This window comes from Sphingopyxis sp. A083 (genome assembly GCF_001468495.1).
GTDB lineage: Bacteria > Pseudomonadota > Alphaproteobacteria > Sphingomonadales > Sphingomonadaceae > Sphingopyxis > Sphingopyxis terrae.
On the sequence record NZ_LNSK01000002.1, the window covers coordinates 112,305 to 567,359 of the forward strand.

A 455,055-nucleotide genomic window follows, 5' to 3' on the forward strand; every position below is an offset into this window, starting at 1 on the left:
GTTCCTCGGCACTCGCCGTCACGAACAGCTTGGCGTCGGCGTGCGGCGCGATCACCGTGCCGATATCGCGCCCGTCGAGCACGGCGCCGCTGGGCTGGTTGGCGAAATCGACCTGCCGCTGGAACAGCGCCTTGCGCACCGCGGGATGCACCGACGCGCGGCTGGCGAGGCTGCCCGTACTTTCATAACGAAGCGCGGGATCGTCGAGCAAGGCGTCCGGAAAATCGCACGCGGTGAGGGCGTCGGCCGCCTTGTCCGGATCGCCATGATTGAGCTGCGTCTGATAGCCCACAGCGCGATAGAGCAGCCCGGTATCGAGCACGGGGAGGCCAAAATGCTCGGCAAGCGCCTTGGCGATGGTGCCCTTGCCCGACGCAGTAGGGCCGTCGACCGCGATAATCATGCCGAATCACCGCGGGTACGGCGCGCGCGGAGGGCGCGCAGCAAGCCCCAGGAAGCGATCAGCGCCCAAGCCGCTTCGAGCAGAAACGCCGCCAAGTTGAAATGAACCGACAGCGAGATCAGCAGCAAAATCGCGCCGACAAGGTTCACCGCATTGAACAGCAACTGGTCCAGCGTCTTGGCCATGTTTGCATAGGCGAATGCAGCGATGAACAGGATGCTGCCGATGATGCCGATCGCGTTCGCGGCAAAGGAGGAGATATAGGCGCTCATATGAATTGATAGCCGTCAAATCGCACGCGGAGCAGCCGGCCATCGTGGTCGAAGCCGATTTCGACCCAGCCGGGGTTGAGCGTCGCGCCGCATTCGACGGGGCCGACGTTTCCCGACACGAGCGACGGGTCGCAGTCGAACGCCACATCGGGCAGAAAGCGGCGAACCCGGGCCATCACCTCGGACTGGTCGCGCGCCGTCCCGATATCGAGCGCGCCGATCGGTCGCCCTTCGAACTCGCTTGCCTCCACCGTCTTGATCATGACACGGAGGTCGTCGGCGCCGTCTCCGTACAGAAAATGACGCACACCGGCGGCGTCGCGCCGTTCGCAGCCCTCGTCGGCGATGCAGGGCTCGTCGTCGATCGGCCGAAGTCCGCTGCCGGCGTCTGCCGCACGGCTATCGATCGGATAATCGGAAAAGCTCCGGTCGACCCGAAGCTGCGCACCGCTCGGACAATATTCGACGTCGCCGTCGCACGTCGCGCTGGTGACCGATGCTGTCGGGTCCGGCGCGCGCGCTGTATCGGCAAAGGCGCCCGCCGTGTCGGCAGTTGTCGGAAGGGTGGCGCCCTGTTGCGCGCCGGCCGCGCCGGCACTTAGGCCGAGGAGCGCGATCGGGGCCGCGATGGACAGGATGGGACGACGGTTCATCGCTGCAGGCCCTCCAGCAACGCCTCGAAATTGGGAAAGCTCGTTGCGACCGGTGCCATATCGTCGATCGTCACGGGGGCCTTGCTGACGAGGCCCGCGATGGCGAAGCTCATGCAGATGCGGTGGTCGAGATGGCCGGCGATGGTCGCGCCGCCGGGCAGCGGGTCACCGCCGGTGCCGTGGATGACGAGGCCGTCCTCGCTCTCCTCGACCCGCACGCCGATCGCCGCGAGGCCCGCGGCCATGACCGACAGCCGGTCGCTTTCCTTGACGCGCAGCTCGTCGAGGCCGGTCGTCACCGTCGTCCCCTCGGCAAGCGCGGCGGCGACGAAGAGAATCGGATATTCGTCGATCATGCTCGGCGCGACTGCCGGATCGACCGCGATGCCGCGGAGCAGGCTGTGGCGGACGCGCAGGTCGGCGACGGGCTCGCCGCCGATTTCGCGGGGATCGAGCAGTTCTATATCCCCGCCCATCGCCTGCAGCACCTCGACAAGTCCGGCGCGGGTCGGATTGAGGCCGACATTGGCAATGGTGACGTCCGATCCGGGAACGAGGAGCGCCGCGACAATGAAGAAGGCGGCCGACGAGGGGTCGCCCGGAACGACGATCGTCTGCGGCTGCAATTCGGCTTCGCCCATCACCGAAATCCAGCGGGTGCCGTCGGGTTCTACTTCGACGTCCAGCGTGGCGCCGAAGCCCTTGAGCATCCGTTCGCTATGGTCGCGCGTCGGCACGGGTTCGATCACGGTGGTGATTCCCGGCGTATTGAGGCCGGCGAGCAGGATCGCCGACTTGACCTGCGCCGAGGCGACCGGAAGCCGATATTCGATCGGCACCGCGGGCGCGAGGCCGCGCACCATCAAGGGAAGGCGGCCACCCGGCGAGGCCGAGATGTCAGCGCCCATCTGCGACAACGGATCGATGACGCGCCCCATCGGGCGCCCCGACAGGCTGGCATCGCCGACGAAAGTGGTCGTGATCGGATGGCTGGAAACAAGGCCCATCAGCAGGCGCGTCGAGGTGCCGCTGTTGCCCATGTCGAGCGCTTCGCGCGGCTGGAGCAGGCCGCCGACACCGACGCCTTCAATGACCCAGTCGCCGTCGCCGGTGCGGTCGATATTCGCGCCCATCGCGCGCATGGCCGCGGCGGTGGCGAGGACATCATGCCCCTCAAGCAGCCCGCTCACGCGGCTGGTGCCGACCGCGAGCGCCAACAACATCAGGGCGCGATGCGAAATGCTCTTGTCGCCGGGAATCGCGATCCTACCTTTAAGCGGAGCGGACGCGGCGAAGCTGCGGGGGCGGGCAGTCTGGTCAGTCATGGCGTGCGGCTTTTGACAGCGGCCCGACAATCTGGCAAGGCGCACGCCGATTTGACGGATCGCCGGCCCGGCGCCCATCTTTTTCCGAAATATCAACCGATTTCCAAAAGGTTACGAGGCTTATATGGTAAAGGCTGAATGGGGCACGAAGCGTAGCTGCCCGAAATGTGCCACCCGATTCTACGATTTGACCAAGGATGATCCGGTCAGCTGCATCAATTGCGGCTATTCCTGGATTCCGGAATCGGTGCTGAAATCGAAGCAGCCGATGCCCTTCGAGGAAGTCGAGAAGCCGACCAAGGTCAAGGAAGAGGCCATCGACGAGGATCTGGATCTGGACGTCGATGTCGATGAAGACAGCGATTCGCCGGATAACGATGTCGATCTGGGCGGCGATGACGATCTGGGCGTCGCCACCGGCGACGACGAAGACGACGAAAGCTGATTTTTCGGCGAGGGGCCAAAAAAGCATCGCGGAGATGCATTTGGCCCCTTGCATCGAACGCAGGCGCTGCTAAAGGCGGCGTCCCGGTCGCACCACCCAGGGCGGCCAGACGAAATGGCATGGGGCCTTAGCTCAGCTGGGAGAGCGCTACAATGGCATTGTAGAGGTCAGCGGTTCGATCCCGCTAGGCTCCACCATTTCCTCGAAAACAAGAGGTCCGACGCACCGGCGTTCGGGCCTTTTTCTTTGCCGTGCCGGTTGGCGTGGCGCGTCAGAGCGCCATTTCTTCCTTTTCGAACAAGGGTTCGAAGCCGATCGGGTCGGCCAGGCTGATCCGGTCGAGGATCGCGGCGGTATCGTCGCGCACCTTCAGCATCAGCGTGCGCATCCGGCATTCGGCTTCGGGCAGGCAATTCTTGCAGGTTTCGTGGGCGTTGCGGCTGGCGCACGGCACCAGCGCGAGCGATCCGCGCGTCAGGCGCACAAGATCGCCATAGCTGATGTCGACCGGCGGCAGCGCGAGCTGATAGCCGCCATCGCGTCCGCGCTGCGAGATGAGCAGCCCTTCGCGCGCCATTTCCGACAGGATGACGGTCAGGAATTTGGGCGGGATATTCTGCGCCTCGGCAATGTCCGCGAGTTGGACCTGACCCTTGCCCCAATGATCGGCAAGATGCTGAAAGGCACGTATCGTGTAGCGGGTCTTCTGCGAGAGCATGGCGCGCTGTCTGATCCACTTTGCCGATAATTTCAACCTCCCGACATGACAATTATCGCCTCAGCGCCAGCCCCATTGATTGAAATCACAGCGCGGCCTAGTTTCGCCGCGATAAGCGGGGTCGCGATCAAGGGTTTTGGCACGGGTTTTTTGGAGCCGCATATGAAGCGAATCATGTTGGTCCCCGCTTGGGCCGCCGTCACCTTGCTGGCGGTGGCGCCCGCGCAGGCGCAGTTCGGCGGGCTGCTGCGCAAGGTCACGACGCCGACCCCCGCCCCGACGTCGAGCGAAAGCGACAACGGCGGTTGTCCCAAGGGCAAGAAGGGCAGCAGCGTCGGCCGCGGCATATTGGGCGGTGTGATCCGGGATGCGGTGGGCGACGCGGCCAGCAAGGCAGGGGTCTATTCCTATGTGCCGATCGCCGAGGTCAGCGGGACGCTGACCGACGCCATCGCTTGCCGCCTCGACCCCGCCGAACAGGTGCAGGCCGCCAAGGCCACCGAAGAGGTGACACGCGGCGAAGCGGTCGGCACGACGTCGAACTGGACCAGCGAAACGCGCGACAATGTCAGCGGGTCGTCGACCGTGGCTTCGATCAACACAGAGGACGGCGGCAGGAAGTGCATGACCGTCAACGACTTCGTGATCGTCGATGGCGAGGAAACCCGTGTGTCGAAACGCATGTGCAAGGGGCCGGGTGATACGCGCTATGTTCTTGCGGCCTGAATTGCCGAAGCTCGCCCTCACGGCGCTTGCGGTCGTCAGCCTGACCGCGGCGACCGAGATGGACCCGATCAATCCGACCTGTCCGCTCAACCCCAATTGGTCGGCCAATCCGACGATGAAGCTGACGGTCGAAAAGCGCGGCACGATGAAGGTGATGCTCGCCGAAGGCCGCGTTGATTCGGGACTGCCCGACCGGCTGAGCGCCGCGCTGAAGGCCAATCCGGACGTATCCGAGATATGGCTGCGTTCGCCCGGCGGCGATGCGCGCGCCGGCAACGCCGCGGGGCGCATCATCCGGTCGAACCCCGGCCTTGCGACGCGCATACCGAGCGGCTGGGCCTGTTTCAGCGCCTGCAATTTCGTCTTCATGGGCGGCGCGCCGCGGCTGATCGAGCCGGGCGGCGAGTTCATCGTCCATATGTTCACCAGCACCGGCGACCGCTCGCTGATCGACGAAAGCGTGGCGATGGGCACCGATGCGACGACCGAGCTGATCGGCGACGTCGAACAGGACAGCGCGCTGCTGGCGAGCGAGGACAATGATTTCCTGATCAAGATGGGCGTGTCGCGCAAATTGCTGACCGACATCATGTATCGGCAGAAGGCGGTGAAGGGCAGCGGCCCGGACAAATCGACGCGCCGCTGCCTGACGCTCGACGAAGCGCTGAAATATGGCGTGACCTACGCGGTAGAATAGCTACGGCTGAACAGCGTTGCATATCGCAACGAAACGCATAGACTGGCCGCCGATATATGGGAGAGCCAGCCATGACCGACATGACGCACGATCACGCATCCTTCCGTTCGATGATCGACGGGACGCAGGAAGATTGGGATATCATCGCGCGCGAGCAGAAGGAATTTGCGCCGCAGAACGGCAAGCGCATCCTCGATCATCTGAAACTGCTTGGCGGCGATTATGGCGGCTTTCCCGTCGACCGGCTCGAGCATTGCCTGCAGACCGCTACGCGCGCGCATCGCGATGGGCGCGACGAGGAATATGTCGTGATGGCGCTGCTCCACGACATTGGTGACACGCTGGGTGCGTTCAACCATCCCGATGTCGCGGCGGCGATCCTCAAGCCCTTCCTGTCAGAAGAAAATCTGTGGATCGTCCAGCACCACGGCATCTTCCAGGGCCATTATTTCTTCCACTATCTCGGGCTCGATCGCGACATGCGCGACCAGTTCAAGGACCATCCCTATTACGCGGCGTGCGCCGAATTCTGCGAGAAATACGACGCGCCGGCGTTCGACCCCGACTATGAAAGCGAACCGCTGGAATTCTTCGAGCCGATGGTGATGCGTCTCTGCTCCTATCCGCGCACGAGCATCTACAAGAAGGTGATGGTCGAAGAAGCGGCGGAGTAGGCCGCAGCGTTCATGGGTAATACCCGGCGAAAGCCGGGGTCAGAAGGCGCGCAAAAGGACCCCGGCTTTCGCCGGGGAGCACCAGAGTAGCTTATTTGCCCTTGAACTCGGTCTTGCGCTTCTGAAGGAAGGCCGCGATGCCCTCGGCGGCATCGGCGCTGTTGCCGGCCAGATATTGGCCCATCGCCTCGGCATCGAGCGTGTCGGCATAGCTTTGCGTCAAGCCGCCGCGCAGCACCTTGCGCATCGTGCCGAGCGCAACCGTCGGTCCGCTGGCCAGCCGCTTTGCGAGCGCTTCGGCTTCGGCCATCAGCGCGTCATCCTCGACCGCCTTGTAAATCAGTCCCCAATCGGCGGCCTGTTCGGCCGAGATTTTCTCGCCGAGCATCATCATCTGCGTCGCGCGCGGCAGGCCGACGAGCCGTGGCAGCAGCCACGACGATCCGCCGTCGGGGACGAGGCCGATATTGACGAAAGCCTGGAGGAAATAGGCGCTTTTGCCAGCAATCGCGAAATCGCCCGACAGCGCAAAGCTGCATCCGACCCCTGCGGCGGGGCCGTTGACCGCGGTCACGACCGGAATGTCGAGATTGGCGAGCGCGAGCAGCATCGGGTTATAATGGTTGCGCAGCGCCTTGCGACTGTTCGCGCCGCCGCCGACAGCAGTTGCGCTGCGATCGCCCGCCAGATCCGCGCCCGAACAGAAACCGCGACCCTCACCGGTAATCAGCAGCGCACGCGCGCCAAGGACGCCCATCCAGTCGAGCGCGGCGCGGATATCGTCGGCCATCGCGGGCGGCATCGAATTGAGCCGTTCGGGACGGTTGAGCGTGATCTTCGCGACATTGTCGCTGCACGCGAGCTTGATCGTGTCGAAGGTCGGTATGTCGGTCATGGGGAAGAATCCTCTCGCGGTCTTTACCTTTACGTTCACGTAAAGGTGTGACCGATTCGGAGGATGAGTGCAAGGGGCGTTGCACGGTAGCGACAGTGCGCTCGGGCCCCGATGCCCCGCGCCGGTTTGACATCGCGTCGGCAATCGCACACCGGAACAGATGATAACTGGGGTGATTTGACCGGGGGGGGAGGGCGACTGTGAATCTGGAGCCATATCGGAGACATCGCCGAATTTTGACCGCAAGTCTGGTCGGCACCGCAGTCGAATTTTATGATTTTTATATCTACGGCACCGCGGCTGCGCTGGTCTTCGGGCCGCTTTTCTTTCCTTCGGAATCGCCGTCGGCGCAGCTGATGCTCAGCTTCATGAGCTTCGGGCTCGCTTTTTTCGCACGGCCGGTCGGCGCCGTCGTGTTCGGCCATTTCGGCGACCGGATCGGGCGGAAGTCGACGCTCGTCGCCTCGCTGATGCTGATGGGGGCCTCGACGCTGCTTATCGCCTTTCTGCCGACCTTTGCGATGGTCGGCTGGGTCGCACCGTTGCTGCTGTGCATCTTGCGGTTCGGGCAGGGCTTCGGGCTGGGCGGGGAATGGGGCGGTGCGGCGCTGCTCGCGGTCGAAAATGCGCCGCCGGGATGGCAGTCGCGCTTCGGCATGTTCCCGCAGCTTGGCGCGCCGGTCGGGTTCATCGCCGCCAACGGACTGTTCCTGCTCCTTGGCCTTTGGCTGAGCGATGCCGATTTTGCGGCGTGGGGCTGGCGTATACCCTTTCTTGTTTCCGCCGTGCTCGTCGGCCTTGGCCTGTGGGTTCGGCTAAAGATCGGTGAGACGCCGGCCTTTTCGGAGGCGCTGGAGCGCGACGCGCCTGTCGGCGTGCCGATCGGCGAGTTGCTGCGCGGCCACTTCGTCGCGACGCTTGCCGGAACCTTCGCGGTCGTCGCCTGTTTCGCGATCTTTTATCTCGCGACCAGCTTCGCCCTTGCGCACGGCACCACCACGCTCGGCTATCCGAAGGAAGAGTTTCTCCTCATCCAGCTTGGCGCGATCCTGTTCATGGCGGCCGGCATTATCTTTGCGGGTTATGCCAGCGATGCCTCCAGCGCGCAGCGCGTGCTGCGCTGGGGATGCGGCGCGACGATGCTCGTCGGCCTGCTGTTCGGTCCGGCGCTGGCCTCGGGGAGCTGGCTGACGATCTTCGCAGGTCTCGCCACATCGCTGTTCGTGATGGGCCTCGTCTACGGCCCGCTCGGGAGCTGGCTGACCGGCCTGTTCCCCGTGCGCGTCCGCTACACCGGCGCGTCGGTCGCCTTCAATGTCGGCGGCATATTGGGCGGCGCAGCCGCGCCGATCGCGGCGCAGGCGCTCGGTGACTGGCGCGGCACCGAGGTCGTCGGCCTCTATCTGGCGCTCGCCGGACTGGTCAGCTTTTGCGGTCTGGCCTTGGTGACAAAAATTGAACGCGGTGACGCGTGAGGCGCAATGTCATTGCCGCGTCATCATTGAATCTCTAACAAACGGATAGTCTCCCACCACCGCGAGATCTGCCCATGTCCTTGATCGCCCGCCGTTCTTTCATCGCCTCATGGCCGGTCATCGCCGGCCTCATGCTGCCCGGCTCCGCCGCGGCGCTGGCGCCAACAGTATTCGCCGCACCGATCCGGCTGCAGGGCAATCGCGTCTGGCTTGATGTGTCGGTGGAAGGCTTGCCTCCCGAACCGTTCATTCTCGACACCGGGACCACGGAAAGTCTGATTTCGGATAGCTGGGCGAACTCCGTCAAGCTGCGCGAGCGGGGCGCGAGCATAATCGGCGGCCTGGGCGGGGTCGAGCGAACGTCGGTCCTTCGGGTCGAGGATGTCGTGATCGGCGGCACTTTTCGCATCCCCTATATGGAATTTCACGGCACCAAGTCGGTCGTCGATTCGCGCACCCGGGGATTGATCGGCGCGCCGCTGTTTACCGATATGGACAGCGATCTTGATTTCGTCGCGAACCAGTGGCGCATCTATCCCGATGGCCGTAGCGAGCGGCCTGGCATGTATCTGATACCGCAAAGCTATATGCCCCGCCGGGCGAGCTACGGTTTGACCACGCCCGTGCAGATCGGCGATTTTTCCGGGCGCTTCCTGATCGACACAGGCGCACCCCGCAACATCCTGCTCGATGGCAAGGCGGCGCGCGACATCGGTTGGTGGGATAGCGAACGACCCTATGTTCCCGTGCGTGCAAGCGGCTTCGGTAAAGGAAGTCTGCGGACCCGTATGTTCCGGGCGGACAAGGTCCTTCTTCACAAATTCGCCTTTCCGCGCGCGCTGGTCACGCTCGCCGAGCCCGGCCCGCGAAACGGCAATTTCGATAATGTCGAGGGGCTGGTCGGGTTGGACATGATCCGCCATTTCCACCTTTCAACGGACCCCAAGCGCAAACAGCTATGGATGGCGCCCAACGGACTCGATTTTGCAGGAACCGAGCGCTATCCGATGTCGGGGCTTTGGCTTGACCGCAAAGGCACGCGTATCGTGATCGAGGATGTCGGCAACGGCAGCCCGGCCAAGGACGCCGGGCTGCAACCGGGTGATACGCTTGTGGGGGTCGAATGGAACGCGATGTTGCGCCGGCTGGGCGGCAAGCCCGGGGATCAAGTCGCGTTCGATTATGAACGCGACGGGAAGCGCGGTCACGCGCAGTTCAATCTGAAGCCCTATCTTTAGTCGGCACGGAGCAGCGTGAGCTTCGCTTTCCCGACCTTTCGCTCGGCTTCGATGGCGAAGCCGGCAACGTCGACGCTTTCCTTCTCGCCCGTTTCGATCGAGATCCAGCTATCGGCATCGACCCAGCCGAGCCGCGCCAGCTTGTCGAGCGCGACGCTGCCGGCACCCGTCGCATAGGGCGCATCGAGCAGCAGCAGATCGAAACTGCGTGGCGCTGGCCCAAGCGCGAGGACCGAACCGGCCCGTACCTCGGCACGGGCAGCCGCGCCGAGCGCCGCCAGATTCTTGCGCAGGGCGTCGATCGCCTCGCGATCCTGCTCACCGAACAGGCACTGCGCGGCGCCGCGCGACAAGGCCTCGATCCCCAGCGCGCCCGACCCCGCGAACAGGTCGGCGACATACAAGCCCTCGAAACTACCGAGCCGGCTTGCAAGCATGGAGAAGAGTGTCTCGCGCGTGCGGTCGGCGGTCGGGCGAGTGGCATCATTCTTGGGCGCGATCAACTTGCGACCGCGCCATTCGCCGGAAATGACGCGCATCAGCTCATCCGCCGCCGGAACTGGAACAAGGCATCGCGTGGTACGACCTCGACCGCGCCGACATCGAGGCCGTCGAGCTCGAAAGCGCCATATCGCGTCCGGATCAGGCGGCTCACCTGCAGCCCCAGATGTTCGAGCACGCGACGAACCTCGCGATTCTTGCCCTCGGTCAGCGTCAGCTCGATCCACTGGTTGCGCCCCGTCCGCCGTTCGAGATTGGCGTCGATCTTGCCATAGCGGACCCCGTCGATCTCGACCCCCTCGACCAGTTCCTCGAGCTGCGCTTGGCTGATGTCGCCAAACGCGCGGGCGCGATAGGTGCGCTCGACCCCGCTGGCGGGCAGTTCGAGCTGGCGCTTGAATTCGCCGTCATTGGTCAGCAACAGCAAGCCCTCGGTATTATAGTCGAGCCGCCCGACGGGCATCAGCCGCGGCAGCCCCTTGGGCAGCACGTCATAAATCGTCTTGCGTCCCTTGGGGTCGCGCGCCGCGGTCAGGCAGCCGACCGGCTTGTAGAAGCGATAGAGGCGCGTCGATACGGGCTTTGCGACCGGATTGCCGTCGACGGTCAAGCCCTCGAGCGATGAGAGCAGCGGCGCCGGTTGCACGATCACCGCGCCGTTCAGTGCAATGCGGCCTTCCTCGATCATTCGTTCGACATCGCGCCGTGACCCGACGCCAGCGCGCGCCAGGAGCTTGGTGATGCGCTGCGGCCCGTCCTCGCGCTCCTCTTCCTTCGGCGGAGCCTTACGCGGCGGTTGTGCAGCGCGCGCACTGCGGCGGCCACGCGGAGCGTCGCCCTGCGGGGAAGCGGGCGGGCGGGACGGCGAACGGGGTGGGCGGCGTGTCGTCATCGGAACGGATGCGGCTTTCATATCGTTATTCGGGAAAAGGGATGTTGTAATATGGCCACGCTCATAGCCGGAAAAGTGTCGCTTCGTCGATGGCAAGCAAAAGCAATCTTGCGAGGACGCGCACGCAGAGTCATGCGGCGGACGGAAGGTAGGTAAAATGCTCTTCGCGTCCCGCCCGTCCTGCTTCAAACGGCTGCTGATCGTCGAGGATGATCCGCTGGTCGCTTTCGACAATGAGCGGACCCTGAAGCATGGTGGCTATGACGTCGTTGCGACGGTCGATTCGGGCGAAGCGGCTGTCGCGATGCTGGCAGACAAGACGATCGATGCGCTGATCCTCGACCTCAAGCTCGCGGGGCACATGACGGGACGCGAGGTTGCGCGGCTCGCGCGCGACCGCGGCGTTGCCGTACTGCTGGTAACGGGGCAATGTCCCGAAGATGCGGGCGACATCGCGCTCGCCTGCCTGACCAAGCCGCACGGGGCGGCGGCGCTTCTCCACGCGGTTCGCGCCGTCGAGACGATGGTGTGCAAGCACAAGATGCCGCGCAAGGTGAGCGGGATGCAGACCTATTGGCGTCCCGAGGCCGCGTAACCGGCCCGCTGCCTCCACCGAACCGGCGGTTGAGTGCCGATGCGCGAGGAGGATCCCGTTGAAGATATTGCTTCCGCTGTTCAGCTTGGCTTTGGGGGCGGCCGCCGCGCTCCTGTTCGGGCCATCCGATCGACCGTCCGCCGCCATCGCGGCTTCGACGCCGCCCGCGGCGCCCGTGCTGGTCGAGTTGTTCACCAGCCAGGGTTGTTCCTCCTGTCCGCCCGCCGACCGGTTGCTCGAGAGACTGGATGCCGAAGGCTCCGTGGTCGCGGTCAGCCGCCCCGTTACCTATTGGGACCGGCTGGGATGGAAGGATACGCTCGCGCGCGCCGCGAATGATGCGCTTCAGGACCGCTATGCGCGGCGCGGGCTGCCGGGGGCGGGTGTTTATACCCCCGAAGCCGTCGTGCAGGGGAGCGCGGCCGCCGTCGGATCGGACGAGCGGGCGCTGCGCCGGATGATCGGCGCCGCGCCAAGCGACGCGGCGCTTCGCCTCGACGGCGGCCGTGTGGTCGCTTCGCGGTCCGCAGCGGGTGCCGAATTGCGCTTCCTGGCGATCGCGCACCGCGCCTCGGTCGACGTCGCCCGCGGCGAGAATGGCAACCGGAGGCTGGGTTATACCAATGTCGTGCTGGCCGAGGCGGCGGCTCCTTGCCCCGCAAGCGGCGCCTGCGCGGCCGCAATGCCCGCAGCGATCGCGGGCCAGCGCGGGGCCGACCGCTGGGCGGTGCTGTTGCAGGACCGCGCCGGCGGGCGCGTGCACGCCGTCCGCTGGATCGGGCGCCCCGCCAAATAGATGCTTCCAATTTGGTCCTGTTGCTTTAGGCCGAACGGTTCGAGGCGTCGCCGGTCAGCCGAGCGCGACAGGGAGGATCTATGCAGGCAGATATGGCGCCGCCGCCACCGCAAAGCTGGTGGGACAGCATCCGGCCCTATCTGGAGCGCGCGCCGCTGGCGGCGCTGCTGCTCGGCATTTCGTCGGGATTTCCCTATGCGATGATCGGTGCGACCTTGACGACGCGACTGTCGCAGGACGGTTTCGAAAAATCGTCGATCACCGCCTTTTCGCTCGCCTTTCTCGTCTATAATTTCAAACCGCTGTGGGCCTGGATCGTCGATACGATCCGCCTTCCGGGGGCGGGGGTGGTCGGCCAACGGATCAGTTGGCTGATCCTGACGGCCATGCTCGTCATGCTGGCGGTCGGCAATCTCGCGCTGGTCGATCCGCAGCAGGTCGGCCAGTCCCCCGTGGGGCACCTCATGCAGCGGTTCGGGCTTGGCCATGAAGGCGAATTCGCCGCGCTGTTCGAAATGGCGGTCGGTGCGGTTCTCGTGGGTGCAGCGGGCGCGACGTTCGACATTGTGATCGACGCCTACCGGATCGAGATATTGAAGCCCGAACAACTCGGCGTCGGATCGGGCATGTCGCAATATGGCTGGCGGATCGGATCGGCGGGCGCCGGTGCGCTCGCGCTCTATCTTGCCGCGCGGCAAGGATGGGAGGCGGCCTATCTGGCATGTGCGCTTTTTGCATTGCCGGCGGTCATTGCGGGCTTTTGGGTCGGCGAGCCCGAGCGGCACCGCGCGGCACTCTCGCGCGAAGGCAAGCCAGGACTTGTCGCGGGTATCATCGGTCCCTTCCGCGAGTTTTTCAGTCGCCATGGCGCCTGGCTGGTGCTGCTGTTCATCCTGCTCCACAAGATCGGCGATACGCTCGCGAATCTGACGCTGCGCCTGCTGCTCAACGATCTTGGCTTCAGCAATGACGAGATTGCGATCTACGACGTCGGTATCGGCTTCTGGGCCTATCTGATCGGCATTTTCATCGGCGGGATTCTCTACGCGCGGATGGGCATGAAAAAGTCGGTGCTGCTCAGCCTGATCCTGATGGCGGTGAGCAATTTCAGCTTCGCGCTGCTCGCGGCGGCGGGCCACAGCAATTGGGGCCTCGCCGGCGCGATCGGGTTCGAAAATATTGCGAGCGGCATCGGCGGCGTCGTCGTCGTCGCCTATTTCTCGGCACTCTGCGACTTGCGCTTCACTGCGGCGCATTATGCCCTGATCTCCTCCGCAGCGAGCATTGTCGGTCGTTTCCTGACCGGCACCACGGCGGGCGCGATGATGGACAATATGGGCAATGTGAACTTCTATCTGTTCACCGTCGCCGCGGCCCTGCCGGGTATTGTCCTATTCTGGCTGATGATGCGCAGCGGGCTCGTTGACCAATCGGTCGGCACGGCGGGTACCCGGCATGCGCGCGAGGCGTCGGCCTAATCGGGCAATTCGCCGTTCGCGCGCAGCACCTCGCCCGCAAGGTAAAGCGAGCCGGCGATCAGGACGATCTCGGTCACAGGGTCTACTGCCAATCCAGCCAGCGCAGCCTCGACGGTATCGGCCGCGAGCGCTTCCGGCCCGAAGGCTGAGGCGCCATGATGCTCGTGCCCGGGCACCGGCACGACGGTGATCGAGGCGAGCTTGCCGGCCAGGGGATCGATCAACGCCGAGGGATGCTTGTTGGCGAGCATCCCGGTGACCAGATGGATGCGGCGCGCATCGCCCGCAAAATGCTGCGCGAGTTGATGCCCTGCATCGGCGTTGTGGGCGCCGTCGAGCCACACCGTCGTGGCGGGCGGGAGCAGCTTTGCGAGCGGTCCGCTCTCCAGTCGTTGCAATCGCGCCGGCCAGTAAGCCGCGGCGATGCCGCGCTCGATCGCGCCCGCATCGGGTTTCGGACCCGGCGCGAGATGGAGCATCGCAATCGCAAGCCCCGCATTGCGCATCTGATGCCCGCCCGCCATGCGCGGGCGCAGCAAGGCGGGGAGTTCCCCGTCCATCGATCGCCAGCGAAAGGCGTCGCCGACGGCTTCGACCGACCAGGTTTCGCTCTCGACGAACGGGACCACGCCCGCCGCCTCGGCCCGGTCCGCGATTACCCGCGCCAGCGGCGGCGGATAGGCGAGCGTCGCCAGCGCGGCGCCGTGTTTGATGATGCCGGCCTTTTCCCACGCGATCCGTGCGGCAGGACGCGTCGGGGTGCCGTCTTCGGGCGCGAGCAGAAAGGCCTCATGGTCGATGCCGAGCGAGGCGATGCCGCACACCGCCGGCGCCGGGATGATATTGGTCGCATCGAGTCGTCCGCCCAGCCCGACCTCGATGATGCAATCGTCGGCGGGTATGCGCGAAAAGGCAAGGAAAGCCGCCGCCGTCGTCACCTCGAAAAAGCTTGCATGCAGCCCTTCCGCGACGTCGAGGACTTCGCCAAGCAAGGCGGCGAGCGCCGCGTCGTCGATCAGGGTGCCCGCCAGTCGGATGCGCTCGTTAAACCGGACGAGGTGCGGGCTGGTATAGGCGTGGACCCTGCGCCCCTGCGCCTCCAGTATTGCGCGCAGATAGGCGCACGTCGATCCCTTGCCGTTGGTCCCTGCGACATGGAAGGTCCGCGGCAGCCGGTCTTGCGGATCGCCGAGGCGCGCGCACAGTTCGCCGATGCGGTCCAGCCCCAATATGTCGCGACCCGGCGACAGCGCCGCGAGGCGGTCGAGCTGCGCCTGAACGGCGGGATCGGAACTGTGCGCGTGGTCGGGCATGGATTCTCCCTCCGTCCGTCAGGAGGAGGGATCAAGCCGCCTTTTCGGGCGCGAGATAGCCGATCAGGCGGCCGAGCGTCGCGGGCAGCTCCTTGCGATGCACCACCATGTCGATCATCCCGTGATCGAGCAGATATTCGGCGCGCTGGAACCCTTCGGGCAGCTTTTCGCGGATCGTATTTTCGATCACGCGCTGGCCCGCGAAGCCGATCAGCGCATTGGGCTCGCTGATCTGCACATCGCCCAGCATCGCATAGCTGGCCGTCACGCCGCCCGTTGTCGGGTCGGTGAGCAGCACCACATAAGGCAGGCCCGCGCGGCGCAGCCGCTGGAGCGCAACCGTCGCGCGCGGCATCTGCATGAGCGACAGCGTGCCTTCCTGCATCCGCGCACCGCCCGCGGCGGTGATCGCGATGTAGGGGATGCCGCGCTTGATCGCGGCCTCGACCCCGGCGACGAACGCCTCGCCGACCGCGACGCCCATCGATCCGCCCATGAAGGCGAAATCCTGCACGCCGATCACGGCGCCTTGGCCCGAAATGCGGCCGAAGGCGTTTTGATAGGCGTCGCGGTCGCCGGTCTGCGCGCGTGCGGCCTTGATGCGGTCGACATATTTCTTGGTGTCGCGAAACTTCAGCGGATCTTCGGGTGCAGCAGGGGCGGCGATCAACTCGTGCAGGCCGCCGTCAAAAAGCTGCGCGAAGCGCTCTTTGGCGCCGATGCGGTCGTGATGGTCGCAGCGCGGGCAGACGTTCAGATTGTCTTCCCACTCCTTGACGAACACCATCTGCTGACACTGGCGGCATTTGTGCCAGAGGTTGTCGGCGGTGTCGCGCTTGGCGGTGAAGGGCAGGGCGTTGCGAACGCGGTCGAGCCAGCTCATGCGGCGATCTCCTTTGCGCCGTGGATAGCATCGGCGAGCGAACGGGTGAAGGCTTCGACATGCGGCGCCGCGGCGTCGCCATGCTCGGCAATGATGTCGATGAAGGCCGATCCGACGACGACGCCGTCGGCAACCTTGGCGATGTCGGCCGCCTGCGCGGGGGTGCGAACGCCGAAGCCGACCGCGACCGGCAGGTCGGTCGCGGCTTTCAGGCGCGCAACCGCATCCTCGATGCTCGCCTGAGCGGCCTGCTGCATCCCGGTGATCCCGGCAACCGAAACATAATAGAGAAAGCCGCCCGCGCCGTTCAGCACGTCGGGCAGCCGCGCCGCGTCGGTCGTCGGCGTTGCGAGGCGGATCAGGTCGACCCCGGCAGCGCGGAGCGCGGGGCCGAGTTCGGGATCTTCCTCCGAGGGAATATCGACGCAGATGATGCCGTCGACCCCTGCTTTCGCGCATTCGGCGGCGAACCAATCGGCGCCACGGATCGTCATCGGATTGGCATAGCCCATCAGCACGAGCGGCGTGTCGGGATGGCGCTGGCGGAAGGCGGCGGCGATACCGAACAGGTCGGCGGTGGTCGTCCCCTTGGCGAGGCTACGCAGGTTTGCGGCCTGGATCGCGGGGCCGTCGGCCATCGGATCGGTGAAGGGCATGCCCAGTTCGATCACATCGGCACCCCCCGCGACGAGCGCGTCAAGGTTCGCGGCGGTGTCGCCATCGCCGCCGGTGATGAAGGCGACGAGCGCAGGGCGCGGCTTGGCGAAGGCGGCGGCGAAGCGGGTCACAGCTCTACCCCCAATGCTTCCGCCACGGTGAAGATATCCTTGTCGCCGCGGCCCGAGCAATTGACGATGATGATCTTGTCCTTGCCCAGCGTCGGCGCGACGCGTTCGGCAGCGGCGATCGCGTGCGCGCTTTCGAGCGCGGGGATGATGCCTTCGAGCTTGGTCAGCTTCTGAAAACTTGCGAGCGCCTCTTCGTCGGTGACCGGTTCGTAACGCGCGCGGCCGATGTCATGCAGCCAACTATGCTCGGGGCCGATGCCCGGATAGTCGAGCCCCGCCGAGATGCTGTGCGCCTCGGTGATCTGGCCGTCCTCATCCTGCAGCAGATAGGTCTTGTTGCCGTGGAGGATGCCGGGTTTGCCGCCGGCGAGGCTGGCGGCGTGCTTGCCGCCCAATCCTTCGCCCGCGGCTTCGACGCCGACGATCTCGACGTCTGTGTCATCGAGGAAGGGATGGAACAGCCCGATGGCGTTCGACCCGCCGCCGACGGGGGCGATCAGCATGTCGGGCAGGCGCCCTTCGGCTTCGAGAATTTGCGCTTTCGCTTCCTCGCCGATCACCGACTGGAAATCACGCACCAGTTCGGGATAGGGATGCGGCCCCGCGACGGTGCCGATGATGTAGAAGGTGTCCTCGACGTTCGCGACCCAGTGGCGGAGCGCCTCGTTCATCGCATCTTTCAGCGTCTTCGCGCCGCTTTCGACCGCGACGACTTCGGCGCCGAGCAGCTTCATGCGGAAGACGTTCGGCTGCTGCCGCGCGACGTCGACCGCGCCCATGAAAATGGTGCAGGGCAGGCCAAAGAGCGCTGCCACGGTCGCGGTCGCGACGCCGTGCTGGCCAGCGCCGGTTTCGGCGATGATCTTGGTCTTGCCCATCCGCTTGGCGAGCAGGATCTGACCGATGCAATTGTTGATCTTGTGCGCGCCGGTGTGGTTGAGATCCTCGCGCTTCAAATAGATCTTCGCGCCACCCAGATCATTCGTCAACCGCTCGGCGAACCACAGCGGGCTCGGGCGGCCGACATAATTTTTGAGCAGATAGTCGAACTCGGCCTTGAAGGCAGGGTCGGCCTGCGCAGCGCGATAATGGCGTTCGAGGTCGAGGATGAGCGGCATCAGCGTTTCGGCGACATAGCGGCCGCCGAAGGCGCCGAAATGGCCGCGCGCGTCGGGCTGGGTGCGGAGGCTGTTGGGCAGGGTCGGTGCTTCGGTCATGGTCATTTCCATCGGTTACGGGTGGGCGCGCACTTGAAGATCGGGTCTCAAGCGGTCAGCGCCATCGTTTTCCGATGCGCGTCATGAGGGACTGCGGTGTCAGCATCTGCCGACCGCTTTAAGGAAAGCGGCGATCTTGTCCATATCCTTGACGCCGGGTGCGCTTTCGACCCCCGATGACACATCGACGAGCGGCGCGCCGGTTTCGGCGATCGCCTGTGCGACATTGGCCGGGGTCAGTCCGCCTGCGACGCCCCAATCGATCGAGTGGCGATGGCCCTTGAGCAGCGACCAGTCGAAGCGGGCGCCCGTGCCGCCGGGCAACGCCGCTGCCGGCGCATCGAACAAGATGCGGTCGGCCGCACCTTCAAACTGCCGGACGCGTTCCAGCGTTCCGGCATCCTTCAGGCCGACCGCCTTCCAGACTTCGGCGGGAACGAGCCGTTTGACCGCGGCGAGCCATTGGGGTGTTTCATTGCCATGAAACTGGACGATGTCGGGGCGCACCGCGCTGAGCGCCTCGCCAGTCACCTGTTGCGAGGCATTCACGAGAAGGAGCGCAACCTTCACTTTCCCCCCGGCGCGCTGGCGAAGCGCGGCAGCGGTCTTCAGATCGACGTGGCGCGGACTCGGTTCATAGTGAACGAGGCCGATGTGCGTCGCGCCGAGCCGGATAGCGGCGTCAACCGTTTCGGGCGTAGAGAGGCCGCAGATTTTGACAAGTGGGGGCATATATCAGGGTTCGATCATTTAGGTCATTGCGAGCGAAGCGAAGCAATCTCCAGCCATCGGCGTAATACAATCCCGAAGCTGGAGATTGCTTCGTCGCCTTCGGCTCCTCGCAATGACGATGGTTGAATGAAAGTGTGTTTACAGCGTCGCTTCGATCGCGCGCGCCGCGAGGTCGGGATCCTGCGACTGGCTGATCGGTCGGCCGACGACGAGGATCGAGGCGCCGTCAGCCATCGCCTGCGCCGGGGTAACGATACGCTTCTGATCGCCGGCACGGCCGTCAGCAGGGCGCACCCCCGGTACGACAAAGAAGCCGCCCGGCCATGCCTTGCGCGCGGCCTTCACTTCCTGGCCCGAGCAGACGATGCCGTCGAGACCCGATTCGCGGGCCAGCGCGGCGAGGCGGACGACCTGGTCGTGCGGGGTGCCGCCGACGCCGATATCATCGAGATCGGGCGCGTCGAGGCTGGTGAGCACGGTAACGCCGACCACCTTGGTCGCGCTTCCCGCGACTGCCTTGGCCTCTTCCATCATCGCGCGGCCGCCCGCGGCGTGGACGGTCAGGATCGCGGGTTCGAGCGGACGCAGCGCCTGGATCGCCTTGGCAACGGTGTTCGGGATGTCGTGCAGCTTGAGGTCGAGGAAGATCGGCAGGCCGAGCTTCGCCATTTCGTGCACCCCGTGATGGCCGTTGGCGCAGAAGAATTCGAGGCCGAGCTTCAGCCCGCCGACATGGTGGCGCACCCGCTGCGCCAGCGTCAGCGCGGCATCGAGGTGGGGGGTGTCGATGGCAAGATAGACAGGCGAGCTCATTGCGGATCCAGCGGCGAGGGTGGGATGTCGTTGACGGGCTTCGACTGCGGCGCCGGTTCGGGGGTGAGCGGCGTCTCGGCGGGGCGGTTGGCCATGGCGCGCAAGTCGGCAAGTTGCCGTTCGCTCGTTTCGATACGGCGCTTCAGCGACCAGCGTGAGGTACGCAGCGCGATCCACAGCGGCAGGCTGCCGATCAGGAAGGCGGCAAAGATCAGCACCGGCAATTTGGTGTCGAGCACCTGTCCCGGCCATATGGTCACGGTGACCGGATTCCAGTTGGCCATCGAAAAGACGACGAGGATGATGGTCAGCAACACCCAGATGACGGTTCGCACGATTCCCACGTTATTGCGCTCCTTTACCGGCCTCTGCATCGAACCCTAAGCGACTTTGGCGCACGATGCGAGTCTCTGGGCGAGGCCCGGCGCGTTCAGCCGCCGAACACCCGCGCAAAGATCGTATCGACATGCTTCATATGATAGTCGAGGTCGAACAGCGCGGTCAGTTGCTCGGCCGACAGACGCGCGGTCACGTCAGCGTCGGCCTTCAGCAGTTCGAGCAACGAAAGCTGGCCGTCGCTTTCCCAAACCTTCATCGCATTGCGCTGGACGAGCGCATAGCTGTCCTCACGGCTCGCCCCTGCCTGAGTCAGCGCGAGCAGGACGCGCTGCGAATGGACGAGGCCGCCCATGCGATCGAGATTCTTCTGCATGCGCTCGGGGTAAACGAGCAGCTTGTCGACCACGCCGGTCAGTCGCGCGAGCGCGAAGTCGAGCGTGATCGTCGCGTCGGGACCGATGAAGCGTTCGACCGACGAATGGCTGATGTCGCGCTCGTGCCAGAGCGCGACATTCTCCATCGCAGGGATGGCGGCGCTGCGCACCATGCGCGCAAGCCCGGTCAGATTTTCGGTGAGCACCGGGTTGCGCTTGTGCGGCATGGCCGACGAGCCCTTCTGCCCCGGCGAAAAATATTCCTCCGCTTCGAGCACTTCGGTGCGCTGAAGGTGGCGGACCTCGACCGACAGGCGTTCGATCGACGAGGCGATCACGCCGAGCGTTGCGAAGAACATGGCATGGCGATCGCGCGGAATGACCTGCGTCGACACGGGTTCGATCGCGAGACCCAGCTTCGCCGCGACATGAGCTTCGACGCGCGGGTCGATATTGGCAAAGGTGCCAACCGCGCCCGAAATCGCGCAGGTCGCAATTTCCGCGCGCGCTGCGACCAGCCGCGCCTTGCAGCGCGCGAACTCGGCATAGGCTTCGGCCATTTTGAGTCCGAAGGTGACGGGCTCGGCATGGATGCCGTGACTGCGCCCGATCGTCGGGGTCAGCTTATGTTCGTATGCGCGGCGTTTGATCGCCTCGAGCAGCGCGTCGAGGTCTGCGAGCAGGATGTCGGCAGCCTGCGCGAGTTGCACCGCGAGGCAGGTGTCGAGCACGTCGCTCGACGTCATGCCCTGATGCATGAAGCGCGCTTCTTCGCCGACATTTTCGGCGACCCAGGTCAGGAAGGCGATGACGTCATGCTTGGTGACCGCCTCGATGGCGTCGATCGCGTTGACGTCGATGACGGGTTTCGTCGCCCACCAGTCCCACAGCGCCTTCGCGGCGGACTGGGGAACCGTTCCCAGTTCCGCGAGCGCCTCGGTCGCATGCGCCTCGATCTCGAACCAGATTCGAAAGCGATTTTCCGGCGACCAGATGGCGGTCATGTCCGGGCGGGCGTAGCGCGGAACCATTGATGTACCTTCCTTTTGTGCGCCGCTGTTCGGCGCCTTGTCGCAAAACCGCGACGGAATCACGATGGGGCGCCCCCTAGCAGGGGTCGACCGCTTCGCCAATCACCCGCGCTCCGCAACTTCCAGCGAACGCGGACGGTTGCCCCCATGCCCCTTCAGAAAAGGCGGCGGATCGCAAACAGATGCAGGTCCGCCGCCGGTACAGGAGATAGATAATGTTGAAGCAAGTTCTTTTGATCGGCGCCGCCGCGATCAGTTTCCCCGCGCTGGCCCAGGAAGCACCGCCGTCGCCGGGCACCACGCCGCCGACCGAGCAGCCCGAGGCTGCGCCGATGCCCGATAGCGCGCCGGCACCGACCGACACGACGGCTCCGCCGGCCCCCACCGAGCCGGCCACCGATACGATGGCGCCGGCCAGCGAGGCGCCTGCGCAGACCGCGCCCGCCCCGTCGAGCAGCGCAGCCGCGACCCCCGCGCAAATCGCCCAGATCGTCGAAACCGAATTTCCGACCTATGACGGCGACAAGTCGGGCGACCTTAGCTCCGCTGAATTCGGCGCATGGATGAAGAAGCTGCGCACCGCGCAGGATCCCGCCGTCGACCCCGAATCGGCCGATGTGAAGAGCTGGATCGATCAGGCTTATGGCGCGGCCGACGCCGACAAGTCGGGCAGCGTTACCAAGGAAGAACTGGTCGCGTTCCTTTCGCGCGGCGGCTGATTTCGCAGTCCTCCCCGCTTGGGGCGATGCAGCCGTCGGAGCGATCCGGCGGCTGCATTGCCATGACCGTCATGCCGCGCGCGGCGGCTGCATGACTGCCCGGATCGTCAACGCCCGTTCGTGGCCGTCGCGATCGGGCCACAGGATCGCGCTGCCGGCGCGCATCCCTATCAACCCGGCACCAATGGGCGTCAGGATCGAAATCCGCCCCGACGCGATGTCGGCATCCGACGGATAGACCAGCCGGACGCTGCGCACCGCGCCGCTCGCTTCGTCGACGAAATCGACCTCGCTGTTCATCGTCACGACGTCGCGCGGGACGTGGCGCTCCTTGTGGACGGTCGCACGGCCGATCTCGCGCATCAGCAACTCGCTGACCTGCGGCATGCGTTTTTCGATGCCGAGGGCGAGATCGGTCAGCGCATCGGCCTCCGAGTCGATCATGTGAATGGGCGGGCGTTTGCTTGCCTTGGTCGAGGTGGTCTTGGCTACTGTCATTCTTTTGGCTTTCCGCATGGAAAGGGCAGGGCGCGGCCGCGCTCCTGTCGGGATGGTTCGGAAATCTTGCCCCGGTCCGGGGCATGGCACGCCACAGCCCGGGGCTAGAAGCCCGCGAGAAGCTGACCCGCGTGAAGGCGGAAGCGAAGATGGCGCTGCCGAATCTGCATGGCGCGATGATGTCGCCTGACACCCGGCAAGTAAAGCCCGGCGTTTCCGGCCTCCTGATTCAGAGCAGCCCGAGCGCGCGGAGGCTGCGGTGGCCGCTGCCGCCGATGATGATATGATCGTGCAGCGCGATGCCCAGCCGCCCTGCGGCATCGGCTAGGTCGCGCGTGATCGCGATATCCTGGCGGCTCGGTTCGGGATTTCCGCTGGGGTGATTGTGGACGATGATGATCGCCGCGGCGCCGAGTTCGAGTGCGCGCTTGACGACTTCGCGCACATAGATCGCCGATTGGTCGATCGACCCCTCGCTCGCGACCTCGTCGCGGATCAGCATGTTGCGCGAGTTGAGGTACAGCACCCGCACCCGCTCGACCTCGATCGGTCCCATGTCGGCGCGCAGCCAGTCGAGCAGCGCATCCCAACTCGACAATAGGGGCTTTTCGCGGAACTCGCCTTTCAGCATCCGGAGGCTGGCCTGCTGGACGATCTTGAGCGCGGCGATCGCGCCGTCGCCCATGCCGTCTATTCGGCGCAGCGATTCGGGATCGGCGCTGACGAGCTGTGCGAACGAACCGAATTCGCGCAGCAATGTCTTGGCGAGCGGCTTGGTATCGCGCCGCGGGATCGCAAGCGCGAGGAGATATTCGACCAGTTCGTAATCGGCCATACCGTCGGCATCGCCGCCGAGCAGGCGCGCGCGAAGCCGCGACCGGTGGCCCGCATGATCGGGAAGGGGGGCGGACGCGTCGGCCATCGTCAAGGCAATAACCGCCTTGTGGGCACCACTCAACGCTCATAGACACAAGCGCCTATGTCGCGGCGCTTTTCCCTGCATCGAATGGCCTTGCCCTGCGTTGCCGATGGGCATGGAACAGCAATGGTAGGCGCAGTGAGCTTTGGCCGGACCTATGATGACGGTGTGACGTCACAGGCGGCCGACGGGTTCGGTCGCGGGTGAGCGAGGCGGAGGCAGCCCGCGTGCGGCGGCGGCGCAAGGCGCCGTGGATCGTCGGCGGCGCGCTCGGCGCGCTGGCGCTCGGACTTTGGGTTGCCCGCGCCCCGATCGCCGACCGTTTCATTCAGGACCAGCTTGCGAAGAAGGGCGTGCCGGCACGCTACACGATCGAACGCATCGGCCTGTCGACCCAGCGGCTCAGCAATGTCGTTATCGGCAATCCGGCGCATCCCGACCTGACCGCGCGGGTGCTTGAGGTGTCGGTCGGGCTCGGCTTGTCCGGGCCCTATGTCGCATCGGTGCGCGCCGACGGCCTGCGGCTCTACGGCCGCTTCGTCGATGGGCAATTGTCGCTCGGCGCGCTCGACAAATTTCGCGACCCGACCGACAAGAGTCCGTTCGCATTGCCCGACATGGCGGTCCGGCTGAGCGACGCGCGGGCGCGGCTCCAAACGCCGTGGGGCAATGTCGGCGCGACGCTGAACGGCGGCGGCAATTTGCGCCGCGATTTTGCGGGAACCCTCGCGCTCGTGGCCCCGCATATCGCCGCTGCCGATTGCCGCGGCACGGGAATCACTTTCTACGGCAAACTCGCGGTGCGCGATGTGCGCCCGCGGCTGACGGGGCCGTTGCGCGGCGCGGCCGTGACTTGCGGCGGCGCTCAGCCGGTCGCGGTCGCCGCGCCGCAGATCGCGCTGGACGTCTCGCTTGCCGAAAATCTGCAGCAATGGGACGGCACCGCCGACGCGCTGGTCCAGCGCCTGACGATGCCGGCGCTCGCCGCCGAGCGGGTCGGCGTGAAGGGCCGCTTCACCGGCACCGCCGATCGCACCGCGCTGACGCTGGCAGCGGATGTTGCCAAGCTGGCCGGGCCCGATTTTGTGGCGAGCGGCGTGCATCTGGAAGGCAAGGGCGCGGTCGGCAGCGTCACGCCCAATTTCGAAGGCCGGCTGCGCTTCGCCGATGCAAGCGCGAGCGCGCGTCTGCGCCGGTCGGTCGCGGACAGCGCCGCGGCGCTGGACGGCACCCCGCTCGGCCCGATCGGCGATCGCGCGGCGCGCGCCTTTGCCGCGGCGCTGGCGGGTGCAAGCGGCGAAGCGGCGGTCGCGCTGACCGGGCAGGGCGAGGCGCTCCGTTTCGAGCTTGCCGTGCCCAGCCTGTCGAGCCGTAGCGGCGCACGCTTCGCGGGCAGCGCCGACAGCCGCATCGGTTACCTCTTCGCGGCACCGCGCCCCGAAGTCATTGCGACGGGGCGCTGGACCTTCGGCGGCGGCGGCCTTCCGGTCGGCGCGATGGAACTCGACCGCCGTGCCGACGGCCGCATGACCGGGCTGGCGCAAATCGACGCCTATCAGGCGGGCGGCGCGCGTCTGGCGCTCGATTCCGTGCGCTTTTCGAGCGCGCCAGGCACCGCGATGCGCTTTTCGACCAGCGCCACCTTGTCCGGACCGCTCGCGGGTGGGCGGGTCGAGGGGCTTCGCGTGCCGATCGCCGGTGCGCTCGCGGCAACCGGCGGGATGGCGTTCAACGGCGGCTGCCACCGCGTCACCGCGAACAAGGTCGACGTATCGGGGCTGCGTCTTGTCAATAACGGTGTCGATCTGTGCAGCGCCCCCGGCACGCCGCTGTTCAGCGTCGGACCGGCGGGGGTGCGCGGCGCCGTGCGGCTTCCGGGCCTCAAGCTGCGCGGCACCAGCGGGGCATCGCCCTTTGCGCTCGATAGCGGTCCCGGCGAGATCGATCTGGCGCGGTGGCGCTGGTCGCTTGCCAACGCCGATGTCCGGATCGGGGCCGGGGACAGCGTGACGCATTTCGCCGCCGGACGCGTTTCGGGCGCGGCGGGGGGACAGGGGATGGCCGGAACGCTTGCCGATGCGCAGGGCAAGATCGGCGCCGTCCCGCTCGACATGAGCGAGATTGCCGGCAACTGGCGCTGGGCCGACGGCGCGCTGACGCTCGACGGCGGGCTGGTGCTGACCGATGCTGCGGCGGACAAACGCTTTGCCTCGCTGATCAGCCGCGACGCGCATCTGCGTTTCGCCGACGGCGCGATCGAGGCAAGGGCCGGTTTCGACGAGCGCGAGAGCGGCAGGAAGATTCTCGATACGGTTATCCGCCATCGCTTTGCCGATAGCAGCGGCGCCGCCGATCTGATCGTCAAGGAATTGCGCTTCGACGATAATTTCCAGCCCGAACAGCTCACGACGCTTGCGCAAGGCGTCGTGGCCAATGTTCAGGGTTCGGTCGTCGGCGACGGTCGGATCGAATGGAACGCCGAGGGCGTGACGAGCCGGGGCACCTTTGCGACCGCCAATACCGATCTCGCCGCGGCGTTTGGCCCGGTGACCGGGCTGACGTCGACACTGACGTTCGACGATCTGCTGGGGCTCCATTCGGCGCCGGGGCAGACCGTCGCGCTGAAGGAAGTCAATCCGGGCATTCCGGTCGTGGATGGCAAGATCGACTATCAGCTTCTCGGCGGCAATCGGGTGCGGATCGAGGGCGGGCGCTGGCCGTTCGCGGGCGGCGAGCTTTTGCTTCACCCCGCTACGCTCGATTTCAGCGCCACCCAGCCGCGCCGCCTGATGTTCGATGTCGTCGGCGTCGATGCCGCGGTCTTCCTTCAGCAGTTCGGGTTCGAGAATATCAACGCGACGGGCAAGTTCGACGGGACGCTGCCGGTCGAGTTCGACGGGCTCGGCGGGCGCGTGGTCAACGGACGGATCGACGCGCGCGACGGCGGCGGCACGCTCGCCTATGTCGGCGAGCTTTCCAATCACAACCTCGGCACGATGGCCAATTTTGCGTTCGGGGCGCTGCGATCGCTGAAATATGACGATCTGACGATTGTCCTCAACGGCAACCTCGACGGCGAAATGGTGACCGAAATCCGCTTCGGCGGGATCGGGCAAGGTATCGGCGCGAAGCGCAATTTCCTGGTCGATCAGGTCGCCAAAATCCCGCTGATCTTCAACATTCGTGTCGAAGGGCCTTTCCGCGGCCTGATATTCTCTGCAAAGAGCTTTTACGATCCATCGGTCCTGGTGGAGCAGAATTTGTCGCAGCTCTTGCAAGCGCAGCGCGACGCCGAAGCCGCCGCAGCGGCGAAGGCGGCGCCCGTTCAGCCTCCAGCAAGCGAGCCCGTGCAATGACGGTAAGGAAGACAGGAAAGATGAGGAGAGCGGCCATAGGCGGTCGGTGTCTGTTGCTGACGATCGGAACGATGGGCCTCGGCGGCTGCGTTCAGGTGTCGGCACCCGACAAGCCGATCGAGATCAACCTGAACATCCGGATCCAGCAGGAAGTGGTGTACAGGATCGACGGCGACGCGAAAAAGCTGATCGAACAAAATGGCTCTATCTTCTGACAGGGACGAAACAAGATGATGAAGCAGATGTTCAAACCCGCAATCGCCGCGCTGGCCGCCGCCGGAGCGGTCGCCGCGCTCGTCACGCCGGCGCTGGCGCAGCGCGACCCGGCTTATGAAAATGCGCGCGCCGCGGGCCTGATCGGCGAACAGCCCGACGGCTACCTCGGCTTTGTGACCACGCCGACCGATGCGGTGCGCAAGCTGGTCAGCGACCTCAATATCAAGCGCAAGGACGCCTATACGCGCAACGCCCCGGCGGGCAGCACGATCGAACAGTTCGCCTTTGTGACGGGTTGCAATCTGATCCTGAAGACCGCGCCGGGCGAGAAATACCGCACGCCCGACGGCAAGTGGCTGACGCGCGACAGCAGCCCGCCGGTGCGCGATCCGCGGTGCGCCGCCAACTGACGAATTAGCAGCAGGCCTTCGTGCCTCATTATGCCGCCGCGCCCCTAAACGCGGCGGCATTTTTGTGCGCCTGCGCACGGGCATTGACTTAATCGGGCGGCGTTCCTAAACGGGCCGCGCCTTAGGGGTCCCCCGGCTTTTTCCGGGCCTTTTTCGCGGGCGGCACCGATTCTTTTCGGTTCTGTTTCAGGAGGATGGCGGAAGATGACGGGGAAGGGCAGCGATCCGGATCAAACTTCGGAGGATTCGCGCCTGGTCTCGCTCGAAGAGCGATTGGACCGGGCCGAAGCCGCAGAAGCGAAACGGACCGCAGGCACCGCCAGTCCGGAATCCGATGCCAATTACCGGCTCGGGAACCGGGTGCTGGCGGAACTGCTGGGTGGATTGATCGGTGGCGCCTTGTTCGGCTGGCTGATCGACCGCATCGCGGGCACGTCGCCTTGGGGGTTGTTGGGAATGTTGTTCATGGGGATCGTCGTGGCGTTCCGGAACATCATTCGCATCGCTTCGGGTCCACGCAAGTAGCGCGGATCAAAGGGAATTTCTGGCGGGACGGCCCGATGAGCCGCCCCGCAATGCGCGTGGAGTGAAGAGTGGCGGCGGAATCCGGCAAGATCGACCCGATGCACCAGTTCGAGGTGACCCCGCTCGGCGGCGGTTTCCATCTGGGCGGGCACGAAATCCTGTTCACCAACAGCGCGCTGTGGATGGTCGTTGCGGCCATCACGCTCGGCATCTTCATGTGGGGCGGCATGCGCCGTCAGCTCGTTCCCGGTCGCTGGCAAGCCGCGGTTGAAGGTTTCACGGGCTTCATCTCGAGCATGATGACCCAGAATATCGGCAGCGAAGGGCGCAAGTTCACGCCCTATGTCTTCTCGCTGTTCATGTTCATCCTGTTCTGCAACCTGCTCGGCATGCTGCCGCTTGGCGTATTCGGCATTCATCCCTTCACCGTCACCAGCCACATTGCGATCACCGGGGTTCTTGCGCTGGTCAGCTTCGCGATCGTGCTCGTCGTCGGTTTCTGGCGCCACGGCCTGCACTTCTTCTCGCTCTTCGTGCCGCATGGCACGCCGCTGCCGATGATCCCGATCATCGCGCCCATCGAGTTCGTGTCCTTCATGGTCCGTCCCTTCAGCCTCGGCCTGCGTCTCTTCGTCGCGATGACGGCGGGTCACGTTCTGCTCAAGGTGCTGTCGGGCTTCGTCATCAACGGCTTCAACGCCGAAACCGTCTGGCTCGGCTCGATTGTGTCGGTCCTCAGCTTCATCCTGATGATCGGTATCAGCGCGCTCGAACTGCTCGTTGCCGGTATCCAGGCCTATGTTTTCGCCCTGTTGACCTCGCTTTACATCAACGACGCGGTCAACCTTCACTAATCCCGTTTATATCAAACGCTTACACCCAAGGAGTATTACAATGGACGCAGAAGCAGCAAAGCTGATCGGTGCTGGTCTCGCCGCTATCGGTGCCGGCATGGCCGCCATCGGCGTGGGTAACGTCTTCGGCAGCTTCCTCGAAAGCGCGCTGCGCAACCCCGCGGCCGCCGACGGCCAGCAGGGTCGCCTGTTCATCGGCTTCGCGGCTGCCGAACTTCTCGGCCTGCTCGCGTTCGTCGTCGCGATGATCCTGCTCTTCGTCGTCTGATTTCGGACGATCCGGCGTGGCCGGTTCTCGGATGGGGACCGGCTGCACCGAATTGCAGGTTTTTCATAAGTTTAAGGTTCGCCTTTCATGCCCCAGATAGCCCAGCTAACCGCTGATAACTGGTATCTCGCCTCGCAGCTTTTCTGGCTGCTGGTCGTGTTTGCCGGCATCTACATCGTCATCGGCCGCGGCATGCTGCCCAAGATCGAGGCGACGGTTGACGCGCGCGATCGCAAGGTCGCCGACGATCTGGCGGCGGCCAAGGCCGCACACGCGGCCGCCGACGGCCTCGAGGAAAGCTATCGCCAGCAGAGCGAGGCGAGCCGCGCTGCGGCGCAGAAGGCGGTTTCGGACGCCAAGGACAAGGCTGCTCGCGACGCTGAAAAGCGCCTGGCAAAGGTCGATGCCGAGCTTTCGGAAAAGCTGGCTGCGGCCGAAGCCGATGTGGGCGCTGCGCGCACCTCGGCAATGGCGGAAATCGAATCGGTCGCTGCCGAAGCGGCGACCGACCTGGTGGCCAAGCTGTCGGGCGTGAAGGTTGCCGCAACCGACGCAAAGGCTGCGGTGAAGGCGGTGCTGCATGGCTGATTTCCTGATGATCCTGTCCGAAGCTGCCGGCGCTGCCGGAGAGGCGCATGCCGATCCGACGGCTTTCGGGCTTAACGCCACCGTGTGGGTGTCGATCGCGATGCTCGCCTTCCTCGGCATTCTTGTCTGGAAGAAGGTGCCGGCGATGATCGGCGCGTCGCTCGACAAGAAGATCGCAGAGATTTCGAAGCAGCTCGGCGAAGCCGAACAGCTTCGCCTCGATGCCGAATCGCTCAAGGCCGAATATGAGGCCAAGCTTGCCGATGCGGCGAAGGAAGCCGACGAGCTTCGCGCCCGCGCCGAATCCGAGGCCGAAGCGCTCGTCGCCAAGGCGAAGGGCGATGCGACCGCGCTGATCGCTCGCCGCAAGCAGATGGCCGAAGACCGCATCGCGGCGGCCGAAGCCAACGCGGTTGCCGAGGTTCGTGCCGCGGCGGCCAAGGCGGCGACCGATGCCGCCGCAGCGCTGATCGCGGCCAAGCATGACGCGGGCGCCGACAAGGCGCTGATCGATCAGGCGATCGCGGCCGTCGCCAAGAGCTGATCTTTCCCAATCGGGCCATGAAAAGCGGCCGTCTCGTCTAAGCGAGACGGCCGCTTTTTCGCGTCAATACTCGTCGAAATTGTCGGCCGCATCGCTGAACGGATCGCTGACCGCGGTCCCGCCCTTGCGATAGCAGGCGAAATCCATGATCGCCTCGTTGATGCTGTTGGCGGCGGGCGTCTTGTGTTCGGTGATCGTGTCGGACGGTTCGCTCTCGATGAAGCTGCCGTCGGCGCGGTAATAGCTATATTCGAGCGTCCGGAAGGAATTGCCACCGCAATCGAGCTCCTCGCGAATTTTCGCGCCCGATATCGGCCCGCCGCTGAGCGGTTTGGCATAGATGCTCAGCACGTCGCCGATGATCTTGCCGCTCAGCGCGCGCAGGCTCGCAAGGTCGACATAGGTGCGGGTCGAATCATTGCCGCCGACCAGATACCATTCGGCGGCGGCGGCGGGCGTGGCGAGCGGCAACAGCGTGGCCGCCACAAAAATCATGCGCATAATATCCCCCCTTATGGTGCGCCCCGTGCACGGCCTGCCACAGCCGTTCGGGCGCGCAAAGCCGAAATTGGCGGCCTCAATATTTGATCATGATCCGGCGGGCGAGGGCGGGCGAGACGCTGTTGACGAGTTGCAACAGCTTCACCGCCCCCGCATTCACCTCGCGCTTGCCGGTGCGGATGCCGCGCACGATTTCGGCGGCGCAATCGTGCGCGCTCATCTTCTTCCCGGCGCGACCCGCGGTCATATTGGTTTCCACCACCGGCGGCAGCGCCTCGATCACCGCCACATTGCTGTCGCGCAGCAGGTGGCGGATCGCCTGCGTATAGGCGCGCAGCCCGGCCTTGGTGGCGCAATAGATCGAACCGCCGGCGCGCGGTGCGATCGCGAGCCCCGAGGTCACATTGACGATCGCGGCGGCAGGCTGGGCGCGCAGGATCGGCAGCAGCCGCGTGCAGAGTGCGATCGGCGCGTCGAGGTTGGTACGGATGCACTGCGCCGCGCTGTCGAGAGTCGCCGGCTCGTCCAGCTCATAATCGCTGCCGACCCCGGCATTGTTGACCAGAAGCGCCAGCGGTCGCCCTGCGACCCCCGCGACGACGGCATCGATTCCCGCCGGCTCGGACAGATCGCCGGCGATCGTTTCAAAACCCAGCGCCCGCATCCCCGCCAGTTTTTCGGGTGAGCGGCCCGTCACGACCACCTCGGCGCCCGCCGCCTGCAATTGCAGCGCGATTTCGCGCCCGATTCCGTCGCTTCCGCCCGTCACCAGCGCCAGTTTGCCGTGTAATTCCATCGCCCCCTCCATGCTTTTACCTGCCACACTATGGCGGGCCGCGCGGCCATCGCCTACATGGAAATGATGGTCCGTCCCAACGCTCCCGAACGATTCAACGAAGAGAAGGCCACCTATGTCGTCCGCGGCGAGGGGGAGGGGGCTGACAAGCCCGATCTGGAGCGCGGTGCCCATGTCATTCGCGGCGTCGTGCGCAAGCTGCCGGTGCGCCCCGGTGTCTATCGGATGCTCGATGCGCGCGGCGACGTTCTGTACGTCGGCAAGGCCCGCGCGCTGAAGAATCGCGTTACCAACTACACCCAGGTCGCACGGCTGCCGCAGCGGTTGCAGCGCATGGTCGCGCAGACGCGCGCTATGGAGATCGTGACGACGACAAGCGAGGCCGAGGCGCTGTTGCTCGAGGCACAGCTCATCAAACGCTATCGTCCACCCTACAATGTCCTGCTGCGCGACGACAAAAGCTTCCCCTTCATCCTGCTCCGCATGGATCATGACTTCCCGCGGGTACAAAAGCATCGCGGCGCCCGCCGTGCCAAGGGACGCTATTATGGCCCGTTCGCCAGCGCGGGGTCGGTGAACCGCACCCTCAACGCGCTCCAGAAGACCTTTCTGCTGCGCAGTTGCACCGACAGCTTCTTCGCCAATCGGTCGCGTCCGTGCCTGCTCTATCAGATCCGCCGCTGTTCGGCGCCGTGCGTCGATCGTATCGACAAGGCCGATTATGCCGAACTCGTCGGCGATGCGCAGGATTTTCTGGAAGGCCGCTCGACCGCGGTGCAGAAGCGATTGGGCGACGCGATGACGCGCGCGGCCGAAGCCATGGATTTCGAGCTCGCCGCGGTGCTCCGCGACCGGTTGAAGGCGCTGACCTTCATCCAGGGTAGCCAGTCGGTGCATGCCGACGGGCTGGGCGATGCCGATGTCTTTGCGCTGGCCGCGAAAGGCGGGCAGCTCTGCATTGCCGGTTTCTTTATTCGCGGCGGGCAGAATTGGGGGCATCGCAGCTTCTTTCCCGCGCATGTCGCGGGGGTGCCCGAACCTGAGGTGATGGCGAGCTTCCTCATGCAATTTTACGAGGGCGTGCCGCCCCCCAAGCTGATCCTCGTCGATCGCGAGCCCGAGGACGCCCCGGTCCTTGCCGAAGCGCTCGGCGAAACGGCGGGCCGCAAGGTCGAGATCAGCGTCCCGCAGCGCGGCAATCGCAAGCGACTGCTCGAACAGGCGGTGCGTAACGCCGGCGAAGAACTCGACCGCCGCCTTGCCGAAAGCAGCAGTCAGGCGAAACTGGGGCGTGAACTTGCCGATCTGTTCGATCTCGACGAACCGCCGCAGCGGATCGAAATCTACGACAACAGCCATATTCAGGGCACCAATGCGCTCGGCGCGATGGTCGTCGCGGGGCCGGAGGGCTGGATCAAGGGCGCCTATCGCAAGTTCAACATCAAGCGCCCGGAAACGCAGCCGGGCGACGATTTTGCGATGATGCGCGAAGTGTTCCAGCGCCGCTTCGCGCGCGCCCTCGAGGAGGATCCCGAACGCAACAAGGGCGAATGGCCCGATCTGGTGCTGATCGACGGCGGCAAAGGGCAGGTGTCCGCAGCGGGCGCCGTGCTCGCGGAACTCGGTATCGACGATCTTCCTTATGTGGGCGTCGCCAAGGGACCGGATCGCAACGCCGGGCGCGAGACATTCTATTTGCCCGACGGCCGCGAATTTACGCTGCCCCCGAACAATGCCGTGCTTTTCTACATTCAGCGATTGCGCGACGAGGCACATCGCTTCGCCATTGGCGCGCATCGGCAGAAGCGCGCGAAGGCGATGGGCAGCTCGCCGCTTGACGAGGTTCCGGGCATCGGACCGGCGCGCAAGAAGGCGCTGTTGATGCATTTCGGCACGGCGCGGGCGATCCGCAGCGCCAGCCTCGACGATCTGAAAAAGGCGCCGGGCGTCAGCGCGGCGGTCGCGCAGGCCGTTTATGATTTCTACAATCCGGGAAGCTGAGGAGAAGAACGTGGATTTCGCAGGCGCCATGCCGCTCGCCGGAACGCTGGGCGTGACGATACAGGAAGGGACGAGAGAGCGCGTTACCGGGCGGTTGCCCGTGCGGCCCGACATCTGCACCGCGGGCAATATCGTCCACGGCGGCGCAATCATGGCGTTTGCCGACTGTCTGGGCGCGGTCGGGGCCTTCCTGACCTTGCCCGACGGTGCAAGCGGTACGACGACGATCGAAAGCAAGACCAATTTCCTTGGCGCCGGCCCGGTCGGGTCGGTGCTCGTCGGCGAAGCGGCGCCGGTCAAGATCGGCAAGCGCCTGTCGGTCTGGCAGACGCGTATCCGCACCGAAGCGGGCGAAGAGGTCGCGCTCGTCACCCAGACGCAGATGGTGCTTTGGCCGGCCTGACCGCCGATGCCATCGTCTGCGCGGTTCGGGCGCATGGCGAACATGGCGCGATCCTGCGCGCCCTCACCGAACGCGCCGGCCTTGTCGCCGGCTATGTACGCGGGGGGCGATCGCGGCGCCTGCGCCCGATACTTATGCCGGGAAACCTCGTCGCGCTCGACCTGCGGGCGCGGACCGAGGATCAGCTTGGCGGCGCAACGGTTGAAATGATCGCCAGCCGCGCGCCGCTGCTCGCCGAACCGCTGGCGGCCGCCGCGATCGACTGGGCGACCAGCCTGACCGCGGCGGCGCTTCCCGAAAGCCAGCCCTACCCGTCGCTCTACGCCGCGCTGTCGGCGCTTCTGGAGGCGATTGCGGTGGCGCCGGCGGCACGGCTATGGGCAGCGGCGCTCGCGCGCTATGAGTTGCTGTTGCTTGCCGAGCTCGGTTTCGGGCTCAGCCTCGACGAATGCGTGGCGACCGGCACTGCCGACGATCTGGCCTTTGTCAGCCCCAAGTCAGGCGGGGCGGTCGGCCGCGCTGCCGCGGCTGGATATGAAGCGCGGCTGATGCCCCTGCCGCCTTTCTTGCGCGGCCGCGATGCCGATCCGTCGATTGCCGACGTCATCGCCGGACTTGCCATCACCGGACATTTCCTCGACCGCGACATTCTCGATGGCCGAAACCGCGACTTGCTGGCGGTGAGGGAAAGATTGCTCGGCAGGCTGGGCAGGGCGGTTGCGTGAGGGCCCGCCGCTGTCTAAGCGGCTCGCGAAGATAGGAAAGGGCGACGCACGTGCAAATCCTGCTGCTGGCTGGCGACGGTATCGGACCGGAGATCATGGTCGAGGCCGAAAAGACCCTCGCCGCGCTGGCGCTGCCCATCACGATCGACCGCGCGCTTGTCGGCGGTGCGGCCTATGCCGCCAGCGGCCACCCGCTGCCGCCCGAGACGCTCGCAAAGGCCAAGGCGGCCGATGCGATCCTGTTCGGTGCGGTCGGCGATCCGCGCTTCGATGCTGTCGAGCGTCATTTGCGGCCCGAGCAGGCTATTCTCGGCCTCCGGTCGGAACTCGGCCTGTTCGCCAATCTTCGTCCGGCCAAGCTGTTCGCGGGACTGGAAGACAGCTCTGCGCTACGACCCGAAGTCGCCTCGGCGATTGACCTGCTGATCGTGCGCGAACTCAACGGCGACGTCTATTTCGGCGAAAAGGGCATGCGCACGACCGCGACCGGGGAGCGCGAAGGCTATGACATCATGGCATATAGCGAGAGCGAGGTGCGGCGTATCGCGCATGTCGCGTTCCGCGCCGCGCAAGGGCGCCGGAAGCGGCTGTGCTCGGTCGACAAGGCGAACGTCCTCGAAACATCGCAGCTGTGGCGGGACGTCGTGATCGAGGTCGCGGCCGACTATCCCGACGTCGAGCTCAGTCATATGTATGTCGACAATGCCGCGATGCAGTTGGTGCGCAATCCGGGGCAGTTCGACGTGATCGTCACGGGCAATCTGTTCGGCGACATTTTGTCCGATCAGGCATCGATGTGCGTCGGCTCGATCGGTCTTCTCGCATCGGCCTCGCTGAGCGAAGGCCGCCAGGGGCTGTACGAGCCCATTCACGGCAGCGCCCCCGATATTGCGGGTAAAGGGATAGCCAATCCGCTCGCGATGATCCTGTCGCTTGCGATGCTGCTTCGCCATTCGGGCGGCGACGAAGCGAGCGCGGCGCGCATCGAGAGTGCGGTAGCGAAAATCCTTGCCGACGGATGCCGCGGCGCCGATTTGGGCGGATCGATGGGCACCGCAGCGCTGGGCGATGCGGTTGTCGCGGCTTTGAACGGATAAAGCGAGATGAAAAAGACGACGGGATTCGATCGCAGCAAGACGAGGAACTGGCGTCCGGCGACGCAGGCGGTGCGCGGCGGGACGTGGCGCAGCGAACATGGCGAAACGTCCGAGGCCCTGTTCCTGACCTCCGGCTATACCTATGACAGCGCCGAGGAAGTCGCGGCCCGCTTTGCCGGCGAGGCGCAGGGCATGACCTATTCGCGCCTGCAAAATCCCACCGTTGCGATGCTCGAAGAACGCATCGCGTTGATGGAAGGTGCCGAGGCGTGCCGGACGCAAGCCACCGGCATGGCGGCGATGACGACGGCGCTCCTGTGTCAATTGTCCGCTGGCGACCATGTTGTTGCTGCGAAAGCGGCCTTCGGGTCGTGCCGCTGGCTCGTCGATACGTTGCTGCCGCGCTTCGCGATCGAGACGAGCGTCGTCGATGGCCGTGACCTTGACGCGTGGAAGGCAGCGATCAAGCCGAACACCAAGCTTTTCTTTTTCGAAACCCCCGCCAATCCGACGATGGATATCGTCGACCTGCAGGCGGTGTGCGATCTCGCCAAGGCGCATGGCATCACGACCGTCGTCGACAATGCCTTCGCGACCGCCGCGCTTCAGCGCCCGCTGGAATTCGGCGCCGACGTCGTAGCCTATTCAGCGACCAAGCTGATGGAGGGGCAGGGCCGCGTCCTCGCTGGAGCGGTGTGCGGAACGGAAAAATTCATCAACGAGGTGCTGCTGCCGTTCCAGCGCAATACCGGGCCGAACCTGTCGCCGTTCAACGCATGGGTTGTTCTGAAGGGGCTGGAAACGCTCGACCTGCGTGCCCGCCGCCAGTCGGAGAATGCGCTGGCGGTCGGCAAGGCGATCGAGGGGCGCGTGCGGCGTATCCTGCATCCCGGCCTGGCCAGCCACCCCCAGCATAATCTGGCGATGCGCCAGATGGATGGCTGCGGGCCGATCTTCTCCTTCTTCCTCGAGGATCGGGCGCAGGCGATGGCGTTTCTGAACGCGCTCGAACTCGTCGATATTTCGAACAATATCGGCGATGCGCGCAGCCTGTGCTGCCATCCTGCGTCCACCACCCATTATGGCGTCAGCGCCGAGGCGCGCGCCGACATGGGCATCGAAGAGGGGATGCTGCGCATCAATATCGGGCTGGAGGATCCGCGCGATCTGATCGCCGATCTGGACCAGGCATTGACCAAGGTCGGGCTTTGAGCGACGCTGGCGGCGCGATGATCGACTCCCTCTTCCCCTTCGCCGCGACAACCGGGCCGATCACGGTGCGCGTGTCGGTCAGCTATCTGCCCGAACAGTCGCATCCGGCGCTGGGGCGCTGGTTCTGGGCCTATCATGTCCGCATCGAAAATCACGGTGAGGCTGCGGTGCAGCTGCTGACGCGGCATTGGCGGATCACCGACGGCCGCGAGCAGGTGAGCGAGGTCGAGGGCGAAGGCGTCGTCGGCGAACAGCCGCTCATCGCGCCCGGCGGGTCGTTCGACTATGTTTCGGGATGCCCGCTGCCGACGCCAGAAGGCGGGATGGTCGGCACCTATGTGATGGAAATGACCGACGGGTCGCAGATGCTGGCGGCAATTCCGGCCTTTCCGCTCGTGGCCCCCGCGACCGCGTCATGAAGCGCACCCATCTGCCCCTCAACGCGCTGCGCGTCTTCGACGCTGCTGCCCGCCATCTCAGCTTTACGCGCGCCGCCGACGAGCTGGCGGTGACGCCGGCGGCGGTCGGCCAACAGATCCGCGCGCTGGAGGACATGCTAGGCGTCGTCCTGTTCCGCCGCACCCCCAAGGGACTCGAGTTGACCGGCGAAGCGCATGCCGGGCTCGACGCGCTGCGGCAGGGCTTTTTGCAGTTCGAGGAATCGGTCCGCGCAATGCAGGCGGGGCAGTCGTCGCAATCGCTGACCATCGCCGCGCCGCGCGACCTGACCGCCAAATGGCTGGCGCCGCGTCTCGCCCGGTACAGCCAGCAGGCGCCCGACGTGCGGTTCACGCTTGTGTCAGCCGATAGCGGCATCGATTTCACCGAGGCCAATCTCGATCTCGCGATTTTCTGGACCGACGGGGCAGGCGACCATGAAGGCGTTGCGCTGTCGGCGGCATCGATGGTCACCGTGGCGGGGCCTGGCGGCGGCAGCGACACGCGGATCGCGTGGCCGGGATGCCCTGTCGCCGAGGGCGAGCCCGCGTTGCGGCTGGGCGATGCCGGGCTTGCGATCGACGCCGCCGCCAACGGTCTGGGGCAAGCCTGCGTCCCGGCCATGCTCGCCGAGGCCGATATTGCCGCCGGGCGGGTGCGCCAAGTGGGTGAGGCGATGGATACGAAACGCGGCTATTGGCTCGTCGCGCCGACCCCGCAATGGCGGCAGGCGAAGGTCAAGGCGCTGGTGGCGGCGCTGACGGCGTAACGCCATCCTTGGCCGCGAGCGCGAGCAGCCGGGTGACGAGACCGGAGAACTTGTTGCCGTCGAGGTCCAAGGCCGCATTGTTCCAGCTTGCCGTGACGACGAACCATTTGCCGTCGGCCTTGCGCTGGCCGAGCAGGCTCATCGACACCACGCCAAGCTCCGACCCGCCCTTGTAGCCAAGATAGGACCAGTCCGCCGCCGCTGCGGGGCCGACGCCATTGTTGATCGCCAGCGCCGCCATCGTCGGCGCCGAAGCGCGTGCCCGCAGATCCGCAAAGGCCCGCGCCACATCCATCGGTGAGGCGAACCATTCGAGGCTGTCGATAAAGCGCGGTTTTCCCGCGAAGCTGACGCCGTCAACATTGGCGAGGGTGAAGCGATCGGCATTGTCGTCGACGATCTTGCGCTGCTCCGCTTCGCTGCCTGAGAGAAAGGCTGAACGGAGATCGGCGAAATTGTTGCCCTTGAGCGCGAAGGCCTCGACCGTCGTCAAAAAGGGCGTGTTGCGTGCGGGCGCGCTATTGCCCGCCGCCCGCATCCGCGCTTCGATCGTCTCGCGGCCGAGCAGATGGATCAGCGTGTCGGCGGCGCCATTATCGCTGACCGAGATCATCCAGTTCGCCAGCGTTTGTAGCGTAACCGGCGTATTCAGCGGCCAGTTGGCGGTCGCCGCCGATGAGAAGCTGGGGTGGGCAAGCGGGACGACATCGTTCCAATGCCGCTTCCCCGCCGCGACCTGCGCAGCAAGCTCATCGAGAACATAGAGTTTGAATATCGATCCGACGGCAAAGGGCCGATCGGCGCCAGAACCCGCAATCTGACGAATGTTGTCGCCGTCAACTTCGGCGACAAGAAACCCGGTATCGCCCGGTAAAGCAGCGATTTCCGCTGCAATTGCGGCGACGCTATCGTTGGCAGCCACAAATCCGGTTACTCGAAGTCCCAGCACCAGCGCTTCGGGGGCCGGGCCGACATCCAGGCGGATCGTCGCGCTCCCGCGTTCGAAACGGAGCAGTATCGTGCCCGATTGACCGTCGTCCGATGTCGCTCGCTCGACCGCGACCGGCTTGCCATATTGGCCGACCAGATTTTCTCTGATCTCCCCAAACCGCGCTTCCGGGATCGCCGCGCGGAAGGAAGGCGCAAAATAGTCTGCATAGGGTACTCGCCCTTCGAACAGGGCGACGAGCTGACCGGCGCGGCGGTCGAAGGCGCTCTGTTCGGCGCGTGCGGTTGTGCCCGGCTGAGCGTGGACGGTCCCGACAGGCAGCGCGGCCAAGGGGACGGCGAGCAGGGCAGCTGCAGCAAGGCGGTGCAGGCGGTTCATATCATTCTCCTTGTTCGGGGGCAGGGGCAGGCGGATCGCGATCGATCCGCGCTATCTGGCGCCGCAGCATCGCGGCGCCGCGCCGGTTGAGGAGCCAGATGGCCCCGAAAAGCAGCAACGGCCCGCCGATCAGCACCGTGCTACCAACCATGCCATAACGGTCATCCAGCGCCTGTGCGGTCATGAACAGCAGCAGACCGGGCAGCAAAGGTGCAAGATACCAGCGCCCGACGCGCGACAGCATATGCTCTTCACGAACGAGGCGCGCGCGGTAATAGGACCGGATGTCCGTGGCTTCGGCCGCCGGATCGGGACGCGAGGTTCGGCGGGTTAGCTGCCAGCTGACGAACAGTGTCCCGGCAATCACGAGCAGACTGCCCAGCTTGAACAGCAGGCCGGGAAGGACCACGGCATAGACGGCAAAACCCGCAATCACGATGGCGGCGGCCATATATTCGCGGCGATTTCGCCGGGCGACGATGTCGCCGAGCCGCGACGCGCGGCGCCTGACTTCCTCGACCGGCATCGGTTCGAACGCGGCCGTATCGCTTTGCCATAGGCCGTGCAGGGTCATGTCGTCGGAAAAATCGGTCATGTTGCATCTCCCAGGCCGGCGAAACGGCGCGTGAGCATGGATTTGAAGCGATGGACCTTGGTCGCGACGGTCTCGGACGACACGCCCGTGACGTCGGCGATTTCGGCCGCTGGCATCCCTTCGAGATAAAGGAGCAATATCTGCCGGTCGGGCGGTCCGAGCCGGTCGATGATAGCCAGCATCAAGGCGAGCGCCTGATGGGTCTCGGCGCGCTCGGCGGGCGAGGGGGCTTCATCGGCAAGCGCCAGATCCTCGATATCGACCCACGGCCGCCGACGCTTGCGGGCTTGGGCGGCGACGTGCGAGGCGGCGCGATTATGCACCACGCGCCAGACCCAGGTGCTCATCGCGCAGCGGGCATCGAAGCGGGCGAAGCTCTGCCAAAGCGCGACCTGCAACTCCTGGAGAAGGTCGCGTTGCAGTTCGGGATCGGCTTCATAGCCGCGCGCCATGCGGGCGATAGCGCCGCCGAAGCGGTCGATCGCCTCTTCGAACAGCCTGTCTTGCGCCTTTCCGGTCACCCCGATCTCCCAAAAGCCCGTGCCAATATCCGGTTAGTCGCCGGCGGCGCGTGTTTCTGACAGGGGAGGCGAAAAATTCGCTTCAGGCGTCGATCGCCGCCTCGTCCAGTGTTGCGGCATTGGCCTGAATGAACTGGAATCGATGCTCGGGATGCTTGCCCATCAGCCGGTCGACCAGATCCTTGACGATCTGCCGCTCCTCATATTCCTGCGGCAGCGTGACCTTGAGCAACGACCGCGTCGCCGGATCCATCGTCGTTTCCTTAAGCTGGTTGGGATTCATCTCGCCCAGCCCCTTGAAGCGTCCGACCTCCACGCGCTTGCCCTTGAACAGGGTCGCTTCGAGTTCGGCACGATGGGCGTCGTCGCGCGCATAGGCCGACGTTGCCCCCGCGGTGATGCGGTAAAGCGGGGGCTGCGCCAGATAGACATGGCCGGTGCGGACGATGTCGGGCATTTCCTGGAAGAAAAAGGTCATCAGCAGCGTCGCGATATGCGCGCCGTCGACGTCGGCATCGGTCATGATGATGATCTTGTCGTAGCGCAGGCGGTCGGCATCGCAATCCTTGCGCATCCCGCAGCCGAGCGCGAGCGCAAGATCGGCGATTTCCTGATTGGCGCGGATCTTGTCCGCGCTGGCGCTGGCGACATTCAATATCTTGCCGCGAATGGGCAGGATCGCCTGCGTCTTGCGATCGCGCGCCTGTTTGGCACTGCCGCCGGCGCTGTCGCCCTCAACGATAAATAATTCCGTGCCTTCCGGGCCGTTGTTCGAACAATCTGTCAGCTTGCCGGGCAGGCGCAGCTTGCGCGCGCTGGTCGCCGTCTTGCGCTTGACCTCGCGTTCCGCCTTGCGCTTGAGCCGCTCGTCCATCCGTTCGAGGATCAGCCCGAGGAGGGCGCGGCCACGATCCATATTGTCCGAGAGGAAATGGTCGAAATGGTCGCGCACGGCATTTTCGGTGAGGCGCGCGGCCTCCGGGCTCGACAGCCGATCCTTGGTCTGGCTCTGGAACTGGGGGTCGCGGATGAAGACCGACAGCATCATCTCGCCGCCGTTGAAGACATCTTCCGCGGTTATCTGCGCCGCCTTTTTCTGCCCGATCAACTCGCCAAAAGCGCGCAGCCCCTTGGTAAGCGCGGCGCGCAGCCCGGCTTCGTGCGTGCCGCCTGCGGGGGTGGGAATGGTGTTGCAATACCAGCTATAGCTGCCGTCCGACCACAGCGGCCAGGCGATTGCCCATTCGGCGCGTCCCTGTTCGTCGGGGAACTCCTGCCGCCCGACGAAAGGTTCGGCGGTGGCGCACTCGCGTGTGCCGATCTGTTCCTTCAGATGGTCGGCGAGTCCGCCCGGAAACTGGAACACCGCCTCTGCGGGCGTGTCGTCGCCAATCAGTTCGGGCGCGCATTTCCAGCGGATTTCGACCCCGGCGAAAAGATAGGCCTTCGACCGCGCCATGCGATAGAGCCGCTGCGGCTTGAACCGGCCATGTTCGCCGAAGATCGCGGGATCGGGCACGAAGGTCACGCTGGTACCGCGGCGGTTCGGCGTGGGCCCCAGTTCCTCGAGCGCGCCCAAGGGCAGGCCTTGCGAAAAAGACTGTCGATACAATTGTTTGGAGCGTGCAACTTCGATGATGGTTTCGATCGATAGCGCGTTGACGACGCTGACCCCGACGCCGTGCAGGCCGCCCGACGTCGCATAGGCCTTGCCCTCGAACTTCCCGCCCGAATGGAGCATGGTCAATATGACTTCCAGCGCCGATTTCCCCGGAAACTTCGGGTGCGGATCGACCGGCATACCGCGGCCGTTGTCGACTACGGTCAGCCGGTTGCCGACGTCGAGCGTGATCTCGATCCGCGTCGCGTGGCCCGCGACGGCTTCGTCCATACTGTTGTCGATGACTTCCGCTGCAAGATGATGCAACGCACGCTCGTCGGTGCCGCCAATGTACATGCCGGGACGGCGACGGACGGGTTCGAGCCCTTCCAGCACCTCGATCTGGGAGGCGTTGTAGCTTTCGGTAGCGGGGGCGGAGCTGTCGAACAAATCGTGACTCATGGCCTTGCTATAGGGGGCGGGGAAGGGCGCTGGCAAGCGCGGTTTTCGGGCGATCCAGGGGCCGGCACAGACCGATTTTACGCGGCTCGGCTCATCCCGTTTTCGGCACAGGCAGGAACTTCGCCGAACGGCGGCGGGTTGATCGGGTGACTGCAAAGTCACTCAAAAAGTGGAGAAAATATATGAAACTCGCCTCTCTCCTCGTCGCTTCGGCGGCCACGATGCTGGCTGTCCCGGCCATGGCTCAGGACAGCGGATCCACCGCGCGCGACAGGTCGCAGGATTTCAACGGCCCCTATGTCTCGGTCGGCGGCGGCGCGACGCTGCAGGGCAGCGATCGCGGCGAAGCGCTCGTCTTCGATACCGATCGCGACGGCACCTACGGCGATCAGGTCACGACTTCGACCGGCGCCGACGCTTTCTCGCCCGGCTTCTGCAACGGCGCCGCGACAGGTACCGCGAACGTCGGCTGCCGCAACGACAAGGACGGCCCCGAATTCTTCGGCCGCGTCGGTCTCGACAAGCGTATGGGCAATTTCGTCGTCGGCGCGCTGATCGAGGGTGGTCACAGCGTGGCGCGTGACAGCGTCAGCGGCTTCTCGACGACCCCCGCGAGCTACACGATGAGCCGCGAAGCCGATTGGCAGGCCAGCGCGCGCCTGCGCGCCGGCTATACGCCCGGTGGCGGCGCCCTCTTCTATGTCACCGGCGGCCCCGCCTATGCGCGGCTCGACAACCGCTTTACGACGACCAACACCGCCAACAGCTTTGCCGACAATGGTAATACCAACGCCTGGGGCTATGCCGCCGGCGGCGGGGCCGAGGTGATGGTCACGAACAACATCGCGGTCGGGCTCGAATATCTCTACACCGACGTCAAGGACGATGATTATGTGGTGAACGTCGGCGCGGGCAGCGCCCCCGCAACCAACCCGTTCCTCCTCAACGGCGGCGGCACCAATATCCAGCGCAGCGATCCGCATTTCCGGACGCACAGCGTTCGCGGAACATTGAGCTTCCGCTTCTAATAGGCTGTAAGGAAAGGCGTCGGAGCGATCCGGCGCCTTTTCGTATGTCAGTCTATCGGCCGAGCGGGGCGTCGAAGATTGCGAAATTGCCGTTGGCACTCGCGACGAGCCGGTCGTCCTGATAGAGACGCGCATCGATATTGGCGATGCGTTTGCCCTGATGCAGCACGCTCGCATCGCAGATCAGCCGACCCTCGCGTACGCCGACATGATAGTTGAACTTGATTTCGAGCGTCGCGCACCATTTGCTGTCGGGCATCTGGCTGGTCAGCGCGCCGCCCATTGCCGTATCGGCGAGCGAATAGGCGACGCCGCCATGCGCAACGCCCTGCGGATTGAAGTGCCGCGCGCGGTCGATGTCGATCGCCATCCGGCATCGACCATCGCCGCGTTCGACCATTTCGAACCCCATGAAGCGCGCGAATTCGAAATCCTGTCCGAACCGCCTCACCGGACGCGCGGCCCCCCGAAGGGCGGCGGCGGCGGCGGGCGGCGCGTCCCGCGCGGCAGTTGTGCCTGATAAGCGCGTCCGCAATGTTCGACGCAATAGGGGAAGCCGGGGTTCACCGCCTCACCGCAGAAATGGAAATCAGGCTCGCCCGGATGGCCCATCGGCCAGCGGCAGATACGATCGTTGAGATCGAGCAGGCTGGTCTTGTCGGCGATCTCGGGGCTCGGCTTCGCGGGCACCAGGCGGCGCGGAGGTGCCGGCGGAATCGGAGCCTGCTGGTCGCCGGGTCCCTGACGAATGAAGCCTCCCGGGCCGATCGAGACGATGCGCGGCGCATCGGGCTTGGATGGCGCGTCGGCTTCCGGGGCCGAGGCATCGGAGGCAACCGGCTTTGGTTCGGCCTTGGGCGGTGCGGCTGCCGGACGCGGAGCCGCCGGTGCGGCAGCACGGGGTGCAGCAGGCGCGGCCGTCGGCTTGGGTGCAGCGGGCGCCGCCGCCTTGGGCGCGGGCGCCTTTACCGGCTTGTCGGTGGCTTTGACCGGCGACGGGCGCGATTTCAGCCCCAGACGGTGCGCCTTGCCGATGACGGCATTGCGGCTGACCCCGCCGAGCTCGTCGGCGATCTGGCTGGCGGTCAGGCCCTTTTCCCACATGTTGCGCAACTGTTCGATGCGCTCATCAGTCCATGACATCTTTATTCCTCATCATTCCACGCCGCGGGCGGATCGCATTCCCGAAAGGACGCGCGCAGTCACAGCCCAGCTTGCGGTAAGATCGGGGAGGCGATAGGCGAGAACGCCATGAACGACCAGCCCCAAATTTCGCGCCCGGAGTCGGGCACAGGCTCAGGCGATTTCCGTGCCGCGCCGCATTTCGCGGAACCCGGTGTCCCGCATATCCGGACGCTCAATGTTCCGGGGATGCAGGCGCTATATGTCAAGGAGGTGCGGCGCTTTTTCAAGGTGCAGCTCCAAACTATCTGGGCTCCGGCGGTCACGACGCTACTTTTCCTCGTCATTTTTACCGTCGCGCTGGGCGGTGCGGGTCGCCGCGTCATCGGCGTTCCCTTTGCCGATTTCATTGCCCCCGGCCTGATCATGATGGCGATGCTGCAGAACAGCTTCGCCAACTCGAGCTTCTCGCTCCTCGTCGGGAAGATTCAGGGCACAATCGTCGATTATCTGATGCCGCCACTCGCCGTGGGCGAGCTGATTATCGCGCTTGTCGGCGCCGCGGTGACGCGCGCGATCCTCGTCGGTATCGCGCTCTGGGCCGCCATGCTGTTCTGGCCCGGCGTCCACGTCGCCCCGCAGCATCCATGGGCGGTCGCGCTGTTCGGCGTCCTCGGGGCGATGATGCTGGGCTTCCTCGGGCTGCTGACCTCGGTGTGGGCCGAAAAATTCGATCATGCCGCCGCGGTCACCAACTTCGTCGTCACGCCCCTCGCGCTGCTGTCCGGGACGTTCTACTCGGTCGACAAGCTCGCCCCCTGGTTCCAGTCGGTCGCGCACGGCAACCCCGTCTATTATGCGATCATGGGGTTCCGGTACGGCTTCATCGGCACGGTCGATTCGACGATTGCCAATCCGGTCGCGACCGCAGCGCTGTTCCTGATCGGCGTAAATGCGCTGCTGGGCGTCATCACCTATCGTCTTCTGGCGTCAGGCTGGAAGCTCAAGGCCTGAGGATTCCGCACCGACCGGTGAGGGCCGGTCAGGTCAGTGGCGGTGGATCGAGCGGACGCGGTAGCGGCCGTGGTCTAGCCCGTCGAACATCGCCTCGACCTGCGGGTGGTCAACCGGCCCTTCGTCGCCGTCGGCCACCAGATTTTGCTGGCTGACATAGGCGATATAGGCGCTGTCCTCGCTTTCGGCGAGTAGGTGGTAATAGGGCTGTTCCTTGGCCGGGCGGATCGCCTCGGGGATCGCCTGATACCATTCCTCACTGTTCGCGAAGACCGGATCGACGTCGAACACGACGCCGCGAAAATCGAACATCCGGTGCCGCACGATATCGCCCGGCGCAAAGCGCGCGCGTTCGATCAGCGGCGCGGAAATTGCGGCGGAGGGCGTATCGGGCAGGGAAGTATTCTTAATCGTCATGTCGTTAACTTATGACGATCCGCAGGGGATTCAAGTCCATTCCCCAGTCCGGCGACGGGCCGCGCCACGGGTCGAAACATGGGGAAAAATGGAGGAGAGTGAGGGATTCGAACCCTCGGTACCGTTGCCGGCACTTCGCATTTCGAGTGCGACGCTTTCGACCACTCAGCCAACTCTCCTCGCTGAGGCGGTTGCCCCTAGCGGCGGTCAGCATATGTTGCAACCCCTTCGTCACAAAATTGCGTCCCGCCGCCATTTTTCACCGGTGCATCAGGGTCGGTCGGCCTCCCACCAATAGGGATCGCGCTTGCGATTGCCGGTTTCGGCTTCGTTGAGCGTCATCGGGTCGTAGAGCCGTCCGCCGAGCATCACGCGGTGGATCCGTTCGGTGTTGCGGATATTTTCGGTCGGATCGGCATCGAGAATCAGCAGGTCGGCGAGCTTGCCGGCCTCGAGCGAGCCGACGTCCTTTGCATAGCCGAGCGCCGTGGCCGGCATGATCGTTGCGGCGCGCAATGCATCGATATTGCTCCAACCGCCGCGCACGAAGGACCATATCTCCCAATGCGCGCCGACGCCGGCCTGCTGGCCGTGCGCGCCGATCGACACGTTGCGACCGACCGCGGCGATCTTGCCCGCTTCGCGCGCGGAATCATCGTCGACATAATCGCTTTCGGGCGCAATCACGCGGCGCTTGTTGTCCGCTGCCAGGATCGCAGGCGGGATGTGGCGCGCGAGGATCGGCTGTTCCCACACATTGGTATGCGCGCGCCAATAGGGATCGCCGGCAGGACCGCCGTATGTCACCACCAGCGTCGGGGTATAGTCGGTATTCGTCTGGCCCCACAGCTGCACCAGATCCTTGTAGAAGGTGTGCAGCGGAATATTGTGCTCGACGGTCGTGTTGCCGTCCTGGATAAGCGTCAGGTCCATCGTGTAGAGTGAACCGCCCTCGGGCACGACCGCCATATTTTCGGCCTGCGCGGCCTTGACCACCATCTGTCGCTGTTCACGGCGGGGCTGGTTATAGTTTTTGACGCTATGCGCGCCCTGGGCCTTCAGGCGGCGGACATGCGCCAGAGCGTCTTCATAGCCGTCGATTTCGGCATAGATGCCTGCGGCCTTGGCGCCGTAGATGATCTCGCCGGTCGAAAAGATGCGCGGCGCGAGGATCAGGCCGGCGCGCTGCATTTCCGACGATACGAAGATTTCGGACGCGCGCGACGACGGGTTGTGACTGGTCGTCGTTCCCATCGCGAGGTTGACCATCTCCGACCAATTCTGCTGCGGCACCAGTTCGTCATCGCCGTGCGGGCCGTGGGCATGGGCATCGACAAAGCCCGGAACGATCGTCTTGCCCGTCGCATCGACCGTCACCGCGCCCGCGGGAACGGTCACGGCGCCGGCAGGACCTACGGAAACGATGCGGTCGCCGTCGATGACGATCGCGCCATTGTCGATGATGCCGCCGTCCTTGGCCGCCATCGTCACGATTTTGGCGCCGGTGATTACCACGATGCCTTTGTGCTTCGCCGCAGCCTGCGTCATCGAAAGCGAAACGCCCTCGGTAGGCGGCGTGAATTTCACCGCCCGGTCATCGCCCGGAGCATCGGCGAACATTGCGCCCAGGTCGGCGCTGAACAAGGTTGCGCCGCGCGTCCAGTGGAGACGCCGGCCGCCGTCCGACCAATGCATATAGTCGGCGCCGCTGCCGCTGATCCGCGTGACGGGCAGGGCGCCGCTCTTGGTCGAAAGCGATACGTCCTGACCGCCGGGCATCAGCGGGGTGACATAGGCGTCGTAATTCTCGCGGAAGGCGAGGGTGCGGCCGTCGGGCGAAATTTCATAGTCGCTGACCAGGTCGCCGCTGGCATGAACGCGCTTGTCCTGGCCGTTGAGATCGGTGCTGACCAGCTGGTTCTTGCCGTCGCCCGACGCGACCATGAAGATGCGGTCGCTATCGGCGCCGAACTGCGGCTTGGCGCCATTGTCGGTGATCCGGACGGGGGCGCCCCCGGTCGCTGCGACGCGGTAGATGCCGGGGTCGTCGCCCCAGCGCTGTGACGTCAAGCCGCCGCCCGAACGACGCTCGAATGCGATCAGCTTGCCGTCGGGAGAAAAGCGCGGTTCGGCATAGTGGCCAGGTACGCTCGTCACCTTGCGCGACGCGCCGCCGCCTGCAGCGATGGTATGGATTTCGCCAAGACCGGCGTCGGTCCAGCGCACGAAGACGATCTGCTTGCCGTCGGACGACCAACTCGGCCAGAGTTCGAACGCGGCGCTTTTGTCCGCGGTCAACCGGCGCGCGGTGCCGCCCGTCGCGGGCTTGACCCAAAGCTTGCCGAGCGTTTCGAACACCACCTGCTTGCCGTCGGGCGATACTTCGGCCCAGCGCGGCATCTGGGTCTGGAAGCTGTCGGGTGCGACCTCGACCACGGGATGCGTCGCATCGATGATCACGCGGTCATCGTCGATCTGGAAGGGAATGATCCGCGCCTCGCCGCCTCCGGCGGCCACGCGGCGCAGCTTTCCGCCGGCCCAGAACAGGATTTCTCCGCTATCGGGCGTCCACGCCATATTCGGGTAGACGCCGGTGACCGCCCAGGTTTCCTGCACATCCTGATCGAGCGCGTCATAGACCTTCTTCTCGGCGCCCGAGGTCAGATCCTTGACGTAGAGTTTCGACTGCGCCCCCTCGCGGCGGACGAAGGCGAGCTTCTTGCCGTCGGGCGAGGGGGTGGGGCGCACCGCGCCGCCATCGCCCGATGCGGCGGTGTCGACCTCTCCCGTGTCGAGATTATAGCGTTCGATATGGAACAGGTCGGTGTTGCTGTCCTGTGCATATTCGAAAATCGGCCCGGGCGTGACGTTGCGCGTGTAATAGACATGCTTGCCGTCGGGCGCGAAAATCGGTTCGCCCAGCTCTTTCTGATGCCGCTCGTTCGGGCGCTTGACCAGCGGAACGCCTGCCCCGCCCGACACATGATAGAGCCAGACTTCGCCGGTACCGAGCGAGCGCCCGGTGGTGAAATGCTTCTTGGCGACGATGAACTCACCGTCGGGACTCCAGCTCGGCTGGTTGAGCAGGCGGAAATCTTCCTTCGACAGCTGGCGCTTGTCGCTGCCGTCACGGTTCATGATCCAGATATTGTCGCCGCCGCCGCGGTCGGAGACGAAGGCGATGCGCTTGCCATCGGGCGAGAAGCGCGCCTGATGCTCATAAGCGAGCCCTTCGGCGATACGGGTGGGCGTGCCGCCCGCGATGGGCATGGTGTAGATATCGCCGAGGAGGTCGAAGGCGATCGTCTTGCCGTCCGGCGCGACATCAACGTTCATCCAGCTGCCTTCGTCGACCGCGATCGGTACCTTGTGCGTTACCATTCCGGGCGGCGCGTTGACGTCCCATTTTTCGGGTTTTGCGTCGGCCGCAGGCGCGGCTGCCTGTTGAGCGAAAACCGATGTCGAACAGGCCAGAGTCGCGGCCAGGGCGAGTGCGATGCGCGCCATGAAATTATCCCCTGTTGTAATTATGCTGTGAGCATATGGCGCTCCCCGCAAAGCGCAAGCGGTCGCTTTCGATGAAGACGCTGGCCGCGTCGACGGACGACTGCTAGCGACAGGTGGCAATAAAAAACCGGGAGGGATTTGTGCCGCTGACGGGAATACGCGTCCTCGATTTCGGGCGCTATATTGCGGGCCCCTATTGCGCCGCCTTGCTCGCCGATTATGGCGCCGATGTCATCCGGATCGAGGCGCCCGGCGGCAATGACGACCGTTTTACCGTGCCCGTCGCCGAGGATGGATCGGGCGCGATGTTCATGCAGATGGCGCGCGGCAAGCGGAGCCTGAGCCTGAAGCCCGGAACGCCCGAAGGGCGCGAGATCGTACGCAAGTTGGTCGCCGGCGCCGATGTCGTGATCGCCAATCTGCCGCACGATGTGCTGGGCAAGCTTGCACTGGACTATGAGAGCCTGTCGGCGATAAATCCCCGCATTATCCTGGCAACCGCGTCGGCCTTCGGCAGCGAGGGGCCGCTTTCGGGGAGCGTGGGCTTCGACGCGGTGGGTCAGGCAATGTCGGGGACGGTTCACCTGACCGGAACGCCCGACCAACCCTATCGCGCACAGGTCAATTATGTCGATTTCGGTACTGCGCTGCACTGCGCCTTCGGGGTCATGGTGGCGCTGCGCGAACGCGAGCGGACGGGGCGGGGGCAGTGCGTTTCGGGATCGCTTCTCGGCACCGCTCTGGCCTTTTCGAATGCGTTGACGATCGATCATGCGATCAACGGGATCGAGCGTCAGCCGATGGGAAACCGCAGTTTCAGCTCGGCGCCCACCGATCTGTTTCGCACCCGCGACGGCTGGATCGTCACCCAGATCGTCGGCGGCGCGATCTTCGCGCGCTGGGCGGCGCTGGTCGGGCGCCCCGAACTGGTCGACGATCCGCGATACGCAAGCGACATCGATCGCGGCGATAATGGTGCCGAACTGAGCGCGATCATGCAGCGCTGGTGCATCGAACGCAGCACCGAGGCGGCGATTGCCGAGCTTGGCGCCGCGCGCGTTCCCGCCGCGCCGATCCTGAAGCCCGGCGAAGCGCTGGCGCATCCGCAGGTGGCGGCGATGGGCCTGATCGAACCGCTTGCCTATCCCGGCTCGCCGGCACCGGCGCCGGTGATCCGCGCACCGATCGGGTTGTCGGATGCGGCGAAGGCCACAGCGCGGCGCGCTCCGCAGGCGGGTGAGCATAGCGATGCGATCCTTGCGGAGCTTGGGTATGATGCCGCCAGCATTTCCGCTTTGCGCGCGCAAAGGATTATTTGATCCGCCGCGCGGTGGACGGGGTAACATCGCCTTCCTAAGTTGCGAACCACAACCGAAATCTAGTGCAGGAGCGTCCAATGGCCGACCAGAATGACTATGTGCCGCCGAAAGTGTGGAGCTGGGACAAGGAAAGCGGCGGACGTTTCGCCAACATCAACCGCCCGATCGCCGGCCCGACCCACGACAAGGATTTGCCGGTAGGCAAGCATCCGCTCCAGCTCTATTCGCTGGGTACGCCCAATGGCGTGAAGGTGACCGTCATGCTGGAGGAATTGCTCGCGGCGGGTCATTCGGGCGCCGAATATGATGCGTGGCTGATCAACATCGGTGAGGGCGACCAGTTTTCGAGCGGTTTCGTCGACGCCAATCCGAACAGCAAGATCCCGGCGCTCGTCGATCGCAGCGGCGACACGCCGATCCGGGTGTTCGAATCGGGCGCGATCCTGATCCATCTCGCCGAAAAGTTCGGGGCTTTCCTTCCCACCGACCCCGCGCAGCGCGCCGAAACGCTGTCCTGGCTGATGTGGCAGATGGGGAGCGCGCCGTTCCTGGGCGGCGGCTTCGGCCACTTCTATGCCTATGCGCCGTTCAAGCAGGAATATCCGATCAACCGCTATGCGATGGAAGTGAAGCGCCAGATGGATGTGCTCGACCGCCGTCTGGCCGACAATGAATATATCGCCGGCAGCGATTACAGCATTGCCGATATGGCGATCTGGCCTTGGTACGGCGCGCTCGCCAAGGGGTTGATCTATGACGCTGGCGAGTTCCTGCAGGTGCAGGACTACAAGAATGTCCAGCGCTGGACCGATCAGCTTGCGGCGCGTCCCGCCGTCAAGCGCGGGCGGATGGTCAATCGGGTGATGGGCGATCCGGCGAGCCAGCTTCGCGAACGCCACGACGCGTCCGATTTCGATCTGCGCACCGAAGACAAGCTGCAGGCAGCGAACGGATAATTTTGCGTATTTTGCGCGCCGGGCGCGCGGGCGATCGTTAACATTTGCCCGCGCGCCGCGCATTTCGGCGCCCGGCGCCGTATCTATAATCGGTAATTTGCGCAAAATTCCGGCACGTCGTCTTTGGGCGATGCTTGACGCGCAGCGGTCATGTTGGCCGCATGACAGGTCCATACCCCCAAAACATCGCCCGCCGCCCGACGGTCATCCGCGAGGCTCAGCGTCTGGCCCGCAGCGAGCGGGCGGCGGCGATCGTCGAAATGGCGCTGGTGCTGCCGCTGTTCCTGACGCTGCTCATCGGCATCCTGATCTACGGGCAATATTTCCTCCTCGCCCATAATGTGCAGCAGGCCGCGAACGATGGCGCGCGCGCCGCGATCGTCGGCCTCGACGCGGCCGATCGCCGGGCGGTGGCGATCCGCGCGGTCGATCGCAGCATGGCGAGCATCGGCGATTACAGCCCCGCCAACCGCACCATAGCGGTCAGCGAGACCAGCGAGGCGGTTACCGTGGCGCTGACCTACACCGTTCCTGCAGACCATTTCCTCCGCTCCTCCTTCGTTCCGGCGCCCGGCCATGTGATCGGCGCCCGCGCGACCTTCGAACTGCCGGCGGATTGACGATGCGCCGGCCCATCTCGGCAAAGCTGGCGCGCGATACGCGCGGCGGGATCAGCATCGCTTCCGCACTGGCGATGACGATGCTGATCGGCTCGGCGGCGCTCGCGGTCGACTTCGGATCGCTCTACCTCGACCGCCGCAAGCTTCAGGGCATCGCCGATGCGGCGGCGCTGGCGGCGGCGGGACGCCCCGGCGACGAACGGGCGGCGGCCGACCGGATCATCGCCGCCAACTGCAATTGCGCGATCACCATCTCGGCTTTCGAAGCCGGAACCTATACCGCCGATCCCGGCATCGCCGCCGAACAGCGCTTTGCCCCCGGCGGCTACACTCCCAACGCAATCCATGTCGTCCTCACCCGCGAGCGCCCGCTGTTCTTCGGGCGCTTCCTGACCGGGCGCGACCATAGTGTCATACATGCTAGCGCCACCGCCGCGCGGCAGGGCTATGCCGCCTTCTCGCTCGGCTCGCGCGTCGCCGCGGTGCACGGCGGTCTGCCCAATGCGCTGCTGTCGGCGCTCACGGGCAGTCAGGTCAATCTGAACCTGATGGACTATAATGCGCTCGCCGATGCCGACATCGATCTGCTCGCCTTTTCCGACGCGCTGCGCGCCGAACTCGACGCCGATGTGCTGACCTTCGGCCAGACGCTTGATACGCAGGCGACATTGCCGCAGGTGCTGGGGGCGCTCGCCAAGGCAAGCGACGGGCAGGCGGCAAAAGCGATCGGCACGCTCGCCGATGCGGCACTGCCGCGTAGCCTCCTGCCGTCGCGCGCGATCGACCTGGGGCCGCGTTCGTCGAGCATCCGGATCGACCCCGCCAATCCGGTGAAGGTCAACGCGCTCAGCATGGTGCGAACGATGCTGTTGCTCGCCAACGCCAATCGTCAGCTCGATCTTGCGACCGGCGTCACCATTCCCGGGGGTTCGGGAGTCGATGTGGCGTTGATGATCGGCGAGCCGCCGGCCAACTCGCCGCTGATCGCGGTGACCGAAAAGCAGGACGTCATCGTGCGCACTGCGCAGGTCAGGCTCAAGCTGGCGGCGAGCGTCAACACGCCGCTCGCCGCAATCGATATCCCGGTCTATACCGAATTGGGATCGGCCGAAGCGCGCATTTCGGACATCGACTGCCACCACGGCAGCGACGCGGTGACGCTGGGGATCAAGACGGCTCCCGCAACGCTGTCGATCGGCAAGGTGAACGCGAGCGATTTCCGGAACATGCAGCGCCCACTGAACCCGCAGCCGGTCAAGCTGCTCAGCCTGCCGCTCGCCAGCGTAAACGCAAAGGCCGAACTGGTGCTGTCCGATCTTTCCGAAAAGCCCGCGCGCTTCACGCGCGACGACATCGACGATGGCCGCGTCAAGACGGTCGAGAGCGGGGGATTGGTATCGGGCGCCGCCAAATCGCTCGCCGATCGGATGGATTTGTCGGTCAACATCCTCGGGATCGGACTGAACGCCAAGGCGCTGACCAGCCTTGTCGGCGACACGGTCGGGCTGGCCGCGCCCGTGCTCGACGGCGTGCTCGAAAGCGTCACCGCGACGCTGGGGCTGCATCTGGGCGAGGCGGATGCGCGGGTAAACGCGCTGCGGTGCGGCAAGGCGCGATTGGTCTGATCGCTCCGTTTCGGCGCCATTGCCGGCACGCCGCGCCGCCAGCCGCTCCGCGTTCCTCCCATAATATGCCCATGGCTTCGAAGGGGAGGCGAATTTGGCGACGGCACAGGAACCCGAACGGGTATCGGCAGCGGACTTCATCCGGGGCTTTGCAAGCTGGCGGCTCCGGTCAGCGCGGCGGCCGGTTGTGGTGACGCACCATGGAAAGGACGCGCACGTCCTGATCTCACACGACGATTACCGGCGGCTGCGCAAGCCCGCGAGCGGCGAAGCGGTCGACGCGCTGCAGGCGTCGCTTGCGAACCTTGTCGAGGCGATCCGCGATGCGGTGCTGCTGTTCGATCGCGACCGGCGCATCGTGGCGCTCAACCCCGCCGCGCGCGATTTGGTCGCCGGTGATGACCATCTGCTCGGGCGCCAATTGGTCGATATATTTCCGGGTTTCGGGGCAAGTCTGGTGGCGAGCCATGTCGCCCGGCTGATCGAATGCCGCGAGCGCTTTGCGGGCGAGGTGCCTGGCCTTTTGCATCCGCGCCAGTGGCTGCGCGTCGACCTGGTGCCGGTTCCCGCGGGCGGCGCGATGATCCTTCGCGACACAAGCGCGACATTCGAGGGGGCGGCCGAAGGCGACGCGCGCGCCGCGACGATTGCGGCGATCGAGGCGCAGGGAATGATCGGCCACGCCCGGCTTTCGGTGCGCGAGGCGATCGAGGACGCCAATTCTGCGCTGATTTCGATGGTAGGCGTCGACGCGCTGGCGATCCGGCGCGTGCGCTTTTCGGCGCTGTTGTCGATCGCGACGCGGCGCTGCTTTGCCGAAGCGCTCGAAACCGTATTCCGCACCGGCGAACCCGCGCGCGTCGATGCCGAGTTGATCAGCCGCGAAGGCGAGGCGGTGCCCGTAACCTTGTCGATCGCCGAACGGCGCGGCGCCTATGCCAGCGATGGCGCGGTGGTCGTGGCGGTACCAAGGTCGCCGCGGGCCGGGTGAGCGGTCGATAACGATCAATTCCGGTCATTCGCTCCAGACCGGCGGCGAACGGCGGTTTTGGGGTGGAAAGCTGCCATTGCCAAATGGCTATCGAATGGGCGAGCATAGGCAATGTCAATCAGCGACCACTCCTATGAAGTCATCGACCTCCTTGCTCACGAACGCGGTCTGACCCGTGACAAGTTGAACCCTTCAGACCGGCTGCTTCATGACCTTGGTATGGACGGCGACGATGCCGTGGACTTCTTCAACAGCGTGCATGAGCGGTTCGGGACGGACTTAACTCACCTCCACGAGCATTGGAGCGAACACTTCGGACCAGAGGGGTTTTCTCTCTGGAATGGACTGGTCATCATTCCTGCCGCAGTCATTGGCGGCGCAGTCGCAGGCATGACCGACCTGTCCGCATTCTGGGGATTTGTCATAGCCGTCGTTCTGCTCACGGCGGGGTTCTGGGCGATACGGCGATGGGGACCACCTGACACAACCGTCCCTATTACAGTCGCGGAAGTTGTCGCCGCTGTCGAGTCTGGGACGTGGCCCAGCCGCCCTCAACGCTAATATCCGCAATCGGTCGCTTCCAGCCATACTCCATCGCGTCGCAACGCGGCTTTCTTTCAAAGAAAAAGGCCCGCGTCCGGAGACGCGGGCCCATCGCCCTTTGGGGGTGGCGGGTGCTTCAGAAGGGCACCCAGCTCTGTTTTTTGCGGAATTTCATATAGCCGATGTTGGCGCCGAGCCGCGCGCCGACGCCGACGCGGATCGGGATCAGCACCACGTCGCCGCGGCGCAGATAGCTCGCGTTGAAGCCGCCGACGAGATAGGCGGCGCCTTCGCCCGCCGGATAGCGTTTGTAGAGATCCTCGCTGTCGAACAGATTGTAGACCAGCACGAAGGTGTTGCCCGCATTGGCGCCCGCGTCGAAGCCGATCGAGGGGCCGGTCCAGTAGACGGGGCGTTCGCCCTCGATCTTGTGGTACAGCGTGCCCGACCCATAGCGCAGCCCGATACCAAGCGCGCCGCCGGCTTCGCGGCCGACGATATAGGCGTTGGGTTCGCCCTGCTTCTTCAGAATATCCTCGATGAGGCCGGCGAGGCCCTGCGCACCCTTGCCGAAGACGCCTTCGGCAGCGCCGATCAGATCGTCTTCCTTGTAGGTTGTGGTGTCGTCGGCGGCCGCCGTCCCGGTTGCAGGCGCAGCGGTGGTCGTGCCCGTATCGGGCGAGGTGACCGAATATTGCTCGGCGCCCGTGGCAAGGTCGCTGTCGAGCGACGGGTCGCTCGTCGTCGTGGCCGGCGGGGGAGACGGCGGGGGCGCCGGATTGTTGAGGTCGGAATCGATCGCCGTATTGGGATCGACCGATGTCATCTGCGCGTGCGCCGCCGGCCCGGCGAGCATCAGCCCGATCGAGGCGACCGCCGCAACGGCAATATTGGTAAGCGCATTCCGCATATATTCCCCCAAAAATCGGCGGCTTCGGGCGCCGCAAGCCGGGTTAACCATGACTCATCCTGTCGGCGCGGCAATGAACGGGCGATGACTTGAGTCGATTTTGCGCCGGACCGAATCATTTCGACCGACCAATAGGGGAATAAGTGACAAAAAGGCCAATGTTAGGCGTTGCGGGGCGGGATCGGTCTGGCTATAGCGCCCGCTCAGGCCAACCTGCCGTTCGCGCGGCAGACCATGCGGAGACGTGGGTGAGTGGCTGAAACCAACGCTTTGCTAAAGCGTCGTACGGGGAACCGTACCGAGGGTTCGAATCCCTCCGTCTCCGCCACTTCTTCCATCCACGCATCCCGGTCATCCCGCGGCGATCGCCCGCGGCCGAGGGTGCGCGTGAAAATTCCGCCTGCTTATCTGTTGTAAATGCGAATCGTTCGCGATAGTGAAGGCCAAATTTCAAGGGCCTCTCTCCTCCATGCACGCACCGACCCCAACGCGCACGCCGACCAAGAAGAGCCGCCGCGCCTTCTGGCTCAAACAGCTTCACATGTGGCACTGGATGAGCTCGGCGATCAGCCTGATCGGGCTACTGCTGTTCGCGATAACGGGCTTCACGCTGAACCATGCCGCCGATATCGAGGGGGCACCGCGCGTTGCCGAGCGTAGCGCGCAATTGCCGGCGCCGCTGCTCGAAGCGCTGGCGGCGGCGGACCCGGCGGACGGCAAGGGGGCGCTGCCCGCACCGGTTGCGGCGTGGGTCGAGGCGAATTTTCCGGTCCGTGCGGGCGAAGCCGAATGGTCCGCCGACGAGGTTTATATGGCCGCGCCGCGTCCCGGCGGCGATGCCTGGGTCGCGATCGATCGCGCGACGGGCGCCACCACCGCGGAAATCACCGACCGCGGCTGGATTTCCTATCTCAACGACCTCCACAAAGGGCGCAATTCGGGCGGCGCGTGGAGCCTGTTCATCGACATATTCGCCTTTGCCTGCCTGGTGTTCGCGCTGACCGGGCTTGTGCTGCTTCAGCTTCATTCGGCCAAGCGCAAGAGCACCTGGCCGCTCGTCGGCGCGGGGGTGGCGATCCCCGCCGCCATCGCGATCCTCTTCATCCATTAAGGAGATGCCATGCAAACCGAGTTTCGATCCGTCCTGACCGGCGCCTCGCTCGGGCTGGGCGCGGTGCTGTCGGCCCCGGCGCTCGCCGCCGATCCGGGGACGATGGAGGTCAGCGTCATCATCCCGCAGCTCAAGGTCGCCGAATATCATCGGCCCTATGTCGCCATCTGGGTCGAGAAGGCCGGCGCGTCCGCGAAGACCGTCGCGATCTGGTACGACCATGACATGAAGAATAGCGAGGGCACCAAATGGCTGCGCGACGTGCGCCAGTGGTGGCGCGCCTCGGGCCGTTCGATGCGCTTTCCGGCCAAGGGCGTAACGGGTGCGACGCGCGCGCCAGGCACGCACAGGATCGCCTTCAGTCGCGCGCAGCTCGGCGCGCAGGCGCCCGGCGACTATGTCCTGGTGATCGAGGCCGCGCGCGAAGTCGGCGGGCGCGAGTTGCTGCGCATTCCGTTCCGCTGGCCCACCAAAGCCGGGGCCGCGGGCCGCGCGGCGGGCAAGACCGAACTCGGCACCGTTTCGATTTCCTTCCGTTGATCCAGAGAGGACCGATCATGAAGACCCGATTGCTGATCGCCGCGAGCGCCGCCCTGGCCCTGTTCGCCGCCGCCCCTGCGCAGGCGCACCGCCAGTGGATGCTGCCGTCCTCGACCGTGCTGTCGGGCGACGATGTGTGGGTGACGGTCGACGCCGCCGTTTCGAACGACCTGTTCTATTTCGAGCATCAGCCGCTGCGGCTCGACGCGGTAAAGGCATGGGCGCCCGACGGTAGCGAGGCGCCGATCGAGAATAAGGCGACGGGCCGCTATCGCAGCACCTTCGACGTGCATCTGACGCAGAAGGGAACGTGGCGCATCGCATCGGTCGCCGACATGCTGATGGGCAGCTATGATCTGGACGGCAAGACCGAACGCCTGCCGCGCGGGACGACCGCGGCCAATCTGGCCGAGCGCCTGCCCGCCGGGGCGACCAATGTGCAAACCGCGGAGGCGAACAACCGCAACGAGATTTTCGTCACGGTGGGCGAGCCGACGACGACGCTGTTCACCCCGACCGGCAAGGGCATCGAGCTGGTGCCGGTGACGCACCCCAATGATCTGTTCGCGGGCGAAACCGCGACCTTTCAGTTCCTGCTCGACGGCAAGCCCGCGGCGGGGCTGCCCGTCACGGTGATCCCGGGCGGCATCCGCTATCGCGACCAGCTGGGGCAGATCGACCTCAAGACGGGTGCCGACGGCACGGTCGCGGTCAACTGGCCCGAACCGGGCATGTACTGGCTCAACGTCACCACGCCGCAGGCGGAGCGCGAAGAGGGCGCGGGCGGCCCGCCGCCGTTTGCCCGCCGCGCCAGCTATGTGACGACGCTGGAGGTCATGGCGCCCTGACGGACCGGATATTGATTCCCCGGGCGCTGACGCCCGCCGCCTTTGCGGCGCGCCGTCCGGAGGCGTCGGTCCGCCGCTTTTCGGGGCGGACGATGGGCACCAGCTGGTCGCTGCAGGCGGTTGACGCACCGGCTTCGGCGGGCGAGGGCGTCCGGCGCGCGCTGGACCGCGTCGTGCGGCAGATGAGCCAGTGGGAAGCGCAATCGGACCTGTCGCGCCTGAACCGCGCGCCTGTGGGGGAATGGCACGCGATCCCGCCCGAATTTGCGCGCGTGATGGCTGCGGCGACCACGATTGCCGAAGCGAGCGGCGGCGCGTTCAATCCGGGGCTGGGCGTGCTGACCGAGCGATGGGGCTTCGGTGCGGGCGGGCCGGTCGCTGCGGCGCCCGACATCGCGCCGCCCGATGCGCCGCCCGACATTGCCTTTGATGCCGCGACGGCGCGCGTCCGGCGGGGGCCGGGCGCGGCGCTCGACCTGTCGGGAATCGCCAAGGGGTTCGGCGTCGATCTTGCTGCCGAGCAGCTGCTGGCGAGCGGGGTGCGGCATTTCCTGATCGAGGTCGGCGGCGAATTGCGCGGCGAGGGCGTGCAGCCCGACGGGCAGCCCTGGTGGGTCGATGTCGAGCCGCCGCCCGGCCTGTCGCTCGCGCCTTGGCGGCTGGCGCTGCACGACCTGTCGGTCGCAACCTCGGGCAATTACCGGCGCGGCTTTACCGACGGCGGCCGCCATTATTCGCACAGCTTCGATCCGCGCAGCGGGCGCCCGATCGTCAACGGCGCAGCGTCGGTGACGGTGGTGCATCGCAGCTGCATGATCGCCGACGGCTGGGCAACCGCGCTGACCATCGTCGGTCCCGAGCGCGGCATGGCACTTGCCGATGCGCAGGGCCTTGCGGCGTCGATGATCGCGGACGGCCGCGAATATGCCTCGCGTGAATGGCGCGCGATGCTGGATTAGAAACGCAAGGCGCTCAGGCGTCGGCCCATTGGCGCAGCAGATTGTGATAGACGCCGGTCAGACGGACGACCGTCGGATCGCCCTGACCCATTGCCGCGGCGGCGCCCTGAACCCCCAGATCGAGGTCGAACAACAGGTTGCGCTGCGCCTGATCGCGGATCATCGACTGGATCCACATGAAACTGGCGACGCGGACACCGCTTGTGACCGGTTCGACGCGGTGGACAGTGCTCGACGGATAGAGGATCAGGTGGCCGGCGGGAAGCTTGAGGCCGGGCGCCTCGGCCATTCCTTCGATGACCAGGCCGCCGCCTTCATAGCTGTCGGGGTCGGCCAGAAACAGCGTTGCCGACAGGTCGCTGCGGATTCGGAAATCGGTGCCGCGCCGCATCCGCACGGCATTGTCGATATGATCGCCGAACGCCTCCCCGCCCGAATAGCGGTTGAAGAAGGGGGGATAGATTTTGAGCGGCAGCGCCGCCGCCATGAACAGCGGCGAGCGGCCGAGCGCGTCGATCACCATCCGGCCCGCCTCGACCGCCGCATCGCCGAATTCGGGAAGCTGCTGGTTGCGTTTGGCCAGCGCCGCCTGCGGCCCCGACGTCTCGTTGCCGTCGATCCAGTCGGCGCGGTCGAGGATGGTGCGGAGCGCCTTGACGCCCGCGGCGTCGATCAGGTCGGGAATGATGCGGATCATGCGCGTTACTATGCCGAAAAGCCCGGGCGCGGCAATCGCCGCGCCCGGAGTCGATCAGAATTTGTAGAAGAGGCTCAGCACCGCCGAGCGTTCCTCGCCGGGCGTCGCCCAGCCGCCGGTGACGATGCCGGTCGTGCCGTTCACATTGTTGCGCACGCCGGTGTAATAATCCTCGTTGGTCAGGTTCGACACATTGAGCTGCGCCACCAGGCCGTTGCCGAAATCATAGGACACGAACGCGCGGTGGATCAGATAATCGTCGACGAAATATTGCGAGCGCTGCGCCATGTTGCGTTGGCTGGTCGCGAAGCTGCCCTGATAGGTCAGGCCATAGCCGATCTGCAGCCCGAACGGCAGCGTGTAGGTGGTGAACAGGCTGCCCGAATGTTTCGGGGTCTGGATCAGGCGGTCGCCCGCCTGCGGGTCGGGCAGGGCGGCGCTGTTGGTGCAGGTGCCGCCGCCGGGGTTGGCGAGGCAATAGTCCGACACGCTCTGCCGCACCGTTCCGTCGAGGTAGGTGTAATTGGCGAAGATCGACCAGTTGGGCGTGATCGCGCCGGTCAGGCCGAGCGCGAAGCCGTCGACGCGCGACTTGCCGTCGAGCACCTGGAGCGAGCTGGGCAGCGAGGCGTCGTTCGACGGCACGCGGTAATTGCTGCGTTCGTTGCGAAACAGCGCGGCGGTGAGCAGCAGCTTCTTGTCCATGAGCTCGGCCTTCGCCCCGATCTCGTAATTGCGGCCGGTTTCGGGCGCGACGTCGCAATTGGTGCCGCAACCGAGCCGGACCGTCGCCGACGACGGCGTCTTGCTGTTGCCGTAGGCGGCATAGAGGCTGACATTTTCGACCGGGTGGAACACCGCACCGACGCGATAGGAAAAGAGATTTTCGTCGCTGATCTGGTCGGCGCCGCGGGTATAGACCGCGCCGGTCGCGGGCGTCGTCACCGTATCGGCACGGAATTTGGCGCGTGAATTTTCATAGCGCAGCCCGGCGTTCAGTTCGAACATCGGTGAAAGCTCGAGCGTGTCGAAGGCGTAAATCGCCCAGCCGCGCGTATCGCCATAGCTGTTGCCGGTGCGGACATAATTGACCGGACCCGACCAATAGGTGTCGGGGTTCGCCAGGCTGATCGGTCCTTGCACGGGATTGGGCGTGGCGCCGCCCGCGTTGCGCAGCAATTGCGCGACCTCGATCGAATAATCCTCCTGGCTCAGCGAGCCGCCGATGACGAGCGTGTTGTGGACGCCGCCCTTGGTGCCGCTGACGATCGTGAGGTCGGTCTGGTTGTAGAGCAGTTCGTTGAGCTGATCGCGGACCAGTCCGCGCGGCCCAGCCGGGTAATAATAGCCCGCCATGTCCTGGCCGCTGGGGCAGGGGACGCCGACGGTCGCATCGGGCGTCGCGCCGATCGGCTGCAGGCCGCTGGCAAGGCAGAAGACACCCTGCGGCGCGCTCGTCTGGCTATATTGGTGGACGCGCTGCCAGCGCGTGAGGTTGCGGATCGAGACGGCGTCGCTGAACGCGTGGCGGAAGGTCGCGGTGAAGCGGTCGACCTTGGTCTTTTGTTCGTCCAGATTGACGATGCCGAAATAGGAGCTGTCGTCGACGCCCGGCAGCGGGCCGTCGTTCACGCCGCTCAGGAAATAGGGGACGCCATAGATCGGCGTGTTGTCGTCATCCTGGTGAATATAGGCGAGCGTCAGGCTGGTGTCGCTGTCGACGCCGATGGTGATCGACGGCGCGATGCCCCACCGCTGATAGGATTCGACGTCGCGGCCGGGCACGTCATTTTCATGATACATGGCGTTGAGGCGCACCGCGATCAGATCGCTGAGCCGCCAGTTGCTGTCGACCGCCGCCCGATAATAATTGTCGGTGCCGACCGCGGCCTGCACCGTGGTCGCGTCGCGCGCGAAGGGGATCTTGCTGACGAGATTGATCGTCCCGCCGACGCTGCCCGATCCGTTGAAAACCGAGTTGGCGCCGTTGTAGACTTCGATCTGCTGGAGGTTGAACGGGTCGGTGCGGCTGTATTGCGCGCTGTCGCGCACGCCGTCGACGGTGATGTCGTTGCTCGCCGAATAGCCGCGCAGGTTGATCGAGTCGCCATAGCCGCCGCCGCCTTCGCCCGCGCCGAAGGTGATGCCCGGAATCGTCGAAAGCGCGTCGCGCAGCGTCAGCAGATTCTGCTGCCTGATCTGTTCCTCCGACACCACGGTCACGGTCTGCGGCGTATCGACGATCGGTGCGGTCGATTTGGGCGTTTCCACCGCGACACCGTTGGTGCCGGTGACGATGATATTCTCCCGATAGCCGGGCGCATCCTGCGCATCGTCGGCGGTCGCGGCGAGCGCGGGCGCGCTGACGAGGCTGCCGACGCAGGAGAGAGCGAGGAAAGAGACAGGCTTCACGGTGTTACCCCCTTATGGTTGTTGTTGGGGGTCCGCTATTGAGAGTCGTTCGCAGAGTCAACAATAATGCGAATCGTTCGCGATAATGTCGTAACTTTGTCGCAGCGCGCGGCAATGATCGGGGCGTGGCTATGCCTGCGGGGCGGGGTCTAGCGCCGCGGCTCGAGCCACCAGCTCTGCCGCCAGCCATAGGGGCTGGCGACGGGTTCGCCGCGCGCATTGGTCGCTGGCCGGAAGCGGAAGCGCGTCTCGATCAGCCGACAGGTGGTCGAATCGAGCGAGGCATCGCCGCTCGATCGGCTGACCCGGCATCCGCTGACCCGGCCGCTCGCTTCGATGGTGAAGCGCACTTCGACGACGCCGCCGATATGCGCGCGGCGCGCCTCTCGGGGATAGTCATCGTCTTCGATCGTTCCGCTGCGCCAGACGGCGCGCGTGCCGCCGCCGGTACCGCTGCCTGCGCCGCCGGCCCCGGTGCCGTCGCCGCGTCCGCCAGCGCCCGATCCGGCGCCGGGCGTGGGGGTCGCGCCCGCCGATGAATCGTTGCCGCTGCCGGGCGTTGGCGCCGCCGCGACCGGAGGCGGTGCGGGCGGGACGACCAGGGGCTTGGGCGCCGCGACAGCCGCGGCCTTGGCAAAGCGGTTCGCCGCCGACGCCTTGCCGCTCGCCGCATGTGCCGGGGCGGGGGTTGCCGGTGTCGGCGGGGGTTTCGGTGCGGGGAGCGCGATGGCGCTGATCGCCTCGCCGGCCTTGCGGATCACCGCGATGTCGAGGCTGCTGACCAGCGCGGCGCCGACCAGCAGCGCAGCCAGGGCCGCACCGCCGCCTGCCAGAGCGCGCTGCCGCGCCGGAAGCTGTCCGCTATATGCCATTGCCCGGTCCCGGCGCGCGCCCATCGCGCGCCTTCGGAGGCGATATTAGAGGAAATCGTCTAGCGTGGACATGAACCGGTCGAACTGGTCATGGTGCAGCCAGTGGCCGGCGTTTTCGAACTCGATCACCTGCGCGGACTTGAAATGCGCGATCCGGCCGTCCTTCGCGGGGTTCGACGCCCAGCTGTTGGCGCCATAGAGGAGCAGCGTCGGGCAGGTGATTTCGGCCCACAGCGATGCGATTTCATCGTGCGACAGATCGAAAACCGACCAGATGTTGAGATAATTGTCGAACTTCCAGCTCCACGTTCCATCCTCGTTCCGGCTGATGCCGTGGATGGTCAGGTGACGCGCCTGTTCGGGTGTCAGATAGGCATTTTCGCCCATCATCCGCGCCAGCGCATCGTCGAGCGTCGGGTATCGGCGCGGCGAACGGCCCGCCGCCTGTCGTTTGTCGTCGATCCATTTGCGGAACCGGTCGGCGACGGGCGTCGCCGCGCGTTCGGCGATCAGCTTGGGTGACGGGCCAAGCCCCTCGATCGCGACGAGCTTGGATACGGTGTCCGGATAGAGCCCGGTGTAGCGCAATGCGACATTGCCGCCCATCGAATGCGACACGATCGTCACCGGCGACAGGTCGAGCTGGTGGATGAGCTGCGCCAGATCATAGACGAAGGCGTCCATGTCGTAATTGCCGTCGGGCGACCAGGCGCTGTCGCCATGGCCGCGCAGGTCCGGCGCGATGACATGATAGCGATCGCGCAGCTTTTCGGCGACCCAGTCCCAGTTGCGGCAATGATCGCGCCCGCCATGGACGAGCAGCAGGGGCGGCGCGTCGGCATTGCCCCAATCGACATAGTGCAGCTTCAACCGCTGCGAGATGTAGGAGTGCGACGTGGGGCCACTTGCCATCTGATCATCCTTGCTGTCTGGTTGCGTTTCAAAAGGCGACCGAATCCGATCCGTCAACCCCGCATGGGCCGGCGGCGCGAGGCGAAAGCGCTGAAACAGCGAAGGGAAGAGTGAGGCCATGACCAGTTTTCGCGACAATCTGCTCGCCGGCAAGACCGCTTTCGTCGCGGGCGGTACGAGCGGCATCAACCTCGGCATTGCCAAGCGTTTTGCCGAACTGGGCGCGCGCGTTGCCGTCGCGGGGCGTGATCCCGACAAGGCGCGCCGCGCCGCCGACGAAATCGGCCATGACGCGATCGGGCTGTCGGGCGATGTGCGCGATTATGGCGCGATTCGCGGGGTGATGGAGACGGTCGCAAACAAGTTCGGCCCGATGGACATCGTCATATCGGGCGCCGCAGGCAATTTCCTCGCGCCCGTGCTCGGCATGTCGGCCAACGCCTTTCGCACCGTGGTCGATATCGATCTCAACGGCACCTTCAACGTGTTTCGCGGCTGCCACGATTTACTCAACACGCCGGGTGCCTCGCTGATCGCGATCACCGCGGGGCAGGCGGTCAATGCCTCGGCGCTGCAGGCGCATGCCTGTGCGGCGAAGGCGGGAATCAACCAGCTCGTCCGGGTGCTGGCGCTCGAATGGGGCCCCGATGTCCGCGTCAACGGCATCTCGCCGGGACCGATCGCCGACACCGAGGGCATGAAGCGGCTCGCCCCCGACGATGCGACGCGCGAGGCGCATTATGCCCGCATCGCGATGAAGCGCTGGGGCAAGGTTTCGGAGGTCGCCGAATCGGCGGTTTTCCTCTGCTCGCCCGCCGCGAGCTATATCACCGGAACGATCCTCGACTGCGATGGCGGCAGCCAGGTGGGCGACGCATCGCGGCTCGACCTGGCGCGCGGTATGGCCTGAGGCTCGCCGCGGACGCTGCCGTCAGTCGCGGCTCTCGACCCGGATGACCGCCGTCATCGGCAACGTACCGTACAGATGCGGGAAAAGCTGCCCGCCGCGCGATTCTTCCCAGCGCACCGCCTTGCCGAGCTGCGCAAGGTCGACCTCGGCGATCACCAGCCCCTGCTGACCGGCAAAATGTTTGGCGAGCGTTTCCGCAAGCTGCTCGGCGGTCGACATGTGGATATAGCCGTCGGCATGGTCCACGGGGGCGCCGTGGAACAGGCCTTCGCGCTCGAAATCCATCCACTGGTCGGCGGTCAGCACCTTGAAGGCGGTGCCGGCGGTCATTCGCCGGCGCTGTCCGGTCCCGCGTCGGCGGCCCCATCGACCGCTTCTGCGGTTTCTGCCGCGACGTCTGCCGGATCGAGCGCTTCGTCCTCGCTATCCTCGATCAGCGCCGCCGACACGACATGTTCGTCCTTGGCAACGTCGAACAGGCGCACGCCCGCCGATCCGCGGCCGATGACGCGCAGGCTGCCGAGTCCCATGCGAATGAGCTTCGCCTGATCGGTCACCAGCATCAGTTGATGTGCCTGCGTCGCCGGGAAGCTTGCCACGACGGGGCCATTACGGCCGATATTGTCGATATTGGTGATCCCCTGGCCGCCGCGGCCGGTGCGGCGATATTCATAGGCGGAGGACAGCTTGCCATAGCCGTTGGCGCAGATCGTCAGGATGAACTGTTCGCGTGCGGCGAGCTCCTCCATCCGGTCGGCCGGCAGCGTCGGCGCGTTTTCATTGTCCTTCCACGGGGCCGCGCGCAGATAGGCTTCGCGCTCCTCGCTGCTGGTGCCGACGCGGTGGAGGATCGAGAGCGAGATCACCTCGTCGCCGTCGGCGAGGCGCATACCGCGCACGCCGGTCGAATTGCGGCTCTGGAATTCGCGTACATCGTCACCGGCGAAGCGGATCGCCTTGCCCTGCCGCGTCGCGAGCAGCACATCGTCGCTTTCGTCGAGCAGCGCGACGCCGATCAAGCGATCGTCTTCGTCATCGCCTTCGAACTTCATCGCGATCTTGCCGTTCGAGGGCACGTTGGTGAAGGCGTCCATGCTGTTGCGACGCACGCTACCCTTCGCGGTCGCGAACATGACGTGGAGCTTGCCCCATTCGCCCTCGTCCTCGGGCAAGGGGAGGACGGTCGAGATCGTCTCGCCCTGCGCGAGCGGGAGCAGGTTGATCATCGGGCGGCCGCGCGTGGCCGGCCCGCCTTCGGGCAGGCGCCATACCTTCATGCGATAGACCTTGCCCGCGGTGGAGAAGAACAGCACCGGCGTATGCGTCGAGGTGACGAACAATTCGGTGACGACATCTTCGTCCTTCGTCGCCATGCCGGCGCGGCCCTTACCGCCGCGACGCTGGGCGCGGAAGGTGTCGAGCGGGGTGCGCTTGATATAGCCGTCGAGGGTGACGGTAACGACCATCTCCTCGCGCTCGATCAGATCCTCGTCGTCGATGCCATCGGCGGCGGGGGCAACCAGCGTCTTGCGCGGGGTGGCGAATTCGTCGCGCACCGCGACCAGCTCTTCACGCATCACGCCATAGAGTTTGACGCGGTCGGCGAGGATCGAAAGCAGTTCCTCAATCTCGCTCGCCAACTCGCCGAGTTCCTTGCCGATTTCGTCGCGACCGAGCGCGGTCAGACGATGCAGGCGCAGGTCGAGAATCGCCTTCACCTGTATTTCGGAAAGACGATAGGTCGCGGTGTCCTCCATCTCGCCCTCGATCGCTTCGACGAGGCGGATATAGGGCGCGATCTCGCCGATCGGCCATTCGCGCGCGAGCAGCGCTTCGCGGGCCGCAGCGGGCGAGTTCGAGCCGCGGATGATGCGCACAACCTCGTCGAGATTACTGACCGCGACGACAAGGCCGAGCAAGATGTGCGCGCGGTCGCGCGCCTTGGCGAGTTCGAATTTGCAGCGGCGGGTGATGACCTCTTCGCGGAAGGCGATGAAGGCCGAAAGAATATCCTTCAGCCCCATCATTTCGGGGCGGCCGCCACGGATCGCGAGCATGTTCGCGGGGAAGCTCGACTGCGCCGGGGTGTGGCGCCAGAGCTGGTTCAGGACGACCTCGGCGGTGGCGTCGCGCTTCAGCTCGATAACGACGCGCACGCCCTCGCGGTTCGATTCGTCGCGAATGTCGGCGACGCCCTCGATGCGCTTGTCGCGCGCCGCCTCCGCGATCTTCTCGACGAGTCCGGACTTGCCGACCTGAAAAGGAATGGACGTCAGAACAATCGATTGGCGGTCGTTCCTGCCTTCCTCGATGATGTGCGTAGCGCGCATCATGATCGAGCCGCGGCCGGTGGCATAGGCGTTGCGTGCGCCGCCCTGGCCGAGCATCATCGCGCCGGTCGGGAAATCGGGGCCGGGGACGATCGCCATCAGTTCTTCGAGGGTGATGTCCGGGCCGCCCTCGAGCTGGCGGTCGATCATCGCGAGCGTCGCATCGACGACTTCGCCAAGGTTGTGCGGCGGGATGTTGGTCGCCATGCCGACCGCAATGCCGCCCGCGCCGTTGACGAGCAGGTTCGGGAAACGCGCCGGGAGCACCGTCGGCTCGTCGCGGCTCGCGTCATAATTGGGCTGGAAGTCGACGGTATCCTTGTCGAGGTCGTTCAGCAGCACCATCGCGGTCTTGGCAAGGCGCGCTTCGGTATAGCGCATCGACGCCGGCGGATCAGGGTCCATCGAACCAAAATTGCCCTGGCCGTCGATCAGCGGCACGCGGAGCGACCAGTCCTGCGTCATGCGGGCGAGAGCGTCATAAATCGCGCTGTCGCCGTGCGGGTGGTAGTTACCCATGACGTCGCCGACGATCTTCGCCGATTTCTTGTACGGGCGGCCGGGAATGAAGCCGCCTTCCTGCGCCGCGTAGAGGATGCGGCGATGCACCGGCTTCAACCCGTCGCGCACGTCGGGCAGCGCGCGGCTGACGATCACGCTCATCGCGTAATCGAGGTAAGACGTCTTCATTTCGTCGACGATGTTGATCGGCGAAATGCCGTCGTCGGACGGCGGCAAATGCGTATTTTCTTCGGTCAAAGCCCGGCCTTCTGTTGCGCTATCGGGAGATGCTTCGGGCCTAGCCCATGACCGGCGTCTTTGCCAGCGATTCGGTCGCTTTCGGCGCGATTTTTTCCCGGCTCGGCAAGGCTTTTGCGCGGGGCGGGAAGGATGACGTCATGACGGCGGTTCGGAAGATGATCGCTTGCCAATCGGTCCTTCGCGCCTAAAGGTCGGCGGCGATGATCTGTGCTGCAAATGGGGGGCGCCGATGGCCTTGATCGCGCTGGTCGGCGCCAGCGAAATGCTGCCCGACGGCGGACTGCGCGCGCTCGTCGCGATTGCGGGCGAGACGCTGATCGAGCGGCAGGCGGCGCGGCTTGCCGACGTCGGGGTTACGCATATCGCCGTGGCCGTCGCGGCGGTGCCGGCCGATCTGCTGGCGACATGCGACCGTATCCGCCGCCGCGGGATGAAGGTGACGCCGGTGCGCGAGGCGAGCGACCTGATGGCGCTGGTCGAGGGCGACGATCGCATCATCCTGGTCGCCGACGGTTTGCGTGCGGGCAGCGCCCATTATGCGGCGATTGCCAAGCCGGGTTCGCCGGCGATCCTCGTCACCGCCGACACGCTGCTGACGCAGGGGTTCGAACGCATCGACGCGACCCGGCGCTGGGGCGGGCTTGCCTGTATTTCGGACGCGATGGTGCGCGATCTGGCCAATATGCCCGGCGAATGGGACGTAATGCTGACGCTGCTGCGGATGGCGGTGCAGACCGGCGCGCGCCGCCTCTATTGCGAACCCGCGCTGTTTGAGCAGGGCGACATCGCGATCGTCGCCGACCGGCCGACCGCGGCGCTGATCGAGCAATCGAGCCTGCAGCAGGTCGATTATGGCGGCATGGGGCTCGGCCGCTCGGCGATCATGATGCCGTTGATCCGGCTTGCGGGGCCGCTGCTCGTGCGATCGCCGAAAACCGCGCGCTATCTGCCCTATGTCACCGCGCTGCTCTGGATCGGCGTTGCGCTGCTCGCCGCAAGCGGGCTGGCGGCGGCGGGCGCGCTGGTCGCCGTGCTTGGCGGCCTCTGCCTCGCCGCGATGCGCTTTCTCGCCTCCTTTCGCGCCCAGAGCGCGGCGCACGACCGGGTACGCGCGATCATCCGCAGTTTTGCGTGGCTGTTGCTGGCGGCTTTTCCCTGGCTGCTCTCGCTCGGCGGGGCGGCGCACGCGATGCCGCGCTTTTCGGAAGCGGCGCTTGCGCCATGCCTTGCCGCGACGATCCTGCTCGCGCGCCTGCTCTATGAAGATGCGGGCGAAAAGCGCCGCTTTCACTGGCTGCTTCCCGACGCCGATCAGGCATGGATCATGCTCGCGCCGGCGTTGGTTTTCGGCGTGGCGCCGCTGATGTTCGCGATCCTGCCGCTGTTGGCGCTGTTCCAGATTTTGCTCTGGATGCGCCTCGCGCGGCGACCGGAAGCCAAGTAGAACAAAGGCCTTCAAGGTTTAATGCCTATTAACGACATGCTGCTATCCGCGAGCGTGCATGGCTGAATCCTTCCCCTCGACCGGTCCCGATCTGCCGTCGCCGACGCTGTCGGCGCGGCTGCGCGAACTGGCGGCCTATCTGGCGGCGCCGACCGCGGGGCATCTGACCGAGGAACAGCGCGCGCTGTCGCTGGGAATTGCCCGGCGGCTCGTCACGACGCTGGCGGCCGAACTGGATGTCGGGATCGATGTTACGGCGCTGTGGGACGACTGGCTCGCGGGCGGAATCCCCTCGGCCGAGCGCTTGGCTCCGGCCTGTTTCGCGCGCGGGGAAGAACATCGCTGGCGGCAGCAGTCGGCGCAGAGTGCGCCGACGGTGTCGCCGGGCACAGCCGAAACCGCCGACGGTCCGCCGGCCGCCGGCGAAAGCGAGCTCAGCGATACCGATCGGGCCTTTCTTGCGCTGCGGATTGCCGACCGGCGCCGCTTTGACGCGCTCGGAAACCCGGCGATCGCGGTCGCCGATCTCGATCCGGACCTGCTTCGCGCGCTGCTGCTTGATATTGCGGCGTGGTGGCTGGCGCGGGACAAGGGCGACGGCAATCGCGCGGCGGCGCTCGGCGACGCGGTACGAACCACCGGCGAGGCACAGCAGAGTGCAACGGGAATCGACGCCGAGGCAAAGGCTTACCACGCCATACTGATCGCGAATGGAGATTTGTCCGCGGTGGCGGCGGGAGCCATCGCGCGGCACGACTGGACGACGCTTGTTGCGCTTGCCGCGGCGGCGGGCAAACGGCGTTATGCCGACATGGCACTGGCGCTGATTACTGCCGAGGCGGCCGCGTTGCCGGTCCTTCTTGCACCGTTGCGGCTCGATTCGGCTGCGCTGGCGCCGCTTGAGGCGTCGCTGGCGATGCTGCCGGCGCGGGCGCTGGCTGGCGATGATGCCGGTTCGGGGGCCACGGCATGAGCGGCGAACGCATCATTCGCGGCCGCGTCGATGCTGGCGGAGCGCTCGTCAGCGCCGATCCGTCGCTGCTCCGCCTGCAACAGCGCGCCGGGGCGGGCCTTGGCCGTCCGCTCGCGCTGCCGCAACTCGCGCGGCTCGTCGCACTTGCGCAGCGGCTTCAGCGCGACATCAGCCGGCCGCTCTATACCGCCGACGATCATAGCGACATTCACGCGCTGGTACGCATCGCGCCCGATGCCGATGGCGCGACGATCGAGATCAGCGACTGGCGCACGCGCCCGGTCGTGATGCCGCAGACGCCGCCGGTCGCCGACGTGGGGATTGTGCCGCACGGATGGGCGTGGGAATGCGACCAGCATCTGCGCGTCGTGGCGCTGCGCGCCGGGGCGGAGGCTCCGTCGATCCCCGCCGGTTGGGAGGGGCGGTCGCTGTCCGAATTGTTCGAGCTTCAACCCGATGCCGACGGGCGCTTTGCCGTGCTGCGCGCGCTCGCGCGGCAGGCAAGCTTCGAGGGGCAGCGCGTGCGCGTCGAGATCGGCGGCACGCCGCTGACGATGACCGTGGCGGGCGAGGCGCTGTTCGACGCGACGGGGGGCTTTACCGGTTTTCGCGGCATTGCGGTGCGCGATCCCGAAACGACGGGCGCTGCGCCGACATCCGGCACCATCGATCCCGCCTTTGGCTCGCTGCCGCTGTCCGACCCGCAATTCGGGCGCCGGATCGACGGTGCGCTGCGTGGGCCGCTCAGCCGCATCATCGCGACCGCGGAGACGATCCATGGTCAGTTCGACGGCCCGATCCGCGCCGACTATGCCCGTTATGCCGGCGATATCGCGCATGCAGGCCGGCATTTGCTGGGACTGGTCGATGATCTTGCCGACTTGCAGAATATCGAACGTCCGGGGTTCAAGGCGGCGCGCGATGAAATCGACCTTGGCGACCTAGCGCGCCGCGCAGTCGGCCTGCTCGGCATGAAAGCGGAGGAAAAGGGCATCCGTATCGACGCGCCGCGTACCGACGACCGGATGCCCGCCTATGGCGAGTTCCGCCGCGTGCTTCAGGTGCTGCTCAATCTGCTCGGCAATGCGATCCGCTATTCGCCCGAACAGTCGCAAATCTGGATTCGCGTCGACCGCGAGGGCGACCGCGCGATGGTGACGGTCGCCGATCAGGGGCAGGGGATTGCCACCGACCAGCAGGCGGTGGTGTTCGAAAAATTCGAACGGCTTGGCCGCACCGACAGCGGCGGTTCGGGGCTAGGCCTCTATATCGCGCGCCGCCTGGCCCGCGCGATGGACGGCGACCTCACCGTCGACAGCGCCCCCGGCCAGGGCGCCCGTTTCACCTTGAGCCTGCCCGCGCGCGAAGCTTAGACTTAGGACCTTAGCCGAGCAGCAGCGCCCTGGTCGCCGCTTCGACATCGGCGTGGCGCATCAGGCTTTCCCCGACCAGAAAGGCGCGAACGCCGCTCCGCGCGAGCCGCGCGCAATCGGCGTGGCTCGCGATACCGCTTTCGCCGACGAGCAGGGTGCCGACGGGCACGAGCTTCGCCAGCCGTTCGGTGACGCCGAGATCGGTTTCGAAGCTGCGCAAGTCGCGGTTGTTGACGCCGATGAGCCGCGACCTGAGCTGCGTCAACGCGCGGTCGAGTTCGGCCTCGTCATGCACTTCGACCAGCACATCCATGCCGCGTTCGACCGCCGCCGCCTCGATCTCGCGCATCGCGCCATCATCCAGCGCCGCGACGATGATCAGGATCGCGTCGGCGCCGATCGCGCGTGCTTCGGCGACCTGCCACGGATCGATCATGAAATCCTTGCGCAGCACGGGCAGCGGGCAGGCAGCGCGCGCGGCGATCAGATAATCCTCATGCCCCTGAAAATAGGGGGCGTCGGTCAGCACCGACAGGCAGGCGGCGCCCCCCGCCGCATAGGCGCGGGCATGGTCGGCAGGGGAAAAATCTTCGCGGATCAGCCCTTTGGACGGTGATGCTTTCTTGACTTCGGCAATCAGGCCATAGCCGCCTTCGTCGATCTTGCGGCGCAGCGCGGCGGCGAAGCCGCGCACCGGCCCGGCGTCGACGGCATCGAGATCGGCGAGCGTGCGCTGCGCACGGCGCACGGCGACTTCGCCGGCCTTGGTTTCGAGGATCTGGGTGAGCTTGTTCATTTATACGCGATCCAGCAGTTGAGCAGCGCGTTGGCGAGCCCCTTGTCGATGGCTTCGGCGGCCTCCTCGACCCCCTCCGCCAGCGTGTCGACCGCGCCCGCGACCATGAGCGCTTCGGCGGCATTGTAGAGAACGGCATCGCGATAGGCGCCGGTTTCCCCCTGGAGCAGCGCGCGCAGCGCCTTGGCATTATAGCTTGCGTCACCGCCACGGATCGCCGCGATCGGATGCGTCGGCAGTCCGGCGTCTGCGGCGCTGCTGCGCTGCATCTGCACCCCGGCGCGTGTGACCACCGCAATCTCGTTGCCGCCCGCGAGCGACAGTTCGTCGAGCCCCTCGTCGCCCGATACGACCCGCGAATGATCGGTGCCAAGCTGGTGCAGCGCGCCGGCATAGACAGGGACATAGGCGGGACGCGCGATGCCGACGAGCTGGCGCGTGACGCGGGCCGGATTGGCGAGCGGCCCCATCAGGTTGAAGATGGTGCGGCGGCCTATCGCTTTGCGGATCGGCTGGATGCGCGCCATCGCGGGATGGTGGTTCGTCGCGAACAGGAAACAGATGCCAAGGTCGGCGAGCTGCGCCTCCGCCATCCGGCCCGCGCGCGCCATGTCGAGGCCGAGCGCCTCGAGCGTGTCGGCCGCGCCGGCTTTCGACGAAGCGGCGCGATTTCCGTGCTTTGCAACGGGCACTTCGCATGCTGCAACCACCAGCGATACGGCGGTGGAGACGTTGAGCGTGTGGTGGCCGTCGCCGCCGGTGCCGCAGACGTCGATGGCGCCCTCGGGCGCGGCGATCGGGATCAGCCGGGCTCGCATCGCCTGCGCCGCGGCGGCGATTTCGACCGTCGTTTCGCCGCGGTCGGACAGCGCAACCAGAAAGGCCGCGACCTCCTCGTCGCTGCCGCCGCCATCGAGCATCGTCGCAAAGGCGTGCGCCGCCTCATCGGGCGCGAGTTGTCCCGTCGGGTCGGGAAAGGGACCGAAGCGGCTCATGCCGCCTGGCGGGCGCGAACCGGCAGCCCGGCGATGCTCATGAAATTGGCGAGCATTGCGTGACCATGCTCGGTCGCGATGCTTTCGGGGTGGAATTGCACGCTGTGGATCGGCAGGTCGACGTGCCGGAACCCCATCACCGCGCCATCGTCGCTCGTCGCATTGATCGCGAGGCAGTCGGGAATGTCGACGACCTCTAGGCTGTGATAGCGGGTCGCGGTGAAGGGTGAGGGCAGGCCGGCGAACAGCCCCGTGCCGTCGTGGCAGACGGGCGAGGTCTTGCCGTGCATCAGATGACCGCGCTGGACGGTCGCGCCGAAATGCTGGCCGATCGCCTGATGCCCCAGGCAGACGCCGAGCAGCGGCCGCCGAGCGGCGGCGCAGGCAGCGACGAGGTCGAGACTGATCCCGGCTTCGTTCGGCGTACAGGGCCCCGGCGAGATCAGCATTGCTTCCGCGCCGGTCGCCAGTGCCTCGGCAGCGGTCAGATCGTCGTTGCGCACGACGCGCACCTCGGCACCGAGCTCGATCAGATAATGAACGAGGTTGAAGGTGAAGCTGTCGTAATTGTCGATGACCAGGATCATGGCGCGGTCCTAATGCTTTTGCGCGGCGGGGGGAAGGGATAGAAGCTTCGGCGGCCCCAAAGCGGGCTTTATTCCGCCATCAGCTTTGCCAGATCGTCCTTCCAGAATTTTGCCCAGCTATGCGTGCCATGCCCCTTGGTTTCGGGCGACGCGGGGATCAGGACATAACGCGCCCTGGGCATGCGTGCTGCCGCCTGTTCGGCGATGCCATAGCCCGGCGGATTGATGAAATCGTCGGCCGAATTGACCCACAAAAGGGGCACGTCGATCTTTTCGAGATCCGCCCAGGGATTATAGGTTCGCGACGCATCGAACTGATAAATAACGTCATTGGCATCGTTGCGGCCGTAGCTGCGCGCAAAGGCGGCATCCTTATAGGCTTCGGCGGCGGCGCGCGTCGGATATTGCGCCTGCAGCGCATAGGGGTTCGATCCCGCAATCAGGCCGATCGAGGCGGCGGTCCGCAGACCCGCGGCGGGCTCCTGCGTGTAATTGCCGCCGTTCCACGCCGGGTCGGCCTTGATCGCGTCGATAATCAGCGTGCGCCACATCCGGTTTTCGCCGGCAATTTCGACGGGCAGGCAAGCGAAAGGCGCGAGCCGCTTGGCAAAGCCAGGCCAGCTTTCACCCCAGACAAAGGCGTGCATGCACCCCATCGAGGTGCCGAGGATGAGTTGGAGCTCGCCGATTCCCAGCTTTTCGGTCAGCAGCCGGTGCTGCGCGGCCACCATGTCGTCATAGTCATATCTGGGAAACGCCATGCGCATCCCGTCGCTCGGCTTCGACGATCCGCCATGACCGATATTGTCGGGCAGGATGACGTAATATTTTGCGGTGTCGAGCGGCTGGCCGGGACCGAATAATTCGCCCGCAAATTGCGGCTGGAGAAATTGTTTGCCGGTTCCGCCGGTGCCGTGGAGGATCATCACCGCATTGACGATTGCGCCGCTCGCGTCGCGCTGCGGCTTGCCGAGCGTCGTATAATGCATCCTGAGTTCGGGTAGCTTTTCGCCCGAACGGAAGGTGAAATCCTTCAGTATTGCATCGCCGTCGGTTGCCCCCTCGACCATCTGGGCCTGAGCGGGAAAAGCGGCGAGCAGCAGGGCGAGCGGGAGGAGGCGTTTCAGCATGAGCGCGACGCTAACGCACCGCACCCGCCGGTCAAGCTATTGTCCGTAACCTGGCGTGCCGGCCAGCTTCACCGCCTCGCGCGCGGCGGCGAACAGGGCGCCGGCCTTGGCCTCGCATTCGCGCTGTTCATAGGCGGGATCGCTGTCGGCGACGATGCCCGCGCCGGCCTGCGCATACATCGTTCCGTCCTGCACGATCGCGGTACGCAGCACGATGCAGCTGTCCATATTGCCGTCGGGCGCGAAATAGCCGACGCCGCCGGCATAGGGCCCGCGCGCTTCGGCCTCGAGTTCGGCGATGATCTGGCACGCGCGCACCTTGGGCGCGCCGCTGACGGTTCCGGCCGGAAAGCCCGCGAACAGCGCGTCGATCGCATCCTTGTCGGGCGCGATGCGGCCGATGACGTTCGACACGATGTGCATGACGTGGCTGTAGAATTCGACGCTATAGCTGTCGGTGACGGTCACGCTGCCGCCGACCGCGGCGCGGCCGACGTCGTTGCGGCCGAGGTCGAGCAGCATCAGATGCTCGGCGCGCTCCTTGGGATCGGCGAGCAGGCTTTCGCGATTTTCGGCGTCTTCGGCGCTGGTCCGGCCGCGCGGACGCGTGCCCGCGATCGGGCGAATGGTGATCTCGCCATCGCGCACGCGCACCAATATCTCGGGCGACGAACCGATCAGCGCAAAGCCCGGCAGGTCGAGAAAATAGAGGAAGGGCGATGGGTTGATGCGCCGCAACGCCCGGTAGAGATCGAAGGGCGGCAGGTCGAAGGGCGTCGAGAAACGCTGCGACAGCACCACCTGAAATATGTCGCCCGCCGCGATATATTCTTTCGCCGCCGCGACCATTTCGGCGAAGCGTTCGGGCGTCGTCGCCGGATGCGCCGCGACCATATCGGGAAGCAGCGCGGTCTCTGCCTTGGCGCCATGCGCGCTCGCGCTCGACAGGCGGGCGGCGATCGTGTCGAGACGGTCCTGCGCGCCGTCGATCATCCGGTCGATCGGCGCGTCGGGATCGGGCCAGATCGGCGCGATCAGGAACAGCTCGTCGGCCAAGCGGTCGAAGACGAGGATCGTCGTCGGGCGCACGAACACCATGTCGGGCAGGTTCAGACCCGCCCCCGCGGCGCGCGGGATGCGCTCGACGAGGCCGATCGTTTCATAAGCGAAGAAGCCGACGAGCGTTGCGAGCGCCTTCGGCAGCGCTTCGGGAACGTCGAAGCGACATTCGGCGACCAGATCGCGTAGCGCTTGCAGCGCCCCCGCCTCGACCGGGCGAAAGGCCTCGCGGTCGTGGCGCCAGTCGCGGTTGATCCGCGCCGTGTCGCCGGTGACTTCGAAGAGCAGGTCGGGGTCAAGGCCGATCAGGCTGTAGCGTCCGCGCGTCTCGCCGCTTTCGACCGATTCAAGGACCCAGTCGCCGCGTCCGGGCTCGATAAGCTTGAGCGCAGCCGAAACCGGGGTTTCGACGTCGGCGATCATCCGTTGCCAGACGACGGCGCCGCGCCCCGCGGCCAACGCTTCGAGCGCGGCGGCCCTGCCTTCGAGCGCCACCGGGGTTATTCGCCGACCGGCGACGCGCCGGTCAGCTCCCTGGTGAGCTGGGTGACGAGATCCTTGTTGATCTTCACGCCGACGCGGCGCTTCGCCTCGGCGGCGAGCTGTTCGACCAGTTCGTTGCCGAAGGCCTGCGACAGCGGCTGCGCCATCGCGGCGACGCGCGCGGGTTCGATCTGCTTGGGATCGGGGCGGTTCACCTCGGTCAGCGACAGGACCATCCAGCCGCGGTTGCCGGGGATTTCGAGCGTCTTGACGCTGCCCTTGGCCATCGAGAAGAGCAGGGCGAGTTCGGGCGGCACCGGCTTGCCGTCCCGGCCCATGTCGCTGCGCAGTCCGCCGATGGTCTGGACATTGCCCAGATTGGGACCGGCGGCGCGCGTCGCATCGGCGAGGCTCTTGCCGCCTTCGACCGACTTCACGATCGCCCGGGCCTTGTCGCGCGCGACCTTCTGGCCTTCGGACAGGCGCCATTCGGCGAGCAGGGCGCTGCGGATCTGGGCGAAGGGCGGCGGTGCCGCGGCGACGACCGATTTCACCGCATAGACGGCGAATTTTTCATTCTCGACCAGCGTTGCCAGCTGCGATTCGCCTTCGCCGGCGACCTGGAAGGCCTGACCGACCATCGGCGCCAGTTCCGGGGGCAGGGCAAAGCCGGGTTCGTTCGGCGCACGGCCGCTCGGCAGGATGGCGGGCGTCTGGACCAGCTTCAGCTTGCGGTCTGCGGCGATCTCCTCGATCGACGCACCGCTGTTCACGGCGTCCTGGACCTGGTTGTAATAATCGACGATCGCTTCATTGGCCTTGTTCTTCGCCAGTTCCTCGCGAATTTCGGGGGCAGCATCGGCCAGCGTGCGCGCGGGCTTGGCAATCACATCCTCAACACGCAGCACGGTCCAGCCAAGCCCGGTCTGCAGCGGCCCGACGATTTCGCCGCGCTTGGCGGCAAAGGCCGCCTTGGCGATGGTGTCCGACGTCGCAGCGGTGAAGGCAGCGAGCGTCTGTTCGCCGGTCGTCGAAGCGGCAAGGCCCGAACCCTGCGCCGCCGCCGACAATGTGGCGCCGCCGCGGGCCTTCGCCGCGATGCTGTTGGCGGTCGCCTGATCGGGCGCGATGACCTGCGCAAAGCGCCGCGTCTCGCTCGCTGCATATTGGGCGGCATTGGCCTTGTAAGCGGCGGCGATTTCGGCGTCGGTGACCGCCGGAACCGGGACGGCGCTACGGTCGAACAGCGCATATTGCAGCACGCGGCGTTCGGGCACGGTGAATTTGGATTTGTTCTGCGACAGGAAGGTCTTGAGCGCGGCATCGCCGGGGTCGGCGGTCGGCGCAAAGGGCGCAGAGGGGATATAGACGGCCTGACCGGCGCGCTTTTCGAGCAGCAGCGCGGCATAGGGCTGCGCGACGCCCGGCGCGATCGTCGGCAATTTGCCGATCGGCGCGCCCAGCTGTTCGAGCAGCAATTGCTGTTTGATCTCGGTCCGCACCTGCGCCTCGCTCAGATTATTCTCGCGCAGAAAGGCTTCGTAGCGGGTCTGGTCGAACTTGCCCGACACGCCGGCGAAAGCGGGGATATCGGCAATGCGTCCGTCGATCTGGCGCTTGCTGACGCCAAAGCCCAGCTTGTCGGCGAATTGTTCGAACGCCAGCCCGTCGATCATCTGGTCGAGCACCTGATCGACCGCGCCCGATTCGACGAAACCGGCCATGGTCAGCGTCGGCTGCTGCTGGCGCGCCTGATTATAGGCGTTGCGAACGCGCTCGCGCAGTTCGCCGATGCCGATATTTTCCTTGCCCACCCGCGCGACATTGGCGCCGCCGAGGCCACCGAAGCTTGAATTGCCCGTCACATCGGCAAGCGCAAAGCCGACGCCGATGAGGATGACGAAGCCCAATGCGAGGGCCTTGCCCAGCCGGGATCCGAAAAGGCGACGGATTGCGGTAATCATGGAGGAGCGTTTCTTTCGGCGTGGCGCATTGCGCGCGGTTTCGGCGTTGCTTTAGGCGGGGAGGCGGCGGGCATCAAGGCGGGAAAGCCCCTTTTCTCGCCGGGGCGCGGCGCGGCTTGCCTTTCGATCCCCACCGCCGCTAGGGCTCGGCGCAACGGCTCGATCGCAGGAGAGGAAACGATGGCGCGGCGCAAATATGTGGTCGGCAACTGGAAGATGAATGGTCTTGCGGCATCGATCGGTGAGGCGCGGGCGATTTTCGACGGCGCGCGTGCGCATGGCGCGGTCGATGTCGCGCTGTGCCCGCCCTTTACGCTGGTGGCCACGATGGCGACGGCAACGCCCGAGGGCGCAGTCGGCGGACAGGATTGCCACAGCGCGGCAGCGGGCGCCTACACGGGATCGGTGTCAGCGCCGATGCTGGCCGATGCCGGGGCCGCACTCGTCATCGTCGGCCATAGCGAACGCCGCGAGGGGTTCGGCGAGAGCGACGCCGATGTCCGGGCCAAGGCCGAGGCGGCGCTGGCGGCCGGGCTTGCGGTGATCCTGTGCGTCGGTGAACCGCGCGGCGTGCGCGAATCGGGCGGCGCGATCGACTATGTGCTGGCGCAGGTCGCGGGGTCGCTGCCCACCGAATTCGATCCGGCGCGGCTCGCTATCGCCTATGAACCCATCTGGGCGATCGGCACCGGGCTGGTGCCGACCGTCGGCGATGTCGCCGCGATGCACGGCGCGATCCGCGCGCAGCTCGATGCGCAGGTCGGCGCCGAGGCGGCGGCGGCGATGCGGCTGCTCTATGGCGGTTCGGTCAACGGCGACAATGCCGCCGAACTGCTCGGCGCGGGCGACGTCGATGGCGCGCTTGTCGGCGGGGCGAGCCTGACCGCGGAGAAATTCCTGCCGATCGTCGCGGCGGCGGCGACGCTCGGCTGACGCGCGGCGCACGCTGTGGGTTGAAGCGGAGGCGCTTCGTCTCTATGTGCGCCGCAAGCACGGCCCATCCGGCGCCAACCAACGCTTTCGGGAAAATTCGATGTCCAGCCTCTTTACCTTTCTGCTCGTCGTTCAGGCGCTCGTCGCCGCCGCGATGATCGGCGTCATCCTGATGCAGAAGTCGGAAGGTGGCGGCCTGGGTGTCGGCGGTAGCCCGGCAGGCCTGCTCTCGGCCCGCGGCGCCGCAGACTTCATGACCCGCGCGACGACCGTGCTGGCGACGCTGTTCGTCGGCCTTTCGATCGTTCTGGCCGCCATGGCGTCGGTCGGCAGCGCCGGGACCACGGCGCTCGATACCTCGCTGTCGAAGACCGCGCAGCAGCCGAGCGGGGGCGCAGCGCCGCTGACCGGCCCGGCGCAGCAGCCCGCTCAAGGTGCTCCGGCCGCGCCGGTAAGCGACGATCCGCTTGCCGCCGCCGCCGCCGCTGCAAATCAGAACGCTCCGGCCGAGCAGGCTCCCGCCAAGTAATAACCGGAAGCTCCGGCTTCCAGCTTCGTCCCCGCATGCTGCGGAATTTTTTCCGCGGGATGCGATTCGACGGCTTGCGCCGTCACCCACCCTTTGAGTAAGTCTTTCCTCCCATGGCGCGGTTCATTTTTATCACCGGCGGCGTGGTCTCCTCCCTTGGCAAAGGTTTGATGGCGGCTAGCCTTGCGGCTCTGTTGCAGGCGCGGGGTTATCGCGTCCGCATTCGGAAATTCGATCCCTATCTCAACGTCGATCCGGGCACGATGTCGCCCTATCAGCACGGCGAGGTCTATGTGACCGACGACGGGGCCGAAACCGACCTCGATCTCGGCCATTATGAACGCTTTACCGGCGTTGCCGCGCGGCAGAGCGACAATGTCACCTCTGGCCGTATCTATCGCGACATCATCACCAAGGAGCGCCGCGGCGACTATCTGGGCGCCACCGTGCAGGTCGTCCCGCACGTCACCGACGCGATCAAGGCCTTCGCGCGCGCCGAAACCGACGATCTCGATTTCGTGCTGTGCGAGATCGGCGGCACCGTCGGCGATATCGAATCGCTGCCGTTCATCGAAGCGATCCGCCAGCTTCGCAATGAAGAGGGGCGCGACAAGACGCTGTCGGTGCATGTCACGCTGGTTCCGTATATTGCCGCCGCGGGCGAATTGAAGACCAAGCCGACGCAGCACAGCGTCCGCGAACTCGCTTCGCTCGGCGTCCAGCCCGACATCCTGCTCTGCCGCTGCGAAAAGCCGCTGCCCGAGGGCGAGCGTGCGAAGATCGCGCAATTCTGCAACGTGCGGAAGGAAGCGGTGATTCCGGCGCTCGACGCCGACTCGATCTATTCGGTGCCGGTGCAATATCATGGCGAAGGGCTGGACAGCGAAGTGCTGCGCGCGTTTGGCCTGCACGACGTGCGCGAACCCGACCTGACCGCCTGGTACGACATCATGGACCGCAAGCGGCACCCCGAAGGCGAGGTGACGATCGGCGTGGTCGGCAAATATGTGTCGCTGCCCGATGCCTATAAATCGCTCAACGAGGCGCTGGCGCATGGCGGCATGGCGAACCGGGTGAAGGTCAATATCCGCTGGCTCGACGCCGAAATGTTCGAACGTGGCGACGATCTCGCCGCGCAGCTCGAGCCGATGCACGGCATCCTCGTGCCCGGCGGTTTCGGCGAGCGCGGTTCGGAAGGCAAGATCGAGAGCGTCAAATTCGCGCGCGAGCGCGGCGTCCCCTTCTTCGGCATCTGCCTCGGCATGCAGATGGCGTGCATCGAGGCGGCGCGGAATACGAGCGGGATCGAGAAAGCCTCGAGCACCGAATTCGGCCCGACCGACGAACCCGTCGTCGGCCTGATCACCGAATGGATGAGCGCCGAGGGGCTGCAGAAGCGCGGCGCGAACACCGATCTTGGGGGGACGATGCGGCTTGGCGCCTATGAGGCGAAGCTGTCGCCCAACAGCCATGTCGCGACCATCTATGGCGCGAACGACATCAGCGAGCGTCACCGCCACCGTTACGAAGTCAACGGAGCCTATCGCGACCGGCTCGAAAGCGGCGGTCTCGTCTTTTCTGGCATGTCGCCCGATGGCATGTTACCCGAAATCGTCGAACGTCCGGACCATCCGTGGTTCATCGGGGTGCAGTTTCACCCTGAACTGAAGTCGAAGCCCTTCGATCCGCATCCGCTGTTCAAGGGATTCATCGAGGCCGCGGTAAAGCAGAGCCGGCTCGTCTGACGGATCAACAGGGGAAGGGGGCCCATGGATCACGCGAAACTCGCCGAGCTTCAGGGGCCTGACAGCATCTTTTCCGGCCTGTCGCTGGAGGACTGGTCCGATATCGCCAGCCGCGCGGTGCAGATCAACTTTGCGAAGGGCAAGGAACTGCTCGTCCAGGGCGATCCCGGCGACATCATGCTGATCCTGACCGAAGGCACCGCGCGCGTGTCGATGCTGACCGCGGGCGGGCGCGAGATCGTGCTGGCCTATGCCGAGCCGGGTGCCGTCCTGGGCGAGATCGCGTTGCTCGACGGCGGCGAACGCACCGCGTCGGTCGTCGCGACCAGCGCCGGCAGCGCGCTGCAACTCGGCCGCAACGCGATGCGCGATTTCGCCGCCAGCCATCCCGACTTCGCCTGGTCGCTGCTCCAGCAGCTTGCGCGCCGCCTGCGCACCGCCGACCAGACGATCGAAAGCGATCGCGCCTATGCCTCGGGACCGCGCCTGGCGCGCTACCTCAAGCGCCTGATCCGCAAGGACAGCGTCGATGCCGAGCATAAGGTCGAACTCAGCCAGACCGAACTTGGCAATTTCGCTGGCATGAGCCGCGAACATATCAACCGCCAGCTCCGCAGCTGGGAGGAATCGGGGATCATCGCCCTCGAACAGGGGCGCGTACGCGTCCTCGACGCCGATCTGCTCGAGGACATCAGCGAAAGCGAAGGCTAGCGTTCAGCGCCCGGATCGTCGCCGGAGCAATATATGCGGAGAGGGCTACGTCGGGAAATCGGTGTTCGGTTTATAGCTCTACCGGCGGCGTTCGGACGATATCGCGCGCCGGCACCCGGTCAAACTTGGCAACCGACAATGAAGGCTCCTTGCCCGCGCCGAGGAACCTAATGCTTGCCGTTGCCCATTCGGAACAGACTACAAGCCAGCCCGCGACGGGCGGGTTAATTTCCTATCAATTGTCTGGAAAATGGTGGACGCACTAGGGCTCGAACCTAGGCGGCGTGGACAAATTTAAGCCAGTATCTGGCGGTGGCGATATGGACCATGCCGAGGAAGCTGTTGGCAAGCTGGTCGTAGCGCGTGGCGATGGCGCGGTTGATCTTGATGTGGCCGAACATGCGCTCGATCCGGTTGCGTTGCTTGTAGAGCGTCCGGTTGTGTTCGATCTTCACGCGGCGGTTTGAACGTCCGGGAATGACGGCTTCGATATTCCGTGCGGCGAGGTCGGTACGGATGGCATCGGCGTCGTAGCCCTTGTCGGCGAGCAAAGCGTCAGGTGCGCGCTCGGGCAAACCTATGAGCGCATCATAGGCTTTGCAGTCCGCCGCTTCACCGACCGTTAGATGGAAGGCGAGCGGTCGTCCGAGGGCATCAGCCAGGCAGTGAAGCTTACTGGTGAACCCGCCCCGCGAGCGGCCAAGAGCGCGTCGATGAGTCCCCCTTTTCCGCCCGCTGCCGAGACGTGGGCGCGAACGGTGGTGCTATCGATACTATAGTGGTCGCAGTCCGCCATGGTCTCGGCCAGCGTCACGGCGACCGTCTCCCATAGGGGGCGTCGGCGGGGAGAAGCGGGGCGGTGTTGTCGCACGCTGCGAGGTCGGGGAGGGCGGCTTCGAGCCGCGCCGCATAATCATGGTGAAGATAGGACGGCTCGAGCAGCAGGAGCTGGGCATCGGAGTGCCGCAGGGCATGCAGCAGCTCGCTCTCGGCGAAGAAGCTGCTCAGGAAGATGCAAAGCGCGCCGATCCGCTGGGTCGCGATCCAGGCGATGATCCAGTCGGGCCCGTTTGCCATCAGCATCGCGATGCGGCTGCCCTTGCCATGGCCGCAGAGGAGAAGAGCCTGCGCGAGCTTCGCGGATCGCCGGTCGAGTTCGGCAAGGGCGATGTCGCCTTCAAGGGTTCGGAGCGCGACCGCTTGCGGGTGCCGTTTCACCAGCTCACGCCACCACCGCGCGACACTTTCCTCGTCGACGGGCTCGACGAGCGTATGCGGCCTGCTGCCGGCGCGCTCTGCGGTCATGCGCGAGCCTCTCCCATCATTTTTATCGTTGATCGCGAGCCTATCGCGCGCGGAAAGGGGGATCATTGACGAAAGGGATGGTCATCTATTCCAGATTGAGATGGCTTACTTGGTAAGCGAGGTTGCATGCTCGAACTGGATCATATTCTTTGCGTGCTGGGCGTGGCGGAGACTCGCTCCTTTTCGGCCACCGCCGAGCGGATGGGGCTCGCCCAGTCGGTGGTGTCGAAGCGGGTTCGCCGCATCGAGGAACAGCTGGGCCTTCGCATCTTCGAGCGTACGTCGCGTTCGGTGGAGCTGACCCATCAGGGCCGGGCGCTGCTTCCCTTCGCTCAGGCAGTGGTCGACGCGGAAAGCGCGGCCCGCAATGCCGCCAGGAATTTGCACGATGAGACCGCCAATCTTCTGGTCCTCGGCACATATGATTTTCTCATCAGCTTCCGGATGGAGCTGATGGATATGTTCCATGCCGAATATCCTTCGGCGCGGATCGAAGTGGTGTTCGGATCGCGCACCGAATTATTCGCCGGTATCCGGACCGGTCGGCTCGACCTCGCGATGATGGCGGCGCCCACCTCGCATTTCGAACCCGATTTTCGAAGCGTGAAGCTTCCCAAGCGCTATGCGCATCTGCTCGTTCCCACGGGCCACCGGCTATTCGCACGGGACGGGATCGAGGCGCGCGATCTGCTGGGGCTCGAAATCGTCTATTCGCCGTCGCAGCAGGATCCGCTGGTGCGCGCCGAAATATCGGGCCGGCTCGTGCGGGAAGGCGCGAAGCTCGTCCTCGCGCCCGAAGCGCATCGGCCCTCGATGGAGCATTTCGCCGATATTCGCCGGCTGCCGGTGCTGCGCTGGATGCAGGCCTGCCCGCACCGGATCGTCGAAGAGGGAAAGGCGATCATCCCCTTCGTCGATCTGACCCTACGGATCGAGACGCTGATCTATGCATCGAAGACGCATTGCCGGCCGATCGCCGCGCGCTTTTTGCAAATGGCCGAACGAATGCGGAATTCGCTGGCTGCCGGTTGAACCGGCGGCCGCCTCGTGCGCCGGCGCCATCGTACCGCGGCAACGGGACGCGGCCGGTCGCCGCATCCCGTTGCCCGGCCGAATTGACGATGAACCGGCTCGTCAGATCCTTTCGATGATGATCGCCGGCGCCATGCCGCCCGCCGCGCACATGGTAACGAGTCCATAGCGGCCGCCCGAGCGTTCGAGTTCGTCGAGCGCGGTTCCGATCAGGATCGAGCCGGTAGCGCCGATCGGATGGCCGAGCGCCATCGCGCCGCCGTTGATGTTGACCTTCGCGCGGTCGAGATCGAGGTCGCGAATGAACTTCTCTGCGACCACCGCAAACGCTTCGTTGATTTCCCAGACGTCGATATCGTCCTTGGTGAGGCCGGCCTTTTCGAGCACCTTCTTCGCCGCTGGCACCGGTGCGTTGAGCATCAGCGTCGGATCGTCGCCGATATTGGCATAGGCGACAACGCGCGCGCGGGGCTTCAGTCCATGTTTCTCGGCATAATCCTTCGACGTCAGCAGGACCGCCGCGGCACCGTCGACGACCCCCGAGCTGTTGCCGGCATGATGGACGCCTTCCCATTCGAGGCCGGGGTAGACGCGCTGGATTTGCTTTGCGAACGTGACGCCATCGCCGAGATCGAAGTCCTTCAGCGCGCCGAAGCTCGCCTTGAGGCCGGCAAGTCCTTCGGCCGTGGTTTCGGGGCGCGGAAATTCTTCGCGATCGAGCGCGATGCTGCCGTCGGGGTTGTGGACCGCGACCACCGATTTGTCGAACCGGCCCTCGGCGATGGCACGCGCGGCGCGCTTCTGGCTTTCGAGCGCGAGCGCATCGACCGCTTCGCGGCTGATGCCTTCCTTCGCCGCGATCGCGTCGCCGCACACGCCCTGGTGCGACTGCGGATGGATCGCGTCGAGCGCTTCGTGACCCGAGCCCATGCCGAGCGGCTTGATACCCGCATTGGCCTCTTCGGCGGCGAGGGTCGCCGTGTAGCTCATCATCTCGGTGCCGCCGGCGATGACGCAATCTTCCATCCCGCTCATCACGCTCGCCGCCGCGAAGTTGACCGAGCTGATCCCGCCGCCGCAGAAGCGGTCGAGGGTGGTGCCACTTGCCTTGGTGTCATAACCCGCCGACAGCGCCGCCATCCGGCCGAGATCGCCGCCCTGCTTGCCCTTCTGGGTCGAGGTCGACCAGATGATGTCGTCGACCGTCGCGGTGTCGAGATTGTTGCGGTCGCGGATCGCGCCGAGCACCGTCGCGGCGAGATGCTGCGGATGAAGATGCGACAGCGCGCCCTTGCCGGGCTTGCCGATCCCGCGCGGAGTGCGAACGGCGTCGATGATATAGGCTTCGGTCATGGCGTGGCTCCTTGGATCAGGCAGGGATCTGGTTGAAGGGGACGCCCTTGTCGGGGCGATGGTCCTGGGGAAGGCCGAGAATCTTCTCGGCGATGGTGTTGAGCAGCATCTCGTCGGCGCCGCCCGCGATGCGGCCGGTCGGGGCATTGATCCAGCTCGCGGTCCAGTTTTCCTTCGGAGCGGCATGGTCGTCGAAGGCGAATCCGCCCGAGCCCTGGAGATCGATCGCGAGCTCGGACAATTTCTGGCGCGAGCGCACCGACACGAGCTTGTTGAGCGAGCCCTCGGGGCCGGGGGTCATTCCGGCCTGCATCATCGCCATCGCACGCGCGGTGATCGCATCGAGCCCGCTGCGCATCGCATAGTTGCGCGCAATCTGCTGCCGGATGCGGCCGTCCTCGATCGCAGGCCTGCCGTTGATCTCGATGGCTTTTGCAAGCGCGACGAAGAGGTCGAGATGCGGACCGAAGCCCCCGCTGTCGGTCGCGACATAGCGTTCGATCATCAGCGTCGCCATCGCGACGGCAAAGCCGCCGCCGACCGGCGACATGCGATGGTCGTCGCCGATCTTCACCTCGTCGAAGAACACCTCGTTGACGTGGCTGTCGCCGCCGGCAAGCTTGATCGGGCGCACGGTGACGCCGGGCGCCTTCATGTCGACCCAGAAATAAGTCAGGCCCTTGTGCTTGGGCACATTGGGGTCGGTGCGCGCGACGATGACGCCATAGTCGCTATATTGGGCCCAGCTCGTCCAGACCTTCTGCCCGTTGAGTTTCCAGCCGTTGCCGTCGGGTTCCGCCTTGGTGCGCAGCCCCGCGAGATCGGAGCCGCCCGCGGGCTCGGAAAAGAGCTGGCACCAGATTTCCTCGCCCTTCAGGGCCTTGAGTACGCGCTCTTTCACAAACGCCTTGTCTTCGCCGAACTGCATCAGGATCGGCACCGGCATGCCGAGCGAGATGCCGAAATAGTGGCTCGGAAAGCCATGCTTCATTTCTTCGCTGTCGAAGGTCACCTTCTCGAGATGGCCGAGCCCCTGGCCGCCAAATTCGACGGGCCAGTTGATCCCGGCAAAGCCCGCTTCATATTTGGCCTTCTGATACCGGCGGGCGCATGCGAGATCGTCGGCCTCGGAAAGGCCGCGCCGCGCGTCGCGGCCGAATTCGGGCGCCATCGTTTCGAGCCAGGCTGCCGCCCTGGCGCGATAGGCTTCGAGGTCGCTCATGCCTTTTCTCCCGTCAGGCCATCGACAACTATGTCTTCCCAGAACAGGCTGTTGCCCTGTTCGATCGCAAGGCTGCGCGCGCGGCGCATATGGAGGTGCAGGCCGATTTCCCAGGTCACGCCTATGCCGCCATGGATCTGGATGCAGTCGCGCGCCGCGGTGTCATAGGCCTCGGTCGCCGACAGCCGCGCCGCCGCCGCGGCGGTGATGAAATCGTCTTCGCCCTCGCGCGAGGCGGCATGAATGCAGTTGGCACGCGCCAGTTCGACGAGGCCGTAGAGTTCGGCGATGCGGTGCTTGACCGACTGGAAGGCGCCGATCACCTGCCCGAATGCGCGCCGCGTGATCGCATAGTCGCGTGCGACTTCCATCAGCGCCTCGGCGCCGCCGGTCTGTTCGTGCGCGGTGATCACCGCCTGGAGCGCGAGGACGTGGAGCGCGGCATCGCGCGCCGAACCGGCGACGGCCAGGGCTTCGGCGGGCGTGTCCTCGAAGTGGAGATCGGCGATGCAGCGGCTGTTGTCGAAGCCCTGCACGATGCCGCGCCCGACATTGGCGAGTTCGGCGACGACCAGTACCGGTCCATCGGCCCCCTCCGCATAGACCAAGGCGATATCGGCGATCGAGCCCGCAGTTACGCCGCCGATGCGGCCGTCGAGACGATCGGCGTCGAAGCCGATGTCCGGCCGCGCGGGCAACGCGTTCGCGCCCGATGCGAAAGCGATCGCGCCGATGGTCTCGCCGCTCGCAAGGCCGGGCAGCCAGCGCGCTTTCTGCGCATCGCTCCCGAAAAGTTCGATCGCCTTGGCGGCGCCGAAGCCCGAGGTCAGGAAAGGGGCGCCGCTGAGCGTGCGGCCGGCCTGGTGCGCGACCAGCCCCAGCTCGACCAGGCCGAGCCCCAGCCCGCCGTGATCCTCGGGCAGGGCCAGCGCGGTCCAGCCCTGTTCCTTTGCCATGCTCCAGAAACCTTCATGATAGGTGCCGGTCGTCTCGAGCAGCGGCAGAAGCGCGTCCTTGTCGATCCGCGCTTCGAGGACCCGGCGCGTTTCGGTCGCGATCGCCTGCTGGCCCTCATCATACAATATCGACATATCTGCCAGTTTCCTCACCTGATCCTGTGGCCGTCCGCGTTTCTGCCGTCAGCGGACCGTATATTTCTTGGCCTTGTCGGCCATCAGCGCGGCCCGGTTGACCTGCGGAACGCCGACGGGGTTGCCGATCTGGCAATATTTGAGGCCCTGGCTGAGCGCGACGCTCCGTGGCAGATCGAGCGATTCCCAGATCGCCTTCACCGATCCCGCGGTCGCCGCCGGCGGCTTTGCCGCGATGGCGGTGGCGAGTTCGTTCGCCCGCGGCCAGAGCTCGTCGAGGGTCGTGATCTCGCTGACAAGGCCGATGCGCAGCGCGGTGCCCGCACCGATCCGTTCGTCGTTTCCGAGCAGCACCATGCGCAGCACATCGTGCAGTGGCATATGATAGGTCATGCCGATCGGCTCGAGCGCGCTCGTCATCCCGTAGGTGACGTGCGGATCGAAGAAGGTCGCATCCTCCGAGCAGATGATGATGTCGGCCTCGTTGAGCCAGTAGAAGGCGCCGCCCGCGGCCATGCCATGAACTGCCGCGATGATCGGCTTCCAGCAATTCATCGACTTGGGGCCGAGCAAGGCGCCCGGGTCTTCGCAGTGCCAGATATTATCGAGATCGACGACGGTGCCGCCGGGCTTTTGCGATTCCTTGACGTCGACGCCGGTGCACCAGGCCTTGCCCGGCGCGGCGCGCAGCACGCAGCAATGCACGTCGTCGGTACGGGCGATCCACTTCCACAGATGTTCGAATTCGTCCATCATCTGCCTGGTGAAGCTGTTCATCGCCTCGGGCCGGTTGAGGGTGATTGTCGCGATATGATCGGCGACATCGACCAGGATGGTTTCATATTGCATGGATGGCATATCCTCCCGGGGTCGTTCTCATGGTTGACCTAGTTATACAACTCGCTATGACACAGACCACAACAAGAGGGCAAGGCCTGCGATGAATTTCGACCTCAGCGATGAACAGAAAATGCTCGGCGAGCAAGCCCGGGCCCTGCTCGGCGACCTGTCGCCGTTCGACCGGCTGCGCGGCCTGATCGATTCGGGCGCCGAATGGGACGAACCCTTATGGCGGGCGCTTGCCGAAATGGGCTTTCTCGGCGTCACGATCCCCGAGGAATATGGCGGCCTGGCGCTCGGCGCGCTCGATCTCGGCGTGATCATGGAAGCGCTGGGCGGTGCCAATGCCGCCGTGCCGTTCATGAGCTCGATCGTCCTGGCCGCCGAGGCAATCCGTCTCGCGGGGAGCGAGGCGCAAAAGGCGGCGTGGCTGCCGAAGCTCGCCTCGGGCGAGGCGATCGGCACCTTCGCCTATGCCGAGGGTCCGGGACCGGTCTTTGCAACGGGCGCCGCGCTGCAAGGCGACAGGCTCAACGGCAGCAAGGGGCCCGTGGCCGACGCGGGCGTCGCGCATGTAGCCGTCATCCTCGTCGCAGGGGGCGGTTTTGCGATCGTCGATCTTGACCAGCCGGGGGTCACCCGCACCCGTCTCGACAGTTTCGACCAGCTGCGCCCGCATTACCGGATCGATTTTGCCGACGCGGCCGCCGAGGCGTTGCCGGGCGTCGGCAAGCTCGATCGCCTGATCGACGGGGCGGCGGTACAGGCTGCGTTCGAGGCCGTGGGCGCTGCCGATGCCTGTCTTCACATGGCGCGCGACTATGCGATGGAGCGGCAGATTTTCGGTCGGCTGCTCGGCGGCTATCAAGCCATCAAGCACAAACTCGCCGATGTGGCGGTTGCGACCGAACTGGCGCGATCCAATGCCTATTATGGCGGCTGGGCCGTCGAAGCCTCGTCGGACGATCTGCCGGCCGCGGCGGCGGCGGCCCGGCTTTCGGGGATCAAATGCTTCGAGATGGCGGCGCGCGAGAATCTCCAGATTCACGGCGGCATCGGCTATACGTTCGAGGCGAATTGTCATTTCTATTACCGGCGCGAGCGCATGCTCGCTGTGCATCTCGGCAACCGGGGCTTCTGGGCCGACCGGCTGCTGACCGCGCAGCCCGGCAGCCAGACGAAAGCGGCATAAGATGGACTTCAACGACAATGCGCAAGAAGCCGCCTTTCGCGCCGAAGCACGCGACTGGCTGGCAGCCCATGCTCCCGCGCACGAACTGGTGCCGGGCGAGAAGATGCCCGACACCGAAGAGGCCGACCGCGGCCGTGCCTGGATGCGCGAGCTTTATGCGGGAGTCTGGTCGGGCCTTACCTTTCCCAAAGCGCTCGGCGGCCGCGGCCTCTCGGGCGGCGAGGCCGTCATCTTTTCCGAAGAAGAGGGGAAATATCACCTCCCGAAGGGACCTTTCACGTCGATCGGTACCGGAATGGCGCTTCCTGTCATCGCGCGCCACGGCAATGATGCGCAGAAGGCGCGCTTCATCGAAGCGACGCTGAAGGGCGACCTGACCTGGTGCCAGCTTTTCTCCGAGCCGGCGGCCGGGTCGGATCTTGCTGCGCTGCGCACCAAGGCGGTTCGCGCCGACGACGGGTCGGGCGACTGGATCGTCAACGGCCAGAAAGTCTGGTCGAGCTGGGCGCATCTGAGCGACTGGGGCATTCTCGTCGTTCGTACCGATCCCACCGTACCCAAGCATAAGGGGCTGACCTTCTTCGTCGTCGATATGAGGACGCCGGGTATCGAGACCCGCCCGATCCGCCAGATTTCGGGAGCGAGCGAGTTCAACGAGACCTTCCTCACCGACGTCCGCATTCCCGACGCCAACCGGATCGGGGCCGAGGGCGAGGGCTGGGCATGCTGCATGACCGTGCTGATGGGCGAGCGGCTCGGGTCGGGCGCACACCGAAGCGGGGTCGAACCCTTGCTCGATTATGCGGCGGCGACCCCTGACGGGCATGGCGGGACGATGCTCGACGACCGGGCCATCCGCCAGCAACTCGCCGAGGCGCTGGCGGAGGAGCAGGGCGAACGCTTCTTTCAGGCGCGGCTGCGTACGATGGTGTCGAAAGGCGAAGATCCCGGCGCGCTCGCCGGCATGGTCAAGCTCGCTTATGCGGGCCGCTACCAGAAAACCAACGGCCTCGCGCTCGAACTGCGCGGGCTTGCGGGAATCGCACCCGATGCGGGCGACACGGCGACGGGCGATGTTCAATATGATTATATCTACTCGACCGTGATGCGCATCGCCGGCGGCGCCGACGAGGTGCTCCGCAACCAGATCGCCGAGCGCGTGCTCGGCATGCCGGGCGAAGTGCGGATGGACAAGGACGTGCCCTTCGAGGCGCTGAAGGGCTGAAACAGACGCGTTGCGGATGGCATTGGCGACGGGGAGGAATGGGAGCTAGAACGGGCGGCGTTGCCGGACAGGGGAGATCATGGCCGCTCGCGCTCTTGCCGTGGAGAACCAGCACTGGATTCCCAGGTTTCTTCTGCGGAATTTCGCCGACCTCGACGGACGCGTCTTTCGCTTAGGCGTCGAAGACGACATCGTCACGAAACCGCCGCCAAAATTCGCGGCCGCGCGCCCCAACTTCAACCTGCTGCTCAGCGGCGGTGCGCCGGTCTCCTTCGAAGCGCGATTCCAGACGATCGAGACCGCCGCGGCGCCCCCCATCAAGGATGTGTTGGCGGCGCGAAGCCTTGCGACGCTCTCGGAGAAGCAGCGGCACGCGATTGCGGCTTTTATCGCAGCGCAGAGCTTTCGAACCGAAGCCTATCGAAAAGGTCTCGACGCGGCGGATCGCCGGACGGATCCGGGCGAAACGTGGGAAAGGCTCTGGGACAGCCTGCCATTTCTCGCCGCCATGGTAGGGCGCAGGCACTGGGCGTTGATGGAGACCGAGCCCGAGAATCTCTTCTATCTTGGCGACAGTCCCGTCGTGCTTCAGTCCACCGAGCGTCCGGGCGATGCGATGGAACTCGGTTTGGACCTTCCGGGGGTGGAAGCCTTTCTGCCACTGTCACCCACGCTGGCTCTTTACCTCCCGTGCCCCGCCACCTGCGACGAGATCATCGACGGCTATCATAGCGCTCTGTGGATGTCGGCCTGGCCGCTCGGACGAGCGAAGCTTCGATCGGCGGGAAGGCAGGATGCCATCCGTCTCGCCGAACGGGCGATCGCGACATCGGGTTCGCTCTACCGGTCGCTTGCCCAGGGCGTCCCGTTCGCGGCCGATCCCGAAAATGTCGAAAATCTGAATTATCTGCAATGCGCCTGGTCGTCGTCGGCCATTTATTCGCGCCAGCCCGACTTTTCCTTCGCCAGGCGAGTCTTCGGCGAGAATCCCGGATATCGGAAGGCGATGCCGGTCAGACTGGTGTCGCGCTTCGAATAGGCGCGTTGGACCATGGGGGCAGGCTCAGGCCGCGCGTCGCCGCTCCGCCGCAGCCTTGGCCAACGGATCTGCGAGATCCTTCTTCAAGATCTTGCCGTTCGGATTGAGCGGCATCTCGTCCATCACGACGAGCGTTCGCGGCACCTTGTTGTCCGCAAGATGCTCGCGGCAGAAGGCGATGATCTCGTCGGGCCCGGCGCTCTGGCCCGGGCGCAACGTTACCGCCGCGGCAATATCCTCGCCGAGCACCTCGTGCGGGACGCCGACGACCGCGGCCTGCTGTACCGCCGGATGGAGGTGCAGCGCGGTTTCGATCTCGAGCGGGGTGATATTATAGCCGCCACGAATGATCAGTTCCTTCGACCGGCCGGCGAGGATCAGGTCGCCGTCGGCATCGACGAAGCCGAGGTCGCCGGTCTTGGTCCAGCCGCCCTCGAAGCTGGCGGCTGTGGCTTCGGCGTCATTCCAGTAGCGGCGCGGATGCTTCTGCCAGCCATAGATTTCGCCGACCGTTCCGGCTTGGGTGATAATCGTTCCGGCCTCATCGCGAATCTGCATATGCGCGGGCAATTTGCCCACGCAGCCGGGCTTCAGCACCTGCTCCTGGCTGGTCGTGCCGAGCCCGACGCCGCCCTCCGACATGCCATAGCTGTTGCGGATGCGCAGATGCGGCCAGAGCTGCGCGGCGCGCTTGACCGAGTCGTGGGGCAGCGGCGCGGTACCCGTCATCAGATATTTGACGCCGTCCATGTCATAGTCGGCGACGGCGGGATGATCGAGCACGAGCCGCAGCATCGACGGCACCAGATAGACGAGGTTCGGACGCTTCGCGCGCGTGAGCTCGAGGAACCCGAGGGGATCGAATTTCGGCTGGGTGATCGCGGTCGCGCCGCCGCGCGCGGGCAGCATCACGATCCCGAGATTGCCGCCCGACCCGGTGAGCGGCAGCGCGCTCAGCGTCGAACGCGACCGGTCCATGTTGGTGCCGGTGACGCCGGTCATCAGGTCGGGGTGCGAGACGACGACGCCCTTGATCTTGCCCGTCGTTCCCGATGTGCCGAGAATCTCGGCGTCGGCCTCGGCGTCGAGGCCGGCCTGGTCGGGCAGGGCGGCGATATCGCGCGGCATCGCATCGACCGTCCAGCAGCCGGCAAGCGCAAGATCCTTCACCAGGTCGGGCGCATCGGTCAGGCAGAAGCGCGGCTCGCACAGGGCCGCATAATCGGCAATTTCGTTGGGCGTCAGCCGGGTGTTGATCGGGCAGACGATGCCGCCGGCGCGAAAGACCGCAAATACCGCGATCGCCATTTCCACCGCATGGGCGTTGCTGATCGGCAGAAAGACACGGTCACCGGGAACCAGCCCCGCCGCGGCGAGGCCGCCGCCGATTTCGTCGGCTTCGCGGTCCCACTCGGCGAAGCTCATTTGCCGCCGCGTGTCGTCATGCGCGATCTCGCTGGCCTGATGCGTCGCGCGCATCTTCAATGCATCGCTGATGCGGCGGACTTCCATTACGGCTTTACCCCTTGCTTCACTCTGAGGGATGTATTACCTAGTTATATAACTGGTGACAAGGGAGATATGCCGTGACGAACGTAAAAAGCGATATCAAGGAAAGCGAAGAGTGGCAGAAGGCGGTTGCCTACGAGATTACCGACGCGGATATCGAACGGCAGCGCAAGCTTCTCGGCTACGACCAGGCAGCGAAGACGCGCGAATATATCCAGGTCGCGACGGAGGATAATATCCGCAACTTCGCGCACGGCATCGGCGACGACAATCCGCTCTACTGCGACCCGCATTATGCCAAGAAGACACGCTGGGGCAGCGTGATCGCGCCGGGCATGATGGCGGGCGTGATCAACCGTCCGATGCTTGGCGACCCCGTGCCCGACGAGATCAAGGCGCTGCGCAAGAGCCTTTTCAAGGGCATCCACGTCTTCGTCTCGGGTTCGCAATGGGATTTCTATCGTCCCATCTATCCGGGCGACACCATCTACAGCTTCAACGGCGATGAGACATGCGAGGTCAAGCAGTCCGAATTCGCCGGTCGCTCGGTCATCACCAACCGGCGCGACGTCAAGATCAACCAGCGCGGCGAAGTGGTCGCGGTTTATCGCATTCTTCGTGTCCTCACCGAGCGCAAGACGGCGGCCAAGAAGGGTAAATATTCGTCGATCGAGCCCGCGACCTACACCGACGAGGAAATGCAGGCGATCGAGGACATCTATGCCAAGGAGGCTGTTCAGGGCGGCGCGAAACGCTGGTTCGAAAGCGTCGAAAAGGGCGACTCGCTCGGCCTCCAGGCGAAAGGCCCGCTAACCGTCACCGACGTCATCTGCTTCCATTCGGGCGGCTATGGTTTCGTGCCCTATGCGCCCACCGCCAACCGTCTCGCGCACAAGAATCGCCAGCGCATTCCGGCCTTCTATGTGAAGAACGAGCATGGCATTCCCGACGTCGCGCAGCGGCTGCACTGGGATCCGTTGTGGGCGCAGGCGATCGGCAATCCGATGGCTTATGACTATGGGGTGATGCGCGAAAACTACCTGTGGCAATATCTCAGCGACTGGGCGGGCGACGATGCCGTCATCACCCATATTCACGACGAAATCCGCAAGTTCAACTATATGGGCGACGTCCAGCGCGTCACCGGGGAAGTGCTCGCGAAGCGTCAGGAAGGCAGCCAGAGCTATGTCGACGTCGCGGTGAAGTTCACCAACCAGCGCGACGAGGAATCGGTACGCGCCACCGCGACCATTGCGCTGCCGAGCAAGGATCGGCCGCTGCCGCTCTATCCGCAGGTGCCCGATGAACTGGCCGAGAAGGCGGTTCGCATGCTCGCGCGCCACCGCGAGCTCGGCGGGGATTGATTCCTCCTCCGGTCCCATCGACAAGATAGCGACAGGAGGGCTTGTCCATGTCCGAAATATTGATCGATGATGATGCGGGAGTCCGCATCATCACCCTCAACCGTCCCGACCGGCTCAACGCACTGACCGGGGCGATCATGGCGCCGCTCGCCGATGCCTGCGCCGACGCGGCGCGCGACGCGTCGGTGGGCTGCGTGATCGTTACCGGGGCAGGGCGGGGCTTCTGCGCCGGCGGCGACCTCAAGGAAGGCGGTGCCGACAAGGCTGTGGTGTCGCCGAATTCCGACAGCGGAAGCCGCACGGAACAGGGCTTTGCGCGGCTTCGCGCCTTCATGGAGACCTCGCGCCTGCTCCACGAAATGCCCAAGCCGACGATCGCAATGGTCAACGGCCCGGTTGCGGGTGCCGGCATCGGCATCGCGGGCGCGTGCGACTTGCGGTTTGCGGCGAAGAGCGCGAGCTTTCTGGCCGCGTTCGATCGCATCGGAGCGGGGGGCGATTTCGGGTCGACCTGGTTCTGGACCAAGATTCTCGGCACGGGCGTCGCGCGCGAGCTCTTCCTGCTCGGTGAGAAACTGTCGGGTGAAGAGGCGTTCGCGAAGGGCATTTATACGCGCCTTTTCGACGATGAGACGCTGCGCGAAGAAACGATCAAGGCGGCGCGCCGTCTCGCCGACGGTCCGCGCATGGGCTATCGCTATATGAAGGCCAATCTCAACAACGCCGAGGACTGGGCCTTTGAGGCGGCGCTCGACGCCGAGGCGCTCAACATGACGCTATCGACGAGCGCGACCGCGCTGATCTGGCGCGAGAAGAAAAAGCAGGCGGGCGGGAGCAATGACTGAACCTTTCGAGGTTCGCATTGACGTTGCCGATGCGCTGCCCGCCGCGATCACCGGCGACCAGCCGTTTCACATCGCTGCCTGGATATTTCTCCCCGACACTATCCCCGCAGTGCCGACTGTCGTGACATTGTTCAACGGCGGCACATATGACCGGCGCTATTTCCACTTCGACGTACCGGGCCGGCAAGACTATAGTCTTGCCGAATATCTGCGTGTCCGGGGGCATATTGTCATACTTCCCGACCATCTGGGAATCGGCGCCAGCGACCGCGCGCAGGACCAGATGCTGGCGACGCGCGAGATTGCCGCACTCGCACATCATACCGCGGTCGAGCGCATCCATGCGATGCTGCGCGACGGGACGCTCGTGGGCGGGTTCGCCTCGCTCCCTGCTTTCGTGAAAGTCGGCGGCGGTCATTCGATGGGCGGCTTCATGACGATCACGCAGCAGGCGGCGTATCGCACCTACGACCTCTGCCTCATCCTCGGCTACACCGCCGACGGCGTTCATCTGACCATCGACGGCAAGCTGATCCGGGCGCATCCAGGCGATCTCGATCCGGCGCAGCCCGATTATGCCAAGCGCGACAGGTCGAAACTGCGCGCGACATTCCACTGGGACGATGTTCCCGAGGATGTCATTGCGGCAGACGACGCCCTGCTGGTCGAGGTGCCCTATGTCCTCTCGACGCAGTCGATCATGACCGGGATCGTCAAGGCCGATGCCGCAAAGATCGACGTTCCGATCTACATCAACCTCGGCGAACGCGATGTCTCGCCGGACCCGCATGCCGAGCCGGGTTTCTACAGGTCATGCCGCGACATCACGCTGCACATTCTGTCTCGCTCGGGCCATTGCCAGAATTTCGCCGAAACGCGTCTCGAAATGTACGACCGCATCGACCGGTGGGTCGGCGATCAGGCGCGAAACCTGTGACCTGCGATCATATCCGGATCGACCGGGACGACCATGGCATCGCGTCGGTTACCGTTGCGCGTGCCGACATCGGCAATGCCTCGTCGCCAGAGATGCTCGGTGAAATCCGCGATGCCTTTGCGGCGCTGTCGGGCGACCGCGAGGTCCGCGCGATCCTTTTCGCTGCCGAGGGCAAGCATTTCTCGGTCGGCGCTGATTTCGCCTTTCTGGAAAAGCTGACCGGCATGGCGGCGAGTGAGATCAAGGATACCGTCTACGCCAATTTCCAGGGAGCGGCGCGCGCCATCTACCGCTGCCCCAAGCCGACGCTCGCGCTGGTGCAGGGCGCGGCAGTGACCGTCGGCTGCGAGCTCGCACTGGCCTGCGACTTCCGCATCGCCGCCGACAATGCGATGTTCCAGGAAAGCTGGATCAAGCTCGGTATCATGCCGCCGCTCGGCGGCACCTTCCTGCTGCCGCGCATCGTCGGGCTCGGCCGCGCGATGGAGATGTGCCTGCGCGGGAAACAGGTCCGCGCCGAAGAGGCGCTGGCGATTGGGTTGGTGAGCGAAGTCGTCGCAAGGGGCGATCTTTCGGCGCGGGGCATGGAACTTGCGCGCGAACTCGCTGCGTCAGCGCCGCTTGGCTATACGACGGTCAAGCAGTCGATCCAGCGTGCGCTTGAAAGCAGCATGGAGGCCGAATGGCAGGCGAATCTGCCCAACCAGGCTTTGCTGCTCGGCAGCGAGGATCATCGCGAGGGGCTGGCGGCGGTTACCGAGAAGCGCGCGCCGGTTTTCCGCGGCGAATAGGCTCAGTCCGCGCCGCGTCCCGGCGCGACGAAGATCGTCTGGGTTCCCTTGGCATAGACGCCGTCGCTGTCGGCAAAGATGCTCTGCGCTACCGCATGGCCATTGCCCGCACCTTCGGTGTGCGCATCGAGCAGGAACCAGTCGCCGCGCGGCATGCGGAAGAACTGGATCGAAATGTCGAGATTGGCATAACTCCACTCCTGCGCGTGCGTCGCGCTGCCGACGCCATTGCCGAAATCGGCGAACAGGCACGCTTTGACGAAGGGTGATGCGGCGACGCCGCGCACGACCTCGCCGTCCATGCGCATCCAGGAGACGCCGCGTCCCGGTTCGCGGACGCGCCCCATGATCGGCCGCGTCCGGATCGCACCCGCCATGCTCGCCCCGACGAGGAAATTATCCTCGGTGACGTCCTCGGGCGCGGGATGCGGCTGCACGGCAGGAAAGGGGGGCGTATCGAGTGCCCGTGCGCGCAGCAAATGCGCCTGCGCGACCGGTTTCTCGTTCGCGAGCAGTTCGATCCGGTGAAGCTGTACCTGCCGTCCTTCGCGGACGGGAGCGATCCGCGGGATCAGCGGAATGCTGGGGACCACACCCAATATGTCGATCGTCAGGCGGCAGATTTCGAAATCCGGATCGAGGGCCGCCGTCTCGACGAGATGCCCGAAGAGCGCGGCGATCGGTCCGCCGGCGACGGCATTGGCGAACCAGGGATTCCGGGCGAGGCCCGATGGTGCGAAAGCCCCGCCATCATCGACGAAATAATGCGGTATCATATCGGATTTGCTGTTCATCATGCCCCCGTATCGATGGCGTCTATCATGCACAACATATTTGACGTAGTTATATAACTGAGGTATAGCCGGGGTCACGAACAAGGGAGAGCGAACGCATGGATCTGAGCTATGGCGAGGCCGCCGAAGCCTATCGCGCCGAGGTGCGCGCCTTTCTCGGCGCGCACTGGCCGCCCGCCGCCGATCTGCGCGGTGCCGATCTCAAGCAATTCATTCGCGCGTTCCGCCGTGCCGCGACCGACGCGGGTTATCTCTATCGCGCGATTCCGAAGCGCTTTGGCGGATCGGAGCAACCGGTCGACGTCATCAAGGCGCAGGTGATCCGCGAGGAATTCGCGCGCGCCCGCGCGCCGATGGAGGTCGGCGGCAACGGCATGAACATGACCGTGCCGACCTTGCTCGAAAAGGGCACCGACGAACAGAAGGAGCTGTTCATCCGCAAGACGGTCGAGGGAGAATATATCTGGGGGCAGGGGTATTCCGAGCCCGGATCGGGATCCGATCTCGCCAGCGTCCGCACCAAAGGGGAATTGTCCGCCGACGGCAGCAGGTGGATCATCAACGGCCAGAAGATCTGGACCTCGCAGGGCATGCAGTCGACGCATATGTTCATGCTCGTGCGGACCGAGCCCGATGCGCCGAAGCATGACGGCATCACCTATCTGCTGATCGACCTCGATCAGCCCGGCATCACCCGGCGGCCGATCCGCCAGATGACCGGCGAGGAGGGCGATCACACTTTTTGCGAATTCTTCTTCGACAATGCCGAAGCGCCGGTGAGCTGGCAGGTCGGCGAGCGCGGGCAGGGCTGGTATGTCAGCCGCACGACGCTGAAGCATGAACGCGCGAGCATCGGCAGCGCCGATGGTCTCGGCAAGCAATTTTCCAAGCTCGTCGAGTTGGCGAAAGAGGTCGGCCGGATCGACGATCCGCTCGTGCGCGACAAGCTCGCGCAGATCGAGGGTTTCGTCCTTTCGCACCGCTACACGAGCTTCCGGCTGTTCAGTTGCGCGGCGGCGGGCGAAGATCCGGGGCCGGTGCAACTGATGATGAAGCTGCTTCTCACCGAGACGGGACACGAAATGGCGCTGCTCGCGCAGGAGCTGATCGGCGAGCATGGGTTCATCGAGCCCGCGGGGGCGGGCGGGCGCGGCGACCGCGGTCCGCGCGGTCCCGAAAAATGGCTCGACCAGATCATGGGCAGCCTCGGCAATTCGATCGCCGGCGGCGCGTCGAACATCCAGCGCAATATTATCGGCGAACGCGGCCTCGGCCTGCCGCGCGATCTCGCCATGAGCGGGGAGCGCTAGACCATGCATTTTCACCTGACCGAAGAACAGACGGCGATCCAGGACGCGGTGCGCGGGACGCTGGCCGACAGCTGGCCGATGGAGCGGATTCACGCTTTTGCCGATGACGATGCCGATTTCGACCGCGCGAGCTGGGATGCCCTGATGGCGCTCGGTCTTGGAAGCATCCTGCTCCCCGACAGCGGTATGGGCCTGCTCGATGCGGCGCTGGCATGCGAAGTCGCCGGCGAGGCGGCGGCGCCGGGGCCGTTGATCGGACAGTTGCTCGCGGTCGCCGCCGTTGCGCGCAGCGACAATGCGGCGGCGAAGGCTCATCTCAATGCACTGGCGAGCGGCGCGGCGGTCGCGACGCTGGTGCACGGCGGTAGCGGGTTCGTCCCTTGCGCGCGCTCCGCCGACTTCTTCCTGATCGTCGATCGCGATGCCGGCGTGCGGCTCGCCGCCGCGAGCGACGCGACGATCGAGCCGCTCAAGGCGTCCGACCGGACACGCCCGGTGTCGAAAGTCGCGATCGGCGCCGGAACGGGGGAGACGCTCTTTGCCGCCACCGACCCGATGACCCCCCGGCTCGCCGATGCCGCGCTCGTTCTTCTCGCAGCCGATGCGCTCGGCGGCGGCCAGAAGGTGACCGATATGAGCGTCGCTTACGCGAAGGAGCGCGAGCAGTTCGGTCAGCCGATCGGCCGCTTTCAGGGGCTCAAGCATCAGCTTGCGCATATGGCGCTCGACATCGAGCCCGCGCGTGCGCTCGTCTGGTATGCCGCCTATGCGTGGGACGCCGGGCTCGCCGATGCGCCGCGCGCGGCGGCGATGGCGAAGGCGCATCTGTGCGACGCCTATGTTCGCGCGGTACGCGCAGCTGTCGCGGCGCATGGCGGGATCGGCTATACATGGGAATATGGGCTTAATTACTGGTTCCGCCGCGCGATCTTCGATCGCGCCTGGCTGGGCAGCCCTGCCTTCCATCGCGCCCGCGCCGCCGAACTGGCCGGGTGGTAACCACCGCCTTTGCGGCTTCGCTTCCTGTCCGGACCGACCCGGCCGGACCGGGCGGCCAATCGACCAGGGAGAGCAGGACATGACCGACGATCTCGCGTTCAGGCCCGAGGATGACCGCTATCACCGGCTGTCGGACGATCCTTATGAGACCGAGACCAACTGGTGGTCGTTCAGCATTCCTGAACGCAAGATCGGTTGCTGGATCCATGCGCCCTATTATCCGAACCGCAAGAGCGTCACCTGGCGTATCTTCGCGTGGGACGATGAGGGCTATGACCCGGCGCGCATGGCCTATTACCGCAAGGTCGAGGAAGCACCGATGCCCGATGCGCCCGACCTTGCCGATATCGTCTTTCCCGGCGATGCGGCAGGCGCCGGCTATGCGCTGAAGATGCTCGAGCCGGGGATGAAATATCATCTGCAATATGACGATCCGGCACGCGGCTTCGCGCTCGATTTTACGCATAGCGGATTGCATCCGCCGCATCGTTTCCCGCCCGGCAAGCCGCCTTTCATGGCCACCCCGCACTATGACCAGCTCGGTCATGTCGAAGGCTGGATGACGCTGCGCGGCGAGCGCATTCGGATCGACGGCATCGGGGTGCGCGACCGGACCTGGGGGCCGCGCGGCGGCCCCTATGCGGCGAGCCCCAAAGTCTATGCCGATGACATGGCGCGGGTGAAATATCCAGGCGGGGCGCGCTGGCGCGAGATCGAGCGCGAGCGCGGGCGCGGGCGGATCCAGTATATTTTCGGCCATCGCCGCGACGGCACCGGCTTTCTGGGTTTCGTGCGCGTGGCGGAAGGCGATGCCGATGGCTGGGCACCGATGAACGCCGGCTGGATCCGGCGCGGCGGGCAGTTCGGCAGCCTCGACCCAGCGCGATCGCGGATGCGCTGTTTCCGCAGCCCGAAAACCGGCTGGGCGACGCATATGCAGGTCGAGCTCGTCGACGAGCAGGGCCGCGCCATGACGAGCGAGGGGTTTGCCGTGAGCACGATGAGCGAGGCCGGCTATGGGGTGAACCAGCTGATGCGCTGGGACATCGATGGCGGGATTGGCTGGGGCGAAGATCAGGACGTGTGGAATGCGGCGCATTTCGTGCGCATGCTCGACGCTCTCAAGGCAACGGCCTGACCGCCATGCTGTCGAACCTGTCGCTGCCCTTGATGTGCGCCCCGATGAGCTTCGCCTCGTCGGTGCCGCTTGCGGTCGCCTGCTGCGGTGCCGGCGTGATCGGCGGCTGGCAGGGCGGAACCGTGACGTCCCACGCCCAGTTCGTGGATTATCTCGAGGCCCTCGAAGACATCGGTGGCGCGCCTCCGATCGTCAACATGCCCGCGCGCTGGGGGGCCGACCCGAGGGCGGCGGATCGCATCGAACTGCTCGAGCGCTACCGGGTGCCGCTCGTGCTTTCGAGCCTTGGCGACCCCTCGGCGCTGGTCGAGCGCGTTCATGGCTGGGGCGGGCGGGTCGTCCACGATGTCACGACGATGAAACATGCCGAAAAGGCGATCGCGGCGGGCGCCGACGGCCTGATGCTGACCTGCGCGGGGGCGGGCGGTCACACGGGTTTCCTGACTCCGATGGCCTTTGTGCCGGCGGTGCGGCGGATGTTCGGCGGCCTGCTGATCGTCGCGGGCGGCATCGCCGATGCGCATGGCGTGGCGGCATCGCTTGCGCTGGGCGGCGATATCGCCTGCATGGGCACGCGCTTCATCGCGACCCCCGAAAGCGGGGTTGTCGAGGGGCACCGCGCGATGATATCCGCCGTCGGCGCCGACGATATCATGGTTTCGGCGGCAATGAATGGCGTGCCGGCGCACTGGATCCGCCAGTCGGTGGAACAGGCCGGTCTCGACCCGAAGACGCTGCCCGACGTGCGGTCGGACATGCCAGTCGGCGTGAAACCCTGGCGCGATATCTGGAGCGCGGGCCAAAGCGCGGGGCTGATCGACCGGGTCGAGCCGGTCGCCGGACTGGTGGCGCGATTGAAGACGGATTTTGAAGCCTTGCCGGCCGTGCCCGACTGGCGCACCCGTCTCGCCGCGATCGAAGCCGGCTGGGACTAGTCCATCGTCAGCACGATGCGGCCCGCGCTCCGGCCCGCGGCCGCATCCTCCATCGCAGCGCGAAAATCCTCGAGCCTGTAGCTGCGCGCGATCGCCGGTCGCAATTGGCCCCTGGCGGCCAGCGCGAACACGGTGTCGCGATTGGCTTCGCTCTTCTCGGGTTCGAAAATGCCGAACTGGCGTACGTCGACGCCGATCAGGCTTGCGCCCTTGAGCAGCGGCAGGTTCGTGCGCAGCGCCACGATACCGGCCGGAAAGCCGATCACCAGATGCCGCCCGTTCCATGCCAGCGAGCGGAATGCTGGGTCGGTCGCCTCGCCGCCGACCGGATCGAAGACGATATCGACGCCCTTGCCGCCGGTGGCCGCCCTCACCCGGTCGCGCCAGTCGGCGCCGCGCGCATCGATCAGGATGTCGGCACCGCCTGCAGCGGCCAGCGTGCGCTTGGCTTCGCTCGACGCTGATGCGATGACGCGCGCGCCGAGATGCTTGCCGATCTGGACGGCGGCATAGCCGGTCGCGCCGCCCGCCCCGAGAATGAGCAATGTCTCACCCGCCTGCAATCGGCCGCGGTCGACGAGGGCGTGCCACGCCGTCTGGTAGCTGACCGGAAACACCGAGGCTTCCTCGAACGAGAGCGCCGCGGGCATCGCGCGCACGGCACGGGCGGGAAGATTGACCGCGTCGGCAAATAGACCGCCCCAGCCGCTGCCGACGACATTGTCGCCCACGGCAAGGTCCTGGACCTCCGCGCCGACTGCCTCGACGATCCCGGCGCATTCGCTGCCGGGTATATAGGGAAGCGGCGGCTTGACCTGATAGCCGCCGGCCGCGGTCAGCACATCGACGAAACTGATCCCCGTGGCGCGGATGGCGATCCGGACCTGGGTCGGGGAGGGCGGCCCGGGATCATGTCCGACGAGCCGGTAGCCCTCGGGCGGGCCAAGCATGTCCGTCATCACGGCGCGGCACCCTGTTTCTCGTTCGGCGGTCATCGGACACCCCTTGTCATGCGATGATTAGAAGTATAACTAGGTTATATAGCTAATGGAAGAGGGACAGGCGGATGGCTTTCAAGACGCGGATTACCGAAATGCTGGGGATCGAGCATCCGATCGTCCAGGGCGGAATGCAGGCGGTGGGCACCGCCGCGATGGCGAGCGCGGTGTCGAACGCCGGTGGCCTTGGTATCATAACGGCGCTGACCCAGCCTACGCCGCAGGCGCTGCGCGAGGAAATCGAGAAATGCCGGTCGATGACCGACAAGCCGTTCGGCGTGAATCTCACCGTCTTTCCGACGATCAACTCGCCCGACTATAACGCCTATGCCGACGCCGTCGTCGAGAGCGGCGTCAAGATCATGGAGACCGCGGGAACCCCGGCCGTTCGCGAGATCTGGGCGCGCGTCAAGCCGCACGGCGTCACCATCCTTCATAAATGTACCGCCGTCCGTCATGCGCTTTCGGCCGAGAAGGCCGGATGCGACATCATCTCGATCGACGGATTCGAGTGCGCCGGCCATCCGGGCGAAGACGATATCCCGGGGTTGATCCTGATCCCCGCTGCCGCCGACAAGGTGAAGATCCCGATGCTCGCCTCGGGCGGCTTCGGCGATGGCCGCGGCCTGGTTGCCGCCTTGTCGCTCGGCGCCGACGGCATCAACATGGGTACACGCTTCTGCGCGACGAAGGAGGCGCCGGTGCACGACAATGTGAAGCAGGCCTATCTCGACAATGACGAGCGCGGCAGCTTCCTCATCTTCCGTAACTTCAAGAATACCGCGCGTGTGGGTAAGAGCGCGGTGAGCGAGGAAGTGGTGCGGCGCCTTGCCGAGCCCGGCGCGAAGTTCGCCGATGTCCAGGAGCTGGTCGCCGGAACCGCCGGGCGCGAACTGCTGCAGACGGGCGACCTCTCGAAAGGTGTTTTCTGGGCGGGGATGGTTCAGGGGCTGATCCACGACATTCCGACCTGTCAGGAGCTGATCGACCGCATCATCGGCGATGCCGAGACGATCGTGCGCGAGCGGCTCGCCGCGATGATGGCGGCCTGACGATGACGGCAAGCCATTTCGATCTGTCCGGGCGCGTCGTCCTCGTGACCGGGGCATCCTCGGGTCTCGGCGCGGGGTTCGCGCGGGCGCTGGCGGCCGCCGGAGCGAAGGTCGTGCTCGGCGCACGGCGGACGGACAAGCTCGCCGAACTGGTTGCGGAGATCGAAGGGGATGGCGGCGCGGCGGCCGCCGTGCCGCTCGACGTGACCGATGAAGCCTCGACGATCGCGGCCTTCGATGCGGCGGAAGCGGTCTTCGGTCCGGTCGACAGCGTCATAGCCAATGCCGGCGTCGGCGTCGAGAAGCTGGCGCTCGATCTCGATATGGCCGAAGTGGACGGCCTGATCGCCGCCAATCTGCGCGGTGTCTTCCTGACCGCGCGCGAAGGCGCGAGGCGGATGATGGCGGCGGGCAGTCGCGAGCGGGGGCAAGGCCGCATCGTCATCATCGGTTCGATCACCGCGGAAAAAATCTATCCCTATGCGTCGATCTACGGCGCGACCAAGGTCGCCGTGCGCCATCTCGGACGCAGCCTTGCGCGCGAGTGGGCGCGGCGCGGGATCAATGTGAATATCATCCAGCCGGGCTATTTCGCATCAGAAATGACAGGCGACATGTTCGACAGCGACGGTGGCAAGGCGCTGATCGCCTCTTTCCCGCGCCAGCGCATTCGGCCCGCGAGCGATCTTCACGCGCCGCTGCTCTTCCTGCTTTCGGACGCATCCCTTGGCGTGACCGGCAGCGTGTTCACGATCGACGACGGCCAGTCGCTCTGAGCCGCCGGGGCGGGGCAGGGCCGCCATTGTCGCGGTTGCCTCATCGCTGCCCGCCGTCGACGCGGACGAGCGCGCCCGTGGTGAAGGACGAGGCGCGGCTCGCGAGCATCAGCGCGGCGGTGACGATTTCGGGCGGGTCACCGGGCCTTCCGAGCGCGACCGGCTGGCGCTCGCGCCGCTTCGCGTCCCACGCATCGGCGATGTCGGTGAGGAAGGGGCCCGCCGAGATGGTGTTGACGCGCACCTTCGGCGCATATTCGCGGCTCAGCGACACGGTCATCGCGTTGAGCGCCGCCTTCGCGGCGCCATAGGGCACCACCCCCGGCAGCGCCATCAACGCGCCGGTCGAGCTGATATTGACGATCGCGCCGCCATCGCCGTCGGCCATGCGCTTGCCGATTTGGCTCGCAAGGCGGAAGGGACCCTTGAAATTGAGGTTCATCACGCTGTCGAAGAGTGCCTCGGGCATCTCGTGGCTCGGCATGGGGGGCGACATGCCGGCATTGTTGACGAGGACGTCGATCCGGCCATATTCGTCATAGGCGCGCTCGATCAGCGCGTCGCATTCGGCCCATTTTCCGACATGCGCGGCGACAGGCAGCGCGCGGCGCCCCATCGTGCGGCATTCGGCGGCGACGGATTCACAATTGTCGAGCTTGCGGCTCGCGATGACCATATCGGCGCCGCGCGTCGCGAAGGCCTTCACCATCTGATATCCGAGCCCGCGCGAGCCGCCGGTGACGAGGATGACCTGACCGGCGAAATCGAACAGCGGATCGAGGGTCATACAACGGCCCTTTGCTTCAGCGCGGCGAGGCGGGTCGGAATATGTTCGGTGGGAAACAGGCCCGCCGCCGGTTTCGCGTTCTTCAGATAAGCCCTCGCGACCTGCGCCTTGTGCACTTCGGTCGGACCGTCGGCGAGTGCAAGGCTCGGCAGCCCCATCCACATGTCGGCGAGCGGGGTCTCGAGCGTGACGCCGAGGCTGCCGTGAAGCTGGATCGCGCGCTGGACGATGTCATGATAGACTTTCGCCATCTGGACCTTGCACATCGCGATATGGACGCGCGCCGCACCATGCGGTTCATTGTCGATGATCCAGGCGGTCTTGAGCACGAGCAGGCGGAATTGTTCGAGCTCGATGATGCTGTCGGCAATCGCGCCCTGGACGAATTGATGCTCGCCGAGCGATTTATCCTGCGTGCGGCGCGAGACCGCGCGCTCGAGCATCATGTCGATTGCGCGCTGGCATTTGCCAACGGTGCGCATCGCATGATGGACGCGTCCGCCGCCGAGCCGCGCCTGCGCGACCTTGAACCCTTCGCCGGGCCCGCCAAGCATCGCGTCGAGGGGCACGCGGACCTGATTGTAACGGATATAGGCATGGATGCCGTCGTCCCGTCCCGGGCTGTCGCCCATCGTTTGCGAGTGGCGAATGAATTCGATCCCGGGCGTGTCGGTCGGAACGATCAGCATCGACATGCGGCCGTGCGGCGGATTTTCCGCGTTGGTCACGGCCATCACGATCAGGAAGGCGGCAAAGCGCGCGTTCGACGAGAACCATTTTTCGCCCTCGATCACCCACTCGTCGCCTTCCTGCCAGGCGCGACAGGCAAATTCCTTCGGGTCGGCACCCGCCTGCGGTTCGGTCATCGAAAAGGTCGAGACGATCGTGCCGTCCATCAGCGGCTCGAGATATTTGGCCTTCTGTTCCGCGGTGCCGAACATCGCGAGAATCTCTGCATTGCCCGTGTCGGGCGCCGCGGTCCCGAAGACCGTCGGGGCCCAGTAGCTGCGTCCGAGAACCTCGTTCATCAGCGCGAGCGTCAACTGCCCATATCCCGGGCCGCCCAGCTCGGCGCCGAGATGGCAGGCCCACAGACCCCGGGCTTTCACATCGGCCTGCAACGGCGCCAGATGCGCGCGCGATTCCCTGTTCGCGACGTCGTAGGGCGCGCCGTGACCGGGGAAAAGCATGTCCATCGGTTCGCACTTCTCGCGGACGAAGGCCGCCATCCAGTCCAGCTTTGCCTGCAGTTCGGGTTCGATACGGAAATCGATCATGAAAATATCCTCGGGTTCAGCCGATCAGGCGGATGAGTTTTTCGGCTTCGGCGAAATTGCCGCGCACGAGCCGGTCGAAAAAGCGCCCGGTCTCGGCGCTCAATATGCCTTTGGCCGCCTGCGCGACCTTATATTCGAGGATGCAGCCGCCCTTGAACATTGCGAGCAGCAGATAATAGTCGAAGCTCGCCATGCTGCGGCCGGTGCCCGCAGCATAATGTGCCATCAGCTCCTGCCGCGTCGGCCAGTCGCCGACGTTGTAGAGCGCTTTTTCGGGAATATGGCCGGGGAAGCGCTCGTCGCGGATGCCGTTGCAGAACCATGCGAGATCGAGCAGCGGATCGCCGATCGTCGACAGCTCCCAGTCGATCAGCGCGGTGAGACGACATGGCGGATCGAAGGCGAAGAGCGCGTTCGGGGTGCCGACATCGCCATGGATGATGCCGGGGCGGAAGTCGCCCGGGATATTGGCGCGCAGCCAGTCGCGGAGCAGCGCATAGCCGGGGATGTCGCGCCAGTCGTGGTCGTAGAGCTGCTTGTAGCTTCGGATCTGGCTTTCCCAGCGGTCGACCTGGCGTTCGAGAAAATTGTCGGGACGCCCGAAATCCTCGAGCCCGACGGCCCTATAGTCGACATTGGCGAGCGCGATCAGCCCGTCGACCATCGCGAAGGGGACTTCGCGGGCATGCGGCGGCGTGTCGAAGGGCGCCCGGTCGTGGATCTTCCCGCCGCGAAGATCGGCTGGCCAGCCTTCGACGCGGTCCATGACGTAGAAGGGCGCCCCGATGATCGACGCGTCGGCGCAGCTCCCGCGACACGCGGGGTGCGGCACGGCGGTGCCGTTCAGCGCCGTGAGGACGCGTGCTTCGCGCAGGACGCTCTTCTCGCTCCCGGGGGGCGGCACCGCGGGAGGGCGGCGGAGGATCATCGTGTCGCCGCCGCGGTTCAGCGACAGGATGACGTTCGACGTGCCGCCATGGATCTTCTCTACCGTCAGCGGCCCCCGGCCGAGAAGGGGTATATGCACATCGAGCCAGGCGGACAGTCTCCCCGGGTCGGCGAGCCTTCGGACATCCTCGCTCATGTTTCGCTTTCCTTCAGATAGGCTTCGATCTCGCCGCGGATCGCGTGGAGGCGGTCGGCCGCCTCGCCGAAGGCGGCGCTTCCGACGCGATCGACGATGGCATTGGTCACGGCCTGCGCCCGGGCGTGATCGGCCGCCTTGAGGGCGCGTCCGGCTTCGGTCGCGACGATCAGCCAGGCGCGCTTGTGATCGGGATTGTCGGCGAAGGCGACCAGGCCGAGCTCGGCGAGGCGGTTTGCCGCGCGCTGCACGACCTGCCGCGGGTGACCGAGGCTGCGGCCGATCTGCGCAACGGTCGGCGAAACTGCCGCGTTCACCACCGCGGTAAGCACGGTCAGCTCCATTTCGGCGAGCTCGCTTGCGGCGCGCGTGTCGGCATAGAGCGCGCGCATCCGGCCGCGGAGCCGCGCAACCTCGTCGGCGAATCGTTCGAAATCGGTGAAGCGCTGTTCAGTCATGACACTCAAATGTCATTATGACACACTGGTGTCAATATGCATCGGCGGCCGGACGGTGCGGGATCGCTCAGCGCGTCGTCATCCGCCGGAACAGAGACGTCGCGGCCTGCCAGTCGATGCGTACCCTTCGGTGCGCGAACCGCCATCCCGCGTCGGTGCGGACGAGCCTGTCGTCATATGTGCCGCTATGGTCGGGGCCATTGTTGCTCGTGACGGTGAAATAGCTGCGCGCCGTGGCATGGTCGCCGTCGAGCTCGATCAGCGGGTTGGTGATATGGTGGCGGACGAAGCCGATCGCCGGATTGCGCTCTCCGCCGGTCAGCGCGGCCGCCACCCCCGCAGGCCCGGTGCCGCTGTTCCCTGGGAATTCGAGCGTTCCCTCGTCGGCGAAACAGGCCGCCAGCGCGTCGATCCGGCCGCGGTCGCCATTATAGGTATAGCGGGCGAGGAGATCGAGGATCTCGATCCGGTCGTAAATGGCGTCTCTCGTCATGCGGGCACCAGCTTCATTTCGGCCGCGGTCGTCGTGGCGCCGCCGGCATCCCTGGCCCAGAGGTCGAGCATGATGGTTTCGCGATCGCGAGAGACAGCCGTGCCGCCGCACGACAGGCGGCCGGGATAGGTGGGGGCGAGATAGCGAACTGAAAACCCTGCGATGCGGGCTTCCTCGGGCGGGAGCCAGGCTTCGACCGCCCGGCACATATGCGCAAAGGTCAGCCAGCCGTGGACGACCACGTCGGGGAAGCCGCTTTCGATCATGAAGGGATGATCCCAGTGCTGGCGGACATAATCGTCGGCGGCGCCGGCATAGCGAACCAGATCTTCGCGTGTGATGGAGACGTGGAGGAGCGGAAGCGGCTCGCCGGGCAGGATGCGGTCGAACCGCTCCATCAAAAGCTCACGGCGCTGACGCGCACGGTCGCCACATGCGCGTCCGATTGATTGACCAGGATCATCTCGGCGGTCTGAAAGAGCATCGTCCCGCGCTTGCCCTCGCGCGCGAAGGCATCGACATAGCGCGCCGTGGCCCGGATTTCGTCGCCTGCCACGATCGGCGCGCCCAGCTCGGCGACATCGTCGCTGTGGAGAAACATCGGCAAGCCGAGATCGAGATCGATCAGGTCGGCAATCGCGTCCGCGCAGAAGGTCGAAACATAGGTCGGAGCCGCAACCGGTCCAAGGCTTTTGTCGATATAGCGGGGATGCGTCTGCCCCGTCGCGGCGGCGAACCGGATCAGAGCCCCCGCCTCGATCATGCGCACAAGGGGGCCGCGCGTCTCGCCGACGCGCTGGCGGAGCTTTTCGAGAAGGGCTTCATGGGACACACTTATCTCACTTAGTGTGATATGTATTGACACTATTCTGCGCGGCGCACAAGTTCACAGGATGGTCGTTCCCTCGCATCATGTCATCGCCATGCCGCCGCCATTCGACGCGCCGCCCTATCCGACCGATATCTTCGAGGGACAGGTGGTGCTGGTGACCGGCGGAGGATCGGGGATGGGGCTCGCCATGGCCAAGGCGTTCGCGCAGGGCGGGGCGAATGTGGCGGTCGTGGGACGCAGTCTCGAGCGCGCCGAGGAAGGCGCGGCGCAGATAGCCGAACTCGGCGCTCGCACCCATGCGATGAGCTGCGACGTGCGTCTTCCCGATGCGGTGGCGGAGGCCTTCGACGAGGCCGAAAGCGTGCTAGGTCCGGTGAGCCTGCTCGCCAACAATGCCGGCGCCAATTTCCCGGTGCTCGCCGAGAATATCTCGCCCAACGCCTGGAATGCGGTGACGCGGATCGCGATCGACGGGACTTTTCTCTGCTCGGCCGAATTCGCCCGGCGCCGGATCGCGCGCGGCGAAGGCGGGGCGATCGTCAACAACAGCGCCCAATATATCTGGACAGGCTTCCCCGGCGATGCGCACAGCGCGGCCGCCAAGACCGCGCAGGCGACGATGACAAGAAAGCTGGCGGCCGACTGGGGCTCCGCAGGCATTCGCGTCAACGCCGTCGCCGCGGGATTTTTTCCGCATGCGGATTCGGTGAGCGGAAGCCGGGAGGAAGGCATCGAGCCGCTCCAGAATATGATCCCCGCCGGCCGCACCGGCTACATCCGGGAATTTGGCTGGCTCTCGGCGATGATCTGTACGCCGCTGTTCGGCAGTATGACCGGTCAGGTGATCGTTCAGGATGGCGGCGAAAGTTTGCGGCGGTCGCTGATGATGCCGGACTTTGTCCCGCCGCGCGAACGCGCCGACGGACCCTGGGGATGGAAATGACGGGCTGGCTCTCCGGCAAACGCGCGCGGATCGAGGGTGCGTGCCCGGCGGTCGTCGCCGCGTTCGAGGCCGTCGGCGCGACCTTCGTCGAAGAGGGCGAAGTCGATATATGGGTTCATGTCGCCCGTCCGCCCGCGATTAGGGCGGCGCATATGCTCTCCCATGAAGAATGGCGCGCCAGCCTCGATGCCGGACTCGATCGCCCTTTTCTTGGCGCGAAGGACTTTGCCGGGCAGTGCCGCGCCCGGGGCGAGGGCGGCGCGATCCTCTTCATCGGGGCGCCCGAGCAGGCACTTGGGGCGGACCAGGCGGCGGCGGCGGGTGCGCTCGGCAATCTGACCAAGACGCTTGGCGTCGAGTGGGCGCGCGACGGGATCCGCGTCAACGCCATAATGACGCGCGAAACCGGCGAAACCCTCGGCCATCTCGCGGCCTATCTTGTCAGCGACTATGCGGCTTATGTGACCGGCGCGGTGATGGGGATCGGGCTCGATGACTGACCGGCTGCGCCTTGACGGGCAGGCGGCGCTCGTCACCGGCGGCGGCGGCGGAATTGGGCGCGCGATAGCACTCCGCCTTGCCGAGGCGGGCGCCGATGTGACGATATTCGATATTTTTCCGCAGCGCGCCGAGGAAGCCGCAGCGCGCGTGCGCGAACGGGGCGGGCACGCGCTGGCGATCGCCGGCGACGTCATGGACGCCGATGCGCTTCGCACGGCGATCGATACCACCGCCGCGCAGCGCGGGCGGCTCGATATTCTCGTGAACAATGCCGGCGGGGTCTCGGCACGCCGCTTTCTCGAGCAGAGCGAGCGCAGTATGCGCAAGCATATCGACATCAATCTCATGTCGATGCTCGTCGCCACCCAGGCTGCGGCGGCGCATATGGTCGCCGCCGGGCGTGGCGGCTCGATCGTCAATGTCGCGAGCATCGAGGCGAGCCGCGCCGCGCCCAATTTTGCGGTATACGCCGCGTGCAAGGCTGCGATGCTGAGCTTCACGAAGTCGATGGCGGTCGAGCTTTCGGTACATGGCATCCGCGTCAATTGCATCGCTCCCGATCATACGGTGACGCCCGGCAATCAGGGCAATCGCGCCGGACCCGTCGATCCGTCGACCTGGAAGTGGCACAGCGACGAAGAGATCGACGCGATGAACCGGCTCATCCCGCTCGGCCGCGAAGGCATCGACATGGAATGCGGCGACGCCGCGCTGTTCCTGGCCAGCGGAATGTCGTCCTATATCACCGGTGCGCTGCTGCCGGTCGATGGCGGCACCGGGGCCGCATCGGGCTGGGTGCGGGGTCGCAACGGCAAATGGACCCTCAACGAAGGATTGTCGTTCGGTGGCTGAAAGGGTGCGAACCGGCGCAATATTGCGGGGCGGTGTCAAAAGCCTTACAGCCCTGCTAGGTCGGTAGATATCATTGCGTATCCGCGCAAAAGGGGCAGGAAAATTGCATATGGAGAATGGCAGCGCACGCATCCGGGTGCCGAAGACATCGGAACTGGTGGCCGACCAGATCCGGCGCCAGATCATTCGCGGCGACCTGAATGAAGGCGATTCCCTGCCGCCCGAAGGAACATTGCTTGCCACGCTCGGAATCTCGCGGCCGACCCTGCGCGAAGCCTTCCGCATCCTCGAGGCCGAGAGCCTGATCAGCGTCGTGCGCGGATCGCGCAGCGGCGCGCGCGTACACCGTCCGTCGACCGAACTCGTGTCGCGCTATGCGGGCTATGTGCTGGAATCGCAGGGCACGACGATCGCCGATCTCTACACCGCGCGGCTGGCGATCGAACCGACGGTCGTTCGCTGGCTAGCGACTGAAAAGGGACAGACACCGGGCTGGGCGAGGGTCAAGGAGACGCTCGCTGCGTTCGAGGGAATGTGGAAGGAAGCCCGGTACGAGGAGTTCATCGACAATGTCGCGCATTTTCATCAAATGCTCGTCGAGGCGACCGGCAACAAGACGCTGAGCTTCATGAACCGGATGCTGCTCAACCTCGCGCGCACCCATCAGAATGACTATCAGCGTCGCCATCCGCGTTCGCACGAGGAAAGACTCAAGAGCATTCGCGTCGGTTTCAAATCCTATGAGAAGCTCGTTTCCATGATCGAAGCGGGCGATGTCGAGGGAGCGGTCGCGCACTGGCGGCTTCACCTTCGCAACGCCAACGAAACCTGGGCGACGCGCGGCGAGGGCGAGCGGATCGTCGATTCCCTGCAAGGATGACCGCAACCTTTATCGATACGATGATCGCGGCAGCGGCCCGCGCACCCGGCACGCCGCTCACCGTCGCATCCGACACGCGGCCCTGCGCAACCACGCTCGGCGATATCGTCGCCGCCGGTCGGCGGATGGGAACGCGCATGACGACGTCCGGTATCGGTCCGGGCGATATTGTCGCCTCCATGCTGCCCAACTGGCGCGAATGGCTCGTCGTCGCGGTCGCCGCAGCGCAGGCCGGTGCCGTTCTGCTGCCCGTCGTCACCATCTATGGTGCCCGCGAACTGGGTTTCATCCTGCGCCAATCGGGAGCGAAGTGGCTCTTCACGCCCGACACCTTCCGCCACGCCGATTATCGCGGCATCGTGGCCGATTGCGGGGATCTGCCTGCACTCGTCCGCCATGTGACGATCGGTCCCGAATTCGACGCGCTCGAGGCCGGCGAGGCTGTCGGTGCGCCGGTGGTGCGCGGCGCCGACGAACTGGCGCTGCTCGTCTATACCTCGGGCACTACGGCCGACCCCAAGGGCGTGATGCACAGCGCCCGCGGTTTCCTTGCCGAACTCGAGACGATGCGGCTGATGCGCGCCGGCGCCGAGGACGATGCCGTGATTTCACCCTGGCCGCCGGGGCATGTCGCCGGTGCCTTGTCGATGTACCGCTTTCTGTGCCAGGCGACGCCGCTGGTGCTGATGGATCAATGGGACGCGGCGCTTGCCGCCGGGCTGATCGAGCGGCACCGGATCGGATCCTCGTCGGGAACGCCGTTTCATCTGACGGGAATGATCGCGGCGGCCGATGCCCATGGCCATGATCTCTCGTCGCTGCGCCAATATCTTGTCGGAGCGGCGCCGGTTCCGCCCTCGCTGATCGAACGCTGTCAGCGCCAGGGCCTCGCTGTCTATCATTGTTACGGATCGAGCGAGCATCCGACCGTGACGTCAGGGGTCGTAGACGACCCGCTCGACAAGCAGCTCCACACCGAGGGGCGCGCCATGCCGGGGTCGGAAATGCGGTTTGTCGACGATGACGGAGCGGATGTCCCGCCGGGAACCGATGGCGAAATCTGCACGCGCGGCCCCGAGCTTTTCATGGGCTATCTCGATACGGCGCTCAATGCCGCGGCCTTTCTGCCGGGCGGCTGGTATCGAACCGGCGACGTTGGCCGGCTCGACGAGGACGGCTATCTGTTGATCACCGACCGCAAGAAGGACATCATCATCCGCGGCGGCGAGAATATCTCGTCGAAGGAAGTCGAGGATCGACTGCTCGCGCACCCGGCGATCGCCGACGCCGCGGTCGTCGCGGCGCCCGATGACCGGATGGGCGAGGTGGTACGCGCCTGTGTCGTGCTCGCTCCCGGAGCCGCGCTGACGCTCGACGATGTGCGGGACCATTTCTTTGCCGCGGGCATTGCGAAACAGAAGACCCCCGAGCGGCTGAGCATCCTGTCCGAGCTTCCGAGAAATGCGTCGGGCAAGATCCTCAAGCATCAGCTGCGCGACCAGCCCTAGCGTTTTCTGGACTCGCCGAGCGGGACGAGCGGAAAGAGCAACTGTCGCCACCACACATGCTCGCCACCGGGCAGCCCGTAGCGCCAGGGGCGCCCTTCGGGGATGTGAAGCGTTCCGAACAGGCGATCGTAGAAGCTGAGCATCGTACAGAAATTGCGATAGGCCTTGCCGTCACGGCCGTAGCCATGATGGGTGTGATGGATACGCGGGGTTACGAGAATCCATTCGGCGGCGGTTACCAGGCGCCGTCCGCCCGGCAGCCGTTCGATGATCATGTCGTCCCAGCGCCAGTCGCTGTGGGTCAGCACATTCCAGGCCATGATCGTCAGATAGAAGATCGTCGTCGCGCCGGTCATGCCGAGATAGAAGCCGGCCGCCGCCACCCAGGTATAGGCGTGGACGAGCGGCCAGACGAGATTGGTACGCCACATGAGGGTGACATTGACATAGGGTGCGCTGTGATGCGTGCGATGCATCCCGTGAAGAATGGGGTGACGGACGCTGTCATGCGCCGTCCGGTGAATCCAGTATTGCCCGAATTCGGCGATCAGGAGCAATCCGAGGAAGCCGGCCCACAAGGGGACATCGGCGAGCGCGCCCTTCCATGCCGGAAGCAGCAGAGCGACGATCGCGGCGGTCAGCCACGCCATGCCGATCCGCGTGACCTGCGATCCCAGGATTACCGATCCGATGATCCAGAAATCCTGCTTGCGGTGCACGCCCTTGTGGCGGCCGGTGGCCAGTTCGATCGCCAATATTCCGGCGACCAGCGCAAAAATCCAATATTGTGGTTGCATCGACAGACTCTCCCTCTGCCGAAATCATTCCATGCCATGTTGGATAAATCCAATGCATCATGATTGCAGAGTCGATGCATTCACTGCATGAAAGGGAAATGGATCTTCGCAAGCTTCGTCACGCCGTCTTCCTCGCCGACCGGGGCAATTTCACCGCCGCTGCGGCGCGGCTCCATCTGTCGCAGCCCGCGCTCAGCCGCAGCATCCAGAGTCTCGAGGAAGAGCTCGGCCTCATGCTTTTCGAGCGCGTCGCGACCGGCGTCGTGCCGACCGCCGCCGGCGCTGCGGTCATCGACGAGGCGCGGGGCCTGCTCGGACAGGCAGACGGGCTGAAGGCCCATGCCCAGCGACTGGCGCGCGGCGAGACGGGGCGGGTGCGCCTCGGGCTCGGCCCGATGTTCGCCGGCCTCCTCACCGACTATTTGCGCGCCGTGTGGCAACCGGCGCAAGCCGTCGAGGTGCAGGTGCATATCTTGCCCGCCGAGCGGCTGGTCGGTCGCCTGCTGGCCGACGAACTGGACTTCTTCGTTGCCGACGGGCGCGCGGCGCGCGACCATCCCGCGCTTGCGATCGAACGCATCGGCGAGGTACCCGTCGGCTATCATGTCCGGCCGGGCCATCCGCTCGTCCGCTCGAAGGCGATATCGGTTGCCGATCTCGCATCCTTCCCGCGCGTATCGCCAAGCCTTCCCTCGGTGCCCGTCGAGACGGCGGACGCCGTGCGCGAGTCCAGCCGGGCGGAGGCAGGCCGCATCTATTGCGAACAATTGCCGACGCTCGTCGACCTGGCCGCTGCCAGCGACGCGGTCCTCCTCGCGATCACGCCCGCGATCGGCGAACATATCCGCGCCGGCGCGCTGGTCACGCTCGATATTCCGGCGATTTCCGACTGGACGGCGCAGATTGTCATCGCCCGCCGCGCGCGACCGTTTCCGGCGCCGACGGTCGAGCGCTACGCGGTGGCGATGGCGGACCATTTCCGGCGGAGCTGGCTTGGCGAGGCTAGTTGCGCATGATGAAACCGCCGTCGACGTTGAACGCCTGACCGGTGATCCAGTCGCCGGCCGGCGAGCAGAGCAGGAGCAGGGTGCCGACCAGATCCTGCGGGAGGCCGCGGGGCTGCTTGACGACGCGCGCCATCGCCGCCTGGACGAAGGGGCTCTCTTCGGGAGTCAGCGCCTTGCCGGCATCGGACATCGTCATTCCGGGCGCGATCGCATTGACGTTGACATTCATCCGGCCGAGTTCGGTGGCGAGCGTCGTCGTCAGTCCGAGCAGCGCGATCTTGCTGATGCCGTAGGATGTCTGGGCGGGAAAGGCGCCCGCCGAAATCTGGTTGACGATCTTGCCGCCGCCGCGGGCCGCGAACAGCGGGACAGCGGCTTTCGAGCAGATCAGCGCGCCGGTGACATTGACGCGCATCAGTTTCTCGAAATCGGCAATGCCGGTCTGGATGAGCGGTGTGCCGACGGCCTCGACCATCAGTGCGGCATTGTTGACCAGAATGTCGAGCCCCCCGAACGCCGCGACGGCCGCATCCATCATCGCGGTGACCGAGGCTTCGTCGGCAATATCGACCTGGGCCGCAACGGCGCGGCCGCCGGCGGCATTGATTTCGTCGGCAACATGTTCGGCGCCCTCGCGGTTGAGGTCGGCGACGACGACGCGGGCGCCGGCATTGGCGAGACCGACCGCATAGGCGCGGCCGATGCTGTTGCCGCGGCCGCCGGCACCGGTGACGATCGCCACCTTGCCGTCGATGCGGAACCGGTCGTTGGTGAAATCGCTCATGTCCTGGTCCTCACTTGGGAAAGATGGGGGCGCCGACGCCGATGGTGACGGTCTTGTAGTGGAGGAACTCGTCGATCCCGGCCTTGCCGCCTTCCTTGCCGAAGCCCGATATCCCGACGCCGCCGAAGGGCGTGTGCGGATTGATCTGGAAGCCGCCGTTGACATAGACGCCGCCGGCATGCAGCCGCTCGGACAGGCGATGGACGCGCTGGAGGTCGTTCGACTGGATATAGGCGGCGAGGCCATATTCGCTGTTGTTGGCGATCGCGACCGCCTCATCCTCGTCATGGAATTTCATCACGACGACGGCGGGGCCGAAAATCTCGACCTGGCTGATTTCATGATCGGGATCGGCATCGACGATCAGCGTCGGCTCGATGAAATTTCCCTCGGCGAGCGCCCCTCCGGCGCGACTGCCGCCAAGCAGGAATTTGGCGGCGCCGTCGGCCTTGGCGCGGTCGAACATGCCGGTGATGCGATCGGCGGCCGCCCTGTTGATCACCGGGCCGACCATCACGGTCGGGTCCATCGGATCGCCGACCTTGAACTGGCCGATGATCGCCTGCAGCCGCGCGACGAAATCGTCGTAAATATCGGCATGGACCAACTGGCGCGTGGGCAGGGCGCAGCCCTGGCCCGACAGGCAGCCGACCGTCCAGAACACCGCGCGCTCGGCAGCGGCCTGGATGTCGCAATCGGGAAAGACGAGGCTCGCCGACTTGCCGCCGAGCTCCATCACGCTCGGCTTGATTTCCTGCGCGCAGGCCTCGAGAATCTTGCGCGCGGTGATCGGCCCGCCGGTGAAGCTGATCTTGCGGACCTTCTTGTGCCGGACGATCGCTTCGCCGGCTTCGGCCGTGCCCGGGAAGATCGACAGCACGCCGTCGGGGACGCCGGCCTGCTTGCACAGTTGCGCGAAAAGTTCGGGGGCGAAGGGGGTGATTTCGGCAGGCTTGCAGATGACGCAATTGCCGGCGGCGAGTGCCGCGCAGACCTTCATGGCGAGCGAGATCAACGGGCCATTCCAGGTGATGATGATGCCGACGATCCCGATCGGTTCGGGCACCGAATAGGAAAATTCGCCGCGCGAATCGAAGGTGCTGAGGAGATCGCCGGTCAGCTTGTCGCACCATCCGGCATAATAGCGCGTCCAGCCCACCGCAGTCTCGACGCCGCGCTCGCCGACCATCAGGGTCGTGCCGCCATCGAGGGCCGCCATTTGCGCCAGCTCGGCCTTATGCTCCTCGAGCAGGTCGGCGAGACGATTCAATATGTCGCGGCGTTGTTCGGGCCTGGTGCAGCGCCATGCCTCGCGGACCGCCTCGGCGCGGGCGACGGCTTCCTCGACCTCCTTTGCACCGGCGAGCGGGATGTCGGCCTGAACCGCCTGGCTGACCGGGTGGAGGTGCGCGTGGCTGCCTCCGCTGCCGCTTTCGCGTTGTTCGTGTCCCAGATGCAGATGAACCGAGGGTGCCGTCGTGGCCATGATGCTATCTCCCAATGAAAATTCAGGCGTTCCACGCCAGATGCAGATGTTCGAGCGCCATCACGCTGCCGCCGCGGCAGCTTTCATCGCCTTTTTCGATCTGGCGAAAATGACCGATGCGGGCGAACCAGATGCGGTAGAAGACGATGAGCTCCATCCGCGCGAGATGGAGGCCAAGACAGGTGTGGATGCCCGACCCGAAGGCGGCATGGCGGTAGAATTGGCGCTCGACCGATACCGTCGCGGGATCGGGGTTCAGCCCTTCGTCCCAGCCGACGAGTGGAAGCGGGGCGAGAATGCAGTCGCCCGCCTTCAGCTGCGCACCCTCGAGCTCGGTGTCCTGCACGATATAGCGCGGCGCCGCGACGAACGCATAGCGGCGGAGCAATTCTTCGACCATGTCGGGGATGACCGCGGGATCGTCGATCGCCCGCTGGCGCAGCGCCGCATCATGCGCGAGGTGGCGCATCCCGAAACTCATCGCGTTGGTTACCGTGTCGAGCCCGGCGAGAAACATCAGGAAACCGATCGACATCAGCTCGTCGAAATCCGGTTTGCGTCCGTCGATCTCGCTCGCGATGATCTTCGACACCATGTCGTCGCGCGGTTCGGCCATCCGCGCCTGGAACAGCTCGGCGAGGTGACCGAGGATCGTCTGCGCCAGCCGGTTACGCTCGTCGGCGCTGGCGCGGGCGTTGAAGAAGCTGACGACCAGTCCGCGGAATTCGTCGAACCTGTCCATCGGGAAGCCGAATAATTCCATGAACACCGCGACCGGGAGGCGTGACGCGACCGACGCGACAAAATCGCACTCGCCTGCGGCGATCACCGCACCGAGCAGTTCTTCGGTCCACTCGGTGACGCGCCCTTCGAGCGGGGCGATCGCCTTGGATTCGAAAAAGGGACGCAGCATCTGGCGATAGGGCCGGTGCTCGGGAGGATCGAGCATTTCGGGGATCATCTTCGGCTGGTTCGGGTTCGGCGGGATCGAGAGGATGCGGCTCGAGAATATTTCCGGATGCCGCAGGACGCGCGTGACCGCCGCACCGCTGTTGCACACCCAATGCCCGCCATGGGCCGAGGTCCAGAAAACGGGCGGCGCGGCCTCCTTCAGGTCCCAGTAGCGCGCGTGGGCATCGGCCAGCAGGCCGGGGTCCGCGATATAGTCGAACTCGTGAACCGGCGAACGCGCCGGGGTCTGCGACTCGGTCATGTTCCTCTCTCCTCTTGTCCTCAAGTAAACGCTCGTTTACATATCGAGTCAACGGGGACAGGCGATGGAAACGATGATCAACGACAAGACGCGCGACGCCGACCGGACGCGGCAGGCGATCCTGCACGCGGCGCAGCAGATATTTGCCGAAAAAGGCTTCGCCGAGGCCGGCGTACGCGACATTACCGCGCTCGCCGGGGTCAACCAGTCGCTCGTCAGCCGTTATTTCGGCGGCAAGCTCAAATTGTTCGAGGCGGCGCTCGACGCCGCGCTCGACGCGCGTCTGATGACCGATTTGCCCAAGGAAGAATTCGGCAAACGGATCGTCGCGCGCTTCGCCGACGAGCGCGACGGCCGGATCAGCCCGCTCCCGATGCTGTTCGGTGCGGCGGCCGACAGCGAGGCGCGCGAGGTTGCGCTACGGCTGCTTCGTGACCGGGTCCTCGAGCCGCTGAGCCATTGGTTCGGTGGTGAGGTTGCGGAGGTCAAGGCGGCCGCCTTCATGGTCGTGTCGCTCGGCTTCTTTACCTATCGCGACCAGCTGCCCCTCCCGCAGTTCGCGGGGCCGATAGACCCGGCGCTGCGGCGATGGCTCGAAGATATATTCCAGTCCATCGTCGACCGTTGACATCGTCAGGCGAGCAGCAGCGATGCGTCGGCGGGCGCGATGAACTGCAACAGATGCGCGCGCTTCAGGCAGAGATGCGGCGCGGCTTCGTCGGTCATTCCGATGCCGCCATGGACCTGGATGTTGGCGCGGCCATTGTCGAGCGCGGCCTGGTCGGCGAGCCGCTTTGCCGCCGCAATATGGAAGGCGGCATCGGGGGCGTTCGCGTCGAGCGCGCAGGCGGCATAATAGAGCTGCGAGCGCGCGACCGCCGAGCGCATCGCCATGTCCGAACATATATGTTTGAGGGCCTGGAACCAGCCGATCGGCCGACCGAACTGCTCGCGCAGCTTCGCATAATCGGCCGCCATGTCGCGCGCCGCGTCGGCACAGCCCACCGCAAAAGCGGCCGCGAGCAATTGCAGATGCAGGGGAGGGCGAGTGCCGCCGGCGGTCCGGTCCGGGGCCGTCCATGGCAGCCGCCGCTGCGCGGTCGACGGGTCGATGGTCGGCGCATGCGAATGGTCGCCGCCGCTGCCGAACAGCCGCAGCCCGTCGGCCTTCCACATCACGGCCGCGCAGGATCCGGCCGGGTCGAGCAGGCGCAGCGCCTCAGGTTCCGCGACCGTCAGCGCCAGCGCGACTTTCCCGTCGCAGTCCACAGGGAAGCAGCGACGGGCCACCGCCGTCGAGAGGAGTGCCACCGGCGCGAGGAAGCGGCCGAGTTCGGCGAAAACCAGCGCTTCGGTCGCATGGTCGAGATCCATGCCGGCGCCGGTCATGCCGGTCCAACCCATCGTTTCGAGGTCGGTCCAGAGCTGCGGCGCGCGGGCACGCGCGTCTTCCAGCCGCATATGGTCGCGGCACCAGTCGATCGTCGCGGTGCGCAGCGCCTCCTGCTCGTCGTTCGGGGTCAAATCCATAATAAGTTTCCCGTGTCTGGGGTCCGGTCGGTGCCGGGCCGCGGAGACTGCCGAACGGTCATCGCGACTTCGGCAGGCCGAGCAATCGCTCGGCGATGATGTCGCGCTGGATCTGTGCCGTCCCGCCCGCGATCGTTGCGGCGAAGCCGCGCAGATAGTCGCCGACGGCATTGTCGTCGCCATAGGCGAAGTCGATCATCGCCTCGCCCATCAGCAGCACCGCCATGCGTTCGAGGCGCTGTCCGAGCTCGGAGGTGAAGAGGCGGATCACCGAGGCTTCGGGTCCCGGCTGGCCCGTGCGGACGACGTCCGAGATATTGCGATAGGTCATCGCCCGCAACGCGGCCACCTCGGCGCGCATCTGGGCGAGGCTGTCGGCGATACGTTCGTCCCTGATCATTCCGTTCGCCCGCGCGGTCGCGATCAGCTCGGCAATTTCCTGACCTTGCTTGACCTGATCGGCGATGAAGCCCGTGCCGCGCTCGAAGCTCAGCGTCGACATGGCGACCTTCCAGCCATTGCCGATCCCGCCGACGACATTGGCAAGCGGTACGCGGACGTCGTCGTAGAAGACTTCCGCGAACTCGACCTCGCCCGAAATCTTCCGGATCGGCCGCACGCTGATCCCCGGCGCGTGCATGTCGCAGATCACCCAGCTCAGTCCGGCGTGCCGCTGCGATCCCTCTTCGGTGCGCAGTACCAGTTCCTGCCAGTCGGCGACATGGGCGAAGCTTGTCCATATTTTCGAGCCGTTGACGACGATCTCGTCGCCTTCGATCCGGCCGCGGGTCTTGATCCCGGCGAGGTCCGATCCCGCACCTGGCTCGGAAAACCCTTGGCACCAGATCGCTTCGCCGCTCAGTATCCGCGGCAGGTGCCACGCTTTCTGCTCGTCGCTCGCGTTCAGGATCAGCGTCGGGCCGCCATGATTGATGCCGACGAAATTCGCACCGATCCACGGAGCATGGGCCTTTGCATATTCCTCGAGCCAGATGACCTGCTGGACGATCGACAGGCCGCGGCCGCCATATTCGACCGGCCAGTTGATCCCGGCCCAGCCGGCATCGAACAGCTGCCGCTGCCACGCCTTGTCGAAGCCGATCGCGTCGGCGGCATCGACCGGCCGTTTCTCGCGGGGAATGTTCGACAGCAACCAGTCGCGGCATTCGCCCCGAAATGCTGCTTCTTCAGGCGAAAATCCGGTCTCCATCAGCCGGCCTTCCCGCTGCCGCCGATCGGCTCGCCCTTCTTGCGCATCGCGGGGTCGAAGCCCGCGTTGCGCATCAGCTCGTGGCTGAGGCCGTTGCCGAGCGCCATGCCATCGGTCTCATAGATGAGCCGCTTGTTCTCGGCATTGCTGTGGCGGCTGTTGCCGAGGATCAGCGCGGCGAGCCCGGCGACCTTCGCGTCGAGCGCGTCATCGGGGACGCAAATATTGGCGAGACCCATCGCCGCGGCTTCGTCGCCCGTATAGGGCTGGCACGTCAGCATCATTTCGAGCGCCTTCGCCTGCCCGACGCGGCGCGGCAGGCGCTGCGACAGGCCCCAGCCCGGAACGAGGCCCCATTTGCCATGCGTATCGGCAAAGCGCGCGCTGGTGCCGCAGATGATGAAATCGGCGGACAGCGCGAATTCGAGGCCGCCGGTGTAGCAGCTTCCCTGGACTTTCGCGATCACCGGCTGCGGGAGCCTTGTCAGCCGTTCGAGGGTCAGCATCTCCTGCCGCAACCAGCCGAGCGCGTCGGGATGCGGCGGCGATTTGAGATCATGGCCCGCGCAGAAATGGCCGCCCGCGCCGGTGATGACGACCAGGCCGACGTCGGCGCCGTCCTGCTCGATATCGCGAACATGGCCGCGGAACGCGCGAAACAGCTCGCGGTTGACCGCATTGCGCTGGTCGGGACGGTTGAGTGTCAGCGTGCAGACGCCATCGGCATCGTGCCGCAGGACGAGGGTCTGGTCGTTCATGCCTTGTCTCCGCGCGCCCGGGCGATCGCTGTCTGCGCCGATCCGCTTTCGCGCGCGCTTTTGCCGAACTGTTCGCGGATCGGTACGAACTCGGGCATCACGAGGCTCCGGCGAAGCCAGTTCGCAGCATCGACGACGAGCGTATGTCCGCTGATGTAGGTCGCATAGGGCGAGCAGAGGAAAGTCGCTGCCCAGCCGAGTTCGCGCACCTCGCCGACGCGCTGGCCCGGGATCGTGCTGTCGCCGCGCTCGCCGACCCGGTGGCGCGTCATATGGTCCGGCAGATCTTCATGGGGGAAGCGGCCGGGCGCGATGCAGTTGACGCGAATGCCGTCGGGCGCCCATTCGACCGCGAGACTCTGCGTCAGGTTGGTGACCCCGGCCTTCGCCGCCGCCGAATGGGCGGTGCCGGGCCCGCCGGTCCAGCTGTATGTCGCGCCGATATTGAGGATCGCGCCGGGCACACCCGCGGCAAGCCGGCGGATCGCAAACTCGCGGCTGCAATTATAGGTGCCGTTCAGGACGATATCGACGACGGTCCGAAAGCCGTTCGGCGTCATTTCCTCGGCGGGGGCGGGGAAGTTGCCCGCCGCATTGTTGACCAGCACGTCGACCGGGCCGAGCCGGGCCTCGATCTCGTCGAACGCTGCCGAAATCGCGTCGGGATCGCGCACGTCGCAGGCGACGGCGATCGCGTCGGCGCCGACGGCACGCATGGCCGCCAGCCCCGCCTCGAGATGTTCGGGCTTGCGGCTCAGCAGCGCGATCTTCGCGCCAAGACGCGCAAACTCGATCGCCATGCCCTTGCCGAGGCCGGTGCCGCCGCCGGTGACGGCGACGACCTGGCCGTCATAGCTTCCGTCGGGCAGTGCCTTGGCGCCGAGAGGCGGAGGTGAGGGGAGGGCCATGCTATTTCCCTTTATAATTGGGCGCGCGTTTCTCGCGGAGCGCAGCGCGGGCTTCCTGATAATCTTCGGTCTTGAAGAGATAGCTTTGCGCATAAAGTTCGGCGCGGGTGCCGGTGCGGATGGTCGATCCATGCATCAGATTGATCATCTCCTTCGCCAGCGCGAGGTTGATCGGTGGCTTCGCCGCGATATCGTGCGCGATCTCCAGCGCCCTGGCATCGAGTTCGCCCGGCTCGACGACGAAATCGACCGCGCCCCATTCGAGTGCCGTTGCGGCGTCGATCTTTTGTCCCGACATCACCATAAATTTTGTCCGCGAGGGTCCGATCAGCGCGGTCATCATCTGGGTTCCGCCCGTGTCGGGCAGCACGCCATAGTTGATTTCGGGCAGCGCCATTTTCAGCGTGGTGTCGCTGACGCGGATGTCGGCCGCGATCGCCAGCTCGCACCCTCCGCCGATCGCGCCGCCTTTGACCGCGGCGATGATCGGCTTGGTCGCGTCCATCATGCGAAGCCGCGATTCCTGGTGGCGGCGGACGAAATGAAAGTCGCTTTCGTCGCGTGCGCGCTGGCCCAGCACATTGGTGTCGCGTCCCGAGCAAAAGGATTGTCCGTTCGCCCGGATCAGGATGGCGCTGGTTTCGTTCTCCTCCAGCGCCGCGAACAGCAACTGCTGGAACAGGTCGGACATGGCGTCGTCCATCGCATTGTGCCGTTCTGGCCGGTTCAGCGTCAAAATGCGCAGCGGACCATCGCATTCGCTCAGTATCGTGTCGGCCATCGCCCCGGTTCTCCCAAACCATTTCGACATAGATGTTGCACGAGTTGTATAACTAGGTCAATTATGTCGAAGCAAAGATGTTGGGGAGATGGCAGATGCTGAACGGCAAAACGGCGCTGGTCACCGGCGGATCGCGCGGCATCGGCGCCGCGATCGTCAAGCGACTCGGGACCGCGGGCGCACATGTCGCGATCAACTATGCCGGCAACGAAAGCGCGGCGCAGTCGCTCGCCGACGATATCATCGCGGGGGGCGGGAAGGCGTTCGTCGTACAGGCGGATGTGTCGTCGCTTGCCGATATCGAAAATATGTTCGCTGCCTGCGATGCGGTGTTCGGCGGGGAGCCGAATCTCGATATATTGATCAACAATGCCGGAATCGGGCGGAGCGGACGCGACGGAACGCTCAAGGCCGGTTCCGAGGATCTGTTCGACGCGCTCTATGCCGTCAACGTCAAGGGACCGCATTTCGTCACCCAGGCGGCCTTGCCGCGGCTTCGCGAGGGCGGGCGGATCGTCAATATCGGTTCGATGTCGGGCAAGGTCGGCCAGCCCTTCGCCGCCGGCTATGCGATGACCAAGCGTGCGATCCAGAGCCTCACCTTTTCGACGGCGCTCGCGGTCGCCAAGCGGCAGATCACCTGCAATTGCATCGCTCCGGGGGCCGTCGCCACCGAGTTCATCGCCGCGTTGCGCGCGCAGCCCGGATGGGACGAGGCAACGGCAAGGCACACCCCGATGGGCCGCCTCGGCGAGCCCGACGACATAGCCGGCGCGGTCATGATGCTGCTTGGCGACGATGCGCGCTGGGTCACCGGACAGGTGATCGAGGCGAGCGGCGGGCTTTCGATCTGATGGCCCTCATGACCGAAAAGCTGCGCGCGATCATGGCGCTCGATCCCGACCGGACCGAGATCGATTTCGAAGGGCGCGATTATAGCTGGGGCCGGATCGCCGACTCCGTGCGCGCGATCGAAAGCGCGCTCGATGCCATGGGGCTGCCCGCCGATGCGCGCGTCGGCGTGATGCTGCGCAACCGGCCCGGACATATCGCCGCGATCGTCGCGGTGCTCTCGACCGACCGTTGTCTCGTCACGCTCAATCCTGTTCTGCCCGACGAAAGACTGTTCGCCGACGTCGAGACGCTCGGGCTACCCGTCGTGATCGCCGATACGACCGATCTCGCGCGGCCCGGTCTGTCCGCGGCGCTCGCCCGGGCCGGGTCGGCGATTGTCGAGATCGGTCCGCGGCTCGAAGCCGTGCGCGTCATCGAGCCGCAGATACGGACCGACATCCGGACCTCCCCCGGGATCGCGATCGAGATGTTGAGCAGCGGAACGACCGGCACGCCGAAACGCATTCCGCTGAGCCGCGAGGCCTTCGACGCGAGTTTCCGCGGCTTCACCAAATATGAACGCGGGCGCAGCTTCGACGATCCGCCGAAGCTCAACTCCGGCTGCACGATGGTGGTCAATCCGCTGACCCATATCGGCGGCATTTACGGTTGCATCGCGGCACTCGCGGCAGGGCGCAAGATCGCGCTGCTCGAGAAGTTCAGCGTCGAGGCCTGGGTCGCGGCGGTGAAGCGCAACCGGCCCGCGGTCGCGCCCGCGGTTCCTTCGGCGGTGCGCATGCTGCTCGATGCCGATGTCGACCCCTCCGACCTGTCGAGCCTCCGCTCGCTGATCTCGGGCACCGCGCCGCTCCCCGCCGACCTGGTCGACGCCTTTTTCGACAAATATGGCATCCCGATCTGCAGCAATTATGGCGCGACCGAATTCGCCGGTGCAATCGCCGGCTGGACGATCGACGATTTCCGGTCGCTCTGGAAGGAAAAGCGAGGCGCCGTCGGCCGCGTCCACGGGGATATCGAGGCGCGCATCGTCGACCCTGACAGCGGCGCGATCCTCGCGCCGGGCGAAGAGGGACTGCTCGAACTGAAGGGCAGGCAGCTCAACAACGACATGCAGTGGCTGCGAACCACCGATCGTGCCACGCTCGATACCGACCGCTTCCTCTATATCCTGGGACGCGCCGACAATGCGATCATCCGCGGCGGTTTCAAGGTCCATCCGGACGATGTCGTCCGCGTGCTCAACGATCATCCCGCGGTGCGCGAGGCCGCGGTCGTCGGTGTGCGCGACGAACGGCTCGGCGCCGTGCCGGCCGCCGCGGTCATCCTCCGCGATGGCGCCAGCGCGCCATCGGTCGGCGATCTCAAGGCGTGGCTCAAGGACCGGCTGATCGCCTATCAGGTCCCGGTGCACATCCGCTTTGTCGCCGACTTTCCGCGTACCCCTTCGATGAAGCCGTCGGCCGACGGGCTGCAAGCCTTGTTCGAAGGCGCGCCATGACCGGGGACTTTGCCGGAAAATCGGTGATCGTCACCGGGGGTGGACGCGGTATTGGCCGAGGGATCGCGACCGCCTTCGCCGCGGCGGGCGCGCGCGTGATGCTGGGCGCGAGGACGATCGCCTATGCCGAGGACGCAAAGGCTGCGATCGAGGCCGCGGGAGGCGTGGCGGGCGTCTTCGCCTCCGATATCGCGCGGCACGACGATTGCCGCGCGCTCGTCGATGCCGCAGTCGCGGCCCATGGCGGGGTCGACATCGTCGTTCACGCTGCAGCCGATATTCCGCATGGCGGGATCGGCCATGTCGACGACGAGCGGCTCGAAGCGGGGTTCGCGAGCATCGCGAAGGCGGCCTGGTGGTTGCTCGACGCTGCGCGCCCGCATCTCGCCCGCGCGCGCGACGGCGGCCGGTTCATCGCGATCGGCTCGATCAACGGTACCTACAATGTGGTGCCCAACATGACCGCCTATGGCATGGCGAAAGCGGCGCTCGATGCCTTCATTCGCGGCGCCGCGGGCGATGTGGTGGGTGAGCGGATCACGGTCAATGCGATCAACCCCGGGCTCGTCGCCAGCGACCGTGCGAAGGCCGTGCTCGGCGATGACGGGCTCGCGGCCTATGGCGCGACCGTGCCTGTCGGCCGTGCGGGAACGCCCGCGGACATCGCGCACGCCTGCCTGTTCCTCGCCTCCGCCAAGTCCGATTATATCACGGGCACGACGATCAAGATGGACGGCGGTTCGACGGTCGCTGCTTCACCGGGCCGCGGCGACATCCTGCAGGAGCGGTTGAAACTCCAGCAAGGGAAGGCGCCCTGATGGACCTCGGGATTTCCGGCAAGGTCGCGCTCGTCTTCGGCGGCTCCAGGGGCATCGGTCTCGGTTGCGCAATCGAATTCGCGCGCGAAGGGTGCAGCGTGGTCATCGCCGCGCGTACGCAAGCGACGATCGATGTCGCCGTCGCCGACGTGGGGGCGGGGGGCGGACGGGTGATCGGCATCTCGGCCGACTGCACGACCAGGGACGGAATTGCCGACGCCGTGCGGGCAGCGAGCGACGCCTTCGGCCCGCCCGACATCCTGATCTTCAACGTCGATTCCGGCCCCAAGGGTTCTTTCCTCGAGGCGGACGACGATATCTTCGCCGCGGCGAACAACAATAATGTCATGGCGTTCCGCTGGGCGGTCCAGGCGGTGATTCCGCATATGCGGTCGCAGGGCTGGGGGCGTATCCTCACCATCGGCACCAATTCGGTCAAGGCGCCGCACCGCAGGCTCGCCCGCGCGGCGCAGAACACCTATCGGGTTGGAGCGCTCGCGCTGGCCAAGACGATTTCTGCCGAACTCGGCCCGATGGGCATCACCGTCAACACGCTCGGCACCGGTGCGATCGACACCCCGCAGTTCCGGGAGGTCTTCACGAAGATCGCCGAGGCGCAGGGCCAGACCTACGACGAACATATTGCCGAGCGCACCAGTCAATATCCCGTCCCGCGCATGGGCACCCCAGAGGAGATGGCAGCGGCAGCCGCCTTTCTCTGCTCGGACCGCGCCGGTTTCATCACCGGCCAGATTCTCGTGATCGACGGCGGCAGTCTCGAAGTCTTGCAATGAAGATTCGCAATCAAAGGAAGCGACATGAAACTCGACGATAATATTGCAGCAGTGGTGACGGGCGGAGCTTCGGGGCTCGGTCGGGCGAGCGCCGAGGCACTCGCCGGGGCAGGGGCGAAGGTCGCGATCTTCGACGTCAACGAGGAGGGCGGCAAGGCGGTCGCCGACGCCATCGGCGGCCTCTTCTGCAAGGTCGATATCACCAGCGAGGATAGCGTGGTCGCGGGATATGAGGCGGCGCGCGCGGCGCACGGCCAGGAACGCGTTCTCGTCCATTGCGCGCAAATCTCGAAGGGCGGCAAGACCGTCCGCTACGACAAGGCATCGGGAGGCTATGTCCGCTTTTCCACCGACGATTATGCCTTTTCGGCACAAGGCATATTGATCGCAACCTACCGGCTCGCGTCGCTGTCCGCGCTCGGAATGGCGAATGCCGAGCCACTGAACGAGGATGGCGAGCGCGGCGCGATCATTCTCACCGCGTCGGCGGCGGCGCAGGATGCGCAGATCGGCCAGGTTGGCTATGGGTCGCTGAAAGCCGGCGTGAATGGGCTGGTGCTGCCGATGGCGCGTGACCTGATGGATCTCGGAATCCGCGTCAACTCGATCATGCCGGGGATTTTCGCGACGCCCCCGATGCTCGCGGTCAAGGATCGCGCCCCGGCGATTTTCGAAGGTCTTTCGGCTTCGGTTCCATTCCCCAAACGTCTGGGTCATCCCGAGGAGTTCGGCAGCCTCGTGCTCGAACTCGCGCGCAACGGCTATTTCAATGGCCAGAATTTGCGGCTCGACGGTGCCATTCGCATGCCGCCGAAGTAGGAGCGTGCCGTTGAACGTCCCCCAGCAATTTCCTTTCGCACGCCAGTCGGCCGGGACCGCTCCGGCCCGCCGTCCGGGATCGATCCGGCGCACGACGTCGATCGATTCCGATTGGCCTGACGGATTTGGCCAGCCATGGGAGATGAAAGGGCGCGCGCGCGACCTGCTGACGCCGGCGCAGGGCGATCCCGTCGTGCTCGCGGCGGGCAGCATGGATATCCGGACGTCGCCGATCCGCGAGATTCTCGAAATTTCGGCGATCCCGGATCACCCGCGCCTTGCCGAAATGGTCGGCGTGCGGGCGGGCGGGGCGAGCCGTCATGCGCTGGCGGCAACGCTCGGCGACATGCGCGGCACCCCGATTTTTCAACTGCTCGACGATTTTGCCGGTGCGAGCCTCGTCGCGGGGTGGAACTGGTCGCTCTGGATCGACAACTGGCGCGAGCGGATTCGTGGAAATGTCCAGCAAACATCGGTAAGGAAGGGGCAAATGGTCAACATTTGCACCGGCTTTACCGAAGGGGCGAGTTCGCTGACCGACGATGGATCTCCCGACCACATCAACCAGTCTTCGACCGAAGTCGGTCCGCTTGCCAATCCCGACGATCCCGCCGGCTGGCACGCGATGCCCGATCAGGCCGGGCGGCCACAGGCGCGCCGGGCGCGGCGTATCGACATTTGGCGGGCCGAGGGTGTTCTCAAGGTCGATGCCGGTTTCCAGGATAGCGGTCCCAATCCGCAAGGGACGCGCACCGCGATCCACGAATATCGCGTCTATGCCGAAGTCGATGAAGACAGCGAAACGCTTGTGTCGCTCCAGGCCTTGCCGCTGATCCTGCCGTACCGCGAATGCCCCGGGGCGTCGATCAAGGCGGCACGAATGATCGGGCAGCCGGTCGGAGCGTTTCGCGAAGCGGTGCTCGACACGCTGGCCGGCCCGCTCGGTTGCACGCATCTCAATGACGTGTTGCGCGCGCTTGCCGACGTCCCCGTCCTCGCGCGAATGTTGCCGAAAAGACACAATTAAGGGCGTTCCGGGCGGTTTCCGCGACGGAAAGTGCAACTCACTTGTCTATCTTGTTAGACTTAGTTATATAACTGGCCAAGCGAGGACGTCAGGAAGCCTCGCAGGGAGGATGTTGATCATGATTTTCAGGCATAAGTTCGATTCGGCCCGAGGTCTTGCGACGGCGTCATTTGCGGCGATCGCCATGTCATCGGTGCCCGCGTTCGCCCAGCAGGCTCCCGGCACGCCGGCTCCGGCGGACGATACGCAATATGATGACCAGGCGATCGTCGTCATCGGCGTGACGAAACAGGCGGCCAATGTGCAGGACGTGCCGACCGCCATTGTGGCTTTTTCAGGCGACGATTTGACCGATCGCAACGTGACGAACATCCAGGCGATCGCGGCCCAGACGCCCGGCCTCCTCATCCGCGAATCTCCCAACAACTCATCGTCGATCAACATTGGCCTGCGTGGGCAGGTTCAGAACGACAACCTTGCCACGGTCGATCCTTCGGTCGGTGTCTATGTCGATGGCGTCTACTGGGCGCGCTCCTATGGTCTGAACGCCGATGTCCTCGACGTGCGAAGCGTCCAGGTTCTGAAGGGCCCGCAAGGTACCTTGTTCGGTCGCAACACGTCCGCAGGTGCGCTGGTCGTCGAAACCAACGATCCCGACCTGAATCGCTTCGGTGCTTCGCTCAGTGCCAGCTATGGCAATTTCAACGAGCGGATCGGCACCGCGGTAGTCAATATACCGTTGATCAAGGACCGGCTTGGCGTTCGCGGCGCGATCCGGATCAACAAGCGCGACGGCACGGTAAAAGGATATAGCCTGCCTTCAGTCCTTGCCGGCACGCCGACGCTTACCGGCGCCCGCTACAACAATCGCGATATCCTGCAGGGCCGGCTCAAGGTCCTCGCGATGCCAACCGACAATATCGAAATTCAGCTCAGCGGCGAATGGTATGATTCGGAGCAGCAGGGCGCGGCACGCTTCCTGAGCCATGCTTCGCCGGCGCTCGGCGCCGCCGGCACCACCCTGGCCAATTATGACCTCGCCAATCTCGACCGGGTCTCGATCACCTTGCCGCTTGACGGAATTACCGGATTCGGTCCATCGACGCAGGGTATCGCGCCACAGCCTTTCACGAACACCAAGACCCAGACCTATCGTGCCGGGATCAAGTTCGATTTTGGCGACGCGACATTCTCGCTGTTGAACAGCTATCGCAAGGTCCGTTCCCACAGCATCAACGACCTGGACGGCACGGCCCTTGTCGCCGGCAACAACGATTATGTCATCGATCTCGAGCAATATACGAGCGAAATCCAGCTTGCCGGAAACACCTTCGGCGACAAGCTCGATTATGTCGTCGGCCTATCGTATATCGCTGAAAAAGGGAATGATAATAGTCAGGGGACGACTTACACCGGCCCCGCTTATACAAGCGGAAACACCTTCCGCAGCAATATCAAGAATGATGCCGTCGGTATTTACGGACAGGCGAATTTTCACGTTACCGACCAGATCGATCTCGTCGCGGGTGTCCGGCACAGCTGGGATCGGCGCAAGAATGTGTCGGATAACATCAATTTTCGCGTAGGAAGCGTGGATACACTTCCGACCGGGGCGAACCGCTGCATTTCTCCCTCGGTCTTGCCGACCGCGGACGGACACTGCTTTGTCACCGCATCGGACAGCTATCAGGCCTGGTCCTATACTTTCGGGGCAAATTTCCACCTGACCGACGACGTGATGATCTACGCGAAGACGGGCAAGGGCTATCGTGCCGGCGCGCAACAATTGCGCACCGTCGGTATCGTCGGGGGGAAGGACACATCGATTGCGTCTTTGCCCGAGCAGAATTTCGAGCATGAAATCGGTATCAAGAGCCAGTTCCTTGACCGCAAGATTACTCTGAATATTGCCGGCTATTACAATACCGTGAAGGACTTCCAGTCGTCCCAGATCCTCACAGTCCCTGGCACGACAACTCGATACACGTCCGTTGTCAATCCGGCAGACCTTCGCAACTATGGTGTCGAGGCGGATTTGACCGTCAGGCCCATTACCGGCCTTGCCTTCTATGGTTCGCTCGCTGCGAACAACGAAAAATACAAGAATTGTGCGAATGACCGGTGCCCCGACTATATCCGCGATATCATCCAGACGCAGTTCAATGTCGGTGGCAGCTACGAAGGCGATCTGGGTTTCGCCCGCCTTGGCCTGAATGTGAATTACAGCTGGACGGGCAAGGTTCACCTCGACGCCTTCAATCGCGAGGTCGATGACATCGCCATCGCGCTGTTCGGCTCGACCGCTCCGCTCGCCAACCCCGCGGTCGCGGCTCAGCTAGGCGCACTCGCTATCCCCGATGCCGAATGGGCACGGATTTCGACGCGACGCTCGGTCGGCATTCTGGACGCCCGCGCCGGTCTCAAATTCGGTGACGACGATCAATTCGAAATCTTTGCTTTCGGTCGGAACCTGACGAACGAACGCTATCTCCAGCACACGCAGTATCTCTTCAGCGTGACGACGTCATCGATCCGCAATGACCCCCGCACCTATGGTGTCGGCGTCTCGGCCAAATTCTGATCACGGCCGGTCGATTGTGAAAAACGGGGAGGTTTCTGACGAAATCCTCCCCGTTTCATTTTGTGGAGCTATATTATGAGCAGGGGCCTTTGCATCGTAGCGGCCACCGCCTTGACCTTTGCCGCCAGCAATATCGGTGTGGCCAGTCCTTCACCGGCGGACAAATGCGTCGCTTCTGCCTTTCCGCATTCCGACGGGGTTACCATCCGATCTGTGGAAAGGCGGGAGGCCCCGTCGCCACATTGCCGCGTCGATGGGTATGTCACGACGCAAGATCCGGGGCCGAACCGGGTCAATTTCATGCTCGCGCTTCCGGACAATTTCAACGGACGCTATGTCATGACCATTCAGGGCGGAGCCGCAGGCTTTGTACCTGATCCCGCGGCGACCCAGCTTGCGACCGGTTATGCGATTGCATCGACGGACAAGGGAACCCGGCCGGCAAATATATTGGATTTTTCCTGGCGCAAGGATCCGGCTCAAGCGCGGGATTGGGCCTATCGCGGCGTTCATGTATCGGCCCAGGCCACTCAGCGCCTGACGCGAACCTATTATGGCGAGCGATCTTTCCACCGGTTTGCTCAGGGCTGCTCGGGCGGCGGCGATGGTACCCTGTCGAATGCCGAGCTCTATCCGGGCGATTTCGATGGCTATGTGGCAGCCGCCATGTCGACCTCCAATCTCGAAATCAATCATATCTGGGGCGCTATCGCCCAATATATGTACAAGAATCCCTTGAGTTGGATTTCTCCCGAAGAATGGGCACAAGTCCACAGCACGATGCTTTCGCGGCACGATGGCGACGACGGAGCTATCGACGGCCTGATCTGGAACCCGATGGGTATCAAGCTCGACCGCGAGGATTTTCCCTATCTCAGCGATGCCCAGTTCGGATTGATGAATTTCATCTCGACGGGCCTCAAGCCTGAACAGGGTACAAGTTATCCGGGCTATTGGCTCGGTAACGTCACGGCCTTTCCCAGCTTCCTGACCGGGACCAAGCGGCCACCTTGGACCGATTTGCAGGATTATCCCGCCGGCTTCATGGTAACCGCGACGGGCGCCAAGGGGTTCAAGGGGCCTGATTACGACATCTTGCAGGCGATGAATTACTCGGATCGCGCGGCGTTGATCGCTGATCGCGATTTCCAGGCCGCCAACGGCCGCTACCAGTTCGATCCCGCGCGGATCGACGCCCTCGAGAAAATCGGCGGCAAGTTGATTCTGTGGAGCGGAGCCGCGGATCAGGCCGTGCCGCCTGAAAATGTGCTCGCCTATTCCAACGCGCTCGTCGCGCGACATGGTGAGGCAAGAGCGGGGAAGTTTCTGCGCACTTTCTTCGTTCCCGGTCTGCATCATTGTTCGATGGGTGAGGGGGCGCCGACGGATGCGCCCGATCAATTGCTCGAGGCGATGGCAATATGGGTTGAAACCGGCAAAGCCCCGGAAATGGTGATTGCGGGCAATCCAAGCCGTACGGGCGGGAATACCGTCACCGGGCTGGGGGATGGTCCTGTCGCAACGCCCGCCACCCGCCATTACAAGCTGTGCGCTTTTCCTGCCCGATCGCATTTCATCGGCGGGATCGGCAATCCGACGAAGCTCGATATCAACGATGCGGCGAACTGGCGGTGCGTGAAATAGGCGGGACGTGGCGGTAGGGCATGACCTCCGTTGGCGCCGGCCCCGTCAAGCTCTCAAATGCATATGGCCCGGAAGAGGAATTGGAATGACTGGCTCAGTTTCGCCGACACGTCGCAGCATTACGTTCGGCCTGCTTTTTGTCGTTGCCATATTGAGCTACGTTGACCGGCAGATTTTCACGCTCTTTCAAGACGATATCAAGGCCGAGCTCGGTCTGGGCGACGGGCAGCTGGGAATGTTGACCGGTTTGTCCTTCGCACTCTTCTATGCGCTTGCGGCTTTTCCTATCGCGCGATACGCGGATCGCGGCGACCGCCGCCTCGTGATTTCTGTTTGTGTGGTCGTCTGGAGCACTGCCACCGCGCTTTGCGGCATGGCGCATAGTTTCTGGCAGATGATGGCGGCACGGATCGGGCTCGCGGCAGGTGAGGCCGGGGCGGGACCTGCTACCAATTCGCTCCTTACCGAAATCTACCCCGCCGAACGGCGAACGCTGGTAATCTCCGGAATGCTAGCCGCGAGCGCGATCGGGCTTTCGGGCGGCCTTGCTCTAGGCGGCTGGCTCTCGCAATATTTTGGTTGGCGTCAGGTGTTCCTGATTCTTGGCTTGCCGGGCATCGCCATCGGACTCTCCGTATGGCTGTTCAGTGCAGAGCCGCGGCGGCGCGGCCGGGCCGAAGGCAGTGCTCCCGTTCAGCAGATCGCGCTGGGGGATGTTCTTCGCACGATGGCGGGGAATGTGTCGCTGCGTTGGGTTGCCTTGCTGCTGACGATGGTGCCGTTGACGGGATTTGCTCTCATTCTGTGGGGCGCGTCATTCTTCCAGCGCGTGCATGGCATGAGCAAGGCGGAAACGGGTTTCTGGCTCGGAGGTGCCATGGCGGCGGGTTTGGTGATCGGCAATTTGCTCGCGGGTTGGGTTGGCGACCGTTATGGTAAAGCTAATCCAGGCTTCAATGGCTGGTTCGCCGGGCTTGGCCTGATGATCGCCTTTCCCTTTGCGTTGATGTTCGCGCTGTCGTCCAATCCGTATGTCGCGTTGGCGTGCTTTGTCGTCGTCAAATTCATGATGACGCTTCACCTAGGTCCAATCATCTCGTTGAGTTTCGCTCAGGTGCCGGTGGCGATGCGGGCGATGATGTCAGCCACGATCAACATGTTCATCGGTCTTGCCGGAACCGGTCTGGGTGGCACAGTCGCTGGCTATGTCAGCCAGTATTACGCGGCGGATTATGGCGACAAATCACTGCAGCCGGCGCTGGCTGTCCTGTCCGGCTGTCTCTTGGTCGGCGGCGTTGCGGCGATTATGGCGGGCCGGACGGCGCGGCCGCTTGCGGACGGATAAAAAAAAGCCCCTCCCCGTTCAGGGAGGGGCTTTGACATTTGGTAGGGCCCGTTTTCAGGCTGCCGCCGTCGCACTCGTGGCGACTTCGGGGGTAACGCCGAACAGCCGCGCGGCATTGAGGCCGAGGATGTTGCGGCGCACCTCCTCGCTGACGTCCAGACCTTCGAAGAGCTCGTCAACGATGCGGCGGCTGATCGGGAAAGTGCCTTCGGCGTGGGGATAGTCCGAGCCCCACATCACATTCTTGGCCCCGGGAAGGCCGGCAGCCGCCGATGCAACGCACGCCCGATCATGCTGGAAACTGGCCCAGATCTGGTCGTCGACGATCTGGCTCGGGGCCCGGCTGAGCTTCGGGAAAACGAAATTTGCGTGCGCGATCGACACCTCGTCCATGCGCTCGGCGAGCGCGACGAGCCAGCTCGCGCCGCTTTCGATGAAAGCGACCTTCGCGCCGGGATTGCGGTCGAGCACGCCGCCCGACACCAGATACATGGCGCTTTGCTGCGCGTCGGTCATCTGGTTCGTGTAATTGATGATCCCCGCGCCGGGGCCGCGCTCGACCACGACCGTTTCGAGGCCGGTGCCGGTGTGCATGACGAAGACGATACCGAGCGCTGCGGCCTTGGCAAACACCGGATCCCAAGCCTCGCTGTTATATTTGGGGAGGTTCGGCGGCGACACCGCAGGCAGCATCGCGGCGGTGAAGCCCTTCGAGGCAAGATAGTCGAGCTCGGCGATGGTGTTCGAAAAATCGAGGACGGGGAGCATTCCGCAACGCACGAAACGGTTGCGATGGCCGCCGAGGAACGCGTCGTTCCAGTCGTTATAGAGGCGCGCCGAGGCAGCTTCGGCCTCGGGATCGTCGAGGCAATAGAGCCACAGGCCGAGCGAGGGGAAGCAGATTTCCGCGTCGATGCCTTCGAGCTCCATATCCTCGAGGCGCCCTGCGATTTCCCGGATGCCCTTGCGTTCATTGTCACCCAGCGCCTTCTCGCGATGCTGGCCGACGCGCAGGCGATAGATGATTTTGTCCTTGGTACCGGTGATCAGATACTCGCCTTCCTTGCGCGAATGGATCGCATGATCCTTCAGCGAAGCGGGCAAGCCCTCCAGAAAGATATCCGCGGGTTCCATGATGTGGCTGTCGGCGCTGAACACAAAGGGTTTCATGACGAATTTCCTCTCGACTCGACATTGCTGTAGACGGAGATAATAAGTACCTAGTTATATAAGTCACGGCAAGGATAATCTGGACATACCGTGTTTCTGGCTATAAACAGATACCTAATTAACGGAGAAGATGATGGACGCATCCCCCGCCAATGAAACGCTCGCGAGCCGCACCGCGCGTGCGCTCGTAAGCCTGAGTCTCGCCGCCGATCCGGGCGATTTCCTCGGTGCGGAGGACGATCTGCTCGGACGGTTCGGGGTAAGCCGCCCGACGCTCCGCCAGGCTGCGAAAATGGTCGAGCGCGAGCGGTTGATCAGCGTGCGGCGCGGGACCCGGGGCGGTTTCTTCGCCGAACGGCCCGACGCGCGCGATGCGATCCAGTCGCTCGCGCGGTTCCTGCGCATCCGCGGCGCGAGTCTCGGTGACGTCATCCAGGTCACCCGGCCCGTATCGGAGGAGGCGGCGGCCGCCGCCGCGCAGCGGCGCACCGCGGAGGATATCGGGCGGCTGCAGGCGTTCGTCGCGACGATCGAGGCGCGCGATACAGCGCGCGACCTGATCGCCGCCGAGGTCGAAATGGCCCGGCTGGTCGCGCGGATGTGCGGTAATCCGGTCGTCGAGCTGGTGATGGAGATCGGATATAGTTTCGGTCTCGATGAACGCGGCAGCGACCTCTACGCCGACCCCGGCCGGCGCGAGCGCACGCGCGCGATGCAGCGCAGCCTGTGCCAGGCGATCATCGACGGAGACGAGGAAATTGCACGGTTGATGATGCGTCGCCGGTCCGAGCAGTTCGACGCCTGGCTGCATGCCGGCGCCGCGATCGGGAAGGGACGGGTATGAGCATCGTTCAGTATCGCGGTTTTGCAGGCGTCCGGCTCGAGGCCGAGGTGATCGGCGCGGACAATGATCCCGCCGTGCTGCTCCTGCACGGAGCGGGTCAGACGCGCGAGGTCTGGCGCGGTATCGCGGGCGCGCTCCAGGAGGCCGGACGGCGGGTGATCAGTCTCGACCTTCGCGGTCATGGGGGAAGCGAATGGCCTGCGGACGGGCGCTACGATTTCGACACGCTCGTCGAGGACCTGCGCGCGGTGCTGGCCCAGATGGAAACGCGTCCGGTCGTCGTGGCCTCGACCCTCGGCGGCTGGGTCGCCAGCGCGGCGCTTGAACGCGACGCGGCATTGCTTGCAGCCGGCCTGGTCCTCGTCGATCTCCCGGTCCGCATCGATCCGGAGGTCTCGCAGAAAATCGGCGAGCGGCTGCGCACTGCGGCAACGCTCGCTCCCGGCCAGGCGCAATGGGACGTGCGGCTGCTCGGCGCCTTCGACAGCGGCGCGATGACCGAGCGGCTCGACGGGATCGCCGCCGGTATCGCGGTCCCCACCCTCTATGTGCGCGGGGCGATGAGCGAACTGGTATCGTCTGCCGACGCCGCCGCCTTCGTCGCGCAGCTCCCCGATGGCGAGCTCGTCGAGGTGGAGAATGCCGCGCTCGTCGTCACCGAGGATCGCATCGATGCACTGAACGGTCATCTCATCGAATTTCTCGAGCGCCGTGTTCCGCGCGGCTCGCCCGAATATCGTGCCGGATCCGATGCGCGGACCTTCCGCGACGCGCTCGGCTGCTTCGCGACCGGGGTGACGGTCGTCACCGCCACCTGTCCCGACGGCACGCCGATCGGCCTCACCGCCAACAGCTTCACGTCGGTTTCGCTCGACCCGCCCCTTCTGCTCGTGTGCATCGCGAACAATGCCGGCAGCGCGGCGATCCTGCGCGAGGCGGGCCGCTTCGCGGTGAATGTTCTGCAGATCGGCCAGCAGCCGACCTCGAACCGCTTTGCGGGGAAGGGCGAGGACCGCTTCGCCGCCACGCCTTGGGAAACAGGCGAGTTCGGCACACCGGTGCTCACCGGCTCACTGAGCAGCTTCGAATGCGCGTCGGAGGCGGTTCACGACGGCGGCGACCATTTCATTCTCGTCGGCCGGGTGCTGAAAGCGATCTTCGAGCCGCGGCGCGATCCGCTGCTATACTTCCGGGGCAAGTACCGCAAACTTCATTTCGCTTGACGGCTGGACAAGCCCGCTTCACGATCATATCAAACCTAGTTATATAACTGGGAATCAAGGAGAGGAAGCCGGATGGCTTGGTCACATCAGGACAAATGTGCGATCGTCGGCGTCGGGTCGACCGACTATTATGTTCGCGGCAAGAGCTGGCCGCGGACGATCAACGACATGGCGGCCGAGGCGATCATGAACGCCTGCGCCGATGCCGGGATCAGCCACAAGCAGATCGACGGCTTCTCCTATTATTCGGGTGCAGGTGCCGGCTATCTCGACAAATTCGATACGGCGAGCCTCATGGAAACATTGGGCATGCCGCACATCAGCTATTCGGCGACGCTGACCAGCGGCGGTGGCGGCTGCCCCGGCGCAATCGGGCTGGCGACAGCCGGCCTCATGAACGAGGATTGCACCTATTCGGTGACCCTGATGGCGCTGCAGCAATTGCCGCAGCACCGGCTCGGCGTCGTCTTCGGCGCAGCGGCGCCCAACCCCGAGAACAGCTTCCTGCAGCCGTCGGGTCTCGTTGGTCCCGGTCATCTGATGAGCGTGCTCGCGCGGCGGCATATGCATCTCTACGGAACGACGCAGGATGCCTTTGGCGAGGTGGTGATGGCGACGCGCGCCAACACCCACAACCGGCCCAAGGCGGTCCGCAAGAATGCGCTGACCAAGGAAGAATATGACGCCTCGGTAATGCTCGCCGATCCGCTCCGCCGGCTCGATTTCTGTCTCGAAACCGACGGCGCGGTCGCGGTGATCACGACGACGATGGACCGCGCGAAGGACTGCCGCCACAAGCCGGCGGTGGTCCATGCCTGCGCCCATGGCGGCCAGCGCGAATGGGGACGTGCCTTTGCGTGGATGGGAATGCCCGATCCGCATTTCGCGAGCTCGGGCCACAAGTTCACCGCCGACCGCGTCTGGGCGCAGTCGGGGCTTGCGGCCAAGGATATGGATGTCGCGCTGATCTACGATCATTTCAGCCCGATGGTGCTGATGCAGCTCGAGGATTATGGCTTCTGCGAAAAGGGGGAGGGCAATGATTATGTCCTCTCGGGCAAGCTGCGCTACGATCCGGCAACGGGGAAGGGCGTCAATGGCGGCACCCCCGTCAACACCCACGGCGGCAATTTGAACGAAGCCTATATCATCGGCATGACGCATATCGTCGAAGGCGTCGAGCAGGTCCGCGGTACCGCGATCAACCAGGTCAAGGATGCCGAATTCGCGCTCGTTTCGGGCGGCCCGGCGTCGCTTCCCGTCTCCAGCCTCATCCTGCGCAAGGACTGAATCCATGACTTACGGCCCCGCCCGCGCACTTCCCGGCGACCAGATCCGCATCACCACCAATCCCGATACCGAACCTTTCTGGCAGGCGGCAAAGGAGCATAAGCTCACGGCATGCCAGTGCGGCGAATGCGGCCATTTCCGTATGCCGCCGACCCCCGTCTGCCCCGAATGCGGCAGCCGGGCGAAGAACTGGCCGACGCTTCCCGGTACGGCGACGATCTTCAGCTATGCGATCTGCAACAAGAATCCCAAAAATGGCGAGGATTATGTCTATGTCCCCGTCGTGGTCGATCTCGACGGGGCGCCGGGCGCGCGTCTCAACGCCAATGTCTCGGGCTGCGATGCCGAGGAGGTCCATATCGGGATGAAGGTCATTGTCGACTGGACTCCGATCCGGGACGACTGGGTGCTGCCCAATTTCAGGAAGGCCTGACCGATGCTCGGCGACCTTCGTATCGTCGAAATCGGCGAGGGGATGGCGGTCCAGGTCGCGGGGCTGATGCTCGGCGAACTCGGCGCCGACATTCTCAAGATCGAGCGGCCGGACGGCGATCCGGCGCGCGGCACCGCGCCCTTCGCCAACTGGAATCGCGGCAAGCGCAGCCTTGTCCTCGACCTCGCGACGGGCGAGGGCGCGGCGGTGCTTCGCGAGCGTCTCGCGGGCGCCGACGTCCTGCTCCATCAATTCACCCCCGCACGTGCCAGCGCGCTCGGCCTCGACGATGCCACGCTCGCCAAAGACTTTCCGCGCCTGGTCGTGTGCGGCATCACCGGCAGTCCGCACGGTCATCCCGATGTCGAACGGAGCGACGACGAGCTGCTCGTCGCCGCGCGTGTCGGCACCCTGTACGAAAATGACGGTCACCGTCCGGGGCCGATCGTCTATCGCTATCGGCAAGGCAGCTGGGCGGCCGCCCATCTTGCCGCCTCGGGCATTCTCGCGCGGCTCGTCGCACGGCTCCAGTCGGGACGGGGCGGCGCCGCGCATACTTCGATCTTCCAGGGCTTTCTTTCGACCCTGCCGATGGTCTGGGCGCGCAACAGCGAAGGGCCGATGCCCAATCCGGCGACCTATCCGCTGGCAGCACGTCCCACCGCGATGCAGCTGTTTCAGTGCCAGGGGGGCGACTGGCTGCAGATCATGGATCCGAGCCAGCAATTCGATTACGCCTCGCTTCCGACGATGTGGGAGGTGATGGCCGAGGGCGTCGATCTCGACACCCCGGAAGGCAAGATCGAAGCCTTCCGGCGGCGGCCGCTCGAGAATTGGCTGGCCGATTTGCGCGCCGCGGACATCGCGGTCGAACCGGCCTATCCGATGGGCGAAGTGCTGCGACACCCGGAGGTCGAGGCGAACGGCTATGTCGTCCGGGTCGACGATCCCGAACTCGGCGCGACGCGCCAGCCCAACGTCCCCTTCCATACCGATGCCGATCTGCCGCAGGGCCGGCCTGCGCCGCGTCTCGGGCAAGGCGGCGGCGAGCCTTGGAAGGCGATCGAAGATGCAGCCGCGAACGGCACGGCGCCCGACGCGATTCTCGAAGGCGTTCGCGTCCTCGACCTCGGCATGTTCCTCGCCGGCCCGATGGGGCCATCGATGATGGGCGATATCGGGGCGAATGTGATCAAGGTCGAGGCGCTGACCGGCGACCGCATCCGATTCATGCACCGCTATTACCAGGCGGCGGCGCGTTCGAAGCGCAGTCTGGCGCTCGACCTGACGCGCCCCGAGGCGCAGCCGATCCTCGAACGGCTGGTGCGCTGGGCCGAGGTCGTTCATCACAATATGCGCTTCAAGGGGGCCGCGAAGCTCGGCCTCAGCGAAGAAGGCATTCGCAAATACAACCCCGATGTCGTATTCAACTATGTCAGTGCCTATGGCCAGAAGGGCGAGCGCGGTAACTGGCCCGGCTACGACTCGATCTTCAACGCGATCGCGGGCTGGGAATTCGAAAATGCGGGCGAAGGCAATCGCCCCGTTTTCAACCGTCCCGGCACGATGGATATCACGTCGGCGCAAAGCTGCCTCGTCGAGATCATGGCCTCGCTTTATGCCAAACGCGCGGGCGGCAAGGGGTATACGACCCAGACCTCGCTGCTCGGCGTCGCGGCTTTCACGCAGGGCGAAAGGCTGATCGGGCCCGATGGCGCCCTCACCGAAACCTATCATCTGACCAGCGACCAGACGGGCTATTCTCCCTATCACCGCATTTTCGAGTGCGAGGGCGGCCAATGGATCGCAATCGCCGCTCACAAGCCCGGTCAGAGGGAGGCGCTCCGCGGCATCCTCGGCGCCGATGAAGCGGGCTTTGCCGACGCGGCGAAGGCGCGCCCGGCCGCCGACCTGCTCGCTGCGCTCGAGACGGCAGGTGTCCCGTGCGACGCGGTCAATTTCGAGGATGCGATGCATCGCTTCTTCGACGATCCGCTCAACCGCGAGCAGAACCTCGTCTCGGTTCTGCCGCAGCCGCTTTTCGGCGTGGTCGAACAGCCTGGCGCTCTTTGGCACTTCGGGGATGTGCCGATCGTCTTCACGCGTTGCTGTCCCGCGATTGGCGAGCATAGCGATGAGATATTGCGCGAGATCGGCTTTTCTGACGACGAGATCGCCACGTTCCGCGCGCAGGGCATTGTCGGCTGACGATGACGCCGGCCACGCTGCTGCCTGAGGGGCTGGCCTCGGCCGTCGAAGCGGCGAGCGGCGCGCGTATTCTCGCGGTCCGGCCGCGTGGCGGCGGCGGGGCATCGCGCGAAGGGGCCGAGCTCGACCTCGCCTGGCCCGACGGGCGGGCGTCGCGCGCCTATATGAATTATGATGTGCACAAGGCGGGCGCTGGCGACGATGCCGCTTTTTTGCGCGAGGCGGCGGTGTTGCGCGCCCTGTCGGGTCCACTGGCGGGGGCGGGTGTCCGCGTCGCGCCTTTTCATGCCGCCATACCCGAACAGCGCGCCTTGCTGTGCGGGCTGGTTCCGGGCCGGGATCGCTTCGGCGCCATCGTGGACGCCGGGCAACGCAGCGCGCTGGCGAAGGATTTCATGGCCCAACTCGCGGCGCTGCACCGGATCGACGTCGCCGCCTGTCCCGTCGAGGGAATGGGGACGGTGGCGCCGGCCGAAACCCTTATTCGCGAGCGGATCGCCCTGTTGCGCGCGGACAATCGCGGCGACGCCTGGGATCCGCTGATCCACTTGTCGCTCGACTGGCTTGAGGCGAATATCCCGGAGGAGTTGCCGGCGCCGGCAATCGTTCATGGCGATGCCGGGCCGGGCAACTTCCTGTTCGACGGAGAAGAGGTCACCGCGCTGCTCGACTGGGAGCTTGTGCATTATGGCGACCCGATGGCGGATCTCGCCATGCTGTGTCTGCGCATGCTGTTCCAGAATTTCGTTCCGCCGTCCGAAGCTTTTGCGGCTTATGAAGCGGCCGGAGGACATCGGGTCGATCGCGCGCGTATCCGCTACTGGCGGCTTCTCTTCCAGACAGGATTCGCGCGGCGCACGCGCTATGACGATCCCGATGCGCCGCCGCCTCCGAACCTCGGCATGAACCTCGTCTATTCGACGATCCATCGGCGCGTACTGTCCGAAGCGCTGGCGGAAGCGGCGGGGATCGTCTTGCAGCCCGTTGTCCTTCCCGATGCGCCGCCTGGCGCCCGCGGACGCAGTTTCGCGATCGCGCTCGACGATATCCGCGACACGATCGTGCCTCGCATCGCCGACCAGCAGGCGGCTGTGAAAGCGAAGGGCATGGCGCGACTGATCAAATGGTGGCGTGCTATCGAACGCTTCGAACCGGCTTTTCACGCGGCGGAAAAGCGCGAGATTGAAGCGGTTCTGGGACATGAACTTGCCGATCATGCTGCCGCCTGGTCGGCCTTTCGCGAAGCGGTGGCGGATGAACGCATCGAAACGCGCGCGGCGATCATCCTGTGCAACGCACATGAAACGCGTGCTGCCGCCTTGATGGACGACGCGATGGGCGGACTCGCGGCGGCGAAGCTCGCGGATATCGGGCCGGACTGATATTTCTGCGGTCCAACCGGTCTCGCTTGCGGATCCGCAGCGGGACAGCTCAGGATTGCCAGACGATCCTTCCCCCGATCAAAGTCAGTCCCACCGCCGCGGGAGCGGCGGCGCCTTCCGGCCAGCCGTAAAGCATGAGGTCGGCCGCTGCGCCCTTGGCTAGCGTGCCGGCCTGATAGAGTGCGAGTGCAGCGGCGCGATCGACCTTCTCGCCGGCACCGATGACAAATCCGCTCCGGGTGCGCCGATCGATCGCGGCCTCGATCGCCACCCAGGGATTGGGATCGCCATAAGGGGCATCGGAACCTCCCCGCACCCGGACACCGCCTCGCACCAGCGATCCCAGCCGGTAGAGATCGTCCAGTTCGCCGCCATCCATTTGCACGCGATAGCGGTCGCCGCGATCGCGGATGAAATTGGCCTGGGTGACCACCGTCAAGCCAGCCGCGGCGATGTCCGCGATGAGGCTTTGGGGAATGACGCTGCCATGTTCGATCCGATCGCCTTCGCGCGCGCCGCCTGCCTGATGGAGCGCCTCGAGATAGAAGAGCAGTTCGGCGAGAGTCACGCAGTGCGCCGCGACATGGCGGCCGCTGCGCCGCGCGGCCGCGATTCGCTCCACGACCGTCGCCAGCGGCGGCAGGTCATTCTCGTCGAGGAGCAGCTTGAGGGGGCCGAGCACATAGCCGTCGCCTGCGGGCAGCGTTTCCAGTCCCATGAGGATGAGGCGCTGGGGCATTGCTCCGGTGAGCAGCGCCGCCTCGGACGCGCCATTCGACGCGCCTGCGTCCGTCACGCCGGTCACTCCGAATTGCGCCAGCCTGGCTCCGAGCGCCGCAAGCGAAGGCGGCGCGCCGCCGATGCGTTCGCGCAGCCAGCGGTCACCGCGCCAGATCCGGCCGTTCGGCCGCGCCCCCGCCTCGCGCTCGACGCAGGCGGGATAGGGTGGGGCTCCGAGCTTCGCGACTCCCGCGCTGTTGAGCAGCCAATATCCGCCGGTACGATCCTGCATCCGGAGCGGATGGTCGGGAAGCCAGGCGTCCAGAAGCATGCGATCGGGCAAACCCGCGACCCGCTCGTCATAGCCGATCGCACGCACCCACGTCCCGGGCGAGGGCAGGTTGGAACGCAGCGCGGCAAGGACGGCATCGACGGTACGGCAATCGGCGAGATCGACCGATTCCATTCGTGCGGCGGTCGCCAGCAGATGGATATGATGGTCATGCAGGCCCGGGCCCGCCATCTGTCCGTTCGCGTCGAGTTCGGGGCCCTTGCCTTCGAGGCTCGCGGCCGCGGCCGCAATCTGCCCGTCGCGGATTCCGATCGACAGCGGCGCCCCGGTCGCGTCGCGGGCGTTGCGGATCACGAGGTCGAAGGATGCGGTCATGCCATCGCTTTCGCAAATGTCGCTGCGGTGCCGGCGAGCGAGATATCGAGCAGCCCGCGCCGCCCGTCGGCGAGCGCCTCGATCGCCAGCGTTGCCGCCATGATTCCCGAGAGCGGGTCGGCGAGTGCGTCGCCGATAAAATTGGGTGCGTCGCCGTTCCAGCGCACGAGACCGCCGGCCGCAGCGCAATCGTCCCCGAAGCCGACGCGCATGGCGGCTTCACGCCGCCAGCCATGGGCGGTGATGGCGATCCATAAAAGGTCGGGATTGAGCGAAAACAGCCGCGCTTCATCAAGCCCGAGCCGCGCGAGCGCGTGCGGCCGTCCCGAGGTAATCAATGCCCGGGCCGTCCCGATCGTTTCCAGCAGTTCGCCTCCGTCGAATGCCATTCGCTGCCGCGTCTTGGCGCCGTTGAGCCTCGCATCGAGCCTGGGCGTATGTTGCGGGGTCGGATCGGGCCGGCCGGGGCTCTCGATCTTGATGACCCGATGGCCTGCTTCGGCGATCAGTGCGCCGCAGTAGGGGCCCGCCCAGAGGGCCGACAGGTCGACCACAGCGCCCTCGCTCTTCGCTCCCTTCGCGAGGAGGGACGGCGCCGGCGGGGATGTTTCGCCGACAAGGGCCACCGGAAGATGCAGTTCCACGCCGGCCGCCACCATGTCGGCGCCAGAACGCAGCGGTGCGGCGGAGATCACCGCCTCCCAGGGATCGGCGTCGAGCGCCGCCCCCGTCCAAGCGGGAACCAGATCACGGTCATCTTCGCGCGCCAGCGAGACCGCCATCCATCCGTCGCGACACCGCACCAGCCGGCAATGGCGGTTCGGCGACCATTGGCCGGGTTCGCCGAGCGAGAGATCGTCGTCGCGCGATAGCGCGCGCCGCGCATCGAAGGCTATCCGCCCGTTCGACGCCGCCACGAGCCGATCGCCTGCCGCCGTCACCGCGTCGAGCAAGGCCGTCACGATATGTCCTCGATTGCGTGAATCAGGCCCCAATCCAGTGCCTGGGCCGCGCCAATCCGTTTACCCGACAGCAGCATCCACAAGGTCCGGTGCCGCCCGATCGCTCGCGCCACCGTCGCCGTGCCTCCGGCGCCCGGGATCAGGCCCATCGAAAGCTCCGGCAGCTGGAACCAGGCATCGGACGCTGCGAGGCGGCGATGCGCGGCGGCGGCGATCTCGATCCCCGATCCGACGCAAGCGCCGTGCAGCCGCGCCGTCGCTCGCGGTCCGAGCGCATCGAGCGCCCGCGCGCAGTTGTGCAGCGTACGTACCGCATGCGCTCCGGCGAGATCGCGTGCGGTGCCGAATTCGGGCAGCGCACCGCCGGTCGAAAAGCACTTGCCGATGCCGCGCAGAACGACCGCCGGCCGGGAGGGGTCGTCGATCGCGTTGGCCAGCGCCTCGAAAAGCGCGTCGCGCATGGCCGCGGTCATCGCGTTGCGGCCGGCCGGATCGTTCAGGGTCAGGGCAATCCGGTCGCCGGTGCGTTCGATCATGACCGGATCGGGCGGGGACGCAACTGCGCCGCCGATCTTCGCGGTCGTGCGCCAGCGCGCGAACTCGGCGCCACCGAGCAGCGCGGAATAGGCGAAGGACTCCACGGTCAGCGCGTCGGCGATCGTCAGTTTCGCAGCCAGGCGCAGCACCTGCGCCGCGATCGTTGCCGCCAGCGGATTTTTACCGACCGCCCCGGTCAGCAGTTCGACCCGCGCATCGAAGTCGGGCGGAGCGATCGACACCCACGGTCGCGGGGCGTCCGCGGCGGATGTCAGCAGCAGGTCGAAATCGTCCGCACCGATCGCGGGCATGGCGCCGGCACGATCGAGGCCGATCACCAGCGCCTGAATCGGCGCCAACGGCCGCCGCCAAAACGCCGCATCGACGACCAGAACAGGCTGCCCGCCCGGTGCGGAAAGCCGGTCGGCATCGAGATGGTCAGGCGCGGTCATCGCGCCTTCCTAGCCGCCGCAGACCTCTTCTGCCAGTTCGGCCTTGAGCACGCGGCGCAGCAGCTTGCCCGTCTCGTTATAGGGCAGGGCATCGCGCACGAACCATTGCTCGGGCGTCTTGGTCGAGCGTAGCCTCGCGCGGATCGCTGCCGCCATCGCCGGCATATCGGGCTCGCCCGAGCGAGAGACGATCACCGCAACCACCTTCTCGCCCCACTGGACGCAGGGAATGCCGAGCACCGCGCAGTCGGCGATATCGTCGAATGTGCGCAGCACATCCTCGATCTCGCCCGGCGAGATATTCTCGCCGCCGCGCACGATCACATCGTCGAGCCGCCCTTCGACGAACAGATAACCGCCGCGATCGAGCCAGCCGGCATCGTTGGTGGCGAACCAGCCGTCATCGGCGATCGCCTTCTTGTGCAGATATTCGCCCGAGACCTGATCGCCGCGGACATGGATCTCGCCATGTTCGCCTGGCGCGCACGGGCTGCCATCCTCGCGACGTATCTCGAGTTCGATGCTCGGAAGCGGCTGGCCTACCGACGCGATACGGCGGCGGATTTCGGGATCGTCCGAGGCAAAGGCGGCGCGATGATCCTCGGCGCCGAGCAGCGCGATCGTCGAGCTGGTTTCGGTGAGGCCATAGGCGTTGACGAAAGCGACGTGTGGCAACATCGCCAGCGCCCGCGCGATGACCGGCTCGGGCATCTTCCCGCCGCCGTAGGAGAGCGCGCGTAGCGCGGGCAGGGTCTCGCCCGTCCGTTCCATGACGTCGAGAATGCGATCGAGCATCGTCGGCACGACCATCGCGTGGGTGATGGCTTCCGCGGCGCAGGTCGCCACCCAGTCTTCGGCCGTGAAGGCGGGCAGGTAGACGATCCGCCGCCCGCCATAGGCGGCGGTGAGGATCGCGGAGATTCCGGCGATATGGTAAGAGGGAACGCTGACCAGCGCGGCCTCCTCCTCCGCGGCGCCGAGAAACTCGACCGTCGACATGACATAGGATGTCAGATTGGCGTGGCGCAGCACCGCCGCCTTGGGATCGCCCGTCGTGCCGCTGGTGAACAGCAGCACCGCAATATCATTTTCGGCTTCGGGAATGTCGGCCTTGTCCGGCGTTGGCCCGGCCATGAATTCGGCTTCGAAATCGCTCCGTGCGACGAGGGTGATGCCGTCGGCGGGTGCGATCCGCGGCAGCATGTCGTCATCGACGATCAGCACCGCGGGAGCGCTTCGCGCGACGAGCTTGTTGAGCTCGCTGTCCGCGAGGCGGTAGTTGAGCGGAACGAAGGGCGTGCCGGCCATGCCGCAGGCAAACAGCAGCACGGGGAGCGCGGTTCCGTTCATCCCCAGAAAGGCGGTGTTCGTCTTCCCCTGACCGGCGAGCCAGGTCGCGACGCAGCTGGCCCGGGCGCGATAGGATTCGAAATCCTGGCTTTCTTCTCCGCCGCCGAGCGCGCGCCGGGCGGGGCAGGCATCTGCGGCAATATCGAGGAGCAACGGCGTGCGCATGCCGGTCAGTCCGAGGCGGGAAGGGGTTTCGCGCCCTTGATCGACATGGCTGCGCCGTTGAAGGCGAGCGAACCCGTGCCGGCCTTGGCGCCGAGGACTTCGAGCCCGCTTGCCTCGTCGACGTAGCGCTTGCCGATCGCGACACCGTCCGCGAATCCGGGGTCGATCGCGCCGGTCGGCGCGCCCGCCTCGTCGATGGGGACGACCGCGGCGCCGCCGCACTGCAGCTCGCCGGCGACATTCGGGGGACGCACCACCACGAGCTGGGCTTCACACACCGCGCTTTTCCAGCGCGATCCCGGTTTCAAATCCATCCTCTTCCGTCCTTTCCCGTCGCCGATCGCTTTCGGCCACCTGTCGCTTTCCCACCGTCAATAAGTCAATCGACAAAGAAAGTAAACGTAGTTATACAACTCAAAAATCACAGGATCGAGGAGAGGGACAGGGATGCATCCAAGGCAATTTGCGCGCACAGCCCCCGATCGTCCGGCGATTGTCATGGCGGCGAGCGGGGCAACGATCAGCTATGGCGAACTGGAAACCGTCGCCAATCGCGGCGCCCGGCTCTTCCGTTCGCGCGGCCTCGCCGCGGGCGATACGGTCGCTATCTGGCTGAAAAATTGTCTCGAATATTTTCAGATATATTGGGCTGCGCAGCGTGCGGGCTTGTATATCTGCCCGATATCGAGCCAGCTTACCGCTCCGGAGGCCGCCTATATCGCGAACGACAGCCAGGCCCGGTTGCTCGTGACGCACGCCGACATCCCGGCCGCCGGGACCCTCGTTCGCGACCGGGCCGCGCTGGTGCCCGGGGTTGCCGACATTTTCGACCTCGGTTCCGGTCTGGAAGGCCTTCCGTCATGGCAAGCCGCGCTGGCCGCCCAGCCGGCCGAGCGCATCGCCGACGAATCGGCCGGCTTTCACATGGTCTATTCGTCGGGCACGACGGGGCGCCCCAAGGGAATCCGGCTGCCGCTGACGGGCGGCCCCGCCGACGAGCCGCACATGCTCGCCGAGCGCATTTCGGGACGCTATGGCGTCGGGGAGGACAGCATCATCCTGTCGCCGGCGCCGCTCTATCACACCGCGCCCCTCGCTTACGGGATGGTCGCGCACCGCCTCGGCGCGACATTGATCGTCATGGACAAATTCGACGCCGAGGAGACGCTTCGCCTGATCGAGCGCTATCGGGTGACCTTCATGCAGATGGTTCCGACGATGTTCGTCCGCCTGCTCGCGCTCCCCGAGACCGTTCGTTCGCGTTACGACCTGTCGTCGCTCCGCAAGATCGTCCATGCCGCCGCGCCCTGTCCGGTCGGGATCAAGCAGCAGATGATCGAATGGCTCGGTCCGATCATCTATGAATATTATGGCGGGTCCGAAGGCAATGGATCGACTTTCATCACCCCCGAGGAATGGCTCGAACGCCCCGGGTCGGTGGGACGCGCCGACTGGGGAACGCTCCATATCTGCAACGAGGCGGGCGAGGAGGTGGCGCCGGGTGTCGACGGACTTGTCTATTTCGAGGGGGGCTGGGATTTCCAGTATCTGAACGACCCCGAAAAGACCCGCGACGCGCGCCATCCCGAACATCCCGCATGGAGCACGCTCGGCGATATCGGGCATGTCGACGCCGACGGGTATCTTTTCCTGACCGACCGCAAGAGCTTCATGATCATCTCGGGCGGCGTGAACATCTATCCGCAGGAAACCGAAAATCTGCTCATCACCCATCCGCGCGTCGCCGACGCCGCCGTGATCGGTGTCCCCAATCCCGATTTCGGCGAAGAGGTGAAGGCGGTCGTCCAGCCGCTCGACCCCGCCGATGCGACCCCGGGATTCGCCGAAGAATTGATGGCTTTCTGCCGGTCGAGCCTCAGTCCGGTCAAATGTCCGCGCTCGGTCGATTTCGATCTCGCGCTGCCGCGGCTCGACACCGGGAAATTGTACAAGAGGCTGATCCGCGATCGATACTGGACGGACAAGGAAGCCCGTTGATTGCCGGGCGCCGGTCCCGATCGCTCCCCGAACCCGAGGGCGTTACTCCATCCCTGAAGGAGAAATTAGATGAGTGAAGAACTGACGACGCGCGACGAAGACGGTGTCCTTGTCATCACGATGAACAGGCCGGAAGCCCGCAACGCGATGAACAAGGCCGTGGCCGAAGGGATTGCGGCCGCGCTCGATCGCCTCGACGCCGAACCGGCGCTCCGCGTTGCCGTTCTCACGGGTGCCGGCGGCACCTTTTGTTCGGGCATGGACCTCAAGGGATTTTTGCGCGGCGAAAGTCCGGTGGTCGAGGGACGGGGCTTTGGTGGGCTGGTTCTGAAACCGCCTGTGAAGCCGCTCATCGCCGCGGTCGATGGCTATGCGCTTGCAGGCGGGCTCGAATTGATGATCGCATGCGACCTCGTCGTCGCCAACGCATCGGCGAAGTTCGGAATTCCCGAAGCCAAGCGCGGCCTTGCGGCCGGCGCCGGCGGCCTGATGCGTCTGCCCGACCAGATTCCCTATCGCGTCGCGATGGAACTGGCGCTGACCGGCAATTTCATCGATGCCGAGCGGGCCCTGACGCTGGGGCTGATCAACCGGATCAGCGAAGGGCCCGCGATCGAGGGCGCGATGACGCTCGCGCGCGAAATCACGGAGAACGGGCCCGCCGCCGTCCGCGTGTCGAAGCAGATCATCAGCGAATCGCGCGGCTGGCCGCAGAGCGAGCGATGGGAAAGGCAGGACGCGCTTCTTCCCCAGGTGTTCAAGTCGCCCGACGCGCGCGAGGGCGCGGCGGCCTTTGCGGAGAAGCGCAAGCCGAACTGGACAGGGCAGTAATGGAAGCCGGCCGGGCCCGTTCCCGCTGCGACCGGGAGAGCCGCTTGCGACGGCGCGGGACCGGCGGCTTTGGCCGGAGCGGCCTTCGAGCGACTAGCTGTCGAGGTCGACCGGGCCCCGGTCGATGCTGATCTGCGGATCGATGCCCCCGATGCGCTCGAAATATCGAGCGATCGCTGCCCCTTCGCCGGCGAGCCAGTCGGCGGTCGGCGTGCCGTTCTGGACCTCGACGAGGATATGGCGGCGACCGACGCCGCGGGCTTCGACGCCGCAGGCTTCGGCCTGCGCGAGGGCCAGCGGCAGGTTGCGGCTGCCGCACGAGAAAAGCAGGCGCACGCCTTCGCCAAAATCCTCGGGTTTTCTCGCTGCGCTCGCCGAGAGGGCGTTCAGTTGCGAGCGAAAATCTGCGGTGCTGCTCATGGTTCCTTCTCCGGGCGACGGCCTCGGCAACCATAGGTGCCAATGGCCGGACCGGTCAAATCTTTCGCGGAAGGGCGATGCCTGTTCCCGTTTCGGGGGGCGATCGATGGCATGCCGGCCCGAAGAAGACAGCGATAAGGATCGATGACATTGCAGGACTATGCAGCCGTTCGCGAAGAGGTCGCCAAGCTCTGCGCCGCTTTCCCCGGCGCCTATTGGCAGGCGAAGGATCGTGCGCGCGAATATCCCTCGGAATTCGTCGCCGCGCTCGGCGAGGCGGGCTATCTCGCAGCACTGATCCCCGAGGACTATGGCGGTGCGGGTCTGCCGCTCTCGGCCGCCGCGGCGATCCTCGAGGAAATCCAGCGCCAGGGCTGCAACGGCGGCGCAGTGCATGCGCAAATGTATGTGATGGGCACCGTGCTGCGCCACGGGTCGGACGAGCAGAAGGCGCGCTATCTTCCCAAGGTCGCGACCGGCGAGCTGCGCCTGCAGGCGTTCGGGGTCACCGAACCGACGAGCGGGACCGATACGCTCAGCCTCAAGACGGTCGCCCGAAGGGACGGCGATCATTATGTCGTCAACGGCCAGAAGCTCTGGACCAGCCGCGCCGAGCATAGCGACCTGATGATCCTCCTCGCGCGCACCACCCCGCGCGCGGAAGCCGCGAGCCGTACCGGGGGGCTGTCGGTCTTCCTCGTCGACATGAAGGACGCGCTCGCAGCGGGGTCGCTGACGATCCGGCCGATCGACACGATGATGAACCATGCGACGACCGAGATATTCTTCGACAATATGCGCATCCCCGCCGCGAACCTGATCGGCGAAGAAGGCAAGGGCTTTCGCTACATCCTGTCGGGCATGAATGCCGAGCGGCTGCTGATCGCCGCCGAATGCATCGGCGATGCGAAATACTTCATCGAGAAGGCATCAGGCTACGCCAAGGACCGCGTCCTCTTCGGTCGCCCGATCGGCCAGAACCAGGGCGTCCAGTTCCCGATCGCCCGCGCCTATGCGCAGATGCGCGCCGCCGAACTGCTCGTCCATGACGGCATCGCCAAATATGAGGCCGGCGAGAATGCCGGCGCCGAGGCCAATATGGCGAAGATGCTCGCCGCCGAGGCGAGCTGGGCCGCGGGCGAAGCCTGCATCCAGACTCACGGCGGTTTCGGCTTCGCGGCCGAATATGACATCGAACGCAAGTTCCGCGAAACGCGCCTTTATCAGGTCGCCCCGATCAGCACGAACATGATCCTGTCCTATGTCGCCGAGCATGTGCTCGGCATGCCGCGCAGCTATTGATGCCGATCGAGCGTCCGGCATCGGGGAAAATATCTCCCCGTTCACGGCGGGCCGCCATCCGCGGTTCGGACGCGATTTGCACGCCGGCCGGGGCAGGGGCACGCCAGACGATGGCGCCTTTGGCGCTATCCTGCCAGGCTGCGCTGCTCGTCGGGCAGCGGACGCGTCACGCCCATGACGACCAGGTCGACGAGGCTCGTCACAAATTCCTCGAAACGGGATGTCATCCTGGTGCGCAGCCGCTCTGGCGTCGATACGACATGATTGATGACGGCGCCGATCAATATGTCGAGAATCAGCGCGGGCGGCGTCGTCGCCGGAATTTCCTCGCGCGCGACCGCGCGCTGGACGATGGCCCGGCCCTGTTGCACCATATATTCGCGCCAGGGGTCGGCGAATTCCCGGACTTCGGGAAAACTTTGCGTATCGGCGCGCAGATAGAGAGCGACCGTGCCATAGGGACCGGTGAAGGCATCGAACACCGCGCGGCCGAGCGCCAGCAGGTCGGCGTGCAGCGATCCCTCGTCGATCGCTTCCACCTGCACCCAATGCCCGCGAAGGGCATCGTTGAGCAGCGCGCTTCGCGTCGGCCAGCGGCGGTACAGCGCGTCCTTGCCGACCCGCGCCGCCTTCGACAGCAGATCGAAATTGAAGCCGCGCCAGCCTTGCTGGCCGTACAGCGCGATCGCCGCTTCGAGGACACGACTTTCCATCGCGGGATCGCGCGGACGTCCTCGCGGCCGGGGCGGGTCTTGAGGCTGCGGCGCTTGCACTTCGGGTCTCCATCAATATACAGACGATTATCAACTGATAATCGAATCGCTCGATTGCGACAGACTAGCAAGGGAGAGACGCCGTGACGATGATCACCGCTGACGAGAGGGCCGCCATCCGCGAGAGCTTCGCCCGGCTGCTTACCGACCAGTGCAGCGAAGAGGATGTTCGCCGGACGATGGAGACCGACGCGGGCTATGACCCCGCGCTGTGGCAGGCGATGGCCAACATGGGGATACTGGGGTTGATCGTCGCGCCCGAGCATGGCGGGATCGGCGCCGGGCCGGTCGAGATCGAAATGGTCATGGAGGAAGCGGGCGCGCGGCTTCTCGCCGGTCCGCTGCTGTCGAGCGCCGTGCTGGCGGCGGGCCTGATTTCGGCGTCCGACGACGCCGACGCCAAGGCGCGGCTGTTGCCGGCTATCGCGTCGGGTGAGCGCAAGGCGACGGTGGCGTTCACCGGCGACAAGGGGTGCTGGACCGCGGAAGGGGTCGCGGTCGAGGCGCGGGGCGAGGGCGACGCCGTACGTCTTCATGGCGCCGCCTCCTTCGTGACGGCGGCGCATGTCGCGGACATTTTGCTCGTCGTGGCATCGACCTCCGGCGGCCTGGCGGTTTTCGAGGTGGATGCGAAGGCGTCCGGCGTCGGCATCGAGCGGCTCGAGAGCTGGGATCGAACGCAGCGTCTCGCGCGCATCGGCTTCGACGGCGTCCCGGCGAGACCGCTCGAGGGCGCAGGCGAAGCGGCCATCGAGCATGCGCTGGACCTTGCACGGGTTGCGCTTGCCGGCGAACAGGCGGGAGCCGCGCGCCGGATTTTCGATATCACCGTCGAATATCTAAAGACCCGGGTCCAGTTCGGCCGACCGATCGGCGGCTTCCAGGCGATCAAGCATATGGCGGCCGACCTGCTCATCGAAGTCGAGTCCGCGACCTCCGCCGCGCGCGCCGCCGCGCAGGCGATCGAGGATGATGCGCCCGACCGGCAGGTTCTGGTCAATCTCGCGGCATTCGCCTGCGCCGATGCGTTCAGCGAAGTCGCCGCAACCGCGATCCAGATGCATGGCGGCATCGCCTTCACCTGGGAACATCCGGCGCATCTCTATCTGCGCCGCGCCCGTGCCGACGCGCAATTGTTCGGCAGTTCGGACCTTTATCGCGAGCGCTATGTCGCCGCCCTGGAGAATGCAGCATGAGCAACGATCAGATCGATGTGCGCAGCGAAGTCCGCGCCTGGCTCGCCGAACATTGGGACGCCGATGCCCGTCGCCCGCGGTCGGGTGGCAGCACGAGCGATTTTATCGCGAAGGTCTTCGAAGCGGGCTGGGCGGCCCCGAGCTGGCCGGAGCAATGGTGGGGGCGCGGACTCGGCAAGGAGGATGCGAGCGCGGTGATTTCCGAATTCCGCAAGCAGCGCGCGCCGGGCGCGGGCCAGGACCGGACCAATATTACCGCCAACACCGTCATGAACTTCGGCAGCGATGCGCTGAAGCGAAAGATCGTACCCGAATTTCTGAGCGGCCGCGTGCATCAGTGCCTGCTTTACAGCGAACCCGGGGCGGGGTCCGATCTCGCCGCCATTCGCACGCGCGCCGAGCGCGATGGCAGCGACTATGTGATCAACGGCCAGAAGATCTGGACGTCGGGCGCGATGAGCGCCGACTATGGCCTGCTGATCGCGCGGACCGACTGGGATGTGCCCAAGCATGACGGGATCAGCTTCTTCCTCATCGAGATGCGGCAGCCCGGGATCGAGGTGCGTCCGATCAACCAGATCACCGGCGACAGCCATTTCAATGAAGTGTTTCTCGACAATGCGAGAGTCCCGGCGGAAAATATGGTCGGCGCGGAAGGACAGGGCTGGAAGGTGCTCCAGACGGCGCTCGCGGTCGAGCGGCTCGTCATGGGCGAGGGGGCGGGCGAACGGCGCCAGGGCTCGGCCAAGAGCAACGTCGTCAGCCTGATCGACATCGCGCGCGATGCCGGGAAGCTCGGCGATCCCGTTGCCCGCCAGGAGATCGCGCAGGCGATGGCCTATCGGCAGCTCAATGCACTCAACATGATGCGCGCCAAGGCCGAGATGGCGGCGGGCAGTTCGTCGCCGATCATGTCGCTCGGCAAGCTCGCCATGTCGCGGATCCTTCACGAGGATGCCCGCGTCATGACCCGGCTGCTCGGCGCCACATCGATGCTCGACGGTGCGGACCATCTTCGCGCCGCCGATGTCAATTATCGCACCGCCAATGCCTATATGACGTCGATCGGCGGCGGGACCGACCAGATCCAGCGCAACATCATCGGCGAGCGGGTGCTCGGTTTGCCGCGCGAGACCGAGGTCGATCGCAACCTGCCCTTCCGTGAATCGCGGGCGGTGACGGGCTGAAGCCCGTCGCTCGCACCGAACCAGCTTTCCCGGATCGGCCCGCCGCCGGTCCGGACCAGGATCCGGACGAATGGAAATCGCGATGACACAAGCCGAAGCGAGCAAGCCCCTGGCCGGGGTTCGCGTGCTCGATCTGGTCGTGGGACCGATGGCGGCGATCGGGCGCCAGCTTGCCGAGTTGGGCGCCGATGTCATCCGGCTCGAACCCGAAGGCGGCAGCGCCGACCGGCGGCAGGGGCCATCGGCCGGCGGTATCAGCCTCGATTTTGCGGCGGCCAATCCGGGCAAGCGGGCGACCGGCATCGGCCGCTTCGACGAACTGCTCGCCGGCGCGGATATTCTGATCGGCGGGCCCGGCTGCGACGCTGCGGCGGCGCTCGCGCGCTATCCGCGGCTCGTCGCGATGAAGGTGAGTCCCTTCGGCGATACCGGGCGTTTCGCGAACTGGCAGGCAACGGGCCCCGTCTATCACGCTCTGACCGGCGAACTGTCGCGCTCGGGAATCCCCAAGCGCGAACCCTTGCTGCCCCCGGGCGATCTCGCGCAGGCCTGCGCGGCGGTGCAAGGCGCCTATGTGGCGCTGCTGGCCTATTATAACCGGCTCCGGACCGGCGCCGGGGATCTTCTCGATTTTTCGGTGCTCGACGGCGCGGCGCAGGCGCTCGATCCGGGGTACGGCATCGCCGGCAGCGCCGCCGCGGGCATTCCCGCGTCGAAGCTCCCGCGCGGACGAGCCGAAGCGCGCTTCATGTATCCGATCCTGCCATGCAAGGATGGTTTTGTCCGGCTTTGCATTCTCGCGCCGCGCCAGTGGCGGGGCATGTTCGAATGGATGGGACGACCGGCCGAGTTCGCCGATCCCGCCTTCGATATTCTTCAGAACCGCTTCGCGTCACGCAGCTTGCTGCCCGCGATCGCGACATTCTTCGCCGACAAGACGCGCCGTGAAATCGAGGAAGCGGGGCAGCGCCACGGCGTCCCGGCCGCCGCGCTGCTCGATCTCGACGAAGCGCTCGGCACCGAGCAGATCGTGGCACGTCGCGCGTTCAGGCCCGTTGAGATTGCGCCGGGAATTTCGGCGCCGCTGCCCGACGGGACCGTGGAGATCGACGGGCGGCGAATGGGAGCCGATGGTCCCGCGCCTGCGCTCGACGCCGAGGCGGACTGGCGTTCGCCGCCACTGGAGCTGGAAGCGTCCGCCGCGGGCGAGCGGCCGCTGTCGGGGCTGCGCGTGCTCGATCTGGGCGTCATCGTTGTCGGTGCCGACAGCGCCCGGCTGCTCGGCGACCAGGGCGCCGATGTGCTCAAGATAGAAAATGCGGCCTTTCCCGACGGGAGCCGCCAGAACCGCACCGGGGGACTGATCTCGGCGACCTTCGTGGCAGGCCATCGCAACAAGCGGGGACTCGGGCTCAACTTGCGGCACGAGGAAGGCAAGCGCCTGCTGCATGAACTCGTCGCGCACAGCGATGTCGTCATGGCGAATTTCAAGGGCGGAACGCTGCAGTCGCTCGGGCTCGACTATGACAGTCTCAAGGCGTTCAATCCGGGGATTATCGTCGTCGACAGTTCGGCGTTCGGCCCAACCGGGCCGTGGAGCCGGCGCATGGGATATGGGCCGCTCGTTCGGGCCTCGTCCGGGCTCACCATGCAATGGCGCTATCCCGGCGAGGCCGACAGCTTCTCCGATGCGATCACCGTCTATCCCGATCATGTCGCGGCCCGCATCGGGGCGATCGCCACGCTCGCGCTGCTCGTGCGGCGGCTGCGCACGGGCATCGGCGGGTCGATCGCGATAAGCCAGTCGGAAGTCATGCTGAGCCATATGGCGGCGAAGATCGCGCGCCGCGTGCTCGAACGGGCAGGCGTCGCGGTGACGGGCGAGGAAGCCGAAGGGGCGTCCGCACTCTATCGCTGCGCGGGCGACGATGAATGGTGCGTCGTTTCGCTGCGCAGCGAGGCCGACCGGCAAGCGATGCTGTCGGTGACCGGCGGTGAGGATATCGGAACATGGCTCGCGGGGCAGGATCCGCGCGCGGCAATGGAGGCGCTCCAGGCGGCAGGGGTCCCGGCGGGCGCGATGCTGCGCGTGTCCGAGCTTCCCGAATTCGACTATTATGTCGAACGCGGTTCCTTCCGCAGCGTGACCCATCCGTATCGCGGCGAGCCGCATTTCGCGGAGACGGCGCCGGTGCGGTCGCTGCGCATGCCCGCGCCGCCCGAGGTTCCGGCGCCCTTGCCCGGCGAGCATACGGCGGAAATCGTTCGCGACATTCTCGGACTCGACGACGCGCGCATCGACCAGCTGATCGCCGAGGGCGCGCTCGAACAGTTCATCATGCCGGAGGATGCCGCGCGACGGTGCGCCCGGATGCCGGCCTCGCCGGCAAACCCCGCAAAATTCCCGAAAGGTTAAGCCCATGATCGATCCCGAACGCATCCCTGTCATTGTCGGCGTCGGCCAGATCAACGACCGGCCGGCCGACCCCGGGGAAGGCCTCGACCCCCTCGGACTGATGGTAGCGGCGCTTCGCCTGGCCGATACCGACGCCGGCGGGGGATGGCTTGCCGACCTCGATTCGCTTGCGATCGTCGACCAGATCTCGTTTCGCGATCTCGGCGATCTGTCGGCGCCTCTCGCCGACAGTCTCGGGGCGCGTCCGCGGATTTGCGAAAAGACCCGGATCGCCAGCGGCGACAGTCCGATCCTGCTTCTGAACGAAGCGGCCAATCGCATCGGTGCCGGCGAGATCAGGATCGCGGCGATCGCGGGCGGCGAAGCCCTGCGCACCGCCGCGCAGCGCGCCGCGGCCGCGCGCGGGACCGACGTCTCGGCGCAGAATGCCTCGCGCGCCGCCTCGACGCGTCGGACACCGAGCTATCGGCAGCGATACGGGCTCACCGCGCCGGTCGATGTCTACCCGCTTTACGAAAATGCCGGGCGTGCGGCTTATGGACAATCGCTGGACGAAGCGCAGGCCGAAAGCGCGGAGATCTGGTCGCGCTTTTCCGAAGTCGCCGCCGCCAACCCGGGCGCCTGGCTTCGCAAGCCGGTCTCCCCCGAAACGGTGCGGACGCCGACCGCCGAAAATCGTCCGATCGCGCACCCCTATACCAAGCTGATGGTCGCCAACTCGTCGGTCAACCAGGGGGCGGGCTTCCTGGTAACCAGTCTCGGCGAAGCCCGGCGGCGCGGCGTTCCCGAGGAGAAACTCGTCTATGTGGGGCAGGGCGCCGCGGCCCACGAAGCCGACGATCCGCTGGGCCGCGATCGCTATGACCGCAGTCCCGGCATGATCGTGTCGCTTCAGCGCGCACTGGCGGTCAACCGGCTGACGAGCGCAGATCTCGATTTCGTCGAACTCTACAGCTGCTTTCCCTGCGTGCCGAAGATGGCGCGCCGCGTCATCGACTGGCCTGTCGACAGGCCGGCAACGGTTTTCGGCGGCCTTACTTTCGGGGGCGGGCCGATCGGCAATTATATGAGCCACGCGGTTGTCGGCATGGTCGAGGCGCTCCGCGCCGAAGGACGCTTCGGCCTGCTCTTCGCGAACGGTGGCTTTGCGACGCACAACCACAGCATCATCCTCGGTCGCGAACCGGTCCCCGGTGCTGTCCATCCCGGCGAGTTTGCCTTCCAGGACGAGGCCGACGCCATGCGGGGGCCTGTGCCCCGGACCGTCGAAGACTATGAAGGGCCCGCCACGATTGAGACCTACACCGTGCTCTACGAGCGTGACGGTGCGCCGAAGCAGGGTGTGATCGTCGCGCGCACGCCCAATGGCGATCGCACGCTGGCGATGATATCGGGGAAGGATGCTGCGGCGATGGCATTTCTGACCGACGGTATTGCCGAGCCGGTCGGCAGTGCGGGAGATATCACGATCGATAGCGATGGGTGGCAGGTCTGGCAGACAAGTCCTGCCTGATATGCTTTTAGTGCCGCCGGGGCGTCGCTGCCGGTGACGGGCTGCCCAAAGCTGACATCGGCGGGTTCGAGGTCCGACGTGCCGCCACCGGTTAACGACATTTAGCAGGACATCAGCCATGTATGTAATAGTCACGGGCAGCGCCGGAAAACTCGGACGTGCTGCCGTTGCCGCCTTGCGCAAGGCAGGGCACCGTGTCGTGGGTCTCGATGTCCAGGGACCGGTCGCTGCCGCGCAGTCGCTTCGCGCCGACTGTACCGACTTCGGTCAGGTGATGGGCGCGTTCTCCGGGATCGACATCACGGGCGGAGTTCCCGACGCCGTCGTGCATCTCGCCGGCATACCGATGCCGGGGCTCGCAACCGACCAGCGAAGCTTCGAGGTCAATACGATCTCCACCTACAATGTTTTTTCAGCCTGTGCCCGGCTTGGGATTTCGCGGATCGTGTGGGCATCGAGCGAAACCATCTTCGGACTGCCGTTCGACGAACCTCCGGCGTCGGTCCCGCTCGACGAAAGCCATTCCGACCGACCCAACTGGTCCTATGCCTTGTCGAAGCAACTTGGCGAAACGATGGCCGGGAATTTCTGCCGTTGGGCGCCGGGGCTTTCGATAGCGTCGCTCCGTTTCTCGAACGTCTATTCCCTCGAGGATTATGAACAGCTTCCTGCCATTCAGGCGAAACCCGCCTGGCGAAAGATGAACCTCTGGGCCTATGTGGATGCCGAAGACGCAGGCGAGGCCTGCCGTCTTGCGGTCGAGGCGGCTTTCGAAGGGCATCAGCGTCTGGTGATCGCTGCCGACGACAGCCTGATGGCGGTCGAAACGTCTCGTCTTCTCGACGATCATTTTCCCGGCATCGAGGCGACCCGCGCGATCAAGGGTCATGCCTCGCTCCTTTCGTCGGACCGGGCTAAAGCGGTTCTCGGGTATCGGCCGCGCTTCAGCTGGCGCGATCGGGTTTCGGCGAAAGCGTAAAGCCGCTGGCGCGCTGTGCCGCCGACGTCGGCGATACCTGGCCATGGGCGAGCGGCGAGCCGGCACGGCAGAGTCCGGGCACATTCAAAGCCCCCTGATCACGTCGCCGGACAGCACCGTGATGACCCAAGCCGCGACCGGACGTCGGGCGCGTTGACGAGCAGGCCTTCCAGCCGCGTTAGTCGAACCATGGTCCCGCGAGCGGTTCCGCCAGATATCGCTGTGCGGTCTTGACGAGCCGCTGAACCCGCAGGCGGTAGGACGCGCTTGCCACGCGCCAGCGCGATGGCGCGATCGCGTCGCCCCAGAGCTGGCGCGCGATGGCCTGCTGGTTTGCGCCCGCCAGCAAGGCGTCGCCAACGCGTAGCTCCATGATCCACTGCGCCGCCCTGCGTTCCTTGGGCATCATCGACCCGGGAAGATGGCCTTTCTCGGCAAGAACGACGAATTGCTTCAGGGATTCTAGCTTCGGCCTGGCTGACTGCAGACCCGTTATGCGGTGCTCGACAAGAACCGGGCCGCCCAGGAGCGTGCCGTCGTGCAAGTCGAGGCGGACGGCCCAATGGCCGTCGCTGAGCAACCAGTGCTCGTTGCCGGACGCGTCTATTTCGACCGACACGAAGGCAGCGACTTCGCGCACATCGAACAGGTCATCGGCGGGGCTGTCATTCGCGGCCGGCCTCCCGCGCAGCACGCGCGGGTCCCGTTCGATGCTCCAGATTGGCCGCGCGGCAGGCGTCGCAAGGGCTGGATCGATCCAGCCCAGCAGCCCGATATCGGCTAGGAAGCCGCTCGGAGCGAAGGCGCGGGCCTCCCATTGCCTTCGATAGCGGCTGTTGCGGCGAAGCCATTCCCACGCAAAGGCCCGCCGATCCGAAATCAGCAACTCGGCATAGGACTGAGCCGAGCGCCAGTCGGCAGCTGGCCCCCCCGTCATCTCATATACTCGGAATATCTTCGGAATATTTTCATGCGGCGGCGATGCGGCGACAAAGGACCGGCGTCAGCGGCTGCCAGGGAGCGGTTTCGAGCGGGGCGGCACTATGGCTGGAGCCGCCCGGAAGCCGGGGGGATATCCATGGCTGCGGATGCCCGGACCGGGCAGGGACCGCACAATGCGCGCGCTATTCGGCTCCTTCGGCAAAATAGGCGCGCAGGCGATGGGCGACCTCGGGCGTGAGGCTCACGAGGCTACGCCGGCCATCATGGGCGTCGGGCGATCGCGCGAGGATGCCGGCATCGCACAGCCGCTGGATGAGCTTCATCGCGCTGCTCGTCGGGATCGCCGCAGTGATGCAGAGCGAGGACATGGAGAGTGGCTGCCCTCGCGACTGATGGATGAACAGGTCGACGAGCATGTCCCAGGCCGGTTCGCCGAACAGCTCGGGGTTCCCGAGGAGCTGCCTGCGCAATATTCTCCGCCGCATGGCGGTTTCGGCGTTTCGCTGCGCGAGCGCATCCGTCTCGTCGGCGGGATCCGGATGGCTCCGCAGGAAGAAGGGCAGGAATTTTCCGCGCGGTCGCATCTGGGCCGACCCCTCGATCAGATTATAGGTTCGCGTTCCCGTCACGATGATGTGTTCTAGAATTTCGACGTCGAGCGCTCGGCCGACCTCTTCCAGACGCCGTGTCGCGCTCAGGTCTTCCGCGCTCGGTGCCGGGTCGCCGCTCGGGTGGTTGTGGACGAGAATGATCGACGCGGCGTTGTGTTCGAGCGCGCGCCTGAAGATGGTCCGCGGATAGATCGCCAGTTGCGCGAGCGAACCGCGCTGGACTTCCTCGTCGGCGATCAGGCTGCGCGCTGGATCGAGAAAAAGGACGCGCAGCCGTTCCTCGGGCAGGCTGCCCATCGACGCGATGAGATACCGGCAGAGGTGCCGGTTGCGCGGATCAATCCGGACCGTTCTGAGATCGGAGCGCATTCCTTCGAGCATCGCGTCGCGAACATTGGTGAGGAACGAGGCCAAGCCTGGATAGCCCGCCAGAAAGTGGGTCAGCCTTTCGGGAGATTGCGACCAGATCCGGCTCAGGCTTGTGAACTCGTCGAGAAGTCTGTTCGCTATCGTGTCGCAGTCGTCGGGCGCGATCGCCGCGACCAGCCTCGCCAGGATCGATCGTTCCCGTTCGCGCGCAGCCGCCTGACATGCCGCCAGGTTGCGAGGGCGAGAAGGGGAGGCAGAAGCCAGGATGCAGCGACCTGCATCGTCTGGTACGCCACCGGGTGAAACGAAATCTCCATCGCCTTGCCGACATGGGCCATGAGAGGAAAGATCTGAAGAACGGCCGCCGGCATCGGCCAGAAGCGATGGGCCGTCAGTGCCAGCACCAGCGTCGCGATTGCCGCAGCGATATCGATTGCCAGATGGCCCGCGTCGATCGAGGAGAAGCGCGGCGGGACAAACAGATGCAGGATCTGGTCTGCGAGCGCCATTGCAATCAATATCAACGCCATGGCCCGCTCGGGACCGCCGCCTCTCCTGAGGGCATGCGACGGATCGAACGAAGGATCTCTATGTGGCGCTCATTCGCGCCATTTTTCGGATGGCGATGCGCGAATGGGAATGGATCGACACGATGCCGGCGTTCAAGACCTACGAGAAGGGCAAGAAGGTTCGCGTTCGCTGGATCACCCACGAACAGGCCAAGGCGCTGCTTCTCGAACTGCCCGAGCATCAGCGCGACGTGGTCGTGTTTGCCCTTGCCACTGGCCTGCGCCAGGGCAATGTTCTCGGCCTGACCTGGGACCGCGTCTTCATGGACCGGCGCCAGGCGACGATCGAGCATGGCGATACCAAGAACGAGGACGCCCTCGGCGTCGCGCTCAACGATATCGCGATGGCCGTGCTCATGCGGCAGCGGGGCAAGCATAATACGGCGGTGTTCACCTATCGGGGCGAAAGGCTCCGGTCGGCGAACACAAGGGCATGGCGCAAGGCGCTCGTGCGCGCGGGGATCACCAATTTCCGCTGGCACGATCTTCGCCATACTTGGGCGAGCTGGCTGAGGCAGGCGGGTGTTCCCACCTGGGTGCTTCAGGAACTCGGCGGCTGGAAATCGGAATCGATGGTGCGGCGCTATGCGCACATGTCGGTCGACCATTTGCAGCCCTATGCCGACCGGCTGGGATTCGAGCCTGACCTTGAGCGGGAACGGGTCCGCCGCGCCGAGGGAGCTTACGTCACAAAATCACCTACAAAGCTTGCGCCAAGCGGGCTTCGTCTGGTGGCCTCGAACGGCGTAAGTGTTTGAATGATAAGGGAAAGAAATGGTGGACGCACTAGGGCTCGAACCTAGGACCCGCTGATTAAGAGTCAGCTGCTCTACAGAAGACCAGTTTGGACGTGTTTGGAAAATGTTCAACGCGTCAGTGGTTTATCGCGATTCTGCTTGATCTCTCTGCGCTGATTGTGTTTCTCTTTGGACATCCGGTGATTGCCGGGTGATTGCTCAGAGGGACAGATGCCTAGCCTGAAGATTACTAAGCGCGCGGTCGATGCGCTCCCAGCTACCGGATCTCAGACATTCGTGTGGGACACGGAGGTCAAGGGCTTTGGGCTCAAGGTCACCCCAGCCGGCAAGCGCACCTACGTTTTCCAGTATCGCACCGGAGGTCGTGAGACCGCAACACAGCGGGTCACGATCGGCGAGCATGGAAGCCCTTGGTCCCCTGACGCCGCTCGCAAGGAGGCGCTCCGTCTGTCAGGGCTCGTGCGGCAGGGAGGCGATCCCCGCGAGGATGCGCGGCAGCGCCGCAAGGCAGCCGTTACGTTGGCTTTCTCCGATTATGCGGACTTCTTCGTTGACCGCTACCTCAAGCCAAAGTGGAAGACGTGGCGCGAAGCGGAGCGCATTCTCAACCGGGATGTCAAGCCCATGTTCCGCCGTCGTCCGCTTCCCTCGATAAGCAAGGGCGATATCGACGACCTGCTCAGCGGGATGGACGATCGTCCGGCGCTAAAGCGGCAAGCTTACGCGATCCTCAAGAAGCTCTTCAATTGGGCTGTGAAGACAAGGGGCGACATCGTTGCGTCGCCGATGGACTCGATGGAAGCGGTTTCCACAGTCCCTTCTCGCGCGCGGCACCTTGCAGCGGAGGAGTTGGCAGCATTCGTCCTTGCCGTCGACCAAACCCCCTTTCCGTTCGGGCCCTATTTTCGGATGCTCGCAGGAACTCTGCAACGGCGAGCCACCGTGGCAGGTGCCGAATGGAGCCAGTTTTCCAGGAACCGCGAGTTATGGTCGATCCCGGCGCAGCTCATGAAGAATGGCCTGGACCACGTCGGGCCATGCAATAGCGACGTGCGAGAGACGCTGGAGTCGCTCGGGCCGAAGCGCGCCGGGTTGATCTTCACCACAACGGGCTCGACTGGCATAAGCGGGTTCTCCAAGGCCAAGTCAGCGCTGGACAGGCGCATGACCAAGATTCTGAGGGCAAGGGCCGAGCAGCGGGGTGAAGACGTGGCCGATATCCACGATTCGGTTCTGTTGCCGCCATGGAGGTTCCACGATCTTCGCCGCACCGGGGTCACCGCTCTCCAAGCCATGGGTGTCCCGGTAGAAGTCACCGAGGACATCCTTGCACACACGAGCGGCACGCGAGAAGGTGTAGCCGGCGTTTACAATAAATATAGATACTTGCCCGAGAAGCGGATCGCACTGGAGCTCTGGGGCGAGTTCCTGCGTGATCTGCGAAGCACGACTCTGGCGGCCGAGCCGCACCGGAAATGGCTTTATGCGGATCGGTTGAAGCGCCTGGACGCGGATGCCACCTGAACGCCCCAGACAGGGGCAATATGCACGATCACTTTTGGAGCATGGCTGGGCGGCAAGATTGGTTTGATCCTGAGCCGACACGGGCGATGTTTCTCGCCCAATTCATGGTCGAGCTTGGGCTCCTGCGCCATGGCACGAGCTGGGACGGCGCGGTCGGCAATGGCCGCGCTGCTGCACCGCAGCCCGGATGTGGTGGGCGCAATCGACCACTGGGTCTTCAGCTGGCCGGAAGGTGAGCAACCGACGGTCGCCGAAGCCGAGCGCACCATCAGCATCTTCTTGCGCTGCCAAGGCTTGGCAAATGTCCCTGCCGTATGGGGCTACCATGGAGACACCGAGAACGCGCACCTCCATCTGCAGGTTATGCGGATCGACCGCCAGACAGGCGCGCGCCTGACCGGTGGCGACGGTTGGGACATCGACACGGCGCATCGCGCCAAGGCGGTGATCGAGGCCGAGTTCCCGCACTGGACGGCCGAGCTGGGCTCGCGATATGCGGTGCGCGACGGCGTTCTCGTCGAAAAGGCGTCCGATCAGGTGATCGGGAAAGCAGACGACACGGCGAGCTGGAAGCGACGTCGCGGCAAGTCGGACGTGATCACGCCGGAACCCACGCCAGAGTCAAGGCAGTGCGCGCGAGCCTGCTGCTGATCGCGGCCAGGTATATTCCTGCGGTCTGAATAGCGCCTCACGCTTGAGGAAGTTGAGCAGCAGGTTCGCGTCCGTGAGGACGCCGCGACTTCCGAACGCGCCGTCCCCGCCAGTCGCCGTCACTTCGCCGACCAAGCGCAACGTGGGCGCACCCTCCACCTCGCTGAACTCGCCTTCGCGAATGAAGGTAAGCTGGTCGACTAGGGTCTGGTCAATCGTGATAGGCAGCTTTCCGTCATCCAGCAGTCCGGCGTCCAGGTCGGCGATAAGCGCGCGGCCCGGCCCGAGCCGGAATAGCCTCTCCACCATCGGGAGCACCTGCTGTCGCGCCTCATAGTCACGGGCGTCGAGCATCGCGCGCAAGTCCGCATATTTGATGCGGGATGATTGTCCAGGGTAGCGAAAGAAGATGTCGCCCTCGCGCAAGTCGCCGTCCTGCTTGGTCACGATCACCGGCCGGCCCGGATGTTGTTCGACGTGCAGCACGCCCACAGCCTTTCCGCCGATTGTTACGACAGCCGATCGCACCCGCGGCGTTGGGTCCAGCTTTGATTTCAGGTGTTTCGTAAAATCGCTCGGGTCGGCATTGCCGAACTCGGTGGAGCTGAGACCCAGCACGGCGTAGCTCTTGTCGACCCCGCCTGCCTTCGCTGAATCGATATCGTGAACGCCGAACAGGATGTAGCCGCCACGATTGTTGGCGAGGGCAGCAACCGCGCGTAGCCATGTTGAGGCGTGCTTAAAGCCGAAGTTCGCCTTGCACTCATGCTCGTCTGTTTCACCCGCACGAAAGCGCCAGGTGCCACCAGCATCCTGTCCGAAAAGCGCTTCGATGGTAGCCGGATCGACAGGACTGGTGGGCCGGGGCGGCGGCGGTAACGCCGAGCCGCCTAAGTTTGCAGCGAGGAAGGCGTCCAGCTCGGCGTCGGTCGCAACCGGAATTGTGGCCGAGTTGCTGTAAGTGCCGTCGGTGATGTTGGTGATCCGCCCTGAGTTCACCTGACGGTCCGGCCGGTTGAAGTAGAACTGAATGGCGCTGTTCCGCATCCCACGACGCTTCATCGCCTTGATAAGCGCGATCTCCTTGTCGGTGATGCTGCGCCTCGGCATCAGCCTCCGAATGCCTCGTGCACCATCGCGGGGACGAGCGCGTCGATTTCGGCGGCGGTTCCGGCTTGAGTGGCGTGGGCAGCTCGGGCTTTGGCCTGGAGACGGTCGAACCAGTGCTGGGCGTCAAGCGGGGGGACGGGGACGGTGATAGCCTTCAGTGCCTTGATACCGAGGGTGCGATTACGCCCCGCGCCGCCGGGCGAAGCGCGTCCGAGCGCCAGCATGCCGTCGGCGGTGAGGAACCAGTAGCGGAGGAAATCGGCCGTCGCGCGCGCCGGGTCCGGGACACAGGTGAGGAATCGGTGGGAGCCGACGCGGCCGTCGTCCTGGGGCGCGGCGACGGCGACCGCGCCTTCCCAGGCGAACACGATGTTGAACAGCAAATCGTTCGCCTCGATCGTGAACAACTTCTTGGAGCCGACCTCTATTCCGGGCAGCTCAGGTTTGTGGAACGTTCCCCTGCCGAATGAGCGGACGCCAAGTTCGCGGTAGGTCGCCTCCGGGACAATCGTCACCGGTCGGCGGACGAGCGGAGCGACATCGCCCATCCGCGCGTAAGGCGCATCGGCGATGATACGGGCGAAGGCGGCGCGCAGGGTGGCGGCGATCTGTGCCTCCGAGCTCGCAGTAGCAGCGCTATGTATGGCCACTGCTTTGGCGACCTGCTCCAGCTGATGTTCAATGATCTCCTGCTCACTCGCTGGCGATCTTTGCGAATCTTGAGTTATCCTGTTCAGGATCTCTGCTGATCTCCGCTCGTTCGCGAGCGCCGCCATCACGATTTCGCCGGGCGCTCGGGGGTCTTCGGCTTCCTTCGCATTGGGGTTCTTCTGGTCCAGATTGACTGCGCGAACCTCCCCGGCCTCGTCGCGCTCGATCAGCGCTGGGCCGCACACCTTCCACGCGCGTGCGTCGTCGCTTCGTGCATTCCACCATGCGATCAGATCTGCGAGGTCGGCGGTCTGCAGCGGCGCCGTCTTGCTGTATTTCCGGCGCCCCTGCGGCGCGGGCTGCTCCCAATAACAGATTTCGCCGGTGGGGCCGCTGGTATCGAAGAACAACAGGTTGGTGGCGATGTCGGTATAGGGTGCGAACACGCCTTCCGGCAGCCGCACGATCGTGTGGAGGTTGAACCGCTCAAGCAGGTCCGCTTTGATCCGGGCAGCGACGCCATCGCCGAACAGCACACCGTGCGGCACGACCACGGCGGCACGTCCCTTACCTCCGCGCTTCAGCCGCCGCATTATCAGCTGAAGGAACAGCAGTGCCGTCTCGGCCGTGCGTCGCTCGTTGGGAAAGTTCGAGAGGATGCCCGCCTCTTCCTCGCCGCCGAAGGGCGGATTGGAGAGGATCACCTCCACCCGCTCGCGCTCTCCAATGTCGGCAAGACGGAAGCGCAGTGCGTTGCCTGGGTCGATGTCAGGAGCCTCCAGCCCGTGCAGCAGCAGGTTCATCTGCGCGAGCAGGTATGGGAGCGGCTTAGCCTCGACGCCATGGAGCGCCCCGTTCTGCAGCTGCGCGCGCTTCTCAACCGTGTCAGCCTGTGCCGCCATGTGGGCATAGGCTTCCGTGAGGAAGCCCCCCGTGCCACATGCGGGGTCGAGCACCTTCTCGCAAATTCGCGGGTTCACTCGGTCAACCATGAACCGGACCACCGGGCGGGGCGTGTAGAATTCGCCGCTGTCGCCGGCGACGTCCCGCATCTCCCGCAACAGCGTCTCGTAAAGGCGACCGAGCGTGTGCATCTCTTCCGAGCTGTCGAAGTGGATGCCGTTCACGAGATTGACGACGTCGCGCAGGAGATAGCCGCTCTCCATGCGGTTCTGGATCCCGCGGAACACGGTGGCGATCACGTCGCGCCGGTCACGTCCACCGTTTTGACCGCGAAGGCCGCGCAGATAGGCGAACAGGCCGGGACCGCTCGTGTCGTCGGGTCGCGTCGCCTCGTCGGCATTGATGAAGGAGAGCAGGTCAGGTCCGGTGATGCCATCCTTGTCCGCTGCCCAGTCACGCCAGCGATAAGGCGCCTCGATCGCTGGGTGAAACTGGGCCCCGGCGAGCTCCGCCTCGTCCTCGTGGACGCGTTCCAGGTCGTCCAGGAACTTGAGGAACATGACCCAGGTGAGCACGGGCAGCCGGTCGAGGTCGCCGTTCAGCCCCTTGTCTTTGCGCATGATCTTGCGCGCCGACTTGACGATCGCGTCAAGGCGCTGGGCGGTGGTGGGCGGGGCGGCAATCTTCTTGGGCTGACGGGCCATGTTGTTCCTTCTGGTGCGGTCAGGCCGCGTATAGCGCTTCAGTCAACTCCGCCATGGCCGCCCGCATCGCCTGCGGCCCGCCGAAGCGCCGAGCAATCTCACTGGGGTTGCCGAAGTCGGAGACGGGCTGGACCTTAAGCGCCTGCGGCAGAGCAAGCTGGTCGGGACCGCCGGTTGCGTATTTGTCCAGCAGCGCGTCAAGCACCGCCCGGGCGTCCTCTCCGTAGCGCGCGAAAAGATCGGGGTTGCGGGCTCGCAATGCCTTGGCGCGTTCCGAGCGGGTGGTCAGCGGCGCATTCCAGGCGAGATGGCATAGGAGGTCGAACGCGTCATCGTCGGGGCGGCCGGTGTCCCGGGCAAGGGCGTGCAAGTCGATGCCGCGCTCCGCAAGCGCATCGATCACGGCGCCGCGCTTTTCGGGTAGCGCCCATTCCGCCCTGAAAGCGGCCGGCGTGGCGAACAGCGTGCGGATCTTCTCGCCGGTCCAGTCGGTCAGCTTTCGGCAGGTCAGCCGCTTTCCGTCGGCGTCGAGGTCATAGACGAGGTGGGCCACGACTTCGACCTCTCCGCCATCGACGTAGAGCTTGCGGGGTAGGTCGTCGCTGGGATCGTCCGGCGGTAACTCAGTCGGCTTGGTCGGCTCGTCAGAATCGCGATCCTCTGCACTGTGCTGCTCCGCCGTCTCGCGCTCGATCTCCTCGCCGTCCTGGTCGATCTCGATCGTCGTCACAGCGACCGGATCGCCGTCGAATGCCGGGTCCGCGAATTTCTCGGTCGCCGTCCCTGTATAGTCGAGGATGGAAAACCAGAGCTTGCCATAGTCCTCGCGCAGACGTGTGCCGCGGCCGATGATCTGCTTGAACTCGGCCATCGAGCCGACCACGCGGGCGAGCACCACATTCTTGCACGTGGGAGCGTCGACCCCGGTTGTGAGCAGCTGCGACGTGGTGAGGATCACCGGCGTCTCCGCCTCGAGGTCCTGGAAGCTGGAGAGTTTGCCCTTGCCGATATCGCCTTCGTTGGCGGTGACGCGGGCGACGTAATCCGCGTGCTTAGCAACCAGATCGGAGTTCAGGTTGATGAGCGCCTGGCGCATTTCGCTCGCATGATCTTGGTCGACGCAAAACACGATCGTCTTGGCGAACCGATCTGTGCTCTTGAGGAAGTCTGTCAGGTGGCGTGCGATTGCCTCGGTGCGGGCGCGAAGCGCGACGACGCGCTCAAAGTCCCTGGTTTGATACTCATCATCTGGCACCTCGCGGCCAAACCGGTCTAGCTCGCCCGCGCTCGGCCGCCAGCCGACTGCGTCGATGTCGGTCACGATCCGGTGGACGCGATAGGGCGCGAGGAAGCCATCGGAGATCCCTTGCGCCAGGCTGTATGTATAGAGCGCCTCGCCGAAATAGGCGTAGGTGTCGCGACTTTCCTCGCGCAGCGGCGTCGCGGTCATGCCGAGTTGATAGGCAGGCTCGAACCAGTTGAGGATCTCGCGCCATGAGCTATCGGCACGCGCGCTGCCGCGATGGCATTCGTCGATGACGATCAGGTCGAAGAAGTCCGGCGCGAACTCGCGATAGAGGCCGGGCCGGCGCTCGTCCGCGGCGATCGCCTGATAGGTCGAGAAATAGATGTCGCGGCCGTGGCTTACCGCGTTCGAGGCGAGCTTCCAGCGCGCGTCGCCGAACGGTGCGAACGTCTTGTCCTTGGGATCGTCCACCAGAATGTTGCGGTCGGCGAGGAATAGGACCTTCGGCTTGCGGTGGTCACCCCGCTTGTTCCAGCCGGCAGACCATAGTCGCCAACAGATCTGGAAGGCGACGGCGGTCTTGCCCGCGCCCGTGCAGAGGTTCAGCAGCGCACGCCGCTCACCGCCAAGGATCGCCTCGAGTGCGCGATTGACGGCGATCTCTTGGTAGTAGCGCAGCGGCCGTTCGGCGTCGGGGAAGCCGGGGGCAAGCAGCTTGGCGGCGGCCGCGTCGGGCAGATCGAGCTCGCCTCGTTGACGCCCCCATAGTTCGGCTGGGGTCGGGAAATCCGCGCGGGTCACCTCCGTGCCGGCGGCGAGGTCGATCTCGACGATCTCGTGACCGTTGCTGGCGTAGGCGAAGCGCAGGCCAAGCACCTCGGCATAGTCGCGCGCCTGCTGCACACCGTCCTGAACCGAACGATAACCCGCCTTCGCTTCAATCACTGCGATTTGGTAATCGGGCCGGTAGCGCAGGATGTAGTCCGCGCGCTTCTTCTGTCCGCGCCGAGGCTGACCGCCGACGAACATCACCCGTCCGTCGGTGAAGGTCCGCTGTTCTTGGATCGCGCACGGCGGATCGTCCCAACCCGCTCTCTGCAGGCGGGGAACGATCAGCTTCCGACAGGTGTCCGCTTCGGTGGCCATGTTTGACTGAAGTTGTGCCGTCAACGCAGGCAGATTGCAATAACTTGCACGGCGCGCCGGCCGGACTGTCTGAGGTCGGCAATCCTAAAGCGGCTGCTGAGCGGGGAGATTCGAGAGGTCGCGCCTGTGACCGATTGAGGTGACCGTGAAGGGGGGAGGAAAAGCCTCGCTGCCGAGCGGTCGATAATCAATCAGGAGCATCGACCATGACTCAAATCAATGACGCCGCCTCTGCCGAGGCGGCACATTCGCGACTTCCGAGCGATCCGGATGTGCGGATTTTGCGCCGAGTATCGGCATTGGAGGACTTCCCGCTCGCGTCGCGACGTGAGGGACCCGTGCGCCGCATCGGGATCGTCGACACCGAGACGACCGGGACCGATCCACGGACCGACGAGATCATCGACATCGCGGTCGTAGTGCTCGAGGTTGATGCCGCCGGAGAGATCGTCGGCATCGCGAGCGCCGGACAGGCGCTGCGTGATCCGCACATGCAGATTCCTCCGCATATCACCTGGCTAACCGGCATCAGCGACGAAGACGTGCGCGGGAAATCGATCGATCTGGACGTGCTTGAGCGCCGGTTAGCGAGCGCCGACGTCCTAGTCGCGCACAACGCGCGATTCGACATCGCCTTCCTCGAAGACCTCTTGCCCGGCCTCGCTGGCGCGGCATGGGCGTGTTCGGCGATCGACTTCGACTGGATTGGCGCCGGGTTCGATGGAGCCAAGCTCGGTCACCTCCTGATGCAAATCGGGCGATTCAACGGCGCGCACCGGGCTATGTCGGACGTCGTCAGCCTCATGCATCTTCTCGCTCACCGCCTGCCGCACGGCGGCACGGTGCTCGGTGACCTGCTCGAAAGTGCCGAGCGGAGGACCGTCCGTTTCGAAGCGACCGGAGCCCCGTTCGATCGGCGGAGCCTCCTCAAAGCGCGTGGCTACCGTTGGGATACGCGCCACCGCGTCTGGTGGCGCGAAATGGACGAGCAGGAATGCGCAGCCGAGGAAGGCTGGTTCCGCGATCACATCGCCCCCGCCGGTCCGGTGCCGCGAATGATCCCGCTCATGCGCCACGGACTGACTCTCCCCGGTGGGTGGAAGTGGCTGGCGTTCGGCGGTGGGAATGGCGCACGTCACCTTGATCTCGCCCGCATTATGACCGGCGGCTTCAGAATGAAGCCGATTCATATGGCCGAAGTGCTCGCGGCGATGGATCTGCCGGGCAAGCTCACCGCACCGCCGTTCGCCCTCGCGCGCCTGATTTACGCGGAGCGCTGGGAGGAAGTAAGTCAGGCATGTGAGGTCGACGTTTTGTCGACGTCTCTCCTCCTCGCCCGCTGGCGCCAGCTGCACGATCCACGAGTCGATCCGGGTGTCGTCGAGGATCGCATTCTGCGCCAGGTCATCGAGCTGATGCCGAACCGCGGCTACGCAGATGAGCTGCGGGCGCGCAGGAGCGCGCGGTTCGCTGCGCAGGTCACAAGCGCGGCGATCGAGGCCAAGACCTTGGCGCCGGGGCTATAACAGAACGCTGCATAAGCCGCATTCGGTAGGGACCAGCACTCAATCCGGCGATGCCAGCAGCGACCGATCGTCGGCGGCTAAAAGAATTTATGGGTCCGGCAGCAAAGGTCAGGTTCTGCGGGTAATCCACACCCGCAGAACCAGTCTTAGAGCCTGATTCTAAATTATCAGGCGTAATTTCATAGTCTTGCGATACGACGCGTAAAGAGCTGGATCGATGCGATGAAGAGCCATGCGGTTGCGGACGCGATGGTCTGTTCGAAGTCCTTGGCGAGACGCCGGTTTCGGTTGAGCCATGCCAGCGTTCGCTCGACGACCCAGCGCCGGGGCAGCACGACGAAGCCTTTCGCGGTATCGGACCGCTTGACGATTTTGACGGTCCATTTGCCGATCCGGCGCAGCGCGTGGCGCAGCTTGTCCCCGGCATAGCCGCCATCAGCAAAGACGTGGCGCAGCCAGGGGAAGCGCCGGACGATTTCGGCCAGCACCAGCGGCGCACCGTCGCGGTCCTGGATGTCGGCGGTGTGGATCACGGCGTGGACCAGATTGCCTTCCGTATCGGTGAGGATATGGCGCTTGCGGCCCTTGATCTTCTTGCCCGCATCATAGCCCCGCGGCCCGCCGCTTTCCGTGGTTTTCACGCTCTGGCTGTCGATCACTCCGGCGCTGGGCGAAGCCTCGCGGCCGACAGCTTCCCGACCTATCAGCAGCAAAGCATGGTTGAGCGAAAGCCACAGGCCGTTGTCGCGCCACAGGTAGAACCAGCGTCGCACCGTCGAGACCGGCGGAAAGCACGGCGGCAGCATCCGCCACGGCAGCCCGCCGCGCAACAGATACAGGATCGCCTCGACAATCCGCCGCAGCGGCCACTTGCGCGGGCGGCCCACATGGGAGGGCCGTGGGAAGAGCGGCTCCAGCAACGCCCATTCGGCATCGGTCAAATCGCTTGGCAAAGCCAGCTCCGCACGGGCATACTGCGCCCGAGTGGTATCGGTCCACATCGCTGATCTCCGGAAGTTTTCGCAAAAACCCCTGAATCAACAACTTGGGCTAGCGTCAAGCTAACCTGCTGATACCACTCAACTTAGTTTCGGATCAGGCTCTAAAGGAAATATTGTTGAGACTTATCCCGCTTGCGATCATTCGCTGGACAACCGCCAAGGCGTCCAGCGTTTGCTCTCCTATGCCCGGGGCATCGGTTAGCTCACGGATATATCCGGGCGCAAATGTGTCATTCTGCTCCTTGTCCCCCTGCCCTTCGCGCCAGTCGTCAGTCCCGCGATATGCAACAACATACTGTCCATTTTTCTGAAATACCGTAGCCGAAAAGCCGCTATCCGGGTCGGTGTAACTACGAAGCAGATCAACCGACCAGCCCTCGAGTCCCGGAATCTGCTCGGTCGTTAACGACTGCAGACCGGTATCGCTTCTCTGCCCGTCGAGGCTACGGCTAATTCCTTCTTTTCGATAGTAATAATAGGACTGAGCACTCAGTAAAACATACTCGCTCGCAGACGGTGCGGACATTTTATCCATCCTATACTGAAACGCATATCTCCAAATATGCATGCATGATAAATCAGGTATTATTTCTCAGAATTTGACCAAATAAGTAAGAAATCCACGCTATGGCAGGCCAAATAACTATTGTTGTAAAAATAAACTTCGCACTTCCGCCGATAAAAAATAACATAGATAACAATATGCATATTAGGCAAATTATGCTACAGACTGCGATTCCAAATTTCTTAGAAATCAATGACGAAATTAGAGAAGCGATCGATATTACAATGCTATAAATCAATGCCTCACTGGTAAAATATATCATAATACTTACCTCGTGCCAATGGAGGTGCAAGAAACGCCTTCCTCCCTCTCACCAGAGCTGCCATTGAACCCTCCGCCACAGCCGCAGAACGCGACAGGAGCCGGGCCCGGAATGGCTAATGCTCGCCAGGCTGCCATGCCGCCGACCCGTTCGCGGGTTGTGTATCGGCGTGTCGGATTTACTTGCACGTCAACCGCCCCCGATCATTCATGCACAGCGCCTCGATCACCGGGCCTCAGAGCCTGATTCTAAATTATCAGGCGTAATTTCATAGTCTTGCGATACGACGCGTAAAGAGCTGGATCGATGCGATGAAGAGCCATGCGGTTGCGGACGCGATGGTCTGTTCGAAGTCCTTGGCGAGACGCCGGTTTCGGTTGAGCCATGCCAGCGTTCGCTCGACGACCCAGCGCCGGGGCAGCACGACGAAGCCTTTCGCGGTATCGGACCGCTTGACGATTTTGACGGTCCATTTGCCGATCCGGCGCAGCGCGTGGCGCAGCTTGTCCCCGGCATAGGGTCGTAGAGGTCCAAATAGTGTTCAAGCGCGAGCCGGGGGAACTCCACCTCGAGCAGCTCGACCGCCTCAACCCGGTCCATCAGCCTTGGCTCGCGCCGCAGCATAAACTCCGGGCCGAGCCGGCGGATCAGGTCGAGTCCGAACGCGTGGAATGTGCCGGTCCAGATCGCGGAGGCCTGCTCCGGCCGCTTTTTTGCGATCCGCTCGGCCATCTCGCCCGCTGCCTTGTTCGAGTAGGTAAGGACGAGGAGCCTGCGAGGATCCACGCCCTCGTCGATGAGCTGGACGACCCGTGCGGTGAGCGTCTGCGTCTTCCCGGTCCCGGGGCCGGCCTCCAGGATGTAGGGTCCGCCGCGGTGCGCGGCGGCGGCGGCCTGAACAACATTGAGCGGTTTGTCTGTGCTGACCCTTCTGTCTGACTCAATCACTGGAAGCAGGAGCGCATCGAATAGCTGCTGCGCGACTGCGTCGAATGGCGCGTTCATCCGTTCCGCTATCGCGGTGGCGGTCAGTCCTTCCTCAAGGTGAAGACGCCGCACCAGCGCCCGAGGCATGAGAAGCTCGCGGCCGAACAGGTCCATCTGGACTTCGCGGCGTTGGCGCCGCCCGTAGTCCACGACGCGGTCGATGCCGGTCGGCGAAGGTTCAGATGCGCGCGCCGGGTCGACCTCGATCACGGTTGCCTGCCCGTTCGCATCGCCGAGTTCGTGATGGCCGATTTCGTGTGCGATGAGGAACGCTCTTTCAAACGGCGAGCCGACGTTCTCGTGGACGATCAGTGCGTCCTCCGGCACTAGCGTCGCGCGACCGTTGTCGAGGACAGCTGCGCCCGGGTTGGCGGTGTCGACATCGAGTCCGCGATCCTTCGCCACCCCGACGGCGAAAGCGTAAGGGTCGTTTGGATCGAGCCCGCGCGCCACGGCTGCGGCGTGCAGTTCGGCGGCGCGCCTCCGGCCGAGCTCGATCGCGTCCACGCCTTAGTCGCCGTCTGCGAGCAGGCGGGCACGGTCGGCATCGGACACGTTCGCGTCGATCAGCACCTGCTCGAAGGACACCTGCGCGGCCGCGCTAGGCTTCCCGTCGGCCTTGTAGCTTCTCCGGGCCAATAGGGGAGGCTGTCGCATCGCGGCGATCACGTGCGCCTCCGGGATCGCGAGGGCGTCGCTAAGCGTCCGAAGTATTGGACGCGGCGTCCTCGCGGGATCGACTTTGCGCTCCCTCAGACACGTGACGACTTGGCGCGGCACGCCGAGCTTCGCCGCCAGTGCCTTGGCCCGCTCCCCGACGAACGCGTCAAGCGGGTTGCTCCCTTTCGGAAGCTCTGGTCCGGCCGCCTTGTGGACGATCCAGGCTGCGTCGATACGAGACTTGTGGAGGGCGGACAGCGGTTCCTGATCGTCGGCTTCGGGCGTGGCGAGCAATCTCGAGAGGTCGATGAGCTGGAGCGCGAACTGCGGATGTGCCTCGACGTAGCGGGCGAGGACGGCTCCGTCATGGACCTCCTCCATCTGGAACCGGTCCAGCACGTCGGCGAGGGAGGTTGGCGTAGCGCTGATGGTCATTGGTGGTCCCCAGGATTGAACAGAGCGGCGAGTGTCTTGAGCGCGCGCTTCCGGTGATTGCGAACCGATCGATCGGAGCAGCCCAGCGCCTTCGCGATCGTCATGACCGCTGGGTCGTTCGAATGGATCGGCCATCCGAGAAGCAGGAGGTGCACGGTCCTGCTTTGTTCCGGCGGCAGCTGGTCAATCGCAAGATACACGCGATCCCGGAAAAGCGGATCCGAAAAAATGTTCGATTCGAACGGATCGAGCGCCGTGGCGGCCAAGTCGTCGCTCCCGGTTTCGCCGGAGTCCTCGTCTAGCGCGTCGCTCCGGTTCTCCTCGCGCCAGGCTCGCTCCTGCGCGTCGAGGCGCAACCGCTTAACGGCGAGATCGAACCTGACCTCGAAGAAGTCGAGTTTGTCGTCGGGCTGCCTACGGTCCTGCGCGACCATCTCGACGAAGCGGTCGAAGACCGCGTTGCGGATGGTATCGTTAACGAGCGAGGCGGTGTTCCCGCCCGCCTCGGCTCGCGGGACGGCGCGGAGGACCCGCTCGACCAAGACCTTGTAAAGCCGCTCGAACCACGCGTCGGAATTGTCGAGCCGGCTCGCCCGCACGAAGTAGAGGAGGCATTCGCTCGGGATATAGTCTGGGTTCTTGCGATCGCGAATGCGGGCGCGCTCCAGCAGCACGCCGCGCGGAAGTCGCGCAAGCGTGGGCAGGAGCATTTCGACATCCTCGGATCGCAAATACGGGGTGTCGTCCTTTCTGCGCTTGGTGAGCGGAGCGATCAACTCTATCTCCCTGTTCAGAGCGCGAACATACGCGCCTTCACAATGTAATCGCCACGGAAAATGCAACCGGAACGACCCGATCGAATAAATCGACCTGATCGTTCGACGCGGCGTATCCGTGTCGGTCACGTCCAATGGTGCTCCGCGGGCGGATGCATGCTTCAGGGAGTTATGCGCGGGTATCGCGGATCTTTTGCAAGATATTTCAAACGACTTCGCTTCGGCGCTTTCTCTCGCCATGCACGGGTTCGAGGAGATCAGTGCCGCGGGAGCAGGGGCGATGCTTGTCTGGAGGAGGGCACGATAGGTGACAAGCAACGCAGGATCAGCTCTGAGCTATCTGAAGCTCCGGCTGCTCGGTGATTACCCGGTGCTTGTCAGCCCAAGCCAAGTTCAATGTGCCGCGACGCTAAACCATTGAAGATAATGGTGGACGCACTAGGGCTCGAACCTAGGACCCGCTGATTAAGAGTCAGCTGCTCTACCAACTGAGCTATGCGTCCACGTGCCGGTTTTCGGCGGACTTCGCGGCGGCCACAAAGGCTTTGTGCTGCGAAGAGAGCGGCCCGCTATCATGCTCGTTCGGGCATGGCAATGGGCTTCGGCAATATTTTTTCGCAAAAGGCATTTTACCTTGCTTGAGCGGGGCGGGGGATCGGGCATTTGCGTTGAGGGCGTCGGACGGCGGCGGCTCGAAATGTCGGGCATGGGGGAGCGTCAGTGAGTAAAATGGAGGCATCGGACCGCTCGCGCGGCGCCCGAAAGCTTGCGCATTCCAGCAATTTATGGTCTGCCGTCCAGCAAGCGCGGCGATTTTGCATCCGCGGTGGGACTTTGAGGGGCGCATGCAGACGGGACGGCGCTGGCTGACAATAGCCCTGTTGGCGGGCGGGCTTGGGGGCTGCGTTTCGGCGCCAACCGAATATCCGTCCGGGCCGGGCATTCCCGTTCCCGAGCAATGGTCGGTCGAATCGGGAAGCAGTCCGGCCGCCACGGCGTCCTATTGGACGCGGCTGAACGATCCACTGGTCGATTCCTATGTCGCGCGCGCACTGGAGAATAATCGCGATATTGCCCAGTCGGCGGCGCGGCTGGTGCAGGCGCGTGCGGGGGTGCGCGCAGCGCGCGCAGGCTATTTCCCGCAGGTTACGGGCTCCGGGGGCGTGCAGCGCGATGTCGGCGATCTGGCCGACGAGCGGATGCAATATTCGCTCGGCGCCGACGCGCAGTGGGAGGTCGATCTTTTCGGACGGATCGGCGGCAATGTCGCCGCCTCGCGGGCCGATCTTGCCGCCGCCGGCTATGGCCTTGCCGATCTGCAGCGCCTGATCGTGGGGCAGGTGGCGCAGACGACCGTGTCGGCGCGAACGCTCGCGGTGCAACTCGCGATCGCACGCGAGACGCTGACCATTCAGGACGATAATCTCCAGATCGCACGCTGGCGCCGCGAAGCGGGGCTGGTATCGAGCCTCGATGTCGAGCAGGCCGCCGCGCAGCGGGCGCAGACCGCGGCGAGCATTCCGGCGCTGGAACGCGATCTCGCGCAAACGGCGAACAGCATCTCGACCCTGATCGGTGAAGCGCCCGGCCCGGTGCGGACGGCGATCGAGGGCGAAGCAAAGCCAATTCCGGTTCCACCAGACGCGGTGGGGTTCGACGCGCCGGCCGCGGTGCTGCGCCATCGCCCCGACGTCCGCCAGGCCGAAGCGACGCTGCTCGCCGACACAGCGCGCATCGGCGTTGCACGCGCGCAGATGCTGCCGCTGGTCAACCTCACCGGCAACCTCGGCACGGCCTCGTTCGGGATCGGCAATTTGTTCGATGTGATAACCGGGCGGCTGTTTGCGGGGATCAGCCAGCTGATCTTTGACGGCGGCCGCGCGCGCGCGGGTGTCGACGCCGCCAATGCAGCCGCGCAGGCTTCGCTTGCGGCATGGCAAAAGGCGATCCTTGGCGCGCTGGAAGATGTCGAGAGCGCTGCCGCGGCCCAGCGCGCGGCGGGCGAACGCGTGAGTCTTTTCGCAGCAGCGCGCGATGCGGCAAGCAACGCCGCGCTGCTGGCGCGGAGCCAGTATCAGGCGGGGCTGATCGACTTTCAGACTTTGCTGACCGCGGAGAACCAGCTGCTGTCGGCCCGCAACGCGCTGGCGGCGAGCGAGGCCGAGCGCGCCAACGCCTTTATCAGCCTCAACCAGGCGCTCGGCGGCGGTGGGGACGGGACCAATTTCGATCCGGATGCCGGCGTTCGGACACAGGGGATTAGCGAATGACCGATACCGGCACTGCGCCGCAGGAGCTCGACGATTTTCTGGGCGCCAAGCCGCGTCCCAAATGGCGGCGCTGGATGAAATATTGGCTCCCCGCGGCGCTGATACTCGTCATATTGCTGGCGATGGCGACTTGTTCGCGCGGGAAGGGCGAGGCCAAATATATCACCGAGCCGGTGACCGAGAAGTCGCTGACGCTCAGCGTCACGGCGACCGGGAATCTGCGGCCGACCAATCAGGTCGAGGTCGGGTCCGAAGTGTCAGGCAAGATCGATCACATCTATGTCGATGTGAATGATCGCGTCTCCAAGGGGCAGATCCTCGCCCAGATCAACACCGACGTGATCGAGGACCAGATCACCCAGGCCGAGGCCAATCTCAACGCGGCGCGCGCGCAGGTGGCGCAGGCGCAGGCGACGCTTGACGTCGACAAGGCGCAGCTCGCGCGGCTGGAAAATGTGTTCAAGATCTCGGGCGGCAAGGTTCCCTCCGGGGTCGAACTCGATCAGGGCCGCGCGGCGGTGAAGCGCGATACCGCCGCCGTTGCCGCGGCGCAGGCGAATGTCCGCGCGGTTGAGGCGCAATTGTCGTCGGCGGTGACCAACCGCAACCGCGCGGTGATCCGTTCGCCCGTTTCTGGTGTCGTGCTCGCGCGCCAGGTCGAGCCCGGGCAAACTGTCGCGGCAAGCTTCAACACCCCGACCCTCTTCATCATCGCCGAAGATCTGTCCGCGATGCAGCTTCGCGTCGAGATCGATGAAGCCGACGTCGGACAGGTTCAGACCGGACAGAAGGCCGATTTTACGGTCGATGCCTATCCCGGTCGCCGCTTTCCCGCGGTCGTCGAGCGCGTCGATCAGGCGTCGAGCAACACCGCTTCGCAGGCGAGCCAGCAGACGGCCACCGCAACCGCCAATGCGGTCGTCAGCTATGAGGCGAGGCTGGCGGTGGCCAATGGCGACGGGCTGCTGCGTCCGGGGATGACCGCTACGGCGACCATCGCAACGGGCAGCACGGCCAAACAATTGCTGGTTCCGAACGGGGCCTTGCGCTTTCAGCCCGATGCGAAGGAAAAGGAAAAGGCCGGCGTACTCAATCCCGAAATCGGGCTGGAAAAGGATGAACAGCGCGCGACGATCGGCGTGGGCAGCCAGCAGCGCGTCTGGGTGCTTCAGGCCGACGGGACGCTGAAGCCCGTCGATGTGGTGACGGGGCAGAGCGACGGCCGCCTGACCGCAGTGACGGCAAAGGGGCTGCGGCCCGGCATGAAGGTGGTGACTGGCAAGGGGGCGACGGGCCAGTGACGCCCCCCGAGATCCCGTTGATCGAGCTCGAAGGGATAACGAAGACCTTCGGCCGGGGCGAGGCGGCCTTCCAGGCGCTCAAGGGCGTCGACATGCGGATCGAGCGCGGCGATTTCGTCGCGGTGATGGGGCCGTCGGGATCGGGCAAATCGACGACGATGAACATCCTCGGCTGCCTGGATGTCCCGACGAGCGGCGTTTTCCGCTTTCGCGGGGTCGAGGTGCAGGCGCTCGATCGCGATCAGCGCAGCCTGCTGCGGCGGCGATATCTCGGCTTCGTCTTTCAGGGCTTCAATCTCCTTGCCCGCACCAGTGCCGTCGAAAATGTCGAATTGCCGCTGCTCTATCGCGGCGAAAAGAAGAGCGAGCGTCACGCCGCAGCCATGCGCGCGCTCGATCAGGTGGGTCTTGCGCCGTGGGCGGATCACACGCCGGCCGAATTGTCGGGCGGGCAGCAGCAGCGGGTGGCGATCGCGCGCGCGCTCGTCACCCAGCCCGACGTGCTGCTCGCCGACGAGCCCACGGGCAATCTCGATACCGAACGCTCGATCGAGATCATGCAGTTGCTCACGCGCCTGAACGGCGAGGGCATCACGATCCTGATGGTCACGCATGAGGAGGAAATGGCGGCCTTTGCCAACACCATCGTGCGCTTTCGCGACGGGCTGGTCGAACGGGTCGAGCGCGGCCGGCGCACCCGCAGGGAGGAACCCGCCTGATGTTCGGCGCGACGCTCCTGCTCGCCTTTCGGGAGATACGGCGCCATCTGCTGCGTTCGTTCCTGACGACGCTCGGCATCATCATCGGGGTCGCGGCGGTGATCACGATGGTGACGCTCGGCAATGGCGTCACGGCATCGATCAAGGACCAGATATCCTCGCTGGGGTCTAACGTGCTGATCGTCTTTCCCGTGCAGGGCGATCGCGGCAGGCCGCGGCCATTCAAGCAAGCCGATGTCGATGCGGTGAGCAGGCAGATCGCCGGCGTCGTCGATGTGTCGGGCAGCGTGTCGTCCAGCGTCACGGCCTTTCATAACGGGCAGAGCTGGCGGACGACGGTGCAGGGCGTCGGCAATGACTTCCTGCGCGCCCGGTCGGTCGAGGTCGAAAGCGGCCGCGCGTTCACGAACGAGGAGGAAAGCGCGGGCAAGAATATGTGCCTGATCGGGCCCAAGGTCCAAAAGGCGATATTCGTCGCCGGGAGCAGCCCGCTCGGCGAAAATATTCGGTTGAACAATGTGTCCTGCACCGTGATCGGCGTCCTCAAGGAACGCGGCGAGGGCGGCGGTCCCGATCAGGACAGCGACAATGTCGTGATGGTCCCGCTGAAAATGGCGCAGCGCCGGTTCACCGGTAGCGACGACATCCAATATTTCGTGATCAAATATGACAGCGCCTACGCCAGCACCGCCATTCAGGATTCGCTCGTCGGCCTGCTGCGTGAGCGGCGCCTGTTGCAAGGCGCGGCCACCAACGACTTCAACATCGTCGATACCGCGCAGGTCAATCAAGCGCTTGGCGCGGCGACGGGCGCGTTGACCGCGATGGTTGCGGTGATCGCCGGGATCAGCCTGCTTGTCGGCGGAATCGGGATCATGAATATCATGCTTGTCTCGGTCACCGAACGGACGCGCGAGATCGGCATACGTCTCGCCATCGGGGCCCTGGCGCGCGAGGTGCAGCTCCAGTTTCTGACCGAGGCCGTCGTGCTGTGCTGTTTCGGCGGTGCGGTCGGCATCGCCCTCGCTTTCATCCTGTCCTGGGGGATGGCGAGCGCGATCGACGTGCCCTTCATCTTCAATCCGGTCGTCAATGTGATGAGCTTTCTGTTCTCCGCCTTGATGGGGATAACATTCGGCTATTATCCGGCGCGCCGGGCGTCGAAGCTCGATCCGATCGACGCGCTGCGGCACGAATAGGCGGCGCGCGCGGTCGCTGCGTCGCTGCGGTCGTCAGCTCAGCCGGCTGTGCCGCTTCTTGCTGTCATTCTCGATCGCGAGGATGATGCCGATGCAGGTCATGATCGTCAGCATCGACGATCCGCCATAGGAGAAGAGCGGCAACGGGATACCGACGACCGGCGCCAGCCCCATCACCATGCCCAGATTGATGGCGATATAGAAAAAGATCGTCATGGTGAGGCCCGTCGCGGTCAATTGGCCGAAGCGCGTCCGTGCATTGAGTGCGACGCGCGTCGACCAGCGCAGCAGGAAGAAGAAGCCGAGGAGCAGCAACAACCCGCCGACCAGCCCCCATTCCTCCGACATCGTCGCGAAGATGAAGTCGGTATGGCCTTCGGGCAAATAGTCGAGGTGGCTTTGCGACCCGTTGAGGAAGCCCTTGCCGAAAATGCCGCCCGATCCGATCGCAATCTTCGACTGGCTGATATGATAGCCGGCACCGAGCGGGTCGCTTTCGGGGTCGAGGAAGATCAGCACGCGCTTCTGCTGATAGTCGTGCAGCATCGAAAAGAGGATCGGCAGCGCGGCCAGTCCAGCGAGCGCGGCGCTGCCGAACCACCACAGCGGAAGGCCGGAGACGAACATCACGATCGCTGCGCTGGCGCAGATCGCCAGCGCCGTGCCGAGGTCGGGCTGGAGCATCACGAGCGCCGCGGGGATACCGATCATCACCAGCGCGGGCCACAAGGCGTTGAAGGTCCGCGTGCTGCCCGGGGGCAATTGCGCGTAGAAGCGCGCGAGGGCGAGGACGATCGCGACCTTCATCAGTTCCGACGGCTGGAGGTTCATGAAACCCAGATTGAGCCATCGCTGGCTGCCGCCGCCGACAAAGCCGAGCGCCTCGACCGCGAGGAGCAGAAGCGCGACGCCCAGATAGCCGAGGTACGAGAAATCCTCGAAAATGCGGATCGGCATGCGCCCGATTGCGAGCGCGACAAGCAGGAAGACGATGAAGCGCACACCCTGTTGCAGCGCCCAGGGCGTCACGCTGCCGCCAGCGGCCGAATAGAGGACGAGCAGGCCGAAGCCGGTGATCGCCGACAGGAGCGCGATCAGCTTCCAGGGGATGCGCTGAACGGCGGGCGGAACCGGGATCATTGCGCGAGCCCCGGATCGGGGCGCGCGATACCCGCCTTCCATGCGGCATAGTCGCGGTCCATCCGCTCCTTGATCGTGCCGCCCCAGCCCGCCTCGAAGGCGGTCAGTGCCTCCATCGCCTTTTCACGGTCGTAGAGGAAGGTGAAGATGTCCTTGGCAACGGGCGCAGCCGCGCGGCTGCCGCCCATGCCATGTTCGATGATGACCGATGCGGCATAGCGCGGATTTTCAACCGGCGCGAAGCAGATGAACAGGCCGTGATCGCGAAATTTCCACGTGCCGCCCTTGCCGTTGCCGGTGTTGAGGCCGCGAACCTGTGCCGTGCCGGTCTTGCCCGCCATCTGGATACCGTCGAGCGGCAGGCGGCTGCGCCCCGCGGTTCCGCCGGGGGCGTTGACGACGCGGTTCATCCCCTCGCGCGCGGTCGCGAAGGCCTCGGCCGAGAAGGGCAAAGGCTCGTTCGAGAATTGCCGGCTGACGAGGCGCGGGTAGAGCTTGCGGCCCGAAGCGATACGCGACGCCATGACGGCGAGCTGGAGCGGATTCACGCTGACATAGCCTTGGCCGATCACCGCATTCAGCGAATCGGACGCCGACCAGGGTTGGCCGTATTTCTTCATCTTCCACGCGCTGTCGGGGATGGTGCCGTAACGCTGGTTGCTTCCGGCGAGCTGGAATTCCTCGCCCAGCCCCATCATCTTCGCGGTCGGCGCGATGGCGTCATAGCCCAGCCGGTCGGCGACCCAATAGAAATAGCTGTTGCAGCTTTTCATGATCGCGGTCGGCATGTCGACGCTGCCGTGGGTGCCGAGACAGCGGAAGAAACGGTTGCCGAGGCGATAGCCGCCGATGCAGGTGTGGCGCTCGCTCGGGTCCATGCCATGTTCGATCGCGGCGATCGCGGCCATCGGCTTCAGCGTCGATCCCGGCGGGTAGAGGCCGCGGGTCGCCTTGTTGATCAGCGGCTGATGGTCGTCGGCGCGCAGCCAGCCATATTCGGCATTGCTGATCCCGTCCGAAAAGCTGTTCGGATCGAAAGACGGCATCGAGACGAAGGCGAGGATGTCGCCATTGAGGCAGTCGATGACGACCGCCGCCCCTGATTCGGGGCCCATGCGGCGCGCGGCATATTCCTGCAGATCGGCGTCGATGGTCAGGTGGACGGTCTTGCCTTGCGTATCGGGCTGGGTGCTGAGATCGCGCACGACCTTGCCCCGCGCGGTGACTTCGACGCGCTTGGCGCCGGCCTTGCCGCGCAACAGTTCCTCGAAATATTTCTCGAGCCCGTCCTTGCCGGTCTTGAAGCCGGGGGTGATGAAGAGCGGATCCTTGACCTTTTCATATTCCTCGGCGGTCGGGGCGCCGACATAGCCGATCAGGTGGCCGACCGCGGCGCCGGTGGGATAGTTGCGGGCAAAACCGCGCGTCGGGGCAATGCCCGGCAGGTCGGGGAGGCGGACGAGGATCGATGCATATTGCTGCTCGGTCACGTCCTCCGCAACCGCAACCGGCTGGAATCCCGATGCCGCCTTGAGGTCGCGTTCGATGCGCGCCATTGCGTCGCCGTCGAGCTGCAACAGCGTGCGGAGCTGGCCCAGAACCAGTTCCTTGCTGTGCATGCGATCGGGAATGATGTCGATGCGGAGCGACACGCGGTTGTTGGCAAGCGCCTTGCCGTGGCGGTCGACGATCCAGCCGCGGCGCGGGGGGATGAGCGTCAGATTGACGCGGTTGCTTTCGGATTCGAGGACGTAGCGATCATTGTCGATGATCGAGATATAGCCCATCCGCGTCGCGAGCGCGGCGCCCACGGCGATTTGTCCGCCGCCGACGACAAGGGTGCGGCGCGTGAAGGTGAGGCCCCTCCAGGCTTCGGTAATGGGCGGACTTTTCTTGCGGGACATGAAAGCGGAAATTCGTTGGCAATCTGGGGCGAAGGCTAAGGCGGAGGCGGGCGATTATCGGCGCTTGAGACGGAAATTGTCAAACTTGCCGGTCAGGCGGAGGAACAGCGGCATCAGCAGCACCGAAATGATGATCTGCGGCAGGACAAGGCCGAGCATATGCCCGGCGGGAGCGTGTGGAAAGGTGATAAGCACCGCAAGCGCCTGAACAGCGGCGACGAGCAGGGCGCCGATCGCCCAGTCGTGCAGGAAGCCGCGCCAATAGATGCGCTGCGACAGATAGGCGATCGCGATGCTCGCGGCGGTCCACAGCGCGATGGCGGTGCCGATCGGCGCGCCGCTGAACAGATCGTCCCACAGGCCGAGCGGCAGGCCGATCCACACCGGCCACATTTCGGTGCGCAGAAGTTGCCAACTCAGGAAGAAGAGGAGGCCGAGCGGGGGCAGCACGGGCGAACTGGCGACGAGCGGCAGCATCAACGGCAGCGCCGACGCGATCATCACCGTCGCGATCGGCACGATCTGCATCCGCCAGCGCGAGGCCGGCTCGCCAATCCGCTGCCCGTGCCGGTTCATGGTGCGCCGGCCGCCGTGGAGGATTGGGCGGGCACGGCCTGCGCCTCGATATTATCGGGCGTATAGGGGCGCAGCACCGCCACCGCATCGACCTTTGCCGGGTCGGCAAGCGGACGCGCGAGGGCACCATCGTCCTGGCGCCGCACGACGATGGCGACCGGAATGTTCGGCGGATAAAGGCCGCCGGTTCCCGACGTCACGAGGATGTCGCCGGGCTTGAAGGGATTGTTCGCGATGTTGAGCGTGCGGACGTCGAGATCGCCGTTGCCGCGTCCCGTTGCGAGCGCCGGCAGGCCGTCGCGCGCGCGGCGCACCGGCACGACATTTTCGACGTCGGTAAGGAGCAGCACCTGCGACACCGACGGTCCGGCGGTCAGCACGCGGCCGATCAGGCCGTCGGCACCGCGTACGGGCTGGCCCGCCGAAACACCCCGGTTGCGCCCGAGGCTGAGCAGCGCGATGCGGCGGCTGCTGGTCGAGGTCGAGGTGAGCAGATAGCCATGGGCGAGCGCCGAGCGATCGGTCTGTTGCAATCCGAGCAGCGACTTGAGCTGACGATTTTCCTCTTCGAGCGCGCTGGTCGCGACGAGACGGCGGCGCGCCTCGGCCAGTTCCTTGCGCAAGCGGCGGTTCTGCGATCCCGCGCCGACATAGGCCGACACAGTGTCGTCGACGCCGGAGATCGACCCGATCACCGACCGCGTTCCGCGCGCGACGGGCGCGGTTATCTCCTGACTGGCGACGCGCAGGGCGGCAAAGCCGACGGGGTCGGCGACCGAAAGGATTGCCAGCAACAGCCCCGCAAGCGCGCCCGTTATCGCAATAACATAGGCGGCGAACAGGCTGTACTGGGCCTTTCGGGATTGCCCCGGACGCCGATGTGCCGGGCGAACCATGGACCGTCTGTCCGCGATCAGGCTTGCTGCAGCACGCCGCGGAAGGCGGGATCCTCCATCGCGCGGCCGGTGCCGATCGCGACGCAGGTCAGCGGATCTTCCGCGACCGTCACCGGCAGGCCGGTTGCGTCGCGCAGCAGTTCGTCGAGTTCGCGGATCAAAGCGCCGCCGCCGGTCAGCACGATGCCCTGGTCGACGATGTCGGCCGCGAGTTCCGGGGCGGTGTTTTCGAGCGCGATGCGCACGCCTTCGACGATCGTGCCGATCGGTTCGGACAGTGCTTCGGCGATCTGCGCCTGATTGATCGAGATTTCCTTCGGCACGCCGTTGACGAGGTCGCGGCCCTTGATGTGGATCGTCATGCCGACGCCATCGGCGGGCACGCGCGCGATGCCAAAATCCTTCTTGATCCGCTCGGCGGTCGATTCGCCGATCAGCAGATTGTGATGGCGGCGAACGTAGGAGACGATCGCTTCGTCCATCTTGTCGCCGCCGGCGCGGACCGAGGTGGTGTAAGCCAAGCCGCGCAGCGAGAGCACCGCGACTTCGGTCGTGCCGCCGCCGATGTCGACGACCATCGACCCGATCGGTTCGGTAACCGGCATGTCGGCGCCGATTGCGGCCGCCATCGGTTCTTCGATCAGCCACACCTGGCTTGCCCCGGCGTTCGATGCGGCGTCGCGGATCGCGCGGCGTTCGACGCTGGTCGAACCCGACGGGACGCAAATCACGATTTCGGGGCTGCGAAACGCGTTGGCCTTGCCGCCGTGCACCTTGGTGATGAAGTGCTTGATCATCTGTTCGGCGACATCGATGTCGGCGATGACCCCGTCACGCAGCGGGCGGATGGCCTCGATGCTGTCGGGCGTCTTGCCCATCATCAGCTTGGCATCGTCGCCGACCGCCTTGACCCGCTTGATCCCGTTCAGCGTCTCGACCGCGACGACCGAGGGCTCGTTGAGCACGATGCCCTTGCCGCGAACGTAAACAACCGTGTTCGCGGTGCCGAGGTCGATTGCCATGTCTTGGGAATTGAACTTCAGAAAACGGGAAAAGAAGGACATCGATACTGCTTCCTGTCATCGGCACCTGCCAGCCGGGTGGGTCTGGTCCTGCCGCCATCGAATGTGAACCCGCGCGCCTACCGGCACAGGACCAATCAGGGGGAGATTCCGGCTCTTCCCGGACGGGGTGGCTGGACAAAATGATCAGGGCTGAGCGGATGGGTCGCGATTTGCGTCCGACTGCGCTAGGACAGCCCCCATGTCAATACGCCGCCTGCCGGAAAAGCTAGTAAATCGGATCGCAGCCGGTGAAGTGGTCGAAAGACCCGCCGCAGCGCTCAAGGAACTGGTCGAAAACGCCCTCGATGCGGGGGCGACTCGCGTTGCGGTGCGAATCGCCGAGGGCGGAATCCTGCGGCTGGAAGTCGACGACGATGGGTGCGGGATGACCGCGTCCGACATGGCGCTCGCGCTCGAGCGCCATGCGACGTCGAAATTGCCGACCGATGCGATCGAGGATGTGACGACGATGGGCTTTCGCGGCGAAGCCTTGCCGTCGATCGCCAGCGTTGCGCGGCTGACACTCGAAAGCCGCGTTGCCGGCGCGGACGGGTGGCGCCGTGTGATCGATAATGGCAGCCTCATCGCCGAAGGACCGGCGGCGCTCGCCAAGGGCACGCGGGTGATGGTCGAGGATCTGTTCGCGCGCGTGCCTGCCCGGCGCAAGTTTCTGCGCAGCGCACGCAGCGAATATGCCGCCTGTCTCGATGTCGTGAAGCGTCTGGCGATGGCGCGTGCCGACGTGGGCTTTACGGTCGAGCATGACGGGCGCCGCGTGCTCGACGTGCAGGGCGGCCAGGATCGTCTCAGCCGTGTCGCGGCACTGACCCAGCGCGACTTGGCGGCAAACAGCATCGGGGTCGATGTCGAGCGCGGCGAGGTCCGGCTCGGCGGCGTGATCAGCCTGCCCACCTACAACCGCGGCATCGCCGACCATCAATATCTGTTTGTCAACGGCCGTCCGGTGAAGGACCGGCTGCTCGTCGGGGCATTGCGCGGCGCCTATGCCGATCTGCTCGCGCGTGATCGCCATCCGGTCGTCGCGCTCTTCCTCGATCTGCCGACGAGCGAGGTCGATGTGAACGTCCATCCGGCGAAGACTGAAGTGCGGTTCCGCGATCCGCAGCTTGTGCGCGGGATGATCGTCGGCGGGTTGCGCCGCGCGCTCGACGAACAGGGGTTTCGCAGCGTCCAGCGCCCTGCCGAAGCCGCGCTCGCGGCGTGGCAGCAGGAGCCGGCAGCGCCAGCGCCGACGAGCGGCTTTCTGTTCGGCCAGCGCAGCGAACCCGCGGTGCATCTGTTCGGCGCGGACGTCGCGCCGCCCCCCGCCGATGCGGCGCGCGTCTATGACCGGATGATGCCCTTTGCGGGCGCCGCCGCGCCGATCGCGGGCCGCGCCGAAGTGGCCGAGGCGCCGCCGCCGGTGGCCGCCGACCATCCGCTCGGAATCGCACGCGGACAGATTGCCAACACCTATATCGTCGCCGAGGCCGAGGACGGTCTGGTCATCGTCGACCAGCATGCGGCGCATGAGCGTCTGGTGCTCGAACAATTACGCCGCGGCATGGCGGGGCAGGCGGTGCCGTCGCAGGGCTTGCTGCTGCCCGAGGTCGTCGAGATCGACGAGCCGGCGTGCGACCGCCTCGAAGCGGCGGCGGCGCAGCTTTCCGCGCTGGGAGTCGAGATCGAGCGCTTCGGTCCAGCGGCGGTGATGGTGCGCGCGACACCCGCGATGCTGGGTGCGATCGACTGCAACAAGCTGGTCACCGACATCGCCGACGATCTCGCGGGCTATGACGCCGCGCTGGGCCTGTCTGAACGGCTCGAACTCGTGGCGGCGACGATGGCCTGCCATGGGTCGGTGCGCGCCGGGCGTCCGCTTAACGTCGCCGAAATGAACGGCTTGCTCCGCCAGATGGAAGTGACGCCCCATTCGGGCCAGTGCAATCACGGCCGTCCGACCTGGGTGAAGCTGGCAATGGACGATGTGGAGAAGCTGTTCGGCCGCAAATGAGTGGGTTAGGGCGTTGATATTTTAATCGATTATCGTCGATAGCTTGGACGACCACGATTGATGACTGTAAACGACCGATTGTGGGCGTTACCGTCTCTCTCTCTGCGCGGCAGATCCCATTAATTTTTGTCGGCAACCCACACTAATTTTTACCAATCTGCCCCCGTGGCCTACACGGCTATTTGGGGCAGCTGTAGGCAACTTCGTAGGGCTGCCCCCAGCAACGCATGAAGGCATCGAGAACGTGGAGGTTCATGGGCCATGCTACACGCGACGGGTTCCCATTAATGTCCTTCAGGTCTTCCAGTTCGGGTGGCGCGGGGAGAACGGAAAGCTTGTCCCTTGCACTTCGCAGAGCGTTTATGTCGCCCTTCAAAAAAGCGATGCTGCCATCAACATAGAGGTTCCATCCCCATTTTCGGTCTTGGTCAGCGGGATGGCGAGAGGCTTCGAACAACGAGACAGCTTGAGAATACTGGCCGGCGCTGGCTCGCATCTGGCCCTCGTGCCAATAGAGCGTCGAGTCTTTTGCGCCATGCGATTCACGCCATTTCTGAATTAGCTCTGCGGCTTCGAAGTAGCATTCGTTTGCTGCCAGCGGTCGCCAGCCTCCGTTCATGTCTTGATCGAACGCGCGTTCATCGAGAAGAAGCGTGCTTCGCAGATCATAGCTGCATTTCGGTGATGCTTCGGGCGAAGCGGTAGCCAAGACCATGAGCACGATGCTAAACATTGACCTAACCTATCTCACCAAAGGTCCGCTTCCTACCCCATATGGGTCATTGCTACTCCAGCTTCGGCAAGCTGGCACCTCTTATGGGTGGGCTGGGGTGAAGCCGGCAATGGACGATGTTGAGAAGCTGTTCGGTCGGAAGTGAGGGCGGCGCGAGCGTTCGGAATCATGATGGCCGGGAATCACAACGCCCGGGCCTCATCCGAGACCCGGGCGCCTGTGACGAACGTCGCCATCCCCCTTGTGCACAGGCCAGGCGACCGGCCTGCACTCCCTGGAACCGGGCCTTGCGCCGCGTTGAACCAGAAGCCATTGGGCTATGCGCCGCGCCGGGCTTTGTCACCCATTCGTCGACAGGCTGCGGCGCTTTTGCACCGCCCTGTGGCCGTTCGGCAACATATTCTGCGAATCGTTCGCAGCGAATTGCGCCCCACGGTGGCCATTGCCAGCGGCCCGGACGCCCCCTAAAGCGGCGGCATGACCGCAACGCGCACCGCGCCTGAAGGGGCGTCCGCCCGATGATCCTGCGTCCTTACGAACGCGCCATCTTCAAACGCTATCTGCTTCCGCAACGCGGCGAAGGCTTCATCTTCGTCGCGGCGGCGTTCAGCTTTACCGCGGTGATGCTGGGGGTCGCGGCGCTGGTTATCGTGATGAGCGTGATGAATGGCGTCCGTTCCGACCTGTTCGACAAGATCGTCGGGTTGAACGGGCATGCGGTGGTGCAGGGCTTTGGCGGCCGTCTCGACGACTGGCGCGATCTGCTCAAGGAGGTGAAGGCGACGCCGGGCGTGGTGTCGGCGACCCCGCTGATCGAGCAACCCTTGCTCACCACCTTCAACGGGCGGGTCGAGGGGGTGCTGGTGCGCGGGATGACCGTTGCCGACATTCGCGGCAACGGCGTGCTCAACGGCAAGGTTTTGCAGGGCAATCTCGATTCGCTGACGCCGGGGACGGACAATGTCGCCATCGGCAGCGAATTGGCGCGCAATCTGGGCGCGACAGTCGGGTCGATGATCACGATCATCAACCCCGCAGGCCGATCGACGCCGTTCGGAACCGTGCCGCGCGAAATTGCCTATCGCGTGTCGGCGATCTTCGAGATCGGCGTCTATGATTTCGACAAGGCCTATGTCGTGATGCCGATGGAGAATGCCCAACTGCTGCTGCTCACCGGCGATCAGGTCGGGATGATCGAGATCAAGACGACCGATCCCGACAAGGTCGGCGAGATATTGCAGCCGCTGGCCGAAAAGGTCGCCGCGCAAGCGGTGATTTCGGACTGGCGATCGATGAACAGCAGCCTGTTCGAGGCGCTGTCGGTCGAGCGCGTCGCGATGTTCGTGATCCTGTCGCTGATCGTGCTCGTTGCCGCCTTCAACATCATCTCTTCGCTCATCATGCTCGTCCGCGCCAAGACGCGCGACATGGCGATCCTGCGCACCATGGGCGCGCCGCGCGATGCAGTGATGCGCATCTTCATGGCGATCGGCCTGTCGATCGGCGTCGCGGGAACCATTGTCGGCATGATCATCGGCTTCAGCCTGCTCTACTTCCGCGCCGGCGTGCTGCGCGGGGCGGAGTTCCTCACCGGGCAGCCACTGTGGGATCCGTCGATCCGCTTTCTGACCGAATTGCCGTCGAAGCCCGATCCGTTCGAAATCGTCGGCATTGCGGTGATGGCGATCGTCTTCAGTTTCCTTGCAACGCTCTATCCGGCGCTCAAGGCCGCGAATACCGATCCCGTGCAGGTGCTGCGCTATGAGTGATGTCGTCCTGGAACTTGTCGACCTGAAGCGCAGCTTTACGCAGGGCGACGTTACCATCCATGTGCTGCGCGGTATCGATGCGGCGCTGAAGCGCGGCGAAATCGTCGCGCTGCTCGGCCCGTCGGGATCGGGCAAGTCGACGATGCTGCAGGCGGTCGGCCTGCTTGAAGGCGGTTTCGAGGGCACGATCCGCATCGATGGCGAGGATGTGACGCGCTTCGATCAGGCCGCGCGGACAACCACGCGGCGCGAGAAGATCGGCTTCGTCTATCAATTCCACCATCTGCTCCCCGATTTCAGCGCGGTCGAGAATGTCGTGCTGCCGCAGCTCATTCGCGGCGCGCGCCAGGCCGAAGCCGAAGAGCGCGCCGCCGACCTGCTCGGCCGCCTCGGGCTCGCCGAGCGTCTGCACCACAAGCCGAGCAAGCTTTCGGGCGGCGAGCAACAGCGCGTCGCGGTGGCGCGCGCGCTGGCGAACCGGCCGCTGCTCGTGCTCGCCGACGAACCCACCGGCAATCTCGACGAAGCGACGGCGGACCGCGTGTTCGACCAGTTCGTCAAACTCGTCCGCGATCATGGTTCTGCCGCACTGGTTGCGACGCATAACGAACGGCTGGCGGCGCGGATGGATCGCGTGTGGCGCTTGCACGAAGGACAGATCGAGGCGTAGGTTTTTTACCCCGCCCGCTTGCGGGAGGGGCAGCGAGACTTGGTTCGGTATAGCCGAACCTAGTCGCAGCGGGGTGGGCCGGTGACGATTTGGTTCAGCCCACCCCGTTGCGAGTAGCGAGCAAGCTCGCAACTCTCACTGCCCCTCCCGCAAGCGGGTGGGGACGAAGTGAGGAGAAGGCGAATGGGGCTATACGATTTCTCAGCGAAACTGCCGGGCGGCGGATCGCAGGCGATGGCCGATTACAAGGGCAAGGTGCTGCTGATCGTCAACACCGCCTCCAAATGCGGCTTTACGCCGCAATATGAAGGGCTGGAGGAGCTCTACCGCGATTACAAGGATCGCGGGTTCGAGGTTCTGGCCTTCCCCTGCAACCAGTTCGGCGCACAGGAGCCCGGCGATGCGGAAGAAATCAAGAATTTCTGCTCGCTGACCTATGATGTCAGCTTCCCGCTGATGGCGAAGATCGATGTCAACGGCGACGACGCCGATCCGATCTTCAAGCATCTGAAGAAGGAAAAGACCGGGCTGCTCGGTAGCGGGATCAAGTGGAACTTCACCAAATTCCTCGTCGACCGCGACGGCAAGGTCGTCTCGCGCCACGCGCCGACGACCAAGCCGGAGCAGTTACGCAAAGAAATTGAGGAATTGCTGGGGTAGGGGATAGGAAGCCGATGCGCTTTCAATTCGATGCTTCTTTCGAAGCAAGGCCGCTCCATAGGGCAGAAGATGTTGTGTTGGATCTGGACAGCATCGAGAGCGCCCTGAAGTTGCTATTGCCGACGGAGCTTAGAGATTTGTTCGAGCAATTCGGAGCAGCGATAATCTTCGATCAGCAAGTGGAATTCCTGGCGCCGCATTGCATTTTTTCTAATGAGGCCGGCCGGATTGGATTGGATCTAATCTATGGTCCTCTTAACGGCGACCACGGAATCGTGAGACGCAATGAGCAACTTTCTTGCCAGTTGCCGGAATGGGCCGTCGCCTTTGCGGAGATTGGAGGTGGGAACATGCTCTTGATCGACCGGCGCGATCATGGCGTGTCCGTCTGGTTGCATGACGAGGTTCTGTCGTCGCGGGCCGTCACACCGATCTATGCGGGGTTCCGTGATTTTCTCGATGCGCTGGTCAGGATCGACGCCCCGCCGCTGCGTTCTATCGATGAGCTTGGGCTGGATTTAAAAGCGATGGGCCTGACGAAAGAATAATCATGGAACGGTGAGGCGCTTTTGTCGACCGCGACGGCAAGGTCGTCTCGCGCCACGCGCCGACGACGAAGCCCGAGCAGTTGCGCAAAGAGAATGAGGAATTGCTAGCATAATCGTCGCCCCCGCAAAGGCGGGGGGCGCTATCGGTTTACGCAGCGACGCTGAATCAAACCTCCAACGGCCCCCGCCTTCGCGGGGGCGACGATTATGGCCATGGTCGAATCGCCATCGTCACGTTAGCGTAATCAAATGGCCTATAGCCCCTTTGTTCCCCTGCGCGTCTTTTCCAGTTTCACCATGCTGGAGGGGGCGATCGAGCCCAAGGCGATCGCGAAAGCGGCGCGTGAGCGGGGTTTTCCGGCGATTGCGGTCGCGGATCGCAATGGGCTGTACGGCGTCATGGCCTTTGGAGATGCGTGCAAGGCGGCGGGCATCCAGCCGATCGTCGGTGCTCTGCTCAGCGTGGCGCGGCCGGGGCAGCGGCTGGCGAGCGGCGCGCCGCTGATCGACTGGATCGCGCTCTATGCGCAGGACGATGCGGGCTACAACAATCTGTGCGCGCTGGTGTCGGCGGCGCATCTCGGCCGACCCGTCGAGCAGGAGCCGCATGTGCTGCTGTCGGACCTTGCCGGCAAGACCGACGGGCTGATCTGCCTGACCGGGGGCGGCGAGGGCGCTCTCGCGCGCTTGCTGGCCGGCGAGCAGAAAGCGGCCGCCGACGAGTATGTCGAGCAGTTGGAGGCGCTGTTTGCCGGGCGGCTGTATGTTGAGCTATCGCGGCGGGGCGATGCAACCGAAAAGGCCGCCGAGGCAGCGCTCATCGAATTGGCCTATGCCCGCGCGCTGCCGCTGGTCGCGACCAATCCCGCCAATTTCGTCGATCCGCAGTTCCACCCCGCGCATGATGCGATGCTGTGCATTGCGCAGTCGGCCTATGTCGAAAGCGAGGATCGCCGCGCTTCCAACCCCGAAGCCTGGTTGAAATCGGCCGAGGCGATGGAGGACAGTTTCTCCGACCTGCCCGAAGCGATCCGCAACACGCTGGTCATCGCGCAGCGCTGCGCCTTCATGGCGCCGAAGCGCAAACCGATCTTGCCGAGCCTTGCGGGCGACCGCGAGGGCGAGGCGGCGCAGCTAAAGGCCGACGCCCACGCGGGCTTGGCCGAACGGCTGGCGCTCTATCCCGACCTTAGCGAGGAAGAACGGCAGGCCTATGTCGAGCGGCTCGACTTCGAGGTCGACGTCATTACGCAGATGGGCTTTCCCGGCTACTTCCTGATCGTTGCCGACTTCATCAAATGGGCGAAGGCGCACGATATTCCGGTGGGGCCGGGGCGTGGATCGGGTGCGGGCAGCCTCGTCGCCTGGTCGCTGACGATCACCGACCTCGACCCGCTGAAGCTCGGGCTGCTGTTCGAACGCTTCCTCAATCCCGAGCGCGTGTCGATGCCCGACTTCGACATCGACTTCTGCGAAACCCGCCGCGGCGAGGTGATCCGTTATGTGCAGGAGAAATATGGCCGCGACACCGTCGCGCAGATCATCACCTTCGGTAAGCTGAAGGCGCGCGCGGTGCTGAAGGACACCGGCCGCGTCCTCCAGATGAGCTATGGTCAGGTCGACCGGCTGGCGAAGCTGGTACCGAACCATCCGACCGATCCCTGGACGCTCGAACGCGCCTTGAACGGCGTCAGCGAACTGATGACTGAATATAAGCAGGACGACGGAGTGCGCCGCCTGTTCGACATGGCGCGCCAGCTCGAAGGCCTGCCGCGACACAGTTCGACCCATGCGGCTGGGGTCGTGATCGGGGACCGGCCGCTCGACCAGCTTGTCCCGCTCTATCGCGATCCGCGCTCGGATATGCCGGTCACGCAGTTTGACATGAAATATGTCGAGACGGCGGGGCTGGTGAAGTTCGACTTTCTTGGCCTCAAGACGCTGTCGGTGCTCAAGGAAGCGCGGCGCCTGCTCGCGCTGCGCGGCGTCGATGTCGATCTAGATACGCTCGGCTGGGACGATCCCGCAGTCTATGAGCTGCTCCAGCGCGGCGACACCGTCGGGGTGTTCCAGCTGGAATCCGAAGGGATGCGGCGCACGCTGTCGGCGGTAAAGCCGACAAATTTCGGCGACATCATCGCACTCGTCGCGCTCTATCGGCCGGGACCGATGGACAATATTCCGCTGTTCGGCGCGCGCAAGAACGGGCGCGAGCCGATCGCCTATCCGCACCCGCTGCTCGAAGGCATTCTCGCCGAAACCTATGGCATCTTCGTCTATCAGGAACAGGTGATGCAGGCGGCGCAGATCCTCGCCGGTTACAGCCTCGGCGGCGCGGACCTGTTGCGCCGCGCGATGGGCAAGAAGGTGCAGGCGGAGATGGACGCGCAGCGCGACACGTTCGTCAAAGGCTGCGGCGAGCATAATGGCATCGACGCCAAGGCCGCGAATGAGCTGTTCGACTTGATCGACAAATTCGCAGGCTATGGCTTCAACAAGAGCCATGCTGCGGCCTATGCGCTGCTCTCCTATCAGACGGCGTGGCTGAAGGCGCATTATCCGCACGAATTCTTCGCCGCGTCGATGTCGTTCGACAGCCACCAGACCGATAAATTGTCGATCTTCATCGACGATATGCGCCGTCTCGACATCGCGATCGCGCCGCCGTCGATCAACGACAGCGAGGCCGATTTTTCGGTCGGGCGCAGTGAAGACGGGCTGGCGGTTCGCTACGCGCTCGGCGCGCTCAAAGGCGTTGGCGAAAAGGCGATGGAGGCTCTGGTCGCCGAGCGTCAAGCCAAGGGTGATTTTGCGAGCCTCGACGATTTTGCGGCGCGCATCGACCCCAAGCTGCTCAACCGTCGCCAGATCGAGGCGCTGGCGGGCGGCGGCGCGTTCGACTGCGTCGAGCCCGACCGCCCGCGCGCCTTCGCCGGGGCCGAGGCGCTGCTGGCCTGCGCCAATAGTTCGGCGCACGAACGCTCGACGGGGCAGGGCGGGCTGTTCGGCGGCGATGTCGCGATCGCGCCGGTGCTCCAGCTGTCCGCCGCCGAGCCCTGGACGCTTGCCGAGCGGATGGCGAAGGAGAAGGACGCGTTCGGCTTCTATTTCTCGGCCCACCCGGTCGAGCAATATGAGGCGGTGATCGCGGCGCGCGGCGCGCGGACCTATGGCGATATCTGTGAGACGGTCGAAATGACGCCCGGAACGCGCATCCCTATGGTCATGGCGGCGATGGTCGAAAGCGCGCGCCCGCGCGTGTCGCAGCGCGGCAACCGCTTCCTCAATCTGACACTGTCGGACCGCAGCGGACAATTTCAGTCGAGCTGCTTCGACGAACAGGCGGGCAAGATATTGGAGGCCTTGGCGGCCGACGGTGGCTGCGCCCTGCTCAACGTCGAGCTCGATCTGCTGGAGGGTGAGGAAACGCCGCGCGTGACGGTGCGCGGGGCGCAGTCGCTCGCCGACATTGCGGCGAGTGCGGCGCTGCAACTCGACTGCCGGGTCGAACTGTCCGAGGCGCCGGGCGAGATGCTCCGCTATCTCGAACGGCGCGAGGATGCGCGCGGGCGGGTGATCGTAGCGACGACCGATCCGCTGACGGGCGAGGACATCCGGATCGAGCTGGGACGCGGCTTCGCGCTCGGCCCAGACACCGTCTCGCGGCTCCAAATGGTTGCAGGCGTAACCGATGTGGCGCTTTCGCTGGTTCCGCCGCGCGATTTTCGCGTCCGCTAGGCCCGCCCCCTCTTGCGCGCCGCGCATTTCCGGCCCTATCCCTGACGAAAGACACGGGAGAGACGCATATGGGAATGCAGGGCCAGCCGCTGCTCGTTACAAGCCTGATCGATCATGCGGCGCGCGAACATGGCGCACGCGAAATCGTCTCGCACTGGGCCGACGGCAGCATGACGCGGTCGAGCTGGGGCGAGGTCGGCAAGGATGCCCGCCGCTTCGCCGCCGCCATGACGCGGCTGGGGATGACGAAGGGCGACCGCATCGCGACGCTCGCGATGAACCATGGCCATCATCTGGTGAGCTGGTACGGGACCGCCGGCATGGGCGGGGTGCTGCACACGGTGAATCCACGGCTGTTCGACGAACAGCTTGTCTATATCGTCAACCACGCCGAGGACCGCATTCTCTTCTTCGACGCGGCCTTTCTGCCGATCGTCGAACGGCTGCGCGATCAGCTTCCCACCGTCGAGCATTTTGTGCTGTTCGATGCGCCGGCGCGCGACGGCTATCTGTCCTACAAGGATCTGATCGAGGCCGAAGACGGCAGCTTCGAATGGATCGACCTCGACGAGCGCGATCCGGTGGGCCTTTGTTATACCAGCGGGACGACGGGCAATCCCAAGGGCGTGCTCTACGAACATCGCTCGAACGTCATCCATGCGATCACCGAGATTCAGCCCGACGTGTTCGACATGTCGAACCGCAGCGTCATCCTGCCGATCGTGCCGATGTTTCATGCCAACAGCTGGGGCATTCCCTTCGCGGCCGCGACGGTGGGGGCGAAGCTCGTGTTTTCAGCGACCAACGATGCGCAGGTGCTCTGCGAACTGATGCACGCCGAAGGGGTGACGCACAGCGCCGGGGTTCCGACGGTTTGGCTCGCGATGTTCGCGCATATGGATGCGACCGGGATCGACTATGGCAAGCTTTACCGCGTCATAATCGGCGGGTCGGCGGCGCCGCGCGCGATGATCGAGCGCTTCATGAAGGCCGGGATCGACGTCGGCCACGCATGGGGCATGACCGAAACCTCGCCGATCGGAACGATGGGCAAGCGGCCGTGGAACTGGGACGAAATGAGCTTCGACGAACGCGTCGATATCGTCTGCCGTCAGGGCTGCCCGCCCTTTGGCGTCGAACTGCGTATCGTCGACGAGGAGGAAAATGTCCTGCCGCGCGACGGGGTGACGAGCGGGCGGCTGCAATGCCGCGGACCGTGGATCATCAAGCGCTATTTCAAGGCCGACGCCGATGCCGCCGATGCCGACGGCTGGTTCGACACCGGCGACGTGTCGGTAATCCATCCCGACGGCGTCATGCAGATCACTGACCGGGCGAAGGATGTCATCAAATCGGGCGGCGAGTGGATTTCGTCGATCGAACTCGAAAATGCCGCGGTGGGCGCCCCCGGCGTTCAGGAGGCGGCTGCGGTCGGCGTATTCCATCCCAAATGGGACGAGCGGCCGATCCTGCTGATCGTCAGGAAACCCGGCGCCGAGGCGACCGAAGCGAGCATCCTCGATTATCTGAAGGACAAGGTCGCGAAATGGTGGCTGCCCGACGAGATCGTCTTCGTCGACGAACTGCCGCACACCGCGACGGGGAAGATCCTGAAGCGCCAGATTCGCGACGATTACAAGGATTACAAGCTGAGGTCGTTGGCGGAGGCGTAAGGCAAATGCGTCGCCCCCGCGAAGGCGGGGGCCGCTAGCAGTATCGATCAACCGTTGAGGATTTCGAACAGGTCGATCCATTCCGGATTCGCTTCGCAGATCAATCGCAATTTCCAGACACGGTTCCATTTTTTCAGAGCCTTCTCGCGAACAATGGCTTCGTCAATCCGATCGAATGGTTCGGCATGAACCAAGCGGCTCAGGCCCCATCTTTTGCAAAATTCCGATCCAGTACCTGACTGGTGCGCCATTATTCGGGCCGGCAGATTGTCCGTGACGCCGATATACAGAATACCCATCGGTTTGTTGGTCATGATATAGACATAAGCTCTTCTCATCAGTCCTGCCCTATGACGCCAGCGGCCCCCGCCTTCGCGGGGGCGACGAACCCCTCAGAACAACTCCATCTGTCCGTCCCGTTCCGGCGGCCTGAACAGGTCGCTGCGGAGCGGCGGGAAGCTGCGGTCCATGCCATGTTCGCGCGCGGCGAGCTTTACGCGCTGGCGGATCAGTGGTGGCCAGATCCCGTGCCCCTTCATACGGGTGAAGTAGTTCGGATCGTTGTCGCGGCCGCCGCGGATGTCCTGCACCATGTGCATCACCTTGGCGGCGCGATCGGGATAATGAGCGTAGAGCCACGCACGGAACAGCGGCGCGACTTCGTGGGGCAGGCGGAGCAGGATATAGGAGGCGCGGATAGCGCCGGCCGCTGCCGCTGCAGCCATGATCGCCTCTATCTCGTGATCGGTAACAGCGGGAATGATCGGAGAGATATTGACCTGCGTCGGGACGCCCGCGTCGATCAGCTTGCGGATCGCCGCGAGCCGCCGCTGTGGATGCGGCGCGCGCGGCTCCAACGTTCGGGCGACTGTTGGGTCGAGCGTCGTGACCGAAATCGCGACCCCGACCAGATTGTCGCGCGCCATGTCGGCGAGCAGATCGATGTCGCGAAGGATGCGATCGGACTTGGTCGTGACGATCAGCGGATGCCGCGTTTCGGCCAGCACCTCGATAACAGCGCGCGTCACGCCCCATTCGCGCTCGATCGGCTGATAGCCGTCGGTGTTGGTGCCGATGGCGAGCGGGGCGGGCACATAGCTGCGCTTGGCCAGTTCCTTGCGGAGCAAGGCGGCGGCATCGGGCTTGGCAAAGAGCCGGCTTTCGAAATCGAGCCCCGGCGACAGGTCGTGGAAGGCGTGGGTGGGGCGCGCGAAGCAATAGATGCAGCCATGTTCGCAGCCGCGATACGGATTGATCGAACGGTCGAAACCGATGTCTGGCGAGTTGTTGCGCGCGATGATCGTCTTGGGATGTTCGACGGTGACGGTGGTGCGCAGCGCCGGCGCGGCGCCGTCGATGTCTTCGGCCGTGTCGAGCCAGTCGCCGTCAGCTGCGCGGTCGAGCGATCCGGTCCGCGTCGGGCGGAGATTGGTCGGGGCGCCGCGGCCCGAAATCGGGGGAAGGGGCTTCGTCGATTCCATCGACACACGATATCGCGACCACTAGAACAAATAAAGAACATAGTGGCCGCGATGACCCTCCTACCGTCGTCCTGCAGGACTCGATCCGACATTCATATAGAGGGCGTCGAGGCACCCCGGATCAAGCCGGCATATGTCACGTTGGAACAAGTAAGTGTTCCCCCGCGAAGGCCGGGGTCCAGCTTCGACGCCAAGCGTCGAAGGCCGCGCTGCTGCGCCTCTGTCTCTTGGAACTGGGCCCCCGCCTGCGCGGGGGAACGCACCTTGCTTGTCGCAAGGGGATAATCGCCGATCAAGTCCGGGGTGATGAAACGGGATGAGTGACGGTCATTCCGTGAGGCGCGGGATCAGGTCGACGAAGTTGCAGGGGCGGTGCCGGCTGTCGAGCTGGCTTTCCAAAATGCCCTCCCAAGCGTCGGTGACGGCGCCGGTCGACCCCGGCAGCGCAAAGATATAGGTGCCGCGCGCGACGACGGCGCAGGCGCGCGACTGGATCGTCGAGGTGCCGATCTTCTGAAAGCTGATCCAGCGGAACAGTTCGCCGAAGCCGGGAATATCCTTGCCGTCGAGCCGGTGCAGCGCCTCGGGCGTCACGTCGCGGCCGGTCAGGCCCGTGCCGCCGGTGGTGATGACGACATCGACCGCGGGGTCATCGATCCAATTGTGCAGCCGCGATACGATAAGATCGGTTTCGTCGCGAATGATCGCGCGCGCCGCAAGCTCGTGCCCCGCGCCCGTCAGCAGTTCGACGAGCTTGTCGCCCGATGTATCGTCGTCGGTGCTGCGGCTGTCCGAAATCGTCAGGATGGCGATGCGAACGGGCTTGAACGGGCGCGCGGGATCAATCGGCATTGGCGAGGCCGGCGGGACCGGCGTAGGTCAGCCGCACCCGGTCCTTGCTGTCGGGAAAGCGCGGCCATTTGCCCTGCGCAAGCGCGGCGCGGCTGACCGACGGCTTGCCCTGTTCGGCTTCGTACATCCAGTAATTGCGCAGCACGATGCCGACATAGGCGCGCGTCTCCCAATAGGGGATTGATTCCATGAAGAGCAGCGGATCGCCATTGTCGCGCACTTCGGTCGACCAGCGCGCGACCGGCGCGGGGCCGGCATTATAAGCCGCGATCACCTTGGGCAGCAGGCCGCCGGTCGAGGAATCCTTGCTGAGATATTGCAAATAGCTCTGGCCGAAATCCATGTTCACCGCGGGGATGCGCAGGTCGGCGGAATTGACGCTTTCGCCGCGCCACCGCGCCAGATCCTTGGCGGTGCCGGGACGCACCTGCATCAAGCCATAGGCGCCCGCCGGGCTGACCACCGTGCGCTGGAATCGCGATTCCTGCAGCGTGTGGGCAAAGACCAGCGCCGGATCGACTTTCCAACCGCCATTGGGCTCCCACCGCGGCTGCGGATAGCGCGTCGCGGCGGCGAGCTTGCGGCCCTGCGGCGTGTTGTGGGCCAGATAAAGCTGGGTTTCGGGCAGGCTGAGCGCCTGCGCCATGGCAATAAGCTGTTCGTGCTGGCGCGGATCGCCGATGCGCGCCTGCTGGCGCAGCAGCGTGTCGGCGTAGCCGTCCTCGCCGATCTCGGCCATCGCGACGGCGGCGCGGACATTGGGCAGTTCTTCGAGCGCGCGGAAGGCGCTGCGGTCGGCGCGGACATTCTCGCGCTGGATATTGGTTTCCAGACCCAGCGTTTCGGCGGCGAGAAGGCCGTAGAAGGTTTCCTCATTGCTCGCCGCGGCGCGCAGGCGCGGTTCTACAAGCTGCGGCTCGCCCGATGCGATGGCCGCGCGTGAGGCCCAATAATAAGCGGCGGCGCGCTGCTCGCTGTCGGGGGCTTCCTTGGCGACGCGGTCGAAAGCGACGAGCGCGGTGCGATAGTCGCGCAGGCGCCATGAAGCGAGGCCTTGCACCCACGCGCCCTGAACCGGCCATGCGCCTTGGCTCGCGCTGCATTCCGTCGCGAGGCGAAGCGCATTGGCGTCGTCATTCTCGATATAATAGGACCAAGCGATCTTCTGTCGCCATTCGTCGCGCGCCTCGGGCGTCAGCTTGTCGGCGACCGCAGCATAGAGCGCCTCGGCGCCGGCGGGATCGTCGTTCTTGATACGATCGGGGATGGTACGCGCAAGGCCGGCGGCGACGGGATCGCCGCCCACGCTGTCGGCGCCGAGCCGGCGCGGGGCGCTGCCCGACCAGCTCAGGCGGTTCTGGTTGGGCAGGACCGGGACGTCGGTGGCGCCGCGTTTCGCGGCAAGGCTTGCGAGCCGGTCGGCCTGCGGCAGTTCGGGCGATCGTGCGAGAACCGGCATCAGGTCCGATACTTCGGCGCGCGGGCTGTTCGCCGCGAGCAGCAATTCGGCGCGCAGGAAGTCGTTGAGCGGGCCGTTTTCGGCGCCGTCGAGCATCGATTTGGCATCGGCCCAGCGCTGCCCGCGAATGGCGGTCAGCACCTGCGTGTAAAATTGCTTCTGCTTTGCCGACAGGATTTCGGGCACCGTTTGCGACGGGGCCGAGAAATCGCGATCGGGCGCGTCGGCGGCCATCGCCGGGACGGTTCCGGCCGCAAGGAAAATAAGGATCGAGGCGCTGAGCGCCCATTTCGCTTTCGTCATCTGTCAACGTCCCCGGTTGAGCAGTTTGAGGCTATCCCAGGCCGCCGCCTTGTGCGCTGGCCGGGCGAGGAGCATCGCGGGATGCGCGATTGCCACCGCCTCCACTTTGCCGCCATCATGGTTAAGATCGAGTAACTTTCCGCGCACGTCGGCGAGCGGGCGTCCCGTCGCAAGGCGCAGCATGTCGCTGCCGACGAGCAACAGCCGCTGCGGCCGCGCCAGCGCGACATGGTGCCGCAGTAGCCGGTCGAGCTCCGCCGCGTCGCTTTGGTCGCAGCGGCCGCCCGCCGGGCGCGTCACTGCGAGGCCGGCGATATAACAGTCGCCGCGCGTCAGGCCGATCGCGCGCAGCATCGCGTCCAGCAACGGACCCGCCGGTCCCGTAAAGAGCGTCCCGTCACGCTGATCGTCGACCTCGGGCCAGGCGGCGAGGACCATCAGCGCCGAATCCTGCGTTCCCTGCGGCAGCACGCGGCGCGCGTCCCACTGGCTGCCCGGCACGTCGGGGTGCTCGGCGAGCCAAAGCTGGAATTCGTCCCATTCGCCCGGCAAGGCGACCGGCCCCTTGGGTTCGACATTTTGAGGCGCTTCGACGCGCTGGAGCGCGGCGGGCAGCGGTGCGACCTCGGGCTCGGCAAGGAGGGGGCTTCGCCGCGGTGCCGCAGCGTCATTAGCGACAGGCACGTCGAGCCAACCGGCCGGCACCTCGCCGACCAGTGCATCGACGCCGGCCAGCGACCACCAGTCGCAATAGCTTTCCGCCAGCAAGGCTGAATTCCTCCCACCCATGAAAATGTTGAAACAGGAGGTTGACGCGCGCGTCAATTGGAAGGCATCGCAAATCGTGACAGAATGAGCGCCGCTTACGATGAATGATCGCGGCGGGGACGGCAGAAAGGGCTTTGAGGTGAGCGAACGGGAATCGATGCCTTATGACGTGGTGATCGTCGGGGCAGGGCCGGCGGGCCTTTCGGCGGCGATCCGCCTGAAGCAACTCGCGAACGAAGCGGGCAGCGAGCTCTCGGTCTGCGTGCTCGAAAAGGGATCCGAAGTCGGTGCGCATATCCTGTCGGGAGCGGTGATCGATCCCAAATCGCTCGACGAGCTGCTTCCCGACTGGCGCGACCAGGGCTGTCCGCTCGCCGAGGTGCCGGTGAACGACAATCAGCATTGGGTGCTGACGAAGAAGAAGAAAATCTCCGTCCCGCATCTGATTACGCCCGGCTTCATGCACAACAAGGGCACCTATACGGGTAGCCTCGGCAATCTCTGCCGCTGGCTCGCCGAACAGGCCGAAGGGCTGGGCGTCGAAATCTTCCCTGGCTTTGCTGCCGCGGAAATCCTGTATAACGACGATGGGTCGGTGAAGGGCGTCGCCACCGGCGACATGGGCATCGCGCGCGACGGCAGCCACAAGCCCGACTATGCGCCGGGGCTTGAGCTCCATGCGAAATATACCTTCTTTGCCGAAGGCGTGCGCGGCCACCTGACCAAGATGCTGAAGCCGCAATTCGCACTCGACGCAGATTGCGAGCCGCAGGTCTATGGCATCGGCATCAAGGAATTGTGGGACATCGATCCCGCAAGTCATGCCCCCGGCCGCGTCATCCACACGCAGGGCTGGCCGCTCGACGCCAACGCCAATGGCGGCGGTTTCCTCTATCATCAGGCGAACGGGCAGGTGGCGCTGGGGTTCGTGACCTGGCTGAACTATCGCAACCCGCACATCTCCCCCTTTCAGGAGATGCAGAAGTGGAAGACGCACCCCGAAATCGCGAAGATTTTGAAGGGCGGCAAGCGCATCTCTTACGGCGCGCGCGCGATCAGCGACGGCGGCTATCAGTCGGTGCCGAAGCTCGCCTTTCCGGGCGGCGCGCTGATCGGCGACAGCGCCGGCTTCCTCAACGTGCCGCGCATCAAGGGCACGCACACCTCGATGAAGTCGGGGATGATGGCGGCCGAAGCGGCTTTCGCTGCGGTCAATGCCGGTCGGTCGGGCGACACGCTGACCGCCTATCAGGACGCCTATGACGACAGCTGGGTGAAGAAGGAACTGGGTGTCGTCCGCAACGTGCTGCCGCTGGTCGAAAAGTTCGGCGATCTGGCGGGGACGATCCTGTCGGGGATGACCATGTGGCTGGAAAGCTTCGGCATCCGCATGCCGTTCACGATGAAGCATCACCCCGACAACACGACGCTCTATCGCGCCGACATGATGCCCAAGCCCGAATATCCGAAGCCCGACGGGGTGCTGACTTTTGACCGGTTGTCCTCGGTGTTCCTGTCGAACACCAACCATGAGGAAGATCAGCCGATCCACCTGCAGCTCAAGGATCCGACGATCCCGATCGAATATAATCTGCCGATGTATGACGAACCGGCGCAGCGTTATTGTCCGGCCGGCGTCTATGAGGTTGTCGGGCAGGACGAGGGCGAACCGCGCTTCGTCATCAACGCGCAGAATTGCGTGCATTGCAAGACGTGCGACATCAAGGATCCGACCCAGAATATCAACTGGGTCACCCCCGAAGGCGGCGGAGGCCCCAATTATCCCAATATGTAAGTTCGCTCGCCGATCGATTCTCGCGCCGCTGGCGGCTACCCTGATGGTGGCTGCGGCGCCCGCTGCGATGGCGGCGGTCGAGCCCGATCAGGCAGCGCTCGACGCGCTTGTCCGGGCACGGCTTGCCGAGGAAGCGGGCAATCCCGCCGAGGCGCTGGCTGCGCTGCAATCGCTCGCAAGCCAGGCGCCCGATCTGCCGGGCTTGCGCGCCGAAATGCTCGAGCGGGCGATCGACGCCGGCGACCTCATCGCAGCGCGCAATGCGGCTGCAGCGCTGTGGGCGAGCGGCGATCAGCGGTTCGACGCGCGGCTCGTGCTCGTCGTCGACGCGATGCGACGCAGCGACTGGAAGGGCGCGCGTGCCTATCTGGGGACGGCGCAGGACGACAAGTCGGGCGGCGATGCGATATCGCGGTTGATCGATCCGGCGCTGGGCGCGTGGGTTGATGCCGGGCAGCGCGCGCGCCAGCCCGAACGCGCGCTGGTGGCCGCCGCGACGCGCGGGCGCCCCGAACCCGCCTATGCGCTCGAAGCGGCGCTGGTTCAGCTTGCGGCCGGACAAAGCGATGCTGCCGTGGCCGCTGCCTTGGAAACAACGCCGACGGACAGGCTGAGCCAGCTCGTCGCGCTGCGCCTCGTCGCCAGTCTCGATGCTGCGCGGCAGAAGGATGCGGCGGGGACGCTGCGCTCGCGTATCGCCTTGGCGGCGGGTGAGCGCGAGGATCCTCTGCTCTTGCTGCCCGAACAGGCGGTCACCAACCCGCGGGCCGGCGCCGCCCACTGGCTGGCGCTCGTCGCCGATACGCTTGCGCGGTTGCCCAAGAGCAATGCGCGCCTGCCGCTGACCTTCGCGCGCGCCGCGACCTGGCTCAACGATCAGGACTGGACCGCGCGCAGCGCGCTTGCCGACGCCTTGGCGCGCAGCGACCGCGCCGCCGACGGCTCGGCCTTTCTTGGCGAACTGCGCGGACCGTTGCCGCCCGTTCTGCGGATGCGCCTCGCCGAGCTGACGGCAGAGGAGGGCGATCGTGCCGCGGCGGTGAAGATCGCCGAGGAAGCCGTCACGGGCGATGCGCCGCGCAGCCTGCTCGTCCGTTTCGCCGATCTGGCGCGGCAGAGCGACGATGCCGCGGCGGCAGAGCGGGCCTATAAGCGGCTCGAAGCCGCGCTCGGCGACGGGGACGACAGCGCGCCGCTGCGCGCAACCTTGCTTGTCGCGCGCGCCGAACTGCGGCTGCAGGCGAAGGATTGGGACGGCGCCGCGCCGCTGATGCAACGCGCGCTCGCGCTGCGTCCGAACGACGCGACGATCCTGAATTTCGTCGGCTATTCCGCGCTCGAACGGCGGATCGATGTCGATCGTGCGCTGGGTCAGATCGAGACGGCATGGAAGGCCGAGCCGCAGAATGCGAGCATAACCGACTCGCTCGGCTGGGCCTATTTCCTGACCGGACGCACCGACAAGGCCGTCGAACTGCTCGAACAGGCACAGCAGGGCGAGCCCGAAAATGCCGTGATCGTCGAGCATCTGGGCGACGCCTATTGGAAGGCGGGGCAACGCTTCCGCGCGCGCTATACGTGGCGGGCCGCGGCGCTGCTCGCCGAAGAGGATATGGCGGCGCGCGTCGCGGCAAAGCTCGAAGGCGGGCTGACGCCGCAAACGACCGCGCCCTGATCGCGCCATGACCTTGTTTCACGAAACCGGCTGGGCAAAGATCAACCTCGCGCTGCACGTCCGGGCGCGGCGCGCCGACGGCTATCACGAGATCGAGACATTGTTCGCGTTCGTCGACGGCGGCGATGCGATCGCGGCGGCGGTGTCGGACGCTGATGATCTGACCATCGACGGACCGTTCGCCGACGGGCTGAGCGCCGGCGCCGACAATCTGGTGCTGCGCGTGCTCGCCTTGCTGCGCGATCGCTATGGTGCGGCTCGCGTGCCGCCGCTTGCCGTCCGCCTGACCAAGACGTTGCCGGTTGCGGCGGGGATCGGTGGCGGATCGGCCGATGCGGCGGCGATGGCGCGGTTGGTGCGGGCGCATTTCCTGCCCGATGTCGGCGAAGCGTCGCTCGGGCGGCTCGTCGGTACGCTTGGCGCCGATATCGCCGCCTGCGTCGCCAGTGCGACCTGCCTCGGCGTCGGAACCGGCGCCGAATTGAGCCCGGTGCCCGAACTGGCGCTGGGCGGGACTCCGGTGCTGCTGGTCAATCCGCGCGCGCCCGTCGCGACCGGGCCGGTGTTCGCGGCCTGGGACGGCACCGATCGCGGCCCGCTATTCACCGGCGCCGACCTGCGCGCGCAATTGTTCGCGGCGCGCAATGATTTGCAGCGCCCGGCGATCGCGCAATGCCCGGCGATCGCCGATATATTGACCGAACTTGGCGGACTGGGCCCGTGGCTCGCGCGCATGTCGGGATCGGGGGCGACCTGTTTCGCGCTGTTCGACGCGCCCGCCGAACGCGATGCCGCGGCGGCGACGATCGCCGTGCGCCATCCCGGCTGGTGGCAGATGGCGGGGGTGCTGCGATGAGCGAGGCGTGGCAACAATTGGGCACGCCGCGCGCCGGCGGGGTGCTGTTGATCGGCGATCATGCGTCGGCGGCCGTGCCGCCCGACATCGACCTCGGCATCGACCCCGCGCTGCTGTCGCAGCATATCGCGATCGACATCGGCGTTGCGGAGGTCGCGGCGTTGCTCGTCCGGAACGGCGCGGTCGACGCGGCGATCCTGGGCGGCGTGTCGCGGCTGGTCGTCGACTGCAATCGCGACGAGGATGCGCCGGGCGCGGTGCCGATCGCCAGCGACGGCCATGCGATCCCCGGCAACGCGCTCGATCACGCCGGACGCGAGGCACGGATTGCGCGCTTTTTCCGGCCCTATCACGATCATATCGCGGCGGTGATCGCCGCGCATCGGCCCGCGATGATCCTGTCGCTGCACAGCTTCACCCCCACGCTCGCCAGCGATCCGGCGCAGGCGCGGCCGTGGCATGTCGGCGTTCTCTATAACGAGGACGCGCGGTTGGCGCCGGGGGCGATTGCGGCGCTCGGCGACGAGGGGCTGATTGTCGGCGACCAGCTTCCCTATTCGGGAAAGCTGCTCAACGCGACGATGAACCGCCACGCCGAGGCGAATGGCATCCCCTATGTCGGGATCGAGATGCGGCAGGACCTGGTCGGCGATCCGGCGGGGCATGCGCTCTGGGCGCAGCGGCTGGCCAATATGTGCCGGAAACTGGGTTTGATTCTGCCGCGCTAGGCGTGTAGAGGCGCCTTCTGTCGCTATTTTATGAAATAAAATTATCAGAAAGACGCTAAAATGCCTTCTTATCGTTCGCGAACCACCACCCACGGCCGCAACATGGCGGGCGCGCGCGGCCTGTGGCGCGCCACGGGAATGAAGGACAGCGACTTCGGCAAGCCGATCATCGCAGTGGTCAACAGCTTCACCCAGTTCGTGCCCGGCCACGTCCACCTCAAGGATCTGGGGCAGATGGTCGCGCGCGAGATCGAGGCGGCGGGCGGTGTTGCCAAGGAATTCAACACCATCGCGGTCGATGACGGCATCGCGATGGGACATGATGGCATGCTCTATTCGCTGCCGAGCCGCGACCTGATCGCCGACAGCGTCGAATATATGGTCAACGCGCACTGCGCCGACGCGATGATCTGCATCTCCAACTGCGACAAGATCACGCCGGGGATGCTGATGGCGGCGCTGCGGATCAATATTCCCGTGGTGTTCGTGTCGGGCGGGCCGATGGAAGCCGGCAAGGTGGTGCTGAAGGGCAAGGAGGTCGCGCTCGACCTCGTCGATGCGATGGTCGTCGCAGCCGACGAAGCCTATAGCGACGAAGAGGTTGCGGCGGTCGAACGGTCCGCCTGTCCGACCTGCGGCAGCTGTTCGGGCATGTTTACCGCCAATTCGATGAACTGCCTGACCGAAGCGCTGGGCCTGTCGCTGCCCGGCAATGGATCGCAGCTCGCGACGCATGCCGACCGCAAGGCGCTGTTCCTGCGCGCCGGCGCGATGATCGTCGACATGTGCCGCCGCTATTATGAGGAAGGGGACGAGCGGGTATTGCCGCGCAGCATCGCGAGTTTCGAGGCGTTCGAAAATGCGATGAGCCTCGACATCGCGATGGGCGGATCGACGAACACCGTGCTCCACCTGCTTGCCGCCGCGCATGAGGCGGAGGTCGATTTCACGATGGATGACATCGACCGGCTGTCGCGCCGCGTGCCGTGCCTGTCGAAAGTCGCGCCGGCGAAGAGCGACGTCCATATGGAGGATGTTCACCGCGCGGGCGGGATCATGGCGATCCTTGGCGAACTTGAACGCGCGGGGCTGCTCCACGCGCATCTGCCGACGGTGCACAGCGCGACGCTGGGAGACGCGCTCAACAAATGGGACATTGCGCGCACCAACGATCCGGCGGTGCAGACCTTCTACCTCGCGGCGCCCGGCGGCGTGCCGACGCAGACGGCGTTCAGTCAGGACCGGCGCTGGGATTCGCTCGACCTCGACCGCGAAAATGGCGTGATCCGCTCGGCAACGCACGCGTTCAGCAAGGATGGCGGCCTCGCCGTGCTGTCGGGCAATCTCGCGCTCGACGGCTGCATCGTGAAGACCGCCGGGGTCGACGACAAGATCCTGAAATTTGCCGGCCCCGCGAAGGTCTATGAAAGCCAGGATGCGGCGGTGGCGGGCATTTTGACCGGACAGGTCGAGGCGGGCGATGTCGTCGTCATCCGCTACGAAGGGCCCAAGGGCGGGCCGGGGATGCAGGAAATGCTCTATCCTACGAGCTACCTCAAATCGAAGGGGCTGGGTGCCGCCTGCGCGCTGATCACCGACGGGCGTTTTTCCGGCGGCACGTCGGGGCTGTCGATCGGCCACGTCTCGCCCGAAGCTGCCGAAGGCGGTACGATCGGGCTGGTCGAAAATGGCGACAGGATCGAGATCGACATCCCGAGCCGCACTATCACGCTGGCGGTATCCGAGGCCGAACTGGCCGCGCGTCGTGCCGCGATGGAGGCGCAAGGTGAGGCTGCGTGGCAACCCGAAAAGCCGCGCCCGCGCAAGGTTTCGGTAGCACTTCAGGCCTATGCTGCAATGACGACGAGTGCGGCGCGCGGCGCTGTGCGCGACCTGTCGCAGTTGAAGGGCAAGGGATGAAATCGATCGCGGGGGCAGGGCTGCTGCTCGTTCTGGCGGGCTGCAATGCCGGTCCCGACAATGGCGCGCTGGCAGAGGCCGAAGCGCAGGGATCGAAGGACGCCGCGATCAGCGGACGGATCGATTGCGCGCTTGGCGGCGCCAAGCTGTTCGACCGCACCTGCACCATTGCCGAAATGAGCAGCGCCGACGGCACAATCCTGATCGTCGGGCGCAGCGACAGCGGCTACCGCCGCCTGCAGGTGACAACCGATGGCCGCGGGGTCGTTTCGGCCGACGGCGTCGACCCGGCGAAGGTGACGGTGATCGGCGACGGGGTGATCGAGGTTGCGGTCGGCCCCGACCGCTACCGGCTGCCTGCCAACACCGGCGGCGCGAAGTAGCGCGACTTTTCCTGCTCGCATGGTAGGAAAGGGCATGTCCGTTCCCGCCGATGCACCGATCCTGACCGCCGCCGCCATGCGCGAGGCCGAGGCCGCGACGGCGCGCGCGGGCGTGTCGCTTGGGGATTTGATGGAGCGCGCGGGGGCGGCGGTCGCCGATCTTGCCTGGCGCATGGCGGCAGGCGCGCCGATCCTGATCCTGTGCGGTCCGGGCAACAATGGCGGCGATGGCTATGTCGCGGCGCGCCGGCTCAAGGCCCGCGGTGCCGCGGTGCGCGTGGCTGCGCTCGCGCCTCCGGCCACCGATCTTGCCAAGGCGGCGCGCGATGCCTGGGACGGGCCCGTCGAAAGCCTGACCGACAATATCGCTTCGGCGCCATTGATCGTCGATGCGCTGTTCGGCGTCGGGCTGACGCGGCCGCTGGCCGATGATCTGTCGGCGATGCTGCGGCGCTTTTCCGGGCGGCGGATATTGGCGGTCGATGTGCCGAGCGGGGTGGCGAGCGACGGCGATGCCGACTGGCTGCCGCCGCTCGCTGCCGACGTGACGCTGGCGCTCGGCGCGCTCAAGCCTGCGCATGTGCTGCTGCCGACCGCACCCGCCTGCGGGCGCTGTCTGCTGGCACCGATCGGGATTGCGGCGGACCGCCATATGCAGACGCTGCCTGCTCCGACGCGCGCAGTGCCCGCCCCCGATGCGCATAAATATAGTCGAGGCATGGTTCTGATCGCGTCGGGCCCGATGCAAGGCGCGGCGGCGCTGAGTGCGGCGGCGGCGCTGCGCGCCGGGGCGGGCTATGTCGTGCTCGAAGGCGATCGCCCGGCGCCGCTGTCGGCGGTCATCGTCGAGGAGGGCGACGCCTTTGCCAAATGGCTCGGTGATCCGCGTGTCGGCGCGTTCGTCATCGGACCCGGCTTTCCCGCCGGCGCTGCACTCGATGAACAACTGGCCGCCGCGCTGGCAAGCCGGACGCCGCTGGTGCTCGATGCGGCGGCGATCCCGGCCGCGCTGCCCCATCTCGAAGGCGGAGACACACGCGCGATCCTGACGCCGCACGCGGGCGAGTTCGCGCGCGCCTTTCCGGAGGCGACCGGCAGCAAGATCGACCGAGCGCGCGCCGCGGCGGCGCAGGCGCATTCCGTGGTGATCTACAAGGGCGCCGACACGGTGGTCGCTGCGCCCGATGGGCGGATATGCGCGGCTTGGCCCGGCAGCCCGTGGCTCGCGACGGCGGGGACCGGCGACGTCCTGGCGGGGGCGTGCGGGGCGATGCTGGCGCGCGGCGGGGACCCCTTCGATGCCGCGGTCGCGGCCGTCGGCTGGCATATTGCGCAGGCGCGGCGTATAGGCGCCGGCCTTGTCGCCGACGATCTCGTCGCCGCGCCGTTCTGACGAAAGCTGTACCCGTGACCGAATCCGACCTGATTGTCCGCATCGCCGCGCGCGGCGACGGCGTAACCGCCGACGGTCGCCACGTCGCGGGCGGGGTTCCCGGCGACAAAGTGGGCGCCGACGGAACACTCGTCGCCGGGCCGAGCCGCGCGACCCCGGTTTGCCGGCACTTCGGCAAATGCGGCGGCTGCCAACTTCAGCATGTCAGCGAAGCGGCACTCGCCGATTTCGTGCGCGAGCGCGTGGCCGGCGCGCTCGCCGGTCAGCAGGTGACGGCGGGCGATGTCCGCCCCGCGCATCTGTCGCCGCCCCAAAGCCGCCGCCGCGCGGTCCTCACCGCGATCAAGGCGGGCAAGCAGGTCGCGATCGGCTTCAACGCCGCGCAGAGCAATCAGATCGTCGACATGCGCGAATGTCCGTTGCTCGCGCCCGAACTGTTCGCGCTGATCGCCCCGATCCGCAATCTGCTCGGGCTTATCGCGCCGCAGCGGCGCCCGGTGAAGGTCAAGCTGCAACGGCTCGATCAGGGCGTCGAACTCATCCTCGAAGGGGTGAAGGCCGAGGGGCTCGACGCCGCGATGGCGCTGCAGGATTTTGCCGGCGCCCATGCTCTAGCGCGTTTTGCGATCGATCAGGGCGATGGGCTCGAAATCCTGTGGCAGCCCGAACCGCCGACGGTGTGCTTCGGCGACATTGCCGTGGAAGTACCGCCCTTTGCCTTTTTGCAAGCGACGACTGCGGGCGAAGCGGCTCTGCTCGGCGCGGCGCGCGAGGCAATCGGCGATGCGCCTGCGGTGGCCGATCTGTTCGCGGGCGTGGGCACCTTCGCGCTATCGGTGCAGGCGGGACGGAAAGTTTACGCCGCCGAGGGCGCGCGCGATGCGATCGCCGCGCTGACCGGCGCTGCAAACCGCGCGCGGGCGCTCGTCGCGACCGAGCATCGCGACCTGTTCCGGCGGCCGCTGGTACCTGCCGAACTCGACCGCTTCGGCGCCGTGATCCTCGACCCGCCGCGCGCCGGCGCCGAGGAGCAGGTGAAGCAGCTTGCCGCCGCATCGACTCCGGTGATTGCCTATGTCAGCTGCAATCCGGCGAGCTTCGCCCGCGACGCGAAGCTGCTCGTCGCGGGCGGCTATCGGCTCGACTGGGTACAACCCGTCGGCCAGTTCCGCTGGTCGACCCATGTGGAACTGGCGGCGCGGTTCTCCAGATAAGCGTCGCCCCCGCGCAGGCGGGGGCCGCTTGCTATCCAGTGCTACCTCGACAGCGACCCCCGCCTGCGCGGGGGCGACGTGTCCTTCAAATCAATGCAGCACAAAGCCCATGAAGGCGTGCAGGCACAGCGCGATCAGCGCCAGGCTGGCTAGCGCGAAGATGGCAAAGCGCCACATCACGCGGTTGACCGTCGCCTGCACGATGCTGTGGACGATACGCAGGCCGACATAGGCCCAGGCGATCTGGGCGTTCAGCCCGCCGCCCATGCCGCCGACCGCGAGCGCCAGCGCGACGGCATAGAAGACCGTCGGCTGTTCCATCAGATGGTTGTAATTATGCGCTTTCCACTGCACCTCGGGCGGAAGCACCTCGTCGAGCCCGCGCCCGGTGGTGCCGACCAGATTCTTGGCGTCGATCTTGGCGCGGTTCATCGCCGGGATGCGCGTCGCATACATCCACACCCACATGACCATCGACCAGAGCGCGAGCGTCGCGACCGGCCCCAATATTGCATTCGTGTCCATGATATCCCCCTCAGCCCAAGGTTGCGATAACGGCCAGCACCGACAGCGCGAGCAGGCAGAATGTCGACAGCGCAAACAGCGCGAAACGCACCGGAACCCGGTTGACCGTCGCCTGCCACAGGCTGTGCACGATGCGCAGCACGACATAGGCCCAGGCAAAGCCCTGCGTCAGCGCCGTGTCACCACCCGACAGGTGCAGAAACACGATCACTGCGTAGAAGAGCGTCGGCTGTTCGAGCAGATGCGTGTAATTGTGTGATTTCCAGTTCACGCCGGGCGGCAACACCGGCTCCAGATCGGCGCCGCGCCCGCCGGGCTGCGCCGTTTTGACGTCGATTCCGGCCTTCGCCATCGCCGGGAAGCGCGTTGCCGCAACCCAGACGAGCATGATGAGCGTCCAGAGCACGAGCACCGCGCCGGCCGCCAGCAGATTTCCTGGCATAAAGTCCCCCTTGTCCTCGCGGCTCGTTCACGACCTGGCCGCCTGCGCGCGATGCTAGGGCGTGCGTCGCAATATGCAACGGAAACTGATGTCAGGGTGCGCCGCGCGCCAATTCGTCGCGGAGCGCGGCCCCGTCGCCGTCGATCCGCGGCGCGAAGCGGGGTTCGACATGCGGCGCGGCGCCATAGCGCACGGGCGACCGCATCTCGAAAAAGGCGCCGACATCGGGATGTTCGCGCCGGTGGAAGAAGCCCGAGGCGCGCAAATGCGGATCGTCGATCACATCATCGAGATCGCGCGCCACCATCGCCGGAATATCGTTGGCAGCAAAGATTTCCAGCCATTCGGCATTGGTCTTCTCCGGCGTCTTGCACGCGATTTCGGCATAGACGAGCGACATATGGGTTCCGGCGGCGCGCGCCGCTTCGAACGCCGGACTTGCGAGCAGCGCCTCGCTGCCCAGCAAGGTCATCAGCCGCGCGGTCGATTCGGGCGTATAGGGTACGATCGCCAGATAGCCGTCGGCGGTGGGGAAGGGCTGGCGCGTCGGATCGAGCTGGCGCGGATAGCCGGCAGGTCCGATCGGCGGATCGAGCGCGGCATCGCGCAGATGCTCGGTGAGCATGAAAGCCGCGAAACATTCGAACATCGGGACTTCGACGGCCTGGCCTTCGCCGGTGCGCAATTTGTGGACCAGCGCGGCGAGAATCGCCTGCGCGCCGAACTGGCCTGCGATCTTGTCGGCGATCAGCGAGGGGAAATAGCGCGGGCGCGGGTCGCCATCGACGCGCGGCAAGAGGCTGGTCGTCCCCGTCGCCGCCTGGATGACGTCGTCATAGGCCTGAAGGTCGGCATAGGGGCCATTCTGGCCGAAGCCGGTGCCATGGACGTAAATGATATCGTCCTTCAGCGCTTTGCAGCTCGCATAGTCGAAACCGAGCCGCTCGATCGCCTTGCCGCGGACGTTGTGGAAGAAGACGTCGGCTCCGGCGATCAGATCGCGCAGCACGGTGGCATCGGCGGGCTGCTTGAGATCGAGCGCGATCGAGCGCTTGCCGCGATTGACGGTCAGATGGATCGATCCCATCGTCGGGTCGCTGCGCGCGGACCCCAGATAGCGCGATACGTCACCGAGCCCCGGTGCCTCGACCTTGATGACCTCGGCCCCCAGATCGGCGAGCATCTGCGTGGCATAGGGGCCGAAGATGACCGTCGTCAGGTCGATAATGCGGATGCCCGACAGCATGGTCATGCCCGCACGGTCCCTGTCTGCGCACGCCCCCGCCCCGATCGTGCCGATGACGTCCGCATAGCTTGTCCTCCCATTTGCTTTTCGCCGCCACGATAGAATGGTTGCGGAACAAAACGGAAGGGCAAATCCGCCAGCGGATCAATTGTCTATTGCGAGCGGAAGATCGATCATCACGGCGAAGCCCTCGCTGTCGCGGGCAAAGTGCAAGCGCCCGCCGATCGCCCGGACGGCGCGGTCGGCGATCGCCAGCCCCAAGCCCGCACCGTCGCCGCCACGCGCGCTATCGCCGCGGGCGAAGGGGCGCAGCATTGCGTCTGCCTGCTCGGTTGACAGCCCCGGCCCGGCATCGCGGATCATGATGCCCAGCCGGTCGCCCTCGATCCGGGCGGTAAGCGATATCGGCGCCGCGCCGTGGCGCAGCGCGTTGCCGAGGAGGTTGGCGACGGCGCGGGCTAGCGCGTGCGGGCGCGTGCGAATAACGATATTGTCGCCGAGCGACATGGTCGCGCTGTCGGTTGCCCCACAATCGGCGACGACCTGACGCAGCAGCGGCGCGAGATCGGTGCGTACGATCGCTTCGGATTCGAACCCCCGCGCGAAATCGAGAAATTGGCCGAGCATCGCTTCGATGCGGTCGACCTGCCGCACCGCGACATTCCTTAGCTCGTCGTCGCCGCGGATCATCTCGAGCGACAGGCGAAGGCGGGTAAGCGGGGTGCGCAGGTCGTGACTGACGCCGCCGAGCATCAACGCGCGGTCGGCATCGTTGCGGGCCAGGCGCTGGGTCAGCCGGTTGAAGGCGGTCGCAACCGCCGCGACCTCGGCGGGGCCGTCGGTTGCAACGGGCGGCGACAGGCGTTCGGGGTCATAGGCATCGACCGAAGCGGCGAGCCGGCGCAGCGGGCGATCGAGCCGGCGCTGCAGGAACAGGCCGGCGATTGTCGCGACGAGGAAGGCCGCCGCGAGTGCGGCGAGCAGGCTGGTCATCGCGCTGCGCCGACGCGGCGGCGTCACGCTGACCCAATAATCGTCGGGGCCGAGCGCAAGCCTGATCCACAGCCGCCCGCGCGTGTCGGTAATCCAGTCGAGCTTGTGCTGCGTCGTCAGGCGCGCGGCGAGTGCGCGCATGAACCTGTATTCAATGAAGGTGGGAAAACGCTGCCCGTCGGTCGGGGGATCGGAAACCGGGCGGATCAACAAACGCGATCCGTCGCTGAGATCGGCGATGACTGCTGCTCGGCGCTCGGCAGGGAGATTTCCCACTGTCGTCGACAGCGCATGGATCATGTCGGCGGTCACGTCGGCGACGCGGGTCGTTTGCGGGCCGATTACCCATATCTGTACCAGCAGCCCGGCGAGCAATTGCCCTGCCAGCACGACGCCGATCAGCATCGCGACGTTGCGGCTGAGCAGCCGCCTAAGCATCGGTGCCCGGCGCCAGCACATAGCCGACGCCCCATATCGTCCGAATGAAGCGGGGATTGGCGGCATCGTCGCCGATCGCCTTGCGGAGACGGCCGATCTGCACGTCGATCGCCCGGTCGGTCACCTCGGCATCGCGCCCCAGCGCGCGGTCGATCAGCTGCGCGCGGCTGAGCGGCCGCCCGGCGCTCCGCGCGAGCGCGGCGAGCAGCGCGAATTCGCGCGACGAGAGCGCCAGCGCCTGATCTTCGCGGTGCACCGACATCGCAGAAAAATTGATGACGAAGGGACCGACGGTCACCACCTCGTCGCGCAGCGTCGCCCGGTCGGTCGAAAGGCGGCGCAGCAGCGCATTGATGCGCGCAACGAGCTCGCGCGGGAGAAAAGGTTTGCCGAGATAGTCGTCGGCGCCCATTTCCAGGCCGAGCACACGGTCGACCGGATCGCCGCGCGCCGTCAGCATGATGATCGGGATCGTCTCGCCGCGCTCGCGCAGCCGGCGCACGATCGCCAGCCCGTCTTCGCCCGGCATCATCAGATCGAGCACGATCAGGTCGGCCGGATCGCGCGTCAGGCTGATATCCATCGCCTTGCCGCCGTCGGCCGCGCGCACGGCAAAACCATGCTCGCCCAGAAAGCGCTGGAGCAACGCGCGCAGTTCGGGATCGTCGTCGACAATCAGGATGCGGGGTGCCTTGGCGTCCATGGACCCGACATGCCAGCCCCGTGGCACCGTCGCCAGAGCGAAAGATGTGACAAAGCATGTCGAAGCGGCACCCCTGTCGCATTTTGCCGCACAGTCGCGTTTGGCCGACATCGCCGCGATACAGGGCAGGGGCATTGGATGTTCGTCTTCACTATCAGGAAGGATGAAATCGATGAACACCCCCGCCCGCATTTTGACCGCCTTCGTCGCCACCGCCGCGCTGGCGGCCGTTACCGCCGCCGAGGCCCGACAGGGTTCGTTCCGCGCCCGCGGTTCGAACGGCGTCGTCGCCGGCAGCGCCGGGCCCAAGGGCGGCGTGATCCGCGGCCGCGGCGCTGTGCAGAACGGCGATGGATCGGTGACAACGCGCTCGGGCGGCGCGTTCCGCGGCGCCAATGGAAGCAAAGGCAGGCGACAGTCGACGACGACGGTCAACCCCGACGGTTCGCTGACCCACAGCGGCAGCGCTTCGGCCACCGGCGCGCGCGGCACCTTCGACAGCAGCGGCGCGGTCGCGCGCGCGGCCGACGGGAGCTGGTCGGGCGGCCGTTCGACGAGCGCCACCAATTCGACCACCGGCACCAGCTATTCGGGATCGACGACGATCGACCCCGCGACGGGCAAGCCTGTTCACAGTGGAACCTGCACCGACGCGTCGGGTGCCGTCATCCCTTGCCGTTAACCGGGGCCTCCCCCCTCCAGACCCACCCCGGTTGGGAGGGGCGTCCCCATCGCCCCTCCCGTAACGGCATCGAAGCGCTATCAGGATATTTATGCGAATCAGGATTGTCTTCCCGCTTGCCGCCTTTGCCGCGTTTCTCCCGGCAACAGGTGCGCTGGCCGCGCCCGGCGGCGATTTCGAACGCGCGGCGCAGGAATTGCGCGACGCCGACCGCAACGGCGACGGCGCCGTAAGCCGCGCCGAGTTTCAGCAATATCGCGTCGGCCGCTGGGCGAAGATGGATCGCAACGGCGATCGCTATTTCAGCAAGGACGACTTGCCCGCGCTGGCGCGGTCGCGCTGGGATAGTGATCGCCTGACGCAGCTCCGCCGCGATTTCGACAAGAATCGCGACGGTCGCATCTCGCGCGCCGAGTTCGTCGGCGGGCCGATGCCGATGTTCGATGCCGCCGATAGCAACCGCGACAATCAGGTCAGCAAGGTTGAACTGCAGGCGTTGGGGCAAAAGGCGAAAGTGCGGTAGCCCGACCTGCAGACGCAACGGAAAAGGGCCGACGCATCGCTGCGCCAGCCCTTTTTGTTTGGCTTTTTCGGCCGGTTCAGAAGAGCTTCGTCACCGTCGCGCTGCGGCGTTCCTGCTCGACTTCGCCGGTGTAGAGGCTCACCATCGGTTCGTCGCTGACGACGTGGGTTTCCTCGGCACCGAAGCCGTTGAACCGCGTCCGCATCGCGCAGCCATAGGCGCCGAGCATGCCGATCTCGATGAAATCGCCGGCCTTCACATCGGCCGGGAGATAGAAGGGGCCGGCCATATGGTCGAGGTCGTCGCACGTCGGACCATAGAAGCTGAACGCCGTCATCTCGTCGCTCGCCGTCTCGCGGATCAGCGAAACGGGGAAGCGCCAACCGACATGCGCGGCATCGAACAGCGCGCCATAGGCGCCGTCGTTGATATAAAGCTCTTCGCCGCGGCGCTTTTCGACGCGCACGATCAGCGAGCTATATTCGGCCGACAGCGCGCGGCCCGGTTCGCACCACAGCTCGGCCGAATAGCTGATCGGCAGGCTTTCGAAGCTGCGGTGGATCGTGTCGAAATAGGCGTCGAGCGGCGGAGGCTCCATGCCCGGATAGGACGACGGAAAGCCGCCGCCGACATCTATGATATCGACCGTCACCGCGGCCGCCACGATTGCCGCGCGCACACGCTCCATCGCCTGCGCATAGGCGTGCGGCGTCATCGCCTGGCTGCCGACGTGGAAGCAGATGCCCAGAGCATCGGCCGCCTGACGGGTCGCCATCAGCAGTTCGGCGACATCTTCGGGCTCGGCACCGAATTTGGCGGCGAGGCTCAGCTTCGAATGATCGGACGAGACGCGCAGGCGGACGAGCAGGTTGAGATCCTGCGCGCCCTCTGTCGCGCGGACGATTTTCTGAAGTTCGTCCATCGTGTCGAGCGAGAAGGTGCGCACGCCATGTTTGAAATAGGCTTCGTGCACGGCTTCTTCGGCCTTGACCGGGTGCATGAAGCACAGGGTGGCGCCGGGCAGCGTGCGGGCGACCAGACGCACTTCCGCGATCGAGGCGACGTCATAATGGGTGACGCCCGAATCCCACAGCACGCGCAGCAGATCGGGCGACGGATTCGCCTTGACCGCATACATGGTCGTGCCGGGAAATCGCTCGATGAAGAAACGCGCTGCGCGCCGCGCGGCGTGCGGGCGGACAAGCGTAACAGGTTCGACCGGCGAAAGTGCCTGAATCAGCCCGTGGGCGCTATGATGCTGGTGCAACTCAAGGGACCCCCAAAATTAACGTTAAACATCAAAGGCTGCCTTGCGGTTATTGGAAGTCCCCCTGGGGCAGCGGGGTGCGCATATATGGCGGGGGGGTCCCCCTGTAAAGACCCTTATCGGACCGCGCGTTAACTTCTGGCGTTCAACCGAGCCGCGTTTTGAAATCCTCATAGGAAAAGCGCCGTATCTCCCTCAGTTCGTCGCTCTCGCTGTCCCATAGCCAGATCGACGGCAGCGGGACGCCGTTGAAGCTATTGGTCTTCACCATCGAATAATGCGCCTGATCGAGGAAGGCGAAGCGCTGGCCGATGCGCGCGCCACCGGGCAGTCGGTAGTCGCCGATCACATCACCCGCGAGGCAGGACGGGCCGCCGAGCCGAACCGGCTTGCCCGTATCTTCCTCCCCCAGCATCGCGGGGCGATAGGGCGCCTCGATGACGTCGGGCATGTGGCAGGTCGCCGAAATGTCGGTGATGCCGATCGCCATGCCATTGTCGAACAGGTCGAGGATTTCGCCCACCAGGATACCTGCGTCGAGCGCGACGGCTTCGCCGGGTTCGATCATCACGTCGCAGTCGGTCGATGCGCGCACCTGCTTCAGGAAGGCGATGAGATCGTCCGTCTGGTAGTCGGCGCGCGTCACATGGTGGCCACCGCCGAAATTGATCCATTTGAGCTGGCGGAAAAAGGGGCGCAGCATCGGTTCGACCGCCGCCCAGGTGCGCGCGAGCGGAGGGAAATCCTGTTCGCACAGCGTGTGCATATGCACGCCGTCGACGCCGTTCATATGTTCGGGCAAAAGCTGGCTGATCGGAAAGCCGAGCCGGCTGCACGGTGCCGCGGGGTCATATTTGGGGACATCGCCTTCGCTATGCTGCGGATTGATGCGCAACCCGACATCGAACGTCGCGCCCTTGGCGCGCAATTCGTCGAGCAGCGGCCGAAAGCGCGCGATCTGTCCCGGCGAGTTGAAGATCAGATGATCGGACAGCGCCGCTATTTCGGGTAGATCGGCTTCCTTGTAGCCTGCGCAATAGGTTGCAACCTCGCCGCCATATTCCTCGCGGCCGAGTTTGGCTTCGTAAAGCCCCGAGGCGCACACTCCGTCGAGATAGTGCGCGACCGTGGCGCCGAGCGGCCACATCGAAAAGGCCTTGAGCGCGGCAAGCACGCGCGCGCCCGATGCGTCGCCGATGTGGCGAAGGACGGACAGGTTCGCTCGAATCTTCGCCGCATCGACGACGAAGGCCGGCGAGGGGACGCGATCGAGGTCAAAATGGGCAAAGGCTCCGGGGTCGCCGGCACGGGTTTCCATGATATCGTTCCTGTCAGGCCGCGATCGGCCCCTTGAAGATGAAAAAGGCGCCCGCCGCGATCAGCGAAAAGCCGACGAGATGATTCACCGTCAGCTTTTCGCCGAGCCAGAAGACCGCGAAGCCCGCAAAGATGATGAGCGTGATCACTTCCTGCAAGGTCTTGAGTTCGGCGGCGGTGTAGACGCTATAGCCGATCCGGTTCGCCGGAACGGCCAGGCAATATTCGAAGAAGGCAAGCCCCCAGGCGAGCAGCACCGCGAGCCAGATCGGCCGCGACATGTCGCCGAGGTGACCATACCAAGCGAAGGTCATGAAGATGTTCGAAACGAACAGCAGGCCGATCGGTAGAAGATGGGCGATCATTTCTTCTCTTTCGTCAGCGGCAGCACGTTGTTCAGCAATGCGGCGAAGAAATGTCCCGGCTCCTCGACCATCGGCATATGCGCCGAATGTTCGAGCCATACGAGCGTCTTCGACGGCGCCTTGACCTGCGCGAACCAGTCGGCGGCAACGGGCGAGGGAACAGTATAGTCGTGGCGGCCGAGGAGGAAGACGATCGGGACGTTCATCTTGTGCACGCCCCGGAAGCTGACATCGGCAAGGCGCGGCCACAGTGTCGTCACCGAAAATTCGCTGCCCTTGCCCCACGCCTGAACGTCGGCTGCGGTATATTCGGGTGAGAGCCGCGGGGTCTGGAAATAATATTTGAGATCGGGCTTGTCGTAGATCAGCGAGCCGTAGGGGATCGCATATTTGCGCCAGCCATCGGCTTTCGCGATCGTGAAGTCGCCCTGCGGATAGGGCGCGAGCGCGTCGATCGCTGCAACGGCCTCCTTGTTCCCGGCGGCCAGCGCCCTTGCACGTGTCCAGGCCATGCCGGCTTTCTCGCCCTCGCGAAAGTCGATGCCTTGGCCGACGCCGACATAGGCGTAGAGCAGATCGGGGCGTTTGACCGCGACCGACAGGCCGACGATCGAGCCCCAACTGTGGCCCATCAGGACGACCTTGCGCTTCCCATAGCGTTTCTTCAGCAGTTCGATCAATTCGATGGCGTCGTCGCGGTAACGCTCGGGCGTCATCGTCGGCGCGAGCGCCACCGGATCGTTCAGCGGATAGCTGCGCCCGGCGCCGCGCTGATCGTACTGGACGACCGTGAAAACGTCCTCCCACGGCCGCTGGAACGCCCATGCAAAGGGCATTTCGACGGCGCCGGGGCCGCCGTGAACGAAGACAAGAATCGGATTGTCGCGGTCTGCGCCGCGCACGTTCACAACCTGCCGCGCGCCGCCCAGCGTGGCTTCGAACGTCTCCTGCACACCGTTCGGGGTAACGATCCTGCCGATGTCGGCAACAATCGCGCGCGCGTCGGCATAGGGATCGGCGGTCTGTGCGGCGGCGGGCGCAGTGAGAGCGATCATCGTGATGAATGCAAAAATCAGTCTCATGAAATGCCTCTCATCATCCGGACGCACAAATACCCCGTTCGCGCCGAGTTTTTCGAAGCACCGTTCCGTCTTTGCAACATTGAAAGAAGGAATGGTGCTTCGATAAGCACAGCACGAACGGGTTTTATGTCGCCAGCGGTGGTTTCAGGCCCAGCCGCCGCTTAGAAATCCAGCGGGCCGTCGAGCTCCTTCACCTGCCACGGCAGACCGTGCTTCATCAGCATATCCATGAAAGGATCGGGGTCCATCTGTTCCATGTTGAACACGCCATTACCGGACCAGGTGCCGGTGACCATCATCGCCGCGCCAATCATCGCGGGCACGCCGGTCGTATAGCTGACCGCCTGATTGCCGGTTTCGGCATAGGCGTCTTCATGGTCGCAGATATTGTAGAGATAGAGCGTTTTTTCCCTGCCGTCCTTGCCAAGACCGGTTGCGATGACGCCGATGTTGGTCTTGCCCTTCGTCGTCTCGCCCAGGCTCGACGGTTCGGGGAGAACGGCCTTCAGAAACTGCAGCGGGATGATTTCCTTGCCTTCATAGATCACCGGGTCGATCCGCGTCATGCCGACATTCTGCAGCACGGTCAGGTGCTGGATATAGGCATCGCCGAATGTCATCCAGAAACGGATGCGCTTGATCTCGGGCAGATGCGTTTTGAGGCTTTCGATTTCCTCGTGATACATGAGGTACATATTCTTCGGCCCGACCGCCTCGAAGTCGAATTGCTGCTTCACCGACATCGGCGGGGTTTCGACCCAGTCGCCATTTTCCCAGTGGCGCGCGACCGCGGTCACTTCGCGGATGTTGATCTCCGGATTGAAGTTGGTCGCGAAATGCTGACCATGGTCGCCGCCGTTGCAGTCGAGGATGTCGAGCGTGTCGATACGGTCGAAATGATGCTTTCGGAGCCAGGTCGTGAAGACGCTCGTGACGCCGGGGTCGAAACCCGAGCCAAGCAGCGCCATCAGGCCGGCGTCCTTGAACCGGTCCTGATAGGCCCATTGCCAATGATATTCGAACTTCGCCTCGTCGCGCGGTTCATAGTTGGCGGTGTCGAGATAATGCGCGCCGGTCGACAGGCACGCCTCCATGATCGTGAGATCCTGATAGGGAAGGGCAAGGTTGACGACGTGCGTCGCACCCACCGAGCGGATGAGCGCTGCGGTCGCGTCGATATGGTCGGCGTCGACCTCGGCGGTCTTGATCGTCACGCCGGTGCGTTCCTTGACTGATTCCGCGATCGCATCGCATTTGAACTTGCGGCGGCTGGCGAGCGTGATGTCGGGAAAGATGTCGGGGTTCATCGCCATCTTGTGAACCGCAACCGATCCGACGCCACCGGCGCCGATCACCAGAACCTTGGTCATTCGAAAATCTCCTGTCGCGGCGATCATCGCCGCTTGTCTTGTATGCCGCGCCCTATAGGACGAAGCCATGACACAGCAAAGCCCCGATCCCTTGCTCAGCCCCGACCATACGCCGACCCTCGCCGGAGTGGAACGCGCGGCGGTCAAAGTCGCTGCACTCCTGCCGCAAACGCCGCTCCTGCCGCTCGATGTTGGCGGGCGAACGATATGGTGCAAGGCCGAATGCCTGCAACCGGTCGGCGCGTTCAAGATTCGCGGCGCGTGGCACCGTCTGACCGACCTGACCCCCGATCAGGCGGCGGCGGGCGTGGTTGGCGTATCGAGCGGCAACCATGCCCAGGGTGTCGCCTGGGCGGCGAAGCGGCTGGGGATCAAGGCGACGATTGTGATGCCAAGCAACGCGCCGCAGATGAAGCTCGCGGCAACGCGCGCGCTCGGCGCGGACGTCGTGCTTTATGACCGCGTTACCGAATCGCGCGATGCGGTCGCCGCCAATTTGCTCGACGAGCGCGGCGGCACGCTCGTCCATGCCTATGGCGACCCGTGGATCATCGAAGGGCAGGGGAGCATGGGGATCGAGGCGCGCGCTCAGCTGGCCGCGCGCGGCATTGTGGGGCCGGACAAGGTCGTCGCCTGCTGCGGCGGCGGCGGCTTGTCGGCGGGACTGGCGCTCGCCTGTCCCGATGCCGAGATCGTCGCGGTCGAACCCGAAGGATGGGACGATGTAACCCGTAGCCTCGCCGCCGGCGAAATCTTGTCGGTAGAGGATCTGGCAGCGCCGACCGAATGCGACGCTTTGCAGACGCCGCAGACCTGGCCGATCAATTTCGCGGTGCTGCAGGCCCGGGGCGTGCGCGGCGTGGTCGTGACGCGCGACGAGGTGCGTCACGCGATGCGCGTCGCGTTCGAAAAGCTTCATCTTGTCGTCGAACCCGGCGGCGCGGCGGCGCTGGCGGCGATCCTTGCGGGGAAGGTTGAGCCGGGCGAGGCGACGCTGGTGACCCTGTCGGGCGGCAATGTCGATCCGCAAAAATATGCCGAGATCATTGCCGGCTGAGCCATCAAGGATATTTGTCGGCGCTGGCGCGTTTACGAAGGCGAAGGAGACGCAAGATGACGAAGACCATGGTTTTGGCAGCCGCTGCAGCGATGGCGTTGCTTGCCGGTTGTCAAAAGGCCGAAGCGCCCGCACCGGCGAAGACCGAAACGACCGAGGTTCCGGTCGAAACCGCAATGCCGGCCGACGCTGCCGACACCGCGTCTGAGGGCGATCCCGCGACCGCGCCGCACCGCTTTGCCAGCTGGGCCGGCAAATGGACCGGGGTCGAGGGCATGTATGTCACCATCACCCCGACCGAACCCGAGCATTACAAGCTGGAGATGCAATCCGATCTCGACACCAAGGGCACATATGACGGCTGGGACAGCGAGCATGGCATCAAGTTCAAGCGCGGCGGCGAGGAACTGAGCCTGCATCGCGGCAATGGCGACGATACCGGCCTCAAATATCTGGCGGGCAAGAAGGAATGCCTGATCGTCAAGAGCGGCCAGGGCTATTGCCGCGACTAGTTGGCCTCCATCCCGGCAGCCCGGCCCCTGCCGGGATGTCGGGATAGGATCATAATTTTCGTCCGTGTCGCCGATTTGTCATCGAAACGACGCGGGAATCGCAACATAGGCTGTCATGCGCGGCCCCGGATACATCGCTTTTCCGGGAGACCATGACCCATGGCCAGCCAAGCAAATCGCAAGATCGCCACCGCCGTCGTCCGCGAGGATGCGGACCAGAAACAGCGATTGCTCGACCGCGCCTTTGCGCTTGCCTTCAAGGGCCTTGTCTATGCCCAGATATGGGAAGACCCGGTGGTCGACATGGAGGCGCTTGCGATCGAACCGGGCAACCGGATCGCGACGATCGCAAGCGGCGGCTGTAACGTCTTCTCCTATCTCACCGCCGACCCCGGCGAGATCGTCGCGGTCGATCTCAACACCGCGCATGTCGCGCTCAATCATCTGAAACGCACCGCGATCGAGCGCTTGCCCGATCATGCCAGTCTTCGCCGCTTTTTCGGCGATGCCGACAGCAAGGCGAATATTGCCGACTACCAACATTATATCGCGCCGCATCTCGACGCGGTCAGCCGGGCTTATTGGGAGGGGCGCGATCTTGCGGGACGGCGCCGGATCGGGGGCTTCGCACGCGGGGTCTATCGGCGCGGCCTGCTCGGCAGCTTCATCGGCCTTGCGCATCTGGCGGCGCGCCTGAACGGAGTCGATCCGCGTGTGCTGCTGACCGCGAAGAGTGTCGCAGAACAGCGGGCGATCTTCGACGCGAAATTCGCGCCCTTTTTCGACCGCGGCTTCATTCGCTGGGTTACGGCGCAGCGGTCATCGCTTTTCGGACTCGGCATTCCCCCCGCGCAATATGACGCATTGGCGGGCGGCAAGCCGATGGCCGATGTCCTGCGCGCGCGGCTCGAAAAGCTCGCCTGCGATTTCCCGCTCGCCGAAAATTATTTCGCCTGGCAGGCGTTCGGGCGCGGCTACGCCAAGGATGATAGGGCGCCGCTGCCGCCCTATCTTCAGGCCCGCCATTATGATGCGGTCAAGGCGCGGGCGGGGCGCGTGCGGATGCTCCACGCGAATATGACCGACATGCTGGCAGCGTCGGACGCCGCGAGCTTCGACCGCTATATCTTTCTCGACGCGCAGGACTGGATGAGCGACGCGCAGCTTGCGGCGTTGTGGACCGAGGTTACACGCACCGCGCGGCCGGGCGCGCGCGTGCTGTTCCGCACTGCGGCCGAACCCAGCCTGCTGCCGGGCCGCCTGCCCGACGATCTGCTGCGCCGCTGGGACTATCGGGCCGAGGAATCGGCGGGCTTCGCGCGCCGCGACCGCTCGGCGATATATGGCGGTGTGCATCTCTATGTGCTTCGGGGCGCTGGCATATGAGCAGCCATGGGGCGTTGATGGACCGCGTCTACCGCGGTCAGCGCCACATCTATGATGCTACGCGCAAATATTATCTGCTCGGCCGCGATGCGCTGATCGCCGATCTGGCGCCGCCGGCGGGCGGCAGCGTGCTCGAGATCGGTTGCGGGACGGGCCGCAATCTGATCGCCGTCGGGCGGGCATGGCCCGGGGCGGAGCTGTTCGGGATCGATATATCGGCGGCCATGTTGGAAAAGGCCGAGGCATCGCTTGCAAAAGCCGGGATTGCGGCATCGCTCGTTCGCGGCGACGCGTGCGATTTCGACCCGGTAGTGCTCTTCGGCCGCCCCACATTCGACCGCGTTTTCATCAGCTATGCGCTTTCGATGATCCCTGATTGGCGGAGGGCGCTAGCGCAAGCGGCGCGCTGCGTCGCACCGGGTGGACGGCTCGAGATTGTCGATTTTGGCCAGCAGGACGAATTGCCCGGCCTGTGGCGCCGATTGCTGTTCGGCTGGCTGTCGCATTTTCACGTCGCGCCGCGCGCCGATCTGCCGATCGCGATCGCGAGCCTGGCGGGGGAGGCCGACGCCGCGCGGGTGAGCTGCGATCGGCTCTATCGTGGCTATGCGATCCGCGCGGGCCTCGCGCGGCGCTGAAAAGCTGCTATCCCCATGCGTGCAACAGGGGGAGAGCGGGTGATGGAGCAGGCAATCGTGACGGCGCGGCCCGGTGATACGGCGACGGTGGGCGAAACGCTGGCGCAGGCGTTCCAGACCGATCCCGCCCTGTCGTGGATATTGCCCGACCCCGCCCATCGCGCGCGGGCCTTGCGCGGACTGTTCCGCACGCTCGTCCCCGCAGATATGCGCGCGGGCGTAGCGCTGCGATCCGATGCGGGCGAGGCGGCGGCGCTGTGGCGTGGGCCGGGACGAGCGCACAGCGGCGGGCTTGAGTTTCTGCGCACCGTGCTGCCGCTCATCGCAACCTTCGGCACGGCGCTCCCGCGCGGGCTGAAAGTACAGGGCAGCATCGACGCGCACCGGCCCAAAGGGCGCTTCTGGTATCTCCATTATGTCGGCGTGCGCCCCGATCATCAGGGAAAGGGGCACGGCGGGCGGATCATCCGGGCGCAGACGGCGGTGGCCGATGCCGATGGCCTTCCTTGCTGGCTGGAAACGGCGACGCCCGAGAATGTGCCGCTATACGAGCGGCTTGGCTTCGTGATCGAGGCCGAATGGGACGTTGCGGGCGGCGGTCCCCATTTCTGGGGCATGATGCGACAACCGGTCCTGACCTAGGCTTGGCGTCGGACGAAATTTTCATAGTCGGCGGCGTGTATGACAGGGAGTGTCGGCGCCGACGCGAGGTTCATCAGTCGCAACCGATACTGGGCAAGCGTTGCCGCGCGCTGAAGCTCGGTCTTTCCCGATGGACCGTAAACGATAAATGGTTCGATCACCTGAAAACCGGTGAACCGCAAAATTCCGTGATGGATCGGATAGAGTATGGGATCGATCGGACCGTAGAGCCCGACATCGGAATAGGGTGCCGCTCCGCCGCCGGTCGTAACCGACAGCATCGCTCGCCGCGGCGCCAGGCGCCCTTGGTCAAGCCATTTGCCACCGCCATAGGCGACGCCCACGGCGAACACGCGGTCGATCCACCCTTTCATGATTGCGGGCATTCCCAGCCACCAGATGGGGAATTGAAAGATCACCGTGTCCGCCCACAGCAATTTGTCCATCTCTGCGCGCAGGTCGCTTGAAAAACTGCCGGCGGACGCGGCGAAACGCTCTTCGGCCTGCTGATCGTATCGCTCCGGATCGGCGCGTATCGTGAAATTGCGTCGATCCGATACCGGATCCCACTCCATGGCATAGAGGTCGGACACGATCAGTTCGTGACCGATCGTCGGCAACAATGCGCGGGCGCTATCGGTTAGCGCGCCGTTGAAGCTGCGGGGTTCAGGGTGGGCGTGGACGATCAGGATGCGCATGGCCGTCATTCGGCGCCTGCGGCTCCAACGTTACAGAGGGCTCTCGAAAGGCGGGACGCTTGCGATCAGTCGTCGAAGCCGACGAAGCGCACCGCCTCGTCAACGGTTTTGCGGTTCGATACCACGGCGTTGGCGGGAAACGCCTCGTCGGGCCAGCCCATGGCGACGCAGATCATGATGACCTGATCGTCGGGGATCTGCGCATGTTCGCGCACGACCGGGCTTTGCATGATGCCCTGGCTGTTGATGACGCACCCCAGCCCGCGCGACCAGGCGGCGTTGACCAGCGCATTGGTCACCGCGCCGCAATCGAAAGGCGCGATATCGCTGCCGAGCAGCACCCGGTCATAGGTTACGACGATGCTGACCGGCGCGTCGAACTGGCGAAAGCCGCGCAGCACCCAATCCTGCCGCGCATCCTTGTCGTCGCGCGCAATGCCCATCGCCCCGAAGAGCTGCTTCGCGATTTCGATCTGCCGGAAGCGATGCTCCTCGGCGATGCCGTCGAAACGGCGAAACTCGCGGCTGTCGGGCTTGCCGGCGAGAATGCCGTCGGTGTTGCCCTGGCGGATGGCGGCGAGCGCATCGCCGGTGACGACCGAGAAATTCCAGCACTGGTTGTTGAATGACGAAGGCGCGCGCATCGCGACGCCGATGATTTCGGCGATCAGTTCGCGCGGAACGGGCTTGTCGAGAAAGCCGCGGATCGAGCGGCGGCCGCGAACGACCGCGTCATACGCTTCGGCTTGCGTCACGCGGCGATTTTGAATTCGAGTTCGAGCCGGCCCCAGATTTCGACCAGCGCCTGCGTCAGCTCGCGCATCATCGCTTCGTCATGCGCCGGGCCGGGCGTGAAGCGCAGGCGTTCGGTGCCGCGCGGCACGGTCGGGAAATTGATCGGCTGCACATAGACGCCATATTCGGCGAGCAATATGTCGCTGATCTTCTTGGCGCGCACCGGATCGCCGACCATCAGCGGGACGATGTGGGTCACTGAATCCATCACCGGCAGGCCGGCATCGCGGAAACATTGCTTGAGGTAAGCGGCGGCGGCCTGCTGCGCATCGCGTTCCTCACTCGACCCCTTGAGGTGGCGGACGCTGGCGAGCACGCCTGCAACGAGCACCGGCGACAGGCTGGTTGTGAAGATGAAGCCCGGCGCATAGCTGCGGATCACATCGACGATATTCTTGTCGGCGGCGATATAGCCGCCCATCACGCCGAATGCCTTGCCCAGCGTGCCTTCGATGATGGTCACGCGGTGCGCGGCTTCGTCGCGTTCGGTGATGCCGCCGCCGCGCGGGCCATACATGCCGACCGCATGGACTTCGTCGCAATAGGTGAGGGCGTTATATTTGTCGGCGAGGTCGCAGATCGCGTGGATCGGGGCGACGTCGCCGTCCATCGAATAGACGCCCTCGAACGCGATCAGCTTCGCCGCGTCGGGATCGTCGGCGGCGAGCAGTTCTTCGAGATGCGCAAGGTCGTTGTGACGCCAAACGCGCTTTTCGCAGCCCGAATTGCGGATACCCGCGATCATCGAGGCGTGATTGAGTTCGTCCGAATAGATGATGCAGTTCGGGAGCAGCTTGCCGAGCGTGCCGAGCGTCGCTTCGTTCGAGATATAGCCCGAGGTGAAGAGCAGCGCGCCTTCCTTGCCGTGCAAATCGGCAAGTTCGGCCTCCAGGTCGATGTGATAGTGGGTGTTGCCGCCGATGTTGCGCGTGCCGCCCGATCCGGCGCCGACGTCGTGCAGCGCTTCTTCCATCGCGGCGATGACCTTCGGATGCTGACCCATGGCAAGATAGTCGTTCGAACACCAGACGGTGATCGGCTTCGGCCCGTTATGCCCGGCAAAGCAGCGCGCATTGGGGAAGGCCCCCTTGTTGCGCAGAATGTCGATAAAGACGCGGTAACGGCCTTCTTCGTGAAGGCGGTCGATGGCCCGGGCGAAAATATCGTCGTAGTTCACTTGCATGCCCCGCAGTTTCGGGTGCGCGGCCCCCGCCGGCGCGATAACCGGGCGGCAATACGCGCGATTTTCCGTGAAATCCAGTGCGAACGATTCGCAGAATTGGGTCAAATTGTCTCAATTCGCCCGATGCCATAAGGCGTCAGTGCGGCCAGCGGCGGTGGCGGGCGATCCTCGCTGCGCGTGAAGACCGCAATGCCGGGCGCTGCCGTCTTGGGCCACGCCTGCCCTTCGGTGAGGTGCGCGATCCGCCGCGCGATCCCCGCGGCGCCGTCGATCAGCGTGACGCCGGCTCCGGCCGCTGCCTGCAATTCGTCCTGCAGCAGCGGGAAGTGGGTACAGGCCAGGACGATGACGTCGATGGCATCGCCGCATGCCTGATCGGTCAGCCCGGCGAGCGCGCGTGCAATCGTGCCCGGATCGACCGGTGCGCCGCGCAGCTTTCCCTCCGCAGCGGTGACGAGTTCGGGGCTGCCGTGGCGAAGCACGGTCTTGTCGCGCGCGAATTTGGCGCTGAGGTCATCGACATAGGGCTGCCGCACCGTCGCCTCGGTCCCCAGCACGCCGATCACTCCGCTGCGCGTCAGTTCAGATGCGGGCTTGATCGCGGGCACGGTTCCCACGATCGGCAGGTCGAGCGCCGCGCGAACATGCCCCAGGGCGATGGTCGATGCGGTGTTGCAGGCGATGACGGCGAGCCGGGGATGATAGCGTTCGACCAGCCGGCCGAGCAGCGCCGGCACACGCGCCGCGAGTTCGGCATCGCTTTTCTTGCCATAGGGCAGGCCGGCATAGTCGGCGGCATAGACGATCGGCGCCGTCGGCAGCAGCGCGCGCGTCGGCCCGAGGACGGTCAGTCCGCCAAGGCCGCTGTCGAAAAAAAGAATGGGCGCGTCGGGCGCGGGAGTCTGCATGCGAGCCGGTTAGCATGCGCCCGCCCGGCGTCAATCCGGTCCGTTCCGGTACCCACATTCATCGAATCCATTGATTGCCCGCTGCAACATCGCCACAATATTCCCGAACCAACGCCCGGGAGCGCCATGACCATCTTTCTGTTGACCGCCGCAGGCTATCTGCTCGGCTCGATTCCGTTCGGCGTCCTGCTGACGCGCGCGTTCGGCGCCGGTGATCTGCGGCAGATCGGATCGGGCAATATCGGCGCGACCAACGTGCTGCGCACCGGGCGCAAGGGGCTCGCCGCGGCGACGCTGGTCCTCGACGGCGCAAAGGGGGCGGTCGCGGTGCTTCTCGCGCGTCATCTCGTTCCGCAGCTCGGCGATCATGCCGCGATGATCGCGGGGGCGGCGGCGATGATTGGCCATTGCTATCCGGTCTGGCTGAAGTTTCGCGGCGGCAAGGGGGTCGCGACATTGCTCGGCCTCGCGCTGGCGCTCGCCTGGCCGGTCGGGCTGGTGTTCGCGGCGGTGTGGCTGGGGACCGTGTTGCTGCTGCGCATTTCGTCGCTCGGCGGGATGGCGGGAGCGGTCGCGGCGCCGGTGGCGGCGCTTGCCTTCGGCTATCCGGTCTATGCGGTCGGCCTCGCCGGTCTGGCGGTGATCGTGCTGTGGCGCCACCGTGAGAATATCGCGCGGCTGCGCGCCGGAACCGAGCCGCGGGTTGGCGCAAAGAAGGGCGCTGCGTGACGCACGCCGAGCGGCTGGCGCGGATCCGGCTGATCCGCACGGCGCACGTCGGTCCGGTCAGCTGGCACCAGTTGATCCAGCGCTTCGGATCGGGCGAAGCGGCGCTTGCGGCGCTGCCCGAGCTCGCACTCCGTGGCGGCGGCGGCAAACCGCGCATCGCGCCTGCGGAGCTTGCCGAGCGCGAGATGGCGCGCGTCGCCGACATCGGGGCGCGGCATCTGTTCCATGACGAGCCCGATTATCCTGCGCTGCTGCGCGAGGCGGAAGGGGCGCCGCCAATCCTGATCGTGCGCGGCGACGCCGCCATGCTGCGCCGGCCGTGCGTCGCAATCGTCGGCGCGCGTAATGCCTCGGCGGTCGCCTGCCGCTTTGCGCGGCAGATGGCGAGGGATCTTGCCGCGCGCGACGTGACCGTGGTCAGCGGCCTTGCGCGCGGAGTCGATACCGCGGCGCATGTCGGCGCGCTCGGCGGTTCGACCGCGGCGGTCATTGCCAGCGGCATCGACATAGCCTTCCCGCCCGAGAATGCCGCCTTGCAGGACAAGATCGGCGCCGACCAGCTCCTCATTTCCGAACAGCCGCCCGGTACCGAGCGGCTCGCGCGGCATTTCCCGGCGCGCAACCGCATCATCGCGGGACTGGCGCACGGAACGCTGGTGATCGAGGCGGCGCCGAAGTCGGGATCGCTGATCACCGCCCGGCGCGCTGGCGACTATGGGCGCGAGGTGATGGCCGTGCCCGGCTCGCCGCTCGATCCGCGCGCGCAGGGATGCAATATGCTGATCCGCGAGGGCGCGACGCTGATCCAGTCGGTCGATGACGTGCTGGAAGCGCTCGGCCCGATCGACACGCGCATGGTGCGCGAACCTGTGCAGCAATATGCCCCCGTGCCGGTGCCGGAGCCGTCGGGCATGCAGGACCGCGATGTCGTGACCGGCCTGCTCGGCCCGACGCCGGTGGCGATCGACGAGATCGTTCGCCAGTCGGGACATCCTGCCGCGTCGGTGCAAATGGTCCTGCTCGAACTCGAACTGGCCGGGCGGCTGGCGCGCCATGCGGGGGCGCGGGTGTCGCTGCTTTAGAGTCCCCAACGGCTCGGCGCGGTTCAGCCACGGTTCAGCGGCGCGGCGACAGGCTGATGATATTGTATAACATGCCGGGGAGTTGGGTGATGCGGAACAGGTTTCTGACAGGTGTGACATTGACGGCGCTGCTGGCTTCCGGTCCGGCGCCCTTGCCGATTGTTGCGGCGCAAGCGGCGGCGCCGGGCTGGAATGGCGGCTTTTGCCGCAATGCCGAGCCGCTGCCGCAGCTCGATCCCGAAACGCGGCCGCGGCCCGTTCCGGCCACCGGCGGCAAGGGCGGTCGCTATGACAGTGTTGCGCCGGTGATGGCTGCGCCGCCGCCCCCGCCACCCACTGCGCCGCCGCCGCCGCCGATTATGGCGCCGGTTGCCGAAGTGGCATCGCCGCCGGCGGGCGACGTCGTCGTCACCGGATCGCGCAGCGACGCCAGCGCCGGTGCGGCCGAGCCCGCCGCCATGGAAAAGGAATCGTCGGCCGATTTCGATCGCGCGCCGGGCGCCGTGATGCTTCCGCGTCCCTATCCGCAACCGCAGCCGCAGTCGGGCATCTTGACCGCCGGCGAACATGACGATCTGCTCAATCCGGAACTTTACGCCGCTTATGTCGGGCGCAGCAATCTGGGCCAGCAGATCCGCGACCTGCCGCGCGTCGATACGATGCGCGTGGTGACCGTGAAGGTCAACGACCGCAACGGGCAGCCCATTCCCTTCGCCGATGTCGTTGTGACGTGCAGCGACGGCAACAGCATCACCATGGCGACGCAGGCCGACGGCAGCGCGGTCTTCTTTCCGGGGCTCGACCGGTTGAGCGAACGCATCACGGTGTCGGCGCGCCAGGGCGGACGGGCGATCGCCGATGCGCGCCCGGTGCTCGTCGCCGATGCGCCGGGCGGTCAGCTTGTCGGCCTGACCGCGAACCAGATGGCGGCGAAGGCAACCAAGCTCGACCTGATGCTGGTGATCGACACGACCGGCAGCATGGGCGACGAGATCCGCTATCTTCAGTCCGAACTGCGTTCGATCATCAATGCGATCACGACGCGGCACCGTGATCTCGACATTCGGGTGGGCTTTGTCTTCTATCGCGACCTCGGCGATGATTATGTGACGCGCACTGTCGGCTTCGACCGCGATATCGGCCGCGCGCAGGGCGTGCTTGCACAGCAGGACGCGAACGGCGGTGGCGACTATCCCGAAGCGATGGATCAGGCGATGATCCGCGCGGTGGGGCAATCCTGGCGTCCCGATGCGGTCAAGTCGCTGCTGCTCGTCGCCGACGCGCCGCCGCACGACGACAAGGTCGGGCGCACCTGGGCCGCCGCCGAAGCGGCGCGCGCCAAGCGCATCCATATCACCCCGGTTGCCGCGTCGGGTGTCGCCGACGAGGCCGAATATGCGATGCGCGCGATGGCCGCGGCAACGCAGTCGCGCTACCTGTTCCTGACCGACGACAGCGGCGTGGGCAATCCCCACGCACCGCCGGCGATCGACTGCTATCTCGTGACCCGGCTCGACGCGCTGGTGCGCCGGGTGATCGACAGCCAGATCAGCGGCCGCCGCATCGAACCCGACAAGGACGAGGTGATCCGCAGCGTGGGCCAATATGACGGCGGCAAATGCGTGCTTCCCGCCGACTTCAAATGGGACAGCAACTGACGCCCTGACGTCAGCCATTGACACGCCCTCGCATCTGACCGATGCGGGGGCCGTGGGTTGCTTCGATAAGCCCCTCTTCCTGGCCGGTAAGTCGCGGCCGGCGGGGTGGGGGGTCGGAGGGAAGACCCATGAAGAAATTGCTGTCGGCCGTCGCGCTTGTCGCGATGCTGGCCCAGTCGCCGGTCGTTTATGCCGGCGACAAGGAACCCGTCAAAATTTCCGGACCGGCAAATGCGAAGGGCGTGACGACCGTCGCGGTCGGAGCGTTCAACGTCGGATTCATCTTTGAATCGGTCGATCAGACCAAGGCATCGGGCGGATTGATGGGCGCGTTCGGCGGGACGACCAAGGCGAAGAGCGAATTGGTCGGCGTGACGCCCGAAATGATGCAGAAGATAGCCGATGCCGCTTATGCCGATTTCGTCAGTCAGCTCGGTGCCAGCGGCTATACCGTCATACCCGCGGGCGACCTGTTCGGCCATGCGGCGCTCGCCAAGACCAAATCGCTGGAAACGCCGCTCGACATCAACATCGCACTCGAAAAGGGCAGCAAGGGCAAGGCGACCTATTTCAAGCCGAGCGAGCTTGCCTCGCAATTCATGCTGCCGGGCGATTTCACTGGATCGGGGATGAGCAGCATCGGCATCAACATGTCGGCGGGCCAAGCGAGCATGGCGCTGACCAACTATGCCAAGCAATCCGGCGTGGGGGTGATCGACGTCGTCTATCTGATCGACTTTTCGGATCAGAAGCGCCCCGGCTTTTTCAGCTTTGGCGGGCTTCAGGTAAACAGCGGGCTTTCGGTCGCCGCCGACTATTCGCGCATGACGCTGATCGCACCGTCGGGCAAGCAAACCGTCGTCACGGTGAAGGCGCCGGTCGGGGTAGAGGGCGACTTCATCGAAAAGAATGACGCGTCGAGCGGCACCGACAAGGCGCTGCAGTCGACCGCGAACGTCGCCGGCGGCCTTGCCGCGGTGGCGGGCCTTGGCGGGTTGCGCTTCGGCAAGACCCGCAAATTCGCCTTCACCGCCAAGCCCGGCGCCTACGAGGAGGGCGCGGCGAAGGCAGCGAGCCTGGCGAGCGAAATGATGGTGGCGCGCCTCGGCGCAATGCGTTGATCCCCGACGGCGGGCGCTCTATTTCCCCTCTTGACGGAAGGGAGCGGCGCCCGCCACCCTCGCGCGTACGTACGTAAGAGTTTTCGGGGAAACGAATTTTCGATGCAATTGGTGATTGTGGAATCGCCCGCCAAGGCGAAGACGATCGAGAAATATCTCGGCCGTGATTTCAAGGTGCTGGCCAGCTATGGCCACGTCCGCGACCTGCCGCCCAAGGACGGCTCGGTCGATCCGGATGACGGTTTTTCGATGGAGTGGCAGCTCTATCCGGACAAGGCGAAGCGGCTGAAGGATATTCAGGATGCCGCGAAGCAGGCCGACCGTCTGATTCTCGCGACCGACCCCGATCGCGAGGGCGAAGCGATCAGTTGGCACGTGCAGGAATTGCTACGCCAGAAAAAGGCGCTGCCGCAAAAGGTCGACCGCGTGACCTTCAACGCGATCACCAAGCAGGCGGTGACCGATGCGATGGCGCATCCGCGCGGTCTCGACGACGATCTGATCGACGCGTACCGCGCGCGCCGCGCGCTCGATTATCTCGTCGGTTTCACCCTGTCGCCAGTGCTGTGGCGCAAGCTGCCCGGCGCCAAATCGGCGGGCCGTGTCCAGTCGGTGGCGCTGCGCCTCGTCGTCGAACGCGAACGTGAAATAGAAGCCTTTGTTGCGCAGCAATATTGGTCGATCACCGGCCAGTTCGAAATGGACGGCACGCCTTTCAAGGCACGGCTCGCGCGCTGGCGCGGCGACAAGATCGAGCGTTTGACGATCACCAACGAGGCCGATGCGCGCGCCGCCGAAGCCGACGTTAAGGCGGGGCATTTCACCGTCGACAGCGTTGAAACCAAGCCGCTGACGCGCAACCCGCCGCCGCCGTTCACGACATCGACCCTGCAACAGGAAGCCGCGCGCAAGCTCGGCTTTTCGGCTAGCCACACGATGCGGGTCGCACAGGATCTCTATGAGGACGGCGCGATCACCTACATGCGTACCGATGGTGTGCAGATGGACGGCAGCGCGATCAGCGCCGCGCGGCGGGCGATCGCCGATCGCTACGACGGCGGTTATGTCCCCGATCAGCCGCGCCAGTATCAGACCAAGGCGAAGAACGCGCAGGAAGCGCACGAGGCGATCCGTCCGACCGATTTCGGCAAGGACAAGGTCGGCGGCGGCGATCATGCGCGCCTCTACGATCTGATCTGGAAGCGTGCGCTGGCGAGCCAGATGGCCTCGGCGCGGCTCGAACGCACCAGCGTCGACCTGAGCGACGGCACGGGCAAGACGATGCTCCGCGCGACCGGGCAGGTCATCAAATTCCCGGGCTTCCTCGCGCTTTATGACGAAGGCCGCGACGACAGCAGCGAGGACGACGACGCGCGCCTGCTCCCCGCGATGGCGAAGGGCGATGCCCCGGCCAAGACGGGAGTCGAGGTCGAAGCGCACGAAACCCAGCCCCCGCCGCGCTATTCGGAAGCAAGCCTGGTAAAGAAGATGGAGGAATTGGGCATCGGGCGCCCGTCGACCTATGCCTCGATCCTCCAAGTGCTCAAGGACCGCGCCTATGTGCGCGTCGAAAAGAACCGCTTCCTGCCCGAAGAGAGCGGGCGGCTGCTAACCGCTTTCCTCGAGCGCTTCTTCGGCCGCTATGTCGAATATGATTTCACCGCGGGGCTCGAAGAAGAGCTCGACGACGTATCGGGCGGCCGCGCCCAGTGGCAGGCGGTGCTCGAACGCTTCTGGCGCGACTTCAAGCCGCGCACCGGCGAGGTGATGGAGCAGAAGCCGTCGGAGATCACCGCGGCGCTCGACGAGTTTCTCGGCCCCTATCTCTTCCCCGACAAGGGCGACGGCAGCGATCCGCGCGTCTGCCCGAATTGCGGCACCGGGCGGCTGGCGCTGCGCGGCGGCAAGTTCGGTCCGTTCATTGCGTGCAGCAATTATCCGGAGTGCAAGTTCACGCGCAAATTCGCGCAGCCGGGCGGCAGCGACGGCGCCGACAGCGGCCCCGAAACGCTCGGTACCGATCCCGAAAGCGGGCTCGAGGTGACGAAGCGCAGCGGTCGGTTCGGGCCGTACATTCAGCTTGGCGACGGCAAGGAGGCGAAGCGCTCGTCGATCCCAAAGGATATTCCGGCCGAGGATTTCGATCTGGACTATGCGCTCCGGCTCCTGAGCCTGCCGCGCGACGTCGGGATGCACCCCGAAAGCGGCAAGCCGATCGTTGCGGGGCTAGGGCGCTACGGTCCCTATCTGCTCCATGACGGCAAATATGCGAAGCTGACGGGCACGGCCGAGATTTTCGACATCGGCATGAACGCGGCGGTGGCGCGTATCGCCGATGCGGCCAACGGCGGCGGCCGCGGGCGCGCCAAGGCCGAGCCATTGAAGACCTTCGGACCCCACCCGACGAGCGGCGGCGAGATGAAGCTGATGGCCGGACGCTTCGGGCCTTATGTGACCGACGGCACGACCAACGCGACGCTGCCCAAGACGGTCGAGCCCGAGGCGCTGACCGTCGAGGAAGCCGTCGCCCTGATCGACGCGCGTGCCGCAAAGGGGCCGGCGAAGGGCAAGAAGAAGGCGCCTGCGAAGAAAGCTGCCGCCAAAAAGCCCGCCGCCAAGAAGGCGCCAGCCAAAAAGAAAACGGCGGAATGACAAGGGCAACGCAGAAACAGGATCGCTGTTTTTCTGCGCTATGGTAGCATGGGCGCATCGGGAGGAATTTCGATGCGCCACCTGCTCGCCCTGATCCTCGCTCTATTTTCGCTTCCGGCCACAGCGCAACAGGTCGGGACGCTGATCGCGGCTGATCCCGTAGCCGACCCGCCGGTCGCCATGCACGCTTGGCGCATCCGCTATTGGACGAGCGGCGGCGATGGCACCGTACGCGAGGCGACGGGGATGGTTGTCGCGCCCAGCCAGGCCGCGCCGACCGCGTCGCGCCGCGTCATCGCCTGGACGCATGGCGCGTGGGGCGTGGCCGAACGCTGCGCGCCCTCGCTGAGCGCCAGTTTCTTCGCAGCCTCGGCGGGCGTCGAACCATCGGTCCGGGAAGGCTACGTCGTTGTCGCGCCAGACTATATCGGCCTCGGCAGCCCCACCATGCATCCGTTTCTGGTCGGTGAGGACACGGCGCGATCGGTCCTCGATGCGGTCCGTGCGGCGCAGGGCATAGCGGGGGCGGGGGCCGGAAAGCGCTTCGCGGTGTGGGGCGAATCGCAGGGCGGGCATGCCGCCCTGTGGACCGCGACCCGGGCCGGGGCCTATGCGCCCGACCTGACGCTTGTCGGCGCGGCGGCCGCAGCGCCGCCGACCGATCTCGCGGCCAATTTGCGGAGCGGCAGCGACAAGAACGCGCGGGCGCTGCTTCTCTCCTTTGCCTTGCATAGCTGGTCTTCGCTCTACGGCTTTTCGCTCGACCCGATCGCCAACCGGACAAATCAGGGGATCATTCACCGCCTGGCCGAGAATAATTGTGTCACCCTTGGAAAGAAACCGAAGCTTGGAACGATATTGGGGATCGTGACGGTAGCCCGCGCGACGCGAAACAAGGACATCGGGCGGATCGAGCCTTGGGCTTCGTGGGTGCGGACCAACAGCGTCGATCCGGCGCGTGTGCCGGGACCGCTGCTGATCGCCCAGGGTGACAAGGACACGATCGTCGCGCCCGCCATCACGCGTGCCTTCGCGACCGGCTTATGCCGCAACCGTACCCGGCTGAAATGGATCGATATGCGCGGAACCGATCATGCCGACAGCGCGCGGGACAGTGCCGCAGAAACATTGGCGTGGATCGGGGATCGCTTTGCTGGTGCGCCGCCTCCCGACGACTGCGGGAAATTCTAGCGAGCGGGTCAGATCGTGCAGGGCGGATCGGCGGCGCGGAAGGCGTGCTGGGCGACGTCGTCGTGACGAACAAGGCGGATTTTCGATCCGCTATGGCAATGCGCGTTGGCGGGCAGCGCGACCGTCGTCTGCTGCAGGCTGTTGACGCGCACGACGGCCTGCTCCGGCTTGCCGGGCCGCGTTTCGATCCGCATGACTTCGCCGGCGACGAGATGGTCCTTGCCGCTGCTCGCGAAACGGTCGCGCTCGATGACGAGCGCGATCAGCACGGCGATGAGCAGATAGGCCTGCCAATAGCGGAAGACCGCTCGGAACCGGTCGCCAGGGGTGTTGAAGGGGTCGTGCGCCATATCGCCGCTCAATCGACCCAGTCGAGGCCCATGTCGCGATAGACGCCGCGGTCCTCGTCCCAATTTTCCTTGACCTTCACGTGCAGGAAAAGGTGGACCTTGCGGCCCATCAGTTCGGCGAGCTCGGCGCGGGCTTTTGCGCCAATTTCTTTGATGCGGGCGCCGCCCTTGCCGAGGACGATCGCGCGCTGGTTGTCGCGCGCGACAAAAATCTGCTGGTGGATTTCGGCACTGCCGTCGGGACGGGTCTTGAACAACTCGGTTTCGACCGTCGACTGATAGGGCAATTCCTCATGGAGCTGGCGATAGAGCTGCTCGCGCGTGATTTCGGCTGCGAGCATCCGCTCGGGTGCGTCGCTGACTTCATCCTCGGGGAAATGCCACGGTCCTTCGGGCATCAGCGCGGCAAGGTGCGCCTTGAGCTCGGGCACGCCGTCGCCGCTGCTCGCCGCGATGAAGAAGGTTTCGTCAAAGGCGAGCCGGGCGTTCAGCTCGGTCGCGATGGTGAGCAGCTTGTCCTTCTTGGTCAGATCGACCTTGTTCAGCACCAGATATTTCTTCTCGGGCCGGTTCGCGACTCCTTCCAGCACGCGTTCGACGCGGCCCGTCAGCTTGGCCGCGGCGTCAACCATGACAAGGATGGCTTCGGCTTCCTCCAGGCTGCCCCACGCCGCGGCGACCATCGCGCGGTCGAGCCGGCGGGTGGGCGCGAAGATGCCCGGCGTGTCGATCAGGATGATCTGCGTGTCGCCGTCCATCGCAACGCCCATCAGGCGGGTGCGCGTCGTCTGCGCCTTGGGGCTGACGATGGCGACCTTCTGGCCGACAAGGGCGTTGACGAGGGTCGATTTGCCGGCGTTGGGTGCGCCGACGACCGCCACGAAACCGCAGCGCTGGGTCATTTTACGTCTTCCTGGGTCAAGATTTCGAGCAGGGCGGTGGCGGCCGCCTTTTCGGCGGCCTGCTTCGAGGGGCCGTCGCCTTCGGCCTCGGCGAGCTTGCCGATCGCGACGGCGACGCGGAAGCGCGGCGCGTGGTCGGGGCCGTCGCGGCGGACGAGGCGATATTCGGGGGGCTTGCGCTTGCGCGCGAGCGCCCATTCCTGGAGCGCCGCCTTGGGATGTTTGGGCGCGGCGACCTGGCCTTCGATCATGCTCCCCCAATTGCGGACGATGAATGCCCGCGCGGCGTCCTGGCCAAGGTCGAGCCACAGCGCGCCGATCAGCGCCTCGAGCACATCGGCGGCGATATTGTCGCTATGCCGCCCGCCGTCACCGATCGCCTGCGCGCCGAACCGGACATGCGCGGTAAGGTCGAGCGCCTGCGCGATCCGCGCGCAGGTTTCGCCAGACGCGAGCGCGTGCAGCCGCGACGACAATTCGCCCTCGGCAGCCTTCGGAAAGCGGGCGAACAATTCGGACGCAATGACGAGCCCGAGCACGCGGTCGCCCAGAAATTCCAGCCGCTGATAATCGCCCGCACCGCTGCTGCCGTGGGTCAGCGCCTCGCGGTAGAGGCCAAGGTCGCGGGGCGTTGCGCCGGTAATGGCGGCAAGCGTTTCCGCGGAGACGCCTTCGTTCAAAAGCCTTCCCCGGCGCGGTTCCAGCGAGCCGCGGTGAACCAGCTGATCGGGTTGATCCAGCTTGCCGACCCGTCGGTGGAGAACATCGTCACCAGCGCATGGCCGACAAGATTTTCCTCGGGCACCAGGCCGATGCCCTGACCTTCGACGGCGGGGAAGCGGCTGTCGGCGCTGCGGTCGCGATTATCGCCCATCAGGAACAGATGGCCGGCGGGCACCGTCACGGGCGCTGTATTATCCTCGGGGATCGAGGTGATATCGAGGATCGCGTAGCTCTTGCCGCTGGGCAGCGTTTCCTTGAAGCGCTTGTAGCGGCACTGACGCTGGCCGTTCGCGCCGATCTCTTCGAACTCCGGCGAATAGCAGGGGAGGGTGCCGTTGGCGCGCGACGCGTCGATCATGTTCTGCGTCACCGGAATGACGAAATCGGCCATCGGTTCGCGCTTCAGCGGCTTGCCGTTCAGCCAGACGATGCCATCCTTCACCTGGATCGTGTCGCCGGGCAGGCCGATCACGCGCTTGATATAGTCGTTGTCGTTGACCGGCGGCGCCTTGAACACGACAACGTCGCCGCGATCGGGCGTACGCGCGAAAATGCGGCCGGGGATCAGCGGCACGCTGAACGGCAGGCTGTATTTCGAATAGCCGTAAGCCATCTTGTTCACGAGCAGATAGTCGCCGATCAGCAGGCGCGGCTGCATCGATTCCGACGGAATGTTGAAGGGCGACAGAAAGAAGCTGCGAAAGATCAGCACCGCGATCGCGAGCAGCGCGAGAAAGCGGATCGTGTCGACCGCTTCTTCCTTGGCGGAAACGGGCGCGGGTTCGGGTGTCGCGGGGGCGGGCTTTTCGGCGGGTATGCTGGCATCGGTCATGGGGGCGCATTGACGGTGAATAGGTCTGCGCGTCAAGCAAATATCGGCGGATGACGCTGGTATGGGCGCTCCTGCACGCTTATGAGGTTGGCGAACCCTATCAACCCCGTTCGCGTCGAGCGTCGTCGGGATGCCCATCCGTAAGGCACCTTGCCGATGGACGGCTCGACCGTGTCCGATACGAAGGGGCAGCAAGGAATATTCGATGACCACGGCCGCAAACGCATGGCAGGCGCTCGCCGACTGGCAGCCCCAAACACTTTCCGACCTTGTGCTTGCCGATCCCGCGGCGCGTTTGCAGGCGCTGGTGCGCAGCGTTGCCGATATCCGGTTCGATTTTGCCAAGACGCACCTCGATGCTCCGGCGATTGCGATTTTGAACCGGTTGGCCGAGGCGCAGGATTTCGCGGGGCGCTGCCGCACGCTGTTTTCGGGCGGGATCGCCAATCCAAGCGAGGACCGTGCCGCCGAGCATAGCGCCGAGCGCGGCGACGGCGCGCCGGAATCGGTCCACCGCGCGCAGATGCTGCACCAGCGGATGCGGATGCTGATCGACGCGATCGAGGCCGATGCGTTCGGCGAAATCCGCCATTTGCTCCACATCGGCATTGGCGGGTCGGCGCTTGGCCCTGACCTGTTGATCGACGCGCTGGGGCGGCATGGCTCGCGCTACGACGTGGCCGTCGTCTCGAACGTCGATGGGGCCGCGCTCGCCGAGGTCTTCGCCAAATTCGACCCGGCCTATACGCTCGTGGCGGTTGCGTCGAAAACCTTCACGACGACCGAGACGCTGCTCAACGCGGCCTCGGCGCTGCAATGGCTCGAGGAGGCGGGCGTCGATGATCCGGTCGGGCGTTTCATCGCGCTTACCGCCAACCCCGAACGCGCGGTCGAATGGGGTATCGACGAAACGCGCATCCTGCCGTTCAGCGAGACCGTCGGCGGGCGCTATTCGCTCTGGTCATCGATCGGTTTTCCAGCGGCGCTGGCGCTCGGCTGGGACGCCTTCCAAGACATGCTCGAAGGCGCGGCGGAGATGGACCGCCATTTCCGGCTTGCCGACGGCGCCGACAATATCTGCCTGCTCGCCGCCTTCGCCGACCAGATTTACGCCAACCGGCTAGGCTGCCAGACGCGCGCAGTCTTTGCCTATGACGAACGCCTGCGGCTGCTGCCCGCCTATCTGCAACAGCTCGAAATGGAATCGAACGGCAAGCGGGTGACGCTCGACGGCGCGCCGCTCGCGCAGCAGAGTGCGCCGATTACTTGGGGCGGCGTTGGCACCGACGCGCAGCATGCGGTGTTCCAGCTTCTGCATCAGGGCACACATCTGACCCCGGTCGAATTCGTCGTCGCCCGCGAACCCGATCATATCCTCGACGATGCGCACCACGAAACGCTGGTTGCCAACTGCATCGCACAAGGCGCGGCGCTGATGACCGGCCGTGCGAGCGAGGACGGCGCGCGCGCCTATCCCGGCAACCGCCCGTCGACGACGATCCTGCTCGAACAGGTGACGCCGCACAGTCTGGGCGCGCTAATCGCCTTCTACGAGCATCGCGTTTTCGCCAACGCCGTGCTGCTCGGCATTAATCCCTTCGATCAGTTCGGGGTCGAGCTGGGCAAGGAAATGGCGAAGGGGCTGGCCGAAGGCACGGTGCAGTTCGATCCGGCGACCGAAGCGCTGATGCAGGCCGCGCTGGGGGACTAGGGTCAAAACCCGAAGCGATCACGCCGATCCAAATATTCGATTGGCAAGACGGCGCGGCGTAACCACATAGGCTTTCGCCGCGAATGTCAGCGACAAGTGTCAGAGGTAATTCCATGAGCGATTTTGACTATGACCTGTTTGTCATCGGCGCCGGGTCGGGCGGCGTTCGCGCGAGCCGGGTCGCGGCGTCACACGGCGCGCGCGTTGCGGTCGCCGAGGAGCATCGGGTCGGCGGCACCTGCGTCATTCGCGGCTGCGTGCCCAAGAAGCTGCTCGTCTATGGGGCGCACTTTGCAGAAGATCTGAAGGACGCGCGGCATTTCGGCTGGGACGTTCCCGATTGCCATTTCGACTGGCAGCGGCTGCGCGGCAATGTGCTGGGCGAAGTGACGCGTCTCGAAGGTCTCTACGGTCAGACGCTCGATAATCACAAGGTTACGGTCCTCAAGACGCGCGCGACCGTCGTCGGTCCGCAAAAGGTACGGCTCGCCGACGGGACCGAACTCACCGCCGAACGCATCTTGGTGGCAACCGGAGGCTGGCCCTTCGTCCCCGAATTTCCGGGCAGCGAACATGCGATCACGTCGAACGAGGTGTTTCACCTCGACAGTCTGCCGAAGCGCGTGGTGATTGCTGGCGGCGGCTATATCGCCAACGAATTTGCGGGCATCTTCAACGAATTCGGCAGCAAGGTGACGATCGTCAACCGCGGCGACGCGATCCTGCGCGGCTATGACGAGCAGATCCGCGACCGTCTGCTACAGATTTCGATGACCAAGGGGATCGAATTCCGCTTCAACGCGCCTTTCAAGTCGATCGAGAAACAGGATGACGGATCGCTGTTGGTCCATCTCGAAAATTGCGATCCGATCGCCGCCGATGCGGTGCTCGTCGCGACCGGTCGGGTACCGAACACCAAGGGGCTGGGTCTGGAAGCGGCGGGTGTCGAACTCGACAAGGATGGTGCGGTCAAGGTCGATGACAATAATCAGTCGTCGGTGCCGAGCATCTATGCCGTCGGCGACGTGACCAATCGTATCCAGCTGACGCCGGTGGCGATCCGCGAGGGACAGGCGTTCGCCGACAGTGTCTTCGGCGGCAAGCCGACGACGGTCGATTATGCCAATGTCCCGAGCGCGGTGTTCAGCCATCCCCCGATCGGCGCGGTCGGGATGACCGAGGCAGAGGCACGCAACAAGCTGGGCGCTGTGCGCATCTATACCAGCGATTTCCGGGCGATGAAGAATGTCCTCGCCGGCCGCAACGAACGGGCGCTGTACAAGATGGTCGTCAATGCGGCGACCGATCAGGTCGTCGGCCTTCATATGATCGGCCCCGACGCGCCCGAAATTTTGCAGGCCGCCGCGGTCGCCGTGAAGGCGGGGCTGACCAAGGCCGACTTCGACGCGACGGTCGCCCTGCACCCCAGCATGGCCGAGGAACTGGTGCTGCTGAAATAGGGCGATAGGCCCACCCTGATCCGTTCGTGCTGAGCTTGTCGAGGCACCGTCCTTCTCTGATACTCGAAGGAAAGTACGGCCCTTCGACAAGCTCAGAGCGAACGCAGTGTTATTGCCGAGCGATAAGCTATACTCTGGCGCGGATCGAGCGAGGGAGGGGCGAATGACAGGCGCGATATTGGTAACAGGCGGCAGCGGCTATATTGCCGGCTTCCTGATCCGGCAGTTGATCGACAATGGCTGGACGGTTCACACGACCGTGCGCAGCCTGAAGCGCGAGGCCGAGGTGCGCAGTTGGCTGGCGGTCGACAATGACCGGCTTCGGTTCTTCGCGGCCGATCTGGAGCATGATCTCGGCTGGGCGGAGGCGATCGCCGGATGCAGTCATGTCGCGCATGTCGCTTCGCCCTTTCCGATTGGGGTTCCCCAGCACGCCGACGAACTGGTGGTTCCGGCGCGCGAAGGCGCGTTGCGCGCGCTGCGTTTCGCGAGGGCAGCGGGGGTGCGGCGCTTCGTTCTGACCTCGTCGATGGCGGCGATCGCCTATGGGCATGGCGACGGCGGCGGCATCTACAGCGAAGCCGATTGGACGAACCTCGATAATCCGGCGGTCATGCCCTATCCGCGCTCGAAAACCGTCGCCGAGCGCGCGGCGCGCGATTGGGTGGCGTCGGAGGGCGGCGACATGGAATTCGCCTCGGTCAATCCCGCGGCGGTGTTCGGGCCGCTGCTGTCCGACGATCTGTCGACGTCGATCGAGGTCGTGAAACAATTGCTCGAGGGCAAGGTGCCGATGTGTCCCGACGTCGGCTTCGGCATCATCGACGTGCGCGACGTTGCCGACCTTCATTATCGCGCGCTCACCGCGCCGGGTATCCGTAACGAGCGCTATGTCTGTTCGGGACCGTTTCTGAAGATGATCGATGTCGCCAACATCCTGACCGCGAACCTGGGCGAGCAGGCGCGCAAGGTGCCGACGCGGCGGATGCCCGACTGGCTGCTCAAGACATTCGCGATCTTCCGCCCCGAACTCAAGCAGCTCGTCGCCGAGCTGGGCAATGTCCGCGGCGGCGACAGCCGCCACGCGATGGAAACGCTCGGCTGGACGATGCGGACGCCCGAGGAGGCGGTGCTGGCGACGGCGCACAGCCTGCTCGAGCGGGGAATCGTGAAGGTGTGAGCATCTTCGTCATTGCTTCGCTCTGCTTGCAATGACATTGCGCTAGCCGATGCGGTAGGGCACCACGTCGCGCCGGTCGGGGTCGACCAGGATCGGCCGGTCGCTCGGCGGAAAGGCGCGTTGGTCGCAGTCGTCGCGCGGACAGATGCGGCACGATGATCCGATACGCGTCGCGGCGTGCGGCGCGGTCACATCGACCCCGTCGGCATAGACGAAATCGGCGGCATATTGCGCCTCGCACCCCAGCGCCACGGCATAGCGGCGCGGCGCGCGCGCATAGCTGCCCGACGGTTTCACGAGCCCCTTTGCCATCGACACATAGCGCAGGCCATCGGGCGTTTCGGCGAGCTGGAACAATATGCGGTCGGGGATCGCCGCCGCCTCGTGGACGATCCACAGCGGGCAGGCGCCACCGAAGCGCGCGAATTGCAGGCGGGTGGCGCTGTGCCGCTTGGTGATATTGCCCGCCATGTCTACGCGGCAGAAGAACATCGGGATGCCGCGCGCGCCGGGGCGCTGGAGCGTCGAGAGGCGATGGCACGCCTGTTCGAAGCTGACGCCATAGTCGAGCCGCAGCCGGTCGATGTCGTGCCGCACCGCGCGGGCGCTGGCGCGAAAGGCGGCATAGGGCATCAGCACCGCACCCGCGGCATAATTGGCGAGGCCGACGTGGAGCAGCTGGCGCGCCGCCGCGGTGCGCAGTGGCGACGCTTCGATCACCGCCGCAATCTCGCGCGCGAGCGCCAGCGCTGCAAGCTGGTGCGCGAGTTGAAAGCGGCGCGTTTCGGCGGGCTGCGACGGATCGATGATCAGGTGGCGCATCGTCGCGTCGAAATCGCGCAGCACCTGATGCTGGCGGTAGACGATCGAAATGCCCAGCGCTTCGCGCAGCCGCCGTTCGATCGTCTCGATCGCGGGCGACGGATCGCGGCCGCGGAGCTGACTAGCCAGCGTCTCGGCTGCGCGGTCGATGCTGTCGACATAATTGCCCGCGTCGTGGAACCAGTCGCGCACCTCCTCCCACGGCAGGCGGCTGCCCTCGGCGGTGCCGCCGGTCATTGCTTCGTCGATGATCTGGAGCCGCTGGCCCGCGCGGCGATAGGCGGCGTGGAGCGCGACGAACTGGTCGGCGAGCTGCGGTTGCTGGAGCGCGGCGCGCTCAAGCTGTTCGGGCGCCAGCGGTGCGGCGGCGAACAGCGGATCGGCCGCCGCCTCGCGCAGCGCCCCGGCGCGGCGGTCACCGGCATCGGCGGCGACCTCCTCCCATTCGAGCGGGAAAAGCCTTTGCAGCCGGTCGAGCAGGGCAGGGGTCAACGGCCGGTCGTCATGCTCGATCTGGCTGAGATAGGATGTCGAAATGCCGATCCTTTCGGCGAAATCGGCCTGCCGGATGCCCCGTTCCGTACGAAGCTGGCGCAAACGGGCGCCTGCAAAGATGCGCTGGCGGCTCACGAGCCTTCTCCTTTTCTGCGAAGAATGACTACTTTGCAAAATGCAACTTTGCAACTTTGCAAATTCGCATTTGCATAGCGGGCGCCGCGGGCGCAGATGGCAGGCTTCAGATAACCGGAGAAGCCGAGTGTCCGCCAATATTGCCGAAATGGAACGCCGCCGTGCCGCCGCCGCCTTGGGGGGCGGGCAGAAGCGTATCGATGCCCAGCACGCCAAGGGCAAGCTGACCGCGCGCGAGCGACTGCTGGTGCTGCTCGACGAAGACTCGTTCGAGGAGCTCGACACCTATGTCGAGCATGACTGCGTCGATTTCGGCATGCAGGACCAGAAGATTCCGGGCGACGGCGTCGTCACCGGATCGGGGACGATCAACGGCCGCCTCGTCTATGTCTTCAGCCAGGATTTCACCGTCTTCGGCGGCTCGCTGTCCAAGCGTCACGCCGAAAAAATCTGCAAGGTGATGGACAAGGCGATGCTGGTCGGTGCGCCAGTCATCGGCCTCAATGACAGCGGCGGCGCCCGTATTCAGGAAGGTGTGGCGAGCCTGGGCGGCTATGCCGACGTGTTCCAGAAAAATGTGCTGGCGTCGGGCGTCGTGCCGCAGATTTCGCTGATCATGGGGCCGTGCGCGGGGGGCGCGGTTTACAGCCCGGCGATGACAGACTTCATCTTCATGGTGAAGGATAGTAGCTACATGTTCGTCACCGGCCCTGATGTGGTGAAGACGGTGACCAACGAAGTGGTGACGCAAGAAGAACTCGGCGGCGCGATCACCCATACGACCAAGAGCTCGGTCGCCGATCTGGCGTTCGAGAATGATATCGAGGCGCTGCTCGCGGCGCGCGACTTCTTCGATTATCTGCCCGAAAACAACCGCAGCGGCGTGCCGGTGCGCCCGACGAGCGATCCCTACGACCGTGCCGAGATGAGCCTCGACACGCTGATCCCGCCCAACGCGAACCAGCCCTATGACATGCACGAGCTGATCCGCAAGACGGTCGATGAGGGCGATTTCTTTGAAGTGCAGCCGGCGCACGCCGCGAACATCATCTGCGGCTTCGGGCGTATCGAAGGACGCACCGTAGGCATCGTCGCGAACCAGCCGCTGGTGCTGGCAGGGGTGCTCGACATCAATTCGTCGAAGAAGGCGGCGCGCTTCGTGCGTTTCTGCGACGCGTTCGAAATTCCGATCGTAACCTTCGTCGACGTCCCCGGCTTCCTCCCGGGCACCGCGCAGGAATATAACGGCATCATCAAGCATGGTGCGAAGCTGCTCTTCGCCTATGCCGAGGCGACGGTGCCCAAGATCACCGTGATCACGCGCAAGGCCTATGGCGGCGCGTACGACGTGATGGCGTCGAAGCATCTGCGCGGCGATTTGAACTATGCGTGGCCGACCGCCGAGATTGCGGTGATGGGCGCGAAGGGCGCGGTCGAGATCATCTTCCGCGCCGACATGGGCGACCCCGAAAAGATCGCGCAGCGCACGAAGGAATATGAGGACCGCTTCGCCAATCCGTTCGTGGCGGCGTCACGCGGTTATATCGACGAGGTCATCCATCCGCATAATACGCGCAAGCGGATCGCGCTGGGGCTACGCAAGCTGCGGAACAAGCAGTTGGAGAATCCGTGGAAGAAGCATGACAATATCCCGCTGTAAATTCCGGTCGTCACCCCGGACTTGATCCGGGGTCCATTCTTCCGGCGCTGATCGAATGGATGCCGGATCAAGTCCGGCATGACGAAGTGAGAGAGAATTTGACATGAAACTGGGCCGCCTCAACCATATCGGCATCGCGACGCCTTCCATCGCCGACAGCATCGTCTTTTACCGCGACGTGATGGGCGCGACGAAGATTCATGAACCGTTCGACCTGCCCGAGCAGGGGGTGAAGGTGTGTTTCGTCGACACGCCCGGCGCGGGCGGGGCGCGTGACGGCACCCAGATCGAGTTGATCGAGCCGCTGCCGGGCAACACGTCGATCGCGGGGTTCCTCGAAAAGAACCCGGCGGGGGGACAGCATCATATGTGCTACGAAGTGCCCGACATCCATGCCGCCAAGGCCGAATTCGAGGCGATGGGCAAGCGCGTGCTGGGCGAGCCGCGCATCGGGGCGCATGGGACGTTGATTTTCTTCCTGCACCCCAAGGACATGGGCGGGGTGCTGACCGAGATCATGGAGACGCCGAAGGGCGATCATTGACCCATTTTTCCTCGTCACCCCGGACTTGATCCGGGGTCCATTTTTCCGTCGCTGCGAGGAATGGATGCCGGATCAAGTCCGGCATGACGAAAAGAGAGTAGAGATACGCATATGACCGACAAACCGACCCTCGACCAATGGGCGGCCGCCGCCGACAAGGAAGTAAAGGGTAAAGATCTCACCTGGCACACGCCCGAGGGGATCGATGTCAAACCGCTCTATACGGCGGAGGACGTAACCACCGATCCGGGTCTGCCCGGCTTTGCGCCCTTCACGCGCGGCGTGCGCGCGTCGATGTATGCGGGGCGGCCGTGGACGATCCGGCAATATGCGGGTTTTTCGACTGCCGAGGAATCGAACGCCTTCTATCGCCGCAACCTCGCGGCGGGACAGAAGGGCCTGTCAGTCGCCTTCGACCTGGCGACGCACCGCGGTTATGACAGTGATCATCCGCGCGTCGTCGGCGACGTCGGCAAGGCGGGGGTGGCGATCGACAGCGTCGAGGATATGAAAATCCTGTTCGACGGCATCCCGCTCGACCAGATGTCGGTGTCGATGACGATGAACGGCGCGGTGATCCCGATCCTGGCTTTCTTCATCGTCGCGGGCGAGGAACAGGGGGTCGAGCGCAAGCTGCTCGACGGGACCATCCAGAACGACATTCTCAAGGAGTTCATGGTCCGCAACACCTATATCTATCCGCCCGAACCCTCGATGCGGATCATCAGCGACATCTTCGGCTACACGTCGCGCGAGATGCCTAAGTTCAACAGCATCTCGATCTCCGGCTATCATATGCAGGAGGCGGGGGCGACCCAGGTGCAGGAGCTGGCCTTCACCATCGCCGACGGCATCGAATATGTGAAATATGGCGTGGCGAGCGGCCTCGACATCGACAAGTTCGCCGGGCGCCTGTCCTTCTTCTTCGCGATCGGCATGAACTTCTTCATGGAAATCGCCAAGCTGCGCGCCGCGCGCGTGCTGTGGCACCGCGCGATGACGAAGCTGGGCGCGAAGGACGAGCGCAGCAAGATGCTGCGCACCCATTGCCAGACGTCGGGGGTCAGCCTGACCGAGCAAGACCCCTACAACAATGTCATGCGCACGACGATCGAGGCGATGGCGGCGATGCTGGGCGGCACCCAATCGCTGCACACCAACGCGCTCGACGAGGCGATCGCGCTGCCCACCGACTTTTCGGCCCGCATCGCGCGCAATACGCAGATCGTGATCCAGGAAGAAACGGGCATGTGCAACGTCGTCGATCCGCTCGGCGGCAGCTATTATATCGAGGCGCTGACGCAGCAGCTCGTCGACAAGGCGCAGGAGATCATCGACCGGGTCGAAAGCGAAGGCGGCATGGCCAAGGCGGTCGCCGCCGGCTGGCCCAAGGCGATGATCGAGGAGGCCGCCGCCGCCCGACAGGCGAGGGTGGACCGCGGCGATGATGTCATCGTCGGCGTGAACAAATATCGCCTGAAGGACGAGGATCTGCTCGAAACGCTGGAGGTCGACAACACCAAGGTTCGCGAGGCGCAGGTCGCGCGCATCAACCGCGTCAAGGCGAGCCGCGACGAGGTCGCCTGCCAGGCCGCGCTCACCGCGCTGCGCCGCGCGGCGGCGGCACCGCAGTCGATCGAGACCAATCTGCTCGCGCACGCGGTCGATGCGGCGCGCGCGCGCGCGACGCTGGGCGAAATTTCGGACGCGATGGAGGTCAGCTTCGGGCGCTACGGCACGGTGCCGAAGCCGGTGAAGGGCGTTTATGCCGCACCCTATCAGGGCGACAGCCGCTGGGCGCAGGTCGTCGACGGGGTGAAGGCGGTCGAACGCCGTCTGGGCCGCGCGCCCAAGCTTCTCGTCGCCAAGATGGGGCAGGATGGACACGATCGCGGCGCCAATGTCATCGCCTCGGCGTTCAGCGACATGGGCTTCGATGTGGTGTCCGGGCCCTTGTTCCAGACGCCCGAGGAAACGGTCGTGCTCGCGCTCGAAAGCGGGGTCGATGCGGTCGGCGCGTCGAGCCTTGCCGCCGGGCACAAGACGCTGATCCCCGAACTCATCAAGGGACTGCGCGAGGCGGGGCGCGGCGATATCAAGGTGATCGCGGGCGGCGTCATTCCGCCGCAGGATTACGACTATCTGCGCGACGCGGGCGTGCAGGGCATCTATGGCCCGGGCAGCAATGTGGTGGAATGCGCCGCCGACGTCCTGCGCCTGCTCGGCCACAACATGCCCCCGCTGGAGGATGCTGCATGAGCGACCATAAGCCCGAAACGCTGAGCGTTCACGCCGGCACCGCGCCCGATCCGACGACCAAGGCGCGGATCACGCCGATCTACCAGACCGCATCCTATGTGTTCGACGATGTCGACCATGCGTCGCGCTTGTTCAACCTGCAGGAATTCGGGAATATCTACACCCGGATCATGAACCCGACGAACGGCGCGCTCGAAGGCAAGATCGCGGCGCTGGAGGGCGGGCAGGCGGCGCTAGCGGTTGCCTCGGGCCATGCGGCACAATTCTTGGCCTTCCATACGATCATGGAGCCGGGATGCGAGATCGTGGCGGCGAAAAAGCTCTATGGCGGCTCGCTCAACCAGTTGGGGCAGAGCTTTCGCAAGATGGCGTGGACGACGCATTTCGTCGATGCCGACGATCCTGCAAATGTCGCGGCCGCGATCAACGACAAGACGCGCGCGGTGTTCATCGAAAGCCTCGCCAATCCGGGCGGGGTCGTGCAGGATATTGCGGCGATTGCAAAGGTCGCCCACGATGCCGGCGTGCCGCTGATCGTCGACAACACGATGGCGACCCCGATGCTCTGCCGCCCGATCGAACATGGCGCCGACATCGTCGTCCATTCGGCGACCAAATTTTTGAACGGTCATGGCAATGCGATCGGCGGGTTGATCGTCGATGCCGGGACGTTCGACTGGGCGAAGGGCGGCAAATATCCCGCGCTGAGCGAGCCGAATGCCTCCTATCACGGGCTGACCTTCACCGATGCGTTCGGGCCGCTCGCCTTCATCCTCGCCGCGCGGACGCTCGGTCTGCGCGACCTTGGCCCCGCGCTTGCGCCGATGAACGCCTTTCTTGCGCTCACCGGCATGGAGACGCTTGCGCTGCGCATGGACCGGCATTGCAGCAACGCGATCGCGCTCGCCAAATGGTTGCAGGATCATCCGGCGGTGAGCTGGGTCTCCTATGCCGGGCTGCGCGACAGCCCCTATCATGACCTCGCGCACAAATATCTCGGCGGGCGCGGCGGCGCCGTGTTCACCTTCGGCCTCAAGGGCGGCTACGACGCTGGCGTCAAGCTCGTCTCCTCGGTCAAGCTGTTCAGCCATCTCGCCAATCTTGGCGATACCCGCTCGCTGATCATCCACCCGGCGTCCACAACGCACAGCCAGCTTTCGGAGGCCGAACTGGTCGAAGCCGGCGCCGGCCCCGACGTCGTCCGCGTGTCGGTGGGGATCGAACATATCGACGACATCATCGCCGACCTGGCGCAGGCATTGGAGACCGAAGCGTGACCGAAACCCGTACCGACTGGACGCGCGAGGAAATCGCCGCGCTGTTCGACCTGCCGTTCGACGAGCTGATGTGGGAGGCGCAGGGCGTCCATCGCCGCCATCACGCGCGCGGCGAGGTGCAGCTTTGCACGCTCTTGAGCATCAAGACCGGCGGCTGTGTCGAGGATTGCGGCTATTGCTCGCAGTCGAAGCATGCCGACAGCGGACTCAAAGCCACCAAGCTGATGGACGTGCGCGCGGTGCTGCAGGCCGCGGCGCAGGCGAAGGATGCCGGGTCGAAGCGTTTCTGCATGGGCGCCGCCTGGCGCAACCCCAAGGACCGCGACATGGCGAGCATCGTCGAGATGGTCGAGGGCGTGCGGGCGATGGGCTTGGAAACCTGCATGACCCTGGGCATGCTGACCAAGGAACAGGCGCAGACGCTCGCGGTTGCGGGGCTCGACTATTATAATCACAATATCGATACGAGCCCGGAAAATTACGAGAATATCATCTCGACGCGGACGTTTCAGGATCGGCTCGATACGCTGGAAGAAGTCCGCAATGCGGGGATCAACGTCTGTTCGGGCGGGATCGTCGGCATGGGTGAAACGCGTGCCGACCGCGTCGGCTTCATTCACGCGCTTGCGACGCACGAACGCCATCCCGAAAGCGTGCCGGTCAACGCGCTGGTACCGGTGAAGGGCACGGTACTCGGCGACATTCTCGACGGCACTCCGCTCGCGAAGATCGACGATATCGAATTCGTCCGCACGATCGCGGTAGCCCGCATCACCATGCCCAAGTCGATGGTCCGCCTGTCGGCGGGCCGCGAGAGCATGTCGGAGGCGACGCAGGCGCTCTGCTTCATGGCGGGCGCGAACAGCATCTTCACCGGCGACAAGCTGCTGACGACGGCGAATGCGGGCGACAATGCCGACGCGGCGCTGTTCGCAAAGCTGGGGCTGCGCCCGATGGAGAGCGAAGAGCCGATGCGCCAAGGGATGCTCACGGAGGCCGCGGAGTGATCCTCGCCCTTTTCTATTTGGCGGTGGCGGTCGCGGAGGATTCTCCCGTCGATTGCGACAATCAACGATATCAGGTCGAGATGAACTATTGTGCCGGAAAGGCCTATGAGGTCGCGGATGCGGCGCTCAATGCGCAGTGGAAGCTGACCGTTGCCGAGATGCGGTCGCGCGATAAGATGATCGATCGCCGCTATGACAGCCAACCGACGCATTATGACACGCTGCTCGCCGCGCAGCGCGCGTGGCTGACCTATCGCGATCAGCAGTGCCTGGTCGAGAGTTTTGCGGCGCGCGGCGGTAGCATGGCACCGATGCTCCACAGCGGATGCATGGAACGATTGACCAAGGCGCGGACCGCAGAACTAAAGGCACTTGTCGAGGAATATTGATGTTCAAGAAAATCCTGATCGCCAATCGCGGCGAAATTGCCTGCCGCGTCATCAAGACCGCGCGCCGCATGGGCATCGCGACGGTCGCCGTCTATTCGGACGCCGACGCGCGCGCGCCTTTCGTGCAGATGGCCGACGAGGCGGTGCATATCGGGCCGTCGCCGGCGTCCGAATCCTATCTGATCGCCGACAAGATCATCGCCGCGTGCAAGGCGACGGGCGCCGAGGCTGTGCATCCGGGCTATGGCTTCCTGTCGGAACGCACCAGCTTTGCCGAGGCGCTGGCGAAGGAAAATATCGCCTTCATCGGCCCGCCGGTGAACGCGATCGCCGCGATGGGCGACAAGATCGAGTCGAAGAAGCTCGCGAAGGAAGCGGGCGTCAACGTCGTCCCCGGCTTCGTCGGCGAAATTCGCGATACCGAGCATGCGGTCGAGATTTCGAACGAGATCGGCTATCCGGTGATGATGAAGGCCAGCGCCGGCGGCGGCGGCAAGGGCATGCGCCTCGCCTATGACGAGAAGGACGTCCGCGAAGGCTTCGAGAGCGTCAAGCGTGAGGGGCTGAACAGCTTCGGCGACGACCGCGTGTTTATCGAGAAATTCATCCTGAACCCGCGCCATATCGAGATCCAGATTCTCGGCGATCAGCACGGCAACATCCTCTACCTCAACGAGCGCGAATGCAGCATCCAGCGCCGCCACCAGAAGGTCGTCGAGGAAGCGCCGTCGCCCTTCGTCACCGAAAAGATGCGCAAGGCGATGGGCGAGCAGTGCGTCGCGCTGTCGAAGGCGGTCGGCTATTACAGCGCGGGCACGGTCGAACTGATCGTGTCGGGCGCCGATCCGACCGGCGAGAGCTTCTACTTCCTCGAAATGAACACCCGGCTTCAGGTCGAGCATCCCGTGACCGAAGCGATTACCGGCATCGATCTGGTCGAACAGATGATCCGCGTCGCGGCGGGCGAGAAGCTCGAAATGACGCAGGACGACATCAAGATCGACGGCTGGGCGATCGAGAACCGCGTTTATGCCGAAGATCCCTATCGCGGCTTTCTGCCCTCGACGGGGCGCCTGACGCGCTACAAACCGCCGGTCGCCGGCTGGACCGACGATGGCGAGGAAAATGGCCGCCGGGGTGTGGATGGCGTGCGCGTCGACGACGGCGTTTACGATGGCGGCGAGGTGTCGATCTTCTACGATCCGATGATCGCCAAGCTGATCACCTGGGGCGAGACGCGCGACGAGGCGGCCGATCTGCAGGTGGCGGCGCTCGACCGCTTCGAGCTTGAGGGGCTTGGCCACAATATCGATTTCGTCTCGGCGATCATGCAGCATCCGCGCTTCCGCTCAGGCGAGCTGACCACGGGCTTTATTGCCGAGGAATATCCCGAGGGCTTCCACGGCGCGCCGACCGAGGAAGCGGTGACGCGCGCGCTCGCGGCGATCGCGGGCTTCATGGCGAGCGCCGAGGCCGATCGCGCGCGGCGCACCGACGGTCAGCTCGGCGACCGGCTCGACCCGCCCGCAAAGTGGCAGGTGACGATCGACGGCACGAGCCACAAGGTCAAACTCGGCCACAAGCATATCAAGGTCGATGGCGACAAGATCGACATCGCGCTCGAATATACGCCGGGCGACCGGCTGGTGGTGGCCGAGATCGACGGCAGCGAACTGGCGGTGAAGGTCGCGAAAACGCGCACCGGCTGGCGCATGACGACGCGCGGCGCGATCCATAATGTGCGCGTGCTGCCCTGGCACGTCGCGCCGCTCGCGAGCCACATGATCGAAAAGATCCCGCCCGATCTGTCGAAATTCCTCATCTGCCCGATGCCCGGCCTGCTCGTCGCGTTGCATGTGGGCGAAGGCGACAAGGTCGAGGCGGGTCAGCCGCTGGCAACCGTCGAGGCCATGAAGATGGAGAATATCCTTCGCGCCGAAAAATCGGGTGTGGTGAAGACCGTCAACGCCACGCAGGGCGACAGCCTCGCGGTCGATGCGGTGATCCTGGAGATGGAATGATCCACTTTCGTCATTCCCGCGCAGGCGGGAATCCAGCTAAGGCAGTGAGGAAGCTGGATTCCCGCCTGCGCGGGAATGACGGAGGATTTGAATGCACCTGAATCACGACGCCGCAGCCCCCGCTGCGGAGCCCATCGCCTTCGACGATTTCCTGCGTGTCGATATCCGCGTCGGCACGATCGTCGCGGCCGAGCCTTTTCCCGAGGCGCGCAAGCCCGCGTTCAAGCTGAAAATCGATTTCGGCCCCGCGATCGGTATCAAGAAGAGCAGCGCACAGATCGTCGCGCGCTACGCGCTCGAGGATTTGCCGGGGCGGCAGGTTGCGGCGGTTGTCAACTTTCCCCCGCGCCAGATCGGCAAGTTCATGTCCGAAGTGCTGACGCTGGGCTTTGCCGACGCGGCGGGCGAGGTGATCCTTTTCGCCCCCGACCGCGCGGTGCCGAACGGGTCGCGACTGTTCTGAATCGTGATCGGGTTAGGCTGAAACACCACCGTCCTTATCTCGTCATCCCGGCGAAGGCGGGGATCCCGCCGGCTCTATCTGACGCACCGGCGAGATCCCGGCCTTCGCCGGGATGACGATTCAGGCAAAAACGATCAGGCTCTAGGCCGCCTCCACTTCCCCCATCAGCCGTTTCGCGAGGAACAGCTTGAACAGGATGAAGGCAACCAGCCCGACCGCGGCGGTCGCGACATGGAACAGCCAGAAACTGGTCGTCGGTATCGACGAATACCAAGTGCCGACCTCACCGACGATCTTGTTCGCGCCGAAGAAGGCGAGGTAATAAATGCCGACGATCGTCGCGTTGAGCGCCTTCGGTGCCAGCTTGGTGAACAGCGCGAGGCTGACGGGCAGGATATGCGCAAAGCCGACGCTGTTGAGCAGATGGAACATCACGGGCCAGAACAGCCCGATCTTGCCGTCGCCCTGCGTCGCCGCCGCCATGACGAGGCAGAGCCCGCCGGCGATGGTGAAGACGCTGCCGATGATCATCTTGCCCAGTTCGTCGGGTTCGCGGTGGCGCTTGCCGTACCAGACGTAGAAGGCGGCGACCGCTGCGAGCATCGAAAAGCTCGCCGTCGCGTCGATGGTGATCATCCAGCTTGTCGGCAGCGTCTCGCCAAAGAAGGTGAGCTGGAAATGCTGATCGGCCCAGACCAGATAGGCGTTGAAGATTTCCTGATTGGTGAGCAGCGCGACCGCCATCACCGGCACCAGCGTCAGCACCGCCACGACGCGCAGCCAGTCCTGCCGAGACATCGGTTCGCTCGCTTTCGCAGCCGCGCCTTTCGCGGGCCGATTGTCGGCGGGAAGCCACGGTCCTGCCATGATATAGAGGATCAGGCCGATGACCATCACCACGCCCGCGGTGCCGAAACCCCAGTGCCAGCCGACCTTTTCGCCCAGCGTACCCGAAATCAGCGGCGCCGCGATGACGCTGACGTTGATCGCGATATAGAAGATCTGGAACGCCATCGCGCGCCGCAGATCGCCGGGCTTGTAAAGTTCGCCGACCTGGCTCGCGATATTGCCCTTGAACAGTCCCACGCCGACAATCAGCGCGAGGAGGGCGAAGAGGAAGGCGCCCTCGAACGCCATCAGGAAATGGCCGATCGCCATGATCAGGCCGCCGGCGATCAGCGTCGCGCGCCGCCCGAGCCAGCGGTCGGCGATGAAGCCGCCGGCGATCGGGGTCAGATAGACGAGCGAGGTATAATCGCCGAAAATCTTTGACGCGAAGGGCTGGCCGTCGATCCCGCCGTACCAGCCGCGCAGCCATTCCAGCCCGAAGACCCCGCTCGCATGTTCGGGCAGCAGCAGATATTTGACCATGTAGAGGACGAGCAGCGTCTGCATCGAATAATAGGAAAAACGCTCGCACCCTTCGACGAAGGCCAGATAGCCCAGGCCCTTGGGATGGCCCAGAAAGGCGCGGTCGGCGCGGTCGATGCCCTCTTCGAAATCCGGCGTCGCCTCGGCAATCGTCATATGGTCACTCCCCGAAATTTCGGGCGACCCTAATGTTGCAAATGAAACTTTCCAGACACAATCGACGAACGGCGGCGGGCGTCGATGCGGCTTGTCACGTTCGGGCCGTCAGCGAATCCGCTGGCCGCCCTTCCATAGCGCGGTGACGCGGCCTTGCACCGGCATGCCGTCGAACGGGGTGTTGCCCGCCCAGGCAGCCATCCGCTTCGCATCGACCTGCCACGGCGCACCCTCGTTGATCAGGATCAGGTCGGCCTCGGCACCCACCGTCAGTGCGCCCGCGTCGAGCCCGAGCAGCTTCGCCGGCGTCGCGGCGAGCAGGTCGAACAGGCGCGCCGGGGTGACATGACCATCGCGTACGAGCTGCAGTCCCATCGCGAGCAGCGTTTCGGCGCCCGCCATGCCGGGCAGCGCTTCGGCAAAGGGCAGGCGCTTGTCCTCGGGGCCGCGGGGATCGTGCCCGGATGCCAGCACGTCGATGGTGCCGTCGGCGATGGCGGAGAGGCACGCGTGGCGGTCGTCCTCGCTGCGGAGCGGCGGCGACAGGCGGGCAAAGGTACGGAAATCGCCGATCGCCGTGTCCGAAAGGAACAGATGCGCGGGCGTGATGCCGCAGGTGACGGGCAGGCCTTTCGCCTTGGCGGCGCGGACAAGATCGAGCCCGCGCGCGGTGGTGACCTGGCGGAAGTGGATCGGTGCGCCGGTTTCCTCGACGAGCATGAGGTCGCGTGCAATCGCCATCGCTTCCGCGATCGCGGGCGCAGAGGCAAGGCCAAGCCGCGTCGCCATCTCGCCATCGGTCGCAACCGCGCCGGCGGTCAGCCCTTCGTCCTCGGCGTGGGCGATAACGGTAACGCCGAGCGACGCGGCGTAGGACAGCACGCGGCGCATCACGCCGGCATCTGCGATGCGCGCGCGTCCGGTGGCGACCGCGCGCGCGCCCGCCTGCTGCATCAGGCCGATCTCGGCAAGCTCTGCGCCGGCGAGGCCCTTGGTCGCGGCGGCGATCGGGTGAACCCAGAGATCGGGCTTGCCGCCCTTCGCGGCGCGTTCGACCAGACCCGCGCCGTCGAGCGGGCCGCTGTCGGGCATAAGCGCCGCGCGCGTGATACCGCCGAAGTGAAAGGCGGGTTTGTCGGTCGCGAAGACGCCGAAGTCGATGATGCCGGGGGCGAGCCATTGGCCCTTGGCATCGACTGTGTCGGTGCCCTCCGGCGTGTCCGACGGGTTCAGCGCCGCGATGCGGCCGCCCGCCACCAGCAGGCTGCCCGGCTCGCCGCCGAGCAGGCGCGCATTGGCGATCAGAAGGGGCTTCAGTTCCATCCGGGCACCCCCCGCTTGCGGCGCGTCAATATGTCGAGGCAGGCCATGCGGACGGCGACCCCCATTTCGACCTGTTCGGTAATCGTCGAGCGCGCCGGATCGTCGGCGACATTACTGTCGATCTCGACCCCGCGGTTCATCGGACCAGGGTGCATGACGATCGCATCGGGCTTCGCCTTGTCCAGCCGCTGCGGGGTCAGGCCGTAGAGCGCGTGATACTCCCGCGCACTCGGCAGATAGGCGCCGTCCATGCGCTCGTTCTGCAGGCGCAGCATCATCACGACATCGGCGCCTTTCAACCCTTCGTCCATGTCGGTGAAGGTCGCGACATGCATCCGTTCCATCGCGGGCGGCGTCAGCGTCGGCGGCGCGACGACCCGCACCTCGTTGCCGAGCAACGTAAGCGCCAGGATGTTCGAACGCGCGACGCGGCTGTGCAGCACGTCGCCGCAGATCGCGATCGTCAGCCCTTCGACCCGTCCGAGCCGCCGACGGATCGTCAGCGCATCGAGCAACGCCTGCGTCGGATGTTCGTGGCGCCCGTCGCCGGCGTTGAGCACCGGGCAATCGACCTTGTCGGCAATCAGTTGCACCGCGCCCGACGACGCATGGCGGATCACCATCGCGTCGGCGCGCATCGCATTCAGCGTCATCGCCGTGTCGATCAGCGTTTCGCCTTTCTTCACGCTCGACTGCGCGGCGTGCATGTTCACGACATCGGCGCCGAGGCGCTTGCCCGCAATCTCGAACGACAGGAGCGTGCGCGTCGAATTTTCGAAAAAGGCGTTGATGATCGTCAGCCCCTTGAGCCGGTCGTCATGCTTCGCCGCGCCGCTGCGATTGAGTTCGACCCACTCTTCGGCGGCGTCGAGGATGTAGGAAATCTCCCACGGGGTGAGCTGGGCGATACCGGTCAGGTGGCGATGGCGAAAGGCATCGCCGCCGGGCGGATAGTCGCTGGCGGGTCGAGGAGTTGCGCTTGTCATTAAAGCCGAGCCTTTAGGTCGCAGCGCGCAAATAGGCAAGCGCCGTGGATACGAACGGACCGAGTTTGCTCTCCGCTTCGGACAGGACGGGATCGAAGAGGCCGAACGCCCACAAGGTCAGGAGTACGACCTCCATCGCGAACAGAAAATGCATATCGTCCGCGAAGGGCTGTTTGCGCGTTTTGTGGCGAACGAGGCGCGAGGCCGCGACGGTCCCGATTGCGCCGCCGATCCTCGCCCAGTCGAGTAGCGTCGCTTCGCGGATGCGCCAAAGCCCTTTGTCGGCGCGCCGCTTGTCGATTATCATCAGCGCAAAAGCGATCAGGTTGGCGGCGATAAGCCAATAGAGAATATAGGCGGTCATTTTCGGCCGTATAAACGCGAAATACCCGCGAAATGTTAAAGTCAGCGCGCCAGCGCGTCGATCGCGCCCTGCAGGATGAAGGCGGCGGCCGCGCTGTCGACGCGCTCGGCGCGCTTGGCGCGGCTGACGTCGGCGGCGATCATCGCACGCTCCACCGCGGCGGTAGACCAGCGCTCGTCCCACAGCAGCAAAGGTAGCGCGAGCGGCGCGAGATTGCGCGCGAAGGCGCGGGTGCTTTGGGTGCGCGGGCTGTCGCTGCCGTCCATGTTGAGCGGCAGGCCGACGACGATGCCGACCACCGATTGCGCGGCGATCAACGCCTTGAGAGCCTCGAAATCGACCGTGAATTTCTTGCGGACGATCGTCTTGTCAGGCGTCGCGAAGCTCCATCCCGCGTCGCACAGCGCAACACCGATCGTCTTGGTCCCGACATCGAGCCCGACAAGGCGGCCGCCACCGGGCAGGGCGGCGGCGAATTCGGAAGCGGCGGTGGTAATCATCGATCGACCCCTAATCCCAAAGCCCTGTCATTGCGAGCGAAGCGAAGCAATCGCCAGCCATCGACTTTCGACTTCACTGCTTGCTGGAGATTGCTTCGCTTTGCTCGCAATAACGTGATCAGGTCCTGGCGGGCGGGGCTGCCGCAGGCTTCGTCGGAAGGGGCAGCGCCCCAGCCGGTGGCGGAACCGGCGATGCCTTCCCCTCGAACGCGGCGAGACGCCGCAGCGCATCGGCGCGGACATTCGCCCAGAAGAGGGTGATGTCATAGACATGATAATTGTTGCCGGGCAGCACATAGCCCGCGACGACAAAATGCTGCGCCGCATCGGCGTCGCCGATCAACAGGAAGCCGCGATCGTCGTCGCATTTGGCGCCGACCTTGCCGGTGATGAGGTCGCCCTTGCGGAAGCCATCGGACGGTTTCAGCGTGCCGATATTCGCCTCCGGTCCGGCGGCGGCATCGGGCGTCCCGGTGAGCGGGTTGGTGCAGAGCATGCGCGTGCCCGCGCGCGGGCGTCCATCGAAGCCGATTGTGCCGTCATATGCGCCGGTGACCATCGAGGTGTCGGCGGGCTCGGCAAAGCTTGCCCAAGACAGGATGCAGCCCTTTTGATCGGGCGTATCGCAGGCGGGCAGGCCGAGCGCGGCCATATCGGTGTCGCGGCTGATCGGCCAGCCGATGACATAAGCGGCCACGATGCGCTTCGCGAGCGGCGTGCCCGCGATGCGGTTCTTGAGCAGCGTCGTCAGATGCAGCGCGCCCTGGCTATGGCCCGCAAGAATGATCGGCTTGTCCTTGGGAATGGCGGCCAGAAAGGCGTCGAACGCCTGTTCGACGTCGCGGTAGGCGGCGTCGATCGCCTTGCCCGCCGTGACGCGGTCTTCGGCCAGAAACGCGCCAAGCGTCGCCTGGCGATAGCGCGGCGCCCATATGGCGCCCGCATCGCCGAATGCGCTTGCCATGCCGCGCACGAACAGCGTGGCGCGGTAATCGGCGTCGGCATCGCCGAGCGGCGCGTTCCAGCTCGCCTTGCTGTAATAGCTTGTCGGGTGGACGAAAAAGACCGCCGCATCGCCGAGCGGAGCGATCGGTGCCGCTCCCGATGCTTCGGCCGCCTTTGCGGGCGCAATCAGCGGCCGTGCGCCCGGTTCAGGGGCGCTTGCTTCGCCGTCTTCCGCTTCGGCGGCGGGCGGCCGCCAGGCCGACGGGTCGTCGGGCAGGCCGGGGCGGGCGATCCACATTTTGGGATTGTCATAGGCGTTGGCCGCCACCGCCGCTTGCGGCACGAAATCGCTGCTCGGAACGAAGGCGACCCGCCCGAACCAGCCGGGATTGAGCTGATAGGCAATGCCGACGCCGAGTATCATCAGGATGATCGCGGCGATGAAATAAAGGAATTTGCGGGCCAAGTCGGGGCTCCATGCGGCGGGAGATACGGGTGCGCTATCTGGCTTGCGCCGCGCCATCAAACAAGCCCAGATGTGGGGTATGACCGACAGCATCGCAAGCGGCGCCGCGCCCGATTCGCCCGTGCTTTCCACTCGCCTCGACGACAGCGATCCGCCGTGGCCGCAGCGCCCCTGGGTCATGGCGGCGCTTTGCGCGACCGCGGGCCTGCTTTTCCACGCCTGCGTCGACCATGGCTATGGCGATCCACTTGACCGTTGGCGGATGGCGCTCGCGACCTTCGTCGCGGTCGCAACGCTGGTGTTCACGCTCGGCATGGAAATCCGCCGCGTGCATTGGGCCGCAGGCTTCGCGCTCCTGTGGGGCGCGATCATGGCGCTGATCGTGTGGAACGGGGCAGGCTATAATTTCGATGCCTCGCCCTTCGAATGGCCCTTCTGGTCGGGGTTGCTGGCGGTCCTGGTCGCCACGCCGCTCTTTCAGACGCGCCGCGACGTCGCGCCCGACGGACGGTTCTGGAAGCTGTGGCAGATGCCCTACGACCGGCTGCACAGCCACGCCTGGACCGACGCGGTGATCGGGGCGGCATCGCTGGCGTTCGTCGGCCTGTCCTTCCTGCTCACCGTGCTGATCGGCGAAATGTTCCACCTGATCGGCATCGACCTGATCCGCGAACTGCTGCGCGGCGAATGGTTCGGCTGGATGCTCGCGGGGGCAGCGTTCGGCGGCGCGGTCGGCCTGCTGCGGGAGCGCGACAAGCTCGTTGCGACGTTGCAGCGGCTGGTGATGATCGTGCTTTCGGTGCTGGCCCCGGTACTCGCCGCAGCGTTGCTGATATTTTTGCTGTCGCTTGTCGGGACGGGCCTGCAACCCTTGTGGCGCTCGGGCTTTTCGACCGCGGGGCTGATGATGGCGGCGGCCGCCTTTGCCGTGTTGCTCGCCAATGCCGCGATCGGCAACGGCCGGGACGAGCGCGCGGGCAACCGGCTGCTGCATATTGCCGCGGCGGCGCTGGTCGCGGTGGTTCTGCCGCTCGCGGTGATTGCCTTTTATTCGATGCACCTGCGCGTGCTCCAATATGGCTGGACGCCCGAGCGGCTGTGGGGCGTGATCGCGGCGGTAATCGCCGTCGCTTATGGCCTGTCGGGGCTGTGGTCGGTCATCCGCGGACGGCATGATTTCGACGATCTGTTGCGGCCCCTGCAACAGAAATTGGCGATCGGGCTGGTCCTGCTTGCAGGTTTCCTGGCGCTGCCCATCGTCGATTTCGGCGCGATCGCAACGCGCGATCAGCTTGCGCGGCTGGAAAACGGCAAGGTCGGTGCGGACAAGTTCGACTGGGCGGCGCTGGCGTTCGATTTCGGGCCGAGCGGGCGGCAGGCGTTGGCGCGTCTCGCCAAGTCGCCCGACAAGGCGCGCGCGAACCGCGCGAAAATCGCCATGAGCGCGAAGAACCGCTGGGACTTGGGCCCCGGCGATGACGGCGATGCGGCGAAAGTCGCCTATCGCGTGACGCCGCTCGCCGACAAGGTTCGCGTCCTGCCGGCCGGGCGGACCCTGATTCCGGAGGTCGAGAAGGCGATCGAGGATCAGCAATGGTGCCGCGACGCACCCTGCATTCTCTACTGGCTGTCGGACCAGCGCGTCGCGGTAATCGGACGGGGGCAGGCGCGTGTGATGATGCTCGAACGCGACGCCAAGGGCCGCTGGAGCCAGAATTATGCGTTCGAAGCTAGCCCCTCGCGCGGCGACACGGCGTTGACCGTCGACGATCTGGTCAAGGCGCCGGTCGAACTGCGCACGGTCCAGCGCCGACAGCTTTTCGTTGGTGGCAAGGCCGTGGGCGGCAATTTCGAATAGGGGCGTCACTGGATCTAGCCGCGCCGCGGCGGTCAGGATCATAGTTGATGCGGTGCGGCGAGGGTGCTAGCGGCGCTGCTTCTCCCGATAAGGCGACAGACATGGCAATCGATCAAGCAACAGTCCGGAAAATTGCGTCGCTCGCGCGCATCGCCATCACCGATGACGAAGCCGCAGCGATGGAAGGCGAACTCAACGGTATCCTTGGCTGGGTCGAGCAATTGGGCGAGGTCGATGTGACCGGCGTCGAGCCGATGACCGCCGTCATCCCGAACACGCTGCGCCTGCGTGACGATGTGGTTGATGCCGACCCGCTGACCGGTGGAGGGCGCCGCGACGATATTCTTGCCAATGCGCCCGAACCGCAGCACGGCTTCTTTGGCGTGCCGAAGGTGATCGAATGATACGCCTTGCTCTTTTTCCGTTTGCCCTGACCCCGGATCAAGTCCGGGGGAAGGGCCGTTCTTCTCTTCACCGTTCGAAAAATGAAGGACGGTGCTTCGACAAGCTCAGCACGAGCGGGTTTGGGAAATGACTGATCTTACGAATCTCACCGTTGCAGAAATTCGCGACGGCCACCGCGCGGGTGATTTCTCGGCCGTCGAAGTGGCCGAGGCGTTCAACGCGAACGTCGCCGCGGCCAAGGCGCTTAACGCCTTCATCGTGGAAACGCCCGACCGCGCGATCGAGGCCGCCAAAGTGGCGGATGCTGACCGCGCGGCCGGAACGCTGAAGCCGCTGTCGGGCGTGCCGATCGGCATGAAGGACCTGTTCGCGACGAACGGTGTCCAGACGACCGCCGCGAGCCATATGCTCGAAGGCTTTGTGCCGCGCTATGAATCGACCGTCAGCCAAAAATTGTGGGACGCTGGTTGCGGGATGCTCGGCAAGCTCAACCTCGACCAGTTCGCGATGGGGTCGTCGAACGAGACGAGCTATTTCGGCAATGTGATCAGCCCGTGGAGGCGCAACGACGGCGGTAATGCCGCGCTTGCGCCGGGCGGGTCCTCGGGCGGTTCGTCGGCGGCGATCGCGGCGCGGCTCTGCCCTGCGGCGACCGGCACCGACACCGGCGGTTCGATCCGCCAGCCCGCGGCTTTCGTGGGTATTTCGGGGATCAAGCCGACCTACGGCCGCTGCTCGCGTTGGGGCATCGTCGCCTTCGCAAGCTCGCTCGATCAGGCGGGGCCGATGGCGCGCGATGTTCGCGACTGCGCGATCATGCTCGAAAATATGGCGGGCTTCGATCCGAAGGACGCGACCAGCCTCGACCTGCCCGTGCCCAATTGGGAAGCGGCCTTGTCGAGCGATCTCAAAGGAAAAAAGGTCGGTATTCCCAAGGAATATCGCCTCGAGGGCATCGATCCCGAGATCGACGCGATGTGGGACGCCGGCATCGCGATGCTGAAGGATGCGGGGGCTGAGGTCGTCGAGATCAGCCTGCCGCACACCAAATATGCGCTGCCGACCTATTATATCATCGCGCCGGCCGAAGCCTCGTCGAACCTCGCGCGCTATGATGGCGTGCGCTATGGTTTGCGTGATCTGCCGCAGGGTGCAGGCTTGCAGGACATGTATGCCGCGACGCGCGCCGATGGCTTCGGGCCCGAGGTCAAGCGTCGCATCATGATCGGCACCTATGTGCTGTCGGCGGGCTTCTACGACGCCTATTACACGCAGGCGCAAAAGGTGCGGGCGCTGATCTCGCGTGACTTTAGCGCGGCGTTCGAGACGTGCGACGTGATCCTCGCCCCGACCGCGCCGTCGGCGGCGTTCGGTTTGGGCGAAAAGACCGCCGATCCGCTCTCGATGTATTTGAACGACGTGTTTGCGGTGCCCGCGAGCCTCGCGGGGCTGCCCGCGATGTCGGTCCCCGCGGCGCTGAACCGCGAAGGGCTGCCGCTCGGCTTGCAGATCATCGGCAAGGCGTTCGACGAGCAGGGCGTACTCAACGCCGGGTTGGCGATCGAGGAGCGTGCGGGCTTTACGGCGCGGGCGGAGAAGTGGTGGTGATTTAGCGGTGTGCTCCCGCGAAGGCGGGAGCCCAGAGCGGCCTAGCGCTGCCCCGCACTGGATCCCCGCCTTCGCGGGGATACAAGAAGGAACGAAGATGTCTGATTATCGCATCAAGGGCGAAACCGGCGAGTGGGAGGTCGTGATCGGCCTCGAGGTCCATGCGCAGGTCACCTCCAACGCCAAGCTGTTCTCGGGCGCCGCGACGGCCTTCGGGGCTGAACCCAATACGCAGGTCAGCCTTGTCGACGCCGCGATGCCCGGCATGCTGCCGGTGCCGAACCGCGAGTGCATCCGCCAGGCGGTGCGCACGGGCATGGCGATCGACGCGCAGATCAACAAATGGTCGCGCTTCGACCGCAAGAATTATTTCTACGCCGATCTGCCGCAGGGCTATCAGATTTCGCAGCTCTATCATCCGCTTGTCGGCGAAGGTTCGCTGACGATCGAGGCCGACGAAAAGGCCGGAATCGCCGCCGACAAGGTGATCGGCATCGAACGCATCCATGTCGAGCAGGATGCCGGCAAGCTGATGCACGATCAGCATCCGACGATGTCGTTCGTCGATCTGAACCGTTCGGGCGTCGCCCTGATGGAAATCGTGTCGAAGCCCGACATGCGCTCGCCCGCCGAGGCCGGGGCCTATGTCCGCAAGCTGCGCGCGATCCTGCGCTATGTCGGATCGTGCGACGGCAATATGGAAGAAGGCTCGATGCGCGCGGACGTCAACGTCAGCGTGCGCAAGCCCGGCGACGAATTCGGGACGCGCACCGAGACGAAGAATGTGAACTCGGTGCGCTTCGTCATGCAGACGATCGAATATGAGGCGAAGCGCCAGGTCGAGGTGCTGGAGGCCGGCGGCACGGTCGATCAGGAAACGCGCCTCTTCAACCCCGACACGGGAACGACGCGCACGATGCGGTCGAAGGAAGACGCGCACGACTATCGCTATTTCCCCGATCCCGATCTGTTGCCGCTCGAACTCGACGATGCGTTTCTTGCGGAATGCCGCGAGTCCTTGCCCGAACTGCCCGATGCCAAGCGCGCGCGCTACCTGGGGCTGGGCATTTCGGCCTATAACGCCGACGTGCTGACTGCCGAGGTCGAAAATGCCCGTTGGTTCGACGCGCTGCTCGAAACCGGCGCCGAGCCCAAGGCGGCGGCGAACTGGGTGACGAGCGAGCTGTTCGGCGCACTAAACCGGCTCGGCAAGGACATCGGCGATTGCCCCGTGACCCCGGCGCAGGCGGGCGAACTGCTCGGCCTGGTTGCCGACGGCACGATCTCGGGCACGATTGCGAAACAGGTGTTCGAAAAGATGCTCGAAACCGGCGACGGCGCCGCCGCGATCGTCGACCGCGAGGGCCTCAAGCAGACGAGCGACACGGGCGCCATCGAGGCGGAAATCGCCAAGGTTCTTGCCGCCAATGCCGACAAGGTCGAGCAGTATAAGGGCGGCAAGGAAGCGCTGTTCGGCTTCTTCGTCGGTCAGACAATGAAGGCGATGCAGGGCAAGGCGAACCCGCAGGTCGTGAACGAGCTGCTGAAAAAGGCGCTTTCCTGAAGGCGCTGGCGATGTTGGTAGGGGAGGGCGGCACCCTTAGTCGGCGGACGTCTTCCACACCGTCCGGCCTTCCTTCACCGTTTCCAGCACCCTGATGTCCTTGATGGCATCGACCGGCGTAGTCAGTGGGTTCTCGTCGAGGATCACGAAGTCGGCGAGCAGCCCGGCCTTTATACGGCCCTTGCGATTTTCCTCGAACACCTGCCAAGCGGGGCCGGTTGTAAGCGCCTGCAATCCTGCATAGGCGTCAAGTCGCTGGTCGGCGCCGCTGACGACGCCGGTGGGCGAGACGCGCGCCATCGACGTCCAGAGCATGAAGCGCGTGTCGAGCGGGGTTACGCTGAAATCGCTGTGGTTCGACGCGATGAGGCCCGCCTCGCGCGCGGCGCGAAAGGGGCTGATAAAATCGACCACTTCCTTCGGGAAATTGCTGCGGTGGACGTCGCCCCAATACCATGTGTGATTTGAAAAATAGGCGGGGCCTACTCCGATGCGGGCGTAGGCGGGCAATTGGTCGGGGCGCTGGAACTGCGAGTGGATGACGATCGGGCGGCGATCGTCGGCCGCCTTGATCCCCAGCGCATCGAAGCCCTTGATCGCCATATCGATCGCGGCGTCGCCATTGGCGTGGACGAATATCTGCCAGCCGCGGTCGTTGACCTTGCGGGCCAGCGTGTCGAACTCTTCCTGGCTGACGATCGGCTGCCCGTGCCATGGGTGGTCGCCGCTCGGGCTGCCGCGTTCGTAATCGCGCGTGAAATAGGCGGTCCGCGCCTGCGGGCTGCCGTCGAGGATGAATTTCACCCCTTCGATCTTCACATGGTCCTGATAGGTGCGAAATTGAATGTCGGGTTTCGCCAGCAGCGCGTCGAGACCGGTGTAGATCGGCAGCAGCGCAAGATCGATCTTGAGCCGCGCGCGGGCCGCATCGCTGGTGAAAAAGCCCAGGTCTGCGGGCGAGGTCGCGCCGTCCTGCGCATGGGTATAGCCCTCGGCGAAATAGCGCGCTTGCGCCGCATCGAGCATCGCGAGCTTCTGTTCCGCCGTCGGCTGCGGCATCGCGGGCAGCATCTGGTACATCGCCTTTTCGAGCAGCACGCCGTTCAGCCGTCCGGCGTCGTCGCGCAGCATCAGTCCGCCCGGCGGCGGCTGGCTTGCATCCGACAGCCCCGCCGCGGCGAGGGCCGCGCTGTTCGCGACGAGCCCGTGGAGCGAGATGTGCAGCAGGACGATCTTGTGATCGGGCGATACCGCGTCGAGCTCGGCGCGGGTGATATGACGCCGCTCTTTCAGCGCTTCGTCATTATATTGCCAGACGACGACCCAGCCGCCCTTCGGAATGGCGCGCCGCGCGATGAAATCGCGGACAACGCCTTGCAGGCTGGCGATGTCGGTGACGGGCGGTAGCGACTTGTCCCACAGGTCGAGCCCGCCCGCCATCTGGAGCGCGACGGCGAAATGCGAATGGGCATCGACGAAGCCCGGCAGCATTGTCGAGCCGGCAAGATCGTGGATCAGGGCATCCTTGCCGGCGGCCCGGCGCGCGCCCTTTTCATCGCCGACGAAAATTATCTTGCCGTCGCTGGCGACGACTGCCTTGGCCAGATGCGGCGTGTCGCCGTCCATCGTGACAATCGGTCCGCCGCGATAGATGGTCGGACGATCCTGCGCGCCCGCGGACTGCACGGTCAGCGCGGCGAAAAGCGCGAACGCTCCAATGGTCTTTTTCATAGCCCTCTCTCCCGCTGCCTTCTTGGCGGCGGGGAAGGGGGAGGGTCAAGCGCTTAGCAAACTAAATGTGCTGCGGCGGTGCTTCGTCGGGCCCGCGGCCAGGCTCGTCGATATCGCCGCCGCCGGGGCTTCCGGGTATTTCCTGCGGCTGCCCCGCGGGGTCCTCGTGCGGCGTCGGCTGCACCGGTCGTTCGGGTGGCGACTGCGGCTCGATGACATCGGGCTTGGGCTTGGGAAGGGGGTCGGGCAGGCTATTGGTGCCGCTGGTCATGATCGTCTCCTCAGACTCGATCAACCTATAGCCGTCTTCATCGTTCCGCTCACGGAATATCGCGGCCTTCCGCCCTTGCCCTCGGCCACGCGTCTGCTATAGCCCCGCCCGGCCCGCACGGGCGTGCGCGGCACAGCGCATGGATTCGTGCACCCGGCCGACAGCTCATGCGGGCGTGGCGGAATTGGTAGACGCGCTGGTTTTAGGTACCAGTATCGCAAGATGTGGGGGTTCGAGTCCCTTCGCCCGCACCATGTCCGCAAGAGCGAGGTCGGATAGAAGAACCCAGCTTTCGGGCCGGGTTTGCGATAAGAGATTTTGAGCAAGGATAAGACCAAGGCAATGAAGACCGTCGAAACGCTGAACGAAGGCCTGAAGCGCGAATATCGCCTGACCATCACCGCGAAGGACATCGACGCGCGCGTCGATGACGAAGTCAAGGCGATCGCGCCGACCGTGCGCATGCCCGGCTTCCGCCCCGGCAAGGTGCCGCCGAACCTGATCCGCAAGATGCACGGCGAAGCGCTGTCGGCCGACGCGCTGAACAAGGCGATCGACGCCGGCGTGCGCGATCTGATGACGAAGGAAAAGCTTCGTCCGGCGCTGCAGCCCGCTGTGAGCCTGGAAGACGGCTATGAGCGCGGCAAGGATGCCGAACTGACGGTTGCGCTCGAAGTGCTGCCCGAAATCGAAGCGCCGTCGATCGACGGGCTGAAGCTCGAACGCCTGACCGTCGCTGCCGACGATGCCGCCGTAATGGCCAAGATCGAGGAATTCGCGGCGCAGATGAAGCGCTTCGAAGATGCGCCCAAGACGAAGAAGGCCGCGACCGGCGATCAGGTTATCATCGACTTCGCCGGCAGCGTCGATGGCGTCGCTTTCGATGGCGGCACCGGCGAGGACATGGCGGTCGAAATCGGTTCGGGCCAGCTCATCCCGGGCTTCGAGGATCAGCTCGTCGGCGTGAAGGTCGGTGACGAAAAGACCGTCAAAGTCAGCTTCCCCGACGAGTATCCGGTCGAAAATCTGAAGGGCAAGCCCGCCGAATTCGCCGTGACGGTGAAGGAAGTGAAGGTTCCGGCCAAAACCGCGATCGACGACGAGTTTGCCAAGTCGCTCGGCCTCGAGAGCCTTGAGAAGCTCAAGGAGCTGATGCAGGGCCAGGTCGAACAGGAACTCAACGGCCTGACGCGCACCTATATGAAGCGCAAGCTGCTCGACCAGCTCGCCGCGAGCCACGATTTCGACGTGCCGCCGACGATGGTCGAAGCCGAATTCGGCCAGATCTGGCAGCAGCTCGAACATGAAGCGAGCCACGAAGCCGATCCCGAGGCGGCGAAGGCTGAACTCGAAAAGGATCGCGACGAATATCGCAGCATCGCGGTACGCCGCGTCCGCCTTGGCCTGCTCCTCTCGGAAATCGGTCAGGCGCATGGCGTACAGGTCAGCCCGCAGGAAATGCAGCGTCTGGTCATGCAGGCGGCGCAGCAGTATCGCCCCGAAGACCGTCAGCGCTTCGTCGAATATGTCCAGCAGGACGCGCTCGCCGCGGCGCAGCTTCGCGCTCCGCTGTACGAAGACAAGGTCGTCGACTTCCTGTTCGAAAAGGCGGAAATCAGCGATCGCGAAGTGACCCGCGAAGAGCTGGAAGCCGCGATCGAGGCTGACGACGATCATGTACATGGTCCGGGCTGTGGCCACGACCATGATCATGACGCCAAGCCCGCCAAGAAGGCGGCCGCGAAAAAGCCCGCTGCCAAGAAGGACGCGGTGAAGGAAGAAGCCAAGGCCGAGAAGGCCGAAGCTCCGGCCAAGAAGGCGCCGGCGAAGAAGGCAGCGGCCAAGGCCGACGCCGAGGAAAAGCCGGCAGCCGCCAAGAAGGCGCCCGCCAAAAAGGCCGCCGCCAAGAAATAAGCCTTATATCAGGTGAACAAAAAGGCCGGGCGGCGTTTCTCTGCCCGGCCTTTTTTGTCTCTGGCGGACCACAATGATATCGGCGGCGACGCCGTGCGCGGCGATCATTCTGTGGCGGCGTTCCTGAACGAGCTCATCGGTCCACCCGGCTCGCCAGGGTCAGATCACATCCATATTGTAGCAATGCCAGCTGAAGATGGCGGCGGCGCCGCGGTGGGGACGCCACGCCTCGCCGATTTCGCGGACGCGCTTCTCGCTCGGGCGTGCATCGAGGCGGAGGATGCGACCCACGGCCTCCTGCACCGCCAGGTCGCCGGCGGGCCAGATGTCGGCGCGCCCTTCGGCGAAAAGCAGGTAGATTTCGGCCGACCAGCGTCCGATGCCCTTGACCTTGGTCAGCAGCGCGATCGCCTCTTCATCGTCGGCGGGGAGGGCGGCGAAGTCGAGTTCGCCATCGAGTACGAGCTGCGCCAGACTTTTGGCATAGCCCTGTTTTTGCGCCGACAGTCCGCAGGCACGAAGGGCATCAAACTCCGCGGCCGCCATTACCTCGGCGGGGCAACCCGCCCCGAACCCCGCCTCCAGCTTGTTCCAGATCGAGGTTGCCGCTGCAACGCTGACCTGCTGGCCGACGATGGTACGGAGCAACGTCGTATAGCCGGGCTCACGGATGCGCGGTTCGGGATAGCCGGCATTGCCCAGCGCGCGCGCGAAATTCGGCTCGCGCGCCGCAAGCGCATCGATCCCGGCGTTCAATTGCTCCTGCGACAGCCCCATCGATATTCTCCTTTTGTTCTGAAGGCCGTCATTAGCAACGCTTGATTTGCCGCGCAACGCACGACATAGCCCAGCCGAATCGAAACTATGGGGACGAGCATGGCCAAGCTGATTGTCGTGACGCGCGACGGAACCGAACATGAAATCGAGGGCGATACCAGCCTGACCGTGATGGAAAATATCCGCGACGCCGGTTTCGACGAACTGCTCGCGCTGTGCGGCGGCTGCTGCTCGTGCGCGACCTGCCACGTCCATGTCGAGGCGGGCGACGCCGCGGCGCTTCCGGCGATGAGCGAGGACGAGAATGATCTGCTCGATTCGACCAGCGACCGCGACGACACCTCGCGCCTGTCGTGCCAGATTCCGTTCAGCGACGCGCTCGACGGGCTGAAGGTGCGGATCGCCGCCGAGGATTGATCCCATTCGTCATCCCGGCGAAGGCCGGGATCTCGACGGTTCAGCTATAACGCGAAGTTGAGACCCCGGCCTTCGCCGGGGTGACTGCTCATGGGCTCAGGCTCCAGCCGTCGCGACCGCGTAGAGTGCGATCGCCGCAGCGTTCGAGATGTTGAGGCTCTCCATCCGTGGCGAGATGGGGAGCTTTGCCAGCACGTCGCAATGTTCCATGACATTGTGGCGCATACCGTCGCCTTCGGACCCGAGCACCAGCGCGACCTTGCTGCCGTCCAGCGTTGCGCCCAGCGTCGTTTCGGTGTCGCCGGTCAGTCCGATTCGCCAATATTGCGCTTCGGCGATTTCCTCGAGCGCCCGCGACAGATTGACGACGCGCACCCACGGCACAGTTTCGAGCGCGCCCGATGCCGAGCGGGCGATCACGCCGCTTTCGGGCGGGCTGTGACGGTCCTGCGTAACGATCGCCGCGGCGTCGAAGGCCGCGGCGGAGCGCAGCACGGCGCCGATATTGTGCGGATCGGTGACCTGGTCGAGGACGACGATCGGCCGCTTGCTCTCCGCATCGACTTCGTCCTGCAAAAGATCGCCGAGATAGATTTCGTCGAGCGGATCGACCTCGATCACCAAGCCCTGATGCGGAGCATCGCGCGCAACGAGCCGCGCCAAGTCTGCAACGTCGGCAAAACTGATGGGAACAACCGGCGGCAAATCGAGCTGGCCGAGTGCTTCGCGCGTCCCCCAGATTCGCTTGACGCGACGTTCGGGGTTGGCGAGCGCGGCCAGAACGGCGTGGCGTCCCCAGAAACGGACGCCCTGACCGCGCGGAGTCTGCCCCTGCGGGCGGCGATGACGGGAAAATTGTCTCATAGCGGCGGCCTTTCCCATGACTGCCATTGACAGGCAAGACTCCTTTCGCCATTGGACCGCTTCCCAACGCGGACCCCATGGACAGGTGGCCGAGTGGTTAAAGGCAGCAGACTGTAAATCTGCCCGGGTTTCCCGTACGCTGGTTCGAATCCAGCCCTGTCCACCACCCTCAGGTCCGAGGGCGTCCACAGAAACCCCGCAGACGTCAACGCCGTGCTCATCCCCGACGGCGTATCGGAGGAGCAGGCGCTCCTGATGACCGACGCGCTTGCGACCGCATGGTTCGGCGCGCGCAGCCCCGATATCTTGCCGGGCAGCAGCGTCGCGGTAATCAGGCTAGGGCCGATCGGGCTGATGGTGATCGAGCGCCTCCATCATGGGCGCGCATATCGCCTATGCGATCGACCCGGTCGCCGAGCGGCGTGTGCTGGCGGAGGAGGCCGGCGCTATTGCGCTCCATCCGGGCGAGGCGGTCGAGATGATCCGCGAGGCGACTAAGGGGCGCAAACCCGACTGCGCGATTGCGGTCTTTGAACGCGATGAGACGGTTGATCTCGCGCTGCGCCTCGTCCGCGCGCGGGATACCGTTTCGGTCATCGGTGTGCAGCAATCGCGACGCTACGCCTTTCCGCTTGAACTTTTTTGCAGCGGGCCTGACGTTCAGGGCTGGGACGTGCTCGGTCCCAGAGGAGCTTCCCACCCTGTTCCCGCTGGTGCAGGCGGGACGCCTGCGGCCCGAGAAATATATCAGCCACCGTTTTGCCATTGAGCGAAGGGGCCAAGGCGCATCAGTTGTTCGATACGCGAGATGGCGGTGCTATCAAGTTGGTCCTGACCCCAGGCTAGGCAATCCCGCCGCAATCGGGGATTTACTCTAACCCGATTTAGGTGGCGGTGCATTGATCCCCTGTCGAGACGGTCCGGCAATTGCTGGATGAGGCTGGCGGCGGCTGCCGGTCATCGCGTTTCAGCCTTTGCGGATTTCATCAGGCGCTCTGCGATCAGGCGGTCGAACCAGCGATTATCATGACTGGGGACGATCACCAGCGCCGGTTCGCGAAGATGCAGGTCATGGAGCCCGCGCAGCTGCCGCAAGACTTGGCCGCGCTTTTCCTTGGGATCGAACATGAGCCACTGCAGGAATCGCGGGCGGGTGCGCAGTTTCGTGATGTCGTCAAAACTCCACGCAATGTCTCCGATGAAAAGATATTCCCTGCCGTTGGCGAGGCGAACGAGAATGATGATGCTGCCCGGCGAGTGACCTGGCGCAGGAACGGCCGCGATCCCGGGCGCAATATGCGTGGCCCCGTCGATTGGCGTGGCCGCGAGGGAGCCGATCGCCTCTGCGATCGCTTGGGACCCGCTATGACGAAGGAGGCCGTAGCGCTGCGCTTCGGGAAAGCGAAATCGATCGGCGAATGCGCCGAACGCAGGATGACGCACGACCGCCATGACATGGTCCTTATGTTCATGGGTCAGGATCACTTGATCCGCCTGAGCGATCCGGTCGAGCAGCAGGGCGTAAGCCGCGTCGTCAAATCGCGCCGCAGCCTTGTCACCAATTGCCATCGCAGTCTGGCGATCCGCGGCCGCATCGATCATTACGCGGCTGTCCCGATAGCGGATGCCGAACGCGGTGTAGGCCATCTCGAATTTGCCCAGGCCGCCTCCGGCTTCCACCGCGAACATCGGCGCTATGCCCTGCCCGGTACGATAAAGTTCGACTTCACGGGGCAGATGCCTCGCATCATCTGCGGCGATCGCCGTGCGGAGCGCCTCGAGCGGTATCGCATCGTCCGCCTCTCGCGGCGCGCGGCTGTCGAAGACGTACCACCAGATTGCAGCGACGAGGGCGATGCCCAAAAGCGTGATTGCAGTCTTGACCATGACGGCTCCTCTGATTGACGAACCCCGCATGACCGATTGCGATATCGTCGAAAAATATATTATATAGACGCATGGTATAGGACAGGCCTATGGATCTCCGTTCGCTGCGCTATTTCGTCGCCTCCTTCGAAGAGGGTTCGATCAGCGGTGCCGCACGCCGCTGCAATGTGGCGCAACCGTCGGTGTCGCACGCCGTGCAGAAGCTCGAAGCCGTGCTCGGGGCCCAGCTTTTTCAAAGATCCGTGACTGGGCTGACACCGACACCCGCGGGGATCGCGTTCGCGAACCGCGCCCGCGCCATCCTCGCCGATGTGGCCGGACTCAAGGCGAGTATCAGCCGGAAAGAGGCGCCTGCGGCAATCGTGCGGCTTTTCGTCCACCCGACCGTCGCGCTGCGAAAGCTCGCTTGCATTTTCGAAGCAATCGGCACCGGCCCTGAAGTCGATCTGCGATTGGTCGCGGATCGGGGCGAGGCCGATCTCGCGATCGTTCCCGGCGAGGGCGATCGCCGCGAACAACCCCTCTGGGCGGAACGTTATGAATTGCTGATGGCGGCGAAGGATCCGCTTGCGCGGCGCGAACGGCTCCGGATTGCCGATCTCGTCGGCATGCGGATGATCGCGCGGTGCGCGTGCGAGCGACCGCACATCCTCCCCAGAGACGTGATCAAACCGATCATCGTCGCGCAGGCACATGACGAAGAGAGCGTTCTGGCGCTCGTGTCGGCCGGCATCGGTTTGGCCGTCGTTCCTGGATATGATTCAGACACTCCAGAGATCGTGGCCCGGCAAGTGGAAGGGTTCGCCGTCGAACGATGGGTCGTTGCAGTCGGCAATCCCGCGTTGGTGGAACGTGCGCGGAAGGCCGTACGGGACGCTCAACTGCCCTTGTCGCTCTAACCGGATTGTCGACCGGGCAGGCGTGACGCCACGATGTCCCCATTTCGCTGACGAATTGGCGCCGCGTTGCGAGACGGTCGGCCTTCATCCGCAGGTCCGATATCCTCACCTGACGCACGCAGGCGGGGGTCCTCGCTCGCCGGGAAGCCGAACGCTGTGGATATCCTCCTTAGCCGGCGAACCGCCGACAACACTAATGGACGAGATCGCCAACATCCTGCGCCCGGGCGCGACGGCGCAAATAGCGGGTAAGTTCTGCGCCATGGGCGTTATAGATCGCCTCAACGCGCGCGCCGGCGCAAAGGGCATTGCCAATCGTCAGGTGGCAAGGGGTCGCATTCCGCGATGCCGCACCTGCGTTGCTTCTCGTCGAACTCTTTCTCGGCGACCGGTCCGATGCGAACGTAATTGTTTAACAGTCCCTGATCGCGATGCATCTTGCGCGCGCGGACCGCCGACCCCTATCAGTCTTCACGCATCGGCTAACAAAGGTGGGAATGATACATGCGGCAGCCTGGTGGGGAAGGCACTATAACACGGTTTTTTATCGCGGCTTTGCTGGCGTCGTTCGCGATTTTCGCGCCTGCGGCCGCGGCGCAGACGCCATCATTGTTCGTTGATACCAGAAGTACGACGGTAGAGGCTGCCGGCAGGCTGAATGGACCTGCCAAAGACGATGCGCTTTTCCTTGCCAGGTTTCCCTCCGCGTCGTGGCTCGCTTATGGTTCACCGGATATCGTCGAGGCAAAGGCGCGCGATATCGTCAGCCGCGCCTTGGCAGCAAGGCAGGTGCCGGTTCTGGTGGCCTATAATATCCCCTATCGCGATTGTGCGCTCTATTCGGCGGGTGGGGCGGCCGACAGCGGAGCCTATCACGACTGGATCGGCGGGCTGGCGCGCGGGATCGGAGACCGTCCGGCGATCGTGATTTTGGAACCGGACGGGCTTGGCGTCATTCCATGGCATCGGACGCTTACCGGCGAATTCGAGGGTTGCCGGCCTGAAGGGCAGGGCGAAGCCGCGGCGGCGCGGCGCTATGAGGAACTGCGCGGCGCTGTCGCGATCCTGTCTGCGCTGCCGAACGTTCATATCTATCTGGACGGCACCGGCAGCGGGTGGCTGGCGCCCGGAGAGATCGCCGTTCGGCTGATCAGGGCAGATGTCGCCAAAGCCTCGGGCTTCTTTCTCAACGTCTCGAATTTCGAGAGCGATGACCGCATTATCCCCTATGCGCGGTGGGTGAGTGACTGCATTGCGCTAGTTACCAGAGGCGGACTCGATCCGCGCGAATGTCCAAGCCAGTTCAGCCCGGCAAGCTTCGAAAATACCGCAAGCTGGAAGATGACCGATGCTGCCTATGATCGGCTCTTTGCCAGGCTGCGACTGACGCGCGCGCCCGATCGGCAAAAGCATGCGGTGATTGATACGAGCCGCAACGGCCAAGGGTCGTGGTATCCACCCGCCGGCAAATATCGCGATGCGGAGGTCTGGTGCAACCCTCCCGGTCGCGGACTGGGACGACTGCCCTCGCTGGAAAGCGGGAACCGCTATGTCGATGCCTTCCTGTGGATCAAGGTGCCCGGTGAATCGGACGGCGCGTGCCTGCGCGGAACGGCGGGACCCGTCGATCCCGAACGTTCGGTGGAGGCGCCGCCCGCCGGGCAGTGGTTTGCAGCGCAGGCGCGTGAACTGATCGGACTGGCCAATCCGCCGCTTGCCTCCGAATGAGTCGCTTGTTCAGGCGGCGGCGGGTGCCGCGGTCGACGCGCGTACCAGCAACTCATGCGCGTGGTCGCGCCGCTCCGGCCCCGCAAAATCGCCTTTTTGGTCGATAGAGGCAATCAGCCGATCCGCGGCGTCCCAGGCCATTTGGCGCACCGGCTGGTTGACGGTTGTAAGTTGCGGCCAGGCGGTACGCGAGACTTCCGAATTATCGAACCCCGCCACCGAGAGGTCGGCGGGGACCGAAAGGCCAAGATCGCGCGCGGCGGCGACGGCCGCCGCGGCCATATCGTCATTCTGCGCCAGGATTGCGGTGGGACGCGGCGACAGCGAGAGCAGAGTCCGCGCGACGCGGTAGCCGACGTCATAGGTGAAATCGCCGGTGACGATCAGCCTGTCGTCGATAGCCGCGCCCGCTTCGTCGAACGCGCGTCGATAGCCTTCCATCCGGCCCATGCTGGCCGCGTGCGAAGGATCGCCAAGGATGATGCCGATGCGCCGATGTCCAAGCGACAGGAGATGGGCCGCTACGTCTTGGCCCGCAGCGACTTCGTCCATCGTCACCACGATGCCGCGATCGAGTTCGCGGTGGGGCGTGATCCGCGCATAGGGCAGCTTCTGCCGGTCGAGCATGGCGAGTAACAGGGGCTGGTCGCAGGCGGGGGGCGCAAGGAGGACGCCATCGAGCCCCGCGCGGAGCAAAAGCTTCCCCAGTTCTTCCGGACGGCTCGCGACATGGTTGAAGGGAAGGACAACCAGCCGGTAGCGCCCGTCCTCAAGACGCCCGAGCGCGCCGTTCTGCAGGTCGACGACATAGCTTGGGCTCGGACGTTCGTAAGTGAGGCCGATGAGAAAGGAGCGGCGTGCAATCAGGCTCTGCGCGGCGAGATTGGGATGATAGTCGAGTTCGGCCGCCGCCGCCTTCACCTTTTGGCGAACGGCCTCGCTCACATGGGGAGCGTCGTTGAGCGCGCGCGAAACAGTCTTGGGCGTGACGCCGGCGACGCGCGCGATATCGACGATGGTAGTTCGCTTGGAAATCGGCCCCTCTCCCCGCTGCGCCAGAGCACCGATTACGGTCCGATGCCATGCAATCTCACTGGTCTTAGCGGCTGGCTTGACATCTGTCGATGTCTAACGGTAAACGTTGACTGAGAATCGGTAAACGTTGACATAAACGGGGAGAGGAAATGAACTTGCCGCGCGGCGCTGTCATGGCGCTTGGGTTCACGTCGCTTGCAGCGCTGACCATTCCCCATTCGGTTACGGTCGCGGCCGCCCAGGCGCCGGTTGCGGATTCCGTCTCCGCCGCTCGGGCCAATCCCGCCAACTGGCCTGCGCGGCCTGCGACGCTCGCTCTCAACCCCGCGGTCGAGCGACGCATCGATGAACTGCTCGAGGCGATGTCGCTTGAGCAAAAAGTGGGCCAGATCATTCAGGCGGATATCGGAAGTGTCACGCCCGATGACGTCTACCGCTATCATCTGGGTTCGGTGCTGAACGGCGGCAATTCCGATCCCGGCGGCCGCTATAATGCGCCAGCGAAGGATTGGCTTGCAGCCGCCGACGCCTTTTACGCCGCTTCGATGAGACCGAATGGCAAGTTGCCTCGCATTCCGGTGATCTGGGGCAGCGATGCCGTTCATGGGCACAATAATGTCGTGGGCGCGACGCTTTTCCCGCACAATATTGGCCTCGGCGCCGCCCGCAATCCCGACCTCATCCGCCGCATTGGCGCGGCAACCGCAATCGAGATGCGGGTCACCGGTCTTGACTGGACCTTTGCGCCGACGCTCGCGGTTGTCCGCGACGATCGTTGGGGACGTACCTATGAAGGCTTTGGGGAAGCTCCCGAGATCGCGACGAGCTACGCCGCGCCGCTGATCGAAGGACTACAGGGAAGGATCGGTGACAAGGACTGGCTCCGCGGCCCGCATATCATCGCGACCGCCAAACATTTCCTCGGCGACGGGGGAACGCACGGCGGCAAGGATCAGGGCGATGCCGAGATGCCCGAGGCGCAGCTGCGCGACCTCTTCAGTCCGCCCTACCTCCCCGCTCTCGATGCGGGCGTCCAGTCGGTGATGGTCAGCTTTTCGAGCTGGAACGGCGTCAAGATGCACGGCAACCGGTCGTTGCTCACCGGGGTGATGAAAGAACGCTGGAACTTCGACGGCTTCCTCGTCGGCGACTGGAACGGACATGGTCAGGTCGCGGGATGTACGGCGACCGATTGCGCGGCGGCGGCCGTTGCCGGGCTCGACATGTATATGGCGCCCGACAGCTGGAAGGATCTGTATCGCACTACGCTCGCGCACGCGCGCGACGGGACGCTCCCGATGGCCCGGCTCGACGACGCGGTTCGACGCATTCTTCGGGTCAAGTTACGCGCCGGCTTGTTCGAAGCGGGCAAGCCCTCGGACAGACCCTATGGCGGACGGTTCGAGCTGCTCGGGAGCAAGGAGCATCGGGCCTTGGCGCGCGAGGCGGTGCGCGAATCGCTCGTCCTTCTCAAGAACGCCAGCGGTCTGTTGCCGCTGAAGCCGGAGGCGACGATCCTTGTCGCGGGCGACGGCGCCGACAATCTTACCAAGCAGACCGGCGGCTGGACACTGAGCTGGCAAGGCACCGGAACGAAGCGCAGCGATTTTCCCAACGCCGAGTCGATCTGGGAAGGCATCGCGGCCGAGGTCAAGGCTGCCGGCGGGTCGGCAATGCTTTCGCCCGACGGACGCTATACGAAAAAGCCGGATGTCGCGATCGTGGTTTTCGGCGAAGATCCTTATGCGGAGTTCCAGGGCGACCGGCCCGACGTCGGCTATGACGACCCCAAGAGCCTCGCGCTGCTGCGTTCGCTGAAAGCCGATGGTGTGTCCACCGTGGCGGTGTTCCTCTCGGGGCGTGCGATGTGGGTCAACCCGTTCCTCAATGCCTCGGACGCCTTTGTTGCAGCTTGGCTGCCGGGTTCGGAGGGCGGCGGCGTGGCCGACATGCTGTTCGGCAAGGCCGAATTTCGCGGCAAGCTCCCCTACAGCTGGCCGAAGACGAGCGACCAGACCGCGGTCAATGTTGGCGATGCGGATTATGATCCGCTGTTTGCCTATGGCTTCGGTTTGACCTCAACCGACAACGGCGACCTTGCACCGCTGTCGGAAGCCCGCGCCAGCGACGCCGCCGTGGACCCCGGCGTTCTTTTCGCCGCCGGAAAGCCTGGTAGCGGGCGGCGCCTGTTGCTCGGAGCACCCGGGGCGCTTTCCACCACTCCCGGTCCACAGCTCATCGAAGCGCGCGGCGCCGACCGCGCCGCGCAGGAGGATTCGGTGCGCCTTCGCTGGACCGGCGCGGGGACAGCCGTCGCGGCGATCGTTCAGGATTCGCCGACGGATCTTTCGCGCCAGTCGAACGGCGATCTCGCGCTCGAGCTGGACGTCAGGGTCGATACGCCGCCGTCGGCCGAGGTGAGCCTCGTGATGGGCTGCGGAGCGCAATGTGCTGGCGGTTTTCCGCTTCGTGCAATGCTCAACGAGGCCGCGAAGACCCGGAAATGGACGCGGATTGCGATCCCGCTTCGCTGTTTCGAGAAGGCCGGCGTCGACATGGCGCGCGTCGAGACGCCGCTCAGCATCACAACCTCGGGAAAGCTTGATCTCATTCTGTCGTCGGCGCGGATCGTCTCGCCGTCAGGGCCGGTGCTGCAGTGCAAATAAAGAGTGATAAAAGGGAGGATGTCATGAACAGGGGTAAAATTTCAGGAGCAATGTTGCTGGCGCTGATGTCGACGACGGCAGCGATTCCCGCCTACGCCCAGACCGCGGGAGCAGAAGATCGGGCGAGCGGCGACAACGACGAAATCATCGTCACCACCAATCGGCGTGCCGAAGATTCGCAGGATGTCTCGGGCGTCGTCCAGGCGCTTGGCGCCGAACAGCTGCGGCAGGACGGCATTTCCGAACTGCGTCAGCTTCAGGTTGCCATCCCCGGATTGAGCATCGCCAACCAGGAAGGCAATGTCGAAATCTTCATCCGCGGTGTGGGGTCGGCGAACAACACCGAATTGGGTGACCCGGGCGCTGCGCCGCATCTCAACGGAACCTATATTCCGCGTCCGCGCGGGCTCGGGCTCATGTTTTACGATCTCGACCGGGTCGAGGTGAACAAGGGGCCGCAAGGCACGCTCTACGGCCGGAACGCACTCGCCGGCACGCTCAACATCATCACCGCAAAGCCGCGGCTTGGCGAGTTCAGCGGCTATGCGCAGGCCGAGATCGCCAATCGCTCGTCCTATGGCGCCGAGGGTGCGATCAACATTCCGCTTGGCGAGACTTTGGCGCTGCGTGCCGCGGGCTATTATATCAACCGTGATTATGGCTTCAAAAATGTCTCGACCGGCGCCGAGGCGCGCGATCTGAAGCCCGCTGGTCTTGAGGAAAATTATGCCGGGCGCCTTTCGCTTCTCTGGGAGCCCAGCGATCGCTTGAGCGTCTCGATCGTCGGCGACTATGGCAAGGAAACGGGAACCGGCTATCCGGGTGCCAATATCTTCAGCGCCGTCGTCGGCAGCGGCCTGCGCCCCGACAAGCTGAACCTCAAGCATGTCGTCTATCGCGGCCTTCAGGGCGATATGGAGAATGAGCTCTGGGGCATTCAGGGCAAGATCAACTACGATTTCGGGACCTTCGGCGCAGAGCTCACCGGCAGCTATCGTTCGGTCGACTTTTATCAGGTCAATGCCTCAAGCGACGGTATCGATTATCCGGGCCGCGATCTGTCGGCAGTCCAATATGACAATTATTCGGGCAATTTCTGGCAGACCCGTTCGAAAAGCCAGGTCTATGAAGCGCGTCTGTTCGCGAACGACGATCAACGCTTCCGCTGGAACCTTGGGGCCTTCTATTTCAAGGAAGATCAGGCGGTGGGCTATCTCGCGCTCGCCGACCGCGGCTTTTGCTGCTATTCGGCGACCGAGTTCGTAATGCCCGACGTCAAGGGCGAGAGCTATGCTTTCTACGTTGACGGAACCTATGACGTCGCGGACCGGCTCCGCTTCCTCGCCGGCATTCGCTATACCGACGAGCGCAAATCGCGCTACGGCATCGGGGGCAACTGGGCCCTGACGCTCGGCGGTGAAAATTTCGACTGCTGCTTTGCCACGCGCATCGGCACCGAAGGTTTCCGGCCGGCGCTGCTGGACCGCCCCAATTTCGACGTCTCGAATATCACGACGCCCCAAGGCATGGCACAATTTCTCATCGAAGGCGTCAAGACGCCGGGTTTGCGCGACACGCTGATCGCGCAGATCGGTGCGATCGCGGATGGCACCAATCCCAACGGGACCTGCATCGATCGCCCCGACATCGACAATGGCTTCGTCAATTGCCCGACGCTCAACCCGTCGGATCGCAACGGCGGCTTCAGCTACGCCAATTTCACCATTCCGGGGCAGCAGATCGGAAGCTCGAAATTCAATTATGTCGATTGGCGCGCCGGCATCGAATATGATCTGAGCGACGATAACATGCTCTATGCCAAGGTTTCGACCGGTCACAAATCGGGCGGTTTCAACGACAGCTTCGACGGATCGCCGATCCCCGAGACCTTCAGCCCCGAAAAGCTTCTCGTTTACGAGATCGGTAGCCGCAACAGCTTCGACATGTTCGGTCGGCGCGGCGTCTTCAATCTGACCGGCTTCTATTATGACTATACCAACCAGGTGTTTCAGGACCTGACCTGCATCAACCTCGATACGACCCAGCAGCCACCGGTCTGCAATGGCTATTCGCTGGTCAACCGCAACATCGGCGCATCGCGCATCTACGGGGCGGAGGCCGAGATGCGTCTGCGCTTCCCGGGTAATTTCGGTCTCGACATCAACGCGGCCTATCTCGACACAAAGATCACCCGCGGCATCGTCGCCGATGCCCGCGCGCAGGATTTCGGCGCCGGCGGCAACTCGCCGCTGATCAGCCTCGTCGGCAACCGGCTGCCGCTGGCCTCGAAGATGAATGTTAGCGCGCGGCTGTCGCAATGGTTCGACGCGGGGCCCGGCCGCCTCGATTGGCAGGCACTGCTCAACTATCGTTCATCCTATTATCTCAGCCAGTTCAACGAAGCCGACATCGTCTTCCTCGACGGAACGCGCCAGACGGCGTTCGCAGCGGGCTTTCCCGACCGCCAGCAGGGTTATGTCACGCTCAACCTCGGAATCGGTTATACGATCGACAATTTCCGCATCGAGGCCTGGGCGAGCAATTTCCTCAACGAGGAGGTGTCGCAAAAGGCGCTCGTGGGCTCGTCGCTCAACATCCGTTTCCTGAACGACGCGCGCACCTACGGTCTTCGCGTTCGCGTGAACTTCTGATCGCTGGCAAGGGCCGCCCCGCGCGTCGTCGGCGCGGGGCGACTATATTATGGTGCGAAGCATGGCTAGATGGATGAGGCGACCGGTTGCATCGCGCAAGCCGGCGCTTGGGCATGGGGGCAGGGGTGGCGAGCGAAACCCGAACGGCGGACGAGCGGCAGCCGCTCGCATTGCTGTTTCTCTACGCGCTTGCCTATGCCGGGGCCGTAATCGCCTATACTCCCTTTTTGATGCTGCTGCTCCCGATGCGGGTGGCCGAACTGGCGGGTGCGGCGGATATTCGCTGGCTGGGCTATATTTTGTTCGCCGGTGCCCTCGCGGCAAGCGTGTCGGCGATCGCGTCGGGCTGGCTCAGCGACCGGACGCGGAACCGGCGCGGCTGGATCGGAGCCGGACTCGCCCTGTCGGTCGCGCTCCAGCTTTCGATGGCGCATTTTACCAGCGTGGCAGCGCTGCTTTGGCTCGTTGTTGCCTGGCAGTTCGCGCTAAACCTCATGTTGACGCCGCTGATCGCATGGGCGGGCGACTTTGTCCCCGATCGGCAGAAGGGCCTTCTTGGCGGTCTGCTCGCGTTCGCTCCCGCGCTAGGTGCTTGGTCGTCGCTGCTCGTGGCCCGCGAGACCCCGGCGAGTTTCGCGGACAATTTGTGGCTTGTCTCCATGGTCGCCGTTGCCGCCATGCTGCCGCTCCTGGTCGCTGGCCGGCCACGACCGCTGCCGACCGATCCGGGATCGGTGGACATCGTTCAAGCGCCGCGGCGCAAATCGGCCGCAGCGATACGAATGTGGCTTGCGCGCCTCGCGATGCAGGTGCCTGGTGCGGCGCTCGCCTCTTATCTCTATTTCTGGCTCCGCGCGCTCGATCCGGCGATGACCAATCGCGAGAAGATGCTGCTCTTTGCCATCGGTCTGTCGCTGTCGATTGGCGCCGCGATGGCGCTCGGCCGCTGGTCGGACCGGCGCGATCGCCCCTTTGCCGTTCTGGCGTTGCTTGCGGCATGCACCGGCCTGCTGCTCGGCGCGATGGCGGCGGCGCCATCACCGGGGTTGGCCAAGCTCGCCTACCTGCTCTTCAGCGGCGCCAGCGCTGCCTTTCTTGCGCTCCACGCCAGTCAGACGCTGCGCGTGCTTCCCGACCCCGCGCGGCGCGCGACCGGGATCGGTTTGTTCAACCTGACAAACACCGCACCGTCCCTGATCATGCCCTGGATCGCGATCGCAATCGTTCCCGATTTCGGATTCGCGGGTCTTTTTTTGCTGCTGGCGATGCTGGCTTTCATCGCCGCGGCATTGCTTGCGGCGATGCCGCGGGGCGCCCATTGATGGGCGGTGCCGTGCTGATTTTCCGATTATCCCGAGGAGAGTGATATGGCGCTCGTGCCCCAAGATGCATCGACAATTGCCGACGATCCTGTCGGCGGCGCTCACCATGTCGACGCGCCTGAGCTGCGCCTGTTCGTCATGGGGCTCTTCTTCATTTTCGGCGGCATTACCTCTCTGAACGATGTGATCATCCCGAAGCTGAAGGAGCTGTTCACGCTCAACTACACACAGGCTATGCTGGTCCAGTTCTGCTTCTTCACCGCTTATCTGCTGATCGGCATTCCCGGTGCCAAGCTCGTCAAGAAGATCGGCTATATGCGCGGCGCGGTCGCGGGGCTGCTGACGATGATGGTGGGCTGTCTGCTGTTCATCCCGGCGTCGCAGAATGCGGTCTATGGGCTCTTTCTCTTCGCGCTGTTCATCCTCGCGAGCGGCGTCGTGATCGTGCAGGTCGTCGCCAACCCGCTGATCTCGCTGCTCGGCAAGCCCGATACCGCGCACAGCCGCCTGACCTTTGCGCAGGCGTTCAATTCGCTGGGCACGACGCTGTTCCCCATCGCGGGATCGGCACTGATCCTCGGCAGTCTCGCTTCGGTGACCGCCGATCAGCTGACGGGTGCCGAACTCGATGCTTATCGAACCGCCGAAAGCCAGGCGATCGTCCACGGCTATCTTGGCATAGCGGCGGCCCTCGCAATTGTCGCGGCCGCCGTATGGATGTTCCGCAACCGCCTCAAGGGTGAGCGCCACGAGGCCAGCGCCGGACTGGCGGGGATCGATCTGCTCAAGCGTCCGCGCTTCGGTTTCGGCGCCTTGTGCATCTTTCTTTATGTCGGGGCCGAGGTATCGATCGGGTCGCTGATCGTCAGCTATCTCATGCAGGGGCATGTCATGGCGCTGCCCGAACAGACCGCGGGCAAGCTGATCGGCTTCTATTGGGGCGGCGCAATGGTCGGCCGTTTCGTCGGTTCGGCGGTGATGCGCTTGATCAGCCCCGGCAAGCTGCTCGCCTGCGTCGCGGTCGGCGCCATCGCACTGATCCTCGTTTCGACAAATACGACCGGTGTCGTCTCGGGCTACAGCCTGCTTGCGATCGGACTGATGAACGCCATCATGTTCCCGACCATCTTCAGCCTGGCATCCGAAAAACTCGGCTCCCGCGCCGCCGACGGGTCAGGAATCATCAACGTGGCAATCTTCGGCGGCGCCGTCGTTCCGCTCGCCACCGGTGCGCTCGCCGATCTGACCGGCAGCCTCGGCCTCGCGTTGCTTCTGCCCGCGCTCTGCTACGCCGTCATCGCATGCTTCGGATATTATGCGCGGCAACCCGCCGATAATCCGCCGCAACTGGCGGCCAGCGAATAATCTCGATCGAGGACGTGAGTAGCGATCTTTTTGGCTGAGCTCGGCTGCCGGATTACCGCTGTAAATCTCTCTCGGCGAGGTTGGATGAGGACGGCGGGATCGCGTCGCTGCTGAGGAGGTCTTCGAATAATGTCGCAATGAGGGCGACTTGCGAATGCACGCCCGCTTTCGCGTAAATGCGCGCGAGCTGGGCCCGCGCCGTAATGCGTAACGGTCGGCGAAGTCAGCGCGCCGCGTAGGTCACGCGTCGGGTCGGAAGTCAGCCACGCCGTTGCGATGGCATAGCGAAAGACGAGACTCACCAATTGCAGGGTGCGGCGGTCGCTTTCCAACTTGCCCCGCGCTTCGATCTTGCGGACCGCCGCCAGCACGTCGGCGGGTTCGATCTCGCCGATCGGCAATCGCCCGATCGAAGCGTTGAGCCGAGTCAGCGGGGATTCGGTGCGAACAACGGTCGACTGTGCCCAACCCTTCTCGCCATCGCGCTGCCGCTTGGCACAATATTCCGCAGCGATGGCTGCGAAGGTGTTGTCGACCGACAGCTTCGCCCTGATCTTCTTTCGCTGCTTTTCGCGCGCCGGATCAGCGCCCAGCGCAATTTGCGCACGGGACGCATCGCGTCCGCTTGCGGGCCTCGCTCAGACTGACGTCGGGATACCGCCCCAGCGACAGCTCGCGCTCCTTGCCATCGATTCGGAATTTGAGCCGCCAGAGCTTCCCGCCCGCTGGCGTCACGAGCACAAAAAGCCCCCCAGAATCCGCCGGCTTGTAGTCGCGCTCAGCAGGCTTCGCGTTGCGGATCGCCGTATCAGTGAGGGTCATATTGGGGGCCATTTTATTCGATGGCGGGCCCGAAACCCAAAAGGCCCCCAAAAGAGGCCCCCAGATTTTCCGGCTGCCAGCGTTTAATCGCGAACGTCCGCGACCAATTCAGACGTCAAATACGGCAGATTTCCGGGGAAAGTCCAGAAATTGGCGGTCAGCGATGTATGGGAAATTGGAGCGGGTAGCGGGAATCGAACCCGCCTAGCTAGCTTGGAAGGCTAGAGCATTACCACTATGCTATACCCGCTTCGCCAAGGTGCGCGCGATTGCCAGTTTGGGGCGGGGTCGTCAAGCGGAACACGCAGCGGCGATTGAGAACATCGTGGCAACATGCTAGGAATCGGCGTGTGAGCGAGACCGGCGACAGCGAAGCGGACGGCGGCGAGGCGCCGGTTCGCAAAATCATCCATGTCGACATGGACGCCTTTTACGCCTCGGTCGAGCAGCGCGACGACCCGGCGTTGCGCGGCAAACCCGTCGCGGTTGGCGGGTCTTCACGGCGCGGGGTGGTCGCCGCCGCATCCTATGAAGCGCGCAAATTCGGCGTCCGGTCGGCGATGCCGAGCATCACCGCGAAGCGCCAGTGTCCCGAGCTGATTTTCGTGCCGCCGCGGTTCGACGCCTATCGCGCGATATCGCATCAGATCCGCGCAATCTTTCACGACTACGCCGACGAGGTCGAGCCGCTGTCGCTCGACGAAGCCTATCTCGACGTGACGCGCGACAAGGCGGGGCTGGGCAGTGCGACGGCAACCGCGCGGCTGATCCGGCAACGCATCCGCGCCGAAACCGACCTGACCGCTTCCGCGGGCGTGTCGTACAACAAGTTCATCGCCAAGCTGGCGTCTGATCAGAACAAGCCCGACGGGATGACGGTGATTCCGCCGGGGAAAGGCGCGGCGTTCGTCCAGACGCTGTCGATCCGGCGGTTCCATGGCATCGGCCCCGTGACCGCCGCGAAGATGGAAGGGCTCGGCATCTTTTCGGGCGCCGATCTGGCGGCGCAGGACCGCGCGTGGCTGGCGGGGCATTTCGGCAACAGCGCCGAATGGCTCTATAATCTGGCGCGCGGGGTGGACCATCGCCGCGTCCGGTCGAACCGTCCGCTCAAGTCGCTCGGCGGCGAACGGACCTTTTTCAACGACCTGGTCAGCGACACCGAAATTCGCGAGGCGCTCGCCCATGTCTGCACCGTGGTATGGGACCGGGCGGCGAAGAAGGGCGCGCGCGGGCGGACGGTGACGCTGAAGCTGCGCTATGCCGACTTCCGCACGATCACGCGCGCGAAGTCGGTGGCGGCGCCGATCGCCGACGGGGCGGCGCTGCTCGCGGCGGGGGAGGCGATCCTCGCCCCCTTGCTGCCGGTCGAGCAGGGGATCCGGCTGCTCGGCGTGACGCTGAGCAAGTTCGAGGGCGAAGAAGAGGAGAGCGACACGGCCGCTGCGCCCGCAGATTTGCTGAGCCTGCTCTGATATATAGGTCGCCCCAACCTTCGCGGGGGCGGCGAGATTATTGGGCCGGTGCGAACACTCGTTCCTTGGTCGCGGTGAAGCGGATTGACGGGTTGCGCTGCGTCACATAGCCGACTTCCCACGCATCCTTGGCCATGAAGACCGGCGCGCCGTCACGGTCGGTGGCGGCGGCGCCGCGATTGTCGGCCTGGAACTGCTTGAGCGCGGCGGCGTCATCGCTGGCGATCCAGCGCGCGGTATCCCACGGGCTGGCCTCGAGCTTCGCCTCGACCTTATATTCGGCCTCGAGCCGGCTGATCAGCACGTCGAGCTGGAGCTGACCGACGACGCCCACGATCATGTTGGCGCCAATCTCCGGATAGAAGACCTGGATGATCCCTTCTTCGGCCATGTCGTCGAGCGCCTTGCGGAGCTGTTTGGTCTTGGTCGGATCGACGAGCGCCACGCGGCGCAGGATTTCGGGGGCGAAGTTCGGCAGGCCGGTGATCATCACGTCGCTGCGTTCGGAGAGGGTGTCGCCGACGCGCAGCGTCCCGTGGTTGGGGATGCCGATGATGTCGCCGGGCCAGGCTTCTTCGGCCATTTCGCGGTCCTGCGCGAGGAAGAGCATCGGGCGGCTGATCGCGATCGCCTTGCCCGTGCCGCCTTGTGTCAGTCGCATCCCGCGCTCGAACTTGCCCGAACACAGGCGCATGAAGGCAATGCGGTCGCGGTGCGCGGGGTTCATATTCGCCTGTACCTTGAAGACGAAGCCGGTGACGGCATCGTCGTCGGGGCGTACCGGCGCGGGTTCGGCAGGCTGCGGCTGCGGCCCCGGCGCATGCGCCGCGAGCCCGGCGAGCAGATCGACGACGCCGAATTCCTTGAGTGCGGAGCCGAAATAGACGGGGGTGAGGTCGCCGTTCCGATAGGCGTCGACGTCGAAGGACGCATAGCCCGCGGAGGCGAGCTCGATTTCTTCGTTGAACTGATCGAGCGCACGCGAATCGACCGCCGCCGCGAGCTTCGGATCGTCATGGCCGGAGAGCGCAATCCGTTCGCCCTCGAACGCGCGCGAGGCTTCCTTGCCGGGGACCGCGAGCGACGGTTCGACCAGATCATAGAGGCCCGAGAAGGTGCCGCCCATCCCGACCGGCCAGTTCATCGGACAGACGTCAAGCGCCAGCCGGTCGGCGACCTCGTCGAGCAGTTCGAAGGGCGACTGGCCTTCGCGGTCGACCTTGTTGATGAAGGTGATGATCGGCACCGAGCGCAGGCGGCACACCTCGAACAGCTTGAGCGTCTGCGGTTCGATCCCCTTGGCGGCGTCGATCACCATCACCGCGCTGTCGACCGCGGTGAGCGTGCGATAGGTGTCCTCGCTGAAATCCTCGTGCCCCGGCGTGTCGAGCAGGTTGAAGACAAGGCCCTGATGTTCGAAGGTCATCACCGACGAGGTCACCGAAATGCCGCGCTGTTGTTCGATCTTCATCCAGTCGGAGCGGGCGCGCCGCGCCTGTCCGCGTGCCTTGACCTCGCCCGCCATATGGATGGCGCCGCCCGCAACGAGCAGCTTTTCGGTCAGCGTCGTCTTGCCCGCGTCGGGGTGCGAGATGATGGCGAAGGTGCGGCGGTCTGGGTGGTTCTGGGACATGGCGCCGGGCGCCTAGCAGGTGGCGGCGTCAGTGGAAAGGGCTGACGCAGCATCGTGTCTTCGCGCAGCGGCGGCGCAGCGGCCCCGCTCGTCGCGTTCGGGAAAGGCGATCAGGCGTCGGTGAGGTCGAGCAGCGTCCGCGCGTCGAGGCCGATGCGGCGCATCTGCTCGGCGACCGGCGGCCAGACGTTGGTCAGGAAATCTTCGCGCATCAGCGTGCGCAGGCGATCGGTCGCACCCTCGGCGACGAACATGCCGACCCCGCGCTTCACCGTGACCAGACCTTCGTCCTGAAAGGTCTGATAGGCTTTGGCGACGGTCAGCGGGTTGGCGCCTTCCTCGGCAGCGAGCGACCGGACCGACGGGAGCATGTCGCCGTCGCGAAAGGTGCCGTCGAGAATCGCATTGGCGATCACGTCACGAAGCCGTTGATAAACGGGTTTGGTCTGATCGAGCATGCCGCCTTAATGCCATAAGACAGCAGCACAGTCAATTGAAGAAAATTAGTTTCTGCTGATATTAGGCGACACTAAATGTCCCAAGCGCTGACGATTTCGTCATAATCTGGACGCGGGCGTTCCGACAGGTCGGCGCCGGGGGTGCCGATAAAGAAATAGCCGACGATCGCGTCGCCTTCGCGCAGCCCGAATGCGGCGCCGACGTTCGGGCTGAACGCCGCCCAGCCGGTGAGCCAGCTGCCGACATAGCCGTGGGCGTGCGCGGCGTGGAGCAGGTTCATGCCGACTGCTCCTGCCGACATCTGCTGTTCCCACAGCGGGATCTTGCTGCCCGCGACGGGCGCCGAGACGAGGAGGAGTAGCGTCGGCGCCTGATGCGCGAACTGGTCGAGTGCGGAAAGGTCCATGCCGGCCGCGCCGGGATTTTCGGCCACCCATGCCTGCTTGAGCAGCGCGGCAAAGGCATCGCGCTGTTCAGGCGCGATCGTGATGATGCGCCAGGGGGCGAGCTTGCCATGATCGGGCGTGCGCAGCGCGAGTTCGATGATCGCGCGCAATTCGTCCGTGTCGGGCCCGGGGGCGACCATGTCGCGCGCCTTGCCCGAGCGGCGCGTGGCGAGGTGGCTTTTCAGCGAAGAGGTGTCGTTGAACATCGCGCGCCATGTGGCGTCTCGCCCGCATCCGCGCAACCCCGCCGCGTCGGGCGCTTTGGTTTCATGCGCAATTAGATTCTTCCCATACGCAATTTTCGCGCTAGGTTGCCCCATTCGCGCGGCAGAAGTCCGCGGCAAAACCATCCGGGAAAAGGGACGCATATAGATGAAAAATATGGCCTTATGGGACGAGGGGGACTGGATCGCGGTTATCGCGCTGGTCATCCTGGGGGTCTTTTTGAGCATCGGCGCTTTGGTCGCCGCCAGCAAGAAACCTGAATTCGCCGGCCATCCCAAGGGCCTCTACATGCTGTTCTTTGCCGAGATGTGGGAACGCTTCTCCTACTACGGCATGCGCGCGCTGCTGATCTTCTACCTGACGCAGCACTGGCTGTTCTCCGACGGTAAATCGAACCTGATCTACGGCGCCTATACCGCGCTCGTCTATATCACCCCCGTGCTCGGCGGATATCTTGCGGACCGCTATCTGGGGCAGCGCAAGGCGGTGCTGTTCGGCGGTGTGCTCCTCGCCTTCGGCCATTTGTTCATGGCCTTCGAGGGCGATCACGGCATCACCGATGCCGCGACGAAGCAGGCCGATCCCGCGATCAACATCTTCTGGCTCGCGCTCGCGCTCATCATCGTCGGCTCGGGTTTCCTCAAGGCGAATATCTCGGTGATGGTCGGCCAGCTCTATCGCCTGACCGACATGCGCCGCGATGCGGCCTACACCATCTTCTACATGGGCATTAACGTCGGCGCGGCGCTCGGCACGATCCTCGTCGGCTATCTCGGCCAGAAGATCGGCTGGGCCTATGGCTTCGGCCTTGCCGGCATCGGCATGGTCGCCGGCCTGATCGTCTTCGTGCTTGGCAAGAATGTCCTGCTCGGCGCCGGCGAGGCGCCCGCACCGCTCGCGAAATCCAAGGAGTGGAGCATCTATGGCGTCGGCCTTGTCGCCGTCGGCGTGATGTGGGCGCTCGTCCAGTATCAGGATGTGATCCAGACGTTGCTCGTCATTTCGGGCCTCGGACTGCTCGGCTGGGTGCTGTTCCAGGCCTTCAAGCTCGAGAAGGAACCGCGCGAACGCATTTTCGCCATTCTGTTCCTGATCGCGCTCAACCCGCTGTTCTGGGGTCTGTTCGAACAGGCCGGCGGCAGCTTCAACCTCTACACCGACCGCTATGTCGACAAGGGCGGCGTGCCCGCGTCGGTGTTCCAGTCGATCAACCCCATCTACATCATCCTCTTTGCACCGGTCTTTGCGGCGCTGTGGCAGTGGCTGGGCAAGCGCGGGCTCGAACCCTCGGCGCCGGCGAAATTCGCGCTGGCGCTCGCGCAGGTCGGGGCGGGCTTCCTCGTCTTCGTGTGGGGCGCGAGCAGCGTCGGACCCGAGGTCGCGACGCCCGTCCTCTTCGTCTTCCTGCTCTATCTTCTCCACACGACCGGCGAGCTGTGCCTGTCGCCTGTGGGGCTGAGCGCGATGAATCGCCTCGCGCCGTCGTTCATGGCGTCGCTCATCATGGGCGCCTGGTTCTACATGACCGCGGTCGGCAATTTCGTCGCCGGCAAGATCGGGGAAGCGACCGGCGGCGAAAGCGGCGACATGACCAAGGAGGCGACGCTCGCCATCTATCAGGAAATCGGCCTCATCACGATCGGCGTCAGCGTCGTCGTGCTGGCGCTGTCGCCCATCGTGAAGAAGTGGATGCACCTCGACACGCTGCGCGACCGCGACGACAGCGTTGCCGGAGCTGGCGAACTTGCCGAACCGCAAGCGGCGGGGACGCATCCCGAACCGAAGGGGGCATAAGCATATGATCAGGGGCGTGAAGGGCAGTCTGCTGGCTGCCGTTTCGCTGGCGTTCGCGGGTTGCGCGGCGTCGGGCACCTCGGCGCAGTCGGCGGGCGACAAGCCGGCCGCGAGCGCCGAAAAGCCTGTGAAGTTCAACAAGGATCCTTATCCGTCGACCTATCACGCCTATGCAGGCCGCCCGACGGCGGTGCGCGGCGTGACGATCTTCGACGGCGAAGGCGGACGCATCGACAATGGCGTCGCGCTGTTTGCCGACGGCAAGGTGGTGAGCATCGGCGGCCCCGATACGGCGATCCCCGCGGGCTATGACGTCGTCGACGGCACCGGCAAATATCTCACCCCCGGCGTGATCGACATCCACAGCCACCTCGGCGTCTATCCGAGCCCGTCGGTCGATGCGCATTCGGACGGGAATGAGGCGACGAGTCCGACGACGCCCGAAGTCTGGGCCGAACATAGCGTCTGGCCGCAGGATCCGGGCTTCAGCCGCGCGCTTGCCAATGGCGGGGTGACAAGCCTCCAGATTCTTCCGGGCAGCGCCAATCTGATCGGCGGCCGCTCGGTCGTGCTCAAAAATGTTCCGGCGCGCACGGTGCAGGGGATGAAATTTCCCGGTGCCCCCTATGGCATGAAGATGGCGTGCGGCGAGAATCCGAAGCGCGTCTATGGCAGCAAGGGGCGCATGCCCTCGACCCGCATGGGCAATTTCGCGGTCGATCGCGCGACTTGGGCCAAGGCCGCAGCCTATAAGAAAAAGCTCGACGAAGGAAAGCCGGTCGATCGCGATCTGGCGATGGAAACGCTCGCCGGCGTGCTGTCGGGCGAGATTCTGGTGCAGAACCATTGCTACCGCGCCGACGAAATGGCGCAGGTCATCGATATGAGCCACGAGTTCGGATATAAGGTGTCGGCGTTCCACCATGCGGTCGAAGCCTACAAGATCGCCGACGTGCTCGCGAAGGAAGGCATTTGTGCCGCCATCTGGGCCGACTGGTGGGGCTTCAAGATGGAAGCCTATGACTCGGTGCCTGAAAATATCGCGCTTGTTTACAAGGCTGGCGCCTGCACGATCGTTCATTCGGACGACGAAAACCAGATCCAGCGCCTGAATCAGGAAGCGGCGAAGGGGCTTGCCGCCGGGCGGCGCATGGGGATGCAGATCAGCGACGAGCAGGCGTGGACCTGGCTGTCGTACAATCCCGCCAAGGCTCTGGGGATCGCCGACAAGACCGGCAGTCTGAAGCCGGGCAAGATGGCCGACGTCGTGCTGTGGAACGGCAACCCGTTCAGCGTCTATACGCGGCCCGAAAAGGTCTGGATCGACGGCGCGTTAATGTTTGACGCGACTGACCCCAAACGTCGACCGGTGAGCGATTTCGAGCTGGGTCAGCCCGGCGAGGGAGATGTGAAATGATGCGCGCGCTTCTGCTTTCCGCCGCCGCGCTGATCGCGGCCCCGGTCGCGGCACAGGATGTTGCGATCACCAACGCGCGGCTCGTCGTCGGTGACGGCAGCGCCCCGATCGAGGGCGGCACCGTCGTCGTGCGCGGCGGCAAGATCGTCGCCGCGGGCGCGGGCGTCGCGGTCCCTGCGGGGATCGAGCGCGTCGATGCTGGCGGTCATTGGGTAACGCCCGGCATCGTCGCGGCGTTCAGCCGCGTCGGTCTGGTCGAGGTCGATGCCGTGCAGGGCAGCAACGACCGTTCGGCGCGTCGTTCGCGCTTTTCGGCGGGTATCGACATCGCGCCCGCGCTCAACCCGATGGGCTCGCCCGTTGCGGTCAACCGCGCCGCCGGCGTCACCCGCGCGATCGTCGCGCCGGGCGACAGCAGCGGGCTGTTTGCGGGCCAGGGTGCGGTCGTCGATCTGGGCGACGACAATGACATGGTGACGCGCCCGCGCGCGCTGCAATTCATCGAATTCGGCGAGGGCGGATCGTCGAACGCGGGGGGAAGCCGCGCGGCGACCTTCCTGATGTTCCGCGAACAGTTGCTCGCGGCGCGCAGCTATGCCCGCAATCCCGCGACGCTTGCCGAATGGGGCAGCGACGCGCTGATCCAGCGCGCCGACGCCGACGCACTGGTCCGCGTGATCAACGGCACGACCCCGCTGTTCGTGCGCGTCGATCGCGCCGCCGACATATTGAACGTGCTGAAGCTCAAGGGCGAATTTCCGGCGCTGAAGCTGGTGCTCGTCGGCGCGACCGAGGGCTGGCTCGTCGCCCGGGACATCGCAGCGGCGAAGGTGCCGGTGCTGGTCTCGCCGTTGAGTGATCTGCCCGCAAGTTTCGAACGGCTGGGCGCGACGCAATCGAACGCCGGGCGGCTCGAAGCCGCGGGCGTCGATGTTTCGGTCGGCGTGTTCGACGACGATGACGCGCACAAGATGGGTTATACCACGCAATATGCCGGCAATCTGGTCGCGCTGACCAAGCTGCCGGGCGCCAGCGGGCTGAGCTGGGATCAGGCGTTCGCCGCGATCACCAGCGCCCCCGCGCGCGCCGTCGGCATGGACGGTAGGATCGGATCGCTGCGCGCCGGGCGCGTCGGCGATGTCGTGATCTGGGACAATGACCCGCTCGAACTCGGCAGCCGCCCGACTGCGGTGTGGATCGACGGCAAGCGCCAATCGCTCGTGACGCGACAAGACCGCTTGCGCGATCGCTATGCGACGCCGCAAGAAGGCGCATTGCCCAAGGCCTATGACCGGTAAGCGCCAGACAGACTGAGCGCGCCGCGAGATGAAGGAGGCGAGCCGATGAACCCCATGTCGCTGTTGATCGCAACCGCGGTGCTATTCGTCGGCTCGCACCTCCTCCTGTCGCACCCGCTGCGCGACGGGCTGGCCAGCCGGCTCGGCGAGCGAGGGTTCCAGATCGTCTATTCGATCGTGGCCTTTGCCACGTTCATTCCGCTCGTCCAGGCGTGGCGCGCGATGCCGCCCGAACCGCCGCTGTGGACGGTCGACGATCCGCTCTGGGCGCTCGCGACCTTGATCGTCCTCTTTGCGAGCATCCTCTTCATGGGGTCATTGATCGGCAATCCGGCGTTGCCGTCGCCCAAGGCGGCGTTCGCCGCCCAGGGCGCGCCGCGCGGGGTTTTCGCGATTACCCGTCATCCGATGATGTGGGGCTTTGCGCTGTGGGCGTTCGCCCACGCGCTCGTCATGCCGACGGGTGCGCAGTTGCTGCTGTCGGCGACGATCGCCTTCCTCGCGCTCGTCGGATCGGCGGGGCAGGACGCCAAGAAGGCGCGGTTGATGGGCGATGCGTGGCGCCACTGGGCGGCGCGGACGAGCTTCGTGCCGTTCGGGCGCCAGGTTGCGGGGGCGGCGCCGTGGGGCGATGCGATCCCGCGCGGCCATGCGCTGTTCGGCGGCATCCTGCTGTGGCTCGCGGCGACCTGGGGGCATGGCGCGCTCGGCTATATGGCCGCGGGCATCTGGCGCTGGATCGGCTGACCGCCATGAATGACGAAGCCCGGATCGCGGACATGGCGCTGCGCCTGCTCGGGCGCGCGTTCGACGAACTCGACGAACAGGAACAGCGCGTCATCTGCGCCATCGCCGAACGCGCACCGACCAGCCGCAACGCTGGCGAGATCGACGATGAGGAAGCGAGCTTCGGCGACCGGCTGGCCGACCGGGTGGCGGCCGTCGGCGGTTCGTGGGGTTTCATCATCGCCTTCGGCGTCGTGCTCGTCGCGTGGATGCTGCTCAATTCGAGCGTCCTCGCGCGGGCGGGGCTCGTCTTCGATCCCTATCCCTATATCTTCCTCAATCTGATGCTCTCGATGCTCGCGGCGATCCAGGCGCCGGTGATCATGATGAGCCAGAACCGGCAGGCGGCGAAGGACCGGCTGTCGGCCCGGCTCGACTATGAAATCAATCTGCGCGCCGAACTGGAAATCATGCGCCTGCACGAAAAAATCGACCGTATGCGCATCGCCGACCTGGTCGAGAAGGTCGAAGATTTGAGCGAACGGCTCGATCGGAACGGGTAGGGGACGGCGGCTTTGGGGTGGAAAGCCGACGTTACAACGGTTCCAAGGCTTTCTCGGCAGGCGAGTCGTAGGGCGGCCGTTCAAATCTATGTGCAGTATCCGGCTCGTTGGTCACGCCCAGTACACGCCGCTCCCGATAGCGGAATGCGCCATGATATTGATCACCGCCAGCTCCGTTAACGATGTAAAGATGCCCCGACTTCAGCGGTTCGGCAGGCACTGCTGGCCGCCAGTTCTCGGGTGCAACGCCATAGAATAGCGGAAAAATATTGCACTTAACATTGTCGGTCGCGTTCTCAATCCGCCAGACAGTCTTCCCTGATTCATCGCGAACCGAGAAATAGCTTGGGCAAAATCCCGTTTCCCCAAAGAACCAATCTTTCTCGGCGCCTACGAAGGCCAATCGACCCTCCAGGAAAACGGCATTAACCGGGTAATCGGCGCTGCACGAACTAAGGATGCCCGCTGCCGCCAACGTCCCTAAAAAGGTCCTCGCCACCCGTGCCCTCCATCTGCCACTCGCGAATTTATGACGACTGGTCAAAGTCTGCAATCGGTCGATAGCAGCCCATCCACTGCCGCGCGCCCTGGCTACGCAATCAGTTCCGCAGGCGGTCGATCGCCTGCGCCAGTGCCACGTACAGCTTGCCGATGTCCGACGACAGCAGCGTCACGCTGATCGCCGATCCGTCGCGCGCGCCGATCAACAGGCGCAGCATCGCCTCGAAGTCATGGATGAACTGATTGACCGCTGCGTGGAAACCATCGTCATTCTGGTAGAGGCGCAGAATTTCCTTGGTTTCGCTGTTGTCGAGCAGCTTCACCGCGCGTCGCGCGAAGATGCCGCGGTCCCCCTTCAGATAGGCGTCCCACGCGGCGTCGCTGACCTCGCTCGAAATCACCTTGGTAATGTCGATCGCGCTCGATTTGAGCGCTTCGGTGAGGATGCCGACCTGCTTTGCGAGCGAGTCGCGATCCGATGCGGCGATGGCCTGCTCGGCTTCGGCGACGCGCTGTTCGACGCTGGCGCTGGTGTCCATGATCGTGATGAGCTGGCGCATGAGCCGATCGGCGGCGCCATTCGCCGCTTCCACCGCGCGCTGCGAGGCATCCTCGACCGCCTTGAGCTGCGCCGCCACTTCGGTCTTGAACGCCGCGTCGATGGCCTCGGTCGCGGTCGCCTGCATCGCATCGCGGGCATTCCCGACCAGTCGCTCGAGCGTCTGCCGCGCTTCGTCGGCTGCGGACTCGGCGGTGGTGCGAACTTCGGCAAGCGTCGCGATCATCCGCGCCCCGCCTTGGTCGGCGAAATCGTCCGCCCCGGCGCGCAGCCGGGCCAGGGCCGCATCGGCGTCGGCAAGCGCTGCGTTGACCCGATCGGTCAGCGCCTGTTGGCTTTCGCCATGCTCGGCCATCTTGGCTTCATTTGCCTGCAACGTCGATTTGACTGCGTTGACGTGTGACAAGGTCGATTGCGCGACAAGTTCGGAGGCTTCGAGCAGCGGCTTGATCTGCCCGAGCGCACCTTGGGTCGCCTTGCCGTGCGAGGCCATGCGGTCGAGCGCATGGGGCAGCGTTTCGTCGAGTTCGCGCGTCACCGCATCGAGCGCGAGCAACAGCGACTCGGCGTGGGTGATCAGCTGATGCGCCGAATTATTCCCCGTCTGCACATCGGCGATGAAGGCGCCGAGTTGTGCCTTGGTATCGTCGATCGCGCGGCCGATGACGCCGGTGCTGGCCGATACGCTGACATCGAGCACCTCGAGCTGCTGCCGCGTTTCGGTGACATGCGCCGTAATCCGCGCCGCGAGTTCCTCGCTCGCCGTGCCATGCGCCGCGAGCTGGTCGCGAAGCGCGGTGCCGGCTGCTTCTGCCGACGCAAGGCGTGCATCCATCTGGTCTGCGGCGGCATCGACCCGGTCGCGATATTGTTGCCAGGTGGTGTCGAGCCGCGCGCCCAGATTGTCGACCGTCGTCTGCAGCGTATCGCGGATCGAAGCCGAGGATTGGGTGATTTGCGCCAGCGCGACGCCATGCGCGTCGGTGACTTGCGACGCCGCGGCAATCAGCCCCGATTCGGTTTCCTGCGTCTGCTGTTGCAGCGCGCCGAGCGCTTCGTGGAGGCCCGCTGCGGCGGCTTCGCCGGTCCGCGCGGCCTTGGCCGCCTCTTCGCCGAGTTCGGCGAGCTTGGCTTCAAGATTCGCGCCCTGCTGATGTGCGACGAGCCCCGCTTCGCGGAAATTGACCGCGAGCCGCTGCGCCACATCGTCGATGCGCGGCAGCCCGGCGAGCAGGCCGTCCATGCGCTGCATCGCGACATCGCCCGATCGCGCGAGCTGGTCGTGGGCGTTGGCGATGACCGACGCATTGGTTGCGAGCTTGTCGCTGCTGTCGTTGAGCCGGAGCACGGCATCGACGCCCAGCTGCTGAACATTGCGCGCCTGTTCCGAAAGCTGACGCTGAGCCTCGCCGAGTTTCTCGCCAAGCAACGCCATTGATTGCGCAAGCGCATCATTTTCATGGCGCAGCGCCGCGGCGAGGCGGGCAAAGCGCGCCTGTTCGGACCGGCTCGACCGAAGCAGCGCCATCCAGAGCAGAGTCAGCAAAGCGAGCGGCATCGACAGGGTCGCGACAAGCGCCGGCCATTGATCGGGCGCGACCGGACGCGCGAAACCCTTCGTCGCGGTAAACAGAGCGAACAGGCACCAGCCGAGGCCGATGATTACCAGCAGCGTCGGCAACAGCCGGTCGCGCCACGCGCCGCTCTCTGCATCGGGCATATCGTCGTCATCGGTCGCGAGCGGCGTCATATCGAGCCATTCGCGCTCGACCGGAACCTCGGCTTCGAGTGCGGGCGCGGCTTCGCTCGCCGGTGCATCGGTCTGCGCCGGCGTCTCATTCTCCGGGTTTGCCGCGGACTCCCGCCACAGACCGACGATTTTCTTTTCCCCCGTCATCGGGCCATCTTAGCATCAAATGCCCACCATGAAACGGAAACTTAACCATGGGCTGTCAAGGCTGTGGAATGTCGTTCGACAGCGGCCCTCTCGATCGCTTTCTCTCTTCGGCCATCGGCGACGATGCGGCGATGGCCATGGATCTGCGCGCCGTTTTTGCCGACAGCGCCCGCGAGCTTGCCGACCTGATGCGCCGGTCGCGCTGCGATGCCAACTGGCATATGGCGGCGCTGCGGCTCAAGAGCCTCGCCGCGACCTTCGGGGTCATCTCGCTGATCGAGCTAGCGGAAGGCGCGATGGCCGGGGTCCCGGGCGATCCGGCAGTGCTGCGCGATATCAACGCCGCCATCGACGCCATCGGCTGACCCGGTTTCGGGTTCAAACGCCGTTCAGGCGGCAATCTCCATTGGAAATATCGACCGTGCTCGTCTTGCCATGGCAACGCGACGGGGCTAGCCGCGTTGCTGAACGTGGCCGGACCTGTTCGTGCGGGAAACCGGCGGCCGATACAAAGGAGAGATTTCGATGTTCAAGCGTTTCCGCCAGACGTCCGCAACCGCCGTTGCCGCCGTCCTCGGCTGCGCCCTGATTGTCGCCGCGCCCGCCGCCGCGAAGGAAAAGCCGAAAAAGGAAGAAGAGGAGAAGGGCGCGCAGCTCAAGCCCAGCAAGGAATTCAGCCCTGCGCTCAAGAAGCTGACCGAGGCGGCGAAGGCCAAGGACATGGCGGCCCTCGAAGCCGCATTGGCCGAAGGGCAGGCGAGCGCGACGAGCCCCGACGACAAATATCTCGTATCCTTCTACGAACTTCAGCTCGGCATCGGCAAGAGCGACAAGGCGATCCAGGGCAAGGCGCTCGACGGGATGCTTGAATCGGGCCTGACGCCGCCGGAAAGCCTGGCCGCCTATAATTTCTTCTCGGGCAATTTCGCCTATGGCGACAAGGATTATGCGAAGGCCGTCAAGCGTCTGGAAGCCGCAAAGGCCGCCGGTTCGACCGAGCAGGGACTGCCGGTGCTGCTGATGGACAGCTATCTCAAGCTGAACCAGGTCGATCAGGGGCTTGCTGTTGCGAAGGACGCGATCGCCGCGGCGCGTGCCGCGGGCCGTGTGCCGTCGGAAGAACTTTATGTTCGCCCGGCAAGTGCCTTGCAGGCGGCGAAGCGCAACAGCGAACTGCTCGATATGCTGGCGATGCGCCTGCAGGACTATCCGCAGCCGGTGATCTGGCGGAACACGCTCTTCATCCTGCTGCAGCAGGAAGCGAGCGACAAGGTCATGAACCTCGACACGTTCCGCCTGATGCGCGCAACCAAGTCGATGACGCAGCGTCCCGAATATCTTGAATATGCCGCGCTGGCGACCGAGGCAGGCTATCCGAATGAAGCAGTGGCCGTGATCAAGGAAGGCCAGGCTGCGAACGTCATCCAGACGTCCGACGAGCGTTTCAACACGATCCTCGAATCGCAGGAACCGCGCGCCAAGGCCGACGCCGTCGCGCTCAAGGGCGACGCGGCCAAGCCTGCAACCGCAGCGAACCCCAAGCTGGCGCGCCAGACCGCCGACGGCCTTGTCGGCATCGGCGACTATGCGACCGCGATCTCGCTGTATGAAAAGGCGGCTGCCGGCGGCGACCCGCTTGCGCAATATCGCCTCGGCGTCGCGCAGGCTCTCGCTGGGCAGAAGGATGCGGCGATCGCCAGCTTCGCGAAGGTGCAGGGTGACCGGGCACGTCTCGCGAATCTGTGGACCATCCACCTGTCGGCAAAAGCGCCCGCTGCAGCCGCAGCAGCGGCACCCGCCACCGCACCGGCGAACTGATCGGACATAAAAAGGGGCGCCCTCCCGCAAGGAGGGCGCCCCTTTTTCGTGCGCGCCGCGATTATGGCTCGACCGGGATGCCAGCGAGTTGTTTGGCGGTGCGAATCGTAAGCGACGTCTTCACGCTCGTGACATTCGGTGCCGAGGTGAGATGCGCCGTCAGGAACGACTGAAAGCTCTGCAAGTCGCGCGCGACGACCTTCAGCAGGAAGTCGATTTCGCCGTTGAGCATGTAACATTCGCGCACTTCGGCCAGCCCGCCGACATAATCCTCGAACGCCTTGAGGTCGGATTCGGCCTGACTGCGCAGGCTGACCATCGCGAAGACGGTAATCCCGTAACCCAGCTTCGCGGCATCGAGATCGGCGTGATAGGATCGTATCACGCCCGACTCCTCCAGCGCGCGGACGCGGCGCAGGCACGGGGGAGCCGTCAGCCCCACCTGCTGTGCCAATTCCACATTGGTTATGCGCCCGTTTTTCTGCAGCTCGTTGAGGATCTGCAAATCAATTTGATCGAACTTCTGGCTTGCCATCATTGAAACATCCGCTTTCCCCGATTGCCCTCACCATAATATTATTTCAGGCGATTGCAATTGTCCCACAATGTGACGTGGCGCCCTTACCCTCTTTCGTGAGCGATTGATTCACGCTAGCCGCTAAGCTTCCGCTAACCAACAAAACGGGAATGGGCTGGCCTCGCGTGACCGCTGACTCGATGATCGCGACCATCTTGCGGCAAGCGCCGGCGGACCGCCGTGCGAGCATCGCCGCGTGGCGCCAGCTCACCGATATTCTGGCGCAGCGCGGCAATCAACTGGATACGACCGATATACGTCGCGCCTTCCACGCGCTCGCGGTGCTGCGCCGCGATGTGCCTGAAAAGGTGCGGCGCGATTGCGCCGTTGCGGTGGCCCGCCACGGACGCTTTGCGCCGCTGGTCGCCTTTTATGCGAATGATGTGCCGGCGGTATCCGCAACGATGCTGCGCCGCGCTCGGCTGGCCGAAGCGGACTGGTTGGCGATGCTGCCGACGACCGCCGCCACCGCGCGCTCGATCCTCGCCGGGCGCAGCGATTTGCCCGTGAGCGTGCGCCGCGCACTGGACAGTTTGGGAGCGGGATCGGTCGCGCTGCCGCAACCCGCGATCGCGGCCGCCGACGCCGCAGCATCGGACGTCGTCGACGAGGCACCTGCGAGCCAGATCAGCGAACTGGTACGGCGGATTGACAAATATCAGTCGTCGCGCAGCAAGCCCGCTCCGGCACGGCCGCGCACGAGCTTCCTGTTCGAAACCGGACCCGACGGCGTGATCCGCTGGGTCGACGGAATAACCCGCGGCGCGGCGATCGGTCTGTCGATCGCCGAGAGCGCCTTGGGCGGCGAGCCAGGGACCGATGGCGCCGCAGTGGGCGCGTTTCGCCAGCGTGCCGAAATCGTCAACGCCCGTATGATCCTTGAAGGTTCGGCAGCTGACGCCGGCGAATGGCGCTTTTCGGCATTGCCCTGGTTCGATCCCGCGACCGGTCAGTTTTGCGGCTATCGCGGCACCGCTCGGCGGCCGCAGCGCAATGAATTGCCTTATGGCCGCCCGGAATCGAGCGATTCGGGCGACTCTATCCGGCAGTTGATCCATGAACTGCGCAGCCCGCTCAATGCGATCTCGGGCTTTGCCCAGATTATTTCGGGACAGATGTTCGGTCCGGTCAGCGGCGCCTATCGCAAGATGGCCGATTCGATCATCGCCGACGCGGGCGCGGTTCAGAACATCATCGACGATCTTGAGGTCGCGGCACGTTCGACAGGCGTCGTCGAGACGAAGGCGAGCGACGAGGTCGCCGACCTTGCGACGGTGATGGCGCAGATCGAAGGCGACCTGGCGCCGCTGCTCGCCGACCAGCGGATCGACCTCAGCATTTCGCGCATCGGTGGTCCCTTTCTGGCTCATGCCGACGATGCCAATTCGCGGCGGATGGTCGGTCGGCTGCTCACCGCACTCGTCGATATTTGCGAAGCCGGTACGACGCTTGTCGGGCAGCTGGTTGCGGAGGCCGGTCCCGATGACATGCTGCAACTGCGCATCGTGCGTCCCGCCGCGATCCGCTTCGCATCGGCGGCCGATCTGCTCGATCCGGGCTTCAGCCCCGAAGGCGAGGCGCCCGGCGCCGCGATCCTCAGCCTCGGCTTTTCGTTGCGACTGGTTGACAGCCTGGCGCGCGGCGCCGGGGGACGACTCGATATCGGTCATAATGCCTTGACCTTGTATCTTCCCTCGGCCAACCCAAGGGCCGACACCGAACTAGGTGCCCAACACGGCGAATAGCCGAACCGCATCGGGGCGGGGTAAAGGGGAATAAGGTGGGTTCTGCGGCCAATATTCAGGCCTATCCTCCGGAATCCGGTCAAATTGCACTCAAGGACGGTGAGGCGCCGCGCTTTTGGGTGACGATCGATACCGAGGAAGATTTTGACTGGAACGGACCATTTTCGCGGACCGATTTCCGGCTCGATTCGGTCCCCGCGCTGTCCGCCTGCCAATCCTATTTCGAACGGGCCGGGGTGCGTCCCATCTATCTCGTCGACTGGCCGATCGTGCAGGACGACCGGGCGGTCGCCATTCTAGCACCGGCGCTGGCGTCAGGCCGCTGCGACATCGGCGCCCAACTCCATCCCTGGGTAACGCCGCCGTTCGACGAGGCGGTGAACGATCGCAACAGCTACACTGGCAATCTCCCCGAAACATTGCAGCGCGCCAAGATGCAGACGCTCCGCGATGGCATCCGCGACCGGTTCGGCACCGCGCCGCTCGCCTATCGTGCGGGGCGTTACGGGCTGGGACGCAGCAGCGCCGCGATGCTCGCCGATCTCGGCTTTCGGCTCGACACCTCGGTCCGGTCGGGCTTCGACTATCGTCCCGGCCATGGTCCCGACTATCGCTGCGCGCCGCTCCGGCCCTGGTGGGTGGGGCAGGGCAGCGATGCCATTCTGGAAGTCCCCGTCACAACCGTCTTCGGGGGCGCGCTCGGCCGTCTCGGTCCGCCGGTCTATCACCGGGTGGCGCGCGATGGCCTGCGCGCCGGCGCCGCGCTCGCGCGCCTGGGGCTCGTCGAACGCATCGCGCTGACGCCCGAAGGAATTCCCGCCGACAAGGCGTGCCGCGCAATCGACATCGCGATCGAGCAAAGCCTGCCCATCCTCAACTTTTCGTTCCACTCGCCCTCGCTGCAACCGGGCAACACGCCCTATGTGCGCAGCGACGCGGACCTCGATCTCTTCTATCGCTGGTGGGACGTGGTGCTCGACCATCTGGCGCGGCGCGGCATCGCCGCAATCGACACCGACGGCATATTGGCAATGGCGACGCGCTCGGCTATCGCCCGCTGATCCCTCTCGGGGGCCTGTAGCTCAATGGTTAGAGCTGGCCGCTCATAACGGCTAGGTTGCGGGTTCGAGTCCTGCCGGGCCCACCATTTCCCTTGCAAATTGCAACCGGTCGCTGTCCATTGGGCCGAGTTGAAAGGGAGAGGGACATGGCAAGCAAGAAGACGATCCTGCTCGGCGGGCTGGCGGTCATCGTGGCGGTCGGGGCTGTCGTGGGCGTGCGAACCGCGACCTTTGCGCCCAAGGACATCGCCGACGGCAGCGACGTGACGCTCGCGCCCGCGCCTACGTACGACCTGCAGGCCGCCGTTCGGCACCTGAGCGAAGCGGCCCAGATTCCGACCATCTCGCATCAGGATGCCGCCGACAACGACGGGGCGCAGTGGGACCGGCTGCACGGCTGGCTCGCGGCGAGCTATCCGGCGGCCCATGCGGCGATGACCCGCACCATCCTGCCGAACAAGACGTTGATCTACCAATGGCCGGGCAGCGATCCCGCCGCGGCGCCGATCATCGTCATGGCGCATCAGGATGTCGTGCCAGTGACCCCGGGGACCGAGAAGGACTGGAAATATCCGCCCTTCGCCGGGACGATTGCCGATAACGCGGTATGGGGCCGCGGCACCGTCGACGACAAGGGATCGCTCGTCGGCCTGTTCGAGGCGCTTGATGCGCTGGCGGTGCAGGGTTTCAAGCCGAAGCGCAGCATCTACCTCGTCTCCGGCCACGACGAGGAGGCGGGCGGATCCGGCGCGATCGCCGCCGCTGCACAGCTCGAGGCGAAGGGCGTCAAGGCGATCTTCACTATCGATGAGGGCAGCATCGTACTCACCGACACGCCCGTCATCAACGGCCCGGCCATCCTGATCGGCGTCGGTGAAAAGGGCTATGGCACGCTGAAGGTCACGGCCAATGCCCCCGGTGGGCATAGCTCGATGCCGCCGGCCGAAACCGGGGTCGAAACGCTGGCCAAGGCGATTCTCGACATCACCGGCGATCCCTTTCCGATGGAAGTGCGCGGCCCCGGCGCCTCGATGATCGAAGTGCTTGCCGCGAAGAAAGGCGGCGTTACCAAGATGGCGGTCGCCAACCAGTGGCTGTTCGGCTCGATACTCAAGCGCCAGCTCACCGGCTCGCCGTCGACTGCGGCCGCCTTTCACACCACGATCGCGCCGACGATGCTCGAGGGCAGCCCCAAGGAGAATGTACTGCCGCAATCGGCCAATGCGCTCATCAACTATCGCATCGCGCCGTGGAACCGGTCGTCCGACATCATGGCGCACGCGAAGGCGGCGGTGGGCGACGCCAAGGTCGATCTCGCCTGGGTCAAGCCGCCGCGCGAACCGTCGCGCATCTCTTCGTCAACGTCGCAGGGCTGGAAATGGATCGCCGCGGCGGCGCGCGCCGACGCGCCCGAGGCGGTGCTCAGCCCGATGCTCGTCGTCGGCGGCACCGACAGCCGCAGCATGGAGGGCGTGTCCGAGGACGTCTATCGCTTCATGCCGATGCATTTCACGCTGAAGGAATCGGCAATGATCCACGGCACCAACGAGCATATGGCGATCGACAGCTTCAAACGCATGATCGATTTCTACGCGCGGTTGATCGCGACGTCAGCGGGATAGACTTGCGCCCCAAGCCTGTCTAAGGCGCCTTCCACGGTCGGGGAGTAGCGCAGCCCGGTAGCGCGCCTGCTTTGGGAGCAGGATGTCGCAGGTTCGAATCCTGTCTCCCCGACCAATGCTTCACCGCAGCGCCCCCTCTGGCTGCGCGCGGCCATGCTTAACCCGCTGCTAAACAATCCTCTCTATTCTTGTGGGTCGAGATAGGGACCAGATATCGAGATGACCGGCGGCAGTCTGAAGAAACTGTTCGCGGCGCTGGCGGCGCTGTTTGCGGCGCTGTGCGCTGCAAGTCCCGCAATGGCGGCCAATTGCTATTACGCGACCGCTCAGGGATCGACCGGGCCTGCCGATTGGCAGACCTATTGCTGGCTCGACTTTACCGGTTACAGCGAAACGACGGCGCGATCGGCGTCCGGACAGAATTTTTCCTTCACCCTGTCCGACGGCACGGTGATGAGCTTCAATCTCAAGGTGTCAGGAGCGGCGATGACCGCCGCTACATCGCCGTCCTGGTCGGGCAGTGCGGTCGGCAATACGGCTTTTCTTGGCATCGCCGGGCGTCCGATCATGTATCAGACCGCGGCCGGGACAACGACTATCGCGATCAGCAGCATCGCGCTGACGCCGCCCGCAGCCGGGACGATCAGCGCCTATATGTTCGTCGCCGCCGACGGCGAGTCGAGCAACGAAGGCGAATCGCTGCGATTCCAGACCAATGGCGGCAACTGGCAGGAGCTCGATCGCGCCGGGCCGATCAGCGGCAGCACCTATCCGACGACATCGGGGACGGGAACGAACAGCTTCACCGAAACGGGCGCCGCGGGAACCGTCGGCGCCTATATCATGGGGTCGACATCGCCGACGTCGGTAACGACGACTTTGGTGGGCGGGGGGCTGCAAGGCGCGATGTTCGCGGTGCGCTTCGCCTCGATACGGCTGAACACGCAGATTTCGGGCGCACGCGCCAACCCGGCTGACCAGTTCACCTTTTCGGTCAACACGACGGGAACGGGATCGACGCTGGCAACGGGGACGTCGAGCGGCACCGGCCTCGGTCCCTTTACCTCGGCCGCGCTGTCGAGCTCGGCGGCGATCCCGCTGACGCTGAACCAGACGATGGCCGCCGGCAGCGTCAACAGCCTGTCGCATTATCGCTCGGCGCTGACCTGCACCAATACGGCAACCGGTTCGAGCACGCCGCTGCCGACGAATGTCGTCACCACCGCCTATAATTTCGGATCGCTCCAGTTCGGCGATGCGGTGCAATGCACCTTTACCGAGACGCCTTATCCGCATCTGACACTGACCAAGGCTCTGGCAGCGTCCGGCCGTCAGTTCAGCGGCGACCAGTTCACCCTGACGATCGCGCAGGGTGCCACGGTGGTCGGCACCACCACCACGACGGGCAGCGGGGCGACCGTGTCGAATGGTTCGACGCCGCAGGTGCAGCTCAGCGCCGGCACGGCGTACAGCCTGTCGGAAGCGGCCGCAGGGACGACGACGCTGGGCCAGTATACGGCGACGATGAGCTGCACCAATGCGGCGACCTCTTCGACGGTCCTGCCGACAGCCGCGGGCGGCAGTGTGACGCCGCAAATGGGCGATGTGATCGCTTGCGTCATCACCAATACCAAGCGCGGATCGAACGCCACGCTGGCAATCGCCAAAAGTTCGACGCTGGTATCGGACCCCGTGAACGGCACGACGAACCCGAAGGCGATACCGGGGGCGGTCGTGCGGTACAGCTTCACGGTTCAGAACAGCGGACCGACCGCGACCGACAGCAACAGCGTGTTCATCGTCGACAGCTTGCCGGCGCAGATCAGCGTCGGGACCGCGGCATCGCCGGTCTTCACCCAGGGATCGCCGACGAGCGCGCTGACCTTCAGCGCCGCGAGCGATATCCGCTATTCCAATGCTGCAACCGCGCCGGCCAGCTTTGCCGCCTGCACCTATTCGCCGGTCACCACCTACGACCCCGCGGTCCGCTATGTCTGCCTGCGGCCGCAGGGCAGCATGGCGGGATCGACCGGCACGCCTACCAGCTTCACGCTGAGCATCGAGGGCCGGATCAACTGATCCGCGGCGTGCGCTCAGGCTGACGAAGGCAAAAGGCATCGCGCAAAGAAAAAGGCGGCCTTCCCGAAGGAAGACCGCCCTTTGTTTCGGTCATTGCCCCGAAGGGCTGTGACTTACTTCTTTTCTTCTGCCGTGGCAGCGGTCGCAGCCGAGTCAGCAGCGGCAGCGGCGGTGTCAGCAGCCATAGCAGCCGTGTCGGCAGCAGCAGCAGCCGAGTCAGCAGCCATAGCGGCGGTGTCCGCACCAGCTTCAGCGGCGGTGTCAGCAGCCGGAGCTTCGGTGGTCGCTTCTTCAGCAGCCTTTTCACCGCAAGCGGCGAGGGCGAACATGCTGGCAGCAACAGCGATAGCAGCAAACTTCTTCATGATGTGTGGGCTCCCTAAAATGCCATTCCGCGCTGGGGAAACTTTCCCGTCCCGCGAGCGGCGGGATTTAGACGTTCCGTACCAATCGTCAACAAAAATAATTGAGATGGCAGGCGCGCCCTGTTCTGATTACCCCGCGCTGTCCGTCATGGTAGCTCGGCATCGGCGCTATTTGCAAGCAGCCCGATCGTTACCGTCCAGGCGACCACATTTTGGCGGATTTGTGCGGGATCCACCTTGTCGAACGTGTCATCGGGCGTGTGGTGAATATCGAAATAGCGTGTCCCATCTTGTTGCAGGTCGATGGTCGGCACCCCCGACTCGACCAGGGCGCCGACATCGGCGCCGCCACCCGCAGGCTGCTTTCCGCGGGTGATTCCATAAGGCGCGAGTGCCGCGGCGATGCGGTCGGCAAGCCCGGCTGCGCCCTCGGGCAGCTTGAAATCGACGCGCCAGACGCGGTCGGCACCGAAATCCGACTCCATGGCGACCGCGTGGCGTTCCTTGCCGTGGGCATCGAAATAGGCCTTGCCCCCGAACACGCCGACTTCTTCGGCACCGGCCCACAGGATGCGGATCGTCCGCCGCGGCTGCCCCGCGGCCATGATATGCTTCGCCGCGGCCGTTATGATGCCGCAGCCCGCCGCATCGTCGATCGCGCCGGTGCCGAGATCCCAGCTGTCGAGATGGCAGGCGATGATGACCGGGCTCGCCTTGGGATCGCTGCCAGGGACTTCGGCGATGACATTGCCCGACGGCTGGTCGCCCAGCGTTTTCGGGGTCAGCAACAGCTTCAGCCGCAGCGGCTTGCCGTGCTGCCACTGCCGGACCAGCAGGTCGGCGTCGGGATTGGAGATGGCACCCGCGGGGATCGGCGTGACACCGGCTTCGAAATTGGTCACGCCGGTATGCGGATTGCGATGGCTGTCGGTGCCGATCGATCGGATGACGATGGCGATGGCGCCCTTTTTGGCGGCCGCGTTTGGCCCGACGAAGCGCCCGCGTCCGAAATAGCCATAGCCGCTGCCGTCCTGTGCGGCCTTCATCTGGTTATCGATGAAGACGATCTTGCCTTTGACCGCGGCATCGGGCGCGGCCTTCAGCGCGTCGAAGCTCGGGAAATAGGCGATTTCGCCCTCGACGCCCCCGGCACCGGTCGAACCGCTATTGCCGAGCGCCGCGATCGCGAGCTTCTGGGGGTGGAACGGTCCGGTGAGTTCGGCCGCCTCGGCGCCGCGGACCCAGACCGGCATGGTATAGGCTTCTTCACGAACATTGGCGAAGCCCATTGAACGCAGCCGTTCGACCGCCCATTTACGGGCAGCGGCCTCGGCTTCGGTCCCCGCCATGCGCGGTCCGATCTCGGTCGTAAGGTCTTCGGTGATCTTGAGCGCCGGGTCTTCGCCCGTTTGCGCCATCTCGACGGCGCTCGGCGCGGCAAGGGCGGCGGTGGACAAAAGACAGGCGGCGAGGCCGGTCAGGCGGGCGATGGTGCGGCGATGTGTCATGCCTCTGTCCTAACCAGCCAATACGCCCTGCCGCAAGCGTCGATTGCCAAGCGCGCGCCCATTCGCTAACCGGCCCGCGACCTCATTCTCTTCCGGCCGCGCGCTGCGCGGCCCAGCCAGTTTCGGAGCATTTCATGGCCGCCCAATATAGTTTCGTGATGAAGGGTCTGACCAAGACCTATCCCGGCGCGCAAAAGCCGGTGCTCAACGGCATCAATTTGCAATTCTATTCGGATGCGAAGATCGGCATCGTCGGCCCCAACGGCACCGGCAAGTCGACGCTGATGAAAGTCATGGCGGGCATCGATACCGATTTCACCGGCGAAGCGTGGCCGGGCGAGGGGATTACCCTCGGCTATCTGGCGCAGGAACCCGAACTCGATCCGACGAAGACGGTGAAGGAAAATGTCATGGACGGCGTCCGCCCCGTCGCCGACATGCTCGACCGCTTCAACGAGATCAGCGCGCTGATGGCCGATCCGCCCGAGGATGCCGATTTCGACGCGCTGATGACCGAAATGGGCGAGTTGCAGGAAAAGATCGACGCGGTCGACGGCTGGACGCTCGACAACCAGCTTGAAATCGCGATGGAAGCGCTGCGTTGTCCGCCGGGCGACTGGGGCGTCGAAAGCCTGTCGGGCGGTGAAAAGCGCCGTATTGCGCTGACGCGCCTGCTGCTCGAAAAGCCATCGATCCTGCTGCTCGACGAACCGACCAACCACCTCGACGCCGAAAGCGTGGCCTGGCTCGAAAAGCATCTCGTTGATTATCCGGGCAACGTCATCCTCGTCACCCACGATCGCTACTTCCTCGACAATGTCGTGAACTGGATCCTCGAACTCGATCGCGGTCGCTATTTCCCCTATGAGGGCAATTATTCGACCTATCTGGAAAAGAAGGCGAAGCGCCTCGAACAGGAATCGCGCGAGGAAGCGGGCCGCCAGAAGGCGATCCGGGACGAACTCGAATGGATCCGGCAGTCGCCCAAGGCACGCCAGGCCAAGTCGAAGGCACGTATCAAGAGCTTCGACCAGCTCGTTGAAGCGCAGGAGAACCGCACCCCCGGCAAGGCGCAGATCGTCATTCAGGTGCCCGAACGTCTGGGCGGCAAGGTGATCGAGGTTCACAATGTCTCAAAGGCCTATGGCGACAAGCTATTGTTCGAAGATCTGTCCTTCACCCTGCCGCCGGGCGGCATCGTCGGCGTCATCGGGCCGAACGGCGCGGGTAAGTCGACGCTGTTCAAGCTCATCACGGGTCAGGAAACCCCCGACAGCGGCGAGGTCGTGATCGGCGACACCGTGCGCCTCGGCTATGTCGACCAGAGCCGCGATGCGCTCGACCCCAATAAGAATGTCTGGGAAGAAATCTCGGGCGGGCACGAACTGATGACGATCGGCAAGCATCAGATGCAGACCCGCGCCTATGTCGGCGCCTTCAACTTCAAGGGCGGCGACCAGCAGAAGAAGGTCGGCATGTTGTCGGGCGGCGAACGCAACCGCGTTCATATGGCCAAGATGCTGAAGGAGGGCGGCAACGTCCTCCTGCTCGACGAACCGACCAACGACCTCGACACCGAAACGCTCGCGGCGCTTGAAGAAGCGCTCGAAAATTTCGCCGGCTGCGCCGTGGTCATCAGCCACGACCGCTTCTTCCTCGACCGTCTGGCGACCCACATCCTGGCGTTCGAGGGCAACAGCCACGTCGAATGGTTCGAAGGCAATTTCGAAGCCTATGAGGAGGACAAGATCCGCCGCCTCGGCGACGAAGCGACGCGCCCGCACGCGACGACCTACAAGAAGCTGTCGCGCTAAAAATCGTGGCGGGGGAGGCGCCTATCTCGGCGAGCGCGATCCGCATGGATGCGGACGCGCTCAACGCCTTCATGGCCAAAGCCTTCCCCCACTCCGAACCGGGGTCGCGTGGCCATGTCGTTGCGGCCGCGCCGGGCCATATCCAGGCGCGCATCGACCCCAACAACAAGGCGCTGCGCCCCGGCGGGCTGATTTCCGGCCCGACGCAGATGGGCTTTGCCGATATGGCCGCCTACGCTCTCGTCCTCGCCCATATCGGCCCCGTCGCGATGGCGGTGACGAGCGCGCTCAACTATCAGTTCCTGCGCCCGTGCCGACCGGGCCCGGTCATGGCCGACGCCTATATGCTGCGCCTCGGCAAGCGGCTCGCGGTGATGGATGTCCGCGTGTGGACCGACGATCCCGACAAGCCGGTCGGACAGGCGAACGTGACCTACGCTATTCCCTAGGCGGGTGTATATCCAGGCGAATGGCCGGTTACGACCGATTGCGGACTTATTTTCCTTCGTCATCCCGGACTTGATCCGGGATCCATTCACGCAGCGTCGGAATAATGGATCCCGGATCAAGTCCGGGATGACGAAGGTATGAAAGTCTCGCGTTGATATTGTGTGCCCCGGCGAAGGCCGGGGTCCAGTGCTTCACAGCACCAACACCGACTTTTTAACGCTCTGGACCTCGGCCTTCGCCGGGGTGACGAGAGTGATTAGACAACGTCCGCTCCCCACCCCAAAGCCGCCACCCGGCGCCCGGAATTTAGCCCTCCGATGGCGTAGCCGACGCTTTCTGCTTCGTCGGCATCATCCTCTTCGACAACCCATGATAGAGGCGGGTGGGGCAGACCTGCGCGCTCGTCCAGTCGGCGATCAGCGCCGTCGCGAACAGCGACAGGATCACGCCGCGCGCGGCGGTCGCTTCAATCAGGATGATGACGGCGGTCAGCGGCGCGCGCACCACCCCGACGAAATAGGCGACCATGCCCATCATCACCACCGCGCCGGTGGGGCTGTCGGGAAAGGCTGGCGTCAACAAATTGCCGAACCCGGCGCCCACCGCGAGCGAAGGCGCGAAAATGCCGCCCGGCGCGCCGCTCAACGTCGAGGCGAGCGCGGTCACGAACTTGGCGGGAAAGAACCACAGCTTGCCGTGGTTGCCTTCAACCAGGAATTTGGTGACGTCGTAGCCGGTGCCCCACGTCGCGCCGCCGGTCGCGATGCTCACCCCCGCGACGACGAGGCCGCAAACGGCTGCGAAAAGGATCGGGCGCGACGCGGCCTTGCGCGCCCAGCCGGCGGACCGGTCGCTCGCCGCCAGCACGATCCGCGCAAAGAGCCCGCCGGCCAAACCGCCGCCGATCCCGGCGATCGGCGCGATCAACAGCACGTCGGCAACAGGTAGCGTCTCGCGCATCGCGCCGAAATAGACATAGTCGCCCGCAACCGAGAGGCTGACGAGACCGGCGATCATCACCGCGCCCATCGTCAGCACCGCGACGCGCTGTTCATAGGCGGAGGCGAGTTCCTCGATCGCGAACGCGATCCCGGCGAGCGGCGTGTTGAAGGCTGCGGCGACCCCCGCGGCGCCGCCGGCGATGAACACCCCGGCGGAAATGCGGACCTTGAGCAGCCGGTGCATCGCGACCATGATCGCCGCGCTGACCTGAACCGTCGGCCCCTCGCGTCCCACCGATCCGCCCGCGGCGAGCGTCGTCAGCGTCAGCGCAAGCTTGGCAAAGGCGGTTTTGAGCGACACCAGCGGGCCGTCGGCCGCCTGATCGGGATAGCGCCCCGCGGCGATGATCTGCGGAATGCCCGAACCGCGCGCGTCGGGAACATAGCGGTTGGTCAGCCACACGATCAGCGCGAATATCGACGGCGTGATGAGCAGCGGCAACCACCAGGCGATCGCCGATATCTGAAAGATCAGCCGTTGAACCTTGTCGCCCGCCGCCGCGAAGGCGAGGGCGACGAAGCCAAGGAGCAGCGCCCCGCCCACCATCGCGACGCGCCGCCGGATATCGACGACCTCGCTGCGCGCGCGCCGGCCGGCGCGCAACTGCCACAGACGCATCCAGCGCGGCAGGTTGGGCTTGGAGAGCATGGCGCGCCTGTTGGACCCCCGCGCGGGGGAGCGCAACCCCTGGCGGGGTCAGGCGGGCGAAAATTCTCCAGTTTTTTCATCGAGAATGTGGAGCACGCCGTCGCTGATCGCGAAAAAGGCGCCGCGCAGCCGCAGCGTCCCGCGCTTTTCCTTCTCCTCGATGCACGGGAAGGTGCGCAGATTGTCGAGGCTGACCTTCACGCCCGCCATCTCCATCGCACGGCCCGCGACGCGATTGTCATAGTCGGGATGCGCCGCACGCACGTCGGCGCTCGCATCGTCGAGCAGCGCGATCCAGTCGGCGATGAAGCCGCCGCGGCCCGGTTCGGCACCCTCCATCGTCCGGTGCAGCGCCGCGTGGCAGCCGCCGCACATCCCGTGGCCCATCACGACGATTTCCTCGACCTTCAGAAACTGCACTGCAAATTCGAGCGCCGCCGATACGCCGTGACGGCCCGGCGTCGTTTCAAAGGGCGGGACGAGCGCGGCGACATTGCGCACGACGAATATCTCGCCCGGATTGGTGTCGAATATCTGCGACGGTTCGACGCGGCTGTCCGAACAGGCGATGACCATCACCTTGGGTGACTGGCCCTCGGCCAATTCATCCCACCGGTCGCGCTGTTGCTGCCAGCCGGTGGCGCGGAAACGGCGATAGCCGTCGATCAGTTCTGCAAAGCGAGTCATGACGCGCGCTTTAGCACAGGATGGACGGTTGAGAAGATGTGCGTGTGCGCCTATGTGGGCGCCATGAACGCTCCGTTGCAAAAACCGTCCGATCGCGCCCGCAAACCCGACTGGATCCGCGTCAAGGCGCCGACCAGCCCCGGCTATGCCGAAACGCGCAAGCTGATGCGTGACCTCAATCTGCATACGGTGTGCGAGGAAGCGGCGTGCCCGAACATCGGCGAGTGCTGGACCAAAAAGCACGCGACGGTGATGATCCTCGGCGATACCTGCACGCGCGCCTGCGCCTTCTGCAACGTCAAGACCGGCATGCCGCGCCCCGTCGACCTGCTCGAACCCGAACATACGGCGGCCGCGGCGGCGAAGATGGGGCTGACCCATATCGTCATCACCTCGGTCGACCGGGACGATTTGCCCGATGGCGGCGCCAGCCAGTTCGTCAAGGTGATCGAGGCGCTGCGCCGCGAAACGCCGCAGACGACGATCGAGATTCTGACCCCCGATTTCCGTAACAAGCCCGACGATGCCGTCGCCGCGATCGTCGATGCGCGGCCCGACGTCTACAATCACAATCTGGAGACGGTTCCGCGGCTCTATCCGACGATCCGTCCCGGCGCGCGCTATTATGCGTCGCTCCGCTTGCTCGAAAGCGTCAAGCGCCGCGATCCGTCGATCTTCACCAAATCGGGCATCATGCTCGGGCTCGGCGAAGAGCGGATGGAAGTGCATCAGGTGATGGACGACATGCGCAGCGCCGACATCGACTTCATGACGATGGGGCAATATCTCCAGCCGACCCCCAAGCATACGAAGGTGATCGACTTCGTGACGCCGCAGGCGTTCGATGCCTATGCGCAGATCGCCCGCGCCAAGGGCTTCCTGCAGGTCGCTTCTTCGCCGCTGACGCGGTCGAGCTATCATGCGGGCGACGATTTCGCGAAGATGCGCGCCGCGCGCGAAGCCCAGCTCGCGCGCGCCAGGGCGGACTGACGCCGCATTGCCGAGGCACCACGAAACGCGCGAGCTGCCCTATAGCGCCGAACAGATGTTCGCGCTCGTGACCGATATCGCGCGCTATCCGGAATTTCTGCCGTGGGTGGTCGCGCTGCGCGTCCGCGCCGACAGCGATCGCGAGGCGGTGGCCGACATGATCGTCGGCTTCAAGGGATTGCGCGAAAGCTTTTCGTGCCGCGTCCACAAGCGCGCGCCCGACAAGGTGATCGTCGATTATATCGACGGCCCGATGCGCCACCTCAACAATGAATGGCATTTCACGCCGCTCGACGGCGGCGGGTGCAAGGTCGACTTCATGGTCGATTTCTCGTTCCGCAGCCGCGTCTTCGAGGCGCTGGCCGGGCAGATGTTCGACAAGGCGCTCCGCAAGATGATCGCGGCGTTCGAAACGCGCGCCGATGCGCTTTACGGTGCGGGAAGCGTGACATCCTCCGACGGACGCAGCGCGTCCTTGTCGGGCTGAAGCAGGTCGAGCGCGAACATCGTCGCGTGATGGCGGATCGTCGCGCGATCGGTCGAATCGAACTGCACCCGCTGGGTGAAATAATCATCGGGATCCTGGCCGCGCAGCGCGCGCGCAAACACGACGATGCCCACCGGTTTCTTATCCGATCCGCCGCCGGGGCCCGCGATCCCGGTGATCGACACCGCGACATCGGCATCGCTGTTCGCAAGCACGCCCGCGGCCATCGCCCAGGCGGTCGCCAGCGACACCTCACCGAAGGTTTCCAGAATTTCGCTGCTGACGTCGAGCTGGCGCTTCTTGGCGTCGGCCGAATAGGTAATGAATCCGGCGCTGAAGACATCGGAACTACCGGGAATGTCAGTGAGCGCCACCGACACCATGCCGCCGGTGCAGCTTTCAGCGATGGCAACGCGACGCCCCGCCGCACGATTGGCGGCAAGAACGGACGTGGCGGCTTCTTCGCGCGCGGTTTGGCGCGTTTCGACGGCGGACGGCAAGGTTCAATTCTCCGGAAGTTCTAAAGTCGCGATGGCCTGTGCGGCGATCCCCTCGCGGCGGCCCGTAAAGCCCAGCCGCTCGGTGGTTGTTGCCTTCACACTAATGGTTTCAATCGAAATCGCAAGAATTTCGGACAGGCGCGCGCGGATCGCGGCGCGATGCGGGCCGATTTTCGGCGCTTCGGCGATGATCGTCAGATCGACATGGGCGATCCGTCCGCCCCGCTTCGCGACCCGTTCGGCGGCAAAGGCCAGGAAGCGCCATGACGCCGCCCCGCGCCATTGCGGATCGCTCGGCGGGAAATGGTCCCCGATATCGCCATCGGCCAGCGCGCCGAGGATCGCGTCGGTCAGCGCGTGGAGCGCGACATCGGCATCGCTATGCCCTTCAAGCCCATGACTATGCGCGATTTCAATCCCGCCGATCCACAGCGGCTTGTCGGGAACAAGGCGGTGAACGTCATAACCCATGCCGACAGCGGTACGCATCGCGGCTTTGCCTCCTCCGAGCAGGGCGGACAGAATGATGAGATCGTCGGCATAGGTCAATTTGTGCAGCCGCGCGTCGCCTGGAACCGTTGCCACAGCATGACCGAGCCGGCGGACGAGTTGCGCATCGTCGGTCGCCGCCTCGTCGCCGGCACCCGCGTGAGCACGGCGCAGCGCACCGAGCCGGAAGGCCTGCGGCGTCTGGACGCGCGCGAGTCGGCTGCGGTCGGTGACGTCACCCGCCACCCCGTCAACCTCGGTTATCAGCGTATCGGGAACGGGCAGCGTCGGCGTCGCCGCGACAGCCCCCTCCGCCACGGCGGCGAGCAGCCGGTCGATTACCGCCGCCGAAACGCCGGGGCGCGCCGCATCATGGACGAGGAGGATCGCGTCGTCGCTCCAGTCGGCCAGTGCGCCCAGTGCATTCGCGACCGACTGCTGGCGTTCGATGCCCGGCGCAGCGGTCGTCCAGCCGGCGGGCAGGGGGCCTGCCGCCGCCACGACGTCATCATCGCCGACGAGCACGCCCGCACCGATGGCCGGGTGCGCGGCGAACGCAACGAGGCTCCAGTGCAGCACGGATTTGCCGCCGATCGGGACAAGCTGCTTGGGACGCCCAAAGCCCGCGCGCGCGCCGACGCCGCCGGCGAGCAGCACGACAGCGACGGAGCCGGACGACAGGGGCGCGGAGTCGGTCATGACGCGCGCCGGTTAGCGCAGCCGCGGCTTGCGGAAAAGCGCCTTAGCGTGTAGTGGCTGCACAAAATTTAGGCAATTTCAACGAAAGCTCCCCGTTATGGCGCCGCTCCGGCCCATCCAGATCGGCAATATCACCATCGCGGATCCCGTGATCCTCGCGCCGATGACGGGCGTCACTGATCTGCCGTTCCGCAAGATCGTCCGCTATTACGGCTCGGGGCTCAACGTCACGGAGATGATCGCGAGCCAGGCCGCGATCCGTGAGACGCGGCAATCGATCCAGAAAGCTGCCTGGGATCCGGTCGAGGAACCCGTTTCGATGCAGCTTGTCGGCTGCACGCCTTATGAAATGGGCGAGGCCGCGAAGCTCAATGAAGAGCGCGGCGCGGCGATCATCGACATCAACATGGGCTGTCCGGTGCGCAAGGTCACCAACGGCGATGCCGGATCGGCGCTGATGCGCGATCTCAAGCTGGCCGCGGCGCTGATCGAAGCCTGCGTCAAGGCGGTCAGCGTGCCGGTGACGGTCAAGATGCGCATGGGCTGGGACCATGACAGCCTCAACGCCCCCGAACTCGCGCATATCGCAGAGGATCTCGGCGCGAAACTGGTGACCGTCCACGGCCGCACACGCAACCAGATGTATCGCGGCAGCGCCGACTGGGCCTTCGTGCGCCGGGTCAAGGATGCAGTATCGATCCCGGTGATCGTCAATGGCGACATCTGTTCGGTCGACGATGCGCGCTCCGCGCTCGATCAGAGCGGCGCCGATGGCGTGATGATCGGCCGCGGCGCCTATGGCCGGCCGTGGTTGCTGGGGCAGGTGATGGCGGCGCTGCGCGGCGAGGGCGAGCGCCCCGACCCTGGCATCGATGAACAATATGACGTCATTACATCGCATTATCGGGCGATGATCGACCATTACGGCGAAATGACCGGCGTCAATATGGCGCGCAAGCATCTCGGCTGGTATGTAAAGGGGCTCCACGGTTCGGCGGAATTCCGCAACCGCGTCAACCAGATCCCCGACAGCACGGGCGTACTCGATGCGCTCGAGGAATTTTATGCGCCCTATCTGAGCAAGGCGGCTGCGTGAGCGCGTTGACGTCGAGCATCCCGACGTTCGACCATGACGAAATCATCCAGTCGCATCCGGTCGCGACGCTGCTGATCGACCGCGGGGCCGTCGTCCTGTTTGTCAACGCGGCCGCCGAACAGCTTTGCAATATCAGCCGGTCGGCGATGGTCGGGCGCGTCGTCTATGACGTCATCGGCATGGACCGCGGCTATCGTCAGCGCATGAACGATCCCGACACCTCGGCATTGTTCGCCCATCGCGCCGAAATCCGCATCGGCGGCGGCAAGTCGATCTTCGTCGATATGCAGATGGTGCCCTATGGCAGCAACGGCCACCGCATCCTCGCGCTCGTTCCGTCGCAAAGCGAAGCCGAACTGATGGGCGGCGCGATCGGACGGTCGGGCCGCGCGGCGGGGGCCGCCGCCTCGATGCTCGCGCATGAAATCAAGAACCCGCTCGCCGGGATCAAGGGCGCCGCGCAGCTGCTTGCGCGCAAGACCGACGCGAGCGGCGAGCGCTTCACGACGCTGATCTGCGCCGAGGTCGACCGGATCACGACGCTGATCGACCAGATGGAGCATTTTTCGCGCGGGCAGCCGATCGCCTGCACGCCGATCAACCTCTATCAGCCGATCCATCAAGCGCTGGAGGCGGTGCGCGCGCGGCAATTGCCCGGGGTCCGCTTTTCAGAGGATTTCGACCCGTCGCTGCCGATGGTGCAGGGCAACCATGACGCCATGGTCCAGATATTGCTGAACCTCGTCACCAACGCCGGCGAGGCGCTCGGCGGGCGTGACGATGGCGTCATCCGCATCGCCACCGCCTATCGCCACGGGCTGTCGATCGACAATGGCGACGGTCGCGGCCGCATCGCGCTGCCGATCGAGGTCAGCGTCAGCGACAATGGTCCCGGCGTGCCCGCCGACATCCGCGACGACCTGTTCGACCCGTTCGTCACGACGAAGCGCGAGGGCAGGGGGCTCGGCCTCGCGCTCGTCGCGAAGCTCGCGCGCGACATGGGCGGCACCGTCCAGCATGTCCGCGATGGCGAGTGGACGCGCTTCCGCGTCAATCTACCCGCCGCGCAGCCGTCCGCGCGCAAGGAGCCGCGGCCATGACCATCGACAAGACGATCCTGCTGGTCGAGGACGATCCCGCGATCTCGCTCATCATCCGCGAGACGCTGGGCGACGAATGCGCCCTGTTCGCCGCGGTCGGCAGCATCGCCGAGCGTAATGCCTGGCTCGCCGATCATCGCCCCGACCTCATCATCACCGACGTCGTCCTGCCCGACGGCGACGGCATCGATTCGCTGCCTGGCGCGGGCGTGGCGCCCGAAACACCGGTGATCGTTCTCTCGGCGCAGAACACGCTCGACACCGCGGTCCGCGCGCAGGGGATCGGCAGCTACGACTATCTGCCCAAGCCCTTCGATCTCGAGGAGCTGACCGCCAGCGTTCGCGCTGCGCTGGCGCGGGGCCCGCAACCGCTTGCCAAGGTCGATGCGGCCGAAACCGACAGCCACGGGCTGATCGGCCGGGCGCCCGCCATGCAGGCGGTATATCGCACCATCGCGCGGCTCGCCTCGAACGACCTTGCTGTCCTGATCCTCGGCGAATCGGGGACGGGCAAGGAGGTCGTCGCACGCGCGATCCATGCGACGGGCCTGCGCCGCAATGGCCCCTTCGTCGCGATCAACATGGCCGCAATCCCGCGCGAACTGATCGAGGCCGAATTGTTCGGCCACGAAAAGGGCGCCTTCACCGGCGCGCACAGCCGCAGCGCCGGGCGGTTCGAACAGGCGTCGGGCGGCACCCTGTTCCTCGACGAAATCGGCGACATGCCGCTCGAGGCACAGACGCGGCTGCTGCGCGTCCTGCAAACCAACGAATATTCGACCGTCGGCGGCAGTCAGGCGCTGAAAGCCGATGTCCGCGTCGTCGCCGCGACCCACCGCGAGATGCGCAGCCTCGTCGCCGAGGGGCGCTTCCGCGAAGATCTTTTCTATCGCCTCAACGTCATTCCGGTCAGCCTGCCGCCGCTGCGCGACCGGCGCAGCGACATCGCCGCGCTCGTCCGCCATTTCGTCGATACCGGGCGCCAGTCGGGGCTGCCCGACCGCGAATTCGCGCCCGAGGCGATGCAGTTACTCGAACGCCACGACTGGCCGGGCAATGTTCGCGAACTCGGCAATGTCGTCCAGCGCCTCGCCATTCTGGCGCGCGACACCGTCGTCACCGCCCGCGATGTCGAGACGGTGCTGCGCGAAAGCGGCGGCATGGCGCCCGCCTTCACCGCGCCGGCGGACCTGATCGCGCACGCGGTCGACGATTGGGTGCGCGAACGGCTGGCGGGCACCGACGGCGACGGCGCCATCCACAGCGACCTCGAAGCCATCGTCGAAGCCGCGTTGTTCCGCCGCGTGCTGCGCGAAGTGCGCGGCAACCAGCTCGAGGCGGCCCGACGGCTCGGGATCAACCGCAACACGCTGCGCAAGCGATTGGGGCAACTCGACATCGATCCCGCGCATCCCTAGGCGCCGCATCGCACGCGCTCCCGTTGACCGGAAAAGCACACTTATCGGCGCGCCAGCGCATATTGTGTGTTTTCTATGCAACAGGATTGTCGTATCGCAGCCACAATGACGCAGCCTTTCCCCTCGGCTCTTGACAGCGAACCCGGTGATACGGACGCGCGGAGCGGCTGGTGGCGGTTCGGCGCGCCCGAATATTATACGCTCGCCCTGATCGCGAGTGTTGCGATCGGCACCTATATCTTCGTCACCGGCGACGCGCAGAGCGAGCGTTTGCTGACCCCGGCACTCGTCGCGGCGATCATGGTCGCCAATCTCGTTCCCGCGATGGCGCTGATCGTGCTGATCGGCAGCCGCGTGGCCCGTGCGCGCGCCGAACGGACGATGAGCGGCGGCAACGGGCGGCTGCACGTACGCCTCGTCGCGCTCTTTTCGCTGATCGCGGCGACGCCGACATTGCTGGTGGTGATATTCGCTTCGCTGCTGTTCCAGTTCGGGGTCGATTTCTGGTTCTCGGACCGCTCGCGCGGCATGTTCGAAAACGCGGCCAATCTTGCCGAAGGCTATTATCAGGAGAACCAACGACAGGTCGGGGCCAACACATATGCCATGGCGACCGACCTCGGTAAGCAACTGACCCAGTTTCCCGTCGATAGTCCCGGCTTCTATAATTATTATCTGCAACAGGTCGTGGTGCGCAGCCTCAATGAGTCGGCGATTATCGAAGTCGGAAAGGACGGGGTCGTCCGGACCGCCGCAGCCATCGATCCCGACAAGCGCGCGGCCGAGAGTCGCCTGACGCCGACCATGGTGAACCGCCTCAAGGCGGGTGAGGATGTCGTCGTTGTCCGTCAGGCCGACCGCGTCGAGGCAGCCGCCCGCTTGCCGGGAACGGAGAGTGCCTACGTCTATGCGTCTCGCGACGCCAATGTGCCGGGCTTTCAGCAATCCGCGCGGGCGGGGGCCGTGCTTGCCGACTATAACGACCTGTTTCAGCGATCGCAGCAGCTCCAGTTGCAGTTCAACGGCGCACTCTATCTCGGTTCGCTTCTGTTGCTGGCGCTGGCGGTGGTGGCCGCGATCGTTGTCGCCGACCGCATCACGCGCCCGCTCGGCACCCTGATCGGCGCGACGCGCACCGCGGCCGGCGGCGATCTTTCGGTGCGCGTCACGCCGCCGGCCCGCGACGACGAGATTGCCGTGCTGACGCGCGCTTTCAATCGCATGACCGAGCAGCTCGAGGGGCAGACGAGCGCACTCGTCAACGTCAATGAGCAGCTCGAAACGCGGCGCAGCTTTATCGAGGCAGTGCTGAGCGGCGTCTCCTCGGCGGTCGTCTCGGTCGATGCGCAGCATCGCATTCTTCTCGCCAATGCCGCCGCCGAAAGCCTGATCGGGCAAAGCGCCGAGACCTTGACCGGGCAACCGCTCGGCGATGTCGCGCCCGAACTGGCCGCGCTCTTGAGCGGCGGGGAGCAGGAAGGGATCGTTCAGCTGGCCCGCCGCGATGCCGAACCCGCGACGCTCGCGGCCAAGGCGGTCGCGCAAGGCGACGGCTTCGTGCTGAGCTTCGAGGATATCACCCAGCAGCTGCTCGATCAGCGCCGCGCCGCCTGGTCCGACGTCGCGCGCCGCATTGCGCATGAAATCAAGAATCCACTGACCCCGATCCAGCTCGCCGCCGAACGCTTGCAGCGCCGCTTCGGTGAAAAGGTCGAGGGCGATGCCGCAACCTTCCGCAAGCTGACCGACACCATCGTGCGGCAGGTCCACGATATGCGCCGCATGGTCGACGAATTTTCCAGCTTTGCGCGAATGCCGAAGCCCACCTTCGGGGTCGAGGATATCCGCGACATCCTGCGTCAGGCGGTGTTCCTGTTCGAGGTCGCGAAGCCCGACATCATATTCAGCGTCAAGACGCCGAACGAGATCGAGCCGCTCGTCTGCGACCGCCGCCTGCTATCGCAAGCGCTGACGAACATCGTCAAAAATGCGGTTGAAGCCATCGAGGAAAATACGAAAAAATCGGATGGCCCGGTTTCGGGCCATATCCGCGCCGAACTCGACATCGGCCCGCAGGATGCGGTGGTCATCCGCGTCACCGATGATGGCATCGGGCTGCCCGAGGCGCGCGACGCGATCGCCGAACCCTATATGACCACGCGGCAGGGCGGGACGGGGCTCGGCCTCGCGATCGTCAAGAAGATCGTCGAGCAACATTATGGCGAGCTTGAATTTTCGGACAATCCGGAAGGGCGGGGGACGCAGGTCACGTTGACGCTGCACGCCGATCGCCTGCGGCCATTGGCCGGCAAGGGCGGGGGAGTTCCAACAGGGCAGATTGAATCGGTGCCGGGGCGCATCAGAAACCGGCAGGACAGAGAAGAACATGGCGCTTGATATTTTGATTGTCGACGACGAACGCGACATTTGCGAACTGGTCGCCGGCGTCATGGAAGACGAAGGCTATGAAGCGCGGACCGCTTCCGACAGCGATGCCGCACTCGAAGCGATCCGCCAGCGGCGCCCGTCGCTCGCGCTGGTCGACGTGTGGCTGCAGGGGTCGCGGCTCGACGGATTGGGGCTGGTCGAGGCGATCAAGGAATTCGACCCGACGCTGCCGATCATCGTCATTTCGGGCCATGGCGGTCTCGACACCGCCGTCGCGGCGATCCGCCGCGGCGCCTACGACTTTATCGAAAAGCCGTTCGAGGCCGAGCGTCTGTTGCACCTCGTCGCGCGCGCGACCGAAAGCGAGCGGCTGAAGTTCGAATATGAACAGCTTCGCGAAAAGGCCGGTCCCGCCGACGAACTCACGGGCAGCAGCACCGCAATCAACAATGTCCGCGCGACGCTGAAACGCGTGGCGGGAACCGGCAGCCGGGTGCTCGTCACCGGCGCTCCCGGCGTCGGCAAGGAGGTTGCGGCGCGCGTCCTCCATGGCTGGAGCGGGCGGCAGAATGCGCCGTTCCGCGTCATCTCGTCGGCCCGGATGGACCCCGAAACGGTCGAGATCGAATTGTTCGGGTCGGAAAGCGACGACGGGGCGATCCGCGTCGGTCTGCTCGAACAGGCGCATGGCGGGACGCTCTTCCTCGACGAAGTCGCCGACATGCCGCTGACGACGCAGGGCAAGATCTTGCGCGTCCTGACCGACCAGAGCTTCACGCGTGTCGGTGGGCGAACGATGATCCGCGTCGATGTGCGCATCATTTCGGGCACCGCGCGCGACTTGATGAGCGAAATCGCCGAAGGGCGCTTTCGCGAAGATCTCTATTACCGGCTCAATGTCGTGCCCGTGCATATTCCGCCGCTGCGCGAGCGGCGCGACGATATTGCGAGCCTCTGCGACCATTTCGTCGGCCGTTATGCCGCCGAACGGCGCATACCGCCGCCCGAGATCAGCTCGGAGGCGATGGCGGCGCTCCAGGCGCATGAATGGCCCGGCAATGTGCGCGAATTGCGCAACGTGATCGAGCGAGTGATGATCCTCGCGCCGAGCGATCGGCTCGGCCGGATCGATGCCGATATGCTGCCTTCGGAGCTGGTCCGCGGCGGCACCGACATCCTGCCCAACAGCGAATCGATCACCGCGATTCCGCTCAAGGAGGCGCGCGAGAATTTCGAACGCGAATATCTGCGCATCCAGATCAATCGCTTCTCGGGAAATATCTCGCGCACCGCAGCCTTTATCGGGATGGAGCGTTCGGCTCTCCATAGAAAGCTGAAGCTGTTGGGATTGACCGAGAATCAGGACGGCGAAGGGTAGTGGCTTTACCCTAGACCTGATCCGCTCTTTGCCGCATATTGCGGCTGCGAAGACGACAAGGGGCTCATCGTCGGCGCATCGAACCCGCGGCTCGGCCGCCAAAAACAGGAGGCAAATGTGTCCGATAAAAACCAGAATCTTCAGGATCTTTTTCTCAACGCTCTGCGTCGCAGCAAGACCCCGGTGACGATGTTTCTCGTCAAGGGCGTGAAGCTGCAGGGAATAATCACCTGGTTCGACAATTTCTCGCTCTTGCTCCGCCGCGACGGCCAGTCGCAGCTCGTGTACAAGCACGCGATCTCGACGATCATGCCTTCGCATGATTTCGACCTGGCCTCGCTCGGCGCCGATGTGCGCGAAGTTCCCACCGCCAAGGGCAAGGCGCTTCAGGACGTTTTCCTGAATGCGGTGCGCCGTTCCGAAGAGTCGGTGACGATGTTCCTTGTCAACGGCGTCATGCTGCAGGGCGATATCGTCGCCTTCGATCTGTTCTGCATGCTGCTCGAACGCGAACGCCAGGTGCAGCTTGTCTACAAGCACGCCATTTCGACGGTTCAGCCCAACGGCCCGATCAATCTGACCGACAATGGCGAAGCCGACGGCGACGCCTGATCGACCCGATGTCCGATAGCGCCGAAGAGGTAACGCGCGGTGCGCCCGCGCTGCTTGTCGTGCCCGAATGGCACGGCCAGCGCCTGTCGCGCGATCTCGACGCGCGCGTTGAGGAAGCAAAGGGGCTCGCGGTCGCGATCGGGCTCAAGGTGGTGGCAGCGCATCCGCTGCGCCTCCGCCAGACGCGCGCGGCGACGCTGATCGGCGTCGGTCAGATCGAGGCCATCAAGCCCGCGATCGCGGCGCACGACGTCCAGCTCGTCATCGTCGACGCCGCGCTGACCGCGATCCAGCAGCGCAATCTGGAAACCGCCTTCGGAACGAAGGTGATCGATCGCACCGGCCTGATCCTCGAGATATTCGGCGAGCGCGCCGCGACCGCCGAGGGGCGATTGCAGGTCGAACTCGCACATCTCGACTATCAGGCGGGACGGCTGGTGCGAAGCTGGACTCACCTCGAGCGCCAGCGCGGCGGCTTCGGCTTCCTCGGCGGTCCAGGCGAGACGCAGATCGAGGCCGACCGCCGGATGATCCGCAATCGTATGGCGCGCATCCGCCGCCAGCTCGACGATGCGCGGCGCACGCGCCAACTCCAGCGCGCCAAGCGGCAGCGGGCACCTTGGCCCGTCGTCGCGCTCGTCGGCTATACCAACGCCGGAAAATCGACGCTTTTCAATCGCCTGACGGGAAGTGACGTCATGGCGGAAGATATGCTGTTCGCGACGCTCGATCCGACGATGCGCGAAATCCGCCTGCCGGGGATCGACAAGGCGATCCTCTCCGACACGGTCGGCTTCGTCTCCGACCTTCCGACCGAACTCGTCGCCGCCTTCCGCGCAACGCTAGAGGAAGTGACGACGGCCGATCTGATCGTCCATGTCCGCGACATCGTCCATCCCGACAGCGACGCGCAATATGACGACGTCAAGGCGATCCTCGACTCGCTCGGGGTCAATGGGCCGCAGGACGGGGAAGGGGAGGACGCCGCCGACCCGATTCCGCAGATCGAAATCTGGAACAAGATCGACACTGCGGGGCCCGAGCGGCGCGCCGAGATCGTCGAGATTGCCGCACGGCGCAGCGACGTCGCGGTCATTTCGGCCTTCACGGGTGAGGGCGTCGAGGCGGCGCGGACGCTGATGGCGGCGCGGCTAACCGAAGGGCACGAAATACAGCAGATTTTTCTCGGCTTTGACGAAGGGGAGGCGCTTGCCTGGCTCCACGCCCGGGGCGAAGTGCTCGACAACAAAGCAGAGGGTGAGGGGCATGTGCTCACCGTTCGGCTCGATCCCGCCGATCAGGCCCGCTTCCGCCGCCTCTGGCCGGCTAAGGGGCTTCCGAAGCCTTGACCGCCTGCCAATGCGCTTCGAGCGCATCGAGCGGCATATCCGCCATGTCGGCGCCGGCGCGTGCTTCGACGGCCATGAAGCGGCGCGCGAACTTGGCGTTGGCGTCACGGAGTGCGCTTTCGGCATCGACGCCGAGGTGCCGCGCATAGTTCACGACCGCGAAGAGCAGGTCGCCGACTTCCTCCGCACGCGCTGCGTCGTCGGGGGCCGTTTCGACTTCTTCCAGTTCTTCGGCGATCTTGGCGCGCGGTCCGTCGGCATCGGGCCAGTCAAATCCCGCCCGCGCAGCGCGGCCTTGCAGCTTTTGCGCGCGCAGCAGCGCCGGCAGTGACAACGCCACGCCCTCGAGCACGCTTTTGGCGCCGTCGGCGCTGCGCTCGGCCGCCTTGATCTGTTCCCATTGCTGGCGAACGTCATCTGTCGTCGCATCGCCGAAAATATGCGGGTGGCGCCGTTCCATCTTGTCGCTGATCGCATTGGCGACGTCGTCGAACCCGAACAGGCCTTTGTCGGTAGCGATCTGGGCATGAAAAACGACTTGGAGCAGCAAATCGCCAAGCTCGTCGCAAATCGCATCGGGCGATCCGGAGGCTATGGCGTCGGCAACCTCATAGGCTTCCTCGATCGTGTAAGGTGAGATCGTTGTGAAGTCCTGCGCCAAATCCCACTCACACCCACCAGCGGGATTGCGCAACTGACGCATGATTGCGAGCAGTCGATCGATGGGGGACAGCGAAGGCGCATTAGACATATGATTATCCGATAATATATATTATGTTAAATTCAATATAGCGGGGAGGCCCGTTTGCCCCCCTCTCGTTGAATCGTCAGGCAAAAAGCTGCCACGTCCGGACGACGAGAAATACGAGCGCAAAGATCGCCACCCACGCGAGCGCCATCTTCAGCCCGTCGGCCAGATTGAGCCGTCTGGCCGCGAGCGAGCTCAAGACCAGCGCAAAGGCCCCGACGAACCAGATCATCTGCACCGTGGTATCGCCGTTCACAATTCCACCTCCAGCCCGTCGTACCCAGGCTCGACGCCGTCAGGCAGCTCGCCGGCCAGATCGTCATAATCCATCGTATTGTCCATATGCGTGATAATGGCCCGCGGCTGGCCGACCTTGGCGAGTCCTTCGAGCGTCATCGCGAGATGCGGATGCGTGGGGTGCGGATAGCGGCGGAGCGCGTCGATCACGAACAAGTCGACCCCCTGGAAGAAATCGACCATTTCATCGGTAAAGCGTGAAAAATCCGTCGCATAGCCTATCTTGTGCGCACCGTCGCTGAAGATCAGGCCGCTGGCTTTTATCGGACCATGGGGCATTTCGAGTGCCGACACCTCGATCGGTCCGATCCATTGATGATCGGCCAGTTCGATCGGATCGACCGACGCCGGATAGCCTGCGTTGCCGGCAAAGGCGTAGGTGAAGCGCCATTTCAGAATATCGAGAACGTGCGCTCGGGCGTAGGCCGGTACTGCCGAACCGCGCAGGTGCATGATCTGGCGCAGATCATCGAGACCGTGCGTATGGTCGGCATGTTCGTGCGTCCATATCACCCCATCGACCTCTCCGATCCCGGCGTCGAGCAGCTGCAGACGCATGTCGGGGCTGGTGTCGACGATCAACCGGTATCCGCCGAGCGAGATCATGATCGAGGCCCGGCTGCGCAGGTTGCGTGGATTTTCGGGGTCGCACTGCCCCCAGTCGTTACCGATCCGCGGCACCCCCGACGAAGTACCGCACCCCAGAATGCGAACCTTCATGACGCGTGTGACGTCATGGCGCCGCCTTGTTGAAAAGTGCGTAGAAATTCGCGCCTGTCGCCGCTGCCAACGCCTCGCGGTCGTCGCCGCGCAGGTCCGCCAGAAATGCCAGCGTATCGGCCACGAAGGCGGGCTCGCCAGTCTTGCCGCGATGCGGGGCGGGGGCAAGGAAGGGGGAATCGGTTTCGATCAGCAGCCTGTCCTGCGGCAGCCATTTTGCTGTGGCCTGAAGATCGGCGGCATTTTTGAACGTCACGATCCCCGAGATCGAGATGAACAGCCCAAGGTCGAGCGCCGCTTTGGCGAAGTCGTCGCTCGCGGTGAAGCAATGGATCACGCCGGTATAAGGCGCCCTTTCCATCTCTTCGCCGAGCAGCGCTAGCGTATCGGCTTCGGCATCGCGAGTGTGGACGATAATCGGCAGGCCGGTCTGCTGCGACGCGTGGATATGGCGGCGAAAACTGTCCTGTTGCCGCACGCGATCGCTCTTGTCGTAATAATAGTCGAGCCCCGTCTCGCCGATCCCGATCACGCGCGGATGCGCGGCGCGCTCGACCAGCTTGGCGGTATCGACATCGGGATGATGATCGGCATCGTGCGGATGGATGCCGACGCTAGCCCAGACATCGGTATTGGCTTCGGCAGCAGCCAGGACGTCGTCCCACTCGCTCTCGCGCGTCGCGATGTTGAGCATTGCCGTAACGCCGCGCGCCCGCGCGCGCTCCAGCACCTCGCCCTGCTGCTCGGCAAGCCCGTTGTAATTGAGGTGGCAGTGCGAATCGACGAGCATCAAGCCTCCCCTTCCCCCTCGGGCAACTCGAGGCGCGGAAAGATGGGAACCGGCTGACCGACCGAAAAGCCGCTGGCAGCAAGCTTTGCAAACCATTCGGTGTCGGCAAGCGCGGCGAAGTCGCGCGCATCGTCGGCAATTCCCATCTGATCGAGCAGCGCGTCGGCCGCGGACGGCACCACCGGACGGATCGCAATCGCGAGTGTGCGAATAGCCCGAAAGAGAGTCATCAGCACAGCACGCATCCGTTCTGGATTGGTCTTGCGCAACGCCCACGGGGCCTGCGTATCAACATACTGGTTGCAGGCAAAAACCGCGCGGAGCCATTCCTCAATGCCGACGGAAAATGACAGCTCTTCAAACTCACGAGGAAGCAAATTTACCGCGGCGTCGCGAACGGCGCTCCTAAGAGCTAAATCTTCCTCGCTGGGAGAATAATCGTTCGAAATATCGCCATCCAAATTCTTGAAAATCATCGACAAGCTGCGCTGCGCAAGATTGCCGAAGCTGTTGGCGAGGTCGGCATTCGCGGTTCGCACGATCGCTTCGGCCGAATAGCTGCCGTCCTGCCCGAAGCTCACTTCGCGGAGCAGATAATAGCGCAGCGCATCGACGCCGAACTGTTCGGCGAGCGTCATCGGATCGACAACGTTGCCGAGCGATTTCGACATCTTCTCGCCGCGGTTGAGTAGAAAGCCGTGACCGAACACCTGGCGCGGCAGCGGCAGACCGGCACTCATAAGGAAGGCCGGCCAGTAAACAGTATGAAAACGAACGATATCCTTGCCGATCATATGAATGTTCGCCGGCCAGAATCGTGCGAAATCGCCGTCCATGTCGGGATAGCCAATGCCCGACAAATAGGTCGTGAGCGCGTCGACCCAGACATACATCACATGCCCGGGGCTGCCCGGCACCGGGACGCCCCAATCGAAACTCGTGCGCGATACCGACAGATCCTTTAATCCGCCCTCGACGAAGCGCAGCACCTCGTTGCGGCGGCTTTCGGGGCGGATGAAGTCGGGATTGTCGTTATAGAGCGCGAGCAGACGGTCCTGATAGGCCGACAGGCGGAAGAACCAGCTTTCCTCGACGGTCCATTCGACCGGCGTCCCCTGCGGCGACAGGCGAACGCCCCCTTCCCCGTCTGTCAGTTCGCTTTCATCATAGAAAGCTTCGTCGCGAACCGAATACCAGCCTTCATAGCGGTCGAGGTAGAGGTCACCATTGGCTTCCATCGCCCGCCAGATCGCCTGCGATGCGCGATGGTGCGCCGGGTCCGACGTGCGCATAAAATTATCATAGCTGATATTCAGCTTGCTATACATCTCACGGAAATATCCAGACATTTCATCAGCAAGATCGATCGTTGCGCGACCCTGGTCGCGCGCGGTCTGATACATCTTCAGCCCATGTTCGTCGGTACCGGTGATCAGGCGCACGTCGCGGCCGCGCATCCGCTGGAAGCGCGCCATCACGTCGGTCGCGATGGCCTCGTAGGCGTGACCGATATGCGGGCGGCCGTTGGGATAGCTGATGGCGGTGGTGATATAAAATGGTTCGGACATGCGCGCGCCTTAGCCGCTGGTGCGGCCAAGGGAAAGCGTCAGCGTGCCGCCTGCCCGCCGCGCGGCGCGAGTTCGGCGAGGCAGTTGCCGATCTCGAACCCCACCATCGCCCCGTCATAAGACCCGCGCACCGCATCGCGCACCGTCCGCTGGATGCGGTCCCATTGACCGAGCACCGGTGCGATCTCTCCCAGCGGGCGTTCGCGCGCCAGCCGTGCCAGCAGGCCCGGCACGATGTCGATCACCAGTTCGAGCCGCGCCCGGTTGCTGGTGCCCCCGACTTCGCGCGCCAACGCTTCGCGTAGCCGATTGTCGCGATCACCGCCGGTCGCTATCGCCAGCAGTTTCTTTTCCATGACCGCGACATCGCTGTCGATGAGCGCCAGCGCCTTGCCGGGAACCCCGCCCGAAGCCGCGACGATCGCGCGCACCTCGGCCATGTCGAGCATCGGGCGCAGGTCGTGCAGCCACGCCGTCATGACGTCACGCTCAACGGGTTGAAAACGCAGAATTCTGCAGCGTGACCGGATTGTGGGCAACAGGCGCCCCGGCGAATGACTGACGAGCAGGAACAAGGTTTGCGCCGGCGGCTCTTCGAGCGTCTTGAGCAGCGCATTGGCGCCGTCGGCTTCCAGATCGTCGACCGCATCGATGACAACGACGCGCCACGCGCCGAGCGACAGCGAAAGATGAAGGCGGCGGATCATGCCGCGGACCTGATCGATCGTGATGTTGCGCGCGAGATCCTTGCTCTTGTCCTTCACCTGCCGCGTCAGATGGATGATCTCGGGGTGATTCCCCGCCGAAACGAGCCTGCCCGCCTGTTCATCGCCGGGATCGTCGAGCGACAGCGGCGCCCCTCCCTCGCCCGCCCGGTCGTGCGTGACCAGAAAGCGGGCGACCCGTGCGGCAAAGGCGCCCTTCCCCATTCCCTGCGGCCCGGCGAGGAGCCAGGCGTGGTGGAGACGGCCGCTTGTCCAGGGCTCCAGAAAGGCCTTCTCGGCGTCGTGATGGCCGATCATGGCAGCCATTCGGCAAGCTCCGACAACAGGGCGGCGGTAACCGCGGTCGCCGGCGCATCGGCGTCGACAAGGCGCCAGCGTTGGGGCTCCGCCGCCGCAATCTCGGCGAAGCGCGCGGCGAGCCGGGCCTGATAATCGGCGGGCTTGCTGCCCATGCGATCGGCACCGGCGGCATCGCGCGCCGCCAGTCGCCGGCGCGCCTCTGCCGCGGAAACGGTCAGGAGGAAGGTCCGGTCGGGCAACAGGCCAAGCGAACCGAAGCCGTGCAGCATCATGATGTCGGCGTCGGTGATCCCCCCTCCCGCCCCCTGATAGGCGCGGGTTGAATCGACAAAGCGATCGCATAGCACCCAGGCGCCACGTTCGAGCGCGGGCCGGATCGTGCGCGCGACATGATCGGCGCGCGCAGCGGCGAAGAGCAGCGCTTCGCTACGCGCGTCCCACCGATCGTCGTCCCCCTCCATCAACAGCGCGCGGATCGCCTCGGCACCAGTGCTACCGCCCGGTTCGCGCGTCGCGACGACGTCGATCCCGCGTTCGGCAAGCGCCGCGGCCAGCGCGCGGATCTGCGTCGACTTGCCGACCCCTTCGCCGCCCTCGAGCGTGATAAAACGCCCCCTCATCGGCCGGCGAGCCGATAAAAACCGCTGCGCAGACGTGTCCAGACGCCATCGACCGGCGCCACGTCCTTCGCCGCCAGCAATGGCGTGGTTTGCGGCGGCAGGCCGTCGGGGGTCACGATCAGACGCGCGATCGGAGTGCCGCGTTCGATCGGGGCGTTTTGCGGGCTGCGGCTCTGCATCGCGGCGCGATAGCCGCCGGCATATCCCTTGGGAACCGTCATTCGGACCGCAATACCGGCTTCGGCCATCACGCTCGGCCGTGCGCCGCGTTGCACCTCGACCGCCCCGACCTTGGTGCCCGCGGGCACCAGTTCGCGGCCTTCCCATGCGTCAAAGCCCCAGCGCATCAGCCGTTCGGCCTCGTCGCGCCGCGCCTTTTCACTCTTCATGCCCGCTACCACCATGATCAGGCGCCGGCCATCGCGCTTTGCCGAACCGAGAAAGCAATAGCCCGCTTCGGCGGTGTGACCGGTCTTGAGGCCGTCGGCTCCGGCAAAGCGCCCCAGAATGGGGTTGCGGTTCGGCTGGATGATCGGCTTGCCTTCTGGCGACACGCCATGCTGCAAGCGCGGGATCGAAAAATAGCGTGCATAGCCATCGGGATGGTCGCGGATCAGCCGGTCCGCCAGCGTTATAAGATCGGCAGCGCTTACCTTGGTCACGCCGCCATCGGGCCAGCCGTTCGGGGTGCCGAACTTGCTCGACGTCATGCCTATTTTGGCCGCCATCGCATTCATTCGCTTGACGAAATCGGCTTCGCTGCCATCGATCCCGACCGCCAGCGCCGCGGCGGCGTCGTTACCCGACACAGTGATCAGGCCCTTGAGCAATTCATCGACCGAAATCTTTTCGCCGGCGCGCAGGAACATCGTCGACCCGCCGTTGCTGCCGTTCCATTTGCGCCAGGTCGCTTCGCTGACCGTGAAGACCTTGTCGCGCGACAATTCGCCGCGCTTGATCAGGTCGAGCACGACATAGGCGGTCATCACCTTGGCCATTGAGGCCGGCGCGAAGCGTTTGCCCGCGCCGCGGGAAAAAAGGATCGCGCCCGAATCGAGATCCTTCAACATCACGATCGGCGCTTCGGTTACGTAGAGCGGCCTGCTCACCGCGCCCGGCTTCGGCTTGTCATTCCCTGCCGAAGCCGCCGGAAAGGTGCTTGCAAGCGCCGTTACCGCCAGTCCGGCGCCTATAGCGCGCGCGATTCCGTTTCGACGCTGCACGGCTTAGCGGTCGCGCAGGACGGTCGCGTCGCGGAAACCTTCGGCCTTCGCCTTCTCCTGTGCGGCTTTTGCTTCGCCGTCACTGGCAAAGGGCCCCATGCGGACGCGCCACAATTTGCCGGCTTTGTCGACATGGCCGCCGACCGATTTCGCTGCGACATTGGCCCGCGCTTCGCTGCTAAACGCGCCGACCTGAACGACGAAGCTTCCCGCAACCGCTTTGGGTGCCGGTTCCGCTTTCTTTTCGGGTGTAGCCGGCTTGGCCGCCGGGGCCGGCTTGGAAGGTTCGGGCTTTTTGCTGCTGGTTACCGCCATCCGGTCGTCGCCGGGTTTGGCCTGAGCCGATGCTGTCGGCGGCGCCGGTTGATCGGGAACCGTGGCGGCAGCCGCTTTGGGCACGGGCACCTGCTTGATCTTGGTCCGCAGGATCGACAGCAGCGATTCGGGCGTTGCCAGCCGCTCGGGTACAGGCCTGCCAGCGCGAAGCTGCGCGCGCTCGGCGGCGGGCGGATTGGTCCGGCGCACGCGAACCGCGCTCACCGCATCGGTCAGCCCGAGCTGTGCAGCGGCGCCGCGCGACAGGTCGATCAGCCGGTCGTTGCTCATCGGTCCGCGATCGTTGACACGAACCAATATCGTGCGCCCGGTATCGAGCGCCGTTACCTCGACATAGCTGGGCAGCGGCAGCGTCTTGTGTGCCGCACTAATACCGTCGGGGTTGTATATCTCGCCATTGGCGGTCGGCTTGCCCGCCGCTTCTTCGCCATACCAGCTTGCATAGCCAACATCGTCATAATCGGCGACATCCGCGGGCGTGTAGGTCGTGCCCGCGATGGTATAGGGATCGCCGAGTTTCACCGGCACGTCCGATACGCCATTGTCGGCAGGTGCCGTCGCGGGCGCAGCGGCGACCGCCGTATTGCTCTTGCCGTCAAAGCTGCCGCATGCCGCCAGCGCCAATGCCGTTCCTGCGACCAGCGTGGCCGCGCCCCCGCCCCTAACGATCGATTTCATCCGCCAGCAACCCCACAGAAAGTGCGTAAAAGTTCGAACAATTATAGTCGAGTATCGCACGATAATTACCGGTCAGCAAATAGGCGGTCTTTCCCGGGCCGTCGGGTTCGAGCAAGGTCGCCTGAATATGGTCCGCCGGCCAGCGTCCGCTCACTGGCTGGAACCCGGCGGCGCGCCATTCAGCCATCGACCGCCAGCGGCTGTAGCGGGCGAAAACGCGCGGGCAGCGTGTCGGCTCGAGCCGGGTTCCCATTGCCGAACGGCCGAAGCCGTCGGGAACGCGCACGGCAACGCCCCATGGTTCGCCCGCATGCCAGCCTGCCCGGCGCAGGTAGGAACCGATCGACTCGACCGCGTCGGCCTCGCTCGACCAAATGCGGGCAACGCCGTCGCCGTCGCCGTCCTCGGCAACCTTGAGATAGACCGAGGGGAGGAATTGGGGATAGCCGAACGCGCCCGCCCAACTGCCCTTCAGCACCTCGCGCGGAACGCCCTTTTCGACCATTTCGAGCGTCGCGATGAATTCAGGCTCGAACAGGCTGCGGCGGCGTCCCTCATAGGCAAGCGTCGCCAGCGCTTCGGGCAGGTCGAAATTGCCGGTTACCGCCCCATAAGCGGTTTCGTGCCCGAAGATTGCAATCATGATGCTCGTCGGGACGCCCGTTCGCTCCTCGATCCGCGACAGCAACGGCAACAGGCGGTCGTGGACGCGGCGCCCGCCATTGATACGCGCGGCGTCGACATGCTTCTCCTTATAGGGCGCAAAGGCCGGGATCGGCGTATCGGGACGCGGCGGCGCGCCCAGATTGTCGCGATCAAGCGCCACGACGCGCGCATTGAAGCGAAGCCCGCTCGTCACCCGGTCGAAGGTCGCGCGCGAAACGCCGCGCGCCTGCGCCTTGGGCCAGAGCGACTGAACATAGGTGTCGAAGCCGGGATCGGCCGCCTGCGCGTGCAGCGGCGCCGAAGCCGCCATGGTCCAGGCCGAGAGGAGGACACCGATCCGGGCGAGGAGGCGTCCGATTCTGAATGGTTTAGCGTGCATATGTCCCACCCTATAGGGCGTGTCTGCCACGGATACAGCCCCCTTGGCCAGCCATGGGCAGGACAGGACGAGTCATTCGCGCGCCGGACCGTTCGCACCGCGCGCGCCAAAGGTTTCGCTTGCCGCGCGCCGCCGCCGCGCTATGTCGGCGCCGCAAGGACAGGTGGCCGAGTGGTTTAAGGCAGCGGTCTTGAAAACCGCCGTGGGTGGAAGCTCACCGTGGGTTCGAATCCCACCCTGTCCGCCAATTGCCATTGATTTAATTGATATTTTTTCAACAGAGCGACGATGCTCCCATAACCGCTCCCCGATAGACCGGGCGCTTGGGGCTTTGGCGTTGGCAATCCTGCCGGAACGGTTTTCCAGATCGGGCAGGCAGTGTCAGGGGATTTGCCCGGCTGGTGCGGGTGCAGTTCGATACACACCGAACGCGACAAATCGCGGCTGGAAATGGCGGAAAGCCAGGCCTGAGCGGCTATGGCTGCTTCACCGTCAAAAACGACTGGCAACGGCCAACTGACCGAAAGCCCCGAAATGCGCGGTATGGGAGCCAACTAAATTCAAGTCACGGCATATCGCGCACCAGCCGCGCAATTTCCTTCACGTATCGGGCCGCTGCCTTTGCCTTTGCAGAATAGCCGCCATGCTTTCGGGCGTTGTGGTTGCCCCTAGGTGCGCCGGGATTCTTGCCGCCGTGCATCCGGCAGCGGCGCTTGCCCTTCACCGCCGGGGACTGGCACTCCGCTCCCGAACGGGTCCGGGCTAGGCAGCGCGGCGATTGCGTCAGCCGGGCCGGTTGCATCGGATTGTTTGACTGATTTTCCATTTTCCCGGTCCCCCGTGTGCTGGTGGAAATGATCGGCAACCACGGCCTGCCCGCCTTCGTTCACATGCACATGCTTCACGGTTTGCTCGCGCGGCTGGTGGAGCCTTGCCAGTGCCTCTAGCGTGGAACGACAGGCAGCTTGGGCCTTGAGAGCCAGCCGCATGTATCTGTCCGCCGCGTCGGGATAGTGCCCCATGTTGTTACCTGAACGTCGGGCCATTTCGGTAAAGAGCGCGTCCAGCGAGATCGCTTGCGAAGTGAATATCCGGCTGGCCAGCGACAGGTCGCCTTTCATGGCGCGCTGAATTTCCTCTGACAGCACTGCGCTACTTTCGGCAATATCGGGCTTTAGCTGGTCGCCAAACATTTGCGAGCCGAACGACATTGCCAAATTGGCATTGCGGGTTTGCGGGTCCAGCGTGATCCGGGCCAGCGTCCGCCCGATTTTTTCGTCTGTCCGCTTTTCGACTTCGAGCTTGCCAATTTCGCCCGGTGCCACCAGTCCATCTTCGGGATTGGCCTTCGCCTTTTTCGCCATTGTCAGTCCTTTGCTTTTCGCGCCTTCGCGCCAATGTTCTGAGAGGTTCCGCAGCGTTTGCCGATCACGCGCCCGCCCGGCTCCAGCCGCTCTAGGACGAATTGTGACGCGGCCTCAGGGCTTGCCCCTTTCAGGACATAGGCAAGCGCCGCCTCCAGATTGACGGCGTGGAGATCGGGATTGCCTGCCTCCAGCCCCAGCCGTCCGCCAATCGGCTTGCTGTGGATCACGCGCGCCCGATAAGGCTGCCCGGTGATGCGGCGAAGCCAGCCCCGTTGCAGCGCCGTAACAACGGCCACGAGATCGGCAGGCACATGGGCGAGCAAGTGGCAGTGCCCGCCCTTGTCATTGCCGTTGCCGGGGACATTCTCATGCGTCCAGAGCCATGCCGTGCCGCTGCCATGCCGTGCCAGCGCCTTTGTCAGCAGGTCGGTAAAGCGATAGGTCGCCTTCGCCATGCCCGCCAGTGGCACTCCAGCGGCCTGCCAGTGAATCGAGATCATGCGGGTGAAGGGCAGCCCGATTTTTTCGGCATGGCGCTCAGCGGCCTTGAGATTGCCAATCTGAGCGGCTGTCAGTGCATGGCTTTCCCGGTTGGCACGGTTGCGCGCGCCGCCTCTGCCAGTGCGTCCAGCGGAAAGGGCTGCCACACCAGAGGTAAGGTAACTAATCGCAAGCGCCGTGCCAGTTACGGCAATCGGCGGATTTGCGGGCGATTGCGGCTGGTGCGGTGCAATTGAAACTCCACCGAAACTGCAATCCCGGTGGAGTTTCAAAGCGCCGCCATGCCGGGCGCTATTGTGCGGCTTGGGCATGGCGGCAGAGATCATGCGGCAATCCAGACAATGGCCAGCTTGCCGGTGCTATTCGGCCTGCGCTGCCCGCTGTCACTGATAAGCCCCTTGCGCTTCAATTCACTGGTGCGCGGCTGGATTGACCAGCGATCCATATCCAGCCGTGCTGCCAGTTCATCGGCGGTAAGGCCGTGCGCGCCAGCATCGCGGATTGCGCCCTCTGCCATGCGCTGGAGCCGCCCCAGCTTGGGCGCAAGGGCATCGGCAGCGGCAATCGAGGTTTCCACGTTCCGGTGCCCCGGTGCATCAGGATAGGTGCTCATTCTGCGCCTCCCTCTGCCATCGGTGGCAAGCCCGCGCGGTCCAGTAGCTTCGCCAGCCAATCGGCCTGCGCTTCGCTCATGGGCACGGAATCGACGGCAAGCTGGCCAAGGAATTGCCCGGCCTTGCGGCTGAGCCGGTGATTGCCGGTAAGCAGGGCAAGCGCCGCTGCCCGGTGATCGGGAAAGGGGTGATCAGTCATTGCAACGGCCCTCCCCAAAGCAGAGCCGCGCCATATCCCGCGCCATCCAAGGCGACAGGCAGAAACGGGAGGAAAGCGTTTGAGCCTGCCAATCCGATGCGGTAGAGGGGGAATGCAACCAGCCGCGAAGTTGATTGCGTGAGACGCCGGGCTGCACCCCGGCGTTTCGCATATGTGCTGCCATCGCTCATGCTCCCGCCTGATAGGTGGGGAGGCTGGCCAGATAGGTTTCGAGATCGGCAAACGAGATCAACGTGCGCCGCCCGGCCTTGCGAGCCTTGAGATCGCCGCGCTTCAACGCCTCATAGATCGAGGTGCGCGACATGCCCGAATACTGCACCGCCTCGGGCAAGGTGCCGTATGCTTTTGTCATGGGATTTGTCCCTTGCTGTCCGCCGCGACAAGTGCGGCCAAGCAGGGACATGCCGCTAACCGGCTGGCCAAAATGGGGGTTCTTTCCCGCCCCAATCGGGGAGAGTTACGCCCCCACAACTAAAGGCCGGGAATTATGCCGTCTGCAAATTCCGCCGGGTGCTGCCGGTGCAGTTGGCAAGCCGCTTTCACAACCTCTGTCAGATTGGCGGTTTCACGCGCGCCGAACGCCAGCGTCACCATGCGGCCATAGAAGTCCATGAAGGGCGTTTGTGCCCTAATCCGGGCATCAGTTGGAAAGTTGTTTGCAGATACGGGCTGGCCAAATGCGGCTTCATAGATCGGGGCCAGGTATTGCCCCCGCTGCACTCTGAGCCGCCTTTCCTCCGATTGCCGCCACGGCCCTCGCTGGCTTTCGGTTGCCTTCGCAGCTTCCCGCATGAAACTGGCCAGCCAATCCAGTTCGGCAACGGCAGCCTTGAAACGGCGATAATCGGAAGGTTCGCCCATAACCATGCCGTCGCCAATATCGGTCCCGCCTTCGCCGTCCCAATGGTGCCAAGCGTGATCCCATAGCCGGGAGTCGGCAGCATGATCGCACTGGAATAGCTCCAGCCATGTTTGCCCGGTCAATGCTGCCAGCCGCTCCAGTTCCCTGCGAATATCGGCATTTGAAGTCCGTTCCGGGCCATCGGTAATGTTCGGCAAGGAAATGGCGAGCGAGCGCCTAACGGCCATCGCCAGCCAATCCATGTCCCTGCCCGGTGCCAGCGGAAGGGCGAAACCAGCCAAGGCGCTGGCAACGGCTTCCGTCGTGACTGCCTGTAGCATGTGATCCCTGCCGATGAAGGCGGCAAATTCGGCATCATCGGCAAAGCTCATTCTGACTTGGCCTTGGGCTTGCGTGTCCGCTTTCGCTTGAGTTCGATCACTTCCGCATCCGGCGCACAACACACCTGCCAAGCGTCCTGCATCACGGATTGACGAAACCTAAGCGCCACATGGGCGGGGAGGTGGAAGCGCAAGGCATCGCCCCCAGATTTGAACGTCACCAGCATGTGCCCGGTAGTGGCCTCAACCGCCGTTTCATCAATGTAGAGAATGCCGTTCATGCCGCCGCTCCCCGGATCGGCGAAACCTTGGCACCAGCCGCGCCGTTGCTGGCGCAATAGGTTGCCCAATCGGCCATGAGCCGCCGCCGCTTGTCGAATAGATCGCCGCGCCGGTAAGCCGCTTCGGACTTGTTGCCGATCACATGGGCCAGTGCCATTTCGCAGACTTCATGGGCATAGCCGGTGCATTCGGCTGCCCAATCACGGAAGCCGGAACGGAAGCCGTGAACGGTGCATTCCAGCTTCATGCGGCGAAGCAGCATCGACATGGCCATTGTGGACAGCTTGCCGCCCTTGTCGGCTGGAAACAGGCTGGCCTTGCCCAGCGGCTTCACGGCCTCCAGAATCTCGATAGCGCGCGGCGACAGCGGAATGCGATGTTCCTTGCCCGCCTTCATGCGGGACGCTGGCACGGTCCAGATCGCCTTGTCCAAATCGACTTCGGCCCAAGTTGCCCCCAGCACTTCGCTGGTGCGCGTGGCCGTGAGAATGACAAACTCCAGCGCCAGCGCCGCCATTGCCTCCCGCTCGCGCAGCTTCGCCATGAACGCCGGGATTGCCTCATAGGGCATGGCCTTGTGATGGCCGCGCGTGAGCCGGGAACGTGGCGGCAGGATTTGGGCGATATGGCCGCGCCAGCGAGCCGGGTTTTCTCCCTCCCGGTATCCGCGCGCCTTGGCGGCATCGAGCACGGTTTCAATCCGTCCCCTGATGCGGCTGGCAGTTTCGGGCTTATCCTGCCAGATCGGCTCAAGGATTTTCAGCACATGCGCCGTGCCAATTTCGGCAACCGGCAATTCGCCCATGACGGGATAGACGTAGCTGGCCAGCGTGTTGCGCCATTGCTGCCGGTGCTTGTCATTGCGCCAGCTTGCCTCATTCGCGCCGATATAGGCCTCTGCCACGGCCTTGAACGTCATTCCGGCAATCGCAGCCGCCTGAGCCGCCGCAAGCGCCTCTGTGGCCTCCCGCTGGCGTTCCTCCAGTGGATCAATTCCGGCCTTCACCTTGAGGCGCAGGGCATCGCGCGCCGTTCTGGCATCGGCAAGGGAAATGCCGCCTTGTCCAGCCGCGCCCAAGCCAATGTCGCGCGACTTGCCCTTGAGCATGAAGCGATAGACCCATGATCGCGCGCCGGTTTCCTTCACCAGCAAATGCAGCCCGCCGCCGTCCGCATGGCGTCCGGGTTTCGCATTCTTGACCGCCAAGGGCGTAAGAGCGTTGCTGAGCTTGCGGGGCATGGCTGGCGTCTCCGTTCCCAAATCCGTTCCCCGATAATACCCCGGTTTTATGGGAACGCAACTGGATAGAACGGGACGGGAACGGAGTTAGATTGAGCCGATTATCGCCTATTATCGGTGCCTATTTTAATGCTGGCGGACGCATCGGGATGCTAGTTTCGGGGACACCCTGTCCGCCATCGCCGCACGCGCCTAACGCGCGTCGTGAAATATGATGCCGAGCGTGAAGCGCTCGCCCCTGCGAATTTCGCTGACGCCGTGGCGCATTTTGACGCGGTAGGTGCCGCGTGTTCCGGCTCGCGGTGCTTCGTTGACCGCGAACACGACCGCGTCACCCATCCGCAGCGGCACGACATGTGCGCGCGACTGCATTCTCGGGCGCTGTTCGGTCAGGACGAATTCGCCGCCGTCGAAATCGACTTCCGGCTCGGACAGCAGGACCGCCACCTGAAACGGAAAATGGAGGTCGCCGTAAATATCCTGATGGAGGCAATTATAGTCGCCGGCGCGGTACCGTAGCAGCAGCGGCGTCGGCCGGACCTGTCCCGACGCGTGGCAAAGGCTTGTGAAGGCGGGCAGATCGGCGGGAAAGGAAGCGTTCGCTCCCAAACGCGCCGCCCATCGGTTCGCAAGCGGCGCCAGGCTTTCATACAGGCGCTGCCGCAACCGTTCGAGGACAGCGGGCAAGGGATAAGCAAAGTAGCGATATTCGCCGCGGCCAAAACCATGACGCTGCATCGTCACCGTGCTGCGAAAGCGCTCGTCGGCGTCGAACATCGCGGAAAGATCGGCGCAATCGGACGGGGTGAGCAGCTTCGGAAGCCGGTGCCATCCCCGCCCTTCCAGATCGGGTTCAAGCTGCGGCGTCCGTATTTCCGGCTCGGCGGTCATTGGCATCCTTCCTCTTCGTCGTGCGGTGAGACGCGGCGAATAGCGGGACCGTACACCCGATCCGTTCCGTTTCTTGCGGCCAAAAGCCGGCGCAGGACTTTTTTCCAAGGTCGCGCGCGGCGCGCTCCGTCTTGTGTTCGGTTCCGGGCCATCGACCCGGGGGGACATCAAAAGAGGAACTCCATGCGCAAGACCCTGCTGGCATCGACCTGCCTGGCGACGATCATCGCCATGCCCGCATACGCCGAAACGAGCATCACCACCGCGACGACCACGCCGGTCAGCACCTCGACCGTCAAATCGGGCGCAGCCGACGATATCAAGATCGGCTCCGCAGGCTCGATCAAGCCGACGAGCGGCACGGCGGTCACGATCGACAGCAACAACAAGGTCACCAACGACGGCACGATCCAGATCACCAATTCGGACGGCGCGCGCGGCATTTTTGCCAATGCGGGCGTGACCGGCACGATCACCAATTCGGCGACCGGCAAGATCATCATCGACGAAAGCTACACCCCCACCGACATCGACAATGACGGCGATCTCGACGGCCCCTTTGCGGTCGGATCGAACCGCGTCGGCATCGCAACCGGCGGCGCCTTTACCGGCAATATCGTCAACAGCGGTGAAGTGACGGTCGAGGGGAATGATTCGGCGGGCATCCGGCTCGGCGGGCCGCTGACCGGCAATTTCACGACCGACGGCAAGGTATCGGTCATTGGCGACCGCGCGCTGGGCGTCGGACTGCAGGACGTCACCGGCAATGTCCGCCTCGCCGGCACGATTACGGCGCAGGGCGTGGATGCAGTCGCCGCGCGGCTTTCGGGCAACATCAACGGCGCGCTTGTCGTGCAGGGGACGCTCACCGCCACCGGCTATCGCTACACGACGGCACCGTCCGACCCGTCGAAGCTCGACGCCGACGATCTGCTGATCGGCGGCCCGGCACTGTCGATCGAAGGCGATGTCAGCGGCGGTATCGTCCTGGCTGTCCCGCCCAAGGACACGAACGCTGCCGACAAGGATGAGGACAAGGACGGCATCGACGACGACAAGGAAGGATCGGCGGTCGTCCGCTCCTTCGGTTCGGCCCCCGCGATGCGGATCGGCTCGGCGGACCGCGACATCGCGATCGGTGCCGTTGCCGGAACGGGAACCGGCTTCGGCCTGATCATCGACGGTTCGGTTCAGGGCAACGGCCTTTATGCCGGCAAGGACGCGACGGCGATCCAACTCGGCGGCTTGGGGCATAATGTTACCATCGCCGGCGGCGTGGGTATCAGCGGCAGCGTTCAGGCAACGTCGAAGGATGCGTCGGCAACCGCGATCCGCGCCGGTGCGGGAACGATCACACCGGAAATCCGCAACGCGGGCAAGATCGAGGCGACGGGCGGCAGCAGCGCAACCTCGTCGATCACCGGCATCCTGGTGGAAGCGGGCGCCGACGTGGCGCTGATCCGTAACAGCGGGTCGATCTCGGCCAAGGCCGGTGGCGATGCCGCGACCGCGCGCGCGATCGTCGATCTGTCGGGCAATGTCGACATGGTCGAGAACAGCGGCGCGATCAGCGCGAGCGGCGCGCTCGCGTCTTCGGATCGCAATATCGCGATCGACCTGTCGGCCAACGGCGGCGGCGCGACCGTCAAGCAGACGGCGGTTGCATCGGGTGTCACCGCGCCGTCGATCACCGGCGACGTCCGCTTCGGCACCGGCAACGATATCTTCGACATCGCCGACGGTTCGGTGAAGGGGAACAGTTATTTCGGCGCCGGCGACAACCGCCTCGCGCTGTCTGGCGACGCCACCTATGCCGGCAATGCGCGCTTTGGTAGCGGCAATGACACGATGGCGCTGACGGGAACGTCGGTGTTTACCGGCAATGCCGACTTCGGCGGCGGCACGGACATCTTGTCGATCGGCGGCACCGCCCGCTTTGCGGGGCAACTCGCCAATTCGCAGGGTCTTGCTGTGTCGGTTGACGGCGGCGTCTTCGACATTGCCGGCGCGGCCACCATCTCGTCGCTCGCGGTGACCAACAAGGGCATCGTCGCGGTCACGCTCGACAGCGGCAGCACCGGCACGGCGTTGCAGGTGACCGGTACGGCCAGCTTTGCCGCCGATTCCAAGCTGGCGCTGAAGCTGTCGAGCATCGAGGATGCCGAGGGTGACCATGTCGTCCTGACCGCAGGAACGCTGACCGGCGCGAACAATCTGACCGCCACATCGACGCTCGTGCCCTTCCTCTACAAGGGTACGCTGACCTCGACGGCGAACGAGCTGCGCGTCAACATCGCGCGAAAGAGCACGAGCGAGCTTGGCCTCAACCGGTCGCAGGCGTCGGCGTTCAACGCGGTCGTCGATGCGCTTTCGGCCGATCAGGTGGTCGAAGGCGTCTTCCTCGACATCGTCGATGGCGACCAGTTCCGCAATCAGCTCAACCAGATGCTGCCCGAACATGAAGGCGGCGTCTTCGAAACCGTCACCTCGGGCTCACGCGCGCTCGCACGCTATCTCCAAGATCCGAACGCGCCGTTCCAGGACGAGGGCAAATGGGGATATTGGGTCAACCAGGCCGTATGGGGCACGTCAAAGAGCATCGGCGATACCGCGGGTTATGATGTCAGCGGCTGGGGCATTTCGCTCGGCGCCGAGATCAAGAGCGGCATCGGCAATTTCGGTGCGTCGGCGGCCTTCCTCAGCGGCAAGGACGGCAACAGCAGCAACGAGAGCGAAGTCAGCTCGACCCAGTGGGAAGGCGCGCTCTACTGGCGCCTGAATTCCAACGACTGGCTGGCCCATGCGCGCGTTTCGGGCGCTCCGATCCGGCTCAAGGGCACGCGCGTGTTCAGCGCCGAAGCCGGTGCCGAGGATATTCGCGAAACGATGCGCGGCAAATGGGACGCGACGCTGTGGTCGGCATCGGGCTCGATCGCGCGCGACGCGCAGCTTGGCGGGATCAGCTTCCGGCCCACGCTCGCGGTGGACTATTTCAAGCTCAAGGAAGACGGCTATGCCGAAACCGGCGGCGGTGACGCGCTCGATCTGACCGTCGCCGGCCGCAGCAGCGACGAATTGTCGGTCAGCGGCACCGTCGCGCTTGGGCTCGAGTTCGGGGGCGCCGACGAATATGACGGCTGGACACGCTTCGAAATCGAAGGTGGCCGCCGCCAGATCGTCAGCGGGTCGCTGGGTGCGACAGTCGCGTCGTTCAAGGACGGCACGCCGTTTACCCTGGTCCCCGATGATCGCACGAGCGGCTGGGTCGGCCGCATCCGCGGCATCGTCGGCAATTCGGCCTTTCAGGCCGGCGCCGAAGTGTCCGCGGAAGAACAGCAAAGCCATATCGGCTGGGCGTTCCGTGCAACCCTGCGCGTCGGCCTCTAAGCCCCCCATCGGGGCCGGTCGCAGCCGCAAGGGGGAGGCACTCCCTACCCCCGCCTCCCCCTTGCAAAGGCCGCCGGAATGACAGCCTCCGGACCCATGCCGATGCGCCGGTCTGCTTCAGTACCGGTGCGTGGCCGCGCTCAACCGCGGTTGCAAGCATCCCCGCTGCCGCTATATGGCGGCATCAGCGGGGGGGCGTATGGTGCCGGTCGGGCGGACCGGGACCGAAAAGGAATGGCGTTCCGAAACAAGTTCCGAATGACCGAGGCAAATGACCGATCCGACGCGGCCCACGGCATCGAGGGCGTCCTGCTCGCCAACCGCGACCGGATCATCCGGTTTCTGACGGTTCGCGGCGCGGGCGATGCTGCCGAAGATCTGTTTCAGGATTTGTGGATGCGCCTGACCGAACGCCACAGCGGCCCCGTCGCCGACCCGCTCTCTTATGTCATGCGCGCCGCCAACAATCTGATGCTCGACCGCTATCGCTCTGTGCGTCAGAGCCAGTTGCGTGACAAGGCGTGGGGCGAAGCGAGCGCAGTGCAGAAACCCGGCGCGGAGGCGGTGCTTATCTCGCGCGAGCAATTGGCGATGACCGAGCGCGCCATCGCTGCGACCGGCGATCGTCCGGCGCATATCTTTCGTCGATTCCGCTTCGACGGGGTATTGCAACGCGATATCGCCGCCGAAATGGGCGTCAGCATAAGTACGGTGGAGGCCGATCTCCGCAAGGTTTACGCCGCGCTCGCTGCCGTCAGGAGGCAATTCGATGCCGGCTGACCATGTGACCGCGAGCGAAGCCCAGGCGATCGACTGGATCGTTCGCCAACGCGCGCCCGACTTTGCCGATTGGGACGGCTTTGCCGACTGGCTTGCCGAGGACCCTGGACATGCCGAAATCTACGATGCGTTGGCGAGCCTCGACCTCGATCTCGATGCGTTGCCCCCCGCTGCGCCGTCGGTATCCCCGGCGAATGATCCGGCTGGAATCGATCGGGGCATGCCGCGTCGCTGGTGGCTTGGCGGAGCGGTCGCCGCGGCGATCGTCGGGGTTGTCGCCCTCCCCTCGCTTGACCTGTCGGGCGGCCGGAACGTGATCCAGACCGCCGCGGGCGAGCATCGCACGATCACCCTTGCCGACGGCTCGCGGATCGAGATCAACGGCGGTTCGACCCTGCGACTCGACAAGGACCGTCCACGCTTTGCCCGGCTGGAAAGCGGCGAAGCGATGTTCCATGTCGTGCACCGCAGCGACAGCCCTTTCGTCGTCGAAACGGGCGGTACGCGGATCGTCGATCTGGGGACGGCCTTCAACGTGGTGCGCGCCGACAATCGGACCGCGGTAGCGGTTTCGGAAGGCATCGTGCTCTATTCTCCTGACCGCGCCAAGCTGCGGCTGGTGGCAGGGCAAGCGATCGATGCGCGCGACGGCGATACGCAGCCCCCGCGCATACGCCGCGTCGATACCGCCACCGTCGGTGGATGGCGGAGCGGTCTGCTGGTCTATGACGGCGCGTCGCTTCAGACCGTCGCCGACGATCTGAAGCGGACGGCTGGGATATCCGTGCAGATCGATCCCTCGGCGTCGCGCTTGTCGTTCCGCGGCACCCTCGTCGTCGACAAGGCGAGCGATCGCACCGTGGCCGACCTTGCGGCGCTGTCGGGCGCCAAAGCCGAGCGGCGCGGCGATGGCTGGGTGGTCAGCCGCTGACGATGCGCACGCGCCTGTCTCTTGCGCTGGGACTCGCGACTATCATCCTGCCCGCGCAGGCGATGGCGGCTGAAGAACGCGCCTTCGACGTGCCGCGCGCCAATCTCTCGACCTCGCTCCCGCTGCTCAGCCGTCAGGGCGGCGTCAGCATCAGCGTCAGTGACCCCGCGCTGTGGCGGACGCGAATGCGCCCGGTGCGCGGACGAATGTCGGTCGACGAAGCGATCCGGCAAATGCTCGACGGCACCGGCGCGCGCGCAGTGCGGGTCAGCGCCACAAGCTGGCGGATCGAGAAGCAGGCGGCCCCGCGCTCCGTACGTCGCCCGCCCCCGCCGCCTGCGGCGCCTGCTGCAGCGCCGCCGCCCGAAGCGCCGCCTTATGAATTTATCGTGACCGCGACGAAGGCCGACCTGCCCTATTCCAGCTTTGCGGGCGTCGTCACGCGGATGGATGGCGACGATCTGGCATTCGGCGGCGAGCGCGGTACGGAATCCATCTTGTCACGAATGGCCACCGTATCGTCGACCCATCTGGGCTCGGGCCGCAACAAACTGTTCATCCGCGGAATCGCCGATTCCAGCTTCACGGGGCCGACACAGGCAACCGTCGGGCAATATTTCGGCGACATTCGGCTGAGCTACAACGCCCCCGACCCCGACCTGCGCCTCTATGACATCGACAGCGTCGAGGTGCTCGAAGGGCCGCAAGGCACGCTCTACGGCGCGGGATCGCTTGGCGGCATCATCCGCGTCGTGCCGCGCGCACCCGACGCGCGAGAGGCGAGCGTACAGGCAATCGCTGGTCTGACCGCGACCCAGCATGGCGAACCGGGCGGCGATATCGGCGCCATCGCCAACGTCCCGATCGGCGACGGCGGCAGCGCGCTGCGCCTTGTTGGCTATATGATCACCGACGGCGGCTATATCGACAATCCGCTGCTCGGCCAGAATGACGTCAATCGCGTAACGGTGCGCGGCGGCCGCGGGACATTGCGCCTTGTCCCGGCGGACGACTGGACCGTCGATATCGGCGGCGTCTATCAATCGACGACCGCCGATGATGCCCAATATGCCGACAAGGATGCACCGCCGCTGACGCGCAATTCGCTCGTCGAGCAGAATGCGCGCGGTCGTTACGGGATGGGCACGCTCGTCGTCACGCGCGACTGGGACAATCTGCGCCTGCAATCCTCGAACGCCTATATCGATCACCGGCTTTACGAGCGCTTCGATGCGACCCCCGCGGGGGGCGACCCGCGCGTTCTGGACCAGTTCAACGACACGCGCATGTGGGCGAGCGAGACGCGATTGTCGCGCCCCTATAGCGATGGTTGGGGCTGGGTGGTCGGCGCAAGCATCGTCGACAATGAAACGCAGCAGCGCCGCGAATTCGGCGGCATCCAGATGCGGTCGGCACTGACCGGCGTCACCAACCGCGTTACCGAATATACCGGCTATGGCGAGTTGACGGCCGAGCTTTTGCCCGATGTGATTGCTACGGCGGGGCTGCGTTACTCGCACGCACGCTTGGGCGGAAGCGGCGAAGACGTCGCCCTCGCTCTGGCGCTCGCAGCGGCGGGCAAGGCGATCACCGCGCATCGCAACGAAAGCGACCTTCTTCCTTCCTTCGCCATTCTCGCGCGGCCGCTATCGAACCTGACGCTTTATGCGCGGTATCAGGAGGGGTTTCGGCCCGGCGGCCTCGCCGTCGACGGCAATTTCGTCCGCCGCTATCGCAACGACCGGGTTCATACGTGGGAAGGCGGCATAAGGCTTGGCGAGCGCGGCCGCACCCCGTTCGATGCCAATATCTCCGTATCGCACACACGCTGGTTCAACATTCAGGCCGATTTCATCGACGGCAACGGCTTTCCGACGACCGCCAACATCGGCGACGGGCGCATCACCAGCATCTCGGGATCGCTCGCCGTCCGCGTGACGCCCACCCTCTCCTTCGATCTGGGCGCGGTTTATAACCATAGCCGCGTCGATGATCTGGCACCCCAAATCGCGCTGGTTGCCGATTTTGCTCCGGGCCGGCTGGGGCGGATTCCCAATGTCGCAAGCCATGCGGTGCGCGGAGCGATCACCTATGCGGCGCCCGTCGGCGACGACGAGGAAATCCGGATCAACGGCTGGGCCAACTATATAGGACCGTCGCGGCTCGGGATCGGGCCGGTACTTGGCGAAGGCCAGGGCGATTATGTCGATACCGGCCTTGCGATGCGGCTCGGCAACGGGCGGCGCGGCTTGTCGGTGACGCTGACCAATCTGCTCGATTCAAAAGGGAATCGGTTCGCCCTCGGAACGCCCTTCGTCGAGGGGAGCCCCGGCTATCTGACGCCGCTGCGGCCGCGGACGCTGCGGGTCGCCGTCGACATCGCTTATTGAGCGCGATGCCGACGGCACGCCCTCATTCGGCGAGGGTCAGTTGCTCGAACCGGTCGAGGTGATAGTCGGCGCTGCCGAACTGCCCCTCGATCATCGTCGCACGCTTGAAATAATGGCCGATCGCCAGTTCCTGCGTGATGCCGATGCCGCCGTGCGTCTGGATCGCATTCTGGCCGACGAATTTCGCGCCGCGGCTCACCTTCGACTTGCACGCCGAAACGGCCGCCTTGCGCGCATCGGCCGCGAGGTCGAGCTTCAGCGTGCCCATGATCGTCATCGACCGCGCCTGTTCGACTTCCATGAACATGTCGACCATGCGGTGCTGCAGCACCTGGAACTTGGCGATCGGAACGCCGAACTGCTTGCGTTGCTGGGTATATTCCAGCGTGCCTTCGTGCAGCTTCTGCATCACGCCGGTCGCCTCGGCACAGACCGCGACGGTCGCTTCATCGACAATCTGTTCGATCAGCGGCAGCGCGGCGCCTTCGCCGCCGAGCAGCGCATCGCCCGGGACCGCGACATTTTCGAAATAGATTTCCGATGCGCGGTTGCCGTCGACGGTGGGATAATCGCGGCGCACGATGCCGGGAAGATTGGCGTCGATCAGGAACAGCGACACGCCATCCTGGTCGCGCTGGCCGCCGCCGGTGCGCGCGGTGACGAGCAGATGGGTCGCCCAGGGTGCGGCATAGACGACGCCCTTGTGACCGTTCAGGACATAGCCCGCCCCATCCTTCTTTGCCGTCGTGCGCAGATTGGCGAGATCATAGCGCCCCTGCGGTTCGGCGTAGGCAAAGGCAACGATGGCGTTGCCGCCGATGATTTCGGGGATCATCGCATCGGCCTGCGCGCCGCCGACGGCCTTCAACGCGCCGCCCGCGATCACCACGGTCGGCAGATAGGGCTCGATCCCGATGACCTTGCCCAGTTCTTCCATGACGATCGCATTTTCCAGCGCCCCGCCGCCAAGGCCGCCCTGTTCTTCCGAAAAGGCGGCGCCAAGCATTCCGAGTTCCTGCGCCAGCGCCGTCCAGATCGCCGGATCGCGCCCGCTGTCCGAATTGATGAACTTCTGACGCGTCTCGAAATCATAGGTGTCCGAGAGGAAGCGCGACAGCGTGTCGCGGATCATGTCCTGCGTTTCGGTATAGGTGAAATCCATTGTCGTTATCCTCGATTTCAACGTCATCCCGGCGAAAGCCGGAATCTCACCGCCGCATCATGGCAACAGGTCGAGATCCCGGCCTCCACCGGGATGACGGCGATTATGTGATCAGAGCCCCAGAACCATCTTCGCGATGATGTTGCGCTGGATCTCGTTCGACCCGCCATAGATCGTGGTCTTGCGCATGTTGAAATAGGTCGGCGCGGCGCGGTGTGCATAGTCGGGACCGATCGGATGCTCGTTATCGCCTTCCCCGAAGCCGCGGAAATAGGGCGCCCCGTAATGGCCGACCGCTTCCAGCGTCAGTTCGGTGAGCCGCTGCTGGATTTCGGACCCCTTGATCTTGAGCAGGCTCGATTCCGGCTCCGGCCCCTTGCCGGCATTGGCACCGGCCAAGCTGCGCAGTTCGGTGAATTCAAGCGCGGTCAGGTCGATCTCGAGCTCCGCGACCTTGCGCTTGAAGAAGGGGTTCTGAAGCAGCGCCTTTTCGCCGTCGAGTTCGGTGCGCGCGATCGCCTTGACGCGTTCGACGCCGCGCTTCGACGAGGCGACACCGGCGATGCCCGTGCGTTCATGTGCGAGGAGGAATTTGGCGCAGGTCCAGCCCTTGTTCTCCTCATAGACGCGCTGCTCGACCGGCACGCGCACGTCTTCGAGGAACACTTCGTTGACCTCATGCTCCCCGCCGAGCGTAATGATCGGACGCACGGTGATGCCGGGCGACTTCATGTCGATCAGCAGGAAGGAAATGCCCTCCTGCTGCTTGGCGTCCTTGTCGGTGCGAACGAGGAAAAAGCCCCAGTCGGCATGCTGCGCCATCGTCGTCCAGGTCTTCTGGCCGTTGACGACATATTCATCGCCGTCCCGCACTGCGACGGTACGCAGCGAGGCAAGGTCCGATCCCGAACCGGGCTCCGAATAGCCCTGGCACCACCAATCCTCGCCGGACAGGATGCGCGGCAGGAAGCGCGCTTTCTGTTCGGGGGTTCCGAAGGTGTAGATGACCGGGCCGACCATCGACAGGCCGAAGGGCATCAAGCGGATACAATCGGCGCGCGCGGTTTCTTCGGAAAAGATGAAGCGCTGCGTCGGGGTCCAGCCGGTGCCGCCATATTCGACCGGCCAGGCCGGCGCGACCCAGCCCTTTTTGTAGAGTATCTTGTGCCACGCAAGGAAGTCTTCCTTGGTCAGTTCATCCCCTTCGTCCTGCTTGCCGCGCAGCTCGGCGGGGTAATTTTCGGCGATGAAGTCGCGCACTTCCTTCTGGAAAGCGAGATCTTCCGGGCTGAACTCCATGTCCATTTTCTGATTCTCCCTTGGGCTATGGCGCCCTTATAGAAAGCGCTCACGTTTACGTAAAGGTAAGTTGCGCGACGAAACGCAGTCGTCCGGAGACTGCGCCGAACATCGGCCCTTGTCCAGATGCCCGCGTCGTCGCATGAAAGGAGCGGACCAAGGGGCGGGAGAGGAAAATGCGGAAATCTTTGCGGCTGCTCGTCGCGCTTGCGGTGCTGATCGCGTTGTGCGGCGGCGCGGCGATGCTGTTCCAGCAACAGATCGGCATGTGGGTGTTCAAGCGCGGCGTCGAACGCGGCGTCGGTCGCGATCATCTCGCCGGTCTGCCCGACGGCTTGCATGTGGCGCTGTGCGGCACCGGATCGCCGCTCCCCAACCGCGATCGTGCCGGCGCCTGTACGGTGGTGATTGCCGGCAAGGCGATGTTCGTTGTCGATGCCGGCGAAGGCGGCGCGCGCAACATCTCTTTGATGGGGCTCCCCAATGGCCAGATCCGGGCGCTGTTCCTGACCCATTATCATTCGGATCATATCGACGGCATGGGTCCGATGATGCTGCTGCGCTGGACGGGCAGCGGCAACAAGGCGCCCCTGCCCGTCTATGGCCCAACGGGACTCGATCAGGTGATCGGCGGCTTCGACGCGGCCTATGCGCTCGACAATGGCTATCGCACCGCGCACCACGGGCCGGTCGTGACCCCGCCTGCCGCGGCGGGTGCGACGGCCCTGCCCTTCGCAACGCCCACCGAACCGGTTGTCGTCTATGAAGCCGATGGCCTTCGCGTAACGGCCTTTCCAGTCGATCACCGTCCGGTGCAACCCGCGGTCGGCTATCGCTTCGATTACAAGGGGCGCAGCGTCGTGCTGAGCGGCGATACGGCGCCGTCGAAGATGGTCGAACGGGTCGCCAAGGGCGCCGATCTGCTGGTGCACGAAGCGCTGCAACCCGAAATGGTCAAACTGATCGCTGCGCAGCTCAAGGCGTCGGGTCGGCCGCAGACCGGGCAGATCATGCACGACATCCTCGACTATCATGCCAGTCCTGCGCAGGCGGCGGACAGCGCGAAAGTCGCCGGGGTGCGGATGCTCGTCCTCAGCCATATCGTCCCGCCCTATCCGTCGCGCTACCTTGACGCCGCGTTTCTGGGCGATGCGAAGCGGCGCTATCCGGGGCCGATCGTCGTCGGCGAAGACGGCGACTTTTACTCGCTTCCCGCAGGCAGCACCGCGATCACGCGGGGGAACTGGTTCTAGCAAAGCCGGGGCGGGCGTCGGAATGGCGGCGAGCGACCGAACTCCGTCATTCAAAATGACTGGGGCGATTCCCGTTTGCGGACATTCGCCCGTTGGATAAAAGCGAGAAATGACAGAGCACACCTCCTCCCGGTTTGGCCGTTTTGTCGAAAAAATCGCGAGCAGGATCGCCGTTATCGGGGCGATCTGTATTTCTGTGGCGCTTGCCTCAGTGCCATTAGGATTAGAGTATAGCATACCGCTCTACATGGCTGCGGGGGCGATGTTTCTCATCGCTCAGCTTTTCATTGTGCGGTGGATGTTTGGTAAGGGGATGAGATCGACCAAGGATTTAGGGTTCGGGTCGAACAGGCAGGCCCTAAAATATGGACTATTCATGCAAGGGCTGGATTGGCGTCTTTCTGCGGTCGCCGTTTACGGGCTGCTTGCTTCTCTTGTCCTTGGCTTTCTTGGCATAGGACAATTCGTATCTGGAGCGATGCTGCTTTCATTTGCAACTTTTGGGGCAGTTGCCCAAGCTATGCGGCTCAACCGCTTTTGGCCAGCGGACGCCAAAACCTGACAGTCCGCTAACCACCCCAAACCGGTCCTTCGTCCCTAAACCGCCCTGCCGCGTCAGGCGCGGCCGCTCAGGACGTCAGGGTTTGTCCAGCCGTTGATATAGGCGACATAGAAGAGGCCGAAGGCGATCGTCGCGACGATCGTGATCTGGATCAGGATACGCAGCGGGTGGAAGCGCGCGGGTGCGCCCGGTTCCTGGCCATCGATCAAGGGCACGGCATCATCCTCGGCGCGGCGGCCGTGGAAGGGCAGCACGAAGAAGGTGCTGAACGCCCAGATAAGCAGGTAGATGGCGAGCGCCGAGGTCCATTTCATCGGTCAGATATCCAGAATCAGCACATCGACGATCGGCTTCTTGCCGGTCCAGTCGGTCGCGATCCGCCGGACGCCGAGCCGGATCGCTTCCTTGAGTGCATCGCGGTCGCGCGCCGGTGACGTGGCCGCCTTTTCTGCGGCGGCGTTCATTTCGTCGAGAAAGGCTTCGCGCTCGTCCTCGACCGGGACGCCACGATACTGGATCGCGCTGTCGGTGAATTTGCCGTTCGACAGCACGACAGCGACCGAAATCTGGCCGTAGAAGGACAATTTGCGCCGCTCGTTGATCGTTTCGCCATCGGCAGGCAGGATCACGTCGCCGTCGAGGATCAGTCGGCCCGAGCGCACGCGCTCGACGATCCGTGCGGGGCCGGGCGCGAGGCGCACCAGATCGCCATTTTCCTGCACCAGCGCGTCGGGGACCCCTTGTTCGAGAGCGAAGCGCGCCTGTTCGTGCATATGGCGGATCTCGCCATGCACCGGCACGATCAGCCTGGGACGCAGCCAGCCATAAAGCGCCGCAAGTTCCGGCTGCCCCGGATGGCCGCTGACGTGAATATGCGCCTGCTTTTCGGTCACGGTCAGAATGTCGCGCGCCGCGAGCTGGTTCATGATCCGCCCGATCGCAATCTCGTTGCCCGGAATCTGCTTGGACGAAAAGACGACCGTATCGCCCGCCTCGAGCTTGATCTGGTGAATCCCTTCGGCGATGCGCGCGAGCGCGGCGCGTGGTTCGCCCTGCCCGCCCGTCGCGACGATCATCACCTTGTCGCGCGGCAGCCGCATCGCTTCGTCGAAGTCGACCGTCGCCGGGAAATCCTTGAGATACCCCGCGGTGCGTGCAACGCCCAAAATGCGATCGAGCGACCGCCCCGCGACGCACAGGGTGCGCCCGGTGGCCTTGGCGACCTGCCCCAGCGTGTCGAGGCGCGCCGCGTTGGAGGCGAACGTGGTGACGACCACCCTCCCCTTCGCCGCGCCGATGGCGGCGAGCAGACCATCGCGCACGCCGCCCTCGGTACCCGATGCCTGCGCATTGAAAGCATTGGTCGAATCGCAGACAAGCACATCGACGCCTTCATCGCCCACCGCGGTCAGCGCCGCGGCGCTCGACGGTGTGCCGATGACCGGATCGTCGTCGAGCTTCCAGTCGCCGGTGTGGAAGACGCGGCCATAGGGCGTGTCGATCACCGCCGCGCTCATCTCGAGGATCGAGTGGGCGAGCGGCATCAATCGGATACCGAACGGGCCGATGCGGAACTGCGCATCGATATCGACAACCTTCAGCTCGACCTCTTTCTCCAGCCCTTCCTCGGCGAGCTTGTGCGCGATCAGGCCGGCGGTGAAACGATTGGCATAGAGCGGCACGCCAAGGTCGGCGGCGAGATAGGGAATCGCGCCGATATGATCCTCGTGCCCGTGGGTCAGGATGATGCCGAGCAGGTCGGCCTTGCGATCCTCGATAAATTCGAGGTCGGGCATGACGATGTCGATGCCGGGATAATCCTGCGACCCGAAGCTGACGCCGAGATCGAGCATGATCCACTTGCCGTCGCAGCCATAGAGATTGGCGTTCATGCCGATCTCACCCGACCCGCCGAGCGCGAGGAAAAGCAGTTCCTTGCCGGGAACGGTCATGCCGAAATGCCTCTCTGATTATAGAGGTGCATCAACCCGTTGAGCGTCAGATCGGGTTCGACCCGGTCGAACAGATGCGCCTGTTCCTGAAACAATATCGCGAGCCCGCCCGTCGCGATGACGGTGACAGGCTTGCCGATTTCCGCCTTCATGCGGTGCATAAGCCCCTCGATCATCCCGACATAGCCCCAATAGACGCCGATCAGCATCTGGCTTTCGGTGGTGCGGCCGATGACGCTGTTCGACGCCGGTGCTTCGATCGCGATGCGTGGCAGCTTGGCGGCGGCATTCACGAGCGCTTCGAGCGACAGATTGACCCCGGGCGCGATGATGCCGCCGAGATAGGCACCGTCGGGCCCGATATGATCGAAGGTCGTCGCAGTGCCGAAGCTGATGACCAGCTTGTCCTTGCCCGGCTCGATCGCTTGCGCCGAAATGGCGTTGCAGGCGCGGTCGGCGCCCACCGCCTGCGGCTCGTCGACCTTGAGCGCGATGCCCCAGCTTACCGGCTCGCGACCGGCGACGAGCGCCTCGACACCGAAATATTTGTCGGCGAGCAACTGCAGATTGTGGAGTGCGCGCGGTACGACGGTCGAGATGATCACGGCGTCGATTTCGGCACGGTCGAGCCCTTCGAGCCGCAGCAATTGATCGAGCCACACCATATATTCGTCGGCGGTGCGCCGGTCGTCGGTCGCGATGCGCCAGCGCGCGACCGCCATCGAGTCGCGGAAAACAGCGAATTTCGCGTTGGTGTTGCCGACATCGATCGCGAGCAGCACGGTTATGTCCCCTCCTCTACGGGTCGCCGCAATTCGACGTCGCCCGCATGCACCAGCATGACCTCCCCGTCGGCGCGGCGCAAGCGCAGCGCTCCGTCGGGCGCGAGGCCGTCGAAATATCCGTCGAGTGCCTGTTCGGACACATGCAGCGGCGTGCCCACGGGATGCCCCAGCGGCAACCAGGCGCGCACGATGCTTTCGACGCCTTCCTGGCGCCAGGTCCAGAGCGCATCGGCCATGGCGACCGCCAGCGCATCGGCAAAGCGGTCGCGGTCGATCGCCGCGCCCTTTTCGGCGAGCGATGCGGTGGCACGGTCGGGCAGATCGGGCGCCGAAACCAGATTGACACCGACCCCGATGACGACGCTGTCGCCGCTGCGCTCGAGCAGAATGCCCGAACATTTGGCACCGTCGGCCAGGACATCATTCGGCCATTTGAGCTGGAAGTCGATCGCCGGCGCGAGCGCGCGGATCGCCTTCGCCAGCGCGACCCCGGCGACCAGCGCCAGCGTCGCGGCGAGCGGGTCGCCGGCGCGCAACTGCACCACCGTCGATCCCATGAAATTGCCAAGGCCATCGCCCCATGCGCGGCCCAGCCGCCCGCGTCCGGCGGTCTGGCGGTCGGCGACGAGCCAACGCCCCTCGCCGACATGCTCGCCCGCCGCCAGCCGCGCCAGCAGGTCGGCGTTGGTCGAACCTGTCTGCGCGATCCGCTCGATCGGCGGGATCAGAACAGCACCGCAGCCGCGGTGGCGGAGACGACCGCCAGCACCGGAATGAAGAAATAGCCGACGACCGACAGCCACAGGGCGCTGGCGGTAATGACCGCATCCTCGACCACGACGCCGCCGGTACCGAATTCAACCTCCGACTTGTCGTCGAAGTACATCGTCTTGATGACCGCGATGTAATAGAAGGCCCCGATCACCGACGCGACGATCCCGGCAATCGCCAGCGGCAGCAGATTGGCGTCGACCGCGGCCTGGAACACCAGATATTTCGGCCAGAAGCCAAAGAGCGGCGGAATGCCGGCGAGGCTGAACAGGAACACCGCCATCGCCGCGGCAAGCCCCGGGCGGCGCTGCGAAAAGCCTGCGAGCGCCGGGATGCTTTCGATCGGATTGCCGTCGGTATCGCGCAGCTGGAGCACGACGAGGAAGCTGCCGATCGTCGTCACGACATAGACGAGCAGATAGGTCAGCACCGACTCGACGCCCTGCTGGGTGCCGGCGGCCAGGCCGACGAGCATGAAGCCGACATTGTTGATCGACGAATAGGCAAGCAGGCGCTTGATATTCTTCTGCCCGATCGCCCCGACAGCGCCGAGGATGATCGACGCGAGCGCGAGGAAGATCATGATCTGCTGCCACGCCGCGGTCGCCGGACCCATGGCTTCGATGACGACGCGCGTCATGAGCGCCATCGCCGCGACCTTCGGGGCGCTGGCGAAGAAGGTCGTCACCGGGGTCGGCGCGCCTTCATAGACGTCGGGCGTCCACATGTGGAAGGGCACCGCGCTGATCTTGAACGCCAGACCGGCGATCACGAAGACGAGGCCGAACAGCAGACCGTTGTTCATGCCGCCGCCCATCGCCTGCGCGATGCCGGCGAACTGCGTCGTTCCCGAAAAGCCGTAGAGCAGCGAAATGCCGTAGAGCAGCATCCCCGAAGCCAGCGCGCCAAGGACGAAATATTTGAGCCCCGCCTCGCTCGAACGATCGTCCGAGCGCATGAAGCTGGCGAGCACATAGGCGGCAAGGCTGTTGAGCTCGAGCCCGACGTAGAGCGTCATCAGGTCGCGCGCCGACGCCATGATACCCATGCCGAGCGCCGCGAACAGGATCAGCACCGGATATTCGGCGCGCATCGCGTCCTTGAAGAAGCGCGGCGCGATCAGGATGCAGATGAAGCTTGCGGCATAGATGAGCAGCTTGGCAAAGCCGCCGAAGGCGTCGACTTCCAGCGTATTCGAAAAGACCGAAGCCTGCGTCCCGAACATCGCGACCACCGCCGCCGCCGCGGCAGCGAGCGTGATGAGCGCCGCGAGCTGATAAAGGCCGACCTGGCGGTCACCGCCAAATGTCCCGAGCAGCAGCGTAACGAGCCCGCCGATCGTCAGGATCAGTTCGGGCCAGATGAGGGCGAGATCGGCGGTCATTGGACGCCTCCCGCACGATGCGCTTCGCCGGCGGCGGCGGCCTCTCCATGCGCGTCGTGCGCCGCCTTGGGCTTGCCGGCGGTGACGTGGGCATCGCCGGCGGGCTTGGCGGGCGCGAGGCGCGCGACCACGGTGGTCACGTCGCCGCGGATCGGGGCGAGGAAGCTTTCGGGATAGACGCCCATCCACAGCGCCACCGCGGCCAGCGGCACGAAAATCGCCCATTCGCGGGGATTGATGTCGGGCATGGCCTTCACATCGTCCTTGGTCAGTTCGCCGAACACGATGCGGCGATAGAGGTAAAGCATATAGGCGGCGCCCAGGATGATCCCGGTCGTGCAAACCAGCGCGACCCAGCTCGACGCTTCGTAGATGCCGGCGAGGCTCAGGAATTCGCCGACGAAGCCGCTGGTCCCCGGAAGGCCGATCGACGCCATGGTGAAGAGCATGAAGAACAGCGCATAGGCCGGCATGTTCACCGCGAGGCCGCCGTAGCGGTCGATCTCGCGCGTGTGCAGCCGGTCATAGATCACGCCGACGCAGAAGAAGAGCGCGGCCGAAACGACCCCATGGCTGAGCATGATGATCATCGCGCCTTCGATGCCCTGCTGGTTGAAGGCGAAGAGGCCCGCGGTCACGATCGCCATGTGGGCGACCGACGAATAGGCGATCAGCTTCTTCATGTCGCTCTGCACCAGCGCGACGAGGCTGGTGTAGACCACCGCGATCATCGACAGCGCAAAGACGATCCACATCAGCTGCGCCGAGGCATCGGGGAACATCGGCATCATGAACCGGATGAAACCATAGCTGCCCATCTTGAGCAGCACGCCCGCCAGGATCATCGAACCCGCCGTCGGCGCCTGGACGTGCGCGTCGGGAAGCCAGGTATGGACCGGCCACATCGGCATCTTCACCGCGAGGCTGGCGAAAAAGGCGAGCCACAGCCACGTCTGCATTTCCGGCGGGAAATTATAGGCGAGCAGCGTCGGGATGTCGGTGGTCCCCGCTTCACGGATCATCGCGATCATCGCAATCAGCATCAGCACCGAGCCGAGCAGCGTGTAGAGGAAGAATTTGAACGCCGCATAGATGCGGTTCGCGCCGCCCCAGATGCCGATGATGAAATACATCGGGATCAGGCCAGCTTCGAAGAAGATATAGAAGAGCAGCAGATCCTGCGCCGCAAAGACGCCGATCATCACCACTTCCATGACGAGGAACATCGCCATGTAGAGGCCGACGCGCTTCGTCACCGATTGCCAGCTCGCCAGGATGCACAACGGCATCAGGAAGACGCTGAGCATGATCAGCACCAGCGCGATTCCGTCAATGCCGAGCGCATAGTTGAACGGGCCGAAGATGCCGCGATGCATCTCCTGAAACTGCCACTGCGCGCCGCCGATATCGAAATTCGCCCACAGCATGACGCCGAGCGCGAAGTCGATCAGCGTCGCCGCGAGCGCGATCAGGCGCGCGTTGCGGTCGCTGGCGAAGACACATGCGATGGCGGCGACCGCAGGGACCGCCAGCATCAGCGAAAGGATCGGAAGACCGCTCACTGGAACTTCACCATGGCCCAGCTGGCGAGACCGACAAGACCGAGCAGCATCACGAACGCATATCCATAAACATAACCCGATTGCAGCCGGACCGCGAGCCGGGTGCCCCCCTGGACGAGTGCCGCCACACCATTGGGACCGAAACGGTCGATGGTGCCTTCATCCCCACGCTTCCAGAAGAAGCGGCCGATCGCGAACGCCGGCTTGACGAAGAGGAAGTTGTAGAGCTCGTCGAAATACCATTTGTTGAACAGGAATTTGTGCAGCAGCGAGAACTGCGCCACGAACCGCGCGGGCAGCGTCGTGTTGCGGATATAGCTGTTCCAGGCAAGGAACAGGCCGATCGCCATCACCGTGAACGGCATCCACTTGACCCACAGCGGTACCTCGTGCGCCGCGTGCATCAGATGCTCGTTGAACGCCAGGCTGCCCTTCCAGAAGGCTGCGCCCTCTTTGGGGTAGATGAACTGGTGGTTGAAGAGCATCCCCGCAAACACCGCGCCGAGCGACAGCACGCCCAGCGGGATCAGCATGTTGATCGGGCTTTCGTGCGGATGATAGCCCGCCGTCCCATCGCCGTGCGCGTCTTGGTGAGGCGCATGGGCGTGATCGTCATGGCCGTGGCCATGATCGTTGTGCACCGCATGCTGGATATGCTCGCTCTGCTCCCACCGCGGCTTGCCATAGAAGGTCAGGAAGACGAGACGCCATGAGTAGAAGCTCGTCAGCAACGCGGCGAAAATACCGACCCAGAAGGCGATCTGGCCGCCACCGCCAGCAGCGAACGCTGCCTCGAGGATCCCGTCCTTCGAATAGAAACCGGCGAAACCCGCCACGCCCGCGATGCCGACGCCGGTGATTGCCAGCGTCCCCATCATCATCGCCCAATAGGTCAGCGGGATATGCTTCCGAAGGCCGCCATAATAACGCATGTCCTGTTCGTGGTGCATCGCATGGATGACCGACCCCGCGCCCAGGAACAGCAGCGCCTTGAAGAAGGCGTGCGTGAACAGGTGGAACATCGCCGCGCCGTAAGCGCCGACGCCCGCCGCAAAGAACATGTAGCCGAGCTGCGAACAGGTCGAATAGGCGATGACGCGCTTGATGTCCCACTGCGTCGTGCCGACGGTCGCGGCGAAGAAGCAGGTGGCGGCGCCGACGAAGGTGACGACGCCCGCCGCGACCGGCGCGGCCTCGAACATCGGCGACAGGCGGCAGACCATGAACACCCCCGCGGTGACCATCGTCGCGGCGTGGATCAGCGCCGACACGGGGGTCGGACCTTCCATCGCGTCGGGAAGCCAGGTGTGCAAGCCAAGCTGCGCCGACTTGCCCATCGCGCCGATGAACAGCAGCAGGCAGAGCACGGTCATCGTGTCGAAGCGGTGGCCGAGAAAGCCGATCGTCGATCCCGCCATGCCCGGCGCCGCGGCCAGAATCTCGGGGATCGAGACGGTGCCGAACACCAGGAAGGTGCCGAAGATGCCGAGCATGAAGCCGAGGTCCCCGACGCGATTGACGACGAACGCCTTGATCGCTGCAGCATTGGCGCTCGGCTTCTTGTACCAGAAACCGATCAGCAGATAGGACGCCAAACCAACGCCTTCCCAGCCGAAGAACATCTGGACGAGGTTGTTCGCGGTCACGAGCATCAGCATCGCGAAGGTGAAGAGCGACAGATAGGCGAAGAAGCGCGGCTGATCTGGATCTTCGCTCATATAGCCCCAGCTATAGAGGTGGACGAGCGCCGAAACGGTCGTGATGACGACCAGCATCACCGCGGTCAGCGTGTCGACGCGCAGCTCCCAGTTGAACTGGAGCGCGCCCGACGAAACCCAGTGCAGCACCGGCGTGACGCCGGCTTCGCCCGTTCCCGCGACAAAGGACAGAAAAATCGGCCAGCTCAGCGCGCAGCTTGCGAACAGCGCACCGGTGGTCACGAGCTTTGCCGCGGTGGCGCCGATGGCGCGCTGGCCCAGACCTGCAACAAGCGCCGCGAGCAGCGGCAGGAAAACGATCGCCTGAATCACCGGCTTACCCCTTCATCCGGTTGGCATCGTCGACGGCGATGGTGCCGCGGCCGCGGAAATAGATGACAAGGATCGCGAGACCGATCGCGGCTTCGCCCGCGGCAACGGTCAACACGAACATCGAAAAGACCTGCCCCACCAGATCGCCCAGCGCGGCACTGAACGCCACGAGGTTGATGTTCACGGCAAGCAGGATGAGCTCGATCGCCATCAGGATGACGATGATATTCTTGCGATTGATGAAGATGCCGAGCACGCCGAGCGTGAACAGCACCGCCGAAACGGCGAGATAATGGCCGACCGAAATCACAGTTCCATCCCCTGCCCGACGCCCGGATCGACGAGGCGCGTCGCGTCTTCGGGACGGCGGCGCACCTGCTGGCTGATATTCTGTCCACGCACGCCGCCGCGCTGGCGGTGGGTGAGCACGATCGCGCCGATCATCGCGACGAGGAGGACGATGCCCGCCGCCTCGAACAGGAAGATATAGCGCGTGTAGAGCAGTTCGCCGACCTGCTGGATATTGCTCTTGTCGCTGACCACGGGCGCGGCGCGCGCCGCAAGATCGATCCCGCCGGCGCTCCACGCGCCGACCGCGAACACCAGTTCGGCGGCAAGGATGATCGCGACGAGCGCGCCCAGCGGCAGATAGCGCACGAAACCGGCGCGCAGCTCGGCGAAGTCGATGTCGAGCATCATCACGACGAACAGGAACAGCACCGCGACCGCGCCGACATAGACGATGACGAGCAGCATCGCGATGAATTCGGCGCCCGCGAGCAGCATCAGCCCCGCCGCGTTGAAGAAGGCGAGGATCAGCCACATCACGCTATGCACGGGATTGCGGGCGAAAATCACCATCGCGGCCGACGCGATCACGATGGTCGCGAACAGGTAAAAGGCGATCAGTTGAATCATGTCCGCGCGCCCTTACCGATAGGGCGCGTCGGCGGCAAGATTGGCCGCAATCGCGCGTTCCCATTTGTCGCCATTGGCGAGCAGCTTGGCCTTGTCATAGAGCAGTTCCTCGCGCGTTTCGGTCGCGAATTCGAAGTTCGGCCCCTCGACGATGGCATCAACCGGGCAGGCTTCCTGACAGAAGCCGCAATAGATGCACTTGGTCATGTCGATGTCGTAGCGCGTCGTGCGGCGCGAACCGTCGTCGCGCGGCTCGGCCTCGATCGTGATCGCCTGCGCCGGACAGATTGCCTCGCACAGCTTGCACGCGATGCAGCGTTCCTCGCCGTTGGGATAACGGCGCAGCGCATGCTCGCCGCGGAAACGCGGGCTGAGCGGGTTCTTCTCGAACGGATAGTTGATCGTCGCCTTCGGCTTGAAGAAATATTTCAGCGTGAGGGCGTGCGCCTTCACGAATTCCCACAAGGTGAAGCTTTTGACGAGATGGGCAACGTAACTCATGAATACCTCGTCAGCATCAGATAGCCGGAGATCAGGAAGACCCAGATCAGCGAGATCGGCAGGAAGATTTTCCAGCCGAGACGCATCAGCTGGTCATAGCGGTAGCGCGGGACGGTCGCCTTCACCCAGCTGAAGACGAAGAAGAAGAAGAGGATCTTCGCGAACAGCCAGATGATGCCGGGGACAGCATAGAGCGGCGCCCAGTCGACCGGCGGCAGCCAGCCGCCCCAGAAGAGCACCGCGTTGAGCGTGCACATCAGGAGGACATTGGCATATTCGCCGAGCCAGAAGAGCGCGAAGCTCATCGACGAATATTCGGTCTGATAGCCCGCGACGAGTTCGCTTTCCGCTTCGGTCAGGTCGAACGGCGCGCGCGCAGTTTCAGCGAGCGCGGAGATCAGGAACATCACCGCGAGCGGGAAGAGCAGCAGGTTGAAGCCGAAGGCGTTGACGAAGCCCAGCCCGTGCCCCTGCTGCGCCTTGACGATCTCATTGAGGTTGAAGCTGTCGGCCCACAGGACGACGCCGATCAGGATGAAACCGATCGACACTTCATAGGAGATCATCTGCGCCGAGGCGCGCAGCGCGGAAAAGAAGGGATATTTCGAGTTCGACGACCAGCCCGACAGGATGACGCCGTAAACGCCAAGCGACGAAATCGCGAGGATGTAGAGCAGCCCGACATTGATGTCGGCGAGCACCGCGCCCGAATTGAACGGGATCACCGCCCACGCCATCAGCGCCACGGTGAAGGTGATGATCGGCGCGATCAGGAACAGGCCGCGGTTCGCGCTCGACGGGATGATCGTTTCCTGCAGGAAAACTTTCAGGCCGTCGGCGAAGCTCTGCAACAGTCCGAAGGGACCGACGACGTTCGGACCGCGGCGCAGCGCGATCGCCGCCCAGATCTTGCGGTCGGCATAGATGATCATCGCCACCGCGAGCATCAACGGCAGCGCGATGAGCAGGATGCCGCAGATGGTGGCGAGCGCCCATGCCGCCTCATAGCTCATCGTAATATGCAAAGCCGACAAGCCGAACAGGTTAAAGTCCTGAAAAAACTCGGTCACAGCGACCACTCCCTATCGTCATGCCGGACTTGATCCGGCATCCATGGACCCCGGATCAAGTCCGGGGTGACGAAGCTGCTTTGTGCGAAGCTCATTCCGCGGCCTCCGCATAATCCGCGCCATGCAGCAGTTCGGCCGAGCAGCGCTCCATCGTCGGCGATGCGCGGCAGATGGCATTGGTGAGGTAGAAATCCTTGATCGGCGACGGGATCGCGCGCGCCTCGGGCTTCGCGTCGAGCTTGGGAACCGACCAGCCGTAATCTGCCAGACCCTCGACGCCCAGCGCTGGAACCGCCGCGATCATCGCCGCGCGACATTCGTCGAAGCTGTCGAAGCCGACGCTGACGCCGAGCGCATCGGCCAGCGCGCGGAAGATGCTCCAGTCTTCGCGCGCGTCACCCGGCGCGAACACCGCCTTTTCGCTGCGCTGGACGCGGCCTTCGGTGTTGACCGTCGTGAAGTCCTTTTCGGTCCACGCCGCGGCCGGCAGGATGACGTCGGCCGCATGCGCGCCCTTGTCGCCATGATGGCCGACATAGACTTTGAAGCTCTTGTCGAAGGCCGCGAAATCGACCTCGTCGGCGCCCAGGAAGAAGGTCAGCTTGGGCTTGGCGGCGATGATGTCCTTGATTCCGCCCGGCTGTGCGTAGCCGAGCATCAAGGCCCCCATGCGCGCGGCCGAGAAATGGACGACATTGAAGCCGTTCCAGCCGTCCTTCACCGCGTCGACGCTCTTGGCGAGCGCCAGCGCGGCGCCATGGACGCCCGGCACCGACAGCGCGCCGCCGCCGAAGACCAGCATCGGTCGCTCGGCGCCCTTCAGCGCATCCATCGCCGCCTTGGGCAGTTTCGCGACCAGCGAGGCATCGTCGCCGAGCCATTCGGTCTTGTAGGTCAGGTCGACTTCGGGCCCGATGCCGAAAACCTTTGCGCCCTTCTTCCACACCGCCTTGCGAACGCGCGTGTTGATGAGCGGCGCTTCCCAGCGCAGATTGGTGCCGACGAGCAGGATCACGTCGGCATTTTCGGCCTCGGCGATCGTGGTATTGAAATTAACCGCCGACAGGCTGGTGACGTCATAGGCGAGGCCCGTCTGGCGCCCTTCGAGCAGGTCGGAGCCGAGCGCATTCACCAGCGCCTTCGCGGCGAACATCGTCTCGCAATCGGCCATGTCGCCGGCGATCGCCGCGACCGACTTGCCGGCGTTCACCGCCTTGATCGCGGCAAAGGCTTCGGCCCAGCTCGCCTCGACGAGCCTGCCATCCTTGCGCACATAGGGGCGGTCGAGGCGGCGGCGCATCAGGCCATCGACATGGTGGCGCGTCTTGTCGCTCGCCCATTCCTCGTTCACATCGTCGTTGACGCGCGGCAGCACGCGCAGCACCTGGCGGCCGCGGCTGTCGATACGGACATTGGTGCCGACCGCGTCCATCATGTCGATGCCCAGCGTCTTGGTCAGTTCCCACGGCCGCGCCTCGAACGCATAGGGCTTGCTGGTCAGCGCGCCGACCGGGCAAAGATCGACGACATTGCCGGACAGCTCGCTCGCGACCGCGCGCTCCAGATAGCTGGTGATCTGCATATTCTCGCCGCGATAGATCGCGCCGATATCCTCGACCCCGGCGACTTCCTCGGCAAAGCGGACGCAGCGCGTGCACTGGATGCAGCGCGTCATCACCGTCTTGACGATCGGCCCCATATATTTCTCGGTCACCGCGCGCTTGTTCTCGTCATAGCGCGACGCACCGCGGCCATAGGCGACCGACTGGTCCTGCAGGTCGCATTCGCCGCCCTGATCGCAGATCGGGCAGTCGAGCGGGTGGTTGATGAGCAGAAACTCCATCACCCCTTCGCGCGCCTTTTTCACCATCGGGCTATCGGTCTTGATCACCTGCCCTTCGGCGGTCGGCAGCGCGCACGACGCCTGCGGCTTCGGCGGGCCGGGCGACACTTCGACGAGGCACATGCGGCAATTGCCGGCGATCGACAGGCGTTCATGGTAGCAGAAGCGCGGAATTTCCTTCCCCGCCATCTCGCACGCCTGCAGAACGGTTGCGCCCTGCGGAACGTCGATTTCTACGCCATCTACGGTAACTTTAGGCATTATTCGGCTGCCTCCAGCGCGCCGCCATTTTCGCGAATGCGGCGTTCGAGTTCGGGGCGGAAGTGGCGGATCAGGCCCTGGATCGGCCAGGCCGCCGCATCGCCGAGCGCGCAGATCGTATGCCCTTCGACCTGCTTGGTCACATCGAACAAGGTATCGATCTCGCTAATGTCGGCGTCGCCGGTGCGCAGCCGCTCCATCACGCGCCACATCCAGCCTGTGCCTTCGCGGCACGGCGTGCACTGGCCGCAGCTTTCATGCTTGTAGAAATAGCTGATACGGCTGATCGCCTGAACGACGTCGGTCGACTTGTCCATCACGATCGCGGCGGCGGTGCCAAGGCCCGAGCCGAGTTCCTTGAGGCCGTCGAAATCCATCGGCGCGTCCATGATCTGCGCCGCCGGGACGAGCGGCACCGAAGAACCGCCGGGGATCACCGCGAGCAGATTGTCCCAGCCGCCTCTTATGCCGCCGCAATGCTTTTCGATGAGGTCGCGGAACGGGATGCCCATCTCTTCCTCGACGACGCACGGGCGTTCGACATGGCCCGAAATCTGGAAGAGCTTGGTGCCCTTGTTGTTTTCGCGCCCGAAGCTGGAGAACCACGCGGCGCCGCGGCGCAGGATCGTCGGGACGACCGCGATGCTCTCGACATTGTTGACCGTCGTCGGGCAGCCATAGAGGCCCGCCCCCGCCGGGAACGGCGGTTTGAGGCGCGGCTGGCCCTTCTTGCCTTCCAGGCTTTCGATCATCGCGGTTTCTTCGCCGCAGATATAGGCACCGGCGCCGCGATGGACGAAGACGTCGAAATCATAGCCCGACTTCGCCGCATTCTTGCCGAGCAGGCCGGCGTCATAGGCCTCCTGCACCGCCGCGAAGAGTGTCTCGGCCTCACGGATGAACTCGCCGCGAATGTAGATGTACGCAGCGCGCGCACGCATCGCATAGCCCGCGATCAGCGCGCCCTCGATCAGCTTGTGCGGATCGTGACGGATGATCTCGCGATCCTTGCACGAGCCGGGTTCGGATTCGTCGGCGTTGATGACGAGGAAGCTCGGGCGGTCGGCGCGCGGTTCCTTCGGCATGAACGACCATTTCAGGCCGGTCGGAAAGCCCGCGCCGCCGCGGCCGCGCAGGCCCGACGCCTTGATTTCCTCGATGATCGCGTCCTGGCCGCGAGTCATCAGATCCTTGGTCTTGTCCCAATCGCCGCGCGCCTGCGCGGCTTTCAGGTGCCACGGCTGATAGCCATAGAGATTGGTAAAGATGCGGTCCTTGTCGGCGAGCATCAGTTGGTCCCACCCTTGCTTTGCATCATCTTGTAAACGACGTAACCGAGCGCGAGGATCAGCAGCGGACCGATCAGCGCAAAGGTCACGCGCAGCACGAAACCGAGTACGACAAGCGCGCCGATGATCGCGAGGATCGTGATGATGTCCTTCTGGGTCATCACCATTCCTTCCGATAGTCGTGGTTGGCCTTGACCATGTCTTTCAGGGTCGTCGGGCCGCCTTCGGGGTCGCTCGTATGACGTTGCGCATTCTGGGTGCCTGCCTTGGGCTGCTTGCCCGCCGCCAGATCCTCGAGGATGCGGGTCATGCTGTCATAGTCGAGATCTTCGTAATTATCGTCGTTGATCTGGACCATCGGCGCGTTGGTGCAGGTGCCCATGCACTCGACCTCGGTCAGCGTGAACAGCCCGTCGGGCGTGGTCTTGCCCTTGGTCATCCCGCGGTTCTTGCACGCCGCCATGACATCGTCCGACCCGCGCAGCAGGCACGGCGTCGTGCCGCACACCTGCACATGATAGCGGCCGACCGGCGCGAGATTGTACATGGTGTAGAAGGTCGCGACTTCGTAGGCGCGCATGAACGGCATATCGAGCTGGGCCGCGACATATTCGATCACCGGCACGGGCAGCCAGCCCTGCGTCTGCGTCTCGGCACCGACCTGGCGCTGCGCGAGATCGAGCAGCGGCATCACCGCCGAGCGCTGACGCCCCGCGGGATAGCGCGCGACGACGGCCTTCGCCTTTTCGGCATTTTCCTTCGTCCACGCAAAAGCGCCCCAGCGCGCGCGGACTTCGGCTTCATCGGGAATTTGCGGTGCGTCGGCCATCAGCGGTCACACTCTCCGAAAACGACGTCAATGGCGCCGATAATTGCAGTGGTGTCGGCGAGCATGTGGCCCTTGCACATGAAATCCATCGCCTGAAGGTGCGAAAACGCCGTCGGGCGGATCTTGCAGCGGTACGGCTTGTTGGTGCCGTCGCTGACCAGATAGACGCCGAATTCGCCCTTGGGGCTTTCGGTCGCCACGTAAACCTCGCCCGCCGGGACGTGGAAACCCTCGGTATAGAGCTTGAAGTGGTGGATCAGCGATTCCATCGACTGCTTCATCTCGCCGCGCTTCGGCGGCGAAACCTTGCGGTCGAGGCTGGCGACCGGACCGCTCGGCATGTCGCGCAGGCACTGCTTGATGATGCGCGCCGACTGATAGACTTCCTGTACGCGGACCATGAAGCGGTCGTAGCAGTCGCCGCGCGTGCCGACGGGAATGTCGAATTCCATCTTGGCATAGGCGTCATAGGGCTGTGACTTGCGCAAATCCCACGCGATGCCGCTGCCGCGGATCATCGGGCCGGAGAAGCCCCACGCCAGCGCGTCTTCCTTGCTGACCACGGCGATGTCGACGTTGCGCTGTTTGAAGATGCGGTTGTCGATGACGAGGCTCATCGCGTCGCCGAACAGTTCGGGCAGACGCTTGTCGACCCATTCGCCGATGTCGACGAGCAGCTTTTCGGGAACGTCCTGATGGACGCCGCCGGGGCGGAACCAGGCCGAGTGCATCCGCGCGCCGCTCGCGCGTTCGAAGAAGTTGAGGCAATCCTCGCGCAGTTCGAACACCCACAGGTTCGGCGTCATCGCGCCGACGTCCATGACGTGCGACCCGATGTTGAGCATATGGTTGCAGATGCGCGTCAGCTCGGCGAACAGCACGCGCAGATATTGCGCGCGTTCGGGCACTTCGAGATCGAGCAATTTCTCGATCGCCAGCACATAGCTATGCTCCATGCCGAGCGGCGAGCAATAGTCGAGCCGGTCGAAATAGGGCAAAGCCTGCAGATAGGTCTTATATTCGATCAGCTTTTCGGTGCCGCGGTGGAGCAGCCCGACGTGCGGGTCGACGCGTTCGATAATCTCGCCGTCGAGTTCCATCACCATGCGCAGCACGCCGTGTGCCGCGGGGTGCTGCGGACCGAAGTTGATGGTGTAATTGGTGACGACCTGATCGCCCGCCGTATCGGCGGTATCGACCGGATAGCCTTCGAACATGTCGCTTCCGTGGTGCCGGACCGTCGCATTATCGGTCATGCGTCACCTCCTGCTTTGGGCTTGCGCGGCTTGGCCGGAGCCTTGGCAGCCGCCTTGGGCTTTGCCGGAGCCTTTTCGGCCTTCTTGGTCGCGGGCGTCTTCGCCTTTGCCGCAGGCTTGGCCTTGGCACTGTCCTTGCTGGGCTTCGCGGCTTCCTTATTCGCCTTTTCGCCCGCGCCGGTCTGTTTGGCATTGTCGGTCGTCTTGGGCGTCGGCGGCGGTGTCTTCTTGGCCTCGTCGGCCTTCTTGACGGCCTCTGCGGTCATCGGCGTCGGCGCGCCCTTGCCCGGCGCCTCACCGGTGCCGCCCGCCTTTTCGTCGCCGGGAAGGATATAGTCGGCGCCTTCCCACGGGCTGAGGAAGTCGAAGCTGCGGAAATCCTGCGCCAGCTTGACGGGTTCATAGACGACGCGCTTGTCCTCTTCGGAATAGCGCAGTTCGGTATAGCCGGTCAGCGGGAAGTCCTTGCGCTGCGGATGCCCCTGGAAACCATAGTCGGTCAGGATGCGGCGCAGGTCGGGATTGCCGCTGAACAGCACCCCGTACATGTCGAACACCTCGCGTTCGAGCCAGCCGGCGTTGGGCCACACGGCAACGATGCTCGGCACCGGCGTTGCTTCGTCGGTCAGCACCCGGACGCGCAGACGATGGTTCCGGGTCACGCTGAGCAGATGATAGACGACTTCGAACCGCTCGGGACGGTCGGGATAATCGACCCCGGCGATCTCCATGAGCTGCTGATAGGCAAGTTCGTCGCGCAGGCCGACCATCACCCCGGCAACCGCTTCGCGGCGCACGGTGATGCTGTCCTCGCCCACGGCGAAGACATGCGCGATCAGATCGCCGCCGACGACTTTCTTCAGTGCCTCGACAATGCCGTCGCGCGGCGCGATCAGGGGAGCGGGACTGGCCATCAGCGTTCGATCGTTCCGGTGCGGCGGATTTTCCGCTGCAACTGCATGACACCATAGAGCAGCGCTTCGGCGGTCGGGGGACAGCCGGGGACATAGATGTCCACGGGCACGATGCGATCGCAGCCGCGCACCACCGAATAGCTGTAGTGGTAATAGCCGCCGCCATTGGCGCAGCTACCCATCGAAATCACATATTTGGGGTTCGACATCTGGTCGTAGACGCGGCGCAGCGCCGGGGCCATCTTGTTGCACAGCGTGCCTGCAACGATCATCACGTCGGACTGGCGCGGGCTGGCGCGCGGCGCAACGCCGAAACGCTCCATGTCATAACGCGGCATGTTGACGTGGATCATCTCGACCGCGCAGCACGCGAGGCCGAAGGTCATCCACCACAGCGAGCCGGTGCGCGCCCAGTTGAACAGATCCTCGGTCGAGGTGACGAGAAACCCCTTGTCGCCGACCTCTGCATTGAGATCGTCGAAAAAGCTCTGGTCCGGGGCGGTCCCCGGAGCGACCGGCATCGTGCCGGGGGTCAGGATGGTCGAATTGCTCATTCCCAATCCAACGCCCCTTTCTTCCACGCATAGACAAGACCGATCGCGAGCTCGGCCAGGAAAACCATCATCGTCGCCCAGCCGGCCCAGCCGATTTCCTTCAGGCTGACCGCCCAGGGAAAGAGGAAGGCCGCTTCGAGGTCGAAGATGATGAACAGAATCGCGACGAGATAGAAACGCACGTCGAACTGGCTGCGCGCATCCTCGAAAGCGGGAAAGCCGCACTCATATTCGGTCAGCTTTGCCGGATCGGGCTGATGCGCCCCGGTCAACCGCGCCACGCCCATCGGCAGGAACACGAACGCCGCCGACAGCGCAACGGCGATGCCCAGGAATATCAGGATTGGCAAATATTGAGTCAGATCGACCATGGGAGCTCGCAGTCATGATTTCGGGCGTTTGCCACCCCGTTTCTGCGGGCGCTTTAGGCCAGCATGGCGCTGCCCGCAAGCGCTGCGGACAGGAAAATCGCCTTGCGAACGCCAAAAGCGCGGGGAACGCTGGCAAGGACGGGCGAAGCTATGTTAGGCGGCTGAACGGGACGCGTGTTGCGGCACGATTTGCCGCCATCCAACTGGGGGACTTTATGCGCCAACTGCCATTTGCCACTGCTCTTGCCACACTTGCCGCCACCGCGCTCGGCGCGACGCCGGCCCATGCCGAACTGGTTACGCCCAAGAATCCCGCCGCAATCGTCGCGATCGTCGAATCGCAGGGCTGGCCGGCCAAGCTGGTGACCTCCAGCGATGCCGACCCCTATATCGAGAGTAGCCGCAACGGCCTGAAATTCCTCGTTCTGTTCATGAATTGCAACGACGCGCACAAGGAGTGCAAGACGCTGCAATATTATATGGGCTTCAACGACGCGAAGAATCTGTCGTTCGAAAAGTTCAACAGCTGGAACAAGGAAAAGCGCTTTGCGCGCGCCTATCGCGACAATGAAGGCGATCCGGTGCTGGAAATGGACGTCGATGTCGATTTTGCCGGATTGCCGCGCGAAAATCTGGGCGAGAGCTTCAACACCTGGGCGTCGCTGATGGATGCCTATCGCGAGTTCATCTACGACGATTGATAGGGCGAAACGCGGACAGCAAAAAGGCCATCCCGGTTGTCCCGCGGATGGCCTTTTTTGCGCTTGCATAACGGGTCAGGCGTTACGCAGTGCGCCCGCGACCAGCTTTTGCAGCTTGGAATGCACCGCGCCGCTGCCCGCGATGAACTCGCTGCGCTCGATCGCCCGATCGCCGCCGCGGAAGTCGCTGACGAAGCCGCCGGCTTCGCGCACGAGCAACATGCCCGCCGCGACGTCCCAGATCGACAGATCGGCTTCCCAGAAGCCGTCGAACCGCCCCGCGGCGACCCATGCAAGGTCAAGGCTGGCGGCGCCGAAGCGGCGGATGCCCGCAACTTCGGGCGCAACAGCACCGAAAATGCGGCTCCACTGGCCGAAATCGCCGTGGCCCATATAGGGGATGCCGGTCGCGATCAGGCATTCGTTGAGACTGCGGCGCGACGAGACACGCAGGCGCCGGTCGTGCAACCATGCACCGCGACCGCGTTCGGCCCAATAGCTTTCGTCGGTGACCGGCTGGTAGATCAGCCCCGCGGTCACATCGCCCCAGCCGCCGCCGAGCTTCGGTTCCTGCACCGCGATCGAAATCGCGAATTGCGGGATCGCGTGCAGAAAGTTCGACGTGCCGTCGAGCGGGTCGATGATGAAGCGGGGCTTGCCGGGCTCCCCTTCGATCTCGCCAGCTTCCTCCATCAGGAAACCCCAACCCGGACGGGCGTGGGTGAGTTCGTCATAGAGCGTGCGCTCGGCCGCCTGATCGGCCTTGGACACGAAATCCGCCGGCCCCTTTTGCGAAACCTGCAGATGCTCGATCTCGCCAAAGTCGCGGCGCAGCTTCGTACCCGCCTTGCGCGCGGCACGTTCCATGACGGTGATGATGCCGGATACGGCCATTTTCGTTTCCTTCAACGCGTCGCCCCCGCGGAGGCGGGGCCGCTGGCTGCGTTGCGCCAGATTGCTCGCGGCCCCCGCCTTCGCGGGGGCGACGTTACTTAATCAGCGCGGCGGACATATTCCCGGTCATAGACGTTGACCACGATACGCGTGCCACTGGTGATGTGCGGCGGCACCATGACCCGCACGCCGTTGTCGAGGATCGCGGGCTTGTACGACGAGGAGGCCGTCTGGCCCTTAACCACCGCGTCGGCCTCGACGATCGTCGCTTCGATCTGTTCGGGCAGTTCGACCGAGATCGGGCGCTCTTCCCACAGTTCGAGCACGACTTCCATGCCGTCCTGCAGGAATTCGTGGGCTTCGCCGACGACATCCTTCGAGATGGTGATCTGTTCGTAGCTGTCCTTGTCCATGAACACGAGGTCGTCGCCCTCGGCATAGAGGAACTGGAAATCCTTGGTGTCGAGGCGGACCTTTTCGACCGTATCGGCGCTGCGGAAACGGTTGTTGAGCTTGCGCCCGTCGATCAGATTCTTGGCTTCGACCTGCATATAGGCGCCGCCCTTGCCTGGCTGGGTGTGCTGGATCTTGGTGACCTTCCAGATGCCGCCCTCATATTCGATAATATTGCCGGGACGGATTTCAACGCCGGTGATTTTCATCGCGCACACTCGCTAGTTCAAGGATGGAAAGAGCCGCCGGCGCAGCGGGTGCGCCGGTCACAGGAGCGCGCCCTTAGCCGCCTGCGCGGCCAAGGGCAAGCGCGTTAGACGCTTTCGGTCGCGCGGCGCGTGCGCCGATAGCTGTATGCGATCAGCGCGACGAAGAGCGAAAGACCGACGATGATCGCCGTCGGCTCGAAGCCCTCGCCGACCAGCGCCAGCGGTGCATCGCTGCCCGAGCCCGCGACGACGCCCGCGAACAGCACGCCAAAAATGCTCTCGCCGACGATGAAGCCCGTCGCGAGCAGGACGCCCATTCGGCTGTAAAATTCGGGGCGGGCGCTGCGTTCGGCGCGTTTTTCCCATAAATGGCCGATCACCGCGCCGATCGGAATGAGCAAGGTCAGCGACATCGGCAGATAGATGCCCATACCGACACCGAGCGGCGGCAGGCGCAGCTTGCCCATACGCCCCAATATCTCGTCGGCGGCGATGATGGCGATGCCGATCAATGCACCATAGCCGATCAGATCCCAGCGCAGATCGCCGCCGAGCACGCCCTTGGCCAGCGCGCTGATCAGAGCCGCTTGCGGCGCCGGCAGCGCATTGGCGCCCGCCCCCGCGGCACCGGCAAAGCCAAATGCCTGGTTCAACAGGTCGAGCACCGGCGGAATGATGAGCGAACCGAAGCCGACACCGATAACCAGCGCGAGCTGCTGCTTCCACGGCGTCGCACCGACGAGCTGGCCGGTCTTCAGATCCTGGAGATTGTCGTTGGAAATCGTTGCGACCGAAAAGACGATCGCGGTGGTGAACAGCGCATAGGCGACAAGCGCGGCGGTATCGGCTTCACTGTGATTGCGCCCGAAGAAGAGGAGCAGCATCAGCGAAGCGGCAATGATCGCGAGGATACCGACGCCCGACACCGGACTGTTCGACGCACCGATCAGGCCGGCCATATAGCCGGTGACCGCGGCGATGATCGCGCCGATGAACAGTACGAACAGCAGCGTCGCGAAAATGACGCCGACCGGATTGGCCGCGATCGGGCCGCCCTGCGCAAAGAACCACAGCAATCCCGCGATCGGAATCAGCGAGCCCAGGATCGTCCCCGCGACGATGCCGAAGGACAGGTCACGCTCGCCCAGTTCGACCACCTCGCCCGCGCCGCGCGCCCGCGACGACGCGATCGAACCCTTGATGCCCTTGACGATCGGGCCGACGATCTTGAGCAGCGTCCACAGCGCCGCGACCCCGATCGTCCCGGCGCCGATGAAGCGCACCTGCTGCGAAAACACCATGCCGACCACATCATCGACCGGTCCGGTCAGTCCCTGCGCTGCGGTCAGCGCGGGCATCAGACCCGCCCATGCGATGACCATGCCGATGAACATCGCCACGCCGACCGACAGGCCGACAAGATGCCCCACGCCGATCAGCGCGAAGGACAGGCTGCCGCTGACGCCGGTGGCGCCGGCGCCGAGCTTGAAATTCTTCGACACTTCGAGCGCCGCGAGCTTCATCGCGCCAAGCAGCGAGAAACCGGCGCTGATCAGCGATCCGAGCAGGATCGTACGCAGGCCGCGCTGATTCTCCTCGGCCCCCTCGCCCGCGCGCGATCCGACCTTGAGCACTTCGGCCGCGGCGACGCCTTCGGGATAGGGAAGGTCCGACCCGGCGACGAGTGCGCGGCGAAGCGGGACCGAAAACATCACGCCCAGCGTTCCGCCGATGAAGCAGACCGCGGCGGTCGTCCAATAGGGGAAACCCTGCCACCAGCCGACGATGACGAGACCTGGCAGGACGAAGATGATAGCCGCAAGCGTCCCCGCCGCACTGGCGATCGTCTGGACGATATTATTCTCCAATATCGTCGCCCCCGACAGGAAGCGCAGGATCGCCATCGAAATGACCGCAGCGGGAATCGAGGTCGCGAAGGTCAATCCGACCTTCAACCCCAGATAGACGTTTGCCGCCGTGAACAGCAGCGTGATCAATCCGCCGAGGATGATCCCGCGGACGGTGAGTTCGCGCATCGAAACGCTGCGCTGGTCGGTATCGGACATAAACTTCTCCCCGCGCGCTGTGTTGCGGGCGGCGCGGAATTAGGCAAGTCAAAACAGGCGTGGAAACGCGACGAAGCGAAACCGAATTGACGCTTCGATCCAATCATCGCCACGCAGCGCGGCGCATAGAGCCGGGCATGACAACGGCCCTTCCCGATCCCAAGCCGCATCCCGGCCCCGAAGCGGCCGCTTCGGTCAAGCGCCCGGCGCCATGCGCGGGCCTCTTCGGTTGGCGCAAGTGCGACGAAGCACCGCGCGACGAGCATCCGCGCACGCGGACCTGACGCGCGCGGCCTAATCCGCTGCCATCAGCGCGGCGAAAGCCTGCACCGCTGCCACCGGGCCGTCCGGATGGTTCCAGACGCCGCCCGATACGGCAAGGAAATCGGCGCCGGCATCGATCAACAGCTCCGCATTCTCGACCGTGATCCCGCCGATCGCAACGCAGGGCAGCTCGAACAGTCCCTGCCACCAGCTGAGGATTTCGGGCTCGGCGCGATGTTCGACCGCCTTTGTCGTCGTGGGGAAGAAGGCGCCGAAGGCGACATAATCCGCCCCCGCTTCGCCGGCATCCATCGCAAGGTGGCGGCTGTTGTGACAGGTTACGCCGATCTGCGCGCCGGGGCCGAGCAGCCGCCGCGCCTCCTGCGGATCGCCGTCCCCCTGCCCCAGATGGACGCCATCGGCCTTGAGCCGCTTCGCCAGCGCCATGTCGTCGTTGACGATGAAGGCGACATCGTGCGCGGCGCAAATCGCCTGTAGCGGTTCGGCAAGGCGCGCCGCTTCGTGCTGGGTCAAACCCTTGACGCGGAACTGGAACGCGGCAACCGGGCCGGCGGCCAGCGCCGCTTCGAGTTGCGCCGGAAAGTCGCTGCCGACATCGGGCGGCGAGATGAGGTAAAGCTGGCAGGTCGGTTCGGTCATGGCGGGTTCATAGCTACGCCGCCAGCATGCCGCAAATGCAGAAGATGTTTCGCGCCGCCACCCTGTCCCTCGTCACTGCTGCGACCGTTTCGGCCTGCGCAGCGACTCGCGACGTTACCGCATTGCCCGACGCCGCCAATGTCGCCATCGGCCAGCGCGCCTATGCCGACGGCCCGTTGATCCAGCCGGTCGCGGTGATCGAGGACAGTCGCTGCCCCGTCGGAGTCGCCTGTGTGTGGGCAGGCCGCGTCCGCGTGAAGATGCTCTGGCTTCGTCCCAATGGCGAGGCACAGCCTTTCGAAGCGGTGCTGGGCGAGCCGACGCCGCTGGCCGACGGCACGATCACGCTCGAATCGGTGCATCCCGACAAGCGCCCCGACCGACCTATCAGGGCCGGCGATTACCGCTTCGCCTTCCGATTCATGGGCGGTCTTTAGGCGACCCGCGCCAGCACGAAGCCGTCCCATCCCTTCGCGCCGACCGTCTGCACGGCGGTGGCGTCGATGCGCGGGTCGGATTGCAGAAAATCGAACAGCGCGCGTGCGCCCAGGATGCCGGGATCGTGGCTGGCGGGATCAAGGACGCCGCCTTCGCGCACGACATTGTCGACGATGATCGTCGTGCCGCTGCGGCCGAGGCGGATCGCTTCGGCGACATAATCGACATTCCTCTGCTTGTCGGCGTCGATGAAGACCATGTCGAAAGGCGCGACGTCGGTCATCGCGGCAAGGCTGTCCATCGCCGGGCCGACCCGGATCTCGGCCCGATCAGAGAGGCCGGCGCGATCGAGATTCGCCTGCGCGACGCGGGCATGCATGTGGTCGACTTCCAGCGTCACCAGCGCGCCATCGTCCGGTAGCGCCCGCGCGAGCCAGATCGTCGAATAGCCGCCGAGCGTCCCGATTTCGAGGATGCGCCGCGCGCCCGCCATTTGCGCGAGCAGATAGAGCATCTTGCCCTGCGCCGCCGAGACGTCGATCGGTGGCAAGCCGTTTTCGGAATTGTGGGCGAGTGCGGCCGCCAGGATCGCGTCGTCGCCAATCAGCTTCTCGCCGATATAGGTGTCGACGCGGTCCCAGCTATCGGTCATCAGGCGACCGATGCGGCGTGAATTTCGTCGATCGCGCCGCCGAGCGAGCCGTTGAATTCCGCGTCACTCATCTGGTGACGCAGATCTTCCAGCAGCGCGCGGCTGAAACTGGCGATGATGCCGGGGTTCTTGGCCAGTTCGACGCACGCTTCGGGGCGCGCGAAGCCGCCCGACAGCGCGACGACGCGCAGCACCTTGGGATGATCGACGAGCGGCTGGAACAGGCCTGCTTCGGTGGGCAGCGACAGCTTGAGCATGACCGGCGCGCCGGTCCATGCGTCGAGCGCCGCGAGCGTTTCCGCCAGCAACAGTCGGTCCGCCGCATCGCGCTCGGGGCTCTTGATATTCACTTCGGGTTCGATGATCGGCACCAGGCCGTGCGCGGCGATGCGCGCGGCTTCGGCAAATTGCTGCGCGATGATTGCCTTGACGCCCACCGGGTTGGCGAGGTTGACGACGCTGCGCATCTTGGTCCCGAACACGCCCTTCGCAACCGCCCGCTCGCACAGCGCGTCGAGATCGGCGTTGGGCTTCATCAACTGAACGCCGTCAGCTTCGGCTTCGAGGCCTTTGTCGACCTTGAGGAACGGGACCACGCCGCGCTCCCACAGCAGAGCCGGGATCGGCTTGCCATCGGCTTCGCCGTCCATGGTGCGTTCGAACAGGATCGCGCCGATCACCTTATCGCCGTTGAAGCAGGATGCGGTCACGATCCGGCTGCGCATTGCATGGATCAGCGCGAACATTTCCTCGTCGCCCGAATATTCACCTTCTTCGATGCCATAGCCCTTGAGCGCCTTGGGCGTCGAACCGCCACTCTGGTCGAGCGCGGCGATGAAGCCCTGGCCCGATTTGATCTTTTCCAGCATCTCGGCATTGGCGGTCGTCATAACGTCTCCGTGGGTTTGCATACGTATGGTGCGGCGCGCATAGCGGCCCGTTGCCTGGGACGCAATGCGATGGGAACTCAGGCCTTAAGCGCGTCTACCCCCGGCAAAGGCTTTCCTTCCATCCATTCGAGGAAGGCGCCGCCTGCGGTCGAAACAAAGGTGAACTCGTCCGCAACGCCGGCATGGTTGAGCGCGGCGACGGTATCGCCGCCGCCGGCAACCGAAATCAGCGACCCTTCGCGCGTCAACGCCGCCGCCGTCCGGGCGAGCGCGACGGTTGCGGCGTCGAACGGCGCAATCTCGAAAGCGCCGAGCGGACCGTTCCACACCAGCGTGCGGCAGCTTTTCAGCACGTCACCGAGCGCCTCGACCGCCGCAGGCCCGACATCGAGGATCATCTCGTCCGCCGCGACTTCGTGGATGTTCACGGTGCGCGTCGGCGGGTTCGCGGCAAATTCTTTCGCGACGACCACGTCATAGGGCAGATGGATGGTGCAGCCTGCGGCATCCGCCGCGTCGAAAATCGCGTTGGCGGTATCGACGAGGTCGTGCTCGCACAGCGACTTGCCGACATCGACGCCGCGCGCCGCGAGGAAAGTGTTCGCCATCCCGCCGCCGATGATCAGATGATCGACCTTGCCGACAAGGTTGCGCAGCACGTCGATCTTGCTCGACACTTTCGCGCCGCCAACAACCGCCGCAACCGGATGCGCGGGATTGCCGAGCGCGGCGTCGAGCGCCTTGAGTTCGGCCTCCATCGCGCGGCCGGCATAGGCGGGCAGCCGATGGGCAATGCCCTCGGTCGAGCCATGCGCGCGGTGCGCCGCCGAAAAGGCATCGTTGACATAGATGTCGCCGATTTCGGCAAGCGCATCGGCGAACGCGGGGTCGTTCTTTTCCTCACCCGCATGAAAGCGCGTATTTTCGAGCACGGCGACGTCGCCGGGCGCGAGGACGGCAACGCCCGCCTCGGCGCCTTCGCCGATGCAATCGGGAATGAACATCACCGAATGGCCGAGGACGTCGGCGACGCCGTCGATGACGAGGCTGAGCGACTGGGTCGGGTTCTTCGCCCCTTTCGGACGGCCGAAATGGGCGAGCAGCAGAACGATGGCACCCTTGTCCGACAGTTCGCGGATCGTCGGCATCGCTGCGCGAATTCGCGTGTCATCGGCGACGGCGCCATCGGACATCGGCACGTTGAGATCGACGCGCACCAGCACCTTCTTGCCGGTGACGTCACCGATGTCGTCGAGCGTCTTGAAATCTGCCATCTTTCACTCCGATCCCGGAGTGTTCCCCCGCGAAGCCGGGGGTCCATCTCCTGCGCTCTTATCCCCTGATCACCGCCGGTTTCATTCCGATGCGGTCGGAGATGGGCCCCCGCCTTCGCGGGGGCACAAGGATATTGTTAAAGGAACTTCGCGATCACGCCCGCCGTGTCGATCATGCGGTTCGAGAAGCCCCATTCATTGTCGTACCAGCTCAGCACCCGCACCAGCTTGCCGTCGATAACCGCGGTTTCAAGGCTGTCGATGGTCGAGCTGGCGGCGTTATGGTTGAAGTCGATCGAAACCAGCGGTTCCTCGGTATAACCAAGGACGCCCTTCAGCGCGCCTTCGGCCGCGGCCTTGAGCACCGCGTTCACTTCTTCCTTGGTCGTTTCGCGCGACGGGGTGAAAGTGAGGTCGACCACCGACACATTCGGCGTCGGAACGCGGATCGATGACCCGTCGAGCTTGCCCTTCAACTCGGGCAGGACGAGGCCGACGGCGACCGCCGCACCGGTCGAGGTCGGGATCATCGACATTGCGGCGGCGCGGGCGCGGCGCGGATCGTCGTGGATCTGATCGAGGATTTTCTGGTCGTTGGTATAGGCATGGATCGTCGTCATCAGGCCGCGTTCGATACCGATCGCTTCGTGCAGCACCTTGGCGAAGGGCGCGAGGCAATTGGTGGTGCAGGACGCGTTCGAGATGATCCGGTGATCGGCGGTGATCTGGCTGTCGTTGACGCCGTAAACGACGGTCAGGTCGACTTCCTTGGCGGGCGCCGAGATCAGCACGCGCTTCGCGCCGGCGTCGAGATGCTTCTGGCCGCCGGCCTTGTTGGTGAAGAAGCCGGTGCATTCCATCACGATGTCCACGCCGTTGGCGGCGTGCGGCAGGGCGGCGGGATCGCGCTCGGCAGTGACCTGGATGCGCTTGCCGTTGATGATCAGGTCGTTGCCATCGACTTCGACGGTGCCGTTGAAGGCGCCATGAACCGAGTCATGGCGAAGCAGGCGGGCATTGGCCTTGGCATCGCCCAGATCGTTGATCGACACCAGTTCAAGGTCATGATCGGTGCGCTCGAGAATGGCGCGCGCCACATTGCGGCCGATGCGTCCGAAACCGTTGATTGCGACTTTCACTGCCATGTCGGTTAGTCCTTTCTGCGGAAGGTGGCGGCCGGTCTTATGCGCCGAGCCGCGCCAGAATCTTGGGGGTGATGGCGTCGACCGTCAGGCCGAAATGCCGGTAGAGATCGTCGATCGGCGCCGACGCGCCAAAGCTGTCGATGCCGAAGCGCAGGCCATGGCGACCGGTGTAGCGTTCCCAGCCGAAGGTCGTCCCGGCCTCGATCGAGACGATCAGGGCATCGTCGGGCAGCAGGCCGGCCTGATAGGCCGCATCCTGTTCGTCGAACAATTCGGTCGACACCATCGAAACGACATCGGCACCCTGCCCCGCCGCTTCGAGCTTTTCGGCGACATCGAGCGCCAGCGACACTTCGGAGCCGGTCGCGACCAGCACGACCTTGCGCGCCGCGGCGGCGCTGCGAAGACGGTAACCGCCTTTCAGACAGAGATTTTCCGTGACGTCATGACGCAGCGGCGGCAGATTCTGGCGCGTCAGCGCGAGAAGCGTCGGACGGCTGTCCTGCGCGAGCGCGATCGCCCAGCATTCGGCCGTCTCGACCGCGTCGGCCGGGCGCATCACGAGCAGATTGGGCATGGCGCGCAGCGACTGCAGATGCTCGATCGGCTGGTGCGTCGGTCCATCCTCGCCCAGCCCGATGCTGTCGTGCGTCATCACATAGACAACGCGCTGACGCTGGAGCGCCGACAGGCGGATCGCGCCGCGGCAATAATCCGAAAAGACCAGGAAAGTGCCGCCATAGGGGATAACGCCGCCGTGCAGCGCCATCCCGTTCATCGCCGCCGACATACCGAATTCGCGGATGCCATAATAGATATAGCGACCCGAATAATCGTTCCGGTTCAGCGGCTTGGTCGACGATGTCTTGGTGTTGTTCGAGCCGGTGAGGTCGGCGCTGCCACCGACAAGCGAGGCGATGTCGGCGGTCAGCGCGGTCAGCGCATTCTCCGATGCCTTGCGCGTCGCAACCTTCGGCGGTTCGGCAACCAGCCCGCCGAGATAGGCTTTGAATGCATCGCCCGGCGCGACCTTGCCGCTCAGGCGATCCTCAAAATCCGTTTTCTTGTCGCTATTTGCAAGGCGATTCTTCCACGCAGCATGAAGTGACTGGCCGCGCTGGCCAAAGCCGCGCCATGCGTCGGCAATGTCGGCGGGAATGACGAACGGTTCGGCGGTCCAGCCCATATTGGCGCGCGCCGCCGCCACCTCGTCGGCGCCGAGCGGCGAGCCATGCGTAGCCGATGTGCCCTGCTTGTTCGGCGCGCCGAAGCCGATCAGCGTCTTGCACGCGATCAGCGACGGGCGATTGTCCGCCAGCGCCGCGTCGATCGCACGGCGAATATCGTCGGCATCATGGCCATCGCAGCTGTCGACATGCCAACCGGTCGCCGCATAGCGCGCTTTCACGTCCTCGCTGGTCGACAGGTCGGTCGATCCGTCGATCGTGATCTTGTTGTCGTCCCAAAGCACGATCAGGCGGCCAAGGCCCAGATGACCGGCCAGGCCGATCGCTTCGTGATTGATGCCTTCCATCAGGCAGCCGTCGCCGGCGATGACCCAGGTACGATGATCGACGAGATCGTCGCCGTAAATGGCATTGAGATGGCGCTCGGCGATCGCCATGCCGACCGCGGTCGCAAGCCCCTGCCCCAGCGGCCCCGTCGTCGTTTCGACGCCGGCAAGCTCGAAATTTTCGGGATGCCCGGCGCAGGGACTGTTCAGCTGGCGGAAATTGCGGATTTCCTCCATCGTCGGGTGCGCATAGCCCGCGAGATGGAGCGTCGCATAAGCGAGCATCGAGCCATGACCCGCCGAGAGGACGAATCGGTCGCGATCGGCCCATTTGGGATCGCTCGGATCGAATTTCAGATAATCCGAATAGAGGACGGTCGCGACGTCGGCCATGCCCATCGGCATCCCGGGGTGACCGCTGTTCGCGGCCTGTACGGCGTCCATCGCAAGCGCGCGGATCGCGTTGGCGAGCTGGCGTTCGGGCAGTGTCATCTTTTCCCCGCTTATGTCTGGGCTGGCGTGCGCGACTGCCCTTTGCGGCGGCGCCGCCGAGAGTCAACCGCCCGCGGCAAGAATTCGCGCGCATTTCGGCGCCGACAGGCGATTGCACCCCTCCCCCGGCGCTGCTACCCCTGTGGCATGGAACTCGATCTCGACGAATCCAGCCTCGCCATCGGCCGCATCGAGCGCGCGCTGAGCCGCATCGAAAAGAGCCTGGCCGAGCGCGCCGAACGCAGCGCATCCGATCAACCCACAAGCGATCAATCGGCCCTGAAGGCCGAAGTTAACGCTGTTATCGGCGAACTGGACCGACTGATTGCGGAGGCGAATCGTGGCTGATGTCCGGCTGAACATAGCCGGGCGCACCTATGATTTGACCTGCGCCGACGGCGAGGAGCCGCAGCTTCAGAAGCTTGCCGGGCTGATCGACGAAAAGGTCCGCGCCATTCCGGGCAGCACCGAGGTACGCCAGCTTCTCTTCGCGGCGCTCATGCTCGCCGACGAGGCGCAGGAAGCAAAGGCCAAGGTCGACAGGTCCGAACCCCAATCCGATTCGCTGCGCGCCGCGGTTGCGCTAGCGGAAAGCCGCGAAACGCAGGCGCGCGACGAACTCGCTGCGGCGCGTAGGGAAATCGAGGCGCTGAAGGCCGCGCCGCCGCCCGCTGCCGCAGCCGCGCCGCGCGCGGCGCACGACCGCGCACTGCTCCAGATCGCCGACCGGATCGAAGCGCTCGCCGCAAAGGTTGAGCAAAGCGCTTGAGGATGGGGCCCCGCGTCCCTAAATAGGCATCGGCGGGTACTGCCCGGCACGAGCCGTTGCGAAAATCCCTGAGGCGATACATCATCCAAGGGAGCTGTCCCTGCCCGGACCCTGGTCCGACGTACATGGCCCCCACCTGACGTTACTGGCGTCAGAGGATCTTCCGGAAACCGACCCATGGTGGTCCCGCCAACCCGACAGGCTTTGAAGGAGGCCCGGCCCGCATGACGCCCGACCTCGCTTCGCAGAAACAGGCGCTGCGCGAACGATTGCGCTTTCGCCGCCGCCATTTCGTCGCCAATCTCGACCCGATGGGGCGGCTCGCTGCCTTTCGCGTCGTTCCCGACACGCTCCGCAAGCTGCTCGATGCCAGCCCCGTCGTCGGTGCCTATGCACCGTGGGGCGACGAACCCGATATCCGCCCGCTGCTGCTGCTGGATGGCCGGCGCATCGCGCTGCCGCATCACGCAGACCGCACGGCCGCCATGACCTTTCGGATATCGGACGATGGCGATGCGCTTCGAAAAGGGCCGTGGGGATCGCCCCAGCCGCCCGACAGTGCCGAAATCGCGCATCCCGACATCATCCTCTGCCCGCTCGTCGGTTTCGACCGCCACGGCGGCCGTCTCGGCCAGGGAGGCGGGCATTATGACCGGTTCTTTGCCGAATATCCGGCGGTTCCGCGCATCGGGATCGGCTGGTCGGTGCAGGAAGTTGACACTGTTCCCATTGAACAAACCGATATTTTGCTCGATGCGGTCCTGACCGAGCAGGAATATATCATCACCGGAGACCGATTGTGAGCGAGCCCCCCGCCGATCCGCAGCCAAGCTGGCGTAAGCCGACCGGCATCCTTCTGATCTTGGCGCTGATCACGGCGTGGGCGGCTGCCGTCGTCAGCCTGTCGCCGTGGGTCGGCGGCTGGCCGGTGCTGGTCCAGGCGATTTTCTATCTGGTCGCGGGGATCGCCTGGGTATGGGTGCTGCCGCTGCGGCCACTGCTGTGCTGGATGGAAACCGGGCGCTGGCGCGCGCCACAATAGGGATTGGCACCGCCCGATTATTCGATAGCCTGCGCGCACCATTGGGGAGGCAGGCGCGATGCGGGTATTTATGGGAACGGGGGCTGTCCTGTCGCTGATTTTGGCGAGCACCCCGGCAGCGGCGCGTGATGACGGTCTGCGAAAGCAGGTGAAGGCGCTCGTCAAGGCGTGCCCCGCCGCTGCCAAAGGCTATGATCTTGCCGCCCTGACGCCCGACGGTCTGGCCACGCCGGACTATCGGGCAAGGTTCGAAGAATGGGCCGGGGCGCCCGATCCCGATACGCAACCGGGTAGCGGCGGCGCAACGATCATGCTGCGCGGCGTGATCGGTTCAAGCATCACGCAGGATATCCGCTTTTCGACCGTCAGCACCCTGTGGCGCGACGCGGCCGGGGCATGGCAAGTCTTGCGCGTCGATCATGGGACGCTGCCGCCCGTGCCACCGCCCCCGCCGCCCCCCGAATTGTTCGAAGAGCCCGATGCGGCCTATGGTTTCATGACCGAGCAGGTCAAGCCCGCCCCCGACAAGAGCCGCCGCGTCCAGCGCGGCCGCCTGCTTCCGGCGGCGGCGGCGGAACTCGATCGCCTGCTTGCCGATCCCTGTCTGCAACTCGAACAGATGGGGCTGACGGCGCACCGCAGCAAAAGCGAGGTTCCGCCCTGCCCCTTCGACTATGCCGGGTCGACGATCGAGGTGACGCGCGATGCGCGAAGCTGGCTGATTTCGACCGATTGCCGGCGCGAATTGCCGAGCGCGAAGATCGCCGACATTCTCTTTTATCCGCAGGCCGATGTCCCCATGCCCGACTGGGACAGGACAGCGTGCGCCGATTGCGTCCGCTATGTCCTTGTCGCCGAATATTTCCGGCGCGCCGAGCGGACTGGCGACGCCGCGACCGATGCGGTGATCACCCGCGCTTATGCTGCCGTGGCCGGACGCGATTATGCCGGGGCGCGGCGCTTGCTCGAGCCGTTGGCAAGCGAGACGTCCGCCTATCCGCTGCGTTGGTTGCTGATGCCCGAACTCGCGTGGCTACGCGACAAGACCGGCGATACGGACGGCGCAATCACGCTGCTCGCCATCGCAGGCGCAGCGGCCGATTATCAGCGAGGCCGGCTGCGCTGCGATGCCCCGATCGGCAATCTCACCGAATTTCAGGACGTCATGCAGCGGCGTTTCGGCATTGCGCAAGTCTGCGATGCGCCGGAGCAGTTCGCCATCCCCGACGGGTTCGATATGGCGTCGGTGGAGCTTGCCCGGCAGAAGGCCGGTGCGATCGAATATCCGATATATTCACGAAAGACGGAAGCGACCCAAGCCAAGGATTGAAGGAGGCGCCACCTGCCGAAATTCAGGGCAAGTGGCGCGAGTGACGGGGCTCGAACCCGCGACCTCCGGCGTGACAGGCCGGCGCTCTAACCAACTGAGCTACACCCGCTTGCGCTTGGGAGCCGCGCCAATATTGCCCTCGTCCCGACCTGTCAACCGTCCCGATCAAACTCTTTTCGATTTAATCGCTCGCGCATCTCTTCGGTCGCGGTGAGCGTCCCATGTTCGAATAGAAAACCGGCAAGATCAGGCGTGCCGGTCGAGGCAAGGACGGTCTGCACGATCAGGAGCAGCGGCACCGCAAGCAGCGCCCCCGGCGTCCCCCACACCCATCCCCAAAAGCTGAGCGAGACGAGAATCAGCAGCGGATTGACGGTCAGCCGCCGCCCCAACACCAGCGGCGTGATCAGATTGGCCTCGACCAGATGCACCCCGATGAAGATGACGGCGGGCAACAGCGCGACCCCGACCGCATCGAAGGTCATCAGCCCGCCCAGACCCAGGAGCATCGCGGCGACGATCGGCCCGAGATAGGGCACGAAATTGCACAGCGAGACAATGCCGCCCCACATGAAGGGCGACGGCATGCCAAGCGCCCACAGCAACAGCGAGACGATCAGTCCCAGCAGCGCATTGATCATCGTGATCGTCGCGAGATAGTCGGCAGTCGCATCCACGACATTCTGGATCACGCGCGCGGTCTGCATCGCGCCATCGAAGCTGCCGCGCCGGCGGATCGTGCTGCGCCGCAGCCGCGTCCATCCGGCGAGGAAGAAGAAGATCACGAGTACCGCGAAGAGAAGCTGCACTGCCGCCGCGGGCGCGGCCGAGATGAAATAGTCGACGACCGAGGTTGGCGCGGTGGCGGCCATGGCCTGCGCGGTCGCTTCGGACCCGCTCGCGACCGAGGTCAATGTGCGGTCGACGAATTTCTGCAAGGTCGAATAGAAATCGATCACCGGCGCCAGATTGGTCTGGATGCGCGGGATCGATTCGGGGATGCGCGCGAACCAGCCCGTCGCGGGAACGACGATGATCGCCAGCGCCGCGTTGACCAGCATCAGAAAGCTCGAGAGCGCCAAAAAGGCCGCCAGCGCCGACGGAACGCGGCGCCGCTCGAGCCATTCGAGCAGCGGAACGAGGGCAATGGAAACGACGATCGCCGCGGTAAGCGGCAGGAAGAATTCGGCGCCGGCCTGCAGCGCGAAGGGCAGCCCCAGGCAGAAGGCCGCACCAATGATAAGCGTCAGCGCCGCGAGCAACCGGTCCCGACGAAAATCATCGATCTCAACGCGTTGCGCTGCGTCTTTGAGCAGGGGTGGCACCTTCGGGTGCTCGCTGTCCTCCATTGCGTCGATTGCTCCCGTTGAACCCGATCCTCTTAGGCGCACTTTGGCGTCGGCGCCAGTGGCGCCCGAATGGATTGGCCCAATGGTGCGCCATTATTCCCCTGTCCCCATTTAGGACAAAAGGCCGAGTATTTTCACCATTTTAACCAGAAATTACCCTTTTTCCGCGAGGACGGCTCCCAAGGACCAGCAATTATGGAGCCAATTCGATGATGAAAGCGCCTGTGGGGGGCGCGAAGCATCAGCTTCTTCGACCCTCTTCTTCCGCCCTGTTGCTTTGCGCGCTCGCCCTGCCGATGCAGGCGCATGCCGCCGGTACGGTAGCCGGATCAACCATCAGCAACACCGCCAGCGCCAGCTTCGACAACGGAGCGGGGACGCAGACGATCGATTCGAACACGGTCAACCTGCGCGTCGACGAACTGCTCGACGTGACGGTTGCCTCGAACAACCCGTCGGATGTCGCAACGACGCCCGGCGGGACCAACCAGCTGCTCACGTTCACTGTGACCAACACCGGCAACGGGCAGGAAGCCTTCGGGCTCAGCACGATCGCCAATGTCGGCGGCGACAATTACGACCCGACCATCACCGGCATCTATATCGACAATGGCGACGGCATCTTCGATCCCGCCACCGACACGCTCTATACCGCCGGGTCGAACGATCCGGTGCTCAACCCCGACCAGAGCGCGCGCATTTTCGTCGTTGCGACGACGCCGGGGACTGTCGCCGACAATGATCGCGGCATCGTGACGCTGGTCGCGGCGGCCAAGACCGGCACCGGCGCCCCGGGCACCACCTTCGCGGGCCAGGGCCAGGGCGGCGGCGATGCGGTCGTCGGTTCAACCGGCGCCGACGGGCAGGACAATGGCGCCTACAAGGTGTCGGCGGCCACCGTCACGCTCGTCAAATCGGCGGTCGTCGCCGATCCGTTCGGCGGCAGCGAGCCCGTTCCGGGCGCGACGATCACCTACACGATCACCGCGACGGTCGCGGGTACGGGGTCGGTCAGCGGTCTCGCGATCACCGACAATATTCCGGCCGACACATCCTATGTCACCGGCTCGATCACTCTTGGCGGTGCGCCGCTGAGCGATGCGAGCGACGCCGATGCCGGCGACTACAATGGCACACGGATCCGCGTGCAACTCGGCACCGTCTCGGGCGGCCAGACCCGCACCGTTACCTTCAAAACCAAGATCGACTGATGGAGATTCGCATGCGCAAGGCTCTTTTCCTTCTGATCGCCGCCCTCGCACCGGCACAGGCGTTCGCCGCCAACCAGGTCGCGCTCGACAATAATGTCTTCGTCGAGCGGGTGACGACCGACGCGGCCGGCAAGCAGCGCGTCCTGCTCGAGGAACCGAAGGTCGTCGTTCCTGGCGACCGGCTGGTCTTCGTGCTCAACTATCGCAACGCGGGCGCGCAGCCTGCCGACAAGTTCGTCATCACCAATCCGATGCCCTCAGCGGTCCGTTTTGCGGGCGCCGGCGATACGCCGCCGCTCGTCTCGGTCGATGGCGGCAAGATGTGGGGACAGCTCGCCGATCTCACCGTGCCGATGGCCGACGGAACGCGCCGCCCGGCGCAGCCCGCCGATGTCACACACGTTCGCTGGGCGTTCCAGAAGCCGATCCCGGCAGGAGCGACCGGCAAGCTCATCTTCAGGGGGGTCGTAAAATAACCCTCTGATCATAACCGCTTAAAGGTCACCGGCGGTGGGGCAATAGGGGACCGAACAAGCCTGGAGTTCAGCTATGACCAGCAAGCTGACTTATGTGGGCGCCATCGGAATGACAGCGATCGCGTTGATCGCTGCCAGCCCGGCCTATGCGGCCGGCACGACCGCGGGCACCACCATTACGAATAACGTCACCGTCGACTATCAGGTCGGCGGCGTCGCACAGGGCCAGCAGACCGCGTCGAACAGCTTTGTCGTCGACCGCAAGATCAATCTGCTTGTCGAAGAAGTGGGCAGCGTCACGACCGAGGTCGTGCCGGGGCAAAGCAATGCCGTCACGACGTTCCAGTTGACGAATACGTCGAACGAAGTGCTCGATTTCGCACTGACGGCCAGCCAGATCGCTGGCGGGACGGCTGCGCATGGCGGCACCGACAGCTTCGATGTGAGCAACGTCCGCATCTACCGCGACAATATATCGTCGGGTACGGTCGGCAGCTTCGATGCGGCCGATACGCTCGTCACCTATATCGACGAGCTTGCAACCGATACGCCGATCCGGCTGTTCGTCGTCGCCGACGTCCCGGCCGGTCTTTCCACCGGTGCTGTTGCGGGCGTCCAGCTGCGCGCGACGGCACGCGAAGGTGGGGCTTCGGGCACGCAGGGCGCCGCGATTACGCAGACTGCCGGGGCCAATACGGCCGCCAAGGACACTGTCTTTGCGGACGTCGCCGGGGTGAATGACGCCAATCGCGACGCGTCGCATAGCGCCGCCGACGATTATACGGTCAAGACCGCGACACTCACTGTAACCAAGACCAGCCGCGTGGTCGACGATCCGTTCAACGGAACGACGAATCCGAAGCTGATCCCGGGCGCGACGGTGGAATATTGCATCCTCGTCGCCAACGCCGCGGGCGGTGCCAGCGCCACGTCGGTCGCAATCAACGACAGCGTCCCGACGCAGTTGACCTATGTCGTCGGTTCGGCGCGGGTCAACGGCACGGTTACGGCAGGCACCTGCAACACCGACGGCGTCGCGGCAGGGACCAACTATGCCGCGCCGGTCGTGTCGGGCACCGTTGCGACGGTGGCCGCGGGCGACACGCGCACCCTGTTGTTCCGCGCGACCGTCAACTGACAGGACCAGCGAAGGGGGCGGCGGCGCGCACGGCGCGGCACCGTCCCCTTCAGGACCGGCAATGATCTTCGGCTCGAAAACCCTCTCCTATGTGACCGCCCTGGTCGCGGCAGCCCTGCTGCCTGCGGCACCCGCGGCGCATGCGCAGGTGATTTCGAATACCGCATCGGCGCAGTGGGCGGGCAGCGGCGGCGCGGCGCAAACCCTCTCCAATCGCGTCGATGTGACGGTGGTTGCAAGGCCGCCCGATCAGCCGGTCATCAGCACCTACCGCCTGGTCGACAGCGGCGGCAACAAATCGGTGCCGGTCGTTCCGACCCCCTGCGGCGGGTCGATCATCGCCGCCCAGGGCCTGAGCGCCGCAAGCGCGGGCCAACTCATCCAGCTTGCCGGACCCTATGCCGGCCTTCCGACCAACCCGGCGTCGCTGCAGAGCACCGCCAGCTTCCGCGCGGGCGAAATGCTTGTCGTCGGGGTCACCCTCGCCTCCGCAAATACCGATCCGGCGCAGCGCGACCTGCTGCCCGTCAGCATCGACTTGCAGAATGGCGATCATGAACAGATCACGCTGACCGAAACCGCACCAAACAGCGGCGAATTCGTGGGTATCATCAACACGATCGGCGTTCCGCCCGCCGTGGTTGCCGGCGATTGCCGCCTGTCGGTCGCGCCGGGCGCGCCGATCCAGGTCCGCGTCACCGATCGCGCCAATGCGAGCCTCGTCGCCATCGCGACAATCGACTTTCTGGTCGATCCCTTCGGCATCGTCTTCGACAGCGGCGATGGTTCGCCCGTCGCGGGCAGCCGCGTCACGCTGATCGACGCAGCAACCGGCCAGCCGGCGCAGGTGTTCGGCGACGACGGAACCTCCTCCTACCCGTCCACGGTCGTTACCGGGCAAAACGTCACCGACAGCGGAGGCACGGTCTATACCTTCCCCGCGGGCGACTATCGCTTTCCGTTCGTGGCGCCCGGCACCTATCGACTGCTCGTCGAACCGCCCGCGCCTTACACCGCGCCTTCGGCTTCCAGCCCTGCGGATCTTGCCAGCTTGCGCCGTCCCGATGACGGTCAGCCCTTCACCATCACCGACGCGAGCTACAGCCGCGCCTTCACGCTTTCCAGCCCTGCCCCGGTGCGGGTCGATATTCCCGTCGATCAGCCCGGCCAGCCATTGGTGATCGCCAAGACGACTTCGACGCAGGTCGCGGTGCCTGGCGATGTCGTCCAGTATCGCATTACGGTGTCGAACCGCGATGCGCGGCGGACGACCGGTGCGGTGACGGTCGGCGATCAATTGCCGGCCGGGATGCGCCTTCGCGCCGATACGGTCCGCATCGACGGCACGCGCGTCGACCCGACCGTCGCAGCCGACGGGCGCAGCTTCAGCGTCGCCCTCCCCGCAATTGCGCCCTCGGCGTCGGTGCTGCTGACCTATGTCGCCGAAGTCACCGTTTCGGCGCAGCCGGGCAGCGCGCTCAATCGCGCGACGGCGCAGGACAACCGCGGGACCGTCAGCAATGTCGCCGAAGCGACGATCGCGATCAAACGCGACCAGCTTGGCGACCGTATGACGATCATCGGCCGTATCACCGACGGCGGCTGCGCCGTCGACCCGGGCAAGGCGCGCGGAATCGGCGGCGTCCGCGTGATGCTCCAGGACGGCAGCTACACCGTCACCGACGAGGATGGGCGCTATCATTTCGAAGGCGTTCGCCCCGGCCTGCACGTCGTCCAGATCGATCCTTCGACCCTTCCGCTCGATCGCGCGCCGGTCGATTGCGCCCGCTCGACCGTCGATGCCGGCAGTGCGATCTCGCGCTTCGTCGAAGGTCGCGGCGGTTCGCTGAAGCGCGCCGATTTCCGCGCCGCGATAAGCGCGCCGCGCGCCGCTCCGGCGACCAGCGCTGCCGAAACCCGCAAAGTGTTGAGCGACCCCGAAGCCGCAGGCGCCAATCGCGACTGGCTTGCCGGCCAGGCACCGGGCATCGGTTGGATCTTTCCTGAACCCGATCATAATCCGCGCGCCAAGTCGATCCGCGCCGCTGTCAAGCATATGCCGGGGCAGCGCGTGACGCTCAGCATCAATGGCAAGCCGGTCAATGCGCTCAATTTCGAGGGCGTCAGCAAGTCGGCCGACGGGAGCGTCGCCGTCAGCGTCTGGCGCGGGATCGAGATTGCCGAGGGTGAGAATCGCCTCGAAGCAAAGGTCGAGGATGCGAACGGCGCGCCAGTGCAGACGATCCAGCGCAATGTCCATTATTCGATCACGCCGATGCGCGCGACGCTGGTGCGCGACAAATCGGTGCTTGTGGCGGACGGTGTCACGCGCCCGGTGATCGCGGTGCGTCTGACCGATCGCGACGGCAAGCCGATCCGCGCGGGACTGACGGGCGATTTCAGCGTCCCCGCACCCTATTACCCGGCGGTCGAGGCCGAAGCGCAGCAGGCGCGCCAGCTTGCCGGGCTCGAACGCGCGCAGCCGGTCTGGAAGACCGAAGGCGACGACGGGCTGGCCTTCATCGAGCTCGAACCGACGACCGCTTCGGGAACACTGACGATCGATTTCCGCTTTCGCGACACCAAGGTCGAGCGCCAGCAGACGATCGAAACCTGGCTCGATCCGGGCAATCGCCCGTGGACGGTGGTGGGCTTTGCGGCTGGAACGCTCGGCTACAATACGCTGGACGACCGTATGGAAGCGGTCGCGGAGAAGCTCGACGACCTCAACGCCGACGCCCGGCTCGCGCTCTATGCCAAGGGCCGCATCCAGGGCAAATGGCTGATGACGCTGGCCTATGACAGCGACAAGGAACAGGACGACGCGCGCTTTGGCGGCGTGATCGATCCGCGCGCCTATTACACCATCTACGCCGACCGCAACGAGACGCGCTATGATGCCGCGTCGGTTCGCAAGCTCTATCTGCGGCTCGAACGGCCGCAATTCTATGCGATGTTCGGCGATTTCGAGACGGGCATTTCGGAGCCGCAGCTCGCCCGCTATCAGCGCGCGCTCAACGGTGCCAAGGCGGAGTATCGCGGGCGCCACCTCGCCGCGACGGCCTTTGCCGCCGATACGCCCTACCGCTTCCGCCGCGACGAGATTCAGGGCAACGGCCTGACCGGTCCCTATCAGCTCGCTGCGCGCGACATTCTGCCGAACAGCGACCGCATCACGATCGAAACGCGCGACCGGCTGCACAGCGAACGCATCGTCGACAGCAAGACGCTGACGCGCAACATCGACTATGACATCGATTACGCCGCTGGCACGCTGCGCTTTCGCGAGCCGATACTCAGCCGGTCCTCGGCGCTAGATCCGCAGTTTATCGTCGCCGAATATGAAGTCGATGGCGTCGGCGAACGCGTGCTCAATGCCGGCGGCCGCGTAAGCTATCGCAGCGACGACGACCGGCTGCGCGTCGGCGCGACGCTGATCCACGACGAGGATAATGACCGCAAAACCAACCTCGGCGGCGTCGATGCGCGCTTCCGGCCCGATACCGATACCGAGGTTCGCGCCGAAATCGCGGTCAGCGACGCCAACCGCAAGGCAGGCAGCAGCAACAGCAGCGCCCCCAGAACCGCGAAGGCGTGGCTGATCGAGGCCGAGCATCACAGCAGCAGCGCCGACTTTCTGGCCTATGTCCGCGAACAGGAAAGCGGATTCGGCACCGGTCAGATCAGCAGCAGCGAAAACGGCACGCGCAAGTTCGGCTTCGACGGACGGCTGCGCGTTGGACGCCAGCTTTCGGTGACGGGCAGCGCGTGGCAGGAAGATTATCTCGACACCGATGCCCGCCGCCGGGCAGCGCGCGCGCTGGTCGAATATGACAATGGCACCACGCTGCTCCGCGCCGGACTGACCCACGCCGACGACCGGCTCAGCGACGGCAGCACGAACAAATCCGACATCGTTCAGCTCGGTGCGACGCAGCGGCTGTTCGACAAGCGCCTCGAACTCGACGCGCAGAGCGAATTTGCCTTGGGCGGACAGGATGCAAGCGTCGATTTCCCGACCCGTCAGCGGCTCGGCGCGCGGTTCGCGATCACGCGCGATATCAATCTGGTCGGCAGCTACGAAATCGCCGATGGCAGCAGCGTGAAGGCCCGCACCGCGCGGCTGGGCTTCGACCTCGCGCCGTGGGCCGGGGCACGCCTGCTCGCGACCGCCAACCAGCAGGATATCAGCGAATATGGCCCGCGCAGCTTTGCGGCCTATGGCCTGTCGCAGTCGCTGCGGCTCGGCGAGCGTTGGTCGGTCGATCTGTCGGTCGATGGCAACCGCACCTTGGGCGGTATCCGCGCGAGCGATGTGCTGAACGCGGGGCAGCCTGCGGCGTCGGGTGGTTTCCTTGCGGGCAACGGGACACTGACCGAGGATTTCGTGGCGGTCAGCACCGGCGCCACCTACCGCGCCGACCGCTGGACGATCACGGGTCGCGCCGAATATCGCGATGGCGAGCTTGCCAATCGCTATGGCCTCACGCTCGGCGGGCTGCGCCAGCTTGGCGAAGGCCGGGCGCTCGGCGCACTCTTCACCTATGCGAAAGCCAGCGGCGCGGGCACCACGCCGTCGACCGAAGTGATCCAGTTTGAACTCAGCTGGGCGCATCGCCCCGCCGATTCGCGGCTGTCGTGGCTCAACAAGACCGAAGTCCGTTCGGACAAGGTGCGCGATGCAGTCGCGGGTCAGGCCGGGCCGATCGGCGGCGCCGCGCTGACAATCAATGGCGATGCCACCAGCCGCCGCGTCATCAACAGCCTGTCGGTCAACTGGTCGCCGCTCGGTGATCGCGGCGATCGGCGCGACGGCGACCGGCTATGGTATGAACGCGGCGAATTCGGTTTCTTCTGGGGCACGCGCTATAATTTCGACCGCTTCGGCGCTGATGACGTCAAAGGCTGGTCGAACATGTTCGGCGCCGACTTCCGCTTCAACCTGGGCGAGCATGTCGATGTCGGCGCCTCGGGCAGCGTCCGCGTCGGAACCGGCGGCGATACCGTCGCCTGGGCCGCGGGCCCGACGCTGACCCTCGCGCCGATGGCGAATGCGAATGTCACCTTCGGCTATAATTTCGCGGGCTTCCACGACCGCGATTTCGAGGACGCGCGCTTCGCCCGCTCGGGCGCCTATGTGACCTTCAAGCTGAAGTTCGACCAGACGAGCTTTGCCGGGCTGGGATTGTAACGCAGCTTGGATAGCCGTCATTGCGATCGCAGCTAAGCTCCTCGCAATGACGACATAGACTCAGTCCGCGAACAGCAGAACCGGCGTCTCGATCAGCTTCTTGAGCGCCTGCACATAGCTTGCGGCGTCCCAGCCATCGACAACGCGGTGGTCGCAACTGATCGACAGGTTCATCAGCTTGGCGCGGCGGATGTCGTCGCCGTCGAAAACCGGGCGTTCGACGATCTTGTTCGGGCCGATGATAGCGACTTCGGGCCGGTTGATCACCGGGGTCGTCGCGATGCCGCCGAGCGGGCCGAGCGAGGTGACGGTCAGCGTTCCGCCCGTCAGCTCCTCTACCTTCGCCTTGCCCGTGCGTGCGGCCTCCGCCAACCGGCCGATTTCGCTCGCGAGCTGCCACACATTCTTGTCCTGTGCGTCGCGGATCACCGGGACCATCAGTCCGGCATCGGTCTGCGTCGCCATGCCGAGATGGACGGCACCATGCCGCGTCACAACACCCGCTTCGTCGTCGTAACGCGCGTTGATCATGGGAAATTCGGGAATCGTGCGGCAGATCGCGACGATCAGGAACGGCAGCATCGTCAGCTTCGGCCGGCCGCCGCGATTGGCGTTGAGGTCGGCGCGCATCGCTTCGAGCGCGGTGACGTCCATTTCCTCGACATAGGTGAAGTGCGGGATCGCGCGCTTCGACGCCGCCATATTCTCGGCGATCTTGCGGCGCATGCCGATGACCTTGACCGGCTCGTCGGCGCGGGCGCGGCTGGCGCCCGGGGCGTGATAGCCCTGCCCGCCGCTGTAGCGGAGAAATGCGTCGAGATCGGCATGGCGAATGCGGTCGCCGTCGGAATGGACCTGCCCCAGATCGATGCCCAAATCCTTCGCGCGAGCACGAACGGCGGGTGATGCGAGGATGGCTCTCCCCTGTTCCGTTCGGGCAGAGCTTGTCGAAGCGCCGTCCTTCTTTTCAACGGTGGAAGACAAGGGCGGCCCTTCGACAGGCTCCGGGCGAACGGCTTGGCGAGATGTTGGCGCTTCCGCAGGTGCGCCCTCTTCTACGCCCGGCGTTTCGGCCGCGATGTCTTCTTCGAATTCCTCTTCGGCGATCACATCCTCGACCGCGGCTTCGCCATCGGTTTCGATCACCGCCAACGTCGAGCCGATCGAAACCATGTCGCCGACTTCGCCGGCGAGTTCGACCACGACGCCGGACACGGGCGATTCCATTTCGACCGTCGCCTTGTCGGTCATCATATCGGCCAGCTGGGCGTCTTCCTCGACGCGCTCGCCGATCTTGACGTGCCAGGCGACGATCTCGGCCTCGGCGATGCCCTCGCCAATGTCGGGCAGGCGAAACGAATAGCGAGCCATGGCGGTCAATCCTTCATGATCTTTTCGAGCGCGGTCGCGATGCGTACTGGCCCGGGGAAATAAGCCCATTCGAGGCTGTGGGGATAAGGCGTGTCGAAACCCGTCACGCGCTCGACCGGCGCCTCGAGATGATAGAAGCAGCGTTCCTGGACGAGTGCCGCCAGTTCGGCGCCAAAGCCCGAGGTGCGCGTCGCTTCATGGATGATGAGGCAGCGCCCGGTCTTCTTTACCGAGGTTTCGATTGCATCGATGTCGAGCGGCAGCAGCGTCCGCAGGTCGAGGATTTCGGCGTCGACGCCCATCTCCTCGATCACCGTCTTGGCGACGTGGACCATCGTGCCATAAGCGAGCACCGTCACCGCCTCGCCGGCGCGTACCGTGGCAGCTTTCCCCAGTTCGATGCGGTAATAATCTTCGGGGACCGCGCTCGCATCATGCTTCGACCAGGGTTCGACCGGGCGGTCGTAATAGCCGCTGAACGGGCCATTGTAGATACGTTTGGGTTCGAGGAAGACGACGGGGTCGTTATCCTCGATCGCTGCGATCAACAGGCCCTTGGCATCATAGGGGTTCGACGGAATGACCGTCTTCACGCCGCAGATATGCGTCATGATGCTTTCGGGCGACTGGCTGTGCGTCTGGCCGCCAAAAATGCCGCCACCGAACGGCGTGCGTACCGTCATCGGGCAGATAAAATCGTTCGCCGAACGATAGCGCAGCCGCGCCGCCTCGCTCACGAGTTGGTCGAGCCCGGGGTAGATATAGTCGGCAAACTGGATTTCGGGGACCGGACGCAGGCCATAAGCGCCCATGCCGACGGCGACGCCGATGATGCCGCATTCGTTGATGGGGGTATCGAAAACACGCGTCTTGCCGTGCTTTTTCTGCAGGCCCGCGGTGGCGCGAAAGACGCCGCCGAAAAAGCCGACGTCCTCACCCATCACGACGGTGTTAGGATCGCGTTCGAGCATGATGTCCATGGCGCTGTTGATCGCCTCGATCATGTTCATCGTCTTGGTCTGGGTTTCGCCGGCCATCATTCGGGCTTCCAATTGGGGCCGAACTTCTTTTCCTGTTCGGCCAGCATTTGATCGCACTGCTCCTTGAGATGCCAGGGCATTTCCTCGAAGACATCCTCGAACATCGTTTCGAACGGCTGGTGCATGCCGTGACCCAGAATCCCGAGCTTTTCCGACTGCTTCTGGGTTGTCTTTACCAGATCATCGAGTTCGGCGCGTAGCGCATCATGCTGCGCATCGTCCCATTCGCCGAGCGCAATCAGATGCTGCTTCAGACGCGCGATCGGATCGCCAAACGGCCAGGCGCTCGCTTCCTGCGCGGCGCGATAGGCGCTCGGGTCGTCCGAGGTGCTGTGCCCTTCGGCGCGATAGGTGAAATGTTCGATCAGCGTCGGACCGTTATTCGTCCGCGCCCGGTCAGCCGCCCATTGCGTCGCGGCATAGACGGCAAGCGGGTCATTGCCGTCGACGCGCAGGCCGGCGATGCCATAGCCGACGGCGCGCGCCGCAAAAGTCGTCCGCTCACCCCCGGCAAAACCCGAAAAGCTGGATATCGCCCACTGGTTGTTGACGACGTTGAAGATGACCGGCGCGTTATAGACGGTCGCAAAGGTTAGCGCCGAATGGAAATCGCCTTCGGCCGACGACCCTTCGCCGCACCACACGGCCGCGATGCGGCTGTCGCCCTTCGAGGCCGATGCCATCGCCCAGCCGACTGCTTGGGGATATTGCGTCGCGAGATTGCCCGAAACGCTGAAAAACCCGTGCTCGGGCGCCGAATACATGATCGGCAATTGCCGCCCGAGCAGATGGTCGCCGCGGTTCGAATAGATCTGGTTCATCATCTGGATCAGCGGATAATCGCGCGCGATCAAGATGCCTTGCTGGCGGTAGCTGGGAAAGCACATATCGGCGCGGTCGATCGCCATCGTCGAGGCGACCGAGGTCGCCTCCTCGCCGGTGCATTTCATGTAAAAGCTGGTCTTGCCCTGGCGCTGGGCGCGGAACATGCGGTCATCGAAGGCGCGGACGAGCATCATGTAACGCAGCATCGCGCGCAACCGTTCGGCGCTGAGCTTCGGATCCCACGCGCCCTTCGCCTGCCCGTCAAAATCGAGCACGCGGACAAGGCCGTAGCACATATCGCGCATCGCATCGGGCTTGGTCGCTTCGCCCGGACGCGGGGTCGCCTCGACCGCCGGAACATCGATATCGCCAAAGTCGGGCGTGTCGCCGGGGCGATAGCGGGGTTCGGGAATATGGAGCGACAGCGGCGGCAGATTGCTCGCCGGGCGCCGATGCGTTTCGGGCATATCTTCGTCCCTTCAGGGCGCGAATCGCCGCGCCGTTATATTTCAATTGGACGACATATTATTACTTCCTGCATAGCAATGCAATGTCGGCCTCTCAGACCGCAACGGGCGCGGAAATGTGCGCCTGCGGGGCGTAATTCTCGACCGCGAAATCGTCGAACGCATAATCGAAAATGCTCGAAGCCTGCCGAAGGATGCGCAATCGCGGTGCGCCCGATGGAACGCGCCGAAGCTGCTGCTCCACAAGCTCTGCGTGATTGAGGTAAAGATGGACGTCGCCGCCGGTCCACACCAGTTCATGGGCATGAAGGCCGCATTGCGCCGCAACCATCCGCGTCAGAAGCGCGGCTTCGAATATGTTGAAGGCAAAACCCAGGCCCAGGTCGCACGACCGCTGGAACAGAAGGCACGACAGTCCGCCGTCGCTCCGCACATGAAACTGATAGGTCATGTGACAGGGCGGCAGCGCCATGCGGTCGAGATCGGCGACATTCCAGCCGGTGAAGATATGCCGGCGCGATCCGGGGTTGTTGCGGAGCGAGTCGATCAGCGCGGCGATCTGGTTGTGCCCCTCTTCCACACGGCGGAACAGGCCCTCGCCCGCCGGCTCATAGCGTGGCCAATTGACCCACTGATGACCGTAGACCGGCCCCAGATCGCCCCACGCCGCCGCGAAATCAGGATCGGCGACGATCCGCGCCTCGAACGCTTCGGCGTCGATCTGCTCGCCCGTCGCGCGGCGATATTTCTCGAGCGGCCAGTCGGTCCATATGCGGACGCCCTGCGCAACCAGCGGTCGGATATTGGTGTCGCCGGTCAGGAACCACAACAGCTCGCGCAGCGCCGTTTTCCAGTACACGCGCTTGGTTGTGAGCAAGGGAATGGCATCGTCGCGCAGCGAAAAGCGCATCGTTTCGCCGAACAGCGAGCGCGTCCCGACCCCGGTGCGGTCGACGCGTTCGTCGCCTTCGGTCCATATCCGACGCATAAGGTCGAGATATTGAAGTTCATAATGGATGGATTCGGACAAGACTCGCTCCCGGCATTGCGGCCTCTTTGCTAGGCGGCAGCGACGCGGCCCGCAAGCGCCCCGCCCGACCTCGCACCGTTTCGGCCCAGTCCCGGCTTGGCGCGCGCGGGCACGGGGCGCAGATTTCGGTGATGGCGCTCGCTTTCCCACCTGCCCGCCCCTTCGATGGCACGACGCTGAGCGGCTTCGTCGATCGCGACGCGGAGGACGCGGTGGCCCGCGATCTGCTGCGCGCCGAGTTCCCCGCTGACCGCGAGCGGTTGATCCTGGCCGGATTCGACGGTTTCGGGCGCCTGATGCGGATCGAATGCTGCGAAGGCGGTATCGACGGCCGCTGCACGATCGCCCCCGCTTGCTGGCACCGGCTGATCGGCCGGGGCGCCGCGACCGTGCTAATGGCGCATAATCATCCATCGGGCTGCGGCTACCCGAGCGAAGCCGATCTGGCCGCAACCGGCGAGGCAATGGATTTTCTCCGCCGAATCGCCGTCGATTTGACCGATCATCTGATCTTCGTCGATCATGGTCATTTCAGCTTCCGCCGCGCGCAATTGCTCTAAATCGGCGAATATCGTCAAAGCTGCCGATTGGCGCTTGAAGTTCCGAAAAGGCGCGTCTAGAGGACCGCCCTGCCCTCGCGCCGGTCCGCCGGCGCCAGAGATCGGTCGGGGAGTAGCTCAGCCTGGTAGAGCACTGTCTTCGGGAGGCAGGGGCCGGAGGTTCGAATCCTCTCTCCCCGACCAGTTTCGCATTGCTGCAGATTTTGCACAGACGCGTCTTGTAACGTGTCGCGACCCATCCTAAATTGATCCTACGCCGCCATGGTTTTCCCCCTTTCCATCGCGGCGAGCGCCTCGTCCTAGCGGACGTGGGTGCGTCCTCCCTGGACCCTGGCCACCTCGTACTCCGGTACGAGGTGGTTTTTTATTCGGCGGCAAGCGGCAGCATGTCGCCATCGGGACGCATCTGCCCCGCCGCATCGATCAGGCCGGCGAACCAGCGCGCAAGTGCGCCCGAACGGGTCGCATCGACGCTCTTGTCAGGGTGCAGATAGAGACTCCGGTCGATTTCGATCTGAACCGCGTGGACGCCCGCCAGCGGTCGTCCGTGCGTCCGCACGATATGCCCGCCTGCATAGGGCTGGTTGCGCGTCACGGCGACGCCGAGCCGTGCGGCACTGTCGAGAAGCAGGTCGGATAGCCACTCGCCCGCCGATGTGCCGAAGCGATCGCCGATCACGATGCGCGCCCCATGACCTGGCTGTCCGGACGGAATCGAAGGCATGCTGTGCAGGTCCATCAGAATGGCGTGGCCGAAGCGATCACGCGCCGCGGCGAGTTCTTCGGCAATTGCTGCATGATAGGGCCGATGCAGCGATTCGAGACGCCAGTGCAGCGCGGCCCGGTCGATCGGACGTTTCCACAATGTACCGCAGTCGGCGAGCCGCGTCGGCACGACGCCCAGCCCGGCGCGCTCCTTGCGGCCCGGCGCCGAAAATTGTGCGCGAAGCGGCACTGCGACCTCGGCGGGCGCCATCTGCCCCTCGCCGCGATTGCAATCGGCGACTGCGCGCGCCCACAGCGCCTGCACCACCGTCGCGCCGGCCTCGACCGCACCCGCCGCGATGACATCGCACCAGCGATCCTCCAGCCGCTCGAGATCGGCGATCGGCACGCGCGCCGCTGCAAGTATTTCAGGGGGATAGAGGCGCCCGGCATGCGGGATCGACACGACGACGGAGCCTGGCGCGTCGGGACGTTGGACCGCGATTGCGGCGGGCGGAAGGGTGCGGTGGGGCATCGATATGAGAGGGTGGCAAAAAAGCGCCGACGAATCCAGCGGCGCGGCAATTTGTTAAATCTCTCCCGCTATGACACAGTTTCATTCGAGGGGTGCGGTACGCGCGATTACACGATCGGGCACAGCCGGAAGACAGGGGCAGAATTTTACGATGATCCGCATCTTGCTCGCCGAAGATGATGATGTGATGCGCGAATATCTGGCGCGGGCGCTGACTGGCGCGGGTTATCATGTGACCGCGGTCGACCGCGGCACCGAAGCGGTCCCCTATATCGATTCGGGCACATTCGACCTGCTCCTCTCCGACATCGTGATGCCCGAAATGGATGGTATCGAGCTGGCGCAGCACACCGCAAAGGCGGCGCCGCAAACGCAGGTGATGTTCATCACCGGATTCGCGGCGGTATCGCTGCGCGCCGAAGAGAATGTCCCGCAAGCCAAGCTGCTGTCCAAGCCCTTTCACCTCAAGGATCTGGTGCGCGAGGTCGATATGCTTTTCGGCCGCGCCGATCGCAGCAACCAACAATAATTTCAACTTTGCGCGCGAAGGGCTTGCCAGCCTGCGCCGAGGCCTTTAAGGGGCGCGTCACCCCAAAACGTGTGGGCGTGTAGCTCAGTGGTAGAGCACTGTGTTGACATCGCAGGGGTCGCAAGTTCAATCCTTGCCACGCCCACCATTTTCCTCCCTTTCGATTGGCCCTGATCCCGCCGCCGGGTGGCGGCAGACCATGATCTGCCGTATCGTAGACATCATGAACATCGACATATTTCGGCGGATCGGAATCGTAGGATCGGGCCGCGTGGCGCGCGCCTTGGCGCTCGGACTGAAGCCCGCGTCGCACGAACCGCCCTTGCTATGGGGACGTTCGCCCGAGCAACTGGCCGAAGCGGAGCGGCAAGTCGATGGCATCGAAACCACCCCCACCCTTGGGGCACTCTTCCAAACATGCAATGCGATTGCGATCGCCGTTGCCGATGACGCCATTGCCGGCATCGTGACCGCATTGGCGATAGCAGCATCGACGACTGAAGCGTCGCCTTTCGTTTTCCACGTCAGCGGCCGCAGCGGGGCAGCGCTTCTGGCGCCGCTGCACGATGCGGGATGGACAACGGCCGCTATCCATCCGGCGATGACCTTTACCGGCGACCCAGCGGGCGAGGTTGCGCGCATGGCCGGCGCCCGCTTTGCAGTCACCGGATCGAGCGCCGACGCCGCGGTGCAGGCCCGGCAGATCGTCGCCCTGCTCGGCGGTGTTGCGGTCGAAATTCCCGAAGAGCGCCGCGCGCTTTATCACGCGGCGCTCTGCCACGCGTCGAACCATCTCGTGACGCTGCTTGCCGATGCCGCGCAAGCTCTTGAACACGCAGGAGTCGACGCGCCGCGCGCGCTACTCGCGCCGCTGGTGCAGGCCGCGCTGGACAACAGCCTCGACCGCGGGTTCGGTGCCCTTTCGGGACCGTTGCTGCGCGGCGACGTTCAGACGATCCGCGATCATGTTGCGGCGCTTGCCGCGCATGATCCTGACCTTGTCGCCGCATATCGGGCGATGGCGGTTGCCACGATAGACCGGCTCGAACACGAGGGCGCACGGCCCGACGCAGCGCTGCGCCGCGCACTGGACAGCAGCGGCGCTGTTCCCTAATCGTTCGCGCATAATGGACACCCCCTCCCCCCTCCCCGATCTGCCGCCGCCCTCGCCGTCGGATCCGCCCTATCTGCAGGGCCTGAACGGCCCGCAGCGGCAGGCCGTTCTCACCACCGAAGGGCCAGTGCTGATGCTCGCCGGGGCCGGCACGGGCAAGACCGCCGCACTGACGGCACGGCTGGCGCATATCATCGCGACGCGGCGCGCCTGGCCGTCGGAAATCCTGGCCGTCACCTTCACCAACAGGGCAGCGCGCGAGATGCGCGAACGCATCGGGCGGATGATCGGCGACGCGGTCGAGGGCATGCGCTGGCTGGGCACTTTTCACAGCATCTGCGCGAAAATGCTGCGCCGTCACGCCGAACTCGTCGGCCTGCAAAGCAATTTCACCATCCTCGACACCGACGACCAGCTTCGCGTGCTCAAGCAGATCATCCAGACCGAGGGGCTCGATGAAAAGCGCTGGCCGGCGCGCCAGCTCGCGGCGCTGATCGACAAGTGGAAGAACCGCGGCCTGACGCCGCCCGACCTTGATGCGGGTGACAAGGAAGCCTATGCCGACGGCAAGGGCGGCCATTTCTATGCGCTGTATCAGGCGCGGCTGAAGACGCTCAACGCCTGCGATTTCGGCGACCTGCTGCTGCACATGCTGGTGATTCTGAAAAATCACCGCGATGTGCTCGAACAGTATCAGCAGCGCTTCAAATATATCCTCGTCGATGAATATCAGGATACCAACGCCAGCCAGTATCTCTGGCTGCGGCTGCTGGCGCAGGCGCGCAAGAATATCTGCTGCGTCGGCGACGACGACCAGTCGATCTATTCGTGGCGCGGCGCCGAGGTCGCGAACATCCTGCGCTTCGAAAAGGACTTTCCCGGCGCGACGGTAATCCGGCTCGAGCAGAATTACCGGTCGACCCCGCAGATATTGGCGGCCGCGTCGGCGCTGATTGCGCAGAACAGCGACCGCCTCGGCAAGACGCTGTGGACCGAACTCGATGCGGGCGACAAGGTGCGCGTCGTCGGCGTGTGGGACGGCCCCGAAGAAGCGCGCCGGGTCGGCGAGGAACTGGAAGATTTGCAACGCCGGCGTGTCTCGCTCGACCGCGCCGCCATCCTCGTCCGCGCGCAGTTCCAGACCCGCGAATTCGAGGATCGCTTCATCGCGATCGGCATGCCCTATCGCATCGTCGGCGGCTTCCGCTTCTATGAGCGCGCCGAAATTCGCGATGCGCTCGCCTATTTGCGCCTCGTCCAGTCGCCTGCCGACGATCTGGCGTTCGAGCGGATCGTCAATGTCCCGAAGCGCGGATTGGGCGACAAGGCAGTGGCGCGTATCCACCAGTTCGCACGGATCGACCGGACCCCGCTGTTCCATGCGGCGTCGCGGATTACCGAAACCGACGAGCTGACCCCGCAGGCGCGGCGCCAGCTCGCCAATTTTGTCGCCATGATGCGCGGCTGGCAATCGAAGGCGAGCGAGCTGTCGCATCCCGAGTTGACGCAGCTCATCCTCGATGAATCGGGCTATACCGCGATGCTTCAGGCCGATCGCAGCGCCGAGGCGGCGGGACGGCTTGAAAACCTCTCCGAACTCGTTCGCGCGATGGAAGAATATGACTCGCTCGAAGCCTTCCTCGAGCATGTCAGCCTGGTGATGGACCGCGACAATGACGACCAGACCGAAACGGTGACGATCATGACGATCCATGCCGCCAAGGGCCTCGAATTCGATCATGTCTTCCTCGCCGGATGGGAGGACGGCGTCTTTCCGTCGCAACGCGCGATGGATGAAGGCGGGACGGCGAGTCTGGAGGAAGAGCGCCGGCTGGCCTATGTCGCGATCACCCGCGCCCGTCAGCGCGCCAGCATCTATCATGCCGCGAACCGGCGCATCTACGGCCAGTGGATGAGCAGCATCCCGAGCCGCTTTATCGGCGAAATCCCGCCCGAGCATGTGGCAAGCGAGAACAGCTTCGGCGGCGGCCAGAGCCTTTGGCGGGCCAACTGGTCGGCACAGGGCGATCCTTTTGCGCATGTTGCCGAGCGCCAGCCGGCCCGCACGATGACGCGCGGCCCGGCGTGGCAGCGCGCCGTCGCGCAATCATCGACCGTCACTCGCGCGCCCGCGCCGTCCGAGCGAGCGCCCGCCGCATCGGTGGGGGCCAAGCCGCGCGCCGACCTCGCCATCGGTATGCGCGTGTTCCACGAAAAATTCGGCTATGGCGAAATCATCGACATTGACGGCAACAAGCTGGAGGTCGAATTCGAGCAGGCGGGCGCAAAGCGGGTGCTCGACGGCTTTGTGAGGGCGGCATGACAACCAAGGATGAATGGCTGCGCAAAGCACGCGAAGCCCATGGCAGGGGCGATTCAGCCGCCGAAGCAGCGGCGCTCGACGCGCTCATTCGAGCGGATCGGACCAACATCGCGGCGCTGGTCGCGATGGCGGAACTCAAGCGTCGGCTCAATGACGAACGTGCCGCCAGCAGCTTCTATCGCTTGGCGCTGGCAACCGCGACCCAGGCTCGCGAAGTCCATCCTGCGCTGCACCCTTCGTTGCAAAGAGCGGAGCAATATTTGTCCGATGTCGACAATGTTCTGGCCGACCACCTGTTCAACCGCCTTCGCGCAGCCGGACTCGACCAACGCACCGCGACCCCGCGTGTAGCTGAGGCTCTGCGGCTATTATCGGGCGAACAACCGCTGTATCAGCAGCAGCCTAATATGTTCTACTTTCCCGGCCTTGCGCAGCGGGCATTTTTTGATCGGTCGCAATTTGACTGGGTTTCCGAAGTGGAGACCGCCACCGCCGCCATCCGCGACGAGCTGCAAGCCTTGTTGAACGATCCGGGCGAGCATTTTTCGCCCTATGTCGCGGCCAACCCCGATCGACCTCCGCCCAATAATCCATTGCTGGACAAGCCGGACTGGGGTGCGGCTTGGCTGTGGCGAAGTGGCGAGATCGCAAGCGGCATGGATCGCTTGTGCCGTCAAACGCTCGCGGCGCTAGCGCGCGCCCCCCAGCCGGTGATTCCCGGACGCGCACCCATAGCGTTGTTTTCGCGTCTCAAACCCGGAACCCACATTGCGCCGCACCACGGGTTGCTGAACACTCGGCTTATTTGCCATCTGCCACTCGTGGTGCCCGATGGCTGCGGCATCCGCGTCGGCGCCGAAACGCGCGCATGGCGCGAAGGTGAATTGATGATCTTCGACGACAGCTTTGAACATGAAGCGTGGAATCGCGGCACCAGCGACCGCACGGTGCTGTTATTCGAGATATGGCGTCCCGACATCGACGCCGACGAACGCGAGCAGCTCACGATGCTGTTTTCTGCCATCGACGCCTATGATGACGGTCACTGATCAAAAAATTCGAGGAATGTCGCTGGTGGAGCCGAGGGGAATCGAACCCCTGACCTCTGCAGTGCGATTGCAGCGCTCTCCCATCTGAGCTACGGCCCCGCGACGGGGCGCTCTTAACGGGACTGGTTGACACTGGCAACGGCTTTTCTGACGATAGGAAATATCTTCGGATAATTGGGGGAACAATCGATGGCGAAGGCATGGCATCTGGTGCGTCGTCCGCAAGGATTGCCGACGATCGACGATTTTGCGCTGCACGCGCTTCCCGATCTGCCGCTCGAAACCGATCAGCTTCGCGTGCGCAATCACTGGCTGTCGGTCGACCCCTATATGCGCGGCCGGATGAACGATGCCAAAAGCTACGCCGCCTCCTTCCAGCTAGACCAGCCGATGACTGGCGGGGCGATCGGCGAAGTCATAGAAAGTGCAATGGACGGCTTTGCGCCGGGCGACATCATCCTGCACATGGGCGGCTGGCGCGACGGCGGAACCATCGGGCTGGAGATGACGCCGACCAAGCTGCCTGCCGATCTGCTCGCCGCTGGCATGCCGCCCCAGACCTTTCTCCACAATATGGGGCTGACCGGGGGCACCGCGTGGATCGGCCTTCTCCGCATTGCAGCGGCAAAGCCCGGCGACACGGTTTTCGTGTCCGCCGCCGCAGGCGCCGTTGGCTCGGCGGTGGTCCAGATCGCCAAAGCGCGCGAGATGACCGTCATCGGCTCCGCCGGCGGCGCAGAAAAATGCGCCTGGGTCAAGGATCTGGGAGCCGATGCCGTTGTGGATTACAAGGCGGGCCCGCTTGTCCCCGCGCTTACCGAAGCGCTGGACGGCCTCGGCAAAAGCGGCGTCGACGTCTATTTCGACAATGTCGGCGGCGATCATCTCGACGCGGCCTTCGCGGTCGCCAATGATTTCGCCCGCTTTGCCATCTGCGGCATGATCGACGTCTATAATGACGGAAAGCCCCAGGAAATGCGCCACCTGATCCGGACGATCCCGGCGCGTATCCGCATGGAGGGCTTTATCTATACCGACCAGTTCTTCGACTGCATGGAAGAATTCTACGCCGACATGGCAGGGCTGATCGCGAGCGGTGCGGTGACGATGCGTGAAACCGTGCGCGACGGGGTCGAAGCGGCGCCCGACGCGTTCCTTGGTTTGTTTTCCGGCGCGAATATCGGAAAGATGCTCGTCCGCGTCTGACGCGAACGCACCGCCGATCCGGGCCCGGTTTTAGCTACCGAAACCGACCGAAAGGAAGCCCGGCATCGGGCCGTTCCAGCCGTCGTCGGGTTCGTCGTCGCGAACCGGCTTCTGGCGCGGCGCATCGGGCGTCTTGCGTTCGGGGCGCCTGGATGCGCTGCTTTTGGATTCCGCGCGGGGCGCATCGTCCTTCGATTTCGGTTTCGCACCGCCGCGCCGGCTCTTCTTCGCTTGCGGCGGTTGCTTTTCCTTAATCTCTTCGGTGGGTTCCTGACGCTCGCCGCCCGCAAAGATATCGATCTTGTGGCCGGTCAGCTTCTGGATGTTGTCAACCGCCTCCGCATCGGACGGGCTGACGAGCGTGAAAGCGCGGCCCTTCGCCCCTGCCCGCCCGGTACGTCCGATGCGGTGGACATAGTCGTCGGGATGCCAAGGCGCGTCGAAGTTGAAGACGTGGCTGACGCCCTTCACATCGAGACCCCGGGCCGCGACGTCGGACGCGACGAGGATGTTGATGTCGCCCTTTTTGAAGCGATCGAGTTCGGCAATGCGGCTCGACTGATCCATGTCGCCATGGATCTCGCCCGCGCGATAGCGGTAGCGTTGGAGCGATTTGGCGAGCTCACGCACGGTCGTCTTGCGATTGCAGAAGATGATCGCGGTGCTGATATCCTCTTCCTCGAGCAGCCCGCGCAGCGTTTCGCGCTTGCCGCGCTCGCTGGTCTTGACCAGGAACTCGGTAATATTGACGTTGGTGCTCGCGGGCCGCGCGACTTCGATCGTCTTGGGATTCGACAGGAATTTGTCGGCGAGCTTCTTGATCGGCGGCGGCATCGTCGCCGAAAAGAGCAAGGTCTGGCGATTCGCCGGCAGCTTGGTGCAGATATTCTCGATGTCCGGAATGAAGCCCATGTCGAGCATCCGGTCCGCCTCGTCGATGACGAGGAGGTCGCAGCCGGTGAGCAATATCTTGCCGCGCTCGAACAGGTCCATCAGGCGGCCCGGCGTCGCGATCAGCACATCGACGCCCCTTTCGAGCGCCTTGATCTGATCGCCCATCTGGACGCCGCCGATGAGCAACGCCATCGAAAGCTTGTGATATTTGCCGTATTTTTCGAAATTCTCGGCCACCTGCGCCGCAAGTTCGCGCGTCGGTTCGAGGATCAGCGAGCGCGGCATCAGCGCGCGGGCGCGGCCATGCGCCAGAATGTCGATCATCGGCAGCACAAAGGATGCTGTCTTGCCGGTGCCCGTTTGCGCGATGCCGATAATGTCGCGCATCATCAGAACCGAAGGGATGGCGCCCGCCTGGATCGGTGTCGGTTCGTCATAGCCCGCTTCGGTCACAGCGCGCAAAAGTTCGTCGGAAAGGCCGATGTCGGCAAATTTCATAAGGTCATCATGTCCGGAAAAATGTTGCAGCACGGCTTCCCACGCCAGCCGTTGCTGCCGCGCCCCTAGGGGAAGTGGCGGTGAAAAGTCAAGAAAAGCCGACCGATCTGGCCGAAAAATCGCGCGCCGCCCCGCTCAGTCGTCGTCGCGCGCCACCGGGACGAGCAAGCGAAACTCGTCCACCTCGCACTTTGCGCCGGTCCGCGCATGGATTTCGTCACGGCCTTTGCACAGCTGCCCGTCCTTGTTTCCCTTCATGTAGAAGCCGGCATAGAAGTCGAGCGCCCGACAGCCGCGGTTCAACTGGGCACGCAGCAACTGCTTCTGGCGGGTGATCAGATCGATGCTGTCGCGCTGCACTGCCTCCATCCGCACGATGTTCTTCATCGCGACGCAGCGCGGCCCCTTCTTTTCCTTCCAGACCACCTGCGCTTCGCGCGGACGAACGGGCGGTGGCGGCGGCGCGGGGGCTGCGAAATTATTGATCGGACTACGCTGTGCCGGAACACGGATGATGATCTGCTGCTCGATCACGACTTGGAAAAAGCCGGCATCAGGGGGGGCAATGGCGGGTATGGACGCCTCCACCGGCGGCAGCGTTGCCGCGATGGGCACGTCCGACGCGGGCGCAGCCGCCGCGACCAGCAGGGCCAGCGCCGTCACCATGGATGCGCCCGCTCCGCATCACTGTGCCAGGCCATGGCGTTCACCCGATACTCCCGTTCGCTGCAAAGCCCCACAAGGTGGCAATTCATCTGCCAACCCTTTAACGACCATGATTGAACAGCAAATGAATTGATGTCGACCCCTATTGCGCGCCCGCGCCCCAACGAGACGCCCTGCATGACCCAACCGCCCTCCGCCGACCTGCTAAACCACCTCGCCGAGCTGCTGGGCCCCAAGGGGTTCAGCCGCGATCCGGACGATATGGCACCCTGGCTCACGGATTGGCGCGGCCGTTATCGAGGCCAAGCGGCCGCCATGCTTTCCCCGGCCAATCGTGACGAGGTCGCCGCAGTCGTCAGGCTCTGCGCCGCGGAGCAGGTTGCCATCGTCCCGCAAGGCGGAAACAGCGGCATGGTTGGTGGCGCAACGCCCGACGCGACGGGCAACCAGCTTCTGCTCAGCCTGCGGCGCATGAACCGGATCCGTAATATCGACGTCGCCGCCGGATTGGCGATCGTCGAAGCGGGGGTCGTGCTCGAACATCTGCATGGTGCAGCCCTTGCGCACGGACTGCGCTTTCCGCTCACCCTCGGCGGCAAGGGGTCAGCGACGGTCGGCGGGCTGGTTTCGACCAATGCCGGCGGAACGCAGGTGTTGCGGTTCGGAACGATGCGGGCGCTGGTCGAAGGCGTTGAGGCGGTTCTGCCCGACGGCGAGCTTCTCGACGCGCTGGCCCCGCTCAAGAAGGATAATCGCGGCTATGACCTGCGGCATCTATTCTGCGGCGCCGAGGGCACGATCGGCGTCGTCACCGCCGCGACGCTGCGCCTCGTCCCCGCCGCGGCCGCGCGCTGCACGGCGTGGATCGGCCTTGCTTCGCCCGACGATGCGCTGCGCCTCCTGCGCCGGCTCGACGCCGCGCTCGGTCGCACGCTCGAAGGCTTTGAACTCATCCCCGACGCCTGCCTGCAGGCCGTGCTGCGCCATATTCCGCAGACCCGCGCGCCGCTCGCTGCCTCCGATCCCTGGTATGCGCTCGTCGAGCTGGCCGGTGATGATGGTGATGCGTTGACCGAAGCGCTGGAATCATCGCTTGCAAAGGCACTCGAGGACGGGCTGATCCGTGACGTCGCGATTGCCAAGAGCGAAAGCGAAAGCGAGCAATTCTGGCGTCTGCGCGATTCGATCTCGGAGGCCGAGCGCGCCGAAGGTCCGGCCCTCCAGCATGACGTCAGCGTTCCAGTCGACCGGATGCCGCAGTTCATTGCGGAAAACCCCGCGCGCCTCGATGCCGCATTTCCGGGTACCCGGGCGCTGTCCTTCGGCCATCTTGGCGACGGAAACGTCCACCATCATGTCCAGCCACCAATGGGCGTCGACGGTCGTGCATGGCTCGCGGCGCATGGTGAGGACGCAAGCCGGATCGTCTACACCCACGTACTCGAACTCGGCGGCTCGATCTCGGCCGAACATGGTATAGGGCAGATGAAGCGCGACATGCTCGCCGAACTCGACAGCCCCGCCCGCCTCGCCGCGCTGCGTGCGGTGAAAGACGGACTCGATCCGCTGGGGCTATTCAATCCCGGCAAGTTGGTCGCCCAGAAGGCGCCCTTGGCCTAACGCCCCTTGCGCCGCGCCGCGCCTGCCAATAAGGCGCGCGATTATTCCTTTCGCCCTCGATCCCTTTGGGGGCGCCAATCCGGAGTTTCATCATGGCCACAGCGCCCGCCAACAACCTGCCGCTTTTCTATGGCGACCTCGTTCCGCTTTCGAGCGTCGATCACGTCGATTTCCACGCCCGTCCGCTCGCCGAAGCGAAGTTTCTCGTCGGCCAGCATGCGATTCCGCTGACCGCCGACGAATTCACCTCGGCTTGCCGCTTCTTTCCGATCATCTTTTCGGCTGGCGACAATCCGGTTCCGCTGGCGCTCATGGGCCTCAACGAAGGCGTCAACGTCTTCGTTGACGACGAAGGCAAGCTGAAGAATCCGGTTTATGTTCCGGCCTATATTCGCCGCTACCCCTTCCTTCTCGCGCGCCTCAACCCGGGCAGCGAAGAATTGTCGCTCTGCTTCGACCCGACCTCTGGCGCCGTCGGCAAGTTCGACGAGGGCGACGCCCTGTTCGTTGACGGCCAGCCGAGCGAACAGACCAAAGCCGTGCTCGATTTCTGCCGCAACTTCGAAGAAGCCGGGCAGCGCACCGGCATGTTGGTCGACGAACTCAAGAAGGCCGACCTGCTGATGGATGGCGAAGTCGCCATCCAGCCCGACGGTTCGGACAAGCCCTTCGTCTATCGCGGTTTCCAGATGGTCGACGAAAACAAGCTGCGCGAACTGCGCGGCGATGTGTTGCGCAAGCTGATGCAGAACGGCACCTTGCCGCTCATCTATGCGCACCTGCTTTCGCTCCAGCTGATGCGCGACATCTTTGCCGAACAGGTAAAAGCTGGCAAGGTGCCGGCAATGACGGACGCCCCCGTCGCCTAAGGAGAACGCGATATGGCCACCCTCGCCGATGCCGGATCGACCGCCGACCCGCGCTATACGAAGGTGGCCATATGGCTGCATTGGCTGATCGGCCTTTCGGTCATCGTCAATATCGGCCTTGCGATGCTGACCGAAGGTCTGCCGCGCGAAGCGCACCGCGAAGCGATGAACGTCCACAAGGCGCTGGGGATAACGATCCTCGTGCTGACCGCGCTGCGCATATTGTGGCGCCTCGGGCACAAGCCTCCGCCGCTGCCCGCCGGAACGCCCGCATGGCAGCGTCCGGTCAGCAAAATCCTGCATTTCCTGTTCTATCTGCTGCTGATCCTGCTGCCGCTGTCGGGCTGGGTCTGGATGTCCGCCGCCGATCGGCCGATCGACTTCTTCGGATTGTTCACCGTGCCGTCGATCGCCGCGCCGTCAAAAGCGCTCGCCGACACGCTGCACGAACGGCACGAACTGCTGGGCATCACCATGCTCGTGCTCGTCGTCATCCACATATTGGCGGTGCTGAAGCATCAATATGTCGACCGCACGCGCCTGATGGGCCGGATGAACCCCTTCTGATCCATGCCGCTTGGCGGTCGATCAGAAGTCGATCGCCAGACCCTTCAATTCCCAGTCGCCATAGCGTACCGGGTTGCGGCCGCCGGGCTGCGCCTCCGCGGCGTCTTCGACAATCGGTTGCGGCTTGGGCAGCGGTTCGTTGGTCCAGTTTGCGGGCGGCTTGACGTCGCCCGGGCGCTTGGTCGCGCGGGGCGTGCCGCCAATATGGTCGGATTGAGGATCGTGCGCCATGATGAATCCGATATAGGACGTAGTGATGAAGAACGCCAATGATAGCCGACCGAAAATGCCCGAGCGCCGCGGGCGCCAGTCACGAGGCGGCGAAAGTGAGCCCGCCGGCACCGCGCCACGCCGCGCCGCGCTGCGCCTGCTCGACGCAGTGCTGCGCCGCGGTGAAGCGCTCGACATCGCGGCGCATGCCGCCACGCAGGGCCTCCCGCCGTCCGATCGGGCCTTCGCCATTGCCATCGCGTCGGAAACACTGCGCTGGATGGTCGACCTCGATGCGCTGATCGATAGCGCAACGCCCCAGCCGCTGCCCGAGGACGTGAAGTCGCGCGCCGTGCTGCGGCTCGCGCTCGCCCAATTGCTCGCGCTCGGCAGTCCGCCGCATGCGGTGGTTGCCACCGCGCTGCCGCTCGTAGCGGGTGGGCCGCGGCGACTGGTTCACGCGCTTCTGTCGCGCGCACAACAAGACGCGTGGAAACTACCCGAGCGCGCGAGCCTGCCGCCCGCGACGGCGGCGCGCTGGCACGATGCCTGGGGCGCCGAGACGGTTGCCGCGGCCGAACATGGCTGGAGCGCACCGCCGCCGATCGACCTGAGCTTTGCAGCCGAGCCCGACGCCGCGGGATGGGCCGAAGCCCGATCGCTCGCACCGCGGCACTATCGCCTGCCGCGGGGCAGCGCGGTCGAAGACCTGCCCGGCTTCCGCGATGGCGGCTGGTGGGTGCAGGATCTTGCCGCCAGCATCCCGGCCCGCCTGCTTGGTCAGGGCAATGGCCGATCGGTGTTCGACCTGTGCGCCGCGCCGGGCGGAAAGACGATGCAGCTCGCGGCGGCGGGCTGGGCGGTGACGGCCGTCGACACCAGCGCGCGCCGGCTCGAACGACTGACCGACAATTTGCGCCGGACGCAGCAGACCGCGGAGATCATTCAGGCTGACATCCGGCGCTGGGAGCCGGACGCACAGGCCGATGCCGTGCTGCTCGACGCCCCCTGTTCGGCAACCGGCATTTTCCGTCGCCATCCCGATGTGCTGCACCGCGTCGAAGACCGCCAGATCGACGAGCTTGCGGTGCTGCAAGGCGAGTTGCTCGCGCGCGCCGCCGGTTGGGTCAAGCCGGGCGGGTCCCTCGTCTATGCGACCTGCTCGCTGGAGCGCGCCGAGGGTGAGGAGCAGATCAAGGCGTTTCTGGACGCCCACCCGGCATGGCAGATCGACCCCGTACGGCCTGACGAACTGCCGCAGGGCGTAACGCCGGATGCGATGAGCTGCGTCAGAACCTTGCCGGGGATGCTGGCTGACGCAGGCGGGCTCGACGGCTTTTTCGTAGCGCGGCTGCGCGCGCCGTCAACCTGACGCGCGTCAGACGAAAACCCCGGCGACGAGCGAACTCGCCAGCCGGAACGCCCGATCGACGCGCCGATTGACAAGGCAGCGCACCACCGTACGGGTCGCGGCCTCCAGCCGCACGCCGCTCGCCAGCCGCTTGCAATAGTCGACGAACTCACTGTCGGCCATGCTGGCGACAGCATAGCGGCGTGCGGCGATGATATCGGTCTCCACCATTCGCCCGATGCCCGGCTTTTTGAGCAGCGCATCGAGATCGGCGAGAGGCGGCAGCCGCGCCATGTCGCGGAAGGGATCGGCGGCGCCCGTCTTGCGCACCAGATGCGCGAGCCGGGCATAGGCGGCCTGTTCGGTCTGCTGCGCGTTGTTGGCGACGCTCATCTGTTCGGGCGACCGGCGATAGAGCAGCAGCGTGTCCGGCAGATTGTCGATATCAGCGATCTCGGAGAGCCGCAGAAAGAGGTCGTAATCCTCGCAATAGCCGAACGCCGGGCGATAGAGCCCGGCCTTTCGCAGCGCATCGGTGCGGAACATCACGGTCGGATTGGCGACCGCAGGCCGCAGTTCGAGTTCGGCGCGCACGTCATCGCAGCCCACCGGTTGCCGGAAATGACCGCTCCGTCGGCGCCCGCCATTGTCGATCTCGACATATTGCCCACCGAGCGCACCGAGTGTCGGCGTGCGATCGAAATGCGCCAGCTGCAGCGCGAAACGGTCGGGCAGCGAGATGTCGTCGGCATCCATACGCGCGACGAAGGGCGTTTCGACCAGCGCAAGCATCCGGTTCATGCTCGCAACGATGCCCTGATTGGACTGACGGATCAGCCTAATCCGTCGATCGGCCGCCGCCTTGCGCGCGGCGATGTCCCCCGACGCGTCGGTCGAACCGTCATCGACGATGTAAAAGATAAAATCGCCCATCGTCTGGGCCAAAATGCTGTCGATCGCCGCTTCGACGAAGCGTGCCGCATTATACATGGGCATGACGACGCTGAGCCGCGATGCAGACATGTGGACCGACTTTCAAAAAGCCAGTCAGCTGATTGGGGCAACTGCTGGGACGATATCGATTCGCCATTATCCGCGCCCGGCAGGGCCGTCAATTTGGCTTAACCATGTCCCGGCAGCCCCAAATTGGGGCAGGTCGGTGCCGGCCAACCAACGGTCGGCCGGCACCTTGCGCGCTGAATGCGATCAGAAAACCGCCTTCGGGCTCGCTTCCTTCATCATCGCTGCGCGCACCATCGGGATCGGCGGACCGCCGTAGGAAAGGAATTCGTCGTGGAAGGCCTTCCACTTCGTCTTGTCTCCCTTGGTCCAATCCTCGCGCAGCTTGCGGATCATGAGCTTGCCCATGGTGTAGTTGAGATAGAGCGGATCATAAGTACCACGCGCCGCCTGCTGCCGAGCGTTGCCCTCGTCCTGATAACATTGCTCCTTGAACAGCTTTTCCGAATCCGCGACCGTCATCCCCTTGGTGTGGAGACCGATCGCCGACAGGTAGCGGCAGTTACGCAAAAGCGCGTTCGACAGCTGGCCGATGTGCGTTTCGGGGTCGCCATCGCCGAGCCCTGCATCCCACATCATTTCCTCGGTATAATGCGCCCAGCCCTCAGCGAAGGCATAGCCGACGAACAGCTTGCCGAAGATGCTCTCCGCGCGGTTCGAGTGCAGGAAATTGAGGAAGTGACCCGGCCAGACTTCATGGACCGAGGTGAAGAGCAGATCCTTCTTGCCCGGCACGAAGTCGAGCTGCGTCTGCTTGTCCCAGCTCGGGTCGGGCGGCGAGATGTAATAGACCGACGGCAGGCCCTTCTCATAGGGTCCGGGGATGTCGATATAGGCGCTGTTCTGCCGGTTGTAGGGCGGCGATTCCTCCACCTGCGCCTGTTCGGTGCCCGGGATCGATACCAGATCCTTTTCGACGAGGAAGGCGCGCAGCATCGGAAGCTGGCGCCGCGCCTCGGCCACCGGACCATCGGCGGGCTTGTCGGACCCCATCTTCTTCATGCAATCGGCGATCGTCATGCCCGCGGCATAGGTCGCGCACGCGGCCTTCAACGCATCCTGATTGCGCTTGAGGTCGGCCTGGCCGATCTGCTCGAGTTCGTCGAGCGGCGTGTCCACCGCTTCGTTCGTGAGCAGCATCTTCGAAAATTTGTCGGCGCCGAGCGCCCAGCCGTCGGCGCTGCCCGGCTGCGACGCCACATAGGCGGCAAGATCCTTCATCGCCGCGGCCGCCTTGGCCGCAACTTCGTCGAACTGCTTTTGCAGCGCCGGGTCCTTCACATCGGCAAAGGCGGCCTTGGCATCCCCGGTGTAATAGTCGGCAAAGCCACCGAAACCGGCGCTGCCATATTTGACGAAGGTTGCGGGCATCGGCAGTTTCAGATTGGCCTTGATCTGGGCAGCGGCGGCCGGAACCTTTTCGGCGTAGGAAATGAACGCCTTCATGCGCGTCGCCGGATCGGCATAGGGGCGCGAGATATAGACGTTGGGGTCGAGCTGCCCGACGTAGAAGGCCGGGTTTTTATGCGGGAAATCGGCGTCCTTCAAAAAGAAGAGCTGCCCCTGCGCGACATGGACGAGATAATCGCGCTCGAATTTCTCGGCATCGCTCATCTTGCCATCGAATGCCTGGGCATCGGCGATCGTCTTTTCGAGGAAAGCGATCTGCTTCTGCAATCCGTCCGCCGACCAGTCGGGAAGCTGACCGTCGAACTCATGCTTGCCCTGATAGACTGCAAAATTGGGATTCAGCGGGAAATAGCCGGCAAGAAACTGGTCGCGAAATTCGGTCCAGTTGGCGGCAGAGCCGGCAGACTGCGGCGCCTTTTCGGCGCTGCATGCGGCAAGCACGAGCAGCGCGCCGGCCATCGCCGCGCCGCCGAAGCGGGCAAATTTACGTGTCATTCGATGCGTCTCCCTTGATCGATGGCGACTGTCTGCCACCGCGTCCAACAGGCTGCACCCGATAATCGACGAACGGCGGCGACAAAGCATGCTGGACAGGCGCCAAAAGACGGTTAGGGCAAATCGCAATGGCCTCCTCTTCCTCCATCGACGGCCCGTCGAAGCCCCCCTCCCCGCTCAGCTTCGCCGATTATCGCTATTACTGGTTCGCGCGCTTCACCGCGGTCATGGCGACGATCGCGATGGTCGTCGTCATCGGCTATCAGCTCTATGATACGGCGCGCTCCAGCTATGGCATGTCGATCAAGGAAGCGTCGTTCCAGCTCGGCCTCCTCGGCCTCGTCCAGTTCATTCCGCTTGCGGTGCTGACCCCCGTCGCGGGTTGGGCCGCCGACCGGTTCGAACGGCGCCGCGTCGCGATCTTTTCCAACATGATCGACCTGACGATCGCCGCGACGCTCGGCTGGTTCACCTGGACTGAGGGACTGACGCTTCCGCTGCTCTTCACCCTCGCGGCACTGCACGGCGTCGCCCGCGTTTTTTCCGGCCCGGCGATGAGCGCGATCGCGCCGAATATCGTGCCGCCGGCAGTGCTGCCGCGCGCGATCGCGATGAGCAGCATCGCCTGGCAATCGGCGTCGGTCGTCGGACCGGCGGCGGGCGGCCTGATCTATGCCGTCCATCCGACATCGGTGTATATCTTCGCAGCCGCCTTGCTCGTCCTTTCGGCCTTCACGGTCAGCAGGGTCCGCCCGGTGCTACCGCCGCCCGCTGAAGTGCGCCGACACCCGCTGCGCGAGATGGTCGATGGGCTGCAGTTCGTGTGGACCGAGCGCTTTCTGCTGGGCACCATCACGCTCGACCTGTTCGCGGTGATCCTGTCGGGCGCGACCGCGATGCTGCCCGTCTATGCCCGCGACATATTGCACACGGGGTCCGAAGGGTTGGGTTTTCTGCGCGCGGCCCCCGCGGTCGGCGCCGCGATCATCGCATTGGGCCTCGCGTGGCGGCCCATCGAGCGCAACGTCGGCGTCAAGATGCTGTGGGCTGTCGCGGCATTCGGCGCCGGGACGGTCGCTTTCGGCTTGTCGACCAACTTCCTGCTGTCGCTCGCGCTGCTCGTGGTCATGGGCGCCGCGGACATGTTCTCGGTCTTCGTGCGCGGGACGCTGATTCAGCTCAACACGCCCGACCATATGCGCGGCCGCGTCAGCGCGGCGTCGGGGCTCGCCATCTCTGCGTCGAACGAATTGGGCGAAATGCGCGCCGGCGCAATGGCGGCGGTGCTTGGCCCGGTGAGTGCGGTGGTCGTAGGCGGCGTCGCGGCGATCGGTGTTACTGCGCTGTGGGCCAGAATATTCCCCGAACTGAGGCACGCCCGGACGTTCGAGGCGCGGTTCGACCCGGCGAATGATTGAGCGCTGTTGATGGCGTTTCGGCGCAAAATCGCCCCGCTTTGTCCAGCACCTATTGTCAATGCATTTAATTGAGTTAAAACGGACGCACCCGTCACCGCGGCTTCCCTTCCCTCTCTCGATGGAACGACCGCCATGCACAGCTCGACAATCCGCCACAAAATTCTGACCATCCCGGGCCTCGACAACAGCGGGCCGGGTCACTGGCAAAGCCTGTGGGAACAGAAATTCCCCGATTGCGAACGCATCGACCTTGGCAATTGGAACGCGCCGACCAAGGGCGAATGGGTCCGCCGCATCGCCGACACGATCGCGACCGAGGACGCCCCCGTGCTTGTCGCGGCGCATAGCCTGGGATGCCATGCCTTCGCCCACTGGTTCGCCGGCGCCAGCGCTTTCGCGCGGACGCGGATTGTCGGCGCGCTGCTCGTTGCGCCGCCCGACCTCGCTTTGCTGCGCCGTAGCAATCGCATCACCGGATTCGACGATACCCCGGCCTTTTCTGCGCGAGCTCCGATGATCGTGGTTGCGAGCGACAATGATCCCTACGCCAAGTCCGCGCATGTCTGGCGCCTGTCGCGCAAGTGGGACGCGCGCTTCGTCAATGCCGGCCCCTTCGGGCATATCAACGCCGACTCGGCGATCGGCGACTGGCCTTATGGACAGTATCTGCTGGCGTCGTTACAACCCGCTCCGACGCCCGCCCTGGCCGACGAAAGGCTTTGGGTCCGCGCCGGAGACTGGCCGAACCGGGTGCGCCGCGATCCGCGCTTCGACTTCAAGGAAAGTGCATAGAGACGATGAAAGCCAATTCGATCCTCGAAACCATCGGCAACACGCCGCACATTCGCGTCGCGAAGCTGTTTCCCGACGCCGAAGTCTGGGTGAAGTCCGAACGCGCCAATCCGGGCGGGTCGATCAAGGATCGCATCGGGCTGGCGATGATCGAAGCGGCCGAGCGCGACGGCAGCCTGAAACCGGGCGGCGTCATCGTCGAGCCGACGTCGGGCAACACCGGCATCGGCCTGGCGATGGCCGCCGCGGTCAAGGGATACAAGCTGATCCTCGTCATGCCCGAAAGCATGTCGCTCGAACGCCGGCGCCTCATGCTGGCCTATGGCGCGACCTTCGATCTGACGCCGCGCGAAAAGGGCATGAAGGGCGCCATCGAGCGGGCGATCGAACTGGTCGAGACCACCCCCGGTGCCTGGATGCCGCAGCAGTTTGAGAACGAGGCGAACATCGACGTCCATGTCCGGACCACCGGCCCCGAAATCCTGAACGATTTCAAGGACACGCCGATCGACGCGCTGATTACCGGCGTCGGCACCGGCGGACACATTACCGGCGTTGCGCAATTCTTGAAACAGCATTGGTCCAATCTGAAGGTCTATGCCGTCGAACCCGTTGCTTCGCCGGTCATCTCGGGCGGCCAGCCTGCTCCGCATCCGATCCAGGGCATCGGTGCCGGCTTCATCCCGCGTAACCTGCATACCGATCTGCTCGACGGCGTGATCCAGGTCGATGCCGCCGATGCGAAGGAGATGGCGCGGCGCTCGGCGACCGAGGAAGGGATGCTCGTCGGCATCTCGTCGGGCGCGACGCTGGCGGCGATCAAGCAGAAGCTCGCCGAGCTTCCGGCGGGCAGCCGCGTCCTGGGCTTCAACTACGACACCGGCGAGCGCTATCTGTCGGTGCCCGACTTCCTGCCGGAGATCTGAGCAGCAGCCATGCTCCCAATGGAGCATCCGGATACGACGCAGAACCCGCGCGAATGGCGCGGCTGGCTGTTCGCGCTTTTGAGCTTTGCGGCGATTGCGGCGGTGCTGCATTTCAGCGGACGGGCGAGCCGCCCGCTGCCGGTGATGCCGCACCCCGTTGCGCCGCCCGCCAACGTCGTTCCCGACGTCCAGCCGATGGAGTTCGCCCCGGTTACCGAGCAGGACGCGCGTGCCGAAAATGCGCGCATAGCCTTTGTGACCAAGGGCTTCGTTGCAGCGCGCCCATTCGTCTATCCCGGCGCGGGCGAGGCACGCGACCGCGCCCGCGACTGCATGGCAGCGGCGATGCTTTACGAGGCCGGCGACGATAGCAAGGGACAGCTTGCGGTCGGTCAGGTTGTCATCAACCGCGTCCGCCATCCCGCCTTCCCCAAGACGATCTGCGGCGTCGTATTCCAGGGATCGGAACGCACCACCGGCTGTCAGTTCACCTTCACCTGCGACGGCGCGCTCAATCGCCGCTATTCGGATGCCGCATGGACGCGCGCGCGCAGCAATGCCGATCGCATGCTCGCCGGACTGATCGATCCGAAAGTCGGGCTGGCGACGCATTATCACACCGACTGGGTGCGCCCCTATTGGAGCGACAGTCTGGAAAAGATCGCGAGCGAAGGCACGCACCTCTTTTTCCGCTGGCCCGGTTTCTGGGGAACGCCCGGCGCGTTCCGCGGCGCGGTTTCGGCGAACGACGCGCCGATTGCGAAGATGGCGGGCCTGTCCCCCGCCCATGCGCTTGCCCTCGCGCCGCCAAGCGACCTGGCCGAAGGCGCCGCCAGCATTGGCCCGGTCAAGCTGGTGACGGGGGCAGGAGACGCGGTGGGGCGCGATACCATCTATGTCCAGCTCGACCGCCGCGCCACACCCGAAAGTTTCGTCACGCTCGCGCTGCGTCTTTGCGGCGAACGCCCCTATTGCAAGTTCATGGGCTGGACCAACCCGGTCATGAAGCCCGACAGCGACGCGATGAACGACATGCAGCGCGCGGCGATGAGCTTTTCCTATCTGCGCGACGAAAAATCGGGCTTTGAAAAGGCGCTGTGGAACTGCAGCGAATATGCGCGCGACGACACGCGGCAGTGCATGAAGCGCTGAGCGAAGCGATCCAGCCTGGTTCAATCAACCCCGGATCACTTCGCTCGCAGTGCTGCAGCCCCTTTGAAGGCTCCAGCGCTCATCCATGCGGACGGATCAAATATTTCTCGCCCGTGCGCTTCGCATTATAGGCGTGCGCGACGTCGAGGTTGAGCGCGTCGGCCAGCGAAATCTGGTGGCTGTAATGGCTCTTGAAGGTCGTCGTCAGTTCGTCGACGACACGCTGACGCATCCGCATAGCCGTCTCCATCCCCGCCTTTTGCAGGAAGGGCGTGAGCAGGAAGCCCGAGAGCGACCAGCTGAAGCCGAAGCTGCGGTTCAGCAGCGTCGGACCAAGGTCGAGCGCGCCGTAGATATAGACTTGTTTGAAAGTGTCCGAGCCATAGCGGCTGTAGCTCGTCATGCGCTTGACCGCCGCCGCTTCCATCGCGGCGAGAATCTGGCCCGCAAGCTTGCCGCCGCCGATCGCATCGAAGCCGATCGTGGCGCCGGTTTCGGTGATCGCGGCGACGAGTTGGTCGACGAAATCATCGTCGCTGCTATTCACGATATGCGTCGCACCGATGCCCTTCAGCAATTCGACCTGCGCCGCGCTGCGCACAATATTGACCAGCGGGATATTGTCCTTGGCGCAGATCTTGACGAGCATCTGGCCGAGGTTCGACGCCGCGGCGGTGTGAACGATCGCGCTATGCCCCTCCATCCGCATCGTTTCGGTGAAAGCGAGGCTGGTGAGCGGATTGACGAAGCAGGAGGCCCCATCGACCGGATCGGTGCCATCGGGCAACGGCATCGTCATCTGAACGGGAAGGCAGCGATATTCGGCATACATCTCGCCGCCAAGCAGCGCGACGGTCTTGCCCATCAGCGCCTGCGCCTCGGGCGAGGCCCCCGCCTTGACGACGACGCCGCACCCTTCGTTGCCGATCGGGAGCGCATCGCCGATCCGGCTCGCCATCGCGCGCATGCCGGGCGGCGGAATATCGGCCGTAATCATCGGCAAGCCATCGCGGGTGCCGACGCGCGCGCTGCTCATGTCGGCCCCACCGAACAGCAGGCCAAGGTCGGACGGGTTGATCGGGGTGGTGAGAACCTTCACCAGTACCTCGTGCGGCTTGGGCTCGGGCATCGGGCGGCGTTCGAAATAGACTTCGAGCTCGCCCTCCGGCTTGGCGAGCGTCAGCATCGTCAGATTGGTTTCGGGCAAATCGGTCATCGCACGTCTCCCTTGGCGTAATTTGGTTTCTCGATGCAACGGGTTAGGGCGAAGGGCCGCCGCTGGCAATGCCGCCCGGTTCAGCCGGGCGAATATTCCGACGCGAGGCGCAGCACCTCGTCTGCCAGTTCGCGGCGGCAGATGAGCAGGTCGGGCAGATAGGTATCGGCATTGTTGTAGCGCAGCGGCGAGCCATCGACGCGGCTGACGTGCAGCCCCGCAGCCTGCGCAACCGCAACGGGCGCGCAATTGTCCCATTCATATTGGCCGCCGGTGTGCAGATAGATGTCGGCCTCGCCGCGCACCACGGCCATGGCCTTCGCTCCGGCCGAGCCCATCGCAAGCAGGTCCGCACCCATCCGTTCGGCGACCTGAACCGCCTCGGCAGCGGGGCGGGTGCGGCTGACAAGCATCCGCAGCGGCTCGTTGGCAGGCGCCAATGCGGTCGGCGCGCCCGAGGTCAGCGTCAGCCCGAGCCCTGGCAACGCGACCGCACCGACGCTGGCGACGCCATCGATCGCGAGCGCGACATGCACCGCCCAGTCGGACCGGCCCTCGCCAAATTCGCGCGTGCCGTCGAGCGGATCGACGATCCACACGCGGTGACTGGCAAGTCGCGCCGGATTGTCCTTTTCCTCTTCTGACAAGATCGCATCGTCGGGACGCGCCGCGCGAAGTTCGCGGCAGAGCATCGCGTTGGCGGCCTCGTCACCCGCCTGCCCCAGCACCTTGCCCGCAAGATCGCCCGCCGCGCGCAGATCGAGCAGGATACGGCCGGCGGCGTCGACGAGCCGCGCCGCCAATTGTTCGTCATTCTCGGTCATGGCTGCGTGCCAGAGCCGTCGCCGCCGCGTTCGTCAAGCCTTTCGGCTCCCGACTCGCGCGGCGTCTTGTCCATGCCCCAGGTCACGCGGCTCCACGCGCGTTCGTGCACATAATAGAGCAGCATCTTGGTCAGCACTTCGGTGCTCGCAATTGCGCCGGCGGCCTTCACATTGGCGGTGAAGATGTAGCTGAGGATGAAGGTGTCGATGCTGCCCAGAGCGCGCCAGCTGACCGCCTTGGCGAAAGATCGGCTGTGCGCCTCGCGGCCCCGGAACAGCAGCACCGGTTAGCCCAGCAGCCGTTCGACGATGAGGTCGGCAGCCTCCTCTGCCGTCATCGCGGTCGTGTCGATGCGAACCTCCGGCGCCTCGGGCGCCTCATAAGGGCTGTCGATGCCGGTGAAATTCTTGAGCTGACCCGCCCGTGCCTTCTTGTAGAGGCCCTTGACGTCGCGCCGTTCCGCCTCGGCCAGCGGGGTGTCGATGAATATTTCGAGAAACTCGCCCTCGGGCAGCATCGCGCGCACCATTTCGCGCTCGGCGCGGAAGGGCGAGATGAAGGCAGTGATGACGATCAGCCCGGCGTCGGTCATCAGCTTGGCAACCTCGCCGACGCGGCGGATATTCTCGATCCGGTCGGCTTCGGTGAAGCCCAGATCCTTGTTGAGCCCGTGGCGGACGTTGTCGCCGTCGAGCAGGAAGCTGTGCCGGTTCATCCGGTGCAGCTTCTTCTCGACAAGGTTCGCGATCGTCGATTTGCCCGAGCCCGACAGGCCGGTAAACCACAGCAGCGCCGGGCGCTGGTTCTTGAGGTTCGCGCGCATGTCGCGATCGATGTCGCCAACCTGCCAATGGACATTCTGTGCCCGGCGCAAGCTGAAGTGCAGCATCCCGGCGGCCACCGTCGCGTTGGTCAGCTTGTCGATCAGGATGAAGCCGCCGAGCGTCTTGTTGTCGGCATAGGCTTCGAAGGTTATGGGCTTGTCGGTCGAAACCTCGACGACCCCGATCCCGTTCAAGTCCAGCGTCTTTGCGGCCAACCGGTCGAGCGTGTTGACGTTGATCTCATATTTCGGGGCCTGCACGGTCGCCGAAACGCTCTGCGTCGCGAGCTTCAGCCAATAGGCGCGGCCGGGTATCATCGCCTCGTCGGCCATCCAGACGAGTGTCGCTTCGAACTGGTCGGCGGTTTCGGGGGGCGCATCGGCGACCGCGATGACATCGCCGCGCGAACAATCGACTTCGTCCGCCAGCGTCAGCGTCACCGACTGGCCCGCCACCGCCTCGTCCAGATCGCCATCGAGCGTAACGATCCGGTCGATCGTCGTCGTCTTCCCGCTCGGCAGGATGCGGACGGCGTCGCCCGGCTTGACCTTGCCGCTTGCAAGCTGCCCCGAAAAGCCGCGGAAATCCAGATTCGGGCGGTTGACCCATTGAACGGGCATCCGGAAAGGCTTGGCTTCGTCGGCGGTGCCGCCGATCTCGACCGTTTCAAGATGGTCGACCAGCGCCGGCCCCTTGAACCAGGGCGTATTCGCTGACAGCGCGGTGATATTGTCGCCCTTGAACCCCGAGATAGGGATGGCGGTGAAATTGGTAATGCCGATCTCGCTCGCAAAGGCCCGATAGGCGAGCGTGATGCGATCGAAGACCGCCTTGTCATAGCCGACAAGGTCCATCTTGTTCACCGCAAGCACGATATGCCGGATGCCGAGCAGGTGCGCGAGGAAGCTGTGGCGCCGCGTCTGCGTCAGCACGCCCTTGCGCGCATCGACGAGGATCACGGCAAGGTCGGCGGTCGACGCGCCGGTGACCATGTTGCGCGTATATTGCTCGTGCCCCGGCGTGTCGGCGACGATGAACTTGCGCTTTTCGGTCGTGAAAAAACGATAGGCGACGTCGATCGTGATGCCCTGCTCGCGCTCGGCGGCAAGCCCGTCGACGAGCAGCGCGAAATCGATCTCACCGCCCTGCGTACCGACGCGCTTGCTGTCGGCCTCGAGCGCGGCGAGTTGATCCTCGAAGATCATCTTGCTGTCGTAGAGCAGCCGCCCGATCAGCGTCGATTTGCCGTCGTCGACGCTGCCGCAGGTGATGAAGCGGAGCAGCGACTTCCGCTCGTGACTCGCAAGATAGGCGTCGATATCCTCGGCAATCAGGGCGTCGGTGACATAAATGGGGTCGGTCATATTCTTACTTCGTCATTCTCGCGAAAGCGGAAATCCCGCTTCGTCCGTTGATACAGAAAGAGGCCCCGCCTTCGCGGGGGTTGACCCTTCATCAATCTGAAGATTGACGCGGCGGGTCAAAAATACCCCTCCTGCTTCTTCTTCTCCATCGACGCATCGCCGCCATCCTTGTCGATGATGCGTCCCTGCCGTTCGCTGGTCGTCGTCAACAGCATTTCCTGGATGACTTGGCTGAGCGTCGTCGCCTCGCTTTCGACCGCCCCGGTGAGCGGATAGCAGCCGAGGGTGCGGAAACGCACCGAGCGCATCACCGGCTCTTCACCGTCGCGTAGCGGGAAGCGGTCGTCATCGACCATCAGCAGCAGCCCGTCGCGGGTCACCGTCGGCCGGGGCGCGGCGAAATAGAGCGGCACGATCGGGATATTCTCGCGCGCGATATATTGCCAGATGTCGAGTTCGGTCCAGTTGGAGATCGGAAAGACCCGGATGCTTTCCCCCTTCGCCTTGCGCGCATTGTAGAGATTCCACAGCTCGGGGCGCTGCTGCTTGGGATCCCAGCCGTGACTGGCCGTGCGGAAGGAAAAGATGCGCTCCTTCGCGCGGCTCTTTTCCTCGTCGCGCCGCGCACCGCCGAAGGCGACGTCGAATCCGTGAAGGTCGAGCGCCTGCTTGAGCCCTTCCGTCTTCCACATGTCGGTGTGCAGCGGCCCATGGTCGAACGGATTGATCCCGCGCGCCTTGGCCTCGGGGTTCTGATGGACGATCAGGTCCATGCCCGATTCCGCGGCCATGCGGTCGCGCAGTTCGTACATCGCGCGGAATTTCCACGTCGTATCGACGTGGAGCAGCGGAAAAGGCGGCGGCGAGGGATAGAAGGCCTTGCGCGCGAGATGCAGCATCACCGCGCTGTCCTTGCCGACCGAATAGAGCATCACGGGGTTGACGGCGTCGGCCATCACTTCGCGCATTATGTGGATGCTCTCGGCCTCGAGACGGTCCAGATGGGTAAGCGTGTCGATCATGCCCCGCCCTTGCCGACCCCCATGGCGGCACGCAAGCTGTATGGCCTTTTCGCCTTGCAAGCCAGACTTGTCCGCTGCGCTTCAAACCGCGTCCGCTTCCTGCTAGTCGCATCCGAAACCAGAAACAGAGGACGATATGCGCGCCACACCCGATTTCGATTTTGCCCTTGGCGAGACCGCCGAGATGATCCGCGACACCACCGCCCGCTTCGCCGACGAGCAGATTGCGCCGCTGGCCGACAAGGCCGACCGCGAGGACTGGTTCCCCCGCGACGAGCTCTGGACGCAGATGGGCGCGCTGGGCTTGCACGGCATCACGGTCGAAGAAGAATGGGGCGGCCTCGGCCTCGGCTATCTCGAACATGTTCTGGCGGTCGAGGAAGTCAGTCGCGCGAGCGGCGCGATCGGCCTGTCCTATGGCGCCCATTCGAATCTGTGCGTCAACCAGATCCGCCGCTGGGGCAATGAAGAGCAGAAGGCGAAATATCTGCCGAAGCTGATCTCGGGCGAGCATGTCGGCAGCCTTGCAATGTCGGAAGCCGGCGCCGGGAGCGACGTCGTCTCGATGAAACTGAAGGCCGAGCCGGTTCAGGGCGGCTATGTCCTCAACGGGACCAAATTCTGGATCACCAACGCCACCTGTGCGGACACGCTGGTCGTCTATGCCAAGACGACGCCCGAAGCGGGGTCACGCGGCATCACCGCCTTCCTGATCGAAAAGGATATGCCAGGCTTCAGCATCGGCCAGAAGATCGACAAGGTCGGCATGCGCGGATCCCCGACCGCCGAACTCGTCTTCACCGACTGCGAGGTCAGCGAGGACCAGGTGATGGGGCCGGTCAACGGCGGCGTCGGCGTGCTGATGTCGGGCCTCGACTATGAGCGCGTCGTGCTCGCCGGGCTCCAGCTCGGCATCATGCAGGGCTGCCTCGACACGGTCATCCCCTATCTTCGCGAGCGCAAGCAGTTCGGCAAGCCGATCGGCTCGTTCCAGCTTATGCAGGCCAAGGTCGCCGATATGTATGTCGCGCTCCAGTCGGCGCGCTCCTATGTCTATAATGTCGCCAAGGCATGCGACGCCGGGCTGACGACGCGGTTCGACGCCGCGGGCGCCATCCTGCTGGCCAGCGAAAGCGCGGTGAGGGTCGCGGGCGAAGCGATCCAGGCGCTTGGCGGCGCGGGCTACACCAAGGACTGGCCGGTGGAGCGCTATTGGCGCGACGCCAAACTGCTCGACATCGGGGCGGGCACCAACGAAATCCGCCGCATGCTGATCGGCCGCGAACTGATTGGCGCAGGCGCGTGATCTGGCTGGGGCTGTCGGCCACCTTCATGGTGGCGACCGCCCTGGTGCACGGCTTGCTGGGCGAAAGACGACTTGTCAGGCCGTTGATGTCGCTCGACAGCGGAATCATGGGGATCGACTTGGCGCGCCGGGTGTTTCGTCTGGCATGGTATGCGCTCTCGCTCCTGATGCTGGTGTCCGCCGCGTCGGTCCTGTGGCCCGGAACGCCGCGCGGTCTGATCCTGCTGATCGGGGCCGCGTGGACGGCGACCGGTCTGTTCGATGCCGTATATACGCGCGGCCGACACATCGGCTGGCCGTTTTTGACTGCATCCGGACTGCTCGCGATTGCCGGGGCCTTATGAGCGCACGCGGCCTTGTCCATCATATCGACCTGAGGGTTCGCGACGCGGCGCGGTCGCGGATTTTCTATGATGCGGTGTTGGGCTTTCTCGGCTACCGGCGCGCCGCCGATTATGATCATGGCAGCGATTGGGACCGCGCCGGCGAACCGTTCCATTCGATCGGGATCGTCGAAGCGCAGGGGGCCGGCGCATTACGGAACCACGACCGCTTTTCGCCGGGACTGCATCATCTTGCCTGGACTGCCGAAAGCCGCGCCGACGTCGATGCGCTGCATGATTTGCTGCGCAGCATAGGCGCGACGATCCTCGATGCCCCCGCCGATTATCCGCGCTACGGACCGACCTATTATGCGCTCTTCTTTGCCGACCCTGACGGGTTGAAGCTCGAGTTCGTGTTCGGGGCGACCGGCGGATGAGCGATACGCTGCTCGACGCGCTGCAATATTATGGCGCCGGGGCCGGAACGCTCGCGGCGCTGATCGTATCGCTCAATCTCGGGCGGCGCCCGACCGGCTGGGCCTTCGTCATTTTCGTGACCAGCAGCATCGCGCTCGTCGCGTGGGGCTTTCTGCAAAGCGACAGCGAAGGCATCGGCTGGCAGAATATCGCGCTGCTGTGCATCAACTGCGTCGGCGTTTACCGGTACTTGATCCTCAAGGAAAAGCCGGGGGCGCCGCCGGCATCAGAAAAATAGCGTCTTCGCGAGCGCAGCGAAGCAATCTCCAGCGTCCCGAGCCAACCTCGGGCCGATGACTGGAGATTGCTTCGTCGCTCCGCTCCTCGCAACGACGAGAAGCGGACATTACCCCCAGACGCGGACGCGCTGATCGGGGGCGAGATACAGCTTGTCGGTCGGCTGAACGTTGAACGCCTTGTACCACGCGTCGAGGTTGCGGACGGTGAGTGCGCGGTAGTTGCCCGGCGCATGGCCGTCGGTCGCGATCCGCGCGCGCAGCGCTTCGTCACGCATCTTGGTGGCCCAGGTCTGCGCATAGGCGATGAAGAAACGCTGATCGCCCGTGAAGCCGTCGATCACCGGCGCTTCCTTGCCGTTCAGCGAAGCGCGATAGGCGTCATAAGCCGCCTGCAGGCCCGCGACGTCGGCGATATTCTCTCCCAGCGTCAGCTTGCCGTTGACCGCAAGATCGGGGAACGGCTTGTAGCTGTCATATTGCGCGGCCAGCGCCGCCCCCGCCGCCTCGAACTTCTTGAGATCCTCGGCCGTCCACCAGTTGCGCAGCGCGCCGGTCGAATCGAAGGCGGCGCCATTATTGTCGAAGCTGTGGCTGATTTCGTGGCCGATGACGGCGCCGATCGCCCCGTAATTATAGGCGGGATCGGCCTTGGCGTCGAAGAAGGGCGGCTGCAGGATCGCGGCGGGGAAATTCAGCGCATTCTGCACCGGCAGATTGACGGCGTTGACCGTCTGCGGGGTCATCCACCATTCGCCCTTGTCGAAGGGCTTGCCGATCTTGGCGAGCTGGTGCGCATATTCGGCCTTCTCGCCGGCGACTTCGTTCGCATAGGCGTCGTCGGCGCTGATCGTGTAGCTGCCATAGTCGCGCCAGTTTTCAGGATAGCCGACGCCGACCACGATGGTTTCGACCTTCTTGATCGCTTCCTTCTTCGTTTCGGGCGCCATCCAGTCGATCGTGTTGACGCGCTTCGCAAAGGCGGCCTTGATCCCCTTCACCATGTCACCGACTTCGGCCTTGGCCGACGCCGGGAAATATTTCTCGGCATAGACGCGGCCGACCGCATCGCCGAGATAGGTGTTGAGCGCGTCGAGCGCGCGCTTGTCGCGGCTGCGCTGCTGCGGCGTACCCGACAGGGTGGTGCCGTAAAAGGCGAAATGCGCGTCATCGAGCGCGGTGGGCAGCACATCGGTATGGCTGTTGATCTGATGGAAGACGAGCCAGTCCTTCCACGCGTCGAGCGGCTGCGATGCGACGAGCGCCGACAGGCCGGTGATCGCCCGCGCATGATAGGCGCCGAACTTCGCCGCCTTGTCGAGCCCGGCAGCGGCAAAATAGGCGTCCCAGTCGATCCCGGGTGCCTTTTTGGCAAAGTCGGCCTTGGTCCAGACATCGGCCGATTTGGTGAAATCCTCACTCTCCTCACGCGTCGCATGCGCGCGGGCGATCTTCGTTTCGAGATCGAAGATGCGCTGCGCCTTGGCATCGGCATCGGCGATCCCCGCCTGAGTCAGCAGCTTGGCGATATAGGCTTTGTAGGCGTCACGGATGCTCGCCATCTTCGGGTCGGCCGACAGATAATATTCGCGCTCGGGAAGGCCGAGCCCGCCCTGCAGCATATAGGGAATAACCTCGCCGGGCGTCGCCAGTCCCTGCGAAACGAAGATGCCGAAGAGATTCTCGGTGTTAAAATCGGTGGCGTTGAGCGGATCGACATCGGCGCGCGTCTGTTCGCCCAGGATGGTCGACAGCGCCGCCTTGTCGGCAATGGTGTCGAAGCGCGCCAGATCGGCCTCAATCGGTTTCATCCCGGCGGCATCGATCGCCTTGGTGTTCATATAGGCGTTGTAGAAGGCAGCAATGCGGCCATCGTCGGTGCCCGGATCGCCGCCGCTCTTGACGATCGCATCGACGAGTTCGCGGGTCCGCTTCTCTGTTTCAAGGAATGCGGTGTAGAAGGCGCCGATCGACGAGCGGTCGGCGGGGATTTGAGTCACCTTTTGCCAATTGCCGTTCGCATAGGCGTAAAAATCGTCGCCCGGCTTGACGCTGGTGTCCATCGCTTCCTTGCTGATGCCAAGGTCGGTGCCGAGCGTGTAAGCAGCCTTGTCGCCGTTGGCGCTGGTGCAGGCGATCGGCCCGGCGACGATCGTCGCGGTGGACAGGAGGATGGCGAGGACGGTCTTTTTCATGGCGTTGCCTTGCTTTCTGGGGGGTGTCGGACGGCGATACGCCTGTGACAATCCCGTTTCAATACCAACCATTTTCGGCCTGCGGTGCTTTCCAATCGACGAGCGACCGGCTAGGGCGCAGTCAGTTTCAGGGAGAGAGTGAACCGTGAGCGCCCCCGTCCTTTCGACGCAATATAATCCCGACGATCCGCAGACCCAGGCACGCGCCGCGCACAACCGCGGCCTGCGCGACGCGCTCTATGCCCGCGTCGCCGAAGCGGCGCTCGGCGGTGACGAAAAGTCGCGCGAGCGGCATACCAGCCGCGGCAAGCTGCTGCCGCGCGAGCGCGTCGAGCGGCTGCTCGATCCGGGTTCGCCCTTCCTCGAGATCGGCCAGCTCGCGGCGGGCGACATGTATGAGGGCGAGGTTCCGGGCGCCGGGATGATCGCCGGCATCGGCCGTGTGTCGGGCAAGCAGACGATGATCGTGTGCAACGACGCCACGGTGAAGGGCGGCACCTATTATCCGATGACGGTGAAGAAACATCTTCGCGCGCAGGAGATTGCCGAGGCGAACCGCCTGCCCTGCATCTACCTCGTCGACTCGGGCGGCGCCAACCTGCCGCATCAGGACCAGGTCTTTCCCGACCGCGACCATTTCGGGCGCATCTTCTTCAACCAGGCGAATATGTCGGCGAAACGCATCCCGCAGATCGCCTGCGTGATGGGCAGCTGCACCGCGGGCGGTGCTTATGTTCCCGCGATGTCCGACGAGACGGTGATCGTGCGCAACCAGGGTACGATCTTCCTCGCCGGCCCGCCGCTGGTGAAGGCCGCGACGGGCGAAGAGATCAGCGCCGAGGATCTGGGCGGCGGCGACCTGCACGCGAAGAAGTCGGGCGTGGTCGATCATCTGGCCGAGAATGACGAACATGCGCTGACCATCGTGCGCGATATCGTGTCGACCTTCGGGGCCGACGATGGCTTCGACGTCGCGATGAAAGACCCGCGTCCGCCCAAATATGACGCCGAAGAGCTCTACGGCATCATCCCCGAGGATGTCCGCGCGCCCTATGACGTGCACGAGGTAATTGCGCGCATCGTCGATGCCAGCGAGTTCCACGAGTTCAAGGCGAATTACGGCACCACGCTCGTCTGCGGCTTCGCGCATATCTGGGGCATTCCGGTCGCGATCCTCGCCAACAATGGCGTGCTGTTCAGCGAGAGCGCAGTCAAGGGCGCGCATTTCATCGAGCTGGCGCAGCAGCGGCGCATCCCCCTGCTCTTCCTCCAGAATATCTCGGGCTTCATGGTCGGTGGGAAGTACGAGGCCGAGGGGATCGCCAAGCATGGCGCGAAGCTGGTGACGGCCGTCGCGACCGCGACCGTACCCAAGATCACGGTGCTGATCGGCGGCAGCTTCGGTGCGGGCAATTACGGCATGTGCGGGCGGGCCTATAGCCCGCGCTTCCTGTTTAGCTGGCCCAACAGTCGGATCAGCGTGATGGGCGGCGAACAGGCGGCGTCGGTGCTGGCGACGGTCCACCGCGACGCCGACAAATGGACGCCCGAAGAGGCCGAAGCCTTCAAGGCACCGATCCGCCAGAAATATGAGGACGAAGGCAATCCCTATCACGCCACCGCGCGCCTGTGGGATGATGGCATCATCGACCCCGCCCAGACCCGCGACGTGCTCGGGCTTGCCTTTTCCGCAACGCTGAACGCCCCGGTCGAGGACCGCGGGTTCGGCGTGTTCAGGATGTAATGACGATGATCCAATCCCTCCTCATCGCCAATCGTGGCGAAATCGCCTGCCGTATCATCCGTACCGCGCGCGAGATGGGCATCCGGACCGTTGCGGTCTATTCGGACGCGGACGCCAAGGCGCTGCATGTGCGCGAGGCCGACGAGGCCGTGCATATCGGGCCTTCGCCGGCGCGCGAATCCTATCTGATCGGCGAGAAGATCATCGCGGCGGCCAAGGCGACCGGGGCCGAGGCGATCCATCCGGGTTATGGGTTTCTGTCCGAAAATGCCGAGTTCGCGCAGGCGGTCGCCGATGCCGGGCTCGTCTGGGTCGGACCGAAGCCGTCGTCGATCACCGCAATGGGCCTCAAGGATGCCGCGAAGAAGCTGATGGCCGAGGCCGGGGTACCGGTGACGCCGGGCTATATGGGCGAAAACCAGGACCCGGCCTTCCTCGCCGAACAGGCCGCGCAGATCGGCTATCCCGTGCTGATCAAGGCGGTCGCGGGCGGCGGCGGCAAGGGAATGCGCAAGGTCGATGCTCCGGCCGATTTCGCCGACGCGCTCGCCTCGTGCCAGCGCGAGGCGGCGGCATCGTTCGGCAACGACCATGTGCTGATCGAGAAATATATCCTGACCCCGCGCCATATCGAGGTGCAGGTGTTCGGCGACACCCATGGCAATGTCGTCCACCTGTTCGAGCGCGACTGCTCGCTGCAGCGCCGCCACCAGAAGGTGATCGAGGAAGCCCCGGCCCCGGGCATGGACGAAGCGACGCGCGCCGAGCTGTGCGCCGCCGCAGTGCGCGCCGCAAAGGCCGTCGACTACGTCGGTGCAGGGACGATCGAATTCATCGCGGACGCCAGCGAGGGCCTGCGGGCCGACCGCATCTGGTTCATGGAAATGAACACGCGATTGCAGGTCGAGCATCCCGTCACCGAGGAGATCACCGGCGTCGATCTGGTCGAATGGCAGCTTCGTGTCGCGTCGGGCGAACCGATCCCGCTGGCACAGGACGAGCTCGCGATCAACGGTTGGGCGATGGAAGCACGGCTCTATGCCGAAGACCCGGCCAGGGGTTTCCTGCCCAGCATCGGCACGCTCGAACTGTTCCAGCTTCCCGAACATCTCGGCCGCATCGACACCGGCGTCTACGAAGGCGCGGAGGTGTCGCCCTTCTACGATCCGATGATCGCCAAAGTCATCGCTTACGGCGACGATCGTAGCGAAGCCCGTGAAATGCTGGCCGAAATGCTGGAGGACAGCGCGATCTGGCCGGTGAAGACCAATTCGGCCTTCCTGATTGCCGCCCTCAATCACCCCGATTTCGTCGCAGGCACGGTCGATACCGGGCTGATCGGCCGCGATGGCGACAGCATGACGGCCGAGCCGATGCCCTCGGATCAGGCGCTGACCAACGCCGCGATGGCGATGGTTCCCCGCTCGCTGCAGTCGGGTTTCCGTCTCAACGCACCCGATGTCCGAACCGCGCCCTTCCTGCTCGACGGCAAGCGCGTCGATGTGACGCTGCACGGCCCCGGCGCCGAGGAGCCCGCCGCCGCCATGCTCGTCGCCGAAAGTGGCGCGGTGTGGCAGCTTACGCCCTGGCGCGCCGCGGGCGGTGCCGGCGGCGCAGCGGGCGACGGGGCGATCCTGTCGCCGATGCCCGGCAAGATCATAGCGGTCGACGTCGCCGCGGGCGACAAGGTGACCAAGGGTCAGAAGCTGCTGACGCTCGAGGCGATGAAGATGGAGCATAGCCTGACTGCGCCCTTCGACGGCATCGTTGCAGAACTCAACGCTGCGGCCGGGGCGCAGGTGCAGGTCGAGGCACTGCTCGCGAAGATCGAGGCCGCCGAGTGAGCGGCCTGATCCTTCGCGACGCGGCGCCAGCGGATCTTCCCGCTATCCTCGCCATGCTCGCAGAGGACACGATTCCGCCGGCGCGTGAGGCCGATCCCTCGGACCCGCGTTACCTTGCCGCGTTCGATGCAATCGACGCCGACCCGAACCAGCGGCTGATTGCAGCGGAACTCGATGGCCGCGTTATCGGGACGATGCAACTCAGTTTCCTCCCGGGGCTTTCCTTTATCAGAAGCTGGCGCGGCTTGATCGAGGCGGTGCGCATTGCCGCCGACCTGCGCGGCCAAAGGCTGGGCGAGCAGATGATCTTGTGGGCGGTGGAACAGTGCCGCGCGCGCGATTGCAAACTCGTCCAACTCACGTCGTCGGCGACACGGACTGCCGCGCACCGCTTCTACGCCCGGCTCGGCTTCGTGCAGAGTCATGTCGGCATGAAATTGCATTTGAGGGACTGACGATGGCAGGCAAGTTTTTCGACGAATGGCAGATCGGCGATGCGATCGTGCACGAGATCCGCCGCACCGTGACCGAGACGGACAATCTGCTGTTCACGACGATGACGCACAATCCGCAGCCGCTGCATCTCGACATCGAAGCGGCAAAAGCATCGGAATTCGGACAGATCCTCGTCAACGGCACCTTCACCTTCAGCCTGATGGTCGGGCTGTCGGTTGGCGACACGACGCTCGGCACCCTCGTCGCGAACCTCGGCTATGACAGGCTGGTGATGCCCAAGCCGGTCTTCATCGGCGACACGCTGCGCGCGACGAGCGAGGTGATCGGCCTCAAGGAATCGAAATCGCGGCCGAATGCGGGCATCGTGACCTTCCTTCATCGCTGCATCAACCAGCGCGACGAAATCGTCTGCCAGTGCGAACGGTCAGCGCTGATCAACAGGAAGGACGTGTGATGCGCCTCCGCTCACTCCTCTTCGTTCCCGGCGACCGCCCCGAACGCTTCGCGAAGGCCGCGGCGTCGGGCGCCGATGCGATCATCCTCGACCTCGAAGATTCGGTGTCCCCTGCAAACAAAGAGGCCGCGCGCGAAGCGGTCGCCGCCTATCTCGCCGGAACGCGCGAAGTCTTTACGCTGGTCCGTGTCAATCCGCTCGACGGGCATATGACCGCCGCCGACGTTGCTGCCATTGTCGGCGGGCGCCCCGATGCGATCATGCTGCCCAAGGCCGAAGGCGCGCCGAGCATCGCCCAGCTCGATACGATCCTTCGCAGCGAGGGGGCCGCCGATGCGTCGTTGCCGCCGGTGCTGCCGATCGCGACCGAAACCCCGGCGGCGATCTTTACGCTGGGCAGCTATCGCGAGGCGAAGGCCCGGCTGGTCGGCCTCACCTGGGGCGCCGAGGATCTGCCCGCCGCCATCGGCGCGGCGACGAGCCGCGAGGCCGACGGGCGCTACACCGAACCCTATCAGGTCGCCCGCGCGCTGACCTTGTTCGCCGCACATGGTGCGGGCGTCGCGGCGATCGATACGGTGTTTCCTGCGATCAAGGACGAGGCGGGCCTTGCCGCCTATGCTGCGCGCGCGCGGCGCGATGGCTTTACCGGCATGATGGCAATCCACCCGTCACAGGTCGCGCCGATCAATGCCGCCTTCACGCCGTCCGCCGGCGAGGTTCAGCGTGCGCAGGCGATCGTCGATGCCTTCGCCGCCAATCCGGGCTCGGGGGTGCTTCAGGTGGACGGCAAAATGGTTGATGCCCCGCACCTCAAACAGGCGCGGCATATCCTGTCGCTGGCGGACTGACGCCGCGCTGTCATCTCCGCCGGAACGGGCGGTGACGCTTCATCCAGGCTTTGCCGCGGTGCCAGTTCCGGCGCAGCCCGCGCTCGGCGATCCCTTCGAACATCGCGTCGGGATTTTCGGGATCGAGCAGTTCATGCTCGGCGATATAATCGTCGAACGGCCCGGGCTCGACGAGATCGAGTAACTCGAGCGAGCGGCCCGGCCCGCGCAGCGCCTCGATCGCATCGATAAGCGACCCCGTTGTTTCATAAAGGCGACCGACATCGGCCGGATCGACGTCCAGATGCTCGCCGATCAGCGATTCGCGCAGCGCCCGGATCGTCGGCTCCACCCCGCGGTTCGCGGGCAAAGCGGCATCGATCGTCACATCGCATTCGCTGTCGAGCCCCAGCGATCGATTGTTCATGTTCGACGATCCGATACGCAGCAGGCGATCGTCGACGACCGCAGTCTTTGCATGAACATAGATCGGATCGCCGCCCGCGGTGTGCGGGACATATACGCGCAGGCGGTCGCCGTGCCGCGCCTTGGCGATCGCGCGCACCAGCTTCACGCGCGCCGCGTCCATCGCCATCTGTTCGAGCCACCCGTCGGCGGTACGCGGCATCACCATGACGAATTCGGGCGGATCGTCCTCGTCCAGCCGCTCGGCGATCGCCGCTGCGATCTTGGCCGAGGTAAAATATTGATTTTCGAAATAGACGAAGCGCTTCGCCGCGGCGATCATGTCGAGATAGAGCTGCTCAATCTCGCGAATTTCGGGATAGCCGTCATATTCGGCGCGCGTGCGCGATATTGCGACATCGACGTTCGTAAAATCGGGTTCGAGATTTTCGGGCCAGTTTTCGCCGTCGCCCTTTACGTCGCGCAATTGCTTGTTCGTTGCGCGCTGCCACCGTTCGTTGCCCAGATCGGCAAGCGCTTCGCCGACCGGCCCGGCCAGGATCATCGTCGAATCGTGCCACGGCATATACGGCTGGCCGTCGGGATTGGTGCGCCGCGGATCGCCGTCGCGATGGCCCCGCGTATCCCAGCGCGACGAGGACACGTCGATACCGCCGCACACCGCCAGATGATCGTCGAACACCGCGACCTTCTGGTGGTGGCTGCATCCAGTGGGGTGCGCGCTGTCGAGCCGGAAGCTGATCGAGCGCGTCACCTTCCAGCGCAGCACCATCGAGACGATGCGCGGCATGAGAAACTGTTTCAGACCGCCGAAATTCCAGCGAAGAATGTCGATATCGCGGTCGGGTTTCGCATGGGCCAGACGCAGCAGAAAATGCCCCAGCGATTCGCCCTTGCCCGCATCGTCGGGCGTCAGGGCAATCCGCGGGTCGAAATCCCAGCCGATCAGCAGGATGCGCTCTTTCGCGCGCTCCATCAGCCGAACGAGCAGCGCGTAATAGTCGGCCGCATCGACAATCATCCGCGCCTTGTTGGCGCGTTCGATCCGCCAGCAATTGCGGCCTTCCTCAACGATCGGGGTCAGCGCATCCTCGCTCATCGCCGCCTACACGCACGGGCGGCGGCGATGGTTGCGAGCCTGCACGTCAGGCGGCGAAGAATTGATCGGGCGTCAGCGCCATCATCGCTTCGCTGCCGGCCTCGATCTTGCGGCGCAACGCGCCCGCATCGGGGATGAAGCGTTCGCCGAAATGACGCGCGGTAACAAGCTTGGCTTCGAGGAACGCCTTGTTCCCGCGCCCTTCGTCGAGCGCCTTCTGTGCCGCTTCGGCCATGCGCAGCCACATGAGGCCCAGCGCGACGATACCCATGATGTGCATGTAATGATGCGCGCCCGCGCCGACATTATTGGGGTTGGTCATGCCATTGGCCATGAACCACATCGTCGCGGCCTTGAGTTCGCCATTGGCCTTTTCGAGTTGCCCCGCAAAATCGGCGAAGGCCGGCTTGTCCTTCGCCGCCGCACATTCGGCGTCGACGATCGCGAAAAAGGCCTGGATGGCACGGCCGCCATTCTGCGCGAGCTTGCGGCCGACGAGGTCCATCGCCTGTACGCCGTTGGCGCCTTCGTAGATCATCGTGATGCGGGCATCGCGGACATATTGGCTCATGCCCTGCTCTTCGATGTAGCCGTGGCCGCCGAACACCTGCTGCGCGTTGGTCGCGACGTCATAGCCCTTGTCGGTGCCATAGCCCTTGATCACCGGGGTCAGCAGGCTGACGAGGTCGTCGGCCTGCTGCCGCTCCTCTTCGGACGCGGCGCCATGCGCCAGATCGACCTGCAGCGCCCCCCAGAGGCACAGGCCGCGCAGTCCCTCAACCACCGCCTTGCCATCCATCAACATGCGGCGCACGTCTGGATGGACGAACAGCGGGTCGGCCTTCTGGGCGGGATCCTGCGGCCCGGTCAGCGCCCGGCCCTGCCGGCGGTCCTGCGCATATTGCACGGCATTCTGATAGGCTATGTCGGCCTGACCCAACCCCTGTATGCCGACGCCGAGGCGCGCGGCGTTCATCATCACGAACATCGCGGCAAGGCCCTTGTTCTCCTCGCCGACCATCCAGCCTTTTGCGCCGTCATAGTTCATGACGCAGGTCGCATTGGCGTGGATCCCCATCTTGTGCTCGATCGACCCGCACGACAGCGTGTTGCGCTCACCGAGCGAGCCGTCGTCGTTCACCAGATATTTTGGGACGATGAACAGCGAAATTCCCTTGACGCTGTCGGGTGCGTCAGGGGTCTTTGCCAGCACGAGATGGATGATATTGTCGGTGAGGTCATGCTCGCCCGACGAGATGAAAATCTTCGTCCCCGTGATCGAATAGCTGCCGTCGCCGTTCGGCACCGCGCGGGTGCGGATCAGGCCAAGATCGGTGCCGCACTGCGGTTCGGTCAGGTTCATCGTGCCGCCCCATTCGCCCGACACCATCTTGGGGACATAGAGCCTCTTCTGCTCGTCCGACCCCTTGACCAGCAACGCCGAGACCGCCGCCTGCGTCAGCCCCGGATACATGGCGAAAGCCTGGTTCGCTGCCATCCGATATTCCTCGACCGGAAAGCCGAGGACGTGGGGCAGTCCCTGACCGCCGAATTCTTCGGGCTGGTTGAGCAGCGTCCAGCCCGCCTCGCAATAGGCCTTATACGCTTCCTTGAACCCCTCGGGCGTGGTGACCGAACCGTCTTCATGACGCGTGCAGCCTTCGAGGTCGCCCGACCTGTTGATCGGGAACAGCACCTCTTCGCAGAATTTGCCGGCCTCGGTCAGCACCGCCTCGACCATATCGGGCGACGCATTGGCGAAGCCCGGCAGATCGGCATAGCGATCGATGCCAAGGACATCATTGAGCTGGAACAGCGTATCTTGGATCGGGGCGCGATAGACAGGCATGCGAAATCTTTCCGATAAATCAGGTGTTGGCAATCAAACTTGCCCGGGGAGGTTCCGGTTGCCGAAGCTCAGCCGACTTTTTCGCCAGCGTCGACCTTTTTCACCATATCGATGAAACGTGTCAGTTCCTCGACGGCGCTGTCGATGTCATCGCGCTGACGCTGGAGCAGCGCGATGCGCTCCTCGCATTTTTCGACCGTGACCTGGCGCTGGAGCTTGCGGCCATCGCCGACGTCGTAAAGGTCGATCATCTCGCGAATGTCGGCCAAGCTAAATCCGGTGCGCTTGGCACGCAGAATCCAGGCCAGCCGGGCGCGGTCGCGTTTCGAATAAATACGCGACAGCCCCTTGCGCGAGGGGCTGATCAGCCCTTCGTCCTCGTAGAACCGAAGCGCACGCGCGGTGACGCCGAATTCGGTCGACAGATCGGTGATGCTATATTGTTCGCGCCCCAGGTGATCGGGCGTGTCGATATGGGCGTGGCCGTATTCTTCGGTCATCCCGAAAGACTAGTTTCCGTTGACGTGAACGTCAAGGCCGTCGGAGATAAGGAAAAGCGCCGCTTACGGCGATCCGCAAGGCCGGACCATATTGCCGCGTCCATCGCGCAACTGCAAGCCCTTTGCATCGTCCGCCGACCAGCTCGCCCGCGGCAGGCGCAGGCCCGAGAGCGACGCGCGCGACGGGCACAGGCTGTCGCATTGCGACGGCAGGCGTCCGGGCAGGCGCAGGTCGTCATCCTCTTCGTGGACAAGTGCCTCGCATCCCTCGACCCCGGCGAAGCGCATCCGCCAGTCATCCCCGTCGCGGACGATGGTGCCGCGCGCATTGCACGACAGGCCGGGACCGAACGACGCGCTCACCGCAAAGCGCCACTGCCCGGCGCCGTCAGGGACAACGCACATCGCATCGCGCCCAAGCTCGTGCGTGCGTTCGAACAGGCCGGTCGGATCGCTTGCATCGGCGCGTACCACTCCGCGTTCGCGCGCCGCGATTTCCAACGGATTGCGCGTATCGATCGCGGCATCGGCGCCGTCGCGCTTCGCCCGGTCGCAGCCGCCGACGAGCAGCAGAACCGCGACGAGGAGGTACGCAACGCGTGAGCTAGGCATAGGTATCGAGGAAGGTCAGGCTGCCGTCGCACTCGATCCGGCGATAAAAGCAGGATCGGCGACCTGTGTGACAGGCCGGACCGGCGGGCTTCACGCGCAAGAGCAGCGCATCCTGATCGCAGTCGACGCGCATTTCGACGACCGTCAGCCCGTTGCCCGAGGTTTCGCCTTTGCGCCACAGCGCGGCCCGCGACCGCGACCAGAAATGCGCCTGCCCCGTCTCCTGCGTCAGCGCGATCGCGTCGGCATTCATATGCGCGACCATCAGCAGCACGCCGCTGTCGACGTCGGTCACGATGGCGGTCACCAGCCCGGCGGCGTCGAAACGCGGCAGGAAACGGTCGGTGGTGTCGCGCGAAGCATCCATGGTCCGCGCCTTAGAGCAGGTCGAGAGCGGCTGTCACCCCCCGCGCGGGTGGAGTTGACATCAAAAGGTCAAATATGGGGGGCGACATTTGGGTTCGGCACTCCTATATGCGCGGCAGTCCCAGCCCCCTGCCCCTGGATTGACATGCTGACGACCCATCCTTTTGACGACGACAAGCTCCGCGAGGAGTGCGGCGTCTTTGGTATTCACGGCGCCGAAAGTGCCGCTGCGGTCGCGGCGCTGGGGCTTCACGCCCTGCAGCACCGCGGTCAGGAAGCCGCGGGCATCACCGCCTTCGATGGCAAGGATTTCCATACCCACCGCGCGATGGGGCATGTTGCGGGCAATTTCGACCGCGACGACATCATCCGCCAGCTCGCGGGCGCGTCGGCGATCGGCCATGTCCGCTACTCAACCACCGGCGAGACGGCGCTGCGCAATGTCCAGCCGCTGTTCGCCGACCTGGCCACCGGCGGCTTTGCAGTCGCGCATAACGGCAATATTTCCAACGCGATGGCGCTGCGCAAGATATTGGTGCGCCGCGGATCGATCTTTCAGTCGACGAGCGATACCGAGGTCATCATCCACCTCGTCGCCACGTCCAA

The 455,055-nt window shown here is 64.9% G+C and carries 425 protein-coding genes, 14 tRNA genes and 3 pseudogenes (2 of these 442 running past the window's edge); 223 read left to right on the top strand and 219 right to left on the bottom strand.

What is annotated here, in order from left to right; genetic code table 11:
* The 4 genes in view from ATE59_RS04675 to aroA are tightly spaced (each overlapping or abutting the next) and all read right to left on the bottom strand, a layout consistent with a single transcriptional unit that may run on beyond the window.
* On the bottom strand, nt 1-403 hold the 5' portion of the coding sequence (locus tag ATE59_RS04675) for a (d)CMP kinase (protein WP_058811377.1). 227 nt of this gene lie to the left of the window's left edge; 403 of the gene's 630 nt are visible here — the first part of the coding sequence; it begins with the start codon at nt 401-403; its stop codon lies off the left edge, out of view.
* Nucleotides 400-675, bottom strand: a complete 276-nt coding sequence (locus tag ATE59_RS04680; RefSeq protein ID WP_231737183.1) for a CBU_0592 family membrane protein — start codon at nt 673-675, stop codon at nt 400-402. Before ATE59_RS04680 ends, ATE59_RS04675 begins: the two co-directional genes overlap by 4 nt.
* Nucleotides 672-1,328: a hypothetical protein gene (locus ATE59_RS04685; protein WP_058811378.1), complete on the bottom strand. Its 657-nt coding sequence runs from the start codon at nt 1,326-1,328 to the stop codon at nt 672-674. The genes ATE59_RS04680 and ATE59_RS04685 overlap by 4 nt, the downstream gene beginning before the upstream one ends.
* Entirely contained in the window at nt 1,325-2,653 is a 1,329-nt protein-coding gene (gene aroA / locus ATE59_RS04690) for a 3-phosphoshikimate 1-carboxyvinyltransferase (protein ID WP_058811852.1), read from the bottom strand. Before aroA ends, ATE59_RS04685 begins: the two co-directional genes overlap by 4 nt.
* A gap of 124 nt (nt 2,654-2,777) precedes the next feature.
* Between aroA and ATE59_RS04695 the strand changes: the two genes are divergently transcribed.
* Together ATE59_RS04695 and ATE59_RS04700 are read left to right on the top strand one after the other, a co-directional pair.
* Nucleotides 2,778-3,098, top strand: coding sequence for a TIGR02300 family protein (locus ATE59_RS04695; protein WP_003044196.1), 321 nt, complete (start codon nt 2,778-2,780; stop codon nt 3,096-3,098).
* Nucleotides 3,099-3,219: 121 nt separating this feature from the next.
* Nucleotides 3,220-3,295 (top strand) — tRNA-Ala (locus tag ATE59_RS04700).
* Nucleotides 3,296-3,369: 74 nt separating this feature from the next.
* On the opposite strand, the gene ATE59_RS04705 is transcribed toward ATE59_RS04700, so the two are convergent.
* Nucleotides 3,370-3,816 (bottom strand): RrF2 family transcriptional regulator, encoded by a 447-nt coding sequence (locus ATE59_RS04705; RefSeq protein ID WP_058811379.1) that lies wholly within the window; start codon nt 3,814-3,816, stop codon nt 3,370-3,372.
* A gap of 162 nt (nt 3,817-3,978) precedes the next feature.
* On the opposite strand from ATE59_RS04705, the gene ATE59_RS04710 reads away from it, so the two are divergent.
* From ATE59_RS04710 to ATE59_RS04720, 3 genes are all read left to right on the top strand, one after another.
* Nucleotides 3,979-4,542: a hypothetical protein gene (locus ATE59_RS04710; RefSeq protein ID WP_058811854.1), complete on the top strand. Its 564-nt coding sequence runs from the start codon at nt 3,979-3,981 to the stop codon at nt 4,540-4,542.
* 1 nt (nt 4,543) lies between these two features.
* The gene (locus ATE59_RS04715) at nt 4,544-5,239 is read left to right on the top strand and encodes a hypothetical protein (protein WP_231737184.1); all 696 of its coding nucleotides are present in this window, start codon (nt 4,544-4,546) and stop codon (nt 5,237-5,239) included.
* A gap of 71 nt (nt 5,240-5,310) precedes the next feature.
* Entirely contained in the window at nt 5,311-5,913 is a 603-nt protein-coding gene (locus ATE59_RS04720) for an HD domain-containing protein (protein WP_003044182.1), read from the top strand.
* Nucleotides 5,914-6,004: 91 nt separating this feature from the next.
* On the opposite strand, the gene ATE59_RS04725 is transcribed toward ATE59_RS04720, so the two are convergent.
* Entirely contained in the window at nt 6,005-6,808 is an 804-nt protein-coding gene (locus ATE59_RS04725) for an enoyl-CoA hydratase-related protein (RefSeq protein WP_003044180.1), read from the bottom strand.
* Between the two features lie 206 nt (nt 6,809-7,014).
* Between ATE59_RS04725 and ATE59_RS04730 the strand changes: the two genes are divergently transcribed.
* Both ATE59_RS04730 and ATE59_RS04735 read left to right on the top strand, forming a co-directional pair.
* Nucleotides 7,015-8,283: an MFS transporter gene (locus ATE59_RS04730; RefSeq protein WP_058811855.1), complete on the top strand. Its 1,269-nt coding sequence runs from the start codon at nt 7,015-7,017 to the stop codon at nt 8,281-8,283.
* 74 nt (nt 8,284-8,357) lie between these two features.
* Complete coding sequence (locus ATE59_RS04735; protein ID WP_058811380.1) at nt 8,358-9,521, top strand: aspartyl protease family protein; 1,164 nt, start codon at nt 8,358-8,360, stop codon at nt 9,519-9,521.
* Here the strand turns inward: ATE59_RS04735 and rsmD are convergent.
* Together rsmD and ATE59_RS04745 are read right to left on the bottom strand one after the other, a co-directional pair.
* The gene (gene rsmD / locus ATE59_RS04740; protein WP_058811381.1) at nt 9,518-10,060 is read right to left on the bottom strand and encodes a 16S rRNA (guanine(966)-N(2))-methyltransferase RsmD; all 543 of its coding nucleotides are present in this window, start codon (nt 10,058-10,060) and stop codon (nt 9,518-9,520) included. The two genes, ATE59_RS04735 and rsmD, sit on opposite strands and share 4 nt — an antisense overlap.
* Nucleotides 10,060-10,914, bottom strand: a complete 855-nt coding sequence (locus ATE59_RS04745) for a pseudouridine synthase (protein ID WP_040590028.1) — start codon at nt 10,912-10,914, stop codon at nt 10,060-10,062. The genes rsmD and ATE59_RS04745 overlap by 1 nt, the downstream gene beginning before the upstream one ends.
* Nucleotides 10,915-11,071: 157 nt before the next feature.
* On the opposite strand from ATE59_RS04745, the gene ATE59_RS04750 reads away from it, so the two are divergent.
* From ATE59_RS04750 to ATE59_RS04760, 3 genes are all read left to right on the top strand, one after another.
* Nucleotides 11,072-11,509 (top strand): response regulator, encoded by a 438-nt coding sequence (locus tag ATE59_RS04750; protein ID WP_003044165.1) that lies wholly within the window; start codon nt 11,072-11,074, stop codon nt 11,507-11,509.
* A 58-nt stretch (nt 11,510-11,567) separates the two neighbouring features.
* The gene (locus ATE59_RS04755) at nt 11,568-12,305 is read left to right on the top strand and encodes a DUF1223 domain-containing protein (protein ID WP_197409131.1); all 738 of its coding nucleotides are present in this window, start codon (nt 11,568-11,570) and stop codon (nt 12,303-12,305) included.
* An 80-nt stretch (nt 12,306-12,385) separates the two neighbouring features.
* Nucleotides 12,386-13,783 carry an MFS transporter gene (locus ATE59_RS04760; RefSeq protein WP_003044156.1) on the top strand — a complete coding sequence of 466 codons (1,398 nt, stop codon included), beginning with the start codon at nt 12,386-12,388 and terminating at the stop codon, nt 13,781-13,783.
* On the opposite strand, the gene ATE59_RS04765 is transcribed toward ATE59_RS04760, so the two are convergent.
* The 8 genes from ATE59_RS04765 to purB form a co-directional block, all read right to left on the bottom strand.
* A complete protein-coding gene (locus ATE59_RS04765) occupies nt 13,780-15,096 on the bottom strand; it encodes a bifunctional folylpolyglutamate synthase/dihydrofolate synthase (RefSeq protein ID WP_058811383.1) in 1,317 nt (438 codons plus the stop codon). The genes ATE59_RS04760 and ATE59_RS04765 overlap by 4 nt on opposite strands.
* 31 nt (nt 15,097-15,127) lie before the next feature.
* Complete coding sequence (accD, locus tag ATE59_RS04770) at nt 15,128-15,979, bottom strand: acetyl-CoA carboxylase, carboxyltransferase subunit beta (RefSeq protein ID WP_058811384.1); 852 nt, start codon at nt 15,977-15,979, stop codon at nt 15,128-15,130.
* A complete protein-coding gene (gene trpA / locus ATE59_RS04775) occupies nt 15,976-16,767 on the bottom strand; it encodes a tryptophan synthase subunit alpha (RefSeq protein WP_003044148.1) in 792 nt (263 codons plus the stop codon). Before trpA ends, accD begins: the two co-directional genes overlap by 4 nt.
* On the bottom strand, nt 16,764-17,984 hold the full coding sequence (gene trpB, locus ATE59_RS04780) for a tryptophan synthase subunit beta (protein ID WP_058811858.1): 1,221 nt from the start codon (nt 17,982-17,984) through the stop codon (nt 16,764-16,766). Before trpB ends, trpA begins: the two co-directional genes overlap by 4 nt.
* A 99-nt stretch (nt 17,985-18,083) precedes the next feature.
* Nucleotides 18,084-18,716, bottom strand: coding sequence for a phosphoribosylanthranilate isomerase (locus tag ATE59_RS04785; RefSeq protein WP_058811385.1), 633 nt, complete (start codon nt 18,714-18,716; stop codon nt 18,084-18,086).
* Between the two features lie 138 nt (nt 18,717-18,854).
* Nucleotides 18,855-19,529 carry an orotidine-5'-phosphate decarboxylase gene (gene pyrF / locus ATE59_RS04790; protein ID WP_003044140.1) on the bottom strand — a complete coding sequence of 225 codons (675 nt, stop codon included), beginning with the start codon at nt 19,527-19,529 and terminating at the stop codon, nt 18,855-18,857.
* On the bottom strand, nt 19,526-19,873 hold the full coding sequence (locus tag ATE59_RS04795; RefSeq protein WP_058811860.1) for a lipopolysaccharide assembly protein LapA domain-containing protein: 348 nt from the start codon (nt 19,871-19,873) through the stop codon (nt 19,526-19,528). The genes pyrF and ATE59_RS04795 overlap by 4 nt, the downstream gene beginning before the upstream one ends.
* An 86-nt stretch (nt 19,874-19,959) precedes the next feature.
* On the bottom strand, nt 19,960-21,273 hold the full coding sequence (gene purB, locus ATE59_RS04800; protein WP_058811386.1) for an adenylosuccinate lyase: 1,314 nt from the start codon (nt 21,271-21,273) through the stop codon (nt 19,960-19,962).
* Between the two features lie 215 nt (nt 21,274-21,488).
* Here purB and ATE59_RS04805 point away from each other — a divergent pair, with 215 nt between their 5' ends.
* Nucleotides 21,489-21,992 carry a calcium-binding protein gene (locus ATE59_RS04805; RefSeq protein WP_058811387.1) on the top strand — a complete coding sequence of 168 codons (504 nt, stop codon included), beginning with the start codon at nt 21,489-21,491 and terminating at the stop codon, nt 21,990-21,992.
* Between the two features lie 69 nt (nt 21,993-22,061).
* Here the strand turns inward: ATE59_RS04805 and rnk are convergent, their stop codons facing one another.
* Together rnk and radC are read right to left on the bottom strand one after the other, a co-directional pair.
* Nucleotides 22,062-22,490 carry a nucleoside diphosphate kinase regulator gene (rnk, locus tag ATE59_RS04810; protein WP_082657299.1) on the bottom strand — a complete coding sequence of 143 codons (429 nt, stop codon included), beginning with the start codon at nt 22,488-22,490 and terminating at the stop codon, nt 22,062-22,064.
* Nucleotides 22,491-22,719: 229 nt separating this feature from the next.
* A complete protein-coding gene (gene radC, locus ATE59_RS04815; RefSeq protein WP_058811388.1) occupies nt 22,720-23,412 on the bottom strand; it encodes a RadC family protein in 693 nt (230 codons plus the stop codon).
* Nucleotides 23,413-23,636: 224 nt separating this feature from the next.
* On the opposite strand from radC, the gene ATE59_RS04820 reads away from it, so the two are divergent.
* The 8 genes from ATE59_RS04820 to ATE59_RS04855 all read left to right on the top strand — a co-directional run bounded on the left by ATE59_RS04820 (nt 23,637) and on the right by ATE59_RS04855 (nt 30,170).
* Entirely contained in the window at nt 23,637-26,765 is a 3,129-nt protein-coding gene (locus tag ATE59_RS04820) for a YdbH domain-containing protein (RefSeq protein ID WP_231737185.1), read from the top strand.
* A gap of 53 nt (nt 26,766-26,818) precedes the next feature.
* The gene (locus ATE59_RS04825) at nt 26,819-26,980 is read left to right on the top strand and encodes a YnbE family lipoprotein (protein WP_371830003.1); all 162 of its coding nucleotides are present in this window, start codon (nt 26,819-26,821) and stop codon (nt 26,978-26,980) included.
* A 15-nt stretch (nt 26,981-26,995) separates the two neighbouring features.
* On the top strand, nt 26,996-27,391 hold the full coding sequence (locus ATE59_RS04830; RefSeq protein WP_058811390.1) for a YdbL family protein: 396 nt from the start codon (nt 26,996-26,998) through the stop codon (nt 27,389-27,391).
* A gap of 204 nt (nt 27,392-27,595) precedes the next feature.
* Nucleotides 27,596-27,916 (top strand): AtpZ/AtpI family protein, encoded by a 321-nt coding sequence (locus tag ATE59_RS04835; RefSeq protein ID WP_003044116.1) that lies wholly within the window; start codon nt 27,596-27,598, stop codon nt 27,914-27,916.
* A 68-nt stretch (nt 27,917-27,984) separates the two neighbouring features.
* On the top strand, nt 27,985-28,770 hold the full coding sequence (locus ATE59_RS04840) for a F0F1 ATP synthase subunit A (protein WP_003044113.1): 786 nt from the start codon (nt 27,985-27,987) through the stop codon (nt 28,768-28,770).
* 40 nt (nt 28,771-28,810) lie between these two features.
* Nucleotides 28,811-29,038, top strand: coding sequence for a F0F1 ATP synthase subunit C (locus tag ATE59_RS04845; RefSeq protein ID WP_003044110.1), 228 nt, complete (start codon nt 28,811-28,813; stop codon nt 29,036-29,038).
* Between the two features lie 87 nt (nt 29,039-29,125).
* Entirely contained in the window at nt 29,126-29,626 is a 501-nt protein-coding gene (locus tag ATE59_RS04850) for a F0F1 ATP synthase subunit B family protein (protein ID WP_003044101.1), read from the top strand.
* Nucleotides 29,619-30,170, top strand: a complete 552-nt coding sequence (locus ATE59_RS04855) for a F0F1 ATP synthase subunit B family protein (RefSeq protein ID WP_003044099.1) — start codon at nt 29,619-29,621, stop codon at nt 30,168-30,170. Before ATE59_RS04850 ends, ATE59_RS04855 begins: the two co-directional genes overlap by 8 nt.
* 63 nt (nt 30,171-30,233) lie before the next feature.
* On the opposite strand, the gene ATE59_RS04860 is transcribed toward ATE59_RS04855, so the two are convergent.
* Together ATE59_RS04860 and ATE59_RS04865 are read right to left on the bottom strand one after the other, a co-directional pair.
* Nucleotides 30,234-30,671, bottom strand: coding sequence for a surface-adhesin E family protein (locus ATE59_RS04860; protein ID WP_058811391.1), 438 nt, complete (start codon nt 30,669-30,671; stop codon nt 30,234-30,236).
* Between the two features lie 76 nt (nt 30,672-30,747).
* Nucleotides 30,748-31,467, bottom strand: a complete 720-nt coding sequence (locus tag ATE59_RS04865; RefSeq protein ID WP_058811863.1) for an SDR family oxidoreductase — start codon at nt 31,465-31,467, stop codon at nt 30,748-30,750.
* Nucleotides 31,468-31,533: 66 nt separating this feature from the next.
* On the opposite strand from ATE59_RS04865, the gene uvrC reads away from it, so the two are divergent.
* The 7 genes from uvrC to ATE59_RS04900 are packed head-to-tail and all read left to right on the top strand — an operon-like array spanning nt 31,534 to nt 38,112.
* Nucleotides 31,534-33,468 carry an excinuclease ABC subunit UvrC gene (uvrC, locus tag ATE59_RS04870; protein ID WP_058811865.1) on the top strand — a complete coding sequence of 645 codons (1,935 nt, stop codon included), beginning with the start codon at nt 31,534-31,536 and terminating at the stop codon, nt 33,466-33,468.
* Nucleotides 33,469-33,478: 10 nt separating this feature from the next.
* Nucleotides 33,479-33,871, top strand: coding sequence for a PaaI family thioesterase (locus ATE59_RS04875; RefSeq protein WP_082657300.1), 393 nt, complete (start codon nt 33,479-33,481; stop codon nt 33,869-33,871).
* Complete coding sequence (gene recO, locus ATE59_RS04880) at nt 33,859-34,596, top strand: DNA repair protein RecO (protein ID WP_058811392.1); 738 nt, start codon at nt 33,859-33,861, stop codon at nt 34,594-34,596. Before ATE59_RS04875 ends, recO begins: the two co-directional genes overlap by 13 nt.
* A gap of 50 nt (nt 34,597-34,646) precedes the next feature.
* Nucleotides 34,647-35,693 carry a 3-isopropylmalate dehydrogenase gene (gene leuB / locus ATE59_RS04885; RefSeq protein WP_058811393.1) on the top strand — a complete coding sequence of 349 codons (1,047 nt, stop codon included), beginning with the start codon at nt 34,647-34,649 and terminating at the stop codon, nt 35,691-35,693.
* A gap of 6 nt (nt 35,694-35,699) precedes the next feature.
* A complete protein-coding gene (locus ATE59_RS04890) occupies nt 35,700-36,905 on the top strand; it encodes a trans-sulfuration enzyme family protein (protein ID WP_058811394.1) in 1,206 nt (401 codons plus the stop codon).
* A gap of 17 nt (nt 36,906-36,922) precedes the next feature.
* Nucleotides 36,923-37,324, top strand: coding sequence for a Co2+/Mg2+ efflux protein ApaG (gene apaG / locus ATE59_RS04895; RefSeq protein ID WP_040590068.1), 402 nt, complete (start codon nt 36,923-36,925; stop codon nt 37,322-37,324).
* Nucleotides 37,321-38,112 (top strand): LysR family transcriptional regulator, encoded by a 792-nt coding sequence (locus ATE59_RS04900; RefSeq protein ID WP_058811395.1) that lies wholly within the window; start codon nt 37,321-37,323, stop codon nt 38,110-38,112. Before apaG ends, ATE59_RS04900 begins: the two co-directional genes overlap by 4 nt.
* Here the strand turns inward: ATE59_RS04900 and ATE59_RS04905 are convergent.
* From ATE59_RS04905 to parE, 4 genes are all read right to left on the bottom strand, one after another.
* A complete protein-coding gene (locus ATE59_RS04905) occupies nt 38,081-39,439 on the bottom strand; it encodes a serine hydrolase (RefSeq protein WP_058811396.1) in 1,359 nt (452 codons plus the stop codon). The two genes, ATE59_RS04900 and ATE59_RS04905, sit on opposite strands and share 32 nt — an antisense overlap.
* Nucleotide 39,440: 1 nt before the next feature.
* Nucleotides 39,441-40,034, bottom strand: a complete 594-nt coding sequence (locus ATE59_RS04910) for a hypothetical protein (protein WP_058811397.1) — start codon at nt 40,032-40,034, stop codon at nt 39,441-39,443.
* Nucleotides 40,031-40,555 carry an RNA polymerase sigma factor gene (locus ATE59_RS04915; RefSeq protein ID WP_058811398.1) on the bottom strand — a complete coding sequence of 175 codons (525 nt, stop codon included), beginning with the start codon at nt 40,553-40,555 and terminating at the stop codon, nt 40,031-40,033. The genes ATE59_RS04910 and ATE59_RS04915 overlap by 4 nt, the downstream gene beginning before the upstream one ends.
* Before the next feature lie 82 nt (nt 40,556-40,637).
* Nucleotides 40,638-42,617, bottom strand: coding sequence for a DNA topoisomerase IV subunit B (gene parE, locus ATE59_RS04920; protein ID WP_058811399.1), 1,980 nt, complete (start codon nt 42,615-42,617; stop codon nt 40,638-40,640).
* A gap of 182 nt (nt 42,618-42,799) precedes the next feature.
* Between parE and ATE59_RS04925 the strand changes: the two genes are divergently transcribed.
* A complete protein-coding gene (locus ATE59_RS04925; protein ID WP_058811400.1) occupies nt 42,800-43,645 on the top strand; it encodes an outer membrane protein in 846 nt (281 codons plus the stop codon).
* A 52-nt stretch (nt 43,646-43,697) separates the two neighbouring features.
* On the opposite strand, the gene ATE59_RS04930 is transcribed toward ATE59_RS04925, so the two are convergent.
* On the bottom strand, nt 43,698-44,096 hold the full coding sequence (locus ATE59_RS04930; protein WP_058811401.1) for a PaaI family thioesterase: 399 nt from the start codon (nt 44,094-44,096) through the stop codon (nt 43,698-43,700).
* Entirely contained in the window at nt 44,093-44,788 is a 696-nt protein-coding gene (locus tag ATE59_RS04935) for a GcrA family cell cycle regulator (protein ID WP_058811402.1), read from the bottom strand. The genes ATE59_RS04930 and ATE59_RS04935 overlap by 4 nt, the downstream gene beginning before the upstream one ends.
* A gap of 108 nt (nt 44,789-44,896) precedes the next feature.
* On the opposite strand from ATE59_RS04935, the gene ATE59_RS04940 reads away from it, so the two are divergent.
* The gene (locus ATE59_RS04940) at nt 44,897-45,781 is read left to right on the top strand and encodes an ABC transporter permease (RefSeq protein ID WP_003044048.1); all 885 of its coding nucleotides are present in this window, start codon (nt 44,897-44,899) and stop codon (nt 45,779-45,781) included.
* Between the two features lie 33 nt (nt 45,782-45,814).
* Here ATE59_RS04940 and hspQ read toward each other — a convergent pair whose 3' ends face one another.
* From hspQ to ATE59_RS04955, 3 genes are all read right to left on the bottom strand, one after another.
* Nucleotides 45,815-46,198: a heat shock protein HspQ gene (gene hspQ / locus ATE59_RS04945; protein ID WP_058811403.1), complete on the bottom strand. Its 384-nt coding sequence runs from the start codon at nt 46,196-46,198 to the stop codon at nt 45,815-45,817.
* An 89-nt stretch (nt 46,199-46,287) separates the two neighbouring features.
* Nucleotides 46,288-46,377 (bottom strand) — tRNA-Ser (locus ATE59_RS04950).
* Nucleotides 46,378-46,468: 91 nt separating this feature from the next.
* Nucleotides 46,469-49,705, bottom strand: coding sequence for an amidohydrolase family protein (locus ATE59_RS04955; RefSeq protein ID WP_058811404.1), 3,237 nt, complete (start codon nt 49,703-49,705; stop codon nt 46,469-46,471).
* 140 nt (nt 49,706-49,845) lie between these two features.
* On the opposite strand from ATE59_RS04955, the gene ATE59_RS04960 reads away from it, so the two are divergent.
* The 6 genes from ATE59_RS04960 to ATE59_RS04985 all read left to right on the top strand — a co-directional run bounded on the left by ATE59_RS04960 (nt 49,846) and on the right by ATE59_RS04985 (nt 55,777).
* Nucleotides 49,846-51,024 carry a CaiB/BaiF CoA transferase family protein gene (locus tag ATE59_RS04960; RefSeq protein ID WP_082657301.1) on the top strand — a complete coding sequence of 393 codons (1,179 nt, stop codon included), beginning with the start codon at nt 49,846-49,848 and terminating at the stop codon, nt 51,022-51,024.
* A gap of 77 nt (nt 51,025-51,101) precedes the next feature.
* Nucleotides 51,102-51,980 (top strand): glutathione-dependent disulfide-bond oxidoreductase, encoded by an 879-nt coding sequence (gene yghU / locus ATE59_RS04965; protein ID WP_003044038.1) that lies wholly within the window; start codon nt 51,102-51,104, stop codon nt 51,978-51,980.
* Nucleotides 51,981-52,141: 161 nt separating this feature from the next.
* Nucleotides 52,142-52,600: a TadE/TadG family type IV pilus assembly protein gene (locus ATE59_RS04970; protein WP_058811405.1), complete on the top strand. Its 459-nt coding sequence runs from the start codon at nt 52,142-52,144 to the stop codon at nt 52,598-52,600.
* A gap of 2 nt (nt 52,601-52,602) precedes the next feature.
* The gene (locus ATE59_RS04975) at nt 52,603-54,225 is read left to right on the top strand and encodes a TadG family pilus assembly protein (protein WP_058811406.1); all 1,623 of its coding nucleotides are present in this window, start codon (nt 52,603-52,605) and stop codon (nt 54,223-54,225) included.
* 94 nt (nt 54,226-54,319) lie between these two features.
* Nucleotides 54,320-55,216, top strand: coding sequence for a PAS domain-containing protein (locus ATE59_RS04980; protein WP_058811407.1), 897 nt, complete (start codon nt 54,320-54,322; stop codon nt 55,214-55,216).
* Between the two features lie 111 nt (nt 55,217-55,327).
* Nucleotides 55,328-55,777 (top strand): acyl carrier protein, encoded by a 450-nt coding sequence (locus tag ATE59_RS04985; RefSeq protein WP_058811408.1) that lies wholly within the window; start codon nt 55,328-55,330, stop codon nt 55,775-55,777.
* 118 nt (nt 55,778-55,895) lie between these two features.
* Here ATE59_RS04985 and ATE59_RS04990 read toward each other — a convergent pair whose 3' ends face one another.
* Nucleotides 55,896-56,669 (bottom strand): DUF1134 domain-containing protein, encoded by a 774-nt coding sequence (locus tag ATE59_RS04990; RefSeq protein WP_003052374.1) that lies wholly within the window; start codon nt 56,667-56,669, stop codon nt 55,896-55,898.
* Between the two features lie 238 nt (nt 56,670-56,907).
* Here ATE59_RS04990 and ATE59_RS04995 point away from each other — a divergent pair.
* From ATE59_RS04995 to ATE59_RS05015, 5 genes are all read left to right on the top strand, one after another.
* Nucleotides 56,908-56,997 (top strand) — tRNA-Ser (locus ATE59_RS04995).
* A 141-nt stretch (nt 56,998-57,138) separates the two neighbouring features.
* Nucleotides 57,139-57,780, top strand: a complete 642-nt coding sequence (locus ATE59_RS05000) for a PepSY-associated TM helix domain-containing protein (RefSeq protein WP_058811409.1) — start codon at nt 57,139-57,141, stop codon at nt 57,778-57,780.
* Between the two features lie 9 nt (nt 57,781-57,789).
* Nucleotides 57,790-58,320 carry a DUF2271 domain-containing protein gene (locus ATE59_RS05005; protein WP_058811410.1) on the top strand — a complete coding sequence of 177 codons (531 nt, stop codon included), beginning with the start codon at nt 57,790-57,792 and terminating at the stop codon, nt 58,318-58,320.
* A 17-nt stretch (nt 58,321-58,337) separates the two neighbouring features.
* Nucleotides 58,338-59,168 carry a DUF4198 domain-containing protein gene (locus tag ATE59_RS05010; RefSeq protein WP_058811411.1) on the top strand — a complete coding sequence of 277 codons (831 nt, stop codon included), beginning with the start codon at nt 58,338-58,340 and terminating at the stop codon, nt 59,166-59,168.
* 11 nt (nt 59,169-59,179) lie between these two features.
* Nucleotides 59,180-60,127, top strand: coding sequence for an FAD:protein FMN transferase (locus tag ATE59_RS05015; RefSeq protein WP_082657302.1), 948 nt, complete (start codon nt 59,180-59,182; stop codon nt 60,125-60,127).
* 13 nt (nt 60,128-60,140) lie between these two features.
* Here the strand turns inward: ATE59_RS05015 and ATE59_RS05020 are convergent, their stop codons facing one another.
* The 4 genes from ATE59_RS05020 to ATE59_RS05035 form a co-directional block, all read right to left on the bottom strand.
* The gene (locus ATE59_RS05020) at nt 60,141-60,824 is read right to left on the bottom strand and encodes a Fe2+-dependent dioxygenase (protein WP_058811412.1); all 684 of its coding nucleotides are present in this window, start codon (nt 60,822-60,824) and stop codon (nt 60,141-60,143) included.
* Nucleotides 60,825-60,878: 54 nt separating this feature from the next.
* A complete protein-coding gene (locus ATE59_RS05025; RefSeq protein ID WP_058811413.1) occupies nt 60,879-63,236 on the bottom strand; it encodes a TonB-dependent receptor in 2,358 nt (785 codons plus the stop codon).
* Between the two features lie 149 nt (nt 63,237-63,385).
* Nucleotides 63,386-64,108: an energy transducer TonB gene (locus tag ATE59_RS05030; protein ID WP_231737186.1), complete on the bottom strand. Its 723-nt coding sequence runs from the start codon at nt 64,106-64,108 to the stop codon at nt 63,386-63,388.
* Between the two features lie 45 nt (nt 64,109-64,153).
* The gene (locus ATE59_RS05035; protein ID WP_058811872.1) at nt 64,154-65,020 is read right to left on the bottom strand and encodes an alpha/beta fold hydrolase; all 867 of its coding nucleotides are present in this window, start codon (nt 65,018-65,020) and stop codon (nt 64,154-64,156) included.
* 118 nt (nt 65,021-65,138) lie between these two features.
* On the opposite strand from ATE59_RS05035, the gene ATE59_RS05040 reads away from it, so the two are divergent.
* Nucleotides 65,139-65,930 (top strand): SDR family oxidoreductase, encoded by a 792-nt coding sequence (locus tag ATE59_RS05040; protein WP_058811415.1) that lies wholly within the window; start codon nt 65,139-65,141, stop codon nt 65,928-65,930.
* 21 nt (nt 65,931-65,951) lie between these two features.
* Here ATE59_RS05040 and ATE59_RS05045 read toward each other — a convergent pair whose 3' ends face one another.
* Together ATE59_RS05045 and gyrA are read right to left on the bottom strand one after the other, a co-directional pair.
* Nucleotides 65,952-66,260 carry a DUF952 domain-containing protein gene (locus ATE59_RS05045; protein WP_058811416.1) on the bottom strand — a complete coding sequence of 103 codons (309 nt, stop codon included), beginning with the start codon at nt 66,258-66,260 and terminating at the stop codon, nt 65,952-65,954.
* Nucleotides 66,257-68,950, bottom strand: coding sequence for a DNA gyrase subunit A (gene gyrA / locus ATE59_RS05050; protein WP_231737204.1), 2,694 nt, complete (start codon nt 68,948-68,950; stop codon nt 66,257-66,259). Before gyrA ends, ATE59_RS05045 begins: the two co-directional genes overlap by 4 nt.
* Nucleotides 68,951-69,251: 301 nt before the next feature.
* On the opposite strand from gyrA, the gene ATE59_RS05055 reads away from it, so the two are divergent.
* Genes ATE59_RS05055 through ATE59_RS05065 form a run of 3 tightly spaced genes read left to right on the top strand, consistent with a single transcriptional unit; the run spans nt 69,252 to nt 72,812 of the window.
* Entirely contained in the window at nt 69,252-70,466 is a 1,215-nt protein-coding gene (locus ATE59_RS05055) for a hypothetical protein (protein ID WP_003043882.1), read from the top strand.
* Nucleotides 70,467-70,524: 58 nt separating this feature from the next.
* Nucleotides 70,525-71,439 carry a hypothetical protein gene (locus ATE59_RS05060; protein ID WP_058811418.1) on the top strand — a complete coding sequence of 305 codons (915 nt, stop codon included), beginning with the start codon at nt 70,525-70,527 and terminating at the stop codon, nt 71,437-71,439.
* Nucleotides 71,436-72,812, top strand: a complete 1,377-nt coding sequence (locus ATE59_RS05065) for a sensor histidine kinase (protein WP_058811419.1) — start codon at nt 71,436-71,438, stop codon at nt 72,810-72,812. The genes ATE59_RS05060 and ATE59_RS05065 overlap by 4 nt, the downstream gene beginning before the upstream one ends.
* Before the next feature lie 10 nt (nt 72,813-72,822).
* Here the strand turns inward: ATE59_RS05065 and trpC are convergent, their stop codons facing one another.
* The 6 genes from trpC to ATE59_RS05095 all read right to left on the bottom strand — a co-directional run bounded on the left by trpC (nt 72,823) and on the right by ATE59_RS05095 (nt 79,826).
* The gene (trpC, locus tag ATE59_RS05070) at nt 72,823-73,608 is read right to left on the bottom strand and encodes an indole-3-glycerol phosphate synthase TrpC (RefSeq protein WP_058811420.1); all 786 of its coding nucleotides are present in this window, start codon (nt 73,606-73,608) and stop codon (nt 72,823-72,825) included.
* Nucleotides 73,605-74,603, bottom strand: coding sequence for an anthranilate phosphoribosyltransferase (gene trpD, locus ATE59_RS05075; RefSeq protein ID WP_058811421.1), 999 nt, complete (start codon nt 74,601-74,603; stop codon nt 73,605-73,607). The genes trpC and trpD overlap by 4 nt, the downstream gene beginning before the upstream one ends.
* Nucleotides 74,600-75,190 carry an anthranilate synthase component II gene (locus tag ATE59_RS05080; RefSeq protein WP_058811422.1) on the bottom strand — a complete coding sequence of 197 codons (591 nt, stop codon included), beginning with the start codon at nt 75,188-75,190 and terminating at the stop codon, nt 74,600-74,602. Before ATE59_RS05080 ends, trpD begins: the two co-directional genes overlap by 4 nt.
* Nucleotides 75,191-75,258: 68 nt before the next feature.
* Entirely contained in the window at nt 75,259-76,320 is a 1,062-nt protein-coding gene (locus ATE59_RS05085; RefSeq protein ID WP_058811423.1) for an alpha/beta fold hydrolase, read from the bottom strand.
* Between the two features lie 36 nt (nt 76,321-76,356).
* A complete protein-coding gene (gene trpE, locus ATE59_RS05090; protein ID WP_058811424.1) occupies nt 76,357-77,874 on the bottom strand; it encodes an anthranilate synthase component I in 1,518 nt (505 codons plus the stop codon).
* A 5-nt stretch (nt 77,875-77,879) separates the two neighbouring features.
* Nucleotides 77,880-79,826, bottom strand: coding sequence for a peptidylprolyl isomerase (locus ATE59_RS05095; protein ID WP_058811425.1), 1,947 nt, complete (start codon nt 79,824-79,826; stop codon nt 77,880-77,882).
* 180 nt (nt 79,827-80,006) lie between these two features.
* On the opposite strand from ATE59_RS05095, the gene tpiA reads away from it, so the two are divergent.
* The 4 genes from tpiA (at nt 80,007) to ATE59_RS05115 (ending at nt 83,744) form a co-directional block, all read left to right on the top strand.
* The gene (tpiA, locus tag ATE59_RS05100; protein ID WP_058811426.1) at nt 80,007-80,759 is read left to right on the top strand and encodes a triose-phosphate isomerase; all 753 of its coding nucleotides are present in this window, start codon (nt 80,007-80,009) and stop codon (nt 80,757-80,759) included.
* Between the two features lie 100 nt (nt 80,760-80,859).
* Nucleotides 80,860-81,288, top strand: coding sequence for a preprotein translocase subunit SecG (gene secG / locus ATE59_RS05105; RefSeq protein WP_058811427.1), 429 nt, complete (start codon nt 80,860-80,862; stop codon nt 81,286-81,288).
* Nucleotides 81,289-81,401: 113 nt separating this feature from the next.
* The gene (locus tag ATE59_RS05110) at nt 81,402-83,033 is read left to right on the top strand and encodes a CTP synthase (protein WP_040589978.1); all 1,632 of its coding nucleotides are present in this window, start codon (nt 81,402-81,404) and stop codon (nt 83,031-83,033) included.
* Nucleotides 83,034-83,057: 24 nt separating this feature from the next.
* Nucleotides 83,058-83,744, top strand: a complete 687-nt coding sequence (locus tag ATE59_RS05115) for a Crp/Fnr family transcriptional regulator (protein WP_003043848.1) — start codon at nt 83,058-83,060, stop codon at nt 83,742-83,744.
* Nucleotides 83,745-84,019: 275 nt separating this feature from the next.
* Here ATE59_RS05115 and ATE59_RS05120 read toward each other — a convergent pair.
* A pseudogene (locus ATE59_RS05120) lies at nt 84,020-84,472 on the bottom strand (IS5 family transposase); the annotation flags it as partial.
* 82 nt (nt 84,473-84,554) lie between these two features.
* The gene (locus ATE59_RS05130) at nt 84,555-85,049 is read right to left on the bottom strand and encodes an AMP-binding protein (RefSeq protein ID WP_197409132.1); all 495 of its coding nucleotides are present in this window, start codon (nt 85,047-85,049) and stop codon (nt 84,555-84,557) included.
* A gap of 126 nt (nt 85,050-85,175) precedes the next feature.
* Between ATE59_RS05130 and ATE59_RS05135 the strand changes: the two genes are divergently transcribed.
* Complete coding sequence (locus tag ATE59_RS05135) at nt 85,176-86,081, top strand: LysR family transcriptional regulator (protein ID WP_058811431.1); 906 nt, start codon at nt 85,176-85,178, stop codon at nt 86,079-86,081.
* Between the two features lie 102 nt (nt 86,082-86,183).
* Here the strand turns inward: ATE59_RS05135 and ATE59_RS05140 are convergent, their stop codons facing one another.
* The 4 genes from ATE59_RS05140 to ATE59_RS05155 are packed head-to-tail and all read right to left on the bottom strand — an operon-like array spanning nt 86,184 to nt 90,596.
* Nucleotides 86,184-87,434, bottom strand: a complete 1,251-nt coding sequence (locus ATE59_RS05140; RefSeq protein ID WP_058811432.1) for an acetyl-CoA C-acetyltransferase — start codon at nt 87,432-87,434, stop codon at nt 86,184-86,186.
* A 16-nt stretch (nt 87,435-87,450) separates the two neighbouring features.
* Nucleotides 87,451-88,656 carry an acyl-CoA dehydrogenase family protein gene (locus ATE59_RS05145; RefSeq protein ID WP_058811433.1) on the bottom strand — a complete coding sequence of 402 codons (1,206 nt, stop codon included), beginning with the start codon at nt 88,654-88,656 and terminating at the stop codon, nt 87,451-87,453.
* Entirely contained in the window at nt 88,653-89,747 is a 1,095-nt protein-coding gene (locus ATE59_RS05150) for an acyl-CoA dehydrogenase family protein (RefSeq protein WP_058811434.1), read from the bottom strand. Before ATE59_RS05150 ends, ATE59_RS05145 begins: the two co-directional genes overlap by 4 nt.
* Before the next feature lie 48 nt (nt 89,748-89,795).
* The gene (locus ATE59_RS05155) at nt 89,796-90,596 is read right to left on the bottom strand and encodes an enoyl-CoA hydratase/isomerase family protein (RefSeq protein ID WP_058811435.1); all 801 of its coding nucleotides are present in this window, start codon (nt 90,594-90,596) and stop codon (nt 89,796-89,798) included.
* A 91-nt stretch (nt 90,597-90,687) separates the two neighbouring features.
* On the opposite strand from ATE59_RS05155, the gene ATE59_RS05160 reads away from it, so the two are divergent.
* The 3 genes from ATE59_RS05160 (at nt 90,688) to ATE59_RS05170 (ending at nt 94,043) form a co-directional block, all read left to right on the top strand.
* Entirely contained in the window at nt 90,688-91,779 is a 1,092-nt protein-coding gene (locus tag ATE59_RS05160; protein ID WP_058811436.1) for an acyl-CoA dehydrogenase family protein, read from the top strand.
* Between the two features lies 1 nt (nt 91,780).
* Nucleotides 91,781-93,004 carry an acyl-CoA dehydrogenase family protein gene (locus ATE59_RS05165; RefSeq protein WP_058811437.1) on the top strand — a complete coding sequence of 408 codons (1,224 nt, stop codon included), beginning with the start codon at nt 91,781-91,783 and terminating at the stop codon, nt 93,002-93,004.
* Between the two features lie 79 nt (nt 93,005-93,083).
* The gene (locus tag ATE59_RS05170) at nt 93,084-94,043 is read left to right on the top strand and encodes a DUF4238 domain-containing protein (protein WP_082657304.1); all 960 of its coding nucleotides are present in this window, start codon (nt 93,084-93,086) and stop codon (nt 94,041-94,043) included.
* Between the two features lie 24 nt (nt 94,044-94,067).
* On the opposite strand, the gene ATE59_RS05175 is transcribed toward ATE59_RS05170, so the two are convergent.
* Nucleotides 94,068-95,555: a class I adenylate-forming enzyme family protein gene (locus tag ATE59_RS05175; protein ID WP_058811439.1), complete on the bottom strand. Its 1,488-nt coding sequence runs from the start codon at nt 95,553-95,555 to the stop codon at nt 94,068-94,070.
* A 74-nt stretch (nt 95,556-95,629) separates the two neighbouring features.
* Here ATE59_RS05175 and ATE59_RS05180 point away from each other — a divergent pair, with 74 nt between their 5' ends.
* The 4 genes from ATE59_RS05180 to ATE59_RS05195 are packed head-to-tail and all read left to right on the top strand — an operon-like array spanning nt 95,630 to nt 99,489.
* Nucleotides 95,630-96,916: an FAS1-like dehydratase domain-containing protein gene (locus ATE59_RS05180; RefSeq protein ID WP_058811440.1), complete on the top strand. Its 1,287-nt coding sequence runs from the start codon at nt 95,630-95,632 to the stop codon at nt 96,914-96,916.
* Between the two features lie 47 nt (nt 96,917-96,963).
* Complete coding sequence (locus ATE59_RS05185; RefSeq protein WP_058811441.1) at nt 96,964-97,761, top strand: enoyl-CoA hydratase-related protein; 798 nt, start codon at nt 96,964-96,966, stop codon at nt 97,759-97,761.
* Complete coding sequence (locus tag ATE59_RS18185; RefSeq protein WP_058811442.1) at nt 97,754-98,698, top strand: alpha/beta hydrolase; 945 nt, start codon at nt 97,754-97,756, stop codon at nt 98,696-98,698. Before ATE59_RS05185 ends, ATE59_RS18185 begins: the two co-directional genes overlap by 8 nt.
* Entirely contained in the window at nt 98,695-99,489 is a 795-nt protein-coding gene (locus ATE59_RS05195; protein WP_231737187.1) for an enoyl-CoA hydratase/isomerase family protein, read from the top strand. Before ATE59_RS18185 ends, ATE59_RS05195 begins: the two co-directional genes overlap by 4 nt.
* Nucleotides 99,490-99,491: 2 nt before the next feature.
* On the opposite strand, the gene ATE59_RS05200 is transcribed toward ATE59_RS05195, so the two are convergent.
* Nucleotides 99,492-100,286 carry a thioesterase family protein gene (locus ATE59_RS05200; protein ID WP_058811444.1) on the bottom strand — a complete coding sequence of 265 codons (795 nt, stop codon included), beginning with the start codon at nt 100,284-100,286 and terminating at the stop codon, nt 99,492-99,494.
* A 95-nt stretch (nt 100,287-100,381) separates the two neighbouring features.
* Between ATE59_RS05200 and ATE59_RS05205 the strand changes: the two genes are divergently transcribed.
* The 4 genes from ATE59_RS05205 (at nt 100,382) to ATE59_RS05220 (ending at nt 104,665) form a co-directional block, all read left to right on the top strand.
* The gene (locus tag ATE59_RS05205; RefSeq protein ID WP_058811445.1) at nt 100,382-101,593 is read left to right on the top strand and encodes an acyl-CoA dehydrogenase family protein; all 1,212 of its coding nucleotides are present in this window, start codon (nt 100,382-100,384) and stop codon (nt 101,591-101,593) included.
* Nucleotides 101,594-101,596: 3 nt separating this feature from the next.
* Entirely contained in the window at nt 101,597-102,592 is a 996-nt protein-coding gene (locus ATE59_RS05210) for an acyl-CoA dehydrogenase family protein (protein ID WP_058811446.1), read from the top strand.
* 79 nt (nt 102,593-102,671) lie between these two features.
* Nucleotides 102,672-103,730, top strand: a complete 1,059-nt coding sequence (locus tag ATE59_RS05215) for a DUF7065 domain-containing protein (RefSeq protein ID WP_058811447.1) — start codon at nt 102,672-102,674, stop codon at nt 103,728-103,730.
* Nucleotides 103,731-103,735: 5 nt separating this feature from the next.
* On the top strand, nt 103,736-104,665 hold the full coding sequence (locus tag ATE59_RS05220; RefSeq protein ID WP_058811448.1) for an NAD(P)H-dependent flavin oxidoreductase: 930 nt from the start codon (nt 103,736-103,738) through the stop codon (nt 104,663-104,665).
* On the opposite strand, the gene ATE59_RS05225 is transcribed toward ATE59_RS05220, so the two are convergent.
* The gene (locus tag ATE59_RS05225) at nt 104,662-105,660 is read right to left on the bottom strand and encodes an NADPH:quinone oxidoreductase family protein (protein WP_058811449.1); all 999 of its coding nucleotides are present in this window, start codon (nt 105,658-105,660) and stop codon (nt 104,662-104,664) included. The genes ATE59_RS05220 and ATE59_RS05225 overlap by 4 nt on opposite strands.
* Before the next feature lie 71 nt (nt 105,661-105,731).
* On the opposite strand from ATE59_RS05225, the gene ATE59_RS05230 reads away from it, so the two are divergent.
* Together ATE59_RS05230 and ATE59_RS05235 are read left to right on the top strand one after the other, a co-directional pair.
* Complete coding sequence (locus ATE59_RS05230; protein WP_058811450.1) at nt 105,732-106,715, top strand: NAD(P)H-dependent flavin oxidoreductase; 984 nt, start codon at nt 105,732-105,734, stop codon at nt 106,713-106,715.
* A 2-nt stretch (nt 106,716-106,717) separates the two neighbouring features.
* On the top strand, nt 106,718-107,491 hold the full coding sequence (locus ATE59_RS05235; RefSeq protein WP_058811451.1) for an SDR family NAD(P)-dependent oxidoreductase: 774 nt from the start codon (nt 106,718-106,720) through the stop codon (nt 107,489-107,491).
* A gap of 40 nt (nt 107,492-107,531) precedes the next feature.
* Here the strand turns inward: ATE59_RS05235 and ATE59_RS05240 are convergent, their stop codons facing one another.
* From ATE59_RS05240 to ATE59_RS05270, 7 genes are all read right to left on the bottom strand, one after another.
* Entirely contained in the window at nt 107,532-108,278 is a 747-nt protein-coding gene (locus ATE59_RS05240) for an SDR family NAD(P)-dependent oxidoreductase (RefSeq protein WP_058811452.1), read from the bottom strand.
* Entirely contained in the window at nt 108,275-109,555 is a 1,281-nt protein-coding gene (locus ATE59_RS05245; RefSeq protein ID WP_058811453.1) for an acyl-CoA dehydrogenase family protein, read from the bottom strand. Before ATE59_RS05245 ends, ATE59_RS05240 begins: the two co-directional genes overlap by 4 nt.
* Nucleotides 109,556-109,571: 16 nt before the next feature.
* Complete coding sequence (locus ATE59_RS05250) at nt 109,572-110,639, bottom strand: phosphotransferase family protein (protein ID WP_058811454.1); 1,068 nt, start codon at nt 110,637-110,639, stop codon at nt 109,572-109,574.
* On the bottom strand, nt 110,636-111,097 hold the full coding sequence (locus tag ATE59_RS05255) for a MarR family winged helix-turn-helix transcriptional regulator (RefSeq protein ID WP_058811455.1): 462 nt from the start codon (nt 111,095-111,097) through the stop codon (nt 110,636-110,638). Before ATE59_RS05255 ends, ATE59_RS05250 begins: the two co-directional genes overlap by 4 nt.
* A gap of 67 nt (nt 111,098-111,164) precedes the next feature.
* Nucleotides 111,165-111,590, bottom strand: coding sequence for a nuclear transport factor 2 family protein (locus ATE59_RS05260; protein ID WP_058811456.1), 426 nt, complete (start codon nt 111,588-111,590; stop codon nt 111,165-111,167).
* The gene (locus tag ATE59_RS05265; protein WP_058811457.1) at nt 111,587-111,988 is read right to left on the bottom strand and encodes a MaoC/PaaZ C-terminal domain-containing protein; all 402 of its coding nucleotides are present in this window, start codon (nt 111,986-111,988) and stop codon (nt 111,587-111,589) included. The genes ATE59_RS05260 and ATE59_RS05265 overlap by 4 nt, the downstream gene beginning before the upstream one ends.
* Entirely contained in the window at nt 111,988-112,422 is a 435-nt protein-coding gene (locus tag ATE59_RS05270; protein WP_058811458.1) for an FAS1-like dehydratase domain-containing protein, read from the bottom strand. The genes ATE59_RS05265 and ATE59_RS05270 overlap by 1 nt, the downstream gene beginning before the upstream one ends.
* Nucleotides 112,423-112,483: 61 nt before the next feature.
* Between ATE59_RS05270 and ATE59_RS05275 the strand changes: the two genes are divergently transcribed.
* The 5 genes from ATE59_RS05275 to ATE59_RS05295 all read left to right on the top strand — a co-directional run bounded on the left by ATE59_RS05275 (nt 112,484) and on the right by ATE59_RS05295 (nt 117,106).
* On the top strand, nt 112,484-113,365 hold the full coding sequence (locus ATE59_RS05275; RefSeq protein ID WP_058811459.1) for an SDR family oxidoreductase: 882 nt from the start codon (nt 112,484-112,486) through the stop codon (nt 113,363-113,365).
* Nucleotides 113,356-113,865: an SDR family oxidoreductase gene (locus ATE59_RS05280; protein WP_058811460.1), complete on the top strand. Its 510-nt coding sequence runs from the start codon at nt 113,356-113,358 to the stop codon at nt 113,863-113,865. Before ATE59_RS05275 ends, ATE59_RS05280 begins: the two co-directional genes overlap by 10 nt.
* Nucleotides 113,858-114,718, top strand: a complete 861-nt coding sequence (locus ATE59_RS05285; RefSeq protein WP_058811461.1) for an SDR family NAD(P)-dependent oxidoreductase — start codon at nt 113,858-113,860, stop codon at nt 114,716-114,718. The genes ATE59_RS05280 and ATE59_RS05285 overlap by 8 nt, the downstream gene beginning before the upstream one ends.
* A 109-nt stretch (nt 114,719-114,827) precedes the next feature.
* Nucleotides 114,828-115,598 (top strand): FadR/GntR family transcriptional regulator, encoded by a 771-nt coding sequence (locus ATE59_RS05290; RefSeq protein ID WP_058811462.1) that lies wholly within the window; start codon nt 114,828-114,830, stop codon nt 115,596-115,598.
* Nucleotides 115,595-117,106, top strand: coding sequence for an AMP-binding protein (locus ATE59_RS05295; RefSeq protein WP_058811463.1), 1,512 nt, complete (start codon nt 115,595-115,597; stop codon nt 117,104-117,106). Before ATE59_RS05290 ends, ATE59_RS05295 begins: the two co-directional genes overlap by 4 nt.
* Here ATE59_RS05295 and ATE59_RS05300 read toward each other — a convergent pair.
* Nucleotides 117,103-117,903: a sterol desaturase family protein gene (locus ATE59_RS05300; protein WP_058811464.1), complete on the bottom strand. Its 801-nt coding sequence runs from the start codon at nt 117,901-117,903 to the stop codon at nt 117,103-117,105. The two genes, ATE59_RS05295 and ATE59_RS05300, sit on opposite strands and share 4 nt — an antisense overlap.
* Nucleotides 117,904-118,001: 98 nt before the next feature.
* On the opposite strand from ATE59_RS05300, the gene ATE59_RS05305 reads away from it, so the two are divergent.
* Nucleotides 118,002-118,919 carry a LysR family transcriptional regulator gene (locus tag ATE59_RS05305; RefSeq protein ID WP_058811465.1) on the top strand — a complete coding sequence of 306 codons (918 nt, stop codon included), beginning with the start codon at nt 118,002-118,004 and terminating at the stop codon, nt 118,917-118,919.
* Here the strand turns inward: ATE59_RS05305 and ATE59_RS05310 are convergent.
* The 3 genes from ATE59_RS05310 to ATE59_RS05320 are packed head-to-tail and all read right to left on the bottom strand — an operon-like array spanning nt 118,906 to nt 122,393.
* Complete coding sequence (locus ATE59_RS05310; RefSeq protein ID WP_058811466.1) at nt 118,906-119,694, bottom strand: SDR family oxidoreductase; 789 nt, start codon at nt 119,692-119,694, stop codon at nt 118,906-118,908. The two genes, ATE59_RS05305 and ATE59_RS05310, sit on opposite strands and share 14 nt — an antisense overlap.
* Nucleotides 119,695-119,704: 10 nt before the next feature.
* Nucleotides 119,705-121,180 (bottom strand): aldehyde dehydrogenase family protein, encoded by a 1,476-nt coding sequence (locus ATE59_RS05315; protein WP_058811467.1) that lies wholly within the window; start codon nt 121,178-121,180, stop codon nt 119,705-119,707.
* A gap of 22 nt (nt 121,181-121,202) precedes the next feature.
* Nucleotides 121,203-122,393 carry a cytochrome P450 gene (locus ATE59_RS05320; RefSeq protein ID WP_058811468.1) on the bottom strand — a complete coding sequence of 397 codons (1,191 nt, stop codon included), beginning with the start codon at nt 122,391-122,393 and terminating at the stop codon, nt 121,203-121,205.
* A gap of 64 nt (nt 122,394-122,457) precedes the next feature.
* Here ATE59_RS05320 and ATE59_RS05325 point away from each other — a divergent pair, with 64 nt between their 5' ends.
* Nucleotides 122,458-123,021, top strand: coding sequence for a TetR/AcrR family transcriptional regulator (locus ATE59_RS05325; protein WP_058811469.1), 564 nt, complete (start codon nt 122,458-122,460; stop codon nt 123,019-123,021).
* Nucleotides 123,022-123,026: 5 nt separating this feature from the next.
* Here ATE59_RS05325 and ATE59_RS05330 read toward each other — a convergent pair whose 3' ends face one another.
* Genes ATE59_RS05330 through ATE59_RS05350 form a run of 5 tightly spaced genes read right to left on the bottom strand, consistent with a single transcriptional unit; the run spans nt 123,027 to nt 127,580 of the window.
* Entirely contained in the window at nt 123,027-123,923 is an 897-nt protein-coding gene (locus ATE59_RS05330) for an acyl-CoA dehydrogenase (RefSeq protein WP_058811470.1), read from the bottom strand.
* A gap of 58 nt (nt 123,924-123,981) precedes the next feature.
* Complete coding sequence (locus ATE59_RS05335; protein ID WP_058811471.1) at nt 123,982-125,133, bottom strand: acyl-CoA dehydrogenase family protein; 1,152 nt, start codon at nt 125,131-125,133, stop codon at nt 123,982-123,984.
* Nucleotides 125,133-125,891, bottom strand: coding sequence for an enoyl-CoA hydratase/isomerase family protein (locus ATE59_RS05340; RefSeq protein ID WP_058811472.1), 759 nt, complete (start codon nt 125,889-125,891; stop codon nt 125,133-125,135). Before ATE59_RS05340 ends, ATE59_RS05335 begins: the two co-directional genes overlap by 1 nt.
* Complete coding sequence (locus ATE59_RS05345; protein WP_058811473.1) at nt 125,888-126,799, bottom strand: SDR family oxidoreductase; 912 nt, start codon at nt 126,797-126,799, stop codon at nt 125,888-125,890. Before ATE59_RS05345 ends, ATE59_RS05340 begins: the two co-directional genes overlap by 4 nt.
* 1 nt (nt 126,800) lies before the next feature.
* The gene (locus ATE59_RS05350) at nt 126,801-127,580 is read right to left on the bottom strand and encodes an enoyl-CoA hydratase/isomerase family protein (protein WP_058811474.1); all 780 of its coding nucleotides are present in this window, start codon (nt 127,578-127,580) and stop codon (nt 126,801-126,803) included.
* Between the two features lie 95 nt (nt 127,581-127,675).
* On the opposite strand from ATE59_RS05350, the gene ATE59_RS05355 reads away from it, so the two are divergent.
* From ATE59_RS05355 to ATE59_RS05395, 9 genes are all read left to right on the top strand, one after another.
* Nucleotides 127,676-128,434 (top strand): SDR family NAD(P)-dependent oxidoreductase, encoded by a 759-nt coding sequence (locus ATE59_RS05355; RefSeq protein ID WP_058811475.1) that lies wholly within the window; start codon nt 127,676-127,678, stop codon nt 128,432-128,434.
* Nucleotides 128,434-129,933, top strand: coding sequence for a class I adenylate-forming enzyme family protein (locus ATE59_RS05360; RefSeq protein ID WP_231737188.1), 1,500 nt, complete (start codon nt 128,434-128,436; stop codon nt 129,931-129,933). The genes ATE59_RS05355 and ATE59_RS05360 overlap by 1 nt, the downstream gene beginning before the upstream one ends.
* Nucleotides 129,930-130,751, top strand: a complete 822-nt coding sequence (locus ATE59_RS05365; RefSeq protein WP_058811476.1) for an SDR family NAD(P)-dependent oxidoreductase — start codon at nt 129,930-129,932, stop codon at nt 130,749-130,751. Before ATE59_RS05360 ends, ATE59_RS05365 begins: the two co-directional genes overlap by 4 nt.
* Nucleotides 130,751-131,545, top strand: coding sequence for an SDR family oxidoreductase (locus tag ATE59_RS05370; RefSeq protein WP_058811477.1), 795 nt, complete (start codon nt 130,751-130,753; stop codon nt 131,543-131,545). The genes ATE59_RS05365 and ATE59_RS05370 overlap by 1 nt, the downstream gene beginning before the upstream one ends.
* Nucleotides 131,546-131,569: 24 nt before the next feature.
* Nucleotides 131,570-132,364 (top strand): SDR family oxidoreductase, encoded by a 795-nt coding sequence (locus ATE59_RS05375; protein ID WP_058811478.1) that lies wholly within the window; start codon nt 131,570-131,572, stop codon nt 132,362-132,364.
* Between the two features lie 10 nt (nt 132,365-132,374).
* Nucleotides 132,375-133,391 (top strand): DUF2889 domain-containing protein, encoded by a 1,017-nt coding sequence (locus tag ATE59_RS05380; protein ID WP_197409133.1) that lies wholly within the window; start codon nt 132,375-132,377, stop codon nt 133,389-133,391.
* Nucleotides 133,342-135,972: a TonB-dependent receptor gene (locus ATE59_RS05385; protein ID WP_197409134.1), complete on the top strand. Its 2,631-nt coding sequence runs from the start codon at nt 133,342-133,344 to the stop codon at nt 135,970-135,972. The genes ATE59_RS05380 and ATE59_RS05385 overlap by 50 nt, the downstream gene beginning before the upstream one ends.
* A gap of 75 nt (nt 135,973-136,047) precedes the next feature.
* Complete coding sequence (locus ATE59_RS05390; RefSeq protein WP_082657311.1) at nt 136,048-137,616, top strand: tannase/feruloyl esterase family alpha/beta hydrolase; 1,569 nt, start codon at nt 136,048-136,050, stop codon at nt 137,614-137,616.
* 85 nt (nt 137,617-137,701) lie between these two features.
* Nucleotides 137,702-138,961, top strand: a complete 1,260-nt coding sequence (locus tag ATE59_RS05395; RefSeq protein WP_082657312.1) for an MFS transporter — start codon at nt 137,702-137,704, stop codon at nt 138,959-138,961.
* A gap of 54 nt (nt 138,962-139,015) precedes the next feature.
* Here the strand turns inward: ATE59_RS05395 and ATE59_RS05400 are convergent, their stop codons facing one another.
* Nucleotides 139,016-140,131: an amidohydrolase family protein gene (locus tag ATE59_RS05400; protein WP_058811483.1), complete on the bottom strand. Its 1,116-nt coding sequence runs from the start codon at nt 140,129-140,131 to the stop codon at nt 139,016-139,018.
* 130 nt (nt 140,132-140,261) lie between these two features.
* Between ATE59_RS05400 and ATE59_RS05405 the strand changes: the two genes are divergently transcribed.
* The 6 genes from ATE59_RS05405 (at nt 140,262) to ATE59_RS05430 (ending at nt 147,511) form a co-directional block, all read left to right on the top strand.
* On the top strand, nt 140,262-140,975 hold the full coding sequence (locus ATE59_RS05405) for a FadR/GntR family transcriptional regulator (protein ID WP_058811484.1): 714 nt from the start codon (nt 140,262-140,264) through the stop codon (nt 140,973-140,975).
* Nucleotides 140,972-142,198: an alpha/beta fold hydrolase gene (locus tag ATE59_RS05410; RefSeq protein WP_058811485.1), complete on the top strand. Its 1,227-nt coding sequence runs from the start codon at nt 140,972-140,974 to the stop codon at nt 142,196-142,198. The genes ATE59_RS05405 and ATE59_RS05410 overlap by 4 nt, the downstream gene beginning before the upstream one ends.
* Nucleotides 142,199-142,270: 72 nt before the next feature.
* Entirely contained in the window at nt 142,271-143,488 is a 1,218-nt protein-coding gene (locus tag ATE59_RS05415; protein WP_058811486.1) for a thiolase C-terminal domain-containing protein, read from the top strand.
* Between the two features lie 4 nt (nt 143,489-143,492).
* Complete coding sequence (locus tag ATE59_RS05420) at nt 143,493-143,921, top strand: Zn-ribbon domain-containing OB-fold protein (protein WP_058811487.1); 429 nt, start codon at nt 143,493-143,495, stop codon at nt 143,919-143,921.
* A 3-nt stretch (nt 143,922-143,924) separates the two neighbouring features.
* Nucleotides 143,925-146,129 (top strand): CoA transferase, encoded by a 2,205-nt coding sequence (locus ATE59_RS05425; protein WP_058811488.1) that lies wholly within the window; start codon nt 143,925-143,927, stop codon nt 146,127-146,129.
* A gap of 2 nt (nt 146,130-146,131) precedes the next feature.
* Nucleotides 146,132-147,511 (top strand): phosphotransferase family protein, encoded by a 1,380-nt coding sequence (locus ATE59_RS05430; RefSeq protein ID WP_058811489.1) that lies wholly within the window; start codon nt 146,132-146,134, stop codon nt 147,509-147,511.
* A 49-nt stretch (nt 147,512-147,560) separates the two neighbouring features.
* Here the strand turns inward: ATE59_RS05430 and ATE59_RS05435 are convergent, their stop codons facing one another.
* Genes ATE59_RS05435 through ATE59_RS05455 form a run of 5 tightly spaced genes read right to left on the bottom strand, consistent with a single transcriptional unit; the run spans nt 147,561 to nt 152,678 of the window.
* Nucleotides 147,561-148,898, bottom strand: a complete 1,338-nt coding sequence (locus ATE59_RS05435; protein ID WP_058811490.1) for an amidohydrolase family protein — start codon at nt 148,896-148,898, stop codon at nt 147,561-147,563.
* Nucleotides 148,895-149,851: a CoA transferase gene (locus ATE59_RS05440; protein ID WP_156416711.1), complete on the bottom strand. Its 957-nt coding sequence runs from the start codon at nt 149,849-149,851 to the stop codon at nt 148,895-148,897. The genes ATE59_RS05435 and ATE59_RS05440 overlap by 4 nt, the downstream gene beginning before the upstream one ends.
* A gap of 5 nt (nt 149,852-149,856) precedes the next feature.
* A complete protein-coding gene (locus ATE59_RS05445; RefSeq protein WP_058811492.1) occupies nt 149,857-150,849 on the bottom strand; it encodes an enoyl-CoA hydratase/isomerase family protein in 993 nt (330 codons plus the stop codon).
* Nucleotides 150,850-150,858: 9 nt separating this feature from the next.
* Complete coding sequence (locus tag ATE59_RS05450) at nt 150,859-152,364, bottom strand: class I adenylate-forming enzyme family protein (protein ID WP_058811493.1); 1,506 nt, start codon at nt 152,362-152,364, stop codon at nt 150,859-150,861.
* A gap of 5 nt (nt 152,365-152,369) precedes the next feature.
* Nucleotides 152,370-152,678 carry a hypothetical protein gene (locus ATE59_RS05455; protein ID WP_058811494.1) on the bottom strand — a complete coding sequence of 103 codons (309 nt, stop codon included), beginning with the start codon at nt 152,676-152,678 and terminating at the stop codon, nt 152,370-152,372.
* A gap of 133 nt (nt 152,679-152,811) precedes the next feature.
* On the opposite strand from ATE59_RS05455, the gene ATE59_RS05460 reads away from it, so the two are divergent.
* Both ATE59_RS05460 and ATE59_RS05465 read left to right on the top strand, forming a co-directional pair.
* Nucleotides 152,812-154,362 carry an acyl-CoA synthetase gene (locus ATE59_RS05460; protein ID WP_058811495.1) on the top strand — a complete coding sequence of 517 codons (1,551 nt, stop codon included), beginning with the start codon at nt 152,812-152,814 and terminating at the stop codon, nt 154,360-154,362.
* Nucleotides 154,363-154,431: 69 nt separating this feature from the next.
* Nucleotides 154,432-155,193 (top strand): crotonase/enoyl-CoA hydratase family protein, encoded by a 762-nt coding sequence (locus ATE59_RS05465; RefSeq protein WP_058811496.1) that lies wholly within the window; start codon nt 154,432-154,434, stop codon nt 155,191-155,193.
* Between the two features lie 93 nt (nt 155,194-155,286).
* On the opposite strand, the gene ATE59_RS05470 is transcribed toward ATE59_RS05465, so the two are convergent.
* The gene (locus ATE59_RS05470) at nt 155,287-155,613 is read right to left on the bottom strand and encodes a hypothetical protein (protein ID WP_058811497.1); all 327 of its coding nucleotides are present in this window, start codon (nt 155,611-155,613) and stop codon (nt 155,287-155,289) included.
* A 144-nt stretch (nt 155,614-155,757) separates the two neighbouring features.
* Here ATE59_RS05470 and ATE59_RS05475 point away from each other — a divergent pair, with 144 nt between their 5' ends.
* Nucleotides 155,758-156,915 carry an acyl-CoA dehydrogenase family protein gene (locus ATE59_RS05475; RefSeq protein WP_058811498.1) on the top strand — a complete coding sequence of 386 codons (1,158 nt, stop codon included), beginning with the start codon at nt 155,758-155,760 and terminating at the stop codon, nt 156,913-156,915.
* A gap of 125 nt (nt 156,916-157,040) precedes the next feature.
* On the opposite strand, the gene ATE59_RS05480 is transcribed toward ATE59_RS05475, so the two are convergent.
* A complete protein-coding gene (locus tag ATE59_RS05480; protein ID WP_058811499.1) occupies nt 157,041-157,628 on the bottom strand; it encodes a TetR/AcrR family transcriptional regulator in 588 nt (195 codons plus the stop codon).
* 149 nt (nt 157,629-157,777) lie between these two features.
* Here ATE59_RS05480 and ATE59_RS05485 point away from each other — a divergent pair, with 149 nt between their 5' ends.
* From ATE59_RS05485 to ATE59_RS05505, 5 genes are all read left to right on the top strand, one after another.
* On the top strand, nt 157,778-158,884 hold the full coding sequence (locus ATE59_RS05485; protein WP_058811500.1) for an acyl-CoA dehydrogenase family protein: 1,107 nt from the start codon (nt 157,778-157,780) through the stop codon (nt 158,882-158,884).
* Nucleotides 158,881-160,071, top strand: coding sequence for an acyl-CoA dehydrogenase family protein (locus tag ATE59_RS05490; protein WP_058811501.1), 1,191 nt, complete (start codon nt 158,881-158,883; stop codon nt 160,069-160,071). The genes ATE59_RS05485 and ATE59_RS05490 overlap by 4 nt, the downstream gene beginning before the upstream one ends.
* Before the next feature lie 82 nt (nt 160,072-160,153).
* The gene (locus tag ATE59_RS05495; RefSeq protein WP_058811876.1) at nt 160,154-162,487 is read left to right on the top strand and encodes a CaiB/BaiF CoA-transferase family protein; all 2,334 of its coding nucleotides are present in this window, start codon (nt 160,154-160,156) and stop codon (nt 162,485-162,487) included.
* A gap of 4 nt (nt 162,488-162,491) precedes the next feature.
* Nucleotides 162,492-164,000, top strand: coding sequence for an acetyl-CoA acetyltransferase (locus tag ATE59_RS05500; RefSeq protein ID WP_058811502.1), 1,509 nt, complete (start codon nt 162,492-162,494; stop codon nt 163,998-164,000).
* A gap of 118 nt (nt 164,001-164,118) precedes the next feature.
* The gene (locus tag ATE59_RS05505) at nt 164,119-164,979 is read left to right on the top strand and encodes an NAD-dependent epimerase/dehydratase family protein (protein ID WP_058811503.1); all 861 of its coding nucleotides are present in this window, start codon (nt 164,119-164,121) and stop codon (nt 164,977-164,979) included.
* Between the two features lie 178 nt (nt 164,980-165,157).
* Here the strand turns inward: ATE59_RS05505 and ATE59_RS05510 are convergent, their stop codons facing one another.
* From ATE59_RS05510 to ATE59_RS05520, 3 genes are all read right to left on the bottom strand, one after another.
* On the bottom strand, nt 165,158-165,916 hold the full coding sequence (locus ATE59_RS05510) for a transcriptional regulator domain-containing protein (RefSeq protein WP_058811504.1): 759 nt from the start codon (nt 165,914-165,916) through the stop codon (nt 165,158-165,160).
* A 187-nt stretch (nt 165,917-166,103) separates the two neighbouring features.
* Complete coding sequence (locus tag ATE59_RS17510; protein WP_082657313.1) at nt 166,104-166,946, bottom strand: JAB domain-containing protein; 843 nt, start codon at nt 166,944-166,946, stop codon at nt 166,104-166,106.
* Between the two features lie 92 nt (nt 166,947-167,038).
* Nucleotides 167,039-167,431: a hypothetical protein gene (locus tag ATE59_RS05520; RefSeq protein WP_156416712.1), complete on the bottom strand. Its 393-nt coding sequence runs from the start codon at nt 167,429-167,431 to the stop codon at nt 167,039-167,041.
* A gap of 62 nt (nt 167,432-167,493) precedes the next feature.
* Here ATE59_RS05520 and ATE59_RS05525 point away from each other — a divergent pair, with 62 nt between their 5' ends.
* The 3 genes from ATE59_RS05525 to ATE59_RS05535 all read left to right on the top strand — a co-directional run bounded on the left by ATE59_RS05525 (nt 167,494) and on the right by ATE59_RS05535 (nt 170,403).
* Nucleotides 167,494-168,228 (top strand): site-specific integrase, encoded by a 735-nt coding sequence (locus ATE59_RS05525; RefSeq protein WP_156416713.1) that lies wholly within the window; start codon nt 167,494-167,496, stop codon nt 168,226-168,228.
* A 210-nt stretch (nt 168,229-168,438) separates the two neighbouring features.
* Nucleotides 168,439-169,752, top strand: coding sequence for a tyrosine-type recombinase/integrase (locus tag ATE59_RS05530; RefSeq protein ID WP_058811507.1), 1,314 nt, complete (start codon nt 168,439-168,441; stop codon nt 169,750-169,752).
* A 129-nt stretch (nt 169,753-169,881) separates the two neighbouring features.
* A complete protein-coding gene (locus ATE59_RS05535; RefSeq protein WP_156416714.1) occupies nt 169,882-170,403 on the top strand; it encodes a relaxase/mobilization nuclease domain-containing protein in 522 nt (173 codons plus the stop codon).
* Here the strand turns inward: ATE59_RS05535 and ATE59_RS05540 are convergent.
* Genes ATE59_RS05540 through hsdR form a run of 3 tightly spaced genes read right to left on the bottom strand, consistent with a single transcriptional unit; the run spans nt 170,374 to nt 176,163 of the window.
* Nucleotides 170,374-171,513: an ATP-binding protein gene (locus ATE59_RS05540; protein WP_058811509.1), complete on the bottom strand. Its 1,140-nt coding sequence runs from the start codon at nt 171,511-171,513 to the stop codon at nt 170,374-170,376. The two genes, ATE59_RS05535 and ATE59_RS05540, sit on opposite strands and share 30 nt — an antisense overlap.
* Nucleotides 171,513-173,771: an N-6 DNA methylase gene (locus tag ATE59_RS05545; protein ID WP_058811510.1), complete on the bottom strand. Its 2,259-nt coding sequence runs from the start codon at nt 173,769-173,771 to the stop codon at nt 171,513-171,515. Before ATE59_RS05545 ends, ATE59_RS05540 begins: the two co-directional genes overlap by 1 nt.
* A 19-nt stretch (nt 173,772-173,790) precedes the next feature.
* On the bottom strand, nt 173,791-176,163 hold the full coding sequence (gene hsdR / locus ATE59_RS05550; RefSeq protein WP_058811511.1) for an EcoAI/FtnUII family type I restriction enzme subunit R: 2,373 nt from the start codon (nt 176,161-176,163) through the stop codon (nt 173,791-173,793).
* Between the two features lie 206 nt (nt 176,164-176,369).
* On the opposite strand from hsdR, the gene ATE59_RS18190 reads away from it, so the two are divergent.
* Complete coding sequence (locus tag ATE59_RS18190) at nt 176,370-177,689, top strand: 3'-5' exonuclease (RefSeq protein ID WP_082657314.1); 1,320 nt, start codon at nt 176,370-176,372, stop codon at nt 177,687-177,689.
* Nucleotides 177,690-177,868: 179 nt separating this feature from the next.
* Here ATE59_RS18190 and ATE59_RS05560 read toward each other — a convergent pair whose 3' ends face one another.
* The 7 genes and pseudogenes from ATE59_RS05560 to ATE59_RS05585 form a co-directional block, all read right to left on the bottom strand.
* Nucleotides 177,869-178,690: an IS5 family transposase gene (locus ATE59_RS05560; RefSeq protein ID WP_058811512.1), complete on the bottom strand. Its 822-nt coding sequence runs from the start codon at nt 178,688-178,690 to the stop codon at nt 177,869-177,871.
* 94 nt (nt 178,691-178,784) lie between these two features.
* On the bottom strand, nt 178,785-179,225 hold the full coding sequence (locus ATE59_RS05565; RefSeq protein ID WP_156416715.1) for a hypothetical protein: 441 nt from the start codon (nt 179,223-179,225) through the stop codon (nt 178,785-178,787).
* Nucleotides 179,226-179,785: 560 nt separating this feature from the next.
* Nucleotides 179,786-180,034, bottom strand: a pseudogene (locus ATE59_RS17740) (transposase); the annotation flags it as partial.
* 62 nt (nt 180,035-180,096) lie between these two features.
* Nucleotides 180,097-181,011: pseudogene (locus ATE59_RS05570) on the bottom strand (UvrD-helicase domain-containing protein); the annotation flags it as partial.
* A 3-nt stretch (nt 181,012-181,014) separates the two neighbouring features.
* Nucleotides 181,015-181,599 carry a hypothetical protein gene (locus tag ATE59_RS05575; protein ID WP_058811515.1) on the bottom strand — a complete coding sequence of 195 codons (585 nt, stop codon included), beginning with the start codon at nt 181,597-181,599 and terminating at the stop codon, nt 181,015-181,017.
* On the bottom strand, nt 181,596-182,375 hold the full coding sequence (locus ATE59_RS05580; protein WP_231737189.1) for an RNA polymerase sigma factor: 780 nt from the start codon (nt 182,373-182,375) through the stop codon (nt 181,596-181,598). The genes ATE59_RS05575 and ATE59_RS05580 overlap by 4 nt, the downstream gene beginning before the upstream one ends.
* Before the next feature lie 427 nt (nt 182,376-182,802).
* A tRNA-Lys gene (locus ATE59_RS05585) sits at nt 182,803-182,878 on the bottom strand.
* A 342-nt stretch (nt 182,879-183,220) separates the two neighbouring features.
* Here ATE59_RS05585 and ATE59_RS05590 point away from each other — a divergent pair.
* The 4 genes from ATE59_RS05590 to ATE59_RS05605 are packed head-to-tail and all read left to right on the top strand — an operon-like array spanning nt 183,221 to nt 187,864.
* The gene (locus ATE59_RS05590; protein WP_058811516.1) at nt 183,221-184,645 is read left to right on the top strand and encodes an efflux transporter outer membrane subunit; all 1,425 of its coding nucleotides are present in this window, start codon (nt 183,221-183,223) and stop codon (nt 184,643-184,645) included.
* Complete coding sequence (locus ATE59_RS05595) at nt 184,642-185,946, top strand: efflux RND transporter periplasmic adaptor subunit (RefSeq protein WP_058811517.1); 1,305 nt, start codon at nt 184,642-184,644, stop codon at nt 185,944-185,946. The genes ATE59_RS05590 and ATE59_RS05595 overlap by 4 nt, the downstream gene beginning before the upstream one ends.
* Nucleotides 185,943-186,665, top strand: coding sequence for an ABC transporter ATP-binding protein (locus ATE59_RS05600; RefSeq protein WP_058811518.1), 723 nt, complete (start codon nt 185,943-185,945; stop codon nt 186,663-186,665). Before ATE59_RS05595 ends, ATE59_RS05600 begins: the two co-directional genes overlap by 4 nt.
* Complete coding sequence (locus tag ATE59_RS05605) at nt 186,665-187,864, top strand: ABC transporter permease (protein ID WP_058811519.1); 1,200 nt, start codon at nt 186,665-186,667, stop codon at nt 187,862-187,864. Before ATE59_RS05600 ends, ATE59_RS05605 begins: the two co-directional genes overlap by 1 nt.
* Nucleotides 187,865-187,897: 33 nt before the next feature.
* On the opposite strand, the gene rodA is transcribed toward ATE59_RS05605, so the two are convergent.
* The 5 genes from rodA to ATE59_RS05630 are packed head-to-tail and all read right to left on the bottom strand — an operon-like array spanning nt 187,898 to nt 193,444.
* Nucleotides 187,898-189,004, bottom strand: coding sequence for a rod shape-determining protein RodA (rodA, locus tag ATE59_RS05610; protein ID WP_003043754.1), 1,107 nt, complete (start codon nt 189,002-189,004; stop codon nt 187,898-187,900).
* Nucleotides 189,001-190,908 carry a penicillin-binding protein 2 gene (gene mrdA, locus ATE59_RS05615; protein ID WP_003043752.1) on the bottom strand — a complete coding sequence of 636 codons (1,908 nt, stop codon included), beginning with the start codon at nt 190,906-190,908 and terminating at the stop codon, nt 189,001-189,003. The genes rodA and mrdA overlap by 4 nt, the downstream gene beginning before the upstream one ends.
* A gap of 54 nt (nt 190,909-190,962) precedes the next feature.
* Nucleotides 190,963-191,484 carry a hypothetical protein gene (locus tag ATE59_RS05620; protein ID WP_003043748.1) on the bottom strand — a complete coding sequence of 174 codons (522 nt, stop codon included), beginning with the start codon at nt 191,482-191,484 and terminating at the stop codon, nt 190,963-190,965.
* On the bottom strand, nt 191,481-192,380 hold the full coding sequence (gene mreC / locus ATE59_RS05625) for a rod shape-determining protein MreC (RefSeq protein WP_058811520.1): 900 nt from the start codon (nt 192,378-192,380) through the stop codon (nt 191,481-191,483). Before mreC ends, ATE59_RS05620 begins: the two co-directional genes overlap by 4 nt.
* 17 nt (nt 192,381-192,397) lie before the next feature.
* Entirely contained in the window at nt 192,398-193,444 is a 1,047-nt protein-coding gene (locus ATE59_RS05630) for a rod shape-determining protein (protein ID WP_003043744.1), read from the bottom strand.
* A 199-nt stretch (nt 193,445-193,643) separates the two neighbouring features.
* Between ATE59_RS05630 and mutL the strand changes: the two genes are divergently transcribed.
* Nucleotides 193,644-195,458 (top strand): DNA mismatch repair endonuclease MutL, encoded by a 1,815-nt coding sequence (gene mutL, locus ATE59_RS05635; protein ID WP_058811521.1) that lies wholly within the window; start codon nt 193,644-193,646, stop codon nt 195,456-195,458.
* A gap of 178 nt (nt 195,459-195,636) precedes the next feature.
* Here the strand turns inward: mutL and ATE59_RS05640 are convergent, their stop codons facing one another.
* Nucleotides 195,637-196,191 (bottom strand): hypothetical protein, encoded by a 555-nt coding sequence (locus ATE59_RS05640; protein WP_058811522.1) that lies wholly within the window; start codon nt 196,189-196,191, stop codon nt 195,637-195,639.
* Nucleotides 196,192-196,709: 518 nt separating this feature from the next.
* Here ATE59_RS05640 and ATE59_RS05645 point away from each other — a divergent pair.
* From ATE59_RS05645 to ATE59_RS05670, 6 genes are all read left to right on the top strand, one after another.
* Nucleotides 196,710-197,960 (top strand): lipoprotein-releasing ABC transporter permease subunit, encoded by a 1,251-nt coding sequence (locus tag ATE59_RS05645; RefSeq protein ID WP_058811523.1) that lies wholly within the window; start codon nt 196,710-196,712, stop codon nt 197,958-197,960.
* Entirely contained in the window at nt 197,953-198,630 is a 678-nt protein-coding gene (locus ATE59_RS05650) for an ABC transporter ATP-binding protein (protein WP_058811524.1), read from the top strand. Before ATE59_RS05645 ends, ATE59_RS05650 begins: the two co-directional genes overlap by 8 nt.
* A 183-nt stretch (nt 198,631-198,813) precedes the next feature.
* The gene (locus ATE59_RS05655) at nt 198,814-199,290 is read left to right on the top strand and encodes a glutathione peroxidase (protein WP_003043734.1); all 477 of its coding nucleotides are present in this window, start codon (nt 198,814-198,816) and stop codon (nt 199,288-199,290) included.
* A gap of 14 nt (nt 199,291-199,304) precedes the next feature.
* The gene (locus tag ATE59_RS05660) at nt 199,305-199,838 is read left to right on the top strand and encodes an SMI1/KNR4 family protein (protein WP_058811525.1); all 534 of its coding nucleotides are present in this window, start codon (nt 199,305-199,307) and stop codon (nt 199,836-199,838) included.
* 249 nt (nt 199,839-200,087) lie between these two features.
* The gene (gene dnaE, locus ATE59_RS05665) at nt 200,088-203,576 is read left to right on the top strand and encodes a DNA polymerase III subunit alpha (protein ID WP_058811526.1); all 3,489 of its coding nucleotides are present in this window, start codon (nt 200,088-200,090) and stop codon (nt 203,574-203,576) included.
* A gap of 68 nt (nt 203,577-203,644) precedes the next feature.
* The gene (locus tag ATE59_RS05670) at nt 203,645-205,249 is read left to right on the top strand and encodes a long-chain fatty acid--CoA ligase (protein ID WP_058811527.1); all 1,605 of its coding nucleotides are present in this window, start codon (nt 203,645-203,647) and stop codon (nt 205,247-205,249) included.
* Nucleotides 205,250-205,296: 47 nt separating this feature from the next.
* Here ATE59_RS05670 and ATE59_RS05675 read toward each other — a convergent pair whose 3' ends face one another.
* From ATE59_RS05675 to ATE59_RS05695, 5 genes are all read right to left on the bottom strand, one after another.
* A complete protein-coding gene (locus ATE59_RS05675) occupies nt 205,297-205,563 on the bottom strand; it encodes a GIY-YIG nuclease family protein (RefSeq protein WP_231737190.1) in 267 nt (88 codons plus the stop codon).
* Between the two features lie 78 nt (nt 205,564-205,641).
* Nucleotides 205,642-206,730: a PA0069 family radical SAM protein gene (locus ATE59_RS05680; RefSeq protein ID WP_058811529.1), complete on the bottom strand. Its 1,089-nt coding sequence runs from the start codon at nt 206,728-206,730 to the stop codon at nt 205,642-205,644.
* Nucleotides 206,731-207,057: 327 nt separating this feature from the next.
* Nucleotides 207,058-207,582: a molybdenum cofactor biosynthesis protein B gene (gene moaB / locus ATE59_RS05685; RefSeq protein WP_058811530.1), complete on the bottom strand. Its 525-nt coding sequence runs from the start codon at nt 207,580-207,582 to the stop codon at nt 207,058-207,060.
* Nucleotides 207,572-209,344 (bottom strand): lytic transglycosylase domain-containing protein, encoded by a 1,773-nt coding sequence (locus tag ATE59_RS05690; protein WP_058811531.1) that lies wholly within the window; start codon nt 209,342-209,344, stop codon nt 207,572-207,574. The genes moaB and ATE59_RS05690 overlap by 11 nt, the downstream gene beginning before the upstream one ends.
* 3 nt (nt 209,345-209,347) lie before the next feature.
* Nucleotides 209,348-210,133, bottom strand: coding sequence for a uracil-DNA glycosylase family protein (locus ATE59_RS05695; protein WP_058811532.1), 786 nt, complete (start codon nt 210,131-210,133; stop codon nt 209,348-209,350).
* 118 nt (nt 210,134-210,251) lie between these two features.
* On the opposite strand from ATE59_RS05695, the gene ATE59_RS05700 reads away from it, so the two are divergent.
* Genes ATE59_RS05700 through ATE59_RS05735 form a run of 8 tightly spaced genes read left to right on the top strand, consistent with a single transcriptional unit; the run spans nt 210,252 to nt 220,076 of the window.
* Nucleotides 210,252-211,907, top strand: a complete 1,656-nt coding sequence (locus ATE59_RS05700; RefSeq protein ID WP_003043723.1) for an electron transfer flavoprotein-ubiquinone oxidoreductase — start codon at nt 210,252-210,254, stop codon at nt 211,905-211,907.
* 43 nt (nt 211,908-211,950) lie between these two features.
* Complete coding sequence (locus tag ATE59_RS05705) at nt 211,951-213,582, top strand: tetratricopeptide repeat protein (RefSeq protein ID WP_058811533.1); 1,632 nt, start codon at nt 211,951-211,953, stop codon at nt 213,580-213,582.
* A gap of 7 nt (nt 213,583-213,589) precedes the next feature.
* Nucleotides 213,590-214,438 (top strand): 4-(cytidine 5'-diphospho)-2-C-methyl-D-erythritol kinase, encoded by an 849-nt coding sequence (locus ATE59_RS05710; RefSeq protein ID WP_058811534.1) that lies wholly within the window; start codon nt 213,590-213,592, stop codon nt 214,436-214,438.
* Nucleotides 214,435-215,166, top strand: coding sequence for an N-formylglutamate amidohydrolase (locus ATE59_RS05715; RefSeq protein ID WP_058811535.1), 732 nt, complete (start codon nt 214,435-214,437; stop codon nt 215,164-215,166). Before ATE59_RS05710 ends, ATE59_RS05715 begins: the two co-directional genes overlap by 4 nt.
* Nucleotides 215,167-215,226: 60 nt before the next feature.
* A complete protein-coding gene (gene ilvD, locus ATE59_RS05720) occupies nt 215,227-217,086 on the top strand; it encodes a dihydroxy-acid dehydratase (protein WP_058811536.1) in 1,860 nt (619 codons plus the stop codon).
* Nucleotides 217,083-217,469 (top strand): hypothetical protein, encoded by a 387-nt coding sequence (locus ATE59_RS05725; protein WP_058811537.1) that lies wholly within the window; start codon nt 217,083-217,085, stop codon nt 217,467-217,469. Before ilvD ends, ATE59_RS05725 begins: the two co-directional genes overlap by 4 nt.
* A 34-nt stretch (nt 217,470-217,503) precedes the next feature.
* Nucleotides 217,504-218,862: an NAD(P)H-hydrate epimerase gene (locus ATE59_RS05730; protein ID WP_058811538.1), complete on the top strand. Its 1,359-nt coding sequence runs from the start codon at nt 217,504-217,506 to the stop codon at nt 218,860-218,862.
* A gap of 14 nt (nt 218,863-218,876) precedes the next feature.
* Complete coding sequence (locus ATE59_RS05735; protein WP_058811539.1) at nt 218,877-220,076, top strand: class I SAM-dependent RNA methyltransferase; 1,200 nt, start codon at nt 218,877-218,879, stop codon at nt 220,074-220,076.
* A 90-nt stretch (nt 220,077-220,166) separates the two neighbouring features.
* Here ATE59_RS05735 and ATE59_RS05740 read toward each other — a convergent pair whose 3' ends face one another.
* From ATE59_RS05740 to ATE59_RS05760, 5 genes are all read right to left on the bottom strand, one after another.
* Entirely contained in the window at nt 220,167-220,601 is a 435-nt protein-coding gene (locus ATE59_RS05740; protein WP_003043707.1) for an MAPEG family protein, read from the bottom strand.
* Between the two features lie 10 nt (nt 220,602-220,611).
* Nucleotides 220,612-221,043 (bottom strand): MAPEG family protein, encoded by a 432-nt coding sequence (locus ATE59_RS05745; RefSeq protein WP_058811540.1) that lies wholly within the window; start codon nt 221,041-221,043, stop codon nt 220,612-220,614.
* A 91-nt stretch (nt 221,044-221,134) separates the two neighbouring features.
* Nucleotides 221,135-222,295 (bottom strand): CaiB/BaiF CoA transferase family protein, encoded by a 1,161-nt coding sequence (locus ATE59_RS05750; protein ID WP_058811541.1) that lies wholly within the window; start codon nt 222,293-222,295, stop codon nt 221,135-221,137.
* Between the two features lie 138 nt (nt 222,296-222,433).
* Nucleotides 222,434-223,720: an ATP-binding protein gene (locus tag ATE59_RS05755; protein ID WP_231737191.1), complete on the bottom strand. Its 1,287-nt coding sequence runs from the start codon at nt 223,718-223,720 to the stop codon at nt 222,434-222,436.
* Complete coding sequence (locus ATE59_RS05760; protein ID WP_058811543.1) at nt 223,713-224,423, bottom strand: response regulator; 711 nt, start codon at nt 224,421-224,423, stop codon at nt 223,713-223,715. The genes ATE59_RS05755 and ATE59_RS05760 overlap by 8 nt, the downstream gene beginning before the upstream one ends.
* Before the next feature lie 172 nt (nt 224,424-224,595).
* On the opposite strand from ATE59_RS05760, the gene ATE59_RS05765 reads away from it, so the two are divergent.
* Nucleotides 224,596-225,105 carry a hypothetical protein gene (locus ATE59_RS05765; RefSeq protein WP_058811882.1) on the top strand — a complete coding sequence of 170 codons (510 nt, stop codon included), beginning with the start codon at nt 224,596-224,598 and terminating at the stop codon, nt 225,103-225,105.
* Nucleotides 225,106-225,196: 91 nt separating this feature from the next.
* Nucleotides 225,197-225,628 (top strand): EF-hand domain-containing protein, encoded by a 432-nt coding sequence (locus tag ATE59_RS05770; protein WP_058811544.1) that lies wholly within the window; start codon nt 225,197-225,199, stop codon nt 225,626-225,628.
* 76 nt (nt 225,629-225,704) lie between these two features.
* Here ATE59_RS05770 and ATE59_RS05775 read toward each other — a convergent pair whose 3' ends face one another.
* From ATE59_RS05775 to ATE59_RS05795, 5 genes are all read right to left on the bottom strand, one after another.
* Nucleotides 225,705-226,895, bottom strand: a complete 1,191-nt coding sequence (locus tag ATE59_RS05775; RefSeq protein WP_058811545.1) for a type III PLP-dependent enzyme — start codon at nt 226,893-226,895, stop codon at nt 225,705-225,707.
* 145 nt (nt 226,896-227,040) lie between these two features.
* Nucleotides 227,041-228,213 carry a carboxynorspermidine decarboxylase gene (locus ATE59_RS05780; RefSeq protein ID WP_058811546.1) on the bottom strand — a complete coding sequence of 391 codons (1,173 nt, stop codon included), beginning with the start codon at nt 228,211-228,213 and terminating at the stop codon, nt 227,041-227,043.
* A gap of 13 nt (nt 228,214-228,226) precedes the next feature.
* Nucleotides 228,227-228,577 (bottom strand): DMT family protein, encoded by a 351-nt coding sequence (locus ATE59_RS05785; RefSeq protein ID WP_058811547.1) that lies wholly within the window; start codon nt 228,575-228,577, stop codon nt 228,227-228,229.
* On the bottom strand, nt 228,574-229,632 hold the full coding sequence (locus ATE59_RS05790) for an alpha/beta fold hydrolase (RefSeq protein WP_231737192.1): 1,059 nt from the start codon (nt 229,630-229,632) through the stop codon (nt 228,574-228,576). Before ATE59_RS05790 ends, ATE59_RS05785 begins: the two co-directional genes overlap by 4 nt.
* A gap of 188 nt (nt 229,633-229,820) precedes the next feature.
* Nucleotides 229,821-231,029, bottom strand: a complete 1,209-nt coding sequence (locus tag ATE59_RS05795) for a saccharopine dehydrogenase family protein (protein ID WP_003043686.1) — start codon at nt 231,027-231,029, stop codon at nt 229,821-229,823.
* 67 nt (nt 231,030-231,096) lie between these two features.
* On the opposite strand from ATE59_RS05795, the gene ATE59_RS05800 reads away from it, so the two are divergent.
* The 5 genes from ATE59_RS05800 to ATE59_RS05820 all read left to right on the top strand — a co-directional run bounded on the left by ATE59_RS05800 (nt 231,097) and on the right by ATE59_RS05820 (nt 235,264).
* Nucleotides 231,097-232,086, top strand: coding sequence for a threonine ammonia-lyase (locus tag ATE59_RS05800; RefSeq protein WP_058811549.1), 990 nt, complete (start codon nt 231,097-231,099; stop codon nt 232,084-232,086).
* A 56-nt stretch (nt 232,087-232,142) separates the two neighbouring features.
* A complete protein-coding gene (locus ATE59_RS05805; protein ID WP_058811550.1) occupies nt 232,143-232,598 on the top strand; it encodes a hypothetical protein in 456 nt (151 codons plus the stop codon).
* A 159-nt stretch (nt 232,599-232,757) separates the two neighbouring features.
* Entirely contained in the window at nt 232,758-233,984 is a 1,227-nt protein-coding gene (locus ATE59_RS05810) for a DUF3419 family protein (RefSeq protein WP_058811551.1), read from the top strand.
* Nucleotides 233,981-234,622 carry a class I SAM-dependent methyltransferase gene (locus ATE59_RS05815; RefSeq protein WP_058811552.1) on the top strand — a complete coding sequence of 214 codons (642 nt, stop codon included), beginning with the start codon at nt 233,981-233,983 and terminating at the stop codon, nt 234,620-234,622. Before ATE59_RS05810 ends, ATE59_RS05815 begins: the two co-directional genes overlap by 4 nt.
* 42 nt (nt 234,623-234,664) lie before the next feature.
* A complete protein-coding gene (locus tag ATE59_RS05820; protein WP_058811553.1) occupies nt 234,665-235,264 on the top strand; it encodes a GNAT family N-acetyltransferase in 600 nt (199 codons plus the stop codon).
* On the opposite strand, the gene ATE59_RS05825 is transcribed toward ATE59_RS05820, so the two are convergent.
* From ATE59_RS05825 to murI, 4 genes are all read right to left on the bottom strand, one after another.
* Nucleotides 235,261-235,971 (bottom strand): NAD(P)H-dependent oxidoreductase, encoded by a 711-nt coding sequence (locus ATE59_RS05825; RefSeq protein WP_082657316.1) that lies wholly within the window; start codon nt 235,969-235,971, stop codon nt 235,261-235,263. The two genes, ATE59_RS05820 and ATE59_RS05825, sit on opposite strands and share 4 nt — an antisense overlap.
* 56 nt (nt 235,972-236,027) lie before the next feature.
* Nucleotides 236,028-236,717, bottom strand: a complete 690-nt coding sequence (locus ATE59_RS05830) for a nitroreductase family protein (protein WP_058811554.1) — start codon at nt 236,715-236,717, stop codon at nt 236,028-236,030.
* Nucleotides 236,714-237,934, bottom strand: coding sequence for a 5-aminolevulinate synthase (gene hemA, locus ATE59_RS05835; protein WP_003043669.1), 1,221 nt, complete (start codon nt 237,932-237,934; stop codon nt 236,714-236,716). The genes ATE59_RS05830 and hemA overlap by 4 nt, the downstream gene beginning before the upstream one ends.
* Nucleotides 237,935-238,041: 107 nt before the next feature.
* Complete coding sequence (gene murI / locus ATE59_RS05840; protein WP_058811555.1) at nt 238,042-238,848, bottom strand: glutamate racemase; 807 nt, start codon at nt 238,846-238,848, stop codon at nt 238,042-238,044.
* A 126-nt stretch (nt 238,849-238,974) separates the two neighbouring features.
* On the opposite strand from murI, the gene plsY reads away from it, so the two are divergent.
* From plsY to ATE59_RS05870, 6 genes are all read left to right on the top strand, one after another.
* Complete coding sequence (gene plsY, locus ATE59_RS05845; RefSeq protein WP_003043667.1) at nt 238,975-239,577, top strand: glycerol-3-phosphate 1-O-acyltransferase PlsY; 603 nt, start codon at nt 238,975-238,977, stop codon at nt 239,575-239,577.
* Nucleotides 239,574-240,659 (top strand): DNA-processing protein DprA, encoded by a 1,086-nt coding sequence (gene dprA, locus ATE59_RS05850; protein ID WP_058811556.1) that lies wholly within the window; start codon nt 239,574-239,576, stop codon nt 240,657-240,659. Before plsY ends, dprA begins: the two co-directional genes overlap by 4 nt.
* A gap of 89 nt (nt 240,660-240,748) precedes the next feature.
* The gene (locus ATE59_RS05855) at nt 240,749-242,317 is read left to right on the top strand and encodes a VWA domain-containing protein (protein WP_231737193.1); all 1,569 of its coding nucleotides are present in this window, start codon (nt 240,749-240,751) and stop codon (nt 242,315-242,317) included.
* 128 nt (nt 242,318-242,445) lie between these two features.
* Nucleotides 242,446-243,438: a hypothetical protein gene (locus ATE59_RS05860; protein ID WP_058811558.1), complete on the top strand. Its 993-nt coding sequence runs from the start codon at nt 242,446-242,448 to the stop codon at nt 243,436-243,438.
* Between the two features lie 102 nt (nt 243,439-243,540).
* Nucleotides 243,541-246,090, top strand: a complete 2,550-nt coding sequence (gene topA, locus ATE59_RS05865; RefSeq protein ID WP_058811559.1) for a type I DNA topoisomerase — start codon at nt 243,541-243,543, stop codon at nt 246,088-246,090.
* Between the two features lie 72 nt (nt 246,091-246,162).
* Nucleotides 246,163-247,281: an alpha/beta fold hydrolase gene (locus tag ATE59_RS05870; protein WP_058811560.1), complete on the top strand. Its 1,119-nt coding sequence runs from the start codon at nt 246,163-246,165 to the stop codon at nt 247,279-247,281.
* Between the two features lie 8 nt (nt 247,282-247,289).
* Here the strand turns inward: ATE59_RS05870 and ATE59_RS05875 are convergent, their stop codons facing one another.
* From ATE59_RS05875 to lepB, 4 genes are read right to left on the bottom strand one after another with little or no spacing between them, the layout of a single operon-like run.
* Nucleotides 247,290-247,631: a hypothetical protein gene (locus ATE59_RS05875; protein WP_058811561.1), complete on the bottom strand. Its 342-nt coding sequence runs from the start codon at nt 247,629-247,631 to the stop codon at nt 247,290-247,292.
* Nucleotides 247,632-247,639: 8 nt separating this feature from the next.
* Entirely contained in the window at nt 247,640-248,533 is an 894-nt protein-coding gene (gene era / locus ATE59_RS05880; RefSeq protein WP_058811562.1) for a GTPase Era, read from the bottom strand.
* The gene (gene rnc / locus ATE59_RS05885; RefSeq protein WP_003043654.1) at nt 248,530-249,213 is read right to left on the bottom strand and encodes a ribonuclease III; all 684 of its coding nucleotides are present in this window, start codon (nt 249,211-249,213) and stop codon (nt 248,530-248,532) included. Before rnc ends, era begins: the two co-directional genes overlap by 4 nt.
* Nucleotides 249,210-250,088, bottom strand: coding sequence for a signal peptidase I (gene lepB, locus ATE59_RS05890; RefSeq protein WP_003043651.1), 879 nt, complete (start codon nt 250,086-250,088; stop codon nt 249,210-249,212). Before lepB ends, rnc begins: the two co-directional genes overlap by 4 nt.
* A gap of 205 nt (nt 250,089-250,293) precedes the next feature.
* Here lepB and pgi point away from each other — a divergent pair, with 205 nt between their 5' ends.
* The 3 genes from pgi (at nt 250,294) to ATE59_RS05905 (ending at nt 254,439) form a co-directional block, all read left to right on the top strand.
* Entirely contained in the window at nt 250,294-251,799 is a 1,506-nt protein-coding gene (pgi, locus tag ATE59_RS05895; protein WP_082657318.1) for a glucose-6-phosphate isomerase, read from the top strand.
* A 113-nt stretch (nt 251,800-251,912) separates the two neighbouring features.
* Nucleotides 251,913-253,259, top strand: a complete 1,347-nt coding sequence (gene gor, locus ATE59_RS05900; RefSeq protein ID WP_058811563.1) for a glutathione-disulfide reductase — start codon at nt 251,913-251,915, stop codon at nt 253,257-253,259.
* Nucleotides 253,260-253,422: 163 nt separating this feature from the next.
* Entirely contained in the window at nt 253,423-254,439 is a 1,017-nt protein-coding gene (locus tag ATE59_RS05905; protein ID WP_058811564.1) for an NAD-dependent epimerase/dehydratase family protein, read from the top strand.
* 42 nt (nt 254,440-254,481) lie between these two features.
* Here the strand turns inward: ATE59_RS05905 and ATE59_RS05910 are convergent, their stop codons facing one another.
* Nucleotides 254,482-255,891 (bottom strand): helix-turn-helix domain-containing protein, encoded by a 1,410-nt coding sequence (locus ATE59_RS05910; protein ID WP_058811565.1) that lies wholly within the window; start codon nt 255,889-255,891, stop codon nt 254,482-254,484.
* Between the two features lie 127 nt (nt 255,892-256,018).
* On the opposite strand from ATE59_RS05910, the gene ATE59_RS05915 reads away from it, so the two are divergent.
* From ATE59_RS05915 to ATE59_RS05950, 8 genes are all read left to right on the top strand, one after another.
* Nucleotides 256,019-257,551 carry an acyl-CoA carboxylase subunit beta gene (locus ATE59_RS05915; RefSeq protein ID WP_058811566.1) on the top strand — a complete coding sequence of 511 codons (1,533 nt, stop codon included), beginning with the start codon at nt 256,019-256,021 and terminating at the stop codon, nt 257,549-257,551.
* A 103-nt stretch (nt 257,552-257,654) separates the two neighbouring features.
* Nucleotides 257,655-258,095, top strand: coding sequence for a methylmalonyl-CoA epimerase (mce, locus tag ATE59_RS05920; protein ID WP_058811567.1), 441 nt, complete (start codon nt 257,655-257,657; stop codon nt 258,093-258,095).
* A 111-nt stretch (nt 258,096-258,206) separates the two neighbouring features.
* The gene (scpA, locus tag ATE59_RS05925; RefSeq protein ID WP_058811568.1) at nt 258,207-260,354 is read left to right on the top strand and encodes a methylmalonyl-CoA mutase; all 2,148 of its coding nucleotides are present in this window, start codon (nt 258,207-258,209) and stop codon (nt 260,352-260,354) included.
* A complete protein-coding gene (locus ATE59_RS05930) occupies nt 260,351-261,631 on the top strand; it encodes an O-acetylhomoserine aminocarboxypropyltransferase (RefSeq protein WP_058811569.1) in 1,281 nt (426 codons plus the stop codon). Before scpA ends, ATE59_RS05930 begins: the two co-directional genes overlap by 4 nt.
* A complete protein-coding gene (gene bioB / locus ATE59_RS05935) occupies nt 261,628-262,638 on the top strand; it encodes a biotin synthase BioB (protein ID WP_197409137.1) in 1,011 nt (336 codons plus the stop codon). Before ATE59_RS05930 ends, bioB begins: the two co-directional genes overlap by 4 nt.
* Nucleotides 262,635-263,027 (top strand): lysozyme inhibitor LprI family protein, encoded by a 393-nt coding sequence (locus ATE59_RS05940; protein WP_058811571.1) that lies wholly within the window; start codon nt 262,635-262,637, stop codon nt 263,025-263,027. Before bioB ends, ATE59_RS05940 begins: the two co-directional genes overlap by 4 nt.
* Nucleotides 263,027-265,048: an acetyl-CoA carboxylase biotin carboxylase subunit gene (locus tag ATE59_RS05945; RefSeq protein ID WP_058811572.1), complete on the top strand. Its 2,022-nt coding sequence runs from the start codon at nt 263,027-263,029 to the stop codon at nt 265,046-265,048. The genes ATE59_RS05940 and ATE59_RS05945 overlap by 1 nt, the downstream gene beginning before the upstream one ends.
* A gap of 91 nt (nt 265,049-265,139) precedes the next feature.
* Entirely contained in the window at nt 265,140-265,511 is a 372-nt protein-coding gene (locus ATE59_RS05950; RefSeq protein ID WP_058811573.1) for a tRNA-binding protein, read from the top strand.
* Between the two features lie 141 nt (nt 265,512-265,652).
* Here the strand turns inward: ATE59_RS05950 and ATE59_RS05955 are convergent, their stop codons facing one another.
* The 6 genes from ATE59_RS05955 to ATE59_RS05980 all read right to left on the bottom strand — a co-directional run bounded on the left by ATE59_RS05955 (nt 265,653) and on the right by ATE59_RS05980 (nt 271,622).
* A complete protein-coding gene (locus ATE59_RS05955; RefSeq protein ID WP_082657319.1) occupies nt 265,653-267,038 on the bottom strand; it encodes a peptide MFS transporter in 1,386 nt (461 codons plus the stop codon).
* Between the two features lie 108 nt (nt 267,039-267,146).
* Nucleotides 267,147-268,361 carry a dihydroorotase gene (locus tag ATE59_RS05960; protein ID WP_058811574.1) on the bottom strand — a complete coding sequence of 405 codons (1,215 nt, stop codon included), beginning with the start codon at nt 268,359-268,361 and terminating at the stop codon, nt 267,147-267,149.
* Complete coding sequence (locus ATE59_RS05965; protein ID WP_003043604.1) at nt 268,352-269,347, bottom strand: aspartate carbamoyltransferase catalytic subunit; 996 nt, start codon at nt 269,345-269,347, stop codon at nt 268,352-268,354. The genes ATE59_RS05960 and ATE59_RS05965 overlap by 10 nt, the downstream gene beginning before the upstream one ends.
* 13 nt (nt 269,348-269,360) lie before the next feature.
* The gene (locus tag ATE59_RS05970; protein WP_156416716.1) at nt 269,361-269,711 is read right to left on the bottom strand and encodes a DUF1294 domain-containing protein; all 351 of its coding nucleotides are present in this window, start codon (nt 269,709-269,711) and stop codon (nt 269,361-269,363) included.
* Between the two features lie 41 nt (nt 269,712-269,752).
* A complete protein-coding gene (gene ruvX, locus ATE59_RS05975; RefSeq protein ID WP_058811575.1) occupies nt 269,753-270,211 on the bottom strand; it encodes a Holliday junction resolvase RuvX in 459 nt (152 codons plus the stop codon).
* A 118-nt stretch (nt 270,212-270,329) separates the two neighbouring features.
* Nucleotides 270,330-271,622 carry a DUF3089 domain-containing protein gene (locus ATE59_RS05980; RefSeq protein ID WP_058811576.1) on the bottom strand — a complete coding sequence of 431 codons (1,293 nt, stop codon included), beginning with the start codon at nt 271,620-271,622 and terminating at the stop codon, nt 270,330-270,332.
* A gap of 79 nt (nt 271,623-271,701) precedes the next feature.
* Here ATE59_RS05980 and ATE59_RS05985 point away from each other — a divergent pair, with 79 nt between their 5' ends.
* The 4 genes from ATE59_RS05985 (at nt 271,702) to gatB (ending at nt 277,057) form a co-directional block, all read left to right on the top strand.
* A complete protein-coding gene (locus tag ATE59_RS05985; protein ID WP_058811577.1) occupies nt 271,702-273,480 on the top strand; it encodes a DUF4153 domain-containing protein in 1,779 nt (592 codons plus the stop codon).
* Nucleotides 273,481-273,581: 101 nt separating this feature from the next.
* Nucleotides 273,582-273,884, top strand: coding sequence for an Asp-tRNA(Asn)/Glu-tRNA(Gln) amidotransferase subunit GatC (gene gatC, locus ATE59_RS05990; protein WP_058811578.1), 303 nt, complete (start codon nt 273,582-273,584; stop codon nt 273,882-273,884).
* 127 nt (nt 273,885-274,011) lie between these two features.
* The gene (gene gatA, locus ATE59_RS05995) at nt 274,012-275,493 is read left to right on the top strand and encodes an Asp-tRNA(Asn)/Glu-tRNA(Gln) amidotransferase subunit GatA (RefSeq protein WP_058811579.1); all 1,482 of its coding nucleotides are present in this window, start codon (nt 274,012-274,014) and stop codon (nt 275,491-275,493) included.
* A gap of 97 nt (nt 275,494-275,590) precedes the next feature.
* On the top strand, nt 275,591-277,057 hold the full coding sequence (gatB, locus tag ATE59_RS06000) for an Asp-tRNA(Asn)/Glu-tRNA(Gln) amidotransferase subunit GatB (RefSeq protein ID WP_058811580.1): 1,467 nt from the start codon (nt 275,591-275,593) through the stop codon (nt 277,055-277,057).
* A 36-nt stretch (nt 277,058-277,093) separates the two neighbouring features.
* Here the strand turns inward: gatB and ATE59_RS06005 are convergent, their stop codons facing one another.
* A complete protein-coding gene (locus tag ATE59_RS06005; protein WP_058811581.1) occupies nt 277,094-278,788 on the bottom strand; it encodes an amidohydrolase in 1,695 nt (564 codons plus the stop codon).
* A 61-nt stretch (nt 278,789-278,849) separates the two neighbouring features.
* Complete coding sequence (locus ATE59_RS06010) at nt 278,850-279,059, bottom strand: hypothetical protein (RefSeq protein WP_058811888.1); 210 nt, start codon at nt 279,057-279,059, stop codon at nt 278,850-278,852.
* A gap of 169 nt (nt 279,060-279,228) precedes the next feature.
* Between ATE59_RS06010 and ATE59_RS06015 the strand changes: the two genes are divergently transcribed.
* Together ATE59_RS06015 and tig are read left to right on the top strand one after the other, a co-directional pair.
* Nucleotides 279,229-279,313 (top strand) — tRNA-Leu (locus tag ATE59_RS06015).
* A gap of 88 nt (nt 279,314-279,401) precedes the next feature.
* Nucleotides 279,402-280,973, top strand: coding sequence for a trigger factor (tig, locus tag ATE59_RS06020; protein WP_003043576.1), 1,572 nt, complete (start codon nt 279,402-279,404; stop codon nt 280,971-280,973).
* A 159-nt stretch (nt 280,974-281,132) separates the two neighbouring features.
* Here tig and ATE59_RS06025 read toward each other — a convergent pair whose 3' ends face one another.
* Nucleotides 281,133-281,750 (bottom strand): DNA-3-methyladenine glycosylase family protein, encoded by a 618-nt coding sequence (locus tag ATE59_RS06025; protein WP_058811582.1) that lies wholly within the window; start codon nt 281,748-281,750, stop codon nt 281,133-281,135.
* 99 nt (nt 281,751-281,849) lie between these two features.
* On the opposite strand from ATE59_RS06025, the gene ATE59_RS06030 reads away from it, so the two are divergent.
* Entirely contained in the window at nt 281,850-282,167 is a 318-nt protein-coding gene (locus ATE59_RS06030; protein ID WP_003043571.1) for a 2Fe-2S iron-sulfur cluster-binding protein, read from the top strand.
* Nucleotides 282,168-282,263: 96 nt separating this feature from the next.
* Here the strand turns inward: ATE59_RS06030 and rlmB are convergent, their stop codons facing one another.
* A complete protein-coding gene (gene rlmB, locus ATE59_RS06035; RefSeq protein WP_058811583.1) occupies nt 282,264-283,031 on the bottom strand; it encodes a 23S rRNA (guanosine(2251)-2'-O)-methyltransferase RlmB in 768 nt (255 codons plus the stop codon).
* Nucleotides 283,032-283,110: 79 nt separating this feature from the next.
* Between rlmB and ATE59_RS06040 the strand changes: the two genes are divergently transcribed.
* Both ATE59_RS06040 and ATE59_RS06045 read left to right on the top strand, forming a co-directional pair.
* Nucleotides 283,111-283,197: transfer RNA gene (locus tag ATE59_RS06040), tRNA-Tyr, on the top strand.
* Between the two features lie 210 nt (nt 283,198-283,407).
* On the top strand, nt 283,408-283,800 hold the full coding sequence (locus ATE59_RS06045) for a zinc-binding dehydrogenase (protein WP_058811584.1): 393 nt from the start codon (nt 283,408-283,410) through the stop codon (nt 283,798-283,800).
* Between the two features lie 188 nt (nt 283,801-283,988).
* On the opposite strand, the gene ATE59_RS06050 is transcribed toward ATE59_RS06045, so the two are convergent.
* On the bottom strand, nt 283,989-284,918 hold the full coding sequence (locus tag ATE59_RS06050; protein ID WP_058811585.1) for an MBL fold metallo-hydrolase: 930 nt from the start codon (nt 284,916-284,918) through the stop codon (nt 283,989-283,991).
* Nucleotides 284,919-285,007: 89 nt separating this feature from the next.
* Here ATE59_RS06050 and ATE59_RS06055 point away from each other — a divergent pair, with 89 nt between their 5' ends.
* Complete coding sequence (locus ATE59_RS06055; protein ID WP_003043560.1) at nt 285,008-285,817, top strand: LysR family transcriptional regulator; 810 nt, start codon at nt 285,008-285,010, stop codon at nt 285,815-285,817.
* 609 nt (nt 285,818-286,426) lie between these two features.
* A complete protein-coding gene (locus tag ATE59_RS06060; protein ID WP_231737194.1) occupies nt 286,427-287,545 on the top strand; it encodes a glycoside hydrolase family 6 protein in 1,119 nt (372 codons plus the stop codon).
* 9 nt (nt 287,546-287,554) lie between these two features.
* Here ATE59_RS06060 and ATE59_RS06065 read toward each other — a convergent pair whose 3' ends face one another.
* Nucleotides 287,555-288,634, bottom strand: a complete 1,080-nt coding sequence (locus tag ATE59_RS06065; protein WP_156416718.1) for a LacI family DNA-binding transcriptional regulator — start codon at nt 288,632-288,634, stop codon at nt 287,555-287,557.
* Between the two features lie 95 nt (nt 288,635-288,729).
* Between ATE59_RS06065 and ATE59_RS06070 the strand changes: the two genes are divergently transcribed.
* The 4 genes from ATE59_RS06070 to ATE59_RS06085 all read left to right on the top strand — a co-directional run bounded on the left by ATE59_RS06070 (nt 288,730) and on the right by ATE59_RS06085 (nt 296,584).
* Complete coding sequence (locus tag ATE59_RS06070) at nt 288,730-291,246, top strand: glycoside hydrolase family 3 protein (protein ID WP_058811587.1); 2,517 nt, start codon at nt 288,730-288,732, stop codon at nt 291,244-291,246.
* Between the two features lie 23 nt (nt 291,247-291,269).
* On the top strand, nt 291,270-293,897 hold the full coding sequence (locus ATE59_RS06075; protein ID WP_058811588.1) for a TonB-dependent receptor: 2,628 nt from the start codon (nt 291,270-291,272) through the stop codon (nt 293,895-293,897).
* A gap of 125 nt (nt 293,898-294,022) precedes the next feature.
* The gene (locus ATE59_RS06080) at nt 294,023-295,219 is read left to right on the top strand and encodes an MFS transporter (protein WP_231737195.1); all 1,197 of its coding nucleotides are present in this window, start codon (nt 294,023-294,025) and stop codon (nt 295,217-295,219) included.
* 45 nt (nt 295,220-295,264) lie between these two features.
* The gene (locus tag ATE59_RS06085; protein WP_058811590.1) at nt 295,265-296,584 is read left to right on the top strand and encodes a sugar MFS transporter; all 1,320 of its coding nucleotides are present in this window, start codon (nt 295,265-295,267) and stop codon (nt 296,582-296,584) included.
* On the opposite strand, the gene ATE59_RS18370 is transcribed toward ATE59_RS06085, so the two are convergent.
* From ATE59_RS18370 to ATE59_RS06095, 3 genes are all read right to left on the bottom strand, one after another.
* Complete coding sequence (locus ATE59_RS18370) at nt 296,533-297,183, bottom strand: tyrosine-type recombinase/integrase (RefSeq protein ID WP_443029276.1); 651 nt, start codon at nt 297,181-297,183, stop codon at nt 296,533-296,535. The genes ATE59_RS06085 and ATE59_RS18370 overlap by 52 nt on opposite strands.
* Nucleotides 297,167-297,406, bottom strand: a complete 240-nt coding sequence (locus ATE59_RS18195; protein ID WP_231737196.1) for an Arm DNA-binding domain-containing protein — start codon at nt 297,404-297,406, stop codon at nt 297,167-297,169. The genes ATE59_RS18370 and ATE59_RS18195 overlap by 17 nt, the downstream gene beginning before the upstream one ends.
* A 176-nt stretch (nt 297,407-297,582) precedes the next feature.
* Nucleotides 297,583-297,656 (bottom strand) — tRNA-Gly (locus ATE59_RS06095).
* A gap of 100 nt (nt 297,657-297,756) precedes the next feature.
* Here ATE59_RS06095 and dinB point away from each other — a divergent pair.
* Entirely contained in the window at nt 297,757-298,881 is a 1,125-nt protein-coding gene (gene dinB / locus ATE59_RS06100) for a DNA polymerase IV (protein WP_003043538.1), read from the top strand.
* Nucleotides 298,882-298,918: 37 nt separating this feature from the next.
* Here dinB and ATE59_RS06105 read toward each other — a convergent pair whose 3' ends face one another.
* The 3 genes from ATE59_RS06105 to ATE59_RS06115 all read right to left on the bottom strand — a co-directional run bounded on the left by ATE59_RS06105 (nt 298,919) and on the right by ATE59_RS06115 (nt 301,625).
* Entirely contained in the window at nt 298,919-300,514 is a 1,596-nt protein-coding gene (locus ATE59_RS06105) for a peptide chain release factor 3 (protein ID WP_058811592.1), read from the bottom strand.
* Between the two features lie 110 nt (nt 300,515-300,624).
* Nucleotides 300,625-300,972, bottom strand: coding sequence for a GntR family transcriptional regulator (locus tag ATE59_RS06110; protein ID WP_003043532.1), 348 nt, complete (start codon nt 300,970-300,972; stop codon nt 300,625-300,627).
* A 71-nt stretch (nt 300,973-301,043) separates the two neighbouring features.
* Nucleotides 301,044-301,625, bottom strand: a complete 582-nt coding sequence (locus tag ATE59_RS06115; protein ID WP_058811593.1) for a nitroreductase family protein — start codon at nt 301,623-301,625, stop codon at nt 301,044-301,046.
* 166 nt (nt 301,626-301,791) lie between these two features.
* Here ATE59_RS06115 and ATE59_RS06120 point away from each other — a divergent pair, with 166 nt between their 5' ends.
* Genes ATE59_RS06120 through ATE59_RS06140 form a run of 5 tightly spaced genes read left to right on the top strand, consistent with a single transcriptional unit; the run spans nt 301,792 to nt 307,442 of the window.
* The gene (locus ATE59_RS06120; RefSeq protein WP_058811594.1) at nt 301,792-303,438 is read left to right on the top strand and encodes a peptide MFS transporter; all 1,647 of its coding nucleotides are present in this window, start codon (nt 301,792-301,794) and stop codon (nt 303,436-303,438) included.
* Between the two features lie 4 nt (nt 303,439-303,442).
* On the top strand, nt 303,443-304,855 hold the full coding sequence (locus ATE59_RS06125) for an amidohydrolase (protein WP_003043523.1): 1,413 nt from the start codon (nt 303,443-303,445) through the stop codon (nt 304,853-304,855).
* The gene (locus ATE59_RS06130; protein WP_197409138.1) at nt 304,852-306,153 is read left to right on the top strand and encodes an amidohydrolase family protein; all 1,302 of its coding nucleotides are present in this window, start codon (nt 304,852-304,854) and stop codon (nt 306,151-306,153) included. Before ATE59_RS06125 ends, ATE59_RS06130 begins: the two co-directional genes overlap by 4 nt.
* Nucleotides 306,154-306,198: 45 nt before the next feature.
* Entirely contained in the window at nt 306,199-306,900 is a 702-nt protein-coding gene (locus ATE59_RS06135; protein ID WP_058811595.1) for an NnrU family protein, read from the top strand.
* Between the two features lie 5 nt (nt 306,901-306,905).
* On the top strand, nt 306,906-307,442 hold the full coding sequence (locus tag ATE59_RS06140) for a DUF1003 domain-containing protein (RefSeq protein WP_058811596.1): 537 nt from the start codon (nt 306,906-306,908) through the stop codon (nt 307,440-307,442).
* 31 nt (nt 307,443-307,473) lie between these two features.
* Here the strand turns inward: ATE59_RS06140 and ATE59_RS17750 are convergent, their stop codons facing one another.
* On the bottom strand, nt 307,474-307,941 hold the full coding sequence (locus tag ATE59_RS17750) for a hypothetical protein (RefSeq protein WP_156416719.1): 468 nt from the start codon (nt 307,939-307,941) through the stop codon (nt 307,474-307,476).
* Between the two features lie 100 nt (nt 307,942-308,041).
* A complete protein-coding gene (locus tag ATE59_RS06145; RefSeq protein ID WP_058811597.1) occupies nt 308,042-310,399 on the bottom strand; it encodes a hypothetical protein in 2,358 nt (785 codons plus the stop codon).
* A gap of 68 nt (nt 310,400-310,467) precedes the next feature.
* On the opposite strand from ATE59_RS06145, the gene ATE59_RS06150 reads away from it, so the two are divergent.
* Nucleotides 310,468-310,764 carry a hypothetical protein gene (locus tag ATE59_RS06150; RefSeq protein ID WP_003051763.1) on the top strand — a complete coding sequence of 99 codons (297 nt, stop codon included), beginning with the start codon at nt 310,468-310,470 and terminating at the stop codon, nt 310,762-310,764.
* A 160-nt stretch (nt 310,765-310,924) separates the two neighbouring features.
* Nucleotides 310,925-312,217: a hypothetical protein gene (locus tag ATE59_RS06155; protein WP_058811598.1), complete on the top strand. Its 1,293-nt coding sequence runs from the start codon at nt 310,925-310,927 to the stop codon at nt 312,215-312,217.
* A 61-nt stretch (nt 312,218-312,278) separates the two neighbouring features.
* Here ATE59_RS06155 and ATE59_RS06160 read toward each other — a convergent pair whose 3' ends face one another.
* Nucleotides 312,279-312,752, bottom strand: a complete 474-nt coding sequence (locus ATE59_RS06160; protein ID WP_003051752.1) for an Lrp/AsnC family transcriptional regulator — start codon at nt 312,750-312,752, stop codon at nt 312,279-312,281.
* Nucleotides 312,753-312,919: 167 nt separating this feature from the next.
* Here ATE59_RS06160 and ATE59_RS06165 point away from each other — a divergent pair, with 167 nt between their 5' ends.
* From ATE59_RS06165 to ATE59_RS06190, 6 genes are all read left to right on the top strand, one after another.
* On the top strand, nt 312,920-314,539 hold the full coding sequence (locus ATE59_RS06165) for a sensor histidine kinase (protein WP_231737197.1): 1,620 nt from the start codon (nt 312,920-312,922) through the stop codon (nt 314,537-314,539).
* A gap of 119 nt (nt 314,540-314,658) precedes the next feature.
* Entirely contained in the window at nt 314,659-315,600 is a 942-nt protein-coding gene (locus ATE59_RS06170) for a polysaccharide deacetylase family protein (protein WP_231737198.1), read from the top strand.
* Nucleotides 315,601-315,610: 10 nt separating this feature from the next.
* Nucleotides 315,611-315,686: transfer RNA gene (locus ATE59_RS06175), tRNA-Ile, on the top strand.
* A 60-nt stretch (nt 315,687-315,746) separates the two neighbouring features.
* Nucleotides 315,747-317,222, top strand: a complete 1,476-nt coding sequence (locus ATE59_RS06180) for a M20 family peptidase (RefSeq protein WP_058811601.1) — start codon at nt 315,747-315,749, stop codon at nt 317,220-317,222.
* A 38-nt stretch (nt 317,223-317,260) separates the two neighbouring features.
* Nucleotides 317,261-317,337 (top strand) — tRNA-Pro (locus ATE59_RS06185).
* 104 nt (nt 317,338-317,441) lie between these two features.
* Nucleotides 317,442-319,301 (top strand): CshA/CshB family fibrillar adhesin-related protein, encoded by a 1,860-nt coding sequence (locus tag ATE59_RS06190; RefSeq protein ID WP_040590764.1) that lies wholly within the window; start codon nt 317,442-317,444, stop codon nt 319,299-319,301.
* A gap of 113 nt (nt 319,302-319,414) precedes the next feature.
* Here the strand turns inward: ATE59_RS06190 and ATE59_RS06195 are convergent, their stop codons facing one another.
* On the bottom strand, nt 319,415-319,666 hold the full coding sequence (locus tag ATE59_RS06195) for a hypothetical protein (protein ID WP_003051737.1): 252 nt from the start codon (nt 319,664-319,666) through the stop codon (nt 319,415-319,417).
* Between the two features lie 146 nt (nt 319,667-319,812).
* Entirely contained in the window at nt 319,813-321,174 is a 1,362-nt protein-coding gene (locus ATE59_RS06200; protein WP_058811602.1) for a M28 family peptidase, read from the bottom strand.
* Nucleotides 321,175-321,308: 134 nt separating this feature from the next.
* Here ATE59_RS06200 and ettA point away from each other — a divergent pair, with 134 nt between their 5' ends.
* Nucleotides 321,309-322,988: an energy-dependent translational throttle protein EttA gene (ettA, locus tag ATE59_RS06205; RefSeq protein WP_003051732.1), complete on the top strand. Its 1,680-nt coding sequence runs from the start codon at nt 321,309-321,311 to the stop codon at nt 322,986-322,988.
* A gap of 5 nt (nt 322,989-322,993) precedes the next feature.
* Complete coding sequence (locus ATE59_RS06210; protein ID WP_082657323.1) at nt 322,994-323,437, top strand: PaaI family thioesterase; 444 nt, start codon at nt 322,994-322,996, stop codon at nt 323,435-323,437.
* A 307-nt stretch (nt 323,438-323,744) separates the two neighbouring features.
* Here the strand turns inward: ATE59_RS06210 and ATE59_RS06215 are convergent, their stop codons facing one another.
* Both ATE59_RS06215 and ATE59_RS06220 read right to left on the bottom strand, forming a co-directional pair.
* Nucleotides 323,745-325,088 carry a chloride channel protein gene (locus ATE59_RS06215; protein ID WP_058811604.1) on the bottom strand — a complete coding sequence of 448 codons (1,344 nt, stop codon included), beginning with the start codon at nt 325,086-325,088 and terminating at the stop codon, nt 323,745-323,747.
* Nucleotides 325,089-325,136: 48 nt separating this feature from the next.
* Nucleotides 325,137-325,775: a carbonic anhydrase gene (locus ATE59_RS06220; RefSeq protein WP_003051719.1), complete on the bottom strand. Its 639-nt coding sequence runs from the start codon at nt 325,773-325,775 to the stop codon at nt 325,137-325,139.
* A gap of 36 nt (nt 325,776-325,811) precedes the next feature.
* On the opposite strand from ATE59_RS06220, the gene lipA reads away from it, so the two are divergent.
* Nucleotides 325,812-326,765 (top strand): lipoyl synthase, encoded by a 954-nt coding sequence (gene lipA, locus ATE59_RS06225; protein ID WP_058811605.1) that lies wholly within the window; start codon nt 325,812-325,814, stop codon nt 326,763-326,765.
* A gap of 7 nt (nt 326,766-326,772) precedes the next feature.
* Nucleotides 326,773-327,252, top strand: a complete 480-nt coding sequence (locus ATE59_RS06230) for a type II toxin-antitoxin system RatA family toxin (protein ID WP_003051712.1) — start codon at nt 326,773-326,775, stop codon at nt 327,250-327,252.
* Here the strand turns inward: ATE59_RS06230 and ATE59_RS06235 are convergent.
* Nucleotides 327,195-327,752, bottom strand: a complete 558-nt coding sequence (locus tag ATE59_RS06235; protein ID WP_040590758.1) for a CinA family protein — start codon at nt 327,750-327,752, stop codon at nt 327,195-327,197. The two genes, ATE59_RS06230 and ATE59_RS06235, sit on opposite strands and share 58 nt — an antisense overlap.
* Before the next feature lie 3 nt (nt 327,753-327,755).
* A complete protein-coding gene (ispF, locus tag ATE59_RS06240) occupies nt 327,756-328,940 on the bottom strand; it encodes a 2-C-methyl-D-erythritol 2,4-cyclodiphosphate synthase (RefSeq protein WP_058811606.1) in 1,185 nt (394 codons plus the stop codon).
* Nucleotides 328,941-329,037: 97 nt separating this feature from the next.
* Here ispF and dusB point away from each other — a divergent pair, with 97 nt between their 5' ends.
* From dusB to hflX, 7 genes are all read left to right on the top strand, one after another.
* A complete protein-coding gene (dusB, locus tag ATE59_RS06245; RefSeq protein ID WP_058811607.1) occupies nt 329,038-330,036 on the top strand; it encodes a tRNA dihydrouridine synthase DusB in 999 nt (332 codons plus the stop codon).
* Nucleotides 330,033-331,136, top strand: coding sequence for a two-component system sensor histidine kinase NtrB (locus ATE59_RS06250; protein ID WP_058811608.1), 1,104 nt, complete (start codon nt 330,033-330,035; stop codon nt 331,134-331,136). The genes dusB and ATE59_RS06250 overlap by 4 nt, the downstream gene beginning before the upstream one ends.
* Entirely contained in the window at nt 331,133-332,554 is a 1,422-nt protein-coding gene (locus ATE59_RS06255) for a sigma 54-interacting transcriptional regulator (RefSeq protein ID WP_058811891.1), read from the top strand. The genes ATE59_RS06250 and ATE59_RS06255 overlap by 4 nt, the downstream gene beginning before the upstream one ends.
* Before the next feature lie 105 nt (nt 332,555-332,659).
* On the top strand, nt 332,660-334,951 hold the full coding sequence (locus tag ATE59_RS06260) for a sensor histidine kinase (RefSeq protein ID WP_082657324.1): 2,292 nt from the start codon (nt 332,660-332,662) through the stop codon (nt 334,949-334,951).
* Nucleotides 334,941-336,320 carry a nitrogen assimilation response regulator NtrX gene (gene ntrX, locus ATE59_RS06265; protein ID WP_058811609.1) on the top strand — a complete coding sequence of 460 codons (1,380 nt, stop codon included), beginning with the start codon at nt 334,941-334,943 and terminating at the stop codon, nt 336,318-336,320. The genes ATE59_RS06260 and ntrX overlap by 11 nt, the downstream gene beginning before the upstream one ends.
* Nucleotides 336,321-336,437: 117 nt before the next feature.
* Nucleotides 336,438-336,932 carry an RNA chaperone Hfq gene (gene hfq, locus ATE59_RS06270; RefSeq protein ID WP_003051691.1) on the top strand — a complete coding sequence of 165 codons (495 nt, stop codon included), beginning with the start codon at nt 336,438-336,440 and terminating at the stop codon, nt 336,930-336,932.
* 8 nt (nt 336,933-336,940) lie between these two features.
* Complete coding sequence (hflX, locus tag ATE59_RS06275) at nt 336,941-338,281, top strand: GTPase HflX (RefSeq protein ID WP_058811610.1); 1,341 nt, start codon at nt 336,941-336,943, stop codon at nt 338,279-338,281.
* Here the strand turns inward: hflX and mazG are convergent.
* The 10 genes from mazG to ATE59_RS06320 all read right to left on the bottom strand — a co-directional run bounded on the left by mazG (nt 338,259) and on the right by ATE59_RS06320 (nt 347,262).
* The gene (gene mazG, locus ATE59_RS06280) at nt 338,259-339,032 is read right to left on the bottom strand and encodes a nucleoside triphosphate pyrophosphohydrolase (RefSeq protein WP_058811611.1); all 774 of its coding nucleotides are present in this window, start codon (nt 339,030-339,032) and stop codon (nt 338,259-338,261) included. The two genes, hflX and mazG, sit on opposite strands and share 23 nt — an antisense overlap.
* A gap of 76 nt (nt 339,033-339,108) precedes the next feature.
* Nucleotides 339,109-339,285, bottom strand: a complete 177-nt coding sequence (locus ATE59_RS17755) for a hypothetical protein (RefSeq protein WP_156001432.1) — start codon at nt 339,283-339,285, stop codon at nt 339,109-339,111.
* Nucleotides 339,282-340,046, bottom strand: coding sequence for an MBL fold metallo-hydrolase (locus ATE59_RS06285; RefSeq protein WP_058811612.1), 765 nt, complete (start codon nt 340,044-340,046; stop codon nt 339,282-339,284). Before ATE59_RS06285 ends, ATE59_RS17755 begins: the two co-directional genes overlap by 4 nt.
* A 13-nt stretch (nt 340,047-340,059) precedes the next feature.
* The gene (locus ATE59_RS06290; protein WP_058811613.1) at nt 340,060-340,836 is read right to left on the bottom strand and encodes a TatD family hydrolase; all 777 of its coding nucleotides are present in this window, start codon (nt 340,834-340,836) and stop codon (nt 340,060-340,062) included.
* The gene (gene metG / locus ATE59_RS06295; RefSeq protein ID WP_058811614.1) at nt 340,836-342,404 is read right to left on the bottom strand and encodes a methionine--tRNA ligase; all 1,569 of its coding nucleotides are present in this window, start codon (nt 342,402-342,404) and stop codon (nt 340,836-340,838) included. Before metG ends, ATE59_RS06290 begins: the two co-directional genes overlap by 1 nt.
* A gap of 38 nt (nt 342,405-342,442) precedes the next feature.
* Nucleotides 342,443-343,435, bottom strand: coding sequence for a DNA polymerase III subunit delta' (locus tag ATE59_RS06300; RefSeq protein WP_058811615.1), 993 nt, complete (start codon nt 343,433-343,435; stop codon nt 342,443-342,445).
* Nucleotides 343,423-344,049 (bottom strand): dTMP kinase, encoded by a 627-nt coding sequence (gene tmk / locus ATE59_RS06305; protein WP_058811616.1) that lies wholly within the window; start codon nt 344,047-344,049, stop codon nt 343,423-343,425. The genes ATE59_RS06300 and tmk overlap by 13 nt, the downstream gene beginning before the upstream one ends.
* Complete coding sequence (locus ATE59_RS06310; protein WP_058811617.1) at nt 344,046-345,272, bottom strand: D-alanyl-D-alanine carboxypeptidase family protein; 1,227 nt, start codon at nt 345,270-345,272, stop codon at nt 344,046-344,048. Before ATE59_RS06310 ends, tmk begins: the two co-directional genes overlap by 4 nt.
* 3 nt (nt 345,273-345,275) lie before the next feature.
* Nucleotides 345,276-346,286 carry a septal ring lytic transglycosylase RlpA family protein gene (locus tag ATE59_RS06315; protein WP_058811618.1) on the bottom strand — a complete coding sequence of 337 codons (1,011 nt, stop codon included), beginning with the start codon at nt 346,284-346,286 and terminating at the stop codon, nt 345,276-345,278.
* Nucleotides 346,270-347,262, bottom strand: a complete 993-nt coding sequence (locus ATE59_RS06320; protein ID WP_058811619.1) for a lytic murein transglycosylase — start codon at nt 347,260-347,262, stop codon at nt 346,270-346,272. The genes ATE59_RS06315 and ATE59_RS06320 overlap by 17 nt, the downstream gene beginning before the upstream one ends.
* Nucleotides 347,263-347,488: 226 nt before the next feature.
* Here ATE59_RS06320 and ATE59_RS06325 point away from each other — a divergent pair.
* Nucleotides 347,489-347,578 (top strand) — tRNA-Ser (locus ATE59_RS06325).
* Nucleotides 347,579-347,896: 318 nt separating this feature from the next.
* Here the strand turns inward: ATE59_RS06325 and ATE59_RS18375 are convergent.
* The 10 genes from ATE59_RS18375 to ATE59_RS06370 form a co-directional block, all read right to left on the bottom strand.
* Nucleotides 347,897-348,055 carry a hypothetical protein gene (locus tag ATE59_RS18375; RefSeq protein WP_443029275.1) on the bottom strand — a complete coding sequence of 53 codons (159 nt, stop codon included), beginning with the start codon at nt 348,053-348,055 and terminating at the stop codon, nt 347,897-347,899.
* On the bottom strand, nt 348,000-348,695 hold the full coding sequence (locus tag ATE59_RS17760; protein ID WP_156416722.1) for a hypothetical protein: 696 nt from the start codon (nt 348,693-348,695) through the stop codon (nt 348,000-348,002). Before ATE59_RS17760 ends, ATE59_RS18375 begins: the two co-directional genes overlap by 56 nt.
* Before the next feature lie 2 nt (nt 348,696-348,697).
* Nucleotides 348,698-349,525, bottom strand: coding sequence for a hypothetical protein (locus tag ATE59_RS17765; RefSeq protein ID WP_156416723.1), 828 nt, complete (start codon nt 349,523-349,525; stop codon nt 348,698-348,700).
* The gene (locus ATE59_RS06340; protein WP_058811621.1) at nt 349,522-349,812 is read right to left on the bottom strand and encodes a hypothetical protein; all 291 of its coding nucleotides are present in this window, start codon (nt 349,810-349,812) and stop codon (nt 349,522-349,524) included. The genes ATE59_RS17765 and ATE59_RS06340 overlap by 4 nt, the downstream gene beginning before the upstream one ends.
* Nucleotides 349,809-350,012, bottom strand: coding sequence for a hypothetical protein (locus ATE59_RS06345; protein WP_058811622.1), 204 nt, complete (start codon nt 350,010-350,012; stop codon nt 349,809-349,811). Before ATE59_RS06345 ends, ATE59_RS06340 begins: the two co-directional genes overlap by 4 nt.
* Nucleotides 350,013-350,199: 187 nt before the next feature.
* Nucleotides 350,200-350,385 carry a helix-turn-helix domain-containing protein gene (locus ATE59_RS06350; RefSeq protein WP_058811623.1) on the bottom strand — a complete coding sequence of 62 codons (186 nt, stop codon included), beginning with the start codon at nt 350,383-350,385 and terminating at the stop codon, nt 350,200-350,202.
* A 119-nt stretch (nt 350,386-350,504) separates the two neighbouring features.
* Nucleotides 350,505-351,266, bottom strand: a complete 762-nt coding sequence (locus ATE59_RS06355; RefSeq protein ID WP_058811624.1) for a hypothetical protein — start codon at nt 351,264-351,266, stop codon at nt 350,505-350,507.
* On the bottom strand, nt 351,263-351,496 hold the full coding sequence (locus ATE59_RS06360) for a hypothetical protein (protein WP_058811625.1): 234 nt from the start codon (nt 351,494-351,496) through the stop codon (nt 351,263-351,265). Before ATE59_RS06360 ends, ATE59_RS06355 begins: the two co-directional genes overlap by 4 nt.
* Complete coding sequence (locus ATE59_RS06365; protein ID WP_058811626.1) at nt 351,493-352,737, bottom strand: tyrosine-type recombinase/integrase; 1,245 nt, start codon at nt 352,735-352,737, stop codon at nt 351,493-351,495. Before ATE59_RS06365 ends, ATE59_RS06360 begins: the two co-directional genes overlap by 4 nt.
* A 192-nt stretch (nt 352,738-352,929) precedes the next feature.
* Nucleotides 352,930-353,628 (bottom strand): 2OG-Fe(II) oxygenase, encoded by a 699-nt coding sequence (locus ATE59_RS06370; protein WP_058811894.1) that lies wholly within the window; start codon nt 353,626-353,628, stop codon nt 352,930-352,932.
* A 183-nt stretch (nt 353,629-353,811) separates the two neighbouring features.
* Between ATE59_RS06370 and ATE59_RS06375 the strand changes: the two genes are divergently transcribed.
* The 4 genes from ATE59_RS06375 (at nt 353,812) to ATE59_RS06390 (ending at nt 361,116) form a co-directional block, all read left to right on the top strand.
* Nucleotides 353,812-357,015, top strand: coding sequence for an autotransporter outer membrane beta-barrel domain-containing protein (locus ATE59_RS06375; protein ID WP_058811627.1), 3,204 nt, complete (start codon nt 353,812-353,814; stop codon nt 357,013-357,015).
* A gap of 258 nt (nt 357,016-357,273) precedes the next feature.
* Nucleotides 357,274-357,795 (top strand): RNA polymerase sigma factor, encoded by a 522-nt coding sequence (locus ATE59_RS06380; protein WP_058811628.1) that lies wholly within the window; start codon nt 357,274-357,276, stop codon nt 357,793-357,795.
* On the top strand, nt 357,785-358,726 hold the full coding sequence (locus ATE59_RS06385) for a FecR family protein (RefSeq protein WP_058811629.1): 942 nt from the start codon (nt 357,785-357,787) through the stop codon (nt 358,724-358,726). Before ATE59_RS06380 ends, ATE59_RS06385 begins: the two co-directional genes overlap by 11 nt.
* Before the next feature lie 2 nt (nt 358,727-358,728).
* Nucleotides 358,729-361,116 carry a TonB-dependent receptor domain-containing protein gene (locus ATE59_RS06390; protein ID WP_058811630.1) on the top strand — a complete coding sequence of 796 codons (2,388 nt, stop codon included), beginning with the start codon at nt 358,729-358,731 and terminating at the stop codon, nt 361,114-361,116.
* Nucleotides 361,117-361,138: 22 nt separating this feature from the next.
* Here ATE59_RS06390 and ATE59_RS06395 read toward each other — a convergent pair whose 3' ends face one another.
* Together ATE59_RS06395 and ATE59_RS06400 are read right to left on the bottom strand one after the other, a co-directional pair.
* Nucleotides 361,139-362,278, bottom strand: a complete 1,140-nt coding sequence (locus ATE59_RS06395; protein WP_058811631.1) for an acyl-CoA dehydrogenase family protein — start codon at nt 362,276-362,278, stop codon at nt 361,139-361,141.
* Between the two features lie 111 nt (nt 362,279-362,389).
* Nucleotides 362,390-363,583, bottom strand: coding sequence for an acyl-CoA dehydrogenase family protein (locus tag ATE59_RS06400; protein WP_058811632.1), 1,194 nt, complete (start codon nt 363,581-363,583; stop codon nt 362,390-362,392).
* 170 nt (nt 363,584-363,753) lie between these two features.
* Between ATE59_RS06400 and ATE59_RS06405 the strand changes: the two genes are divergently transcribed.
* Complete coding sequence (locus tag ATE59_RS06405; protein ID WP_058811633.1) at nt 363,754-364,830, top strand: MBL fold metallo-hydrolase; 1,077 nt, start codon at nt 363,754-363,756, stop codon at nt 364,828-364,830.
* A 109-nt stretch (nt 364,831-364,939) separates the two neighbouring features.
* On the top strand, nt 364,940-365,392 hold the full coding sequence (locus tag ATE59_RS06410) for a hypothetical protein (RefSeq protein ID WP_058811634.1): 453 nt from the start codon (nt 364,940-364,942) through the stop codon (nt 365,390-365,392).
* Nucleotides 365,393-365,445: 53 nt separating this feature from the next.
* Here the strand turns inward: ATE59_RS06410 and ATE59_RS06415 are convergent, their stop codons facing one another.
* The 19 genes from ATE59_RS06415 to ATE59_RS06500 form a co-directional block, all read right to left on the bottom strand.
* A complete protein-coding gene (locus ATE59_RS06415) occupies nt 365,446-365,706 on the bottom strand; it encodes a DUF1467 family protein (RefSeq protein WP_003051636.1) in 261 nt (86 codons plus the stop codon).
* 3 nt (nt 365,707-365,709) lie between these two features.
* Nucleotides 365,710-367,344 (bottom strand): ribonuclease J, encoded by a 1,635-nt coding sequence (locus tag ATE59_RS06420; RefSeq protein ID WP_058811635.1) that lies wholly within the window; start codon nt 367,342-367,344, stop codon nt 365,710-365,712.
* Nucleotides 367,341-368,126, bottom strand: coding sequence for a type III pantothenate kinase (locus ATE59_RS06425; RefSeq protein ID WP_058811636.1), 786 nt, complete (start codon nt 368,124-368,126; stop codon nt 367,341-367,343). Before ATE59_RS06425 ends, ATE59_RS06420 begins: the two co-directional genes overlap by 4 nt.
* Before the next feature lie 2 nt (nt 368,127-368,128).
* Complete coding sequence (locus tag ATE59_RS06430; RefSeq protein ID WP_082657326.1) at nt 368,129-368,932, bottom strand: biotin--[acetyl-CoA-carboxylase] ligase; 804 nt, start codon at nt 368,930-368,932, stop codon at nt 368,129-368,131.
* Nucleotides 368,854-370,284: an NADH-quinone oxidoreductase subunit NuoN gene (gene nuoN, locus ATE59_RS06435; protein WP_058811637.1), complete on the bottom strand. Its 1,431-nt coding sequence runs from the start codon at nt 370,282-370,284 to the stop codon at nt 368,854-368,856. Before nuoN ends, ATE59_RS06430 begins: the two co-directional genes overlap by 79 nt.
* Complete coding sequence (locus ATE59_RS06440) at nt 370,281-371,846, bottom strand: NADH-quinone oxidoreductase subunit M (RefSeq protein WP_058811638.1); 1,566 nt, start codon at nt 371,844-371,846, stop codon at nt 370,281-370,283. The genes nuoN and ATE59_RS06440 overlap by 4 nt, the downstream gene beginning before the upstream one ends.
* Nucleotides 371,843-373,876 (bottom strand): NADH-quinone oxidoreductase subunit L, encoded by a 2,034-nt coding sequence (nuoL, locus tag ATE59_RS06445; RefSeq protein WP_058811639.1) that lies wholly within the window; start codon nt 373,874-373,876, stop codon nt 371,843-371,845. Before nuoL ends, ATE59_RS06440 begins: the two co-directional genes overlap by 4 nt.
* A gap of 4 nt (nt 373,877-373,880) precedes the next feature.
* Nucleotides 373,881-374,186: an NADH-quinone oxidoreductase subunit NuoK gene (gene nuoK, locus ATE59_RS06450; RefSeq protein ID WP_003051614.1), complete on the bottom strand. Its 306-nt coding sequence runs from the start codon at nt 374,184-374,186 to the stop codon at nt 373,881-373,883.
* Nucleotides 374,183-374,794, bottom strand: a complete 612-nt coding sequence (locus ATE59_RS06455) for an NADH-quinone oxidoreductase subunit J (protein ID WP_058811640.1) — start codon at nt 374,792-374,794, stop codon at nt 374,183-374,185. Before ATE59_RS06455 ends, nuoK begins: the two co-directional genes overlap by 4 nt.
* Nucleotides 374,795-374,806: 12 nt before the next feature.
* Entirely contained in the window at nt 374,807-375,295 is a 489-nt protein-coding gene (gene nuoI, locus ATE59_RS06460) for an NADH-quinone oxidoreductase subunit NuoI (RefSeq protein ID WP_058811641.1), read from the bottom strand.
* Nucleotides 375,292-376,365, bottom strand: coding sequence for an NADH-quinone oxidoreductase subunit NuoH (gene nuoH / locus ATE59_RS06465; protein ID WP_003051600.1), 1,074 nt, complete (start codon nt 376,363-376,365; stop codon nt 375,292-375,294). Before nuoH ends, nuoI begins: the two co-directional genes overlap by 4 nt.
* 91 nt (nt 376,366-376,456) lie before the next feature.
* Nucleotides 376,457-378,469 carry an NADH-quinone oxidoreductase subunit NuoG gene (gene nuoG / locus ATE59_RS06470; RefSeq protein WP_058811642.1) on the bottom strand — a complete coding sequence of 671 codons (2,013 nt, stop codon included), beginning with the start codon at nt 378,467-378,469 and terminating at the stop codon, nt 376,457-376,459.
* Complete coding sequence (gene nuoF, locus ATE59_RS06475; protein ID WP_197409139.1) at nt 378,469-379,758, bottom strand: NADH-quinone oxidoreductase subunit NuoF; 1,290 nt, start codon at nt 379,756-379,758, stop codon at nt 378,469-378,471. The genes nuoG and nuoF overlap by 1 nt, the downstream gene beginning before the upstream one ends.
* Entirely contained in the window at nt 379,758-379,919 is a 162-nt protein-coding gene (locus tag ATE59_RS17770; protein ID WP_156416724.1) for a hypothetical protein, read from the bottom strand. Before ATE59_RS17770 ends, nuoF begins: the two co-directional genes overlap by 1 nt.
* Entirely contained in the window at nt 379,919-380,587 is a 669-nt protein-coding gene (locus tag ATE59_RS06480; protein WP_058811644.1) for a complex I 24 kDa subunit family protein, read from the bottom strand. The genes ATE59_RS17770 and ATE59_RS06480 overlap by 1 nt, the downstream gene beginning before the upstream one ends.
* Complete coding sequence (locus ATE59_RS06485) at nt 380,587-381,804, bottom strand: NADH-quinone oxidoreductase subunit D (RefSeq protein WP_040590797.1); 1,218 nt, start codon at nt 381,802-381,804, stop codon at nt 380,587-380,589. Before ATE59_RS06485 ends, ATE59_RS06480 begins: the two co-directional genes overlap by 1 nt.
* Before the next feature lie 35 nt (nt 381,805-381,839).
* Complete coding sequence (locus ATE59_RS06490) at nt 381,840-382,757, bottom strand: NADH-quinone oxidoreductase subunit C (protein ID WP_058811645.1); 918 nt, start codon at nt 382,755-382,757, stop codon at nt 381,840-381,842.
* The gene (locus tag ATE59_RS06495) at nt 382,757-383,311 is read right to left on the bottom strand and encodes a NuoB/complex I 20 kDa subunit family protein (protein WP_086455609.1); all 555 of its coding nucleotides are present in this window, start codon (nt 383,309-383,311) and stop codon (nt 382,757-382,759) included. The genes ATE59_RS06490 and ATE59_RS06495 overlap by 1 nt, the downstream gene beginning before the upstream one ends.
* Entirely contained in the window at nt 383,308-383,682 is a 375-nt protein-coding gene (locus ATE59_RS06500) for an NADH-quinone oxidoreductase subunit A (protein ID WP_003051572.1), read from the bottom strand. The genes ATE59_RS06495 and ATE59_RS06500 overlap by 4 nt, the downstream gene beginning before the upstream one ends.
* A gap of 215 nt (nt 383,683-383,897) precedes the next feature.
* On the opposite strand from ATE59_RS06500, the gene ATE59_RS06505 reads away from it, so the two are divergent.
* Entirely contained in the window at nt 383,898-384,383 is a 486-nt protein-coding gene (locus ATE59_RS06505; protein WP_058811646.1) for a YbjN domain-containing protein, read from the top strand.
* Nucleotides 384,384-384,458: 75 nt separating this feature from the next.
* Here the strand turns inward: ATE59_RS06505 and ATE59_RS06510 are convergent, their stop codons facing one another.
* The 3 genes from ATE59_RS06510 to ATE59_RS06520 form a co-directional block, all read right to left on the bottom strand.
* Nucleotides 384,459-385,277, bottom strand: a complete 819-nt coding sequence (locus ATE59_RS06510; protein WP_058811896.1) for an inositol monophosphatase family protein — start codon at nt 385,275-385,277, stop codon at nt 384,459-384,461.
* Between the two features lie 98 nt (nt 385,278-385,375).
* Complete coding sequence (efp, locus tag ATE59_RS06515) at nt 385,376-385,939, bottom strand: elongation factor P (protein WP_003051563.1); 564 nt, start codon at nt 385,937-385,939, stop codon at nt 385,376-385,378.
* Between the two features lie 104 nt (nt 385,940-386,043).
* Nucleotides 386,044-388,005, bottom strand: a complete 1,962-nt coding sequence (locus ATE59_RS06520; RefSeq protein WP_058811647.1) for an OPT family oligopeptide transporter — start codon at nt 388,003-388,005, stop codon at nt 386,044-386,046.
* A 137-nt stretch (nt 388,006-388,142) separates the two neighbouring features.
* On the opposite strand from ATE59_RS06520, the gene ATE59_RS17775 reads away from it, so the two are divergent.
* Nucleotides 388,143-388,289 carry a hypothetical protein gene (locus tag ATE59_RS17775; RefSeq protein WP_156416725.1) on the top strand — a complete coding sequence of 49 codons (147 nt, stop codon included), beginning with the start codon at nt 388,143-388,145 and terminating at the stop codon, nt 388,287-388,289.
* Between the two features lie 10 nt (nt 388,290-388,299).
* Here ATE59_RS17775 and thiE read toward each other — a convergent pair whose 3' ends face one another.
* The gene (gene thiE, locus ATE59_RS06525) at nt 388,300-388,929 is read right to left on the bottom strand and encodes a thiamine phosphate synthase (protein WP_058811648.1); all 630 of its coding nucleotides are present in this window, start codon (nt 388,927-388,929) and stop codon (nt 388,300-388,302) included.
* A gap of 35 nt (nt 388,930-388,964) precedes the next feature.
* Between thiE and ATE59_RS06530 the strand changes: the two genes are divergently transcribed.
* On the top strand, nt 388,965-389,366 hold the full coding sequence (locus tag ATE59_RS06530; protein ID WP_231737199.1) for a hypothetical protein: 402 nt from the start codon (nt 388,965-388,967) through the stop codon (nt 389,364-389,366).
* Here ATE59_RS06530 and ATE59_RS06535 read toward each other — a convergent pair.
* The 5 genes from ATE59_RS06535 to tkt form a co-directional block, all read right to left on the bottom strand.
* Nucleotides 389,363-390,019 carry an O-methyltransferase gene (locus ATE59_RS06535; protein ID WP_058811650.1) on the bottom strand — a complete coding sequence of 219 codons (657 nt, stop codon included), beginning with the start codon at nt 390,017-390,019 and terminating at the stop codon, nt 389,363-389,365. The genes ATE59_RS06530 and ATE59_RS06535 overlap by 4 nt on opposite strands.
* Nucleotides 390,019-390,909, bottom strand: a complete 891-nt coding sequence (locus tag ATE59_RS06540; protein WP_058811651.1) for a fructose bisphosphate aldolase — start codon at nt 390,907-390,909, stop codon at nt 390,019-390,021. The genes ATE59_RS06535 and ATE59_RS06540 overlap by 1 nt, the downstream gene beginning before the upstream one ends.
* Nucleotides 390,910-390,986: 77 nt before the next feature.
* Nucleotides 390,987-392,183: a phosphoglycerate kinase gene (locus ATE59_RS06545; RefSeq protein WP_058811652.1), complete on the bottom strand. Its 1,197-nt coding sequence runs from the start codon at nt 392,181-392,183 to the stop codon at nt 390,987-390,989.
* A gap of 137 nt (nt 392,184-392,320) precedes the next feature.
* Complete coding sequence (gap, locus tag ATE59_RS06550) at nt 392,321-393,328, bottom strand: type I glyceraldehyde-3-phosphate dehydrogenase (RefSeq protein ID WP_058811653.1); 1,008 nt, start codon at nt 393,326-393,328, stop codon at nt 392,321-392,323.
* Nucleotides 393,329-393,365: 37 nt separating this feature from the next.
* Nucleotides 393,366-395,333, bottom strand: a complete 1,968-nt coding sequence (gene tkt / locus ATE59_RS06555; RefSeq protein WP_058811654.1) for a transketolase — start codon at nt 395,331-395,333, stop codon at nt 393,366-393,368.
* Between the two features lie 147 nt (nt 395,334-395,480).
* Here tkt and ATE59_RS06560 point away from each other — a divergent pair, with 147 nt between their 5' ends.
* The 5 genes from ATE59_RS06560 to ATE59_RS06580 all read left to right on the top strand — a co-directional run bounded on the left by ATE59_RS06560 (nt 395,481) and on the right by ATE59_RS06580 (nt 398,474).
* Nucleotides 395,481-395,681 carry a hypothetical protein gene (locus ATE59_RS06560; protein ID WP_058811655.1) on the top strand — a complete coding sequence of 67 codons (201 nt, stop codon included), beginning with the start codon at nt 395,481-395,483 and terminating at the stop codon, nt 395,679-395,681.
* Complete coding sequence (locus ATE59_RS06565) at nt 395,674-396,102, top strand: cell division protein ZapA (RefSeq protein WP_058811656.1); 429 nt, start codon at nt 395,674-395,676, stop codon at nt 396,100-396,102. Before ATE59_RS06560 ends, ATE59_RS06565 begins: the two co-directional genes overlap by 8 nt.
* A 224-nt stretch (nt 396,103-396,326) precedes the next feature.
* The gene (locus ATE59_RS06570; protein WP_058811657.1) at nt 396,327-396,905 is read left to right on the top strand and encodes a 5-formyltetrahydrofolate cyclo-ligase; all 579 of its coding nucleotides are present in this window, start codon (nt 396,327-396,329) and stop codon (nt 396,903-396,905) included.
* Nucleotides 396,902-397,144, top strand: a complete 243-nt coding sequence (locus ATE59_RS06575) for a DUF2842 domain-containing protein (protein WP_003051523.1) — start codon at nt 396,902-396,904, stop codon at nt 397,142-397,144. Before ATE59_RS06570 ends, ATE59_RS06575 begins: the two co-directional genes overlap by 4 nt.
* Nucleotides 397,145-397,202: 58 nt before the next feature.
* Complete coding sequence (locus ATE59_RS06580) at nt 397,203-398,474, top strand: hypothetical protein (protein ID WP_156416726.1); 1,272 nt, start codon at nt 397,203-397,205, stop codon at nt 398,472-398,474.
* A 32-nt stretch (nt 398,475-398,506) separates the two neighbouring features.
* Here the strand turns inward: ATE59_RS06580 and ATE59_RS06585 are convergent.
* Together ATE59_RS06585 and ATE59_RS06590 are read right to left on the bottom strand one after the other, a co-directional pair.
* Nucleotides 398,507-398,583: transfer RNA gene (locus ATE59_RS06585), tRNA-Asp, on the bottom strand.
* A gap of 43 nt (nt 398,584-398,626) precedes the next feature.
* Nucleotides 398,627-399,823, bottom strand: coding sequence for an AI-2E family transporter (locus ATE59_RS06590; RefSeq protein WP_058811659.1), 1,197 nt, complete (start codon nt 399,821-399,823; stop codon nt 398,627-398,629).
* Between the two features lie 209 nt (nt 399,824-400,032).
* On the opposite strand from ATE59_RS06590, the gene ATE59_RS06595 reads away from it, so the two are divergent.
* From ATE59_RS06595 to ATE59_RS06610, 4 genes are all read left to right on the top strand, one after another.
* The gene (locus ATE59_RS06595) at nt 400,033-401,034 is read left to right on the top strand and encodes a DUF11 domain-containing protein (protein WP_058811660.1); all 1,002 of its coding nucleotides are present in this window, start codon (nt 400,033-400,035) and stop codon (nt 401,032-401,034) included.
* Between the two features lie 11 nt (nt 401,035-401,045).
* Nucleotides 401,046-401,510, top strand: coding sequence for a hypothetical protein (locus ATE59_RS06600; RefSeq protein WP_120649328.1), 465 nt, complete (start codon nt 401,046-401,048; stop codon nt 401,508-401,510).
* 73 nt (nt 401,511-401,583) lie between these two features.
* Nucleotides 401,584-402,648 (top strand): hypothetical protein, encoded by a 1,065-nt coding sequence (locus ATE59_RS06605; RefSeq protein ID WP_058811661.1) that lies wholly within the window; start codon nt 401,584-401,586, stop codon nt 402,646-402,648.
* 61 nt (nt 402,649-402,709) lie between these two features.
* Nucleotides 402,710-407,839, top strand: coding sequence for a DUF11 domain-containing protein (locus ATE59_RS06610; RefSeq protein WP_058811662.1), 5,130 nt, complete (start codon nt 402,710-402,712; stop codon nt 407,837-407,839).
* A gap of 60 nt (nt 407,840-407,899) precedes the next feature.
* Here the strand turns inward: ATE59_RS06610 and ATE59_RS06615 are convergent, their stop codons facing one another.
* The 4 genes from ATE59_RS06615 to thyA form a co-directional block, all read right to left on the bottom strand.
* The gene (locus ATE59_RS06615) at nt 407,900-409,210 is read right to left on the bottom strand and encodes a dihydrolipoamide acetyltransferase family protein (protein ID WP_058811663.1); all 1,311 of its coding nucleotides are present in this window, start codon (nt 409,208-409,210) and stop codon (nt 407,900-407,902) included.
* Nucleotides 409,211-409,215: 5 nt separating this feature from the next.
* On the bottom strand, nt 409,216-410,220 hold the full coding sequence (locus tag ATE59_RS06620; RefSeq protein WP_003051495.1) for an alpha-ketoacid dehydrogenase subunit beta: 1,005 nt from the start codon (nt 410,218-410,220) through the stop codon (nt 409,216-409,218).
* Nucleotides 410,221-410,246: 26 nt separating this feature from the next.
* Complete coding sequence (locus ATE59_RS06625) at nt 410,247-411,542, bottom strand: 3-methyl-2-oxobutanoate dehydrogenase (2-methylpropanoyl-transferring) subunit alpha (RefSeq protein ID WP_058811664.1); 1,296 nt, start codon at nt 411,540-411,542, stop codon at nt 410,247-410,249.
* Nucleotides 411,543-411,636: 94 nt separating this feature from the next.
* Nucleotides 411,637-412,572 (bottom strand): thymidylate synthase, encoded by a 936-nt coding sequence (gene thyA, locus ATE59_RS06630; protein WP_269434522.1) that lies wholly within the window; start codon nt 412,570-412,572, stop codon nt 411,637-411,639.
* A 131-nt stretch (nt 412,573-412,703) separates the two neighbouring features.
* Here thyA and ATE59_RS06635 point away from each other — a divergent pair, with 131 nt between their 5' ends.
* Nucleotides 412,704-413,132 (top strand): JAB domain-containing protein, encoded by a 429-nt coding sequence (locus tag ATE59_RS06635; protein ID WP_058811665.1) that lies wholly within the window; start codon nt 412,704-412,706, stop codon nt 413,130-413,132.
* A 106-nt stretch (nt 413,133-413,238) separates the two neighbouring features.
* Nucleotides 413,239-413,315: transfer RNA gene (locus ATE59_RS06640), tRNA-Pro, on the top strand.
* A 181-nt stretch (nt 413,316-413,496) separates the two neighbouring features.
* Here ATE59_RS06640 and ATE59_RS06645 read toward each other — a convergent pair.
* A complete protein-coding gene (locus tag ATE59_RS06645; RefSeq protein ID WP_231737200.1) occupies nt 413,497-414,372 on the bottom strand; it encodes an N-formylglutamate amidohydrolase in 876 nt (291 codons plus the stop codon).
* 151 nt (nt 414,373-414,523) lie between these two features.
* Between ATE59_RS06645 and cpdR the strand changes: the two genes are divergently transcribed.
* The 5 genes from cpdR (at nt 414,524) to ATE59_RS06670 (ending at nt 419,387) form a co-directional block, all read left to right on the top strand.
* Nucleotides 414,524-414,901: a cell cycle two-component system response regulator CpdR gene (cpdR, locus tag ATE59_RS06650; protein WP_003051480.1), complete on the top strand. Its 378-nt coding sequence runs from the start codon at nt 414,524-414,526 to the stop codon at nt 414,899-414,901.
* Between the two features lie 73 nt (nt 414,902-414,974).
* A tRNA-Val gene (locus tag ATE59_RS06655) sits at nt 414,975-415,049 on the top strand.
* A gap of 51 nt (nt 415,050-415,100) precedes the next feature.
* The gene (locus ATE59_RS06660) at nt 415,101-416,015 is read left to right on the top strand and encodes a Rossmann-like and DUF2520 domain-containing protein (RefSeq protein ID WP_082657327.1); all 915 of its coding nucleotides are present in this window, start codon (nt 415,101-415,103) and stop codon (nt 416,013-416,015) included.
* Nucleotides 416,016-416,028: 13 nt separating this feature from the next.
* Nucleotides 416,029-418,338, top strand: a complete 2,310-nt coding sequence (locus ATE59_RS06665; protein WP_058811666.1) for an ATP-dependent helicase — start codon at nt 416,029-416,031, stop codon at nt 418,336-418,338.
* Complete coding sequence (locus ATE59_RS06670; protein WP_058811667.1) at nt 418,335-419,387, top strand: aspartyl/asparaginyl beta-hydroxylase domain-containing protein; 1,053 nt, start codon at nt 418,335-418,337, stop codon at nt 419,385-419,387. The genes ATE59_RS06665 and ATE59_RS06670 overlap by 4 nt, the downstream gene beginning before the upstream one ends.
* Nucleotides 419,388-419,410: 23 nt before the next feature.
* Here ATE59_RS06670 and ATE59_RS06675 read toward each other — a convergent pair.
* A tRNA-Ala gene (locus tag ATE59_RS06675) sits at nt 419,411-419,486 on the bottom strand.
* A 90-nt stretch (nt 419,487-419,576) separates the two neighbouring features.
* On the opposite strand from ATE59_RS06675, the gene ATE59_RS06680 reads away from it, so the two are divergent.
* Nucleotides 419,577-420,593 (top strand): NADP-dependent oxidoreductase, encoded by a 1,017-nt coding sequence (locus ATE59_RS06680; RefSeq protein WP_082657328.1) that lies wholly within the window; start codon nt 419,577-419,579, stop codon nt 420,591-420,593.
* Between the two features lie 30 nt (nt 420,594-420,623).
* On the opposite strand, the gene ATE59_RS06685 is transcribed toward ATE59_RS06680, so the two are convergent.
* Together ATE59_RS06685 and ATE59_RS06690 are read right to left on the bottom strand one after the other, a co-directional pair.
* Nucleotides 420,624-421,985 carry a DEAD/DEAH box helicase gene (locus ATE59_RS06685; protein WP_058811668.1) on the bottom strand — a complete coding sequence of 454 codons (1,362 nt, stop codon included), beginning with the start codon at nt 421,983-421,985 and terminating at the stop codon, nt 420,624-420,626.
* Nucleotides 421,986-422,120: 135 nt separating this feature from the next.
* Nucleotides 422,121-422,651, bottom strand: a complete 531-nt coding sequence (locus ATE59_RS06690; RefSeq protein ID WP_058811669.1) for a hypothetical protein — start codon at nt 422,649-422,651, stop codon at nt 422,121-422,123.
* Between the two features lie 177 nt (nt 422,652-422,828).
* On the opposite strand from ATE59_RS06690, the gene ATE59_RS06695 reads away from it, so the two are divergent.
* The 3 genes from ATE59_RS06695 (at nt 422,829) to ATE59_RS06705 (ending at nt 425,707) form a co-directional block, all read left to right on the top strand.
* The gene (locus ATE59_RS06695; protein ID WP_058811670.1) at nt 422,829-424,271 is read left to right on the top strand and encodes an FAD-binding oxidoreductase; all 1,443 of its coding nucleotides are present in this window, start codon (nt 422,829-422,831) and stop codon (nt 424,269-424,271) included.
* 92 nt (nt 424,272-424,363) lie between these two features.
* Nucleotides 424,364-425,140, top strand: a complete 777-nt coding sequence (locus ATE59_RS06700; RefSeq protein WP_003051455.1) for a SapC family protein — start codon at nt 424,364-424,366, stop codon at nt 425,138-425,140.
* Nucleotides 425,141-425,152: 12 nt separating this feature from the next.
* The gene (locus ATE59_RS06705; protein ID WP_058811671.1) at nt 425,153-425,707 is read left to right on the top strand and encodes a cytochrome b; all 555 of its coding nucleotides are present in this window, start codon (nt 425,153-425,155) and stop codon (nt 425,705-425,707) included.
* A 21-nt stretch (nt 425,708-425,728) separates the two neighbouring features.
* Here ATE59_RS06705 and ATE59_RS06710 read toward each other — a convergent pair whose 3' ends face one another.
* On the bottom strand, nt 425,729-425,938 hold the full coding sequence (locus ATE59_RS06710; protein WP_058811901.1) for a DUF1674 domain-containing protein: 210 nt from the start codon (nt 425,936-425,938) through the stop codon (nt 425,729-425,731).
* 55 nt (nt 425,939-425,993) lie between these two features.
* Between ATE59_RS06710 and ATE59_RS06715 the strand changes: the two genes are divergently transcribed.
* A complete protein-coding gene (locus ATE59_RS06715; RefSeq protein ID WP_058811672.1) occupies nt 425,994-427,289 on the top strand; it encodes an RsmB/NOP family class I SAM-dependent RNA methyltransferase in 1,296 nt (431 codons plus the stop codon).
* A 6-nt stretch (nt 427,290-427,295) separates the two neighbouring features.
* Here the strand turns inward: ATE59_RS06715 and ATE59_RS06720 are convergent, their stop codons facing one another.
* The gene (locus ATE59_RS06720; RefSeq protein ID WP_082657329.1) at nt 427,296-428,291 is read right to left on the bottom strand and encodes a glycosyltransferase; all 996 of its coding nucleotides are present in this window, start codon (nt 428,289-428,291) and stop codon (nt 427,296-427,298) included.
* Between the two features lie 183 nt (nt 428,292-428,474).
* Nucleotides 428,475-430,193 carry a DUF885 domain-containing protein gene (locus ATE59_RS06725; protein ID WP_058811674.1) on the bottom strand — a complete coding sequence of 573 codons (1,719 nt, stop codon included), beginning with the start codon at nt 430,191-430,193 and terminating at the stop codon, nt 428,475-428,477.
* A 128-nt stretch (nt 430,194-430,321) separates the two neighbouring features.
* Here ATE59_RS06725 and ATE59_RS06730 point away from each other — a divergent pair, with 128 nt between their 5' ends.
* The 4 genes from ATE59_RS06730 (at nt 430,322) to ATE59_RS06745 (ending at nt 434,481) form a co-directional block, all read left to right on the top strand.
* On the top strand, nt 430,322-431,611 hold the full coding sequence (locus tag ATE59_RS06730; RefSeq protein WP_058811675.1) for an MFS transporter: 1,290 nt from the start codon (nt 430,322-430,324) through the stop codon (nt 431,609-431,611).
* 132 nt (nt 431,612-431,743) lie between these two features.
* Complete coding sequence (locus tag ATE59_RS06735; protein WP_058811676.1) at nt 431,744-432,403, top strand: RBBP9/YdeN family alpha/beta hydrolase; 660 nt, start codon at nt 431,744-431,746, stop codon at nt 432,401-432,403.
* Between the two features lie 5 nt (nt 432,404-432,408).
* Entirely contained in the window at nt 432,409-433,329 is a 921-nt protein-coding gene (gene cysK, locus ATE59_RS06740) for a cysteine synthase A (protein ID WP_058811677.1), read from the top strand.
* 18 nt (nt 433,330-433,347) lie between these two features.
* Nucleotides 433,348-434,481 carry a cell wall hydrolase gene (locus ATE59_RS06745; protein WP_058811678.1) on the top strand — a complete coding sequence of 378 codons (1,134 nt, stop codon included), beginning with the start codon at nt 433,348-433,350 and terminating at the stop codon, nt 434,479-434,481.
* A gap of 79 nt (nt 434,482-434,560) precedes the next feature.
* Here ATE59_RS06745 and ATE59_RS06750 read toward each other — a convergent pair whose 3' ends face one another.
* The 5 genes from ATE59_RS06750 to cysD form a co-directional block, all read right to left on the bottom strand.
* Nucleotides 434,561-435,697, bottom strand: a complete 1,137-nt coding sequence (locus ATE59_RS06750) for a zinc-binding dehydrogenase (RefSeq protein ID WP_058811679.1) — start codon at nt 435,695-435,697, stop codon at nt 434,561-434,563.
* An 80-nt stretch (nt 435,698-435,777) separates the two neighbouring features.
* A complete protein-coding gene (locus tag ATE59_RS06755; protein WP_058811680.1) occupies nt 435,778-436,521 on the bottom strand; it encodes a 3'(2'),5'-bisphosphate nucleotidase CysQ in 744 nt (247 codons plus the stop codon).
* Complete coding sequence (locus ATE59_RS06760; RefSeq protein ID WP_058811681.1) at nt 436,518-436,805, bottom strand: DUF2061 domain-containing protein; 288 nt, start codon at nt 436,803-436,805, stop codon at nt 436,518-436,520. Before ATE59_RS06760 ends, ATE59_RS06755 begins: the two co-directional genes overlap by 4 nt.
* Nucleotides 436,806-436,808: 3 nt before the next feature.
* Entirely contained in the window at nt 436,809-438,710 is a 1,902-nt protein-coding gene (gene cysN / locus ATE59_RS06765; protein ID WP_058811682.1) for a sulfate adenylyltransferase subunit CysN, read from the bottom strand.
* Between the two features lie 116 nt (nt 438,711-438,826).
* Entirely contained in the window at nt 438,827-439,732 is a 906-nt protein-coding gene (gene cysD, locus ATE59_RS06770) for a sulfate adenylyltransferase subunit CysD (RefSeq protein WP_003051397.1), read from the bottom strand.
* A 136-nt stretch (nt 439,733-439,868) separates the two neighbouring features.
* Between cysD and ATE59_RS06775 the strand changes: the two genes are divergently transcribed.
* Genes ATE59_RS06775 through ATE59_RS06790 form a run of 4 tightly spaced genes read left to right on the top strand, consistent with a single transcriptional unit; the run spans nt 439,869 to nt 442,076 of the window.
* The gene (locus tag ATE59_RS06775; RefSeq protein ID WP_058811683.1) at nt 439,869-441,038 is read left to right on the top strand and encodes an isovaleryl-CoA dehydrogenase; all 1,170 of its coding nucleotides are present in this window, start codon (nt 439,869-439,871) and stop codon (nt 441,036-441,038) included.
* On the top strand, nt 441,035-441,382 hold the full coding sequence (locus ATE59_RS06780) for a hypothetical protein (RefSeq protein WP_058811684.1): 348 nt from the start codon (nt 441,035-441,037) through the stop codon (nt 441,380-441,382). Before ATE59_RS06775 ends, ATE59_RS06780 begins: the two co-directional genes overlap by 4 nt.
* The gene (locus tag ATE59_RS06785; RefSeq protein WP_058811685.1) at nt 441,379-441,798 is read left to right on the top strand and encodes a VOC family protein; all 420 of its coding nucleotides are present in this window, start codon (nt 441,379-441,381) and stop codon (nt 441,796-441,798) included. Before ATE59_RS06780 ends, ATE59_RS06785 begins: the two co-directional genes overlap by 4 nt.
* On the top strand, nt 441,795-442,076 hold the full coding sequence (locus ATE59_RS06790) for a hypothetical protein (protein ID WP_003051386.1): 282 nt from the start codon (nt 441,795-441,797) through the stop codon (nt 442,074-442,076). Before ATE59_RS06785 ends, ATE59_RS06790 begins: the two co-directional genes overlap by 4 nt.
* A 108-nt stretch (nt 442,077-442,184) precedes the next feature.
* On the opposite strand, the gene ATE59_RS06795 is transcribed toward ATE59_RS06790, so the two are convergent.
* Nucleotides 442,185-444,269 (bottom strand): M13 family metallopeptidase, encoded by a 2,085-nt coding sequence (locus ATE59_RS06795; RefSeq protein WP_058811686.1) that lies wholly within the window; start codon nt 444,267-444,269, stop codon nt 442,185-442,187.
* 145 nt (nt 444,270-444,414) lie between these two features.
* Between ATE59_RS06795 and ATE59_RS06800 the strand changes: the two genes are divergently transcribed.
* Genes ATE59_RS06800 through ATE59_RS06820 form a run of 5 tightly spaced genes read left to right on the top strand, consistent with a single transcriptional unit; the run spans nt 444,415 to nt 449,618 of the window.
* Nucleotides 444,415-446,013 (top strand): carboxyl transferase domain-containing protein, encoded by a 1,599-nt coding sequence (locus ATE59_RS06800; RefSeq protein WP_058811687.1) that lies wholly within the window; start codon nt 444,415-444,417, stop codon nt 446,011-446,013.
* A 5-nt stretch (nt 446,014-446,018) separates the two neighbouring features.
* On the top strand, nt 446,019-447,857 hold the full coding sequence (locus ATE59_RS06805; protein WP_058811902.1) for an acetyl/propionyl/methylcrotonyl-CoA carboxylase subunit alpha: 1,839 nt from the start codon (nt 446,019-446,021) through the stop codon (nt 447,855-447,857).
* Nucleotides 447,854-448,312 carry a GNAT family N-acetyltransferase gene (locus ATE59_RS06810; RefSeq protein ID WP_082657330.1) on the top strand — a complete coding sequence of 153 codons (459 nt, stop codon included), beginning with the start codon at nt 447,854-447,856 and terminating at the stop codon, nt 448,310-448,312. Before ATE59_RS06805 ends, ATE59_RS06810 begins: the two co-directional genes overlap by 4 nt.
* Nucleotides 448,313-448,314: 2 nt before the next feature.
* Nucleotides 448,315-448,767, top strand: a complete 453-nt coding sequence (locus ATE59_RS06815; protein ID WP_058811688.1) for a MaoC family dehydratase — start codon at nt 448,315-448,317, stop codon at nt 448,765-448,767.
* Nucleotides 448,767-449,618 (top strand): HpcH/HpaI aldolase/citrate lyase family protein, encoded by an 852-nt coding sequence (locus ATE59_RS06820; protein ID WP_058811689.1) that lies wholly within the window; start codon nt 448,767-448,769, stop codon nt 449,616-449,618. The genes ATE59_RS06815 and ATE59_RS06820 overlap by 1 nt, the downstream gene beginning before the upstream one ends.
* Nucleotides 449,619-449,628: 10 nt before the next feature.
* Here the strand turns inward: ATE59_RS06820 and ATE59_RS06825 are convergent, their stop codons facing one another.
* The 5 genes from ATE59_RS06825 to hisI form a co-directional block, all read right to left on the bottom strand.
* The gene (locus ATE59_RS06825; RefSeq protein WP_058811690.1) at nt 449,629-451,122 is read right to left on the bottom strand and encodes a phospholipase D-like domain-containing protein; all 1,494 of its coding nucleotides are present in this window, start codon (nt 451,120-451,122) and stop codon (nt 449,629-449,631) included.
* 46 nt (nt 451,123-451,168) lie between these two features.
* Nucleotides 451,169-452,971, bottom strand: a complete 1,803-nt coding sequence (locus tag ATE59_RS06830) for an acyl-CoA dehydrogenase C-terminal domain-containing protein (RefSeq protein ID WP_058811691.1) — start codon at nt 452,969-452,971, stop codon at nt 451,169-451,171.
* Nucleotides 452,972-453,039: 68 nt separating this feature from the next.
* Complete coding sequence (locus tag ATE59_RS06835; protein WP_003051357.1) at nt 453,040-453,471, bottom strand: MerR family transcriptional regulator; 432 nt, start codon at nt 453,469-453,471, stop codon at nt 453,040-453,042.
* Nucleotides 453,472-453,534: 63 nt separating this feature from the next.
* Nucleotides 453,535-454,083 carry a hypothetical protein gene (locus ATE59_RS06840; RefSeq protein WP_058811692.1) on the bottom strand — a complete coding sequence of 183 codons (549 nt, stop codon included), beginning with the start codon at nt 454,081-454,083 and terminating at the stop codon, nt 453,535-453,537.
* Nucleotides 454,076-454,450 carry a phosphoribosyl-AMP cyclohydrolase gene (gene hisI, locus ATE59_RS06845; protein ID WP_058811693.1) on the bottom strand — a complete coding sequence of 125 codons (375 nt, stop codon included), beginning with the start codon at nt 454,448-454,450 and terminating at the stop codon, nt 454,076-454,078. The genes ATE59_RS06840 and hisI overlap by 8 nt, the downstream gene beginning before the upstream one ends.
* Nucleotides 454,451-454,594: 144 nt before the next feature.
* On the opposite strand from hisI, the gene purF reads away from it, so the two are divergent.
* Nucleotides 454,595-455,055 carry the beginning of an amidophosphoribosyltransferase gene (purF, locus tag ATE59_RS06850; protein WP_003051348.1) on the top strand. Its footprint extends 997 nt past the window's final position, so only the first 461 of its 1,458 coding nucleotides appear in the window; it begins with the start codon at nt 454,595-454,597; its stop codon lies beyond the right edge, outside the window.

Coding starts and splice junctions, on each gene's coding strand:
- ATE59_RS05560 (WP_058811512.1), bottom strand. CDS start 178,690: ATGTGGACCGATACCACTCGGGCGCAGTATGCCCGTGCGGAGCTGGCT.
- ATE59_RS05210 (WP_058811446.1), top strand. CDS start 101,597: ATGCATTTTCACCTGACCGAAGAACAGACGGCGATCCAGGACGCGGTG.
- ATE59_RS05765 (WP_058811882.1), top strand. CDS start 224,596: ATGAACACCCCCGCCCGCATTTTGACCGCCTTCGTCGCCACCGCCGCG.
- ATE59_RS05335 (WP_058811471.1), bottom strand. CDS start 125,133: ATGGAGACCGGATTTTCGCCTGAAGAAGCAGCATTTCGGGGCGAATGC.
- pyrF (WP_003044140.1), bottom strand. CDS start 19,529: ATGAGCTCGCCTGTCTATCTTGCCATCGACACCCCCCACCTCGATGCC.
- hflX (WP_058811610.1), top strand. CDS start 336,941: ATGTCCGATAGCGCCGAAGAGGTAACGCGCGGTGCGCCCGCGCTGCTT.
- ATE59_RS06220 (WP_003051719.1), bottom strand. CDS start 325,775: ATGACTCGCTTTGCAGAACTGATCGACGGCTATCGCCGTTTCCGCGCC.
- ATE59_RS05310 (WP_058811466.1), bottom strand. CDS start 119,694: ATGAGCGATTTCACCAACGACCGGTTCCGCATCGACGGCAAGGTGGCG.
- ATE59_RS04695 (WP_003044196.1), top strand. CDS start 2,778: ATGGTAAAGGCTGAATGGGGCACGAAGCGTAGCTGCCCGAAATGTGCC.
- ATE59_RS05670 (WP_058811527.1), top strand. CDS start 203,645: ATGGGAATGCAGGGCCAGCCGCTGCTCGTTACAAGCCTGATCGATCAT.
- ATE59_RS06395 (WP_058811631.1), bottom strand. CDS start 362,278: ATGGATTTCACCTATACCGAAACGCAGGACATGATCCGCGACACGCTG.
- ATE59_RS04955 (WP_058811404.1), bottom strand. CDS start 49,705: ATGGCGCGCATCGCACTCGCCCTGGCCGCGACTCTGGCCTGTTCGACA.
- ATE59_RS06635 (WP_058811665.1), top strand. CDS start 412,704: ATGGCGCTCGCTTTCCCACCTGCCCGCCCCTTCGATGGCACGACGCTG.
- ATE59_RS06120 (WP_058811594.1), top strand. CDS start 301,792: ATGAAAAATATGGCCTTATGGGACGAGGGGGACTGGATCGCGGTTATC.
- ATE59_RS05675 (WP_231737190.1), bottom strand. CDS start 205,563: ATGACCAACAAACCGATGGGTATTCTGTATATCGGCGTCACGGACAAT.
- ATE59_RS05285 (WP_058811461.1), top strand. CDS start 113,858: ATGACTGACCGGCTGCGCCTTGACGGGCAGGCGGCGCTCGTCACCGGC.
- ATE59_RS06615 (WP_058811663.1), bottom strand. CDS start 409,210: ATGGCTCGCTATTCGTTTCGCCTGCCCGACATTGGCGAGGGCATCGCC.
- ATE59_RS05875 (WP_058811561.1), bottom strand. CDS start 247,631: ATGGCGCACGACCCCTTCAACACCCCTGGCGACCGGTTCCGAGCGGTC.
- hspQ (WP_058811403.1), bottom strand. CDS start 46,198: ATGACGATTAAGAATACTTCCCTGCCCGATACGCCCTCCGCCGCAATT.
- ATE59_RS05660 (WP_058811525.1), top strand. CDS start 199,305: ATGCGCTTTCAATTCGATGCTTCTTTCGAAGCAAGGCCGCTCCATAGG.
- ATE59_RS05325 (WP_058811469.1), top strand. CDS start 122,458: ATGGAAACGATGATCAACGACAAGACGCGCGACGCCGACCGGACGCGG.
- ruvX (WP_058811575.1), bottom strand. CDS start 270,211: ATGATTACCACCGCCGCTTCCGAATTCGCCGCCGCCCTGCCCGGTGGC.
- ATE59_RS06285 (WP_058811612.1), bottom strand. CDS start 340,046: ATGAAGGTTCGCATTCTGGGGTGCGGTACTTCGTCGGGGGTGCCGCGG.
- ATE59_RS06605 (WP_058811661.1), top strand. CDS start 401,584: ATGACCAGCAAGCTGACTTATGTGGGCGCCATCGGAATGACAGCGATC.
- parE (WP_058811399.1), bottom strand. CDS start 42,617: ATGAGTCACGATTTGTTCGACAGCTCCGCCCCCGCTACCGAAAGCTAC.
- ATE59_RS05630 (WP_003043744.1), bottom strand. CDS start 193,444: ATGTCCTTCTTTTCCCGTTTTCTGAAGTTCAATTCCCAAGACATGGCA.
- ATE59_RS06320 (WP_058811619.1), bottom strand. CDS start 347,262: ATGGCGGCTTCGGCGCCGCTGCACGCGCAGGCGGCCGATCCCGGCTTC.
- ATE59_RS05970 (WP_156416716.1), bottom strand. CDS start 269,711: ATGACCGCCTATATTCTCTATTGGCTTATCGCCGCCAACCTGATCGCT.
- ATE59_RS05290 (WP_058811462.1), top strand. CDS start 114,828: ATGGAGAATGGCAGCGCACGCATCCGGGTGCCGAAGACATCGGAACTG.
- ATE59_RS05905 (WP_058811564.1), top strand. CDS start 253,423: ATGACAGGCGCGATATTGGTAACAGGCGGCAGCGGCTATATTGCCGGC.
- ATE59_RS05360 (WP_231737188.1), top strand. CDS start 128,434: ATGGCCCTCATGACCGAAAAGCTGCGCGCGATCATGGCGCTCGATCCC.
- ATE59_RS06130 (WP_197409138.1), top strand. CDS start 304,852: ATGATGCGCGCGCTTCTGCTTTCCGCCGCCGCGCTGATCGCGGCCCCG.
- ATE59_RS06710 (WP_058811901.1), bottom strand. CDS start 425,938: ATGGCGCACGATCCTCAATCCGACCATATTGGCGGCACGCCCCGCGCG.
- ATE59_RS06260 (WP_082657324.1), top strand. CDS start 332,660: ATGACGCAGCCTTTCCCCTCGGCTCTTGACAGCGAACCCGGTGATACG.
- ATE59_RS05350 (WP_058811474.1), bottom strand. CDS start 127,580: ATGGCCGACACGATACTGAGCGAATGCGATGGTCCGCTGCGCATTTTG.
- ATE59_RS06805 (WP_058811902.1), top strand. CDS start 446,019: ATGATCCAATCCCTCCTCATCGCCAATCGTGGCGAAATCGCCTGCCGT.
- ATE59_RS06215 (WP_058811604.1), bottom strand. CDS start 325,088: ATGCTCTCCAAGCCCAACCTGCCGCGCTGGATGCGTCTGTGGCAGTTG.
- ATE59_RS05740 (WP_003043707.1), bottom strand. CDS start 220,601: ATGGACACGAATGCAATATTGGGGCCGGTCGCGACGCTCGCGCTCTGG.
- aroA (WP_058811852.1), bottom strand. CDS start 2,653: ATGACTGACCAGACTGCCCGCCCCCGCAGCTTCGCCGCGTCCGCTCCG.
- ATE59_RS06595 (WP_058811660.1), top strand. CDS start 400,033: ATGATGAAAGCGCCTGTGGGGGGCGCGAAGCATCAGCTTCTTCGACCC.
- ATE59_RS06370 (WP_058811894.1), bottom strand. CDS start 353,628: ATGACCGCCGAGCCGGAAATACGGACGCCGCAGCTTGAACCCGATCTG.
- ATE59_RS06160 (WP_003051752.1), bottom strand. CDS start 312,752: ATGGCAAGCCAGAAGTTCGATCAAATTGATTTGCAGATCCTCAACGAG.
- cysK (WP_058811677.1), top strand. CDS start 432,409: ATGAAAGCCAATTCGATCCTCGAAACCATCGGCAACACGCCGCACATT.
- ATE59_RS05475 (WP_058811498.1), top strand. CDS start 155,758: ATGACATTGCAGGACTATGCAGCCGTTCGCGAAGAGGTCGCCAAGCTC.
- ATE59_RS05005 (WP_058811410.1), top strand. CDS start 57,790: ATGCAAACCGAGTTTCGATCCGTCCTGACCGGCGCCTCGCTCGGGCTG.
- ATE59_RS06715 (WP_058811672.1), top strand. CDS start 425,994: ATGCCCGAGCGCCGCGGGCGCCAGTCACGAGGCGGCGAAAGTGAGCCC.
- ATE59_RS05450 (WP_058811493.1), bottom strand. CDS start 152,364: ATGCGCACGCCGTTGCTCCTCGATATTGCCGCAGATGCCTGCCCCGCC.
- ATE59_RS05115 (WP_003043848.1), top strand. CDS start 83,058: ATGGATCACGCGAAACTCGCCGAGCTTCAGGGGCCTGACAGCATCTTT.
- ATE59_RS05985 (WP_058811577.1), top strand. CDS start 271,702: ATGACCGACAGCATCGCAAGCGGCGCCGCGCCCGATTCGCCCGTGCTT.
- ATE59_RS06560 (WP_058811655.1), top strand. CDS start 395,481: ATGGAACTCGATCTCGACGAATCCAGCCTCGCCATCGGCCGCATCGAG.
- ATE59_RS05485 (WP_058811500.1), top strand. CDS start 157,778: ATGATCACCGCTGACGAGAGGGCCGCCATCCGCGAGAGCTTCGCCCGG.
- ATE59_RS06085 (WP_058811590.1), top strand. CDS start 295,265: ATGGCGCTCGTGCCCCAAGATGCATCGACAATTGCCGACGATCCTGTC.
- ATE59_RS06315 (WP_058811618.1), bottom strand. CDS start 346,286: ATGAAATCGATCGTTAGGGGCGGGGGCGCGGCCACGCTGGTCGCAGGA.
- secG (WP_058811427.1), top strand. CDS start 80,860: ATGTCCAGCCTCTTTACCTTTCTGCTCGTCGTTCAGGCGCTCGTCGCC.
- ATE59_RS06050 (WP_058811585.1), bottom strand. CDS start 284,918: ATGGTCAAGACTGCAATCACGCTTTTGGGCATCGCCCTCGTCGCTGCA.
- ATE59_RS05085 (WP_058811423.1), bottom strand. CDS start 76,320: ATGCTGAAACGCCTCCTCCCGCTCGCCCTGCTGCTCGCCGCTTTTCCC.
- ATE59_RS06480 (WP_058811644.1), bottom strand. CDS start 380,587: ATGGCCGACGCACCGCAAATTCCCGATGAAGCCGAAGTCCGCGCGCGC.
- ATE59_RS05815 (WP_058811552.1), top strand. CDS start 233,981: ATGAGCAGCCATGGGGCGTTGATGGACCGCGTCTACCGCGGTCAGCGC.
- ATE59_RS04970 (WP_058811405.1), top strand. CDS start 52,142: ATGACAGGTCCATACCCCCAAAACATCGCCCGCCGCCCGACGGTCATC.
- ATE59_RS06705 (WP_058811671.1), top strand. CDS start 425,153: ATGGCCACCCTCGCCGATGCCGGATCGACCGCCGACCCGCGCTATACG.
- ATE59_RS05650 (WP_058811524.1), top strand. CDS start 197,953: ATGAGTGATGTCGTCCTGGAACTTGTCGACCTGAAGCGCAGCTTTACG.
- apaG (WP_040590068.1), top strand. CDS start 36,923: ATGATCGACTCCCTCTTCCCCTTCGCCGCGACAACCGGGCCGATCACG.
- ATE59_RS05430 (WP_058811489.1), top strand. CDS start 146,132: ATGACGCCGGCCACGCTGCTGCCTGAGGGGCTGGCCTCGGCCGTCGAA.
- ATE59_RS05540 (WP_058811509.1), bottom strand. CDS start 171,513: ATGCCGAGGCGCAGCATCACCGACAAGGAGATCGCGCTTATCAAGGCG.
- thiE (WP_058811648.1), bottom strand. CDS start 388,929: ATGACCGAACCGACCTGCCAGCTTTACCTCATCTCGCCGCCCGATGTC.
- ATE59_RS05965 (WP_003043604.1), bottom strand. CDS start 269,347: ATGACAAGCGCAACTCCTCGACCCGCCAGCGACTATCCGCCCGGCGGC.
- ATE59_RS05945 (WP_058811572.1), top strand. CDS start 263,027: ATGTTCAAGAAAATCCTGATCGCCAATCGCGGCGAAATTGCCTGCCGC.
- ATE59_RS05045 (WP_058811416.1), bottom strand. CDS start 66,260: ATGACCGCCGGCACCGCCTTCAAGGTGCTGACCGCCGACCAGTGGATG.
- ATE59_RS06345 (WP_058811622.1), bottom strand. CDS start 350,012: ATGACTGATCACCCCTTTCCCGATCACCGGGCAGCGGCGCTTGCCCTG.
- ATE59_RS05220 (WP_058811448.1), top strand. CDS start 103,736: ATGCTGTCGAACCTGTCGCTGCCCTTGATGTGCGCCCCGATGAGCTTC.
- gyrA (WP_231737204.1), bottom strand. CDS start 68,950: ATGAAGACGTCTTACCTCGATTACGCGATGAGCGTGATCGTCAGCCGC.
- metG (WP_058811614.1), bottom strand. CDS start 342,404: ATGTCCGAACCATTTTATATCACCACCGCCATCAGCTATCCCAACGGC.
- ATE59_RS05065 (WP_058811419.1), top strand. CDS start 71,436: ATGAGCGGCGAACGCATCATTCGCGGCCGCGTCGATGCTGGCGGAGCG.
- ATE59_RS06385 (WP_058811629.1), top strand. CDS start 357,785: ATGCCGGCTGACCATGTGACCGCGAGCGAAGCCCAGGCGATCGACTGG.
- ATE59_RS06075 (WP_058811588.1), top strand. CDS start 291,270: ATGAACAGGGGTAAAATTTCAGGAGCAATGTTGCTGGCGCTGATGTCG.
- ATE59_RS04760 (WP_003044156.1), top strand. CDS start 12,386: ATGCAGGCAGATATGGCGCCGCCGCCACCGCAAAGCTGGTGGGACAGC.
- ATE59_RS06405 (WP_058811633.1), top strand. CDS start 363,754: ATGCGGAAATCTTTGCGGCTGCTCGTCGCGCTTGCGGTGCTGATCGCG.
- ATE59_RS06530 (WP_231737199.1), top strand. CDS start 388,965: ATGCAGAAGATGTTTCGCGCCGCCACCCTGTCCCTCGTCACTGCTGCG.
- ATE59_RS05480 (WP_058811499.1), bottom strand. CDS start 157,628: ATGGAAAGTCGTGTCCTCGAAGCGGCGATCGCGCTGTACGGCCAGCAA.
- ATE59_RS05415 (WP_058811486.1), top strand. CDS start 142,271: ATGGCTTGGTCACATCAGGACAAATGTGCGATCGTCGGCGTCGGGTCG.
- ATE59_RS06820 (WP_058811689.1), top strand. CDS start 448,767: ATGCGCCTCCGCTCACTCCTCTTCGTTCCCGGCGACCGCCCCGAACGC.
- hisI (WP_058811693.1), bottom strand. CDS start 454,450: ATGGATGCTTCGCGCGACACCACCGACCGTTTCCTGCCGCGTTTCGAC.
- hsdR (WP_058811511.1), bottom strand. CDS start 176,163: ATGGCCACCGAAGCGGACACCTGTCGGAAGCTGATCGTTCCCCGCCTG.
- ATE59_RS04750 (WP_003044165.1), top strand. CDS start 11,072: ATGCTCTTCGCGTCCCGCCCGTCCTGCTTCAAACGGCTGCTGATCGTC.
- tkt (WP_058811654.1), bottom strand. CDS start 395,333: ATGACACTGCCCGAACGCCAGCTCGCCAACGCGATCCGCGCGCTTGCG.
- ATE59_RS06105 (WP_058811592.1), bottom strand. CDS start 300,514: ATGTCCCAGAACCACCCAGACCGCCGCACCTTCGCCATCATCTCGCAC.
- ATE59_RS05020 (WP_058811412.1), bottom strand. CDS start 60,824: ATGATCCGCATCATTCCCGACCTGATCGACGCCGCGGGCGTCAAGGCG.
- ATE59_RS06510 (WP_058811896.1), bottom strand. CDS start 385,277: ATGGCCGTATCCGGCATCATCACCGTCATGGAACGTGCCGCGCGCAAG.
- ATE59_RS06835 (WP_003051357.1), bottom strand. CDS start 453,471: ATGACCGAAGAATACGGCCACGCCCATATCGACACGCCCGATCACCTG.
- ATE59_RS05390 (WP_082657311.1), top strand. CDS start 136,048: ATGAGCAGGGGCCTTTGCATCGTAGCGGCCACCGCCTTGACCTTTGCC.
- ATE59_RS06690 (WP_058811669.1), bottom strand. CDS start 422,651: ATGGTGACGGCGCTGGCCCTGCTGGTCGCGGCGGCTGCGCCCGCGTCG.
- ATE59_RS06070 (WP_058811587.1), top strand. CDS start 288,730: ATGAACTTGCCGCGCGGCGCTGTCATGGCGCTTGGGTTCACGTCGCTT.
- ATE59_RS05715 (WP_058811535.1), top strand. CDS start 214,435: ATGAGCGAGGCGTGGCAACAATTGGGCACGCCGCGCGCCGGCGGGGTG.
- ATE59_RS05605 (WP_058811519.1), top strand. CDS start 186,665: ATGTTCGGCGCGACGCTCCTGCTCGCCTTTCGGGAGATACGGCGCCAT.
- ATE59_RS06010 (WP_058811888.1), bottom strand. CDS start 279,059: ATGACCAGCGGCACCAATAGCCTGCCCGACCCCCTTCCCAAGCCCAAG.
- ATE59_RS05275 (WP_058811459.1), top strand. CDS start 112,484: ATGGTCGTTCCCTCGCATCATGTCATCGCCATGCCGCCGCCATTCGAC.
- rnk (WP_082657299.1), bottom strand. CDS start 22,490: ATGACAGTAGCCAAGACCACCTCGACCAAGGCAAGCAAACGCCCGCCC.
- ATE59_RS05695 (WP_058811532.1), bottom strand. CDS start 210,133: ATGGGTGGGAGGAATTCAGCCTTGCTGGCGGAAAGCTATTGCGACTGG.
- ATE59_RS05160 (WP_058811436.1), top strand. CDS start 90,688: ATGAATTTCGACCTCAGCGATGAACAGAAAATGCTCGGCGAGCAAGCC.
- trpB (WP_058811858.1), bottom strand. CDS start 17,984: ATGACCGAAGCACCGACCCTGCCCAACAGCCTCCGCACCCAGCCCGAC.
- ATE59_RS05505 (WP_058811503.1), top strand. CDS start 164,119: ATGTATGTAATAGTCACGGGCAGCGCCGGAAAACTCGGACGTGCTGCC.
- ATE59_RS05255 (WP_058811455.1), bottom strand. CDS start 111,097: ATGACTGAACAGCGCTTCACCGATTTCGAACGATTCGCCGACGAGGTT.
- nuoN (WP_058811637.1), bottom strand. CDS start 370,284: ATGACCGCCGATCTCGCCCTCATCTGGCCCGAACTGATCCTGACGATC.
- era (WP_058811562.1), bottom strand. CDS start 248,533: ATGACCCAGCGCTGCGGTTTCGTGGCGGTCGTCGGCGCACCCAACGCC.
- ATE59_RS06140 (WP_058811596.1), top strand. CDS start 306,906: ATGAATGACGAAGCCCGGATCGCGGACATGGCGCTGCGCCTGCTCGGG.
- ATE59_RS06355 (WP_058811624.1), bottom strand. CDS start 351,266: ATGAGCTTTGCCGATGATGCCGAATTTGCCGCCTTCATCGGCAGGGAT.
- ATE59_RS05060 (WP_058811418.1), top strand. CDS start 70,525: ATGGCTGAATCCTTCCCCTCGACCGGTCCCGATCTGCCGTCGCCGACG.
- ATE59_RS05030 (WP_231737186.1), bottom strand. CDS start 64,108: ATGGCATATAGCGGACAGCTTCCGGCGCGGCAGCGCGCTCTGGCAGGC.
- ATE59_RS06495 (WP_086455609.1), bottom strand. CDS start 383,311: ATGAGCAATTCGACCATCCTGACCCCCGGCACGATGCCGGTCGCTCCG.
- ATE59_RS05420 (WP_058811487.1), top strand. CDS start 143,493: ATGACTTACGGCCCCGCCCGCGCACTTCCCGGCGACCAGATCCGCATC.
- ATE59_RS06340 (WP_058811621.1), bottom strand. CDS start 349,812: ATGAGCACCTATCCTGATGCACCGGGGCACCGGAACGTGGAAACCTCG.
- ATE59_RS06200 (WP_058811602.1), bottom strand. CDS start 321,174: ATGACACATCGCCGCACCATCGCCCGCCTGACCGGCCTCGCCGCCTGT.
- ATE59_RS06840 (WP_058811692.1), bottom strand. CDS start 454,083: ATGCCTAGCTCACGCGTTGCGTACCTCCTCGTCGCGGTTCTGCTGCTC.
- ATE59_RS05950 (WP_058811573.1), top strand. CDS start 265,140: ATGCACCTGAATCACGACGCCGCAGCCCCCGCTGCGGAGCCCATCGCC.
- ATE59_RS05135 (WP_058811431.1), top strand. CDS start 85,176: ATGCTCGAACTGGATCATATTCTTTGCGTGCTGGGCGTGGCGGAGACT.
- ATE59_RS04850 (WP_003044101.1), top strand. CDS start 29,126: ATGCCCCAGATAGCCCAGCTAACCGCTGATAACTGGTATCTCGCCTCG.
- ATE59_RS06005 (WP_058811581.1), bottom strand. CDS start 278,788: ATGAAAAAGACCATTGGAGCGTTCGCGCTTTTCGCCGCGCTGACCGTG.
- ATE59_RS06790 (WP_003051386.1), top strand. CDS start 441,795: ATGAGCGATACGCTGCTCGACGCGCTGCAATATTATGGCGCCGGGGCC.
- gatC (WP_058811578.1), top strand. CDS start 273,582: ATGGCAATCGATCAAGCAACAGTCCGGAAAATTGCGTCGCTCGCGCGC.
- ATE59_RS05110 (WP_040589978.1), top strand. CDS start 81,402: ATGGCGCGGTTCATTTTTATCACCGGCGGCGTGGTCTCCTCCCTTGGC.
- yghU (WP_003044038.1), top strand. CDS start 51,102: ATGGCCGACCAGAATGACTATGTGCCGCCGAAAGTGTGGAGCTGGGAC.
- scpA (WP_058811568.1), top strand. CDS start 258,207: ATGACCGACAAACCGACCCTCGACCAATGGGCGGCCGCCGCCGACAAG.
- ATE59_RS04855 (WP_003044099.1), top strand. CDS start 29,619: ATGGCTGATTTCCTGATGATCCTGTCCGAAGCTGCCGGCGCTGCCGGA.
- ATE59_RS05710 (WP_058811534.1), top strand. CDS start 213,590: ATGACCTTGTTTCACGAAACCGGCTGGGCAAAGATCAACCTCGCGCTG.
- ATE59_RS05690 (WP_058811531.1), bottom strand. CDS start 209,344: ATGACGAAAGCGAAATGGGCGCTCAGCGCCTCGATCCTTATTTTCCTT.
- mreC (WP_058811520.1), bottom strand. CDS start 192,380: ATGGTTCGCCCGGCACATCGGCGTCCGGGGCAATCCCGAAAGGCCCAG.
- ATE59_RS06500 (WP_003051572.1), bottom strand. CDS start 383,682: ATGGTCGATCTGACTCAATATTTGCCAATCCTGATATTCCTGGGCATC.
- ATE59_RS06570 (WP_058811657.1), top strand. CDS start 396,327: ATGACGCCCGACCTCGCTTCGCAGAAACAGGCGCTGCGCGAACGATTG.
- rsmD (WP_058811381.1), bottom strand. CDS start 10,060: ATGCGCGTCATTTCCGGCGAATGGCGCGGTCGCAAGTTGATCGCGCCC.
- ATE59_RS05725 (WP_058811537.1), top strand. CDS start 217,083: ATGAAATCGATCGCGGGGGCAGGGCTGCTGCTCGTTCTGGCGGGCTGC.
- ATE59_RS06660 (WP_082657327.1), top strand. CDS start 415,101: ATGATCTGCCGTATCGTAGACATCATGAACATCGACATATTTCGGCGG.
- ATE59_RS06485 (WP_040590797.1), bottom strand. CDS start 381,804: ATGTTCGAAGGCTATCCGGTCGATACCGCCGATACGGCGGGCGATCAG.
- mce (WP_058811567.1), top strand. CDS start 257,655: ATGAAACTGGGCCGCCTCAACCATATCGGCATCGCGACGCCTTCCATC.
- ATE59_RS05825 (WP_082657316.1), bottom strand. CDS start 235,971: ATGACGGCCATGCGCATCCTGATCGTCCACGCCCACCCTGAACCCCGC.
- ATE59_RS06540 (WP_058811651.1), bottom strand. CDS start 390,909: ATGACGACCGCCAATGCCGAGATGCTGGAAAAGATCAAATCGGGCCAG.
- ATE59_RS06590 (WP_058811659.1), bottom strand. CDS start 399,823: ATGGAGGACAGCGAGCACCCGAAGGTGCCACCCCTGCTCAAAGACGCA.
- trpD (WP_058811421.1), bottom strand. CDS start 74,603: ATGAGCCGCTTCGGTCCCTTTCCCGACCCGACGGGACAACTCGCGCCC.
- ATE59_RS05280 (WP_058811460.1), top strand. CDS start 113,356: ATGGAAATGACGGGCTGGCTCTCCGGCAAACGCGCGCGGATCGAGGGT.
- ATE59_RS05240 (WP_058811452.1), bottom strand. CDS start 108,278: ATGACCCTCGATCCGCTGTTCGATTTCGCCGGTCAGGTCATCCTCGTC.
- ATE59_RS05400 (WP_058811483.1), bottom strand. CDS start 140,131: ATGAAACCCTTTGTGTTCAGCGCCGACAGCCACATCATGGAACCCGCG.
- ATE59_RS05365 (WP_058811476.1), top strand. CDS start 129,930: ATGACCGGGGACTTTGCCGGAAAATCGGTGATCGTCACCGGGGGTGGA.
- ATE59_RS05730 (WP_058811538.1), top strand. CDS start 217,504: ATGTCCGTTCCCGCCGATGCACCGATCCTGACCGCCGCCGCCATGCGC.
- ATE59_RS06610 (WP_058811662.1), top strand. CDS start 402,710: ATGATCTTCGGCTCGAAAACCCTCTCCTATGTGACCGCCCTGGTCGCG.
- ATE59_RS06580 (WP_156416726.1), top strand. CDS start 397,203: ATGCGGGTATTTATGGGAACGGGGGCTGTCCTGTCGCTGATTTTGGCG.
- gatA (WP_058811579.1), top strand. CDS start 274,012: ATGACTGATCTTACGAATCTCACCGTTGCAGAAATTCGCGACGGCCAC.
- ATE59_RS06745 (WP_058811678.1), top strand. CDS start 433,348: ATGGAGCATCCGGATACGACGCAGAACCCGCGCGAATGGCGCGGCTGG.
- ATE59_RS05810 (WP_058811551.1), top strand. CDS start 232,758: ATGGCCAGCCAAGCAAATCGCAAGATCGCCACCGCCGTCGTCCGCGAG.
- ATE59_RS04765 (WP_058811383.1), bottom strand. CDS start 15,096: ATGCCCGACCACGCGCACAGTTCCGATCCCGCCGTTCAGGCGCAGCTC.
- ATE59_RS04905 (WP_058811396.1), bottom strand. CDS start 39,439: ATGAACCGCCTGCACCGCCTTGCTGCAGCTGCCCTGCTCGCCGTCCCC.
- ATE59_RS06695 (WP_058811670.1), top strand. CDS start 422,829: ATGACCCAACCGCCCTCCGCCGACCTGCTAAACCACCTCGCCGAGCTG.
- ATE59_RS06815 (WP_058811688.1), top strand. CDS start 448,315: ATGGCAGGCAAGTTTTTCGACGAATGGCAGATCGGCGATGCGATCGTG.
- ATE59_RS05640 (WP_058811522.1), bottom strand. CDS start 196,191: ATGTTTAGCATCGTGCTCATGGTCTTGGCTACCGCTTCGCCCGAAGCA.
- ATE59_RS05405 (WP_058811484.1), top strand. CDS start 140,262: ATGATGGACGCATCCCCCGCCAATGAAACGCTCGCGAGCCGCACCGCG.
- efp (WP_003051563.1), bottom strand. CDS start 385,939: ATGAAAATCACCGGCGTTGAAATCCGTCCCGGCAATATTATCGAATAT.
- topA (WP_058811559.1), top strand. CDS start 243,541: ATGCAATTGGTGATTGTGGAATCGCCCGCCAAGGCGAAGACGATCGAG.
- ATE59_RS04940 (WP_003044048.1), top strand. CDS start 44,897: ATGAACGACCAGCCCCAAATTTCGCGCCCGGAGTCGGGCACAGGCTCA.
- ATE59_RS04830 (WP_058811390.1), top strand. CDS start 26,996: ATGATGAAGCAGATGTTCAAACCCGCAATCGCCGCGCTGGCCGCCGCC.
- ATE59_RS05530 (WP_058811507.1), top strand. CDS start 168,439: ATGCCTAGCCTGAAGATTACTAAGCGCGCGGTCGATGCGCTCCCAGCT.
- ATE59_RS05170 (WP_082657304.1), top strand. CDS start 93,084: ATGGCCGCTCGCGCTCTTGCCGTGGAGAACCAGCACTGGATTCCCAGG.
- dnaE (WP_058811526.1), top strand. CDS start 200,088: ATGGCCTATAGCCCCTTTGTTCCCCTGCGCGTCTTTTCCAGTTTCACC.
- ATE59_RS06195 (WP_003051737.1), bottom strand. CDS start 319,666: ATGAAGAAGTTTGCTGCTATCGCTGTTGCTGCCAGCATGTTCGCCCTC.
- ntrX (WP_058811609.1), top strand. CDS start 334,941: ATGGCGCTTGATATTTTGATTGTCGACGACGAACGCGACATTTGCGAA.
- ATE59_RS04985 (WP_058811408.1), top strand. CDS start 55,328: ATGTCAATCAGCGACCACTCCTATGAAGTCATCGACCTCCTTGCTCAC.
- ATE59_RS04705 (WP_058811379.1), bottom strand. CDS start 3,816: ATGCTCTCGCAGAAGACCCGCTACACGATACGTGCCTTTCAGCATCTT.
- ATE59_RS04975 (WP_058811406.1), top strand. CDS start 52,603: ATGCGCCGGCCCATCTCGGCAAAGCTGGCGCGCGATACGCGCGGCGGG.
- ATE59_RS06350 (WP_058811623.1), bottom strand. CDS start 350,385: ATGACAAAAGCATACGGCACCTTGCCCGAGGCGGTGCAGTATTCGGGC.
- cysN (WP_058811682.1), bottom strand. CDS start 438,710: ATGACCGACCCCATTTATGTCACCGACGCCCTGATTGCCGAGGATATC.
- ATE59_RS05755 (WP_231737191.1), bottom strand. CDS start 223,720: ATGCTTAGGCGGCTGCTCAGCCGCAACGTCGCGATGCTGATCGGCGTC.
- ATE59_RS05155 (WP_058811435.1), bottom strand. CDS start 90,596: ATGCAATATGAAACCATCCTGGTCGATGTCGCCGATCATATCGCGACA.
- ATE59_RS05435 (WP_058811490.1), bottom strand. CDS start 148,898: ATGACCGCATCCTTCGACCTCGTGATCCGCAACGCCCGCGACGCGACC.
- ATE59_RS05855 (WP_231737193.1), top strand. CDS start 240,749: ATGCGGAACAGGTTTCTGACAGGTGTGACATTGACGGCGCTGCTGGCT.
- ATE59_RS04805 (WP_058811387.1), top strand. CDS start 21,489: ATGTTGAAGCAAGTTCTTTTGATCGGCGCCGCCGCGATCAGTTTCCCC.
- ATE59_RS06795 (WP_058811686.1), bottom strand. CDS start 444,269: ATGAAAAAGACCGTCCTCGCCATCCTCCTGTCCACCGCGACGATCGTC.
- ATE59_RS06625 (WP_058811664.1), bottom strand. CDS start 411,542: ATGCCCGAAACGCATCGGCGCCCGGCGAGCAATCTGCCGCCGCTGTCG.
- ATE59_RS04865 (WP_058811863.1), bottom strand. CDS start 31,467: ATGGAATTACACGGCAAACTGGCGCTGGTGACGGGCGGAAGCGACGGA.
- nuoG (WP_058811642.1), bottom strand. CDS start 378,469: ATGCCTAAAGTTACCGTAGATGGCGTAGAAATCGACGTTCCGCAGGGC.
- ATE59_RS05300 (WP_058811464.1), bottom strand. CDS start 117,903: ATGCAACCACAATATTGGATTTTTGCGCTGGTCGCCGGAATATTGGCG.
- ATE59_RS04935 (WP_058811402.1), bottom strand. CDS start 44,788: ATGTCATGGACTGATGAGCGCATCGAACAGTTGCGCAACATGTGGGAA.
- ATE59_RS06400 (WP_058811632.1), bottom strand. CDS start 363,583: ATGGACATGGAGTTCAGCCCGGAAGATCTCGCTTTCCAGAAGGAAGTG.
- ATE59_RS06415 (WP_003051636.1), bottom strand. CDS start 365,706: ATGAAATGGACCTCGGCGCTCGCCATCTACCTGCTTATCTGGGCGTTC.
- ATE59_RS05315 (WP_058811467.1), bottom strand. CDS start 121,180: ATGGCCACGACGGCACCCTCGGTTCATCTGCATCTGGGACACGAACAA.
- dusB (WP_058811607.1), top strand. CDS start 329,038: ATGGCGCCGCTCCGGCCCATCCAGATCGGCAATATCACCATCGCGGAT.
- ATE59_RS06410 (WP_058811634.1), top strand. CDS start 364,940: ATGACAGAGCACACCTCCTCCCGGTTTGGCCGTTTTGTCGAAAAAATC.
- ATE59_RS05265 (WP_058811457.1), bottom strand. CDS start 111,988: ATGGAGCGGTTCGACCGCATCCTGCCCGGCGAGCCGCTTCCGCTCCTC.
- ATE59_RS05760 (WP_058811543.1), bottom strand. CDS start 224,423: ATGGACGCCAAGGCACCCCGCATCCTGATTGTCGACGACGATCCCGAA.
- ATE59_RS06420 (WP_058811635.1), bottom strand. CDS start 367,344: ATGACCGTTCCCGGCAAGGAACTGCTTTTCCTCGCGCTCGGCGGGTCG.
- ATE59_RS04910 (WP_058811397.1), bottom strand. CDS start 40,034: ATGACCGATTTTTCCGACGACATGACCCTGCACGGCCTATGGCAAAGC.
- ATE59_RS06680 (WP_082657328.1), top strand. CDS start 419,577: ATGGCGAAGGCATGGCATCTGGTGCGTCGTCCGCAAGGATTGCCGACG.
- ATE59_RS05250 (WP_058811454.1), bottom strand. CDS start 110,639: ATGAGCGAGGATGTCCGAAGGCTCGCCGACCCGGGGAGACTGTCCGCC.
- rlmB (WP_058811583.1), bottom strand. CDS start 283,031: ATGAGACAATTTTCCCGTCATCGCCGCCCGCAGGGGCAGACTCCGCGC.
- tig (WP_003043576.1), top strand. CDS start 279,402: ATGAAGACCGTCGAAACGCTGAACGAAGGCCTGAAGCGCGAATATCGC.
- cpdR (WP_003051480.1), top strand. CDS start 414,524: ATGATCCGCATCTTGCTCGCCGAAGATGATGATGTGATGCGCGAATAT.
- ATE59_RS06180 (WP_058811601.1), top strand. CDS start 315,747: ATGGCAAGCAAGAAGACGATCCTGCTCGGCGGGCTGGCGGTCATCGTG.
- ATE59_RS04720 (WP_003044182.1), top strand. CDS start 5,311: ATGACCGACATGACGCACGATCACGCATCCTTCCGTTCGATGATCGAC.
- ATE59_RS05245 (WP_058811453.1), bottom strand. CDS start 109,555: ATGATCGATTTCCGTATCGAACCCGAACTGCAGGCAAAGCTGGACTGG.
- ATE59_RS05425 (WP_058811488.1), top strand. CDS start 143,925: ATGCTCGGCGACCTTCGTATCGTCGAAATCGGCGAGGGGATGGCGGTC.
- mutL (WP_058811521.1), top strand. CDS start 193,644: ATGTCAATACGCCGCCTGCCGGAAAAGCTAGTAAATCGGATCGCAGCC.
- accD (WP_058811384.1), bottom strand. CDS start 15,979: ATGAGCTGGCTCGACCGCGTTCGCAACGCCCTGCCCTTCACCGCCAAG.
- ATE59_RS05055 (WP_003043882.1), top strand. CDS start 69,252: ATGGCCTTGATCGCGCTGGTCGGCGCCAGCGAAATGCTGCCCGACGGC.
- ATE59_RS04900 (WP_058811395.1), top strand. CDS start 37,321: ATGAAGCGCACCCATCTGCCCCTCAACGCGCTGCGCGTCTTCGACGCT.
- ATE59_RS05800 (WP_058811549.1), top strand. CDS start 231,097: ATGACACAGCAAAGCCCCGATCCCTTGCTCAGCCCCGACCATACGCCG.
- ATE59_RS17760 (WP_156416722.1), bottom strand. CDS start 348,695: ATGGCGAAAAAGGCGAAGGCCAATCCCGAAGATGGACTGGTGGCACCG.
- ATE59_RS05295 (WP_058811463.1), top strand. CDS start 115,595: ATGACCGCAACCTTTATCGATACGATGATCGCGGCAGCGGCCCGCGCA.
- ATE59_RS04685 (WP_058811378.1), bottom strand. CDS start 1,328: ATGAACCGTCGTCCCATCCTGTCCATCGCGGCCCCGATCGCGCTCCTC.
- ATE59_RS05095 (WP_058811425.1), bottom strand. CDS start 79,826: ATGATTACCGCAATCCGTCGCCTTTTCGGATCCCGGCTGGGCAAGGCC.
- ATE59_RS05035 (WP_058811872.1), bottom strand. CDS start 65,020: ATGGCAAGTGGCCCCACGTCGCACTCCTACATCTCGCAGCGGTTGAAG.
- ATE59_RS05545 (WP_058811510.1), bottom strand. CDS start 173,771: ATGGCCCGTCAGCCCAAGAAGATTGCCGCCCCGCCCACCACCGCCCAG.
- ATE59_RS05655 (WP_003043734.1), top strand. CDS start 198,814: ATGGGGCTATACGATTTCTCAGCGAAACTGCCGGGCGGCGGATCGCAG.
- ATE59_RS05565 (WP_156416715.1), bottom strand. CDS start 179,225: ATGGATAAAATGTCCGCACCGTCTGCGAGCGAGTATGTTTTACTGAGT.
- ATE59_RS06685 (WP_058811668.1), bottom strand. CDS start 421,985: ATGAAATTTGCCGACATCGGCCTTTCCGACGAACTTTTGCGCGCTGTG.
- ATE59_RS06155 (WP_058811598.1), top strand. CDS start 310,925: ATGTTCAAGCGTTTCCGCCAGACGTCCGCAACCGCCGTTGCCGCCGTC.
- ATE59_RS05010 (WP_058811411.1), top strand. CDS start 58,338: ATGAAGACCCGATTGCTGATCGCCGCGAGCGCCGCCCTGGCCCTGTTC.
- ATE59_RS05500 (WP_058811502.1), top strand. CDS start 162,492: ATGATCGATCCCGAACGCATCCCTGTCATTGTCGGCGTCGGCCAGATC.
- ATE59_RS05785 (WP_058811547.1), bottom strand. CDS start 228,577: ATGATCGCCCATCTTCTACCGATCGGCCTGCTGTTCGTTTCGAACATC.
- murI (WP_058811555.1), bottom strand. CDS start 238,848: ATGCAGACTCCCGCGCCCGACGCGCCCATTCTTTTTTTCGACAGCGGC.
- ATE59_RS06375 (WP_058811627.1), top strand. CDS start 353,812: ATGCGCAAGACCCTGCTGGCATCGACCTGCCTGGCGACGATCATCGCC.
- ATE59_RS05535 (WP_156416714.1), top strand. CDS start 169,882: ATGGCACGAGCTGGGACGGCGCGGTCGGCAATGGCCGCGCTGCTGCAC.
- ATE59_RS05460 (WP_058811495.1), top strand. CDS start 152,812: ATGCATCCAAGGCAATTTGCGCGCACAGCCCCCGATCGTCCGGCGATT.
- ATE59_RS06645 (WP_231737200.1), bottom strand. CDS start 414,372: ATGCCCCACCGCACCCTTCCGCCCGCCGCAATCGCGGTCCAACGTCCC.
- ispF (WP_058811606.1), bottom strand. CDS start 328,940: ATGACCGACTCCGCGCCCCTGTCGTCCGGCTCCGTCGCTGTCGTGCTG.
- ATE59_RS05345 (WP_058811473.1), bottom strand. CDS start 126,799: ATGGCCCTCCCCTCACCTCCGCCTCTCGGCGCCAAGGCACTGCCCGAC.
- ATE59_RS06490 (WP_058811645.1), bottom strand. CDS start 382,757: ATGGCCAGTCCCGCTCCCCTGATCGCGCCGCGCGACGGCATTGTCGAG.
- ATE59_RS06665 (WP_058811666.1), top strand. CDS start 416,029: ATGGACACCCCCTCCCCCCTCCCCGATCTGCCGCCGCCCTCGCCGTCG.
- ATE59_RS06380 (WP_058811628.1), top strand. CDS start 357,274: ATGACCGAGGCAAATGACCGATCCGACGCGGCCCACGGCATCGAGGGC.
- ATE59_RS06725 (WP_058811674.1), bottom strand. CDS start 430,193: ATGACACGTAAATTTGCCCGCTTCGGCGGCGCGGCGATGGCCGGCGCG.
- ATE59_RS06750 (WP_058811679.1), bottom strand. CDS start 435,697: ATGACCGATTTGCCCGAAACCAATCTGACGATGCTGACGCTCGCCAAG.
- ATE59_RS06360 (WP_058811625.1), bottom strand. CDS start 351,496: ATGAACGGCATTCTCTACATTGATGAAACGGCGGTTGAGGCCACTACC.
- ATE59_RS06505 (WP_058811646.1), top strand. CDS start 383,898: ATGCGCCAACTGCCATTTGCCACTGCTCTTGCCACACTTGCCGCCACC.
- ATE59_RS05595 (WP_058811517.1), top strand. CDS start 184,642: ATGACCGATACCGGCACTGCGCCGCAGGAGCTCGACGATTTTCTGGGC.
- ATE59_RS06535 (WP_058811650.1), bottom strand. CDS start 390,019: ATGACCGATAGCTGGGACCGCGTCGACACCTATATCGGCGAGAAGCTG.
- ATE59_RS05780 (WP_058811546.1), bottom strand. CDS start 228,213: ATGGAAACCCGTGCCGGCGACCCCGGAGCCTTTGCCCATTTTGACCTC.
- ATE59_RS06255 (WP_058811891.1), top strand. CDS start 331,133: ATGACCATCGACAAGACGATCCTGCTGGTCGAGGACGATCCCGCGATC.
- ATE59_RS06190 (WP_040590764.1), top strand. CDS start 317,442: ATGACCGGCGGCAGTCTGAAGAAACTGTTCGCGGCGCTGGCGGCGCTG.
- ATE59_RS05330 (WP_058811470.1), bottom strand. CDS start 123,923: ATGGATTTGACCCCGAACGACGAGCAGGAGGCGCTGCGCACCGCGACG.
- ATE59_RS05305 (WP_058811465.1), top strand. CDS start 118,002: ATGGATCTTCGCAAGCTTCGTCACGCCGTCTTCCTCGCCGACCGGGGC.
- lepB (WP_003043651.1), bottom strand. CDS start 250,088: ATGACCGATGCCAGCATACCCGCCGAAAAGCCCGCCCCCGCGACACCC.
- ATE59_RS05620 (WP_003043748.1), bottom strand. CDS start 191,484: ATGAACCGGCACGGGCAGCGGATTGGCGAGCCGGCCTCGCGCTGGCGG.
- ATE59_RS05165 (WP_058811437.1), top strand. CDS start 91,781: ATGGACTTCAACGACAATGCGCAAGAAGCCGCCTTTCGCGCCGAAGCA.
- trpC (WP_058811420.1), bottom strand. CDS start 73,608: ATGAACAAGCTCACCCAGATCCTCGAAACCAAGGCCGGCGAAGTCGCC.
- ATE59_RS04845 (WP_003044110.1), top strand. CDS start 28,811: ATGGACGCAGAAGCAGCAAAGCTGATCGGTGCTGGTCTCGCCGCTATC.
- ATE59_RS05510 (WP_058811504.1), bottom strand. CDS start 165,916: ATGACGGGGGGGCCAGCTGCCGACTGGCGCTCGGCTCAGTCCTATGCC.
- ATE59_RS06825 (WP_058811690.1), bottom strand. CDS start 451,122: ATGAGCGAGGATGCGCTGACCCCGATCGTTGAGGAAGGCCGCAATTGC.
- ATE59_RS17765 (WP_156416723.1), bottom strand. CDS start 349,525: ATGATCTCTGCCGCCATGCCCAAGCCGCACAATAGCGCCCGGCATGGC.
- ATE59_RS05860 (WP_058811558.1), top strand. CDS start 242,446: ATGAAGAAATTGCTGTCGGCCGTCGCGCTTGTCGCGATGCTGGCCCAG.
- ATE59_RS06730 (WP_058811675.1), top strand. CDS start 430,322: ATGGCCTCCTCTTCCTCCATCGACGGCCCGTCGAAGCCCCCCTCCCCG.
- ATE59_RS04735 (WP_058811380.1), top strand. CDS start 8,358: ATGTCCTTGATCGCCCGCCGTTCTTTCATCGCCTCATGGCCGGTCATC.
- ATE59_RS06830 (WP_058811691.1), bottom strand. CDS start 452,971: ATGCCTGTCTATCGCGCCCCGATCCAAGATACGCTGTTCCAGCTCAAT.
- ATE59_RS06455 (WP_058811640.1), bottom strand. CDS start 374,794: ATGATTCAACTGATCGCCTTTTACCTGTTCGCGACCATCGTGATCGCG.
- radC (WP_058811388.1), bottom strand. CDS start 23,412: ATGGCCGACGCGTCCGCCCCCCTTCCCGATCATGCGGGCCACCGGTCG.
- moaB (WP_058811530.1), bottom strand. CDS start 207,582: ATGCCGATTGATCCCGCGCGCCCGTTCAAGCCCGTTCGCATCGCCATC.
- purB (WP_058811386.1), bottom strand. CDS start 21,273: ATGGTTCCGCGCTACGCCCGCCCGGACATGACCGCCATCTGGTCGCCG.
- ATE59_RS05150 (WP_058811434.1), bottom strand. CDS start 89,747: ATGTCGATATTGTATGATGAGGGCCAGCAGGCGATCGCGACCGAAACG.
- ATE59_RS05495 (WP_058811876.1), top strand. CDS start 160,154: ATGACACAAGCCGAAGCGAGCAAGCCCCTGGCCGGGGTTCGCGTGCTC.
- ATE59_RS06735 (WP_058811676.1), top strand. CDS start 431,744: ATGCACAGCTCGACAATCCGCCACAAAATTCTGACCATCCCGGGCCTC.
- ATE59_RS05395 (WP_082657312.1), top strand. CDS start 137,702: ATGACTGGCTCAGTTTCGCCGACACGTCGCAGCATTACGTTCGGCCTG.
- ATE59_RS05960 (WP_058811574.1), bottom strand. CDS start 268,361: ATGGAACTGAAGCCCCTTCTGATCGCCAATGCGCGCCTGCTCGGCGGC.
- mazG (WP_058811611.1), bottom strand. CDS start 339,032: ATGTCTAATGCGCCTTCGCTGTCCCCCATCGATCGACTGCTCGCAATC.
- ATE59_RS18195 (WP_231737196.1), bottom strand. CDS start 297,406: ATGACCCTCACTGATACGGCGATCCGCAACGCGAAGCCTGCTGAGCGC.
- ATE59_RS06545 (WP_058811652.1), bottom strand. CDS start 392,183: ATGGCAGATTTCAAGACGCTCGACGACATCGGTGACGTCACCGGCAAG.
- ATE59_RS06045 (WP_058811584.1), top strand. CDS start 283,408: ATGGGCGCGCATATCGCCTATGCGATCGACCCGGTCGCCGAGCGGCGT.
- ATE59_RS05820 (WP_058811553.1), top strand. CDS start 234,665: ATGGAGCAGGCAATCGTGACGGCGCGGCCCGGTGATACGGCGACGGTG.
- ATE59_RS06775 (WP_058811683.1), top strand. CDS start 439,869: ATGCGCGCCACACCCGATTTCGATTTTGCCCTTGGCGAGACCGCCGAG.
- lipA (WP_058811605.1), top strand. CDS start 325,812: ATGTGCGTGTGCGCCTATGTGGGCGCCATGAACGCTCCGTTGCAAAAA.
- ATE59_RS05080 (WP_058811422.1), bottom strand. CDS start 75,190: ATGATCCTGGTCATCGACAATTACGACAGCTTCACCTTCAACCTCGTT.
- ATE59_RS04890 (WP_058811394.1), top strand. CDS start 35,700: ATGAAAAAGACGACGGGATTCGATCGCAGCAAGACGAGGAACTGGCGT.
- ATE59_RS06135 (WP_058811595.1), top strand. CDS start 306,199: ATGAACCCCATGTCGCTGTTGATCGCAACCGCGGTGCTATTCGTCGGC.
- ATE59_RS04680 (WP_231737183.1), bottom strand. CDS start 675: ATGAGCGCCTATATCTCCTCCTTTGCCGCGAACGCGATCGGCATCATC.
- ATE59_RS05770 (WP_058811544.1), top strand. CDS start 225,197: ATGCGAATCAGGATTGTCTTCCCGCTTGCCGCCTTTGCCGCGTTTCTC.
- ATE59_RS06520 (WP_058811647.1), bottom strand. CDS start 388,005: ATGTCCGATACCGACCAGCGCAGCGTTTCGATGCGCGAACTCACCGTC.
- ATE59_RS06030 (WP_003043571.1), top strand. CDS start 281,850: ATGGCCAAGCTGATTGTCGTGACGCGCGACGGAACCGAACATGAAATC.
- ATE59_RS05370 (WP_058811477.1), top strand. CDS start 130,751: ATGGACCTCGGGATTTCCGGCAAGGTCGCGCTCGTCTTCGGCGGCTCC.
- ATE59_RS05790 (WP_231737192.1), bottom strand. CDS start 229,632: ATGATCGCTCTCACTGCGCCCGCCGCCGCACAGACCGCCGATCCCTAT.
- ATE59_RS05215 (WP_058811447.1), top strand. CDS start 102,672: ATGACCGACGATCTCGCGTTCAGGCCCGAGGATGACCGCTATCACCGG.
- ATE59_RS05230 (WP_058811450.1), top strand. CDS start 105,732: ATGGCTTTCAAGACGCGGATTACCGAAATGCTGGGGATCGAGCATCCG.
- ATE59_RS05465 (WP_058811496.1), top strand. CDS start 154,432: ATGAGTGAAGAACTGACGACGCGCGACGAAGACGGTGTCCTTGTCATC.
- ATE59_RS05870 (WP_058811560.1), top strand. CDS start 246,163: ATGCGCCACCTGCTCGCCCTGATCCTCGCTCTATTTTCGCTTCCGGCC.
- ATE59_RS06670 (WP_058811667.1), top strand. CDS start 418,335: ATGACAACCAAGGATGAATGGCTGCGCAAAGCACGCGAAGCCCATGGC.
- ATE59_RS05200 (WP_058811444.1), bottom strand. CDS start 100,286: ATGATGAACAGCAAATCCGATATGATACCGCATTATTTCGTCGATGAT.
- ATE59_RS05340 (WP_058811472.1), bottom strand. CDS start 125,891: ATGAACGACCAGACCCTCGTCCTGCGGCACGATGCCGATGGCGTCTGC.
- ATE59_RS04835 (WP_003044116.1), top strand. CDS start 27,596: ATGACGGGGAAGGGCAGCGATCCGGATCAAACTTCGGAGGATTCGCGC.
- ATE59_RS18190 (WP_082657314.1), top strand. CDS start 176,370: ATGACTCAAATCAATGACGCCGCCTCTGCCGAGGCGGCACATTCGCGA.
- ATE59_RS05185 (WP_058811441.1), top strand. CDS start 96,964: ATGTCCGAAATATTGATCGATGATGATGCGGGAGTCCGCATCATCACC.
- ATE59_RS04785 (WP_058811385.1), bottom strand. CDS start 18,716: ATGCCCCCACTTGTCAAAATCTGCGGCCTCTCTACGCCCGAAACGGTT.
- ATE59_RS05235 (WP_058811451.1), top strand. CDS start 106,718: ATGACGGCAAGCCATTTCGATCTGTCCGGGCGCGTCGTCCTCGTGACC.
- ATE59_RS06025 (WP_058811582.1), bottom strand. CDS start 281,750: ATGGGGCTGTCGCAGGAGCAATTGAACGCCGGGATCGATGCGCTTGCG.
- ATE59_RS06785 (WP_058811685.1), top strand. CDS start 441,379: ATGAGCGCACGCGGCCTTGTCCATCATATCGACCTGAGGGTTCGCGAC.
- ATE59_RS05205 (WP_058811445.1), top strand. CDS start 100,382: ATGGATCTGAGCTATGGCGAGGCCGCCGAAGCCTATCGCGCCGAGGTG.
- ilvD (WP_058811536.1), top strand. CDS start 215,227: ATGCCTTCTTATCGTTCGCGAACCACCACCCACGGCCGCAACATGGCG.
- ATE59_RS05455 (WP_058811494.1), bottom strand. CDS start 152,678: ATGGATTTGAAACCGGGATCGCGCTGGAAAAGCGCGGTGTGTGAAGCC.
- nuoF (WP_197409139.1), bottom strand. CDS start 379,758: ATGCTCGCCGACAAGGACCGCATCTTTACCAATCTCTATGGCTATCAG.
- ATE59_RS06300 (WP_058811615.1), bottom strand. CDS start 343,435: ATGGCTGCCATGATCGGCCATCACGACGCCGAGAAGGCCTTTCTGGAG.
- ettA (WP_003051732.1), top strand. CDS start 321,309: ATGGCCGCCCAATATAGTTTCGTGATGAAGGGTCTGACCAAGACCTAT.
- ATE59_RS05410 (WP_058811485.1), top strand. CDS start 140,972: ATGAGCATCGTTCAGTATCGCGGTTTTGCAGGCGTCCGGCTCGAGGCC.
- ATE59_RS05375 (WP_058811478.1), top strand. CDS start 131,570: ATGAAACTCGACGATAATATTGCAGCAGTGGTGACGGGCGGAGCTTCG.
- ATE59_RS06290 (WP_058811613.1), bottom strand. CDS start 340,836: ATGCTCGTCGATTCGCACTGCCACCTCAATTACAACGGGCTTGCCGAG.
- ATE59_RS05145 (WP_058811433.1), bottom strand. CDS start 88,656: ATGAGCGACCTCGAAGCCTATCGCGCCAGGGCGGCAGCCTGGCTCGAA.
- ATE59_RS05140 (WP_058811432.1), bottom strand. CDS start 87,434: ATGACCGAAGCCTATATCATCGACGCCGTTCGCACTCCGCGCGGGATC.
- ATE59_RS05355 (WP_058811475.1), top strand. CDS start 127,676: ATGCTGAACGGCAAAACGGCGCTGGTCACCGGCGGATCGCGCGGCATC.
- ATE59_RS05645 (WP_058811523.1), top strand. CDS start 196,710: ATGATCCTGCGTCCTTACGAACGCGCCATCTTCAAACGCTATCTGCTT.
- ATE59_RS06620 (WP_003051495.1), bottom strand. CDS start 410,220: ATGAACATGATCGAGGCGATCAACAGCGCCATGGACATCATGCTCGAA.
- ATE59_RS05745 (WP_058811540.1), bottom strand. CDS start 221,043: ATGCCAGGAAATCTGCTGGCGGCCGGCGCGGTGCTCGTGCTCTGGACG.
- ATE59_RS05750 (WP_058811541.1), bottom strand. CDS start 222,295: ATGACCATGCTGTCGGGCATCCGCATTATCGACCTGACGACGGTCATC.
- ATE59_RS05470 (WP_058811497.1), bottom strand. CDS start 155,613: ATGAGCAGCACCGCAGATTTTCGCTCGCAACTGAACGCCCTCTCGGCG.
- ATE59_RS05955 (WP_082657319.1), bottom strand. CDS start 267,038: ATGACGATTGCCGAGGCGACGCCGGATTTCGAAGAGGGCATCGACCGC.
- ATE59_RS17775 (WP_156416725.1), top strand. CDS start 388,143: ATGACAACGGCCCTTCCCGATCCCAAGCCGCATCCCGGCCCCGAAGCG.
- ATE59_RS05590 (WP_058811516.1), top strand. CDS start 183,221: ATGCAGACGGGACGGCGCTGGCTGACAATAGCCCTGTTGGCGGGCGGG.
- uvrC (WP_058811865.1), top strand. CDS start 31,534: ATGGTCCGTCCCAACGCTCCCGAACGATTCAACGAAGAGAAGGCCACC.
- ATE59_RS05130 (WP_197409132.1), bottom strand. CDS start 85,049: ATGACCGCAGAGCGCGCCGGCAGCAGGCCGCATACGCTCGTCGAGCCC.
- ATE59_RS06600 (WP_120649328.1), top strand. CDS start 401,046: ATGCGCAAGGCTCTTTTCCTTCTGATCGCCGCCCTCGCACCGGCACAG.
- ATE59_RS06365 (WP_058811626.1), bottom strand. CDS start 352,737: ATGCCCCGCAAGCTCAGCAACGCTCTTACGCCCTTGGCGGTCAAGAAT.
- ATE59_RS06150 (WP_003051763.1), top strand. CDS start 310,468: ATGTCGTTCGACAGCGGCCCTCTCGATCGCTTTCTCTCTTCGGCCATC.
- ATE59_RS05000 (WP_058811409.1), top strand. CDS start 57,139: ATGCACGCACCGACCCCAACGCGCACGCCGACCAAGAAGAGCCGCCGC.
- rodA (WP_003043754.1), bottom strand. CDS start 189,004: ATGATCCCGGTTCCGCCCGCCGTTCAGCGCATCCCCTGGAAGCTGATC.
- tpiA (WP_058811426.1), top strand. CDS start 80,007: ATGGCGCGGCGCAAATATGTGGTCGGCAACTGGAAGATGAATGGTCTT.
- ATE59_RS04925 (WP_058811400.1), top strand. CDS start 42,800: ATGAAACTCGCCTCTCTCCTCGTCGCTTCGGCGGCCACGATGCTGGCT.
- ATE59_RS05225 (WP_058811449.1), bottom strand. CDS start 105,660: ATGACCGCCGAACGAGAAACAGGGTGCCGCGCCGTGATGACGGACATG.
- ATE59_RS06720 (WP_082657329.1), bottom strand. CDS start 428,291: ATGTCTGCATCGCGGCTCAGCGTCGTCATGCCCATGTATAATGCGGCA.
- ATE59_RS05490 (WP_058811501.1), top strand. CDS start 158,881: ATGAGCAACGATCAGATCGATGTGCGCAGCGAAGTCCGCGCCTGGCTC.
- ATE59_RS04745 (WP_040590028.1), bottom strand. CDS start 10,914: ATGACGACACGCCGCCCACCCCGTTCGCCGTCCCGCCCGCCCGCTTCC.
- ATE59_RS06700 (WP_003051455.1), top strand. CDS start 424,364: ATGGCCACAGCGCCCGCCAACAACCTGCCGCTTTTCTATGGCGACCTC.
- ATE59_RS04990 (WP_003052374.1), bottom strand. CDS start 56,669: ATGCGGAATGCGCTTACCAATATTGCCGTTGCGGCGGTCGCCTCGATC.
- ATE59_RS05260 (WP_058811456.1), bottom strand. CDS start 111,590: ATGACGAGAGACGCCATTTACGACCGGATCGAGATCCTCGATCTCCTC.
- ATE59_RS06125 (WP_003043523.1), top strand. CDS start 303,443: ATGATCAGGGGCGTGAAGGGCAGTCTGCTGGCTGCCGTTTCGCTGGCG.
- ATE59_RS05520 (WP_156416712.1), bottom strand. CDS start 167,431: ATGGCGTTGATATTGATTGCAATGGCGCTCGCAGACCAGATCCTGCAT.
- ATE59_RS05040 (WP_058811415.1), top strand. CDS start 65,139: ATGACCAGTTTTCGCGACAATCTGCTCGCCGGCAAGACCGCTTTCGTC.
- ATE59_RS05680 (WP_058811529.1), bottom strand. CDS start 206,730: ATGGAATCGACGAAGCCCCTTCCCCCGATTTCGGGCCGCGGCGCCCCG.
- ATE59_RS04860 (WP_058811391.1), bottom strand. CDS start 30,671: ATGCGCATGATTTTTGTGGCGGCCACGCTGTTGCCGCTCGCCACGCCC.
- ATE59_RS05175 (WP_058811439.1), bottom strand. CDS start 95,555: ATGGAAGTCCGCCGCATCAGCGATGCATTGAAGATGCGCGCGACGCAT.
- ATE59_RS05705 (WP_058811533.1), top strand. CDS start 211,951: ATGGTGGCTGCGGCGCCCGCTGCGATGGCGGCGGTCGAGCCCGATCAG.
- ATE59_RS05445 (WP_058811492.1), bottom strand. CDS start 150,849: ATGACCGCGCCTGACCATCTCGATGCCGACCGGCTTTCCGCACCGGGC.
- plsY (WP_003043667.1), top strand. CDS start 238,975: ATGACCATCTTTCTGTTGACCGCCGCAGGCTATCTGCTCGGCTCGATT.
- ATE59_RS06755 (WP_058811680.1), bottom strand. CDS start 436,521: ATGACCGAGAATGACGAACAATTGGCGGCGCGGCTCGTCGACGCCGCC.
- gatB (WP_058811580.1), top strand. CDS start 275,591: ATGTCTGATTATCGCATCAAGGGCGAAACCGGCGAGTGGGAGGTCGTG.
- ATE59_RS18185 (WP_058811442.1), top strand. CDS start 97,754: ATGACTGAACCTTTCGAGGTTCGCATTGACGTTGCCGATGCGCTGCCC.
- ATE59_RS06145 (WP_058811597.1), bottom strand. CDS start 310,399: ATGACGGGGGAAAAGAAAATCGTCGGTCTGTGGCGGGAGTCCGCGGCA.
- ATE59_RS05320 (WP_058811468.1), bottom strand. CDS start 122,393: ATGACCGAGTCGCAGACCCCGGCGCGTTCGCCGGTTCACGAGTTCGAC.
- pgi (WP_082657318.1), top strand. CDS start 250,294: ATGACCACGGCCGCAAACGCATGGCAGGCGCTCGCCGACTGGCAGCCC.
- ATE59_RS05930 (WP_058811569.1), top strand. CDS start 260,351: ATGAGCGACCATAAGCCCGAAACGCTGAGCGTTCACGCCGGCACCGCG.
- ATE59_RS04725 (WP_003044180.1), bottom strand. CDS start 6,808: ATGACCGACATACCGACCTTCGACACGATCAAGCTCGCGTGCAGCGAC.
- ATE59_RS17770 (WP_156416724.1), bottom strand. CDS start 379,919: ATGACCCAGAAGGACATCATCACGATCCTCGCGATCATCGGCGCGCTT.
- ATE59_RS06390 (WP_058811630.1), top strand. CDS start 358,729: ATGCGCACGCGCCTGTCTCTTGCGCTGGGACTCGCGACTATCATCCTG.
- ATE59_RS06110 (WP_003043532.1), bottom strand. CDS start 300,972: ATGCTCGATCAGACCAAACCCGTTTATCAACGGCTTCGTGACGTGATC.
- cysD (WP_003051397.1), bottom strand. CDS start 439,732: ATGATCGACACGCTTACCCATCTGGACCGTCTCGAGGCCGAGAGCATC.
- ATE59_RS06055 (WP_003043560.1), top strand. CDS start 285,008: ATGGATCTCCGTTCGCTGCGCTATTTCGTCGCCTCCTTCGAAGAGGGT.
- ATE59_RS05795 (WP_003043686.1), bottom strand. CDS start 231,029: ATGACCAAGGTTCTGGTGATCGGCGCCGGTGGCGTCGGATCGGTTGCG.
- ATE59_RS05575 (WP_058811515.1), bottom strand. CDS start 181,599: ATGACCATCAGCGCTACGCCAACCTCCCTCGCCGACGTGCTGGACCGG.
- gap (WP_058811653.1), bottom strand. CDS start 393,328: ATGGCAGTGAAAGTCGCAATCAACGGTTTCGGACGCATCGGCCGCAAT.
- tmk (WP_058811616.1), bottom strand. CDS start 344,049: ATGAGGGGGCGTTTTATCACGCTCGAGGGCGGCGAAGGGGTCGGCAAG.
- nuoI (WP_058811641.1), bottom strand. CDS start 375,295: ATGAGTTACGTTGCCCATCTCGTCAAAAGCTTCACCTTGTGGGAATTC.
- gor (WP_058811563.1), top strand. CDS start 251,913: ATGAGCGATTTTGACTATGACCTGTTTGTCATCGGCGCCGGGTCGGGC.
- ATE59_RS04710 (WP_058811854.1), top strand. CDS start 3,979: ATGAAGCGAATCATGTTGGTCCCCGCTTGGGCCGCCGTCACCTTGCTG.
- ATE59_RS05805 (WP_058811550.1), top strand. CDS start 232,143: ATGACGAAGACCATGGTTTTGGCAGCCGCTGCAGCGATGGCGTTGCTT.
- ATE59_RS06115 (WP_058811593.1), bottom strand. CDS start 301,625: ATGTTCAACGACACCTCTTCGCTGAAAAGCCACCTCGCCACGCGCCGC.
- mrdA (WP_003043752.1), bottom strand. CDS start 190,908: ATGTCCCGCAAGAAAAGTCCGCCCATTACCGAAGCCTGGAGGGGCCTC.